Annotated in this window: 325 protein-coding genes, 1 tRNA gene, 1 rRNA gene, 2 pseudogenes and 2 riboswitches; of the genes and pseudogenes, 200 read left to right on the top strand and 129 right to left on the bottom strand. The window is 70.2% G+C overall.

The window, feature by feature from the left end:
- The first annotated feature begins 136 nt into the window (after window positions 1-136).
- Together rrf and ACFWHU_RS04770 are read left to right on the top strand one after the other, a co-directional pair.
- Window positions 137-253: ribosomal RNA gene (gene rrf, locus ACFWHU_RS04775) — 5S ribosomal RNA — on the top strand.
- A gap of 118 nt (window positions 254-371) precedes the next feature.
- A tRNA-Thr gene (locus ACFWHU_RS04770) sits at window positions 372-447 on the top strand.
- Between the two features lie 55 nt (window positions 448-502).
- On the opposite strand, the gene ACFWHU_RS04765 is transcribed toward ACFWHU_RS04770, so the two are convergent.
- Window positions 503-3,154 (bottom strand): SpoIIE family protein phosphatase, encoded by a 2,652-nt coding sequence (locus ACFWHU_RS04765; protein WP_385800782.1) that lies wholly within the window; start codon window positions 3,152-3,154, stop codon window positions 503-505.
- Window positions 3,155-3,435: 281 nt separating this feature from the next.
- On the opposite strand from ACFWHU_RS04765, the gene ACFWHU_RS04760 reads away from it, so the two are divergent.
- The 10 genes from ACFWHU_RS04760 (at window position 3,436) to ACFWHU_RS04715 (ending at window position 18,668) form a co-directional block, all read left to right on the top strand.
- Window positions 3,436-8,985 carry a HAMP domain-containing protein gene (locus ACFWHU_RS04760; protein ID WP_387223912.1) on the top strand — a complete coding sequence of 1,850 codons (5,550 nt, stop codon included), beginning with the start codon at window positions 3,436-3,438 and terminating at the stop codon, window positions 8,983-8,985.
- 278 nt (window positions 8,986-9,263) lie between these two features.
- Window positions 9,264-9,929 (top strand): two-component system response regulator, encoded by a 666-nt coding sequence (locus ACFWHU_RS04755; protein WP_078074754.1) that lies wholly within the window; start codon window positions 9,264-9,266, stop codon window positions 9,927-9,929.
- 196 nt (window positions 9,930-10,125) lie between these two features.
- Window positions 10,126-13,029 (top strand): DNA translocase FtsK, encoded by a 2,904-nt coding sequence (locus tag ACFWHU_RS04750; protein ID WP_387223910.1) that lies wholly within the window; start codon window positions 10,126-10,128, stop codon window positions 13,027-13,029.
- Between the two features lie 210 nt (window positions 13,030-13,239).
- A complete protein-coding gene (locus ACFWHU_RS04745) occupies window positions 13,240-14,094 on the top strand; it encodes a helix-turn-helix domain-containing protein (RefSeq protein ID WP_385800905.1) in 855 nt (284 codons plus the stop codon).
- Between the two features lie 174 nt (window positions 14,095-14,268).
- Window positions 14,269-15,801 (top strand): 30S ribosomal protein S12 methylthiotransferase RimO, encoded by a 1,533-nt coding sequence (gene rimO / locus ACFWHU_RS04740; protein ID WP_385800789.1) that lies wholly within the window; start codon window positions 14,269-14,271, stop codon window positions 15,799-15,801.
- Entirely contained in the window at window positions 15,798-16,463 is a 666-nt protein-coding gene (gene pgsA, locus ACFWHU_RS04735; protein ID WP_385800791.1) for a CDP-diacylglycerol--glycerol-3-phosphate 3-phosphatidyltransferase, read from the top strand. Before rimO ends, pgsA begins: the two co-directional genes overlap by 4 nt.
- Window positions 16,464-16,519: 56 nt before the next feature.
- Window positions 16,520-17,032 carry a CinA family protein gene (locus ACFWHU_RS04730; RefSeq protein ID WP_387223996.1) on the top strand — a complete coding sequence of 171 codons (513 nt, stop codon included), beginning with the start codon at window positions 16,520-16,522 and terminating at the stop codon, window positions 17,030-17,032.
- A gap of 109 nt (window positions 17,033-17,141) precedes the next feature.
- Complete coding sequence (locus ACFWHU_RS04725; protein ID WP_078074750.1) at window positions 17,142-17,525, top strand: helix-turn-helix domain-containing protein; 384 nt, start codon at window positions 17,142-17,144, stop codon at window positions 17,523-17,525.
- 184 nt (window positions 17,526-17,709) lie between these two features.
- Entirely contained in the window at window positions 17,710-18,180 is a 471-nt protein-coding gene (locus ACFWHU_RS04720; protein ID WP_385800794.1) for a Dps family protein, read from the top strand.
- Between the two features lie 161 nt (window positions 18,181-18,341).
- Complete coding sequence (locus tag ACFWHU_RS04715; protein ID WP_387223907.1) at window positions 18,342-18,668, top strand: hypothetical protein; 327 nt, start codon at window positions 18,342-18,344, stop codon at window positions 18,666-18,668.
- Here ACFWHU_RS04715 and ACFWHU_RS04710 read toward each other — a convergent pair.
- On the bottom strand, window positions 18,629-19,381 hold the full coding sequence (locus tag ACFWHU_RS04710) for a DNA-formamidopyrimidine glycosylase family protein (RefSeq protein ID WP_385800798.1): 753 nt from the start codon (window positions 19,379-19,381) through the stop codon (window positions 18,629-18,631). The two genes, ACFWHU_RS04715 and ACFWHU_RS04710, sit on opposite strands and share 40 nt — an antisense overlap.
- Before the next feature lie 186 nt (window positions 19,382-19,567).
- Complete coding sequence (locus ACFWHU_RS04705) at window positions 19,568-24,268, bottom strand: ATP-dependent helicase (protein ID WP_387223904.1); 4,701 nt, start codon at window positions 24,266-24,268, stop codon at window positions 19,568-19,570.
- Window positions 24,269-24,370: 102 nt separating this feature from the next.
- Between ACFWHU_RS04705 and ACFWHU_RS04700 the strand changes: the two genes are divergently transcribed.
- From ACFWHU_RS04700 to ACFWHU_RS04690, 3 genes are all read left to right on the top strand, one after another.
- Window positions 24,371-25,201 (top strand): AraC family transcriptional regulator, encoded by an 831-nt coding sequence (locus ACFWHU_RS04700; protein WP_387223902.1) that lies wholly within the window; start codon window positions 24,371-24,373, stop codon window positions 25,199-25,201.
- A 376-nt stretch (window positions 25,202-25,577) separates the two neighbouring features.
- Window positions 25,578-26,396: an AzlC family ABC transporter permease gene (locus ACFWHU_RS04695; protein WP_387223994.1), complete on the top strand. Its 819-nt coding sequence runs from the start codon at window positions 25,578-25,580 to the stop codon at window positions 26,394-26,396.
- Entirely contained in the window at window positions 26,393-26,704 is a 312-nt protein-coding gene (locus ACFWHU_RS04690) for an AzlD domain-containing protein (RefSeq protein WP_147878200.1), read from the top strand. The genes ACFWHU_RS04695 and ACFWHU_RS04690 overlap by 4 nt, the downstream gene beginning before the upstream one ends.
- A 58-nt stretch (window positions 26,705-26,762) precedes the next feature.
- On the opposite strand, the pseudogene ACFWHU_RS04685 reads toward ACFWHU_RS04690, so the two are convergent.
- Window positions 26,763-27,672 (bottom strand): annotated as a pseudogene (locus tag ACFWHU_RS04685) (hypothetical protein).
- An 80-nt stretch (window positions 27,673-27,752) separates the two neighbouring features.
- Between ACFWHU_RS04685 and ACFWHU_RS04680 the strand changes: the two are divergent.
- A complete protein-coding gene (locus ACFWHU_RS04680) occupies window positions 27,753-27,947 on the top strand; it encodes a DUF3046 domain-containing protein (RefSeq protein ID WP_385800809.1) in 195 nt (64 codons plus the stop codon).
- Window positions 27,948-28,062: 115 nt separating this feature from the next.
- Window positions 28,063-29,223: an AI-2E family transporter gene (locus ACFWHU_RS04675; RefSeq protein ID WP_387223992.1), complete on the top strand. Its 1,161-nt coding sequence runs from the start codon at window positions 28,063-28,065 to the stop codon at window positions 29,221-29,223.
- Window positions 29,224-29,253: 30 nt separating this feature from the next.
- Here ACFWHU_RS04675 and ACFWHU_RS04670 read toward each other — a convergent pair whose 3' ends face one another.
- Together ACFWHU_RS04670 and ACFWHU_RS04665 are read right to left on the bottom strand one after the other, a co-directional pair.
- Window positions 29,254-29,898: a response regulator gene (locus tag ACFWHU_RS04670; protein ID WP_387223900.1), complete on the bottom strand. Its 645-nt coding sequence runs from the start codon at window positions 29,896-29,898 to the stop codon at window positions 29,254-29,256.
- On the bottom strand, window positions 29,898-31,253 hold the full coding sequence (locus tag ACFWHU_RS04665) for a sensor histidine kinase (protein ID WP_387223898.1): 1,356 nt from the start codon (window positions 31,251-31,253) through the stop codon (window positions 29,898-29,900). Before ACFWHU_RS04665 ends, ACFWHU_RS04670 begins: the two co-directional genes overlap by 1 nt.
- 174 nt (window positions 31,254-31,427) lie before the next feature.
- Here ACFWHU_RS04665 and ACFWHU_RS04660 point away from each other — a divergent pair, with 174 nt between their 5' ends.
- The 4 genes from ACFWHU_RS04660 to recX all read left to right on the top strand — a co-directional run bounded on the left by ACFWHU_RS04660 (window position 31,428) and on the right by recX (window position 36,715).
- Window positions 31,428-32,237: an ABC transporter ATP-binding protein gene (locus ACFWHU_RS04660; protein WP_387223896.1), complete on the top strand. Its 810-nt coding sequence runs from the start codon at window positions 31,428-31,430 to the stop codon at window positions 32,235-32,237.
- Complete coding sequence (locus tag ACFWHU_RS04655; RefSeq protein WP_387223894.1) at window positions 32,231-34,789, top strand: ABC transporter permease; 2,559 nt, start codon at window positions 32,231-32,233, stop codon at window positions 34,787-34,789. Before ACFWHU_RS04660 ends, ACFWHU_RS04655 begins: the two co-directional genes overlap by 7 nt.
- Before the next feature lie 204 nt (window positions 34,790-34,993).
- Window positions 34,994-36,124: a recombinase RecA gene (gene recA / locus ACFWHU_RS04650; protein WP_387223892.1), complete on the top strand. Its 1,131-nt coding sequence runs from the start codon at window positions 34,994-34,996 to the stop codon at window positions 36,122-36,124.
- Between the two features lie 9 nt (window positions 36,125-36,133).
- Window positions 36,134-36,715, top strand: coding sequence for a recombination regulator RecX (gene recX / locus ACFWHU_RS04645; protein WP_387223890.1), 582 nt, complete (start codon window positions 36,134-36,136; stop codon window positions 36,713-36,715).
- 124 nt (window positions 36,716-36,839) lie between these two features.
- Here the strand turns inward: recX and ACFWHU_RS04640 are convergent, their stop codons facing one another.
- From ACFWHU_RS04640 to ACFWHU_RS04605, 8 genes are all read right to left on the bottom strand, one after another.
- Window positions 36,840-37,277, bottom strand: a complete 438-nt coding sequence (locus tag ACFWHU_RS04640) for a rhodanese-like domain-containing protein (protein WP_387223990.1) — start codon at window positions 37,275-37,277, stop codon at window positions 36,840-36,842.
- A gap of 11 nt (window positions 37,278-37,288) precedes the next feature.
- Entirely contained in the window at window positions 37,289-37,897 is a 609-nt protein-coding gene (locus ACFWHU_RS04635) for a cysteine dioxygenase (RefSeq protein WP_387223888.1), read from the bottom strand.
- A gap of 76 nt (window positions 37,898-37,973) precedes the next feature.
- On the bottom strand, window positions 37,974-38,045 hold the full coding sequence (locus ACFWHU_RS04630; protein WP_309544753.1) for a putative leader peptide: 72 nt from the start codon (window positions 38,043-38,045) through the stop codon (window positions 37,974-37,976).
- A 48-nt stretch (window positions 38,046-38,093) separates the two neighbouring features.
- Window positions 38,094-39,776 (bottom strand): FAD-dependent monooxygenase, encoded by a 1,683-nt coding sequence (locus tag ACFWHU_RS04625; protein WP_387223886.1) that lies wholly within the window; start codon window positions 39,774-39,776, stop codon window positions 38,094-38,096.
- Between the two features lie 174 nt (window positions 39,777-39,950).
- The gene (locus tag ACFWHU_RS04620; protein WP_387223884.1) at window positions 39,951-40,889 is read right to left on the bottom strand and encodes an amino acid ABC transporter permease; all 939 of its coding nucleotides are present in this window, start codon (window positions 40,887-40,889) and stop codon (window positions 39,951-39,953) included.
- On the bottom strand, window positions 40,886-41,554 hold the full coding sequence (locus ACFWHU_RS04615) for an amino acid ABC transporter permease (RefSeq protein ID WP_078074732.1): 669 nt from the start codon (window positions 41,552-41,554) through the stop codon (window positions 40,886-40,888). Before ACFWHU_RS04615 ends, ACFWHU_RS04620 begins: the two co-directional genes overlap by 4 nt.
- A 105-nt stretch (window positions 41,555-41,659) precedes the next feature.
- On the bottom strand, window positions 41,660-42,502 hold the full coding sequence (locus tag ACFWHU_RS04610) for a glutamate ABC transporter substrate-binding protein (RefSeq protein WP_385800831.1): 843 nt from the start codon (window positions 42,500-42,502) through the stop codon (window positions 41,660-41,662).
- Between the two features lie 38 nt (window positions 42,503-42,540).
- A complete protein-coding gene (locus tag ACFWHU_RS04605; protein ID WP_078074730.1) occupies window positions 42,541-43,326 on the bottom strand; it encodes an amino acid ABC transporter ATP-binding protein in 786 nt (261 codons plus the stop codon).
- Between the two features lie 251 nt (window positions 43,327-43,577).
- On the opposite strand from ACFWHU_RS04605, the gene ACFWHU_RS04600 reads away from it, so the two are divergent.
- Together ACFWHU_RS04600 and ACFWHU_RS04595 are read left to right on the top strand one after the other, a co-directional pair.
- Window positions 43,578-44,291, top strand: coding sequence for a response regulator transcription factor (locus ACFWHU_RS04600; protein ID WP_147878189.1), 714 nt, complete (start codon window positions 43,578-43,580; stop codon window positions 44,289-44,291).
- A 6-nt stretch (window positions 44,292-44,297) separates the two neighbouring features.
- Window positions 44,298-45,728, top strand: coding sequence for an ATP-binding protein (locus ACFWHU_RS04595; RefSeq protein ID WP_385800833.1), 1,431 nt, complete (start codon window positions 44,298-44,300; stop codon window positions 45,726-45,728).
- Window positions 45,729-45,794: 66 nt separating this feature from the next.
- Here ACFWHU_RS04595 and ACFWHU_RS04590 read toward each other — a convergent pair whose 3' ends face one another.
- Both ACFWHU_RS04590 and ACFWHU_RS04585 read right to left on the bottom strand, forming a co-directional pair.
- Window positions 45,795-46,796 carry a TAXI family TRAP transporter solute-binding subunit gene (locus tag ACFWHU_RS04590; protein ID WP_385800835.1) on the bottom strand — a complete coding sequence of 334 codons (1,002 nt, stop codon included), beginning with the start codon at window positions 46,794-46,796 and terminating at the stop codon, window positions 45,795-45,797.
- Between the two features lie 348 nt (window positions 46,797-47,144).
- Window positions 47,145-47,648 (bottom strand): cupin domain-containing protein, encoded by a 504-nt coding sequence (locus tag ACFWHU_RS04585; RefSeq protein WP_385800837.1) that lies wholly within the window; start codon window positions 47,646-47,648, stop codon window positions 47,145-47,147.
- Between the two features lie 194 nt (window positions 47,649-47,842).
- On the opposite strand from ACFWHU_RS04585, the gene miaB reads away from it, so the two are divergent.
- Both miaB and ACFWHU_RS04575 read left to right on the top strand, forming a co-directional pair.
- Window positions 47,843-49,369 carry a tRNA (N6-isopentenyl adenosine(37)-C2)-methylthiotransferase MiaB gene (miaB, locus tag ACFWHU_RS04580; RefSeq protein WP_387223879.1) on the top strand — a complete coding sequence of 509 codons (1,527 nt, stop codon included), beginning with the start codon at window positions 47,843-47,845 and terminating at the stop codon, window positions 49,367-49,369.
- A gap of 86 nt (window positions 49,370-49,455) precedes the next feature.
- Window positions 49,456-50,193, top strand: coding sequence for a hypothetical protein (locus ACFWHU_RS04575; RefSeq protein ID WP_387223877.1), 738 nt, complete (start codon window positions 49,456-49,458; stop codon window positions 50,191-50,193).
- 159 nt (window positions 50,194-50,352) lie between these two features.
- On the opposite strand, the gene ACFWHU_RS04570 is transcribed toward ACFWHU_RS04575, so the two are convergent.
- The gene (locus ACFWHU_RS04570; protein WP_385800842.1) at window positions 50,353-50,625 is read right to left on the bottom strand and encodes an antitoxin; all 273 of its coding nucleotides are present in this window, start codon (window positions 50,623-50,625) and stop codon (window positions 50,353-50,355) included.
- Between the two features lie 501 nt (window positions 50,626-51,126).
- Here ACFWHU_RS04570 and miaA point away from each other — a divergent pair.
- The 6 genes from miaA (at window position 51,127) to hflX (ending at window position 59,355) form a co-directional block, all read left to right on the top strand.
- Entirely contained in the window at window positions 51,127-52,065 is a 939-nt protein-coding gene (gene miaA, locus ACFWHU_RS04565; RefSeq protein ID WP_385800844.1) for a tRNA (adenosine(37)-N6)-dimethylallyltransferase MiaA, read from the top strand.
- A gap of 107 nt (window positions 52,066-52,172) precedes the next feature.
- Entirely contained in the window at window positions 52,173-52,613 is a 441-nt protein-coding gene (locus ACFWHU_RS04560; RefSeq protein ID WP_385800914.1) for a hypothetical protein, read from the top strand.
- A 55-nt stretch (window positions 52,614-52,668) separates the two neighbouring features.
- The gene (gene dapF, locus ACFWHU_RS04555; protein ID WP_385800846.1) at window positions 52,669-53,595 is read left to right on the top strand and encodes a diaminopimelate epimerase; all 927 of its coding nucleotides are present in this window, start codon (window positions 52,669-52,671) and stop codon (window positions 53,593-53,595) included.
- A gap of 160 nt (window positions 53,596-53,755) precedes the next feature.
- A complete protein-coding gene (locus tag ACFWHU_RS04550) occupies window positions 53,756-55,948 on the top strand; it encodes a RelA/SpoT family protein (RefSeq protein WP_385800848.1) in 2,193 nt (730 codons plus the stop codon).
- A gap of 197 nt (window positions 55,949-56,145) precedes the next feature.
- Window positions 56,146-57,591 carry a M1 family metallopeptidase gene (locus ACFWHU_RS04545; RefSeq protein WP_387223873.1) on the top strand — a complete coding sequence of 482 codons (1,446 nt, stop codon included), beginning with the start codon at window positions 56,146-56,148 and terminating at the stop codon, window positions 57,589-57,591.
- A gap of 267 nt (window positions 57,592-57,858) precedes the next feature.
- Window positions 57,859-59,355, top strand: coding sequence for a GTPase HflX (gene hflX, locus ACFWHU_RS04540; RefSeq protein ID WP_385800852.1), 1,497 nt, complete (start codon window positions 57,859-57,861; stop codon window positions 59,353-59,355).
- 122 nt (window positions 59,356-59,477) lie between these two features.
- Here the strand turns inward: hflX and ACFWHU_RS04535 are convergent, their stop codons facing one another.
- Window positions 59,478-60,650, bottom strand: coding sequence for a trypsin-like serine peptidase (locus ACFWHU_RS04535; RefSeq protein WP_387223871.1), 1,173 nt, complete (start codon window positions 60,648-60,650; stop codon window positions 59,478-59,480).
- Between the two features lie 195 nt (window positions 60,651-60,845).
- Complete coding sequence (locus ACFWHU_RS04530) at window positions 60,846-62,069, bottom strand: trypsin-like serine peptidase (RefSeq protein ID WP_385800856.1); 1,224 nt, start codon at window positions 62,067-62,069, stop codon at window positions 60,846-60,848.
- A gap of 487 nt (window positions 62,070-62,556) precedes the next feature.
- Between ACFWHU_RS04530 and ACFWHU_RS04525 the strand changes: the two genes are divergently transcribed.
- The 4 genes from ACFWHU_RS04525 to ACFWHU_RS04510 all read left to right on the top strand — a co-directional run bounded on the left by ACFWHU_RS04525 (window position 62,557) and on the right by ACFWHU_RS04510 (window position 69,301).
- Entirely contained in the window at window positions 62,557-64,503 is a 1,947-nt protein-coding gene (locus ACFWHU_RS04525) for an IucA/IucC family protein (RefSeq protein WP_387223869.1), read from the top strand.
- Window positions 64,504-64,544: 41 nt separating this feature from the next.
- The gene (locus ACFWHU_RS04520) at window positions 64,545-65,294 is read left to right on the top strand and encodes a GNAT family N-acetyltransferase (protein WP_387223867.1); all 750 of its coding nucleotides are present in this window, start codon (window positions 64,545-64,547) and stop codon (window positions 65,292-65,294) included.
- A 213-nt stretch (window positions 65,295-65,507) separates the two neighbouring features.
- Window positions 65,508-67,292 carry an IucA/IucC family protein gene (locus ACFWHU_RS04515; protein WP_387223988.1) on the top strand — a complete coding sequence of 595 codons (1,785 nt, stop codon included), beginning with the start codon at window positions 65,508-65,510 and terminating at the stop codon, window positions 67,290-67,292.
- Window positions 67,293-67,330: 38 nt separating this feature from the next.
- Window positions 67,331-69,301 (top strand): ATP-dependent DNA helicase, encoded by a 1,971-nt coding sequence (locus tag ACFWHU_RS04510; protein ID WP_387223865.1) that lies wholly within the window; start codon window positions 67,331-67,333, stop codon window positions 69,299-69,301.
- Window positions 69,302-69,445: 144 nt separating this feature from the next.
- Here ACFWHU_RS04510 and lexA read toward each other — a convergent pair whose 3' ends face one another.
- Window positions 69,446-70,231 carry a transcriptional repressor LexA gene (lexA, locus tag ACFWHU_RS04505; protein WP_387223863.1) on the bottom strand — a complete coding sequence of 262 codons (786 nt, stop codon included), beginning with the start codon at window positions 70,229-70,231 and terminating at the stop codon, window positions 69,446-69,448.
- A 531-nt stretch (window positions 70,232-70,762) separates the two neighbouring features.
- Here lexA and nrdR point away from each other — a divergent pair.
- Window positions 70,763-71,272 (top strand): transcriptional regulator NrdR, encoded by a 510-nt coding sequence (gene nrdR, locus ACFWHU_RS04500; protein ID WP_078074707.1) that lies wholly within the window; start codon window positions 70,763-70,765, stop codon window positions 71,270-71,272.
- Between the two features lie 242 nt (window positions 71,273-71,514).
- A complete protein-coding gene (locus ACFWHU_RS04495) occupies window positions 71,515-74,409 on the top strand; it encodes a vitamin B12-dependent ribonucleotide reductase (protein ID WP_385800867.1) in 2,895 nt (964 codons plus the stop codon).
- A 189-nt stretch (window positions 74,410-74,598) separates the two neighbouring features.
- On the opposite strand, the gene ACFWHU_RS04490 is transcribed toward ACFWHU_RS04495, so the two are convergent.
- The gene (locus tag ACFWHU_RS04490; RefSeq protein ID WP_385800869.1) at window positions 74,599-75,126 is read right to left on the bottom strand and encodes a TerD family protein; all 528 of its coding nucleotides are present in this window, start codon (window positions 75,124-75,126) and stop codon (window positions 74,599-74,601) included.
- Between the two features lie 155 nt (window positions 75,127-75,281).
- Entirely contained in the window at window positions 75,282-76,238 is a 957-nt protein-coding gene (locus ACFWHU_RS04485; RefSeq protein ID WP_385800871.1) for a DUF1152 domain-containing protein, read from the bottom strand.
- 75 nt (window positions 76,239-76,313) lie between these two features.
- On the opposite strand from ACFWHU_RS04485, the gene ACFWHU_RS04480 reads away from it, so the two are divergent.
- The 4 genes from ACFWHU_RS04480 (at window position 76,314) to ACFWHU_RS04465 (ending at window position 80,765) form a co-directional block, all read left to right on the top strand.
- A complete protein-coding gene (locus ACFWHU_RS04480) occupies window positions 76,314-76,919 on the top strand; it encodes a YdbC family protein (protein ID WP_385800874.1) in 606 nt (201 codons plus the stop codon).
- A 73-nt stretch (window positions 76,920-76,992) separates the two neighbouring features.
- Window positions 76,993-77,652 (top strand): histidine phosphatase family protein, encoded by a 660-nt coding sequence (locus ACFWHU_RS04475; RefSeq protein ID WP_385800877.1) that lies wholly within the window; start codon window positions 76,993-76,995, stop codon window positions 77,650-77,652.
- 12 nt (window positions 77,653-77,664) lie between these two features.
- Window positions 77,665-78,627: an ADP-ribosylglycohydrolase family protein gene (locus tag ACFWHU_RS04470; protein WP_387223858.1), complete on the top strand. Its 963-nt coding sequence runs from the start codon at window positions 77,665-77,667 to the stop codon at window positions 78,625-78,627.
- Between the two features lie 245 nt (window positions 78,628-78,872).
- On the top strand, window positions 78,873-80,765 hold the full coding sequence (locus tag ACFWHU_RS04465) for a DUF4153 domain-containing protein (RefSeq protein WP_387223856.1): 1,893 nt from the start codon (window positions 78,873-78,875) through the stop codon (window positions 80,763-80,765).
- Window positions 80,766-80,878: 113 nt separating this feature from the next.
- On the opposite strand, the gene ACFWHU_RS04460 is transcribed toward ACFWHU_RS04465, so the two are convergent.
- Window positions 80,879-82,432, bottom strand: a complete 1,554-nt coding sequence (locus tag ACFWHU_RS04460; RefSeq protein ID WP_387223854.1) for an MFS transporter — start codon at window positions 82,430-82,432, stop codon at window positions 80,879-80,881.
- Window positions 82,433-82,564: 132 nt separating this feature from the next.
- On the opposite strand from ACFWHU_RS04460, the gene ACFWHU_RS04455 reads away from it, so the two are divergent.
- The 3 genes from ACFWHU_RS04455 to ACFWHU_RS04445 all read left to right on the top strand — a co-directional run bounded on the left by ACFWHU_RS04455 (window position 82,565) and on the right by ACFWHU_RS04445 (window position 84,861).
- Window positions 82,565-83,191 (top strand): TetR/AcrR family transcriptional regulator, encoded by a 627-nt coding sequence (locus ACFWHU_RS04455; protein WP_385800883.1) that lies wholly within the window; start codon window positions 82,565-82,567, stop codon window positions 83,189-83,191.
- A gap of 174 nt (window positions 83,192-83,365) precedes the next feature.
- Window positions 83,366-84,076, top strand: coding sequence for a ribonuclease HII (locus ACFWHU_RS04450; protein WP_385800885.1), 711 nt, complete (start codon window positions 83,366-83,368; stop codon window positions 84,074-84,076).
- Between the two features lie 149 nt (window positions 84,077-84,225).
- Window positions 84,226-84,861: a hypothetical protein gene (locus tag ACFWHU_RS04445; protein WP_387223852.1), complete on the top strand. Its 636-nt coding sequence runs from the start codon at window positions 84,226-84,228 to the stop codon at window positions 84,859-84,861.
- 313 nt (window positions 84,862-85,174) lie between these two features.
- Here the strand turns inward: ACFWHU_RS04445 and ACFWHU_RS04440 are convergent, their stop codons facing one another.
- Both ACFWHU_RS04440 and ACFWHU_RS04435 read right to left on the bottom strand, forming a co-directional pair.
- Window positions 85,175-85,801, bottom strand: a complete 627-nt coding sequence (locus ACFWHU_RS04440) for a hypothetical protein (protein ID WP_385800889.1) — start codon at window positions 85,799-85,801, stop codon at window positions 85,175-85,177.
- Between the two features lie 229 nt (window positions 85,802-86,030).
- Window positions 86,031-88,202: a RecQ family ATP-dependent DNA helicase gene (locus ACFWHU_RS04435; protein ID WP_385800890.1), complete on the bottom strand. Its 2,172-nt coding sequence runs from the start codon at window positions 88,200-88,202 to the stop codon at window positions 86,031-86,033.
- A 110-nt stretch (window positions 88,203-88,312) separates the two neighbouring features.
- Between ACFWHU_RS04435 and ACFWHU_RS04430 the strand changes: the two genes are divergently transcribed.
- The 6 genes from ACFWHU_RS04430 (at window position 88,313) to ACFWHU_RS04405 (ending at window position 96,659) form a co-directional block, all read left to right on the top strand.
- Complete coding sequence (locus ACFWHU_RS04430) at window positions 88,313-89,683, top strand: DUF4192 domain-containing protein (RefSeq protein ID WP_387223849.1); 1,371 nt, start codon at window positions 88,313-88,315, stop codon at window positions 89,681-89,683.
- A 365-nt stretch (window positions 89,684-90,048) separates the two neighbouring features.
- Entirely contained in the window at window positions 90,049-90,813 is a 765-nt protein-coding gene (locus ACFWHU_RS04425; protein ID WP_385800893.1) for an NUDIX domain-containing protein, read from the top strand.
- 139 nt (window positions 90,814-90,952) lie between these two features.
- On the top strand, window positions 90,953-92,695 hold the full coding sequence (locus tag ACFWHU_RS04420) for an ATP-binding cassette domain-containing protein (RefSeq protein ID WP_387223846.1): 1,743 nt from the start codon (window positions 90,953-90,955) through the stop codon (window positions 92,693-92,695).
- 158 nt (window positions 92,696-92,853) lie between these two features.
- The gene (locus tag ACFWHU_RS04415; protein WP_385800896.1) at window positions 92,854-93,741 is read left to right on the top strand and encodes a FadR/GntR family transcriptional regulator; all 888 of its coding nucleotides are present in this window, start codon (window positions 92,854-92,856) and stop codon (window positions 93,739-93,741) included.
- 376 nt (window positions 93,742-94,117) lie between these two features.
- Window positions 94,118-95,665, top strand: coding sequence for an RNA polymerase sigma factor (locus ACFWHU_RS04410; protein WP_385800898.1), 1,548 nt, complete (start codon window positions 94,118-94,120; stop codon window positions 95,663-95,665).
- A 145-nt stretch (window positions 95,666-95,810) separates the two neighbouring features.
- Complete coding sequence (locus tag ACFWHU_RS04405; RefSeq protein ID WP_387223844.1) at window positions 95,811-96,659, top strand: serine protease; 849 nt, start codon at window positions 95,811-95,813, stop codon at window positions 96,657-96,659.
- A gap of 118 nt (window positions 96,660-96,777) precedes the next feature.
- Here the strand turns inward: ACFWHU_RS04405 and ACFWHU_RS04400 are convergent, their stop codons facing one another.
- Entirely contained in the window at window positions 96,778-97,008 is a 231-nt protein-coding gene (locus ACFWHU_RS04400; protein ID WP_023538184.1) for a hypothetical protein, read from the bottom strand.
- A gap of 431 nt (window positions 97,009-97,439) precedes the next feature.
- Here ACFWHU_RS04400 and ACFWHU_RS04395 point away from each other — a divergent pair, with 431 nt between their 5' ends.
- From ACFWHU_RS04395 to ACFWHU_RS04375, 5 genes are all read left to right on the top strand, one after another.
- Entirely contained in the window at window positions 97,440-99,566 is a 2,127-nt protein-coding gene (locus ACFWHU_RS04395) for a type IIA DNA topoisomerase subunit B (protein ID WP_385800903.1), read from the top strand.
- A gap of 130 nt (window positions 99,567-99,696) precedes the next feature.
- The gene (locus ACFWHU_RS04390; RefSeq protein WP_385798231.1) at window positions 99,697-100,911 is read left to right on the top strand and encodes a sensor histidine kinase; all 1,215 of its coding nucleotides are present in this window, start codon (window positions 99,697-99,699) and stop codon (window positions 100,909-100,911) included.
- Window positions 100,908-101,576, top strand: a complete 669-nt coding sequence (locus ACFWHU_RS04385) for a response regulator (protein WP_387223841.1) — start codon at window positions 100,908-100,910, stop codon at window positions 101,574-101,576. The genes ACFWHU_RS04390 and ACFWHU_RS04385 overlap by 4 nt, the downstream gene beginning before the upstream one ends.
- Before the next feature lie 96 nt (window positions 101,577-101,672).
- Window positions 101,673-102,266 (top strand): DUF485 domain-containing protein, encoded by a 594-nt coding sequence (locus ACFWHU_RS04380; RefSeq protein ID WP_387223839.1) that lies wholly within the window; start codon window positions 101,673-101,675, stop codon window positions 102,264-102,266.
- Complete coding sequence (locus tag ACFWHU_RS04375) at window positions 102,263-103,891, top strand: cation acetate symporter (protein WP_387223837.1); 1,629 nt, start codon at window positions 102,263-102,265, stop codon at window positions 103,889-103,891. Before ACFWHU_RS04380 ends, ACFWHU_RS04375 begins: the two co-directional genes overlap by 4 nt.
- Window positions 103,892-103,929: 38 nt before the next feature.
- Here ACFWHU_RS04375 and ACFWHU_RS04370 read toward each other — a convergent pair whose 3' ends face one another.
- Both ACFWHU_RS04370 and ACFWHU_RS04365 read right to left on the bottom strand, forming a co-directional pair.
- Complete coding sequence (locus ACFWHU_RS04370) at window positions 103,930-104,607, bottom strand: response regulator (RefSeq protein WP_078074684.1); 678 nt, start codon at window positions 104,605-104,607, stop codon at window positions 103,930-103,932.
- Window positions 104,604-106,301 carry an ATP-binding protein gene (locus tag ACFWHU_RS04365; protein ID WP_387223834.1) on the bottom strand — a complete coding sequence of 566 codons (1,698 nt, stop codon included), beginning with the start codon at window positions 106,299-106,301 and terminating at the stop codon, window positions 104,604-104,606. Before ACFWHU_RS04365 ends, ACFWHU_RS04370 begins: the two co-directional genes overlap by 4 nt.
- Before the next feature lie 346 nt (window positions 106,302-106,647).
- Between ACFWHU_RS04365 and ACFWHU_RS04360 the strand changes: the two genes are divergently transcribed.
- The 8 genes from ACFWHU_RS04360 (at window position 106,648) to ACFWHU_RS04325 (ending at window position 120,671) form a co-directional block, all read left to right on the top strand.
- Entirely contained in the window at window positions 106,648-110,934 is a 4,287-nt protein-coding gene (locus tag ACFWHU_RS04360; protein WP_387223832.1) for a discoidin domain-containing protein, read from the top strand.
- Window positions 110,935-111,050: 116 nt separating this feature from the next.
- A complete protein-coding gene (locus ACFWHU_RS04355; protein ID WP_385798218.1) occupies window positions 111,051-112,058 on the top strand; it encodes a LacI family DNA-binding transcriptional regulator in 1,008 nt (335 codons plus the stop codon).
- Window positions 112,059-112,318: 260 nt separating this feature from the next.
- On the top strand, window positions 112,319-113,740 hold the full coding sequence (locus ACFWHU_RS04350) for an ABC transporter substrate-binding protein (RefSeq protein ID WP_387223830.1): 1,422 nt from the start codon (window positions 112,319-112,321) through the stop codon (window positions 113,738-113,740).
- An 85-nt stretch (window positions 113,741-113,825) separates the two neighbouring features.
- Complete coding sequence (locus ACFWHU_RS04345; RefSeq protein WP_385798214.1) at window positions 113,826-114,785, top strand: carbohydrate ABC transporter permease; 960 nt, start codon at window positions 113,826-113,828, stop codon at window positions 114,783-114,785.
- Window positions 114,786-114,800: 15 nt separating this feature from the next.
- Window positions 114,801-115,730 (top strand): carbohydrate ABC transporter permease, encoded by a 930-nt coding sequence (locus ACFWHU_RS04340; RefSeq protein ID WP_385798212.1) that lies wholly within the window; start codon window positions 114,801-114,803, stop codon window positions 115,728-115,730.
- A gap of 120 nt (window positions 115,731-115,850) precedes the next feature.
- Window positions 115,851-117,482: a glycoside hydrolase family 13 protein gene (locus tag ACFWHU_RS04335; protein ID WP_385798210.1), complete on the top strand. Its 1,632-nt coding sequence runs from the start codon at window positions 115,851-115,853 to the stop codon at window positions 117,480-117,482.
- 126 nt (window positions 117,483-117,608) lie between these two features.
- On the top strand, window positions 117,609-119,393 hold the full coding sequence (locus ACFWHU_RS04330) for a glycosyl hydrolase family 28-related protein (RefSeq protein ID WP_387223827.1): 1,785 nt from the start codon (window positions 117,609-117,611) through the stop codon (window positions 119,391-119,393).
- A gap of 162 nt (window positions 119,394-119,555) precedes the next feature.
- The gene (locus ACFWHU_RS04325) at window positions 119,556-120,671 is read left to right on the top strand and encodes a CobW family GTP-binding protein (RefSeq protein WP_387223825.1); all 1,116 of its coding nucleotides are present in this window, start codon (window positions 119,556-119,558) and stop codon (window positions 120,669-120,671) included.
- Between the two features lie 16 nt (window positions 120,672-120,687).
- On the opposite strand, the gene ACFWHU_RS04320 is transcribed toward ACFWHU_RS04325, so the two are convergent.
- Window positions 120,688-123,138, bottom strand: a complete 2,451-nt coding sequence (locus ACFWHU_RS04320; protein ID WP_387223823.1) for a DNA topoisomerase (ATP-hydrolyzing) subunit A — start codon at window positions 123,136-123,138, stop codon at window positions 120,688-120,690.
- A 292-nt stretch (window positions 123,139-123,430) separates the two neighbouring features.
- On the opposite strand from ACFWHU_RS04320, the gene ACFWHU_RS04315 reads away from it, so the two are divergent.
- The 3 genes from ACFWHU_RS04315 to ACFWHU_RS04305 all read left to right on the top strand — a co-directional run bounded on the left by ACFWHU_RS04315 (window position 123,431) and on the right by ACFWHU_RS04305 (window position 127,381).
- A complete protein-coding gene (locus ACFWHU_RS04315; protein ID WP_385798203.1) occupies window positions 123,431-124,795 on the top strand; it encodes a M16 family metallopeptidase in 1,365 nt (454 codons plus the stop codon).
- 17 nt (window positions 124,796-124,812) lie between these two features.
- On the top strand, window positions 124,813-126,180 hold the full coding sequence (locus ACFWHU_RS04310) for a M16 family metallopeptidase (RefSeq protein ID WP_385798243.1): 1,368 nt from the start codon (window positions 124,813-124,815) through the stop codon (window positions 126,178-126,180).
- 218 nt (window positions 126,181-126,398) lie between these two features.
- Window positions 126,399-126,565: riboswitch (cyclic di-AMP (ydaO/yuaA leader) on the top strand.
- A gap of 12 nt (window positions 126,566-126,577) precedes the next feature.
- Entirely contained in the window at window positions 126,578-127,381 is an 804-nt protein-coding gene (locus ACFWHU_RS04305; RefSeq protein WP_387223821.1) for a M23 family metallopeptidase, read from the top strand.
- A gap of 70 nt (window positions 127,382-127,451) precedes the next feature.
- On the opposite strand, the gene ACFWHU_RS04300 is transcribed toward ACFWHU_RS04305, so the two are convergent.
- Window positions 127,452-127,733, bottom strand: coding sequence for an HPr family phosphocarrier protein (locus ACFWHU_RS04300; RefSeq protein ID WP_359993979.1), 282 nt, complete (start codon window positions 127,731-127,733; stop codon window positions 127,452-127,454).
- A 151-nt stretch (window positions 127,734-127,884) separates the two neighbouring features.
- Here ACFWHU_RS04300 and ACFWHU_RS04295 point away from each other — a divergent pair, with 151 nt between their 5' ends.
- From ACFWHU_RS04295 to ACFWHU_RS04280, 4 genes are all read left to right on the top strand, one after another.
- A complete protein-coding gene (locus ACFWHU_RS04295; protein WP_387223818.1) occupies window positions 127,885-130,731 on the top strand; it encodes a GNAT family N-acetyltransferase in 2,847 nt (948 codons plus the stop codon).
- 143 nt (window positions 130,732-130,874) lie between these two features.
- A complete protein-coding gene (locus tag ACFWHU_RS04290) occupies window positions 130,875-131,474 on the top strand; it encodes a DUF5998 family protein (protein WP_078074670.1) in 600 nt (199 codons plus the stop codon).
- A complete protein-coding gene (locus ACFWHU_RS04285) occupies window positions 131,474-132,694 on the top strand; it encodes an alkaline phosphatase family protein (protein ID WP_385798196.1) in 1,221 nt (406 codons plus the stop codon). The genes ACFWHU_RS04290 and ACFWHU_RS04285 overlap by 1 nt, the downstream gene beginning before the upstream one ends.
- A gap of 103 nt (window positions 132,695-132,797) precedes the next feature.
- Complete coding sequence (locus ACFWHU_RS04280) at window positions 132,798-133,448, top strand: thymidine kinase (RefSeq protein WP_385798194.1); 651 nt, start codon at window positions 132,798-132,800, stop codon at window positions 133,446-133,448.
- Window positions 133,449-133,464: 16 nt separating this feature from the next.
- Here ACFWHU_RS04280 and ACFWHU_RS04275 read toward each other — a convergent pair whose 3' ends face one another.
- From ACFWHU_RS04275 to ACFWHU_RS04265, 3 genes are read right to left on the bottom strand one after another with little or no spacing between them, the layout of a single operon-like run.
- On the bottom strand, window positions 133,465-134,139 hold the full coding sequence (locus ACFWHU_RS04275) for a response regulator (protein ID WP_387223815.1): 675 nt from the start codon (window positions 134,137-134,139) through the stop codon (window positions 133,465-133,467).
- Complete coding sequence (locus tag ACFWHU_RS04270) at window positions 134,115-135,236, bottom strand: hypothetical protein (RefSeq protein WP_387223813.1); 1,122 nt, start codon at window positions 135,234-135,236, stop codon at window positions 134,115-134,117. Before ACFWHU_RS04270 ends, ACFWHU_RS04275 begins: the two co-directional genes overlap by 25 nt.
- A complete protein-coding gene (locus ACFWHU_RS04265; RefSeq protein ID WP_387223811.1) occupies window positions 135,233-136,378 on the bottom strand; it encodes a sensor histidine kinase in 1,146 nt (381 codons plus the stop codon). Before ACFWHU_RS04265 ends, ACFWHU_RS04270 begins: the two co-directional genes overlap by 4 nt.
- A gap of 429 nt (window positions 136,379-136,807) precedes the next feature.
- Here ACFWHU_RS04265 and ACFWHU_RS04260 point away from each other — a divergent pair, with 429 nt between their 5' ends.
- The 5 genes from ACFWHU_RS04260 to ACFWHU_RS04240 all read left to right on the top strand — a co-directional run bounded on the left by ACFWHU_RS04260 (window position 136,808) and on the right by ACFWHU_RS04240 (window position 140,634).
- On the top strand, window positions 136,808-137,770 hold the full coding sequence (locus tag ACFWHU_RS04260) for a helix-turn-helix domain-containing protein (RefSeq protein WP_385798188.1): 963 nt from the start codon (window positions 136,808-136,810) through the stop codon (window positions 137,768-137,770).
- A gap of 39 nt (window positions 137,771-137,809) precedes the next feature.
- Window positions 137,810-138,898, top strand: coding sequence for a hypothetical protein (locus tag ACFWHU_RS04255; RefSeq protein ID WP_387223809.1), 1,089 nt, complete (start codon window positions 137,810-137,812; stop codon window positions 138,896-138,898).
- An 81-nt stretch (window positions 138,899-138,979) separates the two neighbouring features.
- Complete coding sequence (locus ACFWHU_RS04250) at window positions 138,980-139,429, top strand: hypothetical protein (protein WP_385798185.1); 450 nt, start codon at window positions 138,980-138,982, stop codon at window positions 139,427-139,429.
- Between the two features lie 223 nt (window positions 139,430-139,652).
- Window positions 139,653-140,129, top strand: coding sequence for a DUF4333 domain-containing protein (locus tag ACFWHU_RS04245; protein ID WP_387223807.1), 477 nt, complete (start codon window positions 139,653-139,655; stop codon window positions 140,127-140,129).
- Window positions 140,130-140,271: 142 nt separating this feature from the next.
- Window positions 140,272-140,634: an iron chaperone gene (locus ACFWHU_RS04240; protein WP_387223805.1), complete on the top strand. Its 363-nt coding sequence runs from the start codon at window positions 140,272-140,274 to the stop codon at window positions 140,632-140,634.
- Between the two features lie 213 nt (window positions 140,635-140,847).
- On the opposite strand, the gene ACFWHU_RS04235 is transcribed toward ACFWHU_RS04240, so the two are convergent.
- Together ACFWHU_RS04235 and ACFWHU_RS04230 are read right to left on the bottom strand one after the other, a co-directional pair.
- On the bottom strand, window positions 140,848-141,210 hold the full coding sequence (locus ACFWHU_RS04235; protein ID WP_385798180.1) for an arsenate reductase family protein: 363 nt from the start codon (window positions 141,208-141,210) through the stop codon (window positions 140,848-140,850).
- Window positions 141,211-141,273: 63 nt separating this feature from the next.
- The gene (locus ACFWHU_RS04230; RefSeq protein ID WP_387223803.1) at window positions 141,274-142,080 is read right to left on the bottom strand and encodes a VOC family protein; all 807 of its coding nucleotides are present in this window, start codon (window positions 142,078-142,080) and stop codon (window positions 141,274-141,276) included.
- A 254-nt stretch (window positions 142,081-142,334) separates the two neighbouring features.
- Here ACFWHU_RS04230 and ACFWHU_RS04225 point away from each other — a divergent pair, with 254 nt between their 5' ends.
- Complete coding sequence (locus ACFWHU_RS04225) at window positions 142,335-143,171, top strand: sulfurtransferase (RefSeq protein WP_387223801.1); 837 nt, start codon at window positions 142,335-142,337, stop codon at window positions 143,169-143,171.
- 100 nt (window positions 143,172-143,271) lie between these two features.
- Here the strand turns inward: ACFWHU_RS04225 and sepH are convergent, their stop codons facing one another.
- Window positions 143,272-144,324: a septation protein SepH gene (sepH, locus tag ACFWHU_RS04220; RefSeq protein ID WP_381793447.1), complete on the bottom strand. Its 1,053-nt coding sequence runs from the start codon at window positions 144,322-144,324 to the stop codon at window positions 143,272-143,274.
- Between the two features lie 487 nt (window positions 144,325-144,811).
- Between sepH and ACFWHU_RS04215 the strand changes: the two genes are divergently transcribed.
- Window positions 144,812-145,660 carry a hypothetical protein gene (locus tag ACFWHU_RS04215; RefSeq protein WP_387223798.1) on the top strand — a complete coding sequence of 283 codons (849 nt, stop codon included), beginning with the start codon at window positions 144,812-144,814 and terminating at the stop codon, window positions 145,658-145,660.
- Window positions 145,661-145,708: 48 nt separating this feature from the next.
- Here the strand turns inward: ACFWHU_RS04215 and ACFWHU_RS04210 are convergent, their stop codons facing one another.
- Window positions 145,709-147,046, bottom strand: a complete 1,338-nt coding sequence (locus ACFWHU_RS04210) for a D-arabinono-1,4-lactone oxidase (protein WP_387223796.1) — start codon at window positions 147,044-147,046, stop codon at window positions 145,709-145,711.
- Window positions 146,988-148,253, bottom strand: coding sequence for an MFS transporter (locus tag ACFWHU_RS04205; RefSeq protein WP_387223794.1), 1,266 nt, complete (start codon window positions 148,251-148,253; stop codon window positions 146,988-146,990). Before ACFWHU_RS04205 ends, ACFWHU_RS04210 begins: the two co-directional genes overlap by 59 nt.
- 154 nt (window positions 148,254-148,407) lie before the next feature.
- Between ACFWHU_RS04205 and ACFWHU_RS04200 the strand changes: the two genes are divergently transcribed.
- A complete protein-coding gene (locus ACFWHU_RS04200) occupies window positions 148,408-149,535 on the top strand; it encodes a ferrochelatase (protein WP_387223792.1) in 1,128 nt (375 codons plus the stop codon).
- A gap of 111 nt (window positions 149,536-149,646) precedes the next feature.
- On the top strand, window positions 149,647-150,471 hold the full coding sequence (locus ACFWHU_RS04195; RefSeq protein ID WP_385798167.1) for an inositol monophosphatase family protein: 825 nt from the start codon (window positions 149,647-149,649) through the stop codon (window positions 150,469-150,471).
- 107 nt (window positions 150,472-150,578) lie between these two features.
- Here ACFWHU_RS04195 and ACFWHU_RS04190 read toward each other — a convergent pair whose 3' ends face one another.
- Window positions 150,579-150,752 carry a hypothetical protein gene (locus tag ACFWHU_RS04190; RefSeq protein ID WP_187280419.1) on the bottom strand — a complete coding sequence of 58 codons (174 nt, stop codon included), beginning with the start codon at window positions 150,750-150,752 and terminating at the stop codon, window positions 150,579-150,581.
- A gap of 357 nt (window positions 150,753-151,109) precedes the next feature.
- Here ACFWHU_RS04190 and ACFWHU_RS04185 point away from each other — a divergent pair, with 357 nt between their 5' ends.
- From ACFWHU_RS04185 to ACFWHU_RS04170, 4 genes are all read left to right on the top strand, one after another.
- On the top strand, window positions 151,110-151,763 hold the full coding sequence (locus ACFWHU_RS04185) for a response regulator transcription factor (protein WP_023538150.1): 654 nt from the start codon (window positions 151,110-151,112) through the stop codon (window positions 151,761-151,763).
- A 5-nt stretch (window positions 151,764-151,768) separates the two neighbouring features.
- Complete coding sequence (locus ACFWHU_RS04180) at window positions 151,769-153,010, top strand: sensor histidine kinase (protein WP_385798164.1); 1,242 nt, start codon at window positions 151,769-151,771, stop codon at window positions 153,008-153,010.
- A 390-nt stretch (window positions 153,011-153,400) separates the two neighbouring features.
- Window positions 153,401-153,697, top strand: a complete 297-nt coding sequence (locus ACFWHU_RS04175; RefSeq protein WP_023538148.1) for a DUF4193 domain-containing protein — start codon at window positions 153,401-153,403, stop codon at window positions 153,695-153,697.
- A 13-nt stretch (window positions 153,698-153,710) separates the two neighbouring features.
- On the top strand, window positions 153,711-154,628 hold the full coding sequence (locus ACFWHU_RS04170) for a hypothetical protein (protein WP_385798163.1): 918 nt from the start codon (window positions 153,711-153,713) through the stop codon (window positions 154,626-154,628).
- Between the two features lie 20 nt (window positions 154,629-154,648).
- On the opposite strand, the gene ACFWHU_RS04165 is transcribed toward ACFWHU_RS04170, so the two are convergent.
- On the bottom strand, window positions 154,649-155,140 hold the full coding sequence (locus tag ACFWHU_RS04165; protein WP_385798161.1) for a DUF3093 domain-containing protein: 492 nt from the start codon (window positions 155,138-155,140) through the stop codon (window positions 154,649-154,651).
- Between the two features lie 58 nt (window positions 155,141-155,198).
- Here ACFWHU_RS04165 and ACFWHU_RS04160 point away from each other — a divergent pair, with 58 nt between their 5' ends.
- The 8 genes from ACFWHU_RS04160 to ACFWHU_RS04125 all read left to right on the top strand — a co-directional run bounded on the left by ACFWHU_RS04160 (window position 155,199) and on the right by ACFWHU_RS04125 (window position 162,675).
- Window positions 155,199-155,819, top strand: a complete 621-nt coding sequence (locus ACFWHU_RS04160; RefSeq protein ID WP_387223787.1) for a PaaI family thioesterase — start codon at window positions 155,199-155,201, stop codon at window positions 155,817-155,819.
- Entirely contained in the window at window positions 155,816-156,340 is a 525-nt protein-coding gene (gene dut / locus ACFWHU_RS04155) for a dUTP diphosphatase (protein ID WP_385798158.1), read from the top strand. The genes ACFWHU_RS04160 and dut overlap by 4 nt, the downstream gene beginning before the upstream one ends.
- Before the next feature lies 1 nt (window position 156,341).
- On the top strand, window positions 156,342-157,115 hold the full coding sequence (locus ACFWHU_RS04150) for a DUF3710 domain-containing protein (protein WP_385798156.1): 774 nt from the start codon (window positions 156,342-156,344) through the stop codon (window positions 157,113-157,115).
- A gap of 212 nt (window positions 157,116-157,327) precedes the next feature.
- Window positions 157,328-158,068 (top strand): ABC transporter ATP-binding protein, encoded by a 741-nt coding sequence (locus ACFWHU_RS04145; RefSeq protein ID WP_387223784.1) that lies wholly within the window; start codon window positions 157,328-157,330, stop codon window positions 158,066-158,068.
- 135 nt (window positions 158,069-158,203) lie between these two features.
- A complete protein-coding gene (locus tag ACFWHU_RS04140) occupies window positions 158,204-160,747 on the top strand; it encodes a DUF4118 domain-containing protein (RefSeq protein ID WP_385798152.1) in 2,544 nt (847 codons plus the stop codon).
- Between the two features lie 29 nt (window positions 160,748-160,776).
- Window positions 160,777-161,499 (top strand): response regulator, encoded by a 723-nt coding sequence (locus ACFWHU_RS04135; protein WP_385798241.1) that lies wholly within the window; start codon window positions 160,777-160,779, stop codon window positions 161,497-161,499.
- A 33-nt stretch (window positions 161,500-161,532) separates the two neighbouring features.
- Window positions 161,533-161,919: an OB-fold nucleic acid binding domain-containing protein gene (locus tag ACFWHU_RS04130; protein WP_189109070.1), complete on the top strand. Its 387-nt coding sequence runs from the start codon at window positions 161,533-161,535 to the stop codon at window positions 161,917-161,919.
- A gap of 3 nt (window positions 161,920-161,922) precedes the next feature.
- On the top strand, window positions 161,923-162,675 hold the full coding sequence (locus tag ACFWHU_RS04125) for a DUF3159 domain-containing protein (RefSeq protein WP_385798150.1): 753 nt from the start codon (window positions 161,923-161,925) through the stop codon (window positions 162,673-162,675).
- A 505-nt stretch (window positions 162,676-163,180) separates the two neighbouring features.
- Here ACFWHU_RS04125 and ACFWHU_RS04120 read toward each other — a convergent pair.
- Together ACFWHU_RS04120 and ACFWHU_RS04115 are read right to left on the bottom strand one after the other, a co-directional pair.
- Complete coding sequence (locus tag ACFWHU_RS04120; protein WP_387223781.1) at window positions 163,181-163,852, bottom strand: potassium channel family protein; 672 nt, start codon at window positions 163,850-163,852, stop codon at window positions 163,181-163,183.
- The gene (locus ACFWHU_RS04115; RefSeq protein WP_385798146.1) at window positions 163,852-164,520 is read right to left on the bottom strand and encodes a potassium channel family protein; all 669 of its coding nucleotides are present in this window, start codon (window positions 164,518-164,520) and stop codon (window positions 163,852-163,854) included. Before ACFWHU_RS04115 ends, ACFWHU_RS04120 begins: the two co-directional genes overlap by 1 nt.
- Window positions 164,521-164,812: 292 nt before the next feature.
- Here ACFWHU_RS04115 and ACFWHU_RS04110 point away from each other — a divergent pair, with 292 nt between their 5' ends.
- The 6 genes from ACFWHU_RS04110 to ACFWHU_RS04085 all read left to right on the top strand — a co-directional run bounded on the left by ACFWHU_RS04110 (window position 164,813) and on the right by ACFWHU_RS04085 (window position 172,855).
- On the top strand, window positions 164,813-165,154 hold the full coding sequence (locus ACFWHU_RS04110; protein WP_385798145.1) for an ArsR/SmtB family transcription factor: 342 nt from the start codon (window positions 164,813-164,815) through the stop codon (window positions 165,152-165,154).
- Window positions 165,151-165,417: a hypothetical protein gene (locus ACFWHU_RS04105; RefSeq protein WP_385798144.1), complete on the top strand. Its 267-nt coding sequence runs from the start codon at window positions 165,151-165,153 to the stop codon at window positions 165,415-165,417. The genes ACFWHU_RS04110 and ACFWHU_RS04105 overlap by 4 nt, the downstream gene beginning before the upstream one ends.
- A gap of 167 nt (window positions 165,418-165,584) precedes the next feature.
- Window positions 165,585-167,693: an MMPL family transporter gene (locus ACFWHU_RS04100; RefSeq protein ID WP_387223778.1), complete on the top strand. Its 2,109-nt coding sequence runs from the start codon at window positions 165,585-165,587 to the stop codon at window positions 167,691-167,693.
- A 136-nt stretch (window positions 167,694-167,829) separates the two neighbouring features.
- Window positions 167,830-169,881 carry an APC family permease gene (locus ACFWHU_RS04095; RefSeq protein ID WP_385798141.1) on the top strand — a complete coding sequence of 684 codons (2,052 nt, stop codon included), beginning with the start codon at window positions 167,830-167,832 and terminating at the stop codon, window positions 169,879-169,881.
- Between the two features lie 109 nt (window positions 169,882-169,990).
- A complete protein-coding gene (locus ACFWHU_RS04090) occupies window positions 169,991-171,343 on the top strand; it encodes a class I SAM-dependent RNA methyltransferase (protein ID WP_385798139.1) in 1,353 nt (450 codons plus the stop codon).
- 381 nt (window positions 171,344-171,724) lie between these two features.
- Window positions 171,725-172,855 carry a pentapeptide repeat-containing protein gene (locus tag ACFWHU_RS04085; RefSeq protein ID WP_387223775.1) on the top strand — a complete coding sequence of 377 codons (1,131 nt, stop codon included), beginning with the start codon at window positions 171,725-171,727 and terminating at the stop codon, window positions 172,853-172,855.
- Between the two features lie 391 nt (window positions 172,856-173,246).
- Here ACFWHU_RS04085 and ACFWHU_RS04080 read toward each other — a convergent pair whose 3' ends face one another.
- Window positions 173,247-173,645 carry a CPCC family cysteine-rich protein gene (locus ACFWHU_RS04080; RefSeq protein ID WP_387223986.1) on the bottom strand — a complete coding sequence of 133 codons (399 nt, stop codon included), beginning with the start codon at window positions 173,643-173,645 and terminating at the stop codon, window positions 173,247-173,249.
- Window positions 173,646-174,261: 616 nt separating this feature from the next.
- Between ACFWHU_RS04080 and ACFWHU_RS04075 the strand changes: the two genes are divergently transcribed.
- The 3 genes from ACFWHU_RS04075 to ACFWHU_RS04065 all read left to right on the top strand — a co-directional run bounded on the left by ACFWHU_RS04075 (window position 174,262) and on the right by ACFWHU_RS04065 (window position 181,270).
- Window positions 174,262-176,733 carry a hypothetical protein gene (locus tag ACFWHU_RS04075; protein WP_387223773.1) on the top strand — a complete coding sequence of 824 codons (2,472 nt, stop codon included), beginning with the start codon at window positions 174,262-174,264 and terminating at the stop codon, window positions 176,731-176,733.
- A 2-nt stretch (window positions 176,734-176,735) separates the two neighbouring features.
- Window positions 176,736-177,149, top strand: a complete 414-nt coding sequence (locus ACFWHU_RS04070; RefSeq protein ID WP_387223771.1) for a hypothetical protein — start codon at window positions 176,736-176,738, stop codon at window positions 177,147-177,149.
- An 884-nt stretch (window positions 177,150-178,033) separates the two neighbouring features.
- Window positions 178,034-181,270 (top strand): S8 family serine peptidase, encoded by a 3,237-nt coding sequence (locus tag ACFWHU_RS04065; RefSeq protein WP_387223769.1) that lies wholly within the window; start codon window positions 178,034-178,036, stop codon window positions 181,268-181,270.
- Between the two features lie 107 nt (window positions 181,271-181,377).
- Here ACFWHU_RS04065 and ACFWHU_RS04060 read toward each other — a convergent pair whose 3' ends face one another.
- Window positions 181,378-182,319 (bottom strand): DUF3152 domain-containing protein, encoded by a 942-nt coding sequence (locus tag ACFWHU_RS04060; RefSeq protein WP_387223767.1) that lies wholly within the window; start codon window positions 182,317-182,319, stop codon window positions 181,378-181,380.
- 128 nt (window positions 182,320-182,447) lie between these two features.
- On the opposite strand from ACFWHU_RS04060, the gene ACFWHU_RS04055 reads away from it, so the two are divergent.
- From ACFWHU_RS04055 to ACFWHU_RS04045, 3 genes are all read left to right on the top strand, one after another.
- A complete protein-coding gene (locus ACFWHU_RS04055) occupies window positions 182,448-183,152 on the top strand; it encodes a response regulator (protein WP_387223765.1) in 705 nt (234 codons plus the stop codon).
- Between the two features lie 64 nt (window positions 183,153-183,216).
- A complete protein-coding gene (locus ACFWHU_RS04050; protein ID WP_387223763.1) occupies window positions 183,217-184,710 on the top strand; it encodes an ATP-binding protein in 1,494 nt (497 codons plus the stop codon).
- Entirely contained in the window at window positions 184,707-185,330 is a 624-nt protein-coding gene (locus tag ACFWHU_RS04045) for a hypothetical protein (protein ID WP_387223761.1), read from the top strand. Before ACFWHU_RS04050 ends, ACFWHU_RS04045 begins: the two co-directional genes overlap by 4 nt.
- 38 nt (window positions 185,331-185,368) lie before the next feature.
- Here ACFWHU_RS04045 and ACFWHU_RS04040 read toward each other — a convergent pair whose 3' ends face one another.
- A complete protein-coding gene (locus ACFWHU_RS04040; RefSeq protein ID WP_387223759.1) occupies window positions 185,369-185,536 on the bottom strand; it encodes a hypothetical protein in 168 nt (55 codons plus the stop codon).
- A 215-nt stretch (window positions 185,537-185,751) separates the two neighbouring features.
- Here ACFWHU_RS04040 and ACFWHU_RS04035 point away from each other — a divergent pair, with 215 nt between their 5' ends.
- The 5 genes from ACFWHU_RS04035 to ACFWHU_RS04015 all read left to right on the top strand — a co-directional run bounded on the left by ACFWHU_RS04035 (window position 185,752) and on the right by ACFWHU_RS04015 (window position 190,944).
- Complete coding sequence (locus tag ACFWHU_RS04035; RefSeq protein WP_387223757.1) at window positions 185,752-186,426, top strand: DUF3159 domain-containing protein; 675 nt, start codon at window positions 185,752-185,754, stop codon at window positions 186,424-186,426.
- A gap of 191 nt (window positions 186,427-186,617) precedes the next feature.
- Window positions 186,618-187,733 carry a peptide synthetase gene (locus ACFWHU_RS04030; RefSeq protein WP_387223755.1) on the top strand — a complete coding sequence of 372 codons (1,116 nt, stop codon included), beginning with the start codon at window positions 186,618-186,620 and terminating at the stop codon, window positions 187,731-187,733.
- 152 nt (window positions 187,734-187,885) lie between these two features.
- Window positions 187,886-189,412, top strand: a complete 1,527-nt coding sequence (locus ACFWHU_RS04025) for an alpha/beta hydrolase (protein ID WP_387223984.1) — start codon at window positions 187,886-187,888, stop codon at window positions 189,410-189,412.
- 259 nt (window positions 189,413-189,671) lie between these two features.
- Window positions 189,672-190,430, top strand: coding sequence for a MerR family transcriptional regulator (locus ACFWHU_RS04020; protein WP_387223753.1), 759 nt, complete (start codon window positions 189,672-189,674; stop codon window positions 190,428-190,430).
- 136 nt (window positions 190,431-190,566) lie between these two features.
- Window positions 190,567-190,944, top strand: a complete 378-nt coding sequence (locus ACFWHU_RS04015) for an oxygenase MpaB family protein (RefSeq protein WP_387223751.1) — start codon at window positions 190,567-190,569, stop codon at window positions 190,942-190,944.
- 35 nt (window positions 190,945-190,979) lie between these two features.
- Here ACFWHU_RS04015 and ACFWHU_RS04010 read toward each other — a convergent pair whose 3' ends face one another.
- Complete coding sequence (locus ACFWHU_RS04010) at window positions 190,980-191,405, bottom strand: hypothetical protein (RefSeq protein ID WP_387223749.1); 426 nt, start codon at window positions 191,403-191,405, stop codon at window positions 190,980-190,982.
- 151 nt (window positions 191,406-191,556) lie between these two features.
- On the opposite strand from ACFWHU_RS04010, the gene ACFWHU_RS04005 reads away from it, so the two are divergent.
- The 3 genes from ACFWHU_RS04005 (at window position 191,557) to ACFWHU_RS03995 (ending at window position 193,936) form a co-directional block, all read left to right on the top strand.
- A complete protein-coding gene (locus tag ACFWHU_RS04005) occupies window positions 191,557-192,198 on the top strand; it encodes a DUF998 domain-containing protein (protein WP_387223747.1) in 642 nt (213 codons plus the stop codon).
- Window positions 192,199-192,240: 42 nt separating this feature from the next.
- Window positions 192,241-192,612, top strand: coding sequence for a YciI family protein (locus tag ACFWHU_RS04000; protein WP_385798120.1), 372 nt, complete (start codon window positions 192,241-192,243; stop codon window positions 192,610-192,612).
- Window positions 192,613-192,676: 64 nt separating this feature from the next.
- A complete protein-coding gene (locus ACFWHU_RS03995; protein WP_387223744.1) occupies window positions 192,677-193,936 on the top strand; it encodes an RNA polymerase sigma factor in 1,260 nt (419 codons plus the stop codon).
- A gap of 60 nt (window positions 193,937-193,996) precedes the next feature.
- Here ACFWHU_RS03995 and ACFWHU_RS03990 read toward each other — a convergent pair whose 3' ends face one another.
- The 7 genes from ACFWHU_RS03990 to ACFWHU_RS03960 all read right to left on the bottom strand — a co-directional run bounded on the left by ACFWHU_RS03990 (window position 193,997) and on the right by ACFWHU_RS03960 (window position 200,426).
- Complete coding sequence (locus ACFWHU_RS03990; protein ID WP_387223742.1) at window positions 193,997-194,491, bottom strand: hypothetical protein; 495 nt, start codon at window positions 194,489-194,491, stop codon at window positions 193,997-193,999.
- A 99-nt stretch (window positions 194,492-194,590) separates the two neighbouring features.
- Window positions 194,591-196,090: a carboxylesterase/lipase family protein gene (locus ACFWHU_RS03985; protein WP_387223982.1), complete on the bottom strand. Its 1,500-nt coding sequence runs from the start codon at window positions 196,088-196,090 to the stop codon at window positions 194,591-194,593.
- A 73-nt stretch (window positions 196,091-196,163) separates the two neighbouring features.
- On the bottom strand, window positions 196,164-197,114 hold the full coding sequence (locus ACFWHU_RS03980; RefSeq protein WP_387223740.1) for an MBL fold metallo-hydrolase: 951 nt from the start codon (window positions 197,112-197,114) through the stop codon (window positions 196,164-196,166).
- Between the two features lie 53 nt (window positions 197,115-197,167).
- Window positions 197,168-198,202: an SMP-30/gluconolactonase/LRE family protein gene (locus tag ACFWHU_RS03975; protein WP_387223738.1), complete on the bottom strand. Its 1,035-nt coding sequence runs from the start codon at window positions 198,200-198,202 to the stop codon at window positions 197,168-197,170.
- Window positions 198,203-198,289: 87 nt separating this feature from the next.
- A complete protein-coding gene (locus ACFWHU_RS03970; RefSeq protein WP_387223736.1) occupies window positions 198,290-199,210 on the bottom strand; it encodes a helix-turn-helix domain-containing protein in 921 nt (306 codons plus the stop codon).
- 161 nt (window positions 199,211-199,371) lie between these two features.
- Complete coding sequence (locus ACFWHU_RS03965; RefSeq protein ID WP_387223980.1) at window positions 199,372-200,091, bottom strand: cation transporter; 720 nt, start codon at window positions 200,089-200,091, stop codon at window positions 199,372-199,374.
- On the bottom strand, window positions 200,091-200,426 hold the full coding sequence (locus ACFWHU_RS03960; protein ID WP_385798107.1) for an ArsR/SmtB family transcription factor: 336 nt from the start codon (window positions 200,424-200,426) through the stop codon (window positions 200,091-200,093). The genes ACFWHU_RS03965 and ACFWHU_RS03960 overlap by 1 nt, the downstream gene beginning before the upstream one ends.
- A 297-nt stretch (window positions 200,427-200,723) precedes the next feature.
- Between ACFWHU_RS03960 and ACFWHU_RS03955 the strand changes: the two genes are divergently transcribed.
- The 5 genes from ACFWHU_RS03955 (at window position 200,724) to ACFWHU_RS03935 (ending at window position 203,861) form a co-directional block, all read left to right on the top strand.
- Window positions 200,724-201,341 (top strand): hypothetical protein, encoded by a 618-nt coding sequence (locus tag ACFWHU_RS03955; RefSeq protein ID WP_387223734.1) that lies wholly within the window; start codon window positions 200,724-200,726, stop codon window positions 201,339-201,341.
- Between the two features lie 77 nt (window positions 201,342-201,418).
- Entirely contained in the window at window positions 201,419-201,781 is a 363-nt protein-coding gene (locus ACFWHU_RS03950; protein WP_387223732.1) for a copper resistance protein CopC, read from the top strand.
- A 43-nt stretch (window positions 201,782-201,824) separates the two neighbouring features.
- Complete coding sequence (locus tag ACFWHU_RS03945; protein WP_387223730.1) at window positions 201,825-202,484, top strand: DsbA family protein; 660 nt, start codon at window positions 201,825-201,827, stop codon at window positions 202,482-202,484.
- Window positions 202,485-202,593: 109 nt separating this feature from the next.
- Window positions 202,594-202,962 (top strand): BlaI/MecI/CopY family transcriptional regulator, encoded by a 369-nt coding sequence (locus ACFWHU_RS03940; protein ID WP_385798101.1) that lies wholly within the window; start codon window positions 202,594-202,596, stop codon window positions 202,960-202,962.
- A complete protein-coding gene (locus tag ACFWHU_RS03935) occupies window positions 202,959-203,861 on the top strand; it encodes a M56 family metallopeptidase (RefSeq protein ID WP_387223728.1) in 903 nt (300 codons plus the stop codon). Before ACFWHU_RS03940 ends, ACFWHU_RS03935 begins: the two co-directional genes overlap by 4 nt.
- Here the strand turns inward: ACFWHU_RS03935 and ACFWHU_RS03930 are convergent.
- Entirely contained in the window at window positions 203,858-204,895 is a 1,038-nt protein-coding gene (locus tag ACFWHU_RS03930; RefSeq protein WP_385798097.1) for an NlpC/P60 family protein, read from the bottom strand. The two genes, ACFWHU_RS03935 and ACFWHU_RS03930, sit on opposite strands and share 4 nt — an antisense overlap.
- Before the next feature lie 278 nt (window positions 204,896-205,173).
- Here ACFWHU_RS03930 and ACFWHU_RS03925 point away from each other — a divergent pair, with 278 nt between their 5' ends.
- Window positions 205,174-205,617 carry a hypothetical protein gene (locus ACFWHU_RS03925; protein ID WP_387223726.1) on the top strand — a complete coding sequence of 148 codons (444 nt, stop codon included), beginning with the start codon at window positions 205,174-205,176 and terminating at the stop codon, window positions 205,615-205,617.
- 21 nt (window positions 205,618-205,638) lie between these two features.
- Here ACFWHU_RS03925 and ACFWHU_RS03920 read toward each other — a convergent pair whose 3' ends face one another.
- A complete protein-coding gene (locus tag ACFWHU_RS03920; RefSeq protein WP_387223724.1) occupies window positions 205,639-207,270 on the bottom strand; it encodes a hypothetical protein in 1,632 nt (543 codons plus the stop codon).
- A gap of 391 nt (window positions 207,271-207,661) precedes the next feature.
- Here ACFWHU_RS03920 and ACFWHU_RS03915 point away from each other — a divergent pair, with 391 nt between their 5' ends.
- The 4 genes from ACFWHU_RS03915 to ACFWHU_RS03900 all read left to right on the top strand — a co-directional run bounded on the left by ACFWHU_RS03915 (window position 207,662) and on the right by ACFWHU_RS03900 (window position 212,427).
- Complete coding sequence (locus ACFWHU_RS03915) at window positions 207,662-208,582, top strand: trypsin-like serine peptidase (RefSeq protein WP_385798091.1); 921 nt, start codon at window positions 207,662-207,664, stop codon at window positions 208,580-208,582.
- A 201-nt stretch (window positions 208,583-208,783) separates the two neighbouring features.
- A complete protein-coding gene (locus ACFWHU_RS03910; protein ID WP_387223722.1) occupies window positions 208,784-210,199 on the top strand; it encodes a family 2B encapsulin nanocompartment shell protein in 1,416 nt (471 codons plus the stop codon).
- A gap of 100 nt (window positions 210,200-210,299) precedes the next feature.
- Window positions 210,300-211,526, top strand: a complete 1,227-nt coding sequence (locus tag ACFWHU_RS03905) for a family 2 encapsulin nanocompartment cargo protein terpene cyclase (RefSeq protein WP_387223720.1) — start codon at window positions 210,300-210,302, stop codon at window positions 211,524-211,526.
- Between the two features lie 43 nt (window positions 211,527-211,569).
- On the top strand, window positions 211,570-212,427 hold the full coding sequence (locus ACFWHU_RS03900) for a geranyl diphosphate 2-C-methyltransferase (RefSeq protein WP_387223718.1): 858 nt from the start codon (window positions 211,570-211,572) through the stop codon (window positions 212,425-212,427).
- A 7-nt stretch (window positions 212,428-212,434) separates the two neighbouring features.
- On the opposite strand, the gene ACFWHU_RS03895 is transcribed toward ACFWHU_RS03900, so the two are convergent.
- The 4 genes and pseudogenes from ACFWHU_RS03895 to ACFWHU_RS03880 form a co-directional block, all read right to left on the bottom strand.
- On the bottom strand, window positions 212,435-212,713 hold the full coding sequence (locus tag ACFWHU_RS03895) for a hypothetical protein (protein ID WP_387223716.1): 279 nt from the start codon (window positions 212,711-212,713) through the stop codon (window positions 212,435-212,437).
- Window positions 212,714-212,749: 36 nt separating this feature from the next.
- Window positions 212,750-213,553, bottom strand: a complete 804-nt coding sequence (locus ACFWHU_RS03890) for an ABC transporter substrate-binding protein (protein WP_387223714.1) — start codon at window positions 213,551-213,553, stop codon at window positions 212,750-212,752.
- A complete protein-coding gene (locus ACFWHU_RS03885) occupies window positions 213,550-213,744 on the bottom strand; it encodes a hypothetical protein (protein WP_385798083.1) in 195 nt (64 codons plus the stop codon). Before ACFWHU_RS03885 ends, ACFWHU_RS03890 begins: the two co-directional genes overlap by 4 nt.
- 142 nt (window positions 213,745-213,886) lie before the next feature.
- Window positions 213,887-214,714 (bottom strand): annotated as a pseudogene (locus tag ACFWHU_RS03880) (SDR family oxidoreductase).
- Between the two features lie 234 nt (window positions 214,715-214,948).
- Between ACFWHU_RS03880 and ACFWHU_RS03875 the strand changes: the two are divergent.
- Window positions 214,949-215,392, top strand: coding sequence for an ALF repeat-containing protein (locus ACFWHU_RS03875; RefSeq protein ID WP_387223711.1), 444 nt, complete (start codon window positions 214,949-214,951; stop codon window positions 215,390-215,392).
- A 259-nt stretch (window positions 215,393-215,651) separates the two neighbouring features.
- Here the strand turns inward: ACFWHU_RS03875 and ACFWHU_RS03870 are convergent, their stop codons facing one another.
- The 16 genes from ACFWHU_RS03870 to ACFWHU_RS03795 all read right to left on the bottom strand — a co-directional run bounded on the left by ACFWHU_RS03870 (window position 215,652) and on the right by ACFWHU_RS03795 (window position 231,287).
- Window positions 215,652-216,122, bottom strand: a complete 471-nt coding sequence (locus ACFWHU_RS03870) for a GNAT family N-acetyltransferase (RefSeq protein ID WP_385798078.1) — start codon at window positions 216,120-216,122, stop codon at window positions 215,652-215,654.
- A gap of 141 nt (window positions 216,123-216,263) precedes the next feature.
- On the bottom strand, window positions 216,264-216,857 hold the full coding sequence (locus ACFWHU_RS03865) for an isochorismatase family protein (protein ID WP_387223709.1): 594 nt from the start codon (window positions 216,855-216,857) through the stop codon (window positions 216,264-216,266).
- Between the two features lie 501 nt (window positions 216,858-217,358).
- Entirely contained in the window at window positions 217,359-218,225 is an 867-nt protein-coding gene (locus ACFWHU_RS03860; protein ID WP_387223707.1) for an RNA polymerase sigma-70 factor, read from the bottom strand.
- Entirely contained in the window at window positions 218,222-218,800 is a 579-nt protein-coding gene (locus ACFWHU_RS03855) for a carboxymuconolactone decarboxylase family protein (protein WP_387223705.1), read from the bottom strand. Before ACFWHU_RS03855 ends, ACFWHU_RS03860 begins: the two co-directional genes overlap by 4 nt.
- An 88-nt stretch (window positions 218,801-218,888) precedes the next feature.
- A complete protein-coding gene (locus ACFWHU_RS03850; RefSeq protein ID WP_387223703.1) occupies window positions 218,889-220,640 on the bottom strand; it encodes a protein kinase in 1,752 nt (583 codons plus the stop codon).
- A 121-nt stretch (window positions 220,641-220,761) separates the two neighbouring features.
- Window positions 220,762-221,703 carry an NADP-dependent oxidoreductase gene (locus tag ACFWHU_RS03845; protein ID WP_387223701.1) on the bottom strand — a complete coding sequence of 314 codons (942 nt, stop codon included), beginning with the start codon at window positions 221,701-221,703 and terminating at the stop codon, window positions 220,762-220,764.
- A gap of 101 nt (window positions 221,704-221,804) precedes the next feature.
- Complete coding sequence (locus ACFWHU_RS03840) at window positions 221,805-222,671, bottom strand: oxidoreductase (protein WP_387223699.1); 867 nt, start codon at window positions 222,669-222,671, stop codon at window positions 221,805-221,807.
- 218 nt (window positions 222,672-222,889) lie between these two features.
- The gene (locus ACFWHU_RS03835) at window positions 222,890-223,885 is read right to left on the bottom strand and encodes an NADase-type glycan-binding domain-containing protein (protein ID WP_387223697.1); all 996 of its coding nucleotides are present in this window, start codon (window positions 223,883-223,885) and stop codon (window positions 222,890-222,892) included.
- Between the two features lie 191 nt (window positions 223,886-224,076).
- A complete protein-coding gene (locus ACFWHU_RS03830) occupies window positions 224,077-224,691 on the bottom strand; it encodes a phage tail protein (RefSeq protein ID WP_387223695.1) in 615 nt (204 codons plus the stop codon).
- Between the two features lie 4 nt (window positions 224,692-224,695).
- The gene (locus ACFWHU_RS03825; protein ID WP_385798065.1) at window positions 224,696-226,693 is read right to left on the bottom strand and encodes a putative baseplate assembly protein; all 1,998 of its coding nucleotides are present in this window, start codon (window positions 226,691-226,693) and stop codon (window positions 224,696-224,698) included.
- Window positions 226,690-227,121, bottom strand: a complete 432-nt coding sequence (locus tag ACFWHU_RS03820; protein ID WP_387223692.1) for a GPW/gp25 family protein — start codon at window positions 227,119-227,121, stop codon at window positions 226,690-226,692. The genes ACFWHU_RS03825 and ACFWHU_RS03820 overlap by 4 nt, the downstream gene beginning before the upstream one ends.
- Window positions 227,122-227,129: 8 nt before the next feature.
- Window positions 227,130-227,414: a PAAR domain-containing protein gene (locus tag ACFWHU_RS03815; protein ID WP_387223690.1), complete on the bottom strand. Its 285-nt coding sequence runs from the start codon at window positions 227,412-227,414 to the stop codon at window positions 227,130-227,132.
- Between the two features lie 61 nt (window positions 227,415-227,475).
- A complete protein-coding gene (locus ACFWHU_RS03810; protein ID WP_387223688.1) occupies window positions 227,476-229,461 on the bottom strand; it encodes a VgrG-related protein in 1,986 nt (661 codons plus the stop codon).
- Complete coding sequence (locus tag ACFWHU_RS03805) at window positions 229,458-230,300, bottom strand: peptidase M23 (protein WP_387223686.1); 843 nt, start codon at window positions 230,298-230,300, stop codon at window positions 229,458-229,460. The genes ACFWHU_RS03810 and ACFWHU_RS03805 overlap by 4 nt, the downstream gene beginning before the upstream one ends.
- Window positions 230,301-230,305: 5 nt before the next feature.
- Window positions 230,306-230,743 carry a phage tail protein gene (locus ACFWHU_RS03800; protein ID WP_078074594.1) on the bottom strand — a complete coding sequence of 146 codons (438 nt, stop codon included), beginning with the start codon at window positions 230,741-230,743 and terminating at the stop codon, window positions 230,306-230,308.
- 49 nt (window positions 230,744-230,792) lie between these two features.
- Window positions 230,793-231,287 carry a hypothetical protein gene (locus tag ACFWHU_RS03795; RefSeq protein ID WP_387223684.1) on the bottom strand — a complete coding sequence of 165 codons (495 nt, stop codon included), beginning with the start codon at window positions 231,285-231,287 and terminating at the stop codon, window positions 230,793-230,795.
- A gap of 727 nt (window positions 231,288-232,014) precedes the next feature.
- Between ACFWHU_RS03795 and ACFWHU_RS03790 the strand changes: the two genes are divergently transcribed.
- Both ACFWHU_RS03790 and ACFWHU_RS03785 read left to right on the top strand, forming a co-directional pair.
- Complete coding sequence (locus ACFWHU_RS03790) at window positions 232,015-232,221, top strand: hypothetical protein (RefSeq protein WP_387223682.1); 207 nt, start codon at window positions 232,015-232,017, stop codon at window positions 232,219-232,221.
- Window positions 232,218-232,412: a hypothetical protein gene (locus tag ACFWHU_RS03785; protein ID WP_387223680.1), complete on the top strand. Its 195-nt coding sequence runs from the start codon at window positions 232,218-232,220 to the stop codon at window positions 232,410-232,412. The genes ACFWHU_RS03790 and ACFWHU_RS03785 overlap by 4 nt, the downstream gene beginning before the upstream one ends.
- A gap of 108 nt (window positions 232,413-232,520) precedes the next feature.
- Here ACFWHU_RS03785 and ACFWHU_RS03780 read toward each other — a convergent pair whose 3' ends face one another.
- From ACFWHU_RS03780 to ACFWHU_RS03765, 4 genes are read right to left on the bottom strand one after another with little or no spacing between them, the layout of a single operon-like run.
- Window positions 232,521-232,664: a DUF6760 family protein gene (locus tag ACFWHU_RS03780; RefSeq protein WP_007457431.1), complete on the bottom strand. Its 144-nt coding sequence runs from the start codon at window positions 232,662-232,664 to the stop codon at window positions 232,521-232,523.
- The gene (locus tag ACFWHU_RS03775; RefSeq protein WP_387223678.1) at window positions 232,661-233,095 is read right to left on the bottom strand and encodes a hypothetical protein; all 435 of its coding nucleotides are present in this window, start codon (window positions 233,093-233,095) and stop codon (window positions 232,661-232,663) included. The genes ACFWHU_RS03780 and ACFWHU_RS03775 overlap by 4 nt, the downstream gene beginning before the upstream one ends.
- On the bottom strand, window positions 233,095-233,538 hold the full coding sequence (locus ACFWHU_RS03770) for a phage tail protein (RefSeq protein ID WP_147875229.1): 444 nt from the start codon (window positions 233,536-233,538) through the stop codon (window positions 233,095-233,097). The genes ACFWHU_RS03775 and ACFWHU_RS03770 overlap by 1 nt, the downstream gene beginning before the upstream one ends.
- 42 nt (window positions 233,539-233,580) lie before the next feature.
- Complete coding sequence (locus ACFWHU_RS03765) at window positions 233,581-235,128, bottom strand: phage tail sheath family protein (protein ID WP_385798050.1); 1,548 nt, start codon at window positions 235,126-235,128, stop codon at window positions 233,581-233,583.
- A 252-nt stretch (window positions 235,129-235,380) separates the two neighbouring features.
- Between ACFWHU_RS03765 and ACFWHU_RS03760 the strand changes: the two genes are divergently transcribed.
- The 4 genes from ACFWHU_RS03760 (at window position 235,381) to ACFWHU_RS03745 (ending at window position 240,822) form a co-directional block, all read left to right on the top strand.
- The gene (locus ACFWHU_RS03760; protein ID WP_387223676.1) at window positions 235,381-239,337 is read left to right on the top strand and encodes a hypothetical protein; all 3,957 of its coding nucleotides are present in this window, start codon (window positions 235,381-235,383) and stop codon (window positions 239,335-239,337) included.
- Window positions 239,324-239,875, top strand: a complete 552-nt coding sequence (locus ACFWHU_RS03755; protein WP_387223674.1) for a hypothetical protein — start codon at window positions 239,324-239,326, stop codon at window positions 239,873-239,875. Before ACFWHU_RS03760 ends, ACFWHU_RS03755 begins: the two co-directional genes overlap by 14 nt.
- 267 nt (window positions 239,876-240,142) lie before the next feature.
- Window positions 240,143-240,430: a hypothetical protein gene (locus ACFWHU_RS03750; protein WP_387223672.1), complete on the top strand. Its 288-nt coding sequence runs from the start codon at window positions 240,143-240,145 to the stop codon at window positions 240,428-240,430.
- Between the two features lie 59 nt (window positions 240,431-240,489).
- Complete coding sequence (locus ACFWHU_RS03745; RefSeq protein WP_387223978.1) at window positions 240,490-240,822, top strand: type II toxin-antitoxin system VapC family toxin; 333 nt, start codon at window positions 240,490-240,492, stop codon at window positions 240,820-240,822.
- Between the two features lie 301 nt (window positions 240,823-241,123).
- On the opposite strand, the gene ACFWHU_RS03740 is transcribed toward ACFWHU_RS03745, so the two are convergent.
- The 4 genes from ACFWHU_RS03740 to ACFWHU_RS03725 form a co-directional block, all read right to left on the bottom strand.
- Window positions 241,124-243,163, bottom strand: coding sequence for an ATP-binding protein (locus tag ACFWHU_RS03740; protein ID WP_387223670.1), 2,040 nt, complete (start codon window positions 243,161-243,163; stop codon window positions 241,124-241,126).
- Window positions 243,160-243,882, bottom strand: a complete 723-nt coding sequence (locus tag ACFWHU_RS03735) for a DUF4255 domain-containing protein (protein ID WP_387223668.1) — start codon at window positions 243,880-243,882, stop codon at window positions 243,160-243,162. The genes ACFWHU_RS03740 and ACFWHU_RS03735 overlap by 4 nt, the downstream gene beginning before the upstream one ends.
- Before the next feature lie 31 nt (window positions 243,883-243,913).
- Window positions 243,914-245,995, bottom strand: a complete 2,082-nt coding sequence (locus tag ACFWHU_RS03730; RefSeq protein WP_387223666.1) for a VWA domain-containing protein — start codon at window positions 245,993-245,995, stop codon at window positions 243,914-243,916.
- Between the two features lie 256 nt (window positions 245,996-246,251).
- On the bottom strand, window positions 246,252-246,878 hold the full coding sequence (locus ACFWHU_RS03725) for a response regulator transcription factor (RefSeq protein WP_147875222.1): 627 nt from the start codon (window positions 246,876-246,878) through the stop codon (window positions 246,252-246,254).
- A 211-nt stretch (window positions 246,879-247,089) separates the two neighbouring features.
- Here ACFWHU_RS03725 and ACFWHU_RS03720 point away from each other — a divergent pair, with 211 nt between their 5' ends.
- Window positions 247,090-248,418: a hypothetical protein gene (locus tag ACFWHU_RS03720; protein WP_385798033.1), complete on the top strand. Its 1,329-nt coding sequence runs from the start codon at window positions 247,090-247,092 to the stop codon at window positions 248,416-248,418.
- A 44-nt stretch (window positions 248,419-248,462) separates the two neighbouring features.
- Here the strand turns inward: ACFWHU_RS03720 and ACFWHU_RS03715 are convergent, their stop codons facing one another.
- The 5 genes from ACFWHU_RS03715 to ACFWHU_RS03695 all read right to left on the bottom strand — a co-directional run bounded on the left by ACFWHU_RS03715 (window position 248,463) and on the right by ACFWHU_RS03695 (window position 253,609).
- Window positions 248,463-249,305 (bottom strand): DUF4157 domain-containing protein, encoded by an 843-nt coding sequence (locus tag ACFWHU_RS03715; protein ID WP_387223664.1) that lies wholly within the window; start codon window positions 249,303-249,305, stop codon window positions 248,463-248,465.
- Between the two features lie 223 nt (window positions 249,306-249,528).
- Window positions 249,529-250,104 (bottom strand): TerD family protein, encoded by a 576-nt coding sequence (locus ACFWHU_RS03710; protein ID WP_078074584.1) that lies wholly within the window; start codon window positions 250,102-250,104, stop codon window positions 249,529-249,531.
- A gap of 316 nt (window positions 250,105-250,420) precedes the next feature.
- Window positions 250,421-251,008 carry a TetR family transcriptional regulator gene (locus ACFWHU_RS03705; protein ID WP_385798029.1) on the bottom strand — a complete coding sequence of 196 codons (588 nt, stop codon included), beginning with the start codon at window positions 251,006-251,008 and terminating at the stop codon, window positions 250,421-250,423.
- A 9-nt stretch (window positions 251,009-251,017) separates the two neighbouring features.
- Window positions 251,018-252,100, bottom strand: coding sequence for an NAD(P)-dependent alcohol dehydrogenase (locus ACFWHU_RS03700; protein WP_387223661.1), 1,083 nt, complete (start codon window positions 252,098-252,100; stop codon window positions 251,018-251,020).
- A gap of 117 nt (window positions 252,101-252,217) precedes the next feature.
- Complete coding sequence (locus ACFWHU_RS03695) at window positions 252,218-253,609, bottom strand: VWA domain-containing protein (protein WP_385798026.1); 1,392 nt, start codon at window positions 253,607-253,609, stop codon at window positions 252,218-252,220.
- A 151-nt stretch (window positions 253,610-253,760) separates the two neighbouring features.
- Here ACFWHU_RS03695 and ACFWHU_RS03690 point away from each other — a divergent pair, with 151 nt between their 5' ends.
- Window positions 253,761-254,027 carry a UBP-type zinc finger domain-containing protein gene (locus ACFWHU_RS03690; protein WP_385798025.1) on the top strand — a complete coding sequence of 89 codons (267 nt, stop codon included), beginning with the start codon at window positions 253,761-253,763 and terminating at the stop codon, window positions 254,025-254,027.
- Here the strand turns inward: ACFWHU_RS03690 and ACFWHU_RS03685 are convergent.
- The 4 genes from ACFWHU_RS03685 to ACFWHU_RS03670 all read right to left on the bottom strand — a co-directional run bounded on the left by ACFWHU_RS03685 (window position 254,005) and on the right by ACFWHU_RS03670 (window position 260,996).
- Window positions 254,005-255,504 (bottom strand): ATP-binding protein, encoded by a 1,500-nt coding sequence (locus ACFWHU_RS03685; protein WP_385798023.1) that lies wholly within the window; start codon window positions 255,502-255,504, stop codon window positions 254,005-254,007. The two genes, ACFWHU_RS03690 and ACFWHU_RS03685, sit on opposite strands and share 23 nt — an antisense overlap.
- Window positions 255,501-257,159 (bottom strand): FAD-dependent oxidoreductase, encoded by a 1,659-nt coding sequence (locus ACFWHU_RS03680; RefSeq protein ID WP_387223658.1) that lies wholly within the window; start codon window positions 257,157-257,159, stop codon window positions 255,501-255,503. The genes ACFWHU_RS03685 and ACFWHU_RS03680 overlap by 4 nt, the downstream gene beginning before the upstream one ends.
- A gap of 106 nt (window positions 257,160-257,265) precedes the next feature.
- Window positions 257,266-259,134: a Dyp-type peroxidase gene (locus ACFWHU_RS03675; RefSeq protein ID WP_387223657.1), complete on the bottom strand. Its 1,869-nt coding sequence runs from the start codon at window positions 259,132-259,134 to the stop codon at window positions 257,266-257,268.
- Entirely contained in the window at window positions 259,131-260,996 is a 1,866-nt protein-coding gene (locus ACFWHU_RS03670) for a galactose oxidase-like domain-containing protein (RefSeq protein WP_385798017.1), read from the bottom strand. The genes ACFWHU_RS03675 and ACFWHU_RS03670 overlap by 4 nt, the downstream gene beginning before the upstream one ends.
- A gap of 452 nt (window positions 260,997-261,448) precedes the next feature.
- On the opposite strand from ACFWHU_RS03670, the gene ACFWHU_RS03665 reads away from it, so the two are divergent.
- Window positions 261,449-263,365 carry a right-handed parallel beta-helix repeat-containing protein gene (locus ACFWHU_RS03665; protein ID WP_387223654.1) on the top strand — a complete coding sequence of 639 codons (1,917 nt, stop codon included), beginning with the start codon at window positions 261,449-261,451 and terminating at the stop codon, window positions 263,363-263,365.
- 438 nt (window positions 263,366-263,803) lie between these two features.
- Window positions 263,804-263,964, top strand: a riboswitch (cyclic di-AMP (ydaO/yuaA leader).
- 4 nt (window positions 263,965-263,968) lie between these two features.
- Window positions 263,969-264,712 carry a transglycosylase SLT domain-containing protein gene (locus ACFWHU_RS03660; RefSeq protein ID WP_387223652.1) on the top strand — a complete coding sequence of 248 codons (744 nt, stop codon included), beginning with the start codon at window positions 263,969-263,971 and terminating at the stop codon, window positions 264,710-264,712.
- A gap of 187 nt (window positions 264,713-264,899) precedes the next feature.
- Here the strand turns inward: ACFWHU_RS03660 and ACFWHU_RS03655 are convergent, their stop codons facing one another.
- The 4 genes from ACFWHU_RS03655 to ACFWHU_RS03640 form a co-directional block, all read right to left on the bottom strand.
- On the bottom strand, window positions 264,900-265,160 hold the full coding sequence (locus ACFWHU_RS03655; RefSeq protein WP_387223650.1) for a hypothetical protein: 261 nt from the start codon (window positions 265,158-265,160) through the stop codon (window positions 264,900-264,902).
- 21 nt (window positions 265,161-265,181) lie between these two features.
- Window positions 265,182-266,030: an alpha/beta fold hydrolase gene (locus tag ACFWHU_RS03650; protein ID WP_387223648.1), complete on the bottom strand. Its 849-nt coding sequence runs from the start codon at window positions 266,028-266,030 to the stop codon at window positions 265,182-265,184.
- 32 nt (window positions 266,031-266,062) lie between these two features.
- Complete coding sequence (locus tag ACFWHU_RS03645) at window positions 266,063-267,340, bottom strand: YeeE/YedE family protein (protein WP_385801569.1); 1,278 nt, start codon at window positions 267,338-267,340, stop codon at window positions 266,063-266,065.
- 232 nt (window positions 267,341-267,572) lie between these two features.
- A complete protein-coding gene (locus ACFWHU_RS03640; RefSeq protein WP_387223645.1) occupies window positions 267,573-268,334 on the bottom strand; it encodes a TetR/AcrR family transcriptional regulator in 762 nt (253 codons plus the stop codon).
- A 264-nt stretch (window positions 268,335-268,598) separates the two neighbouring features.
- On the opposite strand from ACFWHU_RS03640, the gene ACFWHU_RS03635 reads away from it, so the two are divergent.
- Window positions 268,599-270,839: an MMPL family transporter gene (locus ACFWHU_RS03635; RefSeq protein ID WP_387223643.1), complete on the top strand. Its 2,241-nt coding sequence runs from the start codon at window positions 268,599-268,601 to the stop codon at window positions 270,837-270,839.
- A 142-nt stretch (window positions 270,840-270,981) separates the two neighbouring features.
- Here ACFWHU_RS03635 and ACFWHU_RS03630 read toward each other — a convergent pair whose 3' ends face one another.
- The gene (locus tag ACFWHU_RS03630) at window positions 270,982-271,938 is read right to left on the bottom strand and encodes an aminoglycoside phosphotransferase family protein (RefSeq protein WP_387223641.1); all 957 of its coding nucleotides are present in this window, start codon (window positions 271,936-271,938) and stop codon (window positions 270,982-270,984) included.
- 219 nt (window positions 271,939-272,157) lie between these two features.
- On the opposite strand from ACFWHU_RS03630, the gene ACFWHU_RS03625 reads away from it, so the two are divergent.
- The gene (locus ACFWHU_RS03625; RefSeq protein ID WP_078074568.1) at window positions 272,158-272,685 is read left to right on the top strand and encodes a hypothetical protein; all 528 of its coding nucleotides are present in this window, start codon (window positions 272,158-272,160) and stop codon (window positions 272,683-272,685) included.
- 38 nt (window positions 272,686-272,723) lie between these two features.
- Here ACFWHU_RS03625 and ACFWHU_RS03620 read toward each other — a convergent pair whose 3' ends face one another.
- Together ACFWHU_RS03620 and ACFWHU_RS03615 are read right to left on the bottom strand one after the other, a co-directional pair.
- Window positions 272,724-272,963 carry a DUF397 domain-containing protein gene (locus ACFWHU_RS03620; protein WP_387223639.1) on the bottom strand — a complete coding sequence of 80 codons (240 nt, stop codon included), beginning with the start codon at window positions 272,961-272,963 and terminating at the stop codon, window positions 272,724-272,726.
- Entirely contained in the window at window positions 272,960-273,805 is an 846-nt protein-coding gene (locus ACFWHU_RS03615; RefSeq protein WP_387223637.1) for a Scr1 family TA system antitoxin-like transcriptional regulator, read from the bottom strand. The genes ACFWHU_RS03620 and ACFWHU_RS03615 overlap by 4 nt, the downstream gene beginning before the upstream one ends.
- A 167-nt stretch (window positions 273,806-273,972) precedes the next feature.
- Between ACFWHU_RS03615 and ACFWHU_RS03610 the strand changes: the two genes are divergently transcribed.
- Window positions 273,973-274,422 carry an ATP-binding protein gene (locus tag ACFWHU_RS03610; RefSeq protein ID WP_387223635.1) on the top strand — a complete coding sequence of 150 codons (450 nt, stop codon included), beginning with the start codon at window positions 273,973-273,975 and terminating at the stop codon, window positions 274,420-274,422.
- A gap of 27 nt (window positions 274,423-274,449) precedes the next feature.
- On the opposite strand, the gene ACFWHU_RS03605 is transcribed toward ACFWHU_RS03610, so the two are convergent.
- Window positions 274,450-275,229 (bottom strand): DUF899 domain-containing protein, encoded by a 780-nt coding sequence (locus ACFWHU_RS03605; protein WP_387223633.1) that lies wholly within the window; start codon window positions 275,227-275,229, stop codon window positions 274,450-274,452.
- Window positions 275,230-275,402: 173 nt separating this feature from the next.
- Here ACFWHU_RS03605 and ACFWHU_RS03600 point away from each other — a divergent pair, with 173 nt between their 5' ends.
- The 3 genes from ACFWHU_RS03600 to ACFWHU_RS03590 all read left to right on the top strand — a co-directional run bounded on the left by ACFWHU_RS03600 (window position 275,403) and on the right by ACFWHU_RS03590 (window position 279,452).
- Complete coding sequence (locus ACFWHU_RS03600) at window positions 275,403-276,038, top strand: TetR/AcrR family transcriptional regulator (protein WP_387223631.1); 636 nt, start codon at window positions 275,403-275,405, stop codon at window positions 276,036-276,038.
- Complete coding sequence (locus tag ACFWHU_RS03595; protein ID WP_387223629.1) at window positions 276,035-276,970, top strand: NAD-dependent epimerase/dehydratase family protein; 936 nt, start codon at window positions 276,035-276,037, stop codon at window positions 276,968-276,970. The genes ACFWHU_RS03600 and ACFWHU_RS03595 overlap by 4 nt, the downstream gene beginning before the upstream one ends.
- Before the next feature lie 331 nt (window positions 276,971-277,301).
- Window positions 277,302-279,452 carry a SpoIIE family protein phosphatase gene (locus ACFWHU_RS03590; protein WP_387223627.1) on the top strand — a complete coding sequence of 717 codons (2,151 nt, stop codon included), beginning with the start codon at window positions 277,302-277,304 and terminating at the stop codon, window positions 279,450-279,452.
- A 147-nt stretch (window positions 279,453-279,599) separates the two neighbouring features.
- On the opposite strand, the gene ACFWHU_RS03585 is transcribed toward ACFWHU_RS03590, so the two are convergent.
- From ACFWHU_RS03585 to ACFWHU_RS03570, 4 genes are all read right to left on the bottom strand, one after another.
- On the bottom strand, window positions 279,600-281,891 hold the full coding sequence (locus ACFWHU_RS03585) for a SpoIIE family protein phosphatase (RefSeq protein ID WP_387223625.1): 2,292 nt from the start codon (window positions 281,889-281,891) through the stop codon (window positions 279,600-279,602).
- 245 nt (window positions 281,892-282,136) lie between these two features.
- On the bottom strand, window positions 282,137-282,352 hold the full coding sequence (locus ACFWHU_RS03580; protein WP_387223623.1) for a hypothetical protein: 216 nt from the start codon (window positions 282,350-282,352) through the stop codon (window positions 282,137-282,139).
- Between the two features lie 506 nt (window positions 282,353-282,858).
- Window positions 282,859-284,034, bottom strand: a complete 1,176-nt coding sequence (locus ACFWHU_RS03575) for a hypothetical protein (RefSeq protein ID WP_387223621.1) — start codon at window positions 284,032-284,034, stop codon at window positions 282,859-282,861.
- Window positions 284,035-284,123: 89 nt separating this feature from the next.
- On the bottom strand, window positions 284,124-285,095 hold the full coding sequence (locus tag ACFWHU_RS03570) for an STM4015 family protein (protein WP_385801686.1): 972 nt from the start codon (window positions 285,093-285,095) through the stop codon (window positions 284,124-284,126).
- A 426-nt stretch (window positions 285,096-285,521) separates the two neighbouring features.
- On the opposite strand from ACFWHU_RS03570, the gene ACFWHU_RS03565 reads away from it, so the two are divergent.
- The 11 genes from ACFWHU_RS03565 to argF all read left to right on the top strand — a co-directional run bounded on the left by ACFWHU_RS03565 (window position 285,522) and on the right by argF (window position 299,723).
- Window positions 285,522-286,481 (top strand): SDR family NAD(P)-dependent oxidoreductase, encoded by a 960-nt coding sequence (locus ACFWHU_RS03565; protein WP_385801600.1) that lies wholly within the window; start codon window positions 285,522-285,524, stop codon window positions 286,479-286,481.
- 157 nt (window positions 286,482-286,638) lie between these two features.
- Entirely contained in the window at window positions 286,639-289,044 is a 2,406-nt protein-coding gene (locus ACFWHU_RS03560) for an ATP-binding cassette domain-containing protein (RefSeq protein ID WP_387223619.1), read from the top strand.
- 124 nt (window positions 289,045-289,168) lie between these two features.
- Complete coding sequence (locus tag ACFWHU_RS03555; protein WP_385801604.1) at window positions 289,169-289,570, top strand: cell division protein SepF; 402 nt, start codon at window positions 289,169-289,171, stop codon at window positions 289,568-289,570.
- Between the two features lie 61 nt (window positions 289,571-289,631).
- Window positions 289,632-290,027: a nucleotide pyrophosphohydrolase gene (locus tag ACFWHU_RS03550; protein ID WP_387223616.1), complete on the top strand. Its 396-nt coding sequence runs from the start codon at window positions 289,632-289,634 to the stop codon at window positions 290,025-290,027.
- Between the two features lie 178 nt (window positions 290,028-290,205).
- Complete coding sequence (locus tag ACFWHU_RS03545) at window positions 290,206-290,697, top strand: DUF6099 family protein (RefSeq protein ID WP_387223614.1); 492 nt, start codon at window positions 290,206-290,208, stop codon at window positions 290,695-290,697.
- A 97-nt stretch (window positions 290,698-290,794) separates the two neighbouring features.
- The gene (locus tag ACFWHU_RS03540) at window positions 290,795-291,724 is read left to right on the top strand and encodes an LLM class F420-dependent oxidoreductase (protein ID WP_385801609.1); all 930 of its coding nucleotides are present in this window, start codon (window positions 290,795-290,797) and stop codon (window positions 291,722-291,724) included.
- 16 nt (window positions 291,725-291,740) lie between these two features.
- Window positions 291,741-292,694, top strand: a complete 954-nt coding sequence (gene mmuM, locus ACFWHU_RS03535; RefSeq protein ID WP_387223612.1) for a homocysteine S-methyltransferase — start codon at window positions 291,741-291,743, stop codon at window positions 292,692-292,694.
- Between the two features lie 300 nt (window positions 292,695-292,994).
- On the top strand, window positions 292,995-294,542 hold the full coding sequence (locus ACFWHU_RS03530) for a 3' terminal RNA ribose 2'-O-methyltransferase Hen1 (RefSeq protein WP_387223610.1): 1,548 nt from the start codon (window positions 292,995-292,997) through the stop codon (window positions 294,540-294,542).
- Complete coding sequence (locus ACFWHU_RS03525; protein ID WP_387223608.1) at window positions 294,539-297,166, top strand: polynucleotide kinase-phosphatase; 2,628 nt, start codon at window positions 294,539-294,541, stop codon at window positions 297,164-297,166. The genes ACFWHU_RS03530 and ACFWHU_RS03525 overlap by 4 nt, the downstream gene beginning before the upstream one ends.
- A 137-nt stretch (window positions 297,167-297,303) precedes the next feature.
- Window positions 297,304-298,536, top strand: coding sequence for an arginine deiminase (locus ACFWHU_RS03520; protein ID WP_387223606.1), 1,233 nt, complete (start codon window positions 297,304-297,306; stop codon window positions 298,534-298,536).
- Between the two features lie 155 nt (window positions 298,537-298,691).
- Entirely contained in the window at window positions 298,692-299,723 is a 1,032-nt protein-coding gene (gene argF, locus ACFWHU_RS03515) for an ornithine carbamoyltransferase (RefSeq protein ID WP_387223603.1), read from the top strand.
- Here the strand turns inward: argF and ACFWHU_RS03510 are convergent.
- The gene (locus tag ACFWHU_RS03510) at window positions 299,712-300,128 is read right to left on the bottom strand and encodes an ATP-binding protein (RefSeq protein ID WP_385801620.1); all 417 of its coding nucleotides are present in this window, start codon (window positions 300,126-300,128) and stop codon (window positions 299,712-299,714) included. The genes argF and ACFWHU_RS03510 overlap by 12 nt on opposite strands.
- Window positions 300,129-300,452: 324 nt before the next feature.
- Here ACFWHU_RS03510 and ACFWHU_RS03505 point away from each other — a divergent pair, with 324 nt between their 5' ends.
- The gene (locus ACFWHU_RS03505; protein ID WP_078074549.1) at window positions 300,453-301,280 is read left to right on the top strand and encodes an enoyl-CoA hydratase family protein; all 828 of its coding nucleotides are present in this window, start codon (window positions 300,453-300,455) and stop codon (window positions 301,278-301,280) included.
- Window positions 301,281-301,336: 56 nt separating this feature from the next.
- Window positions 301,337-303,622, top strand: coding sequence for a bifunctional salicylyl-CoA 5-hydroxylase/oxidoreductase (locus tag ACFWHU_RS03500; RefSeq protein ID WP_387223975.1), 2,286 nt, complete (start codon window positions 301,337-301,339; stop codon window positions 303,620-303,622).
- 31 nt (window positions 303,623-303,653) lie between these two features.
- Here the strand turns inward: ACFWHU_RS03500 and ACFWHU_RS03495 are convergent, their stop codons facing one another.
- Genes ACFWHU_RS03495 through ACFWHU_RS03485 form a run of 3 tightly spaced genes read right to left on the bottom strand, consistent with a single transcriptional unit; the run spans window position 303,654 to window position 306,660 of the window.
- Window positions 303,654-304,094 (bottom strand): hypothetical protein, encoded by a 441-nt coding sequence (locus ACFWHU_RS03495; protein WP_385801623.1) that lies wholly within the window; start codon window positions 304,092-304,094, stop codon window positions 303,654-303,656.
- Window positions 304,095-304,138: 44 nt separating this feature from the next.
- The gene (locus ACFWHU_RS03490; RefSeq protein WP_387223600.1) at window positions 304,139-304,963 is read right to left on the bottom strand and encodes a PaaX family transcriptional regulator C-terminal domain-containing protein; all 825 of its coding nucleotides are present in this window, start codon (window positions 304,961-304,963) and stop codon (window positions 304,139-304,141) included.
- Between the two features lie 53 nt (window positions 304,964-305,016).
- Complete coding sequence (locus ACFWHU_RS03485) at window positions 305,017-306,660, bottom strand: AMP-binding protein (RefSeq protein WP_387223599.1); 1,644 nt, start codon at window positions 306,658-306,660, stop codon at window positions 305,017-305,019.
- A gap of 106 nt (window positions 306,661-306,766) precedes the next feature.
- Here ACFWHU_RS03485 and ACFWHU_RS03480 point away from each other — a divergent pair, with 106 nt between their 5' ends.
- The 6 genes from ACFWHU_RS03480 to ACFWHU_RS03455 all read left to right on the top strand — a co-directional run bounded on the left by ACFWHU_RS03480 (window position 306,767) and on the right by ACFWHU_RS03455 (window position 313,545).
- Window positions 306,767-307,903: an acyl-CoA dehydrogenase family protein gene (locus ACFWHU_RS03480; RefSeq protein ID WP_387223597.1), complete on the top strand. Its 1,137-nt coding sequence runs from the start codon at window positions 306,767-306,769 to the stop codon at window positions 307,901-307,903.
- Window positions 307,900-308,304 (top strand): RidA family protein, encoded by a 405-nt coding sequence (locus ACFWHU_RS03475; RefSeq protein ID WP_385801631.1) that lies wholly within the window; start codon window positions 307,900-307,902, stop codon window positions 308,302-308,304. Before ACFWHU_RS03480 ends, ACFWHU_RS03475 begins: the two co-directional genes overlap by 4 nt.
- Window positions 308,305-308,449: 145 nt before the next feature.
- Window positions 308,450-310,942 (top strand): glycoside hydrolase family 2 protein, encoded by a 2,493-nt coding sequence (locus tag ACFWHU_RS03470; RefSeq protein WP_387223595.1) that lies wholly within the window; start codon window positions 308,450-308,452, stop codon window positions 310,940-310,942.
- Window positions 310,939-311,982, top strand: coding sequence for a LacI family DNA-binding transcriptional regulator (locus ACFWHU_RS03465; RefSeq protein ID WP_387223593.1), 1,044 nt, complete (start codon window positions 310,939-310,941; stop codon window positions 311,980-311,982). Before ACFWHU_RS03470 ends, ACFWHU_RS03465 begins: the two co-directional genes overlap by 4 nt.
- Before the next feature lie 165 nt (window positions 311,983-312,147).
- Window positions 312,148-313,092, top strand: coding sequence for a glycosyl hydrolase (locus ACFWHU_RS03460; protein ID WP_387223591.1), 945 nt, complete (start codon window positions 312,148-312,150; stop codon window positions 313,090-313,092).
- Between the two features lie 39 nt (window positions 313,093-313,131).
- The gene (locus ACFWHU_RS03455) at window positions 313,132-313,545 is read left to right on the top strand and encodes a YybH family protein (protein WP_387223973.1); all 414 of its coding nucleotides are present in this window, start codon (window positions 313,132-313,134) and stop codon (window positions 313,543-313,545) included.
- Window positions 313,546-313,572: 27 nt separating this feature from the next.
- Here ACFWHU_RS03455 and ACFWHU_RS03450 read toward each other — a convergent pair whose 3' ends face one another.
- Complete coding sequence (locus ACFWHU_RS03450) at window positions 313,573-313,968, bottom strand: nitroreductase/quinone reductase family protein (protein ID WP_387223589.1); 396 nt, start codon at window positions 313,966-313,968, stop codon at window positions 313,573-313,575.
- A gap of 143 nt (window positions 313,969-314,111) precedes the next feature.
- Between ACFWHU_RS03450 and ACFWHU_RS03445 the strand changes: the two genes are divergently transcribed.
- From ACFWHU_RS03445 to ACFWHU_RS03385, 13 genes are all read left to right on the top strand, one after another.
- Window positions 314,112-315,581 carry an ABC transporter permease gene (locus ACFWHU_RS03445; RefSeq protein ID WP_387223587.1) on the top strand — a complete coding sequence of 490 codons (1,470 nt, stop codon included), beginning with the start codon at window positions 314,112-314,114 and terminating at the stop codon, window positions 315,579-315,581.
- A 55-nt stretch (window positions 315,582-315,636) separates the two neighbouring features.
- Complete coding sequence (locus tag ACFWHU_RS03440) at window positions 315,637-316,317, top strand: ABC transporter ATP-binding protein (RefSeq protein WP_385801643.1); 681 nt, start codon at window positions 315,637-315,639, stop codon at window positions 316,315-316,317.
- 211 nt (window positions 316,318-316,528) lie between these two features.
- Window positions 316,529-318,010: an MFS transporter gene (locus ACFWHU_RS03435; RefSeq protein ID WP_385801645.1), complete on the top strand. Its 1,482-nt coding sequence runs from the start codon at window positions 316,529-316,531 to the stop codon at window positions 318,008-318,010.
- Window positions 318,011-318,100: 90 nt separating this feature from the next.
- On the top strand, window positions 318,101-319,534 hold the full coding sequence (locus ACFWHU_RS03430; protein WP_387223585.1) for a DUF2252 domain-containing protein: 1,434 nt from the start codon (window positions 318,101-318,103) through the stop codon (window positions 319,532-319,534).
- A 207-nt stretch (window positions 319,535-319,741) separates the two neighbouring features.
- Window positions 319,742-320,773: a LacI family DNA-binding transcriptional regulator gene (locus ACFWHU_RS03425; protein ID WP_387223583.1), complete on the top strand. Its 1,032-nt coding sequence runs from the start codon at window positions 319,742-319,744 to the stop codon at window positions 320,771-320,773.
- Window positions 320,774-320,790: 17 nt separating this feature from the next.
- Window positions 320,791-322,023, top strand: a complete 1,233-nt coding sequence (locus tag ACFWHU_RS03420) for an extracellular solute-binding protein (RefSeq protein ID WP_387223581.1) — start codon at window positions 320,791-320,793, stop codon at window positions 322,021-322,023.
- Window positions 322,024-322,030: 7 nt separating this feature from the next.
- Window positions 322,031-323,053 (top strand): carbohydrate ABC transporter permease, encoded by a 1,023-nt coding sequence (locus tag ACFWHU_RS03415; RefSeq protein WP_387223579.1) that lies wholly within the window; start codon window positions 322,031-322,033, stop codon window positions 323,051-323,053.
- Window positions 323,054-323,067: 14 nt separating this feature from the next.
- Window positions 323,068-323,886 (top strand): carbohydrate ABC transporter permease, encoded by an 819-nt coding sequence (locus tag ACFWHU_RS03410; RefSeq protein ID WP_385801655.1) that lies wholly within the window; start codon window positions 323,068-323,070, stop codon window positions 323,884-323,886.
- 15 nt (window positions 323,887-323,901) lie between these two features.
- Window positions 323,902-325,425: a GH1 family beta-glucosidase gene (locus tag ACFWHU_RS03405; protein ID WP_387223577.1), complete on the top strand. Its 1,524-nt coding sequence runs from the start codon at window positions 323,902-323,904 to the stop codon at window positions 325,423-325,425.
- Complete coding sequence (gene yicI / locus ACFWHU_RS03400; protein ID WP_387223575.1) at window positions 325,422-327,707, top strand: alpha-xylosidase; 2,286 nt, start codon at window positions 325,422-325,424, stop codon at window positions 327,705-327,707. The genes ACFWHU_RS03405 and yicI overlap by 4 nt, the downstream gene beginning before the upstream one ends.
- Window positions 327,708-327,822: 115 nt before the next feature.
- A complete protein-coding gene (locus ACFWHU_RS03395) occupies window positions 327,823-330,180 on the top strand; it encodes a histidine kinase (RefSeq protein ID WP_387223573.1) in 2,358 nt (785 codons plus the stop codon).
- Entirely contained in the window at window positions 330,177-330,854 is a 678-nt protein-coding gene (locus tag ACFWHU_RS03390) for a response regulator (RefSeq protein ID WP_387223571.1), read from the top strand. The genes ACFWHU_RS03395 and ACFWHU_RS03390 overlap by 4 nt, the downstream gene beginning before the upstream one ends.
- A gap of 68 nt (window positions 330,855-330,922) precedes the next feature.
- Entirely contained in the window at window positions 330,923-331,282 is a 360-nt protein-coding gene (locus ACFWHU_RS03385) for an SCO4225 family membrane protein (protein ID WP_385801665.1), read from the top strand.
- An 8-nt stretch (window positions 331,283-331,290) separates the two neighbouring features.
- Here the strand turns inward: ACFWHU_RS03385 and ACFWHU_RS03380 are convergent, their stop codons facing one another.
- Window positions 331,291-332,151, bottom strand: coding sequence for a helix-turn-helix domain-containing protein (locus tag ACFWHU_RS03380; RefSeq protein WP_385801667.1), 861 nt, complete (start codon window positions 332,149-332,151; stop codon window positions 331,291-331,293).
- 127 nt (window positions 332,152-332,278) lie between these two features.
- On the opposite strand from ACFWHU_RS03380, the gene ACFWHU_RS03375 reads away from it, so the two are divergent.
- Window positions 332,279-333,274, top strand: a complete 996-nt coding sequence (locus ACFWHU_RS03375; protein ID WP_385801669.1) for an aldo/keto reductase — start codon at window positions 332,279-332,281, stop codon at window positions 333,272-333,274.
- A 132-nt stretch (window positions 333,275-333,406) separates the two neighbouring features.
- On the opposite strand, the gene ACFWHU_RS03370 is transcribed toward ACFWHU_RS03375, so the two are convergent.
- Window positions 333,407-334,024, bottom strand: coding sequence for a fasciclin domain-containing protein (locus ACFWHU_RS03370; RefSeq protein ID WP_385801670.1), 618 nt, complete (start codon window positions 334,022-334,024; stop codon window positions 333,407-333,409).
- A gap of 397 nt (window positions 334,025-334,421) precedes the next feature.
- Between ACFWHU_RS03370 and ACFWHU_RS03365 the strand changes: the two genes are divergently transcribed.
- The 4 genes from ACFWHU_RS03365 to ACFWHU_RS03350 all read left to right on the top strand — a co-directional run bounded on the left by ACFWHU_RS03365 (window position 334,422) and on the right by ACFWHU_RS03350 (window position 338,692).
- Window positions 334,422-335,588: a MerR family transcriptional regulator gene (locus tag ACFWHU_RS03365; protein WP_387223568.1), complete on the top strand. Its 1,167-nt coding sequence runs from the start codon at window positions 334,422-334,424 to the stop codon at window positions 335,586-335,588.
- Between the two features lie 74 nt (window positions 335,589-335,662).
- Window positions 335,663-336,904 carry an NAD(P)/FAD-dependent oxidoreductase gene (locus ACFWHU_RS03360; protein WP_387223566.1) on the top strand — a complete coding sequence of 414 codons (1,242 nt, stop codon included), beginning with the start codon at window positions 335,663-335,665 and terminating at the stop codon, window positions 336,902-336,904.
- Between the two features lie 217 nt (window positions 336,905-337,121).
- Window positions 337,122-337,577, top strand: a complete 456-nt coding sequence (locus tag ACFWHU_RS03355; protein ID WP_387223564.1) for a DUF5707 domain-containing protein — start codon at window positions 337,122-337,124, stop codon at window positions 337,575-337,577.
- 191 nt (window positions 337,578-337,768) lie between these two features.
- Entirely contained in the window at window positions 337,769-338,692 is a 924-nt protein-coding gene (locus ACFWHU_RS03350) for an endo-beta-N-acetylglucosaminidase H (protein ID WP_385801678.1), read from the top strand.
- Between the two features lie 53 nt (window positions 338,693-338,745).
- On the opposite strand, the gene ACFWHU_RS03345 is transcribed toward ACFWHU_RS03350, so the two are convergent.
- Window positions 338,746-339,849: a glycoside hydrolase family 43 protein gene (locus tag ACFWHU_RS03345; protein ID WP_387223562.1), complete on the bottom strand. Its 1,104-nt coding sequence runs from the start codon at window positions 339,847-339,849 to the stop codon at window positions 338,746-338,748.
- A 187-nt stretch (window positions 339,850-340,036) separates the two neighbouring features.
- Here ACFWHU_RS03345 and ACFWHU_RS03340 point away from each other — a divergent pair, with 187 nt between their 5' ends.
- Window positions 340,037-341,530, top strand: coding sequence for an SMI1/KNR4 family protein (locus tag ACFWHU_RS03340; RefSeq protein WP_387223560.1), 1,494 nt, complete (start codon window positions 340,037-340,039; stop codon window positions 341,528-341,530).
- 172 nt (window positions 341,531-341,702) lie between these two features.
- Here ACFWHU_RS03340 and ACFWHU_RS03335 read toward each other — a convergent pair whose 3' ends face one another.
- Window positions 341,703-343,232, bottom strand: a complete 1,530-nt coding sequence (locus ACFWHU_RS03335; protein WP_385794351.1) for a helix-turn-helix domain-containing protein — start codon at window positions 343,230-343,232, stop codon at window positions 341,703-341,705.
- A 205-nt stretch (window positions 343,233-343,437) separates the two neighbouring features.
- Entirely contained in the window at window positions 343,438-343,638 is a 201-nt protein-coding gene (locus ACFWHU_RS03330) for a DUF4236 domain-containing protein (protein WP_147875161.1), read from the bottom strand.
- Between the two features lie 195 nt (window positions 343,639-343,833).
- Between ACFWHU_RS03330 and ACFWHU_RS03325 the strand changes: the two genes are divergently transcribed.
- The 3 genes from ACFWHU_RS03325 (at window position 343,834) to acnA (ending at window position 348,221) form a co-directional block, all read left to right on the top strand.
- Window positions 343,834-344,415 carry a YdeI family protein gene (locus tag ACFWHU_RS03325; RefSeq protein ID WP_385794354.1) on the top strand — a complete coding sequence of 194 codons (582 nt, stop codon included), beginning with the start codon at window positions 343,834-343,836 and terminating at the stop codon, window positions 344,413-344,415.
- Window positions 344,416-344,596: 181 nt separating this feature from the next.
- Entirely contained in the window at window positions 344,597-345,217 is a 621-nt protein-coding gene (locus tag ACFWHU_RS03320; protein ID WP_385794357.1) for a dihydrofolate reductase family protein, read from the top strand.
- Between the two features lie 289 nt (window positions 345,218-345,506).
- Entirely contained in the window at window positions 345,507-348,221 is a 2,715-nt protein-coding gene (gene acnA / locus ACFWHU_RS03315) for an aconitate hydratase AcnA (RefSeq protein ID WP_385794360.1), read from the top strand.
- 149 nt (window positions 348,222-348,370) lie between these two features.
- Here the strand turns inward: acnA and ACFWHU_RS03310 are convergent, their stop codons facing one another.
- On the bottom strand, window positions 348,371-352,213 hold the full coding sequence (locus ACFWHU_RS03310; protein ID WP_387223557.1) for a GH92 family glycosyl hydrolase: 3,843 nt from the start codon (window positions 352,211-352,213) through the stop codon (window positions 348,371-348,373).
- 651 nt (window positions 352,214-352,864) lie between these two features.
- On the opposite strand from ACFWHU_RS03310, the gene ngcE reads away from it, so the two are divergent.
- From ngcE to ACFWHU_RS03260, 10 genes are all read left to right on the top strand, one after another.
- Complete coding sequence (ngcE, locus tag ACFWHU_RS03305) at window positions 352,865-354,313, top strand: N-acetylglucosamine/diacetylchitobiose ABC transporter substrate-binding protein (protein ID WP_385794365.1); 1,449 nt, start codon at window positions 352,865-352,867, stop codon at window positions 354,311-354,313.
- A gap of 48 nt (window positions 354,314-354,361) precedes the next feature.
- A complete protein-coding gene (locus ACFWHU_RS03300) occupies window positions 354,362-355,291 on the top strand; it encodes a carbohydrate ABC transporter permease (protein ID WP_385794367.1) in 930 nt (309 codons plus the stop codon).
- On the top strand, window positions 355,291-356,214 hold the full coding sequence (locus ACFWHU_RS03295) for a carbohydrate ABC transporter permease (RefSeq protein ID WP_385794370.1): 924 nt from the start codon (window positions 355,291-355,293) through the stop codon (window positions 356,212-356,214). Before ACFWHU_RS03300 ends, ACFWHU_RS03295 begins: the two co-directional genes overlap by 1 nt.
- Window positions 356,215-356,593: 379 nt before the next feature.
- The gene (locus tag ACFWHU_RS03290; protein ID WP_147875154.1) at window positions 356,594-357,793 is read left to right on the top strand and encodes an ROK family transcriptional regulator; all 1,200 of its coding nucleotides are present in this window, start codon (window positions 356,594-356,596) and stop codon (window positions 357,791-357,793) included.
- 121 nt (window positions 357,794-357,914) lie between these two features.
- Window positions 357,915-359,027 carry a substrate-binding domain-containing protein gene (locus ACFWHU_RS03285; RefSeq protein WP_385794373.1) on the top strand — a complete coding sequence of 371 codons (1,113 nt, stop codon included), beginning with the start codon at window positions 357,915-357,917 and terminating at the stop codon, window positions 359,025-359,027.
- Between the two features lie 195 nt (window positions 359,028-359,222).
- Complete coding sequence (locus ACFWHU_RS03280; RefSeq protein ID WP_078074506.1) at window positions 359,223-360,011, top strand: ATP-binding cassette domain-containing protein; 789 nt, start codon at window positions 359,223-359,225, stop codon at window positions 360,009-360,011.
- Window positions 360,008-361,300 (top strand): sugar ABC transporter permease, encoded by a 1,293-nt coding sequence (locus tag ACFWHU_RS03275; protein ID WP_385794375.1) that lies wholly within the window; start codon window positions 360,008-360,010, stop codon window positions 361,298-361,300. Before ACFWHU_RS03280 ends, ACFWHU_RS03275 begins: the two co-directional genes overlap by 4 nt.
- Window positions 361,301-361,543: 243 nt before the next feature.
- Window positions 361,544-363,481 (top strand): 1-deoxy-D-xylulose-5-phosphate synthase, encoded by a 1,938-nt coding sequence (gene dxs / locus ACFWHU_RS03270; protein WP_385794476.1) that lies wholly within the window; start codon window positions 361,544-361,546, stop codon window positions 363,479-363,481.
- A gap of 187 nt (window positions 363,482-363,668) precedes the next feature.
- On the top strand, window positions 363,669-365,132 hold the full coding sequence (locus tag ACFWHU_RS03265; protein ID WP_385794378.1) for an amino acid permease: 1,464 nt from the start codon (window positions 363,669-363,671) through the stop codon (window positions 365,130-365,132).
- Between the two features lie 35 nt (window positions 365,133-365,167).
- Entirely contained in the window at window positions 365,168-366,694 is a 1,527-nt protein-coding gene (locus ACFWHU_RS03260; RefSeq protein ID WP_387223553.1) for a glycosyltransferase family 39 protein, read from the top strand.
- Here ACFWHU_RS03260 and ACFWHU_RS03255 read toward each other — a convergent pair.
- Window positions 366,670-367,062, bottom strand: coding sequence for an NTP pyrophosphohydrolase (locus ACFWHU_RS03255; RefSeq protein WP_385794384.1), 393 nt, complete (start codon window positions 367,060-367,062; stop codon window positions 366,670-366,672). The two genes, ACFWHU_RS03260 and ACFWHU_RS03255, sit on opposite strands and share 25 nt — an antisense overlap.
- Before the next feature lie 102 nt (window positions 367,063-367,164).
- On the opposite strand from ACFWHU_RS03255, the gene ACFWHU_RS03250 reads away from it, so the two are divergent.
- Window positions 367,165-368,322 (top strand): hypothetical protein, encoded by a 1,158-nt coding sequence (locus tag ACFWHU_RS03250; protein WP_385794386.1) that lies wholly within the window; start codon window positions 367,165-367,167, stop codon window positions 368,320-368,322.
- A 194-nt stretch (window positions 368,323-368,516) separates the two neighbouring features.
- On the opposite strand, the gene ACFWHU_RS03245 is transcribed toward ACFWHU_RS03250, so the two are convergent.
- The 5 genes from ACFWHU_RS03245 to ACFWHU_RS03225 form a co-directional block, all read right to left on the bottom strand.
- Complete coding sequence (locus ACFWHU_RS03245) at window positions 368,517-370,643, bottom strand: 3-hydroxyacyl-CoA dehydrogenase NAD-binding domain-containing protein (protein ID WP_387223550.1); 2,127 nt, start codon at window positions 370,641-370,643, stop codon at window positions 368,517-368,519.
- Window positions 370,640-371,860: a thiolase family protein gene (locus ACFWHU_RS03240; RefSeq protein ID WP_385794391.1), complete on the bottom strand. Its 1,221-nt coding sequence runs from the start codon at window positions 371,858-371,860 to the stop codon at window positions 370,640-370,642. The genes ACFWHU_RS03245 and ACFWHU_RS03240 overlap by 4 nt, the downstream gene beginning before the upstream one ends.
- 618 nt (window positions 371,861-372,478) lie before the next feature.
- Entirely contained in the window at window positions 372,479-373,762 is a 1,284-nt protein-coding gene (locus ACFWHU_RS03235) for an HRDC domain-containing protein (RefSeq protein ID WP_385794394.1), read from the bottom strand.
- Between the two features lie 87 nt (window positions 373,763-373,849).
- A complete protein-coding gene (locus tag ACFWHU_RS03230; RefSeq protein ID WP_078074498.1) occupies window positions 373,850-374,509 on the bottom strand; it encodes a response regulator transcription factor in 660 nt (219 codons plus the stop codon).
- A 244-nt stretch (window positions 374,510-374,753) separates the two neighbouring features.
- Window positions 374,754-375,428 (bottom strand): DUF3000 domain-containing protein, encoded by a 675-nt coding sequence (locus ACFWHU_RS03225; protein WP_385794397.1) that lies wholly within the window; start codon window positions 375,426-375,428, stop codon window positions 374,754-374,756.
- 91 nt (window positions 375,429-375,519) lie between these two features.
- Here ACFWHU_RS03225 and hemE point away from each other — a divergent pair, with 91 nt between their 5' ends.
- Window positions 375,520-376,611: a uroporphyrinogen decarboxylase gene (gene hemE, locus ACFWHU_RS03220; protein WP_385794399.1), complete on the top strand. Its 1,092-nt coding sequence runs from the start codon at window positions 375,520-375,522 to the stop codon at window positions 376,609-376,611.
- Window positions 376,612-376,689: 78 nt separating this feature from the next.
- On the opposite strand, the gene ACFWHU_RS03215 is transcribed toward hemE, so the two are convergent.
- Together ACFWHU_RS03215 and ACFWHU_RS03210 are read right to left on the bottom strand one after the other, a co-directional pair.
- Window positions 376,690-378,072, bottom strand: coding sequence for an FAD-dependent oxidoreductase (locus tag ACFWHU_RS03215; RefSeq protein ID WP_387223546.1), 1,383 nt, complete (start codon window positions 378,070-378,072; stop codon window positions 376,690-376,692).
- Window positions 378,073-378,141: 69 nt separating this feature from the next.
- The gene (locus tag ACFWHU_RS03210) at window positions 378,142-379,044 is read right to left on the bottom strand and encodes a DUF4349 domain-containing protein (protein WP_387223544.1); all 903 of its coding nucleotides are present in this window, start codon (window positions 379,042-379,044) and stop codon (window positions 378,142-378,144) included.
- A 251-nt stretch (window positions 379,045-379,295) separates the two neighbouring features.
- Between ACFWHU_RS03210 and hemG the strand changes: the two genes are divergently transcribed.
- Window positions 379,296-380,753: a protoporphyrinogen oxidase gene (gene hemG, locus ACFWHU_RS03205; RefSeq protein ID WP_387223542.1), complete on the top strand. Its 1,458-nt coding sequence runs from the start codon at window positions 379,296-379,298 to the stop codon at window positions 380,751-380,753.
- 4 nt (window positions 380,754-380,757) lie between these two features.
- Entirely contained in the window at window positions 380,758-381,474 is a 717-nt protein-coding gene (gene hemQ, locus ACFWHU_RS03200) for a hydrogen peroxide-dependent heme synthase (RefSeq protein ID WP_383845393.1), read from the top strand.
- 94 nt (window positions 381,475-381,568) lie between these two features.
- Here the strand turns inward: hemQ and ACFWHU_RS03195 are convergent, their stop codons facing one another.
- The 5 genes from ACFWHU_RS03195 to ACFWHU_RS03175 all read right to left on the bottom strand — a co-directional run bounded on the left by ACFWHU_RS03195 (window position 381,569) and on the right by ACFWHU_RS03175 (window position 387,716).
- Window positions 381,569-383,209 (bottom strand): alpha/beta hydrolase, encoded by a 1,641-nt coding sequence (locus ACFWHU_RS03195; RefSeq protein WP_387223540.1) that lies wholly within the window; start codon window positions 383,207-383,209, stop codon window positions 381,569-381,571.
- Between the two features lie 230 nt (window positions 383,210-383,439).
- Window positions 383,440-384,402, bottom strand: coding sequence for a TIGR04222 domain-containing membrane protein (locus tag ACFWHU_RS03190; protein ID WP_387223538.1), 963 nt, complete (start codon window positions 384,400-384,402; stop codon window positions 383,440-383,442).
- A gap of 6 nt (window positions 384,403-384,408) precedes the next feature.
- Window positions 384,409-385,827 carry a DUF692 domain-containing protein gene (locus tag ACFWHU_RS03185; protein WP_387223536.1) on the bottom strand — a complete coding sequence of 473 codons (1,419 nt, stop codon included), beginning with the start codon at window positions 385,825-385,827 and terminating at the stop codon, window positions 384,409-384,411.
- Between the two features lie 170 nt (window positions 385,828-385,997).
- Window positions 385,998-386,786, bottom strand: coding sequence for a DUF4142 domain-containing protein (locus tag ACFWHU_RS03180; RefSeq protein WP_385794418.1), 789 nt, complete (start codon window positions 386,784-386,786; stop codon window positions 385,998-386,000).
- Between the two features lie 117 nt (window positions 386,787-386,903).
- Window positions 386,904-387,716, bottom strand: a complete 813-nt coding sequence (locus ACFWHU_RS03175) for a peptidyl-tRNA hydrolase (protein WP_387223971.1) — start codon at window positions 387,714-387,716, stop codon at window positions 386,904-386,906.
- Between the two features lie 77 nt (window positions 387,717-387,793).
- On the opposite strand from ACFWHU_RS03175, the gene ACFWHU_RS03170 reads away from it, so the two are divergent.
- Genes ACFWHU_RS03170 through ACFWHU_RS03155 form a run of 4 tightly spaced genes read left to right on the top strand, consistent with a single transcriptional unit; the run spans window position 387,794 to window position 390,241 of the window.
- Window positions 387,794-388,468 carry an AIM24 family protein gene (locus ACFWHU_RS03170; RefSeq protein WP_078079394.1) on the top strand — a complete coding sequence of 225 codons (675 nt, stop codon included), beginning with the start codon at window positions 387,794-387,796 and terminating at the stop codon, window positions 388,466-388,468.
- 6 nt (window positions 388,469-388,474) lie between these two features.
- On the top strand, window positions 388,475-389,395 hold the full coding sequence (locus ACFWHU_RS03165) for an ATP-binding cassette domain-containing protein (protein ID WP_387223533.1): 921 nt from the start codon (window positions 388,475-388,477) through the stop codon (window positions 389,393-389,395).
- On the top strand, window positions 389,392-390,060 hold the full coding sequence (locus ACFWHU_RS03160) for an ABC transporter (protein ID WP_387223531.1): 669 nt from the start codon (window positions 389,392-389,394) through the stop codon (window positions 390,058-390,060). The genes ACFWHU_RS03165 and ACFWHU_RS03160 overlap by 4 nt, the downstream gene beginning before the upstream one ends.
- A gap of 28 nt (window positions 390,061-390,088) precedes the next feature.
- Window positions 390,089-390,241: a hypothetical protein gene (locus ACFWHU_RS03155; protein ID WP_385794426.1), complete on the top strand. Its 153-nt coding sequence runs from the start codon at window positions 390,089-390,091 to the stop codon at window positions 390,239-390,241.
- Window positions 390,242-390,270: 29 nt separating this feature from the next.
- Here the strand turns inward: ACFWHU_RS03155 and ACFWHU_RS03150 are convergent, their stop codons facing one another.
- Window positions 390,271-391,110, bottom strand: a complete 840-nt coding sequence (locus tag ACFWHU_RS03150) for a polysaccharide deacetylase family protein (protein ID WP_387223529.1) — start codon at window positions 391,108-391,110, stop codon at window positions 390,271-390,273.
- A gap of 155 nt (window positions 391,111-391,265) precedes the next feature.
- Between ACFWHU_RS03150 and ACFWHU_RS03145 the strand changes: the two genes are divergently transcribed.
- From ACFWHU_RS03145 to ACFWHU_RS03135, 3 genes are all read left to right on the top strand, one after another.
- Window positions 391,266-391,775: a hypothetical protein gene (locus ACFWHU_RS03145; protein ID WP_385794431.1), complete on the top strand. Its 510-nt coding sequence runs from the start codon at window positions 391,266-391,268 to the stop codon at window positions 391,773-391,775.
- Window positions 391,776-391,917: 142 nt separating this feature from the next.
- Complete coding sequence (locus ACFWHU_RS03140) at window positions 391,918-393,369, top strand: flotillin family protein (protein ID WP_385794434.1); 1,452 nt, start codon at window positions 391,918-391,920, stop codon at window positions 393,367-393,369.
- Between the two features lie 145 nt (window positions 393,370-393,514).
- On the top strand, window positions 393,515-394,705 hold the full coding sequence (locus ACFWHU_RS03135) for a S1 family peptidase (protein WP_387223526.1): 1,191 nt from the start codon (window positions 393,515-393,517) through the stop codon (window positions 394,703-394,705).
- Window positions 394,706-394,822 lie beyond the last annotated feature (117 nt).

Below are 394,822 nucleotides of genomic sequence, written 5' to 3'. Positions count from 1 at the left end.
GGAAGCACCGTGAGGTGTGGAGTTGACCGGTACTAATAGGCCGAGGGCTTGTCCTCAGTTGCTCGCGTCCACTGTGTTAGTTCTGAGACAACGAATAACTGTGTTCACATCCGGTTGTTCAACAGTTTCATAGTGTTTCGGTGGTCATTGCGTTAGGGAAACGCCCGGTTACATTCCGAACCCGGAAGCTAAGCCTTTCAGCGCCGATGGTACTGCAGGGGGGACCCTGTGGGAGAGTAGGACGCCGCCGAACAATCTTTGGTTGGGAATGCCCCGCACCTCTGGTGCGGGGCATTCCTGCGTTCAAGACCCTTTTGCGTCGGCGGTTTCCAGCACGCCCGCGCTTCGGGTATGATCTCTCTCGTTGCCGCGCCCCAATAGCTCAGTCGGTAGAGCGTCTCCATGGTAAGGAGAAGGTCTACGGTTCGATTCCGTATTGGGGCTCCAGCACAACGAAGAAGGGCCCCGCCTGATGGCGGGGCCCTTCTTCGTTTGCGGCCCGTCAGTTCTTCTGCGGCTCCGGTACGCGCATCGCCAGGATCGCCATGTCGTCCGACGCCGGCTCCGCCGCGAACCTCTCCACCGCGCGCAGCACGCGTGAGGCGACCGCGCCGGCCGTGAGGCCCGTACAGCCCGTCAGTACGTCGACGAGACCGTCGTCGCCCAGCATCCTGGTGCCCTCGCGGCGTTCGGTGACGCCGTCGGTGACACAGAGGAGGACGTCGCCCGGTTCGAGCGTGACCATCTGCTCGTACAGCTCCAGGTCGTCCATGACCCCGAGCAGCGGCTGTGGGTCCGCAGCCGCCTCCACGCTGCCGTCCTGGCGCAGACGCAGTGGCAGCGGGTGGCCGGCGCAGACGACCTTGAGGACGGCGCTGCCGTCCTCCTGAGGCCACAACTCCCCGTAGAGCAGCGTCAGGAAGCGGCTGCGGGCGCCCTCGTCGAGGATCGCCGCGTTCAGGCGCTCCAGGACCGCCGGGCCGCTGAACCCCTCGCGGGCGAGGAGCCGGAGCGCGTGCCGGGCGAGGCCGGTCACCGCCGCGGCTTCCGGGCCCGTACCGCAGACGTCGCCGATGGCGAAGCCGTACGCGCCGTCGCGGATCGGGAAGAGGTCGTAGAAGTCGCCGCCCACCTCGTTGCCTTCACCCGCGGCGCGGTAGATGACCTCGACCTCGACGTTGGGGACCTGGGGCAGCTCCGGCGGCAGCAGGCTGCGCTGGAGGGACTGGCTGATGGCCATGCGCTCCGAGTACAGGCGGGCGTTGTCGAGGGCGAGTGCCGCCCGGCGTGACAAGTCCTCGGCCAGTTCCAGGATTTCCTGGCGGAAGTGGTCGTCCGACGGCTTGCCGAGGGTGAGCATCCCGATCACACGGTTCCGCGCGACGAGAGGCAGTACGACGGTCTCTCCGCCAACAGCGGCGGCAGTGGCCAGTGTTGTGCCGATTCCGGAGGAGACGGGCGTGGAGGCCCCTCCCAGCTCCCTCATGGACGTACGGAGCGCGGCCTGGTGCGCGGCGTCGGCCGGGCCGGTCCAGACGCGGGCGCCCGGAGTCGGGACCGGATCCGGCGGATCGATCTTGGAGAGCAGGGCCTTGAGGCCGTCGATGCGATCCTCGTCCTCGTGCAGCACGTAGGAGAGGTATGGGTCCGACGCCTGGTCGGCGATGGTGTAGACGGCGCACCAGGTCGCGAGGGTGGGCACTGTCATCTGGGCCATCAGCGCGAGCGTCTGGTCGCGGTCGAGCGTGCCTGCCAGCAGGTCCGAGGCCTCGACGAGGAATGAGAGCGAGCCGCGCCGCAGACGTTCGAGTTCGCCAAGACGCGCCGATTCGACGGCCAGCGCGATGCGGTCGGCGGCGAACTGCAGGCGCAGCGCCTCCTCGTTGGAGTACCGGCCCGCCGATTCGGCGGCGACACCGAGCGAGCCGGTGAGCCGGCCCTCGACCTTGAGCGGGACGGTGACGACGGAACGCATGCCGGTCCCGTTGAGGAGCGGCACGGCGCCCGGGACGATGGCCAGGTCCTCGTGGACGGCGGGCATCCGGGCGGAGCCGTACCGCCCCGTGCCGGCCTCCACCGGGACGCGGGCGAAGCGCTGCCGCGCCGAGGGGAGGCCCGTGGTGGCCCGTACCTCCAGCTCCGTCTCGTCGTCGGTGGCGAGCAGGAGGAAGGCCGAGTCGCCTTCGAGCATGTCGCGGGCGCGCTCAACGGTGCGCTGGAGCAGGCCGTCCAGGTCTTCCGGCGCCGGGGAGCCGATGAAGACCTCGAAGGGGTCAACGGTGCGGCTCTCGGCGCCCGCCTCGGTCGCGGGGACGCGCTGCGGGGTCTGGATGACGGCGCGTTCGTCGTCGCGTACGAGGAGGCAGACGGTGGACGGCTCGCCGTTGGTGTCGCGCACCCGGAGGTGGGAGGCGTAGACGGGGATGACGCGGCCGTCGCTGCCGCGGATGCCGTAACTGCCTTCCCAGCGTGAGAGGAGCAGTGCCTCGACGATGCCGGTGCCGATGCCCGGCGTGTGCGGCCAGGCGGCGAAGTCGGTGAGGGGTTTGCCGACGACCTGGTCGGCCGGGTAACCGAAGAGGTGTTCCGCGTCCTCGTTCCACGTTGACACGGCGCCGGTTCTGTCGATCTGTACGACGGCGACCCTGACCCGTTCGTCGGTGACCGGGAGGAGCGCGTTCGGGATGACCGGGCCGGCGGACCGGGCGCCCACGGGGCGGTCGGGCAGATCGAGCTGGAACCAGACCTGTTTGTGCGTCGGTGTGTAGTCGACGCCCCAGCGGGACGCGAGTGCCGCGCACAGGAGCAGTCCCCGGCCGTTCTCCCGGTCTGGGCTGCCGAGCGACAGCCCCGTGCCCTGCATCGGGATCTCGCGTTCGGGGTAGCGGTCGGAGACCTCGACCCGGACGCCGTCCCCCGTACGGAGGCAGAGCACGTCAGCCGACGTACCGGCGTGGATGACGGCATTGGTGACGAGTTCGCTGGTGAGAACGACCGCGTCGTCGACGACGTCCGCGTACCCCCACCCCTGGAGCGTGTCCCGGACAAAAGCGCGGGCGGTCGCGACGGACCGCCCGACAGGGTCGAAGCTGGCAGCCGCCCGCGCGGTGATCACAGAACTCCTCGTACGCGTCTCGACGCCCGGCTCTGCCATGATTCGGCCCCGCCCTCCCGGTGCCCGTTGGTAGTACGTTCGCCACGCCGTCCCCGCCGGGCGGACGGGGACGGTTGGACAGCCGGATGCCAGGTTACTTACCTTCGCTGCGAGGGCGGATGCCGGTTGCCACTGTTTCCGCCTACCGGGGGTGGGGACGCTATGCGAAGCTGCCGAACTGTTATCGCCAGGTTCGGCCGTGGTGAAACACTGGGCAGGATTCCAGAGACAGCCTGAACAACACTCTGAGCAGTACGGTCAACCCCCGCGGGAGGGACACGGTGGAGTCTGGCGTGGCGGCGCGTGGCAACAACACGCGCGCGAAGGGCGGACGGTCCCGGAACAACGGGGCCACCGAGGTCGATGCGGCGGCTCTGAACAGACTGCTGACGGCCCTGGTGGCGATGCGGGACGGTAACTTCCGTAAACGCCTGACCGTCTCCGGTGACGATGTGATGGCGGAGATCGCCGCCGTCTTCAACGAGGTGGCGGACCGGAACCTGCACCTCACGGGCGAGCTGGCCCGCGTACGGCGCATGGTCGGGCGGGAGGGAAAGCTCACGGAGCGCCTGGAGACGGGCGCCTGCGAGGGGTCCTGGGCCAGCGCGATCGACGCCTCGAACGCGCTGGTGGACGACCTGGCGCGCCCCGTGTCCGAGGTCGGGCGGGTGCTGTCGGCGGTCGCCGAGGGCGACCTGGAGCAGCGGATGGAGCTGCGTTCGCACTTCACCGAGGGTTCGGCGGGGACGGAGCGCCCGCTGCGCGGCGAGTTCCTGAAGGTGGCCCGTACCGTCAACAGCCTGGTCGACCAGCTGTCCGCGTTCACCGACGAGGTGACGCGCGTGGCGCTGGAGGTCGGTACCGAGGGCAAGCTCGGCGGTCAGGCCAAAGTGCGTGGAATGTCGGGTTCGTGGAAGGACCTCACGGATTCCGTCAACACGATGGCGTACCGACTCACCGCTCAGGTACGTGACATTGCTCTCGTTACGACGGCCGTCGCCAAGGGCGATCTGTCGCGCAAGGTCACCGTGCATGTGGCCGGCGAGATGCTTCAGCTGAAGAACACCGTGAACACGATGGTGGACCAGCTGTCCTCGTTCTCCTCCGAGGTCACGCGCGTGGCCCGGGAGGTGGGCACCGAGGGTGAACTGGGCGGCCAGGCGACCGTTCCCGGCGTGGCCGGTGTGTGGAAGGACCTCACCGATTCGGTGAACACGATGGCCGGCAACCTGACGAGTCAGGTGCGCGGCATCGCCGAGGTGACCACCGCCGTCGCGAACGGCGATCTTTCCCAGAAGGTCACGGTGAGCGCGCGCGGCGAGGTCGCGCAGCTCGCCGAGACGATCAACCAGATGACCGAGACGCTGCGTACGTTCGCCGACGAGGTCACGCGCGTGGCGAGCGAGGTCGGCGGATCGGGTGTGCTGGGCGGCCAGGCGCAGGTGCCGGGCGCGGCGGGTACGTGGAAGGACCTGACGGACTCGGTCAACACCGTCTTCCGGAATCTGACCACCCAGGTGCGGGACATCGCCCAGGTGACGACGGCCGTGGCGAACGGTGACCTTTCCCAGAAGGTCACCGTCGACGTGGCCGGCGAGATGCTCGAACTGAAGAACACCGTCAACACGATGGTGCGTCAGCTCAATTCGTTCGGCTCCGAGGTGACGCGAGTCGCCCGTGAGGTCGGCGTGGAAGGCCAGTTGGGCGGCCAGGCCGAGGTGCCGGGCGCGGCGGGTACGTGGAAGGACCTCACCGACTCGGTCAACACCGCGTTCCGTAACCTCACCGGCCAGGTGCGGGACATCGCCCAGGTGACGACGGCGGTCGCGAACGGCGATCTTTCCCAGAAGGTCACCGTCGACGTCGCGGGCGAGATGCTCGAACTGAAGAACACCGTCAACACGATGGTGGCGCAGCTGTCGTCGTTCGCCGACCAGGTGACGCGGATGGCGCGTGACGTGGGTACGGAGGGCAGGCTGGGCGGCCAGGCGCGGGTGGACGGCGTCTCCGGTACCTGGAAGGAACTCACCGACTCCGTCAACTTCATGGCCGGCAACCTGACCGACCAGGTGCGGCAGATCGCCCAGGTGACCACGGCCGTGGCGCGTGGCGACCTGTCGCAGAAGATCGACGTGGACGCCCGCGGCGAGATCCTGGAGCTGAAGAACACCATCAACACGATGGTCGACCAGCTCTCGGCCTTCGCCGAACAGGTCACGCGCGTGGCCCGCGAGGTGGGCACCGACGGCAGGCTCGGCGGCCAGGCGCAGGTGCCTGGCGTCGCGGGTGTCTGGCGCGATCTGACCGACTCCGTGAACGGCATGGCGGGGAACCTGACCTCCCAGGTCCGCAACATCGCGCAGGTCGCCACGGCGGTGGCGCGCGGTGACCTGTCGCAGAAGATCGACGTGGACGCGCGCGGCGAGATCCTGGAGCTGAAGAACACCCTCAACACGATGGTGGACCAGCTGTCGAACTTCGCCGAGCAGGTCACACGCGTGGCCCGCGAGGTCGGTACGGAGGGCATGCTCGGCGGCCAGGCCGAGGTGCAGGGGGTCTCGGGCACCTGGAAGGACCTCACCCAGTCCGTCAACTTCATGGCGAACAACCTGACTTCGCAGGTCCGCAACATCGCCGAGGTCACGACGGCCGTCGCCAAGGGCGATCTGTCGAAGAAGATCACGGTCGACGCCAAGGGCGAGATCCTCGACCTCGTCACCACCGTCAACACGATGGTCGACCAGCTGTCGAACTTCGCCGACGAGGTGACCCGCGTGGCCCGCGAGGTGGGCACGGAGGGCATCCTCGGCGGCCAGGCGCGGGTGCGCGGCGTCACCGGCATCTGGAAGGACCTGAGCGACAACGTCAACACGATGGCCAACAACCTGACCAGTCAGGTGCGGAACATCTCCAGGGTCTCCTCGGCGGTGGCCAACGGCGACCTGACGAAGAAGGTGACGGTCGAGGCGCGCGGCGAGGTCGCCGAACTGGCCGACACCGTCAACATCATGGTGACGACGCTCTCCTCGTTCGCCGACGAGGTGACGCGAGTCGCCCGCGAGGTGGGCACCGAGGGCGAACTGGGCGGCCAGGCGCGCGTGCCGGGTGTCTCGGGTACGTGGAAGGACCTCACCGAGTCGGTGAACTCGATGGCGTCCAACCTGACGGGTCAGGTGCGCCAGATCGCCACGGTCACCACGGCCATCGCCAAGGGCGATCTCACCAAGAAGATCGACATCGATGCCCGAGGTGAGATCCAGGAGCTGAAGAACACCATCAACACGATGGTCGATCAGCTGTCGTCGTTCGCCGACCAGGTCACCCGGGTGGCCCGTGAGGTGGGTACGGACGGGCAGTTGGGCGGCCAGGCCCGGGTCAGGGACGTCGACGGCACCTGGCGCGACCTCACCGAGTCGGTGAACGAGATGGCCGGCAACCTGACCCGTCAGGTGCGGGCGATCGCCGCCGTCGCCACCGCGGTGACCCGCGGCGATCTGAACCTGAAGATCGACGTCGACGCGGCGGGCGAGATCCAGGTCCTCCAGGACAACATCAACACCATGATCGCCAATCTGCGCGACACCACCCTCGCCAACGAGGAGCAGGACTGGCTCAAGGGCAACCTGGCCCGTATCTCCGGTCTGATGCAGGGGCGCCGCGATCTCGACGACGTGGCCTCGCTGATCATGAGCGAGCTGACCCCGGTGGTCTCGGCGCAGCACGGCGCGTTCTTCCTCGCCATGCCGACCGGCACCGGCACCGCCTCCGAGCTCGGTACGGGCGGGCGCGACGGCTCGTACGAGCTGTGCATGCGCGGCAGTTACGGGTACTCGGCCGGGTCCATGCCGACCGCCTTCCGGCCCGGCGAGACCCTCATCGGTACGGCGGCCGAGGAGAAGCGCACGATCCAGGTCAACGTTCCGCCGGGCTATCTCAAGATCTCCTCGGGGCTCGGCGAGGCGTCACCGGCGTACGTGATCGTGCTGCCGGTGCTGTTCGAGGGCAAGGTCCTCGGTGTGATCGAGCTGGCGTCGTTCCAGCCCTTCACCCAGATCCAGCGGGACTTCCTCAACCAGATCGCGGAAATGATCGCGACGAGCGTCAACACCATCAGCGTCAACACCAAGACCGAGGTGCTGCTGAAGCAGTCGCAGGAGTTGACGGAGCAGCTGCGGGAGCGGTCGGCGGAGCTGGAGAACCGGCAGAAGGCACTCCAGTCCTCGAACGCGGAGCTGGAGGAGAAGGCGGAGCTGCTGGCCCGTCAGAACCGCGACATCGAGGTGAAGAACACCGAGATCGAAGAGGCGCGGCAGGTGCTGGAGGAGCGGGCCGAACAGCTCGCCGTGTCGATGCGCTACAAGTCCGAGTTCCTGGCGAACATGTCGCACGAGTTGCGTACGCCGCTGAACTCGCTGCTCATCCTGGCGAAGCTGCTCGCGGACAACGCGGAGATGAACCTCTCACCGAAGCAGGTGGAGTTCGCCGAGACGATCCACGGCGCGGGCTCGGACCTGCTCCAGCTGATCAACGACATCCTCGATCTGTCGAAGGTCGAGGCGGGCAAGATGGACGTCAGCCCGACGCGGATCGCGCTGGTCCAGCTCGTCGACTACGTCGAGGCGACGTTCCGGCCGCTGACGGCGGAGAAGGGGCTCGACTTCTCCGTACGGGTCTCCCCGGAGCTGCCGGCGACGCTGCACACCGACGAGCAGCGGCTGCTCCAGGTGCTGCGCAACCTGCTGTCCAACGCGGTGAAGTTCACCGACACGGGCGCCGTGGAGCTGGTGATCCGGCCCGCGGGGGCGGATGTGCCCAACGCGATCAGGGAGCAGCTGCTGGAGGCCGGTTCGCTGCGTGACGCGGACGCCGATCTGATCGCCTTCTCGGTCACCGACACCGGTATCGGGATCGCGGCGAGCAAGATGCGGGTGATCTTCGAGGCGTTCAAGCAGGCGGACGGCACGACGAGCCGTAAGTACGGAGGTACGGGTCTGGGCCTGTCCATCAGCCGGGAGATCGCCCGGCTGCTCGGCGGCGAGATCCACGCGGCGAGCGAGCCGGGCCGCGGATCCACGTTCACGCTGTATCTGCCGCTGCACGCCAGCGAACTGCCGCCGCAGGGCTATCCGCAGCTGACGCCGGGCATCGAGCCGCAGCGCGGTGGCGGCGGTTTCGCGGGTCTGTCGTCGGAGCAGGCGCGGCTGGACCGGCCCGCCGGGCCCTCGGAGGCCCGCACGGGGCCCGCCGCGCTGTTCCGGCGCCGGCGCAAGGCCCTTGGCGGTCCGGAGCAGTTGAACTCGCTGTCGGGGCGGCCTGGAGGTCCGGGGGGCCCGTCCGGCGGGAACGGTTCGGCGGGCGCGGCCAACGGCGCGCGGCCGTCGGCCGGTTCGAATGCCGACGAGGCGTGGGGTGCCGACGTGCAGGACGCTCCGGAGGAGCGGCGTACGTTCTCGTTCGGCGGCGAGAAGGTGCTCATCGTGGACGACGACATCCGCAACGTCTTCGCGCTGACCAGCGTCCTCGAACAGTACGGTCTGTCGGTGCTGTACGCCGAGAACGGCCGTGAGGGCATCGAGGTGTTGGAGCAGCACGACGATGTGACGCTGGTGCTGATGGACATCATGATGCCCGAGATGGACGGGTACGCGACGACGACGGCGATCCGCAGGATGCCGCAGTTCGCCGGGTTGCCGATCATCGCGCTCACCGCGAAGGCGATGAAGGGTGACCGGGAGAAGGCGATCGATTCCGGTGCTTCTGACTATGTGACAAAGCCGGTCGATCCCGATCATCTTCTGTCAGTTATGGAGCAGTGGATGCACCAAAAGTGACGCGAAGTGGCACCGGGAGCGGCTTCGGAAGTGACCGGCGGTTGTGCGAACCTGTGGAAGAAGGTGAGTTCCTGTGGTCGATCACGTGTGGACCACAGGTATTCGGGGAACCTTTCGAGCTCCTGTGACGTTTTTGCTACGTGCACAGTGACATCGCGGTGACAGGGTGTGGCGACAGGCGGGGTGCGGCTACCATGACCGGCACAAGGACGGACGGCGTAAGGGAGTCGTCCCCTGGGGCGGCGCCCGGTGCACAGCCGGGGCGAGGAGGGCGGGCCATGGTGCAGAAGGCCAAGATCCTCCTGGTCGATGACCGGCCGGAGAATCTGCTGGCGCTGGAGGCCATCCTCTCCGCGCTCGATCAGACGCTGGTGCGGGCATCGTCAGGGGAGGAAGCGCTCAAGGCGCTGCTGACGGACGACTTCGCGGTCATTCTGCTGGACGTCCAGATGCCGGGGATGGACGGGTTCGAGACCGCCGCGCACATCAAGAGGCGCGAGCGGACACGGGACATCCCGATCATCTTCCTCACGGCCATCAACCACGGTCCCCACCACACCTTCCGGGGCTACGCCGCCGGCGCGGTGGACTACATCTCCAAGCCGTTCGACCCGTGGGTGCTGCGCGCGAAGGTCTCGGTGTTCGTCGAGCTGTACATGAAGAACTGCCAGTTGAAGGAGCAGGCCGAACTGCTGCGACTGCAACTGGCCGGAGCGGGCGAGGTGAAGGAACCGACCGGTCTCCTGGCCGAGCTGTCCGCCCGTCTCGCCGCTGTCGAGGAGCAGGCCGAAGCGCTCTCCAAACAGCTGGACGACGACTCCGCGGACGCGGCGGCCGTCGCCACGGCCGCACATCTGGAGCGCAAGCTGACCGGACTGCGGCGGGCGCTGGACGCGCTGGAGCCGGGCAGCGGAGGCGGCTCGCCGCTCCCCACACCGAACTAACCGGGTTCGCCCTGGGCCTCAACGGCCTGTGGGCGGCCCGTTTTCCCTCTCTCGGCGATCCCGGCCCCGCGCTCTGCCCACGGTTTGGCGAGGCCGACTGAGGCCGCGTCAGTTTCCGGCCCACGACGCACGACACGAACGGGTGAAGCAGTGGGCACACGTGTCCGCCGCCGTTCACACCGGTAACCTCACCCCCATGGCCTCACGTACGTCCGGCAAGGGTTCCCAGGGCACGGCGGGCACCGCGAAACCGCGTGCCGGCCGTGCGAGCGGTGCCGCGAAGAAGGCGGCCCCCGCCGCCAAGGCCGCGGCGAAGAAGACAGCGCCCACGAAGAAGTCACCTCCCAAGAAGGCTCCGGCGAAGAAGTCCGCGGCCAAACCGGCGCCCAAGCCCGCACCGTCCCCGACGAACGGCGTCTACCGCCTCGTACGCGCCCTATGGCTCGGACTCGCGCACGGAGTCGGCGCGATGTTCCGCGGGATAGGGCGGGGTGCGAAGGGACTCGACCCCGCGCACCGCAAGGACGGCATCGCCCTCCTGCTGCTCGCCCTGGGGCTGATCGTCGCGGCCGGTACGTGGTCGAACCTGCGCGGCCCCGTCGGCGATCTCGTCGAGATGCTGATCACCGGCGCCTTTGGCCGGCTCGACCTGCTCGTCCCGATACTGCTGGGCGCCGTCGCCGTCCGCCTCATCCTCTATCCGCAGAAGCCCGAGGCCAACGGACGCATCGTCATCGGCCTCTCCGCGCTGGTGATCGGCATCCTCGGGCTCGTGCACATCGCCTGCGGCTCCCCGGGCCGGGACGCGGGCACCGAGGCGATGCAGGACGCCGGCGGACTCATCGGCTGGTCCGCGTCCATGCCGCTGATCTTCGCCATGGGCGAGGTCCTCGCCGTGCCGATGCTGGTCCTGCTCACCGTCTTCGGACTGCTCGTCGTCACGGCGACGCCCGTCAACGCCATCCCACAGCGGCTGCGGCAGCTCTGTGTCCGCCTCGGCATCCTCACCCCGGCCCGGTCCGACCTCGACGACGATGCGCGGGAGGGGGAGTACGACAGCGACGACGAGCGCTACGACGATCAGTGGCGCGAGGCCCTGCCCGCGCGAGGACGCCGCTCGACGGCGCGGCGGAGCGAGGCGCCCGACGACTACGACACCGACCACGCGGAGGTCGAGGCGCTGGCCCGCCGCCGGCGGCCCCGCCGGCAGTCGGTGCAGCCCGCCCACGACCGGCCCCTGGACGCCGTCGACATCGCCGCCGCGGCCGCCGCCGCGCTGGACGGCGCCGTACTCAACGGGATGCCGCCCTCGCCGATCGTCGCCGACCTCACCCAGGGCGTCTCCGCCGACCGCACGCGGGACGCCGTGAAGGCACGGCCGGGGGAGCGCACGCGCGGGGCGTCCGGCGCGGCATCCGGTGCGGGAGCCGGTTCGGGTTCCCGTCCCGGCTCACGGGAGCACTCCGTACCGACGGCGCGCGAGCCGGAGCCACGCGACAGTGCCGCGGCGCTCTCGCAGTCCGGCGCGGTGGCCGACCTGACCAAGGCCCCGCCCGCGAAGGACCGGTCCCTGCCGCCGCGCGCCGAGCAGCTTCAGCTCGCCGGCGACATCACCTACTCCCTGCCCTCGCTGGACCTGCTGGAGCGCGGCGGCCCCGGCAAGACCCGCAGCGCCGCCAACGACGCGGTCGTCGACTCGCTGACCAACGTCTTCATGGAGTTCAAGGTCGACGCGACCGTCACCGGCTTCACCCGGGGACCGACCGTCACCCGCTACGAGGTGCAGCTCGGCCCCGCCGTGAAGGTCGAGCGCATCACCGCGCTCACCAAGAACATCGCCTACGCCGTGGCCAGCCCCGACGTCAGGATCATCAGCCCCATCCCCGGCAAGTCCGCCGTCGGCATCGAGATCCCGAACTCCGACCGGGAGATGGTCAACCTCGGCGACGTCCTGCGGCTCGCCGACGCCGCCGAGGACGACCATCCGATGCTCGTCGCGCTCGGCAAGAACGTCGAGGGCGGCTACGAGATGGCCAACCTCGCCAAGATGCCGCACCTGTTGGTCGCCGGCGCCACCGGCTCCGGCAAGTCCTCCTGCATCAACTGTCTGATCACCTCGGTGATGGTCAGGGCGACCCCGGAGGACGTCCGTATGGTCCTGGTCGACCCCAAGCGGGTCGAGCTCACGGCGTACGAGGGCATCCCGCACCTGATCACGCCCATCATCACCAACCCCAAGCGGGCCGCCGAGGCGCTCCAGTGGGTCGTGCGGGAGATGGACCTGCGCTACGACGACCTCGCGGCGTACGGCTACCGCCACATCGACGACTTCAACCAGGCCGTACGCAAGGGCAAGGTCAAGGCCCCGGAGGGCAGTGAGCGCGAGCTGACGCCCTATCCGTATCTGCTGGTGATCGTGGACGAGCTGGCCGACCTGATGATGGTCGCGCCGCGCGACGTCGAGGACGCGATCGTCCGTATCACCCAGCTGGCCCGCGCCGCCGGTATCCACCTGGTGCTCGCCACCCAGCGTCCCTCGGTCGACGTCGTCACCGGTCTGATCAAGGCGAACGTGCCCTCCCGGCTCGCCTTCGCGACCTCCTCGCTCGCCGACAGCCGGGTCATCCTCGACCAGCCCGGCGCCGAGAAGCTGATCGGCAAGGGCGACGGACTGTTCCTCCCGATGGGCGCCAGCAAGCCCACCCGTATGCAGGGCGCCTTCGTCACGGAGGAAGAGGTCGCGGCCGTCGTCCAGCACTGCAAGGATCAGATGGCCCCTGTCTTCCGGCAGGACGTCGTCGTCGGCACGGCCAAGAAGAAGGACATCGACGAGGACATCGGCGACGACCTCGATCTGCTGTGCCAGGCCGCCGAGTTGGTCGTCTCCACGCAGTTCGGTTCGACATCGATGCTTCAGCGGAAGTTGCGCGTGGGTTTCGCCAAAGCGGGCAGACTCATGGATCTGATGGAATCGCGGAACATCGTCGGTCCCAGTGAGGGTTCCAAGGCGCGTGATGTGCTGGTGAAGGCAGACGAGCTGGACGGAGTGCTCGCGGTGATCCGCGGCGAGCCCGCTCCCGAAGGAGCTGACGGGAATTGACGGTACCTGAGGCGATCCGAGAGATATCCGGAGCAACCCTTTCCCCGGGTCGGACGTCAACGTGGAGAGGGAGACACCCCGGTGTCCCGTCGACACGCCGTCCGGCCGTTCAGATGGCGTACAAAGTGCATCCGCCCGGTTGCCCCACCCTTTCGTACCACCCATAGACTGAACATCCAGCAGGTGGCTACACGCTCGAAAGGCACCCCCGTGTCCATCGGCAACTCCCCCGAAGACGACCAGCCTTCCGCCGTCGACCCCGCAGAGGACGAGCGGCCCGCGACCGAAGAGCACAAGCCTTCGGTCGGTCATGTCCTCCAGAAAGCACGCACCGCCGCAGGTCTCACCGTCGAACAGGTCAGTGCCTCCACCCGGGTGCGCGTTCCCATCGTCCAGGCGATCGAGGAGGACGACTTCTCGCGCTCCGGCGGCGACGTCTACGCGCGCGGTCACATCCGCATGCTCGCGCGCTCGGTCGGGATCGACCCCGAGCCTCTTGTCGGGCAGTACGACGCCGAGCACGGCGGGCGCCCGTCGCCGACGCCCGCGGCCCCGCTGTTCGAGGCCGAGCGGATCCGCCCCGAGCGGCGCCGGCCCAACTGGACGGCGGCCATGGTCGCCGCGATCGTCGCGGTGATCGGCTTCGTCGGCTTCACCATGTTCAACGGTGCCGACGAGGAGGGCCAGGGGAAGCGGATCGCCGAAGGCCCGGCGCCGGAGAAGACGACCTCCGAACCGAGCACCAAGAAGCCCGCCGACCCGAAGCCCGACCCGTCGGACAGCGCCATCGCCGCGGCCCCGGCCGACAAGGTGACGGTCAAGCTGTCCGCCGTCGAGGACAAGAGCTGGATCTCCGCCAAGTCCCCCAACGGTGAACTGATCTTCGACGGACTGCTCCTCAAGGGTGAGTCGAAGACCTTCCAGGACGACGAGCAGATCGACTTCATCCTCGGCAACGCCGGAGTGATCGACATCTTCGTCAACGGCAAGCAGGTCGACGAGGACTTCAAGCCGGGCCAGGTCGAGCGCCCGTCGTACACGAAGGGCGACCCCGAAGCGGGCTGATGCCGGGCCGGCGCCGAAAGGCGCCGGCGGGCACGGGGCGAGCCCAGGGGCGGTGCGCGGCAGCACACCGGCGAGGTGCGTGGGGAGGCCTCCCGGACGCGCTCCACCGCCCCCGGGCCCGTCGGTCAACCCTGCGCGGCAGGAGGAGGGCCCGGACAAAGTAGTCTTGAGCCCATGCCCGAACGCCGTACCGTCGCCCTTGTCACGCTTGGCTGCGCCCGTAACGAGGTGGACTCGGAGGAGCTTGCAGGCCGCTTGGCAGCGGACGGCTGGGAGCTCGTCGAGGAAGCCGCCGACGCGGACGTCGCCGTCGTCAACACCTGCGGCTTCGTCGAAGCCGCCAAGAAGGACTCCGTCGACGCCCTGCTGGAAGCCAACGATCTCAAGGATCACGGCAGAACCCAGGCCGTCGTCGCCGTCGGCTGCATGGCGGAGCGTTACGGCAAGGAGCTCGCGGAATCGCTCCCCGAAGCGGACGGCGTGCTCGGATTCGACGACTACGCCGACATCTCCGACCGCCTCCAGACCATCCTCAACGGCGGCATCCACGCCTCGCACACGCCTCGCGACCGGCGCAAGCTGCTCCCGCTCAGCCCGGCCGACCGGCAGGGCGCCACCGGTGTGGCCCTGCCCGGCCACGGCGCCGGGACCGCTCCTCCTACGGAGGCGGTCATCCCGGCGCCCGCCGACCTGCCGCAGGGACTCGCGCCGGCCTCCGGTCCGCGCGCCCCGCTGCGCCGGCGCCTCGACAACAGCCCCGTCGCCTCCGTGAAGCTGGCCTCCGGCTGCGACCGGCGCTGCTCCTTCTGCGCGATCCCCTCCTTCAGAGGCTCCTTCATCTCGCGCCGCCCCTCCGACGTGCTGGGCGAGACGCGCTGGCTCGCCGAACAGGGCGTGAAGGAGGTCATGCTCGTCTCCGAGAACAACACCTCCTACGGCAAGGACCTCGGCGACATCCGCCTTCTGGAGACGCTGCTGCCCGAACTCGCGGCGGTCGACGGGATCGAGCGCGTACGGGTCAGCTACCTCCAGCCCGCCGAGATGCGCCCCGGACTCATCGACGTCCTGACGTCGACACCGGGCGTCGCCCCGTACTTCGACCTGTCCTTCCAGCACTCCGCGCCCGCCGTGCTGCGCGCGATGCGCCGTTTCGGGGACACCGACCGCTTCCTGGAACTGCTGGAGACGATCCGGGGCAAGGCCCCGCAGGCCGGTGTTCGCTCCAACTTCATCGTGGGCTTCCCCGGCGAGACGGAGGCCGACTTCGCCGAGCTGGAACGCTTCCTCACCGGAGCGCGGCTCGACGCCGTAGGCGTGTTCGGTTACTCGGACGAGGACGGCACCGAGGCGGCGACGTACGACCACAAGCTGGACGAGGACGTCGTGGCCGAGCGGCTGGCGCACCTGTCGCGCCTTGCCGACGAGCTGACGTCGCAGCGGGCCGAGGAGCGCCTGGGGGAGACCCTGACGGTGCTCGTGGAGTCTCTCGGATCCTTGGACGACTCCGAGGAGGGCGCCGTCGGCCGCGCCGCCCACCAGGCGCCCGAGACCGACGGCCAGGTGATCTTCACATCGCGCGAGGGTCTCGTTCCCGGTCGTATGGTCGAGGCGAAGGTGGTCGGCACCGAAGGCGTGGACCTGGTGGCGGAGTACTGCGGCTTCACCGGGGACGAGCCCCGGAGCCCCGGTGAGGAGGCAGCCAGATGACCGGAGTCCCGGCATCGGCCGAGGGTGGCCAGGGTAGGCCGGCGCCCGGCGGCAAGCTGGGGGCTGCGGCCGTCAATCAGGCCAGTATCTGGAACATCGCCAACATCCTCACGATGATGCGGCTGGTGCTCGTACCGGCCTTCGTGATGCTGCTGCTCCAGGACGGCGGGTACGACCCGGCCTGGCGCGCCTGGGCGTGGGCCGCGTTCGCCGTGGCCATGATCACCGATGTCTTCGACGGGCATCTGGCCCGCACGTACAACCTGGTCACCGACTTCGGGAAGATCGCCGACCCGATCGCCGACAAGGCGATCATGGCGGCGGGGCTGATCAGTCTCTCCGCGCTCGGGGACCTTCCGTGGTGGGTGACCGGGGTCATTCTCTTCCGTGAGCTCGGGATCACGCTGATGCGGTTCTGGGTGATCCGGCACGGAGTGATTCCGGCCAGCCGCGGCGGCAAGATGAAGACGCTGGCGCAGGGCATCGCGGTCGGCATGTACGTGCTGGCGCTGACGGGGCCGCTCGCGACGCTGCGGTTCTGGGTGATGGGGATCGCGGTGCTGCTGACCGTGCTGACCGGCCTGGACTATGTGCGTCAGGCGATCGTGCTGCGACGGCAGGGGCTGACGGCCGAGCATGCCGGCGCGGAGAGGACTTCGTGACGTCGGAGACGTCGGAGACGTCCGCCGGGAAGGATGCGGCGGCCGGAGACGTTCTACTGAGGGACCTGGCCGCCCGGGTGCTGGACGTGCTCGCGCGCCGGGGGAGCACGCTCGCCGTCGCCGAGTCGCTGACCGGCGGTCTGGTGGCGGCGGAGCTGACATCGGTTCCCGGTGCCTCGCGATCGCTCCGCGGGTCCGTCACGGCCTACGCGACGGATGTGAAGCGCGATGTACTCGGCGTGGACGGAACACTTCTGGCGGAGCGGGGCGCGGTGGATCCCGAGGTCGCACGGCAGATGGCCGTCGGCGTACGGGCAGTGCTGGCCGCCGACTGGGGCGTCTCGACCACGGGGGTCGCGGGACCGGACGCGCAGGACGGACAGCCGGTGGGCACCGTCCACGTGGCTGTGAGCGGTCCGCACGGTGCCGAGAAAGTGGCCGCACTGCGGTTGAACGGTGACCGGGCGGAAATCCGTAGAGAGAGTGTACGGAGCGTGCTGGAACTGCTTTCCGGCGAACTGACCGGGAACGGGCGGACACAGGATACGGAACGGAACGGGGGGACTTGATGTTTGCAGCCCTGAGTGAACACGACATCGCTCCCCGCACGGCCGCAGCGGGAGGCGGTACGGTGGGGCGAGAAGGATGCGGCTACGCGGTCCGAGGAGGGAGCCACCGATGATTCTGCTCCGTCGCCTGCTTGGTGACGTACTGCGTCGGCAGCGCCAGCGCCAGGGCCGTACTCTGCGCGAAGTCTCCTCGTCCGCCCGAGTCTCGCTCGGCTATCTCTCCGAGGTGGAGCGGGGGCAGAAGGAGGCATCCTCCGAACTGCTCTCCGCTATCTGCGACGCGCTTGACGTACGGATGTCCGAGCTCATGCGCGAAGTGAGCGACGAACTGTCGTTGGCCGAGCTGGCCGCGTCCGCAGCGGCGAGCGAGCCGGTGCCCGCGGCGGTACGTCCGATGCTCAATTCCGTCTCCGTGACGTCGGTGGCAGGTGTGCCGACGGAGCGGGTGACCATCAAGGCGCCAACAGAAGCGGTGAACGTCGTCGCCGCCTGATGCGTACGGTGTGACCGAGGCCTGAGCCCCGGACGGTCCCAGTGGCCGGCCGGGGCTTCTGCTTTGCCCGTTTCCGATTACCGCGCTGCTTGCCACCCCGGTTGTCGCTATTTTCCCGAAATGAGCCTTTTGGGGTCTTGTGCGAAGGTGGGCATACGTGTGAACGGAACTGGAAGGACGCCCCATGTCTGTCGTCAAGAGCTCACTGCCCGAGGCGGATCTGAAATCGGTCGGCGAGGCCCTCCAAGGCGCGCTCGTGGATCTGCTCGATCTCTCACTGGTGGCCAAGCAGGTGCACTGGAACATCGTGGGACCGCGCTTCCGGTCCGTACACCTCCAGCTCGACGAGGTCGTCACCACGGCCCGGAATCACTCCGACACCGTGGCGGAACGGGCCGCGGCGATCGGTGTGACCCCGGACGGCCGCGCGGCGACGGTGGCGGCCCAGAGCGCGATCGGCACCGTACCCGACGGCTGGATCAAGGACGCGGACGCCGTACGGACGCTGGTGGACGGCCTCAGCGCGGTGATCGTCCGTATGCGGGAGCGGATCAGCGTGACCGACAAGCCCGACCCGATCACCCAGGACATCCTGATCGGGCTCACGGCCGATCTCGAAAAGCACCACTGGATGTTCCAGGCGGAGAGCGCGTAGGGCGCGTGAGCCGGGTTCGGGTGCTGGTGCGGGCGCGGGTGCCTCGGGCGGTGAGTGTCGGGGTGCGCCTCGACGCGGGTCCGATATGCGCCGTGCACGCCTCCCGTGCGCCCTTTCGCCGGATACGCGAGCCGGTCTAGCGTCGGTCTGAGGAGGCGGCCATGGCACGGCGACGGATCCTTCTGCCGGCTCTCGCTCTCGGCGGGCTCTGGTGGTGGGCCGTAATGCGGCTCGCCCTGGCGCCCGAGCACGCCGGGGTCATCGAGGGGGCGGTGGCGGCGGGCGGCTGGGGACTGAGTCTGCTGCCGGTGCACGCGGCGGCCCGTACGTCGGTGAGGCCCCGGAAGAGCGCCGCCGCGGCGGTGGACGCCGACGAGGACGGGGCGGTGGCGGAGTATCCGGGCGGCCCCGGAGGACCGCCGGGCGGCTCGGACGGCCCGGACGGTTCTCAGGGGACGGGGCCCAGCTGGCAGCGTGGGCACCAGTAGACGGGGCGCTCGTCGTCCTCCGCCTTGCTGATGGGAGTGCCGCAGCGGCGGCAGGGGAGGCCGCCGCGGCCGTATACGTACAGATGACGGCGCGAGCGCTCCCTGTTGGCCTCAAGGAGCTTCTTCGCGGCCGTCACCAGCCGCTCGGGCGACGGCAGGTCCCCGATGGGCAGCCAGGGGGTGGTGCGGGCGAGGAAACAGGTCTCGCACCGGAAGACGTTGCCGATGCCCGCGAGATTGCGCTGGTCCAGCAACGCGTCGCCGACGGTGCGGGCCGGGTCGGCGAGCAGATTGCGCAGGGCGGTCCCCGGATCCCAGTCGGGCCCGAGGAGATCCGGACCCAGATGGCCCACCACACGCTCCTCGTCCGCCGTACGCAGGAGTTCGAGCACCGGGAGCCGGTAGCCGACGGCCGTGCGTTCGGCGTTGCCGAGGATCGCCCGGATCTGGTGGGCGGGGCCGCCGCGCCAGCGATCGTCGGCGCCGTACACCCGCCAGGCCCCGTCCATCCGAAGATGTGAGTGGAGGGTGAGGCCGCCCTCGATACGGGTCAGGAGATGCTTGCCGCGCGGGGTGACGTCGAGGACCGTCCGGCCGGTGAGGTCGGAGGTCGCGAACCGGGGGACGCGGAGGTCCGACCGGGTCAGCAGCCGCCCGGCGAGGGCGGTGTGCAGGCGCCGGGCGGTCTGAAGGACGGTGTCACCTTCGGGCATGTTTCCATCATGCGCGAGACGGGCGCCGTGACGAGCGGCGTACGGGGTGTGGCGTGCGCAGATGTACGGCGACTGGCCCCGGCCGCGGCGGCGGACCGGGGGGCGCGGCGGGTGCGGCGGGCGCGGCCGGGCGTACGGACGACGCCGAGACGTGGCGGCGGTCGGGAAGCGGCGGCGAGGCCGGGCTCAGGCCCGCAGCCGCAGGCCCCTCGGGGTGGCGAGGAAACCCGCCGACTCCAGGACGCGGCCCACGGGGGACGTCAGCGCCTGCTCCCCGTTCGCCCGCTCCACCGTGACCGTACCGAGCGCGCCCGCACGGGCGGCGGCTGCCAGGGCCTCGGCGGCCGAACGCAGCGCCACGTCGTCGTCGGCGTCCACGTCGGCGTCCGCACGATCCGGGCCGGACGGGGCGCCGGGATCGCCGGGCCAGGCGAGGAGGGTCTTGCCGCCGCGTTCCATGTACAGCGTCAGGGCGCCGTCGACGAGGACGACCAGGGAGCCCGCCTTGCGGCCCGGTTTGTGGCCGGCGCCCGAGGGCGGATCCGGCCAGGGCAGCGCCGCCCCGTACGCGTTGGCCGGGTCGGCGGCGGCCAGCACCACCGCGCGCGGCGAGGGGTCGGACGCGGCGCGGTCACGGGCGGTGGAGGCCGCGCGGAGGCGGTCCACCGCCCCGTCCATCGCGAACTGGGCCGCGCCCAGGCCCTCGACGACATAGCCGCGGCGCGCCTGACCGCTGTCCTCGAAGGCGGACAGCACCCGGTACACCGCCGAGAAGCCGCCCTCGATGCCTTCGGCGGCGACGGCGCCCCGCGTCACCACACCGTGGCGGTCCAGGAGGGTGCGGGCCAGGGCGTGGGCGCGGCGCGTGGCGTCCGGATCGGGGACCGGGAGCAGCGACCAGCGTCCGCTGACGGTCGGCGGTCCCGTACGGGAGGCGGGCCGGGCGGCGGCGGTGAGGGAGCCGTAACGCCCGCGCGGGACGGTCCGTCTGGCGCGGTGGGCCGTCGCGCCCGCCGTACGCCCCGAGCCGAGCAGCGAGCGCAGCGGCGCCAGGGTGTCGTTGGTCAGCCGCCCCGACCAGGCCAGGTCCCAGACCGCGTCGGCCAGTTGGGGATCGGTGACGTCGGGGTGGGTGGTGGCCCGTACCTGGTCGGTGATCTGACGGAAGAACAGGCCGTATCCGCCGGACAGGGTGGTGAGGACCGACTCGTGCAGCGCCGTCAGCTCCAGAGGGTGCGGCGGCGGGAGCAACAGCGGTGCGGAGTCGGCCGGATAGAGGGAGATCCAGCCGTCCTTGCCGGGAAGGGCACCGGCTCCGGCCCACAGGACCTCGCCCGTGGTGGTCAGCTCGTCCAGGAGCGTCGGGGTGTAGCCCGAGACCCGCGAGGGGAGCACCAGCTTCTCCAGCGCGGACGCCGGGACGGACGCGCCCTGCAACTGCTCGACCGCGCGGGCCAGTCCGTCGATGCCGCGCAGGCCGTGGCTGCCCAGATGCTGCCACTGGGGAAGGAACGTGGCGAGCGCGGCGGGCGGCACCGGTTCCAGTTCGTGCCGCAGCGCGGCGAGCGACCTGCGGCGCAGTCGGCGCAGCACCGTGGCGTCGCACCACTCCTGGCCGATCCCCGACGGATGGAACTCGCCCTGGACGACACGGCCCCCGGCGGCGAGGCGTTGGAGCGCGCCCTCGGTGACGGCGGGGCCGAGTCCGAAGCGGTCGGCGGCCCCGGAGGAGGTGAAAGGGCCGTGTGTGCGGGCATGACGCGCCAGGAGATCGCCGAGGGGGTCCTTGACCGGCTCCGTGAACGCCTCGGGGACGCCGACGGGCAGGGCGGTGCCGAGCGCGTCGCGCAGTCGGCCCGCGTCCTCGATCGCCGCCCAGTACTCGGCGCCGCCGATCCGGACCCGGATGGCGCGGCGGGCCGCGGCGAGATCCGCCGGCCAGGGCGGCTCGGATCCCCGCTCCGCCAACTCGGCGTCGGTGAGCGGCCCGAGGACCCGAAGCAGGTCCGCGACGCCCTCCACGTCCTTGACGCGGCGGTCGTCGGTGAGCCACTGGAGCTCGCGCTCCAGCTCCTCCAGGACATCGGCGTCCAGCAGTTCGCGCAGCTCGGCCTGGCCGAGGAGCTCGGCCAGCAGCCGCGAGTCCAGGGAGAGGGCGGCTGCGCGCCGCTCCGCGAGGGGGGAGTCACCCTCGTACAGAAACTGCGCGACGTACCCGAAGAGAAGCGAGCGGGCGAACGGGGACGGCTCGGTGGTCGTGACCTCGACCAGCCGGACCCGGCGGGATTCGATGTCGCCCATCAGCTCGGTGAGACCGGGCACGTCGAAGACGTCCTGAAGACATTCCCTGACGGCTTCGAGGACGATGGGGAACGAGCCGAACTCGCTTGCCACCTGGAGCAGTTGGGAGGCCCGTTGGCGCTGCTGCCAGAGCGGTGTGCGCTTCCCGGGACTGCGGCGCGGCAGCAGCAGGGCACGCGCCGCGCACTCACGGAAGCGGGCGGCGAACAGCGCGGAGCCCCCCACCTGATCGGTGACGATCTGGCCGACCTCGCCCCGCTCGAAGGCGACATCACCGGCGCCGATCGGCGCCTGCTCGTTGTCGTACGCCGGATCGGGCGACACCGGGTCCTGGTCGAGAAGATCCAGACTCAGCAGGTCGGCGTCGGGCAGCCGGAGCACGATGCCGTCGTCCGCGTGCATGACCTGGGCGTCCATCCCGTACCGCTCGGCGAGCCGGGCACCGAGGGCCAGCGCCCACGGCGCGTGCACCTGGGCACCGAACGGGGAGTGGATGACGACCCGCCAGTCGCCCAGGTCGTCCCGGAACCGCTCCACGAGGATCGTCCGGTCGTCGGGGACATGGCCGCAGGCACGGCGCTGCTCGTCCAGATACGCCAGGACGTTGTCCGCCGCCCAGGCGTCGAGGCCGGCGGCGACCAGTCGCAGCCTGCCGTCCTCCGGTGACAGCGCGCCGACCTCGCGCAGGAACGCGCCCACCGCGCGGCCCAGTTCGAGCGGACGGCCCAACTGGTCGCCCTTCCAGAAAGGAAGGCGGCCCGGCACGCCGGGGGCAGGGGAGACCAGCACCTGGTCGCGCGTGATGTCCTCGATACGCCACGAGGTCGTGCCCAGCGTGAAGACGTCGCCGACCCGCGACTCGTACACCATCTCCTCGTCCAGCTCACCCACCCGGCCGCCGCCGCGGCCCTTGCCGCTGCCGGAACCGGCGCCGGAGGATCCCGCGAGGAACACACCGAAGAGGCCGCGGTCGGGGATGGTGCCGCCCGAGGTGACGGCAAGGCGCTGCGCACCGGGGCGGCCCGTGACCGTACCCGTCACGCGGTCCCACACCACACGGGGGCGCAGCTCGGCGAACGCGTCCGACGGATAGCGGCCCGCGAGCATGTCGAGGACGGCGGTGAACGCCGACTCGGGGAGCGAGGCGAAGGGCGCAGCGCGGCGGGCCAGGGCGAGCAGGTCGTCGGCCTGCCAGGTGTCGAGCGCGACCGTCGCGACGAGCTGCTGAGCCAGCACGTCCAGCGGGTTGGCGGGGACCCGCAGGGCTTCGATGGAGCCGGTGCGCATCCGCTCGGTGACGACGGCGGCCTGCACCAGATCGCCCCGGTACTTGGGGAAGACGACGCCCGTCGAGACCGCCCCCACCTGGTGGCCCGCGCGGCCCACGCGCTGGAGACCGGACGCCACGGACGGGGGCGACTCGACCTGGATGACGAGATCCACCGCGCCCATGTCGATGCCCAGCTCCAGGCTGGACGTCGCCACGACGGCCGGCAGACGGCCCGCCTTGAGGTCCTCCTCGACCCGGGCGCGCTGCTCCTTGGAGACCGAGCCGTGGTGGGCGCGTGCCATCAGGGGAGGCGCGCCCTTGGCGGCGCCCGACTCGGCCATGATCTCGGCGGGGGAGTGAGCCTCGGGCATGGCCTCGCCCGTGGCCCGTTCGTACGCGATCTCGTTGAGCCTGTTGCACAGACGCTCGGCGAGACGGCGGGAGTTGGCGAAGACGATCGTCGAACGGTGCGCCTGGACGAGATCGGCGATCCGCTCCTCGACGTGCGGCCAGATCGACGGCTTGTCGCCGCCGTCCGCGCCGCCGCCGCTGTCGGCGGCAGGTGAGCCCCCCAGCTCGCCGAGATCCGCCACCGGGACGACCACCGACAGATCGAACTCCTTCCCGGAAGGAGGCTGCACGATCTCGACCCTGCGCTGCGGGGACAGATAGCGGGCGACCTCGTCCACCGGACGCACCGTGGCCGACAGTCCGATACGGCGGGCCGGACGAGGCAGCAGCTCGTCGAGCCGTTCCAGGGAGAACGCGAGATGGGCGCCGCGCTTCGTCCCCGCGACGGCGTGGACCTCGTCCAGGATCACCGTCTCCACACCCGCCAGCGCGTCGCGCGCCGACGAGGTCAGCATCAGGAAGAGGGACTCCGGGGTGGTGATCAGGATGTCCGGCGGTTTGGTGGACATCGAGCGGCGCTCGGCGGCGGGGGTGTCGCCGGAACGGATGCCGACCCGGATCTCCGGCTCGGGCTGCCCGAGCCGGACGGACTCCTGCCGGATTCCCGTGAGCGGGCTGCGCAGATTGCGCTCCACGTCCACCGCGAGGGCCTTGAGCGGGGACACGTACAGCACCCGGCAGCGCTTTCGGGCCTCGGCCGGCGGCGGCACCGAGGCGAGCCGGTCGAGGGCGGCGAGGAAGGCGGCCAGCGTCTTGCCGGAGCCGGTCGGGGCGACGACCAGCACGTCCGAGCCCTCGCCGATGGCACGCCAGGCACCCTCCTGCGCGGCGGTGGGCGCGGAGAAGGCCCCGGAGAACCAGCTGCGGGTCGCGGGGGAGAACGAGTCGAGTGCGGTGCCGGCCATTCCCCCATCGTGCACCCGGCCACTGACAATCGCCCGGACCTGCGGAAACGGTTGGGCGAAACCGGGAGGTGGGACGAGGCACGGCCGGTGCAGACTGGGGGCATGGCGGCTCGGGAGCAGGCAAGGCACTGGCGCTACTCGGAGCTGCCCGGTGTCGACCTCCTACGTGCCAAGTACATCGACAAGACCTTCGTCAGGCACACCCACGAGACGTTCGTCATCGCCGCGATCACGGACGGCGTGGATGTGTTCCATCACGGTGGCAGCGATCAGTACGCGGGGCCGGGCTGCCTCGCCCTGGTCAACCCCGACACCCCGCACACCGGCCATGCGCAGGGTCCCGAGGGCTGGCAGTACGGGGCCGTCTACCCGTCGCCCGAGCTCGTCGCGGAGATCGCGGCCGAGACGACACACATCCGCGGCACCCCCGGCTTCGTCGCCCCCGTCGTCGACGACCCGTACACCGTCCACCTCGTCCACCAGGTGCTGCGCGCCGCCGACGAGGGCAACGCCCTCGCCGCCGACACGCTGCTGCGGGTCGCCGTCACCCGCCTCCTGCGGTCGAACGGGAGCACGCTGCCGCGGCGTACGGTGCGGGGCGCGGGCGCCAGGACGGCGGCACGCGCGCGTGCCGTGCTGGAGGGGCGGATGGCCGATCCGCCGTCGCTGGAGCGGCTCGCCGCCGAACTGGGCACCGGCCCGTTCGCCCTGCTGCGGGCCTTCCGGGACACCTACGGCATGCCGCCGCACACCTGGCTCACGGATGCGCGGGTGCGCCGGGCCCGGCATCTGCTGGACGAGGGAACGACCCCCGCCGAGGTGGCCGGCCTCGTCGGCTTCACCGACCAGCCGCACCTCAACCGGCACTTCAGCCGGATCGTGGGAGTGCCGCCGGGCGCGTACCGCAGGGAGCGAACGCCGGGCGGCGCCTGAGCGGGCGGGCGGGGCGCCGGCGGGGGCACTGCCAGGCGGTTACGAGGGCCAACAGGGGCTGCCTTCGCGTTCGCACGGATCCGGCTGCCCGGTCTGCGTAATCTGGCGCCTGCCGTGAGCGGGCGGGACTGGGGCGGGACTTTACGATCCTGCCGAGCCCGCCGCGCGAGCACCTGCCCGGCAGCATGGTCGGTTTTCCCCGGCTCGACGGCTCATCCGTGAGGAAGGCCGGCTGCCCGCACTTCTGGCGGGTGCGCAAGAACGTACAAGACGGAGCCCGAGTCCGCCCCGTAGCGTCTGCGACGTGGCAGAACAGACAGCATCCGCAGACAGACCCGACACGGCGGGGATACCCAACCGGTCGGCCCCGAGGCCCATGACCGAAGCGGGGACAACAGCACACGGGGCGGCCGCCGAGACGGGCCCGGAGCCCGCGAACGGTGCGGGGGCGGCGGACGCGGCTGCCCCTACGGCGCCGGGAGCCGGGCCGGGCGGTGAGCCGGAGGCGAAGCCGGACTCGGCCGTCATCCGCGACGCCCTGGGCGTCGGCATCGCCGTCGGCCTCTCCGGCTTCGCCTTCGGCGTGACATCCGCCGGCGCGGGCCTCACCCTCCTACAGAGCTGCGCGCTCAGCCTCCTGGTCTTCACCGGCGCCTCGCAGTTCGCACTCGTCGGCGCGCTCGCGGCGGGCGGCAACCCCCTGACCGCCGCGGCCGGTGCCTTCTTCCTCGGCGTACGGAACACGTTCTACGGCCTGCGCCTGTCCCAACTCCTGGCGCTGCCACGCTTCGTACGCCCCTTCGCCGCCCAGTGGGTCATCGACGAGACGACGGCCGTCGCGCTCGCGCAGCCCACGCGGCGCGCCGTGCGCCTCGGCTTCACCGTCACCGGGCTCAGCCTCTACGTGCTGTGGAACCTCACCACGCTGCTCGGCGCGCTCGGCGCCGAGGCCATCGGCGACACCGACGCGTGGGGGCTCGACGCGGCCGGCCCGGCCGTCTTCCTGGCTCTGCTCGCCCCCATGCTGCGCACCACGACGGAGCGCGCGGTCGCCGCCGGCGCCGTCGTCCTCGGGCTCGGCTTCCTGCCGGTGCTGCCCGCCGGGGTGCCGGTGCTCGTCGCCGCGCTCGCCGCACCCGCCGTCCTCTGGTTCGAGGGCCGTAGGACCACCGACCCGAAGGGAACGAGCCGATGAGTGTCTGGATCGCCATCGGACTGACCGCGGTCGGCTGCTACCTCGTCAAGCTGCTCGGGCTGCTCGTACCGGCGGGTGCGCTGGAACGCCCCCTCGTCCAGCGGCTGTCCGCGCTGCTGCCCGTCGCGCTGCTCGCCGCTCTCACGGCGCAGCAGGCCTTCAGCGGCGCCGACGGTGCGCTGGTCGTCGACGCCAGGGCGGCCGGACTCGCCGCAGCGGGGCTCGCGCTGGTGCTGCGCGCCCCGTTCCTGGTCGTCATCGCAGCGGCCGTCGCGGTGACCGCCGGAGTACGCGCCCTCGGCGGCTGATCCCGGCGCCGGGACCGAGCGAGTACGTAGCCCCTGGTCACGCGACCCCCTGGCGCGGTCAGCCGATGTCCCGGCCGTACGCCCGCAGCGTCCGCAGGGCGTCGATCGTCGCGATGGGACGCCGCTCCAGGGTCGCGACGGGCATCCACCGGGGCCGGCCGGGTGGCCAGCCCCCGTCCTCGCACTGCGCCCGCGCGAGGAAGCGGAGAGAGCCGTTCATCTCCTCGTCCGTGAACCATCGGCGGGCCACCGACCCGGGCACGCGCGTAGTCGTGCGGGAAGAGGCGTTCGCCGCCGGGCCGATCTCCGGCGGCGTACGCGACGGCGCCCGGACGGGCGTCGGGACGTCCCGGATCCAGGACCGCCATCCCCCGCTCCCGTACGAGCCGTCCGAGCCGGTCGGCGGCGCCGGCCGCACGTGCCCGGTCCGGCACACCGTCCAAGAAGGCAACCGCCGCGACGACCTCAAAAGGACGCGGCTTCTTCAGCGCGTCGACGGCGGCCCAGCAGAAGTCGGTGGCCCGGAACAGCCAGGCGTGCCACACCTGATTGCGGTGCAGCAGTCCCACCACCGGACCGGTGGCACGCAGCTCGCCCCGTGACCGCGTTCCGGCCCCCGCCGACGGGCCCGCCGCGGGCAGCGCCCCGTCCGCCGCCGACACCAGCGTGAGATACCGGCACACCCGCTCCACCCGGGGCCCGCCGCAGCCTCCCACGCCGTCCAGGACGGACAGCGCGTGCGCCGTGTGCGACGGGTGGCTCACGGGGCCGCGGAGGTCGGGCTCCAGGCCGTGGCCGTAACCGCCGTCCTCGTTGCGGTACGCGGCGAGCGCCGTCTCGACGGCCTCCGCCCCGCCGCCCGTGAAGTGATTGGCGAACCGGCGCTGTTCGAGGACCCGCGCCGTCAGCCACACGAAGCGCTCCGCACGGGCGAGGGGAGTCGACTGGGAGAGTGAGGTCTGGGCCATCCACCGACCGTAGGACGCGAACAGCCCCGCGCGGGGCGGACGGCTCCGGCCGCACTCTCAAGGAGCGGGATACTGAGGTCATGCGGTTGACGAATTTCTGGGAACGGATGGCGGACCACTTCGGCCCCGCGTACGCGGATTCCTTCGCGCGCGACCATGTGATGGCGGAGCTCGGCGGCCGTACGGTGCACGAGGCCCTCGCCGCCGGGTGGGAGGCCAAGGACGTCTGGAGGGCGGTCTGCGCCGCCATGGGTGTGCCCGCCGACAAACGGTGACGTACCTGTACGCGACACTGGCTCCGTGGCACTGACCGACGAAACAGCCCAGGATCCTCAGCCGTCCACCCCGCCGCCGCCTTCCGCGGCGGGAAACGGTGATGCGACGGCCCGCATGCCCCGTTGGCTGCCGCGTGCCATGGTGCTCGCGCTGACGCTCATCGCCTGTTTCCAACTGGGCAGTTGGGCGTTCCATCAGCTACTCGGGCTGTTGATCAACATCCTGATCGCCTTCTTCCTGGCCCTGGCGGTCGAGCCGGCCGTCAGCCGGATGGCGACCCGCGGCATACGGCGCGGACTCGCGACGTTCCTGGTCTTCTTCGCCGTACTGATCGCGAGCGTCGGCTTCGTGGTGCTGCTGGGCTCGATGCTCGCGGGCCAGATCATCGAGATCGTCGACGAGTTCCCCAGGTACCTCGACTCCCTCATCAACTGGATCAACCAGAGCTTCCGCACCGAGCTGTCACGGGTGGCCGTCCAGGACAGCCTGCTGCACTCCGACTGGCTCCAGCGATACGTCCAGAACAGCGCGAGCGGCGTGCTCGACGTCTCCACCACCGTGCTCGGCGGCCTCTTCCGACTCCTGACGATCTTCCTGTTCTCGTTCTACTTCGCCGCCGACGGGCCGCGGCTGCGGCGCACGGTGTGCTCCGTCCTGCCCCCGGCCAAGCAGGTCGAGGTCCTGCGCGCCTGGGAGATCGCGGTCGACAAGACCGGCGGCTACATCTACTCGCGCGGACTGATGGCACTCATCTCCGGCGTCGCGCACTACATCCTGCTGGAAATCCTCGGGGTCCCCTACGCGCCGGTGCTCGCCGTGTGGGTGGGCCTCGTCTCGCAATTCCTGCCGACCATCGGCACATACCTGGCCGGCGCCCTGCCGATGCTGATCGCCTTCACCGTCGACCCCTGGTACGCGCTGTGGGTGCTCGGATTCGTCGTGATCTACCAGCAGTTCGAGAACTACGTCCTCCAGCCGAAACTCACCGCCAGGACCGTCGACATCCACCCCGCCGTGGCCTTCGGCTCGGTCGTCGCCGGTACGGCGCTGCTCGGCGCCGTCGGCGCGCTGATCGCCATCCCCGCGGTCGCGACGTTGCAGGCGTTCCTCGGGGCGTACGTGAAGCGCTACGACGTGACGGACGACCCGCGCGTGCACGGCCACCGGCGCCGGGGCAGCGGGCGCACGCTGGCGCGGATACGCCGGACGCTGCGACGCGGCAGCGCCCGCCTGCGCCCGCCGCCCAGGCCGCCGCGCCCGGGGAGCGACGCCTGACGGCCCCGACGGGGCCCCACGGGGCCGGTGTCAGCCACGAAGATAGGCGAGCACCGCCAGGACGCGGCGGTTCGTCGCGTCGGTCAGGGAGAGGTCCAGCTTCGTGAGGATGCTGCCGAAGTGCTTGCTCACCGTCCCCTCACTGACGTGCAACGCCTCGGCGACGGACGCGTTGGACCTGCCCTCCGCCATCAGCGCCAGTACTTCCTGCTCGCGCGGCGTCAGCCTCGACAGAGGGTCGCGGCGGTGCCTGAGCAACTGCCGTACGACCTCCGGGTCCACCACCGTGGCCCCCTCGGCGACGCGGCGGACGGCGTCGACGAACTCCTCGACGTGCCCGATCCGTTCCTTCAGCAGATAGCCGACGCTGGTGCCGTCCGAGGAGTCGAGCAACTCCTCGGCGTACGCGCGCTGCACATACTGACTCAGCACCAGGATGGGCAGTTCGGGCCGCCGCTCGCGCAACTCCAGCGCTGCCCGCAGCCCCTCGTCGGAGAAGCCCGGCGGCATGCGCACGTCCGTCACCACGATGTCGGGCCTGTGCTCGGCCACCGCCGCGATCAACTCGTCGGCGGTCCCGGCCCCGGCGACGACCTTGTGCCCGAATCGTTCGAGCAGACCGGTCAGTCCGTCCCGCAGGAGCACGCTGTCCTCGGCCAGCACGATGCGCAACATCAGGTCCTCGTTCGGGTCGGAGTGCGGGAGGAGCGGGCGGTGACGATGCCGGCTGTCGCGGCCCCGTCGGTGGCTGCGTGGCCGGACGGGCAGGGAATCCGTACGCGGAACACGGTGGGGCCGCCGACGGGGCTGGACACCGCCAAGTGGCCGTCGAGGACCGAGATACGGTCCGCCACGCCCTGTAGACCGGAGCCGCCGGAGAAGTCCGCCCCGCCCGCCCCGTCGTCCCTGACCTCCACGACCAGCTCGCCGCCGGCGATCCTGCCACACACCTGCGCGCGGCCGGCGCCGCTGTGCTTGGCGACGTTCGCCAACGCCTCGCAGACAGCGAAGTACGCCGCCGTCTCGACCGCCTCGGGCAGCCGCCCCGGCAGCTCGAAGCGCACATCGACCGGCACCGTCGAGCGGTCGGCGACGTCCTCGACCGCGTCCTTCAGCCCCCGGTCGGTCAGCACCTGGGGGTGAATGCCCCGGATCAGCTCCCGGATCTCCACCAGCGCGGTGCCCGCCTCGTCGTGTGCCTTGGCCAGCAGGCCGCCCAGCGGCTCGCCGGGGTCCTCCAGCCTCGCCAGGCCCAGCGTCATCGACAGGGCCACCAGCCGCTGCTGCGCGCCGTCGTGTAGATCACGCTCGATCCTGCGCCGTTCCGCCTCGAAGGCGTCCACCAGCCGCATCCGGGACCGGCCGAGTTCCTCGATCCGGGAATCGACGGCGGCGTCATGGGAGGACAACAGCTGTCTGGTCAGCGCGGCGCGCCCGGCGGCCACCACACCCAGCGGATAGGCGAGAAGGGGCAGCAGGAGCGCGCCGACCAGCGCCGCCGCGAACGCCTGCGGGTAGGAGTCGGCCAGCCAGATCTTCATGACGCGGACCTCCTCGCCCCCGCCGACCGTGGCCATGACGACGGGTGTGGCCAGCAGGCCGCCGCAGACGCCGAGCACCGTTCCCAGGGCCAGCGCCTCCAGCGGCCACAGCACGAACGCGCACAGCAGCGCGTAGCCCAACTCCCGCCACGTGGTCGGCTCCTTGAGGCGGACGCGGATCCAGGCGGCCGGCCCCGTACCGTCCGGCTCGCGGTGCGGATCGGCGAGTACGGCGGGGTCGACCAGCCGCAGCCGGCGGCGTTCCAACGCGCCCAGCGGGATGCCGGCGAGCGCGAACATCAGCAGCAGCGGAACGCCGACGACGACCACCGCCAGAGCGCCTCCCACGACCGCCAGCAGGAGCAGTGAGACCAGGGTCGCCAGACCGACACACACGCCGCTCAGCAGGTACGCCGCGGAGCGCCACGGCCAGAGGCCGCGGAGATAACGGGGCGCACGGAGCGCCTGCCAGAGGCTGGGGGAGTGCATGGACGCACGGTAGGCGGGCGCCGTACGGGGCGACCACCCAGCCAGCTCCACCATTCGCCCCGTACACAGCCCCACCTGCCACCTTCCACCTCGCCGGGGGTGGAGCAGGCTCCACCACGGGCATGCCGTCCTGCTGTGATGTGCGGGGCGTCCGGCGCGACTTGAGTGATCACCATGAACCACACAGCCATGAACGGCGCCGCGAGCGACAACGCCGCCGCGAGCGAGACCGCCAGGAGCGGCGCGGCTACGAGCGACACGGCGGTCAGGCTCAGCTCCGTCTCCCGGTCCTACGGGAAGGGCGCGGCGGCCGTGACCGCGCTCGACCGGGTCACCCTCGACATGCCCAAGGGCACCTTCACCGCCGTCATGGGGCCCTCCGGCTCCGGCAAGTCCACCCTGCTCCAGTGCACGGCCGGACTGGACCGGCCCACCAGCGGGACCGTGATGCTCGGGGACCACGACCTGACCGCGCTCAGCGAGAACAAGCTGACCCTGCTGCGGCGCGAATGCATCGGCTTCGTCTTCCAGGCGTTCAACCTGCTGCCCTCGCTCACCGCCGAACAGAACGTGGCGCTCCCGCTGCGCCTGGCCGGCCGCAGACCGAAACGGGCCGCCGTTCTGGAGGTGCTGGAGCGGGTGGGACTGCGGGACCGCGCGGGGCACCGGCCCAGCGAGCTATCCGGCGGCCAGCAGCAGCGCGTGGCGCTCGCCAGGGCGCTGGTCACCCGCCCTGACGTGCTCTTCGGCGACGAGCCGACCGGGGCGCTGGACTCGCGGACGGGCCGGGAGGTCCTGACCTTGCTGCGCGGCATGGTCGACGGCGGACAGACGGTGATCATGGTGACGCACGACCCCATGGCGGCGTCGTACGCGGACCGTGTGCTGTTCCTGGCGGACGGCAGGGTGCGTGACGCTCTCGACTCGCCGACCGCGGACCTGGTCGCGGAGCGGATGACCGCCCTGGCGGTGGCCCCGTGCTGAGGCTGACGCTCCAAGGCATGCGGGCGCGCTGGGTCACCTTCACCGGGTCGTTCGTCGCGCTCGCCCTCGGCGTGGGGCTCATCGCCGCCACGGGACTCGCCCTCGCGGCCACGTTCGAGGCCCCGCACCGGGGCCCGGAGCGCTTCGCCGCGGCCCCGGTGGTCGTCAGGGCCTCCGACACCCTGCGGGTGTCCACACCGATCGGCGAGCGTAGGCAGCGGCTCGCCGATCCACGCGCGGTACCGGACAGCCTGGCCGCCGAACTGGCGCGGCTCGGCCGTACGGTCGAGGACCGGACGTTCCCCGTGTCGTTCGCCGGTGCCTCCTCGGGAGGTCGCGCCGACGGTGCCGACGGTTCCCCTGAGGGTGACGGGGCGGTCGGGCACCCGTGGTCGGTCGCGGCTGCCGCCCCGTACCGGCTCACGCACGGTCGCGCCCCCGCCGCGCCCGGAGAGATCGTGGTCACCGTGGCGGCCGGCTCGCAGTCCCGGGCCGAAGACGGCGTCGAGGTCGGCGACCAGGTCAAGGTCGTCACCCCGGCAGGGGCCGACAGCCGCACCGTCGTCGGGACCGTGGACGCGGCGGACTTCGAGACCGCGGTGTTCTTCACGGACGCCGAGGCCGCCCAACTCTCGCCCCGTATTGACGCGTTGGTGGTTCACGCGGACGCGGCGGCTGTCCGGGAGGCCGTACGGACGACCGTCGGCGGCACCGATACCGGATCCGGCTTCGAGGTCCTGACCGGTGACGGGCGGCGCGGGGCCGATCCGGACCCGGACCGGGACAGCGAGGCCCTGGTCGCGGTCAACGCGCTGCTGGGTACGGCGGCGGGCATCACCTGCTTCGTCTCCGTCTTCGTGGTGGCCTCGACCTTCGCCTTCGCCGTGGCACAGCGCAGACGCGAGTTCGGCCTCCTCCGTACGGCGGGGGCCACTCCGCGACAGATACGGCGGACGGTGTTCGCGGAGGCGGTCCTGGTCGCCGTACCGGCCTCGGCGTTCGGCTGCCTGCTCGGCACCGTCGGCGCGCAGCCGCTCGCCGCGTGGATGGTCGACAGCGGGATCGCACCGTCCTGGTTCGCGATCGGCGACCAGACCTGGCCGCTGCACACGGCCTTCTGGACGGGCCTGTGTGTAGCGATGGCAGGCGTCCTGGCGTCCTCCTGGCGGGCCGGACGGATCAAGCCCACAGAGGCGCTGCGTGAGGCCGCCGTCGACAACCGGGCGATGCCCCCGAGCCGTTGGCTGCTCGGTGCCCTCGTCCTGTTGGCGGGTCTCGGACTGCTCGCGTGGTCGCTGGCCACCGATCCCGGCGAGGCACTCAAGAGGAAGACCTACATCACCCGGCCGATGCTGCTGATCGTCGGCTTCGCCCTGTACGCACCGGTGCTCGTGCCGCCCCTGGTCGGACTCGTCACCTGGCTGCCCGCCCGGCTGCCGGGCGCCACCGGCCTGCTCGCACGGGAGAACGCGGCCACCGGGGTGCGCCGTACGGCGGTCGTCGCCGCTCCCGTACTGATCACTGTCGCGCTCGCCGCATCCCTCCTCGGTACGACGGCGACGATCAACGAGGCCAAGGCCACCGAGGCCGCGGGGCAGACGACCGCCGACTACGTGGTGGCGGCGGGCGAGGACGGTGCGCTGCCCGCCCCGTTCGTGGCACGGGCACGGAGCATCCCCGGCGCGGACGTGAGCGCCTCGCGCTCCACCGCCGTGACCGTGCTCGAGGAGGGCGTCGCCCTCGTCGGTTCGGAGGCCAGAGCCGTGGACCCGGCCGATCTCGCGGCGGTGTCCCGGCTGCCGGTGTCGTCCGGCCGGTTGGCCGATCTGGACGACGGCGGCATCGTCGTCAACGAGGAGTGGCGGACACGCACGGTCGGACAGCGGGTCAGGGTCTGGCTGGGCGACGGGCGCGAGGCGACGCTGCGGATCGTGGCGGTGCTCCGGACCGGTACCGGGAGCAACGGGGTCTACGTGACCCCGCGCAACGCCCCCGGCGCCTCGGTCGACCGCGTCGACGTCAAACTTCGTGACGGCGCGGACGCCGCCGCCGTCGACACCGCGCTGCGCGAGGCGGGGCGGGCGACGGGGACGACCGTCCTCACGAAGGACGCCTGGACGGCGCTGAGCCATCCGCGCTCCAGCGAGAGCACCCGCCTGGGGATGCTGCTGATTCTTGGGATCGCCCTGCTGTACACGGGGATCGCGCTGGCGAACACCCTGGTCATGGCGACGTCCGACCGGGTCGGTGATCTCGCGGTGCTCCGGCTGACCGGGGCGACCGGGCCGCAGGTGCTCCGCCTGGTCGCGGCCGAGGCACTGGTGGTCGTGGCCGTGGGCACCCTCCTCGGCGCCGTCGTGGCCGGCCTGAACCTCCTCGGCGTGCGAGGCGCCCTCGCGCTGCTCTCCGTCCGGTCGCCCCTGGTCGTGCCCTGGGGGAGCGTGGGAGCGATGGTGGCGGCGAGCGCCGTGCTGGCGGTGCTGGCCGCCGTCGTCCCGGCGCTGGCGGCGCTGCGCAGGAGGCCGGTCGAACTGGCGGGAACGCGCGAGTAGCCGCGCCCGCCCCTGCGACTCGCCCGCGTGATGCGCTTGACACCAAAATCGAACAAGCATTCTCATGGGTTCCGGGCCGGTTGGTTCGAGGTGCCGGAGCCCGGAGTTTTCCACAGGCCGGGAGGACGTCGAGGCCCATTGTCAGTGGCAGGGGATAGCGTCTTCGATGTGAAGCGATCAACACAAGCAAATCGGGTGGAACCCATGGCAGGATCCGACCGCGAGAAGGCGCTGGACGCCGCTCTCGCCCAAATTGAACGGCAATTCGGCAAGGGCGCGGTGATGCGCCTCGGCGAGCGGCCGAACGAGCCCATCGAGGTCATCCCCACCGGGTCGACCGCACTCGACGTCGCGCTCGGAGTCGGCGGCATCCCGCGCGGCCGCGTGGTGGAGGTGTACGGACCGGAGTCCTCCGGCAAGACGACACTGACGCTGCACGCGGTGGCGAACGCCCAGAAGGCGGGCGGCACGGTGGCCTTCGTGGACGCCGAGCACGCGCTCGACCCGGAGTACGCGAAGAAGCTCGGCGTCGACATCGACAGCCTGCTGCTGTCCCAGCCCGACAACGGCGAGCAGGCCCTGGAGATCGTGGACATGCTGGTCCGCTCCGGGGCGCTCGACCTCATCGTCATCGACTCCGTCGCGGCCCTGGTGCCGCGAGCGGAGATCGAGGGCGAGATGGGCGACTCCCACGTGGGTCTTCAGGCGCGACTGATGAGCCAGGCGCTCCGGAAGATCACCAGTGCGCTCAACCAGTCCAAGACCACGGCCATCTTCATCAACCAGCTCCGCGAGAAGATCGGCGTGATGTTCGGCTCGCCGGAGACCACGACCGGTGGCCGGGCGCTCAAGTTCTACGCCTCGGTGCGGCTCGACATCCGTCGTATCGAGACGCTGAAGGACGGCACCGACGCCGTCGGCAACCGCACCCGCGTCAAGGTCGTCAAGAACAAGGTCGCGCCGCCCTTCAAGCAGGCCGAGTTCGACATCCTCTACGGCCACGGGATCAGCCGCGAGGGCGGTCTGATCGACATGGGCGTGGAGGAGGGCTTCGTCCGCAAGGCCGGCGCCTGGTACACGTACGAGGGCGACCAGCTCGGCCAGGGCAAGGAGAACGCCCGCAACTTCCTCAAGGACAATCCCGATCTCGCCGACGAGATCGAGAAGAAGATCCTGGAGAAGCTGGGGGTCGGCACCAAGCCGGAGGCGCCCACGGCCGAGACCGGAGCGGACGCGGCGGGTGCCGCCGCCGGCGCCCCGGCCGACGCGGCGAAGACAGTGCCGGCTCCCGCCACCAAGGCCAAGGCGGCCAAGGCGGCGGCGGCAAAGAGCTAGTTCGGCGCCGTGCCTTACGCGAAGAGGCGGCGAGCTGAGCGGCAGGGCGGCAGCCCCGACTCGTCGAGGGCCGAGAAGGAGCTGCCGCCCCAGGACCCGGCGGAGCGGGCGCGGGCGATCTGTCTGCGCCTGCTCACCGGGACCCCACGCACCCGGAAACAGCTGGCGGACGCGTTGGAGAAGCGCGACATCCCCGAAGATGTCGCGGCGGAAGTCCTCTCCCGCTTCGAAGACGTGGGACTGATCAACGACGCGGCGTTCGCCGATGCCTGGGTGGAGTCCCGGCACCACGGCCGGGGCCTGGCCAAGCGCGCCCTGGCGCGTGAACTGCGCACCAAGGGTGTGGACTCCGACCTGATCGACGAGGCGGTGGGGCAGCTCGACCCCGAACAGGAGGAGGCGACCGCGCGGGAGCTGGTCGCCCGCAAGCTCCGCTCCACCCGTGGCATGGAGCGCGACAGACGGGTGCGCAGGCTCGCGGGCATGCTCGCTCGCAAGGGATACCCGCAGGGTGTGGCCCTGCGGGTGGTCAAGCAGGCACTGGAGGCGGAGGGCGAGGACACGGAGGGACTGGACGAGGGCGTCTACTGACGAGGGCATCCACCGAGGTCCGGTGAGCCGGGACCATCGGACGGCGGCCGAAGAAGGAAGAACGACGAACGAGATCCGGCCCGCGCGGGGGCGGCCGGGCATCGGGTCGAGACGGCCGACCCGCTCAGTGCGAGACCGGCAGTCCTTCGGCCTTCCACGCCTGGAAGCCGCCGACCAGGTCCGTCGCGCGGTGCAGCCCCAGCTGCCGCAGCGAGACCGCCGCGAGACTCGACGCGTAGCCCTCGTTGCAGATCACCACGACGCGCAGATCGTGGCTCGTGGCCTCCGCCGCCCGATGGCTGCCCAGCGGGTCGAGACGCCACTCCAGCTCATTACGCTCGACGACCAGCGCGCCGGGTATCAGTCCGTCACGGTCCCGCAGTTCCGCGTACCGGATGTCGACCAGCAGGGCCCCGTCCGCCGCCGCGGCGAAGGCCTCCCGCGGTTCGATCCGGTCGAGTCCCTCACGGACCCGGTCGAGCAGTTCGTCGATCCCCACAGGTGACACGGGTGCCACAGGCGTCACAGATGCCGCGTGTGCGCCCGGCTCCGTCCGATCGATCGGCTCGCCGCTCACTGCCACTCCTGCGGACGCTCGACCTGCTCGAGGCGGAGCACCGCGCCGGTGCGGCTGTAGCGGCGCATCAGCGGCAGCGGCGGATAGTAGGCGTGCACCGAAACGGCGTGCTCCGAGTCCGACTCGTTGCGGACCTCGTGCACGTGGTGGCTGCCGAAGGCCCTGGCGTCGCCCTTCGCCAACTTCCGCTCCCGGTCCACTCCTTCGGCCAGTTCCAGCGTCTTCCAGCCCTCCGTGGGCAGCCTGGCGGCCAGCGAGTCCTCCTGGAGCACGCCGTCCGCCGTGGCGAAGGCGCCGTACGAGCCGCCGTGGTCGTGCCAGCCTGTCCCGGTGCCGGGCGGCCAGCTGATGATCCACGCCTCGCTGCCGGCCGGGCCGTCGAGACGGATCCACGTACGGCCCTCGGGATCGAGGGGAAGCGTGGAGACGAGCTCGGTGTCGGCCGCCGTACGCCGTACGAAGTCGAGCAACTCGGTCTGCGTCGGCACACTGGAGGCGGTTGACGCCGCTGCGCCGGGTGCGACGGTCTCAGAACCAACAGCCTTGGAAACAAGGGCAGTTGACGCCGAAGCGGTGGGCGCGGGGGTGTCGAGAGAAGCAGACATGAAGACCGTCCTGGAAGTTCGCGGGGGCGCGCCGTCATGTGCCGACACGACGAGCGCTAAGAGAAAGGGGGCGAATTCAGCAGGACGGACGACACACACAGCCCGCATAGCGGACCAGGTCCATATGGACCCTCCGCCACAGGCGCACATCGGTGTCAGTCACGTTCCGGAGTACACCATGTGATCCCGACGACGGTCAATTGATGTTCGCTGTCCGGTCCCGGCCACCGGGACGATCCCGCGCCGGTGAGGCCTCAGGTGGGCCGCCACGTGCGGCGTCTGCCGCCGCGTACAGCTCGTCGGGCCGTACTCCGCCGAAGGCCGCGACAAGGTGCCCGTCGGGCCGTACGAGCAGCACCGAGTGCGCCGACGCCCCCGGATAGCTCTCCGTGACCAGCAGCTCGGCCGGTGACGGCAGGGCCGCGACCGCTTCGGCGAGCCGCGGCATCACGCCCGCGGTCAGCCAGTGCCGCCGGTCCCACACGCCCGTCCCCGGTGCCACCAGCACCACCAGCACCTTGCCCCTGCCGAGACGGTCCCGCAGCCGCACGGTCATGCCGTCGGGCGCCGTCACGAGCACGTCGTCGACGGGCGCCCCCGTCCGGGTGTCGACCGTCGCGTGCGCCTCGGCGTACGGAGGCGCAAGAGGGGAGTGCGGGTACGCGGGGGGCGCGCCCATCGGCCCCTGCCCCAGATGCCCGTCGGCGAGGAGGGTGTCATGTCCGCGCGCGGTGCCCGGAAGGTACGTGCGCAGCCCCCCGCCACCCCGAAGTATCGTCAGCGACTGGTCGGCCGCGCGCAGCCGCGCGGCGACGGCGGTACGGCGTTCCGCCTGATAGCTGTCGAGAAGCGTCTCCGACGCCCCGTGGTGCCAGGCGTGCGCCAGCTTCCAGCCCAGGTTGTCGGCGTCCCGCAGCCCCTCATCGAGGCCCTGTGTACCCAGCGCGCCCAGCAGGTGCGCGGCGTCCCCGGCGAGGAAGGCCCGGCCGACGCGCCAGCGCCGCGCGAGCCGGTGGTGCAGCGTGTACACGCCGGTGTCGAGCAGGTCGTACGGCGGCGTGTCGCCGCACCAGCCGGTCAGGGTGTCCCGTACCCGCGCCACCAGCGCCTCCGGCGTGACCAGCTCGCCCCTGGCCGGCAGCAGCCAGTCCAGCCGCCACACACCGTCCGTGAGCGGCCTGGCGGACACCTCCTGGCCCCCGCCCCGCCACGGCGGCTGACGGTGCAGCACCGCCTCACCGGGCCAGGGCAGTTCGACACGGAGCGCGGCGACCGCGTGCCGCTCCACCGCCGTACGGCCCGGGAAACGGACACCCAGGAGCTTGCGGACGGTGGACCTGGCGCCGTCACAGCCCACCACATGGCTTCCGCGCCACCAGGTCGCCCCGGGACCGCGTGTGTGCACCGTGACGCCGCGGGCGTCCTGCTCCAGCGAGTCGAGGCGGCTGTCCGTCACCAGACGTACGAGGTCGTGGCGGGCGACGGCGTCCCTCAAGCCGCGCGTGAGGGCATGCTGCGGGAGATGTAAGGGCGACGGGAAAACCGGGCCGCCACGTTCCGCGTCGGCGCCTTCCGTACCACCGCTCCCGCCCGCACCACCGGACCCGGCGGCATCACCGAGCCGTAGCTGCCGCATCTGCTGCTTACGCCGCAACTGCCGCCAACCGACCCACCGGGCCCCTTCGTCACGGAGCGTGGAGCAGCCCAGCCGCGCCATGAGAGCGGCGGTGTCGGGCCGCAGAACCGCCGTACGGGCCGGTCGTGGATCGTCCTTGCCCGCCCCTTCGTCCAGCACGACGGCGGGAACGCCCTGGGTGGCGAGACAGAGGGAGAGCGCGAGCCCCACGGGGCCCGCGCCGACGACGATCACCGGGTCCACGGCGCGACCCCTCCGGCCCGTACGGTCATGCGGCGATTGGCGGTTGGAACCCGCAGAGCGATCACAGAACGTATGCAACCTACTGCGGGTGCTTGCGTCAAGTGACGGGGGCAGCGACGCCGCGCGCCGCTGCCCCCGTCAGGTCGATGGGCCCCGTCTCCGGGGCCGTCGAGGCTAGCCGCCCCCGCCACCCGCATCGCCTGTGGCGCGGTCCGTCTTGCTCATCGGATCCAGCGCCGCCGGCGTACCCGTGGCACCCAGATCGTCCATGGTCGCGCCCGTCAGGACGGCCCCGGTACTTCTCTTCGCGCGGCGCAGCCGCTTCTCCAGCCAGGACGCGAACGTCGTGAGAAGGAGATTCAGCAGGATGAAGATCACCGCGACGACGATGAAGCTCGGGATGACGTTGCCGTAGTTGGCGGCGAGCGTCTTCCGCGCGCTGAGCAACTCGGTGAAGCTGAGCAGCGCGCCGCCGAGCGCGGTGTCCTTCACGATGACGACGAGCTGGCTCACCAGCGCGGGCAGCATCGCGGTGACCGACTGCGGCAGCAGGATGGTGCGCATCGTCTGGCCCTTGCGCAGACCGATCGCCTTCGCGGCCTCCGTCTGCCCCTTGGGCAGCGACAGGATGCCCGCGCGGACGACCTCGGCCAGCACGGACGCGTTGTACAGCACGAGGCCGGTGACGACCGCGTACAGCGGACGCATGTCCGTGCTGATGTCGGTGTACTCCGCGTAGAGCTGGTTCGCGAACACCATCAGGATCAGCACGGGGATGGCGCGGAAGAACTCGACGACCACACCGGCCGGGACCCTGACCCACCGGTGGTCGGAGAGCCGCGAGATACCGAAGAGGGCTCCCAGCGGCAGCGCGATGACCAGCGCGAGCCCCGCGGCCTTGAGGGTGTTGACGAGGCCCGGCAGCAGATACGTCGTCCACGCCTGGGACTCGGTGAAGGGGCTCCACTTCGCCCACTCCAGCTGACCCTTGTCCGACATGGCGGAGTAGATCCACCACACGCCCAGGGCCAGGACGATCAGGAACAGCACCGAGTAGACGATGTTGCGCCGCTTGGCGCCGGGACCCGGCGCGTCGTACAGAACGGAAGTCATCGCTTCACCGCCACTCGCTTGCCGACCCAGCCGAGGATGAGGCCGGTCGGCAGTGTCAGGACCACGAACCCGAAGGCGAAGATCGCCGAGATGAGGATGAGTTGCGACTCGTTCTCGATCATCTCCTTCATCAGGAGGGCCGCTTCGGCCACGCCGATGGCCGCGGCCACCGTCGTGTTCTTCGTCAGGGCGATCAGCACGTTCGTGAGAGGCCCGATGACGGAGCGGAACGCCTGGGGAAGGACTATGAGGGACAGGACCTGGGTGAAGTTCAGCCCGATGGCCCGCGCCGCCTCCGCCTGCCCGACAGGCACCGTGTTGATGCCGGACCGGATGGCCTCACAGACGAACGCGGCCGTGTAGGCGGTCAGTCCGAGAATGGCCAGCCGGAAACTCAGCGCGTCGAAGTCGTCCGCCGCGCCAAGAGTGATGCCGAAGACGTCGGCGAGACCGAGGGAGGCGAAGACGATGATGACGGTGAGGGGAATGTTCCGGACCACGTTCACGTAGACCGTGGCGAAACCGCGCATCAGCGGGACCGGGCTCACCCGCATCGCGGCAAGTATGGTGCCCAGGACGAGGGAGCCGATTCCGGAGAAGACGGCGAGTTTCACCGTTACCCAGAACGCCCCTAGCAGGTCGTAACCTTCAAGAAAGTCGAACACGATCTCCCGCGCTCTCGCGTTTGTTGATGGCGTGGCGCGCCACCCTCACGGGGCGGCGCGCCACATCTGCGCCGAATGAGCCGTACGGGCCGACGGCCCGCTGATTCAGCTGACGATGTTGCCGATCTTCGGGGCGGGCTCGTTCTTGTAGTCGGCCGGACCGAAGTTGTCCGCCACGGCCTTCTCCCAGGCGCCGTCCGAAACCATCTTCTCCAGGGCGGCGTTGATGTCGTCGACGAGCTTGGTGTCGCCCTTCTTGACGCCGATGCCGTAGTTCTCGTTGCTCAGGCTGAGGCCGGCGAGCTTGAACTTGCCCTTGTTCTGGTCCTGCGAGGCGTAACCGGCGAGGATCGAGTCGTCCGTGGTCAGCGCGTCGACGGCGCCGCTGGCGAGTCCGTCGATGCACTCCGAGTACGTGGCGTTCTGCTTCAGCTGGGCCTTCGGCGCGAAGTCGTCCTTCACGTTCTGCGCGGACGTGGAGCCCGTCACGGAACAGAGCTTCTTGCCGTTGAGGTCCGCGCCCTTGCTGATGTTGTCGTCGGCGCGGATCAGCAGATCCTGGTGGGCGAGCAGATACGGGCCGGCGAAGTCGACCTTCTGCTTGCGCTCGTCGTTGATCGAGTAGGAGGCCGCGATGAACTTCACGTCGCCGCGCTCGAGCGCGGTCTCACGGTCGGCGCTCGGGGTTTCCTTCCACTCGATGTCCTTCGCCTCGTAGCCGAGCTCCTTCGCGACATAGGTCGCGACGTCGACGTCGAAGCCCGTGAAGGAGCCGTCAGGCGTCTTCAGACCGATACCGGGCTGGTCGAACTTGATACCGACGGTGATCTTCTTGCCACCGCCGTCACCCTCGCTCGAGGAGTCGCTGTCGCCGGAGCCACACGCGGTCGCGGTCAGGGAAAGGGCCAGCACCGAGGCGGCAACAGCACTTGCTTTACGGAGATTCATGGTCAACATCCTTCGTTGTCTCGAAAGTTACGGGCAGCTCAGTGATGCAGGATCTTCGAAAGGAAGTCCTTGGCGCGGTCGCTGCGAGGATTGGTGAAGAACTGCTCCGGCGTCGCCTCTTCGACGATCTGGCCGTCCGCCATGAAGACGACCCGATTCGCGGCGGAGCGCGCGAAGCCCATCTCGTGGGTCACCACGACCATGGTCATACCGTCACGTGCGAGCTGCTGCATGACTTCGAGCACCTCGTTGATCATCTCCGGGTCGAGCGCCGAGGTCGGCTCGTCGAAGAGCATCACCTTGGGCTCCATGGCCAGCGCGCGGGCGATCGCCACACGCTGCTGCTGGCCACCGGAGAGCTGCGCGGGATACTTGTCCGCCTGGTTGGCCACACCGACGCGGTCCAGCAGGGTCCGTGCGAACTCGTCCGCGGCCCGCTTGTCCTTCTTGCGGACCTTGATCTGTCCCAGAGTGACGTTCTCCAGGACCGTCTTGTGCGCGAAGAGGTTGAAGGACTGGAAGACCATGCCGACGTCGGCGCGCAGCCGGGCAAGCTCCTTGCCTTCGGCGGGCAGCGGCTTCCCGTCGAGCGAAATGCTGCCGGAGTCGATCGGCTCCAGACGGTTGATGGCGCGGCACAGTGTGGACTTGCCGGACCCTGAGGGCCCGATCACGACGACGACCTCGCCACGGGCGATGGTCAGATCGATGTCCTGGAGCACATGCAGCGCGCCGAAGTGCTTGTTGACGTTGCTCAGCACGACCAGGTCGCCCGACGCCGGCCTGGCGTCCTCGGTGTCCTTGGTCACTGAAACTCCGCTCATCGGCTTCTTGCTCCGTCCTCCTCGGTTGGGAGGACCTTAGTCACGCACTGCGACCAGCGTCATTACATCTGAGGGGAAATTGAGCATAACGATCCGGCCGCAACCGGACACTCCGTGTGAAGAGGGCCGGTTCGGCGTACCGGGTGGGTAACGGAAACTGTCCCTTAACGGGAAGTGACTTGACTGCTGCGGCAGCGATGGGCGTGGATGCCCTGGTACGTACTGTGACCGCCACGCCACGGAGGAGGGCCATGAGGCTGTTGCTCGTCGAGGACGACGACCATGTCGCCGCGGCCCTCGCCGCGGTACTGGCCAGACACGGATTCGAAGTCACGCACGCGCGCAGCGGCGAAGAGGCACTCCAGGCGCTGCTCCCGGTGACCGACGGGACGAAGTCTCCTTACGGAGTCGTACTCCTCGACCTCGGACTGCCCGACCAGGACGGCTACGCGGTCTGCGGCAAGATCCGCAAACTCTGCTCGACACCGGTGATCATGGTGACGGCGCGTGCGGATGTCCGCTCCCGTATCCACGGCCTGAACCTCGGCGCGGACGACTACGTGACCAAGCCGTACGACACCGGTGAGTTGCTCGCCCGAATCCACGCCGTCAGCCGCCGCAGCGTGGGCGGCGAGGAGTCCGGACAGGGCGGCGGGGACTCCCTGCGGCTCGGACCGGTCACCATCGAACTCTCCACCCGCCGCGTCACCGTGGACGACGCCCCGATCCAGCTGACCCGCAAGGAGTTCGACCTGCTCGCCCTGCTCGCGCAGCGCCCGGGTGTCGTCTTCAGGCGGGAGCAGATCATCAGTGAGGTGTGGCGCACCAGTTGGGAGGGGACCGGCCGCACGCTCGAAGTGCATGTGGCGTCCCTGCGCTCCAAGCTCCGGATGCCGGCGCTGATCGAGACCGTGCGCGGCGTCGGCTACCGCCTCGTCGCCCCCACCGCCCACCAAGGACCGTAGTACCCGGTGAGTACTCGACTTCTGCCGCTGCTCATCGTCCTCATGGCGGGCGTGCTCCTCGCGCTCGGCTTCCCGCTCGCCGTGAGTCTCGCGGCGGCGCAGCAGCAGGGCGTGGTCGTCGACCGGATCGACGACACGGCGCGCGTCGCCGCGCTCGCCCAGTTCGTCAGCGAGGGCGACGTGTCGGACGCGGGCAACACCGGCACCGGCAACGGGTCCGGCGAGCGCGGATCCATGCTGGAGGAGGAGCTCAAGCGCTACCACGAGGTGTACGGCATCCGCGCGGGTGTGTTCTACCGCGACGGAGAGGCCATGGCGCGGGCCCCCGAAGGCTGGACGGTGCCCCGGACGGGAGAGGGGCGCCTGGCCTTCCAGGAGGCCCTCCTGGGGCGACGCAGCGACGACCCCCAGCAAGTCTGGCCCTGGCAGGCACACGGGCGCCTGATCGTCGCGTCACCGGTGGTACGCGACGGGGACGTCGTCGCCGTCGTCGTGACCGATTCGCCCACCGGTCAGATGCGCTCCCGGACCTTCGAGGGCTGGCTGTACATCGCGGCCGGCGAGGCCGCCGCCATGCTGCTCGCCGTGGGAGCGGCGATCCGCCTCACCGGCTGGGTGCTGCGCCCCGTACGCGTCCTGGACGCCGCCACGCACGACATCGCCACCGGGCGGATGAAATCGCGTGTCGCCGCCGCCGGAGGCCCCCCGGAACTACGACGGCTCGCCGACTCCTTCAACGAGATGGCCGACAACGTCGAGGACGTCCTCGAACAGCAGCGTGCCTTCGTCGCCGACGCCTCCCACCAACTGCGCAATCCGCTGGCCGCCCTGCTGCTGCGGATCGAACTGCTCGCCCTCGAACTGCCCGCCGGGAACGAGGAGATCGCCTCCGTCCGTACGGAGGGCAAGCGACTCGGGCAGGTGCTCGACGATCTGCTGGACCTGGCGCTGGCCGAACACGCCGCCGCCGATCTACGTCTCACCGACGTCGGCGCCCTGGCGTCCGAGCGCGTCGCCGCGTGGCGGGCGTACGCCGAGGAGAAAGGCGTCCGGCTGACCGAGAGCACCGGCGCCGTCACCGGCTGGGCGGACCCGGTCGCCCTCTCCAGCGCGCTCGACGCGGTCGTGGACAACGCCCTGAAGTTCACGCCGGAGGGCGGCGAGGTGGACGTACGGGTCGCGCGAGGCGGCAGCGACCGCACCACCATCACCGTCACCGACGGCGGCCCCGGACTGTCCGACGACGAGATGGACCGCATCGGCGACCGATTCTGGCGCAGCAACCGCCACCAGAACGTCAAGGGATCAGGTCTCGGCCTGTCCATCTCACGGGCGCTGCTCACGGCGGGCGGCGGGACGATCGCGTACGAACACGGTGACCCGCGCGGGCTGCGGGTGACGCTCACGGTCCCGAGGTCGTCGCCGACCTCTTCATGAGGACGGGGTCCCGGACCCCGCCTTGTCAGGAAGGGGCACCGGCCGTAGGAGCGACGTGCGACGGTCCTACGGTTTGACCGACCGGTAGTAGCGCAGCGCGCCCTCGTGCAGTCGCAGCGGATCGGTGTAGATCGCCGTCCGCAGATCCACGAGCTGCGCCGGGTGGACCTTCTTGCCGATCCGGTCCCGGCTCTTGATCACGGTGCGGGTGAAGCCCTCGGTCAGTTCCGGGTCGATCCGGTCCGCGGTCACCAGCAGATTCGCCACGGCCACCGTCGGCACCGCCGTACCGTCCTGCGCCTTCTTGTACGCGTCGGCCGGCATCACCGCGGAGCGGTAGTAGCGGGTCGCCACCCTGGCCGTGTCGTGCAACTTGTCGACGAGGGCGTCGTCGAGGGGCACCAGCCGGATGTCGAAGCGCTCCGACAACTGCTGGATGGAGGCGGTGGGCAGCCCGCCGGACCAGAAGAAAGCGTCCAGGTCGCTCGACTCCAGACGGCCCGGCATGGTGTCGATGCCCGCCGAGACCGCCGTCACGTCCTTCGTGGGATGCAGCCCGGCGGCGGCCAGCAGGCGGTCGGCGATCAGCCGCACGCCCGAACCCTCCTGCCCCACGCCCACCCGCTTGCCGCGCAGGTCCCGCGCGGACTTGATGTCCGAGTCCTTCGCCACTATCAGCTGGACGTAGTCGTCGTAGAGCCGCGCGCAGCCCCGCAGCCGGTCCGCCCCCGGTCCGTTGTCCCGCTGGTACTTGGCGACGGCGTCGGCCGTGGCGATGGTGAAGTCGGCCTTCCCTGTGGCCACGCGCGAGATGTTCTCCTGCGACCCCTCGCTGGTCAGCAGCCCTATCGACACATTGGGCAGATCCTTGGCGAGATCCTCTTTCAGGAGGTCCCCGTAGCGCTGGTAGACCCCGCTGGTCACGCCCGTACTGAACTTGAGGGACCCGCTCGGTGTCTTCTCCCCGAGCGGCACCAGCCACCACGCCAGCAGCCCGGCCACCACCAGGGCGGCAACGCCTCCTACGAAGGCGGTGCGACGGCTCATACGGGGCGGAAGCGGGAACATGCGGTGATCCTGCCAGTTCACGCACCGTGATGACCAGGCCTTGCCCCCACCGGCTTGGGTCGGCCGCCGACGGCCGGCCCGCCGGCGTGCGTACTGCGAGAAGGAGATGGCCCGGAACGACCGTTCCGAGCCACTCATCCGGCTGTCGGAACGGTCCCGCGACGAGAAGACTGCGCCCCGGTCCCTCGTCCTTCGCAGGTTCGGGGGACCGGGTTGACCAGCGCCTCAGACCTCCCCAGGCCCGGCGCTGGGCGCAGCCCAAAGCCAGTACCCCCGACTTCGGCGGTCAAACCAACCCGGATCCGACCGGCTTGATCCGGCCGGGCGCCGTCGCCCCCGGGACGGACCTCAGGCGCGCTCGTCCCACGCCTGACTGCGCGCGTAGTGGTTGTCGTACTTCTCCGAGGAGTCCTTGATGTCCTGCACGGTCGCCTCGCCGTCGTGGACGCGGCCGAGCAACCGGTAGTAGTCGAACCGGTCCATGCCCGGCGTGAAGCCGACCAGGACCTCCGCGGTCGCGTCCGGGGCGGGCGCGAAGGCGTGCGGCGTGTGCGGCGGTACGGCGAGGAAATCGCCCTTCTCCAAGGTCAGTACCTCCTCGCCGACCAGCACCTGGAGCGTGCCGTCGACGACGAAGAAGAACTCGGTGGCACGGGTGTGGAAGTGCACGGGCGCCCCCGCCGCGCCCTTCTCGAAGCGGGCGGTGTTGACGGTGAGCGCGCCGCCCGTCGTGTCCGAGTCGGCGAACAGCGTGATCACGCTGCCCGGGGCGTCGGCGAGAGCCTCGGCGGCGCCGCCACGGGTGAGAAGCGGCTGGTGGGTGCGGGATGCGGAGTTCGTCGTCCTGTTCATGAAGACGAATCTAAGGCTCCGGGTGACCGCTGGAAGGGGGCATTCGGTGAGTGAATCAATGGGTCAATCGAGGCCGTCCCCGGGGACCGGGGGTGGCCGGAACGCCGAGGCCGATACGCCAGTGGCGCACCGGATTCGCGGGCCTCACGGCTCCGCTGGCGGGGCCACCTCGGGCACCCCCTTACCCTGGACGGGTGACAAATAGCAGTGACCGGGCCGCAGCGGTGGACGAAGTGGGCGTTGACCGGACCTACGAGGTGCGCACCTACGGGTGCCAGATGAATGTCCACGACTCCGAGCGATTGTCCGGTCTGCTGGAGGGCGCCGGATATGTCCGGGCCCCCGCAGGCGCCGACGGCGACGCCGACGTCGTCGTCTTCAACACCTGCGCCGTACGAGAGAACGCCGACAACAAGCTGTACGGCAACCTCGGCCGCCTGGCCCCGATGAAGACCCGCCGCCCCGGCATGCAGATCGCCGTCGGCGGCTGCCTCGCCCAGAAGGACCGCGACACCATCGTCAAGAGGGCGCCCTGGGTCGACGTCGTCTTCGGTACGCACAACATCGGCAAGCTCCCCGTACTGCTGGAGCGCGCCCGCGTACAGGAAGAGGCGCAGATCGAGATCGCCGAGTCGCTGGAGGCGTTCCCGTCCACACTGCCGACCCGCCGCGAGTCCGCCTACGCCGCGTGGGTCTCCATCTCCGTGGGCTGCAACAACACCTGCACCTTCTGCATCGTCCCGGCCCTGCGCGGCAAGGAGAAGGACCGCCGCCCCGGTGACGTACTCGCCGAGGTCGAGGCGCTCGTCGCCGAGGGCGTCTCGGAGATCACGCTCCTCGGCCAGAACGTCAACGCGTACGGCTCCGACATGGGCGACCGCGAGGCATTCTCCAAGCTCCTGCGGGCCTGCGGGAAGATCGAGGGCCTGGAGCGCGTCCGCTTCACCTCGCCGCACCCGCGCGACTTCACCGACGACGTCATCGCCGCGATGGCCGAGACGCCCAACGTCATGCCGCAGTTGCACATGCCGCTCCAGTCCGGCTCCGACACCGTCCTGAGGGCGATGCGCCGCTCGTACCGGCAGGAGCGATTCCTCGGCATCATCGACAAGGTCCGCGCGGCCATCCCGCACGCCGCCATCTCCACCGACATCATCGTGGGCTTCCCCGGCGAGACCGAGGAGGACTTCGAGCAGACGATGCACACGGTGCGCCAGGCACGCTTCGCGAACGCCTTCACCTTCCAGTACTCCAAGCGCCCCGGAACGCCCGCCGCCGACATGGACGGGCAGATTCCCAAGGAGGTCGTGCAGGAGCGCTACCTGCGCCTCGTCGCCCTCCAGGAGGAGATCTCCTGGGACGAGAACAAGACGCAGATCGGCCGCACCCTCGAAGTCATGGTCGCCGAAGGCGAGGGCCGCAAGGACGGAGCCACCCGCCGGCTCTCCGGCCGCGCGCCGGACAACCGGCTGGTGCACTTCACCGCGCCCGACCAGGAGGTACGTCCGGGCGATGTGGTGACCGTCGACATCACGTACGCGGCTCCGCACCATCTGCTCGCCGAAGGGCCGACGACGCGGATACGACGCACCCGCGCCGGGGACGCCTGGGAGAGGCGCAACGCGGCCCCGCCCGAGCCCACGGGTGTACTGCTGGGTCTGCCGTCGATCGGCGTCCCGCCGCCGCTGCCCGCGGCGACCGGCGGCTGCTCGGTCGTGTGACGCACCCTTCGGCTGTGTGACGCGCCGGTCGGCGACCGGTGGACGGCGGGCCGATGTGTCACGTGCCGTGACCTAGTCTGCGCAGCATGCTCGTATCCGCGGCCGTGTGCCCCTGTCCGCCCCTGCTCGTCCCCGCCGTCGCCGCCGGTGCCGCTCCGGAACTGGACGCGGCGCGGGCCGCGTGCGCCGACGCCCTCGGCGTGCTCGCCGCATCCAGGCCCGACCGGCTGGTCGTCGTCGGACCGGCGGCGGGCACGACGACGGACCTGGAGACGTACCCGCAGGGCGCGTACGGCTCCTTCCGGGGCTACGGGGCTGCTGTCGACGTCACGCTCGACGGGAAGCCGCCGAGGCCCGAGGACCGCGACGGGCGATCCGGGGCCGAACTGCCGACCTCGCTGGCCGTCGCCGCCTGGCTGCTCGCACACGTCGCCTGGTCCGCCTCGCCGATCCAAGGGCTCGGCGTCCGGGAACCTCTAGACGCCGAGCGGTGTATCAAGAGCGGTAGGGACATCACGACGGGCGCGGGGCGGGTGGCACTGCTGGTGATGGGCGACGCCAGCGCGTGCCGCACGCTCAAGGCGCCCGGATATCTCGACGAGCGCGCCGCGGCCTTCGACGCCGAGGTCGCACGCGCGCTCGGCTCGGCGGACGTGGCGGCGCTCGCCGCGCTGGACGAGTCGCTGGCGACCGACCTGAAGGCGGCGGGCCGCGCCTGCTGGCAGGTTCTCGCGGGCGCGGCCGAGGGAGCGGACCTCGGCGGCGCGCTGCTGTACGACGACGCGCCGTACGGGGTGGGCTACCTGGTGGCGGCCTGGTCGTAAGGGGGCAACGGGGGGAGGGGTGGGGGAGGGGGAGGCCCCCAGGGCCCCACATATGTCACTGACGCCTGACGGCGGGGGCGAAACGCCCTTCAGCGCTTCGCCCCCGCCGTCAGCCGTCAGGACACGTCTGTCGTTCGCCGTTCGCCGTGCCGTCGGGCCTCAGGAAGTCGGCGGCGGGGAGGAAGGCGGGTTTGTGGTGCCGCCGGTCTCTCCGTCCTTGCCTTCCTTGTGGGACATCCGCTCCAGAGCGTCCTTGGCCTTTCCGGTCCCGGACTCGATCTTGTCGCTGTACTTGCCCTTGGTCTTCTGGTCGACCGTCTTCGCGGCCTTGTCCAGGCCCTCGCCGATCTTTCCCCCGTGCTGCTGCGCGAGGTCGGAGACTTTGTCCTTGGCGGGGGACAGCTTGGACTTCAGTGAGTCAAGGAGGCTCATGGGTCACCTTCCCTCGGGCCCCGGTGAGGGGCGATCGGCTCTGTGCCGACTATGCGGGCGCCTTCGCCGGCTCCGTCGCCGGCCGCTTCGTCGACGGTCTGCTGCTTCGGGATGTCGACACCCTCGGCAGCTTTCGTACCGCCGTCGCAGTCGCAGTCGCAGTCGCGGTCGCTTCCGGTGTCCGCAACCGTATCCGCTGCGGCCCCGGAGGCACCGGGGGTGGGGTTCCGTCCTCGGCGGCCTCGGCCGTCGTGGACGCCGACCCAACCTCCTCCGCCGTCCGTTCGGACTTTCGGCGAAGCCATGCAAAAACGCCCATATCAACTCCATATGCTACTCGTGTGGGCGAAATTCCGCGTTGCCCGGAGCGCCCCGTCACGCCGCCCGCGGGCACAGGCCCGAAAACCGGCGGTCGCGATCTCGCAACGGCCAACGCCCCCGGACAGGGGCCGTCACGTAACTCGTTCGGGAACCGGCCACCAGGTTTGCGAGACTGGGGCCGTGAGTACCGCAGCGCCCGCACCGCGGGTCATCGCCGTCGTCGGCCCCACCGCGGCCGGCAAGTCCGACCTGGGCGTCCATCTCGCCCGGCAACTCGACGGTGAGGTCGTCAATGCCGACTCCATGCAGCTCTACCGCGGGATGGACATCGGTACCGCCAAGCTGACGACCGAGGAGCGCCGCGGCGTCCCGCACCACCTCCTGGACATCTGGGACGTGACCGAGGCGGCCAACGTCGCCGAGTACCAGCGGCTGGCCAGGATCGAGATCGACCGGCTGCTCGCCGAAGGCCGTACCCCCGTCCTCGTCGGCGGCTCCGGCCTCTACGTACGGGGCGCCATCGACGCCCTCGACTTCCCCGGCACCGACCCCGAGGTGCGCGCCCGGCTGGAGGACGAGCTGAAGCTGCGCGGCTCCGGCGCCCTGCACGCCCGGCTGGCCGCCGCCGATCCGGCTGCCGGCCGCGCGATCCTCCCCAGTAACGGGCGCCGCATCGTCCGGGCGCTCGAGGTGTTCGAGATCACCGGTAAGCCGTTCACCGCCAATCTGCCCGGTCACGAAGCCGTGTACGAGACGGTGCAGATCGGTGTCGACGTGGAGCGTCCCGAACTCGACGAGCGCATCGCGCTGCGCGTCGACCGTATGTGGGAGGCCGGCCTCGTGGATGAGGTGCGCGAGTTGGAGGCGCGCGGCCTGCGCGAGGGCCGCACGGCCTCGCGCGCGCTCGGCTACCAGCAGGTGCTGGCGGCCCTCGCGGGTGACTGCACCGAGGAGCAGGCGCGGGCCGAGACCGTACGCGCCACCAAACGCTTCGCGCGCCGCCAGGACTCGTGGTTCCGCCGCGACCCCCGTGTCCACTGGCTGAGCGGTGCGGCCGACGACCGGGAGGAACTCCCGCACCTCGCGCTGACGTTGGTCGAACGAGCGGTCACAGCCTGATCACGTGATGGCATCGGGACGCTCCGGCCGTCAATCCGGTGCCCGGGGCCGTGCCATCATCGAGCATCGATCGACCAGTGGAGTCCGAGTTGGGAGGGCGCGTGGCGATGGAGGCCGGCCCTCGCAACACAGATCAGGGGACGCAGGATCCGCAGGAAGAAGCCCCGCGGCTCAGTCCTGACGGACCCGACGACGAAGACGCGGTGACTCCCGAGGTGGAGGTCGAGCTGCGTCCGCAGCGACGCCTGCGGATCTGGCAGCTCGCTCCTATCGTGATGCTCGCCGCCATCGGCTCGCTGATGTTCGCCTTCCCCCTCGCTTTCGGGACGGGCGACGGCGGCGCCGTCGTCGCGATGCTCGGCCTGCTGATCAGCTGCTGCGCCGCGGGCTGGGGCATGATGGCCGCCCGCCGCGTCGGCCATGCCTGGCCCGGTCTGCCGGCCCGCGGGTCGGGCGAGCGCCCGGACTGGCGTGTTCTCGCGCTGTACGTGACCGTGGGCGTCGCCCTGGTCGCCCTCGCCGTCTGGCGGGTCGCCCGCCTCCGCTGACCGGGCGCACGCCTTCCGCGTTCGCACTGTCGGTCCCACCTCGTACGATTGACGCGTGAGTACCTACCGCCCCGCCGCGCAGTCGTCGCCGATCCCTTTCCTCAAGGGCCACGGGACCGAGAACGACTTCGTGATCATTCCTGACCCTGACAACGGGATCGCCCTGTCCGCCGCCGCCGTCGCGAAGCTCTGCGACCGCCGGGCCGGTATCGGCGGCGACGGGCTGCTGCACGTCGTGCGGTCCGCCGCGCACCCCGAGGCGCGGTCCATGGCCGACCGGGCCGAGTGGTTCATGGACTACCGCAACGCCGACGGTTCGGTCGCCGAGATGTGCGGCAACGGGGTCCGGGTCTTCGCGCGGTATCTGCGGCGCGCCGGTCTCGTGGACGCGGGCGACCTCGCCGTCGCCACGCGTGGCGGCGTGAAGGAGGTCCACATCGCCAAGTCCCCTGAAACGGGCGGCGAAACGGTCGATCCGGAAGCCGTCACGGTCCGGATGGGACGCGCCGTTCTCCCCGAAGGGGACGTCAGCGTCGTTGTGGGGGAGCGGGGTTGGCCCGCCCGTAACGTCAACATGGGCAATCCGCACGCCGTCGCCTTCGTCGACGACCTCGACCACGCCGGGAATCTGTTCACCGCCCCGCCCGTCAGCCCGGCCTCGGCCTATCCGGACGGCGTGAACGTCGAATTCGTCGTCGGACGCGGCCCGCGCCATGTCGCCATGCGCGTCCACGAACGCGGCTCGGGCGAGACGCGGTCCTGCGGTACGGGTGCGTGCGCCGTCGCCGTCGCCGCGGCCCGCAGGGACGGCATCGACCCCGCGGTGACCGGTGAGCCCGTCACGTACACGGTCGACCTGCCCGGCGGACGGCTCGTCATCACCGAACGTCCCGACGGCGAGATCGAGATGACCGGCCCGGCCGTGATCGTCGCCGAGGGGCTGCTCGACGGCGAGTGGGCGGAGTTGCCCGACACGCTCTGAAGTCCTCGGCACCCGGCGGCAGATTCGCTCGAATGGGTGATCCGTTTCACGCTGGGGGAGAGGTGGACCGAGGCACGTGTTGAGGTCGGTAGCATCAAGCACCGGCCGGGAGGGCGCTCCTGTCCCTCCCACCGCCGGTCGAAGCTGCCGGAGGTGCCCCATGAGCGCAGAGGCCACCAGCCCTGGTGCCCGGAGCCGCAGGCGCGGCCGTACCAGTATCGACCTCCGTCGGCTCGGCAAAGCCGCGTTGTTGGGGCCCGCGTCCAGGGACCGGCTGCCGGACGCGATCGGCCATGTCGCCGACGCCCACCGCGCGCACCATCCCGACGCGGACCTGCTGGTGCTGGGCAAGGCGTACGTGCTGGCCGAGATGTCGCACCGCGGACAGTTCCGCAAGAGCGGCGAGCCGTACATCACCCATCCGCTCGCGGTGACCCTGATCCTCGCCGAACTCGGCGCCGAGACAACGACGTTGACCGCGTCGCTCCTCCACGACACCGTCGAGGACACGGATGTGACGCTCGATCAGGTCCGCGCGGAGTTCGGCGACGAGGTCTGCTATCTGGTCGACGGCGTGACGAAACTGGAGAAGGTCGACTACGGCGCCGCCGCCGAGCCCGAGACCTTCCGCAAGATGCTCGTCGCCACCGGCAACGACGTCCGGGTGATGTCGATCAAACTCGCCGACCGGCTGCACAACATGCGCACCCTCGGTGTGATGCGGCCGGAGAAGCAGGAACGCATCGCCAAGGTCACCCACGACGTCCTCATCCCGCTTGCCGAACGGCTCGGCGTGCAGGCGCTCAAGACCGAGCTGGAGGACCTGGTCTTCGCCATCCTCCAGCCGCAGGAGTACGAGCGCACCCGCACCGTCATCGCCGACAGGGCCACCGCGGGGCCGGGTCTGGACCCCGTCGCCGGGGACGTGCGGCGGACGCTCCGTGAGGCCGACATCACCGCCGAAGTCGTCATCAGGCCGCGGCACTTCCTCTCCGTCCACCGCGCCCGTCTGAAACGCGGCGAGATGCGCGGCACGGACTTCGGCCGCCTCCTGGTCCTGGTCGGGGAGGACGCCGACTGCTACGCCGTGCTGGGGGAGTTGCACACCTGCTTCACACCGGTGATCTCCGAGTTCAAGGACTTCATCGCCGCCCCCAAGTACAACCTGTACCAGTCGCTGCACACGGCGGTCGCGGGCCCCGGCGGGGCGGTCGTCGAAGTCCTCATCCGTACGCACCAGATGCACAAGGTCGCCGAGGCCGGTGTGGTCGCGCTGGGCAATCCGTACGCGCCCGTCGACGGGGCGGAGCCGGCCGACGGCGAACGCGCCGACCCGACGAGGCCCGGCTGGCTGTCCCGCCTCCTGGAGTGGCAGGAGTCGGCGACCGACCCCGACACGTTCTGGACGACGCTGCGCGCCGATCTCGCCCAGGACCGGGAGATCAGCGTCTTCCTCGCCGACGGGGGCATGCTCGGCCTGCCCGCCGGCGCGACATGCGTGGACGCGGCGTACGCGCAGCACGGCGACGGCGCGCACGGCTGCATCGGGGCGCGCGTCAACGGCCGTCTGGCGACGCTCAGTACGGTCCTGGTCGACGGCGACACGGTGCAACTGCTGCTGGCTCACAGCCCCGTCCAGGAGCCCCGGAACGGCCCGGACGGCGCCGGCGAAGGGAGCACCGCAAGCACCGGGGACATCGAGGGCGCCGAGGACACGCGGGACCCGGCACACGGTCAGCCGCAGGACGCCGCCCCCGGCCCCTCTCCCGAGTGGCTGGACCACGCCCGTACGCCCGCCGCGCGGATCGCGATCGCCGGCTGGCTCGCAGCGAATCCGGAGAGCCTGAAGGTGCCCGCGGCGCCGCCCCGTACGCCCGGCGCCGTCACAGCGGGGCGGCGCGGCGTGGCCAATGTGGTCGTGGACGTGCCCGAGGCGACCGTACGGCTGGCCGGCTGCTGCACCCCCGTACCGCCCGACGCCGTCACCGGATTCACGGTCCGGGGCGGCGCCGTCACCGTGCACCGCGCGGAGTGTCCCGCCGTCGGCAGGATGACGGCGCTCGGCCGGCCGCCGGTCGCGGTGAGCTGGGGCGACGAGGCGGAGTGCCGGGTCACGCTGTACGCGGAGTCCTTCGGCCGGCCGCGGCTGCTCGCCGATCTCACCGAGGCCATCGCCACGGCGGGCGCGGCGATCGTGTCGGCCAACGTGGAGCCGCCGAGCGAGCAGCGGGTACGGCACACGTACACGCTCCAACTGCCCGACGCCGCGGGGCTTCCCGGCCTGATGCGCGCCATGCGGGACGTGCCCGGAGTGTTCGACGTACGGCGCGCGCAGCACGAGCCGGCGCCCTGAGCGGACGCGCCCCCAGGGTCCATTCGCCCGCCCCGTACCCCGCGGACCCTGAACGCCGCAGACCCCGAACCCTGCCGCCCCGTACTCCGCCCCGCGAGCCTCGTCACGGCTCGTGCCCAGCGGCCCGCCCGACTCTTTCGGGTGGGTGTGAAGCGCGCCGCCGCCGTACGTCCGCCGCGCGCTGGTAGCGGTGGTCCATGCTGCTCACCTCCCCCCGGCTGCGCGCCGCCCTGCTGGCCACCGCGTCGGCCACCCTCGTCGCCGCGACACTCCCCGCTCCCGCCCCGGTGGCGCTCGGTATCGGCGATCCGCTCTTCCCACATCTGGGCAACCCCGGATACGACGTCATCGCCTACGACATCGGCCTCACCTACCGCGGTGACAACTCCAAGCCGCTCGACGCGGTCACCAAGATCGACGCCCGGGCGACCCAGCGTCTGGAACGCATCAACCTCGACTTCACCCACGGCAAGGTCAGGTCCGTCGAGGTCGACGGCGCGCGCGCCGACTTCGCGACCGCCGGCGAGGACCTCGTGGTCGCGCCGCGCGAAGCCGTGGAGGCCGGCTCACCGGTACGCGTCACCGTCACCCACACCAGCGACCCCACGGGCGGCAAGGGCGGCTGGGTGCGGACGACGGACGGCCTCGCGATGGCCAACCAGGCCGACGCCGCGCACCGCGTCTTCCCGGGCAACGACCACCCCGCCGACAAGGCCGCGTTCACCTTCCGGGTCACCGCGCCCGGCATGCTGACCGTCGTGGCCAACGGACTGCCGGTGGCGAAGACCCGTGACGGAGCGAACACCACCTGGACGTACCGCACCCGTCACCCCATGGCCACCGAGCTGGCTCAGGTGTCCATCGGCGATTCGGCCGTGGTGCACCGGGAGGGTCCGCACGGACTGCCCCTGCGCGACGTCGTCCCGGCCGCCGACCGCGCGAAGCTGGAGCCGTGGCTGGCGAAGACGCCGGCGCAGATCGAGTGGATGGAGCGGCAGGTCGGGCGATATCCCTTCGAGACGTACGGCGTCCTCGTCGCCGGCGCCGAGACGGGCTTCGAGCTGGAGACGCAGACGCTGTCGCTCTTCGAGCGTTCGCTGTTCACCCGTCCCGAGTACCCCGAGTGGTACGTCGACTCGGTCATGGTCCACGAGCTGGCGCACCAGTGGTTCGGCGACAGCGTCTCCCCGCGCGCGTGGTCCGACCTGTGGCTCAACGAGGGCCACGCGACCTGGTACGAGGCGATGTACGCGCAGGAGCACGCGGACAAGCCGCTGGAGGACCGGATGCGCGAGGCCTACCGCCACTCCGACGGCTGGCGAGCGGCGGGCGGACCGCCCGCCGCACCGGAGCCGCCGGCGCCCGGCAAGCAGATCAGCCTGTTCCGGCCGGTGGTGTACGACGGCAGCGCGCTGGTGCTCTACGCGCTGCGACAGGAGATCGGCGCGGGGGAGTTCCGGCGGCTGGAGCGGGACTGGGTGCGCGAACACCGGGACGGGACAGCGAGCACGGCGGACTTCACGCGGCTGGCGTCGGACATCGCGGGGCGTGACCTGTCGGACTTCTTCGAGGCGTGGCTGTACGGGCGCAAGACGCCGCCCATGCCGGGGCACCCGGACTGGAAGAGCGCGGCGGTGAAGTAGGGCGGGCGGGGAAGCGGCGCGAGGGGGCGAGGGAGGGCCGCCGGTACGGCCGTGGGGACGGCCGGGGAACCGGCCACGAAACCCATATGACGCTCCCGGCCGTGACGTGCCACCATCAAGGGGTCGGCGGCGCTGCCGGGACCGGTACTCCGGGACGGGAACGCCGGGGCCGTGACGCCGGGAATCAATCCGGGTCGTTACGCGTTGTGACCGATACGGGTGGGCAGTCTGTCCACACCCGAACATTCTCTTCGACGTAAGGATCCAATGACCTCCTCTTCTTCCCCTTCCCAGGACGAGCAGATCTCCGCGGACCCCCGCACGGAAAGCCTTCGGGCCGATGCCCTGATGGAAGAGGACGTCGCCTGGAGCCAAGAGATCGACGGAAACCGGGACGGCGATCAGTTCGACCGTTCCGACCGCGCGGCGCTACGGCGCGTGGCGGGCCTCTCCACCGAACTCGAAGACGTCACAGAGGTCGAGTACCGGCAGCTGCGCCTGGAGCGCGTCGTGCTGGTCGGCGTCTGGGTCTCCGGGACGGTGCGGGAAGCCGAGAATTCGCTCGCCGAGCTGGCGGCGCTGGCCGAGACGGCCGGCGCGCTCGTGCTCGACGGAGTCATCCAGCGCCGTGACAAGCCCGACCCGGCCACCTACATCGGCTCGGGCAAGGCGCGTGAGCTGTACGACATGGTGCTGGAGACCGGGGCGGACACCGTCGTCTGCGACGGTGAGCTCAGCCCCGGTCAGCTCATCCACCTCGAGGACGTCGTCAAGGTCAAGGTCGTGGACCGTACGGCCCTGATCCTGGACATCTTCGCCCAGCACGCCAAGTCCCGTGAGGGCAAGGCACAGGTCGCGCTGGCCCAGATGCAGTACATGCTGCCGAGGCTGCGCGGCTGGGGTCAGTCGCTGTCCCGGCAGATGGGTGGCGGCGGCGGTGGCGGCATGGCCACTCGCGGTCCCGGTGAGACGAAGATCGAGACGGACCGGCGCCGGATCCGCGAGAAGATGGCGAAGATGCGCCGGGAGATCGCGGAGATGAAGACCGGCCGCGAGATCAAGCGGCAGGAGCGTCGGCGCCACAGGGTGCCGTCGGTCGCGATCGCCGGATATACGAACGCGGGCAAGTCCTCGCTGCTCAACCGCCTCACCGGCGCGGGCGTCCTGGTGGAGAACTCGCTGTTCGCCACCCTGGACCCGACCGTGCGCCGGGCCGAGACACCGAGCGGCAGGATCTACACGCTGGCCGACACCGTCGGATTCGTACGGCATCTGCCGCACCACCTCGTGGAGGCGTTCCGTTCGACGATGGAGGAGGTCGGGGACTCCGATCTGATCCTGCACGTGGTCGACGGCTCGCATCCCGCTCCCGAGGAGCAGCTCGCCGCCGTGCGTGAGGTGATCCGCGACGTGGGCGCGGTGGACGTCCGCGAGATCGTGGTGATCAACAAGGCCGACGCGGCGGACCCGGAGGTCCTCCAGCGGCTGCTGCGGATGGAGCGGTACGCGATCGCGGTGTCGGCGCGGACCGGTGCCGGTATGGCGGAGCTGCTCGCGCTCATCGACACCGAGCTGCCCAGGCCCGCGATCACGGTCGAGGCACTGGTGCCGTACACGGACGGCGGTCTGGTCTCGCGGGTGCACGCCGAGGGCGAGGTGCTGTCCGAGGAGCACACCCCGGAGGGCACCCTGCTGAAGGCGCAGGTCCACGAGGAGCTGGCCTCGGCGCTCGGCGCGTACCTGCCTGTTCCCGCGGCCGGCTGACCGCAGCGCATCGCGCGCCGCGATTCGTTTACGGCGGAAGGCCCGCCCCCTCGCGTGGAGGGGGCGGGCCTTCCGCCGTACCGGCTCTGTACCGGTCGTAGTGGCTGTCCGTACGCGGGTGTCTACTCGCCCGCGAACTTGTCACTCATCATCGTGTAGAGCTGCTCGGCGCCCTCGCCGAGCCGGGGACCGGCCAGCCAGCCCGAAGTGACCGGGCCGATCGAGGTGTTGGAGACCAGCACGGACTTGCCGTCAGGTCCCGCCGCGAACCAGCCGCCGCCGGAGGAACCACCGGTCATGGAGCAGCCGATGCGCCACATCGTGGGCGTACCGGTGGCGATCGACAGCCTGCCGGCGTTGTCGACGCACTTGTGCATGATCAGCCCGTCGTACGGCGGGGCCGCGGGGTAACCCCACGCGCCCAGGCTGCCGATGCTGCTCGCCTCGGGGGCGTCGAAGTCGACGTCGAGGGCCGCGCCGACCGTCTCCTCCAGCGACTTGCCGCCGTTCTCCGGGGTGACGTGCATGACCGAGTAGTCGTACGCCGCTCCGTCGCCGCCGGTCGGGCCACCGTCGCTGATCCACTCGTTGGAGGTGGCGACCCAGTCGGCCCAGTACTGCCCGTACGGGGCGATCTCCTGCGGCTGCGCGTTCTGCAGATCGGCGGAGGACTTGCCCGTGTTGTTGTAGGCGGGCACGAACATGATGTTCCGGTACCAGCCGCCGCCCGCGCCCGCGTGCACGCAGTGGCCCGCTGTCCACACCAGGTTGGACTTGCCGGGGTTCTTCGGGTCCTTGATCACGGTGGCCGAGCAGACCATCGAGCCCTCGGGGGAGTCGAAGAAGACCTTGCCGACCGGCGCCGCCTGGTCGGTGTACGGCGTCTTCTCCGGCTCGGCCTGGACGGGCCGCGGCTCGGGGTCGGTGACGCCCTGGTCGCCGGAGATGTCACCGGCGGCGAGGGTCTTCGTCGGCGACTTCGCCGTCTTCATCCGCTCGGGCTTCCACAGGTCGGCGATGACAGGGTTGACGAAGTCCTTCGCGCTGCGCAGCCACTTGTCCTTCTCCCAGTTCTTCCACTCACCGTCCTTCCACTTCTCCGGGTCGACACCGTGCTCCTTGAGCCGGTCGGCCAGATCCGCGGGTATCTCCTTGCCTGCCCCGTCGGCGGCGGGAGTTGAGGCGCCGGGCTTGTCGGCCGCCTTGTCCTCGCTTCCACCACCGCATGCCGTCGCCGTCAGCGCGAGGGCCGCGACGAGGCCGGTGGCGGCCAGCAATGGACGTATCGATCGCATGAAAACCGTTCCCCCTGGTAGTACTTGAGTCACTTGCCATGAACGTGTCACGCAAAAAGGTGGTCCTCAGGCGGACCACCTTGCGGTGACCTCACTCTATGCCGCCCGTTTTCGGGATCGCCGAGTAGGGGCGTTGCGGTGTCCCGGAGTGCGGTCCGTGCCCGAGGGCACGCTGACCGCGCTCCGGTCCGAGACCTACCGGTCGGCGTACTTCTCGCTGACCGCTTCGAAGATGCCCTTTGCCTCGTCGCCGAGACGCGGGCCCGCGAGCCAGCCCGCCGTCACCGGGCCGATCGAGGTGTTCGACACCAGGGCGGGCCGACCGTCCTGGCCGGTGGCGATCCAGCCGCCGCCCGACGAACCTCCGGTCATCGTGCAACCTATGCGGTGCATCGTCGGGTCCTGCGCGTTGATGGACAGCCGGCCCGGCTTGTCGCCGCACTGGAAGAGCTTCTGGCCGTCGAACGGCGGCGCCGCCGGGTAGCCGGTCGCCTTCATCGAATCGATCTCCGGCGTGGCCGGTGCGTTGAAGTCGACCGGCAGCGCGGCGCCGACGGTCTCCTCCAGCGACTTGCCGTCACTGCCCTTCTCGGGCGTCACATGGATCACCGCGAAGTCGAACGGGGCGCCCAGGCCGCCCGTCGCCGCTCCCTCGGAGATCCACTCCTCGGAGGTCTGTGCCCACTCGCCCCACCAGATGCCGTGCGGGGCGATCTCCTCCTTGGCGGCGCTCTCCAACTCGGAGATCGGCAGGTCGCTGTTGTTGTACGACGGGACGAAGGCGATGTTCCGGTACCAGCCGCCGGTCTTGCCCGCGTGCACGCAGTGGCCCGCCGTCCACACCATGTTGGACTTGCCGGGGTTGGCGGGGTCCTTCACCACCGTCGCCGAGCAGACCATCGAGCCCTCGGGGCCGTCGAAGAAGAGCTTCCCCGCCTCGGGTACATCACCGTCGTACGGCGCGTTCACCGGTGTCGCCTCCACCGGCTGCGGAGTCGGGTCGGTGACACCCGCGTCGCCGGAGATGTCCTCCTCCTCGACCGGCTTGTCGGGCTCCTCGGCGTCCCGCATCCGGTCCGGGTCCCAGAGGTCCTCGATGATCGGGTTGACGTAGTCCCGTGCCTCACGGAGCCACTTGTCCTTGTCCCAGTTCTTCCATTCGCCGCCCTTCCACTTGTCCAGATCGATCCCGCGCTCCTTGAGGCGGTCCTGGAGATCGGCGGGAATGGTGATCTTGTCGCCGGAGGACTCGCTCGACGAATCGCTCGGCTTGTCGCCCGCGTTCGTCTCCTCGGTGGGCCCGCAAGCGGTGGCCGTCAGTGCCAGCGCCGCCGCCAGAGAGGCGAAAACAACGGCGGGAGAATTTCGCCGCGCGCCTATCCCTCGGCGAGTGGTGAACGGTGGGCGAATGGCTCGCATGTCGGGATCCCCCTGGGACTTCGGAACTGTTCTGAACTGACGGATCAACTGGATCCAGCCGGACTGACCGGGCCCGGTCGTGGTGACCGGAGCCGGAAGTCGGCCACCACTATGCCGGTGCCGTTGGGGACGGCGGACGGCAGGGCCGTGGTTCCGCCGGCGAAGGATCTTCCGGTCGGCCGTGATCCCAGGCGCTTGCCGTCGTTGGTACCTACGGGGGATTCGACGCCGGCGTTCACCGCATGCGCCGCGGCGCTCGGCCCGCCGCGTCGACGTGTGATGCATCCGTTCCGTTCCCACGGGAGGACCGACAGCCGTGGCCCTGACCGAACTTCCCCCACCGGTGCCGCTCGTCGCACCTGACGGTGCCCCTTCCTCCTTGTCCGGGAACCGCCGCCGCGAGGACCGTCGGAACGGCCGCAGGCAAGACCACCCGACGCCGACCGCACCGGCGCACTGACCCGGCCCCACACCAGGAAGTCCTCCCGTGAACCCCACCTCCACCCCCACTCCCCACGCACCCGAGATCATCGTCCGCCCCGTTGGCCAGGGCCCCGGACCGGCCGGCCCGCCAGACCCCGCGACAACCGGACCCGTGTCGATCGACACGGCCACGGTGCCCCGCCAAGTGCCCGCGGGCGCCGGGGCGGACGCCGCCCCCCGTGCGGCGGGCACACCCGCCGTGTCATCGGCCGCGGGCACGATGGGGGGCGATCAGCCCGACCCGCTCGACGACCCGGACCCGTGGAAGGCCGCGGACGCCGCGTCCGTGGAGAATCTGCTGCGCTGCTGGGTCCGGGAGAGCAACATCCCCCGGCCGGATGGAAACACCCTCAGGATCCCGCTCGACGCGAGCGGCACCGCCCTGCTCGTCCCCGTGCGCTACTGGTCGGCGACCGGCTGGCACCGCTTCGACCCGCCCCTCCTGGAATGCGCGGGACCTCACTTCCCGCCGGCCGACGCCGTCACCGTCGCCGCGCTCCTCAACCGCGAGTCCGGTCGTAGCCAGGGCGCCGAACTGGTCGCCAGAGTCGCCGACTCCGCCCACCGGACCGCCGATTTCCTCGCTGACCGACGAAGAGTTCCCGCTCCCGTGGGCAGCGACCTGTTCCTCACGGCCGAACAGTCCCTTCTCCTCGGCCACCCCCTCCACCCCACACCCAAGAGCCGTGAAGGGCTCTCCGAAACCGAACACCGCCGCTTCTCACCCGAACTACGTGGCTCCTTCCCTCTCCACTGGCTGGCCGTCGACCGGTCCGTGCTCGCCACCGACTCGGCCTGGACCGAGCAGGGCCGCGCCGTCCACGCGGATCAGCTCACCACCCGGCTCGCGGGAGACCTGACACTCCCCGACCACACCGTCCCGCTGCCTCTGCATCCCTGGCAGGCACGCGAGTTGACGCACCGCCCCGCCGTGCGAGCGCTCCTGGACGCCGGCCTGCTCCACGACCTCGGCCCGTACGGCGATCACTGGTATCCCACCTCCTCGGTCCGCACGGTGCACCGGACCGGCGCACCCGCCATGCTCAAGCTGTCCCTCGGCGTACGCATCACCAACTCCCGTCGCGAGAACCTCCGTAAGGAACTCCACCGCGGCGTCGAGGTCCACCGACTGCTGCGCGGTGGCCTCGCCCAGCAGTTGCGCGCCGCGCATCCCGGCTTCGACATCGTGCGCGACCCCGCCTGGCTCGCCGTCGACACTCCCGACGGCGAACCGGTCGCCGGACTCGACGTGATGCTGCGCCACAACCCCTTCCGCGCCGACAACGACGCAGTCTGCGTCGCGGGACTCGTCACCCCGCGTCCATGGCCCGGCCGGTCCCGTATGCACTCCCGCCTCGCCGACATCGTGGCCGGTCTCGTCGCCCGCACGGGCCGGCCCACCGGCGCCGTCGCCGCGGAGTGGTTCCTGCGCTACCTCGACCACGTCGTACGCCCCGTGCTCTGGCTCGACGCCACGGCCGGCGTCGCCCTGGAGGCCCACCAGCAGAACACTCTGGTGATTCTCGACCCCGACGGCTGGCCGGTCGGTGGACGCTACCGCGACAACCAGGGCTACTACTTCCGCCAATCCCACCGCGAGGCGCTCGACCGCCGACTCCCCGACATCGGCAAGGTCAGCGAGACCTTCGTCCCCGACGACGTCACCGACGAGCGCTTCGCCTACTACCTCGGCATCAACAACGTCCTCGGTCTGATCGGGGCGTTCGGCTCCCAGCGGCTCGCCGACGAACGCGTACTCATCGCCGCCTTCCGTCAGTTCCTCGCCCGCGCCGCGACCCTCGGCTCACCGCTCCCCGGCCAACTCCTGGAGGCGACCACCCTGCGCTGCAAGGCCAACCTGCTCACCCGACTGCACGGTCTGGACGAACTCGTGGGCCCGGTCGACACCCAGTCCGTCTACGTCTCCATCACCAACCCCCTTCGCCATTGACCGCACCCGCCCGTCCGAACTGCCGAGAGGAGCCCGCCACCGTGCCTCCCAGCGACGCGACCACCGACATCGGAGCCGGCCCCGGACCGCACCTCGTCGGGGGCGCCGAGGACACCCTCGACCTGCGGCTGACCGACGACGTCGTCGCGCTGTTCGGAGACGGTGGGCCGGTGGCGGCCGAGGCGGCCGACACCTCGCGGCCGGGCGGTGCCGGTGGGTCCGCCCTGCTCGATTCCCCCGCCGGATGGGGCGCGGCGGGCACGTCCATCGGTGTCTTCCAGCTCGTCCCCGTACGGCTGGAGCGCGATCTGACCCTCATCAGCCGCTGGATGAACGACCCCGCCGTCGCCGCCTTCTGGGAGCTGGCGGGACCCGAATCCGTCACCGCCGGCCATCTGCGCACCCAACTGCGCGGCGACGGACGCAGCGTCCCCTGCCTGGGTGTCCTCGACGGTGTCCCCATGAGCTATTGGGAGCTCTACCGCGCCGATCTCGATCCTCTTGCCCGTCATTACCCCGCCCGTCCTCATGACACCGGACTCCATCTCCTCATCGGCGGTGTGGCCGACCGCGGCCGCGGTGTCGGCACCACCCTCCTCAGAGCCGTCTCCAACCTCGTCCTCGACCACCGGCCGCACTGCGGCCGGGTCGTAGCCGAACCCGACCTGCGCAACACCCCTTCCGTCTCCGCCTTTCTCAGCGCCGGATTCCGCTTCTCCGCGGAGATCGACCTCCCCGGCAAACGAGCCGCCCTCATGATCCGCGAACGAGCCCTGCGAGACCTGCTGTGAACAACCCGCTGCTGTCTATACACCGCACGATCCACATCGGTTCCGTCCCGAGGAGTCCCCGTGCCGACATCCCCGAACACACGCGCCTCCGCCACCACCGGTAGCCCCACCACCAGCAGCCCCACCGCCGAGGAGCCGGCCGACGGCACCGGCACCAGCACCGGCGCCCCCGGCGAGCCCTTCACCCCCGCTCCCCTCTGCACCCCGCCCGAGCTGACCCCGCGGCTCTGGGCCGCGGCCGCCGCCCGCCTCCTCGCGAAACTCCTCGGTGAATTCGCGTACGAGGAGATCATCGAGCCCCTCACACGGCCGGCCACCGCCAACGGCGAAGCACCCGGCCGCTACACGCTCGCGCTCGACGACGGCGCTCCCCTCACCTTCACCGCCCGTCGCGGCGCCTACGGCAGCTGGCGCGTCGACCCCCACTCCGTCGAGCTCGCCGGACAGCCCTTCGGCGACCCCTTCCGCTTCCTCGTACTCGCGCGCCGCCTCCTCGCGATCGACGGCGCCACGCTCGGCCACTTCGTCCACGAACTGAACGCCACGCTCGTCGCCGACACCCGGATCGACGGCACCGCCCTCACCGCCGCCGAACTCGCCGACCTCGACTACGCCGATCTCGAAGGCCACCAGACCGGCCACCCCTGGCTCATACTCAACAAGGGCCGCATAGGTTTCTCCGCCACCGACGCGACCCGCTGGGCACCCGAGTCCCGCACCCCTTCCCGACTCCCCTGGATAGCGGTCAGCACCACCCTCGCCACCTACCGGGGCGTCCCCTCCCTCGCCTCTCCCGCCCGGCTCTACGGCTCCGAGCTCGACCCCGCGACCCGTGACGGCTTCGCCTCCGTGCTCCGCTCCCGAGGCCTCGACCCGGACGCGTACCTCTACCTCCCCGTACACCCCTGGCAGTGGGACGAAGTGATCCTGCCGCTCTACGCCGCCGAGATCGCGGGCGGCACGATCGTCCCCCTCCCCCCCGACGGCGACGGCAGACTGCCGCAGCAGTCCATCCGTACGTTCCTCAACACCACCCGGCCGGACCGGCACACGGTGAAACTGCCGCTGTCCATCCTCAACACCCTGGTCTGGCGCGGACTGCCCACCGAACGCACGCTGGCCGCCCCGGCCGTCACCGCCTGGATGCGCGGGCTGTACGAGTCGGACCCCTTCCTCCGTGACGAGTGCGGAGTGATCCTGCTCGGGGAAGTGGCGTCGGTGACGGTGACCCACCCGCTCTACGACCACCTCCCCGAGGTCCCGTACCAGTACAAGGAACTGCTCGGCGCGATCTGGCGTGAACCGCTCCCGGCCAGACTCGCCCCCGGCGAGCGCGCACGGACCCTCGCCTCGCTCCTCCACACCGATCCGAACGGCCGGGCCTTCACCGCCGAGCTCGTCGAACGGTCCGGGCTCCCGGCCGAGGTCTGGCTCCGCAGGCTCTTCGCCGCGCTCCTGCCGCCCCTGCTGCGCTTCCTCTACCGCTACGGCACCGTCTTCTCACCCCACGGGGAGAACGCGGTCGTCGTCTTCGACGAGGAGGACGTCCCGGTCCGCCTGGCGATCAAGGACTTCGTGGACGACGTCAACATCAGCGCCCGGCCGCTGCCGGAGCACGAGGGGATGCCCCAGGAGGTCAGGGACACCCTCCTCACGGAGGAGCCGTCGTTCCTGACGCAGTTCATCCACTCCGGGCTCTTCGTCGGCGTCTTCCGCTTCCTCGCACCGCTGTGCCAGGAACAGCTGGACGTACCGGAGCGGACGTTCTGGTCACTCGTACGGGCCGAAATCCTGCGCCACCAGGCCCGCTTCCCCGAACTCAAGGACCGCTTCGAGACGTTCGACCTGCTCACGCCCCGTATCGCGCGGCTCTGTCTCAACCGCAACCGGCTGCATCTCGACGGATACCGCGACCGCGCGGACCGCCCGCACGCCGCCGTGCACGGGACGGTGCCCAATCCGCTCGCCCTGCCGGCGGACGGTGCGAGGCGGACGTGACCACCGTTGTCAGTGGTGAGCCGTAGGGTGGTCGGGCTATGACGAAGCCATCTCTCTCCGAGCTCCTCCATGCCGCCGTCACCGCTGTCGGCGGTGTGGAACGGCCAGGCCAGGTCACCATGGCCGAGGCCGTCGCGGAGGTCATCGACGACAACTCCCATCTGCTCGTGCAGGCCGGCACCGGCACCGGAAAGTCACTCGGCTATCTGGTCCCGGCGCTGGCGCACGGCGAGCGTGTCGTGGTGGCCACCGCGACCCTGGCCCTGCAACGGCAGCTCGTGGAGCGTGACCTTCCGCGTACGGTCGACGCGCTGAGCCCCCTGCTGGGGCGCCGGCCCGAGTACGCCATGCTCAAAGGCCGTTCCAACTACCTCTGTCTGCACCGTCTCAACGAAGGCGTGCCGCAGGAAGAGGAGGACGGCCTCTTCGACCAGTTCGAGGCGGCGGCGCCCACCAGCAAGCTCGGCAAGGACCTGCTGAGGATGCGGGACTGGGCGGACGAGACGGAGACCGGCGACCGCGACAATCTCACGCCGGGTGTCTCCGACCGTGCGTGGGCGCAGATCTCCGTGTCGTCCCGTGAGTGCCTGGGCGCGACGAAGTGTGCCTACGGCGCCGAGTGCTTCGCGGAGATGGCGCGCGAGCGGGCCAAACTCGCCGATGTCGTGATCACCAACCACGCGCTCCTGGCCATCGACGCCATCGAGGGCGCGCCCGTCGTCCCGCAGCACGAGGTGCTGATCGTCGACGAGGCCCATGAACTGGTGTCGCGGGTGACCGGGGTCGCCACCGGTGAGCTGACCCCCGGCCAGGTCAGCCGCGCGGTGCGCCGGGCGGCCAAGCTGGTCGACGAGAAGTCCGCGGACTCGCTCCAGACGGCCTCCGAGACCTTCGAGCGGCTGATGGAGCTGGCGCTTCCCGGCCGTCTCGAAGAGATCCCCGAGGACCTCGGCTACGCGCTGATGTCCTTGCGTGATGCCGCGCGCACGGTGATCTCGGCGATCGGAGCGACGCGCGACAAGTCCGTCCAGGACGAGGACGCCGTACGCAAGCAGGCTCTGGCGGCCGTCGAATCCATCCACAGCGTCGCCGAGCGGATCGCCAACGGCAGCGAGTGGGACGTGGTCTGGTACGAGCGCCACGACCGCTTCGGCGCGTCGCTGCGGGTCGCTCCGCTCTCCGTGTCGGGCCTGCTGCGGGAGAAGCTCTTCAACGAGCGCTCGGTGGTCCTGACGTCCGCCACACTCAAGCTCGGCGGCGACTTCAACGGTGTCGGCGCGTCTCTGGGCCTGGCCCCGGAGGGGACGGAGGGCGAGGACGTCCCGCAGTGGAAGGGCATCGACGTCGGTTCGCCCTTCGACTATCCCAAGCAGGGAATTCTCTATGTCGCGCGGCATCTCTCCCCGCCCGGACGCGAGGGTTCGCGCGGCGACATGATGGACGAGCTCACGGAGCTGGTCGAGGCCGCGGGCGGCCGTACGCTCGGACTGTTCTCCTCGATGCGCGCCGCCCAGGCCGCCGCCGAGGAACTGCGCGGCAGACTCGACACGCCGATCCTGCTGCAAGGGGAGGAGACTCTCGGCGAGTTGATCAAAGCCTTCGCCGCGGACCCCGCGACGTGTCTGTTCGGCACGCTCTCGCTCTGGCAGGGCGTGGATGTCCCCGGACCGAGTTCACAGCTGGTGGTGATGGACCGAATTCCGTTCCCGCGTCCCGACGATCCACTGATGAGCGCGCGCCAGAAGGCGGTCGAGGAGGCCGGTGGCAACGGGTTCATGGCCGTGGCGGCCACGCACGCCGCCCTGCTGATGGCTCAGGGCGCGGGCCGGCTGGTGCGTGCCTCCGGGGACCGGGGCGTCGTGGCCGTACTGGACCCCCGGCTGGCGAACGCGCGGTACGGCAGCTATCTGCGGGCCTCGATGCCCGATTTCTGGTACACGACGGACCGTAACCAGGCGCGCCGCTCGCTGGCCGCGATCGACGCGCGGGCCAAGTCGGAAGGCCAGTAGCCGAGCAGGAGGGCGCTCAAGGACGGTCCGGTCGGTCGCCGCGAGGACCGGCGCGGGCCGACCTCCTGGGGACGCCCACGGCGGGCACAGCGAGGCCCCGGGACCGGCGCAGTGGTCCCGGGGCCGGCCTGAGCCGGCGAGCCCTCACACCCGCCGCAGGACCGCCACGACCTTGCCGAGGATCGTCGCGTCGTCGCCGGGAATCGGCTGGTACGCCGCGTTGTGCGGGAGCAGCCAGACATGGCCGTCCTCGCGCCGGAAGCGCTTGACCGTGGCCTCGCCGTCCAGCATCGCGGCCACGATGTCGCCGTTCTCGGCCACGGGCTGACGGCGGACCGTCACCCAGTCGCCGTCGCAGATCGCCGCTTCGATCATCGAGTCTCCGACGACCTTGAGGACGAACAGCTCGCCGTCACCCACCAGTTGGCGGGGCAGCGGGAACACGTCCTCGACGGATTCCTCGGCGAGGATCGGACCGCCGGCCGCGATCCGGCCGATCAACGGCACGTACGACGCGGCGGGTTTGCCGGTCGTGTCCGTCTGCTGGGTGCTGGGCTGGTCGGAGCCCCGGACCTCGTACGCCCTCGGCCGGTGCGGATCCCTGCGCAGGAATCCCTTGCGCTCCAGCGCCATCAGCTGATGGGCGACGGAGGATGTGCTGGACAGGCCGACGGCCTGGCCGATCTCGCGCATCGACGGCGGATATCCCCGTCGCTGCACGGAGTCGCGGATGACTTCGATGACACGCCGCTGCCGGTCGGTGAGACCTGAGCTGTCCGCCCGGATTCCGGGAGGTCGGCCGGGCAGCGAGCGAGTGGGCTTTACGCCCTCCGGATTCGTGGCTCCGTCATTCATGGCATGCACCGGCTCGAGTCGGCTCTGGGAGCGGTCCTGGGCGGTAATGGTGGCGTTGTCTGCGGTGGTGGTCACGTCGGCCCCTCTCGAAATGTTCTCCCTAGCTGGACAACGGTAGTTGCTTTCGAAAGGTTGCGCCAAACACACGTTCGAGTGAAAATCCCCAGAAGTGCTGACGGGGCAATATCAGGGGTGTATGTGGCGCCTATTCGGCGCCCTCCGCACGGGTCGTCCATGGCTCATCTACGAGCCGTACACGGCTCATTGCGGAAATCCCCACGGCCGTGCCGGCGTGGTCGGCGGCGCCCAGTGTCTCATCGGACGGCCCGGCACCACGGCACCTTCCGGGCTCCCGTACTCTCGTGCCGAGCCTCCTCGCGCCGGGCGCCGTACGGCGGTCGATCCGTCGTCCGCCGCGACACGCGCAACCGCTCCGAAGCGTGCGCGAGCCCTACATGTAGTGGTTGGATTGGCTCAGTCGCCCAGAAGTAGTGGTCCCGAGTCTTTCCTGACGGAGGCCATCGCCTATGCTGGAGACCGCTTCGCAGGGCCCGACCAGGGCCCGTCGAGGCTTCTCAGTCGTGCTGTGAAGGAGGGTCGGAAGCCGTGCACTGTCCCTTCTGCAGGCACCCCGACAGCCGTGTCGTCGACAGTCGAACCACCGACGACGGGACGTCCATCCGACGCCGCCGTCAGTGCCCCGACTGCTCGCGCCGTTTCACGACGGTGGAGACCGCCTCGCTGATGGTGATCAAGCGCAGCGGAGTCACGGAACCTTTCAGCCGTACGAAAGTCATCTCGGGCGTCCGCAAGGCATGCCAGGGACGGCCGGTCACCGAGGACGCCCTCGCCCAACTCGGCCAGCGGGTCGAGGAGGCGCTGCGCGCCACCGGCAGCGCCGAACTGACCACCCACGATGTAGGGCTGGCCATACTCGGCCCCTTGCAGGAGCTCGACCTCGTCGCGTACCTGCGCTTCGCATCCGTATACAGGGCGTTCGACTCGCCCGAAGACTTCGAGGCCGCCGTGGCGGAGCTCCGCACGCGGCCTCCCACAGAAGAAGGCGGGCCGGGCGCGACCCCCGAGGTCCCCGAGCCCGTCACCGCTGCCGACTGACCGGACACCGTCAGCGGCACGGTCACCGGCACCGACATCTCGGTCGGTGACGGCCGATCGGTCATCGATCGGTCACCGACCTATCGCGACAGCTCAGCGACCGATCACTGTCGATCGGGCGCCCCAGCGGCGACGAGACCGGCCACGTGCGCCCGAGCGGCGCGCATGGCCTTGGACACATCACTGTGCCATGGGAAGAACGTGGCACATCAAGGCGTTTTCGCCTGTACATGGGAGGCGGCATGACAGAGACGGCGAGCGGTCCGACGGCACGAGGTTCCCGCGGCAAGGGAGCCAAGGCCGGCAAGGGCCTGCGTATCGAGCGAATCCACACGACCCCCGGCGTGCATCCGTACGACGAGGTGGTCTGGGAGCGCCGGGACGTCGTCATGACCAATTGGCGCGACGGCTCGGTCAACTTCGACCAGCGTGGCGTCGAGTTCCCCGGCTTCTGGTCGGTGAACGCGGTCAACATCGTCACCAGCAAGTACTTCCGCGGGGCTGTCGGCACGCCACAGCGTGAGACGAGCCTCAGGCAGCTCATCGACCGGATCGTGAAGACGTACCGCAAGTCCGGCGAGGACAACGGGTACTTCATCTCACCCGCGGACGCGGAGATCTTCGAGCACGAGCTGGCGTACGCCCTCCTGCACCAGATCTTCAGCTTCAACTCGCCGGTCTGGTTCAACGTGGGTACGCCCCAGCCCCAGCAGGTCTCGGCCTGCTTCATCCTGGCCGTCGACGACTCCATGGAGTCGATCCTCGACTGGTACAAGGAAGAGGGCATGATCTTCAAGGGCGGCTCCGGCGCCGGCCTGAACCTCTCGCGGATCCGTTCTTCCAAGGAACTGCTCTCCTCGGGCGGCAACGCCTCGGGTCCCGTCTCCTTCATGCGCGGTGCCGACGCCTCCGCGGGGACGATCAAGTCCGGCGGCGCCACGCGCCGCGCGGCCAAGATGGTCATCCTCGACGTCGACCACCCCGACATCGAGAACTTCATCGAGACCAAGGTGAAGGAGGAGGAGAAGATCCGCGCCCTGCGTGACGCGGGCTTCGACATGGACCTGGGCGGCGACGACATCACGTCCGTCCAGTACCAGAACGCGAACAACTCGGTCCGGGTGAACGACGAGTTCATGAAAGCCGTCGAGGCGGGCGGCAAGTTCGGACTGCGCGCCCGTATGACCGGCGACGTCATCGAAGAGGTCGAGGCGAAGTCCCTCTTCCGTAAGATGGCGGAGGCCGCGTGGGCGTGTGCCGACCCCGGCATTCAGTACGACGACACGATCAACCAGTGGCACACCTGCCCGGAATCAGGCCGGATCAACGGCTCGAACCCGTGCAGCGAGTACATGCACCTGGACAACACGTCGTGCAATCTCGCCTCGCTGAACCTCATGAAGTTCCTCAAGGACGACGGCAAGGGAAGCCAGTCCTTCGAGATCGAGCGTTTCTCCAAGGTCGTCGAACTGGTCATCACGGCGATGGACATCTCCATCTGCTTCGCCGACTTCCCCACGCAGAAGATCGGCGAGAACACCCGCGCCTTCCGTCAGCTGGGCATCGGCTACGCCAACCTGGGCGCCCTGCTGATGGCCACGGGCCACGCATACGACAGTGACGGTGGACGCGCGCTCGCCGGCGCCATCACCTCGCTGATGACGAGCACGTCGTACAAGCGCTCCGCCGAACTGGCCGCGGTCGTCGGCCCGTACGACGGCTACGCCCGCAACGCCGAGCCGCACCAGCGGGTCATGAAGCAGCACGCGGACGCCAACGGCGCTGCCGTGCACGTCGACGACCTGGACGGCCCGATCTGGGCCGCGGCCACGGAGGCCTGGCAGGACGTCGTGCGTCTCGGTGCCAAGAACGGCTTCCGCAACGCGCAGGCCTCGGTCATCGCGCCCACCGGCACCATCGGTCTGGCGATGTCCTGCGACACCACCGGCCTCGAACCCGACCTCGCGCTGGTCAAGTTCAAGAAGCTGGTCGGCGGCGGCTCGATGCAGATCGTCAACGGCACGGTGCCGCAGGCGCTGCGCCGCCTGGGCTACCAGGAGGAGCAGATCGAGGCGGTCGTCGCCCACATCGCCGAGAACGGCAACGTGATCGACGCGCCCGGCCTGAAGCCCGAGCACTACCCGGTCTTCGACTGCGCGATGGGTGAGCGTTCCATCTCCGCGATGGGTCACGTACGGATGATGGCGGCGATCCAGCCGTGGATCTCCGGCGCGCTCTCCAAGACGGTCAACCTGCCGGAGACGGCGACCGTCGAGGACGTCGAAGAGGTCTACTTCAAGGCGTGGAAGCTCGGCGTCAAGGCGCTGGCCATCTACCGCGACAACTGCAAGGTCGGGCAGCCCCTCTCCGCGAAGAAGAAGGAGCAGGTCGCCGAGAAGGCCGAGGACACGATCCGCCAGGCGGTGGAGAAGGTCGTCGAGTACCGCCCGGTCCGGATGCGTCTGCCGAAGGGCCGCCCCGGCATCACCACGTCCTTCACGGTGGGTGGCGCCGAGGGTTACATGACGGCGAACTCCTACCCGGACGACGGGCTCGGCGAGGTCTTCCTGAAGATGTCCAAGCAGGGGTCGACCCTGGCGGGCATGATGGACGCCTTCTCGATCGCGGTGTCGGTGGGACTTCAGTACGGCGTCCCGCTGGAGACGTACGTCTCGAAGTTCACCAACATGCGCTTCGAGCCGGCCGGTATGACGGACGACCCGGACGTACGCCTCGCGCAGTCGATCGTGGACTACATCTTCCGGCGGCTGGCGCTCGACTTCCTCCCGTTCGAGACGCGTTCGGCCCTCGGGATCCACTCGGCCGACGAGCGTCAGCGTCATTTGGAGACCGGCTCGTACGAGCCGTCCATGGACGACGACGGCATGGACGTCGAGAGCCTCGCGCAGTCCGCTCCGCGCCAGGTGGAGCCGCTGAAGTCGGTGAGCCCGACGGCTGTATCGCCGGTGGCGGAGGCGCCCGCGCCCAAGCAGGCGCACACCTCGGCGGAGCTGGTCGAGATGCAACTCGGCATCAGCGCCGACGCACCGCTCTGCTTCTCGTGCGGTACGAAGATGCAGCGGGCCGGGTCCTGCTACATCTGCGAGGGCTGCGGTTCGACGAGCGGCTGCAGCTGATCCCGAGCGCCGCTCGGGCACGGATTGACTGTTCAGGGCGGTGGAGCCGATCGTGGCTCCGCCGCCCTGAACGGGCGTGTCGCCCGGCTTTTGGGGGCTACGCGACGAGTGGCTCCGTCGCCGGGTCGGCGGAGGTCCTCCTGAACGAGGGGAGGGCCGCCGGCCTTCAGCCGTACCTACGTGCCGGTGTCAGATTCCGCCCATCTGCTCCGTGAACTCCTGCGGGTCGGCGTCGAATCCGCGGACCGCCGGGCGGAAGTCCCACGTCCCCGACTCGTTCCTGGAGAACTCGGCGATCGTCGCCGCCGTCGACGCGGCGACATCGGTGAAATCGCTCGTCGTCAGCTCGGCCAGGCCCTCAAGGACGCGGACGGACGGGCCCGATATGTCGCCGAACGTCCTTCGGCCCTCACGTTGCTGGATGACGACCCCCAACACCACGCGGACATAGTCCGAACTCAGGCGGTCGAGCTCCAGAGTCATCACCTCGTCGGAGCCGAATCCCTGGCCCGTGCGGCTCTCCCTCTCCAGGATGATCGTCCCGTCCGGCGAGCGGCTGTCGAAGTGCACCAGATAGGCCGGCCTGTGGCTCGGCGTGTCGGCGGTGTAGGTCGCGGCCACGATGTCCAGGTCGTGCGGCGGCCGGCCCAGCGGGCTCGGATCCCATTTGAGGGTGACCTCAACCTTTTCGACGCCTCTGTTGAGACTGCTGCTCACCGGTCATCCCTCCGTACGTCCAACAACTTCCGAGTGCAAGGCTAGTCCGCGAGAGCGACAACACACCCCCCGTACGGGTCAGTTGACGCCACCTTGGCCATGACTCGCCATGAGCGGCGCCCACGAGGTCTCCCCGCGCCTTCCCCCGCCCCGTCTCAGTGCGGGATCCGGCGCGGCGCCCTGGTGCGGACCTCCTCACGGAACAGCTCGATGGCGCTGCTCACCTGCCGGATCAGATGCGTGTCCTCGATACGGTCGAGATAGAGGCAGCGGCGGGCGACACCCTCCAGTTCGAAGGCGAAGCACAGCGACATCAGCGGATTGACGAACAGCTCGCTGCCCCGGGTGCGGGAAGTGAACTGGACGTCCCCGAAAGAGCCCTGGACCGCCGCCGCAATCGACCCGTTCACGATGCTCGGGTGGTCCGGCGTGCACTCCTGCGCGTGCGCCACCGCGTCGACGAACAGCGCGCCCTCCCGCGTCGAACGGGACACCGAGAACGCCCCGAGATACGCGCCGTCCCGTTCGAGCGCGGCGATGTTCTCCAGTACGAGCCCGTGGCTCACCCCGTGGTACGCGTCGACACCGAAGCCCACCGAGACGATCAGCCGCTCCGGCCCGTCGATCCCGGCCAGCGCGGCGACGCTGGTCAGATCCTCCTCGGGCGTCCCGAGGCCCGACTCGTCGCCCCGCATGAGGATGTCAGTGCCGCCGTCGACCAGTACGACGGCGTCGATCTCGTACCTCTCGATCAACGCCCGGTAGGCGGCGCGCAGCGGCTGCACGCCGACGCGGCTGAAGGCGTGCACGGTGCTCGGATAGCGGTGCAGCGCCAGCCACTGGGCGAGTGTGCGCTCGGGGAAGTACACCTGGTGCGGGGCCGTGTCCGGTGTGACGGCGGCGACGTCGGGGGCGAGCCAGCTCTCCAGCGGCAGCCCTTCGACCGCGCTGAACGAGAGGTTGGCGAGCTGGACCCGCTTGCCCAGGTGGAGGAGGGACAGGGCCACCGGCAGCCCCGCGTAGATGTCGAATCCGCCGCCCGCGCCGGCCACGAGCACGCTCTCGGCGGACTCCAGACGGGTGAAGAGCGGGTTGGCGTGCAGGGCTGTCATATGGATCATTGTGCGGCTCGGGCCGGGGCGGCCGGAGCGTGACCTGGGCCACGTCCGGCCCCGTACGATGGCGCGGTGCTGGTCAAGTGGATTCGCTGCACGGTGACGGACCGACGTGGTTTCGAACGGGGGCAGCGGAAATGGGCGGGGCTGCTCGGTGAGCCGGGATTCCGGGGGCAGGGCGGGGGGTGGAGCAGGGGGCGGCCGGGTGTGGCGCACGTCTTCGCCTTCTGGGAGAGCCGGGCCTTCTACGACTCCTTCATGGCGCGCTCCCACGACCGGCTGGCCGCATCGCAGTCGGGCACGTTCCGGGACCCCCAGGCCAAGCTCTTCGACTACCGCTTCGATGTGAAGACGGGTTTCGAGCCGAAGTTCACGGACGCGGACGTGGTCCGGATCGCGCACTGCAAGGTGCACGAGGACCGCGTCGAGCACTTCGCGCTGATGCAGGAGAAGGTGTGGAATCCGGCGATGGCCGGTTCGCCGGGAATGGTGCGCGGGGTGTTCGGGGACGCGCCGGGCAACGAGTTCCTGGTGCTGTCGATGTGGCAGTCGGCCGCCGAGCACGGCAAGTACCGGATCGAGCGAGTGGAGCGGCTGACGCTGCGCGCCCAGACCGCCGCGGACGTGGCGGCCCTGGCGGGCGACGTCGTCCAGCTCGAACCCACCTGGACGGTGTGACAGCGGGGGCGGATGTGACGTGTGTGGCGGGGGCCGCCGCTCGGTCCCCGGTCGCGCGATCTAGGGTCGACCCATGGTGAGACCGCGACGCATCGTCCTTGTCCGGCACGGCGAGTCGGAGGGCAACGCCGACGACACCGTGTACGAACGTGAGCCCGACCACGCCCTGGGGCTCACGGAGAGCGGATGGCGCCAGGCGGAGGAGACGGGTGCGCGGCTGCGCGAGGTGTTCGGCCGCGAGGGGGTCAGCGTGTACGTGTCGCCCTACCGCCGCACCCATGAGACCTTCCGCGCCTTCGGCCTCGACCCGGAGCTGGTCCGGGTGCGCGAGGAGCCCCGGCTGCGCGAACAGGACTGGGGCAACTGGCAGGACCGCGAGGACGTACGGCTCCAGAAGGCGTACCGCGACGCCTACGGGCACTTCTTCTACCGCTTCGCGCAGGGCGAGTCCGGTGCCGATGTGTACGACCGGGTCGGCGCCTTCCTGGAGAGTCTGCACCGCAGCTTCGAGGCGCCCGACCATCCCGCGAACGTGCTGCTGATCACCCACGGGCTGACCATGCGCCTCTTCTGTATGCGCTGGTTCCACTGGTCCGTCGCCGAGTTCGAGTCGCTGTCCAATCCCTGCAACGGGGAGTCGCGGACACTGCTGCTCGGCGAGGACGGGCGGTACACGCTGGACCGGCCGTTCGAGCGCTGGCGGACCCCGGAGCCGTACGGCATCACCGGTTAGAGTGAAGAGGCGATGACCGCTGACACCACACCCTCTCCGTCCGACCCGAATCCGTCCGAGTCGAACCCGTCCGACTCGACTCCGCTCGACCCGCGCTTCAGGCGCGCCCTGGCCAGCCTGCGCGGACTGGCCGTCGGGGACGCGCTCGGCTCGCAGTTCTTCGTCCCCGTGAACTATCCGCTGCTCAAACGGCGCGAACTGCCGCCCGGCCCGTGGCAGTGGACGGACGACGCCGAGATGGCCACCTCGGTCCTGGCCGTTCTCGCAACGCACGGCCGCGTCGACCAGGACGCGCTCGCCCACTCCTTCGCCACGCACCACGACTTCGACCGCGGTTACGGCCCCGCCGTGAACCGCATGCTGCGGCTGGTCAGGGAGGGCGGCGACTGGCGGGAACTGGCCGCCGGACTCTTCAACGGACAGGGCTCCTGGGGCAACGGCGCCGCCATGCGCATCGCACCGCTCGGCGCCTGGTACGCCGGCGACCCCGAGCAGGCCACGCACCAGGCGGAGATCTCCGCGTACACGACGCACCAGCACCGTGAGGCCGTGGCGGGCGCCATGGCGGTGGCCGCAGCGGCGGCCATCACCGCCGGGCCCGCCGGACCGCCCACGCCGAACGACCTGCTCGACGGTGTCATCGCGCTCGTGCCCCGCAGCGCGGTGGGAGCCGGGCTGCGCCGGGCGCGGGACATGCTCGACTACGACGACGCGGCGACGGTCGCCGCGGTGCTCGGCAGCGGCCGACGTACGACGGCGCACGACACCGTCCCCTTCGCCCTCTGGTCGGCGGCGCGTTCCCTCGGCGACTTCGAGCGGGCCTTCTGGACCACGGCGCAGGTGGGCGGAGACGTCGATACGAACTGCGCCATCGTCGGGGGAGTGGTGGCCTCGATGAGTGCCGGGGCGCCACCGGCGCGGTGGCTGGAGCAGACGGAAGCGCTGCCCGACTGGCTGCCGGCCGGACCGCGCTGAACGCGTCGGCTTCCTCAAGAGGGGAACGAGAAGCTTCCGAACGAGAGCCCTCTGTAGGAGGCGCTCCCGCCTCTACTGTCACGGTCCCGCCACAGACTCGCTCCGGAAGTGGCGGCTCCACCCCCTGACGCTAGCCTCGGCCCATGCCGCCTCGTTGATCATCGACGGGCGTGCGCCTACGTGAGCCCGGGATCCGCGCGCCGCCCTGTCGCCGTGCGCATGGCACCGGGCGGTGAGGGGGGCCAGTGTCAGACACATCGTCGAATTCGAGTGGGACGCCGGAACCGGCATCGGCTGGGGAGCCGGAGTCAGGTCCGTCGAGCAAGCAGGAGAAGCCGCGGAAGCAGGGCAAGCAGGGGCCGCGGGCGGGGGGGTCACAGGAGACGTCACAGCCGCGCGAAGCCGCCCCGGAGGAAGAAGTACAGGACGCGGTGCCGCACCCGCGCCCCGTACCGGCGCACACGGGCGCCCCGGCGCGTGCCGGGGCGGGGACGCCGACGCGGGCGGCGCCCCGCGGGTCGGCACCGACGCACACCGGACGCCGTCCGCAGCAGCGTCCGACTCACCCGACGCAGCTGCCCGACTGGCAGCAGTGGCAGCCGACCCCGCACGAACCACCGGTCTGGATCGGCGAGATCAGCTCCGACGAGCCCGCCCCCATCCGCGTCGCCACCCTGTGGTGCGTCGTCGTCACCGGTCTGCTCAGCGGGCTTCTGCTCGGCGACGGTCTCGGGCTCAACCTGCTGATCGTCGCCGTGCCCGCCGCGTTCGCCGCGTACTTCGCGGCACGCGAGGCCGGACGACGGCCGCGCCCGTGGACACTGGTCTGGGCCATCGGCGGCGTCGCGCTGCTCTCCGTCCCCGCCCTGCGCGACGCCGGCTGGCCGACTTTCCTCGCCATGGCGTCGGCGCTCGGGCTCGGTTCGCTCGCCCTGCACGGCTGCCGTACCTGGCTCGGCGTCGTCCTCGGCCCGCTGGGGCTGTTCGGCTCGCTGGGCACGGGCCTCTTCTGGGGAGTCCGGGGCGTACGCGAGCGCGCCGAGGGCTCGCGCGGCCGGTGGGCACCCGTCCTCCGTACGGCGGCGGTCGCCGTCGTACTGCTGATCGTGTTCGGCGCGCTCTTCGCGAGCGCCGACGCCGCCTTCGCCGATCTGCTCGGCGGTCTGACGCCCGACGTCTCGGTCGCCGACGGACCGTGGCGCACGCTGCTGTTCGTGGTCGGCGTCGTCGGGGCGCTCGCCGCCGCGCACACGGCGGCGGCGCCGCTGCACTGGGACCGGATCACCGTGAAACCCGGGGCCCCGCGCGCCCGGGTCGAGTGGGCGCTGCCGCTGATCGTGCTCAACCTGCTGTTCGCGGTCTTCATCGCCGTTCAGCTGACCGTGCTGTTCGGCGGCTACGACAAGGTCCTGAGCGAGACCGGTCTCACCTACTCCGAGTACGCCACACAGGGCTTCTGGCAACTGCTCGGCGCCACCCTCCTCACCCTGCTCGTGATCGGTCTCGCGCGCCGCTGGGCACCGCGAGACGGCGCCGGTGACCGCACGCTGGTGAACGCCGTGCTCGGCGTCCTGTGCGTCCTCACGCTGGTCGTCGTCGCGTCCGCGCTGCGCCGCATGGACCTGTACGTCGACGCGTACGGACTGACGCGGCTGCGTGTCTCGGTGGCGGCGATGGAGCTGTGGCTCGGGCTCGTGATCGTCCTGATCATGGCCGCCGGTGCCTTCGGCGGGCGCTGGCTGCCGCGCGCCGTCGCGGTCAGCGGTGCGGCGGGTGTCCTGATCTTCGGTCTGATCTCGCCGGACGCGCTCGTCGCCGAGCGGAACGTCGAGCGTTACCGGAGTTCCGACAAGATCGACATCAACTACTTCCAGCAGCTCTCCGCCGACGCCGTACCGGCGCTCGACACGCTCCCCGAGCCGCTGCGCTCCTGCGCGCTGGAGGGCATCGAACGGGACCTGGGCGACGCGGACGAACCGTGGTACGCGACCAGTTGGGGTGAGTCGCGGGCGAGGGACATTCTCGGCGACCGGCCGATCGATCCTCGGTGGGAGGCGTGTTCGACGATGATCCGGCTCACCGATTCGGGCGGCGAGCGCGACTCGTACGACAGCGAAAGTACCGGCGACGGCTTCTGACGGGCGCCTCGCCCGCCGGACGCGTCGGCGGCCCCCGTGGGCCCACGCCGGGCCCGCCGCCTCCGCCTCCTACGTACGGGACGTCCTCCCTCGGGGGGATGTCCCGTACGTGTCTACGCCACCGGCCCCGCGGCACCCGCCTTGCCGCTGAGCGCCTCCAGGTCGCTCTTGCGTACGCGTACCACCAGCGTCGCCGTCAGCAGCGCGAGGACCACCATGCCCACGGCGGCCGTGAACGCGGTCGAGATGCCCTGCGTCAGCACTTCGTGGCCCCAGCGCCCGGGCAGTTCGTGGGTCGCGGCGAGCTGTGCCTTCTCGGCCGGTGACGCCTCCGCCATGAACGACGGAAGCTGCTTCTCGGCCTCGTCGCGGCTCGCCGTACCGAAGACCGTGACCAGGATGGACAGTCCCAGCGAACCGCCCACCTGCTGGCTCGCGTTGAGCAGACCCGACGCGGCGCCCGCCTCGTGCTGCGCGACCCCGGAGACCGCCGTCAGCGTCAGGGTCACGAAGTTGAGGCCCATGCCGAAGCCGAAGAGCACCATCGGTCCGAGCACGCCGCTCAGATACGAGCTGTCCGGAGTGATCAGGGTCTGCCAGAAGAGGCCCAGGCCGGTGATGGTCGCGCCGACGACCATGAAGGGCTTCGGGCCGAGCACCGGCAGCAGCCGCTGCGACAGGGCCGCGCCCAGGCCGATCGCGAGGGTCACCGGCAGGAACGCGAGGCCGGACCGGATCGGGCTGTAGTCGAGCACGTTCTGCACGAACAGCACGATGAAGAAGAACATCCCGAACATGGCCGCGGCCAGGCTCAGCATGATGACGTAGGTGCCCGACCTGTTCCGGTCGGCGAACATCCGCAGCGGTGTGATCGGTTCCTTCGCCCGCGACTCGACGACGCCGAAGGCCGCGAGCAGGATGACGGCCGCAGTGAACGAGCCGATCGTGAGCGAGTCGCGCCAGCCCTCCTCCGAGGCCCGGATGAATCCGTAGACGAGCGAGGCCATGCCCAGCGTGGATGTCGCGGCGCCGGAGATGTCGAAGCGGCCGGGGTGGCGCTTCGACTCGGTGATGTACATCGGGGTCAGGACGGCGATCAGCACGCCGATCGGTACGTTGACGAAGAACACCCAGCGCCAGTCGAGCCATTCGGTGAGCATCCCGCCGGCCAGCAGGCCGAGGGCGCCACCGCCCGCCGAGACGGCGGCGAAGACTCCGAACGCCCTGTTGCGTGCCGGTCCCTCGGGGAACGTCGTGGTGATGAGGGCGAGCGCGGTGGGTGAGGCGATGGCGCCGCCGATTCCCTGGAGCGCGCGGGCGGCGAGGAGCTGCCAGGGTTCCTGGGCGAAACCGCCGAGGAGCGAGGCGAGGGTGAAGACCAGGATGCCGGTCATGAAGACGCGGCGGCGGCCGAGGATGTCGCCCGCGCGGCCACCGAGCAGCAGCAGACCGCCGAAGGTGAGCGTGTAGGCGCTCAGGACCCAGGAGAGGTCCGTGGTGGAGAAACTGAGCGCATCCTGGATGTGCGGGAGCGCGATGTTCACAATGGTCGCGTCGAGCACGACCATGAGCTGGCAGGCCGCGATGACGGCCAGCGCGATGCCGGGCCGTCCCTCCCGGCGGGCCGCACCCGGCTCGCGTTTCGCTTCGAGTTGAGAGGTTGTCACTACGAGAGTCCCCCAAGTGAATTAGTGAACGGGAGCGTTCACTGTGTTGTTCACGGTAGTGAGTCCCCGTCAGTGAACGCAAGCGTTCACTGAAGCTGCCGACCGAATCTTTGCCTCATGGAGACATGCCTGATGGTTACTTCACGCTCGGCGGCCACCGCTCGGTCGCGGACGGTGGTGTCGCGACGTCGAGGGCCGGTGCTGGAACGCGCGATCCTCGACGCCGCTCTGGAGCAGTTGAGTACGGTCGGCTGGGCCGGCCTGACGATGGAGGGTGTCGCCGCGGAGGCGCAGACGGGCAAGGCCGCGGTCTACCGGCGCTGGCCTTCCAAGGAGGACCTCGTCGCCGACGCCCTGGCGGCGGGGCTCCCCCCGCTGGAGGACGCCCCCGACATGGGCGGAATCCGCGAGGATCTCTACGAGTTGACCCGGCTGGTCCGGGAGGCCATGTACTCCCGGCCCGGGTTCGCGCTCCGCGCGGTCCTGCACGAATGCGACCAGTCGGCCTCCGAGCGTTTCCACGCGCTGATCATGAACGGTGTGATCGAGCCGTCGGCCAATCTGTTCGGGGAGGTCGTGCGCCGGGGGATCCGGCGGGGTGACGTACGGCCCGACGCCACCGGCTCGATGGTCTTCGACGTCATCCCGGCGGTCCTGATGTACCGGTCGAAGGTATGTGGCAGCGAATGGCCGGACGAGGAGATCGCGCGGCTCATCGACGACATCATGCTGCCGCTGCTCCGGTCGTCCTCGGACTGACGCCGACGGTCCCCGGTTCCGGGTTCTGGGCGCCGCGTGTCGTACGGCCGTGCGCCGAGGGCGTGTTGAGGGTGCGCGGCGGGCGGCGCCGGACCGGCGGCCCTGACGGGTGTCGTACGACCGGGGAACCCGGGGTGTCGCGCGGGAAAGCGGCGGCGTAACCTGGATGACGCCATGCCGTACGAACCACCCACCCACGCAGTGGAGCGATCGCTCCGCGCCACCACCGGTGCCAAGATCATCGCTGGTGTCGACGAGGTCGGACGCGGAGCGTGGGCGGGACCGGTGACGGTCTGCGCGGCCATCACGGGTCTGCGCCGGGCCCCCGTCGGACTCACCGACTCCAAGCTGATCACTCCCAAACGCCGTGCCGACATGGCGCTGGAACTTCAGTCGTGGGTGACCTCGCACGCCATAGGACACGCATCGCCGGAGGAGATCGACGACCACGGGATGACCGCGGCGCTGCGGCTCGCCGCCGAACGTGCCCTGGACGCGCTGCCGGTGCGGCCCGACGCCGTGATCCTCGACGGCAAGCACGACTACCTCGGCAAGCCCTGGCGGGTCAGGACGGTCATCAAGGGCGACATCTCCTGCGTCTCGGTGGCCGCCGCGTCGGTGCTCGCCAAGGTGCGCAGGGACGCCATGATGGCCGAACTGGGCGCCACGTCCGAGGAATGCGCCGGCTTCGCCTTCCACGACAACGCCGGATATCCCTCGCCGGTGCACAAGGCGGCGCTGGCGGAACGGGGGCCGACCTCGCACCACCGGCTCTCGTGGTCCTATCTCGACGGGCTGCCCCGGTGGCGCCACCTCAAGAAGATCCGTATCTCCGCCCAGGCGGAGCTGCTGGAGAGCGAGGGCCAGCTCGGCTTCGACTTCTGACCCGAACGACCTGACGTGACCGGCCTGTCCGGTTTCCGACGGATACGGCTCGCGCACCGCCCCGGCCGTACGGGGCAACCACAACGTATTGGCACACATGTGCCCACCCCCCGGTGACTTGCGCACCGGCGTTTGATAGACATCCACCCATGCCTCTCACTCCCGAGGAGCCTCAGATTCACGAGAGCGCCCAGGGTCCCCGCGCCACTCCGGCCACCGGCCGCACCGCGTCGACCCCCCGTCCCGTACCCGGCCCGCGTCCCGTTCCCGGGCCGCGGTCCGCGGCCACACCACGTCCCGGACATCCGGGCCGCGGTCCCGCGAGGCCCGCACCGCCGGAGCGCTCGCAGGTCCCCGCCGAACGGCCCGCCGCCGTCCCGCAGGAGACCCGTTCCGTCCCTCAGATCCAGCTGATCCCCGCCTCGGTGGACGGCGCGCTGGACGCGGCCGAGGAAGCCGTCGACCTGCTGCTCGACTCCGGTCGCGCACCGGGCGACATCCTCGTGCTCACCACGGGCAAACAGCACCCGTGGGCCACGCACGAACTGTCCTTCGGCGAGAAGTCCTACTGGGACCAGCACGACACGGGCGAGGACGTGTTCTTCGCGGACGCCTCGGCCGTGGACCGCGCGAAGGCGCGGCCCGTTGTCGTCGTCGCGCTCAACGGCGGTGACGACGGAATCGTCGCGCGTGTCCTGCCCACGGCGCGGGAGCGGGCCGTCGCGCTGCTCGTCGTGTGCGGTGACCCGCAGCGGGTCAACTCCGTGCTCGGTGCGGGCGTCTGACAGTTTTCACCAGGTCGGGCGGCACGGTTTCCGGGCCGCTCGGCCGCGCCGTCCGTGCCGGCCGCGCGGTCGGCACGCCCGGCTGCCCCTTCCGGGCGGCCGGGCCTAGGGCCTGTCGTTCGGATCTTGCCGGGCTCGCGGTCCCTGGCACGCACGCCCGCCGCGATGTCGTCGGTCGCCAACGCTCCGCGTTGTCTCCCTCCTCCGCCTTGCGACCGCACGCACCAACGCGGACATCAGCCGCCGGCGCGGCGGGCGCTCCCTGATCCGGCCTGATCCAAACGACAGACCCTGGACCCGTGGACACGACGGGTCAGCGGGCCGCCACGCGGCGCAACGCCTCCACCGCGCCGCCACCGGAACGCAACGGCGAAGGCGCGGACTCGGACACCGCGTCGGCGAGATCCTCCGGCGCCGACTCGGAGTTGGGCCGACGGCCGCCCCGCCCCTCGCCCAACACCTGCCAGCCGCCACGCGTCAATGTGATGTACGCGCCGCAGCGCAGGCCGTGCAGTGTGCAGGCGTCCCGCAGCCCCCACATCCAGGCCCCGTCCTCCTCCGTCCAACGCTCGTCGCCGTCGCGGCAGTAGAGAAGCACCGCGGTGCGCACCGGCGTACGGCGGCGCAGATCGTGCGGGATGACGCGACGCAGGTGCGCAAGCAGGGCGTTTCGGAATTCCCATCCGTCGACCGGCGCCGCCCGCGGGACGAACGAGGCGCTGGCGGCGAGGCGTTCCTCATGATCGAGGACGGCGACGACGGCGGTCGCCGGAGTCGGCCGGTGCCGGGAGTGCAGACCGCTGACGACCTCGCGGGGGCTACGGAGCAGGGGTATCCCGGCCGCGGCCCATTCGGCGGGCTCCAGCATCCTGGCGAGGCGGGTGACGGAATCGGCTGTCGTGATCGAAGAGGCTGCGGACGGAGCGAATCCGAAGGTCACGTTCCTCCCTTCGCATACGCGCCCACAGTGCGGGCAGAGTCGGGTGAGGCACGCCGCGGCACGGTCCATCCGGACCGCGAACGATCCGACCGTGCGGGGGGCGTCTCCAATTCTTGCGGGCACTTGGGCGGGCGGCAACGAGCAATTGGCGCTGCTGACCGGAATGAGCGGTAATGACGCTCATATCCCTGCCTTAACCCTGCCCATCCAGGGCCCCTCTGATACGTGGTCACGTCTGAACGGCGAGCACCAGTGGGAACACTCCTTCGGCTCCGGCCCTGCGCAGCAGACGGGAGGCCACGGCCAACGTCCAGCCGGTGTCGGAGAGATCGTCGACGAGCAGCACAGGGCCCGCGGCCGAGGTCAGAGCCTCGGCCAACTCCGGTGACACGGTGAACGCCTCGTGCAGCGCCCGGACCCGCTGGGCGCTGTTGGTACGGGAGATACGCGCTCCCTCCGCGCCCGGCGCGTACTCGACCGTGCCCAGCAGCGGCATCCGGCCCACCTCGGAGATCCGGCTGCCCAGCGATCCCACGAGCTGGGGCTTGCTCCGCGAGGCGACGGTCACGACGCCCACCGGGCGCGGCGGGGCGTCGTCGAGCCCGGACGCCCAACCGCCGGGCCCCTTGGCCCAGTCGGCGAGGACGCTCACCACGGCGTCCACCACGTCGCTCGGGACGGGCCCGTCCGGCGACTGGGGCGCGAGCATCGGGCGCAGCCTGTTGCCCCACCCGATGTCCGAGAGTCGGCCGAGCGCGCGGCCGGGGAAACTCCGCTCACCGGCGGGCACACGGCCCCGCAGATCGACACCCACGGCGGTCAGCCCGGTCGGCCACATCTTGCGCGGCTCCACGTCCACCCCGGGCCTGCCCAACTCGCCCCGGGCGGCGTCCAGTGCGCCACCGGAGACCTTGTCCGTGAACCGCGCCCCCGCGCAGTTGTCACACCGGCCGCACGGGGCGGCCTCCTCGTCGTCCAGTTGGAGCCGCAGGAACTCCATCCGGCACGCCGTCGTCGTCGCGTAGTCCCGCATGGCCTGCTGTTCGGTCTGCCGCTGCCGCGCCACCCACGCGTACCGCTCCGCGTCGTACACCCAGGGCTGTCCGGTGCTGGTCCAGCCGCCCTTGACCCGGTGCACCGCGCCGTCCACGTCGAGCACCTTGAGCATCGTCTCCAGCCGCGTGCGCCGCAGCTCGACCAGCGGTTCGAGCGCGGGAAGCGAGAGGGGACGGTCCGCCTGCGCCAGGACGTCGAGCGTGCGCCGGACGAGCTCCTCGGGCGGGAAGGCGACGGAGGCGAAGTACTGCCAGATCGCCTCGTCCTCCTTCCCCGGGAGCAGCAGCACCTCGGCATGCTCCACTCCGCGCCCCGCACGGCCCACCTGCTGGTAGTAGGCGATGGGGGAGGAGGGGGAGCCGAGGTGGACGACGAATCCGAGGTCGGGCTTGTCGAACCCCATTCCCAGCGCGGACGTGGCGACCAGCGCCTTGACGCGGTTGGCGAGGAGGTCCTCCTCGGCCTGCTGCCGGTCCGCGTTCTCGGTGCGGCCCGTGTACGACGTGACCGTGTGGCCGCACTGGCGCAGATAGGCCGTGACTTCCTCTGCCGCGGCGACCGTGAGGGTGTAGATGATCCCGGAGCCCGGAAGCTCGACCAGATGATCGGCCAGCCAGGCCAGCCGGTGCGCGGCGTCCGGCAGCCTGAGCACGTTGAGACTCAGACTCTCCCTGTCCAGTGCTCCGCGCAGCACGAGCGCGTCCGTCCCCGCGCCCGTGCCCAGCTGCTCGGCGACGTCGGCCGTCACCCGCGCGTTCGCCGTGGCCGTCGTGGCCAGCACCGGAACGCCGGACGGCAGCTCGGCGAGCATCGTGCGCAGCCGGCGGTAGTCGGGGCGGAAGTCGTGGCCCCAGTCGGAGATGCAGTGGGCCTCGTCCACCACCAGCAGACCGGTGGCCGCCGACAGGGCGGGCAGGACCTGGTCGCGGAAGTCGGGATTGTTGAGCCGCTCCGGGCTGACCAGGAGCACGTCGACCTCGCCGGCCGCCACCTCGGCCTGAATCGTCTCCCACTCCTCCGAGTTGGACGAATTGATCGTGCGCGCGCTGATTCCCGCGCGGGCGGCGGCCTCCACCTGGTTGCGCATGAGCGCGAGCAGCGGCGAGACGATCACCGTCGGGCCACTGCCCCGGGCGCGGAGCAGGGACGTCGCGACGAAGTACACCGCGGACTTGCCCCAGCCCGTCCGCTGCACGACGAGTGCTCTGCGCTTGTCGGCGACGAGCGCTTCGATGGCCCGCCACTGGTCCTCGCGCAGGCGGGCGGCGCCGGTGGCGTCACCGACGAGACGGGCGAGGACGGAGTCGGCCGAGGCCCGGAGATCCGCACGTTCTGCGTTGGTCATGTGCCCATGCAACCTGATGGCTCGGACAAAGCGCGAATGCGGGAGCCGGCCTGTGGATAACGTTATCCACAGGGGTCGCGGGATTTTTGCTTCCGCGGGACCGTCGAGCCATGAACAAGCACAGCGAACCGACCCGTCCCGCCGACGAGCAGCAGGTCACCCTGCGCAGCCCCGCGGAACTCGCCGATGCCCTGCCATTCCTGATGGGCTTCCACCCGTCCGACTCGATCGTGCTCGTCGCGCTGCACGGCGACGAGGGTCGTTTCGGCGGACGGCTGAGGCTCGGGATCCCACGCTCGCCCCGTGAATGGTCGCCCGTCTCCGAGCAGCTCGCCGAATGCCTGGTGGAGGGGAGCCGGCGGCGTGGGTCCCGGCCGGACGGGATCGTCGCCTTCCTCTGCCAGGACCCGGCGGTCGGTGACACGGGCCGTGGCGTGCGCGACCGCCTGCATCCGCTCGCGCAGTTGATCCGCACGAGCTTCGGCCGCCTCGACATCCCCGTGCACGAGGTGCTCTGTATTTCCGACGGCCGTTTCTGGTCCTACTGCTGCCCGGACACACGCTGCTGCCCGCCCGAGGGCAATCCGCTGGCGCTGCCGGGCACATCCGTGATGGCCGCGGCGTCCGCCTACGCGGGGATCCAAGTGCGCGGATCCCTGCGGGAGATGGAGGCGCGACTGGAGCCCTGGCCCGGCCCGGCGGACAAGGCTGCCAAACAGGAACAGGCGCTGGACGAGGCCGCGGGCGCTCTGGTGCCGAGGATTCTGGGCGGCGGGAGCCGCGAACAGGTCGGTGAGTCCACGCTCCGGTCCGCACGCGGTCTGATGGACCGCCTGGCCCAGACGCCGCCCGCACCGCCGCGCCGGGAGGAGACGGGGCGGGCCGGTGCGGGTGTCGGCGACGGCACGGACGCCGGGGACGACCGGCTCATCGCCGACGACGAGGCGGCGGCGGTCATCATCGGGCTTCAGGATCGAGAGATCCGCGACCGGGCGGCGCAGTGGATGGAAGGCCCCGACGCCGAGCCGGCGCTACGGCTCTGGCGGGCCCTGGCCCGTCGCTGCGTCGGTTCCTACGCGGAGCACGCGGTCGCCCCGCTCACCCTGGCGGGCTGGGTCGCCTGGTCCTCCGGGGACGAGCCGGCGGCCCGGGTCGCGCTGGGGCTCGCACTGCGTCTCGACCCCACGTACACCTTCGCCCAACTCCTTCACCAGGCATTCAACGAGGGGCTGGATCCGGAGACGCTCCGGCGCTGTATGCGCGCCCAGAACATCGCCCTCGCGGGCCCACAGCCCCGCGCGATGCGCACGTCATCGGCGAAGCAGGCCAAGAAGGCGGTGAAGAGGGCGGTGAGGAAGGCGACGGTCAAGAAGGCGACGACCCCGGCGGTGCCGTCACCGAGGACCCGACCCGGCACTCCGACGGCACGCGCTCGGGCAGTCGGCCGCAGCGGGCAGCGGGGTACGAAGAGCGGCAAGTGAGCGGGGGAGCGGCGGTAGCCGCGGTGCGCCGAGTGGGGGAAGTGACGACGGCGGGCCGTACGGGTGGAGCCGTCGTCCGGTGGTGCCGAGTGGTGCGGCTGGCGTCCGCGTACCGCGAACGGTGGCCTCCGGGTGGGTGTCGGCGGTGCGACCTCCGTCCGGCCGGACGGAGGCCGGTGGAGGTGCTCGGACTCGACCGGCCCGTGGACCCCGCCGCCGCCCGGTCCCGGGCGCACGGCCCTCGTGCCCGCTTCCGGGATTCGAACAGACGGGCGGGCCAGGATGGTGACGCGGCAAGAGGAAGAAGTCGGCGGACCTGACGGGAACGGGTGTTTATCGTCAGGCAGACGACTAAGATCACGGGCATGTCCCCCTACGACCCGTCGGCTTACCCCGCGTTCGCAGTCACCGTCGACCTGGTCGTGCTCACAGTGCGCCGCCACGCCCTGTGCGCGCTGGTCGTACGGCGGGGTGAGACGCCCTTCCAGGGGCGCTGGGCGCTGCCCGGCGGCTTCGTCAAGGGCGACGAGGATCTCGGCGCTGCGGCGGCCCGTGAGCTGGCCGAGGAGACGGGGCTGTGCGCGCACGACCCCGCGTCGCCCACTCCCGCGAACGGCGCCCATCTCGAACAGCTCGCCACGTACGGCGATCCGGCGCGCGACCCCCGGATGAGGGTCGTCAGCGTGGCGCATCTCGCGCTCGCGCCCGACCTTCCCGCGCCCCGCGCGGGCGGTGACGCCAACAGTGCCCGCTGGTCCCCTGTGGACGCGCTGCTCAACCACGAGGGCGGGTCGGGCCGGGACGGCGAACAGCCCGCGCCGCTCGCCTTCGACCACGCGCGCATTCTCGGCGACGGGGTGGAGCGGGCCCGTTCCAAGATCGAGTACTCCTCCCTGGCCACCGCCTTCTGCCCGGCGGAGTTCACGGTCGGCGAGCTGCGCCGGGTGTACGAGGCGGTGTGGGGCGTCGCGCTCGACCCCCGTAACTTCCACCGCAAGGTGACGGGCACCCCCGGCTTCCTGGTGCCGTCCGGCGGCACCACCACGCGGCAGGGCGGCCGGCCCGCGCAGTTGTTCCGGGCCGGCGGGGCCACCGTGCTCAACCCGCCGATGCTGCGTCCCGAGGTCTGAGCCCGCTCGTCGGCGGGCGGGCCCGCACCGCCAGACACCCGGCGTCGCAACGCTGCGCCATAAGTCGGACATGTCGCGTTATCTTGCTGCGGTACCCATACTGCCGCCGAGCGGTCTCACCCTCCCCGCGAGAGAAGCGATGCTCCAGGCCATCGGACTCACCAGCAGCCCCCACCGCGACCTGCCCCCCGCCGTGGACGATCTGACCTTCGAGGCCCCAGCCGGCGCCGTCACGGCGCTGCTCGGTGCCGAGGGCGCGGGCAAGACCACCGCCCTGCGACTGATGCTCGAACTCGAATCCGGCCGGGGAATCACCTACTTCCGAGGCCGGCCGCTCCACCGCATCGCCCACCCGGCCCGCGAGGTCGGTGTCCTGCTCGGCGACGTGCCCGGACACCCCGCGCGCAGCACCAAGGGGCAACTGCGCATGCTCTGCGCCGCGGCGGGCGTCTCCGCCGCACGCGCCGACGACCTGCTCGACCTGGTCGGTATCGGCGCCCTGCGCGACGAACCCCTCGGCGCACTCTCCCTCGGCATGGACCGCCGACTCGGCCTCGCCGCCGCCCTGTTGGGCGACCCGCACACCCTCGTTCTCGACGAACCCGCCGCAGGTCTCTCGCCCCGCGAGAACGCTTGGCTGCACGGACTGCTGCGGGCGCACGCGGCCCACGGCGGCACCGTTCTCTACACCACCAGTGATCCCAAGGAGGCGGCCCGCACCGCCGATCACGTCGTCACCGTCCACGAAGGCCGTCTCGTCGCCGACCAGGACGTCGCGGACTTCGCCCGGACCCGGCTGCGTCCGCGCGTCGTCGTCCGGACCCCGCACGCCGCCCGCCTCGCCGACGCGGTCAACCGCGAGGCGCGGGCGGACCGCCGCTCGGTCGAGGTCGTCGCCGAGAGCGGCCGGCTCACCGTCTTCGGCAGCGACTGCGCCGAGTTGGGCGAGACGGCCTTCCGGCACGGCATCCTCGTCCACCAACTCGCGGACGAGACCGGAGACACCGGCCCGACACCCCCCGTGACCCCGTCGGCGCCCTCAGTGGCACGACAGGCGCCCTCGCGGTCCGACATCGACCTCCCGCCGCCCCCGCTGCCCACGCGGCCCGTGCGCAGCCCCCTGCGCCCGTTCCGGTACGAGCTGCGCCGCTTCCTCGGCGTACGGACCCCCTGGCTGGTCGCCGCCGCCGTCCTGGTGGCCTCCGTGGCCCTGACCCTGCCGCTCGCCCGCACCGGCAACACCCCGCTGCCCGGCCTCCTCGCGGCCTGGCCCGCGTTCCTGCCGCTGCCGCCCGCAGCCCTGGGCGCCGGTCTGCTCGGGGCGTTCGCCTTCGGCGACGAGCACCGCTATCCCGCGCTCGCCGCGGGACGCGGCACCGTTCCGCGCCGCCTGGGCCTGCTGCTGGCCAAACTCACCGTCACCGCCACGGCGGCCCTGCTGCTCGCCGCTCTCACCGTCGCCGCCGACGGCCAGGCGATGAGACTGGTGTACGGCGCCGGAACGGACGTGGTGCCCCCGGACTGGCCCGCGCGCGTGGTCAGTTGGGCCGGCCTGACCGTCGGCTGCGCCTGGGCGGGTCTGCTCGGCGCCGGCATCTTCCGCGTCACGGGCGCCGGCGTCGCCGCCGTACTGGCCGTACCGGTCGTCGTCGTCCCCCTCGTACAGAAGGGGCTTGCCGTTCCGTCGGCGCGTTCGATCGTCGGACTCCCGAGCAGATTGCGTGAACTGGCCTGGCCGCACTGGCCGGAGGCGGTCGACCGCTGGCTGGTGGCGACCGGTCGGGTTCTCGCCCAGCCCGTCGGGACCGCGCTGGCGCTGTCGTTGTCCGCCCTGCTCTGCGCGTATCTGTTCACCAGCCTTCGCCGCAGGGCCCGTTGGTGATCGCTGAACGACCGGAGCTGTCGTACTGCCCATAACTCCCTGATTGCGCCCACTTCTTTACGATAAGTCGTCAATCGAAGGGCGGGCGCCGATCACCCTTTCGTGTGCTTTTCACCAAAGACCTCAAGGGGCCCGCGAACGGAGCCGACAAAGGATGCGTGAGTACCCTTGCGCACACCATGATGAACGCCGCCCGCGCCGTCGACTCCGGCCTCCCGGCCCCGGGCGGAATCGATCGCTACCCCTACGCGGAGGCGCCCGGCGCCGACCGCATTCCCGCCCCCTCCTGGGACGGCGCGGACAACGAGCTGGGCCGGGTCGGCCGGCGCTCGGCGGGCAGCCGGGGCCGTGGACTGCACGGCCAACTCGTCCAGCAGCTCGGCCAGATGATCGTCTCGGGCGACCTGGGCGCCGACCGGCCGCTCGTACCGGAGGAGATCGGACAGCGCTTCGAGGTCTCCCGCACGGTGGTCCGAGAGTCGCTGCGCGTCCTCGAGGCCAAGGGCCTCGTCAGCGCCCGTCCCAATGTCGGTACCCGGGTCCGGCCGGTCAGCGACTGGAATCTGCTGGACGCCGACATCATCGAATGGCGGGCGTTCGGCCCGCAGCGTGACGACCAGCGCCGCGAGCTGAGCGAGCTGCGCTGGACGATCGAACCCCTCGCCGCGCGGCTCGCCGCCGGCCACGGACGTGAGGACGTCCAGCAGCGGCTGGCCGACATGGTCGAGATCATGGGCCACGCCATCGCCCAGGGCGACGCGATCACGTTCTCGCGCGCCGACGCCGAATTCCACTCGCTGCTGATCCAGCTCGCGGGCAACCGGATGCTGGAGCACCTTTCGGGGATCGTCTCCGCGGCCCTCCAGGTCTCCGGCGGCCCCGTCACCGGCTGTGACCGTCCCACCGACGCGTCGCTGGCGCACCACGCGCGGATCGTCGAGGCCCTGGCGGCCGGCGACGGCCAGGGGGCCGAATCCGCCATGCGGCAGCTTCTGATGGTCCACCCGGAAGTGGAGCGCGTCGTTCCCGCGCCCCGCGAGCACTGAGGGCCCCACAGGGGTACTGAGGGCGAGTCCCGCGGTGCCGAGCAGGAAAGCGAAGGTCAGGACGGACGGGGGCGTACGCGTCACGTGCCGCCGGACCCACGGGCCCGGCGGCACTAACGTGGGATAAGACCCTTCTGGTTGTTTTGTCGTTAATGGGGTGTGACTCGGGCCACGTGGATTGGGCGTAACACTCCACGAGGCAGGGCGATGACCTAAGAGGTGACAGCCGCGGAGGGAATAGCGCCACGAAGGGTGGCGCTGATCCAGCTCCGAGGTCCAGCCCGCGCCGTCGGCACATCCCCAGTCGACGGTCGTCGGCTCCGCCCCGATCCTGGGGGGAGTCGGAAGCCGTTTCCATCGTTCCGAGAGGTTGTTCGTGTCGGCCAGCACATCCCGTACGCTCCCGCCGGAGATCGCCGAGTCCGAGTCTGTGATGGCGCTCATCGAGCGGGGAAAGGCTGATGGGCAGATCGCCGGCGACGACGTGCGTCGGGCCTTCGAGGCTGACCAGATTCCGCCAACCCAGTGGAAGAATGTTCTGCGCAGCCTCAACCAGATCCTCGAGGAAGAGGGTGTGACGCTGATGGTCAGTGCCGCGGAGTCGCCGAAGCGCGCCCGCAAGAGCGTCGCTGCGAAGAGCCCGGCGAAGCGCACCGCCACCAAGACAGTCGCCGCCAAGACCGTTCATACGAGGACGGTCGCGGCCACCGCCGCCCCGGCGGCCGAGACCGCCGAGACTCCCGGCGACGAGACAGCCGCGCCCGCCAAGAAGGCCGCGGCGAAGAAGACCGTGGCCAAGAAGGCGGCGGCGAAGAAGACCGCGGTCAAGAAGGTCGCGGCGAAGAAGACCGCCGGCAAGAAGGACGCCGACGAGGCCGCCGACGGGGAGGAGACGCCCGAGGAGGCCCAGGCCGGCAAGGGCGAGGAGGAGGAGACCGAGGGCGAGAACAAGGGCTTCGTCCTCTCCGACGACGACGAGGACGACGCGCCGGCCCAGCAGGTCGCCGTCGCGGGTGCCACCGCCGACCCGGTCAAGGACTACCTCAAGCAGATCGGCAAGGTCCCGCTCCTCAACGCCGAGCAGGAGGTCGAGCTCGCCAAGCGCATCGAGGCGGGTCTGTTCGCCGAGGACAAGCTGGCGAACGCCGACAAGCTCGCCCCCAAGCTCAAGCGCGAGCTGGAGATCATCGCCGAGGACGGGCGCCGCGCCAAGAACCACCTGCTGGAGGCCAACCTCCGTCTGGTGGTCTCGCTGGCCAAGCGCTACACCGGCCGCGGCATGCTCTTCCTCGACCTGATCCAGGAGGGCAACCTGGGTCTGATCCGCGCGGTCGAGAAGTTCGACTACACCAAGGGCTACAAGTTCTCCACGTACGCCACCTGGTGGATCCGCCAGGCGATCACCCGCGCCATGGCCGACCAGGCCCGCACCATCCGTATCCCGGTGCACATGGTCGAGGTCATCAACAAGCTCGCGCGTGTGCAGCGCCAGATGCTCCAGGACCTGGGCCGTGAGCCCACCCCGGAGGAGCTGGCCAAGGAGCTCGACATGACCCCTGAGAAGGTCATCGAGGTCCAGAAGTACGGTCGCGAGCCGATTTCGCTGCACACCCCGCTGGGCGAGGACGGGGACAGCGAGTTCGGTGACCTCATCGAGGACTCCGAGGCGGTCGTCCCGGCGGACGCGGTCAGCTTCACGCTTCTCCAGGAGCAGCTGCACTCGGTGCTCGACACGCTCTCCGAGCGTGAGGCCGGCGTGGTCTCCATGCGCTTCGGTCTCACCGACGGCCAGCCCAAGACGCTGGACGAGATCGGCAAGGTCTACGGCGTGACGCGTGAGCGCATTCGTCAGATCGAGTCCAAGACCATGTCGAAGCTCCGCCACCCGTCACGTTCGCAGGTTCTGCGCGACTACCTGGACTAGGCCGGTTTCTCCGACGCGGCACAGCCCCTCCTGAGGGCCCGCCATCCCGACCGGGATGCGGGCCCTCAGGCGTTGCGGGGATGCGTTTGTCGGCTCAATGGGTGACTCTGTGTCAGTAGGAGTCACCGGAGAGTCAGGAGCCTGTATGCGTCGCCCTATTGCCCGAGTGCTCACGGGAGGACTGGCCGCGATCGCCGCGGGGGCGGTGCTGCCGCTCGTGTCCCCCGTGCCGGCCGCCGCGGACCGGGTGGTGGTGGGCGGGGAGCCGGCGCCGGCCGCGGAGAGTCCCTGGGTCGTGGCTCTGTCCAGCCGTGAACGTTTCGGGGACACCCGCGCGGGCCAGTTCTGCGGCGGCGTGGTCGTGGCGCCGACGAAGGTGCTCACGGCCGCGCACTGCATGGGCAGGGACGTGCTCGGCGTGAAGCCCGAGGACGTGACGGATCTGCGGGTCATCGCGGGCCGGGAGCTGCTGACCGGGAAGGGCGGCAGGGAGGTCCGGGTGGGTTCCGTGCGGATCGACCCGGCGTACGACCCCGGGACCCATGCCTCGGACCTCGCGGTGCTGACGCTGGCGCAGGCGCTGCCCGCGCGGTACGCCATCCGGCCCGCCGAACGGGGCGGGAAGGCCTCGGCTCCGGGTGCCGCGGCGAAGGTGTACGGCTGGGGCGACACCACCGGCGAGGGCAAATACGCCTCCTCGCTCCGCTCCGCCCCTGTGACGGTCCTGACGGACTCGGAGTGCGTGCGGGCCTACCCCGGGGGCTCAGGGGGCCGCTACGACGCCTCCACGATGCTCTGCGCCGGCGATCCCAAGGGCGGGCACGACGCCTGCCAGGGTGACAGCGGAGGGCCGCTCGTGGCCCGTGGGCGGCTCATCGGGCTGGTCTCGTGGGGGAGCGGCTGCGGGCGGGCCGGGAGTCCGGGGGTCTATACGCGGATCGACTCGGCGGTCGACCAGGTCGCCGGGGCGACCGGGGAGAACCGTACGCGCTGAGGCGCTCAGGCCCGCGCCGCGGGCGGGTACGAGAACGGGCCGCCATCCCGGTTCAGCTGGGGTGGCGGCCCGTCGGCCGGTCCTGGATCGGCCCTTGGCTCGTCGTGGATGCGAGGTGTCAGTGTTCCTCTTCACCGGCGGCGGCCTGCACGGCCGTCAGTCGGTCGGTCTCATCCTGTATTTCCGCGGCGATCTTCTTGAGTTCCGGCTCGAACTTGCGTCCGTGGTGGGCGCAGAAGAGCAGTTCACCACCGCTGGTCAGGACGACGCGCAGATATGCCTGGGCGCCGCAGCGGTCGCAGCGGTCAGCGGCCGTCAGCGGGCTCGCGGGGGTCAGAACAGTAGTCACGTCGCCTCTTCTCTAGCTCGACGAGCTGTCGTACCAGGGTCAACATCCAACCAGGCCGAAAACGTTCCCGCTCTCGGCCTTTCCTCGAAACTTCTTCCCGAGGCGGCTGTCTGCTGCCGGTTGGCGGCGAATGAGCCGTATTGCTTCGCTTTACGGTTTCGCGTTGCTTGTCAGGGTCGATCCTCCCGGCTGGCTTGCCGGTCGTTCATGAGGACGTGCCCGGAGCCTAAATGGTTCATGCCTGGAAGGGAACGTGATGTGTGCTTCACTCCATCGAGCGATCGAACACCCATGCGAGCCTCGGTTAGCATGAGAATTCAATAGGGTGGCGTTACAACGGCTCTACCAGGCCTCTGTACCCTCTGAGCGGCGACCGATGCCGGGCCCTTACCCACTGGGCCAGATTTCAAATTCAGCGAGGAGCGAACCGCGTGACCGCCGAGACGTCCGTGCCGTCCAGTGCGCTGCTGACAGCAGATCGTGACGGTTCCAACTACACCGCGCGGCACCTGCTCGTCCTTGAGGGGCTCGAAGCGGTCCGGAAACGGCCCGGCATGTACATCGGGTCGACCGACAGCCGCGGTCTGATGCACTGCCTCTGGGAAATCATCGACAACTCGGTCGACGAGGCCCTGGGCGGTTACTGCGACCGTATCGACGTCACGCTCCACGAGGACGGCTCGGTCGAGGTCAGGGACAACGGCCGCGGCATCCCCGTCGACGTCGAGCCGAAGACCGGTCTCTCCGGCATCGAGGTCGTGATGACGAAGCTGCACGCGGGCGGCAAGTTCGGCGGCGGCTCGTACGCGGCCTCCGGCGGTCTGCACGGCGTGGGCGCCTCCGTCGTCAACGCGCTCTCCGCCCGGCTGGACATCGAGGTCGACCGCAACAGCGCCACGCACGCGATCAGCTTCCGCCGCGGCGTCCCCGGCATCTTCACGGAATCGGGCCCCGACGCCCCCTTCGACCCGGCGAACGGCCTGCTCAAGGGCAAGCGGGTGCCCAAGACGCGCACCGGCACCCGGACCCGCTACTGGGCCGACCGGCAGATCTTCCTCAAGGACGCCAGGCTGTCGCTGGAGACCCTGCACCAGCGGGCCCGCCAGACCGCCTTCCTCGTCCCCGGCCTGACCATCGTCGTGCGTGACGAGCGGGCGGCCGGCGAGAGCGAGGGCAACGGCACGATCGAGGAGACGTTCCGCTACGACGGCGGGATCAGCGAGTTCTGCGAGTACCTGGCGCAGGACAAGGCCGTCTGCGACGTGCTGCGGCTGACCGGACAGGGCGTCTTCAAGGAGACCGTGCCCGTCCTGGACGACCGCGGTCACATGACGCCCACCGAGGTCACCCGCGAGCTGGGCGTCGACATCGCCCTGCGCTGGGGCACCGGCTACGACACCACGATGCGCTCCTACGTCAACATCATCGCCACCCCCAAGGGCGGCACGCACATGACGGGCTTCGAGCGCGCGGTGACCAAGACCGTCAACGAGGCGCTGCGCTCGGCGAAGCTCCTGCGCGTCGCCGAGGACGACGTCGTCAAGGACGACGCCCTGGAAGGTCTCACGGCCGTGGTGACGGTGCGTCTCGCCGAGCCGCAGTTCGAGGGGCAGACGAAGGAGATCCTGGGGACGTCGGCGGCCAACCGGATCGTCGCGGGCGTCGTCGCCAAGGAGCTCAAGGAGTTCCTGACGTCGACCAAGCGCGACGCCAAGGCGCAGGCGCGCGCCGTGCTGGAGAAGGCCGTCGCCGCCGCCCGTACGCGCATCGCCGCCCGCCAGCACAAGGAGGCCCAGCGCAGGAAGACGGCGCTGGAGACCTCCTCGCTGCCGGCCAAGCTCGCCGACTGCCGCAGCGACGACGTGGAGCGCAGCGAACTGTTCATCGTCGAGGGCGACTCGGCGCTCGGTACGGCCAAGCTCGCCCGGAACAGCGAGTTCCAGGCGCTGCTGCCGATCCGCGGCAAGATCCTCAACGTTCAGAAGTCGTCCGTCTCCGACATGCTGAAGAACGCCGAGTGCGGCGCGATCATCCAGGTCATAGGAGCGGGCTCGGGCCGGACGTTCGACATCGACGCCGCCCGCTACGGCAAGATCGTGCTCCTCGTCGACGCCGATGTCGACGGCGCCCACATCCGCTGTCTGCTGCTGACACTGTTCCAGCGCTACATGCGTCCGATGGTGGAGGCGGGCCGGGTCTTCGCGGCGGTTCCGCCCCTGCACCGGGTGGAGCTGGTGCAGCCCAAGAAGGGCCAGGACAAGTACGTGTACACGTACTCGGACAACGAGCTGCGGCAGACGCTCCTGGAGTTCCAGCGCAAGAACGTGCGCTACAAGGACTCCATCCAGCGCTACAAGGGCCTCGGCGAGATGGACGCCGACCAGCTGGCCGAGACCACGATGGACCCGCGCCACCGCACGCTGCGGCGGATCAACATCGGGGACCTCGAATCGTCCGAGCAGGTCTTCGACCTGCTCATGGGCAACGAGGTCGCGCCGCGCAAGGAGTTCATCACCAGCTCGGCCGCGACGCTGGACCGCGCCAGGATCGACGTCTGATTTCAGGACCACACGGCGCCGGGCTCCACCCACGGGTGGAGCCCGGCGCCGTTTCCGGCTCCCCCCAGGAGGGGATTCGGCGGGGCGCCCGGCTCCGTAGCATTCGAAGCCGAGAGAGAGGGCTTCGCCAATGCCGATCGGCGCGGTGACCGTGTGGCCGAGCAAGGAGGCGCTGACCCGGGTGGGGGTGCCGCGCGTAAGGACGGCGCTGGACTGCCTGCTGGTCGGTGGGCTGGTCTGCTGGCTGGTCGCGACCGCGTACACCGCGGGCGTCTTCCACGGCTGGCGGGCGGTGCTGCCCGTGCTGGGCATGCTCTGCTTCGGGACGGCCGTGGTGTTCCTGCACCGGTGGACCGTCCAGAAGCGGCTGCTTCCCTCGCTGGGGATGTTCCTCGTGATCACGCTCCTGGGAGTCGGCGCGAGCGTCGCGGGGGCCGAGGGCACGGCCGCGCTGCTCTGGATCCTGGGTGGCGCGTTCGCGGTGGAGAGGCTGCCGATCGCACCGGCCCTGGGCGTCTGGGCGGTGCTGTCCGGAGTCCTCGCTCTGGCGAACACCGAGGCGCTCACGGAGGTGGCGATCACGATGGGCGCCGTTCTGCTCGGCGGTTTCACTCTGCGCCTCGACGCCCAGGCGCGCGGGGCCGGGTTCCGGCTGCTGGCGCAGGAGCGCGCCGCGCGGGCGGCCGAGGCCGAGTCGGCAGCGCTGGCCGAGCGGGCCAGGATCGCCCGAGAGATCCACGACGTGCTGGCCCACAGCCTCTCGGCGCAGCTCGTGCATCTGGAGGCTGCGCGCCTCCAGATCGAGGGCGGATACGACCGCGAGCAGGTGCTGCGGCGCGTGGTGGAGGCGCGGAGCATGGCCCGGCAGGGACTGGCGGAGACCCGCCAGGCGCTGTCCGCTCTCCGCGGCCAGCTGGTGCCCGTCGAGGACTATCTGCGGGAGCTGGCGGTCGACGGGGTACGGACCGAGGTCGTGGGGGAGCCGCGACTGCTGCCCACCGAGGCCTCGCAGGCGGTACGGCGCGTCGCTCAGGAGGCGCTGACCAACGCGCGCAAGCACGCTCCGGGGGCGGGAGTGACGATGCGACTGGAGTACGCGCGGGACGCGGTGACCCTGGAGGTACGCGACGAGGGCGCGGACGCGCCGGGCTCCGAACTCGCGGCCTCCGGCTCCGGGTACGGTCTCCTGGGGATGCGGGAGCGCGCCGAACTGCTGGGCGGCACTCTGGAGGCCGGACCCGCGGCCTCTGTTGAAGGCGGCGTCGGCGGAGCCCCGTACGGCTCCGGACCGCCGGACCGGTCCGAGGGGAAGGGCTTCACCGTGCGCCTGCGAGTGCCCGTATGACGGCCCGCGTGATCGTGGCCGACGACCAGGCCGTCGTCCGCGAGGGCATCGTCATGCTGCTCGGGCTGCTGCCCGGCATCGAGGTCGTCGGCGCCGCGAAGGACGGCGAGGAGGCGGTGGCCCTCGTCGGTGAACTCGCCCCGGACGTCGTGCTGATGGACCTCCGCATGCCGCGCTGCGACGGGGTCGAGGCGACCCGCCGGATCCGCGAGCGGTATCCGGCGACCCAGGTCGTGGTGCTCACCACCTACGCCGACGACGACTCGCTGTTCCCCGCCCTCCGGGCGGGCGCGCGCGGCTATCTGACCAAGGACGCGGGCGGCGACGAGATCGTCCGGGCCGTCCAGGACGTCATGGCGGGGGACGCCGGGCTCGCCCCCACCGTGCAGCGGCGGTTGCTGGAACGGGTCAGCGCGGTCGCCCCCGTACCGGCGCGCGAGTCGCCGCCCGACGGGCTCACCGCCCGTGAGGCCGAGGTGCTGTCCCTGGTCGCCGAGGGGTTCTACAACCACGAGATCGCCGGGCGGCTGCACATCGGGGCGGCCACCGTGAAGACCCACATCAACAACATCTTCGCCAAGGCCGGGGTGCGCGACCGGGCGCAGGCGGTGCGCTACGCCTATCAGCACGGGCTCATCCGGCCACCCGGGACAAACATCACCTGATGGGGTGAAGTCGAGCGGAGAAGAGTCCGGGATCTTCCCATTCCGCCCATCCTTGGGGCGCGGCCGAAACGGCCCGCTGACAAGGAGAGTTGACCGGTGGAGAAGCAGGAGGGGCGCGGCGCCGCGACAGTGCGGACCGACGACCCCTGGTACGACGCGCCGGCCTCGGGCTGGGGCGAACTGGACGGTACGGGCACGCCGACGACGCCCGTCGCACCCGCACCGACGCCCGCCACGCGCACGGTTCACGCCGCCGGCGGGGCCGATGGAGCCCACGCGGCGGCGGAGCACGGGCTGGGCGCGGCGGACATCTATCTGGAGGTCCAGCGCAGCGCCGCCTTCCAGGAGGTACGGGGCCGCTACCGCCGGTTCGTCTTCCCGGCCACCCTCGCATTCCTGATCTGGTACCTGGCGTATGTCGTCGCCGCGACCACGGCGCCGGATCTGATGGCGCGCCCGGTGGCGGGGGCCGTGAACGTGGCGATGGTCGCGGGGCTCGGCCAGTTCCTCAGCACCTTCCTGCTGACCTGGGCGTACTCGCGCCATGCCCGGCTGCACCGGGACCGGGACGCGCTCGATCTGCGCTGGAGCGTCTTCGACCTCACGAGGTCGCGACAGCTCGGGACGGCGTGGGAGTCCGAGGCCGCGCGGGAGTCCGGGACCGCACGGGCAGGGGAGCGGCGGCGATGAGCGGCGACCACCAGACCCTGGCGCTGGTGCTGTTCAGCGCGTTCGTCGCGGTCACCCTCGGCATCACCACCTGGGTGAGCCGCGACCGGCACGGCTCGGCGGAGGAGTTCTACACCGGCGGACGGCTCTTCTCGCCCATGGAGAACGGTTTCGCCATCGCCGGCGACTACATGTCGGCCGCCTCCTTCCTCGGTATCTCCGGCCTCATCGCCCTCTTCGGCTACGACGGGATGCTCTACTCCGTCGGCTTCCTCGTCGCCTGGCTCGTCGTCCTGCTGCTGGTGGCCGAACTCGTCCGTAACTGCGGCCGGTTCACCCTCGCCGACGTCGTCGCCACCCGGATGCGTGAGCGCCCCGTCAGGATCGCGGCGGGCACCTCCTCCGTCGCCGTTTCCGTTCTCTATCTGGTGGCGCAGATGGTCGGGGCGGGCAGTCTGGTCGCGCTGCTGCTGGGAGGTACGAGCGAGGCGGCGCGCGCGTGGACGGTGATCGGCGTGGGCGCGCTGATGGTCGTCTATGTGACGCTCGGCGGGATGCGGGCCACCACCTGGATCCAGATCGTCAAGGCCGTGCTGCTGATGGCCGGCACGGTCGCGCTGACCGTGCTCGTACTGGTCCGTTTCCACGGCGACTTCAACGCGCTGCTCACCACCGCGGCCGAACGCAGCGGCCATGGCAAGGAGTTCCTCAACCCGGGTCTCGCCTACGGCGGGGGCTGGACCGCGCGGTTCGACTTCATCAGCCTGGGGCTCGCCCTGGTGCTCGGCACGGCCGGACTGCCCCACATCCTGTCCCGCTTCTACACCGTGCCGACCGCTCGCGCCGCCCGCCGGTCGGTCGTCTGGTCCATCGGGCTCATCGGAAGCTTCTATCTGATGACGATCGTGCTCGGCTTCGGTGCCGCCGCCGTGGTCGGCACCGCCGAGGTGCGCGAGTCGAGCGCGGCGGGGAACACGGCGGTGCCGCTGCTCGCCCTGGACCTCGGCGGCGGCGCGGGTTCCACCGGCGGCACGGTTCTCTTCGCCGTGGTCGCCGCCATCGCCTTCGCGACGATCCTCGCCGTCGTCGCCGGTATCACCCTCGCCTCGTCGGCCTCCGTCGCGCACGACCTCTACGCCTCCCTGAAGAAGCCGCGAGCCGAACCCCACTCGGAAACCCGCTCCCGCTCCCGCGCCGAGCCGCGCAGCGAGGTCGCCGTCGCCCGGTTCGCGGCGGCCGGTATCGGCGCCGTCGCCATCGCGCTCGGGCTGCTCGCCCGCGACCTCAACGTCGCCTTCCTGGTAGGTCTCGCGTTCGCCGTCGCCGCCTCCGCCAATCTGCCGGTGCTGCTCTACTCGCTGTTCTGGCGGAACTTCACCACGCGCGGAGCGGTCTGGTCGGTGTACGGCGGGCTGGTGCCGGCCGTGCTGCTGGTGGTGCTCTCACCCGTCGTCTCCGGGAGCCCGGAGGCGATCTTCCCGGGCGTCGACTTCCATGTCTTCCCGCTCCAGAACCCGGGCCTGGTCTCGATCCCGCTCGGTTTCCTGGCGGGCTGGATCGGCACGGTCCTCTTCCCGGAACCCGCGGACGAGGCCAAGCACGCGGAGTCCGAGGTGCGTTCACTCACCGGAGCGGGCGCGGTCTGAGCGGCCGCGCTCCGGACATGACCCGGACGTGAGCCGGTTCAGCCGCTCGTCGCCCAGGCGTACCGGTGCTCCGGACGGCCCGTCTCGCCGTACCGGAGGCTGAGCCGTACCCGCCCCGCCCGCTCCAGCAGTTTGAGATACCGCTGCGCCGTCTGCCGGCTCATCCCGGCGCTCTCGGCGATCTCGTGCGCGGACAGCGGCCCTTCGGCGCCGAGCAGCACCTGGCGCACCACCTCGGCGGTGCTCGGCGAGTGCCCCTTGGGCAGCTCTGGCGTGGCGGATGCCGACAGCGCGCCGAACATCCGGTCCACATCGGCCTGTTCGGCCTCGCCGCCGCTCTCCAGCGTGCGGCGCAGCGTCGCGTACGCCTCCAGCTTGGTGCGCAGCCCGGCGAAGTTGAACGGTTTGACCAGGTACTGGAGCGCCCCGTGGCGCATCGCCGACTGGACGGTGGCGACGTCGCGCGCGGCGGTCACCATGATCACGTCGGTCCGGTGGCCGAGCCCGCGCAGTTCCCGCACCACCGAGAGCCCGTCGCGGTCGGGCAGATAGTGGTCGAGAAGGATCAGGTCGACGGGCCGCTCGGCGAGCCGGGTGAGTGCCTCCGTCCCCGAGTGCGCCTTGGCGACGACCCGGAATCCGGCCACCTTCGCCACATAGGCGGTGTTGATGTCGGCGACCCGGATGTCGTCGTCCACGACCAGTACGTCGATCATCGTGTCTCCCCTCTGGTGACGGGCTCTGCCGGATCGCGGACGAGACCGTCCGGTGGCGCCGCGTCCCGCGTGACGCGCTCCGTCTCGGCGAGTGCCTCGGGCAGGACGACGGTGAACTCCGCGCCCCCGTCGGCGGATTCGGTGACGGAGGCGCTGCCGCCCTGGCGCTCGGCGAGCCTGCGCACCATGGCGAGGCCGAGCCCGCGTCGGCCGTGGGTGGGCAGTTCCTTCGTCGTCCAGCCTTCCGTGAAGACCAGTTCGCGCTGCTGCGGCGGGACGCCGGGGCCGCTGTCGGAGATCCGCAGGACGACCGTACGGCCCTCGGCCCGTACCTCCACCTCGATGCGCGGGTCCTCGGAGCCGGCCGCCGCGTCCAGCGCGTTGTCCACGAGATTGCCCAGCACCGTGACCAGACCCTGCGGGTCGACGAGCCGGTCGGGCAGCAGGGTGGCCGGTGAGATGCGCAGCGAGACGCCACGCTCGGCGGCGACGGTGGCCTTGCCGACCAGCAGGGCGGCCGGCAGCGGGTCGTGGATCCGCTCGGTGACCTGCTCGGCGGTGGCCCGGTGCACACCGACGACCTCGGTCACGAACTCCACGGCCTCGTCGTGCATCTCCAGTTCCAGCAGGCCCATCAGTGTGTGCATCCGGTTGGCGTGCTCGTGGTCCTGGGCACGCAGTGCGTCGATCAGACCGCGGGTGGCGTCCAGTTCACGGCCGAGCTGTTCCAGTTCCGTACGGTCACGGAGTGTGGCGACCGCGCCGCCGTCGTCGGTCGGCATCCGGTTGGCGATGAGCACGCGGGCGCCGCTCACGGTGAGCAGGTCGTCGCCCTCCACCCGGCCGGCCAGTACGTCGGTGGTACGGCCCGGTCCCAGCACCACGTCGAGCGGTTGTCCGGTGGCCTCGGGCCCGAGCCCGAGCAGCCGCTGCGCCTCGTCGTTCATCAGCCGGATCCGCCCCGTCCCGTCGAGTGCGATCACTCCCTCGCGCAGGCTGTGCAGCATGGCCTCGCGCTCCGCGAGCAGCGCCGAGATGTCGGAGAAGGCCAGGTCATGGGTCTGGCGCTGAAGGCGTCTGGAGATCAGATAGGCGGCCAGCGCGCCGACGGCCAGGGCGCCGCCCGCGTACGCGAGCAGTCCGGGGATCGTCGCGAGCAGACGTTCGCGGACGCTGTCGTACGCGATGCCCACCGACACGGCGCCGATGATCCTCCCCGATTCGTCGCGCAGCGGGACCTTGCCGCGCGCCGAGCGGCCGAGGGTGCCGCTGTCTATCTCCATGATGTCGTGGCCGGCTATCGCCTCGCTGGGATCGGTGGAGACGACCTTGCCGATCTGGCCGGTGTCGGTGTGTGACCAGCGGACCCCGCGTCTGTCCATGATCACGACGTACTCGGCGCCGGTGGCCCGTCTGATGCGTTCGGCCTCCGCCTGCACCGGTCCGTCCACCGAGGGCCGCGACGCCAGCAGCGCGTCCGCCACCGGCTCGGACGCCGTCGTCTCGGCGATCGCGAGTGCCCGGCGCATCGCCTGGTCGTCGAGCTGGTCGCTCAGCGGCCGCAGGAACAGGCCGGTGGCGAGCACGGCGGTGCCCGCGGCGATGGCCAGCTGCATCAGCAGCACCTGGGAGAAGACGCGCTGTGGCCAGCCCAATCGCCGTCGTCGCGGTGGGGTCGTCGGTCCGGCGTTCATGTGTAGGAACGGTAGACGGCGCAGGTGCCTTTCTGAAATTTCCAGATTTACGCAAATGACTTACGTGATTTGCGACCCGCTTGCGGTGCGCTGAAAGTTCGCTGGAAAGCTGACGGATAGGGGCTGGTGGGTCCGGCTTGGGTGTTTTCGAGCCAGAGAACGGCCGACTTGGTTCTGTCGCACCGGTGGACGCTCTCGCATTTCTCTGCAACTCTCTGACCGCACAACGCAAAAGATCCTGCTCCGCAGTGCAGAAACGCTAGTCGCACCAGCCAGGTGGCACCAGCCATGCAGACAGAGCCGCGCCTCGCCGCGCCCCGGCGCCGAGGCCGAAGATCGGGGATACATGAGATCTCACCGATGGAGATGGCGGGCGATCTCCGCCGCCGTCATCACCAGTCTCCTGATGGTCGGCGTGCCGTCGCTCACCGCTTCGGCGGCGGACGGCCCCAACATCGCCGCGGGCGCCACCGCGGCGGCGAGCAGCGCGAAAAGCGACCACTCCGCCCGGATGGTCGCCGACGGTAATCGGTCGACGTACTGGCAGGGCTCCGGCAAGAGCCTCCCCCAGTGGGTCCAGACCGATCTGGGCTCCGCCGCCCGGATCGACCAGGTGACGCTGAAGCTCCCCGCGGACTGGGAGACCAGACGGCAGACCCTCGCCGTCCAGGGCAGCGCGGACGGCACCAGCTTCTCGACTCTGAAGACCTCCGCCTCGTACACCTTCAGTCCGGGCGAGGCCAACGAGGTCGACATCTCGTTCCCCGCCACCCGGACGCGATATGTCCGGGTGAACATCACGAAGAACTCCGTCGCCTCCGCGGGCCAGCTCGCCGAGCTCCAGGTTCACAAGGCCGCCGCGGCGTCGGTGAACCTCGCCGCGGGCCGGACGCTCACCGAGAGCAGCCACACCGAGGTGTACGCGGCGGCCAACGCCAACGACGGCAACAAGGCCAGCTACTGGGAGAGCCGTAACGGCGCCCTCCCGCAGTGGCTCCAGGCCGACCTCGGCTCGTCCGTGGGCGTCAACAGCGTCGTACTGAAACTCCCCGACGGCTGGGGCGCCAGAAGCCAGACGCTCAAGCTCCAGGGCAGCACCAACGGCACGGCCTTCACCGACCTGACCGCGTCCAAGGCGTACCAATTCGCGCCCGGGTCCGGCAACACGGTGACGATCCCCTTCGACGCCACCACCACGCGCTACGTACGGGTGCTGGTCACGGCCAACTCCGGGCAGCCCGCCGCCCAGGTGTCCGAGCTGGAGATCTACGGTCCCGAGACGGGTGACACCCAGGCCCCGACCGCGCCCACCGAGCTGGCGTTCACCGAGCCCGCCTCCGGTCAGATCAAGCTGACCTGGGAGGCGTCGACCGACAACACGGCGGTCACCGGCTACGACATCTACGCCGACAACGTGCTGCGCACCAGCGTCGCCGGGAACGTCACCACCTTCACCGACACCCAGCCCGGCAACGCCGAGGTCTCGTACTACGTACGGGCCAAGGACGCGGCGGGCAACACGTCGGGCAACAGCAACACGGTCACCCGTAAGCCGGCCGGCGGCGACACCCAGGCGCCGACCGCGCCCACCGGTCTCGCCCACACCTCGCCCTCGCCGACCCAGGTCAAGCTCACCTGGCAGGCGTCCAGCGACAACACGGCGGTCACCGGTTACGAGATCTACGCCAACAACGTGCTGCGCGACACCGTCGCGGGCAACGTCCTGACCTTCACCGACACCCAGCCAGCCAGCACGACGGTCTCGTACTTCGTACGGGCCAAGGACGCGGCGGGCAACCGGTCGGGCAACAGCAACACGGTGACACGCACCGGCAGCAGCGGCTCGGTCTCCAACCTGGCCGTCGGCAAGCCGATCAGCGCCTCCTCCGTGGTCCACACGTTCGTCGCGGCCAACGCCAACGACAACTCGACGTCGACCTACTGGGAAGGCGCCGGGGGCAGTTACCCCAACACGCTGACCGTGAAGCTGGGCGCCAACGCCTCCACCGAGAGCGTCGTCGTCAAGCTCAACCCGGACAGCAGCTGGGGACCGCGTACCCAGAACATCCAGGTGCTGGGCCGCGAGCAGAACGCCACGGCCTTCACGAGCCTGGCCGCCGCGAAGGACTACGCGTTCAGCCCGGCCTCCGGGAACCAGGTGACCATCCCGGTCTCCGGGAACGTCGCGGACGTCCAGCTCAGGTTCACCTCCAACACCGGTTCCGGCGCGGGCCAGGTCGCCGAGTTCCAGGTGCTCGGCGAGCCGGCACCCAACCCGGACCTCCAGGTCACGGCGGTGACCGCGGCCCCCGCCGAGCCGGTCGAGTCGAACCCGATCACCCTGACGGCGACGGTGCGCAACAACGGCACGGTCGCCGCGGCGGCGAGTTCGCTGGAATTCCGGCTCGGTGACTCCAAGGTCGGCACGGCGGCGGTGGGCACCCTCGCCCCCGGCGCGTCGGCCAATGTCAGCGCGGCCATCGGACCGCGCGACGCGGGCTCCTACGAACTCAGCGCGGTCGCCGACGTGGCGGACGCGGTGATCGAGCAGAACGAGACCAACAACACCTACACCGCCTCGGCCCCTCTGGTGGTGAAGCCGGTCTCCAGCTCCGACCTGGTCGCGACGCTCGGCTCCTCTCCGTCCGCCCCGGCGGCCGGTGACACGGTCAACTTCTCCGTCTCGGTGAAGAACCAGGGCACCGTCGCCTCCGCGGGCGGCAGCCACGGCATCACCCTGACCGTGCTCAACTCCGAGGGCGCCACGGTGAAGACCCTCACCGGCGCGCACACCGGGGTCATCGCGGCGGGCGCCACCACGGCGCCGGTATCGCTCGGCACCTGGACCGCCGCCAACGGCTCGTACACCGTGAAGGTCGTCCTCGCCGACGACGCCAACGAAGTGCCGGTCAAGCGCGAGAACAACACCAGCACCCAGTCGCTGTTCGTCGGCCGCGGCGCCAACATGCCGTTCGACATGTACGAGGCCGAGGACGGCACCACCGGCGGCGGCGCGACGAAGGTCGGTCCCAACAGGACCGTCGGCGACATCGCGGGCGAGGCATCGGGCCGCAGGGCCGTCAACCTCGACGCCAACGGCGAGTACGTCGAGTTCACCACCCGGGCCAGCACCAACACCCTGGTGACCCGCTTCTCCATCCCCGACTCCGCGGGCGGCGGGGGCATCAACTCCACGCTCAACGTCTACGTGGACGGCGTCTTCCTCAAGGCGATCGACCTCACGTCGAAGTACGCCTGGCTGTACGGCGCCGAGGCGGGACCGGGCAACTCCCCGGGCCAGGGCGCGCCCCGTCACATCTACGACGAGGCGAACGTGATGCTGGGCAAGACCGTCCCGGCCGGCAGCAAGATCAAGCTCCAGAAGGACGCTGCCAACAACACCACCTACGCGATCGACTTCATCAACCTGGAGCAGGTCGCACCGACCGCCAACCCGGACCCCGCCACCTACACGGTCCCGGCCGGGTTCACCCACCAGGACGTGCAGAACGCCCTGGATCGGGTCCGGATGGACAACACCGGCACCCTGAAGGGCGTCTACCTGCCCGCCGGTGACTACCAGACGGCCAGCAAGTTCCAGGTGTACGGCAAGCCCGTACAGGTGGTCGGCGCCGGTCCCTGGTACACCAAGTTCCACGCACCGTCGACGCAGGACAACACCGACATCGGCTTCCGGGCCGAGGCCGCCGCCGCGGGTTCGTCGTTCAAGAACTTCGCGTACTTCGGCAACTACACCTCGCGCATCGACGGTCCGGGCAAGGTGTTCGACTTCTCGAACGTGCGTGACATCGAGATCGACAACATCTGGAACGAGCACATGGTGTGCCTCTACTGGGGCGCGAACACCGACGACATGACCATCAAGAACTCCCGTATCCGCAACATGTTCGCCGACGGCATCAACATGACCAACGGCAGCACCGGCAACCTCGTGACCAACAACGAGGCGCGGGCCACAGGAGACGACAGCTTCGCGCTGTTCTCGGCGATCGACGCCGGCGGCGCGGACATGAAGGACAACGTCTACGAGAACCTGACGTCGATCCTGACCTGGCGCGCGGCGGGTGTGGCCGTCTACGGCGGCTTCAACAACACCTTCCGCAACATCCATATCGCGGACACGCTCGTGTACTCGGGCATCACAGTCAGCTCGCTGGACTTCGGCTATCCGATGAACGGCTTCGGGACCGAGCCCACGACGATCGAGAACGTGTCGATCGTGAGAGCCGGAGGCCATTTCTGGGGCGCGCAGACGTTCCCCGGCATCTGGCTGTTCTCCGCGTCCAAGGTGTTCCAGGGCATCCGGATCAACAACGTGGACATCGTCGACCCGACGTACAGCGGGGTCATGTTCCAGACCAACTACGTGGGAGGACAACCGCAGTTCCCGATCAAGGACACGATCCTCAGCGACATCTCGATCACCGGTGCGAAGAAGAGCGGTGACGCCTACGATGCCAAGTCCGGCTTCGGGCTGTGGGCGAACGAGCTGCCGGAGGCGGGGCAGGGTCCCGCGGTCGGTGAGGTCACCTTCAACGGTCTGAGGATGAGCGGCAACGCTCTGGACGTGAAGAACACCACGCCCAACTTCAAGATCCATATCAACCCGTAGAGGCAGGGCACACCGCTGTGGTGCCGCCCGGGGGTCTCTCGGGCGGCACCATGGCTGTGCAGGGTCTTTACGCTCGGAAGCAAGTAGCTTGCATTGTTTGCGCTAGTCTTGCGTGTATGACGCGACGACTTGCTCAGGTGGCTAAGAAGGTTGGGGTCAGCGAGGCCACGGTCAGCCGGGTGCTCAACGGCAAGCCGGGAGTTTCCCAGGCCACCCGGCAGTCCGTGCTGACCGCACTGGACGTGCTCGGGTACGAGCGGCCGACACAGCTGCGCGGCGAGCGTGCCAGGCTGGTCGGCCTCGTCCTGCCCGAACTCCAGAACCCGATCTTCCCCGCCTTCGCCGAGGTGATCGGCGGCGCGCTGGCGCAGCAGGGGCTGACCCCCGTCCTGTGCACGCAGACCAAGGGCGGCGTCTCCGAGGCGGACTACGTCGAACTGCTGCTCCAGCAGCAGGTGTCGGGAGTCGTGTTCGCCGGCGGGCTCTTCGCCCAGGCCGACGCGCCCCACGAGCACTACCGGCAGCTCCACGAGCGCCGGATCCCGGTCGTGCTCATCAACGCGCCCATAGAGAACCTCGACTTCCCCACCATCTCCTGCGACGACGCCGTCGCCGTCGAGCAGGCGTGGCGGCATCTGGCGTCGCTCGGCCACGAGCGCATCGGCCTCGTCCTCGGCCCGGCCGACCACGTACCGTCGCGGCGCAAGCTCGCCGCCGCACTGGCGATCGTGAAGGCGGCGGGGGAGACCCTGCCCGACGAGTACATCGAACGGTCGATGTTCTCCTTGGAAGGCGGCCAGGCCGCCGCCGCGCGGCTGTTGGACCGCGGCGTCACCGGCATCATCTGCGCGAGCGACCCGCTGGCCCTGGGCGCCGTACGGGCGGCCCGCCGGCGCGGTCGGGACGTCCCCGGCGAGGTCTCCGTCGTCGGATACGACGACTCCGCCTTCATGAACTGCACCGAGCCGCCGCTGACCACCGTCCGCCAGCCGATCGAGGCCATGGGCCGGGCCGCGGTGGAGCTGCTGTGCGCGCAGATCCAGGGCGGCGCCGTGCCGCCGGGCGAGCTGCTGTTCGAGCCGGAGCTGGTCGTACGAGGCTCCACGGCGCAGTCGCCGCGGTAGGTCTCGCCGACCTGCCCTCGCAAACCCCTTCCAGGGCCCCCTCGGGGGCCCTGTGGCGCTTCCGGGGGTCCTGTCTGACAAATCCCGCCCTGTCCAACTCCGGCCCCGCGGGCGGCCCGTGGCCGATGCGGAGGACTGTCAAACTTTTACGAAAACGGCGCGAGATCTTGCGGTCCCCTGTCGACGGTGGTTGAGTGTGCCGCGCCCCGGCAGAGTTTCAGCCGTGGGCCTTCCACGCTCATGCCCGAAGGGGACCATCGATGAGAAGTGCTGGGTTCCGCCGTATTCGCCGTACCGACCGCACCGCCGCGGCCGCCATTGTCACCGTGCTCGCCCTGACTCTCGCCGCCTGCGGCACGAGCAGCAGCAGCAGCGACGACGACGGCGACTCCGGCGGCGGGTCGTCCGACCCGTCAGCGCCGTTGGACCCGAAGGCCAAGGTGACACTCTCGATCGACTGCATGCCGCCGGCCGCCAAGGCCGCGGAGCTGAAGGAGTGGAACGAGGACGTCAAGGAGTTCAACAAGACGTACCCGAACGTCAAGATCAACGGGAAGTCCACGCCGGGCCAGTGTCTGGAGCCGCCGCGCTTCACCGCGATGCTCAAGGCGAAGTCCCAGCCCGACGTGTACTACACCTACTTCACCGACCTCCAGCAGGTGCTGGACAACGACGGGGCCGAGGGCATCTCGGCGTACGTCAACGACAAGTCCGTGCCCGCGCTGAAGGACATCGACCCCAACGTCCTGGACGTGCTGAAGCAGGACGGCAAGCTCTACGGCCTGCCGACCAGCAACTACACCATGGGCCTGCTGATCAACCGGAAGCTCTTCGAGGAGGCGGGACTCGACCCCAACTCGCCCCCCACCACCTGGGAAGACGTCCGTACGGCCTCCGACAAGATCGCCGGTATCGGCGGCGGCGTCTCCGGCTTCGGCGAGTACAGCGCCGGCAACAACGGCGGCTGGCACTTCACCGCGTCGATCTACGGTCTCGGCGGCGAGGTCGTCGACTCCACGGGCAAGAAGGCCGCGTTCAACACCGACCTGGGCAAGCAGGTCCTTGAGAACCTCCACACCATGCGGTGGGAGGACGACAGCATGGGCAAGACCCAGCTGCTCAAGTGGGGCGACCTGCAGAAGCAGATAGCCACCGACAAGCTGGGCATGTTCCTCGCCGCGCCCGACGACATCACGTACATGGTCCAGCAACTCGGCGCCAAGTACGAGAACTTCGGCATGGGCCCGATCCCCGGCGCCGAGGCGACCCTCTTCGGCGGCAACAACTACATGATCAAGAAGGGCAGTTCGCCCGACAAGATCAAGGCCGCCATCGCCTGGCAGAACTTCAAGTTCCTCACCCCGGGCAAGGGCCAGTTCCAGTGGGACCGCAGCAAGGCCGACAAGCTCCCCGTCGGACTGCCGCAGCCGAACTTCTGGCTCGGTGACTCCAAGACCAAGGACGACGCGCTGCGCAGCGAGCACGCCACGATGCCCGTCGAGAACTTCAAGCCCTTCATGGACAACCCGGTCAAGGGCAAGGCCGAGCCGCCGAAGGCGCAGGAGATCTACAAGATCCTCGACGTCGCGATGTCCGGTGTGCTGACCAACAAGGACGCCGACGTCGACAAGCTCCTGTCGACCGCCGAGAAGCAGGTCAACCAAGTCCTGGCGACTCAGTAACGGACGGGCGGGACCGGGTCACGCGGACCCGGTCCCCGCCAGTCCGCGAGTCAACGAGTCTGCGCACCGGCACCGAGGAGAGAGCATGTCGGCCCCCACCCTGTCCAAGAGCAAGGCGACCCCGCCGAGCCACGGACGCCCCGGCTCCAACCGGACGGACTTTGCCCGCGAGGAGTTCGTACGGTCCGTGCGCCGCAATCTCTCGGCGCACGGGTTCCTGATCGGAGCCGTACTCTGCTTCTCGTTCTTCTCCTGGTATCCGATGGTCAGGGAATTCATCCTGGCCTTCCAGAAGAACGAGAACGGGAAGACCACCTGGGCCGGCTGGTCCAACCTCACCTACATCTTCAACGACCCGGCCTTCTGGCAGGCGTGGCGCAACACACTGCTCTTCACCGCCCTCGCGCTGCTGCTGGGATTCATCGTCCCGTTTCTCGTCGCCGTCGTACTCAACGAGTTCCGGCACGGCCAGGGATATCTGCGGCTGCTCGTCTATCTCCCGGTGATGCTTCCGCCGGTCGCGTCGGTGCTGCTCTTCAAGTACTTCTACGACCCCGGATACGGCCTGTTCAACCGCATCCTGGAGACCTTCGGACTACCCGCCCAGCAGTGGCTCCAGGACACCGACACGGCCATGCTCTCCGTGGTCATCGCGGCGACCTGGATGAGCATGGGTGGCGCCACCCTGATCTATCTCGCCGCGCTCCAGGGAATTCCCGGCGAACTGTACGAGGCGGCCGAACTGGACGGCGCGGGAATCTTCCGCAAGATCTGGCACGTCACCATCCCGCAGACCAAGCTCATTCTCTCGCTGATGCTGCTCATGCAGATCATCGCGACGATGCAGGTGTTCACCGAACCGTTCCTGCTCACCAACGGGGCCGGACCGGAAGGGTCGACGACGACGGTCGTCTATCTCATCTACCAGTACGCGTTCAACTTCAACAACTACGGCAGTGCGGCGGCACTCGGACTCGTCCTGCTCGTACTCCTCGCGGGCTTCTCCGCGGTGTACGTGCGACTCAGCCGCAGCAGCGAAGACTAGGACGGGAGAGAAGGCATGACAGCGAACACGCTCATACCCCGGCGCAAGCGAGCCGCGACCGTCGAGGTCGCCCGCCCGCGGACCCTGATCTCACCCGCCCAACTGGGCAGATCCCGTGGCAGGGCGGTCTACTGGATCGTCTTCGCCCTGGTGGTCCTTCTCTTCACCCTGGTCTTCCTCGGACCGCTCTACTGGATGGTCACCGGCGGTCTGAAGACCACCCAGGAAGTCGTGCAGAGCCCGCCGACCGCCTTCCCCACCTCCGTGCACCCGGAGAACTACGAGCAGGCGTGGAAGGTGATGGACCTCGCCAAACTGCTCTTCAACACCCTGTACTACGCGTTCGGCGCGCTCGCCTTCCAGCTGATCTTCGACGTGGCCGCCGCCTACTCCCTCTCCAAGCTGCGGCCGATCTTCGGCAAGGCCATCCTCGGCCTGATGCTGATGACGCTGATGATCCCGGCGACCGTCCTCGTCGTACCCCAGTACCTGACGGTGCTCGACGTACCGATCATCGAACGCAACCTCCTCAACTCGCCCTGGGCGATCTGGCTGCCGTCCGTCACCAACGCCTTCAACATCTTCCTGCTCAAGAGATTCTTCGACTCGATACCGCGGGAACTGCTGGACGCCGCGGCCATCGACGGGGCCTCGGCGATGCGCACCCTGAGATCCGTGGTGCTGCCGATCTCCCGGCCGATCCTCGGAGTCGTCTCGATCTTCGCGGTCGTGGGGGTCTGGAAGGACTTCCTCTGGCCGATGCTCACCCTGCCCGACCCGAGCAAACAGACCCTGAACGTGGGCATCTACTCGCTCGCGAGCGGAGTACCGGAGAACGTCCTGATCGCCGCGCTCACCATCGCGTCCGTCCCGACGCTGCTCATCTTCCTGCTCTTCCAGCGCAACATCATGAGCGGTCTGACCGCGGGCGGCCTCAAGGGCTGATCGTCCTTTCCGCTCCGTTCGACCTACTCCCCACCAGCGCTCCGCCGCCCGCCCTCTCATCCAGCGCCCCGTTGTCCGGGGGCCGGCGGCGGAGTCCCACCTGCCCGAAAGGACCGTCACGTGGCAGCCATCCAGCCGGCCGAGGCCACCGTCGAATGGTGGCGCGACGCCGCCATCTACCAGGTCTATGTACGCAGCTTCGCCGACGGCGACGGCGACGGCACCGGAGATCTCGCCGGCGTGCGGTCCAGGCTGCCGTATCTCGTGGAACTGGGCGTGGACGCACTCTGGTTCACCCCCTGGTACCTCTCACCGCTCGCCGACGGCGGCTACGACGTCGCCGACTACCGGACCATCGACCCGGCCTTCGGCACCCTCGCCGAGGCGGAGAAGCTGATCGCCGAGGCCCGGGAGCTGGGTATCCGCACGATCGTCGACATCGTGCCCAACCATGTCTCCGACCAGCACGTCTGGTTCAGGTCGGCCCTCGCGGCCGGCCCCGGCAGCCCCGAACGCGAGCTGTTCCACTTCCGCCGGGGGCGCGGGGACAACGGCGAACTCCCCCCGAACAACTGGGTGTCCGAGTTCGGCGGCGTCCCCTGGACCCGGCTGGACGACGGCGACTGGTATCTGCATCTGTTCGCGACCGGACAGCCCGACCTCAACTGGGCCCACCCGGCGGTCCGCCGGGAACACGAGGACGTGCTGCGTTTCTGGTTCGACCGGGGCGTGGCCGGCGTACGGATCGACTCGGCCGTCCTGCCCGCCAAGGACCCCGCCCTGCCCGACTTCACACCCGGCACCGACGCCCACCCCTTCGTGGACCGCGACGAACTCCACGACATCTACCGCTCGTGGCGCGCCATCGCCGACGAGTACGACGGCATCTTCGTCGGCGAGGTCTGGCTTCCCGACGCCGAGCGCTTCGCCCGCTATCTGCGCCCCGACGAACTGCACACCGCCTTCAACCTCGGCTTCATGTCGTGCCCGTGGGACACGGACCGGCTGCGGACCGCCATCGACGACACGCTCGCCGAGCACGCGCCGGTCGGCGCCCCCGCCACCTGGGTGCTCTCCAACCACGACGTCACCCGCACCGTGACCCGCTACGGGCGCGAGGACACCCGATTCGACTTCGCGGCCAAGGTCTTCGGCACCCCGACGAATCTGGAGCTGGGTACGAGACGGGCGCGCGCCGCCGCGTTGCTCTCGCTGGCACTGCCCGGCGCCGTCTACGTCTACCAGGGTGAGGAGTTGGGCCTGCCCGAGGCGGACATCCCGCGCGACCGCATCGAGGACCCGATGCACTTCCGGTCCGGCGGTACGGATCCCGGCCGCGACGGCTGCCGCGTACCGCTGCCCTGGCGGGCGGACGCGCCGTACGCCGGCTTCGGGGGAGACACCGAACCGTGGCTTCCGCAGCCGGAGTCCTGGGCGAAGTACGCCGCGGACCTCCAGACGGACGATCCGCACTCGATGCTCAGCCTCTACCGGCAGGCCCTGCGGCTGCGCCGTACGGAGCCCGGATTCGCCGCCGGGGCGCCGGGGGACCGCGCCGAGGCGGCGCTGACCTGGCTGCCCTCCGGCCCCGGTGTGCTCTCCTTCACCCGCACCGACGGGCTGATCTGCGTCGTCAATCTCGCCGGGCCCCCCACGGAGCTGCCCGGCCACCGAAGCGTTCTGCTCACCAGCGGCCCCTTGGACGACGAGGGGAGGCTGCCGCAGGACACCGCGGCCTGGCTGCGGAGCTGACTCCGCGGCCGAACCGTCCGCCCCGTACGTCCCGACCGCGCAGCGCCGCGGCCGGGGCACGGGGCGGACGGGAGGCGTAGGCCCCCTGACATCCCTCCGCCCCACAGGAAGGTGCAGGACCCCCACATGAAGACATCTGTCAGGAACACGACAGGCAAGTCGGCGAGGAACATGACGCTGTCGATCGCCACCGCCGTGGCCGTCGCGGCCACCGGACTCGCACTCGTCGCCCCCACTGCGACGGCCGAGCCGGTGAAGGCCCCCGCCCGCGCGGCGGTCGCCGCGGCCGGCGCGAGCCTCCCCTTCACCTCCGTCGAGGCGGAGGACGCCACCACGAACGGCGCCGCCGTCGGGCCCGATTACACGCAGGGCACGCTCGCCTCGGAGTCCTCCGGCCGGCGCGCCGTCCAACTCACCGCGGGCCAGAGCGTGGAGTTCACGCTGCCCACCGCCGCGAACGCAGTCAACCTCGCGTACAGCGTCCCCGACGGGCAGAGCGGCACCCTCGCGGTGTACATCGACGGCGAGAGGACCGACACGACGCTCGCCGTCACGTCCAAGTACTCGTACATCGACACGCCCTGGATCGCCGGCGCCAAGACGCACCACCTGCTCGACAACACCCGCGCGCTGCTCGGGCGGGACCTGCCCGCGGGCGCGAAGGTCAAGTTCGAGGCGAGCGTCCCGACCACGATCGACGTCGCCGACTTCGAGCAGGTCGCCGGGCCCGCCGGCGCCCCGTCCGGCGCGGTCTCGGTCGTCGACAAGGGCGCCGACCCGAGCGGGGAGGGCGACTCCACGCAGGCGTTCCGCGAGGCGATCGCCGCCGCGAAGGGCGGCGTCGTATGGATCCCGCCGGGCGACTTCAAACTGACCCAGTCGCTCAGCGGTGTGGACGACGTCGAGATACGGGGCGCGGGCAACTGGCACTCCGTGGTGCGCGGTTCGCGTTTCATCGACCAGTCGGGCGCCCCGACCGGCAACGTGGGACTGCACGACTTCGCCGTCATCGGCGAGGTCACCGAGCGCGTCGACAACAACCCGGACAACTTCGTCAACGGCTCGCTCGGCCCGAACTCCAGCGTGTCCGGCATGTGGCTCCAGCACCTCAAGGTCGGCCTCTGGCTGACCGGCAACAACGACAACCTCGTCGTGGAGAAGAACCGCGTCCTCGACATGACGGCCGACGGGCTCAATCTGAACGGCACGGCCAAGGGGGTGCAGGTACGTGAGAACTTCCTGCGCAACACCGGCGACGACTCGCTCGCCATGTGGTCGCTCAACACCACCAACAGCTCCAGCACCTTCGCCAACAACACCGTCTCGCAGCCCAACCTGGCGAACGGCATCGCGATCTACGGTGGCCGCGACATCACGGTCAAGGACAATCTGATCCTCGACACCAACGCCCTGGGCAGCGGTATCGCGATCTCCAACCAGAAGTTCATGGACCCGTTCTTCCCGCTGGCCGGCACGATCACGGTCGCCGGGAACACTCTCGTACGCACGGGCGCCATGAACCCCAACTGGCAGCACCCGATGGGCGCGCTGCGGGTCGACGCGTACGACAGCGCCATCGAGGCGGACGTCAACATCACCGACACCACCATCACCGACAGCCCCTACAGCGCCTTCGAGTTCGTCTCCGGCAGCGGGACGGGCAAGGCCGTCGCCCATGTGAACGTCGACGGCGCGACGGTCGACGGCGTCGGGACGGTCGTGGTCCAGGCCGAGACACCCGGCGCGGTCACGTTCAGCGACGTCAAGGCCACGGACGTGGGCGTCGCCGGTACGTACAACTGCCCGTACCCGGCGGGCAGCGGCACCTTCGAGATCACCGACGGCGGTGGCAACTCCGGCTGGGACACGGCCTGGGACGACTGCGCGAGCTGGCCCGAGCCGGCGGAGTAGGGCGGCTCCGGTTCCGCCCTCGACGGCCGGACGGGCTGAAAAGGCCCGTCCGGCCGTCGAGGACGAACCGGCCACCGGCCGGCTCCGATGAGCCGTTCTCCTATCCTGGAGCGGGCAGGCGTACGGCTCTGCCCGACCTCCTCAAGAAGACGGAGCGCGGTCTTGGATCCGAGCACGGCCGGCAGACAGATCCCCGTGGTCGTCCTCGCGGGCTTCCTCGGCTCGGGCAAGACGACCCTGCTCAACCACCTGCTGCGCCGCCGCGCCGGCAACCGCGTCGCCGTGATCGTCAACGACTTCGGGGCCGTCGAGATCGACGCCATGACCGTCGCCGGCCAGGTCGGCTCCACGGTCTCACTCGGCAACGGCTGTCTGTGCTGCGCGGTGGACGCGAGCGAACTGGACGGCTATCTGGAGCGGCTGTCCCGCCCCGCCGCGCGGATCGACATCATCGTCGTCGAGGCGAGCGGCCTCGCCGAGCCGCAGGAACTCGTCCGCATGATCCTCGCGGGCGACAATCCCAGCACCGTGTACGGAGGGCTCGTCGAGGTCGTGGACGCGGCCGAGTTCGACGCCACCCGCGAGCGGCACCCCGAGACCGACCGCCATCTCGCCATCGCCGACCTGGTCGTCCTGAACAAGACCGACCGCGTGACACCGGCCGAACACGAGCGCGTCCTCGGCGTGATTGCGGAGCTGGGTCCGGACGCGGCGGTGGTCTCCGCGTCGTACGGGAGGATCGACCCCGGCCTGCTCTTCGACCCCGCCGCACGCCCGGCCGACGACAAGGTCCGCCAGCTCTCCTTCGAGGACCTGCGCGCCGACGAGGACCACGGGCAGGACGAGGACCACGGGCAGGACGAGGACCACGGGCACGCGCACCATCCGCACACCGGCTACGAGAGCCTGTCCTTCGACGAACCGGCCGCCATGGACCCGCGCCGGCTCATGGCCTTCCTCGACTCGCGGCCGGAAGGGCTCTACCGCCTCAAGGGCTTCGTGGACTTCGGCGCGGCCGACCCGGACAACCGGTACGCCGTACACGCCGTCGGGCGCTTCCTGCGCTTCTACCCGGAGCCCTGGCCACGGGGCGCCGAGCGCCGTACGCAGCTCGTGCTCATCGGCTCCGGGATCGACCGCGACGCCCTGGAGAAGGAGCTGCGGGTGTGCGCCGTCACCGGCGCCGACAGCGACATCACCGACGAGGCCGCCATGTGGGGCGTCCTGCGTTACGTACGGTCCGGACCGGCGGCCGAAGAGGCCGCCGACCCGGTCTGATCACCGAACGCCTTCGTCAGCTCGCCGGGCCCGCCAGGACGGCCACGACCGACGGGGGCGGCGTCCCCGAACCGTCCCTGCGCGGGTCGGGCTCCGGCAGCGTGGCCGGTGAGCCGTTCTTCTGCGCGGCCCGCGCCGGGGCCGCGCCCGCCCAGGCGAAGATCAGCAGGTCCTCGCCCTTGAGGAAGCGCTGGCAGCGCACGCCGCCGGTGGCCCGCCCCTTGCGCGGATACTGGTCGAACGGCGTGAGCTTCGCCGTCGTCTCCGAGTCGTCCAGCGTGCCGTGCGAGCCCGCGACCGTGTAGACGACCCCGTCGCCCGCCGGGTCGACCGCGGTGAAGGAGATCACCGACGCGCCCTCGGTCAGCTTGATACCGGCCATGCCCCCCGCGGGCCTGCCCTGCGGGCGGACCTGCGACGCCTGGTAGCGCAGCAGTTGGGCGTCGGAGGTGATGAAGACCAGATCCTCCTCGCCCGTACGCAGCTCGGCCGCGCCCACCACCCGGTCACCCTCCTTGAGGCTGATGACCTCCAACTCGTCCTTGTTGGACGGATAGTCGGGCACGACCCGTTTGACCACACCCTGGAGCGTGCCCAGCGCCAGGCCGGGCGAGGACTCGTCCAGCGTCGTCAGACAGACCAGGTCCTCGTCGGGCTCCAGCGTCAGGAACTCCGCGAGCGGCGCCCCGCCCGACAGATTCGGCGCCGATGCGGTGTCGGGCAGTTGCGGCAGATCGATGACGGAGATCCGCAGCAGCCGTCCGGTCGAGGTGACGGCTCCGACCTCGCCACGCGCCGTCGCCGGCACGGCCGAGACGATCACGTCGTGCTTCACCCGCTTGCCGTCGCTGCTGCCCAGCGGTCCGCCGTTGGCCGTACGCGCCAGCAGCCCGGTGGAGGACATCAGCACCCGGCACGGGTCGTCGGCCACCTCCAGCGGTACCGCGGCGACCGGCGAACTTCCCGACTCCAGCAGCACCGTGCGCCGGTCGGTGCCGAACTTCTTCGCCACCGTGGCCAGTTCGCCGGAGACGAGCTTGCGCAGCTCGCCGTCCGACTCCAGGATGCCGGTCAGCTCGTCGATCTCGCCGTTGAGCCGGTCGCGCTCGCTCTCCAGCTCGATCCGGTCGAACCGGGTGAGCCGGCGCAGCGGCGTGTCCAGGATGTACTGCGTCTGGATGTCGCTCAGCGAGAAGCGCTCGACCAACCGCTCCTTGGCCTGCGCCGAGTTGTCGCTCGACCGGATGAGGCGGATGACCTCGTCGATGTCGATCAGCGCGACGAGCAGACCCTCGACCAGATGCAGCCGGTCGCGCCGCTTGGTCCTGCGGAACTCGCTGCGCCTGCGCACCACCGTGAACCGGTGGTCGAGATAGACCTCCAGCAGCTCCTTGAGCCCCAGCGTCAGCGGCTGGCCGTCCACCAGCGCCACGTTGTTGATGCCGAAGGTCTCCTCCATCGGCGTCAGCTTGTAGAGCTGCTCCAGCACCGCCTCGGGGATGAAACCGTTCTTGATCTCGATGACCAGACGCAGCCCGTGCATCCGGTCCGTGAGGTCCTTGACGTCGGCGATGCCCATGAGCTTCTTCGCCGACACCAGGTCCTTGATCTTGGCGATCACCTTCTCCGGGCCGACGGTGAAGGGCAGTTCGGTGACGACGAGGCCCTTGCGGCGCGGGGTGACGTCCTCCACGGTGACCGTCGCGCGGATCTTGAACGTCCCGCGCCCGTTCTCGTAAGCGTCCTTGATGCCCTGGAGGCCCACGATCCGGCCACCGGTGGGCAGGTCGGGACCCGGCACGTACCGCATCAGCGTTTCCAGGTCGGCACCCGGGTGCTTGATCAGGTGCCGCGCGGCGGCGATGACCTCTCCGAGGTTGTGCGGCGCCATGTTCGTCGCCATACCGACGGCGATCCCGGAGGCGCCGTTGACCAGCAGATTCGGATACGCGGCGGGCAGCGTGACCGGTTCCTGCTCCTGGCCGTCGTAATTCGACTGGAAATCGACTGTGTCCTCGTCGATCGACTCCGTCATCAGTGACGTGGCGTCAGCCATCCGGCACTCCGTGTACCGCATGGCGGCCGGCGGGTCGTCGTTGCCGAGGGAGCCGAAGTTGCCGTGCCCGTCGACGAGCGGCAGCCGCATCGAGAACGGCTGTGCCATCCGGACGAGGGCGTCGTAGATCGACGCGTCCCCGTGCGGGTGCAATTTACCCATCACCTCACCGACGACGCGGGCGCACTTCACATAGCCGCGGTCGGGGCGCAGGCCCATCTCGTTCATCTGGTAGACGATGCGGCGGTGCACCGGCTTCATGCCGTCGCGGGCGTCGGGCAGGGCGCGGGAGTAGATCACCGAGTACGCGTACTCAAGGAAGGAGCCCTGCATTTCATCGACCACGTCGATGTCGAGGATCTTCTCCTCGAAGTCCTCCGGCGGCGGGGTCTTCGTGCTGCGGCGGGCCATCGCTGCTGCGGCTCCTTCACAGGTCTGTGCGGGTCTGGGCGGGCAACTTCAGGGACTCTGGGCGGACAACTTGAGGAACTGACGCGGACCATTGTGGCCCGCCCGACTGACAACGCCGACCTCGACCCGTCGTTGAACCGCCCGGGGCGCCCGTTTCCGGCGCCACATCGCCGGGCCGACGTCTGGCGGACTGCGCGTCCACGCCCCTTCGCGCGACACGGAAACTTCGCCACGCGTCGGCGCGCTTGCATACAGTGGCAGGACTTCTTATATCGCGATCGAAGGGACGTACATGCCCATGGGTCACACGGCCACAGCGCAGGCCGGCTCCGGCGGCCTGACAGCGACCGAGCACCGGCTCGCCAACGGACTGCGCGTGGTGCTCTCCGAGGACCACCTGACCCCGGTCGCCGCGGTCTGCCTCTGGTACGACGTCGGTTCGCGCCACGAGGTCAAGGGCCGTACGGGCCTCGCCCACCTCTTCGAGCACCTGATGTTCCAGGGCTCCGAGCAGGTCAAGGGCAACGGTCACTTCGAGCTGGTGCAGGGCGCCGGCGGCTCGCTCAACGGCACCACCAGCTTCGAGCGCACCAACTACTTCGAGACCATGCCCACCCACCAGCTGGAGCTCGCCCTCTGGCTGGAGGCCGACCGCATGGGCTCGCTGCTCTCCTCCCTCGACGACGAGGGGATGGAGAACCAGCGCGACGTCGTGAAGAACGAACGCCGCCAGCGTTACGACAACGTGCCCTACGGCACCGCCTTCGAGCGCCTGACCGCGCTCTCCTACCCCGAGGGCCACCCCTACCACCACACGCCGATCGGCTCGATGGCCGACCTGGACGCGGCGACCCTCGAAGACGCGCGGCAGTTCTTCCGTACGTACTACGCGCCGAACAACGCGGTGCTCTCGGTCGTCGGCGACATCGACCCCGAGCAGACCCTCGCCTGGGTGGAGAAGTACTTCGGCTCGATCCCCGGCCACGACGGCAAGCAGCCGCCGCGCGACGGCTCCCTGCCCGACATCATCGGCGAGCAGCTGCGCGAGGAGATCCACGAGGAGGTCCCGGCGCGCGCGCTGATGGCCGCCTACCGGCTGCCGCAGGACGGCACCCGCGAGTCCGACGCCGCCGACCTGGCGCTCACCGTCCTCGGCGGCGGCGAGTCCTCCCGGCTGCACAACCGCCTGGTGCGCCGCGACCGTACGGCCGTCGCCGCCGGATTCGGACTGCTGCGGCTGGCCGGCGCGCCCTCGCTCGGCTGGCTGGACGTGAAGACGTCCGGCGGCGTCGAGGTCCCGCAGATCGAGGCCGCGGTCGACGAGGAGCTGGCCCGGTTCGCGGCCGAAGGCCCCACGGCCGAGGAAATGGAGCGCGCCCAGGCCCAGTTGGAGCGCGAGTGGCTCGACCGGCTCGGTACGGTCGCGGGCCGCGCGGACGAACTGTGCAGGTACGCGGTGCTGTTCGGCGACCCGCAGCTGGCGCTGACCGCCGTCCAGCGGGTGCTGGACGTCACGGCCGAAGAGGTGCGCGCCGTCGCCGAGGCGCGGCTGCGCCCCGACAACAGGGCGGTGCTGGTCTACGAGCCCACCTCCCCTGACGACGACGCCGACGACGCGGCTGCCGACACCGACGAGCACGAGGGGGCGGACCAGTGACCGACGCTGCCGTGACCATGGAGTTCCACCCGCAGCCGACCGCCGGAGAGGCCAGGCCCTGGGCGTTCCCCGCGCCCGAGCGCGGCGCCCTGCCCAACGGCCTGACGGTGCTGCGCTGTCACCGCCCCGGCCAGCAGGTGGTGGCCGTCGAGATCTCCCTCGCCGCCCCGCTGGAGGCCGAGCCCGAGGGCCTGGACGGCATCGCCACGATCATGGCCCGCGCGCTGTCCGAGGGCACCGACAAGCACACGGCCGAGGAGTTCGCCGCCGAGCTGGAGCGCTGCGGCGCCACGCTCGACGCGCACGCCGACCATCCCGGCGTCCGGGTCTCCCTGGAGGTCCCGGTCTCCCGGCTGCCCAAGGCGCTCGGTCTGCTCGCCGACGCCCTGCGCGCGCCCCTGTTCTCCGAGAGCGAGGTCGGCCGGCTCGTCACCAACCGGCTCGACGAGATCCCGCACGAGCAGGCCAACCCGGCCCGCCGCGCGGCGAAGCAGCTCTCCAAGGAGCTGTTCCCGGCCACCTCGCGCATGTCGCGCCCGCGCCAGGGCACCGAGGAGACCGTCGGGCGCATCGACGCCAAGGGTGTCCGCGCCTTCTACGACGCGCACGTCCGCCCCGCCACCGCCACCGCGGTGATCGTCGGTGACCTGACCGGCGTCGACGTCGACGCGCTGCTCGCCGAGACCCTCGGCGACTGGACGGGCGACACCTCCGAGCCGCGCCCCGTGCCGCCGGTGACCGCCGACGACACCGGCCGCGTGGTGATCGTGGACCGGCCCGGAGCCGTCCAGACCCAGCTGCTGATCGGCCGGGTCGGCCCCGACCGGCACGACCGCGTCTGGCCGGCCCAGGTGCTCGGCACGTACTGCCTCGGTGGCACGCTCACCTCCCGGCTCGACCGGGTGCTGCGCGAGGAGAAGGGCTACACGTACGGCGTGCGGGCCTTCGCGCAGGTGCTGCGCTCGGACCCGCAGGGCACGGGCGCCTCCATGCTCGCCATCAGCGGCTCCGTGGACACCGAGTCGACCGGCCCCGCGCTGGACGATCTGTGGAAGGTGCTGCGTACGCTCGCGGCCGAAGGGCTGACGGACGCCGAGCGCGAGACGGCCGTGCAGAATCTGGTCGGAGTCGCGCCGCTGAAGTACGAGACGGCCGCCTCCGTCGCCGACACGCTCGCCGACCAGGTCGAGCAGCACCTCCCGGACGACTTCCAGGGGCGGCTCTACGCGCGCCTGGCCGAGACCGGCACGGTCGAGGCGACGGCCGCCGTCGTCAGCGCCTTCCCGGGCGACCGGCTGGTCACGGTGCTCGTCGGGGACGCCTCGGTGATCCGGGAGCCGATCGAGGCCCTGGGTATCGGTGAGGTGAAGGTCGTCACCGGCTGAGGCCGACCGGCGCACGAACCACACGGCTCAATACGCACAAACGGAACCCCGGTGACGAACCAGTCGCCGGGGTTTCCCGCTATGTCCGCATTCATAAGGAGGTTGCCTGAATGCCCTGTGGCGTGCGCTACAAAAGGGCCTGTCTGTTTGGTGATTGAAAGATGACCCCTTTAGCGTCGGTCCGGCTGTCCGCCAGAGCCCGCCGCATCCGCGGCACCGGACAGCCATCGCCGAGTCCCCGTCAGGCGCGAGCCTGGGGAGCCGGGGACCCATTCAAGTCCCTGGGGTGAATCGGGGGCCTTCGCGTGATCCGCGGAGGAGCCCGTAGGAGACCTTCCTGCTCCGAACCCGTCAGCTAACCCGGTAGGCGAGAAGGAAGGAAAGGACCAGCCACTTCATGGCGTTCACCCGTGCCACCGGGAAGCACCGTGCCCCGGGCCGAATGACGCGCCGGAGCGCGAACATCGCCGGAGTCGCCACTCTCACCGCGACCGGTGTCATCGGCACCCTCGCCTCCCCGGCGCTCGCCGCCGAAGCGGGCGCGTCCCTCGCCCAGGAGGCCGCCCCCGCCGCCCCGGTCCGCGCCATCGTCATCGACGACTCGCTCGCCGCGAAGATCGACGCCCAGGCCGACGCGCAGCGCCTGGCCGCCCAGAAGGCCGCGAAAGCGAAGGCGGAGGCGAAGGCCGCCGCCCGCGCCGAGGCCGAGGCGAAGCGCAAGGCGCAGGCCCGCGCCAAGGAGGTCCGCGAGGCCAAGGAGCGCGCGGCGCGCGCCGCCGAGCGCGAGCGCCTGAACGCCTACCGGCTCCCGGTCGCCGGCTCCTCCGTCACCACCGGCTACCGGACCGGAGGCGCGCTCTGGTCCTCCGGCAGCCACAGCGGCGTCGACTTCCGCGCCGCGTCGGGCACTTCGGTCGTGGCCGTCGGCGCGGGCACCGTCGTCGAGGCCGGCTGGGGCGGCGCCTACGGCAACAACGTCGTCATCCGTATGAACGACGGCACGTACACCCAGTACGGACACCTCTCCGCGGTCGGCGTCAGCGTCGGCCAGAGCGTCGCGCCGGGCACGTCGATCGGCCTCTCGGGCTCGACCGGCAACTCCACCGGACCGCACCTGCACTTCGAGGCCCGGACGAGCGAGGAGTACGGCTCCGACATCGACCCGGTCGCGTATCTGCGCGCGCACGGCGTCGGCGTCTGAGCCGGTACCCACCAACGACGAAGGCCCCGGCGTCCTGCCGGGGCCTTCCTCGTGTCGTGCGTGAGCGGGGTCAGACGGTCTCGGGAAGCTCGTCCAGACCCTCGGCGACCAGCTTGGCCAGCCGGTCGAGCGCGACGTCCGCGCCGTCCACGTCGGAGGTCAGGACGATCTCGTCGCCGCCCTGCGCGCCCAGTCCCAGCACGGCGAGCATCGACGCCGCGTTGACCGGATTGCCGTCGGCCTTGGCGATCGTCACCGGCACGCCGGAGGCCGTGGCGGCACGGACGAAGATGGAGGCGGGACGGGCGTGCAGGCCCTCGGCCCAGCCGACTTTGACGCGGCGCTCAGCCATGGTGTTGCCCTTCAAGTCACAGTTGTTGTCTAGACCAGTGTGCCACGAGGCCCCGGAGGGACCGGCGAGGCACCCCTGGGTCCACGAGAGACCCCAGCCTGCCCCGGCCGGGGACCCGCCGCTACCCGTGTGCGCGCCGTAGGCTCATCCCATGACGACGCCGTCACAGCACGCCTACCCCGATCACTGGGAAGCAGACGTGGTCCTGCGCGACGGAGGCACCGCGCGCGTGAGGCCCATCACCACCGACGACGCCGAGCGGTTGGTCAGCTTCTACGAGCAGGTCTCCGACGAGTCGAAGTACTACCGCTTCTTCGCGCCCTATCCCCGGCTCTCCGACAAGGACGTGTACCGCTTCACCCACCACGACTACGTGGACCGGGTGGGACTCGCCGTGACCGTCGGTGGCGAGTTCGTCGCCACCGTCCGCTACGACCGGATCGACGCACAGGGCATGCCCGCCTCCGCGCCCGCCGACGAGGCCGAGGTCGCCTTCCTCGTCCAGGACGCGCACCAGGGGCGCGGGATCGCCTCCGCGCTCCTCGAACACATCGCGGCGGTGGCCCGCGAGCGCGGGATCAGGCGCTTCGCGGCGGAGGTGCTGCCCGCCAACAACAAGATGATCAAGGTGTTCCGGGACGCCGGGTTCACCCAGAAACGCAACTTCGAGGACGGCGCCGTCCGCCTGGTCCTCGACCTCGAACCGACCGCCGAGTCCCTCGCCGTCCAGCGCGGCCGCGAGCAGCGCGCCGAGGCACGCTCCGTACAGAGGCTGCTAGGCCCGTCGTCGGTGGCCGTCGTCGGCGCCGGACGCACGGCGGGCGGCGTCGGACGGGCCGTACTGCGCAACCTCCTCGACGGGGGTTTCACGGGGCGTACGTACGCGGTGAACGTGGCCCTGCCCCCGGAACTCACCGAGATCGACGGCGTCCCGGCCGTGCGCTCCCTCGCGGAGATCGAGGAGCCCGTCGACCTCGCGATCGTCGCCGTCCCCGCCGAGCGGGTGCCCGAAGTCGTCGCCGACTGCGGCGAACACGGTGTCCAGGGCCTGGTCGTTCTCTCCGCCGGATACGCGGAGAGCGGGCCGGCCGGGCGGGAGCGCCAGCGCGAACTGGTGCGGCAGGCACGTTCGTACGGGATGCGCGTCATCGGACCCAACGCGTTCGGCGTCATCAACACCGGACCGCCCGTCCGGCTGAACGCGTCGCTCGCGCCCGAGACGCCCGGCCGGGGACGGATCGGTCTCTTCACCCAGTCGGGCGCGATCGGCATCGCGCTCCTCGCCGGGCTGGTCCGGCGCGGCGCGGGCGTGTCCACCTTCATCTCGGCGGGCAACCGCGCGGACGTCTCGGGCAACGACTTCCTCCAGTACTGGCACGACGACCCGGACACCGACGTCGTGCTGCTCTACCTCGAATCGATCGGCAACCCGCGGAAGTTCACCCGGCTCGCCCGGCGTACCGGGGCGGCGAAACCGGTCGTCGTCGCCAAGGGCGCACGGCACAGCGGCAGCGCGCCGCCGGGGCACGCGGTGCCGGTCACCGGTATCCCGGACGCGACGGTCTCGGCGCTGCTCAGCCAGGCGGGCGTGATCCGCGTGGACACCGTCACGGAACTGGTGGACGCGGGTCTCCTGCTCGCGAACCAGCCCCTGCCGGCCGGCCCCCGTGTGGCGATCCTCGGCAACTCCGAATCGCTGGGCCTCCTTACGTACGACGCGTGCCTGACCGAAGGTCTGCGCCCGCTCCCACCGACCGACCTCACGACAGCCGCCCGCCCCGAGGACTTCCGTACGGCGCTGGCCGCGGCGCTGGCTGACCCGGGCTGCGACGCGGTCGTCGTCACGGCGATCCCCTGGGTCGGTGAGAACGGCGCGATGGAGTCGGGCGACGGCGAGGTGCTGGCGACCGCGCTCCGTGAGGCGGCCTCGACGGCGCCGGCGAAGCCGGTGGCGGTGGTCCACGTGGAGATCGGCGGTCTCGCGAAGGCCCTCTCGGCGGCCTCGACGACGGCGCCCCGGTCTGGACCGGTGCCGGGAGCGGGCGCCACGCCGGACACCCCGCCGCCCGCGCCCGAGCCGGCCGGCGCCGCTCCCGTACCGCCCCAAGAGCCCGGCACCGCCCCCCGGCGGATCCCCGCCTACCCCGCCGCCGAGCGCGCCGTGCGCGCGCTCGGCCAGGCCGTCACGTACGCGCAGTGGCGGCGGCAGGCCGCGGAGCCCGGCAAGGTGCCCGAGTACGAAGACATCGACGAGAGCGGAGCCGCCGGGCTCATCGACCGGGTGCTCGGCGACGTGCCCGCCGACCCGCACGGGATGAGCCTGGGGGACGACGACACCCGGGAACTGCTCGCGCGGTACGGGATCGCCGTACGGCCCACCCTCCCGGCGTCCGGACCCGACGACGCCGTCGAGGCCGCCGCGCGGCTCGGATATCCCGTCGCGCTCAAGACCACCGCGCCGCATCTGCGCCACCGGGCCGACCTCGGAGGCGTACGGCTCGATCTCGCCGACGAGGAGCGGCTGCGGGCGGCGTACCGCGAACTCACCGAGCTGCTCGGCGAGCCCGCCGAGCTGCGGCCCGTCGTCCAGGCGATGGCACCGCGCGGGGTGGACACCGTCGTGCGCGCCGTCATCGACCCGGCCGCCGGCGCCGTGCTCTCCTTCGGGCTGGCCGGGGTGGCCTCCGAGCTGCTGGGGGACGTGGCGCACCGGCTCGTCCCCGTCACCGACCGTGAAGCCGCGGAACTGCTCCGGTCCATCCGCACGGCGCCGCTCCTCTTCGGCTGGCGCGGCTCCGCGCCCGTCGACACCGCCGCCCTCGAAGAACTGCTGCTGCGGGTGTCCCGGCTCGTCGACGACCACCCGGAGATCGTGTCCGTCGCGCTGGAACCGGTGGTGGTCGCCACGCAGGGCCTCTCGGTGCTCGGCGCGAGCGTCCGCCTCGCCCCACCCCCGTCTCGCGACGACCTCGGCCCCCGCCGCCTGCCGAGCTACTAGAACCCGCCCTCCACCGGGCCTGCCCTCAATCGCCGGGCGGGCTTCATAAGACCGCCCGGCGATTGAGGGCGAACCGGTCGCCGGCCGGACCCGGCGGACTCGCGCGGTGCGGGCCATACATCCCGCCACCGTAGGATGGGGACATGGCGAAGACCGGTACGACGACCCAGGGGCTGCGCACGGCGATCGAGCGCAGTGGCTACTACCCGGCTCTCGTGGCCGAGGCGGTCGAGGCCGCTGTCGGCGGCGAGCCGATCGCGTCGTATCTGGTGCACCAGGAGACGACCTTCGACTCCAACGAGGTCCGCCGGCATGTCACCGTCCTCGTCCTCACGGCCCACCGCTTCATCGTCAGCCACACCGACGAGCAGGCCGCCGACACCAGTTCGCCGACCCCGTACGCCACCACCTCGACCGAGTCGGTCAAGCTGGACCGGATCTCGTCCGTCGTGGTCAGCCGCGTCGTCGCGAACCCCGAGTCGTACACCCCCGGCACCCTGCCCCGCGAGGTCGTCCTCACCATCGGCTGGGGCGCCGTCGCCCGGATCGATCTGGAGCCCGCCGCCTGCGGCGACCCCAACTGCGAGGCGGACCACGGCTACACGGGCAACTCCACCGCCGACGACCTGAGCCTGCGCGTCAGCGAGGCCGGTGACGGGCCCGACACCGTACGGCAGACGCTCGTCTTCGCCCAGTCGCTCTCCGAAGCCACCGCGGCCGCCCCGTCGTCGACCGGCCGTTGATGGCCGCCCCGTCCACCGCCTGGCAGGACCCGGTCCCCCTCGCACTGAACACCGCGCCCGTCCCCGAGTACGGCGGCGGCTCGCTCGCCGACCTGCTGCCCACGCTCGTCGCCGGCCAGGGCGTTCCCCTCCCGGGCGCCGTCCCCGGCGCCCCCGCCGCGGTCATCCCCGAACTCACCCCGGCCGACCGAAACTGCGTCTTCCTGATCGACGGCCTCGGCTGGCAGCAGATCAAGGACCACCCCGACGAGGCGCCGTATCTGACGTCGCTGCTGGGCAGTTCGCGCGGTGGCACCGGCCGGCCGATCACCGTCGGCTTCCCCGCCACCACCGCGACGTCCCTCGCCTCCGTGGGTACGGGCCTGCCGCCGGGCGCCCACGGCCTGCCCGGCTACACGGTGCGCGACCCCGCCACCGGTGCGCTGATGAACCAGCTCCGCTGGCGCCCGTGGACCGATCCGCACGTCTGGCAGCCGTATCCCACGATCTTCCGGCTCGCCGACGCGGCCGGGATCCACACCGCGCAGGTGTCGTCCCCGACCTTCGAACGCACCCCGCTCACCGAGGTCGCCCTGAGCGGCGGCACCTTCCACGGCCGGCTCTCCGGCGAGGAGCGGATGGACCTCGCCGCCGCCCAACTGGCCGCGGGGGACCGGTCGCTGGTCTACACGTACTACAGCGAGGTCGACGGCAAGGGCCACAAGTTCGGCATGGACTCCGACGCCTGGCGCGGCCAGCTGATGTACGTGGACCGGCTCGCCCAGCGTCTCGCCGAGCAACTGCCGCCCCGGTCCGCCCTGTACATCACCGCCGACCACGGCATGATCGACATCCCCTTCGACGAACAGTCGCGCATCGACTTCGACGAGGACTGGGAGCTGCGCGCCGGTGTCGCCCTCCTCGGCGGCGAGGGCCGGGCCCGGCACGTCTACGCGGTGCCGGGCGCCGAGGCGGACGTCCTCACCGTCTGGCGTGAGGTGCTCGGCGAACAGTTCTGGGTCGCGAGCCGCGACGAGGCCATCGCGGCGGGCTGGTTCGGCCCGCCCGGCACGGTGGAGGAGCGGGTCCACGGCAGGATCGGCGACGTCGTGGCCGCCGCGCACGACGACGTGGTGATCACCGCGTCCGTCAACGAGCCGCGCGAGTCCCAGATGGTTGGGATGCACGGCTCGATGACCCCCGTCGAGCAGTTGGTGCCGCTCCTCGAAGTACGCTCGTAACCGCCCGCCCCGGTCGTACCCCGGCGTACCCGCCCCCGGACACCGCCCCCGCACCGGCGCGCGCCGCCTGCCCCGTCCGTACCTGAAAGGCCGTCACTTCCTCATGCCCGAGCTGGTGTTCTTCTCCGGAACGATGGACTGCGGAAAGAGCACCCTGGCTCTTCAGATCGAGCACAACCGCTCCGCCCGCGGCCTGTTGGGCATGATCTTCACGCGTGACGACCGCGCGGGCGAGGGCAAGCTGTCCTCGCGGCTCGGTCTGGTCACCGACGCCGTCGAGGCGGCGGACGGTTTCGACTTCTACGCGTACATAGTCGACCGCCTCTCGCAGGGCGGCCGTTGCGACTACGTCATCGCCGACGAGGCCCAGTTCCTCGCGCCCGGTCAGATCGACCAGCTCGCCCGGATCGTGGACGACCTCGACCTCGACGTCTTCGCGTTCGGCATCACCACCGACTTCCGCACCGAACTCTTCCCCGGCTCCCGGCGCCTGGTCGAACTCGCCGACCGCGTCGAGGTTCTCCAGGTCGAGGCGCTGTGCTGGTGCGGAGCGCGCGCCACGCACAACGCCCGCACGGTCGGCGGGCAGATGGTGGTCGAGGGCGCGCAGGTGGTGGTCGGCGACGTGCACCGGTCGCAGGACGAGGTCGGCTACGAGGTGCTCTGCCGACGCCACCACCACCGACGCATGACATCGGCCACGGCCCATGCGAGCGCCCTCTCCCCGGACGTTCTCCCGGTCAACCACGACTGACCGCGCGATCGCGGGGTCAACTCACGCCGACCGCCGCCGACTCGTAGCCCGTGATGTCGTCGGGCTTCACCAAGCCGTCCTCGATCGCCCGAGCCAGCATGTCCGCCTTTGTCGGTGCGGTCCTGCCGACCTGCGCGTACTTGACTCTCGCCCGACGGATGTACACATCCACGGTGTGAACGGACACACCCATGCGCCGGGCGACCGAAGCCTTGGACATGGACTGGAACCACCACAGCAGAGCGGTACGTTCCTGCGAGGACAGCTTGGGCCTGTTCGCGCCGCGATCACCTACAAGGACCCCGGCGGCCGTCGGGGTGATGTACGGTCTGTCTCCCGCCGCCGCGAGCACCGTGTTCACCAGGTGGGCGCGTCCTTCGTTCTTCGCGACGAACTCGCATGCGCCGGCCTCCAGTGATTCGAGAACCACCCGCTGCTCGGTGAACTGCGAGAAGGCGACGACCCGTTGGCCCGCCGCGGCATACATGGCGATGTCGTCGACGGCGAGTTTGCCGTGCAGGTTCAGATCGAGAATGAGGACGTCCGCGATGCCGGGCTCCACATCGGTGGTTTCGCCGGTGTGCTCCACGGAGATTCGCGGCTCCTCGGACAGCCAGGTCTGGATGCCTTCGATGACGACGGGGTGGTCGTCGATGATGGCGACGGTCAGGGAGCCGGGGGTAGGGGCCATCGGGTTTCCCACCACAACTGGTTCTCCTCCTGTTCGTATACGGCGGATACGGTGAGGGGGCCCGGCGATTTCGCGAGCGTCTCCGGTGGGGCGTCGGCCACCACGCTCACCGCGACTTCCTCGGGCGTGGTCACGACGGTCACCCGCGCCCGGGTGGTGGCGGTGGCCAGGACCAGCAGGGTTCCTTCAGCCAGTTCCCGGCGGGCGGATGCCGGCAGGTCGGGCAGGTCGCCGTAGCTCAGCAGGGTCACGTGTATGCCGCGCCGCTCGGCGACATCGGCACAGGCCCGCAGTTCGTGCAGGAGCGGGTGCGGGGTGTCGTCCGTCTCCACGAACAGTCTCCGCAGGCGTGCCGCCTCCACGGCGGCGCGCCGGCGTACGACGGTGTCCCCCGGGTCCAGTCGACGTTCCGCCAGACCACGCAGCAGCGGTTCCACTCTGATGCGCAGGTACTCGTAGCGGCGCCGGCGCTCGGCGTGCACGGTTTCGTCGGCGGTGGCGCGGGCGAGGTGCTCCGCCTGTCCCGTAGCGATCTCGGTGGCCTCCCTCGCAGCGTCGTTGAGCTGCCGTACCAGGTACGCGAAGGTCAGCTGGACACCGGCAGTGACATACACCGAGGCCAGCAGACGGGAGACGGTGACGTGGTCGAGCGCGCCGTCGGCGGCCAGGAAGCCGACCGTGACAGCCGTGTTGGCGCCGAGCAAGGTGATCAGCTCCCACAGCGGACGCTGCATCAGAAGCAGCATGCCGAACCAGCCCACGGTGTTCCACGCCCAACTCACGTCGCTGATCGCCCCGCCCGGCGGGTACGCCGCGGTGGCGACGATGCCGGCGAGGAGCGCCGCTCCCGCGAGCATCCGTGCGGTGTACGCGCTGAGTGCGGAACGCAGCAGCAGGACGGAACCGGCCGTCTGGATGACCGTGAGGGCCAGCCAGGCACCCGCGGCGGCGGCCTGCGGCTCGTACAGAGGCCAACCCCTGAGCACCCGCAGGGTGTCCAGACCCAGGTGCCAGACGCCGACGATCGCGACCAGCCCGATATCGACAACCTTGCCGAAACGGGTGGCGACCACACCGTTGACGACATCGGCGGTCATGGTTCCCACCTCAGCACGACCCGAGTACCGGCGCCGGGGGACGATGCCGCCCGGGCGCTGCCGCCCACGGCACTCATCCGGCCGTAGAGCGATTCCCGCAGCCCACGCCGGTGGGAGGGAACAGTCGCAGGGTCGAACCCGCGTCCGTCGTCGCGGACTTCGACGGCGACGCCCTCCCCGACGCGTCTGGCCGTGACCCGGGCAGTGCGAGTGTCCGCGTGCCGGGCCACGTTGGTCAGGGCCTCGGCGATTCCCTGGGAGAGGGCTTCCGCGACCTCGTGGGGCAGGTCCAGCGGCGGCACGTCGAACTCGATGTCCAGTGGCGGGAGGCCGACGCGGTGCGTCAGTACGACGGTGCGCAGCGCGACATCCAGCGGTGTGGGGTCGTGCGCCACCAGGCGTGCCGCACCGGGGTGCGCCCGCAGGTCTTCGATGACGGCCAGGTCGGCCGCGGCCCGTTCCCGCAGCGCGGCGGAGTCACGGGTGATGCTGCCGGTGCCCACCATGGTGAGCGTGGCGAGCACGGTGTCGTGCAACAGCCGCTGCTGCGCCAACTCATCGGTGCGGGCGGCGGACCGGGCCCGCGCCGCCGCGAGCGCCGACGCCTGCTCGGAGAGCGTGAGATCCGCCCTACGCGCTCCACGTCGCAGCAGGACCACGACAGCGGCGGCGAGCAGCCCCTGGAGCACCAGGACGACGGAGGCATCTCGTGTGCCGGCACCCACCGCGTGAGCCGCCGCGATGGCGATCGCCGCGGCCAACGCCATGGGCTGCCGAAGCATGAACTGGGCGATGAGGACGCCGGTGCGGGCGACCATGTCGATCCATCCGGAGCCCGTGCTCGCTCCCAGGACCTCGGCCGGGACCAGGTTGCCCTGCGCCAGGCAGAGCACCACGACGACACCGGTGTCACCGGCGTAGAGCCAGGGACGAGGTTCCGGCCTGAGGGTCAGAACGGTGAACAGGCCGCTCCACAGAAGCAGTCCGACGACCGCGACGGCCACCCAGACCGAGCGGGCGGGCGGCGCGAAGCCGACCACGGCGACCACGGCTGCTCCGACGGCACTCACCGCTCTCAGGACAGCGGCCAGGCGTGCGGACTTGTGCCGAAGCTGGAGTTGGGCGGGCCCCTGCGTCAGCACGCCGCCTCCAGGACAGGAGTTCCCGCCTCCGCCGACAAGAGCAAGGGATTCGACTGCATTCCTCACAGTGAGCCTTTTCCATCCTCGGTCTGAACTGGCGTGACGCAGGCAGAGGACGGCCTGGTCAAGGCTCGTGACGCGGGTGTGTGACGCCCCTTTCCCCGGCCTCGTCCATGGACCTTAGGGTCATCGTGGGCTGCCGGCTTTGTCTTCCGTGCAGGGAGCTTTGTCAATGGTGCACAGCTTCGACTCCGCGCCGCCGCATCGGGCGAGGGGCCCTGCGTGTCCCCGTCGAAGCCGTTGCACAACAAGAGGCCATCCCGCCAGACTGATGTCGGGTACCGGGCGTGTGGAGGGGGTCCTTGTGGGGGAACGGGCCGAGGTACTGACAGGCCGGCTCCATGACCGGGGCGGACGAAGGCCTGCTTCATGAGCCCGGTCCTGGACACCGCGTTCATAGCGCCGCGGGACCGGGAGGAAGTGGTCCGGAACGCGGTGTGGGAATCCATGGTGGCGGTCGATATCGACCACGGCCCGCCGGCTGAGGACATCTCCGTTCGTATAGGGCTCGGCGCCGTGGGGCCGATCAGAGTCTGTTCGGCGCGGGCGACCGCGGTCACCCTCCGTCGCACGGAGCGGCTCGCCCGGAAGGACGAGGAGCCGGCCGTCACTCTGGGTGTTCAGATGGCGGGCAGCAGCATGGTGGTGCAGAACGGTCGCGAGTGCCTGCTGGGGCCGGGAGACTGCGCCGTCTTCGAGTCGATCGCTCCCTACACACTTCTCTACGACGAGGGGGTCGACCACCGCTTCATCCGTTTCCCCCGCTCGGCACTCGCGCTCCCCGACCGGTTGCTGCGGGACACCAGCGCGGTCCCTCTGGGATCCGAAAACCCCATCGCGCGTCTCGCCTTCACCTACTTCTCCCAGCTGGCCGTCAGCGACGAACTGCACCAGGGTGTGCACGCCGACGCCGTCGTGGAACCCAGCGTCGAACTCCTGCGTGCCCTCCTGACGACCCAGCACGGCAACTCCGGCCTGGCCAAAGGGCCGTTGGAGGCGACGCTCAGCCTGCGGATCACTCACTACATCCGGAAGCATCTGGCTGATCGGGATCTGTCGGCGGCTCGGATTGCCGCCGCGCACGACATCTCCGTACGGCATCTCTACGCGGTGCTGTCCCGGTCGGGCATCAGCCTCGGAGACTGGATCCGTACTCGCCGTCTGGCCGAATGCAGGCGGGAGTTGGCCGGCCCGAACGGGCGGCTGCGGACCATCGCGGCGATTGGGCGGCGCTGGGGTTTCGTGGACGCGACCCATTTCAGCAAGGTGTTCAAACGGACGTACGGAATCTCGCCCCGGGCGTGGCGCGACCAGCACCACCCCCGCGCCTGAGCACGCCCCCCTCAGTGGCCGGCGGCTCCCGCGCGAGCGGTGCTGCTCCACTGCCGGTGCCGGCCGGCGGCGTTGTCACGCGTTCGCGTGACATGCCTTTCTCCTGTCCTCCGCGTAACTTTCGATTCCGAGCCGCCCGAGGGGGAGAACCTTGGGTGCTGTTCGAAGTTCGAAAGAAATCCTGAGAACCGTCAGAAGGGGGGCGTCCGAGTGAAGGCAAAATCCTCCGTCCTTCTTTCCGTGGCTTTCATCGCCTGTCTGGCGGCCGGCTGCGTGGTCGAGAGCGACAACTCGAAGGACACGGAACGGACACAGAAAGGCGTGGCGGGTGAGCGGGGCAGAGACCTGACCGTCGCGGAGGAGATCGAGATCGACCGCGCGGAAGGAGAACTTGTCGAGACGTGCATGGAGCGCCAGGGACACCCCTACTGGCCGGCGCCGGTGGCGACCGTCGAGCAACGCAAGGTCGGGGTGTACGTGGTGGACGACGTCGACTGGGCGCGCCGGTACGGCTACGGCCGGCCTCTTGAGATCGCGGCCGAGGAGGCACGGCGCAGTGACCCCAACGCCACCTACTACAACGCGCTTCCCAAGAAGGAGCGCATCCGCTACTCCCACGCGCTCGACGGCGACTTCGACGACAAGATCTCCGTCGAGCTGCCGGCCGGCGGCACGGTCCAGACGTCACGGGACGGCTGCTTCGCCGAGGCGCGGGAGCGGCTCTACGGCGACTATCCGACCTGGTTCCGCGCCGAGAAGACCGTGACCGGGCTGACTCCGCTGTATGTCCCGCGGATTCACCGGGACACGCGCCTGGTCACCGCGGTCGCGGCATGGTCCCGATGCATGAACCAGTCCGGAAACCCCTTCAAGAACCCGGACGAGATACGCCAGAAACGGGACTCCCTGGCCAAGGGGATGAATACGTCCCAAGTCCGGAGCGCCGAAGTGAAATTGGCTGTCGCCGAGGCCGAGTGTGCCCGCGAGACATCACTCGGGACGATCGCGCGCTCTCTCGAAGGGGAGTACCGGAAAAAGACGCTGGACGACTATCCCGATGAATTCGCGACCTATCGGCAGATGAGGGTGGCCGCCCTTTCCCGGGCCAGGAACCCCGAAATCCGTTAGCCGCCGAACAGAAGATTTCCGTGGCCTCATGGCGCGGAGAGTCCTATCCGCTGTCCGACAGATGATCGAGGAGTTACACGCATGAGGAAACTTCCCGCTGCCCTGACCGTGCTGGCCATGGCCGCTCTCGGAACCGTTGTCCCCGCCTCCGCCGCACATGCCGCCCTGCCCTGCGACGACGAGTACGCAGCCGCGACTCGCACGTACATGTACGCCTACAGCAGTGCCAACTGCGTCGGGTTCCTCGGCAAGGCCGCGGGCAACGACTTGAACTGGGGCGACAGCGGCGGCAGCTTCCAGGGCGGCGACACCAACAAGGCGACGTCCGTCCTCAACAGGGGGACCGACGTGGTCCAGTTCTTCAACGGAACCGGCACGGACTGGACCGGCGGCAACACCTGCCTCAGGAGCAGTGAGCGCTTCGCCTCCAGCCTCGCCGACAACGACTTCTCCTCCGGCGTCTCGGCCAACGACGCCATCAGCTCGCACCGATGGGTGCTCGGCGGCGCCTGCGACGCGTGGGCGACCTGACCCCCTCGTCCCCGTAGCCGAGGCTGACGGGACTGTACCTCGCGGGGATGCCTCTTTCGCGGCATCCCCGCAAGGCATCGGGTGGGCCGACAGGGGGGGCGCTCGGCGGAGCAGAAGGCGTCGATCACGCAAATGTCCAACGCAGACAGCTTATGCACGGAACCGATTCGGTCGATTGTGGATTCTGAGTTTTGCCTCAATCGCCCACAAGTAGGGGGAAACAATGGGGTACGCAGGGCGTAACAAGAGGACTGCGGCCGCGGCGGCGCTGGGCGTACTGACGGTGCTTCTCGCCACCGGATGCTCCTTCAGCCTTGGCGAGGTGGAGAAGAAGAATGAGCCGACGGCCGGCCAGGAGACAGCCGCTGTCGAGGAGGATCCGGCTGAGAAGGAGCCGACGGCCGAGGAGAAGCCGGTCGGTGAAGACCCCGCACCAGAGCCCGGGAACACGGGCGTCAGCGAGGACGGGGCGGTCCACAAGGCCCGAGTCGCGCAGACGATCTCCGACAAGCTCGCCGCGGACACCGACAAGCGTCCCGACAGGGTCACCTGTCCTGAGCACCTCCCGGCCCGGGTCGGCGCCACGATCCGCTGCCGGCTCACTGCCGGCAGCGACACCCTCGGTGTCACCGTCACTGCCATCTCGGTCAACGGCAATCAGGTCAATTACAGCCTCAAGGCCGACGACAACGTCGAGTAACACAGAGCCCGCGGGACCCGTTCGGGAATGGAGTCCACAGCCTGGACGCAATCCAGTTCGTCCTGCTCGGGGTCGCCACCGCGCTGCTCGCGGTCGCCGACCCCGCTGGATAGAGGCTTCGGGCCCGGCATATCCTCACGGAATGCAGAGCAAGGCGAGCGATGTCGAAGGCTATCTGACCGAGGTTCCTCAGGAACGCAGGGCCGTCCTGGACCGGCTACGGCAGCTGTGCCGGGAGGAGCTGGCGGGCTTCGACGAGGTCATGGCGTACGGAATGCCCGCGTACAAACGGGACGGCGCCAGCGAGATCGCGTTCGCCAGCCAGAAGCAGTACATCTCCTTCTACCTCATGCGCAGTGACGTCCGCGAGGCGTTCGGGGAACGGCTGGCCGGGCAGGACATGGGCACGGGCTGTCTGAGGTTCCGCAGGCCGGAGAGTGTCGACTTCGACCTGCTGCGCGATCTGCTCAAGGCCACCGCTGCCCGGCCCGGCAAGATCCGCTGAACCGCCGGGCGTCGCGGACCCGGCGCTCCCGCCGGCCTAGGCCGTGTCTTCGAAGTCCCGCCTGGCCCGCGACGCCTGGCACGGCACCTCGCCGCGTTGTCGGAGTCGGCCAAGTACGTCCAGTACGAGACCGATCCTCCGCCTTGCGATGCACCGCACCAGCCGCCGCGGGCCCCGCCCTGCGGGCGGACGGCGCTACTTCGAAGACACGACCTAGGACCGGCCGAGGGCGTCCCGTACCGCCTCGTCCGTGCGCGCCACGACGGCCGTACCGTCGTCCGCCGTGATGATCGGCCGCTGGATCAGCTTCGGACGCGCCGCGAGCGCCGAGATCCACCGCTCCCGTGAACCGGCGTCCCGCGCCCACTCCTTGAGGCCCAGTTCCTTCGCGTCGGCCTCCCCGGTCCGGGTGATCTCCCAGGGCTCGAGCCCGAGCCGGTCGAGCACGGACCGGATCTCGTCCTCGGACGGCACGTCCTCCAAATACCGGCGGACGGTGTACGAGGCGCCCTCCTCGTCGAGCAGCGTCAGCGCGCCGCGGCACTTCGAGCACGCGGGATTGATCCAGATCTCCATGGCCCGAACGGTACGGCAAGTGCCTCCTGGGCAGGGGTGATCGGCCTGGTGCGGATCGACGCCTCAGCGAGCCGCCGACCGCACCACACTGAAGACCGCGCCCTCGCGATCCGTCACCGTCGCGACCCGCCCCGCCGCCGTCTCCCGCGGCTGGTCGATCACATGCCCGCCCAACTCGACTACGTGCAGCGCCGCCGCGTCCGTGTCGTCCACCTCGAAGTACGTCATCCAGTGCGAGCCACGCACCCGGCCCAGACCCTCGCCCACGCCGCGCAGCGTCGCCACCGGGCGCCCGTCGAGGCCCAGCGTCAGTACGTCGGCCCCGTCGCGGCCGGTCGTCTCCACGTCGTAGCCGAAGACCGACCGGTAGAACGTGCCGACCCATGCGGCCTCGTGCGTCACCAACTCGTTCCAGACCGGGGTTCCGTGCGCTCCGGATCCCGGCCCGACCTCCGCGGTGCCGGGCCCGGTGCCGGTGCGCGCCTGCGCCTGCCGGATCCCGAAGACCGCGCCGGCCGGATCCGACGCGATCGCGACGCGCCCGTCCACGCCCGTGTCGAGCGGCCCCACCCCGACCGTGCCGCCGCAGCCCCTGATCGCCTCCGCCGTCATGTCGGCGTCGTCCGTGGCCAGATACGTCGTCCACGCGAGCGGCAGCCGCCGCTCCGGCGGCAGTTGGCCGATTCCGGCTACCTCCCGCCCGTCGAGTACGCCGCGTACGTACGCGCTCAACGGCTCGGGGCCCGGCACGCGGACGAACTTCCAGCCGAACAGGGCTCCGTAGAAGTCCTGCGTCGTGCCAAGGCCGTGCACCATTAGACTCACCCAGCAAGGTGTGCCGGGTCTGTGCAGGGTCGCTGCCTCGGTCATCGTCACTTTCCCCTCGGACCGTTCGGGGACGGTCGTGATCGCGATGGGCAGGCGGAGAACGGGCCGCACGCCTCGGGCGGGGCGGCCGGTTGCCCGAGCATGGTTCCACTCCACGCCGTGTGCCGCGCCCCGGCCGCGCCGCTTTTGGCGCGATCCAGCAAGAGGATGACCGTTTTGACATTCACGTAACGTTGCCGTGGTATCACCCACCGGGTCGAAGCCGAACGCCTTTGCCGGTGCGCGAGGATGGCCGCATGACAGTCATCATCTCCGCGTCCGAACTCGCCGGTCTGACGGCCGGGCCCCGGCCGCCCGTCCTGCTCGACGTCCGCTACGCGCCGGGCGCCCCGCCCGGCCGCCCGGAGTACGAGGCGGGCCATCTGCCGGGTGCCGTGTTCGTCGATCTCGAAGCGGAACTGTCCGGCCCGCCCGGCGCCGGCGGCCGTCATCCGCTGCCCGGCGTCGCCGCGTTCGGCGCGGTGATGCGCCGCGCGGGCGTCTCGGCCGGCACACCGGTCGTCGTCTACGACGGAGGTCAGGGCTGGGCCGCGGCCCGCGCGTGGTGGATGCTGCGCTGGGCCGGCCACCGCGACGTAAGGGTGCTGGACGGCGGACTCCCCGGCTGGGAAGGTCCGTTGACCACCGAGATCCCGGCCCCGGACGAGGGCGACTTCAGCCCCGTACCGGACTCGCTTCCGCTGCTCGACGCGGACGGCGCCGCCGCGCTGGCCCGCGACGGGCTGCTGTTGGACGCACGGGCGGCGGAGCGCTACCGGGGAGACGTCGAACCGCTGGACCGCGTCGGCGGGCACATTCCGGGCGCGGTGTCGGCGCCCACCTCGGAGAACGTCGGTCCGGACGGCCGTTTCCTCCCGGCCGAGACACTCGCGGCCCGGTTCAAGGAGCTGGGCGCGACGGCCGGCTCCGGCGGCCCAGAGGTCGGCGTGTACTGCGGCTCGGGGGTGTCGGCGGCGCACCAGTTGGTGGCGCTGGAGATCGCGGGCATTCCCGCGGCGCTGTACGCCGGTTCCTGGTCGGAGTGGACGGCGGACACCTCGCGCGCGGTGGCGACGGGCCCCGACCCCGAGTAACACCGGCCGGTGCGGGAGGTCATGAACAGGGAACCGGGGCCGGGGCCGTACGCGTGCGTCGCGTACGGCCCCGGCCCACGGGTCCCGCCCCTGCTTCCGCTCAGTCCTGCTTTTTGCGGCGCGTGCCGAAGACGATCTCGTCCCAGCTCGGCACGGCGGCACGGCGGTTGGGCCGTACGCCGTCGGCCTCCGCCTGACGGTCCGTCGTGCCGGTCAGCCGGTCGCGGTGGCCCGCCACCGAACGCGGCATCAGCACATCCGCGTACGCGGACCCCGCGCCCGCCGAGGCGGCCGGCGCCACCGGCTCCTCCTCGTCGTCCACCTGACCGGGTTCGATCGCCGGCGGCTCGGGCTGCGACGGCCGCTCCGGGACCACCATGTCGCCACGGAAGCTCGGCACCGCCTCCAGCAGGCTGGTCAGGGTGTCGCGCTCACTGGTGTCCTCGTCCGGGTCCGGCGCGGTCGGCCGCTCCATCTGCCGTTCCATGGCGCGGTCGAGCGGCCGTTCACGATCCCTCGGCAGCCGCGCGATGCGCGGTACGAACGGAAAGCTCGGCTCCTTCGTGCCGACGGCCAGCGAGTCGTCCGTCTCGCCGATCAGCGAGCGCGCCTCGTCGTCGACGGCCTGGACGAGCCGCCGGGGCGGGTCGTACGTCCAGCTCGCCGAGTGCGGTTCGCCCGCGACCCGGTAGACGAGCAGGACCTCCCAGGTGCCGTCGTCGCGGCGCCAGGAGTCCCACTGCGCGGTCTCCTTCTCGGCGCCGCGCATCAGCAGTCGCTCGTTCACCGCCTCGCCCAGCTGGGGACCGGTGTTCTCGCCGGGGCGGCGCACCGCCGTCTTTCTGGCGCGCTCGGCCATGAAGGCACGCTCGGCCAGCACGGGACCCTCGAAGCGCCGGACCCGGTCGACCGGGATCCCGGCCATCTGGGCGACCTCCTCGGCGGAGGCTCCGGACCTTATCCGCGCCTGGATGTCACGGGGCCTGAGGTGGCTCTCCACCTCGATCTCGATCTGGCCCAGGCGAGCGCGGTCGTTGCGCACGGCGGCTCGCAGCCGCTCGTCGATGGGGAGCGTGTACTCCGTGCTGTCGGCAGCCTTGAGCACCAGTCGTGTGCCGTCGTTGGAGACGGCCACGACACGCAGTTCGGGCATGGGGACCTCCCGGGTGGTGCCTGCCGACGTCACGTGCGTCGCTGCTTCCGCTAGTCGAGTGTGACTTGCCCGGGTGCAGCCTGCCACAACCTTGCCGAGTTGCCCGGCGTGTCGGGCATGAGCCCTGGAACGCCGTCATGACACGGTTGCCTGTTTGCGACTCAGAGTGACAGACCCGGTCACACTGAGTAGCAGGCGCCCGTGCGGTGCCATCGCGCCGCCGGATCGAGTGCCACTTCGGCCCCCTCCCGTAGACCCGGACAACTGTGAGGGAGTCCGGCCCCAGGGCTCGCCACAGTACTCCATTCGGGCCATCGGGGTGGCCTGCCACGCCACCGAAGTTCTATGGGAGTAGGGGAGTTGAGGGGGTGTCCGTATCCCCCGTACGTGTCCCAATTCACACAATCTCCAGAAGCGGAACTATCCGATTCGCTCAAATGTCTCTTCCTGGTGCACGGTGGCACAGATGGGCAAGCAGAGGTTGGAGATGGATCAGAGGCAGAACCCGGACATTCGGACCGGTGACGGAGTGACGACGCAACGGCTCGAACTGAGCGTGCCGCAGGTCGCGGGCAGTGCCCTCGCGGCGATCGCGGCGGCGGTGTTCGCCTCCAAGCTCGGGGTGTACGGCACGATCATCGGCGCCGGAGTGGTGAGCGTGATCGCCACCTGCGGCGGCACGGTCTTCCAGCATCTGTTCCGGCGCACCGGTGACCAGATACGCGAGGTCTCGGTCCAGGTGAAGCCGAAGGCGCGCCAGGTGTACGACTCCGAGCCGGCCCCCGCCCCGACCCCTGCTGCGCCCCAGGTGCCCGCCGATCCGTCTCCTCAGGAGGCCGCCGCCGATGACGAGTTCGGGGGAGCCACCACGTACGGCACACGCGTACGCGGCTGGAAGCGGCCCGTCGTCGCGGCCGCGGCCGTCTTCGCCGTGGCGATGCTCGCCATCACCGGTTACGAACTGGCCGCCGGACAGGACCTGAGCGGCGGCAAGGGGACGACGTTCAGCTCCGTCGTACGGGGCGGGGACACCGGCGGGGACTCCACGCCCGGCGGACCGGCCGGGCCGCAGGACGGTGGACCGACCCCCTCCGACGACAGCACCGACACGGACAAGGGCACCGGGACCGTCGAGTCCCCGCCCCCGTCCGCACCCGGCACCGGGCAGAGCCCGGACCCGAACGCTTCGGAGAACGGCGGCCCTTCGACCGCTCCGACGCCGGAGCCGTCGCGACCGGAGGGTGGATCCGGCGACTCGTCGGGCGAGGGTGTCTCGCCACCGCCGCACGAGTCCACGGTCCCGTCGCCCCCGCCGTCCCCCACGCCGTCGCCGTAGTGCGGTGCGGGCCTGTCCCCGGTCGCCGGACGGGTCGCGGACGCGGTCCTACGCGCCGATGACCCGCCGCAGATACGGGTTCCCGAACAGCCGCTCCGGGTCCAGCCGGTCGCGTACCGCCGTGAACTCCTCGAAGCGCGGATAGACCCCGGCCAGATACGCCGCGTCCCGCGTGTGCACCTTGCCCCAGTGCGGCCGGCCGCCGTGCGCCGTCATGATCCGTTCCACCGCCGTGAAGTACGAGCGGTAGGGCGTGCCCCGGTACAGATGCACCGCGATGTACGCCGTCTCGCGCCCCGACGCCGTCGACAGCGGGATGTCGTCGGCGGGCGCGATCCGTACCTCCACCGGAAAACTCACCCGCAGGGGGGACCGCTCGATCATGGCCTTGACCTCGCGCAGCGCGCCCACCGCCGACTCGCGCGGCAGGGCGTACTCCATCTCCACGAAGCGCACGCGGCGCGGGCTCGTGAAGACCTTGTAAGGAATGTCCGTGTACATCCGGGCGGAGAGTGCGCGGCTGGAGACCCGGGCGATCGCGGGAATGGTCCGGGGCACCGCGCGGCCGAGCGAACAGGCCACCTGGAACAGCCCGTTGGAGAGGAGTTCGTCCTCGATCCAGCCGCTCACCGTGCCGGGAGGGGCCGCCGGTCCGGCGCTGCGGTTGTTGCGCTTGGTGTTGCAGTTGCCCGTGTGCGGAAACCAGTAGAACTCGAAGTGCTCGTTCTCGGCGACGAGCGCGTCGAACTCGGACGTCACCCGATCGAAGGACATCGGCTCCTCGCGCGCCGTCAGCAGGAAGACCGGCTCGACGGCGAAGGTGATCGCGGAGACGACACCCAGCGCGCCCAGTCCGATCCGGGCGCTCGCGAAGATGTCCGGATTCTCCGCCGGGGAGCAGGTCAGCACCGACCCGTCCGCCGTGACAAGCTCCAGCGCCCGGATCTGCGCGGCGATCGAGGCCGACTCGCGACCGGTGCCGTGCGTGCCCGTGGACGTCGCGCCGGCGACGGTCTGATCCATGATGTCGCCCATGTTGGTGAGCGACAGGCCCTCTCTGGCCAGGGCCTCGTTCAGCCGCTTCAACGGGGTGCCCGCCTCCACGGTGACGGTGCCGGCCTTCCGGTCGATCGCGCGGATACCGGTGAGCAGATCGGGCCGTATCAGCAGACCGTCGGTGGCCGCCGCGGAGGTGAACGAGTGCCCCGTACCGACCGCCTTGACCCGCAGTCCGTCCTCGGCGGCCGTACGGATCGCCTCGGCCAGCTCCGTCACGGAGGCGGGGGAGGCCGTGCGGGTGGGACGCGAGCTCACGTTCCCCGCCCAGTTACGCCAGGTGCTTGTCGCGTTCCTCGTTGTCGCCGCGCCCGTACCGGTATTGGTCATCAGCCCCGCGCCCCTCCCCATCCGTTGACCGCTCCAGCAGCCGGCGGTGGCCCAGCAGCGCCACCAGGGCCGCGACGGCTCCCGCCACGACGGGCACAGCGAACCCCGCCCGCGCCCCCGAGGCGTCGACCACCCATCCCCCCGCGGACGAGCCGAGCGCCACTCCGACGGCGAGTCCGGTACTGGTCCAGGTCATGCCCTCGGTGAGCTTGGTACGAGGTACGTGCGCTTCGACGAGGGCCATCGTCGTCACCATCGTCGGTGCGATCGAGAGGCCGGCGACGAAGAGCGCCACGGCCAGGATCGGCAGACTCCCGGCCAGTTGGAGGGGGATCATACTCACGGCCATCGCACAGACTCCCACCAGCCACCTCCTGGACGCACTGCCCCGGGGGTGCAGCAGGCCGAAGACGGCGCCGGCGAGACAGGAGCCGAGCGCGTACACGGCGAGCACGAGGCTCGCCGCCGTCTTGTTCCCCCGCTCCTCGGCGAACGCCACGGTCACCACGTCGACGGCGCCGAAGATCGCACCGGTCGCCACGAACGTGACCACCAGCACCTGGAGACCGGGGGAGCGCAGCGCGGTGCCCCCGGTGTGGTGCTCGTGCGACTGCGGCACCGGCTCGGTGGCGCGCTGCGCGGTCAGCCAGAAGACGCCCACCAGCAGGAAGAGCGCGGCCAGCAGCGGCCCCGACTCGGGGAACCAGGCCGTGGACAGACCGATCGCGATGATCGGGCCGAAGATGAAGCACAGCTCGTCGACGATCGACTCCCAGGCGTACGCGGCGTGCAGCTCGCGCGGCGACCCCCGGTAGATCTCCGCCCAGCGCGCCCGGACCATCGACCCCACGCTCGGCACACAGCCCGCGCCGGCGGCGAAGACGAACAGCGTCCACTCGGGCGCCGACCGCTGGGCGCACACCAGCAGTCCGGCGACGGCCGTCACGGCGGTCAGCGCGGCCGGCCGCAGCACCCGCCGCTGTCCGTGCCGGTCCACCAGCCGCGAGATCAGCGGACCCATCCCGGCGGCGGACAGCGCCAGCGTCGCCGCCAGCGCGCCCGCCAGCCCGTAGCGTCCGGTGAGCTGGGAGATCATCGTCACGACGCCGATGCCCATCATGGACAGCGGCATCCGGCCGACGAGACCGGCCGCGCTGAATTCCCGGGTGCCGGGCGCGGCGAAGATCGCGCGGTAGGGACTGGCCACGGGTCGCTCCGGTGGGCGCTGTCGCGAGTGACGGCGCGTGAGGCCGCTGAGCACTGGCGGTAAGGAATGAACAGGCCCGGACAGCTTACGGTCCGGCGGCGCCCGAGCGTGCCGCGATTTACCGACGCCCAGCGGCGGATGGCAGGATCGGAACATGCCCGAACAGCGTGCGACTTCTCCCTACGACGCCCTTCTCCTGCTGTCCTTCGGTGGCCCCGAAGGCCCGGACGATGTGGTTCCGTTTCTGCGGAACGTGACGCGTGGCCGGGGCATCCCGGAGGAGCGGCTCAAGGAGGTCGGGCAGCACTACTTCCTGTTCGGCGGAGTCAGTCCGATCAACGAGCAGAACCGCGTCCTGCTGGAGGCCCTGCGCAAGGACTTCGCGGAGAACGGCCTGGAACTGCCCGTCTACTGGGGCAACCGCAACTGGGCGCCCTATCTGACCGACACCCTGCGGGAGATGACCCGGGACGGCAGGCGCCGCGTCGCCGTCCTGGCCACCAGCGCCTACGCCTCCTACTCAGGCTGCCGCCAGTACCGCGAGAACCTCGCGGACGCGCTCGCCACGCTCGTGGACGAGGGACTGGAGCCGCCCCGTGTCGACAAGCTGCGGCACTACTTCAACCACCCCGGTTTCGTACGGCCCATGGCCGAGAGCGTGCTCGCGTCCCTCGCGGACCTTCCCGAGGACGTGCGCGCGGGCGCGCACCTCGCCTTCACCACCCACTCCGTGCCGGTGGCCGCGGCCGACACCTCGGGCCGCGTCGAGGACCACGGCGACGGAGGCGCGTACGTCGCCCAGCACCTCGACGTGGCGCGGCTGATCGCCGGCACGGTGCGCGAGGAGACCGGCGTCGAGCACCCCTGGCGGCTCGTCTACCAGTCCCGCAGCGGCGCCCCGCACATCCCGTGGCTGGAGCCCGACATCTGCGACCACCTGGAGACCCTGCACGGCGAGGGTGCCCCGGCGGTCGTGATGGTGCCCATCGGGTTCGTCTCGGACCACATGGAGGTGCTGTACGACCTCGACACCGAGGCCACGGCGAAGGCCGCCGAACTCGGCCTGCCGGTCCGGCGCTCGGCGACCGTCGGCGCCGACGAGCGGTTCGTCGCGGCCGTACGCGATCTGCTCCTGGAGCGCGCGGCGGCCGAGCGCGGGCGCCCGGTGGAGCGGTGCGCGCTCGGGGCGCTCGGTCCGAGCCACGACGTCTGCCCGGTCGGCTGCTGTCCCGCCAGGACGCCCCGGCCGGCCGCCGCGGGCGCCGACAGCCCGTACGCCTGACGTCGCGCCCCGTCGTCCCGTACGCCGACGTCGTACGTCCGACGTTCCCCACGTCCCGTACGCCCGCCACCCGTCCCACCGCCCGGTGCCCTCCCGAGGAGTGACCTGCCCGTGACCGAGTCCCGCCCGGACGTCGACTCCGACGCCCTCACCTCCGAACTGCTCGCCCTCGCCCTGGAGGCCGCGAGCCGGGCCGGGGCGCTGCTGCGCGACGGACGTCCCGCCGACCTGGGCGTGGCCGCGACGAAGTCCAGCCCCATCGACGTCGTCACGGAGATGGACATCGCGGCCGAGAAACTGATCACCGCCTTTCTGGCCGAGAACCGCCCCGACGACGGCTTCCTCGGTGAGGAGGGCGCCAGTTCGGCGGGCAGCAGCGGCGTCCGCTGGGTGATCGACCCGCTGGACGGCACCGTCAACTATCTCTACGGGCTGCCGACCTGGGCCGTCTCCATCGCCGCCGAACGCGACGGCGTCACGCTCGTCGGCGTCGTCGAGGCCCCGATGCGCCGCGAGACCTTCCGGGCCGTGCTCGGCGGCGGCGCGTACCTCAACGACCGTCCGGTGACGTGCCGTCCCGCACCGTCACTGGAGCAGGCACTGGTCTCGACGGGCTTCAACTACGTCACCACCGTCCGCACCCACCAGGCGTCCGTGGCGGCTCGGCTGATCCCCCAGCTCCGCGACATCCGGCGCGGCGGTTCGGCGGCCGTCGATCTCTGCGACGTCGCCGCGGGCCGGCTCGACGGCTACTACGAGCGCGGACTGTATCCGTGGGACCTCGCGGCCGGCGATCTCGTCGCACGCGAGGCGGGCGCGCTCACCGGCGGCCGTCCCGGCGCCCCGGCCGACGGCGACCTCGCGGTCGCGGCCACCCCCGGTGTCTTCGAACCGCTCCAGGCGCTGCTGGAGGAGTACGGCGCCTGGCACGACTGATCCGCCGCACCGCCCCGTACCGCCCGATCCGGCGCCGACCGACCCGGCCCGGACATGGAAGGACCCCGGCGCCGTCGTCCCATGGCACCGGGGTCCTTCCCGTGCGGTCACACGTTCGCGGCGCCGAACTGAACGCCGTGCTCGGCGGCGAGGCGGTGCAGGTCCTCCAGCTCCTCCTGCTCGACCTCCGCGAGGAAGTCGTCGCCCGTCTCACGAGCTCGTGTGAGATCGGATTCCGTGGCCCTTATACGCTGCAGAAGACCTGCGGTGAATGCGTCCATTGCGCCCCCTCGGCGTGGGTCGATGGCACGGGGGTGTGCCGACGTCGTGGTCAAGTGGCACCTGGAAGTGCCGACGGCGGTCGATCACGCACCACTCCCTCTGGGGGACAGAGCGGGTAGTGGCATGCCACGTAAAGGGCGTGATCTCTGGTGTGCACTCGTCATCCCCAGGGCGTGTCCGGGAGAAACCTCTCTTCATTCAAGAATCTTGCGTATTCCTTCCGTATGCCGGACGGACGGCATTGTCTTACCGCCGGTTTATGCGCGTAGCGGGCAGGATGGGCCCGCACAACCAGTGCTACGACCTGCCCGGTTCCCCGGATCCCGGGCGATGGGCCCCACAGGAAGGACAGCGACGTGCGCGTACTCGTCGTCGAGGACGAGCAGCTGCTCGCCGATGCGGTGGCCACCGGGCTGCGCCGGGAGGCCATGGCCGTCGACGTCGTGTACGACGGCGCCGCGGCCCTGGAGCGGATCGGGGTCAACGACTACGACGTCGTCGTGCTCGACCGGGACCTCCCGCTGATCCACGGCGACGACGTCTGCCGCAAGATCGTGGAACTGGGCATGCCCACCCGTGTGCTGATGCTCACGGCCTCCGGCGACGTCAGCGACCGGGTCGAGGGCCTGGAGCTGGGCGCCGACGACTACCTTCCGAAGCCCTTCGCCTTCACCGAGCTGACCGCCCGCGTGCGCGCGCTCGGCCGCCGTACGACAGTCCCGCTGCCGCCGGTCCTCGAACGGTCGGGCATCAAGCTCGACCCCAACCGCCGAGAGGTCTTCCGCGACGGCAAGGAGATCCAGCTCGCGCCCAAGGAGTTCGCCGTCCTCGAGGTGCTGATGCGCAGCGAGGGCGCCGTGGTCTCCGCCGAGCAGCTGCTCGAGAAGGCCTGGGACGAGAACACCGACCCGTTCACCAATGTCGTGCGCGTCACGGTCATGACGCTGCGCCGCAAGCTCGGCGAGCCGCCCGTGATCGTCACCGTGCCCGGCTCCGGTTACCGGATCTGATGCCCGTGGCGACCACCCCGGCGCCGCCCACGGCGCCCCCGAAACCGACCTGGGACCCCCGACGGCCCGACCAGGCGCTGCCGTGGGTCCGGCCGACGATCCGGATACGTCTGACCCTGCTGTACGGCGGGATGTTCCTGATCGCCGGCATCCTGCTGCTGTCGATCATCTATCTGCTGGCGGCGCAGGCCATCAACGAGGGCAGCGAGCTGGCCCTGAAGGTGACCGGGGTCAATGTCCAGCTGACGAGCCCCACTTGTCCGGGTCTGAACGAGGCCGTCAACAACGACCAGCTGAACGCGTCACTCAAGGCGTGCATGTCCGCCCAGCGCCAGCAGGCGCTCGACGACCTGCTCACCCGCTCGCTGTTCGCCCTGACCGGACTCTCCATCATCGCTTTCGCATTCGGTTACGCGATGGCCGGACGGGTCCTGTCGCCGCTGGGCCGGATCACCCGCACCGCGCGCCGCGTGGTCGGCTCCGACCTGGCCCGCCGGATCGAGCTGGACGGCCCGGACGACGAGCTGAAGGAGCTGGCCGACACCTTCGACGAGATGCTGGAGCGCCTGGAGCGGGCCTTCACCGCGCAGCAGCGCTTCGTCGCCAACGCCTCCCACGAGCTGCGTACACCCCTCGCGATCAACCGGACACTGCTGGAGGTCCAGCTCTCCGACCCGGCGGCGCCCGTGGAGCTCCAGCAGCTCGGCCGTACTCTCCTGGCCACCAACGAACGCAGTGAACAGCTGGTGGAGGGCCTGCTGCTGCTGGCCCGCAGTGACAACCAGCTCGTCGAGCGCAAGCCCGTCGATCTCGCCGAGGTCGCCACCCGCGCCGTCGACCAGACGCGCGGCGAGGCCGAGGCGAAGGGCGTCGAGATCCGTGGGGAGCGTGCGCCGGCGGTCGTGCAGGGCAACGGAGTCCTGCTGGAGCGGATCGCGCTCAACCTCGTACAGAACGCGGTGCGCTACAACGTGAAGGAGGAGGGCTGGGTCGAGGTCACGACCGCGATCGAGCACGGTCAGGCGGTGCTGCTGGTGTCGAACACGGGGCCGGTGGTTCCCGCGTACGAGATCGACAACATCTTCGAACCGTTCCGCCGCCTCCGTACGGAGCGGACGGGCAGCGACAAGGGCGTGGGCCTCGGCCTGTCGATCGCCCGCTCGGTCGCGCGGGCCCACGGGGGCCGTATCATCGCGGAGCCCCGCGAGGGAGGCGGGCTCGTGATGCGTGTCACTCTGCCGGTCTGAACTTTCGCTCCGGATCGGAGCGAAGTTCGCTTTGCGCGGAATTTTCGGGACCCGTTCCCGGTTGGGCCGTGTGTGATCGATCACAGAGGCGAATTCAAGCCTCGCACTCTCTGTGATCAAGCCCCTGACGGAAAGCCGGGAAAATCCGGGTTTCCGGGGGTCGGGATCACGGGAAGTACACGGGGTGGCGCCCGTGAAGTACGACATTCGGACCGTGTACGGTCCGGTTCGCACCCTAAGCCGATCACTCGGAAAGAGTCCGGTTGGGTGTCGATTGAGTAACAGACCTTGATGTGAGGCAAAATCTCCGCCTCAGGTCGGGCACAAGTCCGGCCTCTCACGCGTTACGTGCGCTGAGACACCGATGACACCCAGAGGGGGAGAAGCGATATGGCAACGGATTACGACACCCCACGCAAGACCGATGACGACGTCGATTCCGACAGCCTTGAGGAACTGAAGGCCCGCCGGAACGACAAGTCGACATCCGCGGTCGACGTGGACGAGTTCGAGCAGGCCGAGGGACTTGAGCTGCCCGGGGCCGACCTCTCCAACGAGGAGCTGTCGGTTCGTGTACTGCCCAGGCAGGCCGACGAGTTCACCTGCATGAGCTGCTTCCTCGTGCACCACCGCAGCCAGCTGTCCCGGGAGAAGAACGGTCAGCCGATCTGCCGCGACTGCGACTGAGGAGCGGTCGGCCGTGGCAGGTGACACACCGTCCAGGAAACGGCGTTTCCGGCGCAAGAACGCGCCGGAGGCGTACCAGAGCGGCCCGGGCCCGGCAGAAGGCACCACGCCCCCTGCCGAGCACTCCGCTCTCCTGCCCCATCCCGGCGTATCCGACGACGACGGGCGAGGCCTCCCGGCCTCGCTCGAAGCGGCCCAGGGCGACCAGCACGGGCCCGTGACCGGGGCCCGGCGCCTGGGCAAGGTCAAACGGGGCATCCAGAAGGGCGGCGCGAGCGCCAGGGCGGGACTCGCGCATCTCGCCGACCGGATCATCGACAACGCCCCGCGCGTTCCCGTCCGTGATCTGGCCACGCTACGAAGGCAGTTCCCGGGCCTCGGGCCCGAAGAGCTTGCCGACAAACTCGTCGCGGGCGCGGCGAACAGCAGCTCCACGGTGGGCGCCGGTATCGGCGCCGTCGCGATGATGCCCGTACCGCCCGCGATGCCGACCGAACTGGCCGCGGAGATCACGGCGGTCGCCGCGATCGAACTGAAACTCATCGCCGAGCTGCACGAGGTCTACGGCCTGCGTCCGCCCGGCAATCTCAAAGAGCGCAGCACCGCGTATCTGACCTCGTGGACCGAGGAGCGCGGCGTCGACGTCACGAAACCGTCGACGATCAACTCGGCGCTCTCCGGCCGGATGAAGCGCGAACTGCGCCAGCAGATCATGAAGCGCACGATCCGCAGCCTGCCCAACCTGGTGCCGTTCATGATCGGAGCGGCCGTCGGCGCGATGATGAACCGGCGTGACACCCGGAAGGTCGCCGAGCGCATCCGCAGTGACCTGCGCACCCGCCAGGTCTCCTGGGACGCCCTGCCCGCGCTGCCGCCGCTGGAGCAGCCGAAGGTGCTGCCTCCCGAACTCCCCAAGGAACTGGGTCGCTAGGGCCTGTCGCGGACTGACCCTCAAACCGGGCCGGACGTTTCCTTCTCTTCGCTCCCGCTCCGCCGCACCGCGTCCAGCGCCGCCGCGAGCGCCCTCGGGTTGCGGGTCGACACATAGACGTACGGTGTCGGGTCGGTCGGGTCCGTGATCTTTACCCGCAGCGCCGTCGGGATGTAGCTGCGCAGCAGCATGAAGGCGCGGGGATCGGCCTTGTGCATGCGCCAGGCGCGCGCCTCCTCGCCGGCCAGTACCTCCGCGTCGCCGAGCGCCGCCACCGGGATCCGGGCGTCGCCCGCGACCAGCGAGCCCGCCACCACCCGGATCCGCGCGGAGCCGTACGAGCTGACGGCCACCGCGGCCAGCAGACCCGTCACCACCACCGCCCCGAGCATCGGCACCGTGCCCAGCGGCAGCAGGATGAGGCCGCCCGAGAGCGCGACGAGAGCGGTGATCACCCACCAGGAACCCGGTGCTGTGAGACGTTCGTCGTAAGGCGCCGCTGAATGCTCCATGGAGCCAAGCTTGGCATGGTGCGACCGGCGGGTAGCCGCGCGGGTAAGGTCTGCGCCTGTGAGTAATGTGCCCTCCGGGGGAAAGACACCCCGTTCCGCCGCCCGGTCCCCGGCTCTGACGCCGCCGGCCGACGCCATAGCGCCGGTACGGCACCCGGACGCCCCCGCCCCCGGCGAACCGCTCGGCTCGCACTACGCGCACTGCTTCGGCTGCGGCGACGAACAGCCCCACGGCCTCCACCTCCAGGCCAGGGCCGGCGAAGGTGTCACGATCACGGCCGAGTTCACCGTACGGCCCGCCCACCAGGGTGCCCCCGGCCTCGCGCACGGCGGCGTACTCGCCACCGCGCTCGACGAGTCGCTCGGCGCGCTCAGCTGGCTGCTGCGCGTGGTGGCCGTGACCGGCAAACTGGAGACGGACTTCGTCCGCCCCGTACCCGTGGGCTCGGTGCTGTTCCTGGCGGCCGAGGCCACCGCCGTGAGCGGCCGCAAGATCTTCTGCTCCGCGACCGGCCGGCTCGGCAGCCCCGAGGGACCCGTCGCGCTGCGCGCCGACGCCCTCTTCGTCGAGGTCAAGGTCGACCACTTCATCGACAACGGCCGCCAGGAGGAGATCCGGGTGGCGATGGCCGATCCCGACCAGGTCAGGCGCGCCCGCGCCTTCGAGGTGAACCCATGAGCCCCAGCCCCGGCACTCCTGTCGACGTACTGATCCGCCGGATCGACCCGGAGGTGCCGCTCCCCTCGTACGCGCACCCGGGCGACGCCGGCGTCGATCTGGTCACCACCGAGGCCGCCGATCTCGCTCCGGGCGAACGCGCCGTACTGCCCACCGGGGTTTCCCTCGCGCTGCCCGACGGGTACGCCGCCTTCGTGCACCCGCGATCCGGGCTGGCCGCTCGTTGTGGGGTGGCCTTGGTGAATGCCCCGGGGACGGTGGATGCCGGGTACCGTGGGGAGATCAAGGTGATCGTGGTCAATCTCGATCCGCGCGAGACGGTGCGGTTCGAGCGGTTCGACCGGATTGCCCAACTGGTCGTCCAGCAGGTCGAGAAGGTGCGCTTCCACGAGGTGGCGGAGCTTCCCGGCTCGGCAAGGGCCGAGGGGGGCTTCGGGTCCACCGGAGGTCATGCCGCGGTGGGCGGTTCACAGGGCGGGAATCGATACGCATCGGTCGTATCCGACCGGGAAGGACAGTGACGTGTTCGGACGTCGCAAGAAGAGCGGTGCCGCCGATGACACGGCGGGCGAGGCCGAGCAGGTCGTCGACGACATCGACGCCGATGACACGGAGGACGGGGCCGAGCAGCCCCGCCGGGTGAATCTTCCCCCGGCCCCCCGGCCCGACGGGCCGTGGGACATCTCCGAGGTCTCCAAGCCCGACGAGGGCCGGGTCGACCTGGGCGGCATCTTCGTCCCCGGGGTCGACGGAATGGAGCTTCGTGTAGAGGTCGCGGGTGACGCGATCGTCGCGGCGACCGTCGTCGTACGCGACAGCGCCGTACAGCTCCAGGCCTTCGCCGCTCCCAAGAAGGAGGGCATCTGGAGCGAGGTGCGCGAGGAGATCGCCTCGGGCATCACGCAGCAGGGCGGCATCATCGACGAGGTCGAGGGCCCGCTCGGCTGGGAGCTCAGGGCCCAGGTGCCGGTGCAGCTCCCGGACGGCACCGGTGGCGTACAGCTCGTGCGCTTCATCGGGGTCGACGGCCCGCGCTGGTTCCTGCGCGGAGTGATCTCCGGACAGGGCGCGGTGCAGCCCGAGGCCGCCGGACTGCTGGAGCAGATCTTCAAGGACACGGTCGTCGTGCGCGGCGAGGGCCCGATGGCCCCCCGCGACCCGATCGTCCTGAAGCTCCCGGACGACGCGCAGATGGTTGCCGAGGGCGTCCAGCAGGCCGAGGAGCAGGAAGGTTCACGCTTCGCCGGTGGCATGGGGCAGCTTCAGCGCGGCCCCGAGATCACCGAGGTGCGCTGACCCGAGGGCGATAGGTCCGGACAGGGCCCAGTCGCCGGGGACCGGTCCCCGGCGGCCTCGCCGGGGACGCCCGGACACGCTCGACACGCGCCCGGTGGGCCGCGTCCCCGTTCACGGGGCGCGGCCCACCGGCGCGAGCGCCACCATTGCCCGGCCGCACACGCCCCGCACATACTGACGACCGGCATTCGGCACCGCACGGGGGAAGACTCATGACCGAGACCAGCAGCACCGGAACGGCCGTCGTGGGCGGGACGGCGGGACCCATGGTGCGGGTGACCGAACTGCACCGCTCGTACGGCACCGGCGCCGCCGCCGTCCACGCGCTGCGCGGAGTGTCCTTCACCGTCCCCCGCGGCGAGCTGATCGCGCTCAAGGGCCGCTCCGGATCGGGCAAGACGACCCTGCTCAACCTCGTCGGCGGCCTCGACACCCCGGACGACGGGCAGATCACCGTCGACGGCACGGACCTCGCCACGCTCGGCGAGAGCGGCCTGCTCGAAATGCGCCGCGACCGCATCGGCTTCATCTTCCAGTCGTTCGGACTGATCCCCATCCTCACCGCCGCCGAGAACGTCGGCGTGCCCCTGCGGCTGCGCCGGGCCGACCCGCGCGAGCGCGAGGAGCGCGTGGCGCTGCTGCTCGCCCTCGTCGGCCTCGGCGACCACGCCGCGCAGCGGCCCGGCGAACTCTCCGGCGGCCAGCAGCAGCGCGTCGCCATCGCCCGCGCCCTCGCGAACCGGCCCGCCCTGCTGATCGCCGACGAACCCACCGGACAGCTCGACGCGGAGACCGGGCTCGCCGTGATGGAGCTGCTGCGCGCGGTCGTACGCAGCGAGGGTGTCACCGTGCTGGTGGCCACCCACGACGCCCAGCTCCTCGGCCTCGCCGACCGGGTCCTCGAACTCGCCGACGGCCACCTCGTCGAGCACGAGCCGACGCCGGGGTCGTAGCCGCAGGCCCATCAGAATCGTGTCAAGACGGACCCCGCACCCCACCGGATGCCCGTTTTGTCGTCATCCTGACCTGTAGCTTCGGGCACGAGGCCGTGACGGGACGCGGCGGCCCGGTGGGAAGACAATGGGGCCATGGGACGCGGCAAGCTGAGGATCTACCTGGGCGCGGCACCGGGCGTCGGCAAGACGTACGCGATGCTCTCCGAGGCGCACCGGCGCGTCGAGCGCGGCACCGACTGCGTCGTCGCGTTCGTCGAGCACCACAACCGGCCACGCACCGAGGTCATGCTCCAGGGCCTCGAACAGATCCACCGCCGCGAGCTGCCGCACCGGGGCACCGTCTTCACCGAGATGGACGTCGACGCGGTCATCGAGCGCCGCCCCGCCGTCGCCCTGGTGGACGAGCTGGCCCACACCAACGTCCCGGGCTCCCGCAACTCCAAACGCTGGCAGGACGTCGAGGAACTGCTCCAGGCCGGGATCGACGTCGTCTCGACCGTCAACATCCAGCACCTGGAGTCACTCGGCGATGTCGTCGAGTCGATAACGGGCGTACGGCAGCGTGAGACCGTGCCCGACGAGATGGTCAGACGGGCCGACCAGATCGAGCTTGTCGACATGTCGCCCCAGGCGCTGCGCCGCCGTATGGCGCACGGCAACATCTACCAGCCGGACAAGGTCAACGCCGCGCTCTCGCACTACTTCCGCCCCGGCAACCTCACCGCGCTGCGCGAACTCGCCCTCCTGTGGACCGCCGACCGCGTCGACGAGTACCTCCAGCAGTACCGCGGCGAACACAACATCCGCACCACCTGGCAGGCCCGCGAGCGCATCGCCGTCGGCCTCACCGGCGGGCCCGAGGGCCGTACGCTCATCCGCCGCGCCGCCCGCATGGCCGCCAAGGGCTCCGGCAGCGAGATCCTCGCCGTCTACATCGCCCGCAGCGACGGCCTCACCTCCGCGTCGCCCAAGGAACTGACCGTCCAGCGCACCCTGGTCGAAGACCTCGGCGGCACCTTCCACCACGTCATCGGGGACGACGTGCCCTCAGCACTGCTGGAATTCGCCCGCGGCGTCAACGCCACCCAGATCGTCCTCGGCTCCAGCCGCCGCAAGGCCTGGCAGTACATGTTCGGGCCCGGCGTCGGCGCCACCGTCGCCCGCGAGTCCGGACCCGACCTCGACGTCCACATCGTCACCCACGAGGAGGTCGCCAAGGGCCGCGGCCTGCCCGTCGCGCACGGCGCCCGCCTCGGCCGCTCCCGGATCGTCTCCGGCTGGCTGGCCGGCGTCGTGGCCCCCGTCCTGCTGACGCTGCTGCTCACCGCGCTGCACGACACCCTCGGCCTGGCCAACGACGTCCTGCTGTTCCTCTTCCTGACCGTCCTCGCCGCACTCCTCGGCGGACTGCGGCCCGCCCTGGCGTCGGCCGCCGTCGGCTCGCTCCTGCTGAACTTCTACTTCACCCCACCGACCCACAACCTCACCATCCAGGACCCCAGGAACCTCGTCGCCATCGTGATCTTCTTCGCGGTGGCCGTCGCCGTGGCATCCGTGGTCGACCTCGCGGCCCGCCGTACCCACCAGGCCGCCAGACTCCGCGCCGAGTCCGAGATCCTGTCCTTCCTGGCCGGCAGCGTGCTGCGCGGCGAGACCACCCTGGACGCGCTGCTGGAGCGCGTACGCGAGACGTTCTCCATGGAGTCCGTGGCGCTGCTGGAACGCGCCGGTGACGTCGACCCGTGGACCCGCGCGGGCAGCGTCGGGCCCCGGCCCGTCGACCGCCCCGAGGCCGCCGACGTCGACATGCCCGTCGGCGACCACATGGCGCTCGCGCTCTCCGGCCGGGTACTGCCCGCCGAGGACCGCCGGGTGCTCTCCGCCTTCGCCGCCCAGGCCGCCGTCGTACTGGATCGCCAGCGCCTGGTGGGCGAGGCCGAGGGCGCCCGCAGGCTCGCGGAGGGCAACCGGATACGTACGGCCCTGCTCGCCGCCGTAAGCCACGACCTGCGCACCCCGCTCGCCGCCATCAAGGCCGCTGTCACCTCGCTCCGCTCCGACGACGTCGAATGGTCCGAAGAGGACCACGCGGAACTCCTCGAAGGCATCGAGAACGGCGCCGACCGCCTGGACCACCTGGTGGGCAACCTTCTCGACATGTCGCGGCTCCAGACCGGCACCGTCACCCCGCTGATCCGCGAGATAGACCTGGACGAGGTCGTCCCCATGGCGCTCGGCGGCGTCCCCGAGGACAGCGTGGACCTGGACATCCCGGAGTCGCTGCCGATGGTCGCCGTCGACCCCGGCCTGCTGGAGCGCGCCGTGGCCAACATCGTCGAGAACGCCGTCAAGTACAGCCCCGAGGGCACCCGCGTCACCGTCGCGGCCAGCTCGCTCGGCGCCCGCGTGCAGGTACGCGTCGTGGACCGCGGCCCCGGCGTCCCCGACGAGGCCAAGGAACGCATCTTCGAGCCCTTCCAGCGCCACGGGGACGCCCCGCGCGGGGCGGGCGTCGGCCTCGGCCTCGCCGTCGCCCGAGGCTTCGTGGACGCCATGGAGGGCACCCTCACCGCCGAGGACACCCCCGGCGGCGGACTCACCATGGTCCTCGATCTCACGGCCGTACCGGGCCTCGCGCCGGCCGGCCCCGAACTACCCGCACAGGTCGTGTCATGACCCGCGGAACAGCAGAAAGGCAGGCCACCATGGCGCCTCCCGCCGGGGGAGACCCCCGAGGGCCCGTGAGGGTGCTCGTGGTCGACGACGAGCCGCAGATCGTGCGCGCGCTCGTGATCAACCTGAAGGCCCGCAAGTACGAGGTCGACGCCGCCGCCGACGGCGCGAGCGCCCTGGAACTCGCCGCCGCCCGCCACCCGGACGTCGTCGTGCTCGACCTCGGCCTGCCCGACATGGACGGCGTGGAGGTCATCAAGGGCCTGCGCGGCTGGACCCGCGTGCCGATCCTGGTGCTCTCCGCGCGCCAGACCTCCGACGAGAAGGTCGAGGCGCTGGACGCGGGCGCCGACGACTACGTCACCAAGCCCTTCGGCATGGACGAACTCCTCGCCCGGCTGCGCGCCGCCGTCCGCCGCGCCGAGCCCGTCGGCTCCGGCGACGACGGCGCGGTCGCGATGGTCGAGACGGAGGGCTTCACCGTCGACCTGGTGGCCAAGAAGGTGCACCGGGAGGGCCGCGACGTACGGCTCACCCCCACCGAGTGGCACCTCCTGGAGGTGCTCGTACGCAACACCGGCCGCCTCGTCAGCCAGAAACAGCTCCTCCAGGAGGTCTGGGGGCCCTCCTACGGCACGGAGACCAACTATCTGCGGGTCTACATGGCCCAGCTCCGCCGCAAGCTGGAGGCGGACCCCTCGCACCCCAGGCACTTCGTCACCGAGCCCGGCATGGGCTACCGGTTCGACCGATGATCCGGGGCCCGCGGACCCCGGTACGCTTCTGTCATGAGTGCTGAGAAGCCGACCGGCCGCTTCCGCCGGATGCTCGACCGGCTGTCCAGCTCCCAGGAGGACCTGGAATCCGAGGAGCTGCGTGAGGACGCGCAGGCCTCGGGCTGCACACGCATCAGCGACTGCGGCGACCGTCAGATAGTCAAGGTGACTGGTACGTTGCGGACGGTCACTTTGCGTCCGCGGGCCGGTGTGCCCGCGCTGGAGGCGGAGCTGTTCGACGGCACCGCGCCGCTGGACGTGGTGTGGCTGGGACGGCGCTCCATCGCGGGCATAGAGCCGGGCCGCAAGCTCATCGCATCCGGCCGGATCTCCATGAGCCACGGCCGTAGGGTGCTGTTCAACCCCAAATACGAACTCCGACCGCTCGGACAGGAGTAGCCGGTGACGTCAACCGACAAGCCCGCCGCGACGACAGACCCCAGTACCTCCGGTGCCCCCCAGGGCACCGACCCGCAGACCGACGCCGATGCCAAGGCCGTCACCGAGGCCGCGCTCTTCGAGGCCTTCGGCGGCGTGCGCGGAATGGTGGAGACGGTCGTCCCCGGACTGCTCTTCGTCACGATCTTCACGATCAACAAGGACCTGCACGTCTCGGCGATCGCCGCGCTCGCGGTGTCGCTGCTGCTGGTCGCCGTCCGGCTGATCCGCCGCGACACCGTGAAGCACGCCTTCAGCGGCGTCTTCGGGGTCGCCTTCGGCGTGGTCTTCGCGATGATGACCGGCAACGCGAAGGACTTCTATCTGCCGGGCATGCTCTACACGCTGGGGCTGGCCGTCGCGTACATCGGGACCAGCGTCGCGGGAGTACCGCTGATGGGGCTGATCCTGGGGCCGGTCTTCAAGGAGAACCTGTCCTGGCGCACGCGGAACCCGGGGCGCAAGGCGGCGTACACGAAGGCGAGTTACGCGTGGGGGTTCATCCTCCTCGCGAAGTGCGCGATCCTCTTCCCGCTGTACTGGTGGGCGGACACGACGCAGCTGGGCTGGGTACTGGTGTCGCTGAAGATCCCGCCGTTCCTGCTGGCGGTGTATCTGACGTGGGTGTTCCTGGCGAAGGCGCCGGCGCCGATTGACGTCTTCGCCGAGATGGAGGCGGAGGAAGAGGCGGAGCGCGCGGCGCGGGAGCGGGGCTAGTTGGTTCCGGTTGTCGGTCGTGGGCGGGGTTCGGGGTCTCCGGAGGGGTGTGTCCGGACGGCGTGATTTACGGCGCGTGCAAGGTTCGTTGGACCCGCTGACCCGGCTTGTTCACGCGCCACAAATCAGCCTGAGTGTCCGAACACACCCCTCCTGCGACCCCGCCCCCCTCACGCCGGTGGTCCCGACGGTCACCGACCGCCGTTCGCCTCCCGCGGGTTGGAAGGGGGACGCGCAGGGGTCGTGGCCGGACACTTGGGCTGATTTGTGGCGCGTGGACAGCCCGGTTCCCCTGAGACCAACGAACGGGGCACGCGCCGTAAATCACGCCGTCCGGGCATGACCCCGGAGCGGCCCACGGCCCCCGGCCCGCACCAGCCAAGCCCGGCGCCACAGGCGCCCGTCCCCATCGCCGGGCGGGCGCATTTGAAGCCCGGCCGGCGATTGAGGCCACAACCCGACCACCGAACGAACCCGGCAAACGAAACCCCGCAACAGCTCAGCGCTACGCGTCCTCGCGACGCACCGACAGCAGGTCCTCCAGTTGTTCCTCCCGCGCCTGCGCCGCCACGAACAGCAGCTCGTCCCCCGCCTCCAGCGTCTCCTCCGCGTGCGGCGTCAGCACCCGCGACCCGCGGATGATCGTCACCAGCGACGTGTCCTCCGGCCAGTTCACGTCCCCGACCTGGGTCCCCGTCACAGCCGACTCCGGCGGCAGCGTCAGCTCCACGAGGTTCGCGTCGCCGTGGCTGAAGCGCAGCAGCCGTACGAGATCGCCGACGCTCACCGCCTCCTCCACCAGCGCCGACATCAGCCGCGGCGTCGACACCGCGACGTCCACGCCCCACGACTCGTTGAACAGCCACTCGTTCTTCGGGTTGTTGACGCGGGCGACCACCCTCGGGACGCCGTACTCCGTCTTGGCAAGCAGCGAGACGACCAGGTTGACCTTGTCGTCGCCGGTCGCCGCGATCACGACGTTGCAGCGTTGCAGCGCCGCCTCGTCGAGCGAGGTGATCTCGCACGCGTCGGCCAGCAGCCATTCCGCCATCGGGACCCGTTCGACCGAGATGGCGGTGGGCGCCTTGTCGATCAGCAGGACCTCGTGGCCGTTCTCCAGCAGCTCGCCCGCGATGGAACGACCCACCGCGCCCGCTCCGGCAATCGCGACACGCATCAGTGACCGCCCTCCTCAGGGCCCTCGGCGAAAGCCGCCTCGACCTTCTGGATGTCGTCCGTACGCATCATCACGTGGACGAGGTCGCCCTCCTGGAGCACGGTCTGCGACGTGGGCAGTATGGCCTCGCCGAGCCGGGTGAGGAACGCGACGCGGACGCCCGTCTCCTCCTGGAGGGTGCTGATCTTGTGGCCGATCCAGCTCGCCGACGTGTGGACCTCGGCGAGCTGTACGCCACCGCTCGGGTCGCGCCACAGCGGCTCCGCGCCGGACGGCAGCAGCCGCCGGAGCATCTGGTCGGCGGTCCAGCGGACGGTCGCCACGGTCGGGATGCCGAGCCGCTGGTAGACCTCCGCGCGCCGGGGGTCGTAGATGCGCGCGGCCACGTTCTCGATGCCGAACATCTCGCGGGCCACCCGGGCGGCGATGATGTTCGAGTTGTCGCCGCTGCTGACCGCGGCGAACGCGCCCGCGTCCTCGATGCCCGCGTCGCGCAAGGTGTCCTGGTCGAAGCCGACGCCGTTGACACGCCGCCCGCCGAAGCCGGAGCCGAGCCGGCGGAACGCCGTGGGGTCCTGGTCGATGACCGCGACCGTGTGCCCCTGCCGCTCCAGGCTGGTCGCGAGCGCGGCTCCCACTCGGCCGCAGCCCATGATGACGATGTGCACGTCCTCTTTACCCCGCAGTCCTGTTCGCCGAGCTGACCTGCGTAAACACCTGGTTCACTCTTCCTTCTCCGTGCGCCGGGCCACGGACGGGACAACCGTACGGGGCGCCGCCCGGTGATGAGCTTATGCGTCCGTGTCCGCCGTGCCGTCACCCGTGTCGGGGAGGCGTCGGGGGGACCCTGAGACGACCCCGAGTTCCCCTCAGTCCACCCTGATATGTGTCAGGTTTCTTTGACAGGTCCGGAGGGCTACTGTCAGTCTTCTCTGACAGGTGCTGATGAAGGGCGCTGCGATGCAAGAGGTCCCGACCGGCGACGAGCTGCTGAAAGTGCTCGGCGCGCTCGGCAATCCACACCGGATGCGGATCATCGGCGCGCTCCTGGAGGGCCGGAACTACGTCAGCAGGCTCGCCCGCGAACTCGGCATCGGCCGTCCGCTGCTGCATATGCATCTCCAGCGGCTGGAGGCGGCCGGTCTGGTCGTCGGGACGCTGGAGCTGTCCGAGAGCGGCAAGGCGATGAAGTACTTCGAGCTGACGCCGTTCTGTTTCGCCCTGACCCCCCAGTCCGTCGCCACGGCGGCGCAGACGCTCACCGAGGAAGAGGGAACGACCATGAAGGAGTCCGCGAAATGAACGATTCGGGATGGACGGACCTGGCCGGGGCCATCGGCGCCGGAGGCGTCTTCCTGTTCCTCATCGTGGTCGTCTGGCAGGTCGCGGCGACCTGGCGCGCGCGCATGCTGGCCGCGCGTGAGGAGCAGTACAAGAAGCTCGCCACGAAGTACGCGCAGCTGTTGGAGGACAACGTCGAACTGCACCGCCGCACGCTCGACGAACTGACACAGGCCCGCGGCTCGATCGCGTCGATGGAGAAGATGATGCGCGAGATCGAGTAGTACCGGCGCCAAGTGAAGTCGTACGGCCGGGAGTTCCAGCTCCCGGCCGTACTCATGGAGATCCGTCACTCGGGGCACCACCCGCGCGCCGCGGCAGGTCGGCAAACCATTACGCCGCGGTGCGGAAGGAGTGTGCCCTCACTCACTCCATACAGAGGAGATTACTCATGACCACGTTGCCGAAGCGGCTCGCCGGCGCACCCGGCGGCAGCCGCGGGAAGTGGTTCGTCCTGGTCGCCTGGCTGATCCTCGTCGTCGCGCTCGGCCCGCTCGCGGGCAAGCTCGGCGAGGTCGAGGAGACGGGGCCGAACGCGTTCCTGCCCCGCGGCGCGGAATCGGCCCGGGTCAACACCGAGTTGGAGAGGTTCCGCACCGACACGCTGATGCCGGCGGTCGTCGTCTACACCGGCGAGGGGGCCGCGGCGAAGGCTGGGGCGGACCGCGGGCGCTTCGCGCCGTACGTCGCCGAGGGCGAGCAACTGCCGCCCGCCGTACGGTCCGAGGACGGCGAGGCCCTGATGGCCGTCGTGCCCCTGTCGTACGAGGACGAGATCACCGACACGGTCGACAGGCTCCGCGACATCGCCGGCGCCAACGCCCCACCGGGTGTCGAGGCCGAGGTCGGCGGCCCCGCCGCTTCCCTGACCGACTCCGTCGCCGTCTTCGACACCCTCGACTCGACCCTGATGATCGCGACCGGGCTCGTCGTCGCCGTACTTCTGCTCATCACCTACCGCAGCCCCCTGCTGTGGCTGTTCCCGCTGCTCTCCGTCGGCTTCGCCGCCGTACTGACCCAGGTCGGTACGTATCTGCTCGCCAAGTACGGCCATCTGCCCGTCGATCCGCAGAGCGCGGGCATCCTGATGGTGCTCGTCTTCGGCGTCGGTACGGACTACGCGCTGCTGCTCATCGCCCGCTACCGCGAGGAACTGCACCGGCTGGAGGACCGGCACGGGGCGATGAGGACCGCGCTGCGCCGCTCGGGCCCGGCGATCCTCGCCTCGGCGGGCACCGTGGCGATCGGACTGGCCTGTCTGGCGTTCGCCGACATCAACTCCTCGCGCTCCATGGGGCTGGTCGGCGCCGTCGGGGTGGTCTGCGCGTTCCTCGCGATGGTCACGGTGCTGCCCGCGCTGCTGGTGATCGCCGGCCGCTGGGTCTTCTGGCCGTTCGTCCCGCGCTTCGGCACCCCCATCCGTAAGGAGGCCACCGTGTGGTCCCGGATCGGCGCCCTGGTCGCCCGGCGCCCGCGCTGGTCCTGGCTGATGTCGGTGGGCGTCACCGGTGTGCTCGCGCTCAGCGCGTTCGGCATCGACATGGGGCTGCGGCAGTCGGAGATGTTCCAGGAGAAGCCCGAATCGGTCGTGGCACAGGAACTGATCTCCGCGCACTACCCATCCGGCGCCTCCGACCCGGCGAAGGTCGTCACCCGCGCCGAGCGCGCCGCCGACGTCGAGTCGGCCGTACGGGACGTCAAGGGCGTCGCGCGCGTCGAGGACGGCGACCGTACGCCCGACGGCCGCCTCGCCTCGCTGTCGGTGGTGCTGACCGACGCCCCGGACAGCGCGGCGGCCAAGGACACCGTCGACCGGCTCCGGGACGCCGTAGGCACGGTCGAGGGCGCCGACGCCGTCGTCGGCGGGGCCACCGCGCAGACCCTCGACACCCAGCGGGCCGCCGACCGCGATCTGCGCACCGTCATCCCCGTGGTGCTGGTGGTGGTGCTGGTCGTACTGATCCTGCTGCTACGCGCCCTCGTCGCACCGCTGCTCCTGCTCGCGACGGTCGTCCTGTCGTACTTCGCCGCGCTCGGTGCGTCGAACCTCCTCTTCGAGAACGTCTTCGGCTTCGCCGGTGTCGACTGGTCCATCCCGCTGATGGGCTTCGTGTTCCTCGTCGCCCTCGGCATCGACTACAACATCTTCCTGATGCACCGGGTCCGCGAGGAGGCGCTGCGGATCGGCCACAAGCGCGGCGTACTTGAGGGCCTGACCAGCACCGGAGGCGTGATCACCTCGGCGGGTGTGGTGCTCGCCGCGACCTTCGCCGTCTTCGCGGCGCTGCCGCTGGTGACGATGGCGCAGATGGGCGTGATCGTCGGTGTCGGAGTCCTGCTGGACACCTTCCTGGTCCGTACGGTGCTGGTGCCCGCGCTCGCGCTGGACCTGGGTCGCCGGTTCTGGTGGCCGGGCCGGATTTTCGCCCGGGGCGACCACGACGGGCCGACGGGGCCGTCCGAGCGGCCGGCGGGGGAGCGCTCGCCCGAGCACGTCTGAACGCCGTCCGCCGGAGTCCCGCCGTCACGCTCGCCGGAGCCCCGAAGCCCGGTGCGGCAGGCGGCGGGGCTCCTGCCCGGCCCCGGGCGGGGTGGTGCTTGGGACGCCCCAGGCCGGACGGCTTACGATCCTCATCGTGCCGAAACTGACCGACGTGCCCAAACGGATCCTGATCGGGAGGGCGCTGCGTAGCGACAGGCTGGGAGAAACGCTCCTTCCTAAACGCATCGCACTGCCCGTCTTCGCCTCCGACCCGCTCTCCTCGGTGGCCTACGCACCGGGAGAAGTACTCCTGGTGCTCTCCATCGCGGGCGCTTCGGCGTACCACTTCAGCCCGTGGATCGCACTGGCCGTCGTGGTCCTGATGTTCACCGTCGTCGCCTCCTACCGTCAGAACGTGCACGCCTACCCGAGCGGCGGCGGCGACTACGAGGTCGCCACCACCAACCTCGGACCCAAGGCCGGTCTGACCGTCGCGAGCGCCCTGCTCGTCGACTACGTCCTGACCGTGGCCGTGTCGATCGCCTCCGGCGTGGAGAATCTCGGCTCGGCGATCCCCTTCGTCATCGAGAACAAGGTCCTGTGCGCGATCGGGATAATCGTCATCCTGACGCTGATGAATCTGCGCGGCGTACGGGAGTCGGGCAAACTCTTCGCCATTCCGACGTACATCTTCGTCACCGGCGTCTTCATCATGATCGTGTGGGGCGCCTACCGCGGATTCGTACTCGACGACACCATGGACGCGCCCACCGCCCACTTCGAGATCAAGGCGGAGGAGAGCGGTCTGACCGGGTTCGCGCTGGTCTTCCTCCTGCTGCGCGCGTTCTCCTCCGGCTGCGCCGCCCTGACCGGCGTCGAGGCCATCAGCAACGGCGTCCCCGCCTTCCGTAAGCCCAAGAGCAAGAACGCGGCGACGACGCTGGCACTGATGGGCACCCTGGCCGTCACCATGTTCTGCGGCATCATCGGCCTGGCCATGGTCACCGATGTGAAGATGGCCGAGTTCCCGGGCAAAGACCTGCTGCGCGACGGTGTGCCGGTCGGTGACGGCTACGTCCAGGACCCGGTCATCACCCAGGTCGCCGCCGCCGTCTTCGGCCAGGGCACCTTCTTCTTCGTCCTGCTCGCCGCGGCCACCGCGCTCGTGCTGTTCCTGGCCGCCAACACCGCGTACAACGGCTTCCCGCTGCTCGGCTCGATCCTCGCGCAGGACCGCTATCTGCCGCGCCAGCTCCACACCCGCGGCGACCGGCTCGCCTTCTCCAACGGCATCGTGCTGCTGGCCGGCGCCGCCATCCTGCTGGTCTGGTTCTACGGGGCGGACTCGACCAAGCTGATCCAGCTCTACATCGTCGGCGTCTTCGTCTCCTTCACCCTCAGCCAGACGGGCATGGTCCGGCACTGGAACCGTCATCTGCGGACCGAACGCGACAAGGCCAAGCGCCGTCACATGATCCGCTCGCGCGCGATCAACACCTTCGGAGCCTTCTTCACCGGGCTCGTCCTGATCGTCGTGCTGGCCACCAAGTTCACGCACGGGGCGTGGGTCGCCCTGCTGGGCATGTTGATCTTCTACGGGACGATGAGCGCGATCCGCCGGCACTACGACCGCGTCGCGGCGGAGATCGCCGCCGCCGAGGCCCCCGGCCCCGACAGCGTACGGCCGTCCCGTGTCCACACCATCGTGCTCGTCTCCAAGGTCCACAAGCCGACGCTGCGCGCGCTCGCGTTCGCGAAGCTGACGCGCTCGGACCGGCTGGAGGCGCTCTCCATCAACGTCGACCCCGCCGAGACGAAGCAGCTGAGGGACGAGTGGGAGCGGCGCGGCATCAACGTGCCGCTGAAGATCCTCGACTCCCCCTACCGCGAGATCACGCGCCCCGTCATCGAGTACGTGAAGGGCCTGCGCACCGAGAATCCGCGTGACGTGGTCAGCATCTTCATCCCCGAGTACGTGGTCGGCCGCTGGTACGAGCAGGTGCTGCACAACCAGAGCGCGCTACGGCTCAAGGGGCGGCTGCTCTTCTCCCCGGGCGTGATGGTGACCTCGGTGCCGTACCAGCTGGAGTCCTCCGAGGTCGCGAAGAAGCGGGCCAGACGGCGTGCGGAGTGGAGCGCGCCCGGCTCGGTGCGGCGTGGGCCGGTGGACACACGGCCGAGGAAGGAGCCCACGGGGAAGTCCTGAGGGGCCTCGGGTGGCGATGGGCGGCGCCGCCCGCACGTAGACTGATTGGCTCCGTCGCCCTAGCTTCCCGCCTTTGACCTTGCCTTTGACCTTTGGAGCCCAGCCCCTCATGCAGACACAACCGCAGCCTTCAGAGCAGGCTCCTGAGCAGGCTTCGCTGGTCGGGGAGGAGTACGAGGTCGAGGTCGGTCCCGTCGCGCACGGCGGCCACTGCGTCGCCCGCACCGACGAGGGACGGGTGCTGTTCGTACGGCACGCGCTGCCCGGCGAGAAGGTCGTCGCCCGCGTGACGGACGGCGACGAGGGCTCGCGCTATCTGCGCGCCGACGCGGTCACCGTCCTGGAAGCCTCCAAGGAACGCGTCGAGGCCCCCTGCCCGTACGCGGGTCCCGGCATGTGCGGCGGCTGCGACTGGCAGCACGCCAAGCCGGGCGCCCAGCGCCGCCTCAAGGGCGACGTCATCACCGAACAGCTCCAGCGACTGGCCGGCCTCACCCCGGAGGAGGCGGGCTGGGACGGCACGGTCATGCCCGCGCCCGGCGACAAACTGCCCGCGGGCGAGGTGCCGCAGTGGCGTACCCGCGTGCAGTACGCCGTCGACGCCGACGGCCGGGCCGGTCTGCGCAAGCATCGCTCGCACGACGTACAGGCCATCGACCACTGCATGATCGCCTCCGAGGGCGTCAGCGAACTCGGCGTCGAGAAGCGCGAATGGCCGCAGATGGCCTCGGTCGAGGCGATCGCGGCCTCCGGCTCCGGCGACCGCCAGGTGATCCTCGCCCCGCTCAAGGGCGGCCGGCTCCCCCTTGTCGAGCTGGACAAGCCGGTGTCGGTCCTGCGGATCGAGGAGCACGACGGGGGAGTGCACCGGGTCCACGGCCGCGCGTTCGTCCGCGAACGCGCCGACGACCGCACCTGGCGCATCGGCATGGGCGGCTTCTGGCAGGTCCACCCGAAGGCCCCCGAGGTCCTGGTGGAGGCCGTGATGCAGGGCCTGATGCCCCGCAAGGGCGAGACGGCGCTCGATCTCTACTGCGGGGTGGGCCTGTTCGCCGGGGCGATCGCCCAACGCGTGGGCGAGACGGGCGCGGTGCTCGGCATCGAATCCGGCAGGCGCGCGGCGGAGGACGCCCAGTACAACCTCCAGGACCTCCCCCGGGTCCGCATCGAACACGGCAAGGTCGACACGGTGCTGCCCCGCACCCAGATCACCGAGACGGACCTGATCGTCCTCGACCCCCCACGCGCGGGCGCCGGCAAACAGGTCGTCAACCACCTCGCGGGCCTGGGCGCCCGCCGCATCGCCTACGTGGCCTGCGACCCGGCGGCACTGGCCCGCGACCTGGCGTATTTCCGCGACTCGGGCTACAAGCCGCGGACGCTGCGGGCGTTCGACCTGTTCCCGATGACGCACCACGTGGAGTGCGTGGCGATCCTTGAGCCGGTGAAGAAGGACGACTGACCCGGGGACTTGCGCGCGTGCGGTGTGGGCGTCGCGGGCGATATCGTCACGCTCATTTGACCCTCGTCGGGTGTCAGGCAACCTTTTGGGCAGGTTCAGACCCTGTCAGGGTGGCGTATATCAAGGGTGTCGAGGGTGAGTGACGCTCTGTCAGGGGTGGCGCGCGGAGTCGGTCGCCAGCAGCGGCGGCGGCGTCACCGCCGCTGACCTATCCCGCACACCGCCTTCCGCGGTGCGTTCACCGAGGTGCTCGAAGGCTGCACAGCCGACGCCGAACCGTATGAACAGGAGCAGGAAGAGGGGCGTCCGGCGGCTGCTACGACTTCGCGGGGGGACCTGAGTCCGTGCAACCAGTCGACCGGCCGGATGGTCCTGTGGTGTGTGACCTCGAACCCCCGCCGCCCGCGCGGTGGCTTACGTCTGTGGCCGGTCGGCACCGTCCTCGCCCTGACCTTCACCGCGGCGATGGCCGTGGCCACCGCGGTGTTCTTCGCCGGATGGGATCTCCTGGGTGCCCGGTCCCTGAAGCCCGAGCGGCAGCTGACGTCATCGACCTTGTTCGACCTGGTGAAGCTCGCCTTCGGCGTCGTCGCGGGGGCCGGCGCACTGGTGGCCCTGGTTGTGGCCTACCGGCGCCAGCGGGTTGACGAAGACGGCGCGCTGCGCGAGAGCACCCGCCTGCACACCGAGCGCTTCACCAGCGCCGTCTCCCAGCTCGGTGACGAGTCGCCCGCCGTACGCCTGGGCGGTGTGCACGCTCTTGCGGGCCTCGCCGACGACGCCCCTACCCGCGAGCTGCGCCAGACCTGCATCGATGTCCTCTGCGCGTACGTCCGTCTCCCTTACACCGCCGAGAGCGACATCCCTCCGAACGACACTGCCGCCCGCCACTCGTACATGTCCCTGCGGGAAGTACGGCACACGGTCATCCGTCTCATCCGCGACCACCTGCGCCTTGGCACCGACCGTCCCCATTCCTGGCAGGGCCACGACTTCGACTTCACCAGCGCGGTCTTCGACGGCGGCGACTTCAGTGAGGCAAAGTTCCACCGCGGCACCGTCGACTTCAGCAACGCGTCTTTCGTCGCCGGCACGGTCACCTTCCTCTTCGCGTCCTTCGTCGGCGAAGGGGGCGGTGTCTTCCGCAACGCGTCCTTCGCCGGCGGCACTGTTACCTTCGCCGGGGCGAGTTTCAATGGGACGGGCTTCGACGAAATCACCATCGACTTCGGCGGGGCGTCCTTCGCCGGCGGCACAGTCGACTTCAACAACGCCAGCTTCAAAGGCGGCAACATCAACTTCCGCAACGCGTCCTTCGAGGGAAGCACAGTCATCTTCCGCGAGGCGTACTTCTCCCACCGCACGGTCGACTTCTGGCGCACGAACTTCAACAGCGGCACAATCGATTTCTCTCGTGCCAGGGGGGCGGTTCCAGACGGGCTGGTGCCCCCGAACGGGGTGTCCCTGCCGACGGGCCTGACGATTCCTCCCGCGTGGCGACAGACGCCCTGAGAGCGCCGAGGCGGCTTCGGGCTGAGCCGGCGGATGAGGACCTGCTGGTTCTGCACCTGCTGGCCGGGCCGTGCGGCAGGTCGCCGCGGCGCTGCTGTCCGAACCTGCATGGTCGAGACGAGCCGACCCTCGACTTCTTGTGCGAGCAAGCGGCCGGTGGGTGGGATCGAGACCTCGGTGCGGATCTGGGACGGGATGGCCTCGACGGTTTCCTCTTCTCTCCGGTACAAATTCGCGTGGCTCAGCACGCTCTCTGACAGGCCAACAGCAGGAAGAGAAGTTCGGCGCCCGTCGGTCGAGTTCCAAGTAGCCGAGTTCATCGATCTTTGCCGAGATCGTGACTATGTGGGCTATTTGAACGTGCGAGATCATTGCTCGTTCACCAGTCGTTCTACTCGGTGGTGTTCGGCATGGTTTCGGGGGCGGGAGAGCTAACGAAGCGCTCGGGCAGATGCCGAGAGGAGCGGCGGCTGAGGCAGGCTTCGAACCAGCTGCCTTGACCACCGTTTGTTACCGATCTTGGATTGGTTGCTCCGGCGGTCGCGACATACTGCGCGTAGCGGAGGTGTGCATCGGTGAGGCTTTCCGATCCGTTGGGACCGCCCCGTACGTCATCGGCGTTCAAGTCGTCCTGGCCGTCGTCCTCCCATCCGCATTCATGGCAGATCTCCCACTCAACGCGGGCGTCCAGGGTCGAAAGCTTGCAGCAGGGGCAGCTGTGGTCAGCGGCATTACAGCCGGTCGAGGAATGCGTGAATCTTATCGGTGGGTTGGTAGTCCAATGGGGCACGTACTTCACTCTGTAGACGGCCAGTAAGGCCGCCAAGGACCCCTGTAGCCCGGCCCAGATCGGCGTCGTTCTTTTCCTGCGGAAACTCCTTCTCGAATCACATCGCACCGGGCCGGGGGCTCCAGGACGTTCGGCCCTGGCCTGCTTTCGGGACACGGTGAGCCTTATCAGTGGGTCACCATGTTCATCGTCACCCGCGAGAGGTGACCGCCGCTGCAAACTCCCGCCGCACAGGGTGCGTTCGTCGGCCTGGTCCTGCTGGACGGCACCTTGGCGGAGTGCGACCGGGTCGGCACCTCCGGCCACTCGCCGGCGCAACTCCCACAACTCGTCCGGCACCAAACGCTCCACGATCCTCTGCTCGCGTGCGGCGGTCGGGACCGCAGGTCACGCACGTCGGGAGATGCACGGGTGTATCTGGCCCAAGTATGCCGTGACGGCATGGTGTTCACTGGTCGACGAGGAATGCTTGAGGCGGTGCGGCACTCCCCTAACAGTCGCGCGCCGCAATTCGGCCGAGCTCACCGAAGGCGGGCCAAGTGCTTCGGAACGATGGGTGTTCAGCATTGGTTTCGCAATGCCGTAACGGCTCATGCTGTGAACGTAAGGAGTGCACATGCATAACGTGGCGGCAAACGCGTCACGGCTGGATCGGGAGAGCCGGACTTCTTCAGCAGTCGGCGGAAGGGATGTCCCGTTGTCGGATTCGAAGGGCCTGATGATCCAGGCCGGTATATCCTCGCAACGCTGGGAGTTGCCGCGTTCACTTGTCGTGACGCGCGTTCTGCTGAATCTGATGTTCGGCCTCACGCTGCTGGGTGGTGTGGGCGTGCTGAACTCGCTGCTGGAGCTGGGCAGTCGTGTCACGCCGACCCTCACTCTGGCGGCGCTGTACGCTGTCGTGCCGGGTATCGCCGCCGCGATCCTGGCGCGGCACTTGTGGACCGGTGGGAAAGCCGTCCGATTCGTGCTGATCGGCCTCCAGACGTGGCTGCTGATCGGCGGCGTCGTCAATCTTTACGGCGGATCGACGCGCGGGATCACCCAACTACTGCTACCCGGTGCTCTGCTGGCGTTGCTCAGTGCGGGTGCGAGCCGGGCCTGGTTCGAACTGCCCGCGGAGCAGCGGGCCGTGAGGCCCCGTTGGACGCGCGAGAGGTGGCGTCGGAACGCGATCCCGTCAATTCCGCACCTGATCACGTGGCGCCGGAACCGCGGCCAGTCGACGGTCGAGTATGTCGGTCTGATCGGCCTGGTCGCCCTCGTCATCGGCACGCTCCTGTTCAGTGGCGTTGGACCCCAGATCTCGGGCGGCCTCAAGACTGCGGTCTGCGACATCCTCGGCGGCGATTGCGAAAGCGACACGGTCGCCGGGGACGACGGCGAGCCGGGTGATGGTGACTCCGATGGGGGCGCCGGCGGTGATTCCGGTGGTGACTCGGGTCGGGACAGCGGTGGTGATTCCGGTGGATCCAGCGGTGGTGGCTCGTCCGGTGGTGACAGTGGTGGTGACTCCGATGGTGGCTCGTCCGGTGGTGACTCAGGTCGGGGCAGCGGTGGTGATTCCGGTGGATCCAGCGGTGGTGATTCCGGTGGATCCAGCGGTGGTGATTCCGGTGGATCCAGCGGTGGTGGCTCGTCCGGTGGTGACAGCGGTGGTGACTCCGGTGGGTCCAGCGGTGGTGGTTCGTCCGGTGGTTCGTCCGGTGGTGACAGTGGTGGTGATTCGGGTGGGTCCACCGGTGGTGGTTCGTCCGGCGGTGACTCGGGCGGTGATTCCGGTGGCGACTCGGGTGGTGATTCGGGTGGGTCCACCGGTGGTGGTTCGTCCGGCGGTGACTCGGGCGGTGATTCCGGTGGCGACAGCGGTGGTGGTTCGTCGGGTGGCGACTCCGGCGGTGACTCGGGCGGAGGCGACTCCGGCGGGAGTTCCAGTGGCGGATTGGTAAGTGGCGGTTTGATCGGCGGCGGTCTGGTCACTGGTGGTCTGGTCAGTGGTGGTTCGTCGGGTGGCAGTAGTAGCGGGAAGTCCGGTGGCAGCAACTCCGGAGGCAGCAACTCCGGTGGTGGTGACAGCGGTGGTGACTCTGGTGGCGGCGACAGCGGCGGTTCGTCCGGTGGCAACGACGAAGAAGAAGGCGAAGACGAAGAATGTAATGACATCTGGGGCCTCGGCGGCGTGATGAAGTGCGAGGAGAAGGAGGACAACAAGCTGAAATGCCCGACCGGTACCCAGGCCGCCTCTCATGGCAGCGTGACCACCGGTGCAGTCGGCGGCGGGCGTTACACCCTCGCCTCGGCCGGGGCCCGTACGCATGCTGTGGTCAGTGAAGCCAAGCTCGCGGCCGACCCCGGAACCTCTTCTCCGCTGGACCTGATGGACTCGGTGTCCGGACTGTCCCTTGCCGGTGTCGACACGTTCCAGGATGTCGACGACAGGTTCAGCAACGCCATCGGGCTAACAGACCCGCCGCTCCCGCCGGTCACCGGCGACCCAGGGCCGGATCCGAAGCCGAACAAGGCGAAGCAGGGGAGGTGCTCCCCGGAACAGCGCGAGAAGTCGGAGGAGCGGAAGGACGACGACAAGGGTGATAAGTGCCAGGTGGTCGCGACCCCCGGCCGCGGATCCAAGCTCGGCGGCAGCGTGTTCGTGTCGGCGATGGCCCCCGTTGCGGACGACTGCGAAGAGGAAACCCCCGAGCCCAGCAAGGAGATCTCGTCGCTTCAGTCGCCTGAGGAGAACAAGGCGAGCATCGATGACAGGCCGGCAGGGGATGGTTTCAGCGGCATGTTCGACCCGCTGACCGGCGGGTTCCTGGTCCAGTTGAGTGGCCGTCCCGGCAACCCGGACGCTCTGCTTCCGCGTAACGGAGGGCACAGAATCATCAACGACCGGTTCTTCGGCGGATCCGATGAGACTGTTGGTTTCAGCCTCATCAAGCAAGATGACGGCAGTCTCAAGGTGGTGTGGGGTTCCAGCGTCAACAGCACCAACTTCGGAGACCGAGACGCGCCGGATGAGTACCACGATCGGATCATCGAAACGATCGCGGATGCCACCGGTTACGAAGTATGGGCCGAGTACTGAAAATGAATGACAGAAGTTTCGTCGGCGGGCTCCCCGTCCCCGGCCGACTGATCGGACTGATCAGGGCCGGGAAGTGGGAGCCGCCGAGCGATGACGTTCTGCGAAGCGTTTTCGGTCACGAGCCGGAGGAGCCGCTGTTCTACGACGAGGACGGCCTTGTCCAGGAGAACCGCACGTGGCAGAACTATCCCGGGATCGCGTGGCCCGGCGACCCGGCCGACAAGGACAACCTGGGAATCGTCGCCGAACGCTCGATGGTCATCGCGGACCTCGGCCGCGACCTGCCCGTCGTTCTCGACTATCGCGAATCCCCGACCTCACCCCGAGTCATCTACATGAAATCCACTGCCTGGGTGCAGATCGCCGCGAGTTTCGGGGATCTCGTCGATCTTCTGTACCCACAGGAAGATGTCTGAGACGCCACGCCATCCGCTTGTCGACCACGGGCTGGTCCGGTCGAACCGGGTTCCTGATCGGGTGATCGTGTGCGGGTCGGCGCATGACAGCAGGGTCTCTCGGTAGTTCGCGGACGGCTACTGCCACCGCGTGATGCTCGACGCGATCCGGTACGCCGTCGACAACGGCGCCAAGTGGATCAGCCTGCCTGCTGACTTCCCGCCTGCCTGGCGCGCGCACGCCTTCGCCCGCCGTCGGCAGGTCAATGGCCTGCTCGCCGAGTCCCGCAACCGCCTGCGCGTTACCGCCGGTCCCGCTCGATATCGGCCGCCGCCCGCGCCGAAGCCACCGTCGCCGCCGCATAGTGCGGATCTTCGACCCGGGTGTGAGCAGCCGCACGGTCGCCCAGCGCGTACCCGCCGGATCGGCCGTTGCGGTTCCGTTATCGTCCGGGCCAGGTCCGATCACACTGCGGACGCAGCCTGACTGACCATGACCGCTCACCGCACGAGGCCTTCGGGATTCCGGTCCCGCCGCCGAAGCGGCGTGCCTCCGGCGGCGGGACCCGCTGCCGGCCCGTCCCGGCCGACGCGAGACGGCGTGACCTTCCAGCGCCCCGGACCCGTTGCGGGCGGGCTTCTTCGCGTCAGCCCTTCGTTCCTTCATTCCCCGAGACGAAAGATTCGGCATGAGATCTGGCATGGGAATCTCCCCAGCTTCAGGCAGGCGAACTTCCGGAAGACGGATACGTGCGGTCGCCCCGTTGGGGGCTCTCGCCATGGCCGCCGTACTGACCGCGGCCGGGATGCCGGGGGTGGGCCAGGCGGCAGTCGCCTTGTCCTCTGACGCTCCGTCAGGGTCGGGGACGGCTCGGTCCGTCGCGGGGTCGAAGATTGCGAAGACGGTGACGCTGATCACCGGCGACAAGGTGTCGATCGCCGCGGACGGCTCTGTCTCCGGGGTCGAGAGGGCCAAGGGGCGGGAGGGCGTGTCGTTCTCGGTCCGGGAGGTCGACGGGCACCGCTTCGTCATCCCCGGCGACGCGGCGCTGCCGGTGGCCCAGGGCAAACTGGACCGGCGGCTGTTCGATGTGACGCAGCTGCTCGCGTACGGCTACGACGACGCGAGCCGGTCCGACCTGCCGCTGATCGTCACCTACGCGGGGGACGAGACACCCACCGCGAGCGCATTCCGCGACGCACGGGCTCGGGTGGGCCGGTCACTGGCCACGATCAACGGCGTGGCGCTACGGGCCGACAAGCGCGGCCACTCAGCGTTCTGGGACACCTTCACCGAGGGCGGTGACGGCGGACAGGGCACCGCGCGGCTGTCCGGTTCGCCGGCGGCGAAGAAGGTGAAGAAGGTCTGGTTGGACGGCAAGCGCCAGGCCGCCCTGGACAAGAGCGTGCCCCAGACGGGCGCCCCGATGGCCTGGGACGCGGGGTTCGACGGCACTGGCGTCACCGTCGCCGTGCTGGACAGCGGCGTCGACCAGACGCACCCCGACCTGGCGATCCAGGAGATCGCCGAGCGGAACTTCTCCGACTCCGCGGACAACGTCGACCGGGTCGGCCACGGCACCCACGTGGCCTCAACGGTGGCCGGAACGGGCGCCAAGACGCAGGGCAAGTACAAGGGCGTCGCGCCGGGGGCACGCATCCTGGACGGCAAGGTCCTGAACGACAACGGCGGCGGCCAGGACTCCGGCATCATCGCGGGCATGGAGTGGGCGGTGGCGGAGGGCGCCCAGGTCGTCAACCTGAGTCTGGGCGGCACCGACACCCCTGACATCGACCCGATGGAGGAGACGGTCAACCGTCTCTCCGCCGAAACGGGCACGCTGTTCGTCATCGCCGCGGGCAACTCGGGCCAGGGTGAGAGCACCGTCGGATCGCCGGGCAGCGCCGAGTCCGCACTGACGGTCGGCGCGGTGGACAAGGCCGACCAGCTCGCCGACTTCTCCAGCCGCGGCCCACGCGTCGGTGACGGCGGGGTCAAGCCGGACCTGACCGCGCCGGGCGTCGACATCACGGCTGCCGTAGCCGCCGGGAGCGGCATGGGGGAGTCGTCCCCCTCGGGGACGCCCGGTTACGCCACCGCGAGCGGCACGTCGATGGCCGCTCCGCATGTCGCGGGTGCCGCAGCCATCCTGGCGCAGCGGCACCCGGACTGGACCGGCGAGCGGATCAAGGCGGCGCTGGCCGCCTCCGCGAAGCCCGGCCCGCACAGCGCGTACCAGCAGGGCACCGGCCGGACCGATGTGGCCCGGGCGATCGAGCAGACCGTTGTCGCCGAGCAGGGCCCGATCAGCTTCGGCCGCCCGAAGTGGCCGCACAGCGACGACCAGACGGTGACGAAGGAGATCACGTACCGGAATCTCGGCACCGAGGCGGTCGTTCTGGACCTGGCCACCGAGGCACTCGGGGTGGACGGCGGACCCGCCCCCGAGGGCATGTTCACGATGTTGTCGCGGCAGCTCACCGTTCCTGCGGGCGGTACGGCGAACACCGCGGTGACCGCCGACACCCGCGTCGGCGGCGACGCCCACGGTTCGTTCGGCGGCTCGGTGACCGCGGCCTCGGCCGACGGCCGGATCTCGGTGCGCACCGCCTTCGGCGTGGAGCGGGAGGCCGAATCGTACGACCTGACCATCAAACACCTCGGCGACGACGGCAAGGCGTCCGGCAGGGGCTGGACGACGGTCGAAGGCCGGGACGAAGACTACTTCGGGGAGTTCCTCGACCCGACGGACGGCGAGGTCACGGTGCGCCTGCGGAAGGGCAGTTACGCGCTCACCGGAGTCCTCGCCGCCGACGGCGGGTCCGTCACCACCGATTCCCTCTTCCTGGCTCCGGGCTTGAATCTGACCAAGGACACCACGGTTGTGATGGACGCCCGTAAGGCCAAGGCCACTCGCGTCACTGTCCCCGACGCGGCAGCCAAGAACCATCACGCGCAGCTCATCCCGGGCTACACCCGCTCCGACGGGCAGCCCCTCGGCTTCATGCCGGCCATCTTCTCGTTCCGCGATTTCCAGAGCTTCAAGGTCGGACACATCGGCCCTCAGTTGCCGAAGGGCGGGGCATACGCCCAGTTCAGCGGCTTCTGGACGCGTCAGCCGGCCGAAGGTAAAGCCGTGAACTACCGCCTCGCGTGGAACCGTTCGGGTTCGCTCGGCGGCTTCTCCGCCGACATCCCGCGCGAGCAACTGGCCGAGATCGACTTCGCGGTGGGCAGGCCCGGCCCGGACCCGGCCGCGCAGGTTTCGGTGATTCCCCTGTCGCCCTTCGGCGAGTTCGGGGCCGACTTCAGCCCCCCGACGCAGCGCCAACTGCCGCTGCGGACCACCGAATACGTGCTCGGCAACGGCGTCGAGTGGGGCTACTCCGCACATCAATTCGATTCAGGGAACTCCCAGATGGGAGAGTTCACGTCGTACAGGCCGAAGAAGAGGTACATGGTGCGATTCAACGTCGGCGTCTTCGGCCCGGTCCTGTCCCCGGCCGAGGGTGAACCGCGGCAGGGCCTGCCGGGGATCGCACGGAGCGGGAACACGATCAAGGCGCACCTGCCCCTGTTCGGCGACAGTGACAGGCATGGCAGCAGCACCGCCGTGACGAAGCTGGAGAGTTCGCTCCGCGCCGACGGTGAGGAGATCTCCACCGAGGGCGATCCGCTGGACATCGCCGAGTACACCGTCCCTGCCGAGGGCAGCCGGTACGAACTGAGCGTCGACGCCTCCCGGGACCCTGAGACTTCCCCGGTCAGCACCCGCGTGCGGGCGCGGTGGACGTTCGGGTCGGCGAACGTGTCCGAGGAAAGCTGGACCAGGCTGCCGCTGTCCGTGGTCCGCTTCAACCCGGAGCTGTCGCTGACCAGTACGGCGAAGGCCGGCGCGAGGTTCGAGGTGCCTTTCACCGTGGAGGGCGCGGTCACCGCGGCCGGGGCAGAGGAACTCGCGTTCGAGGTGTCGTACGACGAGGGCGGTACCTGGACCACGGCCGAGGCCGTCGACGGTACCCACCTGTCGCTGGACCACCCCGAGCGGCCCGGCACCGTTTCGCTGCGTGCCAAGCTGACCGACCGTGACGGGAACACCCTGGTCCAGACGATCGACCGCGCCTACCTCACGGTGCGCTAGGTCCGAGGGCGGGTGAGGGCCGAAGGCCCGACGTGACGGCGTGTCAGGGGCCCACAGGTCCTGGACACGCCGTCGTCGCGTATGCCCCGCCGTAACGGTCGCCATGGTCAGGAGAGGGCGGGGCCGGTGATGAACCGTCCGTCGGCGTCGTACGGCCAGACATTGGGGACGCAGCCGTTCATGCCCTTGATCTGCTGCATCATCGCCGGGGCCGGTTCGCCCTCGCCGGGGCAGCCGACGTGACCATGGCCGAGGAAGTGGCCGACCTCGTGGTTGACGATCAGCGCGCGGTAGGCGGTGACTTCCTTCGCGTAGACGGGAGTTGCCAGGAGCCAGCGCTTGAGGTTGACCATGACGTCCTTGCCCACGTTGCAGTTGACCTCGCCTCCGGTGTCCAGACCGTACTGTCCGCAGATCTCGTCCACGGTTCCGGGAGTGGCGACGCGTACGGCGAAGTCGGTCGGGCCGCTGGAGACGCGCCGGAAGGCCGACTTGCCGTCCACCGTCCAGCCACGGGGATCGGCGAGGATGCGCTCGACCTCGGCGGCGACCTCGGCGGCGGAGAGGGAGAGGCCGTCCTCGACATCGACCCGGTAGCGCAGGGTGTTGCCCTGTCCGGCTTTCGCGCTCTCTCCGGGGGCGGGGGTGAACGTACCGGGGCCGGACGTGGGGATGCGGGGTGCTGACGAGGTGTCGGTGGATGTGGGGGTCTGCTTGGTGCCGCGGCTCGATGGCTGCGGTGAAGGGCTGTGGGGAGGCGAAGGGGCGGGAGACGGACCGACGGTGGCAGGGGCGCCCGAACCGTCGGAGTCGCCCGAGTCGCCCGATCCGTCTTTGGCGGCGGCCCCTTCCGAGGTGGACGAGGACGAGGTCCACGCCGTGGCCGCCGAACCGGCCAGCACCAGTACGGCGACCGCGGCCAGGCCGCCCAGCCAGGGCCCCTTCCCCCGGCCGCGTGCGGAGCCGCGCGCATGGCCCTGCCTGCGACGACGGGAAGATGAGCGGGCGCCGGAGCGAGAGCCGGAGCGGGTTGCCTTGTGCGTGGTCATGCTTCCGCACACTGGGCGGGTGATGTGCGCGCACGTGGTCCACTCGATCACGAAACGATAACGGCGCCCGTGTGATCATCTGGTAACAGCCCTCCCGGCCCGCCCACGCCTGTGCGAATAATGAGCCCATGCCACGCGTTCTGCTCATCGAAGACGACCGGGCGGTCCGGGTGGCCGTCGGGCTGGCGCTGCGCCGTCAGGGTCACGAAGTCTCGGCCGCCGAGAGCGGGGAGGACGGGATGACCCGGCTGCGGTCCTTCCGGCCGGATGTCGTCGTACTCGATCTGATGCTCCCCGGGATGACCGGCCTGGACGTGTGCCGCGAGATCCGCGCCGTCGACCAGACGATGCCGATCATCATGGCCACGGCACGGGGCGATGAGGTGGACATCGTCATCGGACTGGAGTTGGGAGCCGACGACTATGTCGTCAAACCCGTCCAGGCGCGGGTGCTTCAGGCGCGTATCCGCGCCGTCCTACGCCGCGCGACCGGCGGCGCGAGCGCCGACCCGTCCTCCGACGGCATACCGAAGATCGAGACCCACGGAGAGCTGTCCATCGACCGGGCCGGGATGTCCGTCGCACGGCAGGGTGTGCCGGTCGCCCTCGCAGCGTCCGAACTGCGTTTGCTGCTGACCCTGTCCGCCTCGCCCAGCCAGGTGTTCAGCCGTCAGCAGCTCCTGGAGATGGTCTGGGAGCACAGCTACCACGCCGACGCGCGCCTCGTGGACGCCTGCGTCAAACGGCTGCGCTCGAAGATGGGAGAACCGGCGGGCCGGCCTCGTTACGTCCAGACCGTACGCGGACTCGGCTACCGGTTCGTGTCCCGGTGAAGTCCGCGCTCCGGTGAAAGCTCCCGTTCCGGCGGCGGTACCCGCTTCGGTGAAATCCCCGGGCATGGGCCGGTTCAAGGCCCCTCAGCTGCGCGGGCTCCGCACCCGCCTGGTCATCGCCTTCGGCCTCGTCGCTGTCCTCACCGCCACCGTCACCGGCTCCCTGACCTTCCGTGAGGCCCGTAACGGCATCCTCCAGCAGAGCCAGGACACAGTGATCAAGCAGCTTCGCGGCCGGGTCGACGGGATCGCCGCCAGTCTCACCCTCCCCCCGACGGAGTCGGATCTACGGCGCTTCGCGACCGACATCGCGGCCCACGAACAGTCCCGGCCCAGGCGCGTACTCGTCGTCTACCGCGACTTGAGTGCCACCTCTGTCCCCGGCGACTCGTTCGAGGAGCTGACGCCGGCCCTGCGCGAGGCCGTGCGCTCCGAGCCCGTCACCGTCTTCCAGCGAGTGCGCGACGGCGACCGCACCTCGCTCGTCGTCGGCATGGCGGTCGCCTTCGAGCCCTCGACGGAGCGGGGCCCCCTCGCATCCGGCGTCCAGGTCTTCCTGACGGTTCCTCAGGCGGACGAGCAGGTGTACGTGGACGCCCTGGTCACCGCCGTCGAGCGGGCCACCGTACCCGCCCTCGGCCTCGCCGTCCTGTTCGCCCTGCTGGCCGCCCGTGGTGTGCTGCGGCCCGTACGCGCACTGCGGCACGCCACCCGCAGCATCGCCGAGGGCCGCTTGGACACCCGGCTCGCCGTCAACGGCTCCGACGAACTGGCCGATCTGTCGCGCACCTTCAACGAGACCGCCGTCGCACTGGAGACGTCGGTGGCCGAGCTGCGCGAGATGGAGGCACGCGCCCGCCGCTTCGCCGCCGACGTCTCGCACGAGCTCCGTACCCCCCTGGCCGCCATGTCGGTGGTCACCGACGTACTCGACGAGGACGCGACCCGGCTGGACCCGGACACCGCCACTGTCGTACGGCTGATAAGCGAGGAGACCGTGAAGCTGGCCCGTCTGGTGGACGACCTGATGGAGATCTCCCGCTTCGACGCGGGGGCCGCCGTCCTGCACCTCGACGAGATCGATCTTGCCGAGTCCGTACGCCGCACACTCGCCTCCCGCGCCTGGTCGGAGCAGGTGGAGAGTCTGCTGCCCGAGCCCGACGCACTGCGCGGCCAGGTCGATCCGCGCCGCCTCGACGTGATCGTCGCGAACCTGGTCGGCAACGCTCTGCGGCACGGCGCACGCCCTGTGGAAGTGCGTCTGTACGGTCACGGAGAGGGAACCGGGCAGGAGGCGCGGGCGGTCATCGAGGTACGGGACAGCGGTCCCGGCATCCCCGACGGCGCTCTCCCCCATGTCTTCGAGCGTTTCTACAAGTCGGACACTGCCAGGACCCGCACCGAGGGCAGTGGCCTCGGACTCGCGATCACCGCCGAGAACGTACGCGTGCACGGGGGCACCGTCCGTGCGGCGAACCACGCCGGAGGCGGTGCCGTCTTCACCGTGGACCTTCCGTTGCGGCGCCAGGACGACCGGCCCGTGGGAGGCCCCCGATGAGCCCCGCTCGCCGTGCCGCCGCCCCCCTCCTGCGGTGCTCGCTCCTCTCGACGGCGCTGTTCGCGCTTTCCGCCTGTGGCATCGCTCCGACCGGCGTGGTGCACGCGGGTGAAGCCGCCGCCGGCGTCAAGCCGACCACACTGCTCCACTTCGTCGGCGACGGCACCCTGGTCGCCGTCCCCCGCAGGGCCACTGACGCGGTCGACGCCGAGGAGGCGGTGGCGATGGTGTTCGAGGGCCCGACCGACCTGGAAATGTCCGACGGTCTGACCACCGAGCTACCACCGTTGCCGCCGCAACCAGCCTTGGAGGCCGCGGCTCCGGCGAAGACGTCGTTCGTGGTGAAAGTACGGACGGAGGGCGACACGGTGTCGATCGAGCTGCCCCGGAGCCACGAGAGTCCCCTCTCCGGCACCGCGTCCGACCAGCTGATCTGCACGGCCGCCAGTGCTCACCTCGTCACGAACCCGGACGTCGACTCGGCGAAGGTGACCGTGACGGGCCACACCCGCACCGGCCGATGGCGCACGGAGGGATCGAGCACCACCTGCCCCAGCCGCGCGCCCCAGGTCGGATCGAGCACCGTGGCCTCGCCCGCCGGGCCGTCGCCGGCTTCCTGAGCCTCCTTCGTCCGTGAAGGGTCGACGAGCCGACGCGATCAACTTGCGCGGCAGAGCGTGTCCGGCGGTACGTGACAACGCTGCGCGCCCTGGGGCCGGGGACGGAACTGCTCGACCCACAGCTCGCCGCACATGTCCCGGTAACGCTCGGCGAGTTCGTCCGGATCGATGACCGTGAGCGCCGCGAGCAGCTCCGGGCGGGCCACCGCAGGGACGCGTCCGACTTCATCGTTCCCGCCGCTGCGCCCGCTTTTCAGAACTGTGCCGTAACGTCACGAGTTTCACCGGCAATCGCCGAGGTAGACGCCCTTTGACCACCCATGAGCTGTCGCCGTCGACGGAAACGGAATGGCGAGGCGAAAAGGGATCACGTTCGATATCGGGGCGCGCGTGCCCGGAATCGACTACCCAGGAGAACCCAATGACTTTTGTGGACGGGGACCGCACCACACCTCGGGAGCCCGGTGTCATCTCCACCCCCGAGCCGGCTGCCGCTCCGAAGCCGACCATGCTGGAATCCATGGGCGGCCCGGCGGGATTCGTGTACTCCACGGTCCCGGTCGTCGTATTCGTGGTGGCCAATTCCCTACAGCCCACGTCGGTGGCCATCGCTGTGGCGATGGCCACCGGTGTGGTGCTCACCGTGGTGCGCCTGTTTCGCGGCGAGCGTGTCGCCTCGGCGGCCGGCGGGCTCGTCGGCGTCGCGGTCGCCGCGGGCATCGTCGCTCTGACCGGCTCGGCCAAGGACTTCTTCCTGCTGGGGATCTGGGCGGCCTTCGCCGGTTTCATCGCCACGTTCGGCTCGCTCCTGATCCGTCGGCCGCTGACCGGTGCCGCGTGGAATCTTCTGCATGGCGGCCAGTACGCCTGGCGGGACGACCGAGCCGTGCTGCGGGCGCACGACATCGCCACACTGGCCGCGGCGATCGTGTTCGGCGCCCGATTCGTCGTCAAGCAGTGGCTCTACGTCCACGATTTCACCGGCTGGCTGGCGTTCACGAAGATCGCCATGGGCACCCCGCTGACGATTGTCGCCGCACTGGTCGCCGCCTGGGCGTTCCGGCGGAGCTCCAAGCGGCTGATCCGGGAACCCTGAACGGCCCACGTACGCAAGCGACATCAGTCAGAAAGAGCCGAAAAGTGGCGAGCCGCATCACTCGAGGAAATTCGTTCCGGGCGCTGGGCGCGTTCGAGAAGACCATCGATCTCTATATGCGCAGAAACCCCGTTCAGTTTTCCCTGGTAGCCGAAATTGACCGTCAGATATCGGCGACGACTTTGGCGCGAGTGCTGACACGCGTCCAGGAGCGCCACCCGCTCCTCGGGGCCTCGGTCGACCGAAGTGCGCCGGAACCTCTGTACCGCCGGGCCGAAGGCTCGATCGGCGTCGAGACGATCGCCATGGGCACCCCATGGCAGGCGGTCGTCGCCACCGAGCAGACCCGCCCCATCGCGCCGGAACCGGGCCCGCTGCTGAGAGCCGTCCTGATCCCCGGAGATCCGGGCTCCTTCGTCGTGCTGACCTTCGCTCACCAGATCACCGACGGGATCGGCGGCTTGCGGGTGCTGCTCGAACTGGTCGCGCTTCTCGACGGCGACGAACGCGGAACGACGCGAGGCGTTCCGCGGGCTCAGGAGGACCTCCTCGCCGGTCTCGACGTACAGGGGCACACCGGCGCGGCGGCCTCCGCGGTGATGCCGGTGGAGGACGAGCGTATGACCGCACCCGGAGCGCTCGCGCCGTTCTCCGGGCTGCTGCCGCACGTGTCCGCTCTGGCCCTGGACCGAGAGCTGACCACTCGGCTCGTCGGCCGCTGCCGAGCGGAGGGCATGTCGGTTCACGCGGCGCTCTGCGCTGCCGCTTCCAGGGTGTTCCACCGCCGGGGCCGCGACTTCGTGCGGATATTGAGTCCGGTGGATCTGCGCCGCGCAGCCGGCCTGTCCGAGGACGTCGCCAACCGGTTCGCCGGTGCGCGGACGGCGAGTGAAGCGAGCGACGCGGACGACTTCTGGGCGCTCGCCCAACGGCATCACCAGGCGCTCGGGCGGCAGCGCGCACCGCACGTACTTCAGGCCGGTTCCGCTGCTCTCGCCGAAAGCCCACCGGCAACTCCGGAGGACGCCGAAGCGATGATGGCCGCTGTCACAGCAGCCGACATCCAGATCACCAACCTCGGTGCGGCGGAAGCGTACGGACCGATCCACGCCTCCCTCAAAGCCCTCTGGGGGCCCGCGCAGATCACCCAGCTGCGAGGGGAGCATGTTCTCGGTGTCGTCACGAGCGGCGGACGCCTGCGGATGACGGAACTGACCCACGATCCCGTGGCCGTTCTCCTCCCCGAGATGGCCGCTGTACTGGCCCGGGCATGCGCCGCTCCGTACCAGGCCCCCAACCTCGCGTAACGGATTCCTCCCGCGCGCGTCGTGGCTGCCGAGCCTGCGCGCATCGCACGACCGCACACCCTTTGTCGGCGCCCCCCACCACAGCCCCCCCACGAGGAGTGACGTTGTCCTACCTGCCATCTTGTGCCCGCCCTGCGATGGTTGCCGTGGCCATGCCGCTGCTGCTTCTGGCCGGGGCGTGCAGTCCGAGCACGTCCGACGCTTCACCGCAATCGAAAGTCTCGACGAAACCACCGTCGGAGCTGGACCGCTTCTACGAACAGGACCTCCGATTCGGCTCGTGCAAGGGGTACGGCACCACTCCGGCGGACGAGAAGGCCTTCGCCGATCCACGCTTCCGGTGCGCCCGGCTGGACGTGCCGCTGGATTACAGCGCCCCCGAGGGCGAGGCGGCGCAGATCGCGGTGCTCCGGGTACCCGCACGAGGGAAGCCGAAGGGGCCTCTTCTCCTGAATTCGGGCGGCCCCGGAGGCACCGGCCAGAACTTCGCTGCGCAGACGGACGCGGCGCTGGCCAAAAGCCCTGTGACCGAGCGATTCGACCTCGTGGGATTCGACCCTCGCGGAGTGGGCGCGTCCAAGCCGGCGATCAGTTGCTTCAGCAAGGGGGACTACCTCGCAGGGAACGTACGAACCGAACTCGTACTGACCGCGGGCCGGTTCTCGGAGGACGACACGAAAAAACTCGTCGGCAAGTGCGCGCGGGGCTCGGGCGGTGAGCAGAACCTGGGCAGCGTCAGCACCCGCGACACGGTCCGTGACATGGACATCCTGCGGTCCGCCCTCGGCGGGAAGAAGATGAACTTCCTGGGCCAGAGCTACGGCACCCGCATCGGAGCTCTGTACGCCGAGCAGTTCCCGGGCAACGTACGCAGCATGGTCCTTGACGGTGCCGTCGACCCCCACCTCGGCAGCGAGCGGCGATTGTCCCAGTACAGCGGATTCCAACGCTCCTTCGACAAGATGGCAGCGGCCTGCGCCCTCGGCGAGGACTGCCCCCTGGGCACTGATCCGAAGCGGGCGACCAAGGAGTTCCAGAAGATCGCCCGCCCGCTGCTCGACAAGCCGCTCACCTATGGCCAGGGGAAGCGGTTCACCTACAACGACCTCATCGACTCCGTGATCTCCGGCCTCTACTACCAAGCGGTCTGGCCGAAGATCACCAAGGGGCTCGCCGAGGTGCGGTCGGGCAAGCCCGAACAGCTGCTGGCCATTTCCCAAGCCTTCAGCGGGCGCGCCCCGGACGGCAGCGGCAGCAACTTCGACGAGGCCAACTACGCCATCACCTGCATGGACGAGGCGCGCATGACTCCCGAGCAGGCCGTTGAAATGCGCCACAGGACCTACGAGGCGGCGCCGTTCGTCGATCCCGGTACCGGCACCGAAGGAGCCCGCGACGCCTGTGAGTTCTGGCCGGCCGACCCGAAGGCCACGTATCCCTTCCCCGACCGGGTGGAAGGGCTGCCCCCCACACTGACGATCTCGATCACCGGCGACCCGAGCACCCCCCATCAGGCAGGCGTCAACTTGGCCGAGACCCTCAACGGCAGCCTGCTCACCGTCAAGGGGGAACAGCACACCGTCGCCGCGTCGGGGGTCAACGCCTGCGTCAACAAGGCCGTGGCCGACTACCTGATCCACCTGCGGACCCCGTCCGAAAGCGCCGGCTGCACTCTCTGAAGACCTGCGCGAGACCTTCCCGGCCGACGCCCGGATCCGCCACCGGGAGGACGTACGCGCGGCCAGTGTCCTTCTTCCCCCGCTGCTCTCGGCGCGGGAAGAAGGACACCTTTCGCGGCGCGACCTGCCCCTATGCTGCTACGACGAGGTGTGCCCCAACTGCACCACCGCGCTTGACCATGCCGCTGCGGCACGGTTTTCACTGGACCCCTTCGGCGTGACCGCGCCGACGTCACCCGCTTCGAGGGAGAGACCCGTCATGACGTGGAGCACCCGCGAGATCGCGGAGCTCGCCGGCACCAGCCTCAGGACGGTGCGGCACTACCACGACATCGGGCTGCTCGAAGAGCCGGAGCGGCGCTCCAACGGCTACAAGCAGTACGGCGTCGCCCACCTCGTCCGGCTGCTGCAGATCAAGCGCCTCACCGCCCTCGGATTCTCCCTGACCCAGATCGCCGGCATGCGCGACCACGAGCACCCCCGGGATGCCCTGCAAGCCCTTGACGCCGAGCTGGTGGCCACCATCGAACGTCTCCAACACGCCCGCGTCGAAGTCGGAGCTCTTCTGCGCAGGACCGCCGCGACCGACGTGCCCCTTCAGTTCGCCGCGGCGGACGACCTGGTCGAACTGCCCGACCCGGACCGTTCGTTCGTCACTGTCATGGGCACGATCCTCGGTCCGAGTGGCCTGGGTGCCTACGCGGACATGCTGCAACAGGAACCCGACGCGGTCGCCCTTGAGCTCGACGACCTCCCCGCCGACGCCGACGAACAGACCCGCCGGGACCTCGCTGATCGCCTCGTGCCCTATGTGCGCGCACTCCACGCGAACCACCCGGGCCTGAACGACCTTTCCTCGGACGCCACACGTGGCCGGGCCCACGCAGCGCAGACCATCGGCAGAGCCATCAACGACCTCTACAACTCCGCCCAGGTCGACGTGATGCGTCGCCTCCGGACTCTTCTCGCCCAACCGGAGGAACAGCCCGGCCTGACCGAATCCATGGGCGCGTCCTAGACGCACCTCCGCGACTGCCACGGGGTTGTCCGAGCGGATTCGCCGGCCAACCGCCTGTGTGTGGAGGAGCTGGGTCCTCGCGTCGCCGCTGGTGCTCAGCGGCGAGCCGTCCCGATCCCCGTCCCGCGCTTGCGGGATGGCAGGTGTCGCCGACACCGCTCACGTCGCGGCGGCGCTCGGAGTCGTGGATCCCCCGCGTAACCGCGAGGAGTTGACCGCGGTGCTCACGGCGTACCGTCCCGAACTGCGCCCCACCCGTCAGGCACGCGAGGCCGCGCACTTCATCCTCCACCACTCGCCCCTGCCCCTCGTGGCCCGGCCGCCCTACGCGGTCCTCGCCGCGAACGCGGTCGTCACGCTTCCGCCGTGGGCCCGTACCGCACTGGGTGTGCGGCCTCCGGCGCTGCTGCCGGAGGGTTGTGTGGAACCGGCCGGTCGCCTGCTCACCCGCACCATTCGCTGGGCCATGCCTCCGGCCCCGCCGCACACCAACTCTGTGGCGAACGCCGGGTGACGGAGGGCGGGGCCCGTTCCGCCGCGGGCCGAGTCTCAGATCCGGGTCATGGTCGAGGTGTACCCGCCTCCGCCGGGGTAGACCCAGTCGCCGGTCGCCGTGGTGCCGTCGGCGCTGAACGTGCCTTCGTAGTAGGCTGGGCTGCCCTTCGCGCCGGCCCAGATCGTCAGCTTGTCGTCGGCCAGTTCGTAGACGTAGTCGAAGGTGTTGCCGTTCGAGTCGTAGTACCGCGACACCACGTCCGCACCGACGGGTTCGCCGAACGGGCGCAGATTCCCGATCAGTTCCATGCCGCTGACCAGCTCGCCGAACTGGGTGAGTTCGACGTGCTGGATCAGGAAGAACCGGCCGGGCATCCACTCGTACCGCACGGTTCCCTCGGCTCCGCCGGTGACCGCCCAGGTGCCGACCAGGCGGTCCAGGGCTCTCAGTTCGGCGCTCGGCAGGTTGGTCTCAGACATTTCTTCCTCCTTGACGGGTTCTCGCCGCTACCTCGGAGCTGCCCGCCCGTTATCGACACCCGCCTCATGTGACGTGGGTCATATCGCGGGCGCGTCGAGATCCAGGTACCGGCAACGAGGTAGCCGCGAGAACCCCGCCAAGGAGGAAGCCATGACCGCCCCCGCCGTTCCCGCTCTTTCCACCGCCCGCACCTCGGACCGCCTGCTGGCCGCCGGAGCCGTCGCCGGACCGGTCTTCGCCGTTTCGGCCGTCATCCAGATGCTCACCCGTACGGGCTTCGACATCGCCCGGCACCCGATCAGCCAGCTCTCCACCGGCGGCCTCGGCTGGATCCAGATCACGACATTCGTGCTCGCGGGTCTCGGCGCTCTCGCGCTGGCCGCCGGTATCGGGCGCACTCTCCGCGAGGGATACGGCCGGCGGGTGCTGCCGGTCTGTGTCGGGATCTTCGGCGTCGGGCTGATCGCCGCCGGTCTGTTCCCCATGGATCCGGAGAACGGCTTCCCGGTCGGCACTCCCGACCGGCCGGTCGCCGAGATGTCCTGGCACAGCGTCGCGCACTCCGCGTCGGCCGCCATCGCCTTCACGGCACTGGCCGTTGCCGCCATCGTCCTGACCGTACGGTGTGTGCGCCGCCGTGCGGTGCTCCCGGCCGTACTGAACGGCGCCGCCGCGCTCGTCCTGGTCCTGCCCATGTCGCCGGACCACATGAGTACGCAGATCGCCGTGAACGGTCTGGTCGCCTTCACCTGGACAACTGTCGTCGCGATGTCACTGCGGCGCACCCTCTGACCTGCTCTACCATCACCCGCACAACATCGGAGGGACACCGCGATGAAGTATCTGCTGCTCGGCTACACATCAGCCGCCGCCTGGGACGCCGCGACCGCCGATTCCCCGTCCCCGGAGGCGCTGGCCGCGTTCGCCGTCTATCAGAGGTTCGAGCGGGAGCTGATCGACACCGGTGAGCTCGTCAGCACCGAGGGCCTGGGTCACCCGGCGGTCAGCACCACGGTCCACCGGACACCGGACGGCATGATGGCGACCGACGGGCCGTTCGCCGAGCTGAAGGAGGTCCTGGCCAGCTTCGCCGTGATCGACGTGGCCGACCGGGAACGAGCTGTGGAAATCGCCTCACGGATCGTGGAGGTGCTGGGCGAACCGATCGAGATCCGGCCGATCATGGGCGAGGACTTCGCGGCATGACCGGCCGATCCCCGCGAGGACCGGCGTGGGCGGCGCGCCACGTGTACCGGTGCGGGACGGGCCGGTGAACGGCCGGCCGGACACGGCCACGGACATCGAGAATCTGCTGAGTGCCGAAGCGCCGCAGGTGCTCGGCGCGTTGGTGCGGCGCTTCGGCCGCTTCGACACCGCCGAGGACGCGGTGCAGGAAGCACTGCTGGTGGCGAGCAGGACATGGCCGGCCGAGGGCGTACCGGAGGATCCACGCAGCTGGCTCATCCGGATCGGCTACCGGCGGATGGTCGACCTGCTCCGCTCCGACCAGGCCCGGCGTCGGCGTGAGCGGGAGGTCGGAATGGCCGAACTGGCCATGGGGGAAACGGATCGCCGGGCCGGACCCCCGCAGGAGACCGACGACAGCCTCACCCTGCTGCTCCTCTGCTGCCACCCGGCGCTGAGCCACGCCTCACAGGTGGCGCTCACACTGCGCGCGGTCGGCGGTCTGACGACAGCCGAGATCGCGCACGCCTACGGAACGTCCGAAACCACCATGGGGACGCGGATCAGCCGCGCCAAACAGCAACTCACGCGCGCCGGGGCGCACTTCACCGCGCCCACCGACGCCGACCGGCCCGGTCGGCTGACCGCCGCCATGCGGGTGCTGTATCTGATCTTCAACGAGGGCTATACGGCCTCCACCGGCGAGGAACTCGCCCGCGTCGAACTGACCGGTGAGGCGATCCGACTGACCCGGACTTTCGCCGACACCGTGCCGGAAGACGGAGAGGTGACCGGCCTGCTGGCGCTGATGCTGCTCACCGAGTCGCGGCGCGCGGCCCGCACCGGTGACGACGGGGGGCTGCTGCCACTGGACGAGCAGGACCGCACCCGATGGAACGGTGATCTCATCCGCGAGGGAACCGAGTTGATCGACACGGTCTGGAACCGGAGCGGGACGGGCCCGTACCAACTCCAGGCGGCGATCGCCGCGTTGCACGCTGCCGTCGAGGCTCCTCAGCACACGGACTGGCCGCAGATCGCCATGCTGTACCTGTGGCTCGAACGCCTCACCCCGACCGCGCCGGTACGGCTGAGCCGCGTGGTCGCGGTGGCCCAAGCCTTCGGACCGGCCCGGGGGTTGGCGCTGCTCGACGACCTCAACCGCCGCCACGGACTGGACCGTGACCCTCTCACCCGGCAACGCGAACGCGCGGTGCGCGCCCACCTGGTGCAGATGACCGGCGACACGGCCGCCGCCACGACGCTGTACCGCGAGGCGGCCACCCTGACCGACAACCAGGTCGAGCGCCGCTACCTGCTCGACGAGGCCGACCGCCTCACCTGACGGCTCCCCCGCGAGGTGTCCAGCGGCCAGGACGACGAGGGCGCCCGCCGAGGGAGATCCTCAGGCAGCTTGCTGATCGGTGCGTTTCATACCAGAGAAGTACGTGTTCGCCGTTGGCCGGAACATCAGCAGGACCGCGCCGGCCACCAGGAAGACCGGGCTGACGCTGATGAAGACGTTGTAGATGACGTCCGCCGTGCTCGCCTTGTCGAATTCGTTCATGCTCATGCTGTTGATCAGGAAGAACGCGACGACAGCGGCGACTGCGGCGAGTGTGTTCCGTGCCCAGTTCCGGCCCTGGCGCATCTGGAAGGCGAAGAACAGGAACAGACCGCTGGTCAGGATCAGGAATCCGGCGGACATGGCGGCTTGCTGGATCGCTTGGCTCTCGCCCATCTCGTTGCGCATTTCGTCGAGACCGGAGGGAGCGATGACGAATGTGTCCAGCGTCCAGACCAGGGCGTCCACGGCGATGGCGGCGAGCAGTAGCAGGAAGGCAGTCTCCACCTGCTTGGGGCGCGTCCTTCGCTGGTCCGTTTCTGGGTTCGTCGTCACTTCTGTCTCCTCTGGTGATCAAGTACTCCCCGAAGAGACGGCATACGCGGCTGAGCGGTTGCCCGCAAACGGTGTGGGCGGGACCGTAGGACCGGCCGGTCAGTTCCAGGCTTGCCGTACTGGGGAGTGGGGGTCGTCGAGTTGTGTCCACCCGGTGTCGATCCGCATCGTGGCCCGGCGCTCGGTGTCGTACGTGTCCCAGCCGGGGTCGCCGGTTCTGGCGAACCGGACCCACGTTTCGTGGACCCGCGCGGCGAGATCTGGTGGAGGCTTGCCGGGGCCGAGCAGGGCGTTGGGGCCGTGCAGGGCGGGCAGGTGGGTGAGGTCGAAGACGAAGGGCAGCTCCGTGGTGTGGGTGGCGCCGAGTTGTCCGTCCAGGGCCTCCGAGCGCCACGCGAACTCGTAGCAGAAGGTGGCCGACGAGGAGTGCGAGGCGTGTGCGGCGTGCGCGTCCGCCAGGGCCCAACTGCCCGCGCCGAACAGCGCGTCGCCCATGACGGCCGAACGCAGCGCGCCGAAGCCCGCGTCCGGCCGGGCGGTCCTGTACGCCTCCACGAGCTTCGACGGGTCCGGGTGCGAGCGGGCGGCGAGCGCGTCGACGTCGGCGGCGGTCGAGCGCGCGTACTCGCCCGTGGGGACCAGATAGAGGTTGCCCTCTTCGGAGTTGGTGCCGATGAGCAGGTCGACATCGGCGCCGTGGCCCATGGAGACCGCCCGGGCGGGCTGGGTGTCGAGGACGAGGCTGAAGGGGCTGATCCCGACCAGTGGGTCGTAATGCGTCTCGGTCCGCAGATCGATGCCCGTGAGCCCGGAGGCGACCTCGACCAGGCGCTCGTCGGGGATCTCCGCGAAGGCATCGGCATGTGGCTCGATGCCGAGAGCCCCGGACGCGGCCCTCGTGACCCGCGCCGCCTGCTCTGTCGTGAACGCGCCGAGGCCACTGCCGCTCTGGACGATCGCACGCCGGAACAGGCCGGTGGCCTCGGGGGTCACGAGTACGCCGCCGACGACGGTGGCCCCGGCCGACTGGCCGAAGAGGGTCACGTTGGCCGGGTCACCCCCGAAGGCGGCGATGTTCTCGCGGACCCAGCGCAGCGCGGCCACGACATCGAGCAGGCCACGGTTGGCGGGCGCCGCGGGGATGTCGAGGAAACCTCCTATGCCGAGCCGGTAGTTGAGGGTCACCAGCACGACGCCGTCGCGGGCGAAGCCCGTACCGTCGTACAGCGCCGAACGCGTCGAGCCCGCGACGAAGCCGCCGCCGTGCACGAACACCATCACCGGCAGGGCGGCCCCCGCGTCCTTCGGTGTCCAGACGCTGACGGTGAGGAAGTCCTCCCCTCGGCTCCAACCGGCGCCGAAGTAGGGGGACATGTCCACGCCGCCGAGTCGGCGCCCGGACTGAGGGGCGTTCGGCCCCGGCACGGTGGCGTCCCTCACCTCGTGCCACGAATCGTGCGGCCGCGGCGCCTCGAACCGGCCGGCGCCGGTGGGCGGAGCGGCGTACGGAATGTTCAGGAAGGAGAGGACTCCGTCCTGGCGCCGGCCGCGGACAGCGCCCTGCGCCGTGGTGGCGACGGGATCGGCCCGACGGTTCACGGGGGTGGTGGGGTGATGGGGCACTGCCCTGGCCTCTCTTTTGTGGCGGTCCGTCGGCGCGGGTTCGCGGGGGTCAGGCGTGGCTGTACGGCGTGAACGGGGCCCAGCCCTTGATGGCGAACTTGCCACCCTCGCGCGCTACTTCGGCCGCGCTGTGCCCACTCAGGTGCGCGGGGATCAGCAGCGCGTTGTTGTCGGCCGCCCAGCCCAGAATCCTGCGGCGCGTGGCGCGGGAGCCGGCGGGGTCCTCGCAGAAGCAGCTGTTGTGCTCGGGTTCCATGATCTGGAGCGGGGTGTGCAGCAGGTCGCCGACGAACACCGCGCTGTCCGACCCGGAGGTCAGGGTGATCACACTGGAACCGGGGGTGTGTCCGGGCGCCGCGTCCAGACGCAGATTGGCGTCGATGCGGTGGCTGCCCTCCCACAACTGGGTCAGGCCCGCGGCGTGGACGGGGGCGACGCTGTCCTCGAAGACGTTCTCGTTGACGCCGCCGGTGATGTTCGGGTTGTTCGCCGGGTTCCAGAACTCGAAGTCGGCTTGCGGCATCAGGTAGGTGGCGTTGGGGAACGTGGGTATCCATGCGCCGTCGCTCAGCCGGGTGTTCCAGCCGACATGGTCGACGTGCAGATGCGTGTTGATCACGAGGTCGACGTCCTCGGGCCGTACACCGGCGTGGGCGAGATTGCCGAGGTAGTCGAGGCCCAGCCGGTCCCAAGAGGGCACGGCGGGGCGGGACTTGTCGTTGCCGACGCCGGTGTCGATGAGGATGGTCCTGCCTTCGCTGCGCAGTACCCAGGTCTGCATCGCGGTGTGGACCATGGTGTCGTCGGCACCCAGATGGTCGGGAACGAGTGTCTCGCGGTGGTCCTTCCACGCCTGCTCGGGCAGGTCCGGGAAGAACTGCTCCGCGGGCATGATCGGGCCGTGCATCTCTTCGACGCGGGTGATGGTGACATCGCCCAAGGTGATCTCGGACGTGTGCTGAGCGTGCTGAGCGTGCTGTGTGTGCGACGTGTGCGACATGGGTGTTCCGTTCCGGGATTTCTGATGCGGGTGGACGGTTGGGCGGTGCGGTCTCAGTCGTTCAGGTGGGCGAGGACGAGGTTGGGGTCTTCGGCGGTGGTGTAGGCGGCGCTCAGGACGTAGACGGTGTCGCCGCGCAGCGCGACGGAAGTGGGGTTCTGAAGCCCGTCGGCGGCGGTCAGAACGGTGGAGTGGGTGCCGTCGCGCCGCACGAGCGCCACCTCGCTGGGGCCATTGAGGGTGGCCAGGACCCGGTCGCCGCGGCCGGTGAAGGCGAAGTCGTCGATGCCGGTCAGACCGGTGGCCCGCGTCTGCACGCGGCCGGCGCGCCCGCCGGGAAGGACGGGGATGCGCAGGAGGGTGCCCCTGTCGAGGTTGGTGGCCCAGACCGCGCCCCGGTGGATCTTCAGGCCGTTGGCGCCGAGGAATCCGGTGGAGGCCAGTTCGGGGGCGGTGGACCAGGCGGTGGGGGTGCCGCCGGAGGTGGGAACGCTCCAGATGGTGCCGAGGACGGAGTCCGTGATGTAGAGGGTGCGGGTACGGGGATCGAGGGCCAGGCCGTTGGGGAGGCCGGTGGCGGGCAGCGCGGCGATGCGCCGCGGTTCGCCGCCGGGGCGCAGGCGCCACAGGCCCGTGAGGTCGTCGGTGCCGGTGGCGTACAGGACATACAGCGTGCCGTCGTGGGCGCGGACGATGCCGGTGGTCAGGGCGAAGCCCAGGACCGGGGTGTGGATTCCGCCGTCGGCCGGCTCGGGGAGTGTGGCCAGGATCCGGGTGGTGCCGCTGGGGGTGACCTGGGCGATCTGGCGGGCGGCGGCGAAGGTGACGTACGCGGTGCCGCCGGGGGACAGGGCGATGTTCTCCGGCATCCGGCCCTTGGCCAGGTCGAAGTGCGCGACGATCCGGGCGTTGTCCACGGTGGCTGTCGTGGACGTGGCGGACGCGGACGTCTCGGACGACGTGGACGTGGCTGTCGCGGGAGCCAGGCCGGTCACCGCGACGGTGAGGGTGACGGCAGTGGTGACGGCAGTGGTGACGGCGGCCGTGGAGAGCTTCTTCAACATGATGCCTTCGCTGTTTTCGGGCATGCGGCAGCGGTACGCCGACGCGTGAGGGATGTTGGGCGGCTCCCGCCCGAGAGCGGGCGGGGCTTGGGCTGGTGCTTGGGTACGAGGTCAGCTGTCGCTGACGCGGGTCTCCGGTCGCGACGGGGCAGCCGGGGTGGCTGGAGCGGCCGGGGCGGTGACCTCGGCGGTGGCCTGGGCGAGCAGCGCCAGGGTCGTACGTGAGGGCGAGCCGGCCTTGGTGGTGGCGACCACGATGTTCGGGCCCGGCCCGAGGCTCAGGGTCTGCTGGGTGACGGTCAGTGTCCCGACGAGCGGGTGCCGCACCTCGTAGTCGGCGACGTTGCAGGCCTTGACGCGGTGGTCGGCCCACATCGAGGCGAAGTCCTCGCTCTTCGCGGTCAGTTCACCCACCAGCGCGTGCAGTGCGGAGTCCTCCGGGAACTGGCCGGCCACCATCCGCAGGTTCCCCACCACCGCCCTGGCCTTGCTCGGCCAGTGCGCGTACAGCTCGCGGGTGTGGGCGTCGAGGAACACCAGCCTGGCCATGTTGGGGCGTTGGTCCGCCGGCAGGTCCGGGGCACCGGGGTCCAGGTGTCCGGCGAACAGCGCGTGGCCGAGCCGGTTCCACGCCAGGACGTCCGAGCGCCGGCCGACCACGATCGCGGGAACGTCGGCCAGCGCGTCCAGCAGCTGACCGGTCGCCTCCGTCATACGCTCCGGCGCGGGCCGCCGGCCCCTGCCGCGGGGCTTGGCCGACCGGGCCAGATCGTGCAGATGCAGACGCTCGGACGGGTCCAGCCGCAGAGCCCGCGCGATCGCGTCCAGCACCTCCGGCGAGGCGTTCATCGAGTGCCCCTGTTCCAGCCGGGCGTAGTACGAAGCACTCACCCCCGCCAGCAGCGCCAGCTCCTCCCGCCGCAACCCCGGCACCCGGCGGCGCTCCCCGTACGTGGGCATCTCGACCTCGTCGGGAGTCAGTTGGGAGCGCCGTGTCCGGAGGAACTCCCCGAGCCGCGATTTTCCGTTCATGGCCCCGAGTATGTGCCGCCCCGAACAACCCCGCCTCTCCCTGCCGGGGATAGGTACGGGCGGGAGGGGCTACCCACCGGACGAGCCCCACGGGGACAATCGGTCCGGTCGTCGACACCCGGCGCCAGGCCTCGCCAACCCCTGCCCTGCGGGCGGAGCTTTCAGCAGGCGCACCCCGGCCCGCAGCCGCAGGCGCCCTCGTCCCGCGCCGGTGCGTTGTCCGCTCTGAGGGTGCTCAGGCCCGCCGGTGCGCAGCAGTTGTCGCCGCGCCATGCCTCGCGGCCTTCCTTGACCGCGATCGCGGCTATGACAAGGGCGGCGATCGGATCCGCCCAGGACCAGCCGAGGGCGGCGTTGGCCACCAGGCCCACCAGCAGTACGGCGGACAGGTAGGTGCACAGCAGCGTCTGCTTGGAGTCCGCGACCGCCGATGCCGACCCCAACTCCCGGCCGGCTCGCCTCTGTGCGGCGGACAGGAAAGGCATGATCGCCAGCGACAGGGCCGCCAGCACGATGCCCGGGACGGACGACTCCGCCTCACCGCCGCCTGCCAGGGCCCGTACCGCGTCCACCGTCACGAAGGCCGCGAGCGCGAAGAACGACACCGCGATGACCCGCAACGCCTTCTTCTCGCGCGCTTCGCGTACGGCGTGCTCGCGAGCCGAGAACTGCCAGGCCACCGCCGCCGCCGAGGAGACCTCGACGATGGAGTCCAGGCCGAATCCCACCAGCGCGGAGGACGATGCCATCGACCCCGCCGTGAGGGCGATGATCGCCTCGATCACGTTGTAGACGATCGTGGCCGCGACCAGCAGCCGTACGCGACGTGCCAGGGCCTCACGGCGGGAGGGGGACGGGCCGAGCGATATCTCGGTGGCCATCAGCAGCAGCCCTTCTCCTCGGCGTCCGCGCACGTGACGTCCTCCGCGACGGCCACCACGGCCGTCCGCAGGTCGTCGAGCGCGTGCCCCAGCCGGGGGTCGGCGAGTTCGTACCGCGTACGGCGCCCCTCGGGCACCGCCACGACCAGCCCGCAGTCACGCAGACACGCCAGGTGGTTCGACAGGCGCGTGCGGGAGATGCCGATGGCGTCGGCCAGATCGGAGGGGTACGCGGGAGCCGCCCGCAGGGCGAGCAGCAACTGGCACCGGATCGGATCGGCGAGAGCGCGGCCGAACCGTGCCAGCACCTCGATTTCGGACGCGAGATTCAGCACGGCAACGACGATACACGGAAACCTGAATTCACGAAATCGTGGACAGTTGGCGGAGGAGGTCGCGCCTCACCTCCCCCGCCCACCACCCGGATTCGGCCCCGGCGATCGCCACCCCGTACCGCCGTCGGCCCGTCGCGAGGTGCCGTTGGGCGGACAGGTACGCTGCGGAGAAAAGAGGCACGCCCGCGTCCGACCCGCGTGCCCGTGACGGCGATCAGACTCTTCGAAAGCGCGGACGTCATGTCATCAACCGGCCCGCGGCGCGTGGCTTTCGCGGTTGGTGGGACGCTGCGTGGAGTGGCCGCCGGTGCGATCACGGTGCTCTGCGTACTGCTCCCGCTGGTGTGTCACGCGCTTTCGCAGGGTCACGCGCCCGGCTGGATGCTGCTCGCCACGACGGCGTGCCTGGGCGTGCCCGCGGCTGTGTGTCTGACCGGGTCCCGGCTGTCCGACAGTCAGGTGCTCGCCGCTCTGGCGGCGGCTCAACTCGCTTACCACGTCGCGTACTCCCTGCCGGGGGCCTGCGCCGCGGTCGCCGATCCCGCCGGCCTTCGCGGTCTGTTCGAGCACGGGCCCGCCGGGGGGCCGTCACCGGAAGTCCTCGTGGGCGGACAACTGGTCACGCTGCTGATCGCAGCGCGGCTGCTGGGCGTCACCGAACGACTCGTGTGGCAAAGCAAACCGGTGGTCGCCGCTCTGCGGCGCCTCCTTCACTTCGTCCGGCCGTCGCGGCATGCGGCGCACGATCCGCGTCCGGACTCACGTTCGCGTGAGGGATCGAGGCCGACCGCGACCACGGTGATGGCCGGGCCGAAGGCGGGCCGGGCGCCGCCGCGTCGTCGGTCCGGGTCTTTCGAACCGGGCCTGTACTCGCTGACCGGGCCGATGCCCGTCGGCGGTCCCCGCATGCCCTGACGGGCAGAGCCACGGGGCGGCCGGGCATCGCCGCTTCCGTCCCGGCCGAGCCGGGGACCTTCGGAGAGCACTCCCTCATGCACGCTGTGAACCGCAGTGCCGCCCGCGTGGCGGCACGCCGTCTCGTCGTACCTCTGGCCGCGGCACCGCTGTTGTTCGCCGCCCGGCCCGCGTTCGCCCATACCGAACTTGTCACCGGCAGCCCTGCCGAAGCCGCTTTTGAGAGCCGGCCCCCGCAGACCATCGAGCTGACCTTCAGCGACGCGATGACCGCGCGGTACGCCAAGGTCGCACTCACGGCACCGGACGGTGAGCAGGGCGCCGCCGGTTCGTACCGGTACACCGTCGAGGAGGCGGCTGCCGGGCCCGCGACCCCGGCGCCTGGTGCCGATGCCGACGCCTGTTCCGGCCCTGAGGAAGACGCCCCGCACACCCGGTGAAGCCCTGCCCCCCCGCCCGATCCCCCAAGACCTCCGAGGACTCATGAAGAAGCATTTCCTTGTCGCGGCGGCGCTCCTGGCCGTGCTCGCAATCGGCTTCAGTGTCGCGCTCGCCCTCTCCGCGGGCGGTTCGTCCTCCGGCGCCGTCAACGCCGAGCCCGCGACCGATGCCAAGCCCGTCCGTGCTACGAGCCACCGTCTGACCGATCCCGAACGCAGCGAACTGACCGTCGTGGAGTTCCTCGACTTCGAATGCGAGGGATGCGGGGCGATGTATCCCGTCGTCGAACGGCTCCGCGAGGAGTACAAGGACCGCGTCACGTTCGTGGCCCGCTACTTCCCGATGCCCGGCCACCGCAACAGCCAGACCGCCGCACGGGCCGTCGAAGCCGCCGCGCGACAGGGGAAGTTCGAGGAGATGTACGGCAAGCTCTTCGACACCCAGGCGCAGTGGGGCGAGGCGCGGGAGTCCAAGGCGGCGACCTTCCGCGGTTACGCGGACGAACTCGGCCTCGACATGGCGGAGTTCGACTCGGCCGTCGACGATCCCGAGACCGCCGCGCGGGTCCGCGCCGACCAGCAGGACGGCCTGGGCCTCGGCGTTCAAGGCACCCCGACCTTCGTCGTGGACGGGGCCGTGATCCCGACACCGGGCTCGTACGACGAGTTCAGGGATCTCATCGAGACCCGGCTCGCCCGGTGAACGCGCGGGGCCGGCCGCGTGAGCGTCCGCGTGCCGGTCCCGCACCGACGCGCGCCTACGATGGGCCAGGTAGGCGAAGGCGCGGAAGTTGGCGGAAGGAACTGCGGAAGTGCGGTGGCTGGGGGAGCTGGAGGCCGAGATCATGGACTGTCTGTGGAAGTGGGGAAGGCCCGCCACCGTGCGTGAGGTGGTCGACGACATCAACACGCGCCGCCCCGCCGCCTACACGACCGTCATGACGGTGGCTTCGATTCTCCACACCAAGGGCTGGCTGACCAGGCAGAAGCAGGGCCAGGCATGGCTCTACACCCCGGTGCGCAGCCGGGAGGCGTACTCGGCCGCCCTGATGGAGGACGCGCTGGGAGCGAGCGAGGACCGCCCGGCCGCGCTGGCCCACTTCGTGGAACGCATGTCGGACGACGAAGTGGCCGCGCTGCGCGAGGCGTTGCGGGCCGTCAACCGCGACGTCGAGCCGTGAACGCGGCTCCCGCGCTGCTCGGATACGCCGCCGCCGTGGGCGTCCTCGCGCCGCGCGTGATGCTGCGCAGCGGGTGGCCGCACCGGGCGCCGGTGCTGGCCGCCGCCGTGTGGTTCGCGCTCGCCGTCTCGTTCTCCGTATGTGTCGCCCTCGGCGCACTGCACCTCGCGACGCCGGGCGCCCATCTGCACGGCATCCTCTATTCGTGCGGCGTGGCACTGGGAGTCGGCCCGCCGGACGTCGGCGCGGTACGGCGTCTGGGCATCGTCGTCCCGGTGGCCGTGCCGGCGGCTCAGGTGGCCGCCTTCACCTACCACGTACTACGCGCCCGCGCGGCTCGTACCCGGCACCGCGAGATCCTCGACAAGGTGGGCCGGCCGTCGGCGCGGCTGGGCGCCACGGTGCTCGATCACGCGACCCCGGCCGCCTACTGCCTGCCGGGCCGCCGTTCCAGGATCGTGGTGAGCAGCGGCGCCGTCGAACTGCTCTCCGACGCCGAGATCGCCGCCGTCGTGGCGCACGAACGGGTCCACATCGCCGGCCGCCATCATCTGCTTCTCGCGGCGGCGCGGTCCTTCGCCGTCGTGTTCAGAGGAGTGCCGCTGGCCCGGCACGCGGGGCAGCAGATCCCTCTTCTGCTGGAGATGGCCGCCGACGACGGCGCCCTGCACGTCCATCCCCAACGGACGCTGGTCACCGCGATGTTCGAGATGGCCTCGGCGGGCGCGGCCCCGAAGGGCGCGCTGTCGGCGGGGGGACGCACGGTGCACATACGGCTGCGCCGGATTCTGGCCCCCGCACGGCGTACACATCCCGCGTTCCGGGCCACGGTGGCCGGGGCTGCCGCACTGATGCCACTGCTGCCCCTCCTGGTCGCCTGCCCGCCGGGACTGTATTAGAGACGTACGCCCCACATGAACGGCATGCCGCTGCGCGCGATCGACTCGTAGCGCACCTGGGCGCCCGGTTTGGGGGAGTGGAGGATCTGGCCGTTCCCGGCGTAGAAGCCGACATGGCTCAGGTCGGTGCGCATGATGATGAGGTCGCCCGGCTTGAGCGCGCTCTGGGAGTTGATCCGGGTGCCGACATTGGCCTGGGCCTGGGACGTACGGGGTATGGAGACACCGGCCTGCTGGAACGCCCAGGACGTCAGCCCGGAGCAGTCGAAGGAGTTGGGTCCGGTCGCTCCCCATACGTACGGCATGCCGACCCGGCTCTTCGCCGCCGCGAAGGCCGCCGCGCCGCGCTGTGACGCGCTGGACTCGTTGCCGAGGTCGACGCGGTCGCTGTCGCGGTTCACCCGCTCCTCCTCGGCCGCCCGCTCGGCACGCTCCTCGGCCGTCAGCGAGTTGAGGAGCGTCTGGGCCTTCGCCAGCTTGCCCTGGATCTCCTTCTTCTTGCTCCCCAGTTCCTTACGGGTGTCCTGAAGCGCCTTCAGCTGCTCGCCGGCCCGAGTCCGCTGCTGCTGAAGCGCGCGCTGCTGGGACAGGTACTGCTTGAGCGTCTCGGCCTGCCGGTCGCTCAGCCGCTCCATGTCGGACGCCTTGTCCAGATAGCTGTCCGGGTCCGTGGAGAGCATCAGCTGCACCGAGGGGTCGAGCCCGCCGCTGCGGTACTGGGCGGTGGCCACCGAGCCGAGCTGGTTGCGGAGTTCGTTGAGACCGTCCTGGCGGCGGGCCGCCGCGTCCTGGAGATCGCCGACCTGCTTCTCCAGCTTGCCGGCCTTCTCCTTCGCCCCGCTGTACTTCTCCGTGGCCTGGGTCGCCTCCTCGTACAGGCGGTCGATCTGCGCCTGGACGCCCTTCTTGTTCGGGTCGGGAAGCGGGTCGGCGGACGCCGACTGGGTCGACAGCGCCACTGCCGCGGCGGCGGTGGCGGTGAGCACGCCCGTGTACGCGGGGGTCGGCTGCTTCGGACGACGGTGGGACGCCACTGAGGCGAGCTCCTTCTTCCTCGGCCGCTGCCGGACGCGACGGACAGCTCGGCTGTCCTCCGACTCCGCGCGGACGCAGCGGATTTGGCGGCACCTTCACTGCCGATCCGGGTGTGGAAACGGCCGCACGAAGGCTCGATCACGCATACTAATCATCTTAGTGGCTTGGTTCCAAGCCTGGTCCGTCGAGGCGCCCGCGCGCATGACCGACGGGATGAACGGCACGTCCCACCGGTACGTACCTCCCCACACACCCCGCCCGCAGGAAGGCAACACCGGTGACGGCACCCCGCGCTCATCCCGCCCGCGCCACCATGGCCGCGCTCGCCGTGTCCCTCCTCCTGGCGCCCCTGGCCATCGGATGCTCGGCGGACCCGGCCGCCAAGGAGGGCCCCTCACCCCGGAAGGCGACTGCCACGCCCGTCCCCTCGCCCGCCCCCGCGAGCATCGAGAAGATCGCGTCAATGACGGGCTGCGCGGCGGAGATGCGCACCGACGCCGAGGAACTCCGTGAAGCCGTCTGCGTCACCTCGGAGGGCAACTGGATCGTGACGACCTTCCCGACGGAGAAACTCAAACTGACGTGGCTGGACACCGCGAGCATGTACGGCGGTACCTACCTCGTCGGTCCGAAGTGGGCCATCGGTGCCGAGCCGCGACTGCTCAAGAAGCTCCGCACGAAGGTCGGCGGCGAGGTCGAAGCGCTCCGCGGCATGAGTTGACGGGTGGGCCCGCGGGCACCCTCAGTGTTGTTTGAAGGTCACTTCCTTCGTGTCCTCGGCGTGCTCGAAGGTGCCGGTGAAGCCCCAGTTCTGCCAGCCACCGTCACCGTTGTTGGTGATGGTTCCCTCGTCGATGGAGAACACGTCGACACCGTCGACCACCGCCAGGTGCTCCAGACCGGAGACTCCGGTGAAGGAGAGGTCGTTGAACGACTTCACCGCGATGATGTTCGTGTCGGGGAATGCACGGCCGTACTCCTCGATCAGCGATCGGGACAGTTCGCCGTCGTCGCCCGGCACATCGCCGGAGTAGTCGGTCCCCGGATACGGCCCGCCGTCCGTGTACTTCGGCGTCTCGTCGTTGAAGTTGACCGTGCCCGTTCCGGTGGGGGTGGAATCGGCGTCCAGGTCGGCGGGTTCCGGCTGTTCGAACGTCGCCTGCATGCCGTCGCGGGTGAACTCCCCGTAGAAGGCCCAGTTGGTGTATCCGCCGTCGCCGTCATTGCTGAACGTGCCCTTGTCGAAGACGTGGACATCGAACACCGCCCGGCCGGAGGCGATGTCGTCCCCCTGCTCGTCATCGTGGTATTCGTTGGAATTCAGCCGGTACCTGCCCTGATGGACGAACGAATCCGGCTCCTGGACCCAGTGCGACGACTGCTCCGAGTGCATCGCGACCACGTTGTAGTCGGGGAAGCAGCGGCGCATGTCGTTCACGAGCATCCGGACCGACTGGGTCGAGGCTTCGTTGTTCAGCGGGGAGTAGGTGTTGTAGTACCTGCTCCGGTCGGGCAGTTCCTGCCCCTCGACCTGGCAGCCCTCGTCGCCGGGCTTCCAGCCCTCCTTCCGCTTGGGGCGTGGCGGCTCCTGGAACGTGACGGTGCGGCGGTCCTCGCTGACGTCGAAGACGCCGTGGAACCCGCGGTTCTTCCAGCCGAGGTCGGCGTCGTCGGCCCAGGTGAACGTGCCGGTCCTGAACGCGTAGACGCGGTACGTCGAACCGCTGATCTCGACGGTCTCGATCAGGGCCGCACCGTCCATCTGCTGAAGATTGCCCTCGTGGGGCTGCGCGATGACGATGTTGTGGTCGGGGAGGCAGTAGGCGAGGTCCGCGAGCGCCAGCTGGACCCGCTTCTCCTTGTTCTTCTCGTTGTCGATCTTGTCGATGACAAGGTTGACGAGGTACGAGTACCCCCAGGCGGCGGCCTTGCTGAGGGGGCCGTTGCCCGGAACGGAGATCGACGAGTTGGACGCCCGTTCCCGCGGCTCGAAGCAGAGGCTGGGAAGCGCGTTCCCGACGTCGTCGTCGGATTCACGGTCGGATTCGCCGCCGGGCACGTCATCGAGAACGTCACCGGGCACGTCACCGGTCACTCGGGGTTCTTCACCGGGGGCGGTGGCAGGCTTGACGGGTTCGTCGGGATCGGGCCGGTGTTCGTCGGCGGAGCCGTTGCCGCCGCAGTCGGTGCCGCGCCCCATCTCCACGATGCGGCAGACATGTTCGTGTGCGTAGCCGGCGATGTCGCCCCCGATATTGGTGGCGACGATCGCGCCGGCCACGAGGGCGACGACCCCCAGCGTCCCGAGGTACTCAACCGCCGTCTGTCCCGCGCTCGTTCGTACGCGTCGGCGTACTCCGTCGCTGCCTTGCACGTGTCACCTCGTCGTGGCCGGCTCCGGTCACCGGGGGCCGTACACCCGCCGGGAATCGCACTGTAACGACGACACCCGGCCCACGAGCAGGGTCCGAAGGCCCATACTCCGGGCCCAAATCGGCAGGTGGGGACCCAGAAGTCGTACGACCGTCCCGAAGCCGAAGCCGAAGCCGAAGCCGAAGCCGAAGCCGAAGCCGAGGCCGAGGCCGAGGCCGAAGCCGAGGCCGAAGCGTTGCGATGCCGATCGCGCATCGTGTTCACCGTCCCGCCGTCCCGCACTTGTGTCACAGATCATCGACAGCGTGAACCGTGCAGGCGCCTTCCGCGCTCTTGCCGGGCGGACCGCGACCCACCGTCAGCCGACCGCACCAGCCGAGGAGACACCTGCCATGTCCGAGACCTCCACTTCCGTGATCCGGCGCCTTCGTGGCAGGGCCACGGGACTCGTCGTGACCGGTACGGCTCTTGTCCTCGCCGCCCCGATCCCGGCGACGGCCGTGGCCGGTCGGACCCTCGGCGCCTCGGCCGACCCGGTCTCCGTCATGAAGTACACCGCCAAGGAGCGCCGGGAAGCCCTCGCCTACTGGACTCCCGCCCGCATCAAGGCGGTTGGGAAGTCCGTTGACCTCGGTCCGACCGGGCCGAAGGCGAAGCCGTATCGGGGTACCGCTCCGAAGACCGTGGGGCGGCTCTTCTTCGTCAACTCGAGGGGCGCCGACACCTGGTGCACGGCCACCGCCGTCAAGAGCGCCAACCGCTCCGCCGCGCTGACCGCCGCCCACTGCGTGCGGCTGGGCTCCTCGCCCGGCAACACCAACACCACGATGGTGTTCGTCCCCGGTTACAACAAGGGCAAGAAGCCGCACGGCACCTTCGCGGTCCGCACCGTCGCGACCCCGCGCACCTGGGAGACGGACTCGACCAACGACGTGGCCGCGCTGGTCGTGGACGCGGACAAGAACGGCAAGAAGCTCACCGACGTCGTGGGCGGCCAGCCCATCGCCTTCAACCGCGCTGTCGGCGGCACCGTCTCCGCCCTCGGCTACTCCGCCACCCGCCCGCAGCTCGGCGAGGAACTGCTGCGCTGCGTCGGTAAGACGAAGAAGGAGATCGGCATGCAGGCGATCCCCTGCGACATGACCGGCGGCTCCAGCGGCGGCCCGTGGCTGGCCGACTTCGACACCAAGACCGGCAAGGGCGTCCTGGTCTCGGTCAACGCGTCGCTGGACGCCCTGACCCCCACCAAGATGTACGGAGAGGTCCTGGGAGCCACGGCCAAGAAGGTCTACGACAAGGCCCAGAACAGCTGACCGGGTCCACAGCCGGCTCCGGGGCGGCCTCACGGAGGCAGCCGGTGAGTTGCCGCTGTGGACATTTGTGCGGAGAAACGTCACTGCTGGCTGGGTACCCCGTCCGCCGTCAGGGCATTCACGTCCTTTCGTGTGATGACAGGTGAAGTAGGCAGGAGGGAGGGTAATTCGGCGTACCTACAGGAGGGCTGAGGATCACATATGACCGTTGAAGCCGACCGGGAAGCCGTACTGGCGCAGGCGTCCGGGCAGCAGCAGAGTCTGGCGACGGCCGCCGCGCGGAATCTGGCGACGATCGCGAAGTCCGTCCCGCAGATGCAGGAGACCTCGTCGCGGTGGCTGATGAGGATGCTGCCGTGGGTGGATGTGCGGGGCGGCACGTACCGGGTGAACCGGCGGTTGAGTTACGCCGTGGGGGACGGGCGCGTGACGTTCGTGCAGACCGGCGGACGGGTCTCGGTCGTCCCGGCCGGGTTGCGGGAGCTGCCCGCGCTCAGGGACTACGGCGACGAGGCGGTGCTCGGCGAGCTGGCCGGGCGGTGTGAGCAGGTCGAATTCGCGCCGGGTGCGGTGCTGGTCCGGGCCGGCGACGTGAAGGACCGCGTCTTCCTGCTGGCGCACGGCCGCGTCGACAAGGTCGGCACCGGGCCCTACGGCGAGGACACCGGTCTGGACGTCCTGGCCGACGGCGCCTACTTCGGTGACGAGTCTCTGACCGGCACGGACGCGTCCTGGGACTGCGCGTTCCGAGCCACCACAGCCTGCACGGTGCTGGTGCTCTCCCGCGAGGACGTCGACAACGTCGCGGCACGCGGTGACTCCCTGCGAAGCCATCTGAGCGCCGGCGCGGCGCTCCCGAGGCAGCGCACCAACGCGTACGGCGAGGCCGCGATCGACCTCTCGGCCGGACACGTGGGTGAGCCGCTCGTCCCGCACACCTATGTCGACTACGAGCCCGAACCGCGCGAGTACGGGCTCTCCATCGCACAGACGGTCCTGAAGGTTCACAGCCGTGTCGCGGACCTCTTCAACGATCCGATGAACCAGACCGAGCAGCAACTCCGCCTGACCCTCGAGGCGTTGCGCGAGCGCCAGGAGTACGAGCTCGTCAACAACAAGGAGTTCGGGCTGCTCGGCAACTGCGACTACGCGCAGCGCATCCAGCCCCACGACGGGGCTCCCACCCCCGACGACATGGACGAACTCCTCTCGCGCCGGCGCGGCAGCAAGTTCTTCCTCGCCCACCCCCGCGCCATTGCCGCCTTCGGCCGCGAGTGCAACAGACGCGGCCTGCTCATGGAGCCGGTGGACGTCGACGGTCACCGGGTCCCTTCCTGGCGCGGCGTGCCGATCTATCCGTGCGGGAAGATCCCCGTCAGCGAGGCCCGTACGACCTCGATCATGTGCATGCGTACGGGGGAGGACGACCAGGGCGTGATCGGGCTGCGGCAGACGGGCATCCCGGACGAGATCCAGCCGAGCCTTTCGGTGCGGTTCACGGGCATCGACGAGCAGGCGATCATCTCCTACCTCGTCACCGCCCACTACTCCGCCGCGATTCTCGTTCCCGACGCTCTCGGCATCCTGGAGAACGTCGAAGTCGGCCGCTGGCACTGACACCAGCCCCCTGCGCCCCACCCTGCCCCGCCCCGGCCCGCACACCCCTGGGCCGTCAGCGGGCGCGCCAAACTGCCCCCGTCCGAAAGGCACCTCACGCATGACCCGAACCAGCGGGGCCGACGGCCCCCCGTCGGCGTGGCACGGGCCACCGCCCGCTCGTCCACCGGTCCTCCCCACCGGCCGAGCCTTACCGGCTCCGCCGCCTTCCCCGGCACTCGAACGCCTGCTGGCCGGCCCCGCGGGGCTGGGTACCGCCGCCGCCCGTGCCTTTCACTCCCTCGGCCCGTCGGACGAAAAGGATCAACCGGCCGATCGGAACGCGGACGGGCGGACGGACTCGGGCACGGGTACCGACACCAGTGGCGACACGGCAGTGCGCATCCCGCCCCTGTACTGCCCCGACGCCCTGCGTGACGACCCCGCCCTCGGCGAGGAGGTCAACAACCGTCTGGTCGACTGGGCCGAGGAGATCGGGATCTTCACCGGGCGCCTCGAACGCCTGCGCTCACACCAGTTCGGGCACCTGTTCATGCTCGCCCATCCCGACTGCGACGACCCCGACCGCCTGATGGCCGCCGCCCGCTGCGGACTCGCGGAATGGTCCGTGGACGACCACTGGGTCGACGAGGGCGACGACACGGAACCGGAACTCCTGGGCTCCCGCCTCGCGATGACCCACGCGGTGGTCGACCCCGTCCGACTCCCCGCCCGCTACCTCGCACAGTTCGAGGAACTCGTAGGGCAACAACCCGTCCTGCGCGCCTTCCGGTCCAGCCTCGCCCACCTGTCCCAGATCGCCAGCACCACTCAGATGGCACGTCTGCGCCACGAACTCGCCGTCATGTTCGTCGGATACGGGCAGGAAGCCGAATGGCGCAACAGCGGACGCAGGCCCGCGGTGTGGGAGTACCTGCTGCACCGCTACGAGAACGCCTTCTACCCCTGCATGGTGCTGATCGACCCGGTCGGCGGTTACGAACTGCCCGCCCATGAGTTCGCCGACCCCACCGTGCGCCGTACGTACCTCTACGCGGGCATGGCCAACGTCCTTCTCAACGACGTCTATTCGATGGCCAAGGAAGATCCCGGCGACACCAACCTGCCCAATCTCATCGCCACCGAGGACAACTGCTCACTACAAGAAGCAGTCGACCGCACGGCGGCCATCCACGACGAACTCATGCACACCGTCGAGGCCGACTGCGCCGTTCTGGCGGCGGCCGGCTCCCCTCAACTGCGCCGATATCTGGCGGGGCTGTGGGCGTGGATGGGCGGCAGCAAACAGTGGCACGCGACCAGCCCGCGGTATCAGACCGCGCCGTGATGCCGCCCCGTAAACCCGTAAAACCCTTATGAAGGAGATGTCCATGACCATTCAGAACACCACCGCCCACCCCCTGCGCAGCCTCTACCAGAAGTCCGTCGCCAATTACTGGAACCAGGAGCGGAACCCCGTCAACCTCCGCCTCGGCGAGGTCGACGGCATCTACCACCACCACTACGGCATCGGTGACGTGGACCGGTCCGCACTCGACGGCCCCGAGGAGACCCGGCAGGAGCGCCTCACGGCCGAGCTGCATCGCCTGGAGTGCGCCCAGGCCGATCTGCTGATGAGCCACCTCGGCGACGTCACCCCGGCCGACCGCCTCATGGACTCCGGCTCGGGGCGCGGCGGCAGCAGTTTCGTCGCCCACAGCCGCTTCGGCTGTCAGGTCGACGGCGTCTCCATCTCCGAGACCCAGGTCGCCTTCGCCAACGGTCAGGCCGAGGAACGCGGCGTGGCGGACAAGGTCCGCTTCCACCTCAAGAACATGCTGCACACCGGTTTCGAGAGCGACACGTTCCAGGCCATCTGGAACAACGAGAGCACCATGTACGTGGACCTGGCCCTCCTGTTCCCCGAATACGCCAGGCTCCTCAAGCACGGTGGCCGCTACGTCACCATCACCGGCTGCTACAACGACGCGTACGGACTGCCGTCCCGCGCCGTCAGCGAGATCAACGCCCACTACATCTGCAGCATTCATCCCCGCAGCAAGTACTTCAAGGAGATGGCCGCCAACCGCCTCGTCCCCGTCAGCGTCGTCGACCTGACCGCGGCGACCATCCCCTACTGGGAACTGCGCGCCCAGTCTCCGCTGGCCACCGGCATCGAGAAGGCCTTCCTGGACGCGTACAACGACGGCAGCTTCCAGTATCTGCTGATCGCGGCGGACAAGGTCTGACCCCCGCCTACAGGTAGCCGAAGAGCGACAGCCACCGCCGCTGATCGGCGTCGGCCGCGCCGAGCAGCGCCTTGGGTTCGAAGCGGACGACCTGCCCGCTGTTCACGGTCGGCAGGTCGTGCCCCATCACCTTCGGCGGGGTCACATCGCTGCGCGCGGGGAATTCGCCGATCTGACGGAAGACGTCCTGGCCGCGCTGCGACATGTTCCAGTCGAGGAAGAGTTCGGCGGCGGCCTCGTGCTTGGCCGACGTGGCCTTGCCGAGGTAGTAGTCGTACGCGGCCATGCCCTCCTCGGGCACCACGAAGTCGACGGGCGCGTTCTAGCTCGCCGCGATGTTGACGCTGCTGACGACCGCGGTCGCCACGGAGATCTCACCGCGCGCCAGGCTCTCCAGCGCCGCGCTCGACGAGTCGAAGATCCGAGGCTGCTGGTCGGCGAGGGCGGGCAGGTAGTCGGGGCCGAGCCGGTCCTCCTGGAACCTGGTCAGGGCGAGCGAACTGCCGCCCGCGCCGACCTGGGTGATGCCGAGGCTGCCTTTCCACTCCGCCTCGGTGAGGTCCTTCCAGGAGGTGGGCGCGTCCTTCTCGTCCACGAGAACGGTGTTGTAGGCGAATGTGTAGAGGGGGTCGAAGACGCGGTAGAACTCGCCGCCGTGGTAGCGGACGGTGTCGTCCAGCTTGTCGTAGCCCGGCACCTCGTGGGCCCGGAAGACCCCGGCCTCGCGCATCCGCGAGGCGATGTCGTAGTCGGAGGTGCGGACGACGTCGGCGCCGAGCCGGCCGGCGCCCTGTTCGCTCAGTACGCGCTCCGCGAGGCGGTTCGGGACGAGACGCACGAGGTCGACCTTGATGCCGGTGTCGTGCTCGAAGGCGCGGATGACCTGTTTCTCGGAGTTCTCGATGTAGCCGCTGTAGACGGAGAGTGAGCCCTCCTTCTTCGCGGCGGCCAACAGTTCGGCGTCGGCGATGTGTTCACCGTCCACGACGAGTCCGCCGGAGGTGTCGACCTGGGTGGCCGACAGGTCGACCACCGCGGTGGTGGGCGGCGGCGCGCAGGCCGCGGCGGCGGTCAGCGCCCCAACTGCGGTCAGTGCGGCCAGAGTGCGCGAGGTCTTGCGGTTCATCGGGCTCCGTCCACGGTCTTGGCGCCCAGAGACTTCGCGAGGAGTGCGATGACCAGGATCACGCCGCAGTAGAGCAGGCTCACCGTCGCCGCGCCCTGCATGGCGCCGTTGTCGAAGTTGTCGAAGATCATGATTGAGAGAAGCCGGGTGTCGGAGGTGAACAGGAAGAGAGCGGCCGACAGTTCACGCATGCAGAGCATCAGCAAGAACTGTTCCGTGAGGTGTCGCGGGACATCGAGAAGGGGTACGAGCGGTAGGAACCGGCCGGGTCGCGTTGTGGCCTCAAGCGTCGTCAGCCGTCGTCAGCCGTCGTCAGCCGTCGTGAGACGTGCGTCATGCGGACTCGGCGAGGAACTCCCGGGCGCCGCGAAGCCTGGTGCGAAGCGCCTGTTGTGTCGCGTCACTGTTCAGGCGGATGTCGAGCCCTCCGAGGAGCGTGGTGTCGGCGCGTCGACCGGAAGGCGGCAACGACGAACCGAACCCGGCCCGTCGGGCGACGAGGACACCGAGCTCGTAGCGGCTGAGGGCATCCGGCCCCGCGACATGACGCACGCCCGCCTAGTCGGACAGCGCCAGTTCCAGAAGCGCCGCGGCCAAGTCGGTCACATGAACCGGGCACCGAACGTCGTCGGTGAACAGGACCCCGTCACGCGTGCCCACCATCAGCTCACACACGGCCCGTTCATGCGTGGACCGACCGTCCCCGATGATCAGCGACGTACGTGCGACCACCGCGTCACCGGCCACGAGCCGTACGCCCGTCTCGGCCGCCGCCTTCGCGGCTCCGTACGGCGTGACCGGATCGGGGAGGCAGCCCTCGTCGTAAAGCACCTGAGCGCCGGAGAACACGGCGTCGCTGGAGACATGTACCAAGCGGCAGCCGCGTTCCGCCGCGATCATCGCCACGCGGACGGCGCCGTCGGCCGTGACCGGCCAATCAGCGTTCCCGCTCGACGCGTTGATGACAACGGCGGGGGCCACCTCGGCCATCACACCGGAGATCTGATCGGCATCGCGTAGGTCGAGGCGGTGCCACGCGACGTCCCGGGCGTCGCCGGGGCGGGTGGCGAAGGTGGCGGCCGTGTCCTGGCCCGCGGCGCGCGTCAGGCGTACCAACTCGGTTCCCAGGAACCCGCTGCCGCCGATGATCAGGACCGTCATGCCCCGACACGATAGTGACGCGAGCGCGGGGCCGACCGTCGGCTTTGCGCCGAGCGTGTGGCCGAAGTGCCCATCAGCCGCCCCGCGTACCTTCGGGACTGGCTCGGCAGGACGCTGACCAGGTACGCGAATGGCAACGGCAGTTGACGAACGCTGCCCGCTCCGGGCAATGACACGGTGGCCCACAACGGCAAAGATCCTCACACCGACAACCTGCGATGGAGGTACACACCCATGAGAGCGACCCGCGCCGCTTTGCACGTCGTGGCCACCGCCCTGGCGCCGGCCCTCCTCTTCAGCACCCCGGCGTTCGCCGCCGGTTCGACGGCGACGTCGATGACCGTGACGGCCACGTCCGAGACGCTGGGGGACGAGTTGTCGGAGGACGACCTTCGCGTCGCCGTCCTTCGCATCCTGGCGGACGAGGACAGCGGCAGGGCGGTCGTCCGGGAAGCCAACGAGGCACTCGACGACGGCACTCCGGAGGCCCTGCGGAACTTCCTGGAAACCGGCTACCGCCTCGCCCAGGCCGAGGACGACCGCGTCGCCGTCTTCCGTATCCTGGCCAACCCCGCCATCAGTGACGCCCTCCGCGCGGCTGCCGAGGAAGCGGTCGACGGTGCGCCGGAGGAGCTGCGTCACTTCCTGGAGGTCGGGCAGTACGAGGTGGACGGCTAGACCGGCCTGTCCGGCAACGCGACAGTGGCCGCCGCCTCTCCCCGTAGCCAGGGCTCTTGCCCCCGGCTCTCCGCCGATCCGCCTAGGTCGTGTCTTCAAAGTAGCGCTGTCCGCCCGCAGGGCGGGGCCCGCGGTGGCTGGTGCGGTGCATCGCAAGGCGGAGGATCGGTCTCGTACTGGGCGTACTTGGCCGACTCCGACAACGCGGCGAGGTGCCGTGCCAGGCGTCGCGGGCCAGGCGGGACTTTGAAGACACGGCCTAGCCCAACTCCAGCTCCCCGACTTTCTGATCCCCGCTCATCTCGCCCGTCGGCCGGAATCCGAGCCCCAGGTAGAAACCCTCGGGGCCGTCCTCGCCCGGATGCCAGGTGGTGGTCAGGCGGGTGCCGCCGCGGCGGCGGATTTCGGCGGCCACGGACTCGACCGCGAAGCGGCCGTAGCCGTGTCCCTGTTCACCGGCCGCGATGTTGAGCCGCCACAGACCCGAGCGGATGTCGGCGCCCTTGCCGTCGCCCGCGAAGTCGATGCCGAGGAAGGCCATGAGGAAGCCGACAGGCCGGTCGCCGTCGAAGATGAGGCGGGGCCAGGCTACGCCGGGGTACACGTATGCCTCGGCGAGGGACTTCACCACCGGCGCCACCAGGTGCTCCTGGTCGGGGCGAACCTTCAGACCGATCGCGACATCGAAGTTGGCCGCAGTGACCGTTTCCAGGCGGAGCGTCGTCGTCATGCGGCAACCGTAAGCCTGCGGATCAAGCCCTTTGGCGTCGCCCACGTCCCGGCTCCACGTTCTGATCCATGAAGCACGACCTCGGACCGACCACGGCGACCCACGGGGTTGTCGTCCACCGGGCAGCGCTCGGGACGGCCGCTATCGCGGTACGGGTGTCTCGCCCGAGACGGCGACGCCTGCCTGGCGGAAGTCGTCCAGGGTCGAGGCCGTGGTGTCGGGGGCGACGCCGACCGAGTAGTCCAGGAGCACGCGGGCGCGGAACCCCGCCTTGACGGCGTCCAGCGCGGTCGCGCGCACGCAGTGGTCCGTGGCGATGCCCACCACGTCGACGTCCTCCACCCCGCGAGAGCGCAGCCAGTCCGTCAGGGGCGTGCCTTGTTCGTCCGCGCCTTCGAAGCCGCTCTTGGAGGCGCTGTGGGCGCCCTTGAAGAAGACGGCGTCGATCCTGCCGCCGGCGACTGCGGGGGCGAAGTGGGGGTGGAATTCGCCGCCTTCGTTTCCTGCCACGCAGTGGACGGGGAAGCTGTCCTTGTAGTCGGGGTTCTCGGAGAAGTGACTTCCCGGGTCGATGTGGTGGTCCCGGGTCGCGACGACGTACTCGTAGTCACGGCCCCCGCTCCGCTCCACCAGCTCAGCGATCGCCGCGGCGATCCGTGCGCCGCCCGCGACGGGGACGCTGCCTCCCTCACAGAAGTCGTTCTGCACATCCACGACGATCAAGCCTCGGCTCATCACGAACACCCTTCAGCACGACGGAACAGAGCAGGTTTCTCGAACACAACCCGCAGTGATACCGGCTCCTCCCCGCCCATGGGGCCGGCATCCGTGCCCGCTCCCCCGAACGGAGGCACACCTTCACCGCAGAAACGATCACCTTCCGCGCCGGGCGTACAGGGAACGGGCGCTGGCCCGGCTGCTGCGCGCCACAGGCCGCCCCGTCCCGACCGTGGTGGCCGGCATCCCCCCGCCACGTTCCGAAGGCGCCGTCGACGATCTCGCGGTGGGCATCGGGCGCGAATTGTTCACCCGTCGCCCACGAACGACTGCTCCGCCACCACCACAGCGCCCTGCTGCACGATCGCGTGTGACCACGGAACGGTGTACGGAGGGGCGGAAGCATCAACCACCGCCACCAGGGCCCGACTTCGGCACCCGACGCCACCCGACCCACCCGCCCCCAACCCACCGCCACCGAGTAAGACCCCCGGCGGCGGTGCCGGTCGGGACCGCCACTCACCTGGCCAGTTCCGCCGCTTCGTCCAGCCGCGTCAGTTTCCGCGGGTTGGCCACCGCGTAGATCCGGGCGATCCGTCCGTTCTCCACCACGAGGCTCACCGCGACCAGGTGGCCGTCGATCTCGACCCGGCCGGCGGGCGCCCCGTTGAGCCATATGGTCGTCGTCTGGTACCTGACCACCCTGCGGTCGGCCCCCGTGAGCAGCTTCGCCACCGCTCCGGCCCCGTGGACCGGCACCCGGGCCGCCGTCGCCTGCCCACCGCCGTCGGCGATCAGGACCACGTCCGGCGCCATGACCTCCATCAGTTCCTGCAACCGTCCGGTCCGCAACGCGAGCAGGAACCGTTCCACCACGGCCCGCTGCTCCGACCGGCTCACACGCACCCGCGGCTGCCGGGCCGCCACATGGTCGCGTGCCCGGCGCGCGATCTGCCGCACCGTGGCCGGGGACTTGCCAACGGCCCCGGCGATCTCCCCGTACGGCATCTCGAAGACCTCGCGGAGTACGAACACCGCACGCTCCGTCGGCCCAAGGGTCTCCAGCACGGTCAGCATCGCGATCGAGACGCTCTCCGCGAGTTCGACGTCCTCGGCGACATCAGGGCTGGTCAGCAGCGGTTCCGGCAGCCACTCGCCGATGTACTCCTCTCGGCTGCGCGACAGCGTCCGCAGGCGGTTGAGCGCCTGCCGGGTGACGGTCCGCACGAGATACGCCCGCGGATCGCGCACCTGCGAGCTGTCGACGGCCGCCCATCGCAGCCAGGACTCCTGGAGCACGTCCTCCGCGTCGGCCGCCGACCCGAGCATCTCGTAGGCGACGGTGAACAGCAGGCTGCGATGGGCGACGAACGGGTCCCCGGTCATACCGTCGACGCCACGCCGGACTTCCCGGGACGGGCGGCCAGCGGAATCTCGCACGCGGCGGAGAAGCCCTGCGACTCGATCCCGAGCGCGTTGTTGCTCCTGGTCGCGAAGTTGGAGAAGGAGATGAACACGGTGAGTTCGACCAACGCCGCAGGGCCGAGCCGGTCGAGCAGACTCGCGGACAGTTCGTCGGTGACGGTCGGCGGTGTGTTCGTCATAGCCTCGGCGTACTCCAGCACGTCCCGCTCCAGCGCCGTGAACGCCTCCGACTCCCGCCAGCGTGGCACCTGGCTCGCCTTCGCCAGGTCCAGGTTCTGGTTCGCCGCCTGGAAGTAGCCGATGTCGAGGCACCAGCCGCAGCCGACCTGCGCAGCGACGGCCATGTGCGCGTACGACTTGAGACTCTCGTCGACCGAGTCCCACGTGCCCACTTTGCCTCCGATCCCCATGCTGGCCTCGGCGACCTGGGGGTTGTGCCAGGTCACTTCGACGGGCTCGGGCACGGCACCGAACCGTTTGACCAGGCTCTCCCTGAGTTCGGTGGTGAGTTCCGCCTTCGGGACGCGTAGCGCCATGATGTTCTCCTTGTACGTTCGCCGGTCAGCCGGTTCGGATGTCCGGCTGTTCGACATGAAGACACCGGCGGACGCGCGAACGTGACAGCTACGCGTGGAAGCCGCTGCACACGATGGACGTGTACTTCGTCGGTCCGCCCTCGACGTGGTACAGCACCACGGTCCAGTCGCCCGGATCGTCACTCACCGGGATCGCGTCGACCGTCCGCGCGCCGAAGTGGGCCTGGAAGTCGTCGGGGTACCGGAACTTGATGGTGCCGCCCGAGGACCACTTGGAGTAGAGGTCGACGGGCTTGCTGGTGAAGCCGATGCCCTTCCCCGTCGACTTGAGGGGGCGACCGGTGCTGCGGTCGGTCTCGTGCGGAGGGCGTACCCCGAGGGACACGTAGTACGGCGCGGGACGCTTTCCCTTCCCGGAGTTCTCGGCGCGGAAGGACAGCGAGGCGGTGCCCGAGCCGGTGGTGTGCGAGACCGAGGACTGCATGGTCCTCGGTGGCGAGGAGTCGGCGAGACTGTCCAGGTCGCAGGTGCCGATGCCCTGGGATGCCTGGACCGGATCGTCCGAAAGAGTCCAACGGGCCTGCGAGACACGGTCGTTCACGATGTGGTCCGGTGGGCCCTGCGGCGGCTCGTCCTTCGCGTCGCCCTTCGCGTCGTCCTTCGTGTTGTCTTTCGCGTCGTCCTTCGAACCATCCTTGGCGTTCGGCTCGGACGTGGTGGCCCCGGCGCCCGCCTCGGTGTCCTTGTCGTCGCCCTGCCCGGGGAGCAGCCAGAGCGCCAACGGCACGACGAGCCCCAGCGCGCACACCGCGAGCCAGCCCTTGCGGCGCCGGGGCCGGGCGGCGGGAGTCGGCTGACGGTCCGGCGCGGCGTACGGGGTGCTCTCGTCGTCGTATCCCCAGCGTGCGGGCTCGGCGGGCGGCGTGGCGTGCACGGGCTCGGGCTCGGCTTCGAGTTCGGGCGCCGCTGCGGAGACGTGCTCCGGTGCGGCTTCGGCATCGCGCGCCACCGAGCGGTAATGCGCGTCCGCCGCCAGCGCGGAGTCCACCGCGCATCCCGCGATGACGGCGCCCAACTCGGGCCGGTCGGCCGGGTCCTTGGCGACGCAACGCCGGATCAGCGCGGCCAGATCGTCCCGTACGCCCTCCAGGTTGATGTCCTCGTGAACGGTCCGGTAGCTCACCGCCGAGGCCTCCCCACCGCCGTACGGAGGCCGGCCGGTCGAGGCAAAGGCGATCGTCGCTCCCAGCGCGAAGATGTCCGCCGCCGGACCGACCTCGTTACGGAGGAGCACCTCGGGCGCGGCGTAGCCGGGTGTCCCCGGTGCCATTCCGACCAGGGTGAGGAGCGTCTGTTCGAGTCCCCGTGCGATGCCGAAGTCGATCAGCTGCGGTCCTTGCGGCGCGAGGATGACGTTCTGCGGTTTCAGGTCCCGGTGCGTGACCCCGTGGACATGGACCGTGGCCAGCCCCTCGGCGAGCGCGGCGAACAGCCGCAGCGCGCTCTCGGGCGGGAACGGGCCGTTGGCGATCACCGCGTCGCGCAGTGTGGGTCCCGGCACGTACTCGGTGGCCAGCCAGTACGGGGACGCGTCGAGCGACGCCTCGATCAACTGGGCGGCGTAGGGGCTGCGTACGGCTTCCATGGTCGCGGCTTCCCGCCGGAACCGGGCCATCGATTCCGGATGGTCACTGATCTCGTCGCGGATCACCTTCACCGCCACCAGCCGGCCGCCCGGCGAACGGCCGAGATACACCTGTCCCATGCCGCCCGCGCCGAGCCGGGCGAGAATCTGCCACACGCCTATTCGCGCGGGATCTTGGGGTCGCAGCTCATCCACGGCACGACTTTGCCACACACGCGCGCCCGGCGGTCGACGAGGTATGTACCAGGAACGTACTAACGCCCCTTGCCGACGGCGGTGTTGGGGCGCCGCCGACGGTAGGCGCGGCGCGGGACGGTCAGCGCAACCGTAGAACGATCTTGCCCCGGCTGTGCGGCCCGGCGAGCGCCGTGTACGCCTCCCGGACTTGCTCGATGGGGTACGTGGCGCTGACGGCGGCGCTGATCCGCCCCTCGGCGACCAGCTCGGCCAGCTCGGCCAGGACGTCCGCGCGGGCCGCGGACATGTTCCCGTCGCTCTTGGTGCCGAACTTCTTCGCGGCGGGGAAGTCGATGATCGTATTGATCCGTACGGGGGCGACGCCCAGCCTTATGGCGAGTTCGACGTAGCCGCCTCCGTACGCGTCGATGAACGCGTCCACGCCTTCGGGCGCCGCGGCGCGAAGCCGCTCCTCGACACCCTCAACACCCTCGACGCCCTTGCCGTACTCGATCGGCACCGCGCCGAGGGAGGCGAGCCAGTCGTGGTTGGCCTCGCCCGCGACGGCGAGAACCCGCACGCCCTGGCGGCGGAGCAGTTGTACGGCCAGGGAGCCCACCCCGCCGGCGGCGGCGCTGACCGCGACGGTCTCGCCTGGCTCGGCCCCGACCGCCAGGACGGCGGCGTACGCGGTGGTGCCCGCCACGAACAGGGAACCCGCCACGTCCCAGCCGACGGCCGCGGGCTTGGGCGTCACCTGGTCCGCAGGGACGGCGACGTAATCCGCCTGCGCCGCACGCCGGTTGGTGAACCCGATCACCTCCGTGCCGATGGGAGGGGCGGACACGGCGCTGCCCACGGCGACGACGTGACCCGCGAGGTCACTGCCCTGGCCGGAGGGGAAAGTGGCCGGCCAGACGGCGTGCGCGAGCCCCTCGCGTACCCCGATCTCGCCGGGGTTGAGTCCAGCGGCGACCACTTCGACGACGACCTCGTCGGCGGCCGGGGCGGGTGTGGCGACGTCGGCGACGTACAGGACGTCGACCGGGCCGTAGCGGTCGTAGCGGACGGCTCTGGGCATGCGAGTACTCCTTCGGGATGGTCGGGATGGCCGGGATGGATGGGTCGTGCGGGCGGGACGGACGGCGGGGCAGGCGGACGGCGCTACTCTCCGGACACGCTTCAGCGGCCGATGGCGTCGAGTTCGGCGACCGCGTCGGCCGGCAGACGCAGCTCGGCCGCGGCGATGTTCTCCCGCAGGTGGCCGACCGAGGAGGTGCCCGGGATCAGGACGGTGGTGGGCGAGCGCTGGAGCAGCCAGGCGAGCGCGACCTGCTGCGGTGAGGCGTCCAGGCGCGCGGCGACCGACGTCAGGGTCTCTGACTGCAACGGGCTGAAACCGCCGAGAGGAAAGAACGCGGCGAAGGCGATGTTCTCGGCCGCGCAGCGGTCCACCAGGGCGTCGTCCGCCCGGTTGGCGAGGTTGTAGAGGTTCTGGACGGTGACGACGGGCGCGATCGACTGCGCCTCGGAGAGCTGGGCGTCGGAGACACCGCTGAGGCCGAGGTGGCGGATCAGGCCCTGCTCTCGCAGCTCGGCCAGGGCGCCGAACTGCTCGGCGACGGACGCGCCGGAGGCGCCTTCGGCGGTGTCCATGCGCAGGTTGACCACATCAAGGACGTCCAGGCCCAGGTGGCGCAGATTCTCCTGGACCTGGACCTTCAGGTCGGCGGGCTCCAGCGACGAGATCCAGCCGCCGTCGTCGCTGCGACGGCCGCCGACCTTGCTGACGATGCGCAGGCCGGCCGGGTAGGGGTGCAGGGCTTCCCTGATCAGCTCGTTGACGACGGTGGGGCCGTAGTAGTCGCTGGTGTCGATGTGCGTGACCCCGAGCCCGACCGCCTCGCGCAGTACGGCGAGGGCCTGGGCGCGGTCCTTCGGCGGCCCGAAGACACCGGGGCCCGCCAGTTGCATGGCTCCGTAGCCCATCCGGCTGATCGTGAGGCCCTCCGCCGGGGTGAGGGTTCCGCCGGGAATGGTCGTGGTCATGTCGCGCCTTTCTTCATCTCTCTCGTCTGCCGGGCAGCTCATCTCGGGAATACAAGATGATTTGCCCATTTCTCTGGTTTCCTCCCATGTGACGCTCTCGGCGGTACTTCCGGCGAGGTGGGTCGACGCCCGCCGGATGCGGCACCCCGAGGCCGACAGCCTCGGTCTCTACCGCGACAGAGCTCCAGTAGCCGTACCGGTGGACGTCGGCCGGTCCGTCACGATCGGCGGCCGAAGAATTCGACCTCGGCCACGGCTATACGGCGGTCCTTCCCGGTCCCGTACGCCGAGTTGACGGTGAACCTGGCCCGTACGGTCTCCGAGCCCCGCAGGTCGAAGGTCTGCTCGCCCGCCTGGTCCCGCAGCCGGATCGTACGGGTGGTCAGCTCGCCGTCCCGCGAGGTCAGCAGCACGGTGACACCGGCAGGGCGGGCCTGCGTGAGGAATTCGTCCTTGCGTGCGGATGTCCCCGAGAACACGATCAGCTTCGTCAGCCGCACGGGCTGCGCGAAGTCGCACTCGAGGAACTCCCCGATACCGTCCCCGGTCTCCTTCGGCGCCCAGTAACGGTTGTTGAACCCGTCGACGGCCGCGCCCGCCGGATGGCCCTCCGCGGCGCCCGAGGCGCGGCACTCGGTGGGCGGTACGGACTCGGGCTTCCCCGTCTCCTCCTTCGCGACGCCGAACAGACCCGACAGATGGGGGAGCGCGAACCAGATGCCCACCGCCAGCAGGATCAGCACGATCGGCAGACCGATCCGGGGCCGCCGCCATCCTCGTCGTGGCCGTGTCCCGGCCACGGGGGACTGCCGGGGGCCGCGGCTGAGGATCCGGCGCCACCAGGGCGGGCGGATCGCGGGCGGCGGGCCCGGGTCCAGGAGGAGTGCGCAGCGTACGCAGAGCGTGCGGTCGGGGGTGTTCTCCGTACGGCAGTGGGGGCAGACGACCGGCGTCCCCGCGGTGGCCGGCGGTGTCGGCGGCTCCGCGACGGCCGGCCGGGCGTCCGGGTCGGGCCACGCGTCGGGGCCGGGCGCGGTCCGGTCCGCGTTCTCGCCGGGGCGTCTGGGGGCGCCGACCGTGGGGGGCAGGGGAGCGGAGTCCGGCGGTGTGGGTGGTGGTGTGGGTGGCCCGGGCGGTGCGGTGGGTGGTGCCGTGGGCGGGCCGGGCGGGCCGGGCGGTGCGGTCGGTGGCGGGGGTACGGAAGGCCGGCTCACCGGAACGGGTGGTTCCGCCACACGCGACGCCGGGGGCGGCGTCGGTGTCGGCTCAGACGCAGGCTCGGGCTCCTGCGCCGGAGCGGCCGGCCTCGTAGGAGACCCCTCGTCCGGCTCCCACGCGAGGAACGCCTCGCACGATGCGCAGAACTCCCGCCCCGGCGCGTTCCGATGCCCGCACGTCTCGCAGATCACCCCTCCGCACCTCCCGCGCCCCCACGCCTGCCCGCATCCCCGTCCTGGTCCACGTCCCGGTCCGCGGCCCCGTCCGGCGGCAGGAGTTCCAGCGTGAACCCGACGTGTGCCGGGACCTCCGTGTCGATCAGTTCCTCCAGCCGCACCCGGTCCAGCGGCCGGCCCTCGGCCGCCCTGACCCGGATCGTCACCCAGGGGACGGCACTGCCCGGCAGCGGCGTGTTCGGGCTCGTCGACCAGGCGGTGCCGCCGCTCTCGGCGATCTCCGGCTCCGTGCCCGTCTCCAGCCGCACCGCGTCGGCCAGCCCGCCCAGCGTTCCGCGCCGCGCGTGCCGGGCCACGGCTCCGCGCACGGCGGTCCTGCGGTGGTTTGTGGGGCTGTCCTCGTGCGGCTCGACCGCGACCCAACCGGCCAGCCAGTCAAGGAAGTCGTCAGGGGCGGTGCGGTGGTCCAGATACGCGGGCACGTTGTCGATCGTCAGCAGGACGGGGGCGAGGACTTCGTCCAGCGCTTCGAGGAAGCGCCGCAGGAAGTCCTGTTCCAGGTAGACGGCGGGCAGTTGGTCGATCAGGGGGTGCGGCGTGGGCAGACCGGGGACGGCGGCACGCATCGGATCAGGCTCCTCTCACCCGGAGTTGATGTTCGTAGCTGAAGACCAGCGCGTGCCGGTCCAGCGGGATCTTCGTGGTCGCGTCGGTACGTTCACCGGTGACCGGATCGGCGCGGTAGAGCCGTACGTCCTCCACCAGGTCCACGCCCGGCACGCGTTGCAGTACGGCGAACGCCTCACCCGACTGGACCGGCCGGCCGAACGGCCACCCCTGACCGGCCGGCCCTCCGGTGAGCGGGTTGAAGTACCCGTACAGCGCGGACAGCGCCGTCTCCCGCACCTTCTCGACGACGGCCCCGCGCTCGGCCTGGACCGACGCGACGACGGTGACGCCCTGGTAGAACGGCGGCCCGACCGCCAGCCGGGTACCGATGGGCCGCCGCGCGTTCAGGTGCTCGGAGATCAGGGCGAGCGTCTGCGCGGGCGGGACGAGTTCGTCGAACTCGATCCGGCCCCGCACGTCGCCGCGCCCGGCGGGCACGATGAGCAGCCGCACCCCGCCCGCGTCGCTCCCGCCCGCGCCGCCGCCACCCCTCTCCGCGCCTGCCTCGTCGTCCTCCGCATCCGCCCGGATGCAGTGCACGCGCGCCGCGTCCGGGGCGATCTCGCGCGCCAGCAGTTCGTAGTCGTGCGGGACGACCGCCCGGTGCAGCGTCCGCAGCGTCATCGGCCCACGCACCCGCGCGCTGTCGACGCTCTCGCCGTCGACCCCGCCGAGCGCGGGCCGCCGGTTCTCGACCCGTGCCACGTAAGGGATCGAGCCCCGCAGGACCCGCAGCGTGGACCGGGCGACGTTGCCGCGCAGCCCGCCGCCCGTGCGGTACGACCGCACCCGAACGGTGGCGCCCTTGACCGGGACCCGGCCGTAGTAGCGGATGCCGCCGTCCCGTTCCCGTACGGCGGGACCGAACTCGACCCGCCCGGAATTCGCGTCCAGCGTGACGTGGCGGTCCTCGGGCCCGGAGTGCGCGAAGTCGTCGACGCGGGTCCAACGGTCGGCGTCCGCCCCAGCTCCGGGACCGGTCACGTCGACCACGAACTCACCAGGCACGACGGGCGGCCGGGCCAGCCTGAACGCCTGGCCGGGCACCCCCTCGGCCTGCCCCAGCACCTCGTCGGTGACGGTCTCGGCGTGCTCGGCCGGGACGGTCGCGCCGATCGTGAACGCGGAGATCCCGCGGACCACCGGCGGCGCCACGTACGTCGGTTGGCCCGGCTCCGCCTCGATCAGTCGGCAGCGCAGCCAGCCCCCGGTCCGCCGCACCACGGTCGCCGGCGCGTGGGTCCTCGGCAGATGAAGGATCAGCTCGCCGGACCGGTTGAAGCCGCCGGTGTCGTCCTTCTCGACCTCGCAGACCGTCCAGGCACCGCCGTCCCACGCCTCCCAGAGCACCGGCGGACGCAGCGGGTCGACACCGACGCCCTCCACCGTGCAGTCCAGCCGCAGCGCGAGGACACCCGCCGCAACGGCCGCCGACAGACCCACGTACAGACAGTCGCCGACGGCGGGCGCGGCCCCGAAGCAGGGCACGTCCCGGCCGAGCGCCAGCTCCTCGGTCCGGTCCACGGCCTCGCCGCCCGACGGCCGGGTGGCGAGGTGGGCGAAGTCGCACGGCACGATCGACAGGGGTTCGGAGGTGGTGAAGACGACCGCCTCCTCCGTCTCCGTGCGGACCGTGGCGATCTCCGTCCCGGTGCGTACCACCACCGGTTCCGGCCGGGGCGCGGACAGCCGGAACGTCACATCGGTGTGCGCGGCCGTGGGCGGATGAAGCTGTACTCCGATCAGGTCGAGGAAGGTCAGATAGCTCTTCTCCGGGACCCGGTTCACCCGGTAGACGAGCTGGTCGACCATGCTCGCGAACGCCTCGATCAGCGTAACCCCGGGGTCCGACACGTTGTGGTCGGTCCACTCCGGGCAGCGTTGCTGGACCCGGCGTTTGGCCTCGTCCACCAGGCCCTGGAAGGTGCGGTCGTCCAGTCGCGGACGGGGCAGCGTCACGCGCCCGCCTCCTCTTCGTCGGCCGATTCCTCGGCGTGCTGCGGGATCACGTAGAAGGGGAAGACGAGGTTGCGCGGGTCGTTCGAGCCCCGCACCGTGTAGCCGATGTCGATGTAGAGCACCCCGTTGTCGGCCTCGTCGAACCGGACGACGACCTCGGCGACGTCGATCCGTGGCTCCCAGCGCTCCAGCGCCAGCCTTACCTCGTACGCGAGTTGCCCGGCCGTGCCCGCGTCGGCGGGAGCGAACACGTAGTCGTTGACGGCGCAGCCGAACTCCGGTCGCATCGGCCGCTCGCCCGGCGACGTCGCCAGGATCAGCCGGATCGACTCCTCCAGAGCGTGCTCGCCGCGTACGAGGGCGATGGACCCGGTCGCGTCAGTACGCGGTGGGAACGCCCAGCCCGCACCGATGAATTGCTGTCCCATACGCCCCCTCACCCCCCGATCAGTACGGTCGGGCAGCCCGACACCACCGGTGAGCCGCAGCCCGCCAGGTCCCCGGCGCGGGCGGCCGGACTGCCGCCGATCAGCACGCTCGAACTGCCGGGCGGCGCGATCACGGTCGGCGGGTGGGCGGCGGGGGAGGCGCAGTGGTGCGCGGTACCGACCGTCGCTGCGGGCTTCCCGCCGATCAGCACGGACGGCACACCGGGCGGTCCGACGGTGCCGGGGTGCCCCGTGGGGTCGCCGACCCGGGCGGCTGCGGCTGCTGCCGACATACGGTCCACTCCTGTCCGTTGTTCGTGCGTCTGTTCCTGATTCTTCGGAGCTGATGAAGCGTCAGTTCAGCTTGATCATGGGGGCGTTGACCGACACCGAGCCTCCGCTCTTGATGTCCGTACGCCGCGTGCCGTCGACCGTGACCTGGCCGCCGCGCACCTCCACCGAACCGCCGCTGGAGAGCGCGACCTTGCCGTTCCCGCCGTCCACGGCGACACCGCTCCGAGACGTCAACGTGACGCTGTCACCCGCGAGTTCGAGTGCTCCGCTCCCGGCGTCCAGCGCGACTCCGCCGGCCGCCCTGATGGAGACCCGCTCCTTGGCCTCGATCGTCACGCTGCCGTCGCTGTTGATGACGACGGCGGTGCCCTTGCGGTCCAGATCGATGGTGAGCTTGCCGTCGCCCGTGCGGAGCCGTACGCCTTGCGGGCCGTTCGCCGCGTCCAGCAGCTCCAGTTGGTTTCCGCTCCTGGACGCGAAGGCGCGGCGGTTCACGGCGCCGCTGGTCGGGTCGACCAGTTCACCGCCGGTCCCGCCGCCGGTCCCGCCCGCACCGGCTCCGGCCGCGCCGGCACCGGCGGCACCACCGCTTGCGGCACCGCCCGCCGCAGGACCCGCCCCCGCGCCGCCGCTCGCGTCCCCACCGCCGCCCGGCCTGTCCTGCCCGTTGTACAGACCCGCCAAGACGTACGGCCGGTCCAGATGCCCGTGCTCGAAACCGACCAGCACCTCGTCCCCGACCTCCGGGATGAACGCCTCACCGCCGCCCGTCCCGCCGGACTGCGCCGTGCGTGCCCAGTCGCTCGCGTACTCGTCCGACAGCCACGGGAAGCGGACCTTCACCCGCCCCGACCCCTCCGGATCCTGGGTGTCCGTCACCGTCCCGCTGACCAGCCCCGCACACCGCCCACCGCCGCCCGGACCACCGGAACCGCCCGGTCCAGGGCCGCCGCCGGTCAGCCCGAACAGCGAGCGCTCCTGCTGCCCGGAGACCGTGATCCACGTCTCGTACCCGCGTACGGCGTCGAAGACATGACGCGACGACGTCACCGTGTACCGGCCCTCGAACGGCGCGCCCACCGCGTTCAGCGCCACCGCGCTGCCCGCCCGGACCGCCGGATTCCCCCGGATCACCGCCTCCAGCTCCGCGAACGAGCCCGCGATCCGCTCCGCCAGGGCCTTGGCCGCCTGGTCCACCTGCGCCTGCGCGCCGTACGCCGCGTCGGTCACGACGAAACGCGCCTCGCCGAAGGGCGCGGACACCTCCGCCGCCGTCACCCCCAGCTCCAGCGTCGACGAGGTCCCCGCCGGAGCCTTGCCCACCAGCGGCTGCTTGGCCTGTACGTCCCAGCCGCGCACCTCCACCTCGGAGACCTGCTCGGCGGCGGACACCCCGGCCCGGCAGCGGAGCAGATTGCCGCCCAGCTCCAGAACGAGCGGATTGCGGTCGGCCCGCGCCGACCCGTCCGGTGCCGAACTCGCCTCGGCGGGCCGGGTGATGTGCAGCTGCCCGTCGCGTACATACGCCTGGGCACCGGCCTCTTCGGCGAGCCCGCGCACGAACTCCCAGTCGGTGACGTTGGGTTGGGCGATGTGTTCCAGTACGGGCCCGGCGATGTCCACGGTGCCGGGCTTCAGCCCCGCGCGCTGGGCGACCTGGCCGCAGATGTCGGCGAGGGTCATGTTCTGGTAGCTGACCACCCGCCGCCCCCGGAACAGCCGGTGCGATTCGTCCAGACCCCGTACGACGGTGAACGTGCCCGTCTCGTCCAGCTCGACCTCCAGCGCCGTGACCACGCCGTCGAGCAGCGGTTTCGGGGCGGTGTCGCCACCCGCGCGGGCCAGCAGTCGCGCCTCGCTGCCGATCTTCAGCCCGGTCTGCTCCAACAGCACCCGGTCGGGGTCCCGGAACCGCAGCAGGAACAGGTCCGGCAGCGTACGGCTGTCGTCCACGTACCCCTCGACCAGGGTGTTCACGAACTTCGCCGGCAGCGCCGTGCCGCCGAACTCGACCACCAGCGCGCTGGCGACGCCCTGTTGGGTCATCGGCCCCGCCTCCCGGCGACGCCGGTCACGGCCACGTCGTACCCGCCCGGGTCCCGTTCCGCGCCGTCCTGGAGCCGACTCAGCTCGTCCAGCGCCGGCAGCAGGAGCTGCGTGCCCGGGGCGAGGCGCATCGGGTCGTCGATGTCGTTCGCCTCGGCTATCACCCGCCAGGCACCGGCGTCGCCGTACTCCCGGTGGGCCAGCGACGGCAGCGAGTCCCCGGCGGCGACCCGGTGCACACGCCGCGCGGTCAGCGCGCCCGAGGTCGGGTTCTGCCCCGGCGTCTCCCCGCTGATCTCCTCCATCGTGACCTGGCAGACCGCCCGGATCGGCACCCCGGAGGTGGTGAACAGGGTGTATTTCGCGGCGACTTGGCTGACATAACCGGGGAACCCCGTGAGCCCGCCCCAGTGGAAGACCACCCACGGCGGCGAGGACCGCTGCTGCTGCCGCGTCTCGTTCGTCGGCACACAGCACGCGAACAACTGCTCCACCGAGTTCACCACGCGGGTGTCCTGGGTGTCGCTCGCGTCGAAGAACATCTCGACGGTCAACTTGCTGGGCTGCGACCCCTGATACTCCGGCGGGCCGGAACTCTTCGCCCCCTTGGCCGGAGTCCGCTTCCACGACGCCGCCTTGGTGAGGCTCAACTCCTTCGGATTGAACTGGAAGTCGATCCGGCCGCACGGTCCGCCGGGCGTCAGACCCCCGCCGGTGGGCGGCGTCCGCAGCTCCAGATAGGCGTGCTCCAGCTTGGGCCGGGCCGATCCGCCCTTCGAGGCCGAGGCCACCCCGGACGTACCGGCGGCGCTGAAGGCGATGGGTCCCGCCGCGCTCATGGCGCTCAGCCCTCCATCACATAGCCGTGATGGGCGATCTCGATCGTCTCCATCGCGACCTTCGGCGACTCGGGCGTGAACGAAGGCCCCGTCCAGCGCACCGGTACGACCTCCAACAGCCCCCACTGGGCGACCTTCCGCCCGTCACCGGTCCGCGCCTCGATGTGCGCCGTCTTACGGCTGAAGCCGGTCGTCATCGTGGCGAACCAGCGCGCCACCTTCTCCGTCTCGCTGGTGAGCGGCCGGGACAGCTTCACGTTGGAGTACTTCAGCCGGGTCGGCAGCTGCCACACATGCCCGTTGTTGCCGCCCTCTTCCCGCGTTTCGAGGACGACTTCGCACCCCAGACCGTCACATGTGTTGAACGACCCGAGTTCGATGTCGTCGATCGTCACGACGAAGCAGACGCTGACGGCGGGATCGCTGTCCTGGGCGGTGGCCATGACACGTACCTCTCGGTGGCGGGACGTCCAGCAGTGGCGGGTTCATCGGTCAGTGACGGGTGTTGATCAGGAATCCGGCGCGTTCGCGTTCCAGACGGAGGTCGGCCTTGAACAGCCGGCTGAGCGGCGCGTACAGAGCGCGGACCAGTTCGTCGGTCACCACGGGCGCGCCTGCCTTCCCGGGCACGGCACCGGTGGCGGGCGGGGGAGCGTCGCCCTCGCCGGCGGGCTCCGGTTCGCCGGCCGGTTCGCCGGTCGGTACGGGATCGGGGACGGGGTCCGGGCCGGAGGCGGGGTCGGGCGGTGGTGGGTCCTCGGTGAGCTCGGCGTCGCGCTGGACGACCGGCCGCGACGTGCCGGAGGGAGGCTCGGCGGCTGAACCGAAGACGACGCTCCCGTCGGGCATCCGCTGCGCCACCCCGGCGGCCACGGCGAAGGCACCGGCCGTGGGAAGCCTGACGCCACCGTCGTTACGGGGCAGGGAGCCCGGTACGGGCGGCCCGCCGCCGCGTGTCTGCCGCTGAACTGGGACGGCGGCGGACACGGGTGCGGGCCGCGTCGATGCGAGGGGCACAACTGCCGAGCGCTGTACGGGTACTGGCAGGAGAGCCGGCGAGTAGTGCGGTGACGGTGGCAGGTCGGGACGGGCAGGTACGTCCGGCCCGGACGTGGTCGTCCACCGCACGGGCACGGGCACGGGTACGGTCACGGTCGGCGAAGGCCCGGCATCATCTTCCACGTAACGCTGGACGGCCGCAGGACCGCCGCCCGACGTTGCCTCAACCCCTGCCGTACGGAGGGTCAGTGGCCGGTCACCGAGCAGGGGGACGGTGGGCGTGACGGCGTGCGCAGGCGCAGGGGGCGTTATGGGCGTCGGCTTTGAGGCAGCAACAGACATCTGAAGAGGGGCACTTGGGAACGTAGCCTCGTCCCCACTCTCCGTTTCCTCGGACGCGGCACCCACCAACGGAACATCGCCGAGTAGCGGAGCGACGACGGGCGGACTTACCGGATCTGCCGGTGTCTCCGGAGCGCCCTTCCCCGGTACGGAGGCGGCGGCGTGTCGTTGAGCTGTCGGCGGTAACCCTGGCAGCGGCGCGCCGAGTCCGGGTGCTCGCCGGGGGCGCGGGTCGGCGGCGGGTTCGGGCTCGCGCTCGGCCGCACGCTGTACGGCCGGCTCCTGGGGCGGCGTCGAAATGGGCAAGTGGGCCTGCTCACCGACAAGTTGCCGCACCGGCAGATCGGCGAGGGCAGACGTACCGGCGGACGTCATGGAGGCGACCGCGCGCTGTACGGGCACGGGCACGGACGCGGGCATGGGCACGGGTACTTCGGCGGAACTCACCACGACCGAAGGCACTCTGACGCCCGCATCGGCGGGCTTTCCCTCCGGTGCCGTCGCCCTTCGCATCGACATCTCGACCGACCGCTGGGCCGACGGCACGGGGTGCGCGGGAGTGGGAGCGGTGATTCCGTGAACCACTCCCGTGGGCGCGTCAGGGCTGACCAGATGCCCCAGCGGCGTACCGAGCGCGGTGTCCTGCCGGGTGGACAGCGCCCCCTGGAACCCGGCGGGGTCGATGACGAGATCCTGCCCGAGCACGGTGCGCTGCATGGGCGCCAGCCGGTGAACGTCGACCCGATCTTCCCGTTCCTGCCGCGTGCCTGACGTCACGTCAGCGCCCCGCGTCGCCGACGACGTTTGCTCCGCCGCCCCCGAACGGCCGCCGCGCAGCCAGGACATCAGCCCCATGGATCTCCCGCCCTCCCCGTGCCTTCAGTGCCCGTTGAGGCGGGCGACCTGCGCGACGAACTTCAGACGCTCCGGATGTTCCAGGTCGAGCAGGTCGTCGAGCGGCCAGTGGAAGTGATAGGCGAGGTACGCGACCTCCTCGTACAGCAGGTCGGCCGCGTACGTCACGATTCCCCCAGGCGGCCACCGGCGAGATCCACCGCGAACTCCTCCTGGCAGGACGGACAGGTGACGGCGGCGCGGGTGTGGCCCTCCGCGTTGATCCGGCGGTAGAAGTCCTGGAGGAACGCCAGGTCGGAGGCGAACAGGTCCTCGATGACGCCCGGATGGATGTCCTCGACGGTGCCGATCCTGGTCACGACCCGCGAGATCAGGACGACCGACAGATAGGCGGAGTTCTCGCGCACCCGGTCGTCCCGCAGCGGCACCAGTTCGTCCCGGGCGGTCGCGAGCCGCATCACGCCGTTACGGTGCACGGTGCCCGACTCGTCCACGTACCCGCGCGGCAGCTCGAAGTCGAACTCGGTGCGCAGCGGCTCGGGTTGATGCCCCTGCTGCGGGGCCCGCTCGGCGGCCTGGAACTGAACGGTGCGGCGCATCAGCCGAGTTCCATGCTCTCGTAGGTGATCGCCAGCTTCTCCGTCAGGACCGAGGTGTCGCCGGCCTTGAGCGTCCCGATCTCCAGCGACTTCGGCCAGGCGTTGATGAGCGTGTAGCGCTTGATGGGCAGGCCCTCGTAGTCGTACACGATGACGGCGCCGTTGCGTCGGGCGTCCGTCATGCGCCCGAACCGCGAGTCCCTGATCCAGCGTTCGAAGCTGTTGTCCTCTGTGAGCCCTCGGGTCACGGTGACCTCACCGGCCTTGGGGCGCCCGGGCAGCTTCTTGATGGCGTACTTGCCGTCGGCCGTGTTCTGCTTCAGCTCGATGACGTCCTGCTCCATCTTCAGACCGCTGACCTCGGTGATCTGTTTGATGACGACGCTGTCGAATTCGAGGCCGAAGGAATGCCCGACGGAACTGTCGAGATCGGGAAGTGGCACAACTGACTCCTTACTCCGTCTTCTCCGCTACTCCGTGGCAGGTCATTCGTCGATACCGCCTGTGCCGCCCGTCAGTTGGGCGAGCCGGAACACCACGAACTCGGCCGGTTTGACCGGTGCGACCCCGATCTCGCAGACGACCTGACCCGCGTCGATGCTCTCGGGCGGATTCGTCTCGCGGTCACACTTCACGTAGAACGCCTCGTCCGGAGTCAGCCCGAACAGCGACCCCTTTCGCCATTCGTTGACCAGGAACGCCGAGACGGTGCGCCTGACACGCGCCCACAGCGCGTCGTCGTTCGGCTCGAAGACGACCCACTGCGTGCCTGCGAGGATCGACTCCTCCAGGTAGTTGAAGAGACGCCGGACATTGACGTACCGCCAGGCCGGGTCCGACGCGAGTGTCCGCGCGCCCCACACCCGGATTCCCCGGCCGGGGAAGGCGCGGATGCAGTTCAGCCCGATCGGATTGAGCAGATCGTGCTCGCCCTTGGTGAGTTGGGTCTGGAGCGCGACCGCGCCCCGTACGACCTCGTTCGCGGGGGCCTTGTGTACCCCGCGTGTGTCGTCGTTGCGCGCCCAGACGCCGGCGATGTGCCCGCTCGGCGGTACGAGGCTCGGGCGGCCGGACGCCGGGTCGGCGACGCTGATCCACGGGTAGTAGAGCGTGGCGTACTTGGAGTCGAAGTTCGCCCGGTCCGTACGCCAACTCCTGGCCTGCTGCGCCGAGAGACCCGGCGGCGGATCCAGGATCGCCACCCGGTCGCCCATCAACTCGCAGTGGGATATCACCCCTTGCTGGACGGCGATCACCGACTCCAGGTCCAGCAGCCCGCGTTGGTAGGCGCTCATCAGGTCGGGCACGGCGATCATCGTGATGTCCTCGACCGCCTCCAGCCCGCCAAGACCCGTACGGCTGTCGGCGTCACCGACGTACACCTCCGGGGCGAGCGCACCGGCACCACCGGCTGCGGGGTCGGCGGGGGCAGCCGGCGCGAGGGTGACCGTCTGCGGCTCGGGCCGGGCGGGGGCGGCGCCGCGCCCGGGTTCGCGTACCTCGATCAGCTCCGACTTGGCGTTGACGCGGGTGGCGACGTTCTCCTTGCTGCGCTTCGTCGTCACGGAGGGGTATGTCTCCGCGACCTGCCCGTCTCGCCGCACGATGAGCTGGAAGGTGTCGGAGGGCGGGTCGTCGCCCTCGGCCGCGGTCACTTCGACGCTGATCTCGCCGGCGACACCAGGCCGGGGCTTCACGGCGTACGGCCCGACCTGCACCTCGGCGCCCGGAGCCAATTCGCCGGTCTCTCCGTCGCCGCTCGCGGAGGAGCCGTCGCCGATCCGTACGACGTAGCAGATGCCGCCGCCGTTGGAGAAGAACCCGTAGACGGAGGTGGCGAGGTACGTACCGTCGACGAAGTCGCCGAAGGTACTCACGTACTGGCTCCAGTTCGTGATCAGCGTCGGCTCGTCGAACGGCCCCTTCTGTGCGAAACCGACGAAGGCGGCTACCGAGGTGCCCACCCCTTCGATCGGCCGTGAACCGGACTCGACCTCTTCGACGTAGACGCCGGGGGACAGGTACGACGGCATAAGGGCCTCTCCTTGACGCTCTCCTCGACAGGAACCGGACCGGGGAACGCCGGTCATTCTCGCCACTGAGCCGATCTTCGGGAACGGATGTCCGGCCGCCCTGCCGTGCACCGACGAGTGCCCGATCAGGCAACGGGGTCACCCGCCCAACCGCCCGGTTCTGCCCCCGACTTGGTACGCGCACTCTGCGCGCCCCGCTTCGCCGCCGCGCACCCTGACAAGTCACGTCCGGCCGAAGGGGAGGGGCGACGGATGAAGGCGGTCCCGGAGAAGGGCGGCAGCCCCACCCGGCCCGGTCCGTCCGCCGCCGCCACCCGTGTGGACGTCTCCCGTACGAAGACGGCTCCGGCTCGTCCGGACCGCCGCGGCCTCCAACGTCTTCAGCGCGCGGCGGGGAACGCGGCGGTGTCCCGCCTCGTGGCTCAGCGTTATACGGCTCCGGTGAAGCCGTCGCCGGCCCAGGCGGCCGGATTCCGCAAGGTGAAGGCGGACGTGGCGGCGAAGAAGGCGCGCGTCGCCGCGCATCCGCCCGCGGTGGGTGAGGCGAAGGCGTCGCAGGACGCGGCGGTGGCTCCGCCGGACGACAAGGAAGCCCAGGGCAAGGCCGCGAACGCCGAGAAGATGGACGCGGCTAAGCCCGGTGAGTTCGACAAGGCGGCCTTCATCGAGGCGGTCAACAAGGCGATCGACGCGCAGGCGCCGAAGAACCTCGACGAGGCCGACAAGTTCTCCAAGTCGGGCAAGGCGGACCAGGTCAAGGCGGAGGTCGACGGGAAGGTCACGGACGGCAAGGAGTCCTCGGCCAAGGACATCGACACGGCGACCAAGGCCCCGCCCGACACCTCGGCGGCGAAGGACAAAGAGGTCACCCCGCTCAGCCCCGACCAGCCCCCCGGCAACCCCGGCGCACCCTCCGCCGCGGACGCCGTCCCGGCGAAACAACCCCCTGCCGTCACCGACTTCTCCGAGGGCCCGGTGCAGAACGACCAGGCGATGGCGGACGCGGAGGTCACCGAGGAGCAGCTGGCGAAGGGCAACGAGCCGGAGTTCAACGACGCGCTGTCCGCGAAGAAGACCTCCGAGGCGGACGCGGCGAAGGCCCCGGCGAAGGGGAAGGCGGCGGAGGACCAGCAGCTGGCCGCGGCGAAGGAGGGCGCGGCGGCGTCCGGCGCCCAGGCGATTTCGGCCCTGACGGCGACCCGTGGCGCGGCCGGGAAGCAGGTGGACGGCGGAAAAGGCGATACCAAGAGCAAGGACGAGAAGAAGCGCGCCGAGGTCACGGCGAAGCTCCAGAAGGTCTACGACGGGACGAAGAAGGACGTCGAGGAGACGCTCTCCGGCCTGGACAAGAAGGTCGACACGGCGTTCACGTCGGGCGAGAAGGCGGCGCGGGACGCGTTCACGGCGGACCACAAGCGCCGGATGAAGAAGTACAAGGACAAGCGGTACTCCGGCCTCATGGGCAAGGGCCGGTGGGTGAAGGACAAGTTCGCCGGGCTGCCGAAGGAGGCGAACAACCTCTACCAGGATGCGCGCAAGCTCTACGTCTCCCAGATGCAGACGGTGATCTCCTCTGTCGCCGACATCATCGGGGCCGAGTTGGGCCGGGCGAAGGCCCGTATCGCCAAGGGCCGGGCCGAGTTGAAGGCGGAGGTCGACAAACTTCCCGCGGATCTCAAGGCGTTCGGTGAGGAGGCGGCGAAGGACTTCGCGGGGAAGTTCGACGACCTGGAAGCGACGGTCGACGAGAAGTCCGAACAACTGGTCCAGGACCTGGCCACGAAATACACGGCTGCGCTGAACAAGATCGATGAGGAGATCAAGAAGCTCCAGGAGGCGAACAAGGGGCTGATCGACAAGGCGAAGGACGCGATCGTCGGCGCGATCAAGACCATCAACGAGCTGAAGAATCTCCTCCTGGGCATCCTCGCCAAGGCCGCCTCGGCAATCATGAAGATCATCAAGGACCCGATCGGCTTCCTGGGCAACCTGGTCAGGGCGGTCGGCGCGGGCCTGAACCTCTTCATCACGAACATCGCGGACCACCTCAAGACCGGCGTCGTGTCCTGGCTGCTCGGCACGGCGGTCAAGGCGGGCCTGGAACTCCCCGCGAGGTTCGACCTCAAGGGCATCATCCAGATCATCGGATCCCTACTGGGCCTGACCTGGGACAACATCCGCGCCCGCGTCACCCGCAAGGGCGTCCCCGACGAGGCGATGTCCAAGGTCGAATCCTCGGTCCCGGTGGCCCAGAGCCTGGCCCGCGAGGGCCCGGCCGGCGCGGTGAAGGAAATCCAGGCGGAGACGGGCGACCTGAAGGCCACGATCCTCTCCAAACTGACGACCTACCTGATCCCGACGGTCCTGATCGCGGGGATCACCTGGATCCTCTCCCTGCTCAACCCGGCGTCCGCCTTCGTCAGGGCGGTCAAGGGAATCATCGACATCGTCACGTTCATCGTGACGCAGGGCGCCCAGATCGCGGATTTCGTCAACGCGGTCCTCGACGCGGTGATCCAAATAGCGAACGGCGCCCAGGCGGGCGTCCCAAAGCTGGTCGAGGCCGCCCTCGCGGCGAGCGTCCCGCTCCTGATCGGCTTCCTCGCGGCACTGCTGGGCATCGGCGGCCTGGCGAACAAGGTCAAGTCGGTCTTCCAGTCGGTCTCCCGCCCGGTCACCCGCGCGATCGACAAGATCGTCGACTTCATTGCCAAAAAGGGCAAGGCCCTCTGGAACGGAAGAAAAGGAAAGGATGAGAAGGGTGACCATGATGCGGATCCCGGAATGAAAAACGGTTCAGTCGAAGCACTGCAAGAGGCGACCGCTCTCGTCCAACCCGGAGCAACGACTAAAAGTATTGGAAGTGCACTACCGCAGTTGCGGCGCAAGTATTCATTGAAATCACTGAAACTCATCACCGATGAAACAGGGGCAGGCAAGACCGTAGTCTACTTCAGAGCCGTGAACAGTCCCTCCAGAGAAAGTTCACCGCAGGAGCTACCAACTGATCCGAGCATTCTGAAAAAAATTGAGAACGCGATGCCCGAACATGCCCAAAAATACACAACGGCCGTGCACGATCACTGGTGGTCGAAATATGTCTCCAAAGTGCGACGTGACGACAGGCGCGATTCGACGTCTACCCTCTGGCAAAGGAGTGATATATCTGGAACCGAGGCGCGGGCGCTGGCTGTTTCGAATTCGACCGAGTTCCAGAATCCGCTGGCTGCCTACTTCAGATCCAATCCTCAGAAAGAGGCAACCACCAAGGCATTCTATGAGTACACGTTCATCAAGGAAGGGGGTGCCGGGAAGCTAAAATTTCTCAAAGAACTCGGCGAAGCCGTGCCCCAGGAATTGAAAACTACAGGGCTCCGAAATATACAGAACCCGCCGAATTTGAGCGAGGAACGCAAGAAGCGCCTGAGTGATGAACTGTCCAAAATGGGGACCGATTCGTATGATATAAAAACTTCACCCTACGGGCGATTCGAACTGCCGGGACAGGATACACCCGAGCATACTGATTTCAAGCCGGTGCCCGAGTCTATATCATTCACAGATAATGGAACAATGCGAATAACAACTTATACCACGGTTGATGGAAAAAGCTTTACCGTCACAGAAACCGATCCGCAGCGAAGCACGACGCTCGAAGTAACCGGGGCGGACTTGAGGCTCAAAACGGGTGGCGGGCCGCGCGGTGTGACGAGGGATTCACCCGGATTCATTACTGGAAGGAATCTGAATCGCGCCCACGTCATCGGGGACATGTTCGGTGGCTCCGGGTACCAAGAGGCCCGCAATCTCGTCACAACTAGCAAGGAATACAACCAGATCGAGATGAGCCGGGCGGAACGGGTGATCGCAGGGGATGTTGTCGCTTTTGCCGGAAGTCGACAGGCTGCGGGCGAGGTGTCCCTCGACCTGACAGTTACGGTCACCTTCGGTGAGCTACTGCGGGACGTCTACGGGGCAAAGATGAGAAACATGCCTGACTTTCCCAGGGGTGACGCGGAGGCGGAACGGAAACTAACGAAATTGCTGGACGATCTCTTCTCTGACCCGGTCAAGCGAGTAACCGAGACTAGCTATGCGTGGACCGTCTCATTGGACGGACGCAGGCGTAGTGAACCTGGAAGCTTCGAAATCGGCATCGATAAATGGCTCTTCATCGAACGAGAGGCAAGTAGCGGTGGAAATCAGTGAGGTAGTAGAGTTCTTAAACTCGTACTTGGATGCGGAATACGATGCCGCTGTTGCTGCACGTACAGAGGTGGACAGCGTGCTGGACGAACGCACAGCAGTCGTTGAAAGTTTCTTGCATGCAACCCCAGGTTCCGTTATGTCTCCCACAGTGAGTCGGGGTCGGGGCTGGACTGCTGACAGGCTGGCGAAATCTGCACTCACGGTGGGCCACGTCGCAAGGCGCAGCCTATTCCTGGTGGCCCGGTACAACCATCCGGAATGGCGCGCTCTGTTCGCCGGGTATGCCAGCGGACCAACTCCGCTGACCACTGGCTCCTATGGGCAGCTTCTGTATGTCACAACAATCGACGGAGCGCCAAAGATCATTTCCGAGTACTTCCCGGAGATCCTTGAGCCCGCCACACCCATGTTGTGGAGTCACGCGCAGGGAGCGGAGATCAACGGGATCGGAAATCCAAATGAGGTTCGCGCACTTACCGCCCCGACGTTCGGGGAACATCTTGATGATTGGAACGAAATCAAGGTCTCTGGCTCCTGACATACCCCGCACATGTCAGTCAGATGCCCCTTCCATCGGTCGATGTGCGGAGCTGTTGGCTATGGCTTTCTGTCGGCCGCCATGGTGTTCCTGTTCTGCGGCACGAAGATCACGTCGGACAGAGGGCTGACGGAGTCGCCGGGTCGGGTTGGTCGGCGTGTCATGTGTCGTCTCCATATGGATGTTGCGCACCCCGTGCGTTGTGGGGCTGGCGGCCTCCCTACCGGCCACCACGCGCTGTCATAGAACTTTTGTTAGAGTTGATTCGTGACAATCTCTTCCTATGCCCCCGGCGAGGGGCCCACCAAATCCGTCTCCGTGTCCGTCCACGAGGGCACCATCGAGGCCGTGCGCTCCCGCGTCGGCAAGCGTGGGATCTCCGGATACGTCGAGGCCGCCATACAGCGCCAGATCGAACGCGACGACCTTGCCGAGTTGATCGCCTCGAACGAGGAGATCCACGGCCCCCTGACCCCCGAGGACATCCACGCAGCCGAGGAAAGGCTGTTCGGTCCCACCAACAAGGGCAACGGCACCGCTGAGGCCGCAGCGTGAGCGGTACGTGGGTGCTCGACAGTGAGGCTTTGTCTCTCTATGTGCGTGCCGACAGGGGGATGACGGCGCTCCTGACCGTGGCGGCCAAGCGCGACGTGCGGGTCATGGTCAGCGCAGTCACCCTGGTGGAGGCCGACCCCAGCGGTGCTCACAAGGCACGCATGTCCTGGGCTCTTTCCCGGCTCGTCGTCGAGCCTGTGACGAAGGAGACTGCATCCCGCGCCGTTGAGATCCTCCGGGCTGCCGGCGGGCTCGCGGGCCATAAGTACGCTATCGACGCGATGGTCGCGGCCACCGCTCTCGGTGAACCAGGACCGGTAACTGTCCTCACCTCGGACACCGAGGACATGCTCATGCTGTGTGGCACGACTGTAGCCGTCGTTAAGGTCTGACCAGCCGGACCTGCTGGCGCCTATCCCTCAGCCGCATCGCCTCGCTTCGCTGTGCCGAGAAGACCACTCACCCGAACATCCAGGGCCGACACTCCAAGGTCGGCGTCGGTCGTCGTAAACCACGATCGAGCGAATGCTGCAGTGCAACCCGTCGGATGGTGGCCGAGTCCTGAATCTACCGATTGGTAGATGTGCAAGGGACTCGGCCTGGCACCGAGCGAGATGGCTGAGCGCCTGCACGTGAAGGAACATGTCTGCCACCGGACGTTGTCGCACGACCGTGGCCAAGGGTGCTCGCCGCCTATCCCTGCACCAGCCCCAGATATGGTCCGAATTCCGACGCCAGCGTCAGGCGGCCCAGTTTTTGGTACTCCCTCTGGATCGCGTGGATCAGTGTTGTCATCGTCACCGCGCCCCCCGTGTCCGCCGCCAGATACGCCGAAGTCACCGCTATCGAGCGGATGTTGCCGCCCGCCAGTTCGAAGTTGGACGCGCAGAAGTCCAGGTCCAGGTCCGTGCCGCGGGGGAGTAGTGGGCCCAGGCAGCGTTCCCAGAGTTGGAGGCGTTGGGGTGGGTCCGGGAGCGGGAAGTCGATCACCAGGTCCAGGCGGCGGGTGAAGGCGTCGTCCAGGTTGGCGCGGAGGTTGGTGGCCAGGATGGCCAGGCCGTCGAAGGACTCCATCCGCTGGAGCAGATACGCGCTCTCCACGTTCGCGTAGCGGTCGTGGGCGTCCTTCACGTCCGAGCGTTTGCCGAAGATCGCGTCCGCCTCGTCGAAGAGCAGGACGCCGTTCACGCCCGCCGCCTCAGTGAAGATGCGCTCGAGGTTCTTCTCCGTCTCGCCCACGTACTTGTCGATCACCGTCGCCAGATCGACCGTGTAGAGGTCCAGGCCCAGGTCCGCCGCGATCACCTCCGCCGACATCGTCTTGCCCGTGCCCGAGTCGCCCGCGAACAGTGCCGATACGCCTCGGCCCCTGCCGCCCCCCGGCCGCATTCCCCACTCGCCCAGTACCCGGTCACGGTGGCGCGCGCGGGCCGTGAGTTCGCGGAGTTGGGCGTGGGTGTCGGGTGGGAGGACCAGATCGTTCCAGGTCACCGCCGGTTCGATGCGGCGGGCGAGGCGGTCCAGGCCCGCCGCGTTCTGGGCGCGGGCTCCCTGGCGTACATGGTCGGGGGTGAGCGTTCCGCCGGCCAGACGGGCCGTCTGGGCGGCGGAGCGGGCGGCGCCCGTCACCTGTTCCGGGGTGAGGAGGAACGGGGCCAGCAGGTGGTCCGCGTCGATCGTGGGTGGGAGCGGGGCGGGGGCCCACTGTTTGTACGCGTCCGTCCACAGTGCCCCGCGCGCCGATGGCTCCACGCGCGGGGCGTGCAGGAGCAGCGGGGGAGAGACGGACCACGACGCGTCCCAGGGAGCCCGGCCCACCAGGATCGTCGGCACCGGGGTGGCGGTCAGGAGCCTGAGCAGGTGCGGGTGTTCGCGGGACACCGCGTCCAACGGCGCGCAGACCAGACCCGCGTTCGTGAGGCGGGCCTCGCGGACCAGGGCGCGTACCGCGTCCGCCGGTGAGGGGTCCTCCGCCAGCCGTGCCAGGTCCAGGCCCAGCACACCCAGGCCCGCCGCCGTCAGCGCCGATGCGGCCAGCGCCGTACCCGCGCCGCCCTGGTCCTCGCTGAGATAGACCAGCCGTACTCCGTCGGACAGGACCCCGGCGAGCGGCGCCGGGTCGCCGACGCCCGGTACCGCGCACCACGGGGCCAGCAGATCGGCGAGCCGTGGGTCCGGCGTGTCGTCGCCCAGCAGGTGGGCCGTGACCCTGTCCGGTACGCGTAACGCCCGGCTCAGGAACGGCCGTTCCAGGTCCTCGACCAGGAGCAGTCCGCCGGCCCGCAGCGGGGACCCGGCGGACAGCCGGGCACGGGCCTCCTGGTCCGCCGGCGTCGAACCGCACAGGCCGAGGGCCAGGCCGACGGACGGGCGGCGGCGGGTCACGTCGTCGTTCAAGTAGCCGTAGAACGCTTCGAACCGGTCGTCCAGATCCGGTACCAGCGCGATGAGCAGGATCTCGATGTCGAGTGCGGTGAGGGTGAACTCCCTTGCCAGGGACGTGAGTCGGGAGTCCGAGGGGCCTTCGAGTCGCTGTTCGTCGGGGGGCGGGAACGAACGCGCCCCCTCCTCGTCCAGCAGCCTCGCGACGTTCTCCTCCGTCAGATACAGGCCCCGGAACGCGTCGTCCGGGTCCGGGTCGGTGGCCCGCCTCGCCTCGACCGCCCGGCGGACCCGCTGTTCCACCGCGACCGCCCGCGCCAGCAGGTATCGCAGGTTCGAGGCTCTCCTCATACATCCTCCGGCGTCGTACCGCGCGTCTCCGTGATCCGCACGGCGCCGGACGACCGCCGCGGCGCCGGATCCCGGGGCGGACGGCCAGGCCGCGAGCCGTACACCGGCTGTCCCGCGCCTGTACCAGTTCCCGCGCTCCGCGCCGGTACGTCCCCGAACCGCGCCCGCAGACCCTCGTCGCCCACCGGCGGACCCGCCTCGTAGACCGGCGACGACGTCACCGGAACGCTGATCACCAGGTCCAGCGAAGGCTTCAACTCCCCACCCAGCGCGCTCCACACATCAGCGAACGAGCGGTCCTCCGGTGGCGGCAGCGCGATCGACATCGGCACCGCCGCGCCAATCTCCGCCAGGGATCCGGCCAGACGTTCCGGCGGCAGCGCCTCGTACCGCAACAGGCATGCCAACAGCGAGGACAGCAGCCGGTGTTCGTCCTCAGGGCGCTTCGTCCACGCCGTGATCAGATACGACAACTTGAAGTAGCGGGGCGGGCGACGGCGCGCGACGATCGCGCCGCGCTCGTCGTACTCGTTGTGCAGGCCCCGTTCACGGCGCCGCATGTCCTCGCGGATGTCGTAGAGATAGAGGTTGACCATCGGCGAGTTGACCTTGGCCGCCCACTCCCTCGTCGGCGCGTCGAAGACGACCGCGATCGGACCGCCTTCGAGGACCTCCGCGCGGATCAGCGCCCGCAGGACGTCGTCCACCTCATGGATCATCCGGAAACCTCGACCCTCACGACCGCCGCCCTCACGACCGGCCCGCGAAGTCCGGTGGCTGGAGGTTGCGTTGCACCACCAGGACCGGTTTCCGGAGGCGCGGAAGGTCGCGGGCGTCCGCCCGCAGCGTGCGCGGGCCGAGCGTGTCCTTGCGCAGTACCAGCATCTGCACCTCGAAGGTGCCGTCACGGCCCACCCGTATGCCGGACCTGTCCGACGTGATGCCGAGGGACCACGTGAGACGTACGGTCTCGCCCGGCGGGTAGTCCTTGCCCCGCGCCAGTACGGGCTGCCCCGGCTTGGCGACCAGCGGGGTCACGGTGAGCGAGGGTTTCAGGACGCGCAGCCGGTCCGTGTCGCGGTTGTTCGCCGTGCGGCGGTCGGGCAGTGTGCCGCGCACGGTGGCCCGTACGTCGCCGGTGATCGCCACGCGGTAGGTCGCCGTCTGTGTCACCTCGATACGGCCCCCGGCGGGGATCGTGCACGGCCGGGCGGCCGTGCAGCGGTTCAGAGCCGGCAGGGTCCGGTCACCCGCGCGGGACGGCGCCGGCCAGGCCGCAGAGAGGACCACACCCGTCGCCGCGTCCGGTCCCGCGTTGGTGACCGTGAACTCGGCGCGGGCCGGGCGGCCGATGTACGTACGGTCCGGGCTGACGTCCACCCGTACGGCGATGTCGGACGAGGGCGGTACGGGCGGCGCGGGCGGTGGTTCCAGTACCTCGAACCGCGCCGTGTCCGTGCCGGTGTTGCCCGCCGAGTCCGTGGCCGAACAGGTGACAGTCGTCGTCCCGACCGGGAAGAGCGCGCCCGACGCGGGATCGCAGGTCACGGGCAGTTCGCCGTCCTGGGCGTCCGTGGCCGTGGCCGTGTATCTGATACGCGCCCCGTCGTCGTCCTCCGCCCTCACCGTGCGGTCGTCCACGGTGACGACCGGGTCGTTGATGTCGTTCACGGTGATACTGATCCGCTGCTGGAAGTCGGGATCGGGTACGGCGGCGGGGCCGAGCGCGTCCGTTCCCGGTACCTGGGCGCCGAGTTGGAGGAACTGCACCGTGCAGGTCAGGGTGGTGCCCTGGGGGGCGTCGGCGGACACATCGACGGTCTCTGTGAACTGGGCCGTCTGGCCACTGGTGAGCCGCCTCGTCGGCGGGTCCAGGGCGACGGTGAGATGCGGGTCGCAGTCGTCGAGTTGATGACCGACGGAGGTGGGCAGATTGTCGAAGCCGGCGATGATCGCCTCGGCCGTCTCGTCCGGCTGGATGCCTTCCAGCAGGCGGCCACCGGTGGCGTTGATGATTCGTGTGGCCTGGCCGCGGGTGGTCGGCGGATCTTCGATCTGGCCGGGGAAATCCGGGTTGTTGGCGTTCCCGTTGCCGTTCAGGCCGTCCCCGCGGTCACTGTCCACCTCGACGCCGATCACCCGGACCCCCTTGTCCTGGAGGTCGGCGATCGTGTCGTCGATGGTGTGGCCGTTGCTCGGCGCGTGACTGGAGGCATCGCTGACCAGCACGACGACCGGGCTCGCGCCCTCACGGAACTCCGTCTGGCCGCCGGCGCCGTTGGCGATCTCCCACAGACCGTTGATCCAGTCCTCCGACGGGCCCATGCTGAAGTCGCCGAGGTCCGTCCCCAGCCCGTTGACACCGATCTGGACCAGGCCCATGTCGTTCGTCAGGCCCTGGAGTACGCGGAATCCCGCGTTCGGTTCGTCGACCTCCTGGTCGCCGAACGTGGCGACCGCGAAGCGCGACTCGGGCTCCGCGGCCAGGATCTTGTTGGTGATGGCGGGCAGATTGGTCCGGACGCTGTCGATCGGATCCTCCATGCTGCCCGTGCCGTCCACCAGCAGCACCACATCGGGACTCGGGGGGATCGCCGGAGTCCGCACCTGCTTTGCCACACCCGTCGAACCGCCCGGGTCGAGTGCCTCGTCCAGTGTGGCCGGCGTGACCCATGGGTCCGGCGGTACGGGGACGCGTACCGCCGCGGGTGTACCCGTCACCGGCGCCGTGTCCGCCGCCGCCGACGCGGGCGTCAGACCGGCGCCCAGCAGGAGCAGGACGAGCGCCGCCGCGCGCCGCGCGCCGCGCGGCCGGATCCGTCCGTACGGCACGGCCCGTCCAAACACCCCGGCCCGCTTGTCCGTTGACGGGTCAGCCGACCCGCCCCCCGACAGGCCCGTCCGCCGAATCCACCGCACAGCGTTCCTCCCCGTCCTCACCGTCCGGACATGCCGTCGCGGCCCCTCGCACGGTCCCGCACATTCGCCGCGCGTGCAGCGGAAGTCGAGCCACCGGCACGGGTAAGTGCGATTGCCCTTTGGGGCAACTTCGGGGCAATGCCCTGATGTCGGATGGCGTCGGACGACGTCAGATAAGACCCTGGCGCATCGCGTAGGCAACCGCGTGCGAGCGATTGCGCAATTGCAGCCGGGTCATCACGGAATGCAGAACGTTCTTGATCGTGCGCTCGGAATACGCCAACTTCGTCGCGATATCCGCTGTGTCATAACCTTCGGCGACCAGTCGCAGCACATCGACCTCTCGTGCCGCGAGCCCCGTGAAGTGCAGGCCGCGGGGGCCGAGGACCTGGCCCTGGAGCCTGCCGACCTCTTCGAGGAGACGGCCGAGCAGGTCGGAGGGCAGATGCCCCTCGCCCCGCGCCACCGTCCCGATGACCTGTACCAGATGCTCCGGCGTGGACTCGGAGCGTCTGACCACACCGGCGACGCCGCACTCCGCCGCGCTCACGAGCTTCTGCTCGTCGATGTCCGTGGTGACCAGAACCGTGCGGCAGGTGCTGGTGCGCTGGATGTGGCGCAGCGTTCGCAGGGCTTCCTCGTCGACCGTGTCCACGACGATGACCACGACCTGGGGCGAGACGTCTTCGGCGTCCCATTCCATGACGCTGACCTCGGGACGTGCTCTTAATTGGCTGGCGACCCCGGCCCTCGATATCGGATCTTGGGCTCGTAACGCGACAGTGGTGCGCTCCATGCGAATGCTCCCCCTGGGCGACAGCCTGAAGCGTCACAGCAATGCACAAGCCTCACAGCTGCATGTGATTGCCCCATCCGTTGTGAGGCGGACTGAAGATTCCCGCCTTCACCGACAAGGAAACTGAAACGTTGTGGCGGGCATCGAATCTGCCCGAAAGTGTTCCTTCGCGGCCGATGTGACACCCGGTCACCGACCCTACGGTCCGGGTATGAGTCTCACCGCCAGTCTGGACGAATCGTCCGTCGCCGCCACACCGGGCGAGGAGACGGCCCTTCCGCTACAGGTCCTGAACTCCGGCCGGACAGTGGAGGAGTACCGCTTCGAGGTGGTCGGTGCCTGCGCCGCCTGGTCGGCGGTGGAGCCCTCGGTCCTGTCCCTCTATCCGGGCGACTCCGGGACCGTGTCGCTCATGCTGCGCCCGCCCCGCGACTCGACGGTGCCGGCGGGCGAGACACCGTTCGGCATCCGGGTGGTGCCGACGAGCGAAGAGAGCGGGACGGTGGTGCCCGAGGGCCGGGTGACCGTCCTGCCGTTCACGGAGACGACGGCCGAACTGGTCCCGCGCAGCTCGCACGGATCCCGGAGCGGACAGCACCGGCTCGCCGTCGACAACCGCGGCAACACACCGGTCACCGTACGGCTCGGAGCCCAGCCCGGTACGGAGCTGGCGCGGGTGGTCTTCGCCGTTCCCGAACTCCAAATCGAGCCCGGCCGGGCCGAGTTCGGGAAGCTGCGCGTGCGACCGGCCAAGAGGATGTGGCGTGGTACGCCGGTGACGCACCCCTTCCAGGTGTTCGCCACCCCACGGGTTGCCGAGGACCAAGAGCCGCTGGAACCAGTCCTGTTGGACGGCTCCTACCAGCAGGAACCGATCCTGCCGCGCTGGTTGCCACGGGCGCTCGTCGTCGCCGCCGTGGTGCTGATCGCGCTGATCGGCCTCTGGTACGCGCTGCTGCGCCCGGCGGTGAAGTCGGCGGCGCGGGAGGCGGTCACGCCCGACGCGGTACGGTCGGCCGTCGAGGCCGACAAGAGCGCCTCACCGGACGGGCAGAGCCCCGACGGGGGAGGCCCGGCCGGCGCCGATTCCGCCGGTGGCGACTCCGCCGGCTCGGGCGACGGTACGCCGGGATCCAGCGAGTCACCGAGCCCCGGTTCCTCGGCGGAAGCCCCCGCGACCGCACCGACCAGCGCACAGGTGCGGGTCAATGACGCGGTGGGCGGCGGGGCGAACACGGGGACGGCCCTGCGGGTACCGGCCGGCCAGACCTTCGAGCTGACGGACATCGTCGTGCAGAACCCGCAGGGCGACGCGGGAACGGTCGTCGTCTCGGCCGGGCCGGAGACACGGGTGCTCAGCCTCGGGCTGGAGAACTTCCGCGATTCCGACTACCACTTCGTGACCCCGATCCTGGTGCCCGCGGGAGGTACGGTCACGATGACCATCGACTGCCGCAGGGTCGGCAGGCCGGTGGGTGCGCCGGCGCCGTCGCGCTGCACGGAGTCGCTGTTCCTTGGCGGCAACATGCGCCCGGAGTAGTTGAGCTGACTGGCCGTCAGACAAGTCAGGAAAAAAGCGCGGGCTCAGGCGGGCGGCGCCTCTTCCTCCTCTTCCGGGCCGTCCGCCGCGGCCCGCTGGACGAACGAGCCCTGCACGTCGGCAGGTTGCTCCTCCTCGTCCTCCGTGGCCGCCCGCTGTACGGCGGCGCCGGTTGCCGGAGTCGAGCCCGACGTAACGTCAGATGCATGCGTGGGCACAGCCGATGGCGTGTCGGCCAGCACCCGGTCCGCGTTCGCGACGGCCTCCCGCTCGAAGCGGTCCGAGGGGTCGCTGACCCGGATACCGCCGGGCGCCTCCGTCCCCTCCACCGGCCCTTCCCGCTGCTGGATCACATGCGTCAGCTCATGCGCGAGCGTGGTGCGGCCCTGCGGCGACAACGGGTCGTACGCGTCGCGTTGGAAGACCACGTTGTTGCCCACGGTGTACGCGTGCGCGCCGACGCCCTTCGCCGATTCGTGGGCGGCGCCGTCGTTGTGGACGCGTACGTCGGAGAAGTCCGCGCCCATCCGGTTCTCCATGTCCGCGCGCGTATCGGCGTCCAGCGGGGAGCCGCCCGACGACACGACCTCGTGGACCGGCGAACGCCGCTCCTCCTCGGCCCCGGCCTGATCCGGCGAACCGCTCCGCGAGCGCTGGATCATCGGGCCGAGCGCTCTGTTGCCGACGGCCCGCTGGAGCGTGCCCATCCCGGCGGCACCGATCACATCGGCCCGCCCGTCGGCCGCCGCACGGTAGAGGTGGTGGGCCCGCTCGGAGTCCCGCCCTGGCTCATGCCGACTGTCGTGCTCGTGCTCGTGATCATGCGAGGGCTCACGCTCGTGATCGTGGCCATGATCGTGGACGTTCTCGAGGTCGTGTGCGTTCATCGTCATCTCCCCTGACCGCACCGGTCGTTCGGCTGCCGGGCCGGGGGCCGCGCCGCGGCGTTCCCCACGCTCCACCCTTCGCCGCGGACCCCTTCCCGGTCCAGGCCGCACACCGGCCCGGCCGGGGCACCCGGCGGTGCCCCATCGGGCAATCCGGAAAGCGCGACGCCGCCGACCCCGGAAGCCTCACGGCTGGTCCGGGTCCGGCGGCGTGTGGTTCAGCTCAGACGCCGACACCGAAGTCGGTGGCGATGCCGGAGAGGCCGGAGGCGTAACCCTGGCCCACGGCGCGGAACTTCCACTCCGCACCGTTGCGGTACAGCTCGCCGAAGACCATCGCGGTCTCCGTCGAGGCGTCCTCGGTGAGGTCGTAGCGCGCGAGTTCGGCGCCGCCGTCCTGGTTCACCACGCGGATGAAGGCGTTGCGGACCTGGCCGAAGCTCTGGCTGCGCGACTCGGCCTCGTGGATGGAGACCGGGAAGACGATCTTGTCGACGTCGGCGGGGACGCCGGCGAGGTTGACCTTCAGCGACTCGTCGTCGCCCTCGCCCTCACCAGTGAGGTTGTCACCGGTGTGCTCGACCGAACCGTCGGGGCTCTTGAGGTTGTTGTAGAAGATGAAGTGCTGGTCGGAGGGGACCTTGCCGGCCGCGTTGACCAGCAGCGCGCTCGCGTCGAGGTCGAAGTCGGCGCCGGTGGTGCTGCGCGCGTCCCAGCCCAGGCCGATGAGCACCGCCGTCAGACCCGGCGCCTCCTTGCTGAGCGAAACGTTGCCGCCTTTGGAGAGGGAAACTCCCACGATCTTCTCCTGGTGCTCGAAGGTATGGACTGATCAAAATCTACAACACTGTAGAAATTGTGAGCGGCGCAGGGGAGCGGCGCGGAGATGGCCGTACGGACGGAGCGGTGCGGGGGGTACGCCCCGCCCCCCGCACCGCCGTCTGTCGGCCGTAGCGCTTGCTTCTACAGCACTGTAGAAACTAACAGCACGGGTGCGGTGGTACAGACCGGGGGACGATTGTGGGCAGGGCGGGGGAAAGGTGCCCGGCCCGGTTGCCCGGCTGTTCGTGGGGCGGCTGCTCGTCGGGCGGCAGGCACGCACCCGCCGGACGGCCCTAAGGCGTGAACGCCCGTCGCACCGTGAGTGCGAGCGCCGCGCGGCGGCGGTCGTGGGTGGACTCCGGTTCGTCGTTGCTCGCGGTGTACATGACGCTGGCCGGCGACCAGGTCATCGACATGGCCGTGACCATGGCGAGCACTTCCGCCGCCGGGATCGACGGATCGACGACGCCCTGTGCCTGCGCGTCGGTGATCGACCGCAGTTTCTCGGTGTCGTGCCCCGGCATGAAGTGGAACAGGTCGCCGGTGGGGGTGCGTTCGAGGCGGGCCCAGGTGGCGAGGCGGACGAGTTCGGGGTGGACGAGGTAGGCGTCGTACAGCCGGACCGCGTAGCCGGGAAGATCGTCGCCCGTGACGGGGACCGTGCCCACGATCAGGTCCAGGTGCTCGGCGAAGACGGCGTCGAACAGCTTGTCCTTGTTGCCGAAGTACGCGTAGAGCTGCGCCTTGTTGACCTGGGCGGCGGCGGAGATCCGGTCGACGCGGGCCCCCGCGATGCCGTACGCGGCGAACTCCGCCGTCGCGGCGTCCAGCAGCCGGCGCCGGGACGCCTGGCCCGCGCTCGTGATCTGTCCCGTCTTCATGGCTGAAGGCTAAACCAACTGGTTTGTCGCTTTGTCGGCACCATCGGCATCGTCGCGGCCACCCGTCGCCATGTCCAGGACGAACCGGTACCGGACGTCGTTGCGCGCGAGCCGGTCCAGCGCCTCGTTGACCTGGTCCGGGCGCATGATCTCCACATCGGCGACGATGCCGTGCTCGGCGCAGAAGTCGAGCATCTCCCGCGTCTCGGCGGTCCCGCCGCTCCCCGCGCCCGCCAGCGTCTTCGCGCCCACGATCAGGCTCAGCGGGCTGACCGTGAGGTCCCCGGGCGGTATGCCCACCACGCACAACGTGCCGTCCATCGCGAGCGCGGACATGTACGGCTCCAGCGAATGCGCGGCGCCGACCGTGTCGAGGATGAGGTCGAACCGGCCCGTCTGCGCCTCCATCTGCTTCTCGTCCGTCGACAGGACGACGTCGTCCGCGCCGAGCGCGCGCGCCTCGTCCGCCTTGTCGGCGGTACGCGTGAACTGGACGACCTCGGCGCCCATGTGATGGGCGATCTTCAGGGCGAGATGCCCGAGCCCGCCCATGCCGACGACGCCGACCGTCCGGCCGGGCCCCGCTCCCCACCGCTTCAGCGGTGCGTACGTGGTGATGCCCGCGCACATCAGCGGCGCGGCGGCGGCCGGGTCGAGCCCCTCGGGCAGGTGGTAGGTGAACTTCTCCGGCAGTACGTACTCCGAGGAGAAGCCGCCACGGGTGGTCAGGCCGTCCTTCGGGTCGGTGCCGCCGTAGGTCAGCGTCGGGTACCGCAGGCACCAGTTCTCCCGGCCGGCCAGGCAGGGCGGGCAGATCCCGCATGAGTCGATGATGTTGCCCACCGCGACCTTGTCGCCGACCCGGAAGCGGGTCACGGCGTCGCCGGTCGCGGTGATCTCGCCGACCATCTCGTGGCCGGGCACGACCGGGAACTCGCCGCCGTGGTTGACGGCGGAGATGTCGGTGGCGCAGACACCGCAGTACTCCACCCGTACGGCCACGTCGTCGCCGAGGAGATCGCGGCGGGTGAAATCCCAGGGCTCCAGCGGGCCGCCCTGTCGGTGGGCGGCCCATCCGTTGACGTTCCTCATGGCGGATGCTTCCCTTCATGGAAAACTAACTAGTTTGTTGTCTCACCATGAAACGTACCGCCGCCACTTCCGATCGTCAAACAAACTAGTTTGTTTATTCCGTTCGACGCGACCGGCTCAGCGCAGGATCCCCGCCTGCCGCGCCTCCCGCAGCCAGGACGGGAACTCCGACAGGAGCCGGTCGTACAGCTCCGGATCCGAGATGCCCTCGATGTCGTCGACGGCGAAGAAGCCGACGTTGTCGACACGGCGGCCCGCCATCGTGTCGAAGCGTTGCAGCACCCCGTAGTTGGCCCTCCCGAGCCCGACGAACTGCCAGAACACCGGCTCCTCGACGGCCGCGCGCAGCTCCCGCTCGATCTCGGCGTCGCGGTACACACCGCCGTCGGAGAAGAACAGGACCAGGGTCGGCGCGGGCACGGGATTCTGGCGTACGTACGCCCGCACCTCCGCGATGACCTTCTGCTCCTCGTTCTGGAAACCGACCGCCCGCATGTCGACCTGCCCCGCCACCAGACCCTTCGGCGGCTTCTTACGGCCGAAGAGACTCATCTGCCCCACCCGCACATGCAGCCTCAGCCACTCGGGCAGCTCGCCGATCACCAGATCGGGCAGCCGCGCCGGGTTGGTGGCGAATGTCCACGCCTGCATCTCGCCGTCGTCGTCGAGCTGTGCCGCGACGGCCGCCATCCGCTCGGCGACGTTCTTCACCACGCCGCGTGTGTAGAGCGCGCTCATCGAGCCCGAGGCGTCGAGGACGAGGATGACGCGCGCGACGACGCCGGTGACGCCGTGCTTGTCCAGGCTGACCGCGACCTGTTCCTTGCGCAGCGAGAGGCGCTTGCGCATGTCGACGGGAAGCCGCTCCTCACCCTTGGTGAGGCGGGCGCCCGGCCGGCCGGCCGGGGGAGCGGGGGCAGGGGGCGCGGCCGGTGCCGGGCGCGGTACCGGCGCCGGGGCGGGAGGCGGTACCGGCGCGGCGACCGGCGGCGGCTCCTCGTCGACCGTGATGCCGAAGTCCGTCGCCAGCCCCGCCAGCCCGCTCGCGTACCCCTGCCCGACCGCCCGGAACTTCCACCCACCGCCCCGCCGGTACAGCTCACCGCTCACATACGCGGTCTCCGAGCCGGCCTCCATGTCGAAACGCGCCAGCTCCGCGCCGGACGCCGCGTCCAGCAGCCGCAACCGCAGGCCGGGCACCTGCCCGAACGTCCCGCCGTCGGCCGACGCGCACAGCGCCACGCGATCGATGCCCGGCTCCAGCCGCGCGAGGTCCACCTCCACGGAGTCGGCGCCTGGCTGCTTGCCGACGTGGCGCACGGCGCCGGAGGCGTGGTGCGGCTGGTTGTAGAAGACGAAGTCGCCGTCGGAGCGGACCTGCCCGACGTCGGTCAACAGGAGGGCGGAACCGTCCACGTCCGGTATGCCGGGCCCCGCCGACCAGCTGAGGACGGCCCGCACGGAGGGGACCGTCACCGGGAGATTGGCGCCTTTGCTCAGTGTCGTCACGGCAGCCAGTCTGCCCGCCGACGGATCCGAAGTCTCCGGACTTGACGGACTTCGCGGACTCTGCGGACCCGCGCCCCGCCGCACCCGGCGCCCGCCCGTCCTCCTGGCTCTCCGGCGCGCCCCCGGCGCCCCGCCGCAGTACCGTTGCGGCATGGGTACATGTACAGATCTCGCCAACGCGACTGCTGACGTGGCGCCCCTCTCGAGCACCGACGAATGCGTCGACTGTGTCGCACTCGACCGCCGGGACTGGGTGCATCTGCGCCTCTGTCTGTCCTGCGGACACGTCGGATGCTGCGACAGCTCACCGCTGCGGCACGCGACCGAACACTTCACACAGACCGGTGACCCCGTCATGCGCTCCCTGGAGCCCGGCGAGCAGTGGCGCTGGTGCTTCACTCATCAGCTGCTGGGCTGACCGTCTCCTCGACTGCTCGGCCGGCGCTCTCCCCGTCTGCCGGGCCGACCGCCTCCTCCTCGATCGGCAGGCACACCTGGAAGCGGGTGTCCCCCGGACGCGAGGTGACCTTGAGGTCCCCGTGGTGCTTGTTGACCACGATGCGGTACGAGATGTCCAGCCCCAGCCCCGTTCCCTCCCCGACCTGCTTGGTCGTGAAGAACGGCTCGAAGATCCGTGGCCGCACGTCCTTCGCGATGCCCACCCCCGTGTCCGCGATCTCGACCATCAGCCGCATGTCCTCGCGCCAGGTGCGCACCGTGAGCGTGCCGCCGTCGGGCATCGCGTCCAGGGCGTTGACGATCAGATTCGTCCACACCTGGTTAAGCTCCGCGCCGTAGGCCGGGATCGACGGCAGGTCGTGGTCGTACTCCCTCACCACCCGCACGTCGTCCGGGATCTTGGCCTGGAGCATGGTCAGGGTGGCGTCGATCAGGGCGTGCACGTCGACGATCTGCAGGGGTGTGCGGTCGAGCTGCGAGTACTGCCGGGCCGCCCCGACCAGGTCCGAGATCCGCTCCACCGAGTCGTCGATCTCGCCCATCATCAGCTCGGTGTCGATGGTGTACGTGATCCAGCGCACCGCCCCCTCGAAGTACTCGTCGCCCACCGTGGCCGCCGCCTCGGTCAGCCACGGCACCCCGATGCCCGCGGCCACCAGCGACGGCGCCAGGTCCCACGCCTTGGCGAGCCCCTGCTCCTCCAGCCAGTCGCTGACGGTGTCCTCCGCGTCGGAGGTCTCCATCGCCGTCATCTCGACGCCCGTTGCGGCACGCTGGACGGCGTCGTCCTGGAGCCCCACCAGGGTGTGCAGCGCGGCCCCGTCGAGCCGGCCGTCGGCGATCATGGCCAGCTTGTGCCGCATGCCCGTGACCCGCTCCCGCAGCCCCGCCGTCGCCCGCAGGGCCGCCGCGGCGGGATTGTTCAGCTCATGGGTGAGACCGGCGGACAGCGACGCCAGGGCCAGCAGCCGCTCCCGCTCGTTGACGATCGCGTTGGCCGCGCGCGTACCGAAGAACAGCCCCTCCAGCAGATGCACCGCCATCGGGAACCAGGTGCGCACCGCGTACGCGAACTCGTCGGCCGGCAGTACGAAGAACTCGGCGTCGCTGACCGCGCGCAGCGTGTGCGGATACAACTGCTCGACCCGGTCGCCCAGATACGCGCGCGTCGCGCCGCTGTACACGCCCCGCTGGTCGGTCCTGTTGACCTCGACGTCGTCGCCGTGCAGGACCCGGTGGAGCGAGATCGCACCGCTGAGCAGCACGAAGAAGCAGGTGGCCGAGTCCCCCTCCCGGTACACCACCTCACCGGCGTCCCGTCGCTCGACCCGGCCGCGCTCGGCCAGCCAGTGGAGCTGTTCGAGGCTCAGCGACTCGAACAGGAAGAGGGTGCGCAGCTGCTCGGGTGCCAGCCGCTCCTCCGGGGTGGTGCTCACTGTGCCTCCAGATATCGATGCACCAGGGAGACGGCCATGGCGCCCTCGCCGACGGCCGACGCGACGCGCTTGACCGAGGTGGCGCGCACGTCTCCGGCGGCGAAGACCCCCGGGACGCTCGTCTCCAGGTGGTACGGATCGCGCGGCAGGCCCCAGCCCGCCGGGCGCTGCCCGCTCGTCAAGAGATCCGTACCGGTGACGACGAAGCCGCGCTCGTCGCGGGTGACGGCCCCGTCCAGCCAGTCGGTGTGGGGCTCGGCGCCGATGAAGACGAACAGCCACGACGTCGGGACGTTTCTGCTCTCCCCGGACCGGGAGTCGCGCAGGGTCAGGCTCTGCAGATGCCCGTCGCCCTCCGCGCAGGTCACCTCGGTCCACGGATGGACCTCGATGACGTCGATGTCGTTGAGCTGGTCGATCAGATAGCTCGACATCGAACGCGTCAGATCGCCCTGACGGATCAGCACATGGACGCGGCGGGCGTAACGGGAGAAGTACACGGCCGCCTGCCCGGCGGAGTTGGCGCCACCGACGATGTAGACCTCCTCGTCGGAGCAGTTGATCGCCTCGGTGACCGTGGACCCGTAGAAGACTCCGGTGCCGGTCAGCTCCTCCACTCCGACCGCGCCCAGCCTCCGGTAGGAGACGCCGGTGGCGAGGACCACGGTGTGAGCGGTGACCGTGCTCTCCTCGCCCAGCCGCAGTACGCGGCCGGAGCCCGCCGCGTCCAGCGCGACCACCCGCTGGGTGCTGAGGATCTCCGCCCCGAACTTGAGCGCCTGGCGGCGGGCCCGCTCCGTCAGCTGCTGGCCCGACACACCGTCGGGGAAGCCCAGGTAGTTCTCGATCCGGCTGCTCTGGCCGGCCTGCCCGCCGGTGGCCTGCTGCTCCACCAGCAGCGTCCGGAGCCCCTCGGACGCGCCGTAGACGGCCGCGCCGAGACCGGCGGGCCCGCCGCCGACGACCACCAGGTCGTAGAAGTCGGAGGCCGGTACGGTGCTCAGCCCCACGTGCGCGGCCAGCTCCCGCTCGGAGGGGTTCACCAGCGTCTTGCCGTCGGAGGTGACGACCATCGGCACGTCCGCCTGGGTGAGTCCGGCGGCGGTCAGCAGTCGGCCGCCCTCAGGCTCGTCCGAGATCAGCCACCGGTACGGCACGAGGTTGCGGGCCAGGAAGTCCCGTACGGCGAAGGACGGCGCGGACCACCGGTGACCGACCACCCGCGTCTCCGTGACACCAGGGTCCGGGGTGGCCAGCCACAGCTCCAGGAGCGAGTCGATCACCGGGTAGAGGTTCTGCTCCGGCGGGCTCCACGGCTTGAGCAGATAGTGGTCGAGGTCCACGACGTTGATGGCGTCGATCGCGGCATCGGTGTCCGCGTACGCGGTCAGCAGCACCCGGCGGGCCAGCGGGAAGAGATCCATCGCGGACTCGAGGAATTCGAGGCCGTTCATACGGGGCATCCGGTAGTCGGCCAGCATGATCGCGAGCTGGTCCCCGCGCAGCTTGATCTCCCGCAGCGCTTCCAGCGCCTCCGCACCCGACACGGCGCGTACGACGCGGTAGCTCTCGCCGTACTGCCGCCGGATGTCGCGGGCGACGGCCCGGGAGACGGCCGGATCGTCGTCGACGGTCAGAATTGTCGGATTTGCCATACCTCCATCATGGCCCTTGGCGGCGCGAGGTGCGGTGGACGGCGGTTGGGGGGCCGCCGTCCACCGCGGTCGGGAGGGCGCAGGCCACGCCCCGTGCCCGTGACGGTCAGTGCGCGGTGTCGGTCTGCCAGACCACCGTCCCCCCGGCGGCACGGATCACCACGTTCCCGTCCATCAGGACGATGAGCTTGGCGTGCGGATTCCCGGTCGTACGGGACTTCCACACCGGCCGGTCGTCGGCCCCGAGGACGACGAGGTCGCCGTCCTCCTGGAAGACCGCCTTGACCCCGCCGGTCCCGGCGGTGCCCGACTCCCAGCGCTGCTCGTCGCGCTCGTCCAGGACGACGAGATTGCCGACCTCCCGCATCACGAGCCGGGCCTTGTCCGTGCCGACCGGCCCGTCGGCGGGGCGCAGGGTGAACGGGGCCTCAAGGATCCGGTCACCGTCGGGGCCGCCGCCACCGTCGAGTTTGCCGTCGGCGAGGAGTTCGATGGTGGTGAGCGAGGGAGCGAACGCGTACACCGCGCCCTCGGTCCTGACGAACTGCTCGAAGTGCACCTTGCAGCCCTTGAAGCTGACATCGGTCGCGGTGCCGACCAGCGGGTCCCGGCCGGGAGGCTGGTCCCTCGACGGGAAGTTCGGCTCCTCGATCCAGTCCTTCTGGATGAACTCGAACTGCCGCACCAGATCGGACTGGTAGCAGACGAAGACCAGACCGCGCGGTGCGTCCGGGCCGTTGCCCGCACTGCCGGCGGGGTCGAACGGCTGACCGTAGGGAATGCCGCGCCGCATGATGCGCCGCCCGTCGAGCGCGCCCTTCTCCGGGACGGTCTGCTCGTCGCTCGACTTGAGCAGCAGACCGTCGCGCGGGCTGGTCTTGCGCAGATGCGAGAAGAGCGGAGTGATCTCGCCCTCCAGGTCGTCGCGGTAGCTGATGTCGTTGTCCGACCACGCCTCCGCGTCGCTGGGGCTGTCCGCGTGCGGGCACTTCGCCACCGGCGTGCCCGAGCGCCAGCGGCCGACCAGGCGCGCGGCCAGCCACTCGGTCGTCGCCTCTGGAGGCACCTTCCCCTGCTCCTTCAGCTCCTTCAGACGCACCGCGACCTGCGCCCACCAGCCGGGGACGTCCTGCGCGAGACGCCGCAGAACCTGGAAGGAGCCGTTCGTCGCCCAGTCCGGGAGGTCGTTCGGTCTGCCGCCGTCCCGCTCGTGCCCGACGACGAACTCGCCGGCCGGGATGATCCGGGTGCCGGGGCTGCCCTTCTTGTGCTCGGGCCTGTCCGGGTCGGGCTGGTCGAAGCCCTGTACGGCGGGCTCGCTGATCCCGTCCTTGAAGCCGAAGTGCTCCTTGCCCCGGCGGCTTCCCTCCAGGGTCGCGCCGTCCTGCTCGAAGACGATCACGACCTTGTGCCGGGCGGCCTCCTCGCGCTCCTCGGTCAGCGCGACGCGCAGATCCTGGGGACGGTCCGCGGCGACGGTGAGCACCGCGTGGATCGGCTGCCCCGTGCCGTTGCCGAACAGCCAGTGCTCCGGGGCGCACTGCCCGGTGTCACCGAGCAGGTCGGCACGGGCAGCGGGCCCCTGCTTGAAGGCTTCCTGCGTACTGCCCGGCGGGACGGACGGGAAGGGATCACGCCCGGCCAGCAGCCGCAGTCCGGGATAGGTGAAGCTGACGACCCGCCATACGGCGTTGAGCGCCCTGGGGTCGTCACCACCCGACTGTTTACGGGCCTTGCTGAACTCCGCGTTGAACGCCGCGACCTGACGGGTCGTCGCGATCCGGGGACGCAGCCGGCGCAGCCAGGTCCTGGCCAGCTTGTCGTCCTCGAACTTCAGCAGGAGTAACTGGACGTGGTCCTTCTTGGCTCCGGCGATGATGTCGCCCTGGATCTCCCGGCTCTTGCGCAGCGGCAGACCGTCCCCGCCGCCACCGGGCGGGTCGTACGCCGTCGAAGGCTGTGCCGCGTAGGTCATGACCGCACCCCGCTCGGCTCCAGGGAGATCCACTTGGCGACGCTCGGGACACCCTCCTCGTTGAGCAGGAACAGCATGTACCAGCCCGGCGGGGCGGCCTCGGCGGTGGGCGGCGCCTGAAGCTCCAGCTCGCCGCTGCCCTGCCGCTTGATCCGCAACTCCACATGCCGCTGGCTGGTGTTGACCGAGTGGGTGGCGGTCGTGGGCGCAAGCAGCACGGCCCGCTTCACGTCGTCGGTGGTGGAGCTGGAGACGGTGAACCGCTGGTCGAAGACGAGCGGGCGGGACGGCGCGGAGTCGAGCTGGGGACGGGCGCCGTTGTGGAGGTACGACGGCTCGTACATCTCGATGGTGCCGTCGAGATCGTCCTTGATGTTCCGGTCGTTGGCGATCTGCTGCGCCTCGTCGCCGGTGACCATGACACGGCCGTCGGGCAGCACCACGGCGTTCGAGTGGTAGCCGCGCGGGAGGCGCTGGACGGGGCCCAGCCGCCAGTCGCCGTTCTCGTCACGCAGCTCCGTGTGCCGGTACTTCAGGTCCGCGTTCGGGTTGTACAGCCCGTTGCCGTAGTCGCGGATGTCGTAGGAGCCGTTGACGGTCAGCAGATTGCCGTCCGGCAGGAGCAGCGTGTTGTCCTGCGTGCGGCCGAACGCCCGAGCCTCCTTGGTCTTCCACTTGCCCGCGGCGAGTTGGTAGGTGTTCGGGTCCGTACGGTCGCCGCCGAGGACCAGGACGGAGTCCGGGCCGCGGAAACCGCCGGGCAGCGGGACCGCCGAGCCGTAGCTGCGGTTCACGCCGTCCGGCCGCTGCGCCAGGTCGCTCCGGGTCTCCTTGACGGGGTCGAAGAGCCACTGCTGGTCGTGGCTGCGGCCGAGTCCGTAGATCTTCCCGTCGCGCAGGCTGAACAGGTGCGGGTAGTCGAGCTTGTACGGCGCGTCCGCGCGGAACCGGTCGACGTTTTGGAACCGGGGGACGTCGGTCGTGCGGTACGGCACCGGGTTACCGAGCGCGGGGAAGCGCTCCACGATCGGGGTGGGGGTGCCCCAGCCCAGCTCGGACTGGCCGGACATGATCAGCATTCGGCCGTCGGGGCCGGTGACGACGCTGGGATACCAGCGGCCGACGGACATGTCCTCGTTCATCGCCCAGGTCTCGCTCCACGGGTCGAAGACGAAGGACAGCTTGGCCCCCGAGCCGCCGTTGCTCCCGAGGTTGCCGCCGAAGACGCCGAGCATCCCGTTCGGCAGGAAGGCGTGTCCGGCGCAGAAGATCGGCGCGGGGCGGGAGATGCCCGTGCTGTCGGGCATGGTGACTGCGGGTGGGGTGACCTTCTTGAAGGCTCGCTCTCCGGTCCCCTTCGCGGGGTCCCAGAGGTAGGCGCGGCCCCGGTTGGCCGCGCCGACGATCTGGGTGGGCGCCGTTTCCTTCGTGGGGTCGGTCTCGATGCGTTCGAAGGAGAAGAGGAGCACCTTGCCGGTGGGCAGTTGGGCGATGTGGACGCCGAAGTCCGGCGAGTCGAAGTACTCCTTGAAGGCGCCGAATTCCGACGCCTTGTACTCCTTGTTGGTCTCCGTCTGCGTCTCGGTGAGCATCTTCAGCCGGGCGGTGCGGGTCGCCTGCGGGTAGGTGCCGAGATCCTCGGCTCCGGCGCGGGTGGCGGCGTGCTCCTCGGCGTGCTCGCGCCCGAGCACCGCCTCCTCGGCGGGGTCCACGCCCGCCCTGGTCGTGTGCTCGTGGTGGCCCCCGTCGCCGTGAGCGACAACGGGGGTGGCACCGGCGAGAGTTGAGGCCGCGAGGGCGCTGACGACAGCGCACGCCGCGAGGGTGCTGGACAGCCTTGAGCGAGAGCGGGGAATTCTCATGAGGCTCGGTCCGGGTCCTTTCCGGGATGGATGGAGCACGTGGTACGGCGATGCCGCACCCGGAGCGAATACCTACTCGTAGTAATCATGCTCGTGGCGTTCGGGTGTAAAGGTCCAGGAAAACGAGCGTTTTTGCCTCTATGGAGGTAACAGACAGTTGATAGGGTTCGCTCCCCGCGCGAGCGCCCGGCGCATGAATCGCCCGCTGTCCGGCCGTGTCCGCCCCCGTCGCGCGCCAAGTCCGCTTCTGACGCGGGCTGTTGACAAACCCGTGACATGCTTGAAAACTCTCACTGCCCGACCGCATGACCTGAACTGAGAAGCTCAATTATTTGCGGTTCTCTTGCAAGATCGGGGCAGTTGATCTGTCCCGTTTGATCGTGGTCCTGCCGTTCCCCCCACCACGGACCGGCATCTCTCACTCTGTCGACCCCACGGAAACAGAGGACACCATGAAGTCGAAGCATCTCCGACGACGGCTGATCTCCGGCGTATCCATGACCGGACTGCTTGTCGTCGGGCTCCTGCCCGCCGCGTCCGCTTCGGCGGCCGGCCCGCCCGCGAAGACCGACGACACGTCGGCGCGGCCTGCCGCTGCCGAGCGCGGAGCCACCCTCCCGTACGTCGAGTACGAGGCCGAAGCCGCCGACTACGACGGCACGTTGCTGGAGGCGGACCCGAAGCGCACCTTCGGGCACACCAACTTCGCCAGCGAGTCGTCGGGCCGCAAATCGGTACGGCTGGACAGCACGGGGGAGTTCGTCGAGTTCACCTCGACCAGCGAGTCCAACTCGATCGTCGTACGCAACTCCATCCCGGACGCGCCCGGCGGCGGCGGTATCGACGCCACCGTCAGCCTCTACGCCGACGGCACGTTCGTGCAGAAACTGGACCTGTCGTCCAAGCACAGCTGGCTGTACGGCAACACCGACGACCCCGAGTCGCTGACCAACACGCCCCAGACGGACGCCCGCAGACTCTTCGACGAGTCGCACGCGCTGCTGGAGAAGAGCTATCCGGCGGGCACGAAGTTCAAGCTCCAGCGTGACGCGGACGACGACGCGTCCTTCTACGTCGTCGACCTGATCGATCTGGAGCAGGTGGCGCCCCCGGCGGACAAACCGGCCGAGTGCACCTCGATCACCGAGTACGGGGCGGTCCCCGACGACGGGAACGACGACACCAAGGCCATCCAGGACGCGGTCACCGCCGACCAGAACGGCGACATCGACTGCGTCTGGATCCCGCGGGGCCAGTGGCGCCAGGAGCAGAAGATCCTGACCGACGACCCGGACAACCAGGGCCAGTACAACCAGATCGGGATCAGCGACGTCTCGATCCGCGGCGCCGGCATGTGGCACTCACAGCTCTACACGCTCACCGAGCCGCAGAACGCGGGCGGGATCAACCACCCGCACGAAGGCAACTTCGGCTTCGACATCGACGACAACACCCAGATCTCCGACATCGCCATCTTCGGCTCCGGCCGGATCCGCGGCGGCGGAGGCGCCGAGGGCGGGGTGGGCCTCAACGGCCGCTTCGGGCAGAACACCAAGATCACGGACGTCTGGATCGAGCACGCCAACGTGGGAGTCTGGGTCGGCCGCGACTACGACAACATCCCGGCGCTCTGGGGCCCCGCCGACGGCCTCGAGTTCAGCGGCATGCGGATCCGCAACACGTACGCCGACGGCATCAACTTCAGCAACGGCACACGCAATTCGCAGGTGGACAATTCCTCCTTCCGCACCACGGGTGACGATTCGCTCGCCGTCTGGGCCAATCGATACGTCAAGGACCCGGCGGTGGACATCGCGCACGACAACTCGTTCACCAACAACACCATTCAGCTGCCCTGGCGGGCCAACGGGGTCGCGATATACGGCGGTTACGGCAACAAGGTGCAGAACAACCTGATCGCCGACACGGCCAACTACCCGGGAATCATGCTCGCGACGGATCACGACCCGCTGCCTTTCTCGGGCGAGACCCTGCTCACCGGAAACGCGTTGCACCGCACGGGCGGCGCTTTCTGGAACGAGGACCAGGAGTTCGGCGCGATCACCATTTTCCCGGCGAGCCGCGACATCACCGGGGTGAAGATCAGGGACACCGAGATCTCCGACTCCACGTATGACGGCATTCAGTTCAAGAACGGCAGCGGCAACGTACCGGACGTCGAAATCAGCAACGTGTCGATCGACAAGTCCAACAACGGCTCCGGCATCCTCGCGATGGGCGGCGCGCGTGGCAACGCGACGCTGACGGACGTGACCATCACCAACTCGGCCGAGGGAGACGTCCTGGTCGAGCCGGGATCGAGCTTTGTGATCACGGGCGGCCCGGGCATCAGGCAAGCGGCCGACTGACACGAAATCGGCAGGGCGGGAGCCCGCTCGGCGCCTTCCGTACGGCTCTGTGAGGGGAGCCGTACGGAAGGCGCTTTTTGCGCATTCAGGACTATTCGCGATCGATGGAAAAGCTCTAGTTTGTCCGCTTTGTCGGGCGGGTGTTATGTGTACTCAGCGGCTAACTTGTCCCTTTCTGGGCGGTGTTGTCGTCGAGCGGTTGCATCGAAACCTCGTGATGTGTGTCACAGGTTCAGTGGGAGGTGTCTCCCGCGCCCGTTCCCACCTCCCGTGCGGGAAGGGAAAGTTGAGGCTTGTACCGACGGACGGGAATTCGAATTGCCCGCCGTTTGATCAGCGAATGGCGGGACGCGGTGAATTCAGGACTTGTTTCGCTCGGACGTTCTCGCTTACGTTCTCGTCATTCCGGGCGGAACGCCGAATCCTGCCGCTGCTCGGAAACCGCACCCACCCATTCACGTACGGCAGGAGCGGGGGACCCAGGTAAGTCGCCGATCCGGCAATGCCGGACCGGCTCGGGGTGAAGCCGCGCCAACAGCGCGGCCGGGCATCTCCCGCCCGAACCCGACAGCTCACCTCGCAGGCGACGGAGAGGATTTCGTCATGCCCGCAGAGGGTAAGCACCGCCGTTCCCGCACCAGCCCGCTCGCCCGCCGCCTCATCGCCCTCGGCACGGGCAGCGCCGCACTCGCGCTGCCCCTGGTGACCGCCACCACGGCGGGCGCCGCGCCCGCCCCGCAGGCCGTCAAGGCCCCGACTGCCGCCACTGCCGCCGCGAAGGTCACCCACACCGTCTCGAAGGGTGAATCGCTGGCCAAGATCGCGGACGCCCGTTCCGTGAGCGGCGGCTGGAAGGCGCTGTACAAGACCAACCGCGCCACCGTCGGCGAAAACCCGTCGCTGATACACCCCGGCCTGAAGCTGAAGCTCTCGGGCAAGCCGAAGGCCGCGGCCCCGACCGCGTCGACCGAGAAGAAGGCGTCGGGCGAGACCACCGAAGCCGTCGAGACGGCCGCGAAGTCGTACACCAACGACCTCGACGGCTGGATCCGCGAGGCGCTGGACGTCATGGCGCAGAACGGCATCCCCGGTTCGTACGACGGGATCCACCGCAACATCATGCGCGAGTCCGGCGGCAACCCGCAGGCCATCAACAACTGGGACTCCAACGCTGCGGCCGGCACCCCGTCGAAGGGTCTGCTCCAGGTCATCGCCCCGACCTTCGAGGCGTACCACGTGCCCGGCACGTCGACCGACAGCTACGACCCGGTCGCCAACATCACGGCGGCGTGCAACTACGCGGCCGACCGCTACGGCTCGATCGACAACGTGAACGGCCCGTACTAATCGGCACGGTCACCGCGTGACCCAGAGGCCGGGCAGGCTGCGCGAAGCAGCCCGCCCGGCCTCCGGCTGTCCTCAATCGCCGGACCGGCTTGGTTCTGTGTCCTCAATCGCCGGACGGGCTCAATAAGAGCCCGTCCGGCGATTGAGGACGAACCGGCCGCCGGACGGACCCGGCCCACGCCACCGCCTAGACGTCGAGCAGCCCCGCCGCCAAAGCCTCCACCCGTGCCCGCCACGCCACCCCCGCCGCCTCCGCGTCGAAGTCGTGCGGGCCCGTCTGGGTGAGGACCAGCCGGGGCCCGTGCCCCGTCCCGGCGCGCAGCTCCCAGCGGACCTCGCCCTCCGGGTGCCAGGCGTACGCCAGGACTTCCGGCGCCCGTACGTCCGTGACCGGGCCCGCCGGGACCTTGTCGGCCGTGAAGCCCGACGGCACCGGCGAACCGGTCACCGGCTCCGCACCACCCGGGGCTTACCGCCGAGCCAGCAGCCAGTCCATCGCCGACGGGCATGTGTCGAGGACCGAGACGTGCCCGTCATCGGGCCGTACCCACAGCTCCGCCCGAGGAAGTCCGGCGAGCATCGACCCGGCGTGCGCGGGTGGTACGACGCGGTCGCGGCCGCCCTGCACGAGCAGTACGGGCGCGGCCACCTCCGCAAGGTCGAAGCCCCACGCGGTGGCGAAGGCGACGTCGTCGTCGATCAGCCCGTCGGGCCCGGCCTGCCCCGCCTTCACCGCGTCGTCGCCCAGCGACGACCACGGGCCCGCCAGCGCGGCGAAGTCGGCGGAGGTGAAGCTCGCGGGGTCGAACTCGTCCGTCGCCGCGTACAGTTCGCGCGCTTCGCGCCCGTCGGCGGCGGAGCGCAGACCGCCGGGCGCCACCATTCCCTCGTACCAGTCGAAGTCCCGCGTGTACGGCGCGATGCCCGCCAGGCAGACGACGCCCGTCACCCGGTCCGGCAGCAGCGCGGCGCACGCCAGCGCGTGCGGCCCACCACCGGACGCCCCCATCGTGGCGAACGACCCGACGCCGAGCGCGTCCGCGATCCGCTCCACGTCGGCGGCGGCCGATGCCACGTTCCGGCCCGGCAGCGGGCTCGAACCCCCGTAGCTGGGGCGGCCGTACGACACCAGGCGGATCCCGCGCGCCGCCGCCGCCGTGAGCAGCGGCTCCAGCGGGACGCCGGTCTGCGGCGAACCGTGGTGCCAGACGACGGTCAGCCCGTCCGCGTCCCCGCCCGCGCCCTTGGCGCCGCCACCGCTGTCGTACGTCCGCAGCGTGCGCCCGTCGCTCAGCTCCACGTCCTGTTCGATGACCACCGGCTCAGCCTACGGCGCGCGGTCGGCCCCGCTCAGCAGATCCCGTCCCCCGGCTTGGGGTTGCCCAGCGCGAACAGCGGGCGCAGCCGTAGCCCGGCCCATGTCCCGAGCAGGGCGGTCGCGCCCCAGATCCAGCCGTGCAGACTGCCCGACGCGATGCCCGCGAGGTAGGCGCCGATGTTGCAGCCGCCCGCCAGTCGCGCGCCGATCCCCATGAGTACGCCGCCGAGCACCGCCGCCACGGCGGTACGGCCGGGGATGCCCCGGTGCAGCGCCCATGTCCCGCCGAGCGAGGCGGCGACAGCGGCGCCGATCATGATGCCGATGTCGGTCAGGCTGTTCTTGTCCTTCAGTACGGGCCCCGCGAACATCTCGGCATTGCCCGGCTGCTGCCAGAACGACCAGTTGGCGGGGTTGCCGCCGAGCGCGTCGACCACCCGCGAGCCCCACAGGCTGAACGCGCTGGTGACACCCCAGGGACCGCCGGACACCAGCAGCACGCCGGCGCCCAGCACGGCCAGCGCCAGTGCGCCGGCGGCCAGCGGCCACGAGCCGCGCAGCACACGCGCCGCGCCCTTGGCGCTCGGCGGGGTGCTGATCGGCGGCGGGGTACGGCGCGCCTGTACGCGGCGGCTCACCAGCACGATGAGGCCCAGTACGGCGATGGTCGCCGCCCAGGAACCGAACCAGCCGACGTGGTCGGACAGGAGGACCGGGTCGAGCGCGGGCAGGTCCTTCCAGAGGTCGAACTGCCAGGCGGCGACGGTCGATCCGACGATGAAACCGCCGAGGGTGAGCACGATGGACGACTGTCCCGAGCCCACGGCGAACAGCGTGCCGGACGCGCACGCCCCGCCGAGCTGCATTCCGACGGCGAAGACGAACGCCCCGACGAGCAGCCCGACACCGAGCGGCCCCGCCGACGGCGCGGGCACGGACCCGAACAGCCCGGTGCCGCTGCCGATGATCAGCGCGAAGAGCGTGGCGGTGGTGCCGAGGAGCAGGGCGTGGGCGCGCAGCCCCTGCCCGTTGCCGACGGCGACCAACTGCCGCCAGGCGGAGGTGAATCCGAACCGCGAGTGGAAGAGCGCCAGGCCCAGACCGAGCCCGAGCAGCAGGAGCGTGCCGGGCTTGGCGCCGTGCGTCGACCACACGTACGCGGTCAGCGCGACGGCCAGCAGCCCGGATATCGCGAGCGGCACCCGGCGTACCGGAGGCGCGGGTTCGGCCTCGGGGGCGGGGGAGGAGGTCGGGGAGGGGACGAGCAGCGCGGCGGGGTTGCCCCGGCGCGGGGGAGCGGTGGTGGTCACGACGGTTCTCCGAAGTCGGGTGGTCGGCGGCGGCGGGGCGCGGGGGCTCGACTCAGGAACAACAGAGGTTGTCGTCGACGCACCACACCGAGTTCGCGAAGCACGCGAGACAGAGGAAGCGGGCAGGTGCGGACATGGCGGCGAGAGTAGCGCCGATTTTCGATTCCATGCACACGTATCTCACGGACCGGACCCCGGCGGCGCCGGACCTCAGGATCGACCCGAGCCGTGCTTATGCCTGCGGGATCCGGCGGTTGATGTCCGCGGTCATGTTCCGCATCGTCACGCGGAAGATCTCGGCCTGGTGATCACCGAGGTACGCGGTGTGGCCGAAAACCTCCAGGACGACGAGGCCGTGCATGTGCCCCCACGCGCTCAGGAAGAGCGCGGTGGCCGGTGCCGGCAGGTTGCCCAGACCGCCCGGTGGCAGGCTCTCCAGGTAGGTCCGTAGCTCGGTGGAGAGGGCGGGCATCTCGGCCGCGGCGAGCTGCTGCGCGGTGTACCCGCCGAACATCTCCCTCTCGAAGACCGCGCCCATCCGGCGCACCGCCTGCGTGGTCGGGCCGTCGACGGGCGCCGCGTAGTACCGGAGCGGTGTTCCGTAGAGGAGTTGGAAGTGCTCGGGGTGGTCGATGGCCCACCGGCGGTAGCCCTCGGTCGCGACAACCAGGCGCGGCAGGGCCGAGTCGCCGTCTGTCGAATCCCCGGCCACGGTGTCGCCGCCCGCGGTGTCCACGGAGGCCTGCACCGCGTCCGCGAGGTCGTCGTACGCCTTGGCGACGAGCGACGTGACGAGGGAGTCCCGGCTCGGGAAGTAGTGGTAAAGCGCCTGCACGGTCATGCCGAGACTCCGCGCGACCCCGCGCAGGGACAGGGCCCCGGGCCCGTCTTCGGCGAGCTGCAACTCGGCGGCGTCCAGGATCTCTTGAGTGGCCGCGGCCCGGCGCCGCTCGCGCAGGGAGGGGCGGGCCGATACGGGTTCGTCTGCGGGCATGCGCCCACCGTACGACGCACATCAAGAATGTGAACAGTGTTAGGTAAATCTCGCACTGCCAACTCCGCGTGTGCTCACCTAACGTCATCGCCGCGACGAAGAGTGCGACACCGAGACCGACTTCGAGACCGAAACCGAGACCGACACCGCACCTGGTTCCGACGGGCGAAAGCCTCCGTCGAGCACTGCGCCGGCCCCCCTCGTGCACCTGCACCCGGCCGACCCACGTCGTCTTCATGCAAGGAAGCAAAGGAGAGCAAGCGCGTGTTCGAACGCATAGCGGAACTGGCGATTCGCCGGTCCCGGCTGGTACTCGTCGTCGCCGTCGTGGTGGTGGCCCTCATGGGTGCCGTGGGCGCCGGCGCATTCAGCAAACTGCTGGGCGGCGGCTTCGCCGACCCGGCATCCCAGTCCACCCGGGCCGGCGAGGTCATCGACAAGAAGTTCGGCGGCGAGACGAACCTGGTTCTGCTGGTCCGCGCCGCCGACGGCCGCGTCGACACCCCGGCCGCGGAGAAGAGCGGCCGGGCCCTGGTGGCCGACCTCAAGAACGAGAAGACCCTCGCGAACGTCGTCTCCTACTGGGAGACGGACAGCCCCGACCTCCGCTCCCGCGACGGCAGCGAAGCCATGGTGCTCGCCCACGTAAAGGGCGACGAGACACAGCAGCAGAAGAACGCCACGGAACTCCTCGACACCTACACCGGCACCTACGAGGACACGCTCACGGTCAAGGCCGGCGGCGGCGCCGCGGTCGGCAGCGACATGTCCACGCAGGTGGTCGACGACCTGATCCTGGCCGAGGCCATCGCCATCCCGCTGACCCTCTTGCTGCTCCTGTTCGTCTTCGGCAGCGTGGTCGCAGCGCTGCTGCCGCTGGCCATCGCGATCATCGCCATCCTCGGCTCGTTCGCGCAGCTCTCCGTCCTCGGCAGCGTCACCGACGTCTCCAACTCCGCGACCAACCTCACCACCGCCCTGGGCCTGGGCCTCGGCATCGACTACGCCCTGCTGATGATCAGCCGCTTCAGGGAACAACTCGCGACCGGGGCGAGCGTCGACGACGCTGTCCGGCGAACGGTCAACACCGCGGGCCGCACGGTCGCGTTCTCCGCCGCGACCGTGGCCGCCGCGCTCGCCGCGCTCCTGGTGTTCCCGCAGTACTTCCTGCGCTCATTCGGCTACGCGGGGGTCGGGGTCGTCGCCATCGCGGCCATCGGCACGCTGTTCGTGATGCCGGCCCTGTTCGTCGTCCTCGGCCACCGGGTCAACAGCGGGAAGCTCCCATGGGCGAAGACCGCGCGCCCCGACGCCCGCACCTCCGTGTGGGGACGGCTGGCACGTACCGTCATGCGGCGCCCCGCGCTCACCGCGCTGCCGGTGCTCGCGATCATGCTGCTGGCGGCGAGCCCACTGCTGGGGATCACCTTCGGCACACCGGACGAACGCGTGCTGCCCGAGAGCGCCGAGAGCCGCCAGGTGGCCACCGCGCTGGAGAAGAACTTCAACGGCAGCGACGCCGCAGCCCTGCACATCGTCATCGAACAGCGCGTGAGCAAGGCCCCGTTGGAGACGTACGCGGGCGAACTGTCCCAGCTCAAGGGCGTGGCCCGCGTCGAGACCAGCGCGGGGACCTTCGCCGACGGACAGCCCACGGAAGCCGGCCCCGGCGACGCCGCCCTCGGCCGGCCCGACGCGCAGCGGATCAGCGTGGTCAGCTCTTTGGCTCCGAGGTCGGACGAGGCACAGGCCCTGGTCGGGGACGTCAGGGCACTCACCCCGCCCGACGGATCGCACCCCCTGGTGGGCGGCGTCGACGCCGAACTGGTCGACTCCAAGGAAAGCATCAGCAGTCGGCTCCCGATCGCCGTGGCCCTGGTCGGCGTCACCACCTTCATCCTGCTCTTCCTGTTCACCGGCAGCATCGTGCAGCCGCTGCGTGCCCTGGTCCTCAACGTGATCAGCCTGGGAGCGACCCTCGGCGTCATGACCTGGATCTTCCAGGACGGCAACTTCTCCTCCTGGCTCGGCTTCACGGCGCAGCCGATGGAGGTGGCGATGACGGTGCTGATGTTCTGCATCGCCTTCGGCCTCTCCATGGACTACGAGGTGTTCGTCACCAGCCGGATCAAGGAACTCCACGACCTGGGCGAGGACAACGAGTCGGCGGTGGCCGACGGGCTCGGGCACACGGGAGGCATTGTCACCGCGGCGGCCTGTCTGCTGGCGGTGAGCTTCTTCGCCTTCGGCACGGCGAAGCTCAGCTTCATGCAGATGTTCGGCCTGGGCAGCGGGCTGGCCATCCTCATCGACGCCGTCGCCGTACGCGGCGTACTCGTCCCGGCCGCGATGCGCCTGCTCGGCCGCACGGCCTGGTACGCGCCCGGCTTCCTGCGCACGTTCCACGCACGCTTCGGCCTCAGCGAGACCGGCCAGACGGACCCCGCGAAGCCTCTGCCGTCCGATGACCGCACCCAGACCCCAGTCAGCCCGTCCGGCGTTTGAGGACGGACCCTCGGCCGGGCGGGCCGGATCTCGGCCCGCCCGGTCTCCGAGGTCGGACCGGGGCCGCACTTCAAGCCCGTCCGGCGATTGAGGACAGAACACGCCGCCCGAAACGACCCCGCCAAAAGCAACCCCGGCAACCTCACAGCCGCCGCAACGACAGCCACCGCAACGACGCCCGCCCCAGCGCCGTCATCATCGCCTCCAGCCGAGGATCCGTCCCCGCGTCCGACGAGTCCATCGAGCACGCCGCCCCCAGCAGAAACCCCGCCTGCGCCGAGATGACCACGTCCACCGCCTCCGGCTCGACACCGCGCAGCAGCGGATGACGCGCGGCGTACGGCTCCGGGTCGACCCCGCCGAGCGCCACACTCCCGAGCAGCATCAACAGATCCGAGTACGCGGGTCCGATCCACGCGTGCGGCCAGTCCACGACCACCACGCGCTCCTCGGTGAGCAGGACGTTGAACGGGTACAGGTCCCCGTGCGTCAGCGTCTCTCCGGCGATCACTTCTGGCAGTCGCGCCTCAAGCGCCAGGTGATCGTCCAACTCACGTGCGGCGTCCGGAGCGATCACGGCCAGCTTGGCGAGCGACCGGGAACCCTCCGCCAGACGCGACCAACCGCCCAACCGGGGTGACACGGGGCCCGAGTCGAGAGGCGGCGCGGGCGTCAGGCTCTCCGCCAGACCGGTCAGGGCGTCGAGCACCCGCTCCAACTCGTCCTCACGCCACGGCTGTACGGGCAGCGCCCCTTCCACGTCCTCGAAGACGAGCGCCACCCACCCCTGCTCGTCGTGCGACCCCAGAAGCCTCGGTACGGGAACCCCGGGCGGCAGCCCGCCGTTCACCGCGACCTCACGCCGGTGGAACGCCGCCACTCCCGGCGCCGCCTCCGCGTCCACGGCCTTGGCGAACGCCCTTCGCCCATCGGCCAGTTGAAGCCGCGCCGCGAGCCCGTCGGAGAACCCACCCCGCTGACTCGTGGCCGCCGCCACCGTCCCCCCGAGCACGTCCTCGATGCCCGTCCGGACGGAAGGGGGGAGTTCATGCCACGGCTTACGCCGACTGCCGGTGGAAGCGTCCTTGTCGGTCGTCATGTCTCTCTCCAGAGATCGAAATGGAGCCGAGGCAGGAATTCCGTTTACCTGCCTGAAATAAAACTCATGAAGTAGTGCAACCCTCGGGGAAGATCCCGTGTCTGCCTATGTGTTCGGATGGAATTCCAGGAGACGCATCGGGCCCAATAACCGAGCGGTAGCCGCCATGGGCGGGCCCGTGGGTTTACTGCGCCCTTGTGCTCAGAGAGAGGTGTTCTCATGCGCTACACCAAGCGCGCAGTCGTGGCTGCGGCCTGCGCATTCGCTCTGATCCCGGCGGGCGCGGCGGTCGCGGGCGACGGCCCGGCACCGGCCCCCTCGAAGTCGTCCAAGGCGGCCAAGTCGACCGCGCCGAGCGAGGCGGGAAACCCGGCGAGCGCGAAAGCGCGGGTCGCGGGAGTCTGTGCCGACGCGTACCAGGTCGGAAAGACAGCGTACATCGACAGGGCCGGTGCGCACGTCGCGTCCGTCAAACAATTCTACTCGAAGAGCTGCAACGAGAATTACGGATATCTCTGGGTCTGGGATTCATTCCGTAAGACCAGTAAGGATTACGACGTGAGCGTCGGCGTCTACAGCTACAGCCAGGAGGACTACTTCGGCACGCGGGTGTGGACCGACCACAACGGCCAGGAGTTCTGGTCCGGGGGCGCGGACACGGTCAAGGACTGCACGGCGGCGGTCGGCTCCCTCCGCAGGGCGGGCGACCCGCTCGCGGGCCAGGCGGCCAGCCAGAAGATGTGCTGACGCGGATGGGGTGGCCCGAGGAAGCTCGGGCCACCCTGTCAACGCGCGACGAGGTGTGCGGTGAAGGCGGCCCAGGAGGCCGGGGTGAGGGTGAGACGGCCGACGTGGGGATCCTTCGAGTCCCGCACGAGCACGGCGTGGGGCTGCGCGGCGACCTCAACGCAGTTGTCGCCGTCGCCGCCGCTGTGGGAGCTTTTCGCCCATGCGACTTCGATGCAGTTGTCGCCTTCGGTGCCGCTGTAGCTGCTCTTGAACCAGTTCGGATCGGCAGGATTCATAGCGCTCCTCGCATCTGCTTCAGCAGGCTGACTGTGGCTTCGTCGCCGAGGGCCTGCGCACGCATCCTTCCATAGCGTTGCAGCAGTGCACTGACTCCCGCTGGAGCGCCGATCAGGTTGCTGGACTTCTGGCTCTCGGTGTACCCGATCCACTGGTGGGCCTGAGTTTCCGCGAGGTAGATCGGTCCGTCGAGACCTGCGTGTACTCGGCTGCGCAGTGGCATGACCTGAATCTCCACGTTTCGCAGGCGAGTCAGGTCAAGCAGGTGGTCAATCAGCACACGGGTCACGGCCGTTCCACCGGTTCGTCTTTCGATCAGCGCTTGCTCGACGATGAAGCTGAACGCGACGTTGGGCTTCTCCGCGAGCAGTCGCTGTCGGTCGAGACGGGCGGCGACCTGCTCCTCAACCTGTTCATCGGTCAGAGGGGGCAGGCTGTTGGCGAACGCTGCCCGGATATAGGCCTCGGGCTGCAACAGGCCAGGAACGATGCGGCACTCGTACGCGTACAGCGAGATCGCCGTCTCCTCGATGATCGCCCACTTGCGGAACCACGACGCCAGACCCGCCCCCTTCGTGAGACTCCTCGCCCCCGCTGCCAGCACTCGCTTCGCGACCGGGCCCAAGACCACCCCAGCCCGGTCCGGCAGGCTCTTCGGCGGGAACCGCTTTCCCTGTTCGATCTTGGCGATGTAGTGCACCGAGTACTGAACCCGGGGTGCGAACTCCTCCTGCGTGAGGCCGGCTTCCTCCCGCAGCGCCTTCAGGACCGCCCCGAAGGTCTTGAGACTGTCCGACGTCTCGGGTTCACTACTCACGCCACCACTGCCGTCCGCCGTCATACCCGTTCGCCTCTCCGTGGCTCTGCTCCGCTCGATGCGTACCCTGCACAACTGGTCTAGCATCACTGGTAGTTACTCACCCAGTCCAGAGGGTGAGCCAGTACAGCGGGCAGGTGTACTGGAGAAGGCCCTGGTGAAGCCCTCAATCCGGCCCGGACGCTGGGCACATGGCATCCCCGCAGGCCCAAGAGGCCGTTACCGTACGTGTGTTCACTCAGCGGTTCTCCGCCACCAGGCGAGGCGCGCGGCTCGCGCGGAGACTCGCCACGCAGCAGCTCGACGCGTGGGGCATTCCCTACGGCTCCGAACCGTCCGACGCCGCCGCTCTCGTCGTCGCCGAACTGGCCGCGAACGCCGTCCTGCACGGCCGGGTTCCCGGGCGGGACTTCGGGCTGCGGCTCGCGTACAACACGGCCAAGGACCTCGTACGGATCGAGGTGACCGACACCCACAGCGCGATGCCGGCGCGAGTGCCCCGCAGCGCCGCCGCCGACGAGGAGCGGGGCCGTGGGCTGGTGCTCGTGGACGCCATCGCGGTGCAGTGGGGCATCAGCGGACGGTCGGGCCCGGGGAAGACCGTGTGGGCGTACGTGCAGGCTTCACAGGCGGACGTCTGAGCGGGCCGACCCTTTGGCGCAGGCGTGTCAGTGGTCGCCCTTTCGTCCAAGGGTGTTCTCGGGGGTCGCGCCGGGGCGGGTCCACTGCGGAACGGGGCGGCCGGTCGGGCCCCAGGTGGCGTTCCCGTCCGCGTCCGAGCGCCAATACCAGCACGGGCCCTGCCCCTCGGGCCTGCCCTCCGGGTTGTCCTCCCACGCCTCGCCGCGGCCGTAGGGCGTCATGTCGAGCAGGCCGAAGGACCCGGCGACGGGCTCGTTGCCGCGGCCCGTCGTGGAGTAGGTGAGGAAGACGCGGTCGCCGTCGCGGAGGTACGAGGTGACGTAACCCATGTGGCCGCCCGCCGGTCCGTCCACGCCGCGCACCGAGTACCAGGGCTCGGTGTAGCCCATGAACTCGACGTAGGGGGCCACCTCGTCCCACGGGCCCGTGGTCAGCACGGCGTAGGAGACGCCGCGGGCGTTGAGGTAGGCGGCGTCCTTCACGTGCCAGGCCGTGACGGTGCAGCCCTCGCACTGGCCCTGGTGCGGCGCGCCGTCGTGCCACATGTGCTTGTAGACCACCAGCTCGTCGCGGCCCTGGAACAGGTCGATGAACGGGACCGGGCCGTCAGGGCCGACGACCTCGACCGACCCGTCGAACTCGACCATCGGCAGCCGGCGGCGGGCCGCGGCGATCGCGTCGCCCTCGTGGGTGTGGGCCTTCTCGCGGATCAGCAGTTCGTCGCGCGCCGCCTGCCAGGTGGCCAGGTCGACGACCGGCGGCTTTCCGGGGAGGTCGCTGCTCGCGTTGCCGGATGTGGTGGTCATGGATCCTCCGTGGTGTCTGGTGCCGGGCGGCGTCGTACGACGTCCTACGACGCTCACCAGTACCGACTCGAGGCCCGGCCGAAACTCATCGGCGAGTTCACAGCCGCGTGCTCGGGCGTTACCGTGGAAAGCAAGTACTTACTTGCCGCCTCTTCGCCCTTCTTGGAGCGCTTGTGCCGGACACCCGCACGCGGATACTGACCGAGGCCATGCGCCTGTTCGGAGAGCTGGGCTACACCGCCACCACCATTTCGAAGATCGAGGAGGCGGCCGGGCTCTCCCCGGGGTCCGGGGCGCTGTACAAGCACTTCCGCAGCAAGAGGGACATCCTGAGATTCGGTCTGCGCGAGCGCATCAGTAAGAAGGACGCGCTCACCACGCTCCTCGGTACGGAGGCCCCTGCGACCGACCCTCGCGTGCTGCTGCGCGCTGTCGCGAAGTCCGGGCTGGAGCGGCTTGTGTACGAGCGGGACGTCAACCGCATCCTGGTGCGGGACCTCGCCGCGTTCCCCGAGCTGCTGGAGGAGTTCCGTACGGCCGAGGTCGCGCGCATCCACGCCGCGCTCACCCAGCTCCTCCAGACCCAGGCGACCGCCCACGCCACAGCGCACACGACGTCCGGCGTCCCGGACACGGACTGGTCGGCCGTCGCCGCGATCCTTCAGGACGCGCTCTCCCACTACTGGCTGATGGCCGACATCTACGGCGGCGCCCATCCGACCGGAGTCACCGAGGACGCCTATCTGGACACCCTCACCGACCTGGCACTGGCCCTTGTTCCCGCACCCCCTCCTAAGGACGAGTCATGAAGGTTCTCCTCGCCGGAGCTTCCGGCACGCTCGGCCGCTTTCTCGTACCCCAGCTCATCGCGGCTGGTCACGACGTCATCGGCGTCACGCGCGGCGCGGGCGCCGAACGGCTCAAGCGGGCCGGTGCGACCGCCGTCGTGGCCGACGTGCTCGACCGGGGAGCGCTGCTCGCGGCGGTGGACGGGCTGGCCGCCGATGCCGTCATCCATGAACTCACCGCGCTGACCAAGGCTCCCGCCCGGCACGGCGACATGGAGCCGACCAACCGGCTGCGCGTCGAGGGGACACGCAACCTGCTCGACGCGGCACGGGAGTTGGGGGCCACCCGCTTCCTCACGCAGTCGATGTTCCTCGGGTACGGCTTCCGGTATCTGGGGCGCGCACCGTTGTCGGAGGAGGCGCCGTTCGCCGTACCGACGGGTGCCAGGACGGACCCGGTGCTCGCCGCGCTGAAGTCCACCGAGGACCAGGTCCTGGCCGCCGCGCCCGGCATCGACGGCATCGCCCTGCGCTACGGCCTCTTCTACGGAGGCGACACCGACGTCTTCGCCGCGCTGCTGCGCAAGCGCCGGCTGCCGGTGCCGTCCGGCCGCTCCGGGACGCTGGCCCTGATCCACCACGAGGACGCGGCGTCCGCGACCGTCGCCGCACTGGAGCGCGGGGTTGCGGGGCGCGCCTACAACGTCGTCGACGACACCCCTGCCACGTGGCGCGAGTTGATCGAGGAGGTCGCGCGTACGAGCCGTACGCCCAAACCGCTCGTGCTCCCCGCCGGACTGATCCGCCTCGCCGCGCCGTACGTCGGCGAGGTGATGACCCGCGTCGACGTACACATCTCCAACGGACGTGCACGAACGGAGCTGGGCTGGACGCCGCGCTATCCGGGCTACCGGGAGGGCTTGGCGGCGGGGGCGACCACAGCCGAACGCTAGAGCGTGTCCGCAGAGTCCCGGAACACTGCGGCCGACAGGGGGCAGAAGGGGCTGAATCGTCTCCGCCCGGCTTCCTGGGGGCAACCGTGGCGAGATGCGGCGCCGGATGGTCCCGGACGAGCGGATCAGGAAATGGACCGCCAGCTGAAACGCTCACTCGCAGGGTGAGATGCAGGCACAGTGAAGTCGGTATAGCCTTCGATTATGGGCGAGTAGTCGCTTTTGGGCGCCTAGATGCAAGTAGGAGGCCCATCGGAAGGGAGCTGTTTCGGGGACGGCCGACAGGCGGGCGGGTCGGCTTACGTCGTGTGGTTCCGAGAGGGTGAGGCGTATGGGACGCCCCGTGACCGAGCCCCCTGACAGCTATGCCGGGAGTCGACAGCTCGAAGACGCCTTGGCCGATGTCATGCAGCGGACCGGCGCCACGGCGGGCATGTTCTATGTGCTGCCGCCGGGGCAGCAAGTGCTGCGCCTGGCGTTGCTGGCAGGACTGCCCTGGTCGCTGATTTCTCCCTGGGCCCGCGTCTCGCTGGAGACGGCAATCCCAGTGGCAGACGCCGTCCGGGAGGATCGCCTGGTGTGGTTGAACGGTCAGGAGGAGATCGCCCGCAATTATCCGCAGCTGGGGACAGTGCTCCCGTACGACATCGTGTGCGCCGCCGCCCCTGTGACCGGCGGCGAAATCCGGGGCGGCATCGTACTGGTGTGGCCCGTTTGGCACCGACCGGGGCCCAGTCCGGAGGAACGTGAGGCGATCGCCGTGTGCTGCCGGCGCACGGGACTGGTACTCCGGCGCGCAGCAGCCAGCAGAACGTCGCTCTTGTTCGACAGGCCGCGGATCATGTCTCCGGTGCGCGCTCCCGAGCCGGAACCGGCCCAGGCCGCTGCCGCGTACGAGTTCACCGAGCGGCTCCCCACGGGGTGTTTCGGCTTGGATCTGGACGGCCGCGTCACCTTCTTCAACACCGCCGCCCGCGACCTGGCCAACGGCGGGGCCGGCCTTCTGCTCGGCCAGCGGCCCTGGGAGACACTGGAATGGCTCCACGACCCGGTCTTCGAAGACACCTTCCGGAAGACACTGATCACCCGGCAGCCCTCCTCCTTCACCACACAGCGCCCGCCGGACACCCCGCTGACCTTCGTACTCCACCCCGACGACCGAGGCATCAGCGTCCACATCACACCTGCGCCCAGGTCGCACGAGACCGAAGCCACACCCCGTGGGCAGCCGACCGTTCTCGGCAAGCCGGTGGGTGCTACGGCGCTCTACCACCTCACACACCTGGCGGTCGCCCTCACCAAGGCCGTCGGTGTCCAGGACGTCGCCCGCATCGTCGCGGACCAACTCATACCCGGCTTCGGAGCCCAAGGACTGGTCCTGCTGACCGTGCAGGAAGGCCGGATGAACGTTGTCACCCACCGCGGTTACAGCGCCGAATTCGTCGACCGGTTCGACGGTGACCCCCTGGCCGCCCATGCCCCCCACATGAAGGTTCTGGCCGCGGGCGAACCGGTCTTCCTCGCCACCTACGCCGAATTCCAGCGCGCCTACCCATCGGCGCCCCGCTATGCCGACAGGAACGCCTGGGCCTTCCTACCGCTGATCGTCTCCGGACACGCGGTGGGTTCCCTCGTCCTCTCCTACGACCGGGCGCGGCCTTTTCCCCCGGCCGAGCGCGCCGTGCTCACCTCACTGGCCGGACTCATCGCCCAGGCCCTGGACCGCGCCCGCCTCTACGACGCCAAGCACACCCTGACCCGAGCCCTTCAAACCGGACTGCTGCCCCCCTCCCTGCCTCGCGTCCCCGGGCTGAACGCTGTCGCCCGCTACCTGCCCGCCGGCCCGGACATGGACATCGGCGGCGACTTCTACGACCTCATCCGCTGTACACCCACCACGGTCTCGGCCGTCATCGGCGACGTCGAGGGCCATAATGTCCATGCCGCCGCACTCATGGGACAGATACGCGTCACCGTTCACGCCCACGCCACGGCCGGTACGCCGCCCGGTGTCCTGCTTGCCCGCACCAACCGGCTGCTGACCGAGCTCGAACCCGGCCTGTTCACCAGCTGCCTGATCGCCGACATCGACCTGCCCCGGCACCGCGCCCGCCTGTCCACCGCCGGACACCCCCCGCCCCTGCTGCGCCACGCCGATGGCCACACCGACATCCTCGACCTGACACCAGGGCTGTTGCTCGGCATTGGCCCCGACGCCGAGTACCCCACGGCCGACATCCCCTTCCCGCCCGGCAGTACGCTCGTCCTCTATACGGATGGGCTCGTCGAGATCCCCGGAACCGACATCGAAACCACCACCCGCCACCTTGCCCAGCAGATCGCACAGGCGGACATCGAGAACCTCGACGACCTCGCCGACACCCTCGTCGAGCAAGCCCAGCAAACCGGACCTCGCCACGACGACATAGCACTACTACTCGTCCATTCGCACCGCACGGAAACGGAACATGAGCGTCGCTGATGTCGATGTCCAAGTCCAGGAGACGGCGACCACCGCCGGCGTGCGGCTACCGCACCCGGCATAGCCTTCGTCGCCGAAGCAGGACGCCGAGCTGTGCTCCACTGGTTGATGCACCCGGCCGGGATGCCCGTCCGATCCGCACGTTCATCAGGCAGGAGCCTCGTGGAGCGATAGTTCGACCCAGATGATCTTTCCGTTCGATGTGTAGCGGGTTCCCCATCGCCGAGCGAGTGCAGCAACGATCAGCAGGCCGCGTCCGTTCTCGTCTTGAGCGCGGGCATGGCGCAGATGTGGTGCCGTGGTGGCGGTGTCTGAGACTTCAATCGTCAGGCATCGATCGCGTATGAGGCGTACCGTCGGATTTCCGCTGGCGTGACGGATCACATTGGTGACAAGTTCACTCACCACCATTTCCGTCGTGAACACATGTTCCTCAAGGCCCCACTCCTCGAGCTGATGAGTACATCTGTCCCTGGACTCGCCCACCAGGGCAGGATCCCGGTTCGCTGTCCAAGCGGCCATGCCGTCGTCCGGCAGGCGGTGGGTCTGTGCTGCGAGAAGGGCGGCACCGTTGCCTGGTTGCCCGCCCAGCATTCGGTGCACGATGCTGTCACAGGTGGCCTTGGGGGCGTGGCCCGCGCGAGCGGCTGCCTGTCTCAGTTGCGCCATGCGCTCTTCCGCGTGAGAACCGGACTCCAGGAACGACTGGGAGTAGAGGATCAGCATGCTCTCCGGAGTAATGATCTGACGGCGCATGTCGTAGCTCACGCTCTGCCCCAGTGGCTCGCCGACCGGTACGTCCACGGTGGTGACGTCACCGGCCGGGGATACCAGCAAAGGGGCAGGCCAGCCGGCCGAGGCAACGGCGAGTTCACCGTTCACGGGATCGTAGACGGCGTAGAAACAACGCGGAGGATCTGTCGCCGGGTACGGCGTCTCGGGCGACGGGTCTACATGGCTGGAGAGGAACTGGCCGGTGGCATCGTCAAGGTGAGCCAGCAGTTCATTTGGAGGGAGGTCAAGCGCGGCCAGCGTATCCAGTGCGGTGCGGTAACGCCCCATGGTCACCGATGCGTCGAGTCCCTGATGGGGAACTCGACCGATGGCGAGGCCAACGCGGGCCCCCGACAGCGCGATGACGTCGAACCAAACCGTTTCCCGGGTTCCTGGCGTGTAGAAGTGCGCCGTACTTACCGCTGAAAGGTCCGGGAACGTTCGGGGAAGCAATTTCCGTTGCAGGGTGACGGCCGTCGTGTGTTCCTTTGTGTAGCGCCGCGCGTTCTCAATGTGCACGCATGCCTTCGCACTCACCTGCTCGGCGAGGCTCACGTCTGACGCATTGAAGGGAACAGGGTGGCGCGGCCCTCGGTAGAAGCTGGCCAGCCCCAGAACACGCCCATGGAACGACAGAGGCACGATGATCATCGAGTGAATTCCGGCGTCTGCCATGGCACCGGCGCGCGCGGTGTCGTGCATCAGCCAGTCCGACGGCGAGGTCTTCGGGTCCAGAAGCCTTGAGGTGAGATCTGCAATCACCTGTGTGTACGGGGTCGGAAAGGCGAAATAGCTCATCTCCCCGACGTGGTAGACAGCCTGAAGGCCGCCGGGGGCTTCGAAGGCGGCTCGGCGCAGGGCAACGTCCGTGCCGACTGGTGGTGCTGGTGCTTCTGCTCCCTGTATGACGTTGTCGACGAGGTCGACCGAGACGGCGTCGGCGAAATCCTGAACGGCGACTGTGGCGAGTTCCCGCGCAGTCCGCATCGCGTCGAGAGTGGTACCGATCTCTTCATGCGCCCTGGCCAGGAACTGCGCAGCGGCCTCTGCCCGGGCTTGATCAGTGACATCGTGGATCACTGCCCCGGCACCGATGGTCTGCTGCTCATCACGCAGCAGGAATGCGGTAACTGCGAAGACGCGCGACTCTCCGTGGCCGTCGTGCCCATTGACCCTCTCCTGGACAGCCGCCTCGCCACCGACGAGGACCTGTCGGAGGAACGGAGCCAGGGGGAGGCGCGAACCTAGATCGCCGACGTGGTGCTGCAGGACCTGACCCGCTGAGCGTCCGCGCATGGCAAGGGCGGCAGGGTTCGTGCACAGGACGCTCAAGTCGGTGTCATACACCTCAAGGCCGGCAGTCGACCGCTCGAATACTGAGAGTTCGAAGGCCGTTTCCACGTCAGCGACGTGGAGGCTCGGAGCGGTGCCTCGCATGGTGATGACGGTCCCCGACTCGTCGCGGTATGAGCTGAGGAGCAGAGCAGCCGACGCAAGCCCTCCGCTCTCACTGCGGAGCAGGCCCAGGATTCTGTCTATGACCAGCCCCGCCGGCACGCCGACGATGTCGTGCGGGGAAATTCCGGGGTAGCGGTGCCCCTCATCGCGCCAGTGGGAGACGTTTCCGACGTCGTCAATCGTGAACGAGCTGTCATGTGCCGTCATCGGCACCTCCTCGCTCAGCTTCCCTGCAAGTTGCTCACTATCATCTGGCTGAGGAATCGTCCTTTCCAGACTGGTGGACGCCTGCCTTGACGGCAACTGGTCGTGGCGATACCTGCTGGTTCAAGCGTCGTCGCCGTGGCCTGATGCACCCCGAGATCACCATCGTCTGGGCCGACCGCGCCTGCGCGGGAAAGCTGTGACCTGGGTATCGAAACACCTGCGGTGCTGATGGCCGGAGCCGGTGGTCAGCGTCGGCGGATTCCCTCGATCAGGGTCCCGACCACGCCTGCGACCAGGTCGGATGTGGGCCGCGTTCCTGCCGGACCGTGCCAGGCCAGGAACGCGAGCCCGTGCGGCAGCGCGAGGACGGCCATATGGACGGTGTCGGTGTCGGCCGCCGTGATGAGGTCTCTCAGCGGCGGCCGGCGCATCGACCACCGTGGCCCCGGAGTGCTGGTCACGGCCGAGCGGCACCCCGACCATGGGGGTCCCGGAGCCCGCGCCGAACGGCCACAGACCGCACTCCTGCACGGAGGTGCCTCGCCACTCAGGTGCGGGATCGACGTAGCCGACCATGCCGCCGCCGGGGCTGGGGACGGTTCGGGCATGACTGCGGGCGGTGCCGGGCGCCTCATGTCCGGGGCAGGAGCGCCCGCGGCCTCAGCGACAGGGCAACTGCGGTTTCGGCGGCCTCGACCGGGGCCCGCTGCGGGGGTGGGGGCGGTCGCTTCGGGCGAGGCGGCGAAGCGGTCCGGGGCCAGGATCGGAGCGATCGACCACGTCGGCCAGGCTGAGCCCGGCTGCCGGTGCGATCCAGTCGGCCTTGACTTTCTCGTAGGAGGCCAGGGCGGTGATCTGCCGGGCGCGGTCCGACTCGGGCTTCGTCAGTGCGGCCTGCGTCTTCTTGATGTCGTCGCGCAGGGTCCGCAGGCCGGCCAGCAGTGCGCACCTTTGCGGGCCGGGACGTTCATGAGGCTGCCGGGCAGGCCCGTACCTCCGGGTATTCGATGTCGTCGGGCAGCCGGTGGCCGAGGGCGGTCAGCCGCGCCGCGACGTCCGCCGGGCTCCTGCCCGTCAGGCTCGCGCTCCGCAGGACGTGCTCCAGGTGGACATTGTCCAGGTACGAGCGGTCGACGGTCGCCAGGAGCCGGACGTCCGCCTCGTCGGCGACCTCGGGCAGGATCGCGTTCGCGTGCAGCGAGTACCCCATCGTGGCCAGCCGCGCGGCGATGTCTGCGGGGCTGCGTCCCGTGGCGAGGGCCCCGCGCAGGATGTGCAGCATCGCGAGCCCGACAACCCCGTTCTGCGCCAACCAAGGCCCGCGGCCGTCGAGTTCCTCACTGAGAATGATGAAGTCGTCGACCTCCGGAGGGTCGGGCACGGCGGCCGGTACTGCGTAGCCGAGCTCCGTCAGGCGAGTGGCGACGTCAGCCGGAGTGCGTCCCGTCATCCGCGCGGCCTGAAGGATGTGCCCGACGGGCGGCCTGCGGAAATGCGAGCCGGTGCCACCGTCCCCCGCGAGGAGCAGTTCGTCGGACGCCTCGGGAGTGTACGGCAGGCGCAGGCCGAGCGTGAGCAGTCGGTTGGCAACGGCGTACGGGCTGCGCCTCGTCTCTCCCGCGGCTTCGATCACCCGGTACGCGGGCACCTCGTCGCCCCAGTCGGCCCACTGCCGGTAGGGGCCGTGGCCGCTGGTGATCAGCAGGGCGTCACCACGGTCCGGGGACTCGGGAAGCGGCCGGCCACTGCCCCCGAGCCGGTAGCACAGTGCGGTCAGCCGCCGGGCGACATCGGCGGGGGCGCGGTCCGTCCGGCCGCCCGATTCGAGTATCTGGTGCAGGGACACGGGCTTGCCGACGTCGAGCCAGGTGGGGCGGTATTCCGCGGTGACGTCTCTGAGCAGCGGGACGTCACCGGGTTCGACGGTGCCGGGCAACGGGGCTTCGGGGAGCTGGACGTCGGCGTACCTCAGGGCTCTCAGCCGTGCGACGACGCCGGCGGGGGCGTGTCCCAGCACGGCGGCGTGCAGCACGTGCCCGTACGGGACCTGTTCGGCGGGGTCCAACCAGGGTCGGCGGCCGTTGAGTTCACGGCTGGCGACCCGGAGGTCCTCCGGGTCCTGGGAGTCGGGTGCGTCGTACATGGTGGGGCCTTTCCGGGGCCGTGCGAGGGGTGGTCGGGTCGAGGGGGGTCGGGTCGAGGGGCCGGGGGGCGGAGGGCCCCCGACCACGGTCATTCGGCGACCGCGACGTACCTGCCGTCCCCCTCGTCCTCGTCCTCGTCCCAGTCGGGGTCGTCGTCCTCCTCGTCTCCCTGACGTGACGTCAGGTCCACCCGGACCCCGTGCGGCTCGAGTTCCGTCCAGACGCGCAGCATCATGGCGTGGCTGAGGAAGTGGTGAGAGAGGTCCAACTCCCGTAGGTGGGTTAGTGGTTGGCCCGCGAGCAGTGCTTCCACGCCTTCGTCGCCGAGCGTGCCCAGCGACAGGCTCAGCGAGGTCAGCCGGGCCACGACCGGCGCCGAGGCCAGTGCGGCGGCCAACTCGTCCTGGACCGGGCTGTTCTGCAGCCCCAGGTGGCGCAGAGCGGGCTTGCCCCGCCCGGTGAGAAGCGGGGCGAGGTGTTCGACCGTCGTCCCGCCGCCGTAGTCGTCATCGCCCAGCCACAGCTCCAGGCGCTCCAGCGACGGCAGGTCGGCGGCGGCGATCTGCGCCGCCACGTCCGGGGGCAGCCCGCCGGACTGGACACGCAGCACCCGCAGCCCTTCGTGGCCCGTCACGGGGAACCGCAGGCCCTCCCCGCCTCGAACGGCCAGCTCCCGCAGGCCGGGGAACGCCGCCAGAACGGGCGCGACATCTCCGAGACAGATCGTAGAGATCATCGCCTCCTCGTCCTCCAGATCGGCGAGGAAGAGCGCTTCGAGCCCGGTCAGCCGGGACGCGACGTCGAGGAGCATCTCGTCCCTGAACCCGCTGTCGCCGTACCAGGGCTCCCCGAAGACCATCGCCCGCACCCTCCCAAGATCGACCGACTCGGTGAAGCGCGCCCAATAGGCTTCGCCGCGCGCCCCGTAGTCGGCCTCGCGCGGCAGTTCCCCGCACTGGAGACGCCAGGCCACGGACTCGACCTCGGGGAGATCCACGGAGTTCACAGACGGTGAGAAGGTGTAGGTGGGAAGTCCGTAGAACTGCTCGACGTGGTGCACATACGACAAAACGTAGCTCCCGAAACTCCGGACGCGGCGGCTGTTCCGCGCGATCTGGCAGCCTAGGGCGTTTTGTTTGGATCCTCGAACGGACCAGAGGACGATGCCTGCCTTGTGGAGTCCGGCCAGGTAGGTAGTCGCTGTCTTGTCGTAGCGGGTGGCGATGCCGCGCAACTGTTTCAAGCGGTTGATGCACCGCTCGACGGTGTTGCGTTGTTCGTATGCCTCGCGGTCGGAGGCTGGGAGTCTGCCGCCTTGGCTGCCGCGCCGCAGCCGGTGGCCCTGCTGGGCTGCGATCCTCCGATTACCTTCGGAGGGGAACGGAGGTTCCTCCGTTTATGTGTACGGCGAGGTCGGAGCCCCGTATTTCTCCTGGGGTCCCGCCCCGTACGGGCCCGTGCAGAAGCCGTTCAGAAGGGGATCGTCATGAGCCTTCCCGACCGGATCACCACTCCTTTCACGCGTGAGACCACCGCCGCCGAGGTCATCGACGGCATCGATCTGACCGGCAGGCGTGCCGTCGTCACCGGGGGCGCCTCCGGCATCGGGGTCGAGACCGCCCGCGCGCTGGCGTCGGCGGGGGCCGAGGTCACGCTCGCCGTACGCAACGTCGAGGCCGGCGAACGTACCGCCGCCGACATCACCGCCACGACCGGCAACCCGCACGTCTCCGTCGCGCCGATCGAACTGGCCGACCGTTCGTCGGTCGCGGCGTTCGCGGCGGGCCGGCAGGGGCCGCTGCACATCCTGGTCAACAACGCCGGCGTCATGGCGGAGCCCCTGAAGCGCACGCCCGAGGGCTGGGAGCACCAGTTCGCCACGAACCACCTCGGCCACTTCGGCCTGGCGCTCGGCCTGCACGACGCGCTGGCCGAGGCGGGCAACGCCCGCATCGTCTCGGTGAGTTCGAGCGCGCATCACCGCTCGCCCGTCGTCTTCGACGACATCAACTTCGAGAAGCGCGAGTACGAGCCGTGGTCGGCGTACGGCCAGTCCAAGACGGCCAACGTCCTCTTCGCCGTCGAGGCGAGCAAGCGGTGGGCCGACGACGGGATCACCGTGAACGCCGTCATGCCGGGCGGCATCCGCACCAACCTGCAACGGCACCAGCAGGGGGACAACCTGAGCCCCGAACTCAGGGCGCTGATGGAGAGCTACCCCTGGAAGACGACCGAGCAGGGCGCCGCCACCTCGATCCTCGTCGCGGTCTCACCGCTCCTGGACGGCGTCGGCGGCCGGTACTTCGAGGACGTCACGGAGGCCGGTCCGTACGTGCCGTCTGGCGACTCGGGTCTTACGGACGACTCCGGCGTCGCGGCGTACGCGCTCGACCCCGAGGCCGCGGCCCGGCTGTGGGACGTGTCACGGGAACTGCTCGCCCGCTGACGGGCCCCGGTCCGCCGCCCCGGCCCGCCCTGGTCAGGCACGTATCGGGTACGGATCGGATACCGGTCAGATATGGAGAAGCGCCGGTCACGGCGCCGCATTAGCGTGACTTCCATGGAGGCCGCGGAGGCGGCCCCGCCTCACACATGGAGTCACGATGCGTAAGACCACGAGGACGGACACGCGCGCGTCCGCGCCGGGCACGGCCGGCAGCCACGATCTGATCCGCGTGCACGGCGCGCGCGTGAACAACCTCAAGGACGTCAGCGTCGAGATCCCCAAACGCCAGCTCACGGTGTTCACCGGCGTCTCCGGCTCGGGCAAGAGCTCCCTGGTGTTCGGCACCGTCGCCGCCGAGTCCCAGCGGCTGATCAACGAGACGTACAGCGCCTTCGTCCAGGGCTTCATGCCGACACTGGCCAGACCCGAGGTCGACGTACTCGAAGGACTGACGACCGCGATCATCGTCGACCAGCAGCGGATGGGCGCCGACCCCCGCTCCACGGTCGGCACCGCCACCGACGCCAACGCGATGCTGCGCATCCTCTTCAGCCGGCTCGGGCAGCCGCACATCGGCTCGCCCGGCGCGTTCGCCTTCAACGTCGCCTCCGTGCGGGCGAGCGGCGCGATCACGGTCGAGCGCGGCGCCCGCAAGACCGTGAAGGCGACCTTCAGCCGCACCGGCGGCATGTGCACCCGCTGCGAGGGCCGGGGCTCCGTCTCCGACATCGACCTCAGCCAGCTCTACGACGACAAAAAGTCGCTCGCCGAGGGCGCGTTCACCATTCCGGGCTGGAAGTCCGACAGCTTCTTCACCGTGCGCGTCTACGCCGAGTCGGGCCTCCTCGACCCGCACAAGCCGATCGCCAGGTTCACGAAGAAGGAGATGCAGGACTTCCTCTACCGGGAGCCGACCAAGGTCAAGGTCGAGGGAGTGAACCTCACCTTCGAGGGACTCATCCCCAAGATCCAGAAGTCGTTCCTCTCCAAGGACAGGGAGGCGATGCAGCCGCACATCCGCGAGTTCGTGGACCGGGCGGTCACCTTCACCACCTGCCCCGAGTGCGACGGAACCCGGCTCAGCGAAGAGGCCAGATCCTCGAAGATCAAGGGCATCTCCATCGCCGACGCCTGCGCGATGCAGATCAGCGACCTCGCCGAGTGGGTGCGCGAGCTGGACGAACCGTCGGTCGGGCCGCTGCTCGACTCGCTGGGCGGAACCCTCGACTCGTTCGTCGAGATCGGACTCGGCTACCTCGGCCTCGACCGCGCGTCGGGCACGCTGTCGGGCGGCGAGGCGCAGCGCGTCAAGATGATCCGGCACCTCGGCTCCTCGCTCACCGACGTCACGTACGTCTTCGACGAACCCACCGTCGGCCTCCACCCGCACGACATCCAGCGGATGAACAACCTGCTGCTGAGGCTGCGGGACAAGGGCAACACGGTGCTCGTCGTGGAGCACAAGCCGGAGACGATCGCGATCGCCGACCACGTCGTGGACCTCGGCCCCGGCGCCGGTTCGGAGGGCGGCACCGTCTGCTTCGAGGGCACCGTCGACGGGCTGCGGGCCGGCGACACCCTCACCGGCCGCCACTTCGGCGACCGGGCCGTCCTCAAGGAGACGGTGCGCGAGCCCACCGGGGCGCTGAAGATCCGCGGCGCGACGACGCACAATCTGCGCGACGTCGACGTGGACATCCCGCTCGGGGTGCTCACCGTCGTCACCGGAGTCGCCGGCTCCGGCAAGAGCTCGCTCGTGCACGGGTCGCTGGGCAAGGGCGCGGGGGACATCGGCGCGGATGTGGTGGCCATCGGCCAGGGCGCGATCCGCGGCTCACGGCGCAGCAACCCCGCGACGTACACCGGACTCCTCGACCCGATCCGCAAAGCCTTCGCGAAGGCCAACGGCGTGAAGCCGGCGCTGTTCAGCCCCAACTCCGAGGGCGCCTGCCCCAATTGCAACGGCGCCGGCGTCATCTACACCGACCTCGCGATGATGGCCGGTGTCGCGACCGTGTGCGAGGAGTGCGAGGGCAAGCGGTTTCAGGCGTCGGTCCTCGACCACCACCTCGGCGGCCGGGACATCAGCGAGGTGCTCGCGATGTCGGTGGCCCAGGCCGAGGAGTTCTTCGGCGCCGGCGAGGCGGCCACACCCGCCGCACACCGCGTACTCGACCGGCTCGCCGACGTCGGGCTCGGCTACCTCACCATCGGCCAGCCGCTCACCACACTGTCCGGCGGCGAGCGGCAGCGGCTCAAACTGGCCACGCACATGGGCGAGAAGGGCGGCGTGTACGTCCTCGACGAGCCCACCAGCGGCCTGCACCTCGCCGACGTCGAGCAACTGCTCGGCCTGCTCGACCGGCTCGTCGACTCCGGCAAGTCCGTCATCGTCATCGAACACCACCAGGCCGTCATGGCACACGCCGACTGGATCATCGACCTCGGCCCCGGCGCCGGGCACGACGGCGGTCGCGTCGTCTTCGAGGGCACGCCCGCGGACCTCGTCGCGGACGGCTCCACCCTCACCGGCGAACACCTCGCGGCATACATCGCCACCTGACGGGAACAGGTCGTTCGGCTTGTTCCAGACTGGTCCGCGCCCGCACCGTGTCGCTGTTGGGCCGAACGGGTGAGGCGCGGGAGGATGGCCGTATGCAGACACAGCGTGCGAGTGGGGTGATCCGGTGAGCAGGTACGGCGGTTACGACAGGTACGACGCCACCGACGAACAGTGGGAGGGCCTGGCCCAGGTCGTCCCACTGCGCGGTCGCAACGAGTGGCCCTCGCGCGTCGACCACCGGGCGATCCCCGAGGACTACGCCGCCGAACAGCGGCGATTCGTCGTCCTGCGGGTGCGGGTCTTCGCCGACGCGCGTGACGTCGCGGAGCATCTGATCGCGCAGATCCCGGTGCTCCTCGACCTGACCGGCGCCGAGAGCGACGTGGCCAAACGCATCCTGGACTTCAGCAGCGGGGTCGTCTTCGGGCTCGGCAGCGGTATGCACCGGGTCGAGCGCAACGTCTTCCTGCTCGCGCCGATCGGCACCGAGGTGGAAGGGATCGCGGCGGCGGTCCAGCAGCCCTGAGGGGTGACCTGGTGGACATGGTCGACCGGGGGCGCCGGACGCACCTGATACACCTGGATCCGTGACGGAACTGGATGTACAGGGATTGCAGCGCAGGCTGGTGGAGTTCGCGGCGGCACGGGAGTGGGAGCCGTACCACACACCGAAGAACCTGACCGTGGCGCTGAGCGTCGAGGCGTCCGAACTGCTGGAGATCTTCCAGTGGTTGACGCCCGAGCAGTCGGCACGGGTGATGGACGACCCCGGGACGGCGCACCGTGTGCGGGACGAGGTCGCGGACGTGCTGGCGTATCTGCTCCAGTTCTGCGACGTGTTGGGGATCGACGCGCTCACCGCGCTCTCCGAGAAGATCGACCGGAACGAGCTGCGCTTCCCACCCACGTCTCCATCGTCCTCCCCGCCCCCGCCCCCGCCCCCGCCCCCGTCCCCGTCCTCTTCTCCGTCTACATCCGACTGATTCGTCACTCTGCGGAGTGGCCGAGTTATCCACAACCGGCTTCCTGTCCACAGATTTCCGAATTCCTCTGGTCTTGCTGTTGCCAACACCTCACTCTGGGTAATGAAGTAAGTGGGCAGGGTGTTCGACAGACGGGGACGGACGGACAGAGACGGACATACGGAGACGGGGACGGCGAATGGACGCGGAGAGGCTGATCGGGGCCGGCCGGGTTGCCTTGGCCCGGAGCGGTGCGGCGCTGGACGTCGTGGCGGAGGCCTGGCAGGCGCAGGCTCTCGCCCAGGCGATCGGGGACCAACTGGCCCTGCACGGACCGCAGGAGCTGAGGACGGAGGCAAGAGACCTCGCTGAAACGGGCGCGCGGGGCGGCACCTCACCCGACCATCCCTCCCTGCGCGCCGGGGGGATACGGGCGGCACGGCTCTCGGCGGTGACGGACGCGCGGAGCGCGCTGACCGGGCTCGGCGTGCTGCTCGGCGAGGTGGGGATCGCGCTGGTCTCGGTGGCCTGCGGGACGGACGAGGAGGGGTTGTACTGGCAGTGCATCGAGGCCATCGACGCGGCGGACGAGTCGAACGACCGGGTGCTCGGCATGCTGCGCAAGCTCACCGCGCAGGACGGGGTGCGCGAGCGGGTGCGTGAGACGGAGAAGGAGAAGGAGAGGGGGTGACGGTGATCGTGACTTCGGTGACAGACACCGGGGAGGAATGCGGAGAGCCCGGCGAGGAGGCGCGGCCGACGGGCGCCGCAAGGTGCAGGATGGATGCATGGATCTTCGAATCTTCACCGAGCCCCAGCAAGGGGCGAGCTACGAGACGCTGCTGACCGTCGCCAAGGCGACGGAAGACCTCGGCTTCGACGCCTTTTTCCGCTCCGACCACTATCTGCGGATGGGCTCCGCCGACGGTCTTCCCGGCCCCACCGACGCCTGGATCACGCTGGCCGGTCTCGCGCGCGAGACCAAGCGGATCCGGCTCGGGACCTTGATGACAGCGGGCACCTTCCGACTGCCGGGCGTGCTCGCGATCCAGGTCGCGCAGGTCGACCAGATGTCCGGCGGCCGGGTCGAACTGGGCCTGGGCGCGGGCTGGTTCGAGGAGGAGCACAAGGCATACGGAATCCCCTTCCCCAAGGAGAAGTTCGCCCGCCTCGAGGAGCAACTGGCCATCGTCACAGGGCTGTGGGCCACGCCGACGGGCGAGACGTTCTCGTACGACGGGAAGCACTACCAACTGGCCGACTCACCCGCGCTGCCCAAGCCGGCCCAGTCCAAGGTCCCGGTACTGATCGGCGGACACGGCGCGACACGCACCCCGCGCCTGGCCGCGCAGTACGCGGACGAGTTCAACATCCCGTTCGCCTCGATCGAGGACAGCGAGAAGCAGTTCGGCCGCGTGCGGGAGGCGGCGGTCAAGGCCGGACGGAAGGCCGACGACCTGGTGTATTCGACCGCGCTGGTCGCCTGCGTGGGCAGGACGGACGCGGAAGTGGCCCGCAGGGCCGCGTCCATCGGACGGGAGGTGGAAGAACTGAAGGCGAACGGACTCGCGGGCTCGCCCGCCGAGGTCGTCGACAAGATCGGACAGTACGGAGCCGCAGGCGCGTCCCGCCTCTACTGCCAGATGCTGGACCTGGACGACCTCGACCATCTGGAACTGCTGTCCTCCCAGGTCCAGTCGCAGCTGAGCACCGGCTGAGGGCGGGGAGCCAACCGTGAAGCCCGTCCGTACGCTCGCCGCCGCGCTCGGCGAGGGGAGCCTTGTTCTCGACGGCGGACTCTCCGACCAACTGCGGGCGCAGGGCTGCGATCTCTCCGACGACCTGTGGTCGGCGCGGCTCCTCGCCGACGGACCGCAGCAGATCGAAGCGGCACACGCGGCGTACGTACGGGCGGGCGCACAGGTGCTGATCACCGCGAGCTACCAGGCGACGTACGAGGGCTTCGCCCGCCGGGGCGTCGGCCGGGACCGGGCGTCCGAGCTGCTGGCCGACAGCGTGACCCTGGCCCGGCGGGCGGGGGCGGAGGTGGCACGGGAGATCTGGGTGGCCGCCTCGGTCGGGCCGTACGGGGCGATGCTCGCCGACGGGAGTGAGTACCGGGGGCGGTACGGGCTGTCGGTGCGGGGGCTGGAGCGTTTCCACCGGCCGAGGATCGAGACGCTGGCCGCCGCTGGGCCGGACGTCCTCGCGCTGGAGACGGTGCCGGACACGGACGAGGCCGAGGCGCTGCTCAGGGCGGCCGGGGGATGCGGGGTGCCGGTGTGGCTCTCGTACACGGTCGCGGGGGCCCGTACACGCGCCGGCCAGCCGCTGACCGAGGCGTTCGCCCTGGCGGCGGGCGAGGACGACGTGATCGCGGTGGGCGTCAACTGCTGCGATCCGTCCGACGCGGACGGCGCGGTCGCCCTCGCGGCCACGATCACCGGCAAACCGGTGGTGGTCTACCCGAACAGCGGCGAGGAGTGGGACGCGAAAGCCAAACGCTGGTCGTTGGAGGCCCCCGTCCCCCCGCCCTTCTCGCCCGACCGCCTCCACACCTGGCAGTCCGCCGGCGCCCGCCTCCTTGGCGGATGCTGCCGCGTCGGCCCGGCCCGGATCACCGAGGTCGCGGCGGTCCTGGACGCGGGGCGCGTTGACGAGAGGCGCCAGGGCAGTTCAAGGACGTGACGGCAATAGGTGACCTGCCGCTTGCGGCCGTTCGGCCAGCCACGACCGGGGAGTTCGGCACCGATCGGCAACGCGGGTACGGCCTCGTTCTGGCTGGCGCCTGCGACCAGCTCTTGGGCTGGGGCCGCCGCTGCCTATCCAGCCTGCGGCGTGGTGCTGAGGTCCGCGGGAGCCAAGGCCGACGGCCCTGGAAGCGCCCCGGCAAGGCGGCCGACACTGGCAAATACGCCCGCGTCGCCGGGCGTGGCCGGTCGCTAAACCTTGTCGCGGTGGGTAGCGGTCTCCGCGATACTCGGTCAGGTGTTCCTTACGATCAGTACCACCGGCAGTCCTGAACGTCCCGCCACCGATCTCGGGTTTCTTCTTCATAAGCATCCCGATAAATCGCAGACGTTCTCCACCTCCCACGGCACCGCGCACGTCCTCTATCCCGAGGCGTCCGTCGAGCGCTGTACGGCGGCGCTTCTGTTGGAGATCGACCCGGTGGCCCTCGTTCGGCGTGGCAAGGGCAAGGGACGTGGCGGGGCGCCCGATGCCGCCCTCGCGCAGTACGTCAACGACCGTCCGTACGCGGCTTCCTCGCTGCTCGCCGTCGCCCTGAGTACCGTCTTCAAGAGCGCGCTGCGCGGCGTGTGCAAGGCGCTGCCCGAGCGTGCGGCCGAGCCGCTGCCCCTGCGGATCGAGGTGCCCGCCGTGCCCGCGCGCGGTGGTGTCGAGCTGGTCGGCAACCTCTTCGGGCCGCTGGGCTGGACGACGGTCGACGTGCGGCCGGTGGCGTTGGACGAGGCGTTCCCCGCGTGGGGTGAGTCGCGCTACGTACAGCTCGTACTGGAGGGGGAGCTGCGACTCGCCGACGCGCTGCGGCAGTTGTATGTGCTCCTGCCGGTCCTCGACGACGCCAAGCACTACTGGGTCGCGCCCGACGAGGTGGAGAAACTGCTGCGGGCCGGCGAGGGCTGGCTGGCCGACCACCCCGAGCGGCAGCTCATCACCAGCCGCTATCTGTCCCGCCGTTGGGGACTGACCAGGGAGGCCACGGACCGGCTCGAACTGGTCCGGCTCGCCGAGGCCGACGACATCGACGTCGAGGCGATCGACAACGCCGTCGAGGACCCGGCGCCCGAAGCCGACGACGCCCCGGCCGAGACGGCCGCAACGGCCGCGACCGCCGAGAAGACCGTCTCGCTCGCCGAGCAGCGTCGCGACGCGATCCTCACCGCCCTGCGCGACGCGGGCGCGGCCAGCGTGCTCGACCTCGGCTGCGGCCAGGGCCAGCTCGTACAGGCCCTGTTGAAGGACGTGCGCTTCACCAAGGTGGTGGGCGTCGACGTCTCCGTACGCGCGCTCACCGTCGCCGCCCGCCGCCTCAAGGTGGAGCGGATGAGCGAGCGCCAGGCCGAGCGCGTCACGCTGATGCAGAGTTCTCTCACCTACACGGACAAGCGGCTCAAGGGCCACGACGCCGCCGTACTCAGCGAGGTGATCGAGCACCTGGACCTGCCGAGGCTGCCCGCCCTGGAGTACTCGGTGTTCGGTACGGCCCGCCCGGCGACCGTCGTCGTGACGACGCCGAACGTCGAGTACAACGTCCGCTGGGAGACGCTGCCCGCCGGACACGTACGCCACCGGGACCACCGTTTCGAGTGGACGCGCGCGGAGTTCCGCGCCTGGGCGGAGAAGGTGGCGCTGCGCCACGGGTACGCCGTGCGGTACGTCCCCGTGGGGCCGGACGACCCCGAGGTGGGGCCGCCCACGCAGATGGCGGTCTTCACCGTCGCCGGGACGAAGAAGACCGCGAAGACCGCCGTAACCGCGACCACGACCGTGAAGGAGGAGAAGGCCGCATGAGCAGCAGCGACGAACCCGACGAGAGTTCCCCGACCACCGCCCCCGCCACCGCCCCCGCCACCGCCTCCGGCGCCAAGGCCCGTACCCTCCCCGTCACCGACCTCTCCCTCGTCGTCCTGATCGGCGCCACCGGCTCCGGCAAGTCGACCTTCGCGCGCTCCCACTTCAAGCCCACCGAGGTCATCTCCTCCGACTTCTGCCGGGCCCTCGTCGCCGACGACGAGAACGACCAGAGCGCCAGCGGCGACGCCTTCGACGTGCTCCACTACATCGCGGGCAAGCGCCTGGCCGCCGGCCGGCGCACGGTCGTCGACGCCACCAACGTCCAGCCCGAGAGCCGCAAGCAGCTCGTGCGGCTCGCCAGGGAGCACGACGTGCTGCCCATCGCGATCGTCCTCGACCTGCCCGAGGCCGTCTGCGCCGAACGCAACGCCGCCCGCCCCGACCGGGCCGGCATGCCCCGCCATGTCATCAAGCGCCACCAGCGCGAACTGCGCCGTTCGCTGCGCGGACTCGAACGCGAGGGCTTCCGCAAGGTCCATGTCCTGCGCGGTGTCGAGGAGGTCGAGCGCGCCGAGGTCGTCACCGAACGCCGTTACAACGACCTCACCCACCTCACCGGCCCCTTCGACATCATCGGCGACATCCACGGCTGCCGCTCCGAGCTGGACACGCTGCTGGCCAGGCTCGGTTACGCGGACGGCGACGGCGCGCACCCCGAAGGCCGTACGGCGGTCTTCGTCGGCGACCTCGTCGACCGCGGACCGGACAGCCCCGGCGTGCTGCGCCGCGTGATGCGCATGGTCGGCGCGGGCAACGCGCTGTGCGTCCCGGGCAACCACGAGAACAAGCTCGGCCGCTGGCTCAAGGGCAGGAACGTTCAGCTGACCCATGGACTCGCCGAGACCGTCGAGCAGTTGGCGAAGGAGGACGACGCCTTCCGTGAGCAGGTGGGGACCTTCATCGACGGCCTCGTCAGCCACTACGTCCTGGACGGCGGCAAGCTGGTCGTCTGCCACGCCGGACTGCCGGAGAAGTACCACGGCCGCACCTCGGGCCGGGTCCGTTCGCACGCGCTGTACGGGGACACGAACGGCGAGACCGACGAGTTCGGCCTGCCCGTCCGCTACCCGTGGGCCGAGGACTACCGGGGCCGGGCGGCCGTGGTGTACGGCCACACCCCCGTACCGAACACCTCCTGGATCAACAACACCATCTGCCTCGACACCGGCGCCGTCTTCGGCGGGAAGATGACGGCCCTGCGCTGGCCCGAGCGCGAGCTGGTCGACGTACCGGCGGAGCGCGTCTGGTACGAGCCGACCAAGCCGCTCAGCACGGAGGCGCCGGGCAGCCGTGAGGGCCGCCCGCTCGACCTCGCCGACGTGCACGGCCGGCGTGTCGTGGAGACCCGCCACATGGGCCGGCTCGCGGTGCGCGAGGAGAACGCGGCGGCGGCTCTTGAGGTCATGAGCCGCTTCGCCGTCGACCCGCGGCTCCTCGCCTATCTGCCGCCGACCATGGCGCCCACCGCGACATCGCGCGAGGAGGGTTTTCTGGAGTACCCGGCCGAGGCGTTCGCGCAGTACCGCGAGGACGGCGTGGCACAGGTCGTGTGCGAGGAGAAGCACATGGGCTCGCGCGCGGTGGCGCTGGTCTGCCGCGACGCGGAGGTGGCGCGCGAGCGCTTCGGCATCGACGGCGCCACGGGCGCCGACGGACCGACCGGCGCGCTGCACACCCGCACCGGGCGCCCCTTCTTCGACGACCCGGCGGTCACCGAGGAGATCCTCGGCCGCCTCCGTACGGCCGTCGGCGCCGCCGGGCTCTGGGACGAGTTCGACACTGACTGGCTGCTGCTCGACGCCGAGCTGATGCCCTGGTCGCTGAAGGCCACCGGCCTGCTGCGTACCCAGTACGCGGCGGTCGGCGCGGCGGCCGGCGCCGCCTTCCCGGCCGTGACGAGCGCGCTCGAATCGGCCGTCGGCCGGGGTGTCGACGTGGGCGCGCTGCTGGCCACTCAGCGTGAACGGGCCGCCGACGCGACCGCGTTCACGGAGGCGTACCGGCGCTACTGCTGGGAGACGGACGGCCTGGAGGGCGTACGCCTGGCGCCGTTCCAGATCCTGGCCGCCCGTGGCCGCAGCCTGGCCGCCGTACCGCACGACCGGCAGCTGGCCTGGCTCGACCGGCTGACCGAGCACGACCCGACCGGTCTGCTCCAGGTCACCCGGCGCCTCGTCGTGGAGACGGGCGACGAGGAGTCGGTACGCGCCGGGGTCGACTGGTGGCTGGAGATGACCGGGCGCGGCGGCGAGGGCATGGTCGTCAAACCGCTCCAGGCGCTCGTACGGGACGGCAAGGGGCGCCTCGTCCAGCCGGGGATCAAGGTGCGCGGGCGTGAGTACCTGCGGATCATCTACGGCCCCGAGTACACCCGGCCCGCGAATCTGGAGCGGCTGCGCGGCAGGTTCCTCGGCCACAAGCGGTCGCTGGCGCTGCGGGAGTACGCGCTCGGGCTCGAAGCGCTGGACCGGCTGGGGGACGACGAGCCGCTGTGGCGCGTCCACGAGGCGGTGTTCGCGGTGCTGGCGCTGGAGTCCGAGCCGGTCGACCCCCGGCTCTGACCCCCGGCGCCCGCTACAGGAGCCGATCCCGGCTCCCGCGTCCGACCACGGCTCCGCGGCCCGCCCGGCTGCGGAGCCCCGCCCGGTCTCTCCGGCATTCGCCGTGTGAACGGCGCCCGATCCGCGAGGATGGGGTCATGGGATTCCATGTCGACTCCGAGACCGGGCGGCTGCGCCGCGTCATACTGCACCGCCCCGACCTGGAGCTGAAGCGGCTCACCCCGACCAACAAGGACGCGTTGCTCTTCGACGACGTGCTGTGGGTGCGCCGCGCGCGCGAGGAGCACGACGGGTTCGCCGACGTCCTGCGCGACCGCGGGGTGAAGGTCCATCTCTTCGGCGATCTGCTGCGCGAGTCCCTGAACATCCCGACGGCCCGCGCGCTGGTCCTGGACCGGGTCTTCGACGAGAAGGAGTACGGTCCGCTCGCCACCGATCACCTCAGATCGGTCTTCGACGAGCTGCCGACGGCCGATCTCGTGGAGGCGCTGGTCGGCGGGATGACCAAGCGGGAGTTCCTGGCCAGCCACGCCGAGCCGTCCTCCGTCCGCTTCCACGTCATGGATCTGGACGACTTCCTGCTGGACCCGCTGCCGAACCATCTCTTCACCCGTGACACCTCCGCCTGGATCTACGACGGTGTGACCATCAACGCGATGCGCTGGCCGGCCAGACAGCGTGAGACCGTCCACTTCGAGGCGATCTACAAGCACCACCCGCTCTTCACCGGACCGGAGGCGGGCCCCTTCCACCACTGGTCGGAGGGGCAGGACGACTATCCCTCCACGATCGAGGGCGGCGACGTCCTGGTCCTCGGCGAGGGCACCGTGCTGATCGGGATGAGCGAGCGCACCACGCCGCAGGCCGTCGAGATGCTGGCGCGCGGGATGTTCGACGCCGGTTCGGCCAGGACGATCGTGGCGCTCGACATGCCGAAGCGGCGCGCCTTCATGCACCTCGACACGGTGATGACGATGGTCGACCGCGACACGTTCACCCAGTACGCGGGCCTCGGCATGCTCCGCTCGTACACCATCGAGCCGGGCGCGGGCGGGAACGAGCTGAAGGTGACCGACCATCCGCCGGAGCACATGCACCGTGCGATCGCCGCGGCCCTGGGGCTCGACAGGATCCGGGTGCTGACGGCGACGCAGGACGTGCACGCGGCCGCGCGGGAGCAGTGGGACGACGGCTGCAACGTGCTGGCGGTGGAGCCGGGCGTGGTGGTGGCGTACGAGCGCAACGTGACCACCAACACGCATCTGCGCAAGCAGGGGATCGAGGTGATCGAGATCCGGGGCAGCGAGCTCGGCCGGGGGCGGGGCGGGCCACGCTGTATGAGCTGTCCGATCGAGCGGGACGCCGTCTGACGGCGCCGTCCGGCCGCCGGCTCCCGTGGCGGCGGCGCGCGGCGGTCCGGCCACCCGGCGCTCTGTATATCAATACGGAAGGTCGTATATAGTTCCAAGGTCTCTGTATCGGTCCCCGTACAGGTCTCCGTATTCGCGACGCAGGAGCAGCCACCATGGCGATACAACTCGCAGGCCGCCACTTCCTCAAGGAGCTCGACTTCACCGCCGAGGAGTTCCACGGGCTGGTCGAGCTGGCCGCCGGGCTCAAGGCCGCGAAGAAGTCGGGGAACGAGGTCCAGCTCCTGCGGGGCAAGAACATCGCCCTGATCTTCGAGAAGGCGTCGACGCGCACGCGCTGTGCCTTCGAGGTGGCCGCCGCCGACCAGGGCGCCTCCACGACGTACATCGACCCGGCCGGCTCGCACATCGGGAAGAAGGAGTCCGCCAAGGACACCGCGCGGGTGCTCGGCCGGATGTTCGACGGCATCGAGTTCCGCGGTGACGCGCAGTCGACCGTCGAGGAGCTGGCCGCCCACGCCGGGGTGCCCGTCTTCAACGGGCTCACCGCCGACTGGCACCCCACCCAGATGCTGGCCGACGTGCTCACGATGACCGAGCACACCGACAAGCAGCTGGAGCGGATCACGTTCGCCTACCTCGGCGACGCCCGCTACAACATGGGCAACTCCTACCTCGTCACCGGCGCGCTGCTGGGCATGGACGTACGGATCGTCGCGCCCCGCGCCTACTGGCCGGCGGACGACGTGGTCGCCCTGGCCCGTAAGTCCGCCGAGGCCAGCGGCGCCCGGATCACGCTCACCGAGTCCATCGCCGAGGGTGTGAGCGGCGCCGACTTCGTGGCCACCGACGTGTGGGTGTCGATGGGGGAGCCGCAGGAGATCTGGGACGAGCGCATCGCGGCCCTCGGGCCGTACAGCGTGACGATGGACGTGCTGAGCGCGACGGGGAATCCGGACGTGAAGTTCCTGCACTGTCTGCCGGCCTTCCACGACCTGGGGACCGTCGTCGGGTGGGAGATCCACGAGCGTCACGGGCTCACGGAGCTCGAAGTGACCGACGAGGTCTTCGAGTCCGCGCACTCCGTGGTCTTCGACGAGGCGGAGAACCGGCTGCACACGATCAAGGCGGTACTCGTCGCGACGCTGGCTCCCGACCAGGTCGCACAGCGTGGTTCAGCGCGCTGACAGCGTGAACCAGACCGCCTTGCCCTGCTCGGTCGTACGGTGGCCGCAGTCGGCGCTCAGCGTGCGGATCAACAGCAGTCCCCGGCCGTGCTCCTGCCAGGGGTCGGGCGTGAGGCCGGGCGTCGGCGTCGACAGATCGCCCGGCGGGCCCGGGTCGCCGTCGTGGACCTCGATCTGACAGCCGGAGGGCAGCAGCTCGACGAACAGCTCTATGGGGACTTCCGCGCTCGTGTGCTCGACGGCGTTGGCGACCAGCTCCGCCGTCAGCAGTTCCGCCGTGTCGCTGTCCGCCGTGGGCCCGATGTCGGCCAGCGCCGTACGGATCAGGGCACGCGCCATCGGCACCGCCGCCGCGCTGTGCGGCAGGGTGATGCGCCAGAAGGCGGTGTCCGATGTTTCGAGCAAGGCGGGGAGTCCGTTCGGGGGCTGTGCGAGGTGCGGTGAGGCCCTGTGCGAGGGGAACGAGCTTCGACAGGGCGGGGGCACGGCCCAGCCTTACGGAGCGTAAGTGGCTTAACAAGGGGCAGCGGACTGCCGGAAATGGGACCTCCGCCACATATTGCCCGGGACCTTCGGCGGGAGACGGGGCGAGGACCCGCTTACGGTACCGCGTTCCGTATCGCGCACTCGTGACGGCAGTCACGGACGAGTGATATCTTGCTCTCGCAGGGTCCGCCCCCGGCGCCCAGGGCGGCCGGCACACAGCATCGAGCTGAAGGAGGCCGCCCCATGAGCCCGTTCTCCGGCTCCGCCCCGCGCACCGAGGAGTGGCGACATCTGCGGCTGACGCGCGAGGACGGCGTCGCGACCGTCACCCTCGCCCGCCCCGACAAGCTCAACGCGCTCACCTTCGGTGCCTACGCCGACCTGCGGGATCTGCTCGCCGAACTGTCCAGGGAACGGTCCGTCCGCGCCCTCGTACTGGCCGGTGAGGGCCGCGGCTTCTGCTCGGGCGGCGACGTGGACGAGATCATCGGTGCCACGCTCTCCATGGACACCGCCGAACTCCTCGACTTCAACCGGATGACCGGGCAGGTCGTCAGGGCCGTACGCGAATGCCCGTTCCCGGTGATCGCCGCCGTGCACGGAGTCGCCGCGGGCGCCGGCGCCGTCCTCGCGCTGGCCGCCGACTTCCGCGTCGCCGACCCCACCGCGCGCTTCGCGTTCCTCTTCACCCGCGTCGGCCTCTCCGGCGGCGACATGGGCGCGGCGTATCTGCTGCCGCGCGTCGTCGGGCTCGGCCACGCCACCCGGCTGCTGATGCTCGGCGAACCCGTCCGCGCCCCCGAGGCCGAACGTATCGGTCTCATCAGCGAGCTGACCGACGAGGGCGCCGCAGACAGCCGCGCCGCCGAACTCGCCCGGCGGCTCGCCGACGGCCCGGCGCTCGCGTACGCGCAGACCAAGGCGCTGCTCACCGCCGAACTGGACATGCCGCTCGCCGCGTCCGTCGAGCTGGACGCCGCCACACAGGCGTTGCTCATGAACGGCGAGGACTACGCGGAGTTCCACGCCGCCTTCACCGAGAAGCGGCCCCCCAAGTGGCAGGGCCGCTGACCGTGACGGCCGACCGGATATCCCCGGAGCCGCCCGGAGGCGGTCCGACGCCCGCCCTGAAGGTCGCGGTCATCGGCGGCGGACCCGGCGGCCTGTACGCCGCCGTCCTGCTCAAACGGCTCGACCCCCGGCGCGAGATCACGGTCTGGGAGCGCAACGCCCCCGACGACACCTTCGGCTTCGGGGTCGTCCTCTCCGACGAGACCCTGGGCGGCATCGAGCACGCCGACCCCACCGTCCACCGCGCGCTTCAGGACGAGTTCGTGCGCTGGGACGACATCGACATCGTCCACCGGGGCCGCACCCTCACCTCCTCGGGCCATGGCTTCGCCGCCCTGGGCCGCCGCCGGCTCCTGGAAATCCTGCACGGGCGCTGCGCGTCGCTCGGCGTACGGCTCCGCTTCCGCACCCAGGCGCCGCCCGCCGCCGAACTCGCCGCCACCCACGATCTGGTGATCGCCGCCGACGGTGTGAACAGTCGCACCCGCGAGATGCACGCCGACGTCTTCCGGCCCACCGTCGGCACCGAACGCTGCCGCTACATCTGGCTCGCCGCCGACTTCGCCTTCGACGCCTTCCGATTCGAGATCGCCGAGACCGAGCACGGCGTGATGCAGCTCCACGGCTACCCGTTCTCTCCCACGGCCAGCACCGTCATCGTCGAGATGCGCGAAGAGGTCTGGCTCGCCGCAGGCTTCGACGCGCTCGACGAGCGGCAGTCCACCGAACAGTGCGCCAAGATCTTCGCCGACGCGCTCGGCGGCCGGGCGCTGCGCGCCAACAAGTCGTCCTGGACCGCCTTTCGCACCGTCGTCAACGAACGCTGGAGCCACGGCAACACGGTCCTCATCGGCGATGCCGCCCACACCGCGCACTTCTCCATCGGCTCCGGCACGAAGCTCGCCGTCGAGGACGCCCTGGCGCTCGCCGCGTGCGTCGAGGAGCAGCCCGGTCTGTCGGCCGCGCTCGCCGCGTACGAGAGAGAGCGGCGTCCCGTCGTGGAGTCCACACAGCGCGCGGCGGCGGCGAGCCTGCGCTGGTTCGAGGAGCTGGCCACCTACACGGACCAGCCCGCCCGGCAGTTCGCGTTCGGCCTCCTGACCCGCAGCCGCCGCGTCACGCACGACAACCTGCGGCTGCGCGACGCGACGTTCACCGGCGCCGTGGAGGAGGACTTCGGCTGCGAGCCGGGAACGCCCCCGATGTTCACCCCCTTCCGGCTGCGCGGACTGACGCTGCGCAACCGGGTCGTCGTCTCGGCGATGGACATGTACGCCGCCGAGGACGGCATGCCCGGCGACTTCCATCTGGTCCACCTCGGCGGGCGCGCCCTCGGCGGGGCGGGACTCGTCATGACGGAGATGGTGTGCGTCGGTCCCGAGGGCCGGATCACCCCCGGCTGCACCGGACTCTGGACGGACGAACAGGGCGCGGCCTGGCGGCGGGTGACGGACTTCGTGCACAACGGCGCACCCGCCGAGGCCGGTTCACCCGGAGCCGCGATCGGGGTCCAGCTCGGCCATTCGGGACGCAAGGGATCCACCCGCCTCATGTGGGAGGGCATGGACCGGCCACTGCCGGACGGCAACTGGCCGCTGGCCGCCGCCTCGGCGCTGCCGTACCTGCCGGACGTCAGCCAGGTGCCGTGCGCGCTCGACCGGGCCGGACTCACCGGGATACGCGAGCAGTTCGCGTCGGCGGCCCGCCGCGCGGCCGACGCGGACTTCGACCTTCTCGAACTGCACTGCGCGCACGGGTACCTGCTCTCCGGTTTCCTCTCGCCGCTGACCAACACCCGGACCGACTCCTACGGCGGCGACCTCGCCGGGCGGCTCCGCTACCCGCTCGAAGTCTTCGACGCGGTAAGGGAGTTGTGGCCCGACGACCGGCCGATGACGGTCCGGATATCCGCCACCGACTGGGCGCCGGGCGGTAACACCGCCGAGGAGGCGGTCGAGATCGCCCGCGCGTTCGTCGCGCACGGAGCCGACGCGATCGACGTCTCGACCGGGCAGGTCGTCACCGAGGAACGCCCCGAGTTCGGCCGGTCCTACCAGACACCGTTCGCCGACCGGATCCGTAACACCCTCTCGGTGCCGGTCGTCGCCGTCGGCGCCATCTCGTCCTGGGACGACGTCAACTCCCTGCTGCTGGCGGGCCGTGCGGACCTCTGCGCCCTGGCCCGCCCGCACCTCTACGACCCGCACTGGACCCTGCACGCGGCGGCCGACCAGGGCTACAGCGGTCCGGGCGCACCGTGGCCGCTGCCGTACCGCGCGGGCAGCCGCCCACCGCCGACGGGCCGCACGGACGGCCCGAAGCCGAGGCTCACCCTCACCTGACCCCCGTGCCTGCCCCCCCCGCTCACATCTCTTACGACTCCGCGCCGGTCAGGCACTCGTGGCACAGGCAGCCGCCCGGGTGCGGGACACCCGCGTAGGTCTCCCGGCGGTACAGCGCCGCGAGCCGTTCCAGTCCGGCCGCCCGCTCCCGCGCGCACTCCTCCGTGTACGTCGGGGCACCCACCTTCTGGGCCCGGCGCAGCACGGCGGGGGAGTGCACGAGCTTGGCCCGGCAGGTGTGCAGATGCCGGGTCGGCATGTCGATGGTGATCCAGTGGCCGGTGTTGCGTGCCTGGCCGACCGTGGTCACGTCCTCGTGTCCCATCCCCGGATAGGTGTCGATGACGAACACCCGCGCACCGCCCCTGTACGCCTTCGTACCGGGGCGCAACTCCTGTCCGCCGTCGCCGTACCGCCGCCACCGCACGACGTTGGCGACGATCATCCAGCGCGGTTCGGCTGTCTCGTCCATGGCCCCGATGATGTCCTTGCCCGGCCCCGTCGGTCATCCGGATTTCAGGCCGGGCGTACGAAGTCCGCCCCGACGTCGCGCAGTTGGGTGTGCAGCGCCGTGAAGACCTCCGCCGAACGGCCGCCCGGCCAGTCCGCCGGCAGCAGCTCCACCGGCAACCCCGGATCGGCGTACGGCAGTTGGCGCCAGGAGTCGAGCGCCAGCAGATAGTCCCGGTAGGCGTCCTCGGCCGGGGGCGAGGCGGCGGCCGGGGCGCGTGACTCCCACCACCGCAGCACCGGCTCGTGCGCCTCCAGGAACTCCCTGTGCAGCGAGGCGATCTCCCCGAGGTCCCACCACCGGCCCACCGCCTCCGCCGTCGCCGCGAAGCCCAGATGCTCGCCGCGGAACAGATCGACGTACGGGTCCAGACGCAGCCGCTCCAGCGCGTGCCGCGTCTCCTCGTGCAGATGGCCGGGAGCGATCCACACCCCCGGCGCCGCCGTACCGAAGCCCAGCCGAGCCAGCCTTGAGCGCAGCAGATGACGTTTGTGCCGCTCGGCCTCGGGGACGGAGAACACCGCGAGCACCCAGCCGTCGGACAGCCGGGGCGCGGGCCGGTCGTAGATGCGCCGGTCACCGTCGTCGAGCAGTTGCCGGGCGTCGGCGGAGAGCGCGTAGCCCGCGGCGCCCTCCGGTGTGCGCTCGGCGATCAGCAGCCCCCGGCGCTTGAGCCGCGACACCGACGACCGTACGGACGGCGCGTCGACCCCGAGCGCGCCGAGCAGCCGGACCAGCTCGGCCACGGCGAGCGGCGCGCCGTCCGGCGTCCGGCCGTACGCGCCGTAGAGGGTGACGATCAGGGATCGCGGGGTGTGCTGCTCGGCCACGTGATCACTCTAGAGCCTGCCGCCGAGGCGACGCCGCCCGTCCAGGCGCGTGCTCAGGCGTCCGGCCGGAGGCGGAACCGCTGGAGTTTGCCCGTCGGGGTGCGGGGGAGCGCGGGCAGGAACTCGAAGACGCGCGGGCACTTGTACGGCACCAGCCGTGCCGTGACGAACTCGCGCAGCGCCTCCTTCGTCCCCTCGTCCGGCCGCGCGCCCTCGCGCAGGACGACGTACGCCGCCACGATCTGCCCCCGCAACTCGTCGGGGTGCCCCACGACCGCCGCCTCCGTCACATCGGGATGGGTCAGCAGGACCTCCTCGACCTGCGGTCCCGCGATGTTGTACCCGGCCGAGATGATCATGTCGTCGGCGCGGGCGACATAGCGGAAGTAGCCGTCCGGCTCCCGCACATAGGTGTCGCCGGTGAGATTCCAGCCGTCGTGCACGTAGACCGACTGGCGCGGATCGGAGAGATAGCGGCAGCCCACCGGGCCGCGTACGGCCAGCAGCCCCGGCACCCCGTCGGGCAGCGGATCGCCGGACTCGTCCACCACGCGCGCCTGCCAGCCGGGCACCGGCACGCCCGTCGTGCCGGGACGGACCGCCCCGTCGGCCGCCGAGATGAAGATGTGCAGCAGCTCCGTCGCACCGATGCCGTTGATGACGCGGATCCCGGTCCGCTCGTACCAGTCCTGCCAGGTGGCGGCGGGCAGATTCTCCCCGGCGGACACACAGCGGCGCAGACTTGAGATGTCGTACGCGCTCCCGTCGCCCGCGGCCAGCTCGCCCAGCATCACGCGGTACGCCGTCGGAGCCGTGAACAGCACCGACACCCCCCGCTCGGCCACTGCCGCCAACAGCTGCTTCGGACCGGCCTGTTCGAGCAGCAGCGTCGAGGCGCCCGCCCGCATCGGGAAGACGACCAGACCGCCGAGTCCGAAGGTGAAGCCGAGCGGCGGACTGCCGGCGAACACGTCGTCGGGCTCCGGGCGCAGCACATGGCGCGAGAACGTGTCGGCGATGGAGAGCACGTCGCGGTGGAAGTGCATGCACCCCTTGGGCCGCCCCGTGGTCCCCGAGGTGAACGCGATGAGTGCGACGTCGTCGGCCGCCGTCTGGACCGCCTCGTACCGCTCCGGCATCCCCTCCGCCCGCCGCAGCAGATCGTCCGGCGCGTCCCCTCCGTACGTCACGACGCGCAGCCCCGGCACCTCCGCCTTGACCAGCTCGTCCACCGACCTGATGTCGCACAGCGCGTGGCTGACCCGCGCGATCTCGCACATCGTTGCCAGCTCCGACGCCCGCTGCTGCGCGAGCACCGTCACCGCCACCGCGCCCGCCTTCAGCACGGCGAGCCAGCACGCGGCCAGCCAGGGTGTGGTCGGCCCGCGCAGCATGACCCGGTTTCCCGGCACCACGCCCAGCTCGGAGGTCAGGACGTGCGCGATCCGGTCCACCCGGGTGCGCAGTTGCCCGTAGGACCAGGAGTCGCCCGACGGGACGTGGAAGACGGGGCGGTCGGCGCCGAAGCCGTCCACTGTCCGGTCGAGGAGTTCGACGGCGCAGTTGAGCCGGTCGGGTCCGCGCAGTTCGGGCGGGTCGAAGACGAGCTCCGGCCACTGTCCGGCCGGCGGCAGATGGTCGCGCGGAAAAGTGTCGCGGTGCGCCGAGGGTGTGAGAACCGCCGGTGTCAGCTCCATCGTTCGCCCCCTCGTGGGGTGGCTTGGTGGCCTTGTGCATCGAGCGTATCGTGTGGGTGACGACAGTCAACAGTCCGCGATAGACGCGATACAAGTGAGGGCCCGGATGCCCGTATTCTCGCTCGATCCGGCACAAAAGTCCTGGTGCGACGAGCTGCGTGCCGTCGCCGCCGACCGGCTGCGCCCACTCGCGGAGAAGGGCGAGCCGGGCCGCGTCAACCGTCCGCTCGTCGCCGCCCTCGGTGAGCTGGGGCTGCTCGACCGCATGCTGAGCGCGGGAGCGTTCGATCTCTGCCTGCTGCGCGAGTCCTTGGCGCACGGCTGTACGGAGGCGGAGACCGCGCTCGCCCTCCAGGGGCTCGGCAGCTGCCCGGTCGTCCAGGCCGGCACCGAGGAGCAACGCGGGCGCTGGCTGCCCGAGGTGGCGGCGGGCCGTGCCGTGGCCGCGTTCGCGCTGAGCGAGCCGGGCGCCGGGTCCGACGCGGCGGCGCTCGCGCTCGACGCCGTACCGGACGACGGGCCGGGCGGCCCCGAAGGCCCCGGTCGCGGCTGGCTGCTCACCGGCGAGAAGCGCTGGATCTCCAACGCGCCCGAGGCCGACTTCTACACCGTCTTCGCCCGCACGACCCCGGGCGCCGGGGCGCGCGGCGTCACCGCGTTCCTCGTCCCCGCCGACCGGCCCGGACTGACCGGCTCGCCGATCGAGATGCTCTCACCGCACCCCATCGGCGCCCTGGCCTTCGACTCCGTACGCGTGAGTGCCGCCGACGTCCTCGGCGAGGTGGACCAGGGCTTCCGCGTCGCCATGAACACCCTCAACCTCTTCCGCCCGAGCGTCGGCGCCTTCGCCGTCGGCATGGCGGGCGCCGCCCTCGAAGCGACCCTCGCCCACACCGCCGAACGCACCGCCTTCGGCGGCCCGCTCAAGGACCTCCAGTCCGTCGCGCACCAGGTGGCCGAGATGGCGACACGTACGGAGGCGGCCCGGCTGCTGGTGTACGCGGCGGCCGAGGCGTACGACTCCGGCGCGCCGGACGTCCCCCGCCGGTCGGCGATGGCGAAGCTGTTCGCGACGGAGACCGCCCAGTACGTGGTCGACGCCGCCGTCCAACTGCACGGCGCCCGCGCCCTGCAACGCGGTCACCTCCTGGAACACCTCTACCGGGAGGTCCGCGCGCCGCGTATCTACGAGGGCGCGACCGAGGTCCAACGCACCATCATCGCAAAGGAGTTGTACGGATGAGCCTGGAGCGGACCAACCCCGCGGAACTCGCCCCGCCCAGCGGCTTCTCGCACGCGGTCAGCGTGACCGCGACGGACGGCCGGCTGGTCTTCCTGGCCGGCCAGACCGCGCTCGACGCGACGGGCGCGGTGGTGGGGGAGACCCTCGTCGAGCAGTTCGAGACGGCCCTCGGCAACCTGCTCACCGCGCTGGCCGCGACGGGCGGCTCCCCGGCCGATCTCGCCCGCGTCACCGTCTACGCCACCGACGTCGCGGACTACCGCGCGCACGCCGCCGAACTGGGCCGGGTGTGGAAGCGGCTCGCCGGCCGCGAGTACCCGGCGATGGCGCTGATCGGCGCGGTCAGACTCTGGGACGAGAGCGCCCTGGTGGAGCTGGACGGCATCGCGATGGTGCCCTGAACGCCCAGGAGTTGAGTAAAGGTTAAGTAATACCGCACCAACTCCCTTACCCACAGCGGGGAAATATGCTTGACCGGTCTATGGACTGGACCAGGTCGCCGCCTCTACGTTGAGCGGCACGCCGTCCGAGATCGGAGCAACCCGCATGAAGGACGTCACCCCCCTCACCGAGGGATGGACGCTGCGCCACGCCCCGGCCGACACGATCCACGCCCCGGCCGACGCCATGCCCGCCCCGGCCGAGGCGCCCGTCGGCGACATCCCCGCGCGGGTTCCGGGCTGCGTCCACACCGACCTGCTCGCGGCCGGGCTGATCGAGGACCCGTTCCGCTCCCGGAACGAGACGGCGGTCGCCTGGGTCGGCCGTACGGACTGGCGTTACGACACCGCGCTCGGCCCCCGCGACACGGCGCACGAGCGCACCGACCTCGTCCTCGACGGCCTCGACACCGTCGCCGCCGTCCACGTGGGCGGCGTACGCGTCGGCAACACCCGCAACATGCACCGGAGTTACCGCTTCGACATCACGGACCGACTGGACCCGGCCGAGTCCACCCCGCTCTCCGTGGACTTCACCTCCGCCTATACGGAGGCCGAGGCCGTACGCGCGCTGGTGGGCGACCGGCCCAACGCCTATCCCGAGCCGTTCCAGTACATCCGCAAGATGGCCTGCTCCTTCGGCTGGGACTGGGGACCGACCCTCGTGACCGCCGGTATGTGGAAGCCCGTCCGCCTGGAGCACTGGTCCACCGCCCGCCTCGCCACCGTCCGCCCGCTCGTCACCGTCGACGGCTCGACCGGCCGCGCGGAGCTGCGCGTCGACGTCGAACGGACCGCCAGGGGCGGCGGGCTCCTCACCGCCCGTGCCCGCGTCGGCGACCACACCGCGTCCGTCGACTTCGACGGCGACCACGCCGCGCTCACGGTCGAGGTCCCCGGCGCCGCCCTCTGGTGGCCCCGAGGCTACGGCGAACAGCCCCTGTACAACGCCGAGTTGGAGCTGCTCGACACCACCGGCGCGGTCCTCGACCGATGGGAGCGCCGGCTGGGATTTCGTACCGTCACCCTCGACACCGGCGCGGACGCGCACGGCACCGCGTTCACCCTGGCCGTCAACGGGGAGCCGGTCTTCGCACGCGGCGTCAACTGGATCCCCGACGACGTCTTCCCCTCCCGCGTCGGCCCCGACCGCTACCGCGCCCGCCTCACCCAGGCCGCCGACGCGGGCGTCAACCTCGTACGGGTCTGGGGCGGCGGCATCTACGAGAGCGACGACTTCTACGACGTCTGCGACGAACTCGGCCTGATGGTCTGGCAGGACTTCCTCTTCGCCTGCGCCGCCTACCCCGAGGAGCAGCCGCTGCGCTCCGAGATCGAGGCCGAGGCACGCGAGAACGTCACCCGCCTCATGCCGCACGCCTCCCTCGTCCTGTGGAACGGCAACAACGAGAACCTGTGGGGCTTCCGCGACTGGGACTGGGAGCCCGCGCTCGACGGCGACTCCTGGGGCGAGGGCTACTACCTGGGCCTGCTGCCCCGCGTCGTCGCCGAGACCGACCCCACCCGGCCCTACTGGGCGGGCAGCCCCTGGTCCGGCGGCTGGGACCACCACCCCAACGACCCCGCGCACGGCACCGCGCACTCCTGGGACGTCTGGAACCGCGCCGACTACACGGACTACCTCGACACCGTCCCCCGCTTCGTCGCCGAATTCGGCTGGCAGGCCCCGCCCGCCCACGCAACGCTGCGGCGCGCGCTGCCGGGGGAGGAACTGTCCGCCACCTCGCCCGGCATGCTCCACCACCAGAAGGCGCACGACGGCAACGGCAAACTGGAGCGCGGCCTCGCCCACCACTTCGCCGTGCCCGGGGCCGGGCCCGAGAACTTCGACCGCTGGCACTACCTCACCCAGCTCAACCAGGCGCGGGCCATCGCCACCGGCATCGAACACTGGCGCTCCCACTGGCCGGTGTGCGCGGGCACCGTGCTCTGGCAGCTCAACGACTGCTGGCCGGTGACCTCCTGGGCCGCCGTCGACGGCGACGCGCGCCTCAAACCGCTCTACTTCACGCTGCGCCGGCTGTACGCGGACCGGCTGCTCACCGTACAGAAACGCGACGGGAGGCCCACCGTCGTCGCCGACAACCAGTCCGCGATCCCGTGGGATGCGGCCGTACGGCTGCGCCGCGTGGCCGCCGACGGCCGGACCCTCGCCGAGACGACCGTGACGGCGTCGGCCGGGGCGCGCTCGGTCGCGCTCGCGACCGTGCCCGACGAACTGCTGCCGGACGCCGGTTCCGGGAAGGAGTTCCTGGTGGCCGACGCGGGAGAGCTACGCGCGCTGCACTTCCCCGTACGCGACCACGCCTTCGCCTATCCGGCCCCGCGCTACGACGTGGAGACCGTCCGCCACGGCGACCCGGCGGGCGTCGTGGACGTCGTCGTCACCGCCCGGACGCTCCTGCGCGATCTGCTGCTCCAGGCCGACCGGCTCGCGCCCACCGCCGTCGCCGACCAGGGGCCGCTGACGCTGCTGCCGGGCGAGAGCGTCACCATCCGCGTCAGCGGCTGGGACGGCGTCGGCGACGGCTCACCCGCCTCCGTACGCGACGCGCTGTTCATGGTGGAGCCGGTGTGAGCGCGGACGGGCAACGGCTGACCATCCGGGACGTCGCCGCCCGCGCCGGCGTGTCGCGGGCCGCCGTCTCGCTGGCCTTCAACAACAAGCCGGGCGTCTCCGAGACCACACGGGCGCACATCCTCCGGACCGCCGAGGTCATGGGCTGGGAGCCCAACCGCTCGGCGCGGGCGCGAGGTTCCCGGGGTACCGGCGCGGGCACCGGCACCGTAGGACTCGCGATCCGCCGCCCGGCCCGTCAACTCGGCCTCGAACCCTTCTACATGGACTTCATCTCCGGAATCGGCAGCGTGCTGACCGAGCGCACCGGCGCCCTGCTGCTGCGCCTGGTGCGGGACCTGGACGAGGAGATCGAACTCCAGCGGCACTGGTGGAGATCCGGCCAGATCGCCGGGTCCGTCCTGGTCGACCTCCAGCGCGACGACCCACGCGTCCCCGCCCTCGCCAAGCTCGGCATGCCGGTGATCGCCGTCGGCCACCCCTCGCTCACCGGTCCGTTCACCGCCCTGTGGACGGACGACGGTACGGCCGTCACGGAGGCCGTCCGCTATCTCGCGGCCCTCGGCCACCGCTCCATCGCCCACGTCGGCGGACCGGCCGAGCTGGGCCACAGCGCCCTGCGCACCGAGGCGTTCACGGCGGCCATGACCGAACTGGGCCTCACCGACGCGCGCCGGCGCGTCACCGACTACTCCGGCGACGACGGCGCCCGCGCCACCCGCTCGCTGCTCGCCTCCGCCACGCGCCCCACGGCGATCATGTACGACAACGACCTGATGGCCGTCGCCGGGCTCTCCGTCGCCGCCGAGATGGGACTCCGGGTCCCCGCGGACGTGTCCCTGCTGGCCTGGGACGACTCCCAGCTGTGCCGGCTCACGCACCCGCCGCTGTCCGCGATGAGCCACGACATCCACGCGTTCGGCGCCGAGGTCGCGCGAGCGATGTACGACGTGCTGGGCGGCGAGCGCGTCGCCGGCCGGCAGGTACCCACCCCGTCCCTGACCCCACGCGGCTCGACCGGCCCACCACCGCCCCCGTAGAACCCACTCCCACCGAACAGCGCGCCCCGCAACCCCTCACCGAAGAGGAAGGCTCGCTTCGCCATGCGCGGAAACCGCCCCCGTCCCCATTCCCACTCCGGTCCCCGTTCCCACCCCCGATCCCGGCTCGTCGCCCTCGCCACGGCGGCACTGACCACGGCCGTCATGACCCTCACCGCATCGCCCGCCCCCGCCCAGGCCTTCCCCGCCACCCCCAAGCAGGACGTGCTCAACTACCTGAAGTCCATCACGGGTTCGAGCGTCGTCTCCGGACAGCACAACAAGGAACCGGCCGCCGCCCCCGGCCGCTACACCCAGCTCGTGAAGGACATCACCGGCCAGTACCCCGGACTCTGGGGCGGCGACCTGATGTTCCGCGCCGAGGACGTCGCCAACCGGCAGCGCGTCATCGACCAGGCGAAGACCGAATGGGCCAACGGCTCCCTCGTCTCGCTCACCTGGCACGTCTGCCCGCCCACCGTCGGCAGCTCGTGCGAGTTCGAGGGCGGCGTCAAGTCCAGCATCTCCAAGGAGGAGTTCGAGGCGACGGTCACCGACGGCACGGCGCTCAACACCGCCTGGAAGCGCCGCCTCGACGAGGTCGTCCCGTACCTGCGGCAGCTCAAGGACGCGGGCGTCCCCGTACTGTTCCGCCCGCTCCACGAGATGAACGAGTCCTGGAACTGGTGGGGGAACCGTCCCGGCTCCGACGGCGGCGCGCGGCTCTACCGGATCACCCGCGACCATCTCGCCGGCAAGGGACTCGACAACCTGATCTGGGTGTGGAACGTCCAGGACAACCCGGCCGGCGGCTGGAGTTCCTACTATCCGGGCGACGCCTACGTCGACGTCGTGTCGCTGGACGTCTGGTACAAGAACCATCCCAGCCAGTCGGACTACCAGCAGCTCACGAACATCGCGGGCGGCAAACCGATGGCCCTCGCCGAGCTGGGCAAGATGCCCGGCGCGGCGCTGCTCGACAGCCAGACGCGCTGGTCGTACTTCATGCTGTGGTCCGAGCAGTTGCAGGGCAACAACTCCAACGCGGAGATCCAGGCCGGATACTTCCACCCGCGCGTCCTCAACCAGGGCGAGGTGGTGCTCCCTTAGGGTCTGTCCACCGAAGGAAGGGAAGCCGCGCCGATGCCGATGTCCGACGACGAGCAGCGGATCCGGGCCCTGATCGAGGGATGGGCGGCGGCCGTGCACACGGGTGACATGGACCGTGTCCTGGCCGACCACGCCGCCGACATCGTGATGTTCGACGTGCCGCCGCCCCAGGAGGGCGTACGCGGTATCGACGCCTACCGCGACACCTGGCCCGGCTTCTTCGAGTGGCAGGCGAACGGCGGCACGTTCGACATCCTCGAACTGGACGTCACCGCGGGCGCCGATGTCGCCTACGCGTACGCCCTCCTGCGCTGCGGTTTGCCGCGGGAGGTGGCCGAGAGGTCGGCCACCCGCCTGCGGCTCACGATCGGGCTGCGCAAGGAGCGGGGGCGCTGGGTGGTCGCGCACGAGCACCACTCGTTCCCCGACGCCGGAGGCGAGGCGCCCGCCTGACGGAGTCCGGCGCGCCGATCGGGTCCGTCAGTCGGCCAGATCGACGCGCACCGTCAGCAGGTTCGTGCCCATCAGCCGGACCACCGCGCTGTTGCCGGTCGGCAGGGTCCTGAGCCGCGCGCGGGGATCGTCCTCGGGCATCGGGTGGGCGGTCCCGGTGTGCCAGGTGCCCTTGATACGGACCCGGACCCTCGGGTCGGCCAGGATGTTCCGTACGTACTGCGACTTGTCGCCGTACTCCGACACCAGCCAGAACTCCTGGCCGACCCGGCTCCCGCCGACCGGGGTCCGCCGGGGCAGTCCGGAGGTGCGCCCCGTGGTCTCCAGAAGGATCTGCCCCGGCATCCGCGAGGAGAGCGGATTGGCGACCCGGCGCTGGAAGGTGGTGACGAGTCGGTGCTTGATCTCGTGGTAGCGCGACATCCGTGGCTCTCCCTCTCGCGGTGCTGACGGTCCAGACGGTGCTGCCTGCCCCCTGGTCCCCGTACTTCCTGTCCTGACGGCTTCTCATCCTTCTCTTACGCCGCTCATATGCTGCCATCACGCGCCGTGCATATTTTCACGCCATGTTCTTCACCTACCTCCGGCGCGAACTGCGCCGTCGCCGAAAGGCCGCGCTCGTCGTCGCCTCGGGGCTCGCACTCGGTATCGCGCTGGTCATCGTCGTCAACTCGGTCTCCTCGGGCATGCGGGACGCCCAGGGAAAGGTCCTGGAGTCGCTGTACGGACTCGGCACGGACATGACCGTCACCAAGGCCGCCCCGCCCGCCTCCGAGGGCGGCCGGGAGCGCCCCCGCTTCAACTTCGACGCGCAGGACGGTGACGAGGCGCAGAGCAGCGACATCGTCATGCCGCAGGGCTTCGAGACCCTCGCTTCGAGCACCGTCGGCAAGGTCGCCGACCAGTCCGGGGTGGCCACGGCTGTGGGCGGCCTCAGCCTCTCGGTCGTCAAGGTCGACGGGGAGTTCAAGCCCGGCCAGTTCCAGCCGAGGGAGGAAAGCGCGAACGGCGGAGGAGGGGGCGGCGGAGGCGGCACCGGTGGCCCGCAAGGTGAAGTACGGGGCGGTGGAGCCGAGTTCGACGTCAACTCCTACACGGTCTACGGCACCGACACCACCCGTCAGGACCTCGGCCCGCTGACCTCCTCCAAGATCACCGACGGCCGCACGTTCAGGACGACCGAGACCGACGCCGAGGTGGCTGTCGTCGACGCCGCCTACGCGAAGGAGAAGAAGTACAAGGTCGGCGGCGAAGTCACCGTCAAGGGGACGAAGTTCGAGATCGTCGGCATGGCGACCGCCGACAGCGGCGACGCCGCGGCCAATCTGTACATCCCGCTGAAGCAGGCCCAGACCCTGTCCGACTCCAAGGACAAGGTCACCACGGTCTACGTCCAGGCCGACGACTCCCAGCAGATCGACGCCGTCAAGTCGGCCATCCAGAAGAACGTCCCGGGCACCACCGTCACCACCTCCGCCGACCTCGCCGACACCGTCTCCGGCTCCCTCTCCACGGCGTCCGACCTCGCCACCAACGTCGGCAAGTGGCTCTCCATCGTCGTCCTCGTCGCCGCCTTCGTCGTCGCCGGGCTGCTGACCGTGTCGGCCGTCAGCCGCCGCGTACAGGAGTTCGGCACGCTCAAGGCACTCGGCTGGAAGAGCGGGCGCGTCACCCGGCAGGTAGTCGGCGAGGCGATGGTCAACGGGCTGGTCGGCGGTGCGCTCGGCATCGCCGTCGGTGTGGCCGGTGCCTACGCGCTGACCGCGGTCAGCCCCTCCCTGACCGCTCAACTCGGCGCCGCGGCAGGTGGCCCCGGCGGTGGCGGCGGTCCGGCCGGCGGCCTCACGCGTGCCGGCGGCCCCGGCGCACAGAGCGCCGACAAGGCCATCGAGATCGCGCTCACCGCGCCCATCTCCGCCTCGACGATCGCCCTGGCGGTCGGCCTCGCAGTGACGGGCGGACTGATCGCCGGCGCCTTCGGTGGCTGGCGCGCCTCCCGCCTCCGGCCGGCCGACGCGCTGCGCCGCGTCGAGTAGCCGCCGGGCGGTTCCGTACCCCCTCAACTCACCGCAGCAGCCCAGGAGTCACACCATGTACGAACTCAGCGGCGTCACCAAGCAGTACCGCAGGGGCAAGGACACCGTCCACGCGCTCGCCGGGGTCGATCTGACCATCGGCGAGGGCGACCGGCTCGTCATCAAGGGTCCCACCGGCGGCGGCAAGTCCACGCTCCTCCAGATGCTCGGCGGCCTCGACCGGCCCACGGCGGGCAGCGTCATGCTCGACGGCACCGACCTCGCCCGGCTCGGCGAGGCGAAACTCACCGCCGTACGCGGCCGGTCCATCGGCTTCGTCTTCCAGAGCTTCAACCTCATCCCCACCCTGTCCGCCCAGGAGAACGTCGAGACGGCGCTCGTACCGCTCGGCACCAAGGCCAAGGAACGCCGCGACCGCGCGGCGGAGGCCCTGCGCTCCGTCGGACTGGGGGAGCGCCTCAAGCACGTGCCCTCCGAGATGTCCGGCGGTCAGCAGCAGCGCGTCGCCATCGCGCGGGCGCTCGTCAAACAGCCGAAGGTGCTGCTGGCCGACGAACCCACCGGCAATCTCGACGAGTCCATGCGCGACGAGATCATGGACCTGCTCGAAGGGCTCTGGAAGGAGCACGGGCTGACCTTCGTGATGGTCACCCACGACAGCGCCATCGCCCGCCGCGCGACCCGCCTCGCCACCATCAGGAACGGAAAGATCACCATCACCGAACGCTCCGCGTAGCGGGGGAATCGACGGCCCGGCCGACGGCTGACACGGCCGGGCCGGGGAGCGTGGGAGCGGGGGCGGGCGTGTCAGGGCGGAGTGGGCGGCGCACGACCGTACGCTGAGCCGGTTCGCGGGCCCAGCCCGCCGGGCTTTCCCTGTTCCCGCTGGTCCCCGCCCTGCTCGCGTCCGTTCCCGTTGCTCCCCCACGTCGGCCCCGGAGGCGTTCTTGCGCTTCAGCTCACCTGCGACCCGTCTGTTCACCCGGCTCCCGCTGGCCGGCAACTACCCGGCCGCCGTCGCCCTGGCGCTGCTCGCGCTGAGCCCGTACCTGATCCTCACCACCGCCACCTCCCTGGCGGAGCCGCAGATCATGGGGAGCATCGGCGCCACGGTGTACGAGCTCCAGCTCACCAGCGGCATGTCGAACGCGGCGTACGCCTTCGGCGCCGTCGCCTGCGCCGATCTCGTGCAGCGGTTCGCACGGCGGCGGATCTACCTCATCTGCGAGTGCGGGTTCGTGCTGAGTTCGGTGCTGGCGCTCAGCGCGCAGAACATCGGCATGTTCGCGACCGGAGTGGTGCTCCAGGGCCTGTTCACCGGCATGCTGCTGGTCGCGGCGCTGCCACCGCTGATCATCGGACACCCCATCAACAAGCTCCAGACGACCGCCGCGGTGGTCAGTCTCGGGCTGTTCGGGATGGTGGCCTTCGGGCCGCTGGTGGGCGGGCTCGTCGGCTCGCTCGGGGGCTGGCGGCCACTGTTCGCGGGCATCGGCACCCTGGCGCTGATCGGACTGGTCATCGGCTCCCTGACCTTCGAGGGCAACGACCCGCCGGACCGCCGGGCGAAGTTCGACTGGACCGCGATCCCGCTCGCCTTCGGCACCACGGCGCTGCCGTTCTTCGGTGTCGCGTGGCTGACGCGTGGCGACTTCAGCGATCCCGAGTTCTATGTGCCGGTCTTCTGCGGACTGGTCTGCGGGGTCTTTCTGGTGGGCGGTCAGTACCGCAAGGCGCGACCGCTGATGCCGGTGCGCCCCATCAGCAACACCCTGCCGGTCGTCGGCACGCTCAACGCGATGCTCGTCGGGGCGTGCTTCACGACCCTGCTGGAGCTGATCGAGGTCTATCTGACCAGGGAGGCCGGCTACTCCCCGCTGCGGATCGGGGCGCTCGTCACACCCCAGATCCTCGGTGTCATCATCGCGGCCCTGCTGTTCCGCCGGCTGATGTCGACCCGCTGGACGCCGTATCTGGCCCTGTGCGGCACCATCAGCGTGGCCATCGGCGCCGCCATCCTGCTGGCCGCCTCCACGTCGAGCGCGACGGCGACCGTCCCCGTCGCCTCGTTCTTCCTCGGCTTCGGCGCGGGCGCGGGCGTGACGCCGGGACTCTTCCTGGCCGGTTTCTCCGTCCCAGCCGCGCAGATCGGTCCGACCTTCGCCCTGGTCGAACTGCTGCGCTCGGAGGCGGCCTTCCTGATCGGTCCGGTCCTGCTGCACTTCGCGCTCGTCCAGGGTCTCGCCGACGGGTTCCACCAGGCGGTGGGGATCACGCTCGGGATCACCGTGATCGGCACCCTGAGCCTGGTCACCCTGTACGCCCTGGGCGGCGCCCGCCCGGAGGCACCGGACCTGGTGTCCTGGCACGCGGGTACGTCGACGGGCTACCACTCACCGGCCCTGCTGGCGGCGGTCCGCAACCGCTGACCACGCTCCACGGACCCGCCGACATGCGGGGCGCCGGGGGGCACCGGATAGTGGATGGGCGGGGCGGGCTCTTCGAGCGGAGGCGCAGCGATGAGCGAGCGAGGCCGGAACCCCGGAACGGCGGTGCGGCGGCGGGCCCCGTATCTGTCCCCCCGCGAACGGGCGGAGCAGGGGAAGGCGGCGCGCAAGAGCGCGCCGAGGAAGAGCCACGCGGGGTTCGAGCCCGACCGCGACCGGCCCGATCCGGTGTCGGTCGTCGACGCGCAGTCGCAGACGCGGGTGCCGGAACTCGTACCCATCCGGTACGGGCGGATGACGGAGTCGCCCTTCCGCTTCTACCGCGGCGCCGCCGCGATCATGGCGGGTGATCTGGCAGGCACCCCCGACTCGGGGCTCACGGCGCAGCTCTGCGGGGACGCGCATCTGATGAACTTCCGGCTCCTCGGCTCGCCCGAACGGCGGCTGGTGTTCGACATCAACGACTTCGACGAGACGCTGCCGGGACCGTGGGAGTGGGACGTCAAACGGCTGGCCGCGAGCCTGGTCATCGCCGGGCGGGAGAACGGATTCTCCACCAAGGACAGGGCGATGATCGTGGGTACGGCCGTACGGTCGTACCGCGAACGCATGCGTCTGTTCGCCGGGATGGGCAACCTCGACGTCTGGTACACACGCGCCGACATGGCGGATCTCCAGCCGCTGGCCGACCGGCAGCTGGCGGCCAGGGGCCGCAAGAGGCTGTCGGCGACTATGGCGAAGGCGCGCACCCGCGACAGCCTCCAGGCGTTCGAGAAGCTGACGCGAGTACGTGACGGGGAGCGCCGGTTCACGGCCGATCCGCCGCTGGTCGTGCCGGTGGACGATCTGCTGCGGGGCGTGCGGCGCGACTCGTTCGTCTCCGAACTGCACGAGCTGGTCGAGCGGTACGGCAGGAGCCTGTCCACCGAGCGCCGGCATCTGCTCCGGCAGTACCGGGTGGTCGACATCGCCCGCAAGGTGGTCGGTGTGGGCAGCGTGGGGACGCGCTGCTGGATCCTGCTCCTGCTGGGCAAGGACGACACGGATCCGCTGATCCTCCAGGCGAAGGAGGCGGACCGCTCCGTGCTCGCCGCGCACGCCGGCCGGAGCGAGTACCGCAACCAGGGGCAGCGCGTCGTCGCCGGGCAGCGGCTCATGCAGGCGGTGGGCGACGTGTTTCTGGGATGGGACCGTGTCCGGGGGCAGGACGGGCGCCAACGGGACTTCTACGTAAGGCAGTTGCACGACTGGAAAGGCATTCTGGTGCCGCAGGACATGGTGCCCAACGGGATGAGGGTGTTCGGCGAACTGTGCGGCGCGACGCTCGCCCGCGCGCACGCCCGGTCGGGGGACCGGATCGCCATCGCCGCGTATCTGGGCGGTGGCCCCGCGTTCGACGACGCGCTCGTCGAGTTCGCGGAGTCCTACGCCGACCAGAACGAGCGCGATCACGCCGCGCTGGTGGCCGCGGTGAAGTCGGGGCGGGTGAAGGCGGAGTCGGAGTGACCGGGCCGCGCACCGCCCGGTACGGCGCGCAGGGGGCTTGCCCCGCCGCATTCCCGTTGTCCGCGCCGCCCGCCGAATTTGGCATGGCAGGAAACAAATCTCGTCCCTACTCTTGCCCGGCCGTCCCGGACCGCCCTAATGTGACGCCCACGTAAACACTGTCGAATCGATTCGACGAATCGATTCGACACGGGCTCGGGGAGCGGCGTGGCCACCATCAAGGACGTAGCGCAACGGGCCGGCGTGGCCCCCAGCACCGTCTCGTACGTGCTGAGCGGCTCCCGCAAGATCTCCGAGGAGACCCGGACCGCGGTCCGCGCCGCCGTCGAGGAGCTCGGCTACCACCCGCGCGCCAGCGCCCGTACGCTGCGCAGCGCCCGCAGCAACGTCCTGGCACTGGCCGTGCCCCGGCAGCCCGGCAAGTACCGGGGCACCGACGGCACGTTCGCCATAGACATCAGCGACGCGGCGCGCGACCACGGCTACGACGTCGTGCTGATCACCGATCTGAACGGCGTCGCGGCCATGCGCCGGGTCGTCGGCAGCGGAATGGCCGACGCGGCCGTGCTGATGGCCGTGGAGGAGCGGGACCAGCGTGCCGCCGCCCTGCGCGAGAAGGAGTTCCCCGTCGCGCTGCTCGGCCGCAGCGAGGACGAGCCCGGTCTGCCCTGGGTCGATCTCGACTGGGAGGCCGCCGTGGCCCTCGCCCTGCGGGAGACCGTGGCGGCCGGCCACCGGCACATCGTCTTCCTGTCGTCCGCCGAGCACGAGATCGCCTCCCGGCGCGGTTACGCCCTGCGGGGTCTGGCCGGCGCCCGACTCGCCGCCCGCGGGAGCACCGCCGACATCCGGGTCGTCCCCTCCAGCGGCGAACCCGAGAAGCTGGCCCGCGCGCTGCGCGAGGCACTGGCCACCCGGCCCGCTCCCACCGCGCTCGTCGTCCAGCACCTGATCCTGCTGCCGCACCTGCTGGACGAGATCGCCGCCGCCGGACTGCGCGTGCCCGAGGATCTGGCCGTCGTCCTCGTCGGCAGCTTCCCCGACGACCCGGGCGGCCGGCCGCTGCCCCGTATCGAACTTCCCGTGACGGAGATGTCCGCCGCCGTGGTCCGGCTCGCGCTCGGTGCCGTGGGCACCGACGGTTCCGTCCCGCCGGGAGAACAACCCCCACACCGGCTGATCACCCCCCTGATGGCGACGGGAAGCGTGATCGGCCCTCCTTCGGAGCCGTCTTCGTGAACGGAGAGCCCACCACCATGCGACGCCCAAGAGGCATACGGGTGATCGCGGCCGCCACGGCCGCGCTCGTCCCCGTGACACTGGGTCTTACGGGGTGCGCCGCCACCCCCGACCCGGGCACCGTCACCGTGCTCAACTCTGCCACCGACGCGGCCGAGCACGGTGCGAACCAGAAGTTCCTCGACCGCTGCGCGAAACCGCTGGGGCTGAAGGTCGAACAGATCAGCGTGCCCGCGGACACCGTCGCCTCGAAGGCGCTGCGGATGGCGTCCTCCGACTCGCTCACCGACATCCTGGAACTGGACGGCTCGGAACTGCCCCAGTTCGCGGAGACCGGCGGGCTGCGCCCGCTGGACGAAGTGGGCCTGGACACCGCCGGATTCTCCGACAGCGCCACCTCGCTGGGCAGCTACGACGGGACGCAGTACGCCGTGGCCCGCTCGGTGAACTCCCTCGCGCTGCTCTACAACAAGGACCTGCTGCGTGCGGCGGACGTCGAACCGCCCACCACCTGGGCCGAGTTGCGGGAGACGGCGAAGAAGCTGACGTCGGGCAACACGTACGGCATGGCCTTCAGCGCCAGCCCGAACGCCGACGGCGTCTACCAGTTCCTGCCGTTCTTCTGGTCGGGCGGCGGCGACGAGGCGCGGCTGGACAACGGCGAGGGAGAAGCCGCCCTGACGCTGTGGAAGGAACTGCTGGGCGACGGATCCGTGTCGAAGTCGGTCGTCAACTGGAACCAGCAGGATGTGAACGACCAGTTCGTCGCGGGCCGCGCGGCCATGATGATCAACGGGCCGTGGCAGGTGCCGGTGCTCAGCGCGCAGGACAAGGTCGACTGGGCCGTCGCCACCATCCCCGTTCCCGAGGCCGGCCAGGACGCGATCGCGCCGATCGGCGGCACGGTGATGGCCGTGCCGAAGAGCGACGACAGCGGGCGCGAGAAGAACGCGGGGAAGATCCTCACCTGCCTGAACAGCGAGCGGAACCAGCTCGCCTGGGGCGAGTCGGTGAACAACGTGCCCACCAAGGCGTCCGCGGCGGCCTCGTACGCGGAGAAGTACCCCGAACTGGCCCCGTTCGTCGATCTGGTGGCCACGGCACGCTCCCGTACCGCCGAGGTCGGCACCCGCTGGCCGGTGGTCAACGACGCGCTCGCCGGGGCCTTCCAGTCGGTGCTGACCGGCGGGGCGGGGCCGGAACAGGCCCTGAGGAACGCCCAACGCCAGGCATCGGCCGGGGAGAAGTGAGGACACCATGACGACCGCCGTCCCCTCCGCCGGGTCCTTCGACCCTGCCGACTCCTCCTCCGGCTCCCTCCCCGACTCCTCCTCGGACTCGTCCACCGGCGCACCGGCGAAGCCCCTCCGCCGCGCGCCCAAGAGGCCCCGACGCGACCGGCATTCGCTGCTGCGCTGGCTGTTCGTCCTGCCCGCGCTCCTCTACATGGCGCTGTTCTTCGGCTATCCGCTGGTGCGCAACATCGTCATGAGCTTCCAGAAGTACACACCCACGACGTACTTCACCGGCGAGGCGCCCTTCACCGGGCTGGACAACTGGCGCGCGGTGTTCTCCAACGAGCTGTTCGCCGACTCGCTGTGGCACACTGCGGTGTTCACCATCGGCTCGCTCGCCGGTCAGTTCACCATCGGCCTCGCGCTCGCCGTCTTCTTCTCCCGCCGTTTCCGGCTCTCCGGCGTCATCCGGGCCGTCCTGCTGCTGCCCTGGCTGGTCCCCATGGTGGTGTCCGCCGTCGTCTGGCGACGCGTGCTCGACCAGGACCACGGCATCCTCAACAGCGCCCTCCAGGCCGTCGGCCTGGCCGACGGCGGCGTGCCGTGGCTGAGCAGCCCCAGCGTGGCACTGCTCTCGGCGATCATGGTCAACATCTGGATCGGCATCCCGTTCAACATGGTGATCCTCTACGGCGGACTCCAGGAGATCCCGCGCCAGCTCTACGAGGCGGCGGCCCTGGACGGCGCGAGCCCGTGGCGCGCGTTCCGCAGCGTCACACTGCCGCTGCTGCGACCGGTGATCACCGTCGTGCTGGTGCTCGGCTTCATGTCCACCGTGAAGATCCTCGACCTGATCCTGGCGCTGACCTCGGGCGGCCCGGCCGACTCCACCCAGACCCTGGGCACCGTCACCTACCAACTCTCCTTCCTCCAGCTCGACTTCGGACAGGGCGCCGTCGTCGGCAACGTCCTCATCGTCATCAGCGCGGTCTTCGCCGTGCTCTACCTGCGGGCCAACCGGGCCGACTTCGGAACGGGGAAGTGATCCGAGTGATACCGATGAAACGGCCCTCGTCCCTGCGCGGTGCCTGGAACACCACCGCCGCGCTGCTCATCCTCGGCTTCCTGCTCTTCCCGGTGTACTGGATGCTCAACACCGCGCTCCAGCCGGACACGAGCATCACGGCCACCGAGTGGTTCCCCACCTCCCTCAGCCTGTCCAACTTCGACGCGGCCGTCAGCAGCCAGGGCAAGTCCCTGCTGACCAGCCTCGTCGTGGCACTCGGCGCGGTCGTCGTCGCTCTGGCGCTGGCCGCCCCCGCGGCGTACGGGCTCGCGCAGTTCGGCCTGCGCGGCGGCCGGAGCATCGTCTTCACCACGCTGATCACCCAGATGGTGCCGGGCATCGTGATCGCCAACGCGCTGTACAGCGCATACGCGGAACTGGGCCTCGTCAACTCCTATCTGGGGCTGATCCTCGCCGACGCGTCGCTGGGCCTGCCGTTCTCGATCGTGCTGCTGCGCGCGTTCATGGTGTCCATACCGGGTGAGGTCGTCGAGGCGGCGCTGGTCGACGGCGCGAACCGATTCACGGCCTTCACGCGCATCGTGCTCCCGATGAGCCGCAACGCGCTGATCACCGCGGGCCTGTTCACGTTCCTGTTCGCCTGGTCGGACTTCATGTTCGCCCTGACCCTCAACACCACCGACGACGTCAAGCCGATCACCCTCGGCATCTACCAGTTCGTCGGGGCCCATGTCAGCGACTGGGGAGCCGTGATGGCCACCGCCGTGCTGTCTGCCGTACCGGCGGCGATCCTCCTCGTCCTCGCCCAGAAGTACATCGCCGCCGGGATCTCCGGCGGCTCCATCAAGTGAAGGCGCCTCCCCCTGATGAGTTCCACCGACGACCGCGGGGTGCGCGGCGCCCCGGCCGGCCCCGACACCCCCGGATCCACCCGTTTCCCGCGCGGTTTCCTCTTCGGGGCCGCCACGGCGAGCTACCAGATCGAGGGCGCCCACGACGTGGGCGGACGCACCCCGTCCATCTGGGACACCTACTGCCGTGAGCCCGGCCGGGTCGCCGACGGCGCCACCGGCGACATCGCCTGCGACCACTACCACCGCTACCGCGAGGACGTCGCCCTGCTCCGCGGCCTGGGCGTCGACAGCTACCGGTTCTCGATCTCCTGGCCCCGGGTCCAGCCGGACGGCGCGGGCCCCGGCAACCCCGAGGGGCTCGACTTCTACGACCGGCTGGTCGACGAACTGCTCGCGGCAGGCATCTCACCCGCGGCGACCCTCTACCACTGGGATCTGCCGCAGGCCCTGGAGGACCGGGGCGGCTGGCGGGTCCGGGACACCGCCGAACGCTTCGCCGACTACACCCGGATCGCCGCCGAGCGGCTCGGCGACCGGGTGGAGCGCTGGATCACCCTCAACGAGCCGTACTGCAGTGCCTTCGTCGGTTACGGCGCCGGCGCTCACGCCCCCGGCGCCCGGGAGGGCCGCGGCGCGCTCGCCGCCGCGCACCATCTGCTGGTGGGCCACGGGCTCGCCGTACGCGCGCTGCGCGAGACGGGCGCCACGGACGTCGGCATCACGCTCAACCCCGACGTCCTGCTGCCCGCCACGGACAGCGAGGCCGACCTGGCGGCGGTGCGGCGAGCGGAGACGATGCACAACGACGTCTGGCTGGAGCCCCTGCTGGCGGGCCGCTACCCCGCGCACGAGGCGCGGACATGGGGCGAACTGGCCGACGGGACGTACCGGCTCGACGGTGATCTCGCCCTCATCGGGGTGCCGTTGGATTTCATCGGCGTCAACTACTACCGGCCGATCACCGTCTCCGCCGTCCCCCACCGGGACCCGGACCCGGCCACCCGCAGCGCCGTGGACATCCGCGCCGAGGAGTCGTGGCGCCAGGACGTACGCCGCACCACGATGGGCTGGCCCGTGGTCCCGCACGCCTTCACCGATCTGCTGGTCGGACTGCGGCGGCGCTACCCGGCCCTGCCGCCGCTGCTGATCACCGAGAACGGCTCGTCCGAGGACGACCGGGTCGACGCAGACGGCCGGATCCACGACACCGACCGGGTGGCCTACCTGCGCGACCACCTCGCGGCGCTCGCCGACGCCATGGACCAGGGCGTGGACGTACGCGGCTATTACGTCTGGTCACTGCTGGACAACTTCGAGTGGGCCCGCGGTTACAGCAAGCGCTTCGGCATCGTCCGGGTCGACTACGACACCCTGGAACGCGTCCCGAAGGACAGCTACCGCTGGTACCGGGACCTGATCGCCGCCCACCGTGACCGCGACCGCGACGGCGACCACCCTCGTGACGGCGGCGACCTCGCTCGTGACCGCACCAACTCCGGCACCCGAACCACCGGTCAGGAGCTGCACCACCGATGAAGTTCACCGACGGCTACTGGCTCATGCGCGACGGCGTCAGCGCGTCGTACGCCACCGAGGTCGCCGAGACCCGCGTCGAGGACGACCGCCTCACCCTCTACGCCCCCGTCCGGCATGTCGAGAACAGGGGCCACACCCTCAACAGCCCCCTGCTGACCGTCGAATGCTGGTCACCCGCCGAAGGCGTGATCGGCGTCCGCTCCAGCCACCACACGGGCGGTGTCGACCGTGGCCCCCACTTCACACTGAACTCCGCCCCGGACCACACCCCCGTGATCACCCGCGACGGCTCGACGGTGGAACTGACCAGCGGCGCGCTGTCCCTGCGGGTGGACACCGAGGCGCCGTGGCGACTCGACTTCCGCGCCGACGGCCGGCCGCTGACCTCGGCGGGCAGGCGCGGTACGGGCTTCGTCACCACCGCCGAAGGAGAGCACCACTCGGTGGGCCAACTCGCCCTGGACGTCGGCGAACTGGTCTACGGACTCGGAGAACGCTTCACACCGTTCGTCAAGAACGGCCAGACGGTCGACATCTGGCAGGCCGACGGCGGCACAGCCAGCGAGCAGGCGTACAAGAACGTCCCGTTCCATCTGACCAACCGCGGCTACGGCGTCTTCGTCAACCACCCCGGCCGGGTCAGCTACGAGATCGGCTCCGAGTCCGTCGGCCAGGTGCAGTTCAGCGTCCCCGGCCAGTCGGTCGAGTACTTCGTCATCCACGGGCCGACGCCCAAGGAGATCATCGACCGCTACACCGCGCTCACCGGCCGCCCCGCGCTGCCCCCGGCCTGGTCCCTGGGCCTCTGGCTGTCGACGTCCTTCACCACCTCCTACGACGAGGAGACGGTGAACCGGTTCGTCAGCGGCATGGCCGAACGCGACATCCCGCTCGGGGTGTTCCACTTCGACTGCTTCTGGATGCGCCAGTACCAGTGGTGCGACTTCACCTGGGACCCCGAGGTGTTCCCCGACCCGGAGGGGATGCTGCGCCGGCTGAAGGACCGCGGCCTGCGGGTCTCGGTGTGGATCAACCCGTACATCGCGCAGAAGTCCCCGCTGTTCGAGGAGGCGCGCGAGCGGGGATTCCTGGTGCGCAAGGCCGACGGCGCCGTCTGGCAGTGGGACCTGTGGCAGGCCGGCATGGGACTGGTGGACTTCACCCACCCCGGCGCCAGGCACTGGTACGCCGGGAAACTGCGCGCTCTCACCCGGCAGGGCGTGGACTGCTTCAAGACGGACTTCGGCGAGCGCGTTCCGACCGATGTGGTCTGGCACGACGGCTCGGACCCGGAGCTGATGCACAACTACTACACGCAGCTCTACAACGAGACCGTCTTCCAGGTGCTCACCGAGGAACGCGGGGAGAACGAGGCCGTTCTCTTCGCCCGCTCCGCCACGGCGGGCGGACAGCAGTTCCCCGTGCACTGGGGCGGCGACTGCGAGTCCACGTTCGGCGCGATGGCCGAGTCGCTGCGCGGCGGGCTCTCACTCGGGCTGTCCGGGTTCGGCTTCTGGAGCCACGACATCGGGGGCTTCGAGGGGACACCGACACCGGCCGTGTTCAAGCGCTGGGCACAGTTCGGCCTGCTCTCCTCGCACAGCAGACTCCACGGCAGCAAGTCCTACCGGGTGCCCTGGGACTTCGACGAGGAAGCCGTCGCGGTCACCCGCGACTTCACCCGGCTCAAGCACCGGCTCATGCCCTACCTCTACGAGGCGGCCCGGCAGGCGGCCGGCCACGGCACGCCGGTGATGCGCGCGATGGTGCTGGAGTTCCCCGACGACCCGTCCTGTCACACCCTGGACCGGCAGTACATGCTCGGCGGTGATCTGCTGGTGGCGCCGGTGTTCAGCGAGAGCGGCACGGTGGAGTACTACCTGCCGGAAGGCGTCTGGACCCATGTCCTCACCGGTGAGCGGGTGCGCGGTCCGGTCTGGCGGCGCGAGACGTACGGCTTCGACAGCCTGCCCCTGTTCGCCCGGCCGGGCTCCGTCGTCCCCTTCGGGGGGAGCGTCGACGGCGCGGTCTACGACTGGGCGGACGGAGTCACCCTGCGGGTCCACGAACCGGCGGACGGGGACCAGGTGACCACGCGGATCCCGGCCCCCGACGGATCGACCGCGGCGGTCTTCCACACCCGGCGCGACGGCGGCGTCCTGAACGTGCGGGCCGAAGGCGCCACCGGCCCCTGGCACGTACAGCTCCCCGGGCCGTCTGCGGAGGGCACGCTGCTGACGGCCCACCCCGGAACGGAGTCACTGACGGCGCGACTCGGCTGAACAGGACCCGGCCGGAGGACGCCGGCGGGCGGTGTCTCTATCTCCGGATAGAGGCGCCGATCGCCCGGTGGGCCGATGTCTGTGCCCCACGCGGGACCGTAGCGTGGGACACATCATGGAACGAACTGACGACCGGTTTCTCCCGGTCCTGCTGCTCGGTGTCCAGGCCGCGTTGTGGCCCGGATACACGCTGGCGCGTGGCACCGCACCGGCTGCCGCGGAACTCCTCGCCGCCGCCCTGGCGAGCGGTCTGGTGGCCGTCGCCCTCGCGGCCCGCCGTACCCGTCCGGTGCCTGTCCTCGTCGTGGTGGTCGTCGTCTGCGCGATCGGCGCCGGCCCCCTGCCGACGGGCGCCATGGCGGTGCTCGGTACGGCGGGGGTCGCGCTGGCCCTGTTCACGGTGGCCACCGAACGGGACACCGTCACCGCACTGCTGTGCGTGGCCACGCTCACGCTCTGGCAACTCCTGTACGGCATCAGCCTGCACGGACTGAACAGCGGCCAGGGCCTCGACCTCGTCCTCACCGCACTGCTCTACGCGACCGCCACCGGAACGGGACTGGTCGTGCGGCGGCGACGGGCCGAGCGGAGCGCCGCCGAACGGCGTCTGCACCGGGCGCAGAGCGAGCGGCACCGTCTTCCGGCGGCGGAACAGCGCCGTATGGAAAGGGAGTTGCACGACGTCAGCGCCCATCACCTCACGGCGGTGGTCGTGACGGTGGAGGCGGCGCTGGGACTGCGGGAGCGGCGACCCGAACTGGCCGACAAGGCCGTGGAGTTCGCCGCCGAGACCGGCCGCGAGGTGACCCGGGCACTGAGCGCCGTACGGGCCCCGACGCCCACACCGGGGGAGCTGCCCGCGCAGGAGCGACTGCGTGAACTCGTCGCCGGCTTCCAGGCCCTCGGGCTGCCGGTGACCTGTGAGACCGGGGCCCTGCCGGACGGCACCGTCGGCGACGCCGTGTACGGCATCGTCCGCGAGGCACTGACCAATGTGATCCGCCACGCCCCCGGCGCCCCCACCACCGTGCGATGCGTCCATGGCGACTCGCACACGGACGTCGTGGTGCGCAACGCGCCACCGAACACGCCGGGCGCGGGCACGGCCACGGCATCCGGCGCCGCGCGAAGTGACGGACCCGTCAAGGGACTCGGTGGCGGGCGCGGCCAGAACTCACTGCGCGGCCGCGCCCGGGAGGCGGGCGGCACACTCACCAGCGGCCCGACACCGGACGGCGGGTGGGAGGTACGGGCGGTCCTGCCGGGACGGAACCGGACGGTGCACGCGGCGGCCCTGCCGCGCGAGTTCCGGATCGCCCAGTTCGTCACGGCCGCGGGGCTGTGCCTCCAGCCGTTCCTGCCGTTCTTCCTCGTCCGGGTGGGCGAGACGCCCAGCGGGCCCGGCGTCTCGGCCGGCGCGCTCTTCGCGCTGCTAGCCACGGCGCAGGTGCTCACGCTGCTGTGGCTGCGGCAGGCGCCGCGGATCGCGCTGGGCGTGCTGCTGGTCCTCGCAGGGCTCTGGCCGGCGGCGATGGAGGTGAGCGGGTACGCGGGGCCGGTGCTTCTGCCGCCGGGCCTGAGTCTGCTCGCCACGTGCGCGGCGCTCGCCGTCATGGCGGTCCGCACCAACGGGTCTTCGGCGGCGCGGAGTTGGGTCCCGCCGGTGCTGGCCGCCGTGGTACACACGGCTGCGGCGACCGCCGCCGTACTGGCCCGCGGTGCCACGACGCCCGCCTGGGAGTTCCCCGTCGTCGCACTCGCCATGACGGCCCCGGCGTTCGCCGCCCGGTCGTGGGGCACCGCGTACGGCAAGCGCAGCCGAACCGCCCGGGAGCGGCACCGGGACCGGCTCGCGACTCTGGTGGAGGAGGCAGTACGGGACGCGTGGGCCGAACGCCGCCGTATCACCGCCGGGCTGGAGACCACCGTGCTGGCCCGCACGGCCGAAGTGGTCGAGGAGGCGGAAGCGGGGCGGCTCGCCGAGACGTCGGAACGCGCCCGCGAGGCCCTGAGCGCGATGCGCGCCCTGCTCGAAACCGTCCACACCGCCGAACCCGCCACCGGACCCAGCACCGAACTCCGGCCGCAGCCCACGCTCCAGGCCCTCGACCTGCTCGTCAGCCAGTGCCGGGCCACCGGCCGCGAGGTGGACGTACGGCTCACCGACCGGGTGCCGAAACGGCTGCCGCCGGAGGTGGACATCGCCGCCTACCGCGCCGCCGAGACCATCCTCCAAGCCGGCGGTGACGAGCCCGCCCTGCTCGTCCTCGATGCCACTGACCGCGTCCTGACCCTCACCGCCACCGGTGTGTCCGGCGCCACCGGTCACGCCGCACACGAGCGGCTGATGACGCGGGCAGCAGCCCTCGGCGGCACCCTGACCACGGAACCGGGCACGGTCCTGCTGCATCTGCCCTGGAACACCGTCCCGAACGACGGCGACGGCGCCACGACCCGCGAGGAATCCCGATGAGCCTGAGTGTGATGGTGGTCGACGACCAACTGGTCGTCCGGGCGGGCTTCGCCGCCGTCATCGACGCCGAGGACGACATGACCGTCGTCGGCGAGGCAGGCGACGGCGCCGCCGCGGTGAGCCTCGCCGAACAGCTCGCGCCGGACGTGATCGTGATGGACGTACGGATGCCGGGCCTCGACGGCATCGCCGCCACCCGGATCCTCACCGGGCGGGAGAACCCGCCCCGCGTCCTCGTACTGACCACTTTCGATCTCGACGCCTACGTCTTCGAGGCGCTGCGCGCGGGGGCGTCCGGCTTCCTGCTCAAGGACGTACGCGCGGCCGAACTGCTGCACGGAATCCGGGTCGTGGCGGCCGGGGAGAGCGTCCTCGCCCCGTCCGCGGCCCGCCGGCTCATCGGCCACTACGCGGCGGGCCCACCGGTCGGACCACCGGCCGGACGGGGGACCCTGGACCGTCTGACCGAACGAGAGCGTTTCGTCCTCACCCTGGTCGCCTCGGGACTGAACAACGCGGAGATCGCCGCCGAACTCGACATCACCGTCGGCACCGTCAAATCCCATGTGAACGCGCTGCTTCGCAAGCTCGAGGTACGCGACCGGCTCCAGGCGACGATCCTCGCGTACGACCTGGGCCTGGTCCGCGCGTCCCCACCGGGCGGCCGTGCGTGAGGCCCCCCGCGCCACCGGGCCCGGTCCCACGCCGACCGCGCCGCATCACCGAAAGGACCATCGACCCCATGAGCACCACACACCGGGAGACCACCACCATGACCGACACCGGATCGTCCAACCGGGCCGTGCGCGCCCTGCGCCACGCGCTCAGCAATGTCTTCGCCCGTGTCTACCTCGTGGCGATCGTGCTCATGTCCGGCTGGGCCGTCGTCGTCACCCTGGGCGACAACCCCGACGCGTCCTTCGCCGGAGTGGTGCCGGTGATCGCCACCCTGCCGGTCAGTCTGCTCGTGATCCTGCCGCCCGACAACTGGTCCATGATCTTCCTCCCGGTCGCCCTGGGCGCCCTGGTCAACGCCACCGTCATCGGCTGGTGCGCCCGCGCCCTGAACCGGTCCCGGACCGGCTCGGGCCCGTCGTCCTGACGGCCGCTTCACCGGGCCGGCGTGCCCGCCGCCCCCGTGGGGAACTCCTGGATGCCGAGCACACGCAGCAGCTCCAGCCGCTCGCGGGTCTCGACGTCCGCCGGGGTGAGCACCAGCAGTTGCTGACCCTGGTCGGGGGTGACCAGGGTCTCGCAGTCCATCAGCAGGCGCCCCACCCGCGGGTGCAGCAGGGTCTTGCGGTCGGCGCGCCGGACCGCCACCTCGTGGTCGGCCCAGAGCCGGCGGAACTCGGCGCTCGCCGCCCGGAGCCGTTCGACGAGTCCGCTGACCGTGGGGTCGCCGGACCGCCGGCCGGCGGTCGCGCGCAGGTCCGCCACGATTCGCCGGGTCTGCTCCTCCTGGTCCTCGGGCAGGGCGGCGGCGCGGGCCTCGGGGTCGGTGAACCACCGGTACACGAGGTAGCGCCGATCACCCGAGAAGCGGGCGGGATCGCCGTTGAGCAGGAAAGCCGTCCGGTTCTGGGCCAGGACCTCACCCAGGTCGGACAGCACCAGTGCGGGGGTGTCGCCGAGCAGGTCGAGCATGCGCACCAGACCGGCGCGGGCCAGCCGCGCCACCCCGTCGGCGGGCGGCGGCCGGTGACCGGCCAGATGGAACAGATGAGCGCTCTCGTCCTCCGAGAGACGCAGCGCCCGGGCCAGCGCACCGAGCAGCTGGACGGACGGCTGACTGCTGCGCCCCTGCTCAAGGCGTACGACGTAGTCCACCGACATCCCGGCCAGCATGGCCACCTCTTCGCGGCGCAGACCGGCCGTGCGGCGCCGGGGACCGTCGGGGAGACCGACATCGGCGGGGCGTACGGCCTCACGCCGGGACCGCAGGAAGTCGGCCAGCTGCTCACGTTCCATGCGTTCCATGGTCCCTCGCGGCGGGCGAAGCAGCCAGGGAGCGGCTCTCCCATGATGAACGCTCCGCTCCCGTACCCGGCGGCGTGGGCGCAAGGTGGAAGTGGATCGACGACGAAGGAGGAACGTGATGCAGACACGAACCCTGGGCAGCACCGGCCCCGCTGTTTCCGCGCTGGGCCTTGGCGCGATGGGCATGTCCGGCGCCTACGGCGAGGCCGACCGCGCGGAGAGTGTCGCCACGGTGCACGCCGCGCTGGACGCCGGTGTCACGCTGATCGACACGGGCGATTTCTACGCGATGGGCCACAACGAACTGCTGCTCGCCGAGGCCCTGCGCGGCCGGGACCGGGACAGCTACCAGCTGAGCGTCAAGTTCGGCATGCTGCGCGGCCCCGGCCCGGATTTCGGCGGGCACGACTGCCGTCCCGAGGCGGTGAAGAACTTCCTGGCCTACTCGCTGACCCGGCTGGGCACCGACCACATCGACATCTACCGTCCCGCCCGGCTGGACCCGGCGGTACCGATCGAGGAGACGGTGGGCGCGATCAAGGAGATGATCGACGCCGGGTATGTACGGCACCTCGGCCTCTCGGAGGTCGACGCCACGACGATCCGCCGGGCGCACGCGGTGCAGCCGGTCGCCGACCTCCAGATCGAGTACTCGCTGATCTCCCGCGCGGTCGAGGCGGAGGTTCTGCCGACGTTGCGGGAGCTGGGCATCGGTCTGACCGCGTACGGCGTTCTCAGCCGCGGCCTCATCTCCGGCCACTGGACGGCGGGGCACACCGCCGGCCCCGGTGACATGCGTGCCGTCAGCCCGCGGTTCGCCGCCGGGAACGTCGAGCACAACCTCGCCTTCGTGGACGCTCTGCGCCGGATCGCCGGGGCGAAGGGGTGCACCGTCGCCCAACTGGCCATCGCCTGGGTGGCCGCGCAGGGCGACGACATCGTGCCGCTGGTCGGCGCCCGCACCCGCGACCGGCTGGCGGAGGCGCTGCCCGCGACGGAGCTGACCCTCACCGAGGCCGACCTCACCGAGATCGAGAAGGCGGTCCCCGCGGGCACGGCGCGCGGCGACCGCTACCCGTCGGCGTTCATGTCCGGCCTCGGCGTGGGGAACTGAACCCCGCCTCGCCGCCCTTGCCCGTGCCTCGTATGCCCGCGGACTGCGACGGGCCACGGATGCCTGCCCGTTCTTGGGCCCCGCTCTCCCGTCGGGCGGGGAAGACGGGGCCCAAGGGGCCGTGACAGGTGCCTACTTCGGCATCAGGACCGTGTCGACGAGGTTGACCGTGGCGTTGGCCGTCGTGATGCCGCCGCATTCGATCTTCGCCGTGTCGTTGACCTTGAACGACGAGCCGGAACCCGACGTCGAGAGCGTGCTGCCCTCCAGCGTCGTGAACGTCCCGTTCGACAGCTGCGACTTGCTGATCTTCTCGTCGACCACGTGATAGGTCAGGACCTTGGTCAGCTGCGTCTTGTCCGCGAGCAGCGCGTCGAGATCCGCCTGCGGGATCTTCTCGAACGCGGCGTTGGTCGGAGCGAACACCGTCACGTTCTTCGCGTTGTTGAGCGTGTCCACCAGTCCGGCCTGCCGCAGCGCCGCCGCCAGTGCGGACAGTTCGGGATTCTGGGCCGCGGCGGTCGCCACCCGCTGTGCGGCCATGGACGCGGCGCTGCCCGCTCCCTTCTGGGGAAGGGACGAACATTGGGGCCCGAACGGATCCGTCGCGGTGGTGTTCGCGAAGGCCTGGGGTGCCAGCACTCCCATCGACACGGGCAGGACCACGGCGGCACAGGCAGCCACCGCCGCACGGCGGGCGTGGGAGCCGCGCGAGGATCGAGGACCGCGGGGGTTGCGGGAGATGTTCATGGGGGACTCCTCCTGCGGGGGAGAGCGGGAACGTCGGACGGGCGGGGTCACCGTCCGGCCCTGTCCTGCTTCTGCCGTCCGGTCGAACGACATCACTCACGGTCGCACGGGCTCGCGAACCGGGCATTTCGTGACAGCGGCGCGTGCGCGGGCCCGGCGCCGGCCGGAAAGCGGCCCCGTCCCTTCGCACCACTGGCCCGCGGGCGCCTGCCGAATCGCTCCGTGATGACATCGCGGCCCGCCCGTTTCCGTGCCCGCGTCGCTTGTGCGTCGACTGGGCCCGTCAGGTGATGCACAAACGATGCGCATTGCCCCGGAGTCGCCACCCTTGTCAGAGTCGCCGCGTGGTTACCACCCACTCACGCAGCGTGGTCGAGTCCGCTCGTAAAGTGATCGAATGAGCAAGTCGATGCACGAGGTCGAGTCCGGCTGTGAGAACCCCTACGCCTCGCGCGAGGCACCGGACGACGTCGGCGTCTCCACCGGTGCCGTGGCACGCAGGCTGGGTGTCTCACCGACCACGCTGCGTTCGTGGGACCGGCGTTACGGCCTCGGGCCCGCCGCGCGCCAGGACGGCCGGCACCGCCGCTGGACACCCGGTGACGTGGCGATGCTCGAAGAGATGTGCCGTCTGACCGCCGCCGGGGTGCCACCCGCCGAGGCCGCCCGCGCGGTCCTCCTCCGGTCCACGGCACCACCCCCGCCCCCTTCCCGGACGCCGTCCCCCGCCCTCCGGCGGCCGGGGCGCGACGGCACGCTGCCGCTCGGCGACGTCCGGCTGGAGTGCCGGGGCCTGTCACGCGCCGCCGTACGCCTGGACGCGCCCGTCATGGAGGAACTGCTCACCTCGTTCGTCCAGGAGTACGGCCTGGTCCGCGCCTGGGAGAACGTGATGATGCCGACCCTGCGCGCGGTGGGCCGCAAGTGGGCGTCCGCCGGTGACAAGTACGTCGAGGTCGAGCATCTGCTGTCGTGGCACATCTCGTCGGCCCTGCGCCGCGTACCGGCCGCCCCGCCCCTGCGGACCGACGTCGGGCCGGTGATGCTGGCCTGCGTCCCGGGCGAGCAGCACACCCTCCCCATCGAGGCACTGACCGCCGCACTGGCCGAACTCGGCCTGCCCACAAGGATGTTCGGCGCCGCCGTACCGGTGACGGCGCTCGTCGACGCCGCCCGGCGCATCGGCCCCCGCGCCGTGGTGCTCTGGTCCCAGTCCCGCTCGACCGCGAGCCGCCCGCTGGCACAGCACATCGCCGCCGGCAGCTGGGGCGTGAAGGGAGCGCGCGCCGGCCCCGAGGTCGTGCTCGCCGGGCCGGGATGGGCGGGGCCCCCGCTGCCGGGACTGGCGCGCGTCCACGGACTGCGCGAAGCGATCGTGACGCTGGCCGCGCACTACGGCGCCGAACGGGCCGCGCTCATGCCGCCGGGCCCGGACGCCGAAGAGAAGGAGGAGCGGCGAGGGGGCCGGACAAGAACCTTCCCGCACGTATCGCCCGCACCAGCCGCACCACCCGCATCTTCAGCGCGAAATGTACGAAGCACGCCGTCCGACCCGCACACCTGACACCTGACACGTGGAACCGACACCGCACGGCGCGCCCGGCCGCGCGGCACCCGAGACGAAGGACGGTCCTCCCCATGCCCGCATCCCGTGGCGCCCCCGAAATCCTGGTGGTCGGAGCGGGCCTCTCCGGTCTGGCCTGCGCGCACGATCTGCTCGCGGCCGGTCTGAACGTCGGCGTACTGGAGGCGTCGGACGGCGTCGGCGGGCGCATGCGTTCCGACCGGGTCGACGGCTATGTGATCGACCGGGGCTTCCAGGTCTTCAACACCTCCTACCCGCAGGCGAAACGCCGTCTGGCACTGCGCGATCTGCGTCTGCGCCCCTTCACACCGGGCGTTCTCGTCCACACCGACCGCGGCCGCTTCCACTTCGCCGACCCCACCCGCGCGCCCCGCACGGTCAAGAGCCTGCTCGGCGCGCGACCGGCGGGGCCGCGTGACCTGCTCGCGCTCGGCGTGCTCTCCGGCCGCGACATGCTCGGGCCCGTGGGCCCGTTGAAGCGCGCCGAGGACCACACGACGCGGACCGCCCTCGCGGCGGCCGGCATCTCCGAGGAGTTCACCGAACTGTTCTTCCGGCCGTTCCTGTCGGGCGTGTTCCTCGAAGACGACCTGGAGACCTCCAGCCGCGTCTTCCACCTGGTGTGGCGCAGCATGCTGCGTGGCACGCTCTGCCTGCCGTCGGAGGGAATCGGCGAAGTGCCACGGCAGTTGGCCGACGCTCTGCCCGCGCACACCGTACGGTTCGACTCCCCGGTCGACCGGCTCACCGACGACGGCGTCCTGCTGGCCGACGGCACCGAGAGGCCGGCGGACACCGTGGTCGTCGCGACCGGGCCGGGTCCCGCGTCGCGTCTGCTGCCCGGCCTCGACATGCCGCCCTACCGCGTCGTGACCACCTACTTCCACGCCGCGCCCACACCGCCCCTGGCCGAGCCGACGCTGCTGACCGACACGCGTCTGCGCTTCCTCAACAGCTGCGTCCTGAGCGAGGTGGTGCCCGGCTACGCGCCGGCCGGCTCCTCGCTCGTCGCCACCTCCGTCCTCGGCGAGGACACGCAGGGCCGGGAGAGCGCCCTGCGGGACGCGCTCTCGGAGGCGTACGAGAGGGACACGTCGGGCTGGAACCTGCTGACGGTGCGCACCGTCCCCGAGGCGCTGCCCGCGATGCCGCCTCCCCAGCCGCTCACCCGCTCCTCCCGCGTCGCACCGGGCCGCTATGTGTGCGGTGACCACCGCACGACCGGCTCGGTCCAGGGCGCGCTGGCCTCCGGGGCCCGGGCGGCCCGCGAGATCCTGCGCGACCTGGGCCGGTAGGGGCGGCCGGTCGGATGTCGCGGCAGGGACGCGCCTGTCGGCCGCCCCACCGCGCGACTGCCGTTCGAGGTTCCTGCCGGTCAACAGCCGCCTCAACTCAGTCGGTTTGAGTGTCGGTACTCATGCCGGGTGCGGCCTCGCGGGGCGAGTATCGACGCACCGGCGGCGCAGAGAACGCCGGTTGCGACACCGCTGCGACGATGGTGGAGAGCCTCTTATGTCCCGACGTACCGTTATTCTGTCCGTGACCGCCGCGGTCGCCGTGCTGGGAGGCGCGGGGACGTTCGCTCTCGCGTACGCAGGGGAGCGGCCGCCCACTCTGGCCCAGAGCACCGCCCGCTACACGGCCCCCGACGGCGACCGTGACGGCTCGCTGGTCTTCACGACCGACGCGACGGCGTCCTCCGGTGTCTCGGACGTCAAGGTCCTTGCGTGGCCGGCGGATTCGTCGTTCACAAAGAAGGAACTGACCACCAAGGACATGGCCACCGCCGAGCCCGCCAAGTGCGAGCCCTCCGGTGAGGACACCGTGCGCTGCACCTACACCCTCGCCGTCACCGGTGCCGACGCCGCCGAATCCCCGCGCGGACTCTGGCACGTCGCGGTGCTGGCCCGCGCCGGTGACGACTCCACGACGCTCGACACGAAGGCGGCCCGTTTCACCGTCGGTTGACGCCGACCGGTCCCTGCGGACATACCAACTCCCTTGCGCAGGTGTGGTGTTGCGGTGGGATGTACGTGGAAGTCGTGAGAGTTCGTACGAGATTCCCGGGATTCGGTGACGGGGGCGGAAAGCTTGGAGGGCTCACTCGGCGCTTTCGAACAGGCCGGGCGCCGGCCCTCGCGATGGGAGACCGATCAGCGATGTTCACTCTCGTACGGAACAGAGTACGGACGGCCGCGCTGGCGCTCTCGGCCGTCGCGGCCCTCGCCTTCGGCACGACCACCACGACCGGCGCGACCGACGCCGCGGCGGCTCCCGTTCCCGCGAAACAGGGGCCGATCTCGGTGGCGTACGTCGAGGTGAACAACCACAGCATGCTCAACGTCGGCAAGTACACCCTCGCCGGCGGCGACAACGTCTTCGACGTCGCCGTGATCTTCGCGGCGAACATCAACTACGACACGGGCACGAAGACGGCGTATCTGCACTTCAACGAGAACGTGCAACGGGTCCTCGACAACGCCGCCACGCAGATACGGCCGTTGCAGCAGAAGGGCATCAAGGTCGTCCTCTCGGTGCTCGGCAACCACCAGGGCGCGGGCTTCGCCAACTTCCCCACTCAGCAAGCGGCTTCGGCGTTCGCCGGGCAACTGTCGGACACCGTTTCGAGGTACGGCCTCGACGGCATCGACTTCGACGACGAGTACGCCGCGTACGGCAACAACGGCACCGGCCAGCCCAACGACAGCTCGTTCGTGCACCTGGTGACGGCGCTGCGCGCGAACATGCCGGACAAGATCATCAGCCTCTACAACATCGGCCCGGCCGCCTCGCGGCTCTCCTACGGCGGCGTCGACCTCTCCTCCAAGTTCGACTACGCGTGGAACCCGTACTACGGCAGCTGGCAGGTCCCCCGTATCGCACTGCCCAAGTCGAAGCTGTCGCCGGCGGCCGTCGAGATCGGGCGGACCTCGCAGAGCACGGCCGCCGACCTGGCCCGCCGTACCGTCAGCGAGGGGTACGGCGTCTATCTGACGTACAACCTCGACGGCTCCGATCGCAGCGCCGACGTCTCCGCGTTCACCAGGCAGCTCTACGGCAGCGACGCCATCTACACGCCGTGAGATCCTGACTCGCCGTCAGGCACCTTGCGCTGCGAGCAGCTTGGCGGCAACGCTCATTCGAAGAACTTGAGGCTGAATCCGACGGTGCTGGTGGCGCCGGGGACGTTGGCCCGGCGGTAGGTGGTGTTGCCCCACCAGACGGCGGTGCCGGTGTACCAGTAGCGGTTGGCCCACGAGTACGGCGTGCCTTTGGCGACCGCGTGGAACATGGTCGGGAACCGGTTGCCGGACGGCGGGCCGGCGGCGACGTCGCCGCGGGGCAGGACGAACGTGTGGTGGCCGGGACCGTCGACGTTCAGCGTGGGGTCCCAGCCCGACATCATGGTCGAGGCGTGCGAGCCGAAGAGGCAGCCGTTGCTCTTGTACCAGTCCCACACGTACGTCGGATCGCCCCCGGCTCTCAGCCGCAGGTCGGCGATGCAGTACTGGTTGCTCCAGCTGCCGTTCGCGGAGTACACGATGTGCAGCTGCCCGCTGGGGTCGACGATCGGCTGCGGTGCCTCGTTGATGTACGGGTTGCCCACGACCCGTTCCCACGGCTCGCGCGGCTGCGATACGACGTAGCGGCCGCCGGTTGTCGTGGTGGGGCTGCTCATCCGGGCGATGTAGAGGTTCTGCTCGATGTTGGTGTCGCCGGCCCAGCCGGACCACACGAACCAGCGCTGGCCGCCGAAGGTGAACGGCACTCCGTCGATGGCCCACTTGTCGTCGGGCAGGGCGACCTTGGTGGCGGCGGAGTAGCCGGTGTCCGGGCTGGCCGAGCTGATGTGGTAGGTCCGGTGGGCCGCGCCGGTGCCGGCGGCGAAGTAGATGCGGTACTGACCGTCGTGGTGCACGATCTCCGGGGCCCAGACCTCGCCGAGGTTGGCTGTGTCCCGCCACACCTGGTGCTTGGGCGCGGTGGCGACGCCCTCCAGGGTGGACGCCGACCGCACCGCGATGCCGCCGTCCACGGACTTGGCGGAGACATAGAGGTCGCCGACCTTGATGACGCTGGGATCGGCGCCGCCGACGAGGGGGCGGCCGAGCGTGGACGGCTGATCGCCCGTCACCGCGCCGACCGCTTGGGCGGGTCCGGCAGCGGTCACTTGCCCGAAGACAAATGTGCCGACGAGCCCGAGGGAGACGATGCCGGCGAGCCATCGCGTAGGAGACATCAGGTTCCTCCTGATCATGTCCACGACAGAGAGCGCTCTCAACTAATTACCACGAGCTGAGCGGCAGTCAAGAGGGCGAGCGACCCTGCCTCCTCCATCGGCAACGGACCTGGGTCCGTTGTCGGTGGCCGATGCTGCAATGGGGTCGTACACAGGCCGATGTGACCGACTGGCGAAAGGGAGCCGCATGACCGGTCCGCAGAACCCGGAAATCGCCGCGCTGTTGCAGCGCATGGCGCGCAGCATGGCCAAGGGGGCGCCCAAGGGCTGGCAGCGGGCGTCGATCAGCGCTCATGCCGACCTGCACGGTACGGGCGGTCAGGGAGTGGTCAATGTTCTCGCTGACGGCAGGTCGCGCCCCGGATCCATGCGAACGCCCGAGTATCTGAAGCGGGTTTGCGAGCTGGACGACACCGGTAGCGGTGAGCTGGCCATCGACCTGGTGGTGCATCCCGACGGCCGTTTCGATGCGGTGACCAGCCGGGCGATCGTACGGCGGTCGGGCGGGACGCCCGGAGAGGCGGGCTACGTCTATGTCCTGCGGCCCGGCATCCGGCCGCCGGACGCAGGTGATCTCCAGGCCGGCCCCGCGAACCCCACCCAGTCAGGGGACCCGCGGGAGGCGGTGCGGTTGCTGCGGGCGTACCTGCGCAAGCGGGCCGAGATCTTCGGATGGGAGCCAGGGCGTCTTGAGCGCTTCGAAGATGTACTGCCCGCTCCCCGGGAGGCCCGGGAGATCGAGGACCTCGAGCGTGCCCTGGGCGTGCGGCTCCCGGACGATCTGCGGGCGCTGTACGCCGTGGCCGACGGCGACGACGGCTCCGGGCTCTTCGACCGTCATCCCTGGCAGAGCCTGGGCGAGGTGGTCTCCTGGCATCACGCGGACCGTTGGTGGGCAGCGGGCGGCACCTGGAAGCGCCACGCACTGGGTTCAGCGCGCTCCGACGGTCTGCCGCACGCCAGGGTGCGGGCCTCGGCCGACCGTCCCGGCTGGATCATCTTCGCGGAGAGCACCGGTGGTGACTTCCTGGCGGTGGACATGGACCCGGCCGAGGGCGGGCGTCCGGGTCAGGTGATCCGGGTGGGGACGCACCACGACGACGGCCCCGTGTACGTGGCCGACTCGGTTACTGATCTGCTGCGGCTGCAACTGGCGGCGCTTGAGCGTGGCGACTACAAGTGTGATGCCGCCACCGAGCAGCTGTGGATCGAGACGGCGCTGCCCGTGCGCCACGGCGACACCGCCGATGGTGCGGACGGCGGAACGGACGACGCGGACACGGCGGCCGAGGCCCCCGTGCACCACGTGCTTGTGACCTGCGACGCGGAGCTGGTGCCGCTGGCCGGGCACCGTACGTTGGCAGCCGTGACGGTACGGTCGGCCGAGCCCGTCTCACTGGCACCGCTGCGGGACTGTCCCCGGCTGTACGGGTTGGATCTGTCCCGCGCCGAGGTGCGCGATCTCGAGGTGATCGCCGGGATACCGGGGCTGCGATACCTGGCGATGCGCCCGGAGCAGTGGCACGAGGTCACCGGGCACGCCGGCGGACCGCCCGGCCTGGCCGCCGCTGTGCTGGCCGGCGCCCCTTCACCCGGGACGCTGGCCGCGTGGGCGGTGAGCCTCGGCGGCGACGGCGACGACATCCGCCACTACACCGGCCGACTGCCGGAACACGCGTAGTACGGCCCCGGCAGAACGAACCCTCGGGCAATTGGGTTCAATCGCAGGTCGAGTGTTCGTCACAAGTGGCCCCAGGGGCGGCCTTGCGGCGGGAACATCACCGCCATCCGCGCGGCTGCCCTTTCCCGACCGGCGTTTCACCCGGTCGGGAAGGGGTGGCGGCGTTTGGCGGTCAGATGTCGCGGAAGATCTCGATCTGCGCGCCCACCGAGTTCAGCCGCTCCGCCAGGTCCTCGTAACCGCGGTTGATCACATACACGTTGCGCAGCACCGACGTGCCCTCCGCCGCCATCATCGCCAGCAGCACCACCACGGCGGGGCGCAGCGCCGGTGGGCACATCATCTCCGCCGCGCGCCAGCGGGTCGGGCCCTCCACCAGGACCCGGTGCGGGTCCAGGAGCTGGAGCCGGCCGCCGAGGCGGTTGAGGTCCGTCAGGTAGATGGCGCGGTTGTCGTAGACCCAGTCGTGGATCAGGGTCGTGCCCTGCGCGACGGCGGCGATCGCCGCGAAGAACGGCACGTTGTCGATGTTCAGGCCCGGGAACGGCATCGGGTGGATCTTGTCGATCGGCGACTCCAGCTTCGAGGGCCGTACGGTCAGGTCCACCAGCCGCGTACGGCCGTTGTCCGCCGGGTACTCGGGCGTACGGTCGTGGTCCAGGCCCATCTCCTCCAGCACCGCGAGCTCGATCTCCAGGAACTCGATCGGTACCCGGCGGATCGTCAGCTCCGACTCGGTGACCACGGCGGCGGCGATCAGGCTCATCGCCTCGACCGGGTCCTCGGAGGGGGAGTAGTCCACATCGGTGTCGATGCTCGGCACACCGTGCACGGTGAGCGTGGTGGTGCCGACGCCGTCGACCTTTACGCCGAGCGCGTCCAGGAAGAAGCACAGGTCCTGGACCATGTAGTTCGACGACGCGTTACGGATGACGGTGACACCGTCGTGCCGGGCGGCGGCCAGCAGCGCGTTCTCCGTGACCGTGTCACCGCGTTCGGTCAGCACGATGGGCCGGTCGGGCGACGCCGAGCGGTCGACCACCGCGTGGTACAGCCCCTCGGTCGCCGTGATGTCCAGGCCGAAGCGGCGCAGCGCGATCATGTGCGGCTCGATGGTGCGCGTACCGAGGTCGCAGCCGCCCGCGTACGGCAGCAGGAAGTTGTCCATGCGGTGCAGCAGCGGGCCGAGGAACATGATGATCGAGCGGGTACGACGGGCGGCGTCCGCGTCCATGGCCGCCATGTCCAGCTCCGCCGGCGGCACGATCTCCAGATCCATGCCGTCGTTGATCCAACGGGTGCGTACACCGATGGAGTTGAGCACTTCGAGGAGCCGGTAGACCTCCTCGATGCGCGCCACCCGCCGCAGGACCGTGCGCCCCTTGTTGAGCAGCGAGCCGCAGAGCAGTGCCACGCAGGCGTTCTTGCTCGTCTTGACGTCGATGGAGCCGGAGAGCCGGCGTCCGCCGACCACTCGAAGGTGCATCGGCCCGGAGTATCCGAGCGACACGATCTCACTGTCGAGCGCCTCACCGATGCGCGCGATCATCTCAAGGCTGATGTTCTGGTTGCCGCGTTCGATGCGGTTCACGGCGCTCTGGCTGGTGGCCAGTGCCTCGGCAAGCTGTGTCTGTGTCCAGCCCCGGTGCTGTCTGGCGTCACGGATGAGCTTGCCGATGCGTACGAGGTAGTCGTCTGCCATGGCGCCAGGTTATCTCATATGTGAGATGAGAGAGCTGATGGGGTGCGCCATTCGTGGAGTCCCTGCCGCGCGGGCCCGCCGCCGGGAGGATCGCCGGGAGGTCGACGCGTGTACGCGCCACGTTGTGAGTGCCACGTTCTCCATCCTGGCCCGGCCCGCGGTGTTCGGCGACCGGGGTACGGCCGGACGGGTTCAACAGGCGGGTTCAGCGGCTGCGGCGCTTGGTTGTGGTCTTGCGCCAGCCGAAGGGGCCGGGCAGATCCATCGACGTGGTCCGTCGGCCGGTGCTGCTCGTGGTGTGCCGCGGCCCCTTCCCGCCGCCACTGGTGATGGACCACGACCGCTTGTTGATGTTGAGCCGTACGCCCGGCAGGATGCGGATGCTCTTACGGAATGTGATCGGCACGGTGTTCTCCTCAAGTCGGACCGGGTGAAGTCCTGTTGGGAGTACGGGTTTCCCGTGGCCGCCCATGCATGTATGCCGATGCCGAACATTGACGGAGCGTCACGAGGCGCCGACGGCGGACATGGTCGACCCGGGCGCCGCTCGTTCGGTCCATCTAGGACGTGATCCGACCTGAATGGTGGTTAGCGTGGCCGTATGGAATCGATCGACGGAGTGGAAATCCTCGCGTTCGCGGACGGCGCCGAGCTGGAGGCGTGGCTGGCGGACCACCACACGCTTCAGTCCGGAGTCTGGCTGAAGATCGGCAAGAAGAACTGCCCCCGGGCGGCCGTCAGTTATCCGGCCGCCGTCGAAGCCGGCCTCTGTTTCGGCTGGATCGACGGCCAGGCCAGGTCGTACGACGCGGACCACTACCTCCAGAGGTTCACGCCGCGTCGGCCGAGGAGTGTGTGGTCGAAGGTCAACGTCGGACGGGTCGAGACGCTCATCGAGGCCGGGCGGCTGCGCGAGCCGGGCCTCGCCCAGGTCCGGGCGGCGCAGGCGGACGGCCGGTGGGACGCGGCGTACGAGTCGCAGAAGAACGCGACCGTGCCGCCCGACCTGACCGCCGCGCTGGAGGGCGACAGCCGGGCGCGGGAGACTTTCGAACGGCTGGACAGATCGACCCGGTACCGCGTGCTGCTGCGGCTGATGACCGCCCGTACCCCGGAGGTCAGGGCGGCGAGACTGGAGCGGTCGCTCGCCGTGCTGGCTTCGGGCCGGACGCAGAGCCTGTGATCACGGTGCTCCCGGCCGCTCCGCGACGGGGTCGACGTCCAGGGACGCGCGCCGCGAGGAGTGGCGCGGGTCACTCGATGCGGCCGGCGGTCCGTGTCGAGAACGGCGGCCGATCGACGCCCTTTCGACAGCGCGGACGCGCGGGAACGCGAACGCGGCACCGACAGGCAGGAGCACTCTCATGACGGTCACCGTCACCGCCGACATGGTCATGTCGCTGGACGGCTACATCGCCGGCACCGACCACAGCGTCGCCAACCCGGCGGGCCACGGCGCCGACCGGATCGGCGGCTGGATCCACGCCCAGTCCAGCTGGCGTGAGCGCACGGGCCGGAGCGGCGGTGAGACCGACCAGGACTCCGACATCATGCGCGAGTGGTTCGAGACGACCGGCGCCGTGGTCATGGGACGGCTGATGTACGACTCCGGGGCGGACTTCTGGGGCGAAGACCCGCCGTTCCGCGCCCCGGTCTTCGTCCTGACCAGCCGGCCGGGGCCCACCCTCGTCAAGCAGGGCGGCACCAGCTTCACCTTCGTCACCGACGGCATCCACAGCGCGCTCGACCAGGCCAAGGCCGTCTCCGGGGGCCGCAACGTCGACATCGCCGGCGGCGCCCACACCGTCCAGCAGTATCTGAAGGCCCACCTCGTCGACGAACTCCAACTGCATGTGATCCCCACGCTGCTCGGCGCCGGTCTCCGGCTGTTCGACAACCTCGGCACGGACGCGCACGACCTCGAACCGATCCGCGTGGTGGACACTCCCGGCGCCACCCACGTCAAGTACCGCGTCCTCAAGTAGCGGCAGCAGCAGTAGTAGAGGCGGCGAGGAGCCGGGGCGACGCGCGGTGAGTCGGCCCCGTGGCAGCGGAAAACGTCTCCCGGGCATGACCTCGCAGCGGTCATGTACTAGAGTTATCTCGACATCGAGATATCTGCCGAAGGCGTACCGCAGCCGCCAGGCAGTAAGGCGAGCCTAACTAAGCCTTACCTTAGCGGATCGGCGAGCAGCCCGTTGGCGGCACCGCGCGGCGTCAGCCGCACATGCGTCGCGGCGCGGTAGTACGCGCACATTCATGAAGGAGACTGTCGTGTCGGCGAACAGCTTCGACGCCCGCAGCACGCTGCGCGTGGGCGACGAGTCGTACGAGATCTTCAGGCTGGACAAGGTCGAGGGCTCAGCGCGCCTCCCTTACAGCCTGAAGGTGCTGCTGGAGAACCTGCTCCGCACCGAGGACGGCGCGAACATCACCGCCGACCACATCCGTTCGATCGGTGGGTGGGACTCCCAGGCGCAGCCGAGCCAGGAGATCCAGTTCACCCCGGCCCGCGTGATCATGCAGGACTTCACCGGCGTGCCCTGCGTGGTGGACCTCGCCACCATGCGTGAGGCCGTCAAGGAGCTCGGCGGTGACGCCGCGAAGATCAACCCGCTGGCCCCGGCCGAGCTGGTCATCGACCACTCCGTCATCGCCGACAAGTTCGGCACGCCCGAGTCCTTCGCGCAGAACGTCGAGCTGGAGTACGGCCGCAACAAGGAGCGTTACCAGTTCCTGCGCTGGGGCCAGACCGCGTTCGACGAGTTCAAGGTCGTCCCGCCCGGCACCGGCATCGTCCACCAGGTCAACATCGAGCACCTGGCCCGCACCGTCATGGTCCGCAACGGCCAGGCGTACCCGGACACCCTCGTCGGCACCGACTCGCACACCACCATGGTCAACGGCCTCGGTGTGCTCGGCTGGGGCGTCGGCGGCATCGAGGCCGAGGCCGCGATGCTCGGACAGCCCGTCTCGATGCTCATCCCGCGTGTCGTCGGCTTCAAGCTGACCGGCGAGCTGACCCCGGGCACCACCGCTACCGACCTCGTCCTCACGATCACCGAGATGCTGCGCAAGCACGGCGTCGTCGGCAAGTTCGTCGAGTTCTACGGTGAGGGCGTCGGCGCGACGTCGCTCGCCAACCGCGCCACCATCGGCAACATGTCGCCGGAGTTCGGCTCGACCGCCGCGATCTTCCCGATCGACGACGAGACCATCAAGTACCTGAAGCTGACCGGCCGCGACGCGCAGCAGCTCGCGCTGGTCGAGGCGTACGCCAAGGAGCAGGGCCTCTGGCTCGACCCGGCCGCCGAGCCCGACTTCTCCGAGAAGCTGGAGCTCGACCTCGCCACGGTCGTCCCGTCCATCGCCGGCCCGAAGCGCCCGCAGGACCGCATCGTCCTGGCCAACGCCAAGGAGCAGTTCGCGCTCGACGTGCGCAACTACGTGACGGACGACGAGGAGGCGGGCAAGGAGTCCTTCCCGGCCTCGGACTCGCCGGCCTCCGCCAACGGTGTGCCGACCCGCCCGACCCTGGTCACCACGCCCGACGGATCGACGTACGAGATCGACCACGGCGCCGTCACCGTCGCCGCGATCACGTCCTGCACCAACACCTCGAACCCGTACGTGATGGTCGCCGCCGCGCTCGTCGCGAAGAAGGCCGTCGAGAAGGGCCTGACCCGTAAGCCGTGGGTCAAGACGACCCTGGCGCCGGGCTCGAAGGTCGTCACGGACTACTTCGACAAGGCCAACCTCACGCCGTACCTCGACAAGCTCGGCTTCAACCTGGTCGGTTACGGCTGCACGACCTGCATCGGCAACTCGGGCCCGCTGGACGAGGAGATCTCCAAGGCGGTCAACGAGAACGACCTGGCCGTCGCCGCGGTCCTCTCCGGCAACCGTAACTTCGAGGGCCGGATCAACCCCGACGTCAAGATGAACTACCTGGCGTCCCCGCCGCTGGTCGTGGCCTACGCGATCGCCGGCTCGATGAAGGTCGACATCACGCGCGACGCGATCGGCGTCGACCAGGACGGCAAGCCCGTCCACCTCGAAGACATCTGGCCGACCGAGGCCGAGGTCAACGAGGTCGTCGCCTCCGCCATCGGCGAGGACATGTTCAACAAGTCCTACCAGGACGTCTTCGCGGGCGACGCCCAGTGGCAGGCGCTGTCGATCCCGACCGGCAACACTTTCGAGTGGGACCCGGAGTCCACCTACGTACGGAAGCCCCCTTACTTCGAGGGCATGACGATGGAGACGACCCCGGTCGCCGACATCACCGGCGCGCGCGTGCTCGCCATGCTGGGCGACTCGGTCACCACCGACCACATCTCCCCGGCCGGCGCGATCAAGGCGGACACCCCGGCGGGCAAGTACCTGACGGAGCACGGCGTCGGACGGCGTGACTTCAACTCCTACGGCTCGCGCCGGGGCAACCACGAAGTCATGATCCGCGGCACGTTCGCCAACATCCGCCTGCGCAACCAGATCGCGCCGGGCACGGAGGGCGGCTACACCCGCGACTTCACGGCGGCGGACAGCCCGGTCTCCTTCATCTACGACGCCTCGCAGAACTACCAGGCGGCGGGCACCCCGCTGGTCGTCCTCGCGGGCAAGGAGTACGGCTCGGGCTCGTCCCGCGACTGGGCGGCGAAGGGCACGGCGCTGCTCGGCGTCAGGGCCGTCATCGCCGAGTCGTACGAGCGCATCCACCGCTCGAACCTGATCGGCATGGGCGTGCTGCCGCTCCAGTACCCGGAGGGCGCGTCGGCGCTGTCGTACGGCCTGACGGGCGAGGAGACGTTCACCTTCACGGGCGTCACCGCGCTGAACGACGGCTCGACACCGGCGACGGTCAAGGTCACGACGGACACGGGCGTGGAGTTCGACGCGGTGGTCCGCATCGACACCCCGGGCGAGGCGGACTACTACCGCAACGGCGGGATCATGCAGTACGTGCTCCGCAGCCTGATCCGCAAGTAGGCGGGCCGGCCAGTAACCCGAGCCGCAAACAGCCCGATCCGCGAGCAGACCCTGGCGGACGGCAGTTGACGAAGGGGCCGTGTCCCACGCGTGAATCGCGCGGGACCCGGCCCCTTCGTCGTACGCCGGGAACCCTTCAGGTCACCCCGCTACCGCAGCAACTCCACCTCCGACAACTCCGCCTGACCCTCCGTCACCAGCCGGTACTTCGCGTACGACCCCGGCGACGTCACCGTGAACGCGCGAGTCTGCTGGTCCCAGTCGAAGGACTGGCCGGACCGTTCGTCGAGCGTCTTCCAGGTCTCGCCGTCCGCCGAGCCCTGCAACTCCCAGGCGCCAGGCGACTTCTCCGCCGTGGACGACGTCAGCGTGTACTGGACCGCCTTCGTCGCCGACGACACCGGCAGCTCCACCTCGCCGTCCGCCGGGCCCGCCGTCTTCGACGAGTTGTCGAAGAGCGCACCCGCGCCGGTCACCGCGTCACTCCGCGGCGACGGCACCTTGTCGTCCTTCGCGATCGACACCGGCGCCGCGTCCTTGCCGGTGCCCCACGCCGACGGCTTCGAGCCCATGTCGAACTCAAGCGTGCCGCCCTTGGCGAGCAGGTCGTGCGGCAGCGCCGTGGACTTCCACGCCTTGCCGTTGACCTTCAGGCCCTGCACGTAGATGTTCTTGTCGCTGTTCTTCGGCGCGGAGACGACGAGCTTCTTGCCGTTCTCCAGGTGCACCGTCGTCTTCGTGAAGAGCGGTGAGCCCACCGAGTACTCCCCGCTGCCCATCACCAGCGGGTAGAAGCCCATCGCGGAGAAGAGGTACCAGGCCGACTGCTCGCCGTTGTCCTCGTCGCCGTGGTAGCCCTGCCCGATCTCGCTGCCGGTGTAGAGGCGGCCGAGCACCTCGCGGACCTTCTCCTGCGTCTTCCAGGGCTGCGAGGCCGCGTTGTACATGTACGTGGCGTGGTGCGCGACCTGGTTCGAGTGGCCGTACATGCCCATCCGGACGTCCCGCGCCTCGGTCATCTCGTGGATGACGCCGCCGTACGAGCCGACGAACTCCGCGCCCGCGGTCTCCGGTGTCGCGAAGTACTCGTCCAGCTTGTCGCCGAGACCGGCCCGCCCGCCGTAGAGGTTGGCGAGACCGCGCGAGTCCTGCGCCGCGGTGAAGGCGTAGCCCCAGCCGTTCGTCTCGGTGTAGTCGTAACCCCACACCCGCGGGTCGTACTTGTCGCTCGGGACCCGCCAGTCGCCCTTCAGATTGCGGCCCTGGAAGAAGTCGGCCTCCTTGTCGAAGAGCGAGACGTAGCTCTGCGCGCGGTTGAGGAAGTACTCGGACTCCTCCTTGTACCGCTTCTTGCCCGTCTCCTTGTAGAGCTTCTCGCCCATCTTCGCGATGCCGTAGTCGTTGAGGTAACCCTCCAGCGACCACGACAGGCCCTCATGGGTCTCCGTGGAGGCGTAGCCGAGGAACGGCGAGGTCTCCATCCCCTTGCGGCCCACGCCCGCGCTCGGCGGCTTCACGGTCGCGTTCTTCAGCGCCGCCTCGTACGCCGCCTTCGCGTCGAAGTCGATGCCCTTCACATACGCGTCCGCGAAGGCCACGTCCGAACTGGTGCCGGTCATCAGGTCGGCGTAGCCGGGGGAGGACCAGCGGGAGATCCAGCCGCCGTCCTTGTACTGCTGGACGAAGCCGTCCACCAGCTCCCCGGCCTTCTTCGGCGTCAGGAAGGAGTACGCGGGCCACGTGGTCCGGTAGGTGTCCCAGAAGCCGTTGTTGACGTACACCTCACCCGTGACGATCTTCGCGCCCGTGTGCGTGGGGGAGTCGGTGCCCATCTTCGGTACGAAGGGGCTCGCGTACTGCTGCCGCGGCTTCTTCTTCGTACCCGTGTTCTCGAAACCGGAGTTGGGATACAGGTAGAGCCGGTAGAGGCTGGAGTAGAGCGTCGTGAGCTGGTCCTTGTTCGCGCCCTCGACCTCCACCTTCCCCAGGATGTCGTCCCAGGCCCGCTGCGCGTTCTTCTTGACCCGCTCGAAGCCGAGGTCGGCCGGCAGTTCGTCCGCCAGGTTCTTCTTCGCCTGGTCGACGCTGATCAGCGAGGTCGCGATCCGCAGGTTGACCGTGCGGTCCTGGCCCGCGTCGAAGCGCAGATAGCCGGTGACGTCCTTGCCGCCGCCGTCCGGCAGCTTTCCGCTGTCGGTGACCGCGGAGTCGAAGACGCCGTACACGAACAGCCGTGTGGCGCCCGCCGACAGACCGCTCTTGACGTCGGAGTAGCCGGTGAAGGACCGGTTCTCGGCGTCGAGGGTCAGCCCGCCCGCGTTGGTGATGTTGTCGAGGACGACGCTCGCGTCGTCACCGGGATACGTGAACCGCATCGCCGCCGCGTGGTCGGTCGGGGTGATCTCGGCCTTGAGACCGTTCTCGAACGTCACGCCGTAGTAGTGCGGCTTGGCGATCTCGTTCTCGTGGCGGAACGGCAGCGCGCGCTCGGAGCGCGACGCGTCCGGCGTGCCGCCGGCCGCCGACGGCATCAGCTGGAAGGTCTGCCGGTCGCCCATCCAGGGGCTCGGCTCATGGCTCGCCGACAGCGCCTCCAGGGTGGGGAGGTTGTCACCGTTGTTGTCGCGCGCGTACTCGTACAGCCAGCTCGTCGACCCCGCGTTCGTCACCGGCGTCCAGAAGTTGAAGCCGTGCGGCACGGCCGTGGCCGGGAAGGTGTTGCCGCGCGAGAAGGAACCGCTGGAGTTGGTGCCGCGCGTGGTGGACGCGTAGTCCGAGAGATGCGCGAGGCGCTTCTCGGGCGCCTTCACCGCCAGCGCGATGTCGTCCACCCAGCCCTGGAACTTCGCCGGGCCCTTGGGGGAGTCGTACGCCACGAGTATCCGGTCCACCGTCTTGCCCGCGGCGACGGAGCCGATCCGGGAGGCGACGGCGTTCCACTGGTTCACGTACAGGCGCTTCGCGGCGCCCTGGCCCTGCGGGGACAGCAGGCCGCCGTGCGAGTCGAGAGCCTTGAGGTCGCTCAGGTAGGTGCCGTCCGTGAAGGCGAGGTCCACCGAGACGTTCGTGGCCGGGTAGTTGAGGTCGGTCTCCGGCATGGCGGGAAAGATCTTGTACGACAGTTCCGTGTTCGCGCGCACGGGCGTGTTGACGTCGAAGACCTTGTTGTACGAGTAGCCGCGGCCCTCCGGCTTGTGCGAACCGGCGTACTCCAGCGCGCGCTTGCCCGTGAATCCGGCGTTGGACTTGGCCGTGGGGGAGCCGCCGGGGCCGCCGTCGACCTGGCTGCGCATATCGGCGGGCGGCGGCGTCGTGGTGTCGCCGTCGGAGAACTGGACGTCGGCGAGCTGGGTGGCGTCGCCGGCGCCGTTGTTCTTCGTGATCTCCAGCCGGTAGTGCGCGTACTCGGTGGAATTGTCGAAGTCGTATGACTTTGTCTGGAATCGTTCGCCGAAGGTCTGGTCCACTTGGGTATCGAGGGTCTTCCAGTCCTTCCCGTCCGTCGATCCCTTGAGCGTCCAGTCCTTCGGATCGCGCTCGGCGTGGTCGTTCGCCGAGGTCAGCGCGTAGGTCAGGACCTTGACGGGTGTGTCCAGGTCGAACTCGACCCAGGCGGTCGACTCGAAGGCCAGCCACTTCGTGCTGGACTGGACGTCGACCAGGTTCTCCTTGCCCTCGCCGGAGTTCGCGTTCTCGTCGCTGGCGCGCAGCTCCACGACCCGGTCGGTGACATTGCCCGGGATGCCGGCGTTGAACTCGCCGTTCACGCCGGAGGATCGCTTCTGGCCGTCAGGTCCGGTATCGACCATATTGCGCCAGTCCGGCTGCGCGTCGCCCTCCTCGAAGGACGACGCGAACGAGTCCTTGGCGGCGTCGGCCTTCGAGGGCTGTGCTACGGCCGCCGAGTGTGCGGTGACGACGAGCAGTGAAGACACAGCCAGCAGGGCGGCGTTGCGGCGCTGCGTGAGCCGAGGTCTAGGTGTGCGCTGCATCCCGAGCCTTCCTCTTCCGGAAGCATGATGGACAACGTTGTCAAAAATGATGCGCGGGTTAAGTAGTGGTACAAGAGGTGCAAGCTGTCAAGGGTGTTGCCGAAGTGAGATGACGAGAACCGGCCATTCTGCCCGAAGTGATTCGTGGAATGTGCACACAACTGGCCACTTCGAGAGCGTGCGAGTGCCCGCGCCGAGAGCGCGCGAGTGGTCCGGATATCGCGACGCACGCGATCCGGTAAATGCGGCGAGATCCGTACGGATGCCGCACGAGGCCGCTGAAACCCGTCCCAGGTCTCAACTAGGGAAAGACTCCCGCCCAAACCTGCTTTCGATCTTGCTCAGTCGACCTGAAGTGGACTATACCTGTCGGCGTCCGCCTCGCCAGGTTTCGAACGGCGAAGGGCCGGGAGACGGGGGACGGTTGGGTGCCGCGAAGCACCCCGCCGACATCCATTCGGGCCGTCCCTGCTGTAATCACGCACCACGCTTCACGCACGACAAGACGCACGACACGCGCACGGCAATCAGCACCACAATCCTGCACGACCCAGCTTCATTTGACCGCGGTGGCGGGGCCCTTCTGCCTCAGGCGAGAAGGACGGGCGACCGGTACACCGCCTGAGTCCTGGAGAAGGCGAGGACTTGAGCATGGGATCCACCTCCGCTCACAGCAATGAGGGCCTTGGCCGTCGCGATCTGATCAAGCGTTCAGCCGCAGTCGGCCTGATCACTGTGCCGACGATGAGTTTCCTGGCGTCCTGCGCGAGCAGCGACAGCGGCGGCGACGAGAAGGTCGAGAAGGGCAAGACCTCGGCGAAGAACCCCCTCGGAGCCAACGAGACGGCACAGCTCGACGTCGTCATCTTCAACGGCGGCTTCGGCGAGCAGTACGCCATCGACGCGGAGAAGCGGTACAACAAGGCTTTCCCGAAGGCCCCGAAGGTCAAGCACGCGGCCACCGAGAAGATCCAGTCGACGCTCCAGCCCAGGTTCAACGGCGGCACCCCGCCGGACCTGATCGACAACTCCGGCGCCGAGCAGATGGACATGGGCGTCCTGGTCGGCAAGAAGCAGCTCACCGACCTCACCGCGCTGATGGACGCCCCGTCGTACGACGACCCGGCCAAGAAGGTCCGCGACACCCTGCGCCCCGGCATCGTCGAGATGGGCCAGTTCGACGGCGACCCCGTCTGGATCATGTACTACGCCTACACGGTGTACGGCGTCTGGTACTCGCAGAAGGCCCTGGAGAACCTCGACGCGACGTACCCCGAGACGTGGGACGACATGCTCGCGCTCTGTGCCAAGGCGAAGAAGAAGGGCATCGCCGGCTGGACGTACGCGGGCAAACACCCGTACTACATCCCGTTCTCGCTCTACCCGCTGATCGCCAAGATCGGTGGCGTCGAGGTCCTCGACAAGATCGACAACCTGGAGCCGAACGCCTGGAAGGACCCGGCGGTCAAGACGGCCTTCGAGGCGTACTACGAGCTCTTCAAGAAGGGCTACATCCTCCAGGGCACCCCCGGCCTGGACCACATCCAGTCGCAGACCGCGTGGAGCAAGGGCAAGGCGCTCTTCATCCCGAACGGTTCGTGGGTGGAGAACGAGGCGGCCAAGACCATGCCGGCCGACTTCAACCTCGCCGTCGGCGCGCCGTCCAGCATGGACGCCTCCGACAAGCTGCCGTTCGGTACCCTCTGGGCGTCCGGCGGTGAGCCCTTCATCGTCCCGCAGAAGGCCAAGAACCCGCAGGGCGGCATGGAGTTGCTGCGCATCATGCTCAGCGAGGAGTCGTCGAAGAACTTCACCTCGCAGGTGAAGTCGCTGACCGCCCTCAACGGCGGCACGGACGGCATCGAGCTGACGCCGGGCCTCAAGTCGGCCGTCGCCACCCTGGAGAAGGCGGGCGAGAACGTCGTCAACCCGCGTATCCAGGACTGGTACGTCAAGCTCCAGAAGGAGCAGATCGGTGTCGCCGGCCTCGGCGAGATGATGGCCGGGCGCGCCACCCCCGCCGAGACCATCAAGAAGATCCAGGGCTACGCGGATGCCGCCGCGAAGGACCAGTCCATCAAGCACTACAAGCACCAGTGAGCAGGCGTCACCAGCGGCGGCATCCGCACACAGATCGGGGTCGGATCCATGCAGCACGGTAAATACCGGTTCATCGTGGGGTTCTTGGTCACCCCCTTGACGTTGTACGCGATCTTCGTCATATGGCCGTTCATCCAGTCCATCTACTACTCGTTCACGGACTGGACGGGGCTGAGTTCCGACTTCAAGATGGTGGGCTTCGACAACTACAAGAAGATGTTCGAGGACGACATCTTCTGGAAGTCGTTGCAGCACAGCGTGCTGTTCGTGCTGCTGCTGCCGCTGGTGACGCTCGCCCTCGCCCTGTTCCTCGCCTTCATGATCAATGTCGGCGGGCGACAGCGAAAAGGCGCGGCGATCACGGGTGTACGCGGTTCGGGTTTCTACAAAATCGCGTATTTCTTCCCGCAGGTCCTCTCCATCGCGATCGTCGCCCTGCTTTTCCAGTTCGCCTACAACCCGGAGAGCGGCGCCATCAACGCGGCACTCTCCGCGGTGGGTCTGGACGACATCCAGCCGCTCTGGCTGGGTGACCCGGATCTCGCGCTCTGGTGCGTGATGGCAGTCCTGGTCTGGAGCACCGTCGGCTTCTTCGTCGTCCTCTTCTCCGCCGGAATGGCCTCCATTCCGAAGGACTACTACGAGGCGGCGCTGCTCGACGGCGCGGACCGGTTCACGACCTTCTTCAAGATCACGCTTCCGCTGCTCTGGGACACGGTGCAGGCGGGCTGGATCTACATGGGCATCCTGGCGCTCGGCGCCGAGGCGTTCGCGGTCGTACAGATCATGACCGTGGGACCGGGCGGTGGCGGACCCGACTACTCCACGACGGTCCTGCCGCTGTACGTCTACCAAACGGCCTTCAGGGACGCCCAGGCCGGTTATGCCACAACGATCGGTGTCGCTCTGCTCGTGGTGACGCTGTCCTTCGCGGCAGTCGTGACGAAGCTGGGCCGGCGCGAGCGGCTGGAGTTCTGATGAAGACCACTGACACACCTCCCGCCGCCCTGGCCGAGGAGCCGCGGGACCGGCCGCCGGTCACCAAGGTCGCCCCGGCGCCGGAGAAGGACAAGCGCGAGGGCACCGTCCTCAACGTCTTCTCGCACGGCGTGCTGGTCATCTGGGCCCTGCTGGTCGTTCTGCCGCTGCTGTGGGCGGTGATGTCCTCCTTCAAGGACGACAACTCCATCTTCAGCTCGCCGTGGGCGCTGCCGGACAGGCTCCACTTCGAGAACTGGTCGCGGGCCTGGACCCAGGCGCACATGAGCGACTACTTCCTCAACACCATCCTGGTGGTGGGGGGTTCGCTGATCGGCACCCTGGTGCTCGGCTCCATGGCGGCGTACGTCCTGTCGCGCTTCGACTTCCCCGGGAACCGCTTCATCTACTTCCTCTTCATCGGAGGGATGAGCTTCCCGATCATCCTGGCGCTAGTCCCGTTGTTCTTCGTCATGAACAACATGGGACTGCTGAACACCACGCACGGTCTGATCCTGGTGTACATCGCCTACTCGCTGCCGTTCACGGTGTTCTTCCTGTCGTCCTTCTTCAGGACGCTGCCGAGCTCGGTGGCGGAGGCGGCGATCATCGACGGCGCCTCGCACACCAGGACGTTCTTCCAGATCATGCTGCCGATGGCCAAGCCGGGTCTGATCAGCGTGGGCATCTTCAACTTCCTCGGCCAGTGGAACCAGTACATGCTGCCGACGGTGCTCAACACCGACCCGGACAAGAAGGTGCTCTCGCAGGGTCTGGTGCAGCTCGCGGTCAGCCAGGGCTACAAGGGCGACTACTCCGGGCTGTTCGCCGGACTGGTGATGGCGATGCTGCCGGTGCTCGCCGCCTACATCATCTTCCAGCGTCAGGTTGTCGCGGGTCTGACGGCGGGAGCGCTCAAGTAGCCGTCGCCGCCCCACCGGGCGGCCACGGCGCCCCACGGGTTCCGCCGCTTCACCGAACCGCCCTCCGGCCTCTCGCCGGGGGGCGGTTCGCCGTGTCGCGCGACCACGCGACGGGGGTTCGTTCGGTATCCATCCCGAGCCGAAGGGCTATTTTTCGCCACCAGACCCGTACAGAATTCGCCAAATCGGTGATGTTCGCAGGTCAGATGCGTAAGAACGGTGCTCATCCGAGTCCGGCACTGCTCAAGGTCTTGACGGGAAGCGGCCCCAAAGGCTGAGCTTAGAGTTCACAAGTTGGAGATACGTCGGGGTTTCACAGGCGCGACCCCGGCCGGGGGCGGTGGTCGTGCCGCCTGCCAAGGGCAGGAGTGGATCAGTTGTGGAGACTCCAGGGTCGCAGTCGTCTCTGCACCGGGCGAATCTGGAGCGGGTCGTGCGCGCGGTGCGCATGGCCGGCTCGCTCACCCAGGCGGAGATCGCCCGGAGCACCGGACTGTCGGCGGCCACGGTCTCCAACATCGTCCGCGAGCTCAGGGAGGGCGGCACCGTCGAGGTGACGCCCACCTCGGCGGGTGGCCGCAGGGCCCGCAGCGTCTCGCTCAGCGGAGACGCGGGCATCGTCATCGGCGTCGACTTCGGGCATACGCATCTGCGGGTGGCCGTCGGGAACCTGGCCCACCAGGTGCTCGCCGAGGAGTCCGAGCCGCTCGACGTCGACGCCTCGTCGGCCCATGGCTTCGGCCGGGCCGAGGAGCTGGTGGAGAGGCTGATCGAGGCCACCGGGATCGGCCGCCAGAAGGTCATCGGCGTGGGTCTCGGAGTGCCGGGCCCGATCGACGTCGTCTCGGGCACGCTCGGCTCCACCTCGATCCTGCCGGGCTGGACCGGGATCAACCCGGGCGAGGAGATGGCGGGCCGGCTCGGCGTGCCGGTGTACGTGGACAACGACGCCAACCTGGGGGCCCTCGGCGAGCTGGTCTGGGGGAGCGGCCGGGGCGTGAAGGACCTCGCGTACATCAAGGTCGCCAGCGGCGTCGGCGCCGGCCTGGTGATAGAGGGCCAGATCTACCGCGGGCCGGGCGGTACGGCGGGTGAGATCGGGCACATCACGCTCGACGAGTCGGGCCCCGTCTGCCGCTGCGGCAACAGGGGCTGCATGGAGACCTTCACCGCGGCCCGCTACGTACTGCCGCTGCTCAGGTCCAGCCACGGCCGCGATCTGACCATGGAGCGGGTCGTACAGCTGGCCAGGGAGGGCGATCCGGGCTGCCGCCGGGTGGTCGCCGACGTCGGGCGCCACATCGGCAGCGGCGTCGCGAACCTCTGCAATCTGCTGAACCCCAGCCGGGTGGTGCTCGGCGGCGATTTGGCGGAGGCTGGGGAACTGGTCCTCGCGCCGATAAGGGAGTCGGTCTCCCGGTACGCGATCCCGAGTGCGGCCAGACAGCTCTCGGTGCTTCCCGGAGCCCTCGGCGGACGCGCCGAAGTGCTCGGCGCGCTCGCACTCGTACTGAGCGAAATGGGCGATTCGACCCTACTTGAGAGCACGCTGCCCGTCGGCTCGCCTGTCTTCACTTAGATAACGAATGGCACCGTTGTCATCTCGTTAAGGATTTACTCCTTGACGCTGCGTCTGAGGCGGAGTTGACTTCCAGCCACCTCGGCCGCAACGTCGCGGCCTCGTCAGGGAGGTTTCTGAAGTGAACGCACATCTCCGACGTGCTGCCGTGGCCGCCGCTGCCACCGCTATGGCCGTCTCGCTCGCCGCCTGTGGAAGCGCCAAGGAGTCCGGCGATTCGGCGAAGGAGTCGTCGAAGAAGAAGGACGGCCCGCTCACCATTGGTCTGCTCCTTCCCGAGAACCAGACCGCGCGCTACGAGAAGTTCGACAAGCCGCTGATCGAGAAGCGGGTCAGCGAACTGACCGACGGCACCGGCAAGGTCGTCTACGCCAACGCCAAGCAGGACGCGTCGACGCAGAACCAGCAGGCCGACACCATGGTCACCAACAAGGTCGACGCGCTGATCGTGGACGCCGTGGACTCCAAGGCCATCACGGGCTCGATCAAGAAGGCCAAGGAGGCCGGCATCCCGGTCATCGCCTTCGACCGCCTCGCCGAGGGCCCGATCGACGGCTACGTCTCCTTCGACAACGAAGAGGTCGGCCGCGTCCAGGGCCAGGCGCTCCTGGACGAGCTGGGCCCCAAGGCGAAGGACGGTGACATCGTGATGATGAACGGTGCCATCACCGACCCGAACGCCAAGCTCTTCAAGTCGGGCGCCAAGTCCGTCCTCGACGGCAAGGTGACGATCGGCAAGGAGTACGACACCAAGGAGTGGAAGCCGGAGAACGCCAACGCCAACATGGAAGGCGCGATCTCCGCCCTGGGCAAGGACAAGATCGTCGGCGTCTACTCCGCCAACGACGGCATGGCGGGCGGCATCATCACCGCGCTCAAGGGCGCCGGCATCAGCCCGCTCCCGCCGGTCACCGGCCAGGACGCCGAACTCGCCGGTGTGCAGCGCATCGTCGCCGGTGAGCAGTTCATGAGCGTCTACAAGCCGTACCCGGCCGAGGCCGCCGTCGCCGCCGAGATGGCCGTCGCCGTCGCCAAGGGCGAGTCGCTGGACTCGATCGCCAAGACGAAGCTCGACAGCGCCACCACCAAGGGCATCCCGTCGGTCCTCGTCCCGGTCGTCTCGCTGACCAAGGACAACATCAACGACACGGTGATCAAGGACGGCATCTACACCGTCGACGAGATCTGCACCGCGAAGTTCAAGTCCAAGTGCGACGCCGCCGGGCTCAAGTAGCCGACCGGTCCGACCGCGGAAACCCGCCCTGAAGCCTGTCCGGCGCCCCGCCCTCAACTGTCCCGCTACCGGGCGGGGCGCCGGACGGACCACTTCAAGGCTTTTCCCGTGTCCCCGCAGTTCTCTCTTCTGCTCAACCCCCGCGCCCACCCACCCCCCGGGCGCGGTATCCCCGCCGGCCAGGCGGCGAAGGAGATGGTTTACGTGACCGCTACGCCCGTGCTGGCGTTGCGAGGGGTCTCCAAGCGGTTCGGTGCCGTGCAGGCGCTCACCGACGTAGAGCTTGAGGTCCATGCCGGACAGGTCGTCGCCCTCGTGGGCGACAACGGAGCCGGCAAATCCACGCTCGTCAAGACGATCGCCGGAGTCCACCCCATCGATGACGGTGTCATCGAGTGGGAGGGCAGGCCGGTCGCGATCAACAAGCCGCACGACGCCCAGGAGTTGGGCGTGGCGACGGTGTACCAGGACCTCGCGCTCTGCGACAACCTCGACGTCGTGGGCAATCTGTACCTCGGCAGGGAGCTCCGCTCCTGGGGTGTCCTCAACGAGGTCGAGATGGAGCGCCGCGCCCGCGAACTCCTCAACACGCTGTCGATCCGCATCCCCAGCGTGCGCATACCGATCGCCTCGCTCTCCGGCGGCCAGCGCCAGACCGTGGCCATCGCCCGGTCCATGCTCGGCGAGCCCAGGCTCGTGATCCTCGACGAGCCCACCGCGGCCCTCGGTGTCGAGCAGACCGCCCAGGTCCTCGACCTGGTCGAGCGGCTGCGCGAGCGCGGTTACGCCGTGATCCTCGTCAGCCACAACATGGAGGACGTCCGCGCGGTCGCCGACAAGGTCGCCGTGCTGAGGCTGGGCCGCAACAACGGCTTCTTCGACGTCGCCAGCACTTCGCAGGAAGACATCATTTCCGCGATCACCGGTGCCACGGACAACGCCGTGACCCGACGCGCGGCGCGCAACGTGGAGGTTAAGAAGTGAGCTTGGACAAGACCTCCGCACCCGTCGGCACCGCCGACGACGCGCCCGCCCCGGCGGCCGGCGCGACCACCGTCGCGGTGGACCCCCGGCTTCTCGTGCGCGAGCAGGGCTTCGCCGGTTATCTGTCGGAGTTCAAGCGCAAGATGCGTGGCGGCGACCTCGGGTCGATACCCGTCGTCATCGGCCTGATCATCATCTGGGCGATCTTCACCAGTCTGAACTCGAACTTCCTGACGGCCGGCAACCTCTCCGACATCTCGGTCGCCATGGTCGGCACCGGCATGATCGCGGTCGGCATCGTCTTCGTCCTGCTGCTCGGCGAGATCGACCTGTCGGTCGGCTCGGTCAGCGGTGTGGCGGGCGCCACCTTCGCGGTCCTCGCCGTCACCCACGGCATGGCCGAGTGGCTGGCGCTGATCCTCGCCATCCTCACCGGCGCCGCCGCGGGCGCCATCCACGGCTTCTTCTTCGCGCGGGTGGGCGTGCCCGCGTTCGCCGTCACCCTCGCCGGTCTGCTGTTCTGGAACGGCTTCATGCTCCAGATCCTCGGCGACAACGGCACGATCAACCTCGACTCCGAGGGCCTGGTCGCCAAGCTGACCGGCTACTACTTCACCGACGTCGCCGCCGCCTACGCGCTCGCGGTGATCGCCGTGGCCGGCTTCTTCCTGTCGTCGTTCTTCGACAACCGCCGCCGCGCCGCCGCCGGTGTCCCGTCCCGGCCGCTGAGCGAGATCATCGTCCGTACGGCGCTGCTGGCCGTCCTCGCCTTCGCCGTGGCGATCACGTTCAACCAGTACAAGGGCCTGCCCCTGGCCGTGCTGATCTTCCTGGTCGTGCTGGTGGTGACGGACTTCGTGCTCCGCCGCACCAGCTTCGGCCGCAAGGTCTTCGCGCTCGGCGGCAGCGTCGAGGCGTCCCGCCGTGCGGGCATCAGCGTCGTCGGCGTCCGGATCGCGGTCTTCTCCATCGCGGGCACCTTCGCCGCGATCGGCGGTCTCTTCATAGCCTCGAAGATCACCTCCGCCAACCAGGGCGCCGGCGCCGGTGAGCTGCTGATGAACGCCATCGCGGCGGCCGTCATCGGTGGCACCAGCCTCTTCGGTGGCCGGGGCCGCACCTGGAACGCGCTCCTCGGTGTGCTTGTCATCACGTCGATCCAGTACGGACTGGCGCTCCAGGGAATCGCCTCGCCGATCCAGTACATGATCACCGGTGGTGTGCTTCTCGCCACCGTCGTCATCGACGCCGTCACCCGGAAGACCCAGAAGACCGCGGGTCGCGCCTGACAGCCGCCGTCGTACGTCGTGCCCGGCACCGGAGCCCCGGTGCCGGGCATGTTCGTGTCCCGGACGCGCTTTCGGGGCAGGTGTTACAGCCATGCGTACAGATGCTCGTACGGTGAATGACGCGCCGCCCGATGACGCCCGCCCCGACGGGAACATTAGACTCGGCGGACCGGTATGCCAGATCGTTCAACGCAAGGAGGCACGGTGACACAGCCGCGCGCAGCACGACCGCCCGAGGCGGCGGTGGGCGACGGATGGGACCTGCTGACCCGGGTCAAGGGCCCGCGTGATCTGGACCGCCTCGGCCCCGAGCAGTTGGACCGGCTCGCAAGTGAGATCCGGTCCTTCCTCGTCGACGCCGTCTCCAAGACCGGCGGACACCTCGGCCCCAACCTCGGGGTCGTCGAGCTGACGATCGCCCTGCACCGGGTCTTCGACTCGCCGAAGGACAAGGTCCTCTTCGACACCGGCCACCAGTCCTATGTGCACAAGCTGCTCACGGGACGTCAGGACTTCTCCAAACTCAAGGGCAAGGGCGGCCTGTCCGGCTACCCGTCCAGGGCCGAGTCCGAGCACGACATCATCGAGAACTCGCACGCCTCGACGGTCCTCGGCTGGGCCGACGGCCTCGCCAAGGCCAACCAGGTACTGGGCCGCGAGGACCACGTGGTCGCCGTCATCGGCGACGGCGCGCTCACCGGCGGCATGGCCTGGGAGGCGCTGAACAACATCGCCGCCGCCAAGGACCGCCCGCTCGTCATCGTCGTCAACGACAACGAGCGCTCCTACGCGCCCACCATCGGCGGCCTCGCGAACCACCTCGCGACCCTGCGCACCACCGACGGCTACGAGCGCTTCCTGGCCCGTGGCAAGGACATCCTGGAGCGCACCCCGGTCGTCGGCCGGCCTCTCTACGAGACGCTGCACGGCGCGAAGAAGGGCCTCAAGGACTTCATCGCCCCCCAGGGCATGTTCGAGGACCTCGGCCTCAAGTACGTGGGCCCCATCGACGGACACGACCTGGAGGCCCTGGAATCGGCCCTCCAGCGCGCCAAGCGCTTCGGCGGCCCCGTCATCATCCACTGCCTCACCGAGAAGGGCCGCGGCTACCAGCCCGCCCTCCAGGACGAGGCCGACCGCTTCCACGCCGTCGGCAAGATCCACCCCGACACCGGCCTGCCGATCGCCAGTTCAGGTGTCGACTGGACCTCCGTCTTCGGCGAGGAGATGGTCAAACTCGGCAACGAGCGCGCCGACATCGTCGCCATCACGGCCGCGATGCTCCAGCCCGTGGGCCTGGAGAAGTTCGCCAAGGCGTTCCCGGACCGGGTGTACGACGTGGGGATCGCCGAGCAGCACGGGGCGGTGTCGGCGGCCGGTCTGGCCACCGGCGGACTGCACCCCGTCTTCGCCGTCTACGCGACGTTCCTCAACCGCGCCTTCGACCAGGTCCTCATGGACGTCGCCCTGCACGACTGCGGTGTGACGTTCGTCCTCGACCGCGCCGGCATCACCGGCACCGACGGCGCCTCCCACAACGGTATGTGGGACATGTCGATCCTCCAGTGCGTGCCCAACCTGCGGATCGCCGCCCCGCGCGACGCCGACCAGGTCAGGGCCCAACTCCGGGAAGCCGTCCAGATCGACGACGCGCCGACCGTGGTGCGCTTCTCCAAGGGCGCCGTGGGCCCCGCGGTCGCCGCCGTGGGCAAGGTCGGCGGCATGGACGTGCTGCGCAGGCCGGCGGAGGGCACCGTCGGGGCCGACGTGCTCCTCGTGTCGGTCGGCGCGCTCGCCCCGATGTGCCTGGAGATCGCCGATCTCCTCGACAAGCAGGGCATCTCGACGACCGTGGTCGACCCGCGCTGGGTCAAGCCCGTCGACGAGGCGCTCGCGCCGCTCGCCGAGGGACACCGCGTCGTCGTCACCGTCGAGGACAACAGCCGTGCCGGCGGCGTCGGTTCGGCCGTCGCCCAGTCCCTGCGGGACGCCGGGGTCGACATCCCCCTGCGGGACTTCGGTATCCCGGCGCGCTTCCTCGACCACGCGTCACGCAAGGAACTGCTCGCCGAGATCGGGCTGACGGCGCCGGACATCGCGCGCCAGGTCACGGGACTTGTGTCGAAGATCGACGGCCGCATGGCCGGCGAACTGTCGGCCGAGGAGATCGCCCGAGACTGACACGACCGAACACAACGGCGGATGAGCCGGTCGGACTCCCTGTACGGGTGGTCCGACCGGCTCATCCGTGTGAAAAAAGCTCTTCCGGGTGCCCGGCGGCCGACCGCCTCTCGATCATGGCGGCAACCACGCACTCGGAGGTACGCCGGTGAGCACCCAGCACGACACGGGGCCCAGAAGAAACTCGATGTTCCGCACGAAATCCGTCGAGCAGTCCATCCGGGACACCGAGGAGCCGGAGCACGCGCTCAGGAAGTCGCTCTCCGCGCTGGATCTGACGGTCTTCGGTGTCGGCGTCATCATCGGCACCGGCATCTTCGTCCTCACCGGCGCCGTCGCCAAGGACAACGCGGGCCCCGCCACCGCCCTCGCCTTCGTCGCCGCCGGCATCGTCTGCGCCCTCGCGGCCGTCTGCTACGCGGAGTTCGCGTCCACCGTGCCGGTGGCCGGGTCCGCGTACACCTTCAGCTACGCCTCACTCGGCGAACTGCCCGCCTGGATCATCGGCTGGGACCTGGTCCTCGAATTCGCCCTCGCCACCGCCGTGGTGGCCGTCGGCTGGTCCGGCTATGTGCAGTCGCTGCTCGACAACGCGGGCTGGCACATGCCCGATTCCCTGGCCGGAACCAACGAGGAGACCGGCTTCGGCTTCGACCTGCTGGCGTTCCTCCTGGTCCTCCTGCTGACCGGGATCCTCGTCCTCGGTATGAAGCTCTCCGCCCGCGTCACCGCGGTCGTCGTGGCGATCAAGGTGGCAGTCGTCCTGATCGTCATCATCGCCGGCGCGTTCTTCATCGACTCCAAGAACTACTCGCCGTTCATCCCCAAGGCCCAGGAACAGCCAGCGGGCGCCGGTCTCGACTCCCCGCTGATCCAGCTGATGTTCGGCTACGCGCCCACCAACTTCGGCGTCATGGGCATCTTCACCGCCGCCTCCGTCGTCTTCTTCGCCTTCATCGGCTTCGACATCGTCGCCACGGCCGCCGAGGAGACGAAGGTGCCCCAACGCGACATGCCGCGCGGCATCCTCGGCTCACTGATCATCTGCACCGTGCTCTACGTCGCCGTGTCCATCGTCGTCACCGGCATGCAGCACTACACCCGACTCACCGTGGACGCACCGCTCGCCGACGCCTTCAAGGCCACCGGGCACCCGTTCTACGCGGGCGTCATCAGCTTCGGAGCCGCGGTCGGCCTCACCACCGTGTGCATGATCCTGCTGCTCGGCCAGACCCGCGTGTTCTTCGCGATGAGCCGTGACGGACTGCTCCCGACGTTCTTCTCACGCGTCCACCCCAAGTTCCGTACCCCGTACCGCTCCACGGTGCTGCTCGGTGTGGTCATCGCGATCGTCGCGGGCTTCACCAGCATCGAGGAGCTGGCCTCCCTGGTGAACATCGGCACGCTCTTCGCCTTCGTCGTCGTCGCGATCGGCGTCGTCATCCTGCGCCGTACCCGCCCCGACCTCCCCAGGGCCTTCCGCACCCCGCTGGTGCCGTGGCTGCCGGCCCTGTCCGTGCTCGCCTCCCTGTGGCTGATGCTCAACCTGCCGGCCGAGACCTGGCTGCGTTTCGCCATCTGGATGGCCGTCGGCGTGCTCGTCTACTTCGTCTACGGCCGACGCAACAGCCGCCTGGGCAAGTCGGGCTGACGCCCTCTCAGTCCCTCACCGCACGAAAGTCGCGCATGTCCGTCGAGCCGCAGTCCGCCCCACCACGCCTCTCGCCCGCCCTACGGGGCCCCACCCGGCCGCGGCCCGCCCGGCCCGGCCGCACGGCCGCCCACGGTTACTGGCGAAGGCTGCTGCCCCTCCTGGCCGCCCTGGCCCTCGTCATCCGGCTCCCGTCCTTCCTGTACCCCTTCTGGAGCCCGGACGAGGGCTATCTCGCCGTACAGGCCCGGATACTGGCGCACGGCGGCGAGTTGTACGAGACGGTCGTCGACCGCAAGCCGCCCCTGCTGCCGTGGCTGTACGAGGCGACGTACACGGTCTTCGGCGACGGATCGCAGCACGCGATGAAACTCCTCGCGATCGCCGCCCAGTTCACCACGGCCGCCCTGCTCGCCGCGTTCGCCCGGCGCCGCTGGGGCGACCGGTCCGGCGTCACGGCCGGAGTGCTCTTCCTGCTGATCTCCGTCGGGTTCATCCCGCAGGACACCCAGGCCACCACCTTCGAGGTCTTCATACTGCCGTGGACGGTGGCGGCCGTCCTCTGCGCCGACCGGGGCCGCTGGGGCGCCGCCGGAGCGGCGGTCGCCGGGGCGTTCCTCACCAAGCAGACGGGCGGCGTGGTCCTCGTCCCCGTCCTGTGGCTGCTCTGGCGGGCCCACGGCCCCGCCGGGCGCCGAACGGGCCTGCCCCGTACGGCAGTCGGCTTCGCCGCCCCCGTGGCCGCCGCGGCGCTCGTGACCGACCCGGCGGGCTTCCTCTTCTGGACCGTCACCGGATCCGGGTCCTACGCCTTCTCCCTGACCGGCTCCGAACTCCACGTGCTCATCCGCGCGTTCGTCAACTCCGCACTGCTCTGCCTCGCCTGCGCGGGCATCCTCCCGCCGGTCCGCAGGGCCCTGCGGACCACCCGCCCCCCGGCCGGGAGACCCCTCACCGACCTCTGGGTCTGGTTCGCCTCCTCCGCCGGGGCCGTCGCCGTCGGCTTCCACTTCTTCGGCCACTACTTCCTGCAACTCCTGCCGCCCATCACCCTGTTGGCGACCGCCGCCCTGCGCTCGCTGCGACCCGAACGGCTCAGGTCCGTCCTGACGGTCCCGGCCTGCGCCTGCGGACTCTTCGTCCTGTGGGCCACCGTCGCGCCCCGCTCGGAGCTCGACCACTCCGACCGCGTCGCCACCGCCGTACGGGAACACACCACCCCCACCGACCGCGTCCTCGTGTGGGGGATACACCCGGAGATCTACCGGCTCGCCGACCGCGCGCCCGCCAGCCGCTATCTGACCGCCGGGCTGCTCACCAACTTCAGCGGCGGCAGGGACGGCCCCCAGGTGGGCGAGGCGTACGCGGTACCGGGCGCCTGGCGGGTCTTCGCCGCCGAGATGAGGGCGCGACCGCCCGCGCTGATCGTCGACGACTCACGGGGCAAGCCGTACACCCCCGAACGCGTCCCGACCCTGCGGCGACTGCTGGCCGGTGACTACGAGCCGCTCCCCGGAACCGTCGAGGGGACGGTCTTCTACGTCCGCTCGTCCGGAAGTTGACGCACCGTCCGGGGCCCGACGCAGCGCGCGCCGTACGCCTCGACCCGGCGCCGCAGCTCCCGGTCGGCGGTGACGACGACACAGGGGCGGTCTCCCGCGTCCCGCGCCAGCTCGGCGATCAGATCGTCACCGCTGCCCGGCGCCGACTCCACCCGTACCCCGGGCACCGACTCCACGCCCCGGGCCCGGCCCTCCACCACCAGCACCGTCTCCACGGGCCCCGGCGCCCCGGCGTCGGGCAGCCCGTCCCCGGCGAGAGGCACCAGCCGGTCCCGCAGCCGCTCGGCCGCCCCGCGCCGGTCGCGCCACCATCCGTCGGGCACCGAACCAACCACGTTGGCCCCGTCGACAATCAGTAGAATCCGCACTTCAGGAGCGTGCCACAACCGGTCGGGGCGGTACGGTTCCCGTTCGCCCGCGAATGCTATCGTCGGGGAAATTTCATGCGCTGGGGAAGGTGGCAGTGGGTCATGGCACTGCGGTCCGCACGGACGTCGAAACGATCCGGACGCGCCCCCGGCGAGGCCCCGGACATCGGCGGCCGACCGGCTGAATCCACCCTCCTCCCCACGGTCGACGACGCACTTCCCGCGACCACCGGCTGGCTGCTGCGCGGCAAGGACGGCAGGCTCACCGCGTACGCCCCCACCGAGGACGGCGTACTGCGGTGGACGGAGGAACGCCTCGGCGGACCGAACTGGTCGGGACCCGAACTGCTCCCGGCCCCCGGCCTGTTGCCGTACCTCTCCATCGCCGGCGGCGCCCAGGGCTATGTCCATCTGGTGGGCCTGCGCCGCAAGCCCGCTGCCGGCGGCCAGATCCGCACGGACGTCGTGTACGCCGTCCAGTTCCAGACCGGCCGCCCGCTGCGAGACTGGCAGGCGCTCGGTACGCCGTACCCGAAGGACCTCGCCAGAGGCGGGCTGCTCGGCCTGCCCTCGGCGGTGATCGACCCCAACGGCTCGCTGCACCTGTTCGCCCGCAACGCGGGCCGGGGTCTGTCGGCCCGGATCCAGAAGCCCAGCGGAGCGTGGCTCACGTGGGCGGACCTCAAGGGGTCCAGGATGACCGGCGAGGCGGCGGCCGTCGTGGGCGAGGACGGTCTGATCGAGGTCCTCGGCCCGACCGACGACGCGGTCATGCGCTGGCGGCAGCCAAAGTTGGCGGCCAAGGCCGAGCGCGACCTCAAGAGCTTCGCGGCGCGCGTCACCCCCGGCACACTCACCTCGGAACGCACCGGCGGCGACCGGCTCACGCACTACTGGCGCGACACCGACGACCGTACGGTGCACGCCTGGCGCCTCGAAGGAGGCGAGACCGCCCCGCTGGGCGGGCCCGGCACCGGACCGATCGCCCTGCTCCGTACGCCCGTCGACGGCCACGACTGCACGATCCTGGCCCAGCGCGGACTCGACGGCAGGCCCGCGCTGGCCGCGTACCCGACGGAGGACGAGTCGGCGGGCGTCACCTGGACGCCGACGGGCGAGGAGTGCGTGGGCGCGCCGGCGCTGGCGCTGGACGGGCGCGGGCGGGTGGTGATGGCGGTGATCGCGAAGGACGGCGGCCTGCGGGTCTCCCGCCAGAAGGCTGAGCCGGGCCTGGCGCTTGAGGCCTGGTCCCGAGTCTGAACACGGCCCCGCCGGGCGGGCCTTGTCCTCAATCGCCGGACGGGCTCCATTTGCCCTCAATCGCCGGGCGGGCTGACTTTCCAGCCCGGCTGGCCAAAATCAGCCCGTCCGGCGATTGAGGGCGAACGGCCACGGGCCGGGCCGGAGAGGAGTCTCCCGCCCGGCCCGAGGCCGCGTCACGCCACCGTCGTCCGCTACGCGGGAACGCTCGCCACGCCCGGCTCCAGGAACTGCTTCCCGTTCACCCTTTCCGAGACGCCCTCACGGTCCAAGTACGGCGTGATGCCGCCCAGATGGAACGGCCAGCCCGCACCGGTCAGCAGGCAAAGGTCGATGTCCTGGGCCTCGGCGACGACGCCCTCGTCCAGCATCAGACCGATCTCCTGCGCCACGGCGTCGAGCACGCGCGCCCGCGTCTGGCCCTCCGTCAGCACCGTGTCGCCCTGCTTGAGCAGCGCCACGACCTCCGGGTCCAGCTCCGGCTTCCCGGAGTCGTAGACGTAGAAGCCCCGCTTGCCCGCCTTCACGACGGCTGCCAGGTTCTGCGAGACCGTGAAGCGGTCCGGGAAGGCCCGGTTGAGGGTCTCGGAGACATGCAGACCGATCGCGGGCCCGACCAGTTCGAGCAGGACCAGCGGCGACATCGGCAGACCCAGCGGCTCGACGGCCCGCTCGGCGACGGCGACCGGGGTGCCCTCGTCGATGACGTTCTGGATCTCGCCCATGAAGCGGGTGAGGATGCGGTTGACGACGAACGCCGGGGCGTCCTTCACCAGCACCGCGCTCTTCTTGAGCTTCTTCGCGACACCGAACGCCGTCGCCAGCGACGCGTCGTCGGTCTGCTCGCCCCGCACGATCTCCAGCAGCGGCAGGATCGCCACCGGGTTGAAGAAGTGGAAGCCGACGACCCGCTCCGGGTTCTTCAGCTTCGACGCCATCTCCGACACCGACAGCGACGAGGTGTTCGTGGCGAGGATCGCGTGCGCCGGGGCGACCGCCTCGATCTCCGCGAACACCTGCTGCTTGACGCCCATCTCCTCGAAGACGGCCTCGATGACGAAGTCGGCGTCGGCGAAACCGTCGGCCTTGTCCAGGACTCCGGTGACCAGGCCCTTGTAGCGGTTGGCCTTGTCCTGGTTGATCCTGCCCTTGCCGAGCAGCTTGTCGATCTCGGCGTGGACGTAGCCCACACCCTTGTCGATCCGCTCCTGGTCGATGTCCGTCAGCACCACCGGCACTTCGAGCCGGCGCAGGAACAGCAGCGCCAGCTGAGAGGCCATCAGACCGGCCCCTACGACGCCGACCTTGGTGACGGGCCGCGCCAGCGACTTGTCGGGTGCGCCCGCCGGGCGCTTGGCGCGCCGCTGTACGAGATTGAACGCGTAGATCCCGGACCGCAGTTCACCACCCATGATCAGGTCGGCGAGCGCGGTGTCCTCGGCGTCGTAACCCGCCTGGAGGTTACCGTCCTTGGCGGCGGCGATGATGTCCAGCGCCCGGTAGGCGGCGGGGGCCGCGCCGTGCACCTTGGAGTCGGCGACGAACCTGCCGCGCTCGACGGCCTGGTCCCAGGCCGCGCCCCGGTCGATCTCGGGACGCTCCACCTTCAGCGCGCCACTCAGGACCGAGGCGGTCCACAGCAGCGACTGCTCCAGGAAGTCCGCACCCTCGAACAGGGCGTCGGCGATGCCCAGTTCATAGACCTGCGCGCCCTTGAGCTGCTTGTTCTGGTTGAGCGAGTTCTCGATGATCACCGTGACCGCGCGGTCGGCGCCGATCAGGTTGGGCAGCAGCGTGCAGCCGCCCCAGCCCGGAACGAGACCGAGGAAGACCTCGGGCAGCGAGAACGCGGGCAGCGCGGCGGAGACGGTGCGGTACGAGCAGTGCAGCCCGATCTCGACGCCACCGCCCATCGCGGCGCCGTTGTAGTACGCGAACGTCGGCACCGCGAGCGCGGCCAGCCGCTTGAAGACGTCGTGGCCGCCCTTGCCGATGGCCAGCGCGTCCTCGTGCCGCTTCAGTAGCTCGACGCCCTTGAGGTCGGCGCCGACGGCGAAGATGAACGGCTTGCCGGTGACACCGACACCGGCGATCTTGCCCTCGGCCGCCTCGGCCTCGACCTGGTCGATCGCCGCGTCCACATTGGCGAGCGACTGCGGGCCGAACGTGGTCGGCTTCGTGTGGTCCAGGCCGTTGTCCAGCGTGATGAGCGCGAACGCGCCCACGACGCCGGGGAGTTCGATGTGGCGCACATGCGCCTGGGTGACGACCTCGTCCGGGAACAGCTCGGCCGCGCCCTTCAGGAGTTCAGCGGTGCTCACTTGTTTCCTCCGTCGAAGTGCGGGTTCTCCCAGACGACCGTGGCGCCCATGCCGAAGCCGACGCACATGGTGGTGATGCCGTAGCGGACCTGCGGCTGCTCCTCGAACTGCCGGGCCAACTGCGTCATCAACCGTACGCCGGAGGACGCGAGCGGGTGGCCGTACGCGATGGCGCCGCCGTACTGGTTGACGCGCGGGTCGTCGTCGGCGATGCCGTAGTGGTCGAGGAAGGCCAACACCTGTACGGCGAAGGCCTCGTTGATCTCGAACAGGCCGATGTCACCGATCGACAGACCGGCCTTGGCGAGGGCCTTCTCGGTCGACGGGATCGGACCGAAGCCCATCACCTCGGGCTCGACACCCACGTACGCGTAGCTCACGAGGCGCATCTTGACCGGCAGCCCGGCCTCGCGTGCGAACTCCTCGGAGGCGATCAGCGAGGCGGTGGCACCGTCGTTGAGGCCCGCCGCGTTGCCGGCCGTGACACGGCCGTGCGGGCGGAACGGGGTCTTGAGACCGGCCAGCGACTCCAGCGTGGTGCCGGGGCGCATCGGCTCGTCGGCGGTCGCCAGGCCCCAGCCCGTCTCGCCGCCCTCGGGGCTGGTGCGGCGTACCGAGATCGGCACGAGGTCCTGCTGGATCTTGCCGTTCGCGTAGGCCTTGGCGGCCTTCTCCTGCGAGCGCACGGCGTATTCGTCGGCGCGCTGCTTGGTGATGTGCGGGAAGCGGTCGTGCAGGTTCTCCGCCGTCATACCCATGAACAGGGCCGACTCGTCGACGAGCTTCTCCGAGACGAAGCGCGGGTTCGGGTCGACGCCCTCGCCCATCGGGTGGCGGCCCATGTGCTCGACACCGCCGGCGACGACGATGTCGTACGCGCCGAAGGCGATGGAGCCGGCGGTGGTCGTCACGGCGGTCATGGCGCCCGCGCACATGCGGTCGATGGAGTAGCCGGGGACGGACTGCGGCAGCCCGGCGAGGATGCCGGCGGTACGGCCGATGGTCAGGCCCTGGTCACCGATCTGCGTGGTCGCGGCGATGGCGACCTCGTCGATCTTCGCGGGGTCGAGGTCCGGGTTGCGGCGCAGCAGCTCCCGGATCGCCTTCACGACCAGGTCGTCGGCCCGGGTCTCGTGGTAGATGCCCTTCGGGCCCGCCTTGCCGAACGGGGTGCGGACGCCGTCGACGAAGACGACATCCCTGATGGTACGAGGCACGATGGCTCTCCTCCAGGGTGCGGGGGTGACACTGCTGCGGGCGCGCTTTCCGATCCTATGCTACTTACGGGTAACCGCACTTGCACAGGGCCGGGGGGTGTTCCGCGGGTCACGGTGTCCGGGTCGCGGTTTCGTCGCTGCGGGGTGCGGGGCCCTTTCGGGGCGCGGTGTCCGGGTTGCGGTTGTCGGGTGCCGGTCGGGGTGCGGGGTCTCCGGACGGGTATGTCCGGACGGCGTGATTTACGGCGCGTGCACGGCTCGTTGGACCCGCTGACCCACCTTGTTCACGCACCACAAATCAGCCCAAGTGTCCGAACACACCCCTCCTGCGCCCCCGCCCCCCTTCACGTCGTCACGGGGCGCTGTTCACACCCCACCGGTCCGCGGGCTGGAAGGGGGACGCGCAGGGGTCGTGGCCGGACACTCAGGCTGATTTGTGGTGCGTGGGAAACCTGGTTCCCCTGAGACCAACGAACCTTGCACGCGCCGTAAATCACGCCGTCCGGGCATGACCCCGGAGCGGCCCACGGCCACCACCGCGACTACCCCGAGCCCGGCCGGCGATTGAGGCCAGAACCGGCCCGCAGGCATACGCGGCACCGGTCAACGAAACCCCCGTCACCCCGTGGCGGCCGTCGCCCCCAGCGCCCGTGCCAGCAGCGGCGCCACCTGCTCCACCTGCCACCGCCGCGCGCCATGCGCGGCCAACGCCTCCGACACCGCCTCCACGCTCCGCTCCGCCGGCGGCTCCCAGCAGACCCGTCGCACGGTGTCCGGCGTGATCAGGTTCTCCTGCGGCATGTTCAGCCGCTCCGCGAGCGCCGTCACCGAGGCGCGGGCGGCCGAGAGCCGGGCCGCGGCCTCCGGGTCCTTGTCCGCCCACGAGCGCGGCGGCGGCGGACCGTTCAGCGGCTGTCCGGGCTGCGGCAGCTCCGTGTCGGGCAGCGACTTCGCCCGGTCGATCGCGGTCTGCCACTGTTCGAGCTGCCGCCGGCCCATCCGGTGCCCGAAGCCGGGCAGCGCGGTGAGGGCCTGCACGTTCAGCGGCAGTGCCAGCGCGGCCTCGATGATCGCGCCGTCGCTGAGGACCTTGCCGGGGGAGACGTCGCGCCGCTGGGCCGCTTGGTCGCGGGTGTTCCACAGCTCCCGTACGACGGCCATCTGCCGGCGCCGCCGGACCTTGTGCATGCCGGACGTACGGCGCCACGGGTCCTTGCGCGGGGGCGGCGGCGGGGCGGACGCGATCGCGTCGAACTCCTGCCAGGCCCAGTCCAGCTTGTTCTGCCGGTCCAGCTCCTTCTCCAGCGCGTTGCGCAGATCGACCAGCAGCTCGACGTCGAGCGCGGCGTACCGCAGCCACGGCTCCGGCAGCGGCCTGGTCGACCAGTCGACGGCGGAGTGGCCCTTCTCCAGGGCGAACCCGAGTACGTTCTCGACCATCGCGCCGAGGCCGACGCGCGGGAAGCCCGCGAGCCGCCCAGCCAGCTCGGTGTCGAACAGCCGCGTGGGGCGCATGCCTATTTCCCTGAGGCACGGGAGGTCCTGCGTCGCGGCGTGCAGGATCCACTCGGTGTCGGCGAGGACGTCGCCGAGGGCGGAGAGGTCGGGGCAGCCGACGGGGTCGATGAGCGCTGTTCCGGCGCCTTCACGGCGCAGCTGGACCAGATAGGCGCTCTGCCCGTACCGGTAGCCGGACGCCCGCTCGGCGTCGACGGCCAGCGGGCCGGTGCCCGCGGCGAAGGAAGCGATCACCTCGGCGAGCGCTTCGTCGGTGGCGACCACCGGCGGAATGCCTTCGCGAGGCTCCAGCAAAGGGATCGGCGCCGTTTCGACGTCGTCCGGGGGAGCGCCCCCGGTGGTTCGCAGTGCTGGGTCTGCTGCGGTCTCTTGGGCGTCGGTCACGTGTCAAGGGTATCTGTGAACGGACGCCGCCCGCCGACGGAACGTTCCGTCGGCGGGCGATGCGGCCGGTGGGGCGGGTGAAACCGGTCAGTGAATGATTCCGGTGCGGAGGGCCACGGCGACCATTCCCGCCCGGTCGCCCGTGCCGAGCTTGCGCGCGATGCGGGCGAGGTGGCTCTTGACGGTCAGGGCCGACAGGCCCATGGAGACGCCGATCGCCTTGTTCGACTGGCCTTCGGCGACCAGCCTGAGCACCTCGACCTCACGGCCGGAGAGCTCGCGGTAGCCGCCCGGGTGGCTCGGGGTACCCGGGGGGCGGCGGTGCATACGGGGTCCCGCGCCGATGGGTGCGGCGCCGGGGCGGCCGGGGTGGCCGATATTCGTACGGGTTCCGGTCACGACGTAGCCCTTGACTCCGCCCGCGAGGGCGTTGCGCACCGCGCCGATGTCGTCGGCGGCGGAGAGGGCGAGGCCGTTGGGCCAGCCCGCTGCCCGGGTCTCGGACAGCAGGGTCAGCCCGGAACCGTCGGGCAGGTGGACGTCGGCCACGCAGATGTCGCGTGGATTGCCGACGCGGGGACGCGCCTCCGCGATGGACGAAGCCTCGATGACGTCACGTACTCCGAGCGCCCACAAGTGGCGGGTGACGGTGGAGCGTACGCGAGGGTCGGCCACGACGACCATGGCCGTCGGCTTGTTCGGGCGGTAGGCGACCAGGCTTGCGGGCTGCTCGAGGAGAACGGACACCAGGCCTCCTGGGAAGGTGCGGGACGGGCCGGCTCGGGGATGAAGCCGGGGGCGAACCGTGCTTGAAGGGTCATTGACCTCTTCGGCAGCAACCGTCCCCGCCTTTAGAGAATGATCACGAATTGGTGAGTAACAATTCGGGCAATTCGGAAGCGTGATCGATCATCCTACGAGTGGTCCCCTCTTTGGCCGAGCGAAAACCGGCCACCGGGCGGACCACGTGGGCCCACCCGGCCGCCTCCGCCTACCGCGCCTGCGGACCCCGGCGCTGGGGGAGTGTGACCACGCCCGCGCCCGGCTCCGTGGGTCCCGTCGGGGCCGCCGGCGGCAGGCCCGCGAGCTGGCACAGCAGATCGCACCAGGCGGCCAAGTGCGTTGCCGCGTCCGGGACTCCGCCCATGCCCTCGCGAGGCGTCCAGGACGCGCGGATCTCGATCTGCGTCACCGGCCGGCGCTCCGAGAGCCCGCCGAAGTAGTGCGACCCCGCGCGCGTGACCGTGCCGCTCGGCTCCCCGTACGACAGACCGCGCGCCTCCAGCGCCCCGGTCAGCCACGACCAGCAGACCTCCGGCAGCAGCGGGTCCGCCGCCATCTCGGGCTCCAGCTCCGCCCGCACGAGCGTCACCAGCCGGAACGTGCCCTGCCAGGCGTCGTGGCCGTCCGGGTCGTGGAGAAGGACGAGTCTGCCGTCGGCCAGGTCGTCGTCCCCCTGGACGACCGCCGCCTCCAGTGCGTACGCGTGCGGGGCGAGCCGCCCCGGCGGCTTGGTCGGGTCGATCTCCATCTCGGGGCGCAGCCGCGCCGCCCTCAGTGATTCGACGGCCAGCCGGAACGCGGACGGGACGGAGTCCTCCTCCTTGCCCCCCGTAGCTCCAACGCCGTTGGAATGATCAGAAAATTGTCCCTGAGCGGCAGCCATGCGGGGAAGAGTAGGCGGAACGCACGCCCAGTGCGGTGAAGGACACCCGGCCCGGCCCGGCCGCTTCTGTGTACATGCGAAGATTCTGGGCGTGAGCGCCAACGACCGCCCCTCGGGCCAGCCGACGAAGACCGCAGCGACAGCGGCGACACTCGCCACCCGCGACTCCGCCTTCATGAAGGCGTGCAGGCGCGAGCCCGTGCCGCACACGCCCGTGTGGTTCATGCGGCAGGCGGGCCGGTCGCTGCCCGAGTACCGCAAGCTGCGCGAGGGCACGGCGATGCTGGACTCGTGCATGCGCCCGGACATGGTCACCGAGATCACGCTCCAGCCGGTGCGCAGGCACGAGGTCGACGCCGCGATCTACTTCAGCGACATCGTCGTCCCGCTCAAGGCCATCGGCGTCGACCTCGACATCAAGCCGGGCGTCGGCCCCGTCGTCGCGCACCCGATCCGCACGCGCGCCGACCTGGCGCAGCTGCGCGACCTGACGCCGGACGACGTCCACTACGTCACCGAGGCGATGGGCATGCTCACCGCCGAGCTGGGGTCCACCCCGCTGATCGGTTTCGCGGGCGCCCCGTTCACGCTCGCGAGCTACCTTGTGGAGGGCGGGCCGTCCCGTAACCACGAGAACACCAAGGCCATGATGTACGGCGACCCGGAGCTGTGGGCCGAACTGCTCGACCGGCTCGCGGAGATCACCGGCGCCTTCCTCAAGGTGCAGATCGAGGCGGGCGCCAGCGCCGTACAGCTCTTCGACTCATGGGTTGGCGCCCTGGCCCCCGCCGACTACCGGCGCTCCGCGATGCCGGCGTCGGCCAAGGTCTTCGACATGATCGCCGGGTACGGGGTGCCGCGCATCCACTTCGGTGTCGGCACGGGCGAGCTGCTCGGGCTCATGGGCGAGGCGGGAGCGGACGTCGTCGGCGTCGACTGGCGCGTACCGCTGGACGAGGCGGCCCGCCGCGTCGGCCCCGGCAAGGCGCTCCAGGGCAATCTCGACCCGGCGGTCCTCTTCGCCCCCACGCGGGCGGTGGAGACGAAGGCCGACGAAGTCCTCGACGCCGCGAAGGGGTTGGAGGGGCACATCTTCAATCTGGGCCACGGGGTGCTGCCGAACATGGACCCGGACTCGCTGACGCGCCTGGTGGAGTACGTCCACACGCGCACCGCGCGCTGAGCCGGGTCGCAGGGCGCGTGGGCCGCGCTTGTCCTCCATCGCCGGACGGGCCGAATTCGCGGCCCGTCCGGCCATGAGTCACCAGCCTGCCTTGCGGACCGCCGCCGTCGCCTTGCGGGCCGCCACCAGGACCGGGTCCCAGACCGGGGAGAACGGCGGCGCGTAGCCCAGGTCCAGCGCCGTCATCTGCTCCACCGTCATCCGCGCCGTCAGCGCGACCGCAGCGATGTCCACCCGCTTCGCGGCTCCCTCGCCGCCCACGATCTGCACGCCGAGCAGCCGGCCCGTACGGCGTTCGGCGAGCATCTTCACCGTCATCAGCCGCGCCCCCGGCAGATACCCGGCGGTGCCCGTGGACTCGATGGTCGCCGAGACGTACTGGAGCCCCGCCGAGCGGGCGTCCTTCTCCCGCAGTCCCGTACGGGCGATCTCCCGGTCGCACACCTTGCTGACGGCCGTGCCGACGACGCCCGGGAAGGTGCCGTAGTCGCCGCCCACGTTGGCGCCGATGATCTGGCCGTGCTTGTTGGCGTGCGTGCCCAGCGCGATGTGGCGGGTGGTGCCCGTGATCAGGTCGAGCACCTCCACGCAGTCGCCGCCCGCCCAGATGTCCTCGTGGCCGCGTACCCGCATCGACAGATCGGTGAGCAGCCCGCCGTGCGGGCCGAGCGGCAGGCCGGCGGTCCGGGCGAGCGCCGTCTCGGGCCGGACGCCGATGCCGAGCACCACGACGTCCGCCGGGTACTCGGCGTCGTCGGTGGCGACCGCCCTGACGCGGCCGTCGTCGCCGGTGAGGATCTTCGTGACGGCGGCGCCCCCGACCGTGGTGATGCCGAGGCCGTCCATCGCCTCGTGCACCAGCCGGCCCATGTCCGGGTCCAGCGTGGCCATGGGCTGTTCGTCCCGGTGCAGGACCGTGACCTCGTACCCGCGCTTGAGCAGCGCCTCCGCCATCTCGACGCCGATGTAACCGGCGCCCACGACCACCGCGCGCCCGCCGCCGCTCGTGCGCGTCAGGGACTCGATCAGCGCCTGGCCGTCGCCGAGTGTCTGCACGCCGTGCACACCGGGGGCGTCGATGCCCGGCAGCGGGGGCCGGATCGGACGCGCGCCCGTGGCGATCACCAGCTTGTCGAAGCCCGTCCACGACTCGGACCCGCTGTCCAGATCCCGGGCGAGGACCCGCCGGCCCCCGGTGTCGATCTCCAGCACCTCGGTCCGCATCCGCAGATCGATCGCGCGCTCCCGGTGCTCCTGCGGCGTACGGGCGACGAGGTCGTCCCGCCGCTCCACGTCGCCGCCGACCCAGTACGGAATGCCGCACGCCGAGTACGAGGCGAAGTCGCCGCGCTCGAAGGCGACGATCTCCAGCTCCTCGGGCCCCTTGAACCGGCGGGCCTGCGACGCGGCGGACATTCCCGCCGCGTCGCCGCCGATGACCACCAAGCGCTCCGCTGCCATTGCGCGTCCTTTCGCGTGTGTGCCGGGCACCGCGCACCCGGCACACAGACGCTACGCGGACGCGCGGGATCAATCCCGCTTGCCCGCGTCGGGCGCCGGGGCGGGATCCGCCGCCGGAGCCGCGTTCGGCGCGGCGGCGGGGGCGAAGGACTCGACCGGGGCGGGCACCGGAGCCGGGGTCCGCGTACGCCGCGATCGCAGCCGGACGCCGAAGAGCAGCCACAGTCCGAACAGCACCGCCAGCGCCGCGACGAACGGCAGGATCGCGGCGATCACCACGATGATCCACCGCAGCACCGTCACCAACGCGTCCCAGCCGCCGCCGAGCGCGTCCAGGAAGCCGGGGTCCCCGTCGCCGGAGTCCTTCTCCTCCTTCGCGACCTCGCTCAGGTCGAGCGTGATGGTCGCCATCGTCGTCCGGTCGGCGAGCGACGCCTGCTTGGCCAGCAGGGCCTCCAACTCGGACTGGCGTGTGTTCAGTTGGGACTCCAGGGCCACCACGTCCGTGATGTCCTCGGCCTGGTCCATCAACTTCCGTACGCGGTTGACGCTCGCGCGCTGCGTGGCGATCCGGCTGTTCACGTCGACCACCTGCTCGGTGACGTCCTTCGCGTTCGCCGAACGCGCCAACAGCTTCCCGGTGCCCGCCAGTTCGGTGAGGACGGAGTCGTACTCGCCCTCCGGGACCCGCAGTACGACGTTCGAGGCCACATGCGTGTCGTCGATGCGCTCGGTGGTCTCGTCCTCGACCACACCACCCGCGTCCAGCGCGACCGTTCGGGCCTTGGCGAGGGCCTTCGTCACGCTCTTCACCTCCACCGAGAGGGTGGCGGTGCGGATCACATGGGTCTTCGCGAACTTCTCGTCGACGGCATCGCCCTCGCCGGACTGCCGCTTGCCGGCGTCCTCGTCCGCCGCCGCCCCCGCCCCCTGCTGATCCGCAGCCGGTTTGGCCGCGCTCTCGGCCTTCATGTCTCCACTGTCCGAACTCGACCCGCTGCATCCCGCCAGGGCGAGTGAAGCGGTGAGAAGTGCTGCCGCGAATGCGGGAAGTGCACGCATGTCGGTCCCCCCAAGGCTGCCGTGCGTGAATGTCGCTGGTTCGACGGACCGGTGCGGGAGCGGGTTGCGCTTTTCCGGTCGCGAAGCGGTCACGGTCGGGACTCGGTACGGGCAGAGGCTCGCCCGACCGGCGCCGCGAGTGGTCTGAGAGAGTGGAGGCCATGGTGAGCAGCCCGAATCCCACGCCTCCTTCCGCTCCCGCGCCCCATGTCGTCGTCGTCGGGGGCGGCATCGCCGGTCTCGCCGCCGCCGACCGCCTGCTGTCCGCCGGGGCCCGCGTGACGCTCCTGGAGGCGACCGACCGGCTCGGCGGCAAACTGAAGGCCGGCGAGATCGAGGGCGCCCCCGTCGACCTCGGTGCCGAGTCCATGCTCGCGCGCCGCCCCGAGGCCGTCGACCTCGCCCGCTCCGTGGGGCTCGGTGAGCGCCTTCAGCCGCCCGCCACGACCTCCGCCTCCGTCTGGTCGCGCGGGGAGCTGTACGCCATGCCCAAGGGTCATGTGATGGGCGTCCCCGCCGACGCCTCGGCCCTCGCCGGTCTGCTCTCCGAAGAAGGCGTCGCCAGGATCGGCCGCGAACGGGACCTCGGGCCGGTGACCGTGGGCGACGACGTGTCCATCGGTGAGTACGTCGCGCAGCGCCTGGGCCACGAGGTCGTGGACCGGCTGGTGGAGCCCCTGCTCGGCGGCGTCTACGCGGGCGACGCCTACCGCATCTCGATGCGCGCCGCCGTACCCCAGCTCTTCGAGGCGCTGCGCACCCACGACTCGATGCTCGACGCCGTCCGCGCGATCCGGACCAAGGCCGCCGAACAGCCCGGTGACGGCGCCGTGTTCACCGGCATCGACGGCGGCGTGGGCCTGCTCCCGGGCGCCGTCGCCGACTCCGTACGGGCACGCGGGGGCGACATCCGTACGCAGACGCCCGTCCTCGCCCTCACCCGCACCGCCGGCGGCTGGGCGGTCAGGACCGACCAGGAGATCGTCGCCGCCGACGGGGTCGTCATGGCGAACCCCGCGTGGTCCGCCTCCGCGCTCCTCGCCCAGGAGTCGCCCGCCGCGTCCGCGGAACTCGCCGGGATCGAGTACGCCTCCATGGCCCTCGTGACGATGGCCTTCCGCCGCGCCGCCCTCACCGGGCTGCCCGGTATGCCCGACGGCAGCGGCTTCCTCGTACCGCCCGTCGACGGGCGCACCATCAAGGCCGCCACCTTCTCCACCCGTAAGTGGGGCTGGGTCGCCGAGTCGGCGCCGGATCTGTTCGTCCTGCGCACATCCATCGGACGGTACGGCGAGGAGGACCGGCTCCAGCGCGAGGACACCGAACTCGTCGAGGTCTCCCTGCGCGACCTCGGCGCGGCCACCGGACTCGCGGCGCGCCCCCTGGCCACCGAGGTGACCCGGTGGATCGGCGGCCTGCCCCAGTACCCCGTCGGCCACCCCGCCCGCGTCGCTCGTATCCGCGAGGCCGTCGCGAAGCTCCCCGCGCTGCGCCTGTGCGGCGCCCCTTATGACGGCGTCGGCATCCCCGCCTGTATCGCGAGCGCCCGGCGCGCCGCCGACGAGATCATGGCCACGCCGACCCTGGCGCGGGGCACGGATCGGGACACGGGACAATAGCCGTATGACTTCCGCACCAGACAAGATCCCCAACGCGGGCAAGAAGGCCAAGGATCTCAACGACGTCATCCGCTACACGCTGTGGTCCGTCTTCAAGCTGCGCGATCTGCTGCCGGAGGACCGGGCCGGTTACGCCGACGAGGTCCAGGAGCTGTTCGACCAGCTCGCCGCCAAGGACATCACCGTGCGTGGGACGTACGACGTGTCCGGGCTGCGGGCCGACGCCGACCTGATGATCTGGTGGCACGCCGGTACCGCGGACGAGCTCCAGGGGGCGTACAACCTCTTCCGCCGCACCAGGCTCGGCCGGGCGCTCGACCCCGTCTGGTCGAACATGGCGCTGCACCGTCCCGCCGAGTTCAACAAGTCCCATGTGCCGGCCTTCCTGGCCGACGAGACGCCGCGCAACTACGTGAGCGTCTACCCCTTCGTGCGCAGTTACGACTGGTATCTGCTGCCCGACGAGGAGCGGCGTACGATGCTCGCCGACCACGGAAAGATGGCCCGTGGTTATCCGGACGTCCGCGCCAACACCGTGTCATCCTTCTCGCTCGGTGACTACGAGTGGATTCTCGCGTTCGAGGCCGACGAACTGGACAGGATCGTCGACCTGATGCGTCATCTGCGTGGTTCGAAGGCACGGTTGTACGTACGGGAAGAGGTGCCGTTCTACACCGGCCGCCGCAAGTCGGTCGCGGACCTGGTCGCCGAACTCGCCTGATCCACAGGCGCGGCCCGCGATCCGCCCCGGGCGATCGCACAACTGCATGACGGCCGGACCGCCCTCGGGCGGCCCGGCCGTCCCACCCGGAAGATCAGACGACCGGCGGCAGCCCGCGGCCGGACCTCTCGTCCAGCGACACCGGGTTCGGCGCCGCGTGCGGCGCGCACTCAGCGCGCCGCACCGGTGTCTTCCCGGTCAGCAGATACGCCTCGACATGGTCGTTGACGCACTCGTTGGTGCCGCCCGCGATGCCGTGCGTGCCCGCGCCGCGCTCGGTCACCAGAACGGATCCGGCCAGGCGGCGTTGCAGCTCCAGCGCTCCGGGATACGGCGTCGCCGCGTCCCGCTCGGCGGCCAGGATCAGCGTCGGCGGCAGCTCACCGGCGCTCGTGCGGACATCGAGCGGCTGCTGGCGCGGCGCCGGCCAGAAGGCGCACGGCAGATTCATCCACGCGTTGTCCCAGGTCTCGAACGGCGCGACCTGCGCGAGCTCGGTGTTGTCGCGGTCCCACACCTTCCAGTCCGTCGGCCACGACGCGTCGTTGCACTCCACGGCCGTGTAGACGGCGTTGCTGTTCTCGTTGTCCACGGCCGCCGCCGCCCGCGGCGCGGCCTGGTCGACCAGGGGCTTCGTGTTGCCCTTCAGGAACTCGGACAGCGCCGTGGCGCGAATCGCCCAGTAGTCGTCGTAGTAGCCCGCCCCGAGCATCGCCGCGTGGAGCTGGCCGGGGCCGACCTTGCCGCCCGCCGGCCGGTGCGCGACCTCCGCCCGTACCCGCTCGTAGTTGCGCTGGACCTCGTCGGGCGTGGTGCCGAGGTGGTACGTCGCGTCGTGCTTGGCGACCCAGGCGCGGAAGTCCGCCCAGCGCCGCTCGAACGCGAGGGACTGGTCGAGGTTGTTGCGGTACCAGATCTGGCCCGGGGCCGGGTTGACGGCCGAGTCGAAGACCATCCGGCGTACGTGGGACGGGAAGAGCGACGCGTACAGCGCGCCGAAGTACGTTCCGTAGGAGGCGCCCATGAAGGACAGCTTCTTCTCACCGAGGGCGGCCCGCAGGACGTCGAGGTCGCGGGCGTTGTTCAGCGACGTGTAGTGGCGCAGGGACGCCCCCGCGTTGCGAGCGCAGCCCTGGGCGTACGCCTTGGCGCGGGAGATCCGCTCCCGCTTGTACGACTCCGTGGGGTACGTCGGCGCGAGCGTGGGGGCCTTCGCGAAGTCCGCGGCGTTCTGACAGGAGAGCGGCGCCGAACGGCCGACCCCGCGCGGGGCGTAGCCGACCATGTCGTACGCCGCCGCGATCCGCTTCCACTCGGGCATCCTGGCCGCCAGCGGGAAGGCCATGCCGGAGGAGCCGGGGCCGCCGGGGTTGTAGACCAGCGCGCCCTGGCGCTGGACGGTCTCCACGGCCTTGCCGTCCCCGCCCGCGGCGCCCGTCTTGCCCGACGCCTTCACCCGGCTGACGGTGAGTTTGATCCGCTCGCCGTCCGGCCGGGCGTAGTCGAGCGGCACCTCGACCGTGCCGCAGCTGAGGGGAGCGGGCAGCATCTCGGCCTTCGGGCATGCCCGGAAGGTGATCCCGGCCGCGGCGGCGCGCTTGGCGGCGACGACGGTGCCACGCGCCTCGGACGAGGTGCCGGCGAAGTCCGCGCCGCCTGCCGGGGCGGCGGAGAGGGTGGACAGGACCAAGGATCCGAGGGTGGCCAGGGCCCCGTACTTCGCAACTGCTCTCATCGCTTTCCCTTCAGGCGTGCCGCGTTGGGGAAGGCGATCATCTCCGGAGCCCCGGACATGTAAAGGATCTGTGAGCGGTGTCGGGGCCCATGACTCCGATGCGTCATACAGTCACTCAATAGGCCCGTACGGGGTGCGTGATCAGGTGCGGCGTGCTCCGTGCACGGGTGCGAGTGCGTGCGCTGACGGCCGGGGTGGAGCCCGGCCGCGCGTACGGCGGCGGGCGCCGGTCAGCCGCCGCCGCCTCCACCTCCGCAGCCTCCGCCGCCCCCACAGCCACCACCACCACCGCCGCCTCCTCCGTCTCCGGAGCCGCCGCCCCCGCCGCACCCTCCGCCCGAACTGCCGCAGCCCGAACCGCCGGAGCCGCCGCAGCCGGACCCGCCCGAACCGCCGTCCCCGAAGTCCGCGCCGGCGCACCACACCACCGCCGTGGCGGCCAGATGCGGCGCGGGCTGGAAGTCACGGCCCGGCCGCATGCCCCGCGCGGCCGTCAGCTGCTCCCGCAGCAGCGGGTCGTCCAGCGCCATGTGCCCGTCCAGGGCGATCTGGAGATCGGGCGCCATGATGTGCTGGTACGTCGCCTTACGGAACTTCAGCCGCGCCCGCACACCCGTGGCGGTGAGCCGCCGCCTGGCCAGCGCGGCGCAGGCGAAGCCCGAGATCATCCCGATGACCGCCAGCGGCAGGGTCGGGATGAGCGCCGGCGAGGCGGTGCTGACGAGCCGGACGATGGTCAGCGGCAGGGCGAGCAGGCACACGATCGCCTGCGTCAGCCCCCAGACCGCCCACACGCGGGTCTTTCCGGCCGGTACCAGCAGCCCGCGCGCGGCCAGGGAGTCCCCGATGTCCTGGACGGCGCGGCCGCGCATCACCGCCAGGCGCAGCGCGTGCAGGGCGCCGTGCGGCGCCCGGTGGTGCTCCTCGATGACGGAGCGTTCCACCGGGTTGCGCGCGACATCGCTGTACAGGGCGACGATGCCGGGGCCGCCGATGCCCAGCCTCCCGTCCGCGTGCATCGCGACGACGGCGGTCTCGGCGACCCGGCCCGGTCCGCCGCCGAGGAAGGCGACGTCCAGGAGGTCGTGGACCTCGGTCGTACCGCCCCCCGAGCGCGCGGTGATCACTCCGACGAGGAGCGTCACGAAGGACAGGGGGATGGCGATCTGGAGTGCGGTGATCAGTGTGTCCACGGCCGGTCACCGCCCCACGAGTACGGAGCGGGCGGCGCGCACCATACGGGTCGCCCGGCGCGGCGGTCGCGCGCCGGAGCGGTCCCGCCACCACTGGGTCAGCTCGCGCCGGGCCGCCTCGTCCTCGGGCCGGTCGGCGATGAGCAGGTGCTCGGCGAAGTCGAGCGCGTCGCGCCGGTAACCGGCCCGCATGGGGCGGGACTTGGCGTAGCCGAGGAACGCGGCGCGGTAACCGGCGCCGAGGATGCGCGGGATGTCGGGGGCCACCTTGGCGACGACCTCCGCCCGCTTGCCCGCGAGGGCGCGGCTCTGCACCCCGAGCCGCCGGGAGTCGAAGCCCTCCGGGGCCGGTGTCCCGGCGACCAGGGCGGACAGCAGGGCGGTCTGCGCGAGAGCGAGTCGCTCGCGGGCGGGCTCGGTCCGCGTGGCGGCAGCGGCCGCCTCGGGTGCTTCGGGCGCTCCGGGTGCCTCAACGGCCTTGTCCGACAGCACGGTTGACGTCCGCTCGGGCCCCGGGCCCGAGAGCGTCGCGCGGATCGTGTCGAGTTCGGCGGCGAGTTCGGCGGTCGGCGGGAAGTTGTCGTCCCGCTCCAGCAGGACGCCGGGCGGGGAGACCCGGGAGCGCAGCTCCGCGAGTACGTCCAGCACCGGCGTGCTCACCGGGTGGGCGTGCGTGTCGTGCCACACGCCGTCGCGTTCGACGCCGCCCGCGACATGCACGTACGCGATGGCCTCGACCGGCAGTTGGTCCAGCGCGGTCGCCGGGTCCTCGCCCCGGTTGACGTGGTTGGTGTGCAGGTTCGCGACGTCGATCAGCAGCCGTACGCCCGTCCGTTCGACCAGCTCCGCCAGGAACTGACCCTCCGTCATCTCCTCGCCCGGCCAGTTGATCAGCGCGGCGATGTTCTCCACGGCGAGCGGCACCGGCAGGGAGTCCTGCGCGATCCGCACGTTCTCGCACAGCACCCGCAGCGCGTCCTTGGTGCGGGGGACAGGCAGCAGATGGCCGGCTTCGAGCGTGGGGGAGGCGGTGAGCGGGCCACCGGCCCTTACGAAGGCGATGTGCTCGGTGATCAGCGGGGAGCCGAGGGCCTCGGCCCGCTCGGCGAGATCGGCGAGACGCTTGGCGTCGGGCCGCGCGGCGCCTCCCAGGCCGAGGGAGACGCCGTGCGGGATCACGGTGACGCCGCGTGCGCGGAGCCGGACGAGCGAGTCGGGGAGATGGCCCGCGCAGACGTTCTCGGCGACGGCCTCGACCCAGTCGATGCCGGGCAGCGCCTCCACCGCTTCCGCGATCTCGGGCCGCCAGCCGATACCGATCCCCAGGGTCCTCAGGGTCCCCCGGGTTCCCTGGTCTCCCGGACTGCCCGGATCCCTCGCGTTCCCCGGTTCCCCCACGTTCACCACGTGTGTCGTGTGGCTCATGACTCCCCCTTCTCCGTGCCTCGGCGTGCGCCGGTTCAGGGGTAATGGCCCCGCCGGGCGCCGGTGAATCCAGGGGAGGGGACGTTCAGAGCATCATTTGAGGTTCCCGCGACGGCCGACGATCCGGCCGATCACGGGAATCATGGGGACTCACGGGAACTCGCGAGGACTTATGGGCTCGCCTCGACGCTCGGCGGCGCCGGACGGTTGGTGTTGACGGCCGTCGGCGCACCCGGCTGGGTGGAGGGCCGGGAGGTGAAGGAGCTGTCACCGGTCGGCGCGGCGGCGGGCGGCGACGGCGGCAGGCTGCCGTTCGGCGGCGGCGGACCGGTGGGGCTGGCGGTCTTGGTGCCCGCCGCCTCCCGCGCGATCTCGTCGAAGTCGACGAGTCCGGTGGCCTCCAGCATCGTGATGTGGTCCAGGACCGTCTGGTTGGCGTCGGTCGCGAGCTGCCGTATGAGGGTGTTGCGTGTCGTATGTCTGACCTCCGCCACCAGCGCGAAGACCTTGCCGTGGGCGTTGCGCAGGAGGTTGGCGAACTTCCTGTCGTACTCGGCGCCGGTGGCCGCCGACAGTTCCCTGAGCCAGCCCTGCTGTATCTCGTTGGGCTGGTTCGGCAGGGCGACACCGAGCTTCGCCGCCACGTCGCGCGCGCGGACGTCGAGGTCGGTGTGGCCGACGACGAGATGGTCGCCCGCGTCCTTGATGGCCTGGCTGGGGGCACGCTCGATCGCCTGCTGTCCGGCGGGCAGTTCCCACAGCCCCGCGAGCCGCACCTTCACGAGGAAGTCGCGGTCCGTCGCCGAGAGCGGACCCCACTGGGTCGCCACGCTCGACGACGCGAGATTCGCCTCCCCCGTGCCGGAACGGTCGGCGTACGACCAGACAGGAAAGGCGAGCGCCCCGACCGTCGCGACGAGCGCCGCGATGATGAGTGCCGTGCCGTTGATACGTCGCAACAAAGTGTCTCCCGGGCCGATGTACAACCGCGTACCACCGCAGAATCAACCGCGCGCTGACCGGTCGTTCAACCTACTTAGCGGTATTGGGAGATACGAATCCCGGCACGGGAATGTTCAACGCCGCAGCGCGGGATGATCCGCGACCACCGTGCTCGACCCCGGCGCGATCTCCGTGAAGCCCGCGTCACGGACCAACGGCAGCCCGCTGCAGGTCAGTTGACGCCAGCGCGCGGCGTCCGGAGTGCGTACGGAGAGCGGGAATCCGGCCTCCCGCCACGCCTTGCGGTCCGTCTCCTGCAATTCCCACCAGGCGAGCTGCGCGCCATGGCCGGCCTGGGCCATCGCCTTGCCCGCCGACATGCCGACGTCGGGGCTGAGCCAGAGCACGGGAGCGGCGGGGTCCGCGGCGGGCGGGTCCTCTGGGTCGTCGAGGTCGGTGCCGGAGACCTGGAGCTTCGCCAACTCCTTCGGCCAGCCGTCCAGCGGGACGGGCGGGAAGACCCGTACCTCCGCGTACGGGGCGAAGGCGGGGCCCTCGGCCGCCACGGATGCCTGCACCCCCTCGGCGTCCGGAGCCGGAGCGCCCACCGTGATCCCCGGCAGCAGCGACGCCTTCCGCCACTCCGCGCCGCGCGCCCTGCGCACCACCTTGCGGATCCGGGCGTCCTGCCAATCCCGCATCGCCCGCGCCCACTCACCGTCGCCCGTCGACCGCTCGTCGGCGAGCATGACCAGGACGGCGCGGGCGGCGGCCTCCAGCGCGTCGGTACGGGTCGGCGGCGCGGCCTTCTCGATCCGTACCACCAGCGGCAGCACGTACTGCGGGGCCTCGTCGCGGGCGGTCTGCTCATGCCGGAACGGGCTGTCGGCCGGGTCCCCGGCGCGGTTGTCCGCCGGGCCGGCCGCCCCGGCGGCGGTGTCGTCGATGCTCACGGGGCCAGTGTGCCAGCACTGACTCGCCGGGTTGTTGGCGGAATGGGCGGCTCCGGGTGACCATGCTCCGCATGAAGAGCGATCTCTTTTCCAGCGAGAACATGGCGCAGCAGGCGACGACCCCCGGGATGAGCCTCCAGAACGCCAAATCCGTCAAGTACGCCGTCAACGGCGAAATGCACGCGCGTCAGGGCTCGATGATCGCCTTCCGCGGCAATCTCCAGTTCGAGCGCAAGGGCCAGGGCATCGGCGGCATGCTCAAGCGCGCCGTCACCGGCGAGGGCCTGCCGCTGATGGCCGTGAAGGGCCAGGGCGAGGCCTGGTTCGCGCACGAGGCGGCCAACTGTTTCATCGTCGACATCGACCAGGGCGACGCGCTCACCGTCAACGGCCGCAACGTCCTGTGTTTCGACTCCACCCTCTCCTACGAGATCAAGACGGTGAAGGGCGCCGGCATGACCGGCGGCGGCCTCTTCAACAGCCTGTTCAGCGGCTACGGGAAGCTCGCCATCATCTGTGAGGGCAACCCCATCGTCATCCCCGTCAGCCCGCAGGCGCCGGTGTACGTCGACACGGACGCCGTCGTCGGCTGGAGCGCCCAGCTGAGCACCTCGCTGCACCGCTCGCAGTCCGTCGGCTCGATGATCCGCGGCGGTTCCGGCGAGGCCGTCCAGCTGATGCTCCAGGGCGAGGGCTTCGTCATCGTCCGCCCGAGCGAGGTCACGTCGCAGGCCGCCGGAAGCTGACCCCGCATGGAACTGCGAGGAGTGGGCCGCCGGTACGGTGTCGGCGGCCCCTGGGTGCTGCGGGGCATCGACCTCGCGCTGCCGCCGCACAGCCTGATCCGCCTCGAAGGCGCCAACGGCAGCGGCAAGTCGACCCTGCTGCGCCTGCTCGCCGGGATCGACTCGCCCACCGAGGGCCGCGTCACCGGCCGCCCCGGCCGTACGGCGTACGTCCCCGAACGCTTTCCGGTCGCCCTGCCGTTCACCGCCGCCGGATATCTGACGCACATGGGCCGGATCCACGGACTGCGCGGGGCCGACGCGAAGGCGCGCGCCGCCGAGTGGCTTGAGCGTTTCGGCGCCGGGGGCCACGCCCGTACGGCACTCTCCGAGCTGTCCAAGGGCACCAGCCAGAAGGTCGCCGTGGCGCAGGCGCTGCTCGCCGGACCCGAGTTGCTGGTGCTCGACGAGGCCTGGACGGGGCTCGACTCCGCGGCCCGTACGCAACTCGACCTGGCGGTCGCTGAACGCGTGGCGGCCCGCGGCACGGTGGTCTTCGTGGACCACGATCCGCGTCGCCTGGCGGGGGCGGCCGACGCCGTCTACGCGGTGGCGGGCAACGCTCTCGTACGCGGTACGGCGCCTGGCTCCCCGGCCGAACAGGGGCCGCGGGTAAGGGTCGTGGCCGTCGGAGCGCCGGGTGCGGCGCCGCCGGACGGACTGCCCGGCGCCCCCACGGTCGAGCGGGGGCCCGAGGACGGGACCGTCCTGCTGAGTGTCGCCGCCGCGCACTCCGACGCCCTGCTGCGCGCGCTGCTCACGGCGCGCCCGCCGTGGCACATCCGGGAAGTACGCGCGCCGGCCGAGGCCGAGACGAAGACGACGAGCACGATGAGCACCACGAGCACGATGAGCACCACGAGCGCGACGGGGCACGCCATTTCATGACCGCACTGTTCCGCTACCACACCGCCATGCTGCTGCGTTCGCAGCGCTGGCTCCCGCCGGTCCTGCTCTACGCGATCTTCCTCGCCGTCGGCGTCCGGAGCGGCGAGCCGGTACTCGACTCGCTCGGTGTCGCCGCCGCCGCGCTGCTGCCGGTCGCCGCGTGGCTGGTGCGGATCTGCGTCACGCAGGAACCGGACGCGGCCCGCGCCGTCACGGCCGCCGCGTCGGGCATGCCCCGCGCGCACCTCGCCGCGCTGCTCGCCGCGACGGCCTGTGCGGGCGCGCTCGGTGTCGTCGGCACGGTGGTCGTCACGGCCATCAGCGACCCGAGGAGCTCCGACCACCTCGTGGCCGTGGCTCCGCTGCCCGCCGGGACGGCGGGGCTGCTCGCGGCCCTGGTCTGTCTGCTGACCGGCGCCACGGTCGGCGCGCTGTTCTCCCGGCCGCTGCTGCGCGGCCGGGGCTGGTCGCTCGCGGCGATCTCGCTCTTCGCGCTGCTCGCGCTGGTGACCACCGGGTCCCCGGCGAAGGCCGCGGTGACCGGTCTGGTGACCGGTTCGCGTACGGGCGTGATCCACACGCCGGGACTGTCGCTGGCCGCCGCCGCGCTGGTGGCGTCCGTCGCGGCGGCGGTGGTCTGTGTCCTCGGGGTACGGCGCGGCTGAGGGCGCGGCGTTCAGTACGCTCGGCGGTATGGGAGACGACGCCACCAGCACCGAGACCGTCGTGTACGCGGACTGCGTGCACTGCGGAGAGCCGAGCGAGTACCCGGAATCGGTGAAGGGCATCACGCTGTGCCCCGTCTGCGAATGGCACGAGGCGCAGCGGACGGCCTGTTCCGGCTGACGGTCCGCTTCGGCCGACGCCCGGCCGGGTCAGCCCTTGATCAGCTCCGACACCTTCACGAAGCGGTAGCCGCGCTCGCGCAGTACGGGCACGATCTTGCGCACCGCCTCGTCCGTCACCGGCGCCGCGCTCAGGGTGCAGTGCATGACCACCACCGAGCCGGGCCGTACCTCGGCGAGCACCTGCTCGGCCACCGCGTCCGCGTCCGTGGCGAAGGCGTCGCCGCTGACGACGTCCCACTGGACCGCCGTCAGGCCGGCCGGCGCCAGGGTCCGCAGCGTCGACTGGTCGTAACAGCCGCCGGGGAAGCGGAGGTACGGCACCACCTGACGGACCCCGGCCTTGCGGAACGCGCCGAAGGCCCGCTCGACATCGGCTGCCATGTCCTTCTTGCCGAGTACCGGAAGCCCGTGGCAGTCGGCCGTGAAGGAGTGGTGGCTGTACGAGTGGTTCGCGACCTCGAACAGGGGGTCGGAGCCGATCTCCCTCGCCTGGAACGGGTACTCCTCCACCCACCGGCCCGTCATGAAGATCGTCGAGGGGACTTCGAGGCGGCGCAGCGAGGAGATCAAAGTCGGGTTGTCGAAGCGCTCGCCACGGGCGGCGCGCGGTCCCTGGCCGGCCGTCATGTCGGCGTCGAAGGTGAGCGCGACGGTCTTGGCCGCCGTCTTGGCCCGGGTCTTGCCCGTGGGGTCCGCGCCACGGAGGAAGACGGGGGTCACGGCCGGACGTTCGGGCCCGGCCGGCTGCTGTGTCGTGGGTCCGGGCGAGGGGCCGGCGGTCAGGCGCGCGTCGGTGCCGGTGCCGCATCCGACGAGGACAGCACCCAGCGCGGCCACGGAGATGAGTCGCAGCAGGTATTTAGACATATGGGGAAAATATAGGACTAAATGTTCATCTGGTGGTTACGGCGCTCGAAGATTGCCGGAACACGGCACTGCGCAGCCGTGACGGACCGTGAGAAAATCTCCTCCCATTTCAAGGGTTCACAGGGGGACCGGCGGAAGCCGGGGGAGGACGACCCATGGATGTGTTCCTCGGCCTCGGTATCGCGGGCGTGGTGCTGCTCGCCGTCGCGCTGATCTTCGACGGCATCTTCGAGGGCCTGTTCGGCGGAGTGCTCGACGGTCTGTTCGCGGGCCTGCTGTCGCTGCCCGTCGTGGCGGGATTCGTGGCGATGCTGGGCTTCGGCGGCGCGATCGTGCTCGGTACGACCGGCCTCGGAGTCGGCCCCGCCGTCGCCGCGGGCGCCGTCGCCGGTGCCGTCACCGGCTGGCTGGCCTGGAAACTGAGCCGCGTGCTGATGCGCGATCAGACGGACGCCACACCACGGGGAGCGGACCTCCTCGGTACGGCGGGGTCCGTGATCACCGCCATTCCCGCCGACGGATACGGCGAGGTGATGCTCCGGGTGGCGGGCCAGCCGGTGAAGTTCGCCGCGAAGAGCGCGGTGCCCGTGGCGCGGGGCGCCGAGGTCTGGGTGGAGTCGACGCTGTCGTCCACCTCGGTCGGGGTCCGGCCAGTCGAGCGCTGAGTCCGCCACCGGCCGGCCGATCCGCCGAATCACCAACCTGTCTGCCCGTTGAACCGGCCACCCGTCGAACCGTCGCACGGCAGTCGGCGTCCCACAGGTGCGGCGTCCACAGCAGCCCGTACGTCAACAGGGGGAGTCCCATATGAGTCCAGTGATCATCGCGGTGGCGGGAGTCGTCGTACTTCTCGTCCTGCTCGCACTCGTCGTCATCACCCGCTACAAGGTCGCGGGCCCCAGCGAGGCATTCATCATCACCGGCCGCCGCGGGAAGTCGTCCACGGACCCGGTCACCGGCCGGGTCAGCACCGACAACAGCGGTCAGAAGGTCGTGGTCGGCGGCGGCGTCTTCGTCGTCCCGTTCGTCCAGCAGAAGTTCACGCTCGACCTGTCCAGCCGGCACATCCCGGTCGCGGTCCGCGGCGCGGTGACCCTGCGCGGCGTCAAGGCGCATCTGGAAGGCGTCGCGATCGTCAAGGTCGGCGGCAACGAGGACGCCATCCGCGCCGCCGCGCAGCGGTTCCTGCGCCAGCAGAAGGGCATCGTCGGCTTCACCCAGGAAGTGCTCTCCGGCGCGCTGCGCGCCATCGTCGGCCGGATGGCCGTCGAGGACATCATCCGCGACCGTGCCGCCTTCGCCGGTCAGGTCGCCGAGGAGGCCGAGGCGAGCCTCTCCGGCCAGGGCCTGATCCTGGACGCCTTCCAGATCCAGGACATCACCACCGAGGGCTCCTACCTGGAGGACCTGGGCCGGCCCGAGGCCGCCCGCGCCAGACAGGAGGCGGACATCGCCGAGGCGATCGCCAAGCGGGCCTCCGAGCAGGCCAGGCTCAAGGCCGCCGAGGAGATCGCGGTGGCGGAGCGGACGTTCTATCTGAAGCAGGCCGAGATCAAGGTCGAGACCGAGGCGGCCAAGGCCAAGGCCAACGCGGCCGGACCGCTCGCCGAGGCCGCGCGCCAGCAGGAAGTCCTCGGCGAGCAGGAGAAGGTGGCGCAGCGTCAGGCGGCACTGACCGACCGTCAGCTCGACACCCAGGTACGTAAGCCGGCCGACGCCGCCCGCTACCAGGCCGAGCAGGAGGCCGAGGCCCGCAGGATCGCGCAGGTCAAGGAGGCCGAGGCGGACGCCGAGCGGTCGCGGCTCACCGGTGAGGGCGAGAAGCTGCGCCGTGCGGCGCTCGCCGAGGCCGTACGGATCGAGGGTGAGGCGGAGGCCGACGCCATCACGGCGCGCGGCACCGCCGAGGCCGGGGCGATGCAGAAGAAGGCCGACGCGTATCGGCAGTACGGCGACGCGGCCGTGCTCCAGATGCTCGTCGAGGTTCTCCCGGCCGTCGTCTCCAAGGCGTCGGAGCCGCTGAGCGCCATCGACAAGCTGACGGTCATCTCCACGGACGGCGCGAGCCAGCTCTCGCGCACCGTCACCGACAATGTCGCGCAGGGCATGGAACTGCTCTCGTCGACCACCGGCGTGGACCTCGCGGAGCTGCTCAAGGGGCTTACGCAGCGTACGAGTTCGACGGAGCCGGCCAAGGCGGCCGGGGCCAGGTCGGCCAAGGTGTCGGAGAGTAACAAGAAGATCGAGATCAGCGGCTGACGAACCGTCGGTCGACTGGCCGGCAGGGGCCGGCCGGACAACTGTCCGGCCGGCCTCCGTCATGTCGGCAGAGCGTCCGCTGAACACAACTCCAGTGTCGCCCGTATCAAGGGGTCACTCCGTAATCCCCACAGGAGGCGACGAGTTGAGTCACAGGCGAATATCCAAGAGCAAGGCCATTCTCGCGGGAGCCGGGGCGGTGGGCGTCGCGGCAGCGGCCATCCTGCTGCCGAACGCCAACGCGTCACAGTCCGGCACGGACGGTGGCGCGGGCGAGGGCGCCCGGCAGAACGCGAAGACGGTCAGCGCCGCGTCGGCGCCGGAACTCGTCGCGCGGCTGTCCTCACAGCTCGGTGAGGAGTACGCGGGGGCGTACTACGACGCGCAGAAGAAGCAGGTCGTGGTGAACGTCGCCGACGGCGGTGACGGTGGTGAGTCGACCGCGCGGGTGCGTGACGCCGGAGCCGTGGCGAGAAGCGTCCAGAACAGCATGGGCGAACTCCGTTCCGCCACCGGCACGTTGAGCCGGGACGCCACCATCCCCGGCACCGCGTGGGCCGTCGACCCCCGGACCAACCAGATCCTCGTCACCGCCGACACCACCGTCACCGGTGAGCGCTGGGACACCCTGGAGTCGACCGTGCGCTCGCTGGGCGACGGCGTGGCCCGCATCCAGAAGTCGGCGGGCGAGTTCAAGCCGTTCCTGGAGGGCGGCGACGCCATCTTCGGCGGCGGCGCCCGCTGTTCGCTCGGCTTCAACGTCACCACGCAGGACGGCACACCCGGATTCCTCACCGCCGGACACTGCGGCGTCGCGGCCGATCAGTGGTCCGAGGACCAGAACGGCGCGCCCGTCGGTACGGTCCAGGCCGCGACCTTCCCCGGCGACGGCGACTTCGCGCTCCTCACGTACGACGACCCGGCCACCCAGGCGCCCAGCGAGGTGGACGTCGGCAACGGGCAGACCGTGCAGATCGGTCAGGCCGGTGAAGCCGCGGTGGGCCTGGAAGTGATCCGGATGGGCAGCACCACCGGACTGTCGGACGGCTCGGTCACCGGGCTGGGCGCCACGGTGAACTACGCGGAGGGCTCCGTCAGCGGGCTCATCCAGACCAACGTCTGCGCGGAGCCCGGCGACAGCGGAGGCCCGCTGTTCACGGGTGACGGCACCGCGATCGGTCTGACGTCGGGCGGCAGCGGTGACTGCACGTCGGGCGGCGAGACGTTCTTCCAGCCGGTGACGACGGCGCTGGCAGCGGTCGGAGCGGAGATCGGCGCGGGCGGCGCGGGTGAGGCCGGCGGCGAAGAGGGCGCGGAGGTCGGGTCCGCCCACTGACGTGGGTCCACGGTCGCGGGGGGGGGGGCCCCCCCCGCCCCCCCCCGCGCCCCCGGCGCAAACAACAACGGAGGGGGGTGGAAGTATGGCCGGGCCCCCCCCCGGCGGGGGGCCCGC

Origin of the sequence: Streptomyces sp. NPDC060366 (assembly GCF_042725135.1) — a bacterium.
Taxonomy (GTDB): Bacteria; Actinomycetota; Actinomycetes; order Streptomycetales; family Streptomycetaceae; genus Streptomyces.
This window is presented reverse-complemented; position numbering and strand designations above follow the sequence as displayed.

Coding starts and splice junctions, on each gene's coding strand:
- ACFWHU_RS04765 (WP_385800782.1), bottom strand. CDS start 3,154: ATGGCAGAGCCGGGCGTCGAGACGCGTACGAGGAGTTCTGTGATCACC.
- ACFWHU_RS04755 (WP_078074754.1), top strand. CDS start 9,264: ATGGTGCAGAAGGCCAAGATCCTCCTGGTCGATGACCGGCCGGAGAAT.
- ACFWHU_RS04750 (WP_387223910.1), top strand. CDS start 10,126: ATGGCCTCACGTACGTCCGGCAAGGGTTCCCAGGGCACGGCGGGCACC.
- rimO (WP_385800789.1), top strand. CDS start 14,269: ATGCCCGAACGCCGTACCGTCGCCCTTGTCACGCTTGGCTGCGCCCGT.
- pgsA (WP_385800791.1), top strand. CDS start 15,798: ATGACCGGAGTCCCGGCATCGGCCGAGGGTGGCCAGGGTAGGCCGGCG.
- ACFWHU_RS04725 (WP_078074750.1), top strand. CDS start 17,142: ATGATTCTGCTCCGTCGCCTGCTTGGTGACGTACTGCGTCGGCAGCGC.
- ACFWHU_RS04720 (WP_385800794.1), top strand. CDS start 17,710: ATGTCTGTCGTCAAGAGCTCACTGCCCGAGGCGGATCTGAAATCGGTC.
- ACFWHU_RS04715 (WP_387223907.1), top strand. CDS start 18,342: ATGGCACGGCGACGGATCCTTCTGCCGGCTCTCGCTCTCGGCGGGCTC.
- ACFWHU_RS04710 (WP_385800798.1), bottom strand. CDS start 19,381: ATGCCCGAAGGTGACACCGTCCTTCAGACCGCCCGGCGCCTGCACACC.
- ACFWHU_RS04705 (WP_387223904.1), bottom strand. CDS start 24,268: ATGGCCGGCACCGCACTCGACTCGTTCTCCCCCGCGACCCGCAGCTGG.
- ACFWHU_RS04700 (WP_387223902.1), top strand. CDS start 24,371: ATGGCGGCTCGGGAGCAGGCAAGGCACTGGCGCTACTCGGAGCTGCCC.
- ACFWHU_RS04695 (WP_387223994.1), top strand. CDS start 25,578: ATGACCGAAGCGGGGACAACAGCACACGGGGCGGCCGCCGAGACGGGC.
- ACFWHU_RS04690 (WP_147878200.1), top strand. CDS start 26,393: ATGAGTGTCTGGATCGCCATCGGACTGACCGCGGTCGGCTGCTACCTC.
- ACFWHU_RS04680 (WP_385800809.1), top strand. CDS start 27,753: ATGCGGTTGACGAATTTCTGGGAACGGATGGCGGACCACTTCGGCCCC.
- ACFWHU_RS04675 (WP_387223992.1), top strand. CDS start 28,063: ATGCCCCGTTGGCTGCCGCGTGCCATGGTGCTCGCGCTGACGCTCATC.
- ACFWHU_RS04670 (WP_387223900.1), bottom strand. CDS start 29,898: ATGTTGCGCATCGTGCTGGCCGAGGACAGCGTGCTCCTGCGGGACGGA.
- ACFWHU_RS04665 (WP_387223898.1), bottom strand. CDS start 31,253: ATGCACTCCCCCAGCCTCTGGCAGGCGCTCCGTGCGCCCCGTTATCTC.
- ACFWHU_RS04660 (WP_387223896.1), top strand. CDS start 31,428: ATGAACCACACAGCCATGAACGGCGCCGCGAGCGACAACGCCGCCGCG.
- recA (WP_387223892.1), top strand. CDS start 34,994: ATGGCAGGATCCGACCGCGAGAAGGCGCTGGACGCCGCTCTCGCCCAA.
- ACFWHU_RS04635 (WP_387223888.1), bottom strand. CDS start 37,897: ATGTCTGCTTCTCTCGACACCCCCGCGCCCACCGCTTCGGCGTCAACT.
- ACFWHU_RS04620 (WP_387223884.1), bottom strand. CDS start 40,889: ATGACTTCCGTTCTGTACGACGCGCCGGGTCCCGGCGCCAAGCGGCGC.
- ACFWHU_RS04610 (WP_385800831.1), bottom strand. CDS start 42,502: ATGAATCTCCGTAAAGCAAGTGCTGTTGCCGCCTCGGTGCTGGCCCTT.
- ACFWHU_RS04605 (WP_078074730.1), bottom strand. CDS start 43,326: ATGAGCGGAGTTTCAGTGACCAAGGACACCGAGGACGCCAGGCCGGCG.
- ACFWHU_RS04600 (WP_147878189.1), top strand. CDS start 43,578: ATGAGGCTGTTGCTCGTCGAGGACGACGACCATGTCGCCGCGGCCCTC.
- ACFWHU_RS04590 (WP_385800835.1), bottom strand. CDS start 46,796: ATGTTCCCGCTTCCGCCCCGTATGAGCCGTCGCACCGCCTTCGTAGGA.
- ACFWHU_RS04585 (WP_385800837.1), bottom strand. CDS start 47,648: ATGAACAGGACGACGAACTCCGCATCCCGCACCCACCAGCCGCTTCTC.
- ACFWHU_RS04575 (WP_387223877.1), top strand. CDS start 49,456: ATGCTCGTATCCGCGGCCGTGTGCCCCTGTCCGCCCCTGCTCGTCCCC.
- ACFWHU_RS04570 (WP_385800842.1), bottom strand. CDS start 50,625: ATGAGCCTCCTTGACTCACTGAAGTCCAAGCTGTCCCCCGCCAAGGAC.
- ACFWHU_RS04560 (WP_385800914.1), top strand. CDS start 52,173: ATGGAGGCCGGCCCTCGCAACACAGATCAGGGGACGCAGGATCCGCAG.
- ACFWHU_RS04550 (WP_385800848.1), top strand. CDS start 53,756: ATGAGCGCAGAGGCCACCAGCCCTGGTGCCCGGAGCCGCAGGCGCGGC.
- ACFWHU_RS04545 (WP_387223873.1), top strand. CDS start 56,146: ATGCTGCTCACCTCCCCCCGGCTGCGCGCCGCCCTGCTGGCCACCGCG.
- hflX (WP_385800852.1), top strand. CDS start 57,859: ATGACCTCCTCTTCTTCCCCTTCCCAGGACGAGCAGATCTCCGCGGAC.
- ACFWHU_RS04535 (WP_387223871.1), bottom strand. CDS start 60,650: ATGCGATCGATACGTCCATTGCTGGCCGCCACCGGCCTCGTCGCGGCC.
- ACFWHU_RS04530 (WP_385800856.1), bottom strand. CDS start 62,069: ATGCGAGCCATTCGCCCACCGTTCACCACTCGCCGAGGGATAGGCGCG.
- ACFWHU_RS04510 (WP_387223865.1), top strand. CDS start 67,331: ATGACGAAGCCATCTCTCTCCGAGCTCCTCCATGCCGCCGTCACCGCT.
- ACFWHU_RS04495 (WP_385800867.1), top strand. CDS start 71,515: ATGACAGAGACGGCGAGCGGTCCGACGGCACGAGGTTCCCGCGGCAAG.
- ACFWHU_RS04485 (WP_385800871.1), bottom strand. CDS start 76,238: ATGACAGCCCTGCACGCCAACCCGCTCTTCACCCGTCTGGAGTCCGCC.
- ACFWHU_RS04475 (WP_385800877.1), top strand. CDS start 76,993: ATGGTGAGACCGCGACGCATCGTCCTTGTCCGGCACGGCGAGTCGGAG.
- ACFWHU_RS04470 (WP_387223858.1), top strand. CDS start 77,665: ATGACCGCTGACACCACACCCTCTCCGTCCGACCCGAATCCGTCCGAG.
- ACFWHU_RS04455 (WP_385800883.1), top strand. CDS start 82,565: ATGGTTACTTCACGCTCGGCGGCCACCGCTCGGTCGCGGACGGTGGTG.
- ACFWHU_RS04450 (WP_385800885.1), top strand. CDS start 83,366: ATGCCGTACGAACCACCCACCCACGCAGTGGAGCGATCGCTCCGCGCC.
- ACFWHU_RS04445 (WP_387223852.1), top strand. CDS start 84,226: ATGCCTCTCACTCCCGAGGAGCCTCAGATTCACGAGAGCGCCCAGGGT.
- ACFWHU_RS04435 (WP_385800890.1), bottom strand. CDS start 88,202: ATGACCAACGCAGAACGTGCGGATCTCCGGGCCTCGGCCGACTCCGTC.
- ACFWHU_RS04430 (WP_387223849.1), top strand. CDS start 88,313: ATGAACAAGCACAGCGAACCGACCCGTCCCGCCGACGAGCAGCAGGTC.
- ACFWHU_RS04425 (WP_385800893.1), top strand. CDS start 90,049: ATGTCCCCCTACGACCCGTCGGCTTACCCCGCGTTCGCAGTCACCGTC.
- ACFWHU_RS04420 (WP_387223846.1), top strand. CDS start 90,953: ATGCTCCAGGCCATCGGACTCACCAGCAGCCCCCACCGCGACCTGCCC.
- ACFWHU_RS04405 (WP_387223844.1), top strand. CDS start 95,811: ATGCGTCGCCCTATTGCCCGAGTGCTCACGGGAGGACTGGCCGCGATC.
- ACFWHU_RS04390 (WP_385798231.1), top strand. CDS start 99,697: ATGCCGATCGGCGCGGTGACCGTGTGGCCGAGCAAGGAGGCGCTGACC.
- ACFWHU_RS04385 (WP_387223841.1), top strand. CDS start 100,908: ATGACGGCCCGCGTGATCGTGGCCGACGACCAGGCCGTCGTCCGCGAG.
- ACFWHU_RS04375 (WP_387223837.1), top strand. CDS start 102,263: ATGAGCGGCGACCACCAGACCCTGGCGCTGGTGCTGTTCAGCGCGTTC.
- ACFWHU_RS04370 (WP_078074684.1), bottom strand. CDS start 104,607: ATGATCGACGTACTGGTCGTGGACGACGACATCCGGGTCGCCGACATC.
- ACFWHU_RS04365 (WP_387223834.1), bottom strand. CDS start 106,301: ATGAACGCCGGACCGACGACCCCACCGCGACGACGGCGATTGGGCTGG.
- ACFWHU_RS04360 (WP_387223832.1), top strand. CDS start 106,648: ATGAGATCTCACCGATGGAGATGGCGGGCGATCTCCGCCGCCGTCATC.
- ACFWHU_RS04355 (WP_385798218.1), top strand. CDS start 111,051: ATGACGCGACGACTTGCTCAGGTGGCTAAGAAGGTTGGGGTCAGCGAG.
- ACFWHU_RS04350 (WP_387223830.1), top strand. CDS start 112,319: ATGAGAAGTGCTGGGTTCCGCCGTATTCGCCGTACCGACCGCACCGCC.
- ACFWHU_RS04345 (WP_385798214.1), top strand. CDS start 113,826: ATGTCGGCCCCCACCCTGTCCAAGAGCAAGGCGACCCCGCCGAGCCAC.
- ACFWHU_RS04340 (WP_385798212.1), top strand. CDS start 114,801: ATGACAGCGAACACGCTCATACCCCGGCGCAAGCGAGCCGCGACCGTC.
- ACFWHU_RS04330 (WP_387223827.1), top strand. CDS start 117,609: ATGAAGACATCTGTCAGGAACACGACAGGCAAGTCGGCGAGGAACATG.
- ACFWHU_RS04320 (WP_387223823.1), bottom strand. CDS start 123,138: ATGGCCCGCCGCAGCACGAAGACCCCGCCGCCGGAGGACTTCGAGGAG.
- ACFWHU_RS04315 (WP_385798203.1), top strand. CDS start 123,431: ATGCCCATGGGTCACACGGCCACAGCGCAGGCCGGCTCCGGCGGCCTG.
- ACFWHU_RS04310 (WP_385798243.1), top strand. CDS start 124,813: ATGGAGTTCCACCCGCAGCCGACCGCCGGAGAGGCCAGGCCCTGGGCG.
- ACFWHU_RS04305 (WP_387223821.1), top strand. CDS start 126,578: ATGGCGTTCACCCGTGCCACCGGGAAGCACCGTGCCCCGGGCCGAATG.
- ACFWHU_RS04300 (WP_359993979.1), bottom strand. CDS start 127,733: ATGGCTGAGCGCCGCGTCAAAGTCGGCTGGGCCGAGGGCCTGCACGCC.
- ACFWHU_RS04295 (WP_387223818.1), top strand. CDS start 127,885: ATGACGACGCCGTCACAGCACGCCTACCCCGATCACTGGGAAGCAGAC.
- ACFWHU_RS04290 (WP_078074670.1), top strand. CDS start 130,875: ATGGCGAAGACCGGTACGACGACCCAGGGGCTGCGCACGGCGATCGAG.
- ACFWHU_RS04285 (WP_385798196.1), top strand. CDS start 131,474: ATGGCCGCCCCGTCCACCGCCTGGCAGGACCCGGTCCCCCTCGCACTG.
- ACFWHU_RS04280 (WP_385798194.1), top strand. CDS start 132,798: ATGCCCGAGCTGGTGTTCTTCTCCGGAACGATGGACTGCGGAAAGAGC.
- ACFWHU_RS04275 (WP_387223815.1), bottom strand. CDS start 134,139: ATGGCCCCTACCCCCGGCTCCCTGACCGTCGCCATCATCGACGACCAC.
- ACFWHU_RS04270 (WP_387223813.1), bottom strand. CDS start 135,236: ATGACCGCCGATGTCGTCAACGGTGTGGTCGCCACCCGTTTCGGCAAG.
- ACFWHU_RS04260 (WP_385798188.1), top strand. CDS start 136,808: ATGAGCCCGGTCCTGGACACCGCGTTCATAGCGCCGCGGGACCGGGAG.
- ACFWHU_RS04250 (WP_385798185.1), top strand. CDS start 138,980: ATGAGGAAACTTCCCGCTGCCCTGACCGTGCTGGCCATGGCCGCTCTC.
- ACFWHU_RS04245 (WP_387223807.1), top strand. CDS start 139,653: ATGGGGTACGCAGGGCGTAACAAGAGGACTGCGGCCGCGGCGGCGCTG.
- ACFWHU_RS04240 (WP_387223805.1), top strand. CDS start 140,272: ATGCAGAGCAAGGCGAGCGATGTCGAAGGCTATCTGACCGAGGTTCCT.
- ACFWHU_RS04235 (WP_385798180.1), bottom strand. CDS start 141,210: ATGGAGATCTGGATCAATCCCGCGTGCTCGAAGTGCCGCGGCGCGCTG.
- ACFWHU_RS04230 (WP_387223803.1), bottom strand. CDS start 142,080: ATGACCGAGGCAGCGACCCTGCACAGACCCGGCACACCTTGCTGGGTG.
- ACFWHU_RS04225 (WP_387223801.1), top strand. CDS start 142,335: ATGACAGTCATCATCTCCGCGTCCGAACTCGCCGGTCTGACGGCCGGG.
- sepH (WP_381793447.1), bottom strand. CDS start 144,324: ATGCCCGAACTGCGTGTCGTGGCCGTCTCCAACGACGGCACACGACTG.
- ACFWHU_RS04215 (WP_387223798.1), top strand. CDS start 144,812: ATGGATCAGAGGCAGAACCCGGACATTCGGACCGGTGACGGAGTGACG.
- ACFWHU_RS04210 (WP_387223796.1), bottom strand. CDS start 147,046: ATGACCAATACCGGTACGGGCGCGGCGACAACGAGGAACGCGACAAGC.
- ACFWHU_RS04200 (WP_387223792.1), top strand. CDS start 148,408: ATGCCCGAACAGCGTGCGACTTCTCCCTACGACGCCCTTCTCCTGCTG.
- ACFWHU_RS04190 (WP_187280419.1), bottom strand. CDS start 150,752: ATGGACGCATTCACCGCAGGTCTTCTGCAGCGTATAAGGGCCACGGAA.
- ACFWHU_RS04175 (WP_023538148.1), top strand. CDS start 153,401: ATGGCAACGGATTACGACACCCCACGCAAGACCGATGACGACGTCGAT.
- ACFWHU_RS04165 (WP_385798161.1), bottom strand. CDS start 155,140: ATGGAGCATTCAGCGGCGCCTTACGACGAACGTCTCACAGCACCGGGT.
- dut (WP_385798158.1), top strand. CDS start 155,816: ATGAGCCCCAGCCCCGGCACTCCTGTCGACGTACTGATCCGCCGGATC.
- ACFWHU_RS04145 (WP_387223784.1), top strand. CDS start 157,328: ATGACCGAGACCAGCAGCACCGGAACGGCCGTCGTGGGCGGGACGGCG.
- ACFWHU_RS04140 (WP_385798152.1), top strand. CDS start 158,204: ATGGGACGCGGCAAGCTGAGGATCTACCTGGGCGCGGCACCGGGCGTC.
- ACFWHU_RS04135 (WP_385798241.1), top strand. CDS start 160,777: ATGGCGCCTCCCGCCGGGGGAGACCCCCGAGGGCCCGTGAGGGTGCTC.
- ACFWHU_RS04130 (WP_189109070.1), top strand. CDS start 161,533: ATGAGTGCTGAGAAGCCGACCGGCCGCTTCCGCCGGATGCTCGACCGG.
- ACFWHU_RS04120 (WP_387223781.1), bottom strand. CDS start 163,852: ATGCGTGTCGCGATTGCCGGAGCGGGCGCGGTGGGTCGTTCCATCGCG.
- ACFWHU_RS04110 (WP_385798145.1), top strand. CDS start 164,813: ATGCAAGAGGTCCCGACCGGCGACGAGCTGCTGAAAGTGCTCGGCGCG.
- ACFWHU_RS04105 (WP_385798144.1), top strand. CDS start 165,151: ATGAACGATTCGGGATGGACGGACCTGGCCGGGGCCATCGGCGCCGGA.
- ACFWHU_RS04100 (WP_387223778.1), top strand. CDS start 165,585: ATGACCACGTTGCCGAAGCGGCTCGCCGGCGCACCCGGCGGCAGCCGC.
- ACFWHU_RS04090 (WP_385798139.1), top strand. CDS start 169,991: ATGCAGACACAACCGCAGCCTTCAGAGCAGGCTCCTGAGCAGGCTTCG.
- ACFWHU_RS04075 (WP_387223773.1), top strand. CDS start 174,262: ATGCATAACGTGGCGGCAAACGCGTCACGGCTGGATCGGGAGAGCCGG.
- ACFWHU_RS04070 (WP_387223771.1), top strand. CDS start 176,736: ATGAATGACAGAAGTTTCGTCGGCGGGCTCCCCGTCCCCGGCCGACTG.
- ACFWHU_RS04060 (WP_387223767.1), bottom strand. CDS start 182,319: ATGACCACGCACAAGGCAACCCGCTCCGGCTCTCGCTCCGGCGCCCGC.
- ACFWHU_RS04055 (WP_387223765.1), top strand. CDS start 182,448: ATGCCACGCGTTCTGCTCATCGAAGACGACCGGGCGGTCCGGGTGGCC.
- ACFWHU_RS04050 (WP_387223763.1), top strand. CDS start 183,217: ATGGGCCGGTTCAAGGCCCCTCAGCTGCGCGGGCTCCGCACCCGCCTG.
- ACFWHU_RS04045 (WP_387223761.1), top strand. CDS start 184,707: ATGAGCCCCGCTCGCCGTGCCGCCGCCCCCCTCCTGCGGTGCTCGCTC.
- ACFWHU_RS04035 (WP_387223757.1), top strand. CDS start 185,752: ATGACTTTTGTGGACGGGGACCGCACCACACCTCGGGAGCCCGGTGTC.
- ACFWHU_RS04025 (WP_387223984.1), top strand. CDS start 187,886: ATGCCGCTGCTGCTTCTGGCCGGGGCGTGCAGTCCGAGCACGTCCGAC.
- ACFWHU_RS04020 (WP_387223753.1), top strand. CDS start 189,672: ATGACGTGGAGCACCCGCGAGATCGCGGAGCTCGCCGGCACCAGCCTC.
- ACFWHU_RS04015 (WP_387223751.1), top strand. CDS start 190,567: ATGGCAGGTGTCGCCGACACCGCTCACGTCGCGGCGGCGCTCGGAGTC.
- ACFWHU_RS04010 (WP_387223749.1), bottom strand. CDS start 191,405: ATGTCTGAGACCAACCTGCCGAGCGCCGAACTGAGAGCCCTGGACCGC.
- ACFWHU_RS04005 (WP_387223747.1), top strand. CDS start 191,557: ATGACCGCCCCCGCCGTTCCCGCTCTTTCCACCGCCCGCACCTCGGAC.
- ACFWHU_RS04000 (WP_385798120.1), top strand. CDS start 192,241: ATGAAGTATCTGCTGCTCGGCTACACATCAGCCGCCGCCTGGGACGCC.
- ACFWHU_RS03980 (WP_387223740.1), bottom strand. CDS start 197,114: ATGTCGCACACGTCGCACACACAGCACGCTCAGCACGCTCAGCACACG.
- ACFWHU_RS03975 (WP_387223738.1), bottom strand. CDS start 198,202: ATGCCCGAAAACAGCGAAGGCATCATGTTGAAGAAGCTCTCCACGGCC.
- ACFWHU_RS03970 (WP_387223736.1), bottom strand. CDS start 199,210: ATGAACGGAAAATCGCGGCTCGGGGAGTTCCTCCGGACACGGCGCTCC.
- ACFWHU_RS03965 (WP_387223980.1), bottom strand. CDS start 200,091: ATGGCCACCGAGATATCGCTCGGCCCGTCCCCCTCCCGCCGTGAGGCC.
- ACFWHU_RS03950 (WP_387223732.1), top strand. CDS start 201,419: ATGCACGCTGTGAACCGCAGTGCCGCCCGCGTGGCGGCACGCCGTCTC.
- ACFWHU_RS03945 (WP_387223730.1), top strand. CDS start 201,825: ATGAAGAAGCATTTCCTTGTCGCGGCGGCGCTCCTGGCCGTGCTCGCA.
- ACFWHU_RS03915 (WP_385798091.1), top strand. CDS start 207,662: ATGTCCGAGACCTCCACTTCCGTGATCCGGCGCCTTCGTGGCAGGGCC.
- ACFWHU_RS03910 (WP_387223722.1), top strand. CDS start 208,784: ATGACCGTTGAAGCCGACCGGGAAGCCGTACTGGCGCAGGCGTCCGGG.
- ACFWHU_RS03905 (WP_387223720.1), top strand. CDS start 210,300: ATGACCCGAACCAGCGGGGCCGACGGCCCCCCGTCGGCGTGGCACGGG.
- ACFWHU_RS03900 (WP_387223718.1), top strand. CDS start 211,570: ATGACCATTCAGAACACCACCGCCCACCCCCTGCGCAGCCTCTACCAG.
- ACFWHU_RS03895 (WP_387223716.1), bottom strand. CDS start 212,713: ATGGCCGCGTACGACTACTACCTCGGCAAGGCCACGTCGGCCAAGCAC.
- ACFWHU_RS03890 (WP_387223714.1), bottom strand. CDS start 213,553: ATGAACCGCAAGACCTCGCGCACTCTGGCCGCACTGACCGCAGTTGGG.
- ACFWHU_RS03885 (WP_385798083.1), bottom strand. CDS start 213,744: ATGCGTGAACTGTCGGCCGCTCTCTTCCTGTTCACCTCCGACACCCGG.
- ACFWHU_RS03875 (WP_387223711.1), top strand. CDS start 214,949: ATGAGAGCGACCCGCGCCGCTTTGCACGTCGTGGCCACCGCCCTGGCG.
- ACFWHU_RS03870 (WP_385798078.1), bottom strand. CDS start 216,122: ATGACGACGACGCTCCGCCTGGAAACGGTCACTGCGGCCAACTTCGAT.
- ACFWHU_RS03865 (WP_387223709.1), bottom strand. CDS start 216,857: ATGAGCCGAGGCTTGATCGTCGTGGATGTGCAGAACGACTTCTGTGAG.
- ACFWHU_RS03860 (WP_387223707.1), bottom strand. CDS start 218,225: ATGACCGGGGACCCGTTCGTCGCCCATCGCAGCCTGCTGTTCACCGTC.
- ACFWHU_RS03855 (WP_387223705.1), bottom strand. CDS start 218,800: ATGGCGCTACGCGTCCCGAAGGCGGAACTCACCACCGAACTCAGGGAG.
- ACFWHU_RS03845 (WP_387223701.1), bottom strand. CDS start 221,703: ATGCCCAGAGCCGTCCGCTACGACCGCTACGGCCCGGTCGACGTCCTG.
- ACFWHU_RS03840 (WP_387223699.1), bottom strand. CDS start 222,671: ATGACCACGACCATTCCCGGCGGAACCCTCACCCCGGCGGAGGGCCTC.
- ACFWHU_RS03830 (WP_387223695.1), bottom strand. CDS start 224,691: ATGCGTGCCGCCGTCCCCGGTCTGCCCACGCCGCACCCCCTGATCGAC.
- ACFWHU_RS03820 (WP_387223692.1), bottom strand. CDS start 227,121: ATGGGACAGCAATTCATCGGTGCGGGCTGGGCGTTCCCACCGCGTACT.
- ACFWHU_RS03815 (WP_387223690.1), bottom strand. CDS start 227,414: ATGTCGGCAGCAGCCGCAGCCGCCCGGGTCGGCGACCCCACGGGGCAC.
- ACFWHU_RS03810 (WP_387223688.1), bottom strand. CDS start 229,461: ATGACCCAACAGGGCGTCGCCAGCGCGCTGGTGGTCGAGTTCGGCGGC.
- ACFWHU_RS03805 (WP_387223686.1), bottom strand. CDS start 230,300: ATGAGCGCGGCGGGACCCATCGCCTTCAGCGCCGCCGGTACGTCCGGG.
- ACFWHU_RS03800 (WP_078074594.1), bottom strand. CDS start 230,743: ATGGCCACCGCCCAGGACAGCGATCCCGCCGTCAGCGTCTGCTTCGTC.
- ACFWHU_RS03790 (WP_387223682.1), top strand. CDS start 232,015: ATGGAGGCGACCGCGCGCTGTACGGGCACGGGCACGGACGCGGGCATG.
- ACFWHU_RS03775 (WP_387223678.1), bottom strand. CDS start 233,095: ATGCGCCGCACCGTTCAGTTCCAGGCCGCCGAGCGGGCCCCGCAGCAG.
- ACFWHU_RS03765 (WP_385798050.1), bottom strand. CDS start 235,128: ATGCCGTCGTACCTGTCCCCCGGCGTCTACGTCGAAGAGGTCGAGTCC.
- ACFWHU_RS03760 (WP_387223676.1), top strand. CDS start 235,381: ATGAAGGCGGTCCCGGAGAAGGGCGGCAGCCCCACCCGGCCCGGTCCG.
- ACFWHU_RS03745 (WP_387223978.1), top strand. CDS start 240,490: ATGACGGCGCTCCTGACCGTGGCGGCCAAGCGCGACGTGCGGGTCATG.
- ACFWHU_RS03740 (WP_387223670.1), bottom strand. CDS start 243,163: ATGAGGAGAGCCTCGAACCTGCGATACCTGCTGGCGCGGGCGGTCGCG.
- ACFWHU_RS03735 (WP_387223668.1), bottom strand. CDS start 243,882: ATGATCCATGAGGTGGACGACGTCCTGCGGGCGCTGATCCGCGCGGAG.
- ACFWHU_RS03725 (WP_147875222.1), bottom strand. CDS start 246,878: ATGGAGCGCACCACTGTCGCGTTACGAGCCCAAGATCCGATATCGAGG.
- ACFWHU_RS03720 (WP_385798033.1), top strand. CDS start 247,090: ATGAGTCTCACCGCCAGTCTGGACGAATCGTCCGTCGCCGCCACACCG.
- ACFWHU_RS03715 (WP_387223664.1), bottom strand. CDS start 249,305: ATGAACGCACACGACCTCGAGAACGTCCACGATCATGGCCACGATCAC.
- ACFWHU_RS03705 (WP_385798029.1), bottom strand. CDS start 251,008: ATGAAGACGGGACAGATCACGAGCGCGGGCCAGGCGTCCCGGCGCCGG.
- ACFWHU_RS03700 (WP_387223661.1), bottom strand. CDS start 252,100: ATGAGGAACGTCAACGGATGGGCCGCCCACCGACAGGGCGGCCCGCTG.
- ACFWHU_RS03690 (WP_385798025.1), top strand. CDS start 253,761: ATGGGTACATGTACAGATCTCGCCAACGCGACTGCTGACGTGGCGCCC.
- ACFWHU_RS03680 (WP_387223658.1), bottom strand. CDS start 257,159: ATGGCAAATCCGACAATTCTGACCGTCGACGACGATCCGGCCGTCTCC.
- ACFWHU_RS03675 (WP_387223657.1), bottom strand. CDS start 259,134: ATGACCTACGCGGCACAGCCTTCGACGGCGTACGACCCGCCCGGTGGC.
- ACFWHU_RS03670 (WP_385798017.1), bottom strand. CDS start 260,996: ATGAGAATTCCCCGCTCTCGCTCAAGGCTGTCCAGCACCCTCGCGGCG.
- ACFWHU_RS03665 (WP_387223654.1), top strand. CDS start 261,449: ATGAAGTCGAAGCATCTCCGACGACGGCTGATCTCCGGCGTATCCATG.
- ACFWHU_RS03660 (WP_387223652.1), top strand. CDS start 263,969: ATGCCCGCAGAGGGTAAGCACCGCCGTTCCCGCACCAGCCCGCTCGCC.
- ACFWHU_RS03640 (WP_387223645.1), bottom strand. CDS start 268,334: ATGCCCGCAGACGAACCCGTATCGGCCCGCCCCTCCCTGCGCGAGCGG.
- ACFWHU_RS03630 (WP_387223641.1), bottom strand. CDS start 271,938: ATGACGACCGACAAGGACGCTTCCACCGGCAGTCGGCGTAAGCCGTGG.
- ACFWHU_RS03625 (WP_078074568.1), top strand. CDS start 272,158: ATGCGCTACACCAAGCGCGCAGTCGTGGCTGCGGCCTGCGCATTCGCT.
- ACFWHU_RS03620 (WP_387223639.1), bottom strand. CDS start 272,963: ATGAATCCTGCCGATCCGAACTGGTTCAAGAGCAGCTACAGCGGCACC.
- ACFWHU_RS03615 (WP_387223637.1), bottom strand. CDS start 273,805: ATGACGGCGGACGGCAGTGGTGGCGTGAGTAGTGAACCCGAGACGTCG.
- ACFWHU_RS03610 (WP_387223635.1), top strand. CDS start 273,973: ATGGCATCCCCGCAGGCCCAAGAGGCCGTTACCGTACGTGTGTTCACT.
- ACFWHU_RS03605 (WP_387223633.1), bottom strand. CDS start 275,229: ATGACCACCACATCCGGCAACGCGAGCAGCGACCTCCCCGGAAAGCCG.
- ACFWHU_RS03595 (WP_387223629.1), top strand. CDS start 276,035: ATGAAGGTTCTCCTCGCCGGAGCTTCCGGCACGCTCGGCCGCTTTCTC.
- ACFWHU_RS03590 (WP_387223627.1), top strand. CDS start 277,302: ATGGGACGCCCCGTGACCGAGCCCCCTGACAGCTATGCCGGGAGTCGA.
- ACFWHU_RS03585 (WP_387223625.1), bottom strand. CDS start 281,891: ATGACGGCACATGACAGCTCGTTCACGATTGACGACGTCGGAAACGTC.
- ACFWHU_RS03575 (WP_387223621.1), bottom strand. CDS start 284,034: ATGTACGACGCACCCGACTCCCAGGACCCGGAGGACCTCCGGGTCGCC.
- ACFWHU_RS03565 (WP_385801600.1), top strand. CDS start 285,522: ATGAGCCTTCCCGACCGGATCACCACTCCTTTCACGCGTGAGACCACC.
- ACFWHU_RS03560 (WP_387223619.1), top strand. CDS start 286,639: ATGCGTAAGACCACGAGGACGGACACGCGCGCGTCCGCGCCGGGCACG.
- ACFWHU_RS03545 (WP_387223614.1), top strand. CDS start 290,206: ATGGACGCGGAGAGGCTGATCGGGGCCGGCCGGGTTGCCTTGGCCCGG.
- ACFWHU_RS03540 (WP_385801609.1), top strand. CDS start 290,795: ATGGATCTTCGAATCTTCACCGAGCCCCAGCAAGGGGCGAGCTACGAG.
- ACFWHU_RS03525 (WP_387223608.1), top strand. CDS start 294,539: ATGAGCAGCAGCGACGAACCCGACGAGAGTTCCCCGACCACCGCCCCC.
- ACFWHU_RS03520 (WP_387223606.1), top strand. CDS start 297,304: ATGGGATTCCATGTCGACTCCGAGACCGGGCGGCTGCGCCGCGTCATA.
- argF (WP_387223603.1), top strand. CDS start 298,692: ATGGCGATACAACTCGCAGGCCGCCACTTCCTCAAGGAGCTCGACTTC.
- ACFWHU_RS03505 (WP_078074549.1), top strand. CDS start 300,453: ATGAGCCCGTTCTCCGGCTCCGCCCCGCGCACCGAGGAGTGGCGACAT.
- ACFWHU_RS03495 (WP_385801623.1), bottom strand. CDS start 304,094: ATGGACGAGACAGCCGAACCGCGCTGGATGATCGTCGCCAACGTCGTG.
- ACFWHU_RS03485 (WP_387223599.1), bottom strand. CDS start 306,660: ATGGAGCTGACACCGGCGGTTCTCACACCCTCGGCGCACCGCGACACT.
- ACFWHU_RS03480 (WP_387223597.1), top strand. CDS start 306,767: ATGCCCGTATTCTCGCTCGATCCGGCACAAAAGTCCTGGTGCGACGAG.
- ACFWHU_RS03475 (WP_385801631.1), top strand. CDS start 307,900: ATGAGCCTGGAGCGGACCAACCCCGCGGAACTCGCCCCGCCCAGCGGC.
- ACFWHU_RS03470 (WP_387223595.1), top strand. CDS start 308,450: ATGAAGGACGTCACCCCCCTCACCGAGGGATGGACGCTGCGCCACGCC.
- ACFWHU_RS03460 (WP_387223591.1), top strand. CDS start 312,148: ATGACCCTCACCGCATCGCCCGCCCCCGCCCAGGCCTTCCCCGCCACC.
- ACFWHU_RS03455 (WP_387223973.1), top strand. CDS start 313,132: ATGTCCGACGACGAGCAGCGGATCCGGGCCCTGATCGAGGGATGGGCG.
- ACFWHU_RS03450 (WP_387223589.1), bottom strand. CDS start 313,968: ATGTCGCGCTACCACGAGATCAAGCACCGACTCGTCACCACCTTCCAG.
- ACFWHU_RS03445 (WP_387223587.1), top strand. CDS start 314,112: ATGTTCTTCACCTACCTCCGGCGCGAACTGCGCCGTCGCCGAAAGGCC.
- ACFWHU_RS03440 (WP_385801643.1), top strand. CDS start 315,637: ATGTACGAACTCAGCGGCGTCACCAAGCAGTACCGCAGGGGCAAGGAC.
- ACFWHU_RS03430 (WP_387223585.1), top strand. CDS start 318,101: ATGAGCGAGCGAGGCCGGAACCCCGGAACGGCGGTGCGGCGGCGGGCC.
- ACFWHU_RS03420 (WP_387223581.1), top strand. CDS start 320,791: ATGCGACGCCCAAGAGGCATACGGGTGATCGCGGCCGCCACGGCCGCG.
- ACFWHU_RS03415 (WP_387223579.1), top strand. CDS start 322,031: ATGACGACCGCCGTCCCCTCCGCCGGGTCCTTCGACCCTGCCGACTCC.
- ACFWHU_RS03410 (WP_385801655.1), top strand. CDS start 323,068: ATGAAACGGCCCTCGTCCCTGCGCGGTGCCTGGAACACCACCGCCGCG.
- ACFWHU_RS03405 (WP_387223577.1), top strand. CDS start 323,902: ATGAGTTCCACCGACGACCGCGGGGTGCGCGGCGCCCCGGCCGGCCCC.
- yicI (WP_387223575.1), top strand. CDS start 325,422: ATGAAGTTCACCGACGGCTACTGGCTCATGCGCGACGGCGTCAGCGCG.
- ACFWHU_RS03395 (WP_387223573.1), top strand. CDS start 327,823: ATGGAACGAACTGACGACCGGTTTCTCCCGGTCCTGCTGCTCGGTGTC.
- ACFWHU_RS03390 (WP_387223571.1), top strand. CDS start 330,177: ATGAGCCTGAGTGTGATGGTGGTCGACGACCAACTGGTCGTCCGGGCG.
- ACFWHU_RS03385 (WP_385801665.1), top strand. CDS start 330,923: ATGAGCACCACACACCGGGAGACCACCACCATGACCGACACCGGATCG.
- ACFWHU_RS03380 (WP_385801667.1), bottom strand. CDS start 332,151: ATGGAACGTGAGCAGCTGGCCGACTTCCTGCGGTCCCGGCGTGAGGCC.
- ACFWHU_RS03375 (WP_385801669.1), top strand. CDS start 332,279: ATGCAGACACGAACCCTGGGCAGCACCGGCCCCGCTGTTTCCGCGCTG.
- ACFWHU_RS03370 (WP_385801670.1), bottom strand. CDS start 334,024: ATGAACATCTCCCGCAACCCCCGCGGTCCTCGATCCTCGCGCGGCTCC.
- ACFWHU_RS03365 (WP_387223568.1), top strand. CDS start 334,422: ATGAGCAAGTCGATGCACGAGGTCGAGTCCGGCTGTGAGAACCCCTAC.
- ACFWHU_RS03360 (WP_387223566.1), top strand. CDS start 335,663: ATGCCCGCATCCCGTGGCGCCCCCGAAATCCTGGTGGTCGGAGCGGGC.
- ACFWHU_RS03355 (WP_387223564.1), top strand. CDS start 337,122: ATGTCCCGACGTACCGTTATTCTGTCCGTGACCGCCGCGGTCGCCGTG.
- ACFWHU_RS03350 (WP_385801678.1), top strand. CDS start 337,769: ATGTTCACTCTCGTACGGAACAGAGTACGGACGGCCGCGCTGGCGCTC.
- ACFWHU_RS03345 (WP_387223562.1), bottom strand. CDS start 339,849: ATGTCTCCTACGCGATGGCTCGCCGGCATCGTCTCCCTCGGGCTCGTC.
- ACFWHU_RS03340 (WP_387223560.1), top strand. CDS start 340,037: ATGACCGGTCCGCAGAACCCGGAAATCGCCGCGCTGTTGCAGCGCATG.
- ACFWHU_RS03335 (WP_385794351.1), bottom strand. CDS start 343,232: ATGGCAGACGACTACCTCGTACGCATCGGCAAGCTCATCCGTGACGCC.
- ACFWHU_RS03325 (WP_385794354.1), top strand. CDS start 343,834: ATGGAATCGATCGACGGAGTGGAAATCCTCGCGTTCGCGGACGGCGCC.
- ACFWHU_RS03320 (WP_385794357.1), top strand. CDS start 344,597: ATGACGGTCACCGTCACCGCCGACATGGTCATGTCGCTGGACGGCTAC.
- ACFWHU_RS03310 (WP_387223557.1), bottom strand. CDS start 352,213: ATGCAGCGCACACCTAGACCTCGGCTCACGCAGCGCCGCAACGCCGCC.
- ngcE (WP_385794365.1), top strand. CDS start 352,865: ATGGGATCCACCTCCGCTCACAGCAATGAGGGCCTTGGCCGTCGCGAT.
- ACFWHU_RS03300 (WP_385794367.1), top strand. CDS start 354,362: ATGCAGCACGGTAAATACCGGTTCATCGTGGGGTTCTTGGTCACCCCC.
- ACFWHU_RS03295 (WP_385794370.1), top strand. CDS start 355,291: ATGAAGACCACTGACACACCTCCCGCCGCCCTGGCCGAGGAGCCGCGG.
- ACFWHU_RS03280 (WP_078074506.1), top strand. CDS start 359,223: ATGGTTTACGTGACCGCTACGCCCGTGCTGGCGTTGCGAGGGGTCTCC.
- ACFWHU_RS03265 (WP_385794378.1), top strand. CDS start 363,669: ATGTTCCGCACGAAATCCGTCGAGCAGTCCATCCGGGACACCGAGGAG.
- ACFWHU_RS03260 (WP_387223553.1), top strand. CDS start 365,168: ATGTCCGTCGAGCCGCAGTCCGCCCCACCACGCCTCTCGCCCGCCCTA.
- ACFWHU_RS03250 (WP_385794386.1), top strand. CDS start 367,165: ATGGCACTGCGGTCCGCACGGACGTCGAAACGATCCGGACGCGCCCCC.
- ACFWHU_RS03225 (WP_385794397.1), bottom strand. CDS start 375,428: ATGGCTGCCGCTCAGGGACAATTTTCTGATCATTCCAACGGCGTTGGA.
- ACFWHU_RS03215 (WP_387223546.1), bottom strand. CDS start 378,072: ATGGCAGCGGAGCGCTTGGTGGTCATCGGCGGCGACGCGGCGGGAATG.
- ACFWHU_RS03210 (WP_387223544.1), bottom strand. CDS start 379,044: ATGAAGGCCGAGAGCGCGGCCAAACCGGCTGCGGATCAGCAGGGGGCG.
- hemG (WP_387223542.1), top strand. CDS start 379,296: ATGGTGAGCAGCCCGAATCCCACGCCTCCTTCCGCTCCCGCGCCCCAT.
- hemQ (WP_383845393.1), top strand. CDS start 380,758: ATGACTTCCGCACCAGACAAGATCCCCAACGCGGGCAAGAAGGCCAAG.
- ACFWHU_RS03195 (WP_387223540.1), bottom strand. CDS start 383,209: ATGAGAGCAGTTGCGAAGTACGGGGCCCTGGCCACCCTCGGATCCTTG.
- ACFWHU_RS03185 (WP_387223536.1), bottom strand. CDS start 385,827: ATGAGCCACACGACACACGTGGTGAACGTGGGGGAACCGGGGAACGCG.
- ACFWHU_RS03170 (WP_078079394.1), top strand. CDS start 387,794: ATGAAGAGCGATCTCTTTTCCAGCGAGAACATGGCGCAGCAGGCGACG.
- ACFWHU_RS03165 (WP_387223533.1), top strand. CDS start 388,475: ATGGAACTGCGAGGAGTGGGCCGCCGGTACGGTGTCGGCGGCCCCTGG.
- ACFWHU_RS03160 (WP_387223531.1), top strand. CDS start 389,392: ATGACCGCACTGTTCCGCTACCACACCGCCATGCTGCTGCGTTCGCAG.
- ACFWHU_RS03155 (WP_385794426.1), top strand. CDS start 390,089: ATGGGAGACGACGCCACCAGCACCGAGACCGTCGTGTACGCGGACTGC.
- ACFWHU_RS03150 (WP_387223529.1), bottom strand. CDS start 391,110: ATGTCTAAATACCTGCTGCGACTCATCTCCGTGGCCGCGCTGGGTGCT.
- ACFWHU_RS03145 (WP_385794431.1), top strand. CDS start 391,266: ATGGATGTGTTCCTCGGCCTCGGTATCGCGGGCGTGGTGCTGCTCGCC.
- ACFWHU_RS03140 (WP_385794434.1), top strand. CDS start 391,918: ATGAGTCCAGTGATCATCGCGGTGGCGGGAGTCGTCGTACTTCTCGTC.